Origin of the sequence: Micromonospora sp. NPDC000668, assembly GCF_042897975.1 — a bacterium.
Lineage (GTDB): Bacteria > Actinomycetota > Actinomycetes > Mycobacteriales > Micromonosporaceae > Micromonospora.
Window position 1 is genome coordinate 948206 of the sequence record NZ_JBIAYP010000002.1, and the last position, 455348, is coordinate 1403553.

Genomic DNA, 455348 nt, shown 5'->3' on the forward strand with positions numbered 1-455348 from the left:
CGCGCTGGTCGCCGGCGCGTTGGCCTTCCTGCTGACCGGGCTGCCGGTGGTGGGTCTGCTGGTGGCGGTGGCGGTGCCCGGCACCCCGTGGCTGTTCGGGGTGGGCAAGGCCGAGCAGCGCGCGATCGCCCGGGTCGAGGCGGTCGGCGAGTGGACCCGCCGACTCAAGGACGTCTCCGGCACCGGGCAGGGCCTCCAACAGTCGATCATCGGCACGCTCGGCAGCGTGCCGCCCGGGATCGAGGACGAGGTCCGGCTGCTCGCCGCCCGGTTGCAGGCCGGCTGGCTGGCCCGCTCCGCGCTGCTGGCGTTCGCCGACGAGATCGGTGACCCGGTCTGCGACCAGGTGGTGGCCGCGCTGATCCTGCACCTCACCGACCGGGGCGAGCGGCTGGGTGACGTACTCGGCTCGATCGCCGGCGCAGCCGCCGCGGAGGTGGCCACCCGACGGGAGATCGAGGCCAAACGCACGCAGCCGCGGTTCGCGGTCCGCTTCCTCACCGGGATGACCCTGGCGACCCTGGCGTACGGGCTGATCAACACCGAGTACATCGAGCCGTACGGCACGCCGGTGGGTCAGATCGTGATGGCCGCCCTCGGCGCCGCCTTCATCGGCCTGCTGGCCTGGGTGCGGTCGATGAGCCAGCCGCAGCGGCCGGCCCGGTTCCTGCCGGCGCCGGACCCGCAGGAGGTGATCGCGTGAGCGCGATCATGAACGTGCACCTGGCCATCGCAGTGTGTGGCGGGGCCGCGATCGGGCTGGGCCTCTTCCTGGTGGTCCGCGAGCTGGTGCCGGCGACTCCGGCGCTCGGGCCCGCACTGCGCCGGTTGCACCAGCCCGCGGGCACCGGCCGGGTCGCCGCTCCCACCTCCCGCCAGCTGGACTGGCTGGCCGGGCTTTCCCGCTGGCTGCGACCACCGCACCGGCAGCTCGCCCTGATCGGTCAGACCCCCGAGCAGTACGCGCTGTCGGTGCTGCTCTCCGCGCTGATCGGACTGGCCACGCCGACCCTGCTCGGGGTGGCGCTCTACGTGCTCGGCATCTCGCTGCCGCTGGTCGTACCGGTGCTGGGCAGCCTTGGTCTGGCGTTGATCGGCGGGTTGCTGGCGCACCGGGCGGTGCTGACCAAGGCCGACACCGCCCGGGACGAGTTCCGCCAGGCGGTCTGCACCTACCTGGACCTGGTGGCGTTGCAGCTCTCCGCCGCGCACGGGCCGGTGCAGTCGTTGGAGCGCGCGGCTGCGGTCTGCGACGGCTGGGTGTTCGACCGGATCCAGGAGTCGCTGCGGATCGCCCAGATGCAGATGCACTCGCCCTGGGACGAACTGCGCGACCTCGCCGACAAGATCGGCATCCCGGAGCTGGGCGACGTCGGCGCGATCATGCGCTCCTCCGGCAGCGAGGGAGCGCAGGTGCACGAGACCCTGCGCAGCCGGGCCGACTCGCTACGCGACCAGATCCGCACCGACAACCTCGCCCGCGCCGAGGGGGTGACCAGCCGACTCGACATCCCGGGCGCACTGCTCGTCTTCGTGCTGCTCGGCTTCGTCGTCTATCCGTTCATCTCCCGCATCTGACCCACCCCGAGAAGGAGTACGCCATGTCCATCCTCAGCTACCTGCACGTCGTGGTGACGACGCGGCTGGCCGAGCTGCGCCGTGACGGAGAGCGCGGTGACAGCCCGGTGCCGACCGCTGTGATCATCTTCGGTCTGGTCTTCGTGGCGACGATCGTCACCGGCCTGGCCCTGGGCAAGGCCAACGACTGGATGAAGGCCATCCCGGCCCACACCAACCCGAAGTAGCCGGCATGTGCCGAGCCGCGTTCCCGAGCTGGCGCCGGGCGGTCACCGCCGCCCGGCGCCGACTCGCGGCCGGCGACCGGGAGCGGGGAGCCAACCCGGTGGAGCTGGCCGTGGTGATGCCGCTGATCCTGGTGCTGCTCTTCGCGTCGCTCCAGGTCGCGGCCGTCTTCCTGGCCCGCTCCACAGCGTTGAACGCCGCCCAGAGCGGAGTCAACGCCGAACGGCTGTACGAGGCCAGGGACGGTGCCGGGTCGGCCAGCGCCACGAGGTTCCTGAACGCCACCGGCGGGTGGCTGAAGGGCTGGGACAAGACCGGCCCGAGCTGCGTGACCACCGATACCGAGGTGACATGCACAGTGCAGGGCCGGTCCCTGTCGGTCGTTCCCGGCGTGGACTTCCCCGTGCGGCAGACCGCCCACGGGACGGTGGAACGGGTGACCAACCCGTGAGCCGCCGCGCCGAGCGGGGCTCGGTCTCCATCGAGGTGGCGGTGCTCGCACCCGCGTTCATCGCGCTGATGGTGCTCGCCGGCGTGGCCGGGCGCAGCGCGGTGGCAGCGGAGGCGACCGACGCCGCCGCGCACGACGCGGCCCGCGCCGCCTCGATCTCCCGGAACTCCGGCACCGCCCGGGCCGAGGCTCGGGAGGCCGCCCGCAAGCAACTGGACTGGCACGGCCTGGCCTGCACCAATGCCCTGAACCCGACGTTCTCCGGCTCGGTGGCCGGCAAGCCCACCAGCTTCGACGCCGCCTTCCGTAGCGCGGTCGGTCAGGACGCCACGGTCACCGTGGAGATCGCCTGTGTGGTGTCCTTCCGGGACATCTCGCTCGACGCGGTCCCCGGGATGCCGATCGAGAACCGGATAACGGCGCGCTTCACCTCCCCGCTGGACCGCTACCGGAGCCGGCAATGACCGCCACCGCACCGGCACCCCGACGTGCGCCCACTGGCGAGCATGGCCGGGTCAGCATCTTCCTGGCCGTGGCGATGATCGGCGTGCTGGCCATCGTGGGCCTCTCCTTCGACGGCGCCGGGCAGTTGCGCACCCTGCAACGCGCCGACAATCTGGCCGCCGAGGCGGCCCGGGCCGGCGGTCAGGCCATCGACCGGGCCACCGCGATCGAGGGCGGACCGAAGCGGATCCACCAGCCGCAGGCCCGCATCGCGGTCCGCAACTACCTGGCCACCGCCGGCACCACGGGGCACGACGTGAGCTTCCCGCAGGTCGCCGGGCAAACCCTGATCCGGGTACGCGTCACGATCACCTACCGCCGCTCGATGCTCGGGCTGTTCGGCTTCACCGACCGGGTCACCGTCACCGGCGAGGCGACCGCCCGGGCCATCACGGCAGGACCGTAGGAAGGAAGGCAGCCATGCCCGTATCGGGTCGGTCCGTCGTACGGCGGACCGGACGCATCCTCACCGGCGTCGGCGCACTGGTCGTGCTCTGCGCGCTGCTGGCCGGCGCACCCGTCGCGCTCATCGCCTTCGCCGGCAACCCCCTGCCCGACCACCTGCCCACCATCACCGAGGTGGGCACCGCGCTGACCAGCCGGGACGATGGTCAACTCTTCCTGCGGGCGCTGGCTGTGGCGGGCTGGTTCGGGTGGGCCACGTTCGCCTTCTCCGTCCTGGTCGAGCTGGGAGCGCAGAGCCTGCGCCGGCCTGCGCCGAAGCTGCCCGGGATGGGCCGCCAGCAGAAGGCGGCCGCCGCGCTGGTCGGCTCGGTCGCGCTGATTCTCGCCGCCAGCCCGGCCGCCGCCAGCGCCGCGGCGGTCTACGCCGCTCCGACGTACGCGCCGGCCGTCACCACCCAGGCCGGTCCCGCGTCGACATCGACGATGGGTACGGCCCATGCGGTGGCCGCCCCGCGCGTCGCGGGGCCGCTCGGGCTGGTCGCGCCCGGCGGGCCCGCCGCCAGCGATGAGGCGGCGCCGGTGTACCGGGTGGCACGCGGCGACTACCTCGGCGAGGTGGCCGAGCGTTACCTGGACGAGTTCGCCGACTACCGACGACTTGCCGAGCTGAACCGGTTGGACGACCCGGACCGGATCCACCCCGGCCAACTCCTCCGACTGCCCGCCGAGGCCGCCGACCAGGGCGCCCGGCCGCACGCCACCGGCCGACTGGCCGGCAGGCCCGCCGCGCCCAAGCCGCCGCCCCGGTCGGCGCCCGAACGGACCGCACCGGAGCGGGTGGCCCCGGCACCCTCCAGCGGTACGGAGTCAGCCGGTCAACCGCCCGCCATGACCGTCGGCGCGGCCCGGGCAGGCACCAGTGACCGGGTGAACCGTCCGCTGGCGGTCTCCGCCGTGCTGGCCGTGGCGAGCATCGTCGGCGCCCAGATCGGCGCGGTGCTCGGGCTGCGTCGCCGGCCGGCCACCGCCGGTGCGGCTCCCCGGCTGGCCGCATCCACCCGCACGCCCCGCCGCGCTGCGGGCCGCAGCACCGACAGCACGAGCCGAACCACCGGCGACAGGATCCCGACCGGCGGCACCCCCACTCGGCAGCTCGGCGACGGCCCGGCCGGGAGCGGCGCCACCTGGCCCCCAGTCCGGACGGCACCGGCCATCGAAGCCACGGCACCGACCGCCGGTGGGACGGCACCTGCTGGCGCGCCGGCTTGGAGTGGCGACGAGGGTTGGGGTGGCGACGAGGGTTGGGGCACTGACGCAGGCGATGGCCTGCTGGCCGGCGGGCCTGGCCTGGATTCCGTGCCGGACGGACCTTCGGTCGGTCGGCACCGGCGCAGCTGACCCGGTTCCTGCCCGTCCCGACCCAGGTCGCACAACGGGCTGGCCGCGATGTGCGCGCCACCGCCGCTGCCGGGCCTTCCCCAGCCCGCACCGGAATCAGCGGCTCGATCGATCTCATCGTGTCGACGGCCGGCTCCCGACTCCCGGCTGCTGCTGTGGCAGTGACGTCGCATTCGCCGGGCCTGCCGGCGGCGTCACGCTAAAGAGCGCGATACCTCACAGGTATAAATATGCCTCTGAGGTATCAACGCCGGAAGCAACATGTCCTAGCGGCATAGAGCCTCAGCGACGCGGCGCGTCGGTGGTGGGGCGCGCTCCAGCCAGGGCGACCGGGCGGACAGCCGTTCAGGGCAGTCGGGTCTGCAACACGCCGTTCTGGATCCGGGTGGGCAGGATCTGCTGATCGCTGCCGGACGGCCCCTGCACGACCTCGCCGCCGTTGAGCCGGAACGCGCTGCCGTGCCACGGGCAGACCACGCAGGCGTGGCCGTCGATCTCCTGGACGTCGCCCTCGCCGAGTGGCCCGCTCTGGTGCGGGCAGCGCTCCAGCATCACGGTGACCTCCTCACCGTGCCGGTAGAGGATCACCGAGACGTCGTCCACCTCCCGGGTGACCAGCGTGCGTTGCGGCAGCGCCGCCATCTCGGTCAGCGAATGCCAGCCCTCACTCATCCGGTGCAGCTCGGAGATGCTCTGGTTGACCTGCGCCCCCTGCTTGTACGCCAGGTGACCGCCGACGTACGCGCCCAGGCTCACGGCGGAGAGCCCGAGATATCCGAGGGCACGGCCGACGCCGTGCCGGCCGGCGAGCCGCGCGGCCAGCGAGCCGGCGTAGAGCGTCACGCCGACGGTGTTCGCCGCGGCGTGCACCAGGCCGACCCGGCGCTGGTCCCGGGAGAGCGCCGCCCAGTCGTTCAGCCCGGCGACCGCCGCCGGCAACGCGCTGACGGTGCCCAGGCCGACGAGCATGGTGGCAGGCCGGCGCTGCCCGGGCATCAGGTCCAGCACCGCGGCGCTCGTCCAGGAACCCAGCGGCACCTGCACCATCGCCGGGTGCAGCGGGTGCCCCAGCGTCACCCCGTGCAGCAGGTCCCGCAGCCGCCGCGGACGCAGCGTGCCGAGGACCACCCGCTGCAGGCGGTCACCTGCCCGGTCCAGCCGGGATGCCTGCTCAACTTTCGTCAATAGCGCTCGCACCTGTACCGACTTCCCGGCGAACGCGGTCGCAAACCGGTCGACGGTGACTAAACCCGTAGCGAAACGTGCAAGATCGACGAGGATTGTCCCGGCGGAGCGCCGCGGGCATGCTGGGCCGATGGGTGTACGGGTGGAGCGCGCCGGACCGGTGACCACGGTGGTGCTGGATCGGCCGGCGGCCAGGAACGCGGTCGACGGGCCGACCGCTCGGGCGTTGGCCGACGCCTTTCGGGCCTTCGACGCCGACCCGGACGCGGCGGTGGCCGTGCTCTGGGGCGCCGGCGGCACGTTCTGCGCCGGTGCCGACCTCAAGGCGATCGGTACGCCGAGCGGCAACCGGGTCGAGCCGGAGGGGGACGGCCCGATGGGTCCGACCCGGATGACGTTGGGCAAGCCGGTGATCGCGGCGATCTCCGGGTATGCGGTGGCCGGCGGGCTGGAGTTGGCGCTCTGGTGCGACCTGCGGGTCGCCGAGTCCGACGCGACGCTCGGGGTGTTCTGCCGCCGCTGGGGGGTGCCGCTGATCGACGGTGGCACGGTCCGGCTGCCCCGACTGATCGGTGAGAGCCGCGCACTGGACCTGATCCTCACCGGCCGGCCGGTGCCGGCAGATGAGGCGTACGCGATGGGGTTGGTCAACCGGCTGGTGCCGCCCGGCCAGGCGCGGGCCGCGGCCGAGGAACTGGCCGCGGAGATCGCCCGGCATCCACAGACCTGCCTGCGCAACGACCGGGCGGCGCTGCTGGCCGGCGCGGGTCGGCCCGAGCCGGAGGCCCTGGCGATCGAGTTGGCGTACGGGATGGACTCGCTGGCCGCCGATGCGGCCGCCGGTGCGGCCCGGTTCGCCGGCGGCGAGGGCCGGCACGGCGCGATGCCGCCGGGAGGGGTGAGCCTCCCGGCGGCATCGGCTACCGGCGAGATCAGTTGCGGTTGATGGTGAAGGTCGACGTGGTGTTGCGGATGTCCTGGTAGTTGTTGGTCAGTCGCAGGTTGTTGAAGGTGACCGAGCCGACCGCCGGGCCCTGACCGGGTTCCGGCATCTCGTTGGCCCAGATCGCGTAGCCCGACTTCGCGTCGAACGCGTCACCGCTCTTGCGGACGCCGCTGATCGAGACATTGGTGAAGACCGTGTCCGTGATCGGGTTCTCCGGCTGCGACCCGTTGTACTTGGTCTGGAACATGATGCCGGTGTACGTCGGATCGACGATGTCCACGTCGGACACCCGGATACCGCGGAACTCCTTCGAGGCGGAGAAGACCCAGATCGCGGGGAACGTCTGCGATCCCCAGAAGTGCCCACCGGCCCGAATCAGCGAGATGTTCTGGAACTGGGTCGGCGGGCTGGCCCCGAACCCGATGAACGGGTAGCCGAAGTCCAGCGAGCTGATGGTGACCCCCGAGTACGTCAACATGTCCGCGATGTACAGGTTGCGGAAGATGTTGTTGTAGCCGCCGTAGACCGCCAGCCCGGCCGCGCGCCAGGTCAGCGTGGCCGAGAGATTCTCGAACACGTTGCCGTTGTTGGAGGTCGACGCACCCTGGTCGGTGGCCGAGAAGAGGGCGAAGGCGTCATCGCCGTTCGACCGCCCCTCGGTGTTGGTGATCAGGTTGTTGGTGCTGCCGTTGGTCAGGTTCACACCATCGGCGAAGGTGTTCCGGAAGCGGCTGTTGCGGATGGTCAGCCCGCTGACGCTCACCCCCCAGTACGCACAGACGGTGTGCTCGACCCAGACGCTGTCCAGGGTCATGTTGTCGACGTCCTTCAGCTCACCCCAGACCTTGCCCGGCCCGTCGATGCGGTTGGTGTAGTTGCCGAAGAAGGCCAGGTGCGAGAAGGACGACCCGCTGGCCGACAACTCCACCCGGAAGCCCGCGTCGGTGTTCTGCTGGCCGGTCGGCGTCTGGAAGCGGGTGTACCACATGCCCGCGCCGACCACCGTGATCGGCTTGCCGTACACCTGGAGCTTCTGCGCGGTCTCGTAGGTGCCGGCCGGCAGGTAGACGCCGATCAGGTTTCCGGTGGTGTCCATCCGGACCGCGTCCAGCGCGTTCTGGACGTCCTGGTGGCTGAAGCCGGTCGGCACCCGGTACCGGGCCGGGTCCGGGTTGGCCCGGGGTGCGACCAACTCCAGGTTGATGAAGTCGATCGCGTACGTGGTGGTGTTGGCCGGGTCCTTCTGCAACCGGATCCTGCTGCCGGCCGGGATGGTCGAGTTCAACATGACGTTCGCTTCGTCGTACAGGTGCCGGGGCGGGCCGGCGCTCGGCGAGTCACTCGGGCTGGCCTCGGCTCCGTAGAGCCAGATGTGCTTGGAGGTCAGGTTGATCGGCTTGTGCAGGGCGCCGTTGACGTAGATGTTCAGCGTCGAGTCGATGCCTCCGCCGCCGGCCGAGTCCGGGATCGAGAAGCGCGTGACCAGGGTGTTGGTCGCCGCCCGGGTGGTCCACTCGACGTACGAGCCGGTGCTGTTCAGGGTCACCGCCCGCCGTCCGGACGCCTCACCGCCGAGGTTGCCGATGTCCCGGTTCGGCCCGACCTGCCCGGCCCCGCCGCCGGTCGTGCCGTCCTCGGCCTCGTACATGTCGTAGCCGAGGTTGGCGCCGCGCCCCACGAAGAGCGGGCGGTCACTGGTGTTGTTGGTCTGCTTGACCGGCAGTTCGTTGCCGTCGACGGCGAGCACCACCCGGACGGTGTACTTCCCGTTCGCGGCGGTCCAGGTGCCCAGGTTGATCGGGCCGACCGTCGCGCCGGCGTTGATCACGCCGGAGTGGGAGCCGGTCAGGGTACGGACCACGGTGCCGGATTCGTTGAGCACGGTCAGGGTGATGCCGTGCGCACCGGACGCCGAGGCGACGTTGCCGGCGTTGCGGATCGATACGGAGAAGGTCACCGTGCTGCCGGGCGGCGGGTTGCCCGGCGACCAGTCGACCGCGGAGGCGACGAGGTCGGAGCTGGCGACCGCGCCGACCACCAGCGGGCTGGGGTTGGTGTAGCTGTTGTTGGTGTCGTCCTGCTCGACGACGGTGTTCGACTCGTCGACCTTCGCGCTGAGCGGGTAGCTGCCCGAGTCACGCGTGCCGATGTTGGCGTTGACGGTGGTCGAGGCGCCGGCCGCCAGGCCGCCGACCGACGCGGTGCCGACCCGGGTGGAGCCCAGGTAGAAGTTGACGTTGGTCGCACCGGAGGCCGCCGAGCCGGCGTTACGCACGGTCGCCGAGAGCGTGATGGTGCTCGTCTCGACCGGCGCGGACGGGCTGAACGACATGCCGGTGACGGTCAGGTCCGGGTTCGGCGCCGGGGTGCCGAAGACCTGGAACTCGGCCACCTGCCCGGCCGGGGCGCCGGTGTTCGAGGCGATCGAGAGCCGCACGTCGGCCGCCGCACCGGAGACCGGGATGGTCACCGTGTTGCCGCTGGCCGGGTTGAAGCTGTAGTTCGCGGCACCGACCAGCGTGGTGAAGGTCGAGGAGCCCTGGTCCCGGCCGAGCACGGTGATGTTCTGGGTACGCGCACCCCAGGCCGAGTCCGGGTTCAGCTTCAGCACGATCTGGCTGAGGCTGGCGTTCGCGCCGAGCTGCACGGTCAGCGTGCTCGGGTTGCCGTTGCCCTCCCAGTAGGTGGCCACGTTGTTGTCGTTGGCGTTGGTGGCCACGAACGTGTGCACGTACCCGGAGGCGGTGATCGGCTTGCCGATCGCCAGGTTGGTGCCGGTCGGCGGGTTGCCGGTGCCGGTCCGGGTCACGGTGTTGCTGTTCGCCGACTGGTTGCCGGCCGCGTCCTTGGCCCGGACGTAGTACGAGACGGTGGCGCTGTCCGGCTGGCTGTCGGTGTACGTCAGCGTCGAGCCGTTGACGCTGCCGCGCAGTCCGCCGTTGGCGTAGACGTCGTACCCGGTCACGCCGACGTTGTCGGTGGACGCGGACCAGGTGAGGCGGATCTGCCCGCTGGCGGGCTGGGTGTACGCCAGGTTGCCGGGGACGCTGGGGGCCTGGGTGTCGGGGCTGCCGACGGCGCCGTAGACCTCGACCTCGGAGAACTGGGCGGCCGGCCAGCCGGTGTTGCCGGTGACCTGCACCCGCACGTAGCGGGTGCTGGCCGCGGTGAAGCTGACGGTGGCGGTGTTGCCGGTGGCCGGGTTGAAGGTGTAGCCGGCGGACGCCTTCAGGGTGGTGAACGACGACCCGTTGGTGGAGCCGAGCACCGACAGCGTCTGGGTACGGGTCTGCCAGGCCGACGGCGGCGGCAGCTTGAGCACCACCCGGTCCACGCTGACCGTGGCGCCCAGGTCGGCCTGGATCCACTGCGGGAACGCGTTGTTGGCGCTCTCCCAGTAGGTGTCGGCGTTGCCGTCGTTGGCGTTGCTCGCCACGTAGTTCTGGTTGTAGCTGCTGGCGGTCATGGTGGCGGAGAGCCCGGCGAGCAGGGCGGCGCGGGCGGCGGCCGCGGAGGGGTCCGCCGCCGGTGCGGCGGTCGCGGGGGTCACGGCCGGCACGGCGGTCAGGAGCAGCCCGGCGAGTACGCCGGCGAGCAGCCGTCGGTGGCCGGTACGGGTGGTTCGGCGAGTGGGATCGGGCGCGCCGGTCGGCGGGGTGCCTCGTCTGGTACCGAATCTGGACATGGCGTCGCTACACCTCTTTCGGGGGTGGGGTGTGGGTGCGTTGCCCGGCGACGGGTGCAGGGGTACGCCCGTCGTACCGCGACAGGTGGGGGACGGTGCGGTGGACAAGACGGGGGATCAGACCGGCCCGGGGCTGCGCTGCGCCGGGCCGCCCGACCGGGTGGCCCCCGCCCCGGACGGGCGGGGGCTGCCCGGCCTAGCTGGAATAGACCTCGAACTCGCTGAGCTGACCGGCCGGCCAGCCGCTGTTGCCGGTGACGGTCAGCCGCAGGTACCGCTGGCTGGTCGCCGCGAACGTCACGGTGGCGGTGTTGCCGGTGGCCGGATTGAAGGTGTAGCCGGCGGACGCCTTCAGGGTGGTGAACGACGAGCCGTCGGTGGAGCCGAGCACCGACAGCGTCTGGGTGCGGGTCTGCCAGGCCGACGGCGGCGGCAGCTTCAGCACGACCCGGGAAACCGTCCGGTTGGCGCCCAGGTCCACGGTCAGCGACTGCGGGAACGCGTTGTTGGCGCTCTCCCAGTAGGTGCTGGGGTTGCCGTCGACCACGTTCGGCGCGACGTACACGTCGGAGTGGCTGGTCTCGGTGACCGGCCGCCCGGCCGCCAGGTTGCCGGTGGGCGGTGGTGTGGTCGGGGGCGGTGTGGTGGGCGGCGGGGTGGTGGGCGTGCCGCCGTACACCTCGACCTCGGAGAGCTGGGCGGCCGGCCAGCCGGTGTTGCCGGTGACGGTGACGCGGATGAAGCGGCGGTCACCGGCGGGCAGGCCGATCGAGACGGTGTTGCCCGCGCCGGGGTCGAAGACCCGACCGGCGGACGCCGCCAGGGTGGCGTACGACGACCCGTCGGTGGAGCCGAGCACCGACAGGGTCTCGGTACGCCGCTCCCAGCCGGCGGGCAGCTTGAGCACCACCCGGTCGACCGACCGGGCCGAGCCCAGGTCGACGGTCACGGTCTGCGGGAAGGCGTTGTTGGCGCTCTCCCAGTAGGTGGCCGCGTTGCCGTCCACCGCGTTGGCCGCGCTGTAGCTCTGGTTGGTGCTGGTGGCGGTCGCCGGCCGGTTCAGCGCCAGGTTCCCCCCGGTCGGGGGCGGGGTGGTGGGTGGCGGGGTGGTCGGCGGCGGAGTGGTTGGTGGCGGGGTGGTGGGTCCGCCGCCCCACTGGGGGTCCGGCCACGGGCCGCAGTACGGGGTCGGGGTGTACCAGCCGGAGTTGCCGGCGCCCTGGGTGACCTGGAAGCCGCCGCCCACGCAGTTGTGGATCGGGTTGCTCTGCGCGATGCCGGTGGCCCGCACGTTGGTGAACGACACCTGGCTGGGCGCCTGCACCTGGAGCGCGTACGTGCCGGCGCCGTCGATCCGCACGTTGTTCAGGTTGATCCCGCTGGTCTGGCCCTCGATCCAGTGCAGGGCGGCGTACGAGCTGTCCAGGATGTCGGTGTCGGTGATGTTGATGGTGGGCTGCTGGAACGCCTCGTTGAGCGCGGAGAACCAAATCGCCCCGACGCCGAAGTTCCAGTTGTAGTCCGAGTTGCCGTTGCGGATCAACGTGTTCCGGGCGATCGTCCAGGTGCCCTGGACGCCGGTGGCACCCTGCACGCCGGGGTAGCGATTGGCGACGTGGATGCCACCGCCGTTGGTCAGCGAGTCGGCCGTCACGTTGTCGGTGATCTTGATGTCCCGGCCGCCATAGCTGACCAGGTGGTTCGCCAGCAGGGTCACGCCGATGGTGTTGTGCGTGAAGGAGTTGTTGACGTTCGGCACGTTCTGCGCCCACATCGCCAGCGCGTCGTCGCCGGTGTTGCGGACGAAGGTGTTGGTCACCGTCGAGTTGGTCACGCCGGTGTGGAAGTTCACCCCGTCGGCGGTCTGGTCCAGAATCCGGCTGTTGCGGATGGTGAAGTTGTCCATCGGGCCGTCCATCCACGCCCCGACCTTGGTGTTCTCCAGCCAGAGGTTGTCCACCACCGAGTTGGTCATCGCCCCACCCAGGGCGTTGACCTGGTCGTCGTCCACCCGTTCCCGGATGTCGCCGATGATGGCGAAGTCCCGCAGCGTGACGTTCCGGCTCGGGCCACCGGCCTCGTGCGGGCGGACGCCGCCCGTGTAGCCACCACCGGGGACGTACTTGCCGTAGATGCCGGCGGCCCGCTTACGGTCGGTGGGGTGCCGGCCGCCGAGCACCGAATACCACGGGCCGGCGCCGCGCAGGGTCACCCCGTCGACCACCACGTGGTCCCAGAGGGTGAAGGTGCCGGTCGGGATCCAGACCACCCGGCCCTGGGCCTTACCGGCGTCGACCGCCGCCTGGAACTTCGCGGTCGAGTCGGTCGCACCGCTCGGGTCGGCGCCGAAGTCGGTGACCACGTCGAGCGCACCGGCGGGCTTGTCGATCGGCTCGCCGACCAGCTCGAAGTCGGCCAGGTCGATGGTGAAGGTGGGCGACTGGGCGGTCGAGGAGACCTGCAACCGGACCTTCGTACCGGCCGGGTAGGTGCTGCCGAACATCGCCCGGGTCTCGTCGTAGAAGTGGTGCGGGTTGGTGTCGCCCGGGTTGTTGTTGAACGGGTAGCCGCCGTAGTACCAGCCGTACCTCGAGGTCACCGGGACCGACTTCAGCAGCGTTCCGTTGGCCCGCAGGTCGATGGTGGCGTCCCGGCCCGTGCCGGCCGGGCTGTCGGGCAGGCTGTGCCGGAAGGTGACCGCATTGGCCGGGGCGGTGAGGGTGAACTCGACGTACTCGCCGACGGAGTCGAGGGTGACCGCCTCCCGGCCGGACGCCTCGGAGGGCAGCGTGCCGTAGCGCCGGTCCGGGCCGATCTTCGTGCCGTTGTGGGCGGCCTTCTCCGCCTCCTGCTCGACGAACGGGACGGTGGCGCCCCGGCCGGGAATGTCGAAGGGGGACAGCCCGGCCGCCGAGGCTGGGGTTGCGGTGCCGGTGACCGCGAGGGCGGTCACCGAGGTCGCGACGAGCAGGGTGGCGGCGATGGCGGCCAACCCTAACCGGGTCGGGTGTCGGAGGTGGTGCGCGGTGCCGGTGGTGTGGTTGGCCATGAGCTGCGCTCTCCCTTTCGTCAGGCAGGCCAGATCCCCCCGTATCCGTGCGGCGTGGCGTGTCCCCCCTCTTTCCTCCTTCCTCCGACGGCCCACGCTGGGCCGGGGCGGGTGCTCGGTGCCGGCGACCGGGACGGGCCGCCGGCACCACGGCGATCAGGTCAGGTCAGGCCGCCGGTTCTGGGGTACGCAGCCAGACGGCAGTGTCCGGTGGCAGCAGACCGTCATCGAGCGGCCCGCTGGCCAGCAGCAACTCCCCCTCGGCGGGCAGCGGGACCGACGAGTCGGCGAGGTTGACGAGGCAGCGGAACCCACCGCCGCGGCTGAAGGCGAGCACCCCGTCCGGGGCGGGCAGCCAGCTCAGGTTGCCGTCGCCCAGAGCCGGTTCGGCCCGCCGGATCGCGATCGCCGCCCGGTACAGCTCCAGCATCGAGGCCGCGTCGCCGGTCTGCGCCCGGGCCGTCCGGTCCTTCCAGTCGGCCGGCTGGGGCAGCCAGGGCGCCGCGGCGCCGGCGGGGCTGAACCCGAACGGCGGCTCGTCACCGGCCCAGGGCAGCGGCACCCGGCAGCCGTCGCGACCGGGGTCGACCCGGCCGGAGCGTTCCCACATCGGGTCCTGGCGCAGCGCGAACGGAATGTCCTCGACCTCGTAGAGGCCCAGCTCCTCGCCCTGGTAGACGTAGGCGGCGCCGGGCAATGACAGCGAGAGCAGCGCGGCGGCCCGGGCCCGGCGGGTGCCCAGCTCCAGGTCGGTGGGGGTCCCCTCGCGCTTGGCGGCGAAGCTGAACGTGGTGTCCGCGCGGCCGTAGCGGGTGACGTGCCGGGTGACGTCGTGGTTGGAGAGCACCCAGGTGGCCGGCGCGCCGACCGGCGCGTGCGCGCTCAGCGTCCCGTCGATGCTCTCCCGCAGGGCGGAGGCGTCCCAGGCACAGCCGAGGAAGTCGAAGTTGAACGCCGCGTGCAGTTCGTCCGGGCGCAGGTAGTTGGCGAACCGCTGCCGGTCCGGCATCCACACCTCGCCGATCAGTGCCCGGTCGCCGGGGTACTCGTCGGCGACCCGCCGCCACGCCCGGTAGATGTCGTGCACCCCGTCGAGGTCGCGGAACGGGTGCGGCCGGCCCGGCACGGTCTCGGGCAGCGTCCCGTCCTTGACCAGCAGCCCGGCCGAGTCGATCCGGATGCCGTCCACCCCCCGGTCGAACCAGAACCGCAGAATGTCCTCGAATTCGGCCCGCACCGTGGGGTGGTCCCAGTTGAAGTCCGGCTGCTCGGGGGCGAACAGGTGCAGGTACCAGTCGCCGGGCGTGCCGTCCGGGTTGGTGGTCCGGGTCCAGGTCTCGCCGCCGAACTCGCCGACCCAGTCGGTGGGCCGCTGGTCGCCGTTCGGGCCCCGGCCGGGCCGGAACCAGAACAGGTCCCGCTCGGGCGCGCCGGGCCCGCCGGCGAGTGCCGCCTGGAACCAGGGGTGCGCGTCGGAGCAGTGGTTCGGCACCACGTCGACGATGGTCCGGATGCCGAGCACGTGTGCCTCCGCGATCAACGCCTCCGCCTCGGCGAGGGTGCCGAAGACCGGGTCGATGTCGCGGTAGTCGGACACGTCGTAGCCAGCGTCGGCCATCGGCGAGGGGTACCAGGGGCTGAACCAGATCGCGTCGACGCCGAGCGCGGACAGGTGATTCAGCCGGGACCGGATGCCGGCGATGTCGCCGATGCCGTCGCCATTGCCGTCGGCGAAGCTACGTGGGTACACCTGGTAGATCACCGCTCCACGCCACCACGGACCGCTGTCTGCTGTGGACACGAGCACCTGCTTTCTGCATCAGTACGTCGGCGGGTTCGCCGGACCTAGATATGTGTCGGGCGAACAGTCGTTGTTCGCCGCGGGAGGTTACGCTGCCGGCTATCCCTTGAGGCTGCCCGAGGTCAGACCGGACATGATGTTCCGCTGGAAGATCAGGAAGATGATGACGGTCGGGATCGCGGCGATGACCGACGCGGCGATCACCACGTTCATGGGCGTACCACCCGAGAAGGCGTAGATGCCGACGCTGACCGTCCGGGTCTCGGGCGACGGCATGACCAGCTTCGGCCAGAGGAAGTCCTTCCAGACCGCCGTCACGGCGAAGATCGAGACGACGCCGAGGATGGGTCGCGACAGCGGCAGGATGATCGACCACAACGTGCGCAGTGACGTCGCCCCGTCCATCAGGGCTGCGGCCATCAACTCCTCGGGAATCGAGTCGAAGAACCGTTTCAACAGGAAGATGTTGAACGCGTTCGCGACCAGCGGCAGCCAGATCGCAAACGGTGAGTCGAGCAGGTTGATGTGCAGGATCGGCAGGTCGATCACGGTCACGTACTGCGGGACGATGAGGACCATCGCCGGAATCATCAGCGTGCCCAGCATCAGGGCGAGGATCACGTTGCCGAACATCGGTCGAAGCTTGGACAGCGAGTACGCGGCAGCGGTGTCGAAGACGAGTTGGAACAGCACCGCGCCCGTCGCGTAGTAGAACGTGTTGAACAGCAGTTTGGCGAGGTCCAGGTTGTTCCACGCATCGATGTAGTTCTGCGGCTCGGGATCCTGCGGGAACAGCGAGGGTGGGGTCTGCGCGATCTCCTGGCCGGACTTGAGCGCGCCGGTGACCATCCAGTAGAGCGGGCCGAGGAAGACGAGTGTGAAGCCCGCGATGACGACGGCGAGCAGCGTCCAGTAGATGACCTTGCCGCGCCCGCGGCTGAGCTGGGCGTGCGAGATAAGGGTCCGGGTCCCGGAGTCCTGTGCCATTCCTCGTCCCGTCCTAGTCCTGTTTCGCGCTCAGACGCAGGTAGGCGGCGGAGAAGCCGGCCAGCACCACGAGCATGATCACGCCGAGCGCCGCAGCGCCGTTGAGGTCGTTCTGGAAGAATCCGTGCTGGTAGATGAGGTACGCCACCGAGGTCGCGGAGTCCTCCGCGCCCGCACCGTTGGCGAGGATCAGCGGTTCGATGAAGAGCTGCATCGTGGCGACGATCTGCAGCATCGCCAGGAGCGCGAGGATCAGCCGGGTCTGCGGGATCGTCACGTTGACGATCCGCCGCCAGATGCCGGCACCGTCGAGCTCGGCCGCCTCGTAGAGCTCGCCGGGAATGTTCTGCAGCGCCGCCAGGTAGATGAGCACGGCACCGCCCATGTTCATCCAGGTCGACGCGATCACCATCGCCGGCATCGTCATCTCGGGGGACTGCATCCACTGCGAGGTGGGCAGGTGCAGTGCCTTGAGGATGGCGTTGAAGAGGCCCGCCTCGCTGGGGTCGTACGCGTAGAACTTGAAGAGGAAGAGCGCCGAGGCTGGTGGCAGCATCACCGGCAGGTAGACCAGGATTCGCAGGTACCCCTTGGCGTGCCGGAACTCGTTGAGCAGGATCGCCACGAAGAACGGCACCGCGTACCCGAGTACGAGTGCGAGCACCGTGAAGTAGAGCGTGTTCTGCCAGGCGGGCCAGAAGCTGGGGTCGGCGATGATGCGGGAGTAGTTGTCCCAGCCCACCCAGGTGGTCTCGCCCCGCCGGGTGCGCTGGAAGCTCATCACGATGCCGCGGATCATCGGATACCAGGAGAAGACAACGAAGCAGAGCACCGCCCCGATCAGGAACGCGTGACCGGTGAGGTTGTCCCGTACCTTGCGGCCGAGGCTCGTACGCTGCGGCCCCGGGTACGAGGACGTGAGGCGCCCCGGTTTTCTGGCGGCCGGGACGGTGGTGATCGCCAAGGCAACTCCTGGGTGATTCAGTGACCGGACGATGCGGCGCGAATGGTGTGGGGGCCGGCGCACCGGCCCCCACAGCATCGGATCAGCTCTCGGCAGCGAGGAGCTGGTTGACCTTCTCTTCGGCCGTCTTGAGCAGCGCGTCGATGTTCGCGTTCGGGTTCGTCAGCACACCGGACATCGCGGCGTCGAGCACCGCGTAGACCGCCTGCGCGTTGCGCGGCTCACCCTTGATCGTTACCGGGGTCGCCTCGAAGAGCGCGAAGTTCGCGGTGTCGACGTTCGCGTTCGCCTTACGCAGCTCGAGCTCCTGCTTCTGCGCCGCACTGCCGTTGGCGAAGAGCAGCGGCTGGGGCAGACCGACCGGGTAGTTCTGCGGCTTGGCCCGGACGTAGTCGAACTGACCCTTGCCAGGCGTCAGCTTCTGGTACGCGATCCACTTCAGACCGGCCTTGACCTGCTCGGGAGAGAGGTCCTTCTTGAAGAAGTAGCCCTCGCCACCACCGAGCGTGCCCTTCGCCGCGCCGTCCTGGCCGGGCAGCGGGCTCATCGCCCAGTCCTGGAACTTGCCCTGGAACTGGCTGACGATCGCCTGGGTGGAGTCGGGCGCGCCGATGAACATGCCGACCTTGCCCGCACCCGCGTTGGTCAGCAGGTCGCCCCACTGCAGCAGTTGCCGGGCACCCATGCTGTTGTCGCCGTACCGCATGTCCTTGAGGTTCTGCAGGACCTGCTTGCCCGCCGCGTTGTTGAAGTCGGCCTTCTTGCCGTCGGGGGTCAGCACCTGGCCGCCCTGCGAGTAGAGCAGGGAGGTGAAGTGCCAGCCGCCGGTGTTGCCGGCGCTGTACTCGGAGTAGCCGGCGATGCCGTTGCCGAGCGCGGAGATCTTCTTGGCGGCGGCCCGGACCTCGGCCCAGGTCTTGGGCGGGTTGTTCACGTCGAGCCCGGCCTGCTGGAACAGGACCTTGTTGTAGACCAGGCCCATCGAGTAGTTCTTCACCGGGACGGCGTAGAGCTTGCCGCCGTCGGTGAAGACCTCCTTGAGCGCCGGGTCGACGCTGTCCCAGGTGGGGATCGTGTCCTTGTTGACGAACGAGGAGATGTCCATCGCCTGACCGGAGTCGAGCACCTGCTGAAGATCGGTCATGTACCCGTAGAACACGTCGGTCACGGTGCCGCCGGCGAGGCGGGCGGTGAAGTCCGGCGGGTTGTTGCACTGCTCGCCGACGCTCACGCTCTTGACGACGATGTCGGGGTTCTGCCGCTGGAACTCGGCGACGTCGTCGTTCCAGTTCTTCAACAGCTCTTTCTGAGCGCCGACCGGCTGGCAGTCCACTGTGATGGTGACCTTGCCGCCTGCGTTGGTGTCCTTGTCGTCGCTCTTCGTGGAGCACGCCGTGAGGCTGAACCCCAGGCCGGCCACGAGCGCTAACGCCGCAGCCTTTCGGTATTGCGGTACGGACATCTGTCCATCCCTTCGGGAACGGGTGTCTCCATGACGTTCGTGATCTGCGGTGATACGACCTGACGCCCAGTAGCTGCGTCGGAGCCAGGTGTGAGTGGAGTCACTGTAACGAGGTCGTCTCATTTCGGCAAGGTATCGATGCTGTTGTGAAAGGACACGACTTCCTAACGGCAAATGACGACAAGACCGTGAAACAGGCCCGGGATGTTGGCTTTTCAGCCCTTATGGACCGACGGCGGATCAGGCCGGCGTTGCGCGGTTCCGGCAACGACGAAAAGGCCGCCGACCGCGCGAGGCGGTCGACGGCCGAAGCGTCGTTTCAGCGGAACCTACGGAGGCGATCCTCCGGGGCCGGGACGGTCAGTCGGTGTCCAGCTCGCTGGTCAGCGGCCGGGGGCGGGCGCGGTGGAACCACGCACCACCAGCTCGGGCTCGAACAGCAACTCGTCGTGCAGCACGCCGGCCCCCTCGATCTGAGTGACCAGCAGGTCCACCGCGGCCTGCCCCATCGTCTCGATCGGCTGCCGCACGGTGGTCAATGGCGGGTCGGTGCAGGTCATGAACGCGGAGTCGTCGAAGCCCACCACGGACACATCGGTCGGCACCGCACGACCCAGCCGCCGGGCGGCCCGGATGGTGCCCAGAGCCAGCACATCGCTGGCGCAGATGATGCCGGTGACGCCCCGCTCGACCAACTTGGTCGCGGCGACCCGCGCCCCTTCCATGGAGAAGCTGGAGCGCTCGACGTACTCCGTGTCGTCGCCCCAGCCCGCGGCCTGGACCATCGCGTCCAGCTTGCGCCGGGACGGCACGTGCCCCTCCGGGCCGAGCACCATCCCGATCCGGTCGTGCCCGAGCGAGCGCAGGTGCCCGTACGCCTGCTCCACCGCCACCGCGTCGTCGGTGGAGACCCGGGGGAAGCCCAACTCGTCCACACCCGCGTTGACCAGCACCACCGGCAGGCCCCGGTCGGTCAGCCGGCGGTAGTGGTCGTGCCGGGCGTCGGCCAGCGCGTACGAGCCACCGGCGAAGATGACCCCGGAGACCCGGTGGTCGAGGAGCATCTCCACGTAATCCATTTCGGAGACGCCACCGATGGTGCGGGCGCAGAGCGCCGGGGTGAACCCACGTTGGGCGAGGGAGCCGGTGACCACCTCGGCGAGCGCCGGGAAGATCGGGTTCTGCAACTCGGGCAGCACCAGCCCGACCAGCCGGGCACGCTCGCCGCGCAGCTTGGTCGGTCGCTCGTAGCCGAGCACGTCCAGCGCGGTCAGCACGGCCGTCCGGGTCGCCTCGGAGACTCCGTCCCGACCGTTGAGCACCCGGCTGACGGTGGCCTCGCTGACGCCCGCCTTCTTGGCAACTTCAGTCAACCGCTTGGTCACGGCCGCAATCGTACGTCATCAGAATGAAAGAAATGAACAGCCACCTGCCGACCGTTTGCTTCATCCTTGCCGTGCGCTGTCCGCCGCCGGCCGTCCCGACGACGGTGGACCGACACCGTCAGGACAGGTCGCGCAGCGCGTCCTCGATGGCCCGGTGAAAGGTCGGATAGGCGTAGATCATGTGCCGGAGCTGGCTCAGTGGCACGGCCGCGTGCACCGCCACCACCAGCGCGGAGAGCACCTCGCCGCCGGCCGGGCCGACCGACGTCGCGCCGATCAGCACACCCTGGTCGGCGTCCGCGATCAGCTTGATGAACCCCTCGTCGCCGACCCGGTGGATCCAGCCCCGGGTCGAGCTGCCGAGCTTGGTGAAACCGACCTGCACGTTGATGCCGCGCTCCCGGGCCTGCCCCTCGGTCAGCCCGACCGCGCCGACCTCCGGATCGGTGAAGGTCACCCGGGGCAGCGCGCGGTAGTCGGCGCGCGGGACGCTGCCGGCCGATCCGCTCGACCCGCTGGCCCCCAACGAGCTGGCCGCGCCCATCGCGCCGCCGACCACGCTCGCGGTCCCGCTGGCGTCCGGCCCCGCCTTCGCCTGCCGGGCGTTGGCGAGCACGTCGGCGATCACGATGCCCGCCTGGTACATGGCGATGTGGGTGAAGGCGCCTTCGCCGGTCACGTCACCGACCGCCCAGATGCCATCGGAGACATGCAACCGGTCGTCCACCGGCAGGTAGCGCTGGGCGGCGTCCAGGCCCACCGTGTCCAGCCCCAGCTCGTCGAGGTGGGCCCGCCGCCCGGTCACCACCAGCAGCCGGTCGGCGGTGAACTCCGCCCCACCGGCGCCGTGCAGGGTGAACCGACTGCCGTCGTGCTCGACCCGCTCGGCGCGTACCCCGGTGTGGATCTCCACGCCGTCGGCGCGCAGCGCCGCGGCGGCCACCTCGGACGCCTCCGGCTCTTCGAGGGCCAGCACCCGGTCCAGCGCCTCCACCACGGTGATCCGGACCCCGAACCGGGCGAAGACCTGGGCCAGCTCCAACCCGATCGCGCCGCCGCCGAGCACCAGCAGCGACTCCGGCAGCTGCTCGACCTCGATCGCCTGGTGGTTCGTCCAGTACGGAGTGTCCGCCAGCCCGGCGATCGGCGGCACCGAGGGCCGGGTGCCGGTGCCCAGGACGATCCCGTGTCGGGCCTGGAACACCTGGTCGCCGACCCGGACCCGACCCGACCCGTCGAGCCGGCCGCTGCCCCGGACGAACCGGCCGCCCCGATCGGTGAACCGGCGCACCGCGACCGTGTCGTCCCAGGTGTCGGTGGCCTCCTCGCGGATCCGCTTCGCGACCGGCGCCCAGTCCGGCTGGACCTGTGCCGTCCCGGCCAGCCCGTCGACCCGGCGCGCCTCGGCGAGCGCGTTGGCCGCCCTGATCATCATCTTGCTCGGGATGCAGCCCCAGTACGGGCACTCCCCGCCGACCAGGTCCCGCTCGATGCCGACGACACTCAGGCCGGCCTCGGCGAGCCGCCCGGCCACCTCCTCGCCGCCAACGCCGAGCCCGACCACGACCACATCCACCAGCTCCGGCTCCGCCACCTGGACAGCATCCCCCAGCGGCCCCGCACCGACCACCGGGGTCCGGCGAAAAGTCGACGCGCTCCCGGACCGTTCCACCTACGGTGACCGGATGCACGCACGCTTCGCCCCGGTCCGGGACTGCTTCCACGACCTGCTCGCAACCGGCCGGGAGACCGGTGCCAGCCTGACCATCTGGTACGACGGACACCCGGTGGTCGACCTGATCGGCGGCTCCCGCACCAACGCCGGATCCGGCGCACCGACCAGCGACGCGGGCGACGGCGCGTGGCGGCCGGACACGCTGGTCAACGTCTACTCGGTCAGCAAGCCGGTGGCGGCACTCTGCCTGCTCATGCTGGTGGACCGGGGTCGGGTCGACCTCGACGCGCCGGTCACCCGGTACTGGCCGGAGTTCCAGACCCCGGCCACCGTGCGGCAGGTGTTGTCGCACACCGCCGGGCTGCCGGCCTTCCCGGTGCCCCGGCCGGCCACCGCGATCGCCGACTGGGCGCTGCTCACCGGTGACCTGGCCGCCGCCGATCCCGAGTGGGTGCCGGGTTCGGTGGCCGGGGAGCACGCCTGGACGTACGGGCATCTGGTGGGCGAGCTGGTCCGCCGGGTGGACGGCCGGTCGGTGGGCCGGTTCCTGGCCGAGGAGATCGCCGGCCGGTGGCGGCTCGACCTCGGCTTCGGGCTGTCGGAGGCGGACCAACGGCGCTGCGCGGACCTGCGGTACGGCGACCCGCAGTGGCCCACCCGCGTACTCGGCGAGCCGGGCTCACTCCGGGCCCGGGCCATGGGCAACCCGGCCGGCGGGCAGGACCTGGCCGTACTGAACAGTCCGCTCTGGCGAGGCGCCGAAATGCCGGCGGTCAACCTGCACGCCACCGCGTCCGGCCTGGCCCGGCTCTACGCCGGCCTGCTGGCCGGTGGTGTCCTGGACGGCGTCCGGCTGTTCAGCCAGGAGTTGGTGGCGGAGGCGACCCGGGTCCAGTACGACGGGCCGGATCTGTTGCTGGACCGTCAGACCCGGTGGACGCTGGGCATGCAGTGGGAGCCGGACGGCAGCTGGGGCATGGGCGGCCTCGGCGGCAGCAGCGCGTGGGCCGACCCGGAGCGGGGCTACACCTTCGCGTACGCGACCGGCCGGCTGGCCGAGCACGACCGGGTGGACGAGCTGGTCGAGGCGCTGCACTCGGTGCTCTGATCCGCCGTGGTGCTCGCGGTCACCGGGCCGCGGCGTGGAGCCTCGGTCCGGGGATGGTGACCGGGGTACCGGTCGAGGTGAGCAGGGCGCGGGCGGCCACCTCCATCCGTCGCCGCTGCGGCACCAGGGCCCGCCGGGCGAAGACGTCGTAGTCCTGCGCCGCCACCTCGTCCAGGATGCCGCCGTAGAGCGCGTACGCCGTGCGCATGCAGGCCTGTGAGGCTGGCGCGAGCATGGTGATGCCCGGCGCGGCGGCGGCGTAGTGCGCCTGTGCCCGGGTCACCTCGTACTCGATCAGCTCGCGGGTCCCGGGCGTGCCACGCCCCCGGGCACGGGCCTTGGCCAGCTCGTCGCGGGTGACGCCGAACTTCGCCAGGTCCTCGTCCGGCAGGTAGGTGCGGCCCCGGTCGAGATCCTCGGCGACGTCCCGGATGAAGTTGGTGAGCTGGAAGGCGAAGCCGAGCTGCCGGGCGGGTTCCCGGGCCGCCGCCGGGTCGGAGCTGCCCAGGATCGGCAGCATCATGGTGCCGATGACCGCCGCCGAGCCCTCCATGTAGTCGAGCAGGTGGTCGTACGTCGGGTAGGCCGTGACGGTCAGGTCCATCGCCATGCTCTTCAGAAACGACGCAAAGTCGTCCCGGTCGAGATCGAAGATGGCAATCGTGTGCAGCACGGCCGGCAGCAGCGGGTCGTCGACCGGCGCGCCGTGCAGACCGGCCATGAACCGGCTGGCCCAGTCGTCGAGCCGGGCGGCCCGTTCGGCCGGCGGCAGGGCCTCGGTGCGATCGACGATCTCGTCGGCGTACCGGGTGAACCCGTAGAGGGCGTGTACGTGTCGCCGTTTCCACGCGGGGAGCAGCCTGGTGGCGAGATAGTAGGTGCGGCCGTGACGTCTGTGTACCTCACGGCACCGGTCATAGGCGGCTGTGAGATCAGTGTCCACCGGGCCTCCTCAGTTATCGACGCACCAATCGACGCAACTCGTAGCCTAGGGTACGCTCGGCCGCATGGCCAACGACGCAGTTGCGGGGAACGCGATCCGCCTGGCGCCGACCCGGCCGGGCGACAGGGACGATCCGGTCCGCGCCGTGCTGGCCGCGTACACCCAGGAACTGACCACTGCGGTGAACGACACCCTGACCACCTTCCTCGCCGCCGAGGTCGACTCGCTCGCCGAGATCGACGCAGCGATGGGCGGCTTCGCGGCCGCCGCGCGGGAGGCCGTCCTGGCCGGCGGCAAGCGGATCCGGCCCACCTTCGCCTACTGGGGCTGGCGCGGGGCGGTCGGCGGCACCGAACCGCTGCCACCGGTGCTGCCCGCGTTGGCCGCGCTGGAGTTGCTGCACACCTTCGCGCTCGTGCACGACGACGTGATGGACGCCTCCACCACCCGCCGCGGCCGGCCCACCGTGCACGTCGCGGTGGCCGCGCAGCACGTCGCCGCCGGCCACCGAGGTGACCCCGACCGGTTCGGTGAGGCCGTCGCCATCCTCATCGGCGACCTCTGCCTGGTCTGGGCCGACCGGCTGCTGGCACAGGCCACCGTGCCGCCGACCCGGCTGTTCGAGGTCCGCCGCTGCTACGACCAGATGCGGGTGGAGACGGTCGCCGGGCAGTACCTCGACGTGCTCGGCGAGAACGACGCCGCCAACTGGTCGGTCGACCGGGCGCTGCGGGTGGCTCGCTACAAGACGGCGAGCTACACCGTTCAACGACCGCTGCTCTTCGGCGCCTGTCTGGCCGGCGTTCCCGCCGACGCCCCGCTGATCGCCGCGTACACCCGCTACGGCCTGGCCGTCGGCGAGGCGTTCCAACTCCGCGACGACCTGCTCGGCGTCTACGGCGATCCGGCCGCCACCGGCAAGCCGGCCGGTGACGACCTGCGCGCCGGCAAGCCGACCACGCTGCTCATGCTGGCCCGGCAGTTGGCCACGCCGGCCCAGCTCAGCGCGTTGGAGCGGGCCGGTGCGGAGCCGGTCGACCGACTCGCCGAACTGGTCGCCGACACCGGCGCCGTGGCCCGGGTGGAGCGGATGATCGCCGAACGGGTGGGCGACGCGCTGGCCGCGCTCGACGCCGCACCCGTGGACCGGACGGCGCGGACGGCGCTGACCGGTCTGGCCGTCGCCGCCACCGACCGGCGGGCCTGATGAGCAACTTTTTCGAGGAGGTGGTCACGTGCGGACGGTGACGGGACGGACTGACCGGGTGGTGGTCGTCGGCGCCGGGCTGGGTGGGCTGGCCTGCGCGCTGCACCTGGCCGGCAGCGGTCGGCAGGTGACCGTGCTGGAACGCGAGCCGGTGCCCGGCGGGCGGGCCGGCCGGCTCGCCGTGGACGGCTACGAGTTCGACACCGGCCCGACCGTGCTCACTATGCCCGACCTGATCGCCGAGGCGCTCGGCGCGGTCGGCGAGGAGTTGCGCGACTGGCTCGACCTGACGCCACTCGACCCGGCGTACCGGGCGTACTACCCGGACGGCTCGACCCTCGACGTGCTCACCGACACCACCCGGATGGCGGCCGAGATCTCCCGCGTGTGCGGGCCGCGTGAGGCCGACGGCTACCTGCGCTTCGTCGACTACGCGCGGGAGCTGTGGCGGCTGGAGCGGACCGACTTCATCGAGCGCAACCTGGACGCGCCGACCGACCTCATCACTGGCAACCTGCTCAAGCTGCTCACCGGCGGAGCCTTCCGCCGCCTCCAGACGAAGATCAACCAGTTCTTCCGGGACCCGCGCACCCAGCGGATCTTCTCCTTCCAGGCGATGTACGCCGGGCTCGCCCCGCACGACGCGCTGGCGATCTACGCGGTCATCGCGTACCTGGACTCGGTGGCGGGGGTCTACTTCCCGCGCGGCGGCATCCACGCGGTCTCCCGGGCGATGGCCGGCGCCGCCGAGAAGCACGGCGTGCAGATCCGGTACGACACCATGGTGACCCGGGTGGAGACCGCGAACGGCCGGGCCACCGGCGTGCTGACCGCCGACGGCGAGCTGGTGCCGGCGGACGTGGTGGTGCTCAACCCCGACCTGCCGGTCGCCTACCGGGACCTGCTCCCGGCGGCTCCCAAACGCCGGCTCACCTACTCGCCGTCCTGCGTCGTCCTGCACGTCGGCTCCCGCCAGGGATATGCGAAGATCGCCCACCACAACATCCACTTCGGACGCGCGTGGAAGGGCACCTTCGATGAGGTCATCCGCCGGGGTGAGCTGATGACCGACCCGTCGCTGCTGGTGACCAACCCGAGCCGGACCGACCCGTCGGTCGCCCCACCGGGCCGGCACACCTACTACGTGCTCGCGCCGGTGCCCAACCTCGACCGGGCGCCGTTCGAGTGGCGCGGCGACCTGACCCGCCGCTACGGCGACCAGCTGATCGGCACCCTGGAGGAGCGCGGCTACGTCGGCTTCGGCGCCGGAGTGGAGGTGCTGCAGGCCATCACCCCCGCCGAGTGGGCGGAGCAGGGGATGGCCGCCGGCACCCCGTTCGCCGCCGCGCACACCCTCTTCCAGACCGGCCCGTTCCGCCCGTCGAACCTGCACCGCGACCTGTCGAACGTGGTCTTCGTCGGCTCCGGTACCCAGCCCGGGGTCGGTGTGCCGATGGTGCTGATATCCGGCAAGCTGGCCGCCGGCCGGATCACCGGGGAGGGTCGGTGAGCAGCCGCGAGGAGCACCTCGTCGAGCTGGTCGACGACGCCGGCCGAGCCCTCGGCCAGACCACCGTCGCGGCCGCCCACCAGCCGCCGGGGCGGCTGCACCGGGCCTTCTCGGTGCTGCTCGTGGACCCGGACGGCCAGGTGCTGCTCCAGCGGCGGGCCGCGGTCAAGACCCGGTTCCCGCTGCGCTGGGCCAACTCCTGCTGCGGCCACCCCCGGCCGGGCGAACCGCTCGCCGACGCGGCCAACCGGCGGCTACGCGAGGAGCTGGGCACCGGCCCGGTCGAGCTGACCGAGGTGGGCGTCTACGTCTACTACGCCGAGGACCCGGCCACCGGACGGGTCGAGTTCGAGTACGACCATGTGCTGAAGGGCGAGTTCCGCCCCGGCGCCCCGCTGCTGCCCGACCCGGACGAGGTGGCCGAGCTGCGCTGGGCCGAGCCCGCCGCACTGGAGGCCGACCTCGACCTGGACCCCCGGTCGTACGCACCCTGGCTGGTCGGGGTGGTGAACCGGCTGCTGCGCCCCTCGGGGCCGACGTCCGACGCACCCGGCCAGGCCGTGACCCCGTCCGGATCGTCGGCGGATGATGCGGCGGAGCGGTCAGGTGGCCGATGAGCCGCTGAGCGCGGGCGCCGTGGCGCGCAGGCTGGGGGTCGCGGTCACCACCCTGCGCACCTGGCACCAGCGCTACGGACTCGGGCCCAGCGAACACGTCCCAGGCCACCATCGCCGGTACACGCCGGCCGACCTGGCGCGCCTCGAGATCATGCGACGGCTCACCGCCGACGGCGTGAGCCCCGCCGACGCGGCCCGCTGGGCCCGCCAGGCACCGGATTCGACACCCGCCGATGTCGTCATCCGCAGTCGCATCGGCACGCCCGGCCGGGATGGCGGCGGCGGAACCATCCCGGTGGGCCGCGCCGGCCCCGCCGCCCGCGGGCTGGCCCGGGCCGCCATGCGGCTGGACGGTGCGGCGATCAGCGAGACGATCGCGCACGCTCTGGCCGCCAACGGGGTCGTCGCCACCTGGGACGGCCTGCTACGCCCGGTGCTCGTCGGCATCGGCGACCGGCACGCCGCCACCGGCGCCCTGATCGAGGTGGAACACCTGATCTCCCGCTGCGTGTCGGAGGCGTTCGCGGCGGCCAGCCGGGCCACCGTGCCCACCGGGCCGGCCCGGATCCTGCTCTCCTGCGCCGACGAGGAGCAGCACAGCCTGCCACTGGAGGCGATGGCCGCCGCGCTCGCCGAGACCGGGGTCAGCTACCGGATGCTCGGCGCCCGGGTGCCGGTGGCCGCCCTCGTCGAGGCGGTCAACCGAACCGGGCCGGCCGCCGTGGTGCTCTGGTCACATACCCCGGCCACCGCCGACCCCGCCCAGCTCAGCGCGCTGCTCGCCGCGCCACGCCGCCCGCTGCTGGTACTCGCTGCCGGCCCCGGCTGGCGGGCCGACACGCTGCCCGCCGGGGTGGTGCGGCCGGTCGGCCTGGCCGAGGCGGTCTCGCTCGCCGTCGCGGTCCGTGACTCACTGGACCAGTCGAAGGGGGGCCTCACCGGACTGTCGGCCCTCGGCGACGTCCGTTAGCGTCGGGGAGTCCGCCTACCCCGACCCCCCCCCCCGGGAGCGACAGATGCAAGCCCGCGCCGCCCTGGCGTCCGTCCTCGCCATGGTGCTGGCCCTGTCCGGCTGCGCCCAACCGGACGGCACCATCGCACCCGCCGGCGCGCCGCAGCCGGCGGAGTCGACCACGCCGCCGAAACCCACCACGTCGCCGCGCCCGACCCGCACGAAGCCTCCGTTGCGGCCGCTGCCGGCCAAGCTCCCGGACGGCCTGCGCCGCAACACCGGCGTCGGCCCGGTGGCGCTGACCTTCGACGACGGGCCCAGTCCGGCCTGGACGCCCAAGGTGCTCGACCAACTGCGGGCGGCCCGGGTGACCGCCACCTTCTGCCTGGTTGGCCATGAGGTGCAACGCCACCCGGAGCTGGTGCGGCGGATCGTCCGGGAGGGGCACCAGCTCTGCAACCACAGCTGGCGGCACGATCTCGACCTCGCCCGGCGGCCGATCGCCGAGATCCGGGCCGACCTGACCCGGACCAACAAGGCCATCCAGGCGGCGACCCCGGGCGCGCCGGTGCCCTTCTACCGGCAACCGGGCGGTCGCTGGACGAAGGAAGTACTCGCGGTGGCGAAGGAACTCGGCATGCGTCCGCTGCACTGGAACGTCGACCCGCAGGACTGGGGCAAGCCGACCGCCGCCACGATCGCTCACCGGATCCACTCCGCCGCCCGGCCCGGGGCCATCGTTCTGCTGCACGACGGCGGCGGCGACCGGGCCGCGACGCTCGCCGCCTGCCCGCGCCTGATCGCCGACCTGAAGCGCCGCTACGGCATCGCCCGACTCCGCTAGACCGGGCCTGACCTGCGGTTATGCGCTGATCCAAGGCTTCGGCCATACCGGTTTTGTCGACCGACCGAGCATCACGTATGCTTTCCAAGCCTCCGGCGGGGCCGGATGGGAGCAAGTCCGCTAGAAGTTGCGAATGTGCAATGATGGCGGGGCCGCCCTCATCGTCTAGCGGCCCAGGACGCCGCCCTTTCAAGGCGGTAGCACGGGTTCGAATCCCGTTGGGGGCACGACCGGCGCAAGCCGGAGCAACACAAGCTAGGTCCTGTGGAGCAGTTGGAGTGCTCGCCGCCCTGTCAAGGCGGAGGTCGCGGGTTCAAGTCCCGTCAGGACCGCAGCGCCGACGCCGCGCCCAGCGCGGCGTTCTGCGTATCGGAGCGTGTGACCCTGCCAGCGGTTCATCCGGTTGGCGGGTAGCATGAGCCGAGCGACACGGCCAGGTAGCTCAGTTGGTACGAGCGTCCGACTGAAAATCGGAAGGTCGGCGGTTCGACCCCGCCCCTGGCCACATAGCCTTTCGCCGGGCTACAGGAGCGCCGACCAGCGGAAACGCCGGTCGGCGTTCTGCTTTGCACCCCGCCGGCCCGTCTGTCCGGTCTGACCCTCGTTGACCCCGGAATCCCGCTGATGGCCGTACGGGGATGTCGCGCGACTGCCCCGGCACATCACCATGCGCAGCTAGCGACGGAGCAGCGAAAACGCTCCCGCCGCCGCCGCCGTCAGCAGCAACAGCAGTGACACCGCGAACAGGGTGCGTCCAAGCGGACGGGGCATGGAGATGAAGAACGGTGCCTGCTGGACCAGCAAGCTCGCACCGATCACGGCCTGGGCGATGCCCACCCGCACGGGCTGGGACCGATCTCCCGGCTTCAGGCGTGCAAGCCGAACCCAGGCTGCGGGAAACCGTCGTGACACGGCCACACGCACCCCGAGTACAACCGAGGCTAGGCCGAGGGCCACGACCACCAGGTCCACAACTCTGCCCCTCCCTCACCTCTTACCCACTCCGCCTCCCCCTTCCTTACTGACCCAGGGGTGACGTGCGGGGGCGGGGCGTGGGGTTCGGGCCGGCTGACTTTCTGCCCCGCCGCTGGTCGTGAGCCCATCGGGTGACTGCTCCCACAGTTGTGGACTGATCAGTTCCTTACCTCTATGGTTGTCGCATGGGTAGGCCAAGGACGTTCGACATCGACACGGCAGTGGACCGTGCGATGGAGTTGTTCTGGCGTCAGGGGTTCGAGGCGACCTCGACGGAGGATCTCGTGGACGGCCTCGGAATCGCCCGGGGCAGCCTGTACAAGGCGTTCGGATCCAAGGAGCAGCTGTATGCGCTGGCCCTTCGCCGTTACTGCAAGCGCCACGCGGTAGGGCTGATCGAGGTGTTGGACCGGGCGGAGCAGGTGCGTCCGGCGATCCGGGCGGTGCTCCTGGAGTTGGTGGAGGCCGACCTGGCCGATCCGGAGCTGGGCTGCCTGCTGGTCAACGCGGCCACGGAGCGCTCGGCGCACCCGGACACGGTGCAGCAGGTCTCGCGCACGATGGGTCAGGTCGAGTCGGCCCTGGCCGGGGCATTGGAGCGGGCGCGGGCCCGCGGGGAGATCGCGGCGGACAAGAAACCGCAGGAGCTGGCCCAGTTCTTGACCACGTTCCTGCAGGGTTTGCGGGTGATGGGCAAGGCCCGCGCGGATCGTGCGTTCCTCGACAACGCCGTGGAGGTCGCCATGGGCGCCCTCGACTGACTTTTTGCTGCCCGAATTAGGAACTGATCAGTCAACAACTGGGGAGTAGTAGTGGATCTCGAACTGCAGGGCAAGGTCGTCATCGTCACCGGCGCGAGCAAGGGCATCGGTCTGACCACCGTGGCGGCGTTGCTCGACGAGGGTGCGCACGTGGTGGCGAGCAGCCGTACGAGTACGCCAGAGCTCGACGCCCAGGCCGCGCGCGACGCCACCGTGGTGCTGGCCGACATCACCGATGCGGAAACCCCGCAGCGGCTCGTCGACGCCGCGCTGTCGACGTACGGGCGGCTGGATGTACTGGTCAACAACGTTGGCGCCGGCAGCGTCCGGTCAGGATTCCTCGACGTCGACGACGCCGAGTGGGCGCGCGTGTTCGACGTGACGTTCTTCAGCGCCGTACGCACGAGCAGGGCGGCCCTGCCCGCCCTGGTGGACAACGGCGGAACGATCGTCAACATCAGCAGCATCAATGCACGGCTGCCGTTCCCGATGGTGGTCGACTACTCCGCGGCCAAGGCGGCGATGTCCAACCTGACAAAGACCCTGTCGGAGGAGTTCGCGCCGCGCGGTGTGCGAGTCAACGCCGTCTCGCCCGGCCCGGTGCGGACCCCGTTCTGGACCGGGCCTGACGGTTTCGCGCACGCCGTTGCCGCCGGCGCGGGTGTCACCGCCCAGCAGGCGCTCGACGAGGTCGTGCCGCAGAGCATGGCGATCAGCACTGGCCGGATCACCGAGGCAAGCGAGGTCGCCCACCTGGTGCTGTTCCTTGCCTCCGCCCACTCTGCCAACACCACCGGCGCCGAGTTCGTCCTCGACGGCGGCCAGGTCAAGACGCTCTGAGCACACCTGTCCCTCGGGACGTGGACATCCCGGCCAGGCAGCGGACGACAGGAGCAGCCGCCCATCACAACATGATGGGCGGCTGCTCTCTTCAGCTCGCACTGTCACCTGTGGCTCGGCTCCGCCGCCGTCACTGGTCCCGACGCCCCTGCTGGCGGTGCTGCGCCACGCCTCCCTGGATCGCCTCCCACACGCTGCGCCCGGCCTGCCGGAGGGTCTCCCCCGCCTGCTCGGCGAGCTGAGCCGCGCTCTGGGCTGCGGCGTAGGCCCCACCTGACACGCCACCGCCGTCCTGACCGCCGTCAGGCTGACGCTGACTCTCGGGTCCCTGCGCCTCCGGCCGCCGACCTTCCGTAGCGGCGGGCTTCGGTCGTTCCTGCTCACCGGCCCCCGGGCCACCGGCCCCCGGGCCGGGACCACCGACACGCGGCCCACCAGCACCCGGGCCGGGACCACCGACACGCGGCCCAGGACCGCCAGCGACCGGCCCGGGACCACCCACACCCGGCCCGGGACCACCGACACGCGGCTCAGGACCACCAGCACCGGGCCCGGGGCCACCAGCACCCGGCCGGAGCCGATCGGCGACCGGGCTGGCCGTGCCCACCCGCCGGCCCAGTTCGCCGGGTACGTCGCCGGGGCGCTGCGCCGAGCCGGTGGCCTCCACGGCTCCCGCGGCCAACTGCTGGGCGCTGCGGTTGACGTCGTTGATCGCGATGCCGGCCGTCCGGCCAAGGGTCTCGATGATCTGCGGGTTGCTGTCGATCGTGTCCAGCGCCCGGCCCAGGATGGTCGCCAACTGCTCCAGCCGCACCCGCAGCTGCGCCTCGGCCTGCACGCCGTTGATGTCCAGCTCGACGCTGTGCAGATGCACCCGTACGCCGGCGTCGATCTCCAGCAGGTTGGCCAGTCGAGCCCGCAGCGAGAGGTCGGCGTCCAGCCCGTTCACCGCCAGCCTGATCGACTCGACGGTGACCCTCGGAATGTCGAGCAGGATGTCCGGATCCCCACCGTCGTCGACCCGGTCCGGCCGGTCGAGGTCCTGGTCCGGCTCCCGCTGCTGCGCGCTCTCGCTCATGCTCTCCCGCTCCGCCGTACACCCGCCTGGTCGTCCGGGTTGTCCGGCGCGGTTACCCGCTTTCCGGCGGGGCATCCCGTCCGTGACGGTCCGACAACCCACTGTCCGGAACCGGGCACCCATCGAAGCTGCGCACCCGGGCATCAGCCGGTATGGTCCGGGCCTATGGGACAGGGGATGACTGATCCGGCCGACATCCGGCAGGACCTGGAACGGTTCTCCTTACGGTGCAGCCTCCTCGTCCCGGGCGCCGCCGAGCACGCGTTCGCGGTTTTCACCGACGATCTGACTGACTGGTGGGTCACCGAGTACACCTGGTCCGGCCCCGAGGCCCTCGCCGAGCTGGGCATGGAGCCGCGGGCCGGCGGGATGCTCTACGAGATCGGCCCGTACGGCTTCCGCGCCGACTGGGGCCGGGTGCTCACCTGGGACCCGCCGCGGCGGCTGGTCTTCGCCTGGCAGCTCGGTCCCGACCGGGTGCCGGTGCCGGACCCGGCCCGGGCAAGCGAGGTCGAGGTGCTGTTCCTCCCCGACGGCCCCGAACGCACCCGCGTCGAGCTGGAGCACCGGCACTTCGACCGGCACGGTGAGGCGGCCGAGGGGTACCGCAAGGCGCTCACCGCCGGCTGGCACGACCTGCTCACCCGATACCTCGCCACGGTCTCGCGCCGCCGCCCCATCACGTGACCAACGCCGCCACCGGCGACCCGTGACCAACGCCGCCACCGGCGACCCCGCAGCCGTTGGCTCAGCGGTCGAGCTGTCGTTCCCTGGCTGCGCCGCCGCCGAGGTCTCGGCCGCCCAGGTCCGCGCGGCGGCCGGCCTCCGCCCCGGAGCCGAATCCGGTGCCGGCCAGCCGGCGCGGTGGTGCGGTGCGCAGCCGCGGGTACTGCTCGGCCAGCCGGCGCTGCACCCGGTCGGAGCGGTCGGCCAGCACCAGCGCCACCGACGGCGTACCCGGTTCGCTGGCCGCCGCGGTCTCGGCCGCCCAGAGCCGGCCCCCGATCACCTGCGCGAAGCCGGCGAGCCAGGACCGACGGAAGGCGGCCGGATGCTCGCCGGCCGGCACCGCCGTGCCGGCCAGGCCGTGCGCCGCCTGCACGAGCAGTGAGGTGAAGAGCAGATCGACCCGCTCCAGGTCGCTGGCGAAGCCGAACAGGTGCAGCGCGAACCCGCCGCCCTGTCGGCGCCGTACGCAGCGGCAGCGCAGTGGTTCGGCGACCGCGGCGAGCAGGCCGACCTTGTCGCGGGCGTACGGAGCGACGATGTCGACCACCCGATCGCCGACCGGGTCGGTGGCCGGGTCCCGGGCCGCGAGCAGCGCCCGATCCACGCCGTAACGGGCGATCAACTCGGTGGCCTTGGCGGTGAACGCGGCCGCCTCGGCGGGCGTGCAGGCCGGATCCTCGGCCTGGGCCAGCAGCTTGCGCACCTTGCTGAGCATGGCCTCGGACATGCCCCCAGAGCTATCACATCCACCGGCCGGCGCGGGGGCGAGCCTGCACTGATCAACCGGTGTCGTCGTCCTGACCGGTCTCACCGTCCTATGCGGACGGTCAGGTCGACAAGCTGCGTGACGAGCACGAGGGTCGCGGGTAACGCGTCCTGAGCAACCCACCCGGGCGCGGCGGCCGCCCCCGGCGGGCGCCCGGCATCATCAGCCCGACCGACTGCGCAGGGTGGCGATCGTCGAGCCGGCGAGGGTGAGCAGGCAGTCGGGGAGCAGCCCGTCGGCCACCGCCGCACCGAAGAGCGCCTCCCCGGTCGGTACGTCCCGGTTGGCGTACGCGCTGACGAACCGGGCCACCCAGCGGGTGTCGTAGTCAGCCTGGTCGATCCCCGGGAAGTCGAGGGCACATCCGCTGCCCGACGGTGCGTCACCGACCATCGTCGCGGCCAGGCACCAGGCGACCCCGTACGCGCCGTTCAGGCCGGCACGGTCGACGACCGCGTCGAACGTCCCCACCACCGCGTCTCCATCCCCGGCCAGCGCCGAGCGGAGCACGGAAGCCGCGTCGTCGATCGTTTGCTGTGGTAGGTCCGTCACCCAGCGCACAGTAGGACGGCCGGTCAAGGCCCACCCCGACCGTCACTATCCGTGTTCGAGGCGAGCGACCTGCGCATTAGGCCACCTCCACGGTCCCGCCGCTGGGCCCGGCACGCTAATGTGCGCAGCGGACCTTCGCCGGAGGAAGGACGACCATGTTCGTATCACGCCGCTCGCGGGCAGCCTCATTGGCCGCCTGCGCGACGATCCTGCTCGCCACAAGCGCTTGCGGGGATGACAAGGCCGAGGAGGGAAGCGCTCAACAAGTGCGCCTCTACGGCACGGACGGCAACATGCTCAACTCCTATCCTGCGGAGTTGAAGGAACGTGCCAACCTCGTGGACGGGATGAAGGGAACCACGCCGCTCACCCCGCTGCCGGATGACTTCAAGAGCCGGCTACGGTCCGTCGACCCGGCGCTGACGGACTACCTCTACGCCGCCGAGACGTACGACGCGGTGGTGATCGGAGTGCTCGCCGCCCAACTGGCCGGGAGCACGGACCCGGCGGCCATCGCCAAGCAGATCGTCGGCGTGACCAACGGCGGCCAGCGCTGCGAGGACCCGGCGACCTGCCTGACGCTGGCCCGCGCCGGGCAGGACATCGAGTACCGCAGCGTGTCGCTGACCCGGGCGGGCTTCACCGACAAGGGCGAGCCGGCCACCGCGAGCTACGCCACGCTGACGTTCGACGGCCAGCAGATCAACGACGGCAAGACCGAGTTCGTCGGGGCGGGCACCGAGTCGGCGGCGAGCACCAAGGCGCCGCCGAAGCCGAGGAAGCAGCCCGCCGGCGGAGACGCCGACCAGGAGCCGCTGATCCTGGGCGGCCTGCTGCCGAAGACCGGTGACCTGGCGATCGCCTACCCGCCGATGGCCGCTGGCGCGGCGCTGGCGATCCGGGAGATCAACGCCGGTGGCGGCGCGCTGGGCAAGCCGGTGACCTGGGTGGACGGCGACGACGGCACCAGCCCGGCGGTGGCCAAGGCGACCGTGGCCAAGCACGTGGCGGACGGCGTCAGCCTGATCATCGGCGCTGGCGGCTCGGGTATCTCCCGCGAGGTGCTGCCGGACGTGGTGGCGGCCGGGAAGATCCTCTTCTCGCCGTCCAACACCGACAGCGGCCTGACTGACGTGGAGGACAAGGGCCTCTACTTCCGCACCGCGCCGCCGGACAGCCTGCAGGGCCGGGCGCTGGCCGACGTGATCCTCCGCGACGGGTCGCAGAAGATCGTCATCGTCGCCCGCAAGGACTCCTACGGCGAGGGCCTTCAGGCCACCGTCCGTGACGAGCTGGAGAAGGCCGGGATCACCGGCGACCGGCTCAAGCTGCTCACCTACGAGCCGCCGGCCGACGCCAAGGCCCCGCCGGTGGACTTCACCGACGGCGCCAAGGAGATCAAGGACTTCGGCGCGGACGCCGTGCTGGTCATCGGCTTCGGCGAGTCCGCACAGGTGATCCGGGCGCTCGCCGACAGCGGGGTGCAGATCCGGCACTGAGCACCGACCACGGACCACGACGGCCGCACCGGCATTCCGCCGGTGCGGCCGTTTCCGTCCCCGCGTCAACGGGTCCGGCGGCGCTCCAGGAACTCGGTCATCCGCCGGTGCTTCTCCTCGTCCTCGAAGAGCACCGCCTGGCTGACCAGGTCGAGCTGCGGGTGCGCGGCGGCCGGTGCGTCCACCGCCAACTTGGTGAGCCGCAGCGCCAGCGGCGAGCCCTGGGCCATCTCGTCCAGCAGCCCGTGCGCCACCGTCAGCAGCTCACCGGGCTCGTCCACGACCCGGTTCACCAGGCCGATCCGCAGCGCCTCCGCGGCGTCCACCCGCCGGCCGGTGAAGAGCAGCTCCTTGGCCCGGGCCTCACCGATCAGTGCGGGCAGCCGGTGGGTCGCGCCTGCGCCGGCCAGGATGCCCAACCGCACCTCCGGCTGGCCGAAGAACGCCCGCGCCGTACACACCCGCAGATCGCAGGCGTACGCCAGCTCCGCGCCACCGCCCAACGCCGGGCCGTCGACGGCGGCCACACTCGGCATCGGCAGCGCCCGGATCCGGGCGAAGGCGGCCGAGTTGATCGCGGCCAGGGCGTCCGTGCGGCCCCGCTCGCGGAGCTGGCCGATGTCAGCGCCACCGGCGAAGATGCCCTCCGCGCCACCGGTGAGCAGCAGCAGCCGGGGGCGCGCCTCCAGCTCGGCGCAGACCTGGTGCAGCTCGGCGATCAGGTCGGCGTCGATGGCGTTGCGCTTCTCCGGCCGGTCCAGGGTGACCACCACCCGGTCCGGTCGTTCCTCGATCCGCAGCCCGCTCACCGCTTCACCCCGCCGTCCCACCGGTAGAAGCCGTGCCCGGACTTCTTGCCCAGCCGCCCGGCGGCCACCATCTCCACCAGCAACGGCGGCGGCGCGAAGCGATCCCCGTACGCGGCCTGGAGGGTACGGGCGATGTCCAGCCGCACGTCCAGGCCGACCAGATCGGTCAGCTCCAGCGGCCCGATCGGGTGCCGGTAGCCCAGCACCATCGCCTTGTCGATGTCGGCCGGGCTGGCCACCTCGTCGGCGACCATCCGGATCGCCTCCAGGCCGAGGGTGACCCCGAGCCGGGAGGTGGCGAAGCCGGGCAGGTCGCGTACCACGACGGGGTCCTTGCCCAGCCGGCCGGCGAGCGCGACGGCCGCGGCGGTGGTCTCCTCGGCGGTTGCCGGGCCGACCACGACCTCCAGCAGCGCCATCGCCCAGACCGGGTTGAAGAAGTGCAGGCCGAGGAAGCCCTCGGGCCGGTCCAGACCGGCGGCCAGCTCGCCGATGGCGATGCTGGAGGTGTTGCTGCCCAGCAGCGCCGGGTGCAGCGCGGCGGCGTCACGTAGCACCGCCCGCTTCAGGTCGAGCCGCTCCGGCACCGCCTCCACGATCACCTCCGGGGCGGGGGCGACCTCGGCGAGGGTCGGGCGCAGCGTCACCCGCAGCCGGTTGGTGGCGGCCTCGTCGGCGCTCAGCTTTCCGCGCTGCACCGCCCGCTCCCACAGGTCGGCGAGCCGGTTCAGTGCGGTCGCGCCCCGGCCGGAGTCCACCTCGACCAACTCGACGGCGTACCCGGCCCCGGCCGCCACGTACGCGATGCCGAGCCCCATCGTGCCGGCACCGACGACCACGAAACGATCGCTCATCACGCCTCCCTGTCCCGCCCGGCGGCGCGCGGGGTCCCCGCCACGCCAGCCTGGGTGTTCCGCCCACTCCGCTCGCTCATGGTGCGACCCTATGCAGCACGGCGACCCGGCCCATGCGTGGGGGAGCGCGGGATCGGGTACAGACGGCCCGTCAACCGAGGGAAGGACCAGTCGACATGAGCCAGGCACCGGAGAGCGTCACCGACCCGGGTAGCACCGACGGGGAGACCGTGGAGACCCGAGGGGACGAGCGGGTCGACCTGCTGCGCGCCGACACCAACAACGACGGCCGCACCGACGTGTGGGTGGTGGACACCGACGGCGACGGCAAGGCCGACCTGTTCCAGTTCGACACCAACGGTGACGGCAAGGTGGACATCACCATGGTCGACATCGACGAGGACGGCACCCCGGACGAGGTGGTCGACGGCGACGGCGGGCTTCCGCCCGAGCAACTCCCCCCGACCGTCCAGGTCTGAGAGGTAGGGAAGGGCCCCTCCCTGTCGCGGGGCCCTTCCTCACCTGGGTGCTCAGTCGGCGAGGCGCAGGGTAGCCAGGTAGTACGGGGCATCGCGGTCGTCCACATCGGTCAGCCGCCAGCCGCTGCCGTGCACCAGGCTGGCGAACTCGTCCGCCGAACAGACCAGGTAGTCGAACCACTCGGTGCCCAACTCCCGGTAGCGCAGCCGGAGCCGTAGCTGGCCGCCCAGCCGACCCCGGCTGCGGTTGCGCTCGTGGTAGCCGGTGTGCAGCGGGTCACGGGTGCCGTACGGGTCGGTGCCGTGCGCGATGATCTGCGCCCCCGGCCGGGCCAGCGCGGCGAGCGCGGCCAGGAACCCGGGTGCCCGCTCCCGCCCCTCGAACAGCCCCAGGTTGTTGCCGAGCAGCAGGAACGTGTCGTACCGCTGGCCGTCGGCGACGTGCGTGTCCACGGTGCCGTGGACCAGCCGCCGGACCCCGCGCCGCCGGCTCACCGCCAGCGCGCCCGCCGAGGTGTCCAGCCCGGTGACCGGTACGCCGCGCTCCTGGAGCAGCAGCGCGATGCGGCCGGCACCGGTGCCGATGTCCAGCGTCTCGCCCTCGGCCCGGTCCACGGCCCGGTGGTCGTACGGCTGCCAGTCCGCCGGCGCGTCCAGGTAGTGCGCGGCCGGCGCGCCGTTGATCAATCCGTCGTCCCGCTCGATGATCTCGATGACCGGCCGGGGCAGTCGCCCGCCGACCAGCGGTCGGGGACCCACCCCGGAGGCCACGGCGAGCGTGTCCCTGAGCAGTTCGCCGACAACGTCACCGATTAGAGGATCCCCCGTCACGACGTTCACGCTATCCGGCCACTCAGCGGCCCGCAGCGGCCGTATCCTGGCGGCGTGACCACGCTGGACAGACTGTCGGCCGAGAAGTACATCCTGCTCACGACCTTCCGCAAGGACGGTCGGGCGGTGCCGACGCCGGTCTGGGCGGTACGCGACGGCGAGGCGTTGGCGGTCTGGACCCGGGCCGACTCGGGCAAGGTGAAGCGGATCCGCCGCAACGGCGAGGTGACCGTGGCGCCGTGCGACGTGCGAGGCCGGCCGCACGGTGCGGAGGTGCCCGCCCACGCGACGATCTACGGTGGCGGCGACACGGGCCGGGTACGCGACCTGCTCAAGCACAAGTACCGGCTGCTCGGTCGACTGAGCCTGCTCGGCAGCCGGCTGCGCCGCGCCGAGGGCGGCACGGTCAGCATCCGGGTGACGCTGGCCGACGGGCGCGACTGAGGCCGGGCGCGCTGGCGGGCGGACATGGAAAGGGGCGGCGGATCGAGATCCACCGCCCCTGACCGGAAAAACTGGCGCTCAGTCACCCTGCCGCTGCTGCGGGATCTGGCCCTGCAACAGCGCCCTGACCTCCGACTCGCGGTAGCGACGGTGGCCACCCAGGGTGCGGATGGCGCTGAGCTTGCCCGCCTTGGCCCACCGGGTCACCGTCTTCGGGTCGACACGGAACATCGACGCCACCTCGGCCGGCGTGAGTAGCGGCTCTGGTTCATGCGTTCGCGATGCCATCGGTCACTCCTCCACATGTATAGACATCGGCCGGGGTCCCGCCGGCCGACGCGTCTCCCATGGTCCGGCTAGTCCCCGATGTCCGACATGGGCCGAACGGATGAAGGTCCCTAGACGGACGGATGAACCATGCCCGATTTTTACTACTTTTACATGTCAGAAAGTACCTTATTCGGACTCATGATCACGGTTCGTGATGCGTCAACTACGAGCACACCTCACCTTGAGAGCGCTCCTTGGGCGATTTGCCTTAGTTGCACCGCTCCAGCAGCTGCACGGCGCGCCACCGGGCCACCAGCTTGTCGTACGCGGCCGACGCCTCCTCGGCCTCACCGCGGGACAGCCCGGCGAGACCGCCGGCGACCAACTCGGGCGAGTCGTCCGCGGCCAGCGTCTCGTCGGAGAGCAGATCGACCAGGCCGCCGTAGTCCAGCTCCACCACCGAGCGAGGGTGGAACTCCTCCAGCCAGCGGGCCGCCTCCTCCACCGCGTCAGTGATCGGCGCCTCGCCCACCGACTTACGCAGCACCGACAGCGCCCGTGACGAGCGGCGGCGGGCCTTGGAGATCTCGGTCCGGTAGCGCAGCGCCCGTCGGCCCGGCTGGGCGACCAGGTCCCGCTCGGAGGGGTCGAAGAGCACGAACCACCGCAGCGGCACACCCCAGGTGGCGATCTGCTCGTGCACCCGGGGCACCCCGTGCTCCAGCACCCGGGCTCCACTGCGCCAGTCGTCCACCACCGCCCTGGCCTGCCCGGCGAGCACCGGCGGCACGAACGCGTCGGCGAGCACCGAGGGCACCCCGTCCCGGGCGCTGAGCGCCGCCTCAGCGACTCGGATCCGCAGGTTCCAGGGGCAGACCAGCAGGCTGTCGTCCGTCTCCAGGACGTACGCCTCCTCCGGCAGGTCCGGTAGCCGGGTCCAGCCCGCGCCCAGCGCCTCGATCACCGCCGTCCGCTGCCGGCCGGGCCCCTCCACCGGGGCCACGGCCCGCCCCTCCGACACGTAGCGGCGCCAGTAGCTCTGGCGGTCCCGGTCGAAGGCGGTCAGCGGTTCGTACACGCGCAGGTAAGAAGCGAAGAGCGACGGCACGGCGCGATCCTCCCACGAACCGCACCCGGACGCGGTCAGCGGCCGGACCACGCGCGCCGCAACGTGGGACGCCGGCAGCGCGTCGGGCACCCCCACGGCGGCCGATACTAGGCTCGACGGCACCGGCAGCATCCCCGCCGGGGTCCACCAGGTCCGCGTCCCACAAGGACGCCACCATTCCAGGAGCCAGTCATGGGCGTATTCGCGAGCACCGACGACCCGGTATCGACCGGACACGAACAGGTCGTGTTCTGCCAGGACAAGCAGAGCGGCCTGAAGGCGATCATCGGGATCTACTCCACCGCGCTGGGGCCCGCGCTGGGCGGCACCCGCTTCTACCCGTACGCCAGCGAGGATGACGCGCTCGCCGACGTGCTCGACCTGTCCCGCGGGATGGCGTACAAGAACGCGCTCGCCGGGCTGGACCTGGGCGGTGGCAAGGCGGTCATCTGGGGCGACCCGGAGCAGATCAAGAGCGAGGCGCTGCTGCGCGCGTACGGCCGCTTCGTGGAGTCGCTGGCCGGCCGCTACTACACCGCCTGCGACGTCGGCACCTACGTGGCGGACATGGACGTCATCGCCCGGGAGACCCGCTACGTGACCGGCCGCAGCGTCGAGCACGGCGGCGCCGGTGATTCCTCGATCCTGACCGCCTGGGGCGTCTTCCAGGGCATGCGGGCCTCCGCCGAGCATGTCTGGGGCACCCCGAGCCTGCGCGGCCGCCGGGTCGGCGTGGTCGGCCTCGGCAAGGTCGGCAAGTACCTGACCGGGCACCTGCTGGAGGACGGCGCCGAGGTGGTGGCCACCGACGTCAACCCGAAGGCGCTGACGTGGGTGCGCACCAACCACCCGGAGGTCACCCTGGTGGACGACCCCACCGCGCTGGTCGCCGCGGACATCGACGTGTACGCCCCGTGCGCGCTGGGCGGCGCGTTGAACGACGACACCGTGCCGGTGCTGCGGGCCAAGGTGGTGACCGGGGCGGCGAACAACCAGCTCGCCCACCCGGGCATCGAGAAGCTGCTGGCCGACCGGGGCATCCTGTACGCCCCGGACTACGTGGTCAACGCCGGCGGTGTGATCCAGGTGGCGGACGAGATCGAGGGCTTCAACTTCGATCGGGCGAAGCTGCGGGCCACCCGGATCTACGACACCACCCGGGAGATCCTGCACCTGGCGGACGCCGAGGGCGTTCCTCCGGCGGTGGCCGCGGACCGTCTGGCCGAACGGCGGATGGCCGACGTCGGCCGGCTGCGCACGATCCACCTGCGCTGAGCGACCCCGGAGGCGGATCGACCGGATCCGCCTCCGGGCCCCGCCGCCGGCCCGGCTCGGTAAGCTGAGGCCGAGTCAAGTTTGGTGCGTTTTGTCCGGTGTCACGGGTGCTCTCCGTTCCGCTCCTTACCGGGTACACTGGGTTACGGCCGGATCGACGCGACGCGCAGAGCCGGTTGACGGTAACCCGAGGTGCCGAACGATGGCATCCCCATGTACCGTAAGAGCCACGAGAGATGCCTGACGTCATCGGGGCCCGCCTTCGGGCTGCCCCGCATTCTGTGCGAGGGGGTCGAGCCATGGGGCGCGGCCGTGCTAAGGCCAAGCAGACAAAGGTGGCCCGGGAGTTGAAGTACCACTCCCCGAACACCGACCTCACCGCCTTGCAGCGCGAACTGGCGGGTGCTGGTAAGTCTGAGCACCACTTCGACGACGACTCAAAAGAGTTCGTCGACGACGATGATGAGGATCACGCGGACGACGACCCGGATCCCTGGGTTCGTCCGACCCACTGACCTCTCGACGTAGCTGAGCACGCGGTGACCCCCGCGTGCTCACGCATGTGCCCGTCGAGAGCGCTACCGGCACCGACGATCAGGGGCCTGGCCCGGCGGGAGACCTCTCCGGCCGTTCGACAGGCCCCTGACCGCGGTCCCCGTCAGCGTGGCCGGTTGTTCCAGTTGTAGAAGGTCGGGATGTTCTCGAAGTGGTTCCAGGCGCAGACCGCGCTGGCGCCGTCCCCGCCCGATACCTCCGCCCGCAGCCGCCGTGCGTCCTCGGCCTCCTGAAGCAGCTCGACGAGCCCCGGGGCCACCTCCCGCACCCGCTCGGTGACTCCGTCCGGGGCGTCATCCGCCTCGCGCTCAGGCAACCGGTGACTCGTGGTCTCGGGCATGCTCCAACACTCCCTCCAATAGGCGGATCTTGCTGTTGCGGCAGTGCTCGGTCTCCGTACCGTCGAAACGCCCCAGCTCGAAGTAGCGGTTGGCCGCATGGCCACCGCCACAGAAGCCGAAGTACGGGCAGGACGTCCGGCACGACTCCACCCCGGCCAGGAACTCGCCCACCCACGGCGTCGCGGCAGCGCCCGTGAGGATCTCGGCCAGCGGGGTGGTCAGCACGTTGCCGCTGCTGAAGTCGCCGTAGCGGGGGTCGGTGAAGCCAGCCAGCTCCGGGGAGAGCACGGTCACCGAGCCGTCGTGCCCGATCGTCGGGATCGGGTCCAGCCGGCGGGGCAGCACGCTGTCCGCCGAGTTGTCGAGCACCGCCGCGGCGTAGCGCAGCGACCACTCGATCTCGCGCAGGTGAATCCGGGGCTCCCGGCGCCAGGCCGCCACCAGCTCCGCCCAGAAGGCGGTCACCGCCGCCGCGTCGTGACGGTTGTCGCGGGTGTTGACCCCCTCGGTCTCCTCGATGTTGATGCCCAACACGTCGCAGCCCAGCCCGAGGAAGTAGTCGTACAGCTCGGCGGCGAGCCCCGACTCCGGCCTGGACACCACGGCGAGCGCGGAGAACGGCAGCCCGTGCCGACGCAGCGCGGCGACCCCGCGCAGGATCCGGTCGTACGCCGGCTGGCCGCCCCGGTTGACCCGGTCGCCGTTGCGCTCCCGGGGCCCGTCCACGCTCACGCTCACCCGCACCTCGTGCCGGGCGAAGAAGTCGCACCAGTCGTCGTCGATCAGCGTGGCGTTGGTCTGCACGTGGTGCTCGACCTGGGGCCCGAACGGCGCGATCAGGTCGGCCAGGTGCTCCCGGCCGGCCGCCAGCGGCTCACCGCCGTGCCACACCACCGAGAATCGGCCGGCCGCCGCCCACGGGTTGACCGCCGCCGCCACCGCCTCGGCCACCGACACCGGCATTCGCCTGTCGGCGGCCCGGAACGGCAGGTAGCAGTACGCGCAGTCGAGGTTGCAGAGGGTGGTGGGCTGCATGACGACGTACGACGGGACGGCGGCCAGACCGCGCATCCCGCTGAACGACTGTCCCCGAGCAGCCATCGCCCTCCTCCGCCTAGCCTGAGGGTGCCCTTCAGGCTAGGCGGCATTGGCCACTCGGGTGAAGCCCTGATCAGGTGCCCGTACGATCACCAGAACGTGATCATCCGCGGGTGTGCTGGCCAACCATCTGCACGTTGCCGGTGCCCTCGATGATCTCGCCGGCCTGCCACGCCTCGACCCCACGGCCGGTCAGCGTGGCCAGCGCGCGGTCGGCGTCCTCGGCCGAGACGATCGCGAACATGCCGACGCCCATGTTGAAGGTCGACTCCATGTCCTGGTCGTCGATCCGACCCTTCGACTGGATCAGGTCGAAGACCGGCTGCGGCTTCCAGGTGGACCGGTTGACCACCGCGTCGACGTGCTCGGGCAGCACCCGGACCAGGTTGCCGGGGATGCCGCCGCCGGTGACGTGGGCCAGCACCCGCACCTCAGCCTCGGCGATCAGCTTCAGGCAGTCCTTGGCGTAGATCTTGGTCGGGGTGAGCAGCTCCTCACCCAGGGTCCGCTGCCGGCCGAAGTCGTCGATCACGATGTCCAGCCGCATCCGGGCCGCGCCGAGCAACACGTGCCGGACCAGCGAGTAGCCGTTGGAGTGCAGGCCGGAGGAGCGCATGGCAATCACCACGTCGCCCACCTCGACCCGATCCGGGCTGAGGATGTCGCTCTCCTCAACCACGCCGACGCCGGTCGCGGAGATGTCGTACTCGTCCGGGCGGAGCACGCCGGGGTGCTCGGCGGTCTCCCCGCCCAGCAGCGCGCAGCCGGCGTAGCGGCAACCGTCGGCGATGCCCGCGCCAATCTCGGCGACCTTGTCCGGAACCACCTCGCCGGTGGCGATGTAGTCGAGCAGGAACAGCGGCTCGGCCCCACAGGCCACCAGGTCGTCGACGACCATCGCGACCAGGTCGATGCCGACCGTGTCGTGGATGTCCATCTGCTGGGCGATCACCAGCTTGGTGCCCACCCCGTCGGTGGAGGAAGCCAGGATCGGGTTCTTGTACTTGGTCGTGTCCAGCCGGAACAGGCCGGCGAAGCCGCCGAGGTCACCCAGCACCTCGGGGCGACGGGTCTGACGCACCTTCGACTTGAGCAGCTCCACCGCGCGGTCACCCGCGTCGATCGAGACGCCCGCGTCGGCGTACGAGACCGAGCGTTTGCGGGTCTGACGGCCGGCGCCGGCCGTCCAGAGCTGGCGGTCGCCGCCGGCGCCGGTCGGGCTGCTTCCTGCGCCGCTGCGCTCGGACACGTGCGTCACGGTTCTCCCCTTTGTGGTTCTCGGTGCCGCACCGGCGGTGGCCGGGCCGCGCCGGTTGGTGCTACGGGCGGTTTGCGGTCACGCCACCCGGAGTGGCGACGAGCGAGCCGTTGGTGTGTGGGGCTTCCGGTGCCGAGTTGGCGACCCGTCGGCCCACCCCTTCGAGCACGTGCTTGCCGATCAGGTTGCCGGCCGGCAGCTCGATCGGGTACTCCCCATCGAAACACGCCCGACACAGCCGGGTCTTCGGCTGCTCGGTCGCGGCGATCAGGCCAGGAAGCGAAACGTAACCCAGCGTGTCGGCTCCGATGGAACGCCGGATGCCGTCGTTGTCCAACCCGTTGGCCAGCAGCTCCGCCCGAGTGGCGAAGTCGATGCCGTAGAAGCACGGCCAGCTGACCGGCGGGGAGGAGATCCGGACGTGCACCTCCAGTGCCCCCGCCTCGCGCAGCATCCGCACGATGGCCCGCTGCGTGTTGCCGCGGACGATCGAGTCGTCCACCACCACCAGCCGCTTGCCCCGGACGTTCTCTCGCAGCGGGTTGAGCTTGAGCCGGATGCCGAGCTGGCGCAGGGTCTGCGACGGCTGGATGAAGGTGCGCCCCACGTACGGGTTCTTCATCAGACCGGCACCGTAGGTGATGCCGGACGCCTCCGCGTAGCCGATCGCGGCCGGGGTGCCGGACTCGGGCACGGGGATCACCAGGTCGGCCTCGACCGGGTGCTCCTTGGCCAACTGCCGGCCGATCTGCACCCGTGCCGCGTGCACGTTGCGCCCCGCGATGGTGGCGTCCGGGCGCGCGATGTAGACGTACTCGAAGAGACAGCCCTTGGGCTCCGGCGCGGCGAACCTGGTGGAGCGCAGCCCGTCCTCGTCGATCGCGATCAGCTCGCCGGGCTCGACCTCGCGCACCACGCTGGCGCCGACGATGTCCAGCGCGGCGGTCTCACTGGCGACCACCCAGCCGCGCTCCAACCGGCCGAGCACCAGCGGGCGTACGCCGTGCGCGTCGCGAGCCGCGTAGAGGGTCGACTCGTCCATGAAGACGAAGCTGAACGCGCCCCGCAGCTGCGGCAGCACCTCCATCGCGGCCGCCTCGACCGACAGGTCCGGTCGGCTGGCCAGCAGCATGGTCACCAGGGAGGTGTCGTTGGTCGAGCCGTCCGCGACGAGGCCGCGCTCGGCGACCTCCTTCTCCAACTCGGCGGTGTTGACCAGGTTGCCGTTGTGGGCCAACGCGATGGTCGTGCCGGAGCTGGTCGACCGGATGGTCGGCTGGGCATTTTCCCAGTTCGAGGCGCCGGTCGTGGAATAGCGGGCGTGCCCGATCGCCAGGTGGCCGCGCAGGCTGGCCAGGGTGGGCTCGTCGAAGACCTGGGCCACCAGGCCGAGATCCTTGTAGACCACCACGCCGGAGCCATCGCTCACCGCGATGCCCGCCGCCTCCTGGCCGCGATGCTGGAGGGCATAAAGGCCGAAATAGGTCAGATTGGCGACCTCTTCGCCCGGAGCCCAGACGCCGAAGACGCCGCAGGCATCCTGCGGGCCAGGTCGTTGGGGGTCAAGGTCGTGGCTCAGCCGGCCGTCGCCTCGGGGCACTACCGCTCCCTCATGCTGGTCTGGACCGGCCTGGCGGGGATCACGGGGCGGATCCACACTCCTCGGCCGGGACCACTGTCGTCGCCTGACAGTGTACGCGAATTGCCATGAATACAGATAGTCACGATTTCCCTGCTGAGCGTGACGACCACCTGGACATTGGGGCAACTAGAGGGGCAGATATGCAGAGAGGTCCGCGCGGACGCCGCTCACCTGGACTCGACCGTCGGTAACCGCCTCGGTCCAATCGATTCGCCCGGTGGCCAGCGCCAGCCAGGTGTCCGGGGCCATCTCGACCACGTTTGGCGGGTTTCCCCTGGTGTGTCGAGGACCCGGAACGCACTGGACAGCCCCGTATGGTGGGACGCGTACCTCCACCGATCGGCCGGGGGCGCGCTCCGCGAGGACGGCCAACAAGGACCGGACCGCCTCCCGGAGCACCGGCCGTTCGGGCGTACGCCCCTCGTCGAGCGCCGACAATGCCGCCGCAACGGCGGTGGACTTACTGTACGGAGAGGACACGACGGGACGATACGACCCGCGGGCAGAGCACCCGACGCTGGCCCTGGGTCGCGCCGATCCAGTAAGACAAGGCATAGTTGCCGACGGCGTATTCGTACCGTGATAATCCCCGGCCCGGCGCCCCGCCGGTTGAGGGAAGTCAGTCCGGAAGGCGGTGGACGTGTCAACACACCGACGTGCCTGGAAGCAGCGGGCCGGTGTGGTCGTAGCGCTGGTTGCTGGCGCTCTGCTCGCCGTCCCCACGACACCGGCCCTGGCCGCCAAGATCAGTACGGCGGACAACTCCGTCACGATCGACGCCGGCAAGAGCAGTTCGGTCAACGTCGTCGTTAGACCGGACGTCGGCGAGGAGTCCGCCGACATCGACGTGACCGGTCTGCCTGACGGAGTGACCTGCGGGGGATGCGGCCCGATTGACTTCGGTGGGTTGCTGACGCCAAAGCCGGTGACCTTGACCCTGTCGGCAGCAGGCAACGCACCCGCGGCCAACGGAACTCAGGCGAAGATCACCGTGACGGGAGACTCGAACTCCCGGACGCTCCGGGTCACCGTCAAGGCGGCGGCCGCGCCGCCGCCTCCGCAGACGCAGACCGTGCGGTCGGTCTCCGGCAAGGTGGTCGTGCAGGCCGACGGCAAGGCCGTGCCGAACGCGGTCGTCATGCTGCAGGACAGCACCGGCCGGCGCTACGACACCACCAGCGACGGCAGCGGCAACTTCCGCTTCACCGGCACCACCGAGAAGCCGATCGCGCCGGGCCGGATCGACCTGGGCGCGAGCTTCGACAACGTGTTGGCGACCAAGACGCTCAACGCGAGCGCCAATCAGTCGATCACCGGGCAGCGGATCAGCCTTGCGATCAAGGTGGAGGTGACGCCGAGCCCCACTCCGTCGGCCTCCGCCGAGGCGACCCCCACCGAGGAGGCGACCGAGGAGGGCGCCGAGGATCAGGCCTCCGAGGAGGCCAGCCCGGGCGCGGCGGCGAACGCCGCCAACGAGGACGACGGTGGCGGCTTCGGCTCGTACCTGATCATCCTGCTCGGCGGCCTGCTGGTGGCTGCGGGCGTCGGCACGATCGTGCTGCTCTGGATGAAGCGCAAGGAGAACGGCGACGACGAGGACGCCCCGGCGGGTGCCGGCGCGGTCCCGGCGGCGCGCGGCGGCTTCCGTGGCGCCGACGACCAGACCCGGGTGGTCGGCCGGCCCGGAGGCGGACCAGACCCGACGATGGTCGGTGGCGCGGCGCTGAGCGAGGCGCCGACGATGATGCACCGCCCCGTGGTCGACGACGTTCCGCCGGACCCGTACGGCGCGCCCGCGCAGCCCTACGGCGCGGCTGGCCAGCAGGGCTGGGGCGGCGCCGGCTACGGCGAGGAGCCAGCGCCCGCTGGGTACGGCGGCTACGGCAACGCTCCCGCCTCGGGCGGCGGCTACGGCACGGCGGCGACCCCCGAGGGTGGCTACGGTGCCGGCGCGGCCGGAGACGCCTACGGCGCCGCACCCGGTTCCGGCGCAGGCTACGGTGGCGCACCGGCCTCCGGTGGCGGCTATGGCGGTGCACCGGCCTCCGGTGGCGGCTACGGCGGCGCGCCCTCCTCCGGCGGCGGCTACGGCAGCCGCGACTACACGGCCCCCGCTGGCGCCGCTGGCGGCGCGGCCTATGGCGAGCGCTTCGACGAGCCCACCGGCCGGTACACCGGCGACAGCACCCAGTACCCGGCCCCGGCCGACCCGTACGCCACCGGCGTCTACCAGCCGGAGCAGGGCCAGGGCTACGGCCAGCCTGACCCGACGACCCCGTACAGCGGTCGGACGGCCGAACCGACCGGCGGATACGGCCAGCAGGCCGGCGGGTACGACCAGGGCGGCTACGGGCAGCAGGCCGGTGGCTACGACCAGGGCGGCGGCTACGGCCAGGAGCCCCCGCAGCAACGCGGTGGCTACGACAACCGGGGCGGCTACGACCAGAGCGGCGGATACGGCCAACAGGCCGGTGGCTACGACCAGGGCGGCGGCTACGGCCAGGAGCCCCCGCAGCAACGCGGTGGCTACGACGACCGGGGCGGCTACGACCAGGGCGGCGGATACGGCCAGCAGGCCGGCCGGACCCGGCCGGACACCCCGCCGCCGACCGAGCGGGGCGGCCGACGCCTCGACTGGCTGGACGACTGACCGACCACAGCGCAAGGAAACGGCTACCCGGATCTCCGGGTAGCCGTTTCGCTATTGCTGGATCCACTCGTGGTCAGTGAAATCGACGCGGGGTCAGGCGGCGGAGAACACGCCGTGGCGGAGCACCGGGACGACGTCCGACACGCCGACCCGGACGGCGATCTCCACGTCCTCGGCGAAACCACTCTCGGTCAGCTCGCGCCCGGAGACGCTGCCACGCACCGCGGCGGGCACGTCCGGGGTGCTGGCCAGCGCGGCGAGCGCCATGGCCGCCTCCACCGACAACCCGCCGGGGACGCCGGAGAGCGCATCGAGCACGGACGCCGCCCCGAGCTGATCCTCCACGCACGGGCGCATCGAGCCGTCCGGCCAGCGTTCCCCGGAGGCGATCACACCGATCGGGGCGTCCGCCGTGCCGTACCCCTGGTGGCGCAGCCAGCGCCCGACGGCACGGGCGTTGCGCAGGCACGCCGCGACCACCGGTAGCCCGGTGGCGCTGGCGGCGGCGCTGATCGCCGAGCCGTTCGGGGAGGGCAGCACCAGGTCCGCCACCACCGGCGCGGTGCTCAGCGCAGCGGGTGAGAGCGACCACGGATGGTCCGCTGTCGTCCGCCGACGGCCCACCGCGGCCACCGCGCCGACCCGCAGCGCGTAGTCGGCGGCCTGCTCACCCCAGGGGAACGGGTGCACCCGCATGCCGCGGCCGACCGCCACCTCCACCGAGGTGGTGAACGAGAGCACGTCCACCACCACCAACGCCGCGCAGACCCGACCGAGCTCGGCCGCCCCGGTCAGCCCCCAGTCGAACCGGGCACCGGAGCCGGGTTGGCCGTAGACGGCCGCGGCCAACGCCTCAGCGCTCGTCAGGCGACGGTTCGGCGACACCGGAGTCAGACTCGGACGACCCGTCGGGCCCGGCCGCCTCGGCGGTGGTCGGCTGCTCCGGCTCGGCGGACTCGACCTGCGCCTCGGCGATGGGCTCGGCGGCCCCGGTCTGCGGGGCCGGCCCGGCCGAAGCGATCGGCTCGCTGGCAACCGCCGCCGGGTCCACCGGTGCGACCTCCGCGTCCGATGCGACCGGCAGCGGCACGGCCTCGACCGCGCCCGCCACACCAGCCGCCGGAGCGGGCACCTCGACGGCCGCGCCGCCGAAGAGGCGGGGCAGCGTCTCGGTGTGCGCGGCCCGCAGCTCGTCCAGGCCGATCCGGAACTGGCCGTGCACCTCCAGCGCGCCGCCGGCCGGGTCGGTGACGCCGATCAGCTCGAACGGCACCCCCCGCTCGGCGCAGAGCGCCGCGAACGCCTTGTCGTGACCGCGCGGCACCGACACCAGCGCCCGCGCGGCGGATTCGCTGAACAGGTAGACGAACGGCATCGAGCCGCCGGCGAAGTGCTCCGGCACGGCGATCCGGGCGCCGACGCCGCGACGCAGGCAGGACTCGACCAGGCTCTGGGCGAGGCCACCGTCGGAGAGGTCGTGCGCGGAGGTCAGGTGACCGACCCGGGCCGCCTCGGCCAACAGGTCGGCGAGCGCCTTCTCCCGGGCAAGGTCGACCTGCGGCGGGATGCCGCCGAGGTGCTCGTGCGTCACCCAGGCCCACTCCGAGCCGGACAGCTCCACGTTCGTCTCGCCGAGCAGGTAGAGCTGGTCGTGGTCGCCACCGGCGCGCGGGACGAAGCCCATCGGCACCCGGTCGGCGACGTTGTCCAGCACACCCAGCACGCCGACCACCGGGGTCGGGTGGATGGCCGCCGCGCCGGTCTGGTTGTAGAAGCTGACGTTGCCGCCGGTGACCGGGATGCCCAGCTCCAGGCAGCCGTCCGCAAGGCCGCGCACGGCCTCGGCGAACTGCCACATCACGCCCGGGTCCTCCGGGGAGCCGAAGTTGAGGCAGTTGGTGACGGCGATCGGCTTCGCGCCGGTCACCGCCACGTTCCGGTACGCCTCAGCCAGCGCCAGCTTGGTGCCGTTGTACGGGTCGAGCCGGGTGTACCGGCCGTTGCCGTCCACGGACAGCGCCACGCCGAGCCCGGTCCGCTCGTCGATCCGGATCACGCCGCCGTCCTCCGGCTGAGCGAGCACGGTGTTGCCCAGCACGTAGCGGTCGTACTGCTCGGTGACCCAGGTCTTGTCGGCCAGGTTCGGCGACGCGATCATGCGCAGCACGGTCTCCCGCAGCGCCTCCGGGTCGGCCGGGCGGGGCAGCGTCTCGGCGCGGTCGGCCTGGAGCAGGATCAGGTCGGCCGGCTCGCGCATCGGCCGGGCGTAGACCGGGCCGTCGTCGACCAGCGAGCCCGGCGGTACGTCGACCACCAGGTGGTCCTGCCAGGTGATCAGCAGTCGGCCCGGACGGCCGTCCGGCTGCGGCGCGGTGACCTCGCCGATCGCGGTGGCCAGCACGCCCCACTTCTCGGCGGTCTTGAGCACCGCGTCGAGCTTGTCCGGCTCGACGACCAGCAGCATCCGCTCCTGGGACTCGCTGGCCAGGATCTCGTGCGGGTCCATCGACGGCTCGCGCAGCGGCACGCGCTCCAGCCAGACCCGCATGCCGGTGCCAGCCGCGGCGGCCGTCTCGGTGAGCGCACAGGTCAGACCGGCGCCGCCGAGGTCCTGGATGCCGACCACCAGTTGGCCGTCGTACAGCTCCAGGCACGCCTCGATGAGCAGCTTCTCGGTGAACGGGTCACCGACCTGCACGGCGGGGCGGCGCTGCTCGCTGCCCTCGTCGAAGGTGGCGCTGGCCAGCACCGAAACGCCGCCGATGCCGTCCCGGCCGGTCTTGGCGCCCATCAGGACGACCACGTTGCCAGGGCCGGCGGCGGCCTTGTTCTGCAGCCGGTTGACCGGCAGCACGCCCAGGCAGAGCGCGTTGAGCAGCGGGTTGCCCTGGTAGGAGGGGTCGAAGACCAGCTCACCACCGATGTTGGGCAGGCCGAGGCAGTTGCCGTAGCCGCCGACGCCGGCGACCACGCCGGTCAACACCCGGGCGGTGTCGGGGTGGTCCGCGGCACCGAAGCGCAGCGGGTCCATCACGGCGATCGGGCGGGCGCCCATAGCGAGGATGTCCCGGACGATGCCCCCGACGCCGGTCGCCGCGCCCTGGTACGGCTCGACGAAGCTCGGGTGGTTGTGCGACTCGACCTTGAAGGTCACGGCCAGCTCGTCGGAGACCTGCACCACGCCGGCGTTCTCGCCGATGCCGGCGAGCAGCCGGTCGCTGTGCGGGGCCTTCTCACCGAACTGACGCAGGTGCACCTTGCTCGACTTGTAGGAGCAGTGCTCGCTCCACATGATCGAGTACATCGCCAGCTCGGACTGGGTGGGCCGGCGGCCGAGGATCTGCCGGATCCGGTCGTACTCGTCGTCGCGAAGGCCCAGCTCGGTGTACGGCTGCAGCTCGCCCGGGGTGCCACCGGCGCGCGGCACGGTGTCCACGCCGTCGGTCCAGTCGGCGGTGACCGGCTGGACGGGGGCGGTCGCCGGGGCGGCGGGCTGCGCCGGGCGCGGCTCGGTCGGCTGCGCCGGGGCGGAGTACGCCTCCGGAGTGTCCCGTACCGGGTCCGGATGGGTGGTCATGACCTCTCCTCGCTGCGCTCGTGCCCGCCCGACCGGCGGTTGAGCTGACCGATGATCGTGTCGCCGGTCACGCCGGCGCCCCCACCAGGTGCTTGAGGACCGAGGTGAAGAAGCCGAGGCCGTCCAGCGAGGGGCCGGTGAGCGACTCCACCGCGTGCTCGGGGTGCGGCATGATGCCGACCACGTTGCCGGCAGGGTTGGTGATCGCTGCGATGTCGCGCTGCGACCCGTTCGGGTTGCCGCCGACGTAGCGGGCGACCACTCGGCCCTCGGCTTCGAGCTGGTCCAGCGTCGCCGTGTCGGCGACGTAGCAGCCCTCGCCGTTCTTGACCGGAATGAGCACCTCCTGGCCGGGCTGGAACGCGTTGGTCCACGCGGTGCCGGCCGACTCGACGCGCAGGATCTGGTCCCGGTTGCGGAAGTGCAGGTGCTGGTTGCGGGTGAGCGCGCCGGGCAGCAGGTGCGCCTCGCAGAGGATCTGGAAGCCGTTGCAGATGCCAAGCACCGGCAGGCCACCCTGGGCGGCGTCCACGATCGTCTCCATCACCGGAGCGAACCGGGCGATGGCGCCGCAGCGCAGGTAGTCACCGTAGGAGAAGCCGCCGGGCAGCACGACCGCGTCGACCCCGTACAGCCCCGCGTCACCGTGCCAGAGCCGGACCGGCTCGGCACCGGCGATCCGGACGGCACGGGCCGCGTCCCCGTCGTCGAGCGAGCCGGGGAAGGTGACCACACCGACCCGGGCGGTCACGAGCGGGCGTCCGCGGTCTCGTCGGTCTCGACCAGGCGGACGGTGAAGTCCTCGATGACCGGGTTGGCGAGCAGCTTGTCGGCGATCTCCCGGGCCCGGTCCAGGTCCGGTTCACCGGTGAACTCGATCTCGATCCGCCTGCCGATCCGAACCGAGGCGACGTCGCTGACGCCGAGCCGGGGCAGCGCGTTTGCGACGGCCTGGCCCTGCGGATCGAGGATCTCGGGCTTGAGCATGACGTCGACGACGACGCGAGGCACTGGGCACTCCTGACTGTGTACGCAGTTGGGTGCCGACCCACAACGGGCGAGCGCAGCCAGCCTACCTGGCAGATTCCGCCGCAGACGCACCGGCCGGCCGCAGTTCAGGCAGTGATCAACATAACCGGCGGCCGGAACGGGCCAGTACGCGTGACACGCGGCCTCACCAGGCGATATACGGCACCGCGGGTAGCCAAATCGTTACATTGATCAATCTCGATCAGATCCTTGAAAACGGCCACCGCGCGCCCTAATCTACATCGACATGCTTCGATGTCAGCGGCAGCGGGGATCCCCGCTGTCGTCCTCCCGCGCCCGGCGACCCCGGGCCCGCCCCGTCCAAGGAGTCCCCCGATGCGCATCCGCCCTCTGCTCGCCCTGCTCGGCACCGCGCTGATCGGCGTCCTCGGCGCCTCCTCCGGCGCCGTCGCCGCCCCCGCCGGCCCGCAACCCATCATCGGCGGCGGCACCGTCTCGTCCGCACCCTGGGCCGCCGCGGTGCTCAGCAACGGCTCGTTCACCTGCTCCGGCAGCGTGATCGCCTCCCAGTGGGTGCTCACCGCCCGACACTGCATCAGCGGCACCATGTCCGTCCGGATCGGCAGCGTGAACCGCACCTCCGGCGGGGTCACCCGCACGATCAGCGCCACCTACACCCGTAGCGACCTCGCCCTCATGCGGCTCTCCAGTGCCGTCAGCACCTCGACGGTGACGCTGGCCAACAGCAACCCGCCGATCAACTCGACGAACTCGATCTACGGCTGGGGCATGACCTGCTACAGCGGCTGCTCCGCGTCCACCCAACTGAAGACCGCCACCGTCCGGGTGACCAGCAACAGCGCCACCGACGCGTACGGCGGGCAGGCCATCCGCAGCACCAGGATCAACGGCAACGCCTGGCGCGGCGACTCCGGTGGCCCGCAGTTCTACAACGGCCAGCAGGTCGGCGTCGCGTCCACCGCCAACGGGACGACCATCCAGAACTACGGCAGCGTTGCGTACAACCGGGCCTGGATCACCTCGGTGGCTGGTGTCTGACGGTTAGCGCCCGGCGCGGTGCGGATGGTCGGCGGCGTTCCGGCCGTCCGCGCCGCGTCGTTTTGCAGCATCCGATCAGGTGAACAATGCACACGATCGGGTCGCGCTGCTCCTGACAGCATCGGAAACGTGCTGGTCGTCACGACGGAGCAACTGCCCGGCTACGAGATCCGCCAGATTCTCGGTGAGGTGGTGTCATCGATGGCCAGGACGCGCAACCCGTACCGCGAGGGGGTCAAGAACCTGCGCGGTGGCGCGTACGACCCGATGGCGCCGGACAACCTGACCCGGTGGCGCACCGACTCGGTGGCCCGGCTCGGCGAGGAGGCCCTGCGGCTGGGTGCGAACGCGGTGATCGGCATGCGGTTCGACAGCCGGGACTGCGGCGAGATGTGGATGGAGATCTGCGCCTACGGCACGGCGGTGATCGTCGTACCCGTCATGCCGGACATCATGCCCGCCGACCAGCCCGCGATCGCGGCGGAGACCGCGCAGCAGCCAACAGTCGTGGAGGCACCGGGCGGCATCGCCGAACCAGCCAGCGCCCCCAACCTCCGCAGCGCAGCCGAAACCCCCACCGGCGACTGACCACCCCAACCCACCCCACCCCGACCCGGTGATCATGAAGTTATTGCCCTCCGCCTCGGCGTGTCGGGGCAACAACTTCATGATCAACCAGTGGGGCGGTCGCGGGGTTAGAGGATGGGGGGTGGGGAGTAGGTGGCGGCTTCGGGGTGGGCTGTCACGACGTCGGTGATGCGGCGGGTGACCGCTGCGACCTGGGCTGAGGCGGCGCCGACGAAGGCGGTGCGGTCGGCGACCAGGGTGTCGATGTCGGCGCGGGACAGACCGAGCCGGCCGTCTGCGGCCAGCCGGTCGAAGAGATCGTTCTCCGGGGCGCCCTTCTCGCGCATGGCCAGCGCCACGGCGACCGCGTGCTCCTTGATCACCTCGTGCGCGACCTCCCGGCCGACGCCACGCCGAACCGCCGCCACCAGGATCTTCGTGGTGGCCAGGAAGGGCAGGAACCGCTCCAACTCCCGGTTGATCACCGCCGGGTACGCGCCGAACTCGTCGAGCACGGTGAGGAAGGTCTGGAACAGGCCGTCGGCGGCGAAGAACGCGTCCGGCAGGGCCACCCGGCGAACCACCGAGCAGGAGACGTCCCCCTCGTTCCACTGGTCACCGGCCAGCTCGCCGACCATCGACAGGTAACCCCGGATGATCACCGCGAAGCCGTTCACCCGCTCCGACGAGCGGGTGTTCATCTTGTGCGGCATGGCGCTGGAGCCGACCTGGCCCGGCTTGAAGCCCTCGGTGACCAACTCCTGGCCGACCATCAGCCGGATCGTGGTGGCCAGGCTGCTCGGTGCCGCCGCGACCTGGGAGAGCGCGGCGAGCACGGCCATGTCGATCGAGCGCGGGTAAACCTGCCCGACGCTGTCCAGCACCCGGGTGAAACCCAGGTGCTCGGCCACCCGGCGCTCCAGCTCGGCCACCTTGTCGGCGTCGCCGTCGAAGAGGTCGAGCTGGTCGGCGGCGGTGCCGACCGGCCCCTTGATCCCGCGCAGCGGGTACCAGTTGATCAGGTCTTCCAGCCGCTCGTACGCGATCAGCAGCTCCTCCGCCGCCGACGCGAAGCGCTTGCCGAGCGTGGTGGCCTGCGCGGCCACGTTGTGCGAACGGCCGGTCATCACCAGCTCGGAGTGCTCGTGGGCGAGCCAGGCCAGGCGGGCCAGGGTGGCCACCACCCGGTCCCGAATCAACTCCAGCGACGCGCGCACCTGGAGCTGCTCGACGTTCTCGGTGAGATCCCGGGAGGTCATCCCCTTGTGTACGTGCTCGTGCCCGGCGAGCGCGCTGAACTCCTCGATCCGGGCCTTCACGTCGTGCCGGGTGACCCGCTCCCGCTCCGCGATCGAGGCGAGGTCGACCTGGTCGAGCACCCGCTCGTACGCCTCGACCACGCCGTCTGGCACGGGCACGCCGAGGTCGCGCTGTGCGCGGAGCACGGCGAGCCAGAGCCGCCGCTCCATCCGGACCTTCTCCTCGGGTGACCAGAGGGCAACCAACTCGGGCGAGGCGTACCGGTTGGCGAGCACGTTCGGGATCGTCACGTACCTCAGTCTTTCATGCCCGCGGACGCGGTCCCGTTGTGGACGTCCGGCTGCTCACCAGCGGCGACAGCCCGGGGGGGGGGTCGCCGGCCGGCGGCGCGCACACCACCAGCCGGCGACCTCCCGCCGACGTCCTACCGCCCGGCCAGGGCGACCGCCTGATCGAACGCGACGGCCTGCTGCTGTGCGGCGGTCACGCGGTCAGTCGCTCCGCTCCTCCGTCGACCCCGCCCGGACGACGAGCCGGTCCAGGTAGCCCACCTGCAACGCCACGAACGCGACGAGGAACAGCGCCAGCATCGGCAGCGGCAGCACCTGGGCCACCATCCCCTGCGCCGCGTCCTCGGCGCCGAAGGACTGGGCGATCCGCATGACGAGCAGGTTGGTCGCCGGCGCATTTTCGGGGTCCTGGACCACCAGTTGCGGCCAGAGCCAGCTCTGCGCGCCGACCAGCCAGTCGAGCAGCCCGACGCCCGCCAGCAGGGGGAGGGCGGGCAGCAGCATGGTCGCGCCGAACCGGCCGCCGGCCGCCCAGCGTTCCCGCTGGCCCCGGAAGAAGAGGGTGAACGCCACCAGCGCGGGGATGCAGAGCCAGCCCGGCGGGATCGACCCGACGAAGGTGTTGAGCTGGTCGGCCTCACGGGCCCGCAGGAAGTTGGCGATGGCCAGCGGGCCGTCGCCGACGAAGAGCCACGGCGCGAACGGCAGCAGGAGCAGTTCGCTGGCGCGGCCAAGCGGGCGCAGGCCACCGATGGCGAAGCCGGCCAGGGCGGCGAGGCCCACCCCGACCACCGTGGAGATCAGTGGCGGAAGCCAGGTGTTGGCCTGAATTTCGCTGGCGGAGAGGCTGGCGGGCAACTCTCCGGCGTCCGAGGTGAGCGCCCGCAGCCATGGCGTCAGCACATAGCCGAGCACCCCGAGGAACGCGAGCAGTCCCACCGCCAGCAGCCCGAGCGCAACCGGACTGCGGGTGCCGACCGCGCGGACGGCCGGGTCGTCGGCCGGGCGGTCGCGCCACCCGGTGAAGGCGATCCTCGTCCGGGTGGCCAGGAGCAGGACGACGGCGAGGATGCCGAGCACCGCCAGCAGCGCCAGCAGCAGCACGCTGCCGGCGGCGCCGACGCCGAACTGGAAGTGGACCAGGCTCTCGCGGACGATCCGCACCACCGGGCCGATCTGGTCGCCCTGCCCCAAGAGAACGGGCGACTGGAGGGACCAGGACTGCACGGCCACCGCGACGACGGTCAGCCCGAGGACGCCGCCGACGGCCAGGGCAGCCGGGCCGGAACGGCCGCCGCCGGGGCTGCGGCGCAGCGCGGCGAGGAAGACGGTGGCACCGACCGCGACCACCAGCCCGGCCGTCAGCAGCGCCACGGTGCGTACGGCGGTCAGCGTGGGCGCCTGCGCCCAGGCGTCCCCCTCGGCCTCGAACCGGTCCATCGTCCACACCGCCCCCACAGCGAGCGGGGCGTAGGCGGCCAGCGGCAAGGTCAGCAGCGCCCGGGTCACCAGCCGGGGCACCCGGCCGGCCCGCGCCGCGGCGAGCGCGAGCAGCGGGGCGGCGAGTAGTGCGAGCAGCAGCGGCACGAGGGCGAGGAGCAGCGCGTAGCCCAGGTCGCCGAGGAACCCGCGCTCGAACACCTGCGCGTAGTTGTCGCCGCCGGCGGCCTCGGCCGGGCCGCCCAGCGCGTCGCCGCGGCTGAAGCTCTCCGACAGCGTGCGGACCGACGGCAGCACGTACGACCAGAGCAGAGCGGCAGCCGCCGGCACGATCAGCAGCAGGCCGGCGACGACCTGGGCGCTCCGGCCGATCCCGACGCCCCCGGACGACCCGGGACCGCGCGGGCTCGTCGGCGGCGGCGCGAGAGGAGCCTTGGGGTCGGACATGGGCATGGGGGTGGCAGACACCGGAGCCATCCTTCGGTCGACTGTAGACAGAGGAACGACTCAGGCTAGGACAACGGCCCTCGCCAGCATCCGGGGCACCGGAACGCGGTCACCGGAAATGGTCCCGCGTCCGCCCTGCGCAGTACGACAGCTGCGAACGCCCCGGCCGTCAGCGTTCCAGGATCGCCGTCACGCCCTGGCCACCGGCCGCGCAGATCGAGATCAGCCCTCGCCCGCTGCCCTTCTCGGCCAGCAGCTTCGCCAGGGTCGCCACGATCCGGCCGCCGGTGGCGGCGAACGGGTGACCGGCCGCCAACGACGAGCCGTTGACGTTCAGCTTCTCCCGGTCGATCGCACCGAGCGGCGCGTCCAGGCCCAACCGCTCCTTGCAGAACTCCGGCGACTCCCAGGCCGCCAGGGTGGCCAGCACCTGCGAGGCGAACGCCTCGTGGATCTCGTAGTAGTCGAAATCCTGCAACGTCAGCCCGGCCCGGGACAGCATCCTCGGCACCGCGTACGTGGGGGCCATCAACAGCCCCTCGTCGCCGTGCACGAAGTCCACCGCCGCCGTCTCCGACCAGCTGAACCAGGCCAGCACCGGCAGGCTGTGCGCACTCGCCCACTCCTCGCTGGCCAGCAGCACGGTCGACGCGCCGTCGGTCAGCGGCGAGGAGTTGCCGGCGGTCATGGTGGCCTGCTCGGCGTCCGGGCCCCGGGTGCCGAAGACCGGCTTGAGCGAGCCGAGCTTCTCCAGGCTGGTGTCGGGGCGCAGGTTCTGGTCGCGGGTCAGCCCCAGGTACGGCGTCATCAGGTCGTCGAAGAAGCCCCGGTCGTACGCGGCTGCCAGCCGCTGGTGCGAGCGCAGCGCCAGTTCGTCCTGGGACCGCCGGTCGATCTGCCAGTGCAGCGCGGTGCGGGCGGCGTGGTCCCCCATCGACAGGCCGGTACGCGGCTCGGCGTTGCGCGGGATCTCCGGCTTGAACGGCTGGAGCGGGCGCAGCTTCGCGGTGATCTTGAGCCGCTCGCCCAGCGTCCGGGCGGAGTTGAGCTTGAGCAGCGTGCGCCGCATCTCCTCGTTGACCGCGAGCGGCGCGTCGGAGGTGCTGTCGACGCCGCCGGCGATGCCCACGTCGAGTTGCCCGAGGGCGATCTTGTTGGCGACGAGGATCGCCGCCTCCAGGCCCGTGCCGCAGGCCTGCTGGATGTCGTACGCAGGGGTGGGCGGGTCGAGCCGGGAGCCGAGCACGACCTCGCGGGCGAGGTTGAAGTCACGGGAGTGCTTGAGGACCGCCCCGGCCACCACCTCGCCGACCCGCTGGCCGGCCAGCCCGTACCGGGCGATCAGACCGTCCAGCGCCGCGCCGAGCAGGTCCGAGTTGGACGCGTCCGCATAGCGGGAGTTGGAACGGGCGAAGGGGACGCGGTTGCCGCCGATGACCGCGACCCGTCGGATGCTCTGCACGATCCGCCTCCTTGAGATGTGTTGCTCGAACCCTACTCGCCAGTAGGCTACGCGCATGACCGACAGGTACGCGAGCTTCGTCCAATCGGCCGCCGGCCGCGCGCTGGTCAAGCGCCTCGGGCTGCCCGACCCGCCGCGACTGCGCCGACACCACCCCGGCGACCCACTGCTGCCCGGGCCGGCCCTGCTCGGCGCGGCCACCGGCGGCCGGCTCGCCGAGCCGATCACCAAGATCCTGACCGCCGCCGGGGTCGAGCTGGCCGACCCGGCCGCCGCCCCCGCCAGTGACTCCTCGCAGCGGTACGGCGCACTGCTCTTCGACGCCACCGGGATCACCGACTCGACCGGCCTGCGCCAGCTCTACGACTTCTTCCACCCGCAGGCGCGGGCCGTGCTGCCCAGCGGTCGGGTGATCGTGCTGGGGACCCCGCCGGAGGAGTGCCCGACGCCGCGCGAGGCGACCGCCCAGCGTGCCCTGGAGGGGCTGGTCCGCAGCATCGGCAAGGAGTTCGGTCGCGGCAGCACCGCACAACTCGTCTACGTGACCCGCACCGGCACCGCCTCGACGGCCCGCCCGGACCACTCAAGCCTTCCGGACGGCCCGGACCTCTCAGCCGGAACGCTCACGAGCCTCGAATCGACCCTCCGATTCCTTCTTTCCGGGCGTTCCGCGTACGTCTCGGGGCAGGTCATTCGGGTCGGTGCCGGCGACGCGAGCGCACCGGCCGACTGGGACCGCCCGCTGGACGGGCAGATCGTGCTGGTCACCGGCGCCGCCCGGGGCATCGGTGCCGCGCTGGCCCGGGTGCTGGCCCGCGACGGCGCCCAGGTGGTGGCGCTGGACATCCCGGCAGCCGGGGACGCGCTGGCAGCGGTGGCGAACGACATCGGCGGGACCGCCGTCCAGCTCGACCTGACCGCACCGGACGCGCCGACCCGGCTCGCCGACCACCTGGCCAGCCGGCACGGCCGGGTCGACGTGGTGGTGCACAACGCCGGTATCACCCGGGACAAGACGCTCGGCCGGATGGACGCCGACCGGTGGGACCAGGTCATCGACGTCAACCTCTCCAGTCAGGAGCGGATCAACGACGTGCTGCTGGAGCGGGAGCTGATTCCGGCCGGCGGGCGGATCGTCGCGGTCTCCTCGATCGCCGGGGTCGCCGGCAACCGGGGGCAGACCAACTACGCCACCAGCAAGGCCGGCGTGATCGGGCTGGTCGGCTCGCTCGCCCCGGCCCTGCGCGACCAGGGGATCAGCGTCAACGCGGTGGCCCCCGGCTTCATCGAGACCCGACTGACCGCACGTGTCCCGCTGGTGGTCCGCGAGGCGGGCCGGCGGATGAACAGCCTGGCCCAGGGCGGGCTGCCGGTGGACGTGGCCGAGACGATCGGCTGGCTGGCCTGGCCCGCCAGCGGCGCGGTCAGCGGCAACGTGGTCCGGGTCTGCGGCCAGAGCCTGCTGGGGGCGTGATGGGCGGCGCGCGGCGGGAGCCGGCGGACGGGCCGGACGACGTCTCCCTGCACGAGCTGATCGACGGCCCGACGGAGAGGCTGTCGGCGGAGACCCGGGCCGCGGCACGCTTGCCGGACGCGGGCGGCCGTACCCCGGTCGAGCTGCCCCGGATGCCGGCGGCCGGGGCGCTCTACCGGCGGGCGTTGCTCGGTGCGCTGCCGGGCCTCGGCGGAGGGCGGCGCGGGCCCGGCCTGCCGGCGGTCGAGTTGGCCGCGCGCGGGGTGACCGTCGACCGGGCGCACCTGGCCGACTACGACCGGGTCTGCGGGTTCCGGCTCACCGACCGGCTGCCCGCTACGTTTCCGCACGTCATGGGCTTCCCGCTGACCCTGCGACTGATGACCGCGCCGGAGTTCCCCATCCCGCTGACCGGCGTGGTGCACGTCGGTAACCGGATCACCGTGCGTCGCCCGATCACCGCCGACGAGACCCTCGACTTCACGACGTACGCGGAGAACCTGCGCCCGCACGACCGGGGGCGGCAGGTGGACGTGGTGCTGGTCGGCTCGGTCGACGGGGAGGAGGTCTGGCGCGGCGTCTCGACGTACCTCGGTCGGGAGCGCAAGCCCGGCGGCGGTGAGCGGCGCGACGGGAGCGGACGCCCCGAGGCGCCGGCCGCCACAGCCCGCTGGCGGGTGGAACCCCGCGTCGGCACGCAGTATGCGCGGGTGTCCGGGGACCACAATCCGATCCACACGTCCCGACTCGGGGCGCGGCTGTTCGGCTTCCGGCGGCCGATCGCGCACGGCATGTGGAGCAAGGCGCGCTGCCTGGCCGCGCTGGAGAGCCGGCTGCCGGACGCCTACACCGTCGAGGTCGCCTTCAAGCTGCCCGTACCGCTGCCGAGCACGGTGAGCTTCGCCCTCCTGCCGGACGGTGGGTTCGCCCTGCACGACTCGCGCGGCCGGCCGCACCTGGCGGGTCTCTTGCACTGAGGCACCCCTGCCGACCCGGATTCGGGATTGGCAGGGTTGCTCTCATGCGCTAAGTTCTTCTCAGATCGAGATGTTCTCAGATTGAGAGAGACATGGTTGACGAGCAGGACTTCCTGGCCGCGTACGACCCCGGGGCCTACCCGTCGGTCGCCGTGACCGTTGACGTGGTGGCGCTGACCATTCGCGACGACGCACTGCACCTGCTGCTGATCCGGCGCGGCCAGCCACCCTTCGAGGGGCACTGGGCGCTGCCCGGCGGCTTCGTCCGCCCCGACGAGGACCTGACCGCTGGCGCCCGACGGGAGCTGGCCGAGGAGACCGGGCTCGGCGGCGAGGGGTTGCGCCGCGTACACCTGGAGCAGTTGGGCAGCTACGGCGCCCCCGACCGCGATCCGCGGATGCGCGTCGTCTCGGTCGCCCACCTCGCGTTCGCCCCCGACCTGCCGGACCCGGCCGCCGGCACCGACGCCGACGAGGCGATCTGGCTGCCGGTGACCGCGCTGACCAGTCGGCAGCTCGCCTTCGACCACGGCCGGATCATCGACGACGCGCTGGAGCGAGCCCGGTCCAAGCTGGAATACACCCCGCTCGCCACCCGCTTCCTCGCCGCCGAGTTCACGATCAGCGAGCTGCGCGCCGTCTACGAGACGGTCTGGGGTCACCCGCTGCACGCCGGCAACTTCCACCGCAAGGTGCTCTCCGTGCCGGGCTTCGTGGAGAGCACAGGCGCCAGCACCGAGCGCGGCGGCGCCCGGGGCGGCCCCCGCGCCCGGCTCTACCGCGCTGGCGACGCCCGGCTGCTGCACCCGGCGCTGCTACGCCCCGCCCGCGAGGAGACGGTGCGATGAGGACCGCGGCGGCCATCCGCCTGGTCACGGCGGCCCGCACCGACGCCGACCTGTTCGGCGCGGACCAGCCGGCCCGGCGTTACCGGGAACTGGTCGCGGCTCTGCACCCCGACCGTCTGCCGACCGACCCGGCGGTACGCGCCGAGGCCACCGAGGCGTTCATCCACGTCACCACGCGGTGGCAGGCCCGGCAGGTCACCGTCCTCGGTGACTATCGCCTCGGCCCGCCGGCCCACTCGGGCGACCTGGCCGATCTCTACGACGTCGGCGACGACCGGCTGCTCAAGCTCCCCCGACGGCCCACCGACAACGACCTGGTGGCCCGCGAGGCGCACGCCCTGCGCACCATCGCGGAGCGCGGCGACCCGCGCTACCTGCCGTACGTGCCCCGGCTGGTCGACGACTTCCGGCACCGGGACGTGGCGACCGGCGCCGAACGGCGGATCAACGTGCTCGCCACCGCGCCCGGCCTGCACGACCTCGACGAGGTGCGGCGCGCGTACCCCGACGGGTTGGACGCCCGGGACGTGGCCTGGATGTGGCGGCGGCTGCTGGTGGTGCTCGGCCTGGCCCACCGGGCGGGCGTGGTGCACGGTGCGGTCCTGCCGCGACACGTGCTGATCGAGCCGGATGCCCACGGCGTGGTGCTGATCGACTGGTGCTTCTCCGCCCCCGTCGGGAGCACGATCCCGGCGCTGGTGCCCGGCCAGGAGGACTGGTACCCGCCCGAGGTCCTCAAGAAGCTGTCCAGCGGGCCGGGCACCGACATTGCGATGGCCAGCCGCTGCATGACCTCGCTGATGAACCGCCAGGCGCCGCGCGAGCTGCTCAACTTCGCCCATGGCTGCCGGCAACGGTCCCTGGACGCCCGGCCCGACGACGCGTGGCGCCTGCTGCGCGAACTCGACCAGGTGCTGGACCGGCTCTACGGGCCGCGCACCTTCCGACCCTTCACCCTCACCCCGTAAGGAGCTGTCATGGGCAGTGGAATCTGGTCCACCGACGTGTACGACGCCGCCGACCGCTACCGGCGCTCCACCGGCCGCAGCGCGTTCTCCTACAGCGACAGTGGGGCGCGCACCGTGCACCCCACGCTCGACCCCCGGGACGCGACGCGCGAGAGCCGCGACTCCGACGAGCACCCCCGGTCGACGCCCATCGCGGTGCTGTTCGACGTGACCGGCTCGATGCGCAAGGTGCCGCGCGTCCTGCAGACCAAGCTGCCGCAGCTGCTCGGGCTGCTGCAACGGCAGGGCTACGCCAGCGACCCGCAGATCATGTTCGGTGCGATCGGCGACGCCACCTGCGACCGGGTGCCGTTGCAGGTCGGCCAGTTCGAGTCGGACAACCGGATGGACGACGACCTCGGGCGGATCGTCCTGGAGGGCGGTGGCGGCGGGCAGATGAGCGAGTCGTACGAGCTGGCCATGTACTTCATGGCCCGGCACACCGTCACCGACAGCTGGGAGAAGCGCGGCCGGCGCGGCTACCTGTTCATCATCGGCGACGAGCTGGCGTACCCGCAGGCGAAGGCCCGGGAAGTGGCCGGCCTGATCGGCGACGACCTGACCGAGGACGTACCGCTGCGGCAGGTCGTCGACGAGGTGACCCGCCGCTGGGACACCTACTACCTGCTCCCCGCCGGCAGCCACTACGCCGGCAACGCCAAGGTGCTCGACTTCTGGCGGGACCTGCTCGGGCAGAACGCCGTCGTGCTCGACGACCTCGACGCGGTCTGCGAGACCATCGCGCTCACCATCGGCCTCGGTGAGCAGGCCATCGACCTGGACGAGGGCCTGCGCCACCTGGACCGCACCGGCTCTGGCACCACCGGCACCGTGTCGAAGGCGCTGGCCCGCCTCGGCCGGGGTCGGCGGGCCGAGGTGTCGACGCTGCCGGCCTTCCGCGACACCGGCGGTGAGGTGACCAGGCTGTGAGGCACGTGGCGGTGGTCGACCTCGGCTACGGCGACGCCGGCAAGGGCACAGTGGTGGACTGGCTCTGCGCCACCCGCCAAGTGCACACGGTGGTCCGCTTCAACGGGGGCGCGCAGGCGGCGCACAACGTCGTGCTGCGCGATGGGCGGCACCACACGTTCGCGCAGTTCGGCGCCGGCACGTTCCATCCCGGGGTCCGTACGCACCTGTCGCGGCACGTGGTGGTGGACCCGCTGGCGCTGGCCGCCGAGGCCGACCATCTCGCCACGGTCGGGGTGCCCGACGCGCTCGACCGGCTGACCGTCGACGGAGAGGCGCTGCTCGCCACCCCGTACCACCGGGCCGCCAACCGGGCCCGGGAGATCGCCCGGGGAGCCGACCGGCACGGCTCCTGCGGGCTGGGGGTGGGCGAGGCCGTCGCGTACGGTCTCGCCCACCCCGACGACGCACCCCGGGTCGTCGACTGCCACAGCCCGGCGCTGCTGCGCCGCAGGCTGACCGCCCTGCGGGACCGGCTGACCGCCGAACTCGGCCCGCTGGACGCGCCACCGGTCGAGGACTGCCTGCCCGCGTTCACCGGGTTCGCCGGGCGGGTCGCGATCGTCGAGCGGAGCTGGCTCGCCGGGGCGCTGCGCGCCGGGACCTGCGTCTTCGAGGGCGCGCAGGGCGTGCTGCTCGACGAGTGGCACGGCTTTCACCCGTACACCACCTGGAGCACCACCACGTTCGCGAACGCCGACAGACTGCTCGCCGAGGCGGGTCTGCCCGACGGCGTGACCCGGATCGGGGTGCTGCGGCTGGTCACCACCCGGCACGGGGCCGGTCCGCTGGTGACCGAGGACCCGGACCTGCCACTGGCCGACCCGCACAACCCGACGAACCCTTGGCAGGGCCGGTTCCGGTTCGGCCACTTCGACGCGGTCGCCCACCGGTACGCCCTCGCCGTGGCCGGCGGGGTCGACGGCCTGGCGCTGACCCACCTCGACCTCGCCGGCCCCGGGCTGCGGATCTGCCGCCGCTACGACACCACCGACCGGCTCACCCCGGGCCCGCCCGGCGACCTGGACCGGCAGGCCGCGCTCACCGCCCGCCTGCTGCGCTCCCGCCCGCTGTACGACGACCCGCCGCCCGACTGGGCGGAGGCGGTGTGCGCGGAGCTGAACACGCCGGTGGTGCTGACCTCGCACGGCCCCACCGCCAGCGACAAGACCCCGCACGGCCCGCTGCTCGCCCCGCCGGCCCTGGTCCGCTCGGCCTGACGCCCGCGGCCGTAGCGGGTGATCCAGCGACTCGGCCACCGGGCAGGTCGCGCCCCGCGAGCATGGGGGGCATGGAAGCCCTGCTCGACCTGCTCCGGGACACGGTCACCTCACCGTGGGTGTACCTGGTGATCTTCGGGCTCACGGCGGTCGACGCGTTCTTCCCCGCGGTACCGGGCGAGGCTGCGGTGATCACCGCAGCGGTGTTCGCCGCCGATGGAGCCCATCCCAACCTGGTCGCGGTGATCGCCACCGCCGCGCTCGGCGCGCTGATCGGCGACCACATCTCGTACGCCATCGGGCGCGGCGGCGGCGCGAACCGGCTCGCCCGATTTCCCGAGTACAGCCGCCGGCGGGCCAGCTCCGAGTGGGCCCGACGCGCGGTGGACCGGCGCGGCGGGCTGATCCTGACCACCTCCCGGTACCTGCCGGGCGGCCGGACGGCGGTCACCCTCACCATGGGCGCGGTGCGCTACCCACGCCGGTCCTTCCTGCTCTACGACGGCATCGCGACGACCACCTGGGCGCTCTACTGCGGGTTGCTCGGTTATTTCGGTGGGCTGGCCTTCGAGCGCCACCCCATCAAGGGCATCCTCGCTGGGATCGGCCTCTCGGTGATCGTCACCCTGGGCATCGAGGGCGTCCGTTGGCTGCGCCGCCGGGCGCACCGCCGCGCCGCCGCCCGCTACTGACTGGGCTGGGCTGCCACCCTCACAGCAGGTCAGCGTCGTGCACCAGGATCGCCAATTGCACCCGGTTGCCCGCCTGGAGCTTCGCCAGGGCCCGACTGACGTGCGCCTTCACGGTGGCCTCGCTCATCGTCAGCCGCCTGGCGATCTCCGCGTTGCCGTGCCCGCGCGCCACCTCCCGGACGATCTCCAGCTCGCGCGCGGTGAGCGGGGCGAGTCGCCGGCGCGCCACGTCCCGACGGGCCGGACCACGCTCGGCGAACGAGCTGATCAGGCGCCGGGTCACCGTCGGGGCGAGCATCGCGTTCCCGGCGGCCACCGTGCGGACGGCGGCGGCGAGCTCGCGGGGCGGGGTGTCCTTGAGCAGGAAACCCACCGCTCCGGCCCGCAGTGCGCGGTGCACGTACTCGTCGAGGTCGAAGGTGGTCAGCATGATCACCTTCGGTCCGGCGGCGACCACCTCGGGCGCGACGGTCAGCCCGTCGATGCCCGGCATCCGCACGTCGAGCAGCACGACGTCGGGGCGTAACCGGTGGGCCTGCTCCAGCGCGCCAGCGCCGTCCGCGGCCTCGCCCACCACCGTGATGTCCTCCGCCGCCTCCAGGATGAGTCGCAGCCCGGCGCGGACGAGTTGCTCGTCGTCGACCACCACCACCCGGATCACGCCGCATCCACCACCGGGATCAGGGCCCGGACCAGGAACCCGGCGTCCACGGGCGCCGCCTCCAGCCGACCGCCGAGCAGTTCCACCCGCTCGCGCAGCCCGAGCAACCCCTGCCCGGCACCGGGCAGGGGTTGCCCGCCCTCGGACGGGCCGTTGCGGACCACCACCTCCAGCCCGTCGGGCAGGTAGCGAAGGCAGACCGTCGTCTCGGCGTCGGCGGCGTGCTTGCGCACGTTGGTCAGCGCCTCCCGAACCACCCGGTACGCGGTGCGTCCCACGGTCGCCGGCAGCGCCGACGGCACGCCCTCGTCCCGTCGCCGCACCCGGAGCCCGGCGGAGCGGGACTCCCCGATCAGCTCATCGATGGCGTCTAGCCCACGCTCCGGCGCCGTGGCCGGACCGGCCTGCCGCAGCACGCCCAGCACCTCGCGCAGGTCGGTGAGCGCCTGCCGGCCGGTCTCGCGGATCAGCGCGGCGGCCTCGACGGTCGCCGGGTCGGCGGCGGTCACCTCCAGTGCGCCGGCATGTACCACCATCAGCGACACCTGGTGCGCCACCACGTCGTGCATCTCCCGGGCGATCCGGGTCCGTTCCTCGGCCCGAACCCGGTCGGCACGGGCCTCCTGCTCGCGTTCCAGGCGTTCGGCCCGGTCCCGTAGCGCGGCGAGCGTGTCCCGGCGCGCCCGCACCCAGAGGCCGACAACCAGGGGAAATCCGACCAGACAGGCGGCGAGCAGCAGCACGTTGCCGAAGGTGGCGGTGGTGAGCCGGCGCACGCCGCCCACTGCCAGCCCGACCAGCACCCCACCGGCCAGTACCAGGGCGGCCCCGACGAGGAACCCGGTGAGCCGCCGGCCGCGCAGCCGCAGGCCCGCCTGGTACGAGGCGACCACCCCGGGCGCCGCGGCAGCGAGCACCAACCAGCCGATCGCGGCGGCCAGGAACAGCGGCCAGCGGCGGGCCCGGACCAGGCCAGCGGCCCAACCGGAGGCCACGGCGACGAGCAGCACGACGACGGGCGGCAGCGGCGAGCGGACCCCGATCGCGCCGGTCGCACTGGCCCAGACAGCGGCGGCGACCACGACGGCAAGCAGCAGCGAGGCGTACCGGTCGACGACCCGCCGGAGCACGACGGCGCTGGAGGCCACGCAGCGAGCGTAGGGCTCCACCGGCGGGTCGGGCCGCCCGCGCCCGACAGACCCGGGTGCGGTGGGGGAAGACCCCTACCCGCCGTCCGGGCCGGACGCTACCTAAGTGATGCCGCCCGGCTGACCACTGGCCGATGGCGGGAGCCGTCGCCGGCACCAGCATCGGGAACATGGATCTGCTCGACCTGCTACATCAGACGATGTCCTCGCCGTGGGTGTACCTGGCGATCTTCACGATCGCGGTGCTCGACGGCTTCTTCCCGGTGGTGCCGAGCGAGACAGCGGTGATCACCGCAGGGGTGTTCGCGGCCTCCGGCGCGCCGTACCTGCCCGCGGTGATCCTGGTGGCCGCCGTCGGCGCGCTGGTCGGGGACCACATCTCGTACGCCATCGGCCGGGGTGGTGGCACCCGGCTGCTCGACCGGCTTCCGCCCGACGGCCGGCGCCGGGCCGCCGTCGAGCGTGCCCGCCGGGGAATCGCCGCCCGGGGCGGCCTGATCCTCACCGTTGCCCGCTACGTGCCGGGCGGCCGGACCGCGGTCACCCTCACCATGGGGGCGATCCACTATCCCCGTCGACGCTTCCTGGCCTTCGACGCGCTCGCCGCCGGCTCGTGGGGGCTCTACTCGGCGCTGGTCGGCTACCTCGGCGGGATGGCCTTCGAGCAGGATCCGCTGCGCGGCCTGCTGCTCGGTCTGGGTCTCGCGCTGACGGTGACCCTGGTCGTCGAGGTGGTCCGCTGGCTCGGCCGGCACCGCCGTTCCGCACCAGCGGTGCCGACAACCGCGCCGGTGAGCCGGACACCGGCGCGGTGACGGCAGGTCGGGTCGGTCATTCGGCCGGCGGGCGCCAGGTGACACCGTGCAGGAGTTGGCCGGCGCCGAGCCAGGCCACGTTCATCATCCGGGTGGCGGTCTTCTCCGGGTCGGCGTCCGGGTGGTCCGCGAGCCAGTCGGCCAGCGACTCGGTCGCGCCGACCAGCGCGTACGCGACGACCTCCAGGTCGACGGCGGCGATCTCACGGCCCTCGGCGCGCAGCGCGTGGTCGAGCATCCCGGCGACCACCTCGACCAGCCGGGCCCGCATGGTGGCCAGCTCGGTGGCGAACGGCTGCTCGCCCCGGGCCTGCCGGTAGAGCACGGCCCAACCGTCGCGGTGCGCGCCGACGAAGCCGAAGAACGCCCTCAGCCCTCGCCAGAGTCGTTCGTCGGCCGGCAGGTCGGGGGCGGCCGCACCGGCGATGGCCTGCATCATCCGAGTGCCCTCCCGGTGCAGGCAGGCGACGAAGAGCTCCTCCTTGGTGCCGAGGTACGCGTAGACCATGGGCTTGGAGATGCCGGCATCCTCCGCGATCTCGTCCATGCTGGCGGCGTGGAAGCCCCGGCGGGAGAAGACCTTGACGGCCGCGTCGAGCATCTGCTGCTCACGGACGGCCCGTGGCAGGCGCTTGAAGGCGGGAGGGGTGGACACCTTGCGAGCATACCTACTCGTGCGTAGGGTTACGCCAGAGTAACCAAGTCCGGACGGCCCGAGAGGTGTTTCCCCCATGACTGACTTCGACCCGGCTACCTTCGCCAACGTCGGCCCCAAGGAGTTCGCCCAGCTGGTCAAGTCCACCCCGGACGACAAGATCGCCCAGGTGATGTCCGGTGACCTGCGCGGCAAGATCCTGGGCGAGGTGTTCGGCCGGATGCCGTCGCTGTTCCGCGCGGACCGGGCCGGCTCCACCAACGCGGTCATCCACTGGGTCGTCACCGGTCGCCCGGACGGCGGCAGCGACACCTACGAGGTGGTCATCGCCGACGGCAAGTGCGACGTGAACGAGACCCCGCAGCACGACCCGAAGCTGAGCCTGACCATGGGCCCGGTGGAGTTCCTGAAGATCGTCTCCGGTGGCGCCAACCCCGTGATGATGTTCATGACCGGCAAGCTGAAGGCGAAGGGCGACCTCGGCCTCGCCGCCAACATCGCCAACCTGTTCGACATCCCCAAGGCCTGAGATGGCCGAGTTCTCGCTCGACCTGACCGAGGAACAGCGGGATCTGCGCGACTGGGTGCACGGCTTCGCCGCCGAGGTCGTGCGCCCGGCCGCCGCCGAGTGGGACGAGCGCGAGGACACCCCGTGGCCGGTGATCCAGGAGGCCGCCAAGGTCGGCCTCTACGGCTTCGAGTTCCTCGCCACCTGCTGGGCAGACCCGACCGGGCTCTCCCTTCCCATCGCCAGCGAGGAACTCTTCTGGGGTGACGCCGGCATCGGGCTGAGCATCTTCGGCACCTCCCTCGCCGTCGCCGCCATCTACGGCGCGGGCACTCCGGACCAGATGGTCGAGTGGGTGCCGCAGTGCTTCGGCGACATCGACTCGCCGGCCGTCGCCGCGTTCTGCACCAGCGAGCCGGAGGCCGGCTCCGACGTCGGTGCGATGCGCACCCGGGCGGTCTACGACGAGGCCACCGACGAGTGGGTGCTGACCGGGCAGAAGGCGTACGCCACCAACGGCGGCATCGCCGGGGTGCACGTGGTCACCGCCTCGGTCGACCCCACGCTCGGTTCCCGGGGCCAGGCGGCGTTCGTCGTACCGCCGGGCACCCCCGGCCTGGCCGCCACCCGCAAGCTGCGCAAGCTGGGCCTGCGGGCGTCGCACACCGCCGACGTCTTCCTCGACGGGGTACGCGTGCCAGGCCGCTGCCTGCTCGGCGGCCGGGACGCCCTGCTGGAACGCCTGGACCGGGCCCGCTCCGGGCAGCGCGCCAGCGGGCAGGCCGCGATGCGCACCTTCGAGCTGTCCCGACCCACGGTGGGCGCGCAGGCGCTCGGCGTGGCCCGGGCCGCCTACGAGTACGCGCTGGAGTACGCCAAGGACCGGGTCCAGTTCGGACGGCCGATCATCGAGAACCAGGCGGTCGCGTTCGCGCTGGCCGACATGCGGATGGAGATCGACGCGGCGCGGCTGCTGGTCTGGCGGGCCTCCTGGATGGGCCGCAACAACCGCCCGTTCACCGCTGGCGAGGGTTCGATGTCCAAGCTCAAGGCCGGTGAGGTGGCGGTGTCGGTCACCGAGAAGGCGGTGCAGCTGCTCGGCGGCGCCGGCTTCCTCCGCGACCACCCGGTGGAGCGCTGGTACCGGGACGCGAAGATCTACACCATCTTCGAGGGCACCTCCGAGATCCAGCGGCTGGTGATCTCCCGGGCGATCTCCGGAATGCAGATCCGCTGACCAGCCCTGGCCGGTCCCGTCTCGCCGGGGCCGGCCAGGGGCTTGCCGGCGTACTCCCTGCCCGCCGTCCCTGATCCCACGATCCGTGCCGTCTTCGTCACCCCGCGCCGTCGCCGGCTGGGCAGGGTGCCGAGCCCAGTGCATGATCAAGGAAGACGCCCTGACGGACGGGGGGTCCCTTGCCCCGTCCGCGCACCCCCAAGGAGGTCTGCGGCATGGACCTGCCGTTCGTCATTGCCACGCTGACCCGTCGAGGGCTGCTCACCCCCGGCCGGCCGATCCGGGTCGCCTCGCAGCTCAACGCATTGCGCACGTGGGGATGGAGCCTGGCCGGCGAGCTACGCCAGGCAGCCGCCCGCGACCCCGGCCGACCGGCGATCATCGACGAGGACGGCGTCGAGCTGACCTATCAGGACCTGCTCGACCGGGCCGAACGGATGGCCCGGTCGATGCGGGCGGGCCTCGGCGTACAGGCCGGCGACCGGATCGGCGTGCTCTGCCGCAACCACCACGGGCTGATCGAGACGATCGTCGCGGCCACCCTGCTCGGCGTCGACTCGGTCCTGGTCAACACCGGGCTCTCCGCGGCCCAACTGGCCACCGTCGCCGAAGAGCAGCAGCTCCGGCTGCTGGTGCACGACGACGAGTTCGCCGAGCGGGTCATCGGCCTCCCCACCGAGCTGTCCCGCCTCGACGAACGCGCCCGCGAGGAGATGGTGGCCGGGGCACTGCCGGGCGAGCTGCGCCCGCCGGAGCGGGACGGCCGCATCATCGTGCTCACCTCGGGCACCACCGGTGCGCCGAAGGGCGCCCGCCGCCCCACGCCGAGCGGCTTCGGCCCGCTGGTGTCCATCATCGACCGGATCCCGCTGCACACCCGCGACCGGGTGATGATCGCGGCACCGATCTTCCACACCTGGGGGTTCGCCGCCCTCCAGGTCTGCTTCGCCCTGCGGGCCACCATCGTGCTGCACCGCCGCTTCGACCCGGCCGCCACGCTCGCCGCCCTGGTGGCACACCAGTGCGACGCACTGTTCGCCGTACCAGTGATGGTGCAGCGGCTGCTGGAAGTGCCCCCACCGGACCCGCCCCCCCCACTCAAGGTCGTCGCGATCAGCGGATCGGCCCTGCCCGGCGGGCTGGCACCGAAGTTCATGGACGTCTACGGGGACGTCCTGTACAACCTCTACGGCTCCACCGAGGTCTCCTGGGCCTCCATCGCCGGTCCGGAGGACCTGCGCCAGGCGCCCACCACGGCCGGCCGGCCGCCGCACGGCACCCGGCTGCAGATGCTCGACGACGCTGGCAAGCCGGTTCCCGACGGCCGGGTCGGGCGGATCTTCGTCGGCAACGAGATGCTCTTCGAGGGCTACACCTCCGGTAGCAGCCGGGAGAGCCGCGACGGCCTGCTCGACACCGGCGACCTCGGGCGGCTCAACGCCGACGGGCTGCTCTTCGTCGACGGCCGGGCCGACGACATGATCGTCTCCGGCGGCGAGAACGTCTTCCCGTCCGAAGTGGAGGACCTGCTCGCCCGACTGCCGCAGGTACGCGAGGCGGCCGTGATCGGCGTACCCGACCCCGAGTACGGCCAGCGGCTGGCCGCGTTCCTCGCCCTGCACCCCGGCGAGACGCTCGATCCCGAGGCGGTCCGCGAGTACGTCCGGCACTACCTTGCCCGCTTCTCCGTCCCGCGGGACGTGGTCTTCGTGAAGTTCCTGCCCCGCAACGCCACCGGCAAGGTGCTCAGCCGCGAACTACGCCGCTACTACAGCTGACCGACCAATCAGGGGTAGAGGGTCAGGCCCGGTGCCCGCGCCAGCTCGACCAACTCCTGCAGGATGTCACCGAGGCGTGCACGGCGAAGTAGACCTCGGCGAGGGTGTAATTCCAGTCCGCCCTGCCTGCCGAGTTCGGGCTGGCGGTCGCAGCGGCTGCGCCCGCCCAGCGGGGCGGGCGCAGGTCAAGCGGCGTGTGGTGGGGCGGCGGGCTGGTGGTGCAAGCGCAGGAGTCGTGCGAGCTTGGCGGCTTGGTCGATGTCGGGTAGGCCGGCTTCGGCGGCGAGGGCTTGGATTTCGTCTTCGGTCTCGGGGTCGGTCAGGTAGTGGCCATCGACAGCGTCCCTGACTGGGGTGAGGGCTCGGTGTCGGGGTGCGAGGCCCGGGCTCGTCGGCGGATGTCCTCGTGACGCTGGCCGCCGGCGACGGGTGTGTTGTGTTCGCGCGTGATCGCTGGTCACGGCGTGTGGCCATGTCCCTCCCAGGACGGCTCATGGCGTGAGGTCGAGGTATCGGGTCATCGGCAACTCCTTCTCGTGGGAACTGGCATCAGGGTTGATCGCCAGGTCGTGCCGCTCGCTCAGACAGCGATGGACCGACGACAGGGGCGAGGGCCGCGGAGGGTACCTCCGGTGGCTGCGGAAGCGAACGGGGTCGCCACTCACGCGATCTGTCACGTCGCGGTGGCTGGTGTGAGTGCGCGGTTGGATCGCTGGCCTGTCACCGGAGCGCCGTGCTGACAGATGGGTGAGTACCGGCGTGGTCGCCGATATTTGGCGCTGGCTGCGTGCCGCCCGCGCCCTTGTCTCGCCCGGTAGGGCCGTACGGCGGTCGACGGCCGCGCCTAGGGGGCGGTGTGGGGGCGGGCGTGTCACGCGGGCGTGTCGGCCTCGCAGGCCGCGTAACGCCCCCCTGGCCTGGGTCATCAGGCTGCCCGCACGCTCGTGCGGGGCGCGGTGCGGGTCGGGAACTCGTCGTCGTGGTGGGTGTCGCTGTAGGGCAGGTCGATGAGGCGGTGGCGGCCGGTGCTGCCGCCGGTCAGTTGCCAAACCTGCTCGGCGGGGCTGGCGCCGGGTGCGAGGCGCAGCTCGGTGGTAGTGGTGGCGATGACCGCGTCCAGGCCGGTGCCGGCGAGGCGGTGGTGCAGGTTCGCCTCACGGCGGGCGGAGGTAGGTGGAACAGCACTGGCCACGTCCAGGTGCTCAAGGCGAAGAGCCGTTCGTACTTGGCAATTTTCTCGGTGAGGATGTCGAGGCGTTCGCGGCCTGTGTCGTACTCGAGGAAGAACGGCACGGACCGTCCGTGCTCGGTCCACACCCCGGCGCGTCCGGGCGAGGCAGCCCGCTCGGTCCGTGGACCATCATTCCCGGGTTGCTGCCTCTGCGGTAGAACACCTCGGGCTCGTGGAAGGCCGAGGCCGGCTGCCACCGGTCCAGGGCCGTGTCGGGGTGGGTGCGGGCGTGGGCGGCGAGGTCAATGAAGACCTGGTTGCCGCCGAGCAGGTGCGGTAGGTCCGGCCGGCCGGTGAGGGATTGCTTGCGGCGGCGGGCCTGGTCCCGGCGGGGTGGACCAAGGCCACTTGGGCGCGGACGTGTCCGTAGCCGAGTTGGTCCAGGACTAGTGGTACGGGTAGGAGCCGCCGTAGGCCCGGTTGGGTCGAAACCGGTCTGTCGCACGCAGGACGGTGAGGCGGCGTAGTCGGCGTTGGGCGAAGTCCAGGGACGGGAACAGGGCGGTGGCGATCTGGTCGGTGGTGAGGACGCCGTGGTCGTAGAGCCAGCCGAGGAGCTGGTCGTCGCGGGCGGTGAGGCTGGCCTGTAGACGCAGCAGCGGGTCCGGAGCCGGTAGCGGTTTTCATGGGCGGCCCCTGGGGGGACACCCCACACATGAGGGTGTGTCTGGAGCCGATCAGGAGCGATGAGAGCGGGTTTGACCTGGGCTGTGAGCGAGTGCCGGGGGTTAGTTCGGGGGTCAGTATCAAGACGGACGGTGCAACGGGCATCGACACCGACGTCGACACGGCCGGCGACACCGGGTCCACTGAAACGATGGCGTGGAAGGTTGTGCGCCTCGGGTTGGCGACGGCCCTGGTGGCGCGGGTGGGGGGCCGCTGAGCTGGGTCAGCATGCTTGTTGCTCCTTCGAGGATCGGAATGCGGGATGGATGGCGAGGCGTGCGCTGGTCGCCCTGCCGCGGGCGGGCGGGCTGGTGGTCGCTGTGCCAGGTCGAGTCAGGTTCTGTCAGGAGGCGGGTTTCCTGACAGACGCGTGTGTTGGTCTCACGGGAACGGCTCGGTCTGACAGAAGTGACGGGTTGTGGTTCTGTCACGCCGCTTCCCGATGTGACAGGTCCGGCGCGGTGGGGTGGGCTCGGCGCGCAGGACGCGCAGGACGCGTGGAGGCGGTGGCGTTGGACAGTTGGCGTCCGTCCGCGCGCAACTGTTGGGCGAGGGCCTTGCGGGACAGCGGTGTCCCCTCGGCGGTCAGGGTGCGGGCGGCGGTCCGGGCGGCCGGGACCAGCGCGGCGATCTCCGGGCCTCGGGCCCGGGCCGGTGTGTTGTCGGTCCGTCGGTCCGCGACCGCCGGGTCCTGGTCCGCCGGGGCGGGGACTGCGGTGGTGGAGTCCCGGACCGGGGCGGTGTTCGCGGGGACCGGAAGTGGCGGTGCGGGGACCGCCTCGCGGGTGTCCGGGACCCCGGCCTCGACGATCAGCGGAGGTCCTGATGCGGCCCGCGCGGGTCGGGCGGTGCGGTCGGGTGGGGCGAGGTCGGCGCGGCCGAGGGCGATCTTCACCATCGTCAGGAAGCCCAGCGCCGGCAGCGCTGCGGTGATCGAGCCGATCGCCGACGCTTCCGCCTCCACCACCTAGGCGGCGAGGGACAGGACCACCGCCACCGTCAGGACGGTCGCCGGGAAGGCGACACCCTCGCCGAGGCGGCGGTTGGGCGCAGCGACATAGTCGCGGTAGCCCTCGACGTCGGCCGGCAACCCACCACCCCCTCACCTCACCGGTCAAACGGCGGTTAGGCGGCCGGGGGTTGCCCGGGTTCAGCCAGGAATCGTGATCCGGCCGTCGACCGCGGCGGCGGCGATGTCGCTGCGGTGCTGCGAGCCGGCCAGCTCCACCCCGTCCACCAGCGCGTACGCGGCGGTCCGGGCGGCTGCCAGGTCGGCGCCGGTGGCCGTACCGCAGAGCACCCGGCCACCGGCGGAGAGCAACGCGCCGTCGCTGGCCCGGCGGGCGGTGCCGGCGTGGATGATGCCCGGCCGGTCCGCGCCGGTGATCACATCGCCGGTGCGCGGTGCGGTCGGATAGTCCTGCGCGGCGAGCACCACGGTGACCGCGGCGCCGGGCTGCCAGCGCAGCGGCGGATGCTCCGCCAGCGTGCCGGTGGCCGCCGCGTGCAGCAGCCCGCCCAGCGGGGTTTCCAGCAGTGCGAGCACCACCTGGGTCTCCGGATCACCGAAGCGGGCGTTGAACTCGATCACGCGGGGGCCGGCGGCGGTCATCGCGAGCCCGACGTAGAGCAGGCCGGCGAACGGCGTGCCCCGGCGGCGCATCTCGGCCAGGGTGGGGTGGACCACGTCGCGCATGACCTCGTCGACCAGGCCGGGCGGCGCCCAGGGCAGCGGTGCGTACGCGCCCATCCCGCCGGTGTTCGGGCCGGTGTCGCCATCGCCGATCCGCTTGAAGTCCTGTGCGGGCAGCAGTGGCAGCGCCGCGTCGCCGTCGGTGACCACGAACAGGCTGACCTCCGGGCCGTCGAGGAACTCCTCGACCACGACCCGGCCACACTCCCGCGCGTGCGCCAACGCGGCGGACCGGTCGTCGGTGACCACCACGCCCTTACCGGCGGCGAGACCGTCGTCCTTCACCACGTACGGCGCGCCGAACTCATCCAGCGCCCGCGCGGTGCTCTCCTCGTCCATGCAGGCGTACGCCCGGGCGGTCGGCACGTTGGCGGCGGTCATCACGTCCTTGGCGAACGCCTTGGACCCTTCCAGCCGGGCGGCCTCGGCCGAGGGGCCGAACACGGCGATGCCCTTGGCGCGTACGGCGTCGGCGACGCCGGCGACCAGCGGCGCCTCCGGCCCGATCACCACCAGGTCGGCCGCGGTCTCCACGGCCAGCGCGGCCACGGCGGCCGGGTCGGTCGGAGTGACCGCCCGCACCTCGGCCACGCTGGCGATCCCCGGATTACCAGGCGCCGCGATCAGCGCCGTGACAGCCGGATCCGCCGCCAACCCGAGCGCGAGCGCATGCTCCCGCCCCCCACCACCCACCACAAGAACCCGCACGACCCGAAATCCTACTGCCCCCACCCCCGCCCGCCGGCGACAGCCGGTGATCATGAAGTTGTTGCCCGCCGCCTCGGCGTGTCGTGGCGATAACTTCATGGTCAACGGCGCCGGGCGGCGGCGATCGCCTGGCGGACGGTCCACGGGATGTAGTCCGGGCGGAGAGTGTCCGACCAGGTGAAGCGGAGGACGGTCCAACCGGCGTTGACCAGACGGTTCTGCCGGCGTCGGTCGGCAAAGGCCGCCTCCGGGCTGCCGTGCACGTCCCGGCCGTCGGCCTCGGCGATGATCCGGGGCCCGCGCCAGCCGAGGTCACCGATGCCAAGCAGATATCCGTCGTCGTCGCGAACCTCGAGCTGCAATGCGTCGGGCGGCACCCTGCCGTCGACGCAGCGGAGCCGGGCGCGCGTCTCGAGCGGCGACTGCGCTCGCCCGTCCACCTCTCCGCCTCTGCCAGACAGGCCCGCGCCGCGACCGCGCCCCGCCTGCCGCGGATCAGGCTCGGGATCAGCGCCAGTTGCGCTGAGGTGATCCGGCCCTGGTTCAGCGCCGAGTCGAGGACCGAGACCGCGGGGTAACGATCAACTTGGAGAATGACGTCCGAGACGGTGCGGAGCGGAGCGGTCGCGCGGACACCCGCGACCTCACCGATGTCTCCGGGGCCGAGGGTCAACTGGTGCACGATCAGCCATGGCGCCAGAGGGCGTTGGGGCCGTGGCCGATCAACCGGGACCGAAACGTGGACCAGCGGAGCCCGGCGGAGACCTGCGATGCCGTACAGCTCCAGTGCGGTGCCGAAGACAGCGAAGGCACCTGGGCCAAGGCTCGCGACTGCTGCCCGAACCCGCGCTCGCTGCAGTGTTGACTAGCTCAACTTCGCATTCGGTACGAAGCAGCTACGGAGGAGCCGTTGCCACCTGCCGGATCGGCACAGGTGTCGGACCTGGTCCCTGGTCAGGCCGGCGCGAAGCGCCTGCGCCAGGGTGACCATCCCGTCCTGCCCGGCCGCTATGTCGCAAAGTAGCTGGTGTGGTCCCACCACCCCAGCCTGCCCACCGGCCCCACCCACCCAAAGCCCCTGTGGATAACCCCCACCACCCTGTGGACAACCGTGCCACGACAAAGTTGATCAAGAGGTTTGCGTCAATTTCGAGCGGGATCCTGACGCAAACCTCTTGATCACCGGGGCGACGGCGGTGAGGCCAACCCCTGGGTTAGGGGAGGAGGGGGTGGAGGAGGACGTTTTCGTCGCGGCCGGGGCCTACGCCTACGACGCTCACCTTGGTGTTGCAGAGTTCCTCTACGCGGGCGATGTAGCGGCGGGCGTTCTCCGGCAGCTCGTCAGCGGTGCGGGCCTTGGTGATGTCCTCCCACCAGCCGTCGAGCTCCTCGTAGACAGGCTTGGCGTGGTGGAAGTCGGTCTGGCTCATCGGCATGTCGTCGACCCGCTCGCCGTTGATCTCGTAGCCGACACAGATCGGCACCTTGGGCAGCCCGGTGAGCACGTCCAGCTTGGTGATGACCAGGTCAGTGACGCCGTTGAGGCGGCAGGCGTACCGGGCGACGACCGCGTCGAACCACCCGCACCGGCGCTCCCGCCCGGTCGTGGTGCCGTACTCCGCGCCGATCTTGCGCAGGTGATCGCCGTTGGCGTCGAACAGCTCGGTCGGGAACGGGCCCGCGCCGACCCGCGTGGTGTACGCCTTGCTCACCGCGATCACCTTGCTGATCGCGGTCGGCGGGATGCCGGCGCCCACGCAGGCGCCGCCGGCCGTCGGGTTGGACGAGGTCACGAAGGGGTACGTGCCGTGGTCCATGTCCAGCATGGTGGCCTGGGCACCCTCCAGCAGCACCGTCTCGTCCCGGTCCAGGGCGTCCCACAGCATCGCCCGGGTCTCCGCGATGTACGGCTTGAGCCGCTCCGCGTACTCCAGGTACTCCTCGACGGTCGCCTCAAGGTCGATCGCCTTGCGGTTGTAGACCTTGAACAGGATCTGGTTCTTCTCGCGCAGTGCGAGTTCCAGCTTCTTGCGCAGGATGCCCGGGTCGAGCAGGTCCTGGAGCCGGATGCCGATCCGGGCGACCTTGTCGCCGTACGCCGGGCCGATGCCCCGGCCGGTGGTGCCGATCCGGGACGAGCCGAGGTAGCGCTCGATCACCCGGTCCAGGGCCCGGTGGTGCGGCATGATCAGGTGCGCGTCACCGGAGATCCGCAGCCGGGACACGTCGACACCACGCTCGGCCAGGCCGTCGATCTCGGCGAGCAGCACCTTCGGATCGACCACCACACCGTTGCCGATGACGATCATCGCGTTGGGCGAGAGCGCGCCGGATGGCATCAGGTGGAGCGCGTACTTCTGGCCGTCCGGGGTGATCACCGTGTGGCCCGCGTTGTTGCCACCGGAGTAGCGCACGACGTAGTCGACCCGCTCACCCAGCAGGTCGGTAACCTTGCCCTTGCCCTCGTCGCCCCACTGAGCGCCGATGAGCACGATCGCTGGCATCTTTTCCGCCTCCAGAAGGCTCGGGTGCCAGGTGGCGACCGGTTGGCGAGCCCGGGGTGTCAGGTTAACAAGTAGTGACGGCGTGGCCGGCAGCGGTCGCGGCGAGAGGCAGGAGGCTCCTTCCGTGTACGACGTGGTGCTGCTCACCCTCGGTTCGGAGCGGGACGCTCCCGGGGGCTGCGGCAGCGGCGGGGCCTGCTGCGGCGGCGCGACCGAAGCTGACCCGGCGACAGGGGCCGACACCGGCACGACCGGGGGCACCGGTCCCGGCGAAAGCACACAGGGCGACGCCGACCGGTGCGTCACCGAGCGACCCCGCGTACCGGTGCTGGCCTGCGCCGACGCGCTGAACGCCCGAGGCGCGCGGGTGCAGACGGTCACCGCCCGCTCGGACGCGGAGATCGACGAGGTGTTGGCGGGGCTCGACGGCCCGCCCCGCCCGGACGGCCTCACCTGGCCGGACCCGGACGGCAAGACCCGACTGGTCGTCGCCACGGCGAGCGACGCGCAGTTGCGCGCCGTGCTGCGCCGGCTGGTCCGGCGGTACGCACCAGCGCCGAGCCGCCGACCGGCGGACCTGCCCGGTGACCGGACCCTGCCCGACCTGCCGCCGGTGGCCGTACTCCCGCTCGACCCGGCGCGTGGTGGCACCCACCGGGACCTGGCCGCGCAGCTCGGGCTGCCCCGCGACCCGGCGGCGGTGGCCGCCGCGGTGCTGGACGGCACGCCACGCCGGCTGGACCTGCTGCGTAACGACGGCGGCTCGGTGACCCTGGACGGGGCCCTGCTCGGTGCCGCCGACGACGCCGGTCGGCCGCTGCACTGGCGGGCCCGCGTGGAGGTGGACGACGCGATTCTCACCAACGGCGACGAACCGCTGCTGGCCTGCGCGATCGGCAACGCCGGCGGGTACGCGACGCTCGACGACGTGACGCTCCTGGCCGCGCCGGATCCGGCCGACGGCCAGGTCGAGGTCGCGGTGGCCGTGCCGGTGGTCGTCCGCTCGGCGTTGGGCAGGAAACGGGTACGCCTGGAGGTGCGGCGGGCTCGCGGGCGGGCCGTGTCGGTGCTGCCCAGGGAGGGAAAGGTGCCCTACCTCGACGACGGCGTCGAGGGCGAGCTGACCCGGAAGCGGTCCTGGTGGGTCGAGCCGGGCGCCTGGGCGGTCTGGTCGATCTGACCCCGGCTGCGCCGGCCGGCCCTCCTCGGCCGGTGGGCCTATCCTCGCAGGAGGACTGGGGAGGCCGTAATGGACGAGAAAGCCGACCGGGCGCAGGTGCCCGGCCAGCAGCCGGTGCCGGAGCGGGACATCGAACCACTCTGGCCACCTGATCCAGCCGACTCCGGCGCGGGCAACGTGGCACCGCCATGGGCCTCGGTCGCCAACCAGCGGGGTACCCCGTCGTCGGCCGCGGAATCGTCGACCGTGCTGCCGCCGGTGGCCGCACCGTCGACGGGTGGTCCGCCGGTCCCCTGGCAATCCCCGGCCCCGGCCGCGACCCCGCCGTCGCCGTCCGACTACCCGTCGCTCACCGGCGCCGTGCCGCCGCCCGGCGGCTGGGGAGTCACCGGCCCGTCCGGCACCGCGCCGGGCTGGGCCCCGCCGCAGCCAAGTTGGACGCCGCCGGCCGACCCGCCGACACCCGACGCTCCCGGCCCGACGGCCGGCGACACCTCGCCCTCGCCGTCGACCACCGATGCCCTGCCCGGCCCGCCGGCTACCAGCCCCGCCTCGAACGGCGCAGTGGTCGGCACCGCCGGCCCGGCGGCCGGTTCAGCGTCCGAGCCCGCGAGCAGCACCACCGAGACCCCGGGCGGCACCGCAACGCCGGGCAGCACCGCAACGCCGGGCAGCACCGCAACGCCGGGCAGCACCGCAACGCCGGGCAGCCCGGCGGGCACCGCCTCCGCGCCGATGAACAGCGCGCCCGAGGCGGCGAGTACCGCGTCCGGGGCGGCCGGCGCCGCGCCGTGGGCAGCCGCACCGGCGGCTGGGGTGGCAGCGACGCAGGCCGGTGATCCTCCAGCCGTCCCGGCCCCGCCGATCGTGCCGGGCGGCGTCGACCTGGACCAGCCGTTCTCCCTGGACCGCCCGGCGGCAACCGCCGTGCCCGTCGAGAGCAGGACGCCTGCCGACCCCGCGACCGCCGACCCCGCGACCGCCGACCCCGCGGCGGCCGGTCCGGCGGCGACCTCGGATGGCGGCACCGGCACCGGGGAGGATGGACCCTCCGTGGCTCCGGCGCGGCCGACCACCGAATCGCCCTGGGCGCTTCCGCCGCAGCGGCCGGCCGGCGCGTCCGGACCGGCCCACGACGAGGCCGCCAACGCGTTGCCGCCGATCCCCGCTCCGCCCGGTCCGCAGCAATCGAATCCCGGCGGACCTGCCGCCCCGCAGGCCGGCCCCGGAAAGACGTACCCCGGGCAGACCTACTCCGGGCAGACGTACTCGGGGCAGACGTACGCCGCTGGGGTTCCCGGCCAGGCCGGACCGGCGCCGATCCCGCCACCACCGGACGTGACCCAGTTCGGCGGTCCGCCGCAGAGCAACCCGGCGCCGCAGCAGGGTGCGCCGGTGGCCCCGCCGCCGGGGCCGTTCCCGCCGTCACCGGGCTGGTACCCGCCGCCCTGGCAGCAGGGCACGCCCGGGGCCACGCCGGGGCCGCCGCAGCAGTACCAGGAGGCCGAGGGGGTGACCCGGGTGCCGTCCACCGGCTATCCGGACGCCACCTGGACGCCGGAGACCACCGCGGCACCGACCGCCGAGGATTTCGCCCGGCGTCGGCAGGTACGGCCCGCCGACCCGGTGGCCACCATGGGTGTGCGCGCGGTGGTCAACAAGATGGGGCTGCTTCGACTCGCTCCCGGGCGGCAGGAGCAGGAGCTCAAGCGGGACATCGAGATGGTGCGCCGCAACTTCGGCGGGCTGCGGCAGGTGACCGTGGTCAACCCGAAGGGCGGTGCCGGCAAGACGGTGGCCATCCTGCTGCTCGCGATGACGTTCGGCCAGAAGCGCGGTGGCTACGTGCTGGCCTGGGACAACAACGAGACCCAGGGCACCCTCGGGATGCGTGCCCAGCAGGACTTCCACTCGCGCACGGTGCGGGACATGCTGCGTGACCTCGGTCAGTTCCAGGGCGCGCACGGTCGGGTCGGTGACCTGTCGCAGTACGTCCGCTCGCAGGGCGAGGGGATGTTCGACGTGCTCGCCTCGGACGAGTCGGCCACCGGCGGCGAGATGCTCACGGCGGCAGCGTTCGCCGAGATCCGTGAGGTGGTCAGCCGGTTCTATAAGTTGATCTTCGTGGACACCGGCAACAACGTCCGCGCGCAGAACTGGCAGGCCTCGATGGATGCCACCGACCAACTGGTCGTCACCATGTCGGCCCGGAACGACTCGGCGGAGACCGCCGCGCGGATGCTCGACCATCTGGAGCAGAGCGGCCGGCAACGGCTGGTCCGGCAGGCGGTGACGGTGGTGTCGATGCCGCCGTCGCGCAAGGAGATCGACCTGCCGGCCATCCAGGAGCACTTCGCCGCCCGGACCCGGGCGGTGCTGCTGGCCCCGTACGAGCGGCTCATCGACAGCGGCGAGCCGATCCGGTACGGCGGGCTCTCCTCGGCCACCCGCGACGCCTGGCTGAAGATCGCCGCTGCGGTCGCCGAGGGGTTGTAACCCCCCGACGGCCGGCCCGGGCGTGACCCGGACCGGCCGTCGGGACGAGTGTCAGTTGCTGGCCAGCGCGTCCGCCGCCGCCGGGTCGCAGTCGCGAAGGAACTGGGCGCAGCGAGCCGCCTCGTCGGCCTCGCCGATCTCGTCCGCGGCCCGGGAGAGCACGTACAGGCAGCGGAGGAAGCCCCGGTTCGGCTCGTGCGACCACGGCACGGGGCCGTGGCCCTTCCAGCCGCTGCGGCGCAACTGGTCCAGGCCACGGTGGTAGCCGGTGCGCGCGTAGGCGTACGCCGTCACCACCTGGCCCTGCGCGAACGCCCGCGCCGCGAGCTCCGCCCAGGCCGCACTGTAGGTCGGGAAGCGGGCCGCCACCTCGGCGTACGCCTCATCGGTGCCGACCGCCTCGGCGCCGGCCAGGGCGGCGTCAGCCTCGTCGTTCACGGGGAGGAGCGTGGCCGGTGGCTCTGGCAAAAGGTTCTGCATCGCCCCATTCAACCCGCTGGGTGGGGTGGCACGCGAGCGGGTCGGCCAACGCGTTCGGCTGAACGGCTGAGGAGTTGGTCACGCCTGCGGCCTATGCCGCCGCCAGGTGTTTTCCACTACAACTAATGGTCCGGAGCCTCCCCAGGACCCGGTTAAGCAGGAGCCCGGTGGCCACGACCACCGGGCTCCTGTCGTTTCCGCCTCCGGCCCGGGGTTTGGCCGCCCCCGCCGGAGGGGCAGGATGGCCCGGTGCCGACCCCACCTCCCGCGGACGTCATCGAGCCGCACCTGCACGCCAACGAGATCCAGACCCGCGACGAGCTCGACCAGCGCCTGGCCACCGGCCGCCTGACCGGGCTGACCGTGCAGGGGCTCCGCCTCGACCTCGCCCCGGCCCCCGACCTGACCGGCGTCGAGGTCACCGGCACCCTCTTCGTCGGCTGCCGGTTCGCCTCCCGGGAGGTCGGCGCCGACCTGGTCCGGCGCGGCGCGAACGTGGTGCCCCCGTTCTCCGGGCTGCCCTACCCGACCCAGCCGACGCACCTCTACACCCCGGAGGAGCTGGCCGCTGGGTTCGCCGAGGGCGGGTTCACCGGGATGTACGACACCCGGGTGTACGAGCACTACCGGGCGCACGGCGGCGCGCTACCGGACGTCAAGGAGGCGCTCGGTCAGCGACTGCACGACCACGGCGTGGACAACGCGCTGGCCGACGCCACCCGTGCCTGGCTGGCCGGGCACGGGCCGCAGTCGGTGGTGGGAATCATGGGCGGGCACGCGGTGCGGCGCGGCAGCCCGGCGTACCGGATGGCGGCCGTGCTGGGTTGGGAGCTGGCGCGGGCCGACCGGCTGGTGGTGACCGGCGGCGGCCCCGGGGTGATGGAGGCGGCGAACCTCGGCGCCTACCTGGCGGACCAGCCGGCGGCGGAGTTGACCGCGGCGATCGATCTGCTGGCCACCGCGCCCGATTTCACCGACCACCACCGGTACACCGCCACGGCGCTGGAGATCCGGCAGCGGTACGCGGGCGTGCCCCGGCAGCGCGGCGCCGACGCGGGTTGGGCGCGGGCCGGCGGGCTGGCCATCCCGACCTGGCTGTACGGGCACGAGCCGGCGAACCTGTTCGCGGGGCGGATCGCCAAGTACTTCTCGAACGCGATCCGGGAGGACACCATCCTGCGGCTCGCCCGGGGTGGCATCGTGTTCGCTCCGGGACGGGCGGGCACGGTGCAGGAGGTGTTCCAGGCCGCCACCAAGACCTACTACGGCACCGACGGGGCGAGCGGGGCGTACATCTTCCTGGACCGCGCGTACTGGACCCAGGAGCTGCCGGTGGAGGCATTGTTGCGTCCGCTGTTGGCCGCCTCCCCGTTCGGCGACCTGTCGTCGACGATCCACCTGACCGACGACGTGCGTGAGGCCGTCCGCCTGCTCACCGCGCCGGCCTGACGAAACGACGACGGCCGGCCCCCGAGGGGAGCCGGCCGTCGGTGGGAACGTCGTTACTTGGACATCTTGGTGCCGGTGGAGCGCAGGTGCTCGCACGCCTCGACGACCCGGGTGGCCAGGCCGGCCTCGGCGGCCTTGCCCCAGGTACGCGGGTCATACTGCTTCTTGTTGCCGACCTCGCCGTCGATCTTCAGCACGCCGTCGTAGTTGCGCAGCATGTGGTCGGCGACGGGCCGGGTGAAGGCGTACTGGGTGTCGGTGTCGATGTTCATCTTCACCACGCCGTAGTCCAGCGCCTCGCGGATCTCGCTCAGCAGGGAGCCCGAGCCGCCGTGGAAGACCAGGCTGAGCGGCTTGTCCTTGCCGTACTTCGCGCCGACCGCGTCCTGGATCTGCTTGAGGATCTCCGGGCGGAGCTTGACGTTGCCCGGCTTGTAGACGCCGTGCACGTTGCCGAAGGTCAGCGCCGCCATGTAGCGGCCCTTCTCGCCGAGGCCGAGCGCCTCAACCATGGCCAGGCCGTCCTCGACGGTGGTGTAGAGCTTGTCGTTGATGGCGTTCTCGACGCCGTCCTCCTCGCCACCGACGACGCCGACCTCGATCTCAAGGACGATCTTGCCCTTGGCGGCCTCGTCGAGGAGCTGGGAGGCGATCCGCAGGTTCTCCGCCACCGGCACGGCCGAGCCGTCCCACATGTGCGACTGGAACAGCGGCTGCTCGCCGCGCTTCACCCGCTCCTGCGAGATGCCCATCAGCGGCCGGACGAAGCCGTCCAGCTTGTCCTTCGGGCAGTGGTCGGTGTGCAGCGCGATGTTGACCGGGTACTTCTTGGCCACCTCGTGCGCGTACGCGGCGAACGCCACCGCGCCGGTGACCATGTCCTTGATCGAGGGGCCGGACAGGTACTCGGCGCCACCGGTGGAGACCTGGATGATGCCGTCGCTCTCCGCGTCGGCGAAGCCCTTGAGCGCCGCGTTCAGCGTCTGGGAGGAGGTCACGTTGATCGCGGGGTACGCGTACCGGCCAGCCTTGGCGCGGTCCAGCATCTCCGCGTAAGCCTCGGGGGAAGCGATGGGCATGTCGAACGCTCCTTACTTACCACTCTCGGCCGTGCTGGCCGCTGTTGTTCATTTGTGCGCCGGACCGCGCTGTCCTCCGCCCGGAAGTATCCCGTAGGTGAGGTGCGCCGGAACAACCGACCCGGGTTCCGGCCGGGATCCGCTCACCGGTTGTCCAGGTTGTCGGGCACGATGACGCTGATCAGCCAGGTGACCACAGTCATCACGATCGCTCCCCAGAACGCCGCCCAGAAACCGTCCACCTGGAACGGCAGGTCCAGCCCGCGGGCGATCCGGTCGGTGAGCAGGAAGAGCAGCGCGTTGACCACCAGCGCGAACAGGCCCAGGGTCAGCAGATAGAAGACGCAGCCGACCACCTTGATGATCGGCTTGAGCACCGCGTTGATCACGCCGAAGATCAGCGCCACCACGATCAGCGTGAGCACGGTGGTGCCACCCGAGCGGCCGTGCACGTCGACCCCGGGCACGATCAGCGTGGTGATCCACAACGCGACCGCCGTGATCGCCAGCCGGATGAGGAAGCCCACCGCCCCATCCTGGCACCGGGTCGTGTCGCCCAGGGGAGATTCCGCCGACTCGGCTTCCAGGCGCGGCACCGGCACACCCCGTACGGTGGGTGGGAACCGTGCACCGAGCCCCCCGGGAGGGACGATGGGTCAGCCCGATGAGGACTTCACCCCCGGCGATCACCTCGACGCGGACGAACGCGACCCCGAGGCGGAGCCGGCCGACGCGGTCGAGCAGGCCGCAGTGGTCGGCCCGGACGACACCGACGCCGAGCCGCACCGCGGCCTGGAGGTCGGCGACTGGGACGCCATGGAGCAGGCCCGGGTGGTCAGCGGAGACGAGGACGACTACCGCTGACGCCACACCGGCGAGCTTCAGCGGTCGACCCGCTCCGGGTGGCGGGCCGCCCAGTCGCCGAGCCGATCCTCACGGAGCGCGGTCAGGAACTCCGGGGCGAGCTTCGGATCGGCGATCAGGTGATAAGGCGGCCCGGCGGGCTCCGTGACCGGCAGGCTGAGCCCGATCGGTTCGACCGATCGCAGCGTGGGCACGAGCCGCATCAAGTCCAGCACCGCGGCTCGGTCGGGTAACACCAGGAGCTCCGGGCCGACGGTTCCCAACAGCGTGGAGAGTCGTACGGGGTTGGTGAGCACGCCCTGGTCGGTGGCCTGTCGGACCAGCCCGGCGGCGAAGAGCCGGGCGTTACGGTCCCGGTCCAGGCTGCCCTCGGGTAGCCCACGCCGCTGGCGAAGCAGGTCGACCGACGCGGCACCGTCGAGACGCTGACAGCCGGCCGGAAAGATCCGCCGGGTGTGGACGGAGCGCACCTGCTGGGGCAGACAGACCGGCACGCCCTCTACCGCTTCGGTGAGCTTGCGCAGCCCGGGGTAGGTCAGCACCACGCCGGCATCCACGTGGACCCCGGTCAGCTCGGCGACCGTACGTCGAGTCAGCTCGTAGCCCTTGGACATGTCCGGCTGGGTGAACCCGGCACCGAACGCGAACGCGGCGTTCAGCTTGTCGGTCCCGTGGCCGGGGATCGGCACCCCCAGGTCACGCGGCAACGAGACCAGGTACGGGCGGCTCTGGTCGGACGGAATGTGCACCAACAGCACCGAATCTGCTCGCGATACCTCCCGCCCGTCGCCGTCGATGCCGAGCAGCAGGATGTTCAGCGCACCCGTCACCACCGGCCGGCTCGATTCGCCGAGCAGGTCGGCGGTTGGCGGCGGCCCGGAGCGCTCCGGGGTGAACAGGGGCACCCCGATCCCCAGTACGCCGAGCAGGGCCAGCGCTGTACCACCGGTCTGCCACCGTCGACGGCGCCGCCGCCGGCCGTTCGCCAGCCGGTCGATCGTGGCCCGCAGCGGGCCGGTCGGCGGGGTCAGCGGCTCGTGCCGGGCGAAGGCGGCACGCAGGTCGTCCTCGATCATGAACAGGCCTCCACGTACTCGGCCCGAAGCGTGGCCAGGGCCCGGGAGATGGACGAACGTACGGTCCCGACGGCGCAGCCGAGGATGTCGGCGATCTCGGCGTCGGGCAGGTCCTCGTAGTAGCGCAGCACCAGGGTGGCCCGCTGCCGGCGCGGCAACCGGGACAGCCAGGACCAGATCTGGTCCCGGTCCACGGCGGACTGGGCATGGTCGGCGGGCTCCGGCACCGCCTCGTCGGGTTCCCCGCGCAGCAGCACCCGGCGCATCCACGAGCCACGCCGCCAGTCGACGTACTGGTTGGTGAGCATCCGGCGCACGTAGCGCTCGGGTGAGTTCGCCCGGGCGACCCGTCGCCAGTTGAGCTGGACCCGGACCATCGTCTCCTGCACCAGATCCTGCGCCTGATGCGGATCGCCGGTGAGCATCACCGCGTACCGCAACAGCGGGGCAAGTCGCGTGTCCGCGAACTCCTCGTACGTCACTGCACCTCCCGGGCTCCTGCTCAGATGACGGGAGCGGACGGCCCGAACATTGCGGTGATGCTGTTCAGCCTTTCGGCTGGTCCTCCCGGATGAGCGGCGATCGGGGCGGCGGCCAACCTGTGGGTTTCCTTAAGATCCGCAGGCTGCACCTGAATCCCCCTCTGGAGGAACCCCTTCATGCTCACCCACTCCACCCGGCGCTGGCTCGCCGGACTGGGCGTAGCAGGCGCGTTCGTCGCCGCCTCCGCCAGCCCGGCCGTCGCCGCTGAGGCCCCTTTCGAGATCTCAACGCACGACCTGCTCGTCGCACCCGGCCACCTGGACTACGGCTGGTTCTACGCTACGCACACCGACAGCGAGGCGGAGCCGAAGTTCGGTCGCACCTCCGTGGACATCGACCTCTCCGCGGTCGCGGACTTCGCCACTCTGGAGCCGGCGTGGGGCTGGACGTGCGACGTATCGCCGACCAAGCTGCACTGCGAAACCGACATCGAAGATGGCAACTCGCCCTATTTCGACTACATGGTCACGGGTAAGGACGACGCGAAGCCAGGGCAGAAGGGTCCCCTGGCGATCAGCATCACCTCCGGCGGCAAGACGGCCAAGGCGACGGCCGACATCACCATCGCCGAAGGCGTTGACCTGGTGAGCGACCCGACCGTCGAGACCAGCGGCGCTCCGGGTGGCAGCGCGGGCCTGCCGGGCGTGGTACGCAACGCTGGTGAGACCACCGTCGATGGCACCGTCCTGGTCGTGCAGGCCGAATACCTCGCCGCCTACGGCGGGGACTTCTCAAACTGCAAGTCGGACGAGTGGGGCATGACCGCCTTCTGCGCGTTCGACACGAAGATCGAGCCGGGCAAGTCGTACAAGCTCTCCGGGGACCTGCCCATCAAGGTGGCCCCGGAGGCACGTACGGGCGCCAAGTTCCCGGTCTATCTGGACTGGTGGACCACGGACGACTGGAACCTGGCGTTCAAGGACTGGTTCCTGGACGACGTCAAGCCCGGCAAGGGCAAGGAGCTTCGTCTCGTCGCGCAGTCGATGCAGGCGGCGCGGGTGCCGCAGACCGACCTGGACAAGCAGAACAGCACCACCGTCGGGACCCTCCGGGTGACCGGCGACAACCCGGCGGACCTGGCCACCAAGGGTGCCACCGCGAGCGGCAAGAAGGGCGACGTGGTCACCGTCGCGCCGAGCTTCACCAACCTGGGCCCGGCTGTACTCGAATACCAGGGCCAGGGCACGCCGGGCATCCGGCTCCAGGACCTGCCGGTCCGGGTGTCTGTCCCGGTTGACACGACGGTGATCGAGGCCCCTGGGGACTGCGTGCCGTTCGAGCCGGGCAAGGAGTGGGACCCGTGGAACGCAGGTTGGGGTGAGCCGGGTGCCAAGGAGTACGCCTGCCAGGTCACCGAAAGCCCGAAGGGCATGAACAACCCGTACGAGTTCCAGCTCCGCATCGACAAGGTGACACAGGATGCGAGCGGCAGCATCGTCACCAAGCTGGTCGGCGACCCGAACAGCAAGAACGACACTGCGAAGATCGTCATCAACCCGACCTCCGCGGGCGGCGGTAACGGCGGTGGCGGTAACGGCGGTGGCGACAACGGTGACGGCGGCGGCCTTCCGGTCACCGGTGAGTCCACCGGCCTGATCGCCGGTATCGGCGCGCTGCTGCTCGCCGCCGGCGTCGGCGGCTACCTGGTGGCCAAGCGCCGCCGGACCCGCTTCGTCGCCTGATCCACCCCGCACCACCGGTGCCCCGCCGACCATCCGGTCGGCGGGGCACCGTCGTTGTGGCACGCAGGATTCGCCGTCGGGTGGTGGGGGCGGTCCGGCGCATTACGAGGCCCAGCCTTCGGTACCCTTTGTGGCCGTGGACACAGCTGAGAAGACCCGCGCGCTCGTGGAGAGCGTCGCCCTGAACCCGCTCGATCCCAAGGAGCTGTTGCAGACCTTCGGGCTGATCGGCGTATGGGTGATTCTCTTCGCCGAGACCGGCCTGCTGGTGGGCTTCTTCTTCCCCGGCGACTCGCTGCTGTTCCTGGCCGGGGTGGCCTCGTCGCCGGTCGCGGATGCCATCTTCGGCGACGGCACCCGACTCTCCCTGGCCGGGCTGCTGATCGGTGGGCCGATCTGCGCGATCGTCGGCGCCCAGCTGGGGCACTGGCTCGGCGCGCGGTACGGCCGGCGGATGTTCGAGCGGCCGAACTCCCGGCTCTTCAAGAAGGAGTACGTGGAGAAGGCGGAGTACTACTTCCAGAAGTTCGGCCCGGCGAAGGCCGTGGTGCTGGCGCGCTTCATCCCGATCGTCCGGACCTTCCTCAACCCGGTCGCCGGCGCTCTGGGCATGCCGGCGCGGAAGTTCCTGCTCTGGAACATCGTCGGCGCGGTGCTCTGGGTGGACGGCATCCTGCTGATCGGCTACCTGCTGGCCGAGCAGATCTACCAGGCCATCGGCGACAAGATCGACCACTACATCCTGCCGGTGGTGGCCCTGATCATCGTGATCTCGGTGCTGCCGATCTTCTTCGAGTTCCTCCGCGACCGTCGGGCCCGCAAGCGCGGCGAGGCGGTCGCTGTGGTCGCGACGGCCAGCGCCGTTGGCGCGGTGGAAGCGGTCCGCGAGACGTTCGACCACGACGAGCACCCGCACGACCGTCGGCGTCCGGAGCACGGCCAGGAGCGCTGACCCGAGGTACGACGACGGCCGGCCCCCTGGTGAGGGGGTCGGCCGTCGGCATGTCGGTCCCGGCCTCCGGCGGTGCGGCCGAGGACGAGCAGGTGTCACTCACCGATGGCGCCACCCCTGGCTCGCCACCGGACACCATCCCGGCGCGGGACGGTGTGCAGTGCCTACTTCAGCGGGCCTTCTTGGTGGCCCGCTTACGCGGCGGGGTCAGCAGGTCGGCGATCGTCGCGATCGCACTCGGGACCAGCCGGTAGTACGCCCAGACACCGCGCTTCTCCCGCTCCAGCAAGCCGGCCTCGGTGAGGATACGCAGGTGGTGACTGACCGTCGGCTGAGAGAGGCCGAGCGGCGCCGTCAGGTCACAGACGCACGCCTCGCCCTCTGGGGCCGACTGGATCAGGCTGAGCAGCCGCAACCGGGCGGGATCGGCAAGGGCCTTGAGGACCCCCGCGAGACGCTCGGCATCGGCACGTTCGATCGGCTCGCCGGCAAGCGGCGAGATCTGAGGCATAGTCATTTCGGCCAACGCAGTTCCCACGTATTCCATCCTTCCACCAGCAGCATCGATCCGCCTGCATATCAGCAGATCCGAATCGGCAAACTTTTACGCCACAAGGCCGAGGTCAGCCAACGTATAGGCCGCCCGGTACGGCAATCCGGCGGCTCGCACCGCGTCGCCGGCGCCTCGATCAACAATAACCGCCACACCCACGACTTCGGCTCCGGCCTCACGAAGCGCCTCGACCGCCGTCAACACACTTCCACCCGTCGTGGACGTATCCTCCACCGCCAACACGCGACGGCCGGCCACTTCCGGTCCCTCGATCCGCCGCTGTAGACCGTGGGCCTTGCCCGCCTTGCGCACCACAAAGGCGTCCAGTGCCCGACCGGTTGGAGCGGCGGCGTGCATCATCGAGAGCGCGACGGGGTCCGCGCCCAGGGTGAGCCCGCCGACGGCGTCGAACTCCCAATCGGCGGTGAGGTCAAGCAACACCCGACCGACCAACGGGGCGGCCTGGTGATGGAGCGTTACACGCCGCAGATCGACGTACCAGTCTGCCTCGCGCCCCGAGGAGAGCACGACCCGTCCGTGGACCACAGCCAGGTCGGTAATGAATTTACGCAGGTCGTCGTGGTCCCCCATGGCGATAGAGATTACTGCGCAAGTCTGAACGCCGTATGTGGGGTCCACCCTGATCAGCCCGCCGGGGGACCGACGGTTGGCGATGTTCGACTACGCTCAGCGACCGTGCCAGTTGCGGCGCGCCAACCTCCCGGCGACAGCGCCCGCGGACCGGCCGGCCCGTGGAGGCTCAGCTCTCGTCGCGACCAATCCGGCCACGGGTGTCCCGGGCGACCGCCTGGAGCAGCCGGCGCGGCGCGAGGCGCAGACCGGCGACGGCCACTTTGTACTTCCACGCTGGGATGCTGACCAACTTGCCTTTGCCCAGGTCACGCAAGGCTTCGTCGACCACATCCTCGGCCCGCAGCCACATCCACTCCGGCGTCTTCGACATGTTGATGCCGGCACGCTCGTGGAACTCGGTGCGGGTGTAGCCAGGGCAGAGGGCCATCACCCGGACGCCGAACGGGCGCGTCGACTGGCCGACGGACTCGCTGAAATTGGTGACCCACGCCTTGCTGGCCGAGTAGGTCGACCCGGGCATCACCGTGCCGAATCCGGCAACCGAAGAGACATTTATCACTGCCCCATCCCGCCGCTCGGTCATCGGGCGAAGCGCCGCCAGGGTCAGCCGCATGACCGCGTGGACGTTGAGCCGCAGCAGGCGTGCCTCGTCCTCGGCGGAGGAGCGCAGGAACGGCTTGTTCAGGCTGATCCCGGCGTTGTTGACGAGCAGGTGCACCGGACTTCCGTCGGTGAGGCGCCGTTCCACGGTCGCGCAGCCGTCGTCCGTGGACAGGTCCGCCGAAATCGTCTCCACCTCACGGCCATACCGCGAGCCCAACTCGGCAGCCAACTCGGTCAGCCGGCCCGCGTCCCGGGCGACCAGCACCAGGTGCCAACCGTCGGCGGCCAATCGGCGGGTGAACGCCGCGCCGATGCCGGCGGTGGCGCCGGTGATCAGGGCCCGTCGCTCAGCGGTCGTCGGGTCGAGCGTCACGGGCGGGTCCTCACCTGGGCGGGTACGGGGGCGTGGGCGGCACCGGCAGCGGCTGGTGCGGGGCGGGTGGGAACCGGGGTGGAACGGTCGGCGCGGTCGGCGTCGTCGGGCGGTGCCGACGGAACCAGGCGTTCGCCGCTGGCAGGGTCAGCAGCGTAGCTACCACAAGGTAACCGAGGCACTGTCCGACCGAAAGCCCCGCGTTCAACGGGATCCACCACGACGGGTACGCGTCACCGATCAGGCCCAGTAGCTCGGCGGTCGCCCGCTCGCCGTCGCCCAACCGCAGTGGTGCGGCCCGTTCACCGATGACCACCGCCACGCTGCAACAGCCGGCGAGCAGACCGAGCCCGCAGACCACCCAGGTGGCCACCCGGACGCCGGAGCGACCGGCCAGCAGCCCGAGGGCCAGGCCGGCGAGCACCGGCGCGGAGAGCGCGGCCACCACCGCCGACAGTGCCGCGGAGGCCCGCAGCAGGGTCACCACGTCGTCGATCTGCTGCGCGCTCGCCGAGGTGTCCCGGGCGGCGGAGCGGAAGGCGTCGACCGTCCGGCCCAGCACCGCCAGGTCGACGACGGTGTACGCGAGTGCGGCGACCGCCATCACCAGCAGCACAGCCGTTGCCAGCAGGACCACGGCGGGCCGGCGGACCGGTGCCGATTCCGGGTACGACACGACGAATCCCTCCGGTAGGCGTCGGGTTGCAACCTATCGGAGGGATCGTCGGTGTCGTGGCTATCGAGCGGTCAACTCGTCGACGGCGGGTTCTGTCCGGGGCGGTCGGTCGGCGGCGTGTCGTCCGGCCGGTCCGTGCCGGCCGTGCCCGTCGAGGGCGGCGGCGGGTAGCCCGGCTGATCCGACCCGGGCGCCTGACCCGGCGTCGACGGGTAACCCGGCGTCGACGGATAGCCCGGCTCGGCGGGGGCCTGCGGGTAGCCGGGCTGACCCGGCGCCTGCGGGTAGCCCGGGTAGCTGGCGCCCGGAGTCGGCGGCTCCCAGCCCACGGCGGGCTTGCGGAAGAACTCGTTGGCCTTCGGCAGCGCCAGCAGGATCAGCGCCGCGAGCAGTGCGAGCAGGCTGATCACGCCGAGCAGGATGCTGACCGGGGTGAGCCAGGAGGGCAGGGCCTCGTCCAGCCGACGCTGGATCTCCTCGGCGCTCGGCATGTCACCGCTGGTGTCCCCACCGGTGGTGAGGCTGCCGGCCGCGCCGCTGAGCAGGCTGCCACCCACGCAGCAGACCATGATGCCGCCGACGATCCAGGTGGTGATCCGGGCGCCGTTGCGACCCTGGTTGTTGAACAGGGCCAGCACGCCTAGCACGACCGCGAGCAGGAGCAGCAGGATGCTGCTGCCGAGACCGATGGCGTAGAAGACATCCGCCACCTGGTCGGCGCCCTCGGCGGTACTGCCCTCGTACGCCTCACGGAGCGCGTCACGGGTCTTGCCGGCGGTGGCGAGGGTGAGGACAAGACTGATCACCTGGCACGCCAGGAACAGAAAAAGCAGGTAGCTGGAAATCGTCACGATGGATGGCCGCTGGCGGGCCGGCGTGCTCTGGGAATCGACCACGATTCTCCTTCCCTAGATCGCGCCCACACCGTATCGACAACCGGCCACTCTGGCATGCCGTGACGACCCCGGCGCGCCCGTCGGGGTCGCGCTCAGCGGTCGTCGGTAGCGGGCTGGATCGTCAGGTCGGCGGGGTCGAGCAGGTCGCCGCGGGCCACCCGCCAGCCCTCTTCGCCGTACGCCTCGAAGGAGAGCCGCGCGTCGCCGCCGGACTGGTAGTCGTGGTAGCGCATGGTCCCGGCCGGCAGCAGCCCGGTCTCTCCGATGGCGGTGTAGCGCGCCTGCCCGGTCTCGGCCCACGTGTAGCGCCGGCCGCCGAGGTCGATGGTCGGGGCGCCCGGGGTGACGGTCGCGCCAGGCTCGGCGGTCCAGAGCACCAACTCCAGGTCGGGGCCGTCCTCCACGGAGAGACGGTGCCGGGTGCCGGAGGCGTCGTCGAGCAGGTGCTGCACCCAACTCCAGTCCCCCTCGACCAGGCGGATCGTGCCGCTCACGGCGTACTCCTGGTCGTGGATCCGCACGCGGTCGCCCGGGGCCAGGCGGTGCGGGCCGCCGCGCGGCGACTCCGCCACCCGGCCGCGCTCGGGCCGTCTGCGGGGTGGCACACCGCCGGGCCGGGCCGTCGCCCGCCGACGGGCCCGCACGACGATCACGATCACGCCCACCGCGAGTACGACCACCGCCGCCACCAGGTACATCACCGGTGCGTCCACCCGACCACCTCCCCAGGTACGTCGGCGCAGACGGTAACAACCCTCGGCACCCGGGAGGCTCGTGCTGTGGCCGATAGCTCAACGCGCGGTGGGCCGTCGGCGGTCGGCAGGGCCGATCGGGTAGCTCCGATCGGCGAACGGATCATGCTGCGGCGAGTCGTTGGGTGGCGTAGTCGCCGAGGGTGGTGCGACCCATCACGCAGCCGACGAAGGTGGTGAACTCGGTCGGGTCGTCCCGCAGCGACGTCCAGGTTGCCCGGGCCGTCGACGAGTCGATCCGCTCCAGCAGCGTGGCCGCGTACGCCCTACCGGCGGGTGAGCCCTCGGCCAGCAGCCGGTCGAGCTGCCGTCGTACCTCCTCGGGGTGGTCGTCGAGAGCGGCCCCGACCCGCTGGTAAGCCTCGGTCACGGGCAGCAATGTGCCCGCGATGCCAACCCCGCCAAAGGCGAGCGTGTCGGCCCCCACCAACTCGTCAACGGCGGCGTCCAGTTCCCGTTCCCATTTCTTCCCGATCCCGAACATGACCCCATCCTTTCCCCGCCCGCACCCACCTCACCCTGTTGATCAAGAGGTTTGCGTCATGAGAAGACATCTCGATGACGCAAACCTCTTGATCACCGCGCTGGTCAGGCGGGGGTTACCGTGAGGGTGTTCGTGGGGGTGGTCAGGTCGACCTTTACCGTGTCGCCGTCGCGGATGGTGCCCGACAGGAGGGCCTTGGCCAGTTGGTCGCCGATCGCCGTCTGGACCAGGCGGCGTAGCGGGCGGGCGCCGTAGATCGGGTCGTAGCCGTGCTCGGCGAGCCACTGACGCGCGGACTCGGTGATGTCCAGGGCCAGTCGGCGGTCGGCCAGGCGCCGCCGCATCCGGTCCAACTGGATGTCCACGATGGAGCGCAGATCGTCCCCGCGCAGCGCGGCGAACACCACGATGTCGTCCAACCGGTTGAGGAACTCCGGCTTGAAGTGCGAGCGGACGACCGCGAGGACCCCCTCCCGACGCTGCTCCTCGCCCAGCGTCAGATCGCCGATCACCGACGACCCGAGGTTGGAGGTGAGGATCAGGATCGCGTTGCGGAAGTCCACCGTGCGGCCCTGACCGTCGGTGAGCCGACCGTCGTCGAGCACCTGGAGCAGCACGTCGAAGACGTCCGGGTGGGCCTTCTCCACCTCGTCCAGCAGCACCACCGAGTACGGCCGGCGGCGCACCGCCTCGGTGAGCTGGCCACCCTCCTCGTAGCCGATGTAGCCGGGCGGGGCACCGACGAGGCGGGCCACGGAGTGCTTCTCGCCGTACTCGCTCATGTCGATGCGGACCATCGCCCGCTCGTCGTCGAAGAGGAACTCGGCGAGCGCCTTGGCCAGCTCCGTCTTGCCGACCCCGGTCGGGCCGAGGAAGAGGAAGCTGCCGGTCGGACGGTCCGGGTCGGCGACACCGGCCCGGGCCCGGCGCACCGCGTCGGAGACCGCACCCACCGCCTCGACCTGGCCGACCACCCGGCCGCCCAACGACTCCTCCATCCGGAGCAGCTTCGCCGTCTCGCCCTCCAGCAGCCGGCCGGCCGGGATGCCGGTCCAGGAGGCGACCACCGCGGCGATGTCGTCCGCGCCGACCTCCTCCTTGAGCATCGCGCCGTCGGCCTGGAGCTGGGCCAGCTCCTCCTCGGCCTGCTTCAGCTCGACCTTGAGCGCGGGGATCCGGCCGTAGCGCAGCTCGGCGGCACGCTCCAACTCCCCGTCGCGCTCGGCCCGCTCGGCCTCGCCACCCAGGCGCTCCAGCTCCTCCTTGGCGGTGGAGAGCTTGGTGATGTGGCTCTTCTCCGTCTGCCAGCGCTCGGAGAGCACGGTGAGCTGCTCGCGCTTGTCGGCCAACTCCTGGCGCAGCCGCACCAACCGCTCGGCGGAGGCGGCGTCCGGCTCCTTGGCCAGCGCCATCTCCTCGATCTCCAGCCGGCGGACCGCCCGCTCGATCTCGTCCACCTCGACCGGCCGGGAGTCGATCTCCATCCGGAGCCGGGACGCGGACTCGTCGACCAGGTCGATCGCCTTGTCCGGCAGGAACCGGTCGGTGATGTAGCGGTTCGACAGCGACGCGGCGGCGACCAGTGCGGCGTCGGTGATCCGGACGCCGTGGTGCACCTCGTAGCGCTCCTTGAGCCCGCGCAGGATGCCGATGGTGTCCTCGATGGTCGGCTCGCCGACCAGCACCGGCTGGAAGCGGCGCTCCAGGGCCGGGTCCTTCTCGATGTGCTCGCGGTACTCGTCCAGCGTGGTGGCACCAACCATGCGCAGCTCACCGCGGGCGAGCATCGGCTTGAGCATGTTGCCGGCGTCCATCGAGCCCTCGCCCTTGCCGGCACCGACCACGGTGTGCAGCTCGTCGAGGAACGTGATGACCTGCCCGTTGGAGTTCTTGATCTCCTCCAGCACGGACTTCAGCCGCTCCTCGAACTGACCGCGGTACTGCGCGCCGGCGACCATCGCGCCGAGGTCCAACGAGATCAGCTTCTTGTCACGCAGCGACTCGGGCACGTCACCGGCCACGATCCGCTGGGCCAGGCCCTCGACGATCGCGGTCTTGCCGACGCCGGGCTCGCCGATCAGCACCGGGTTGTTCTTGGTACGCCGGGAGAGCACCTGGATGACGCGGCGGATCTCCGAGTCCCGGCCGATCACCGGGTCGATCTTGCCGTCCCGGGCGCTGGCGGTGAGGTCGACGCCGTACTTGGTCAATGCCTGGTAGGTCTGCTCCGGGTCGGCGGTGGTGACCCGCCGGTCCCCACCCCGGACGGTCGGGAACGCGGCGACCAGGGCCTCCTCGGTGGCGCCGGCTGACTTCAGCGCGCCGGACACCGCACCGCCCACCCGGGCCAGGCCGGCCAGCAGGTGCTCGGTGGAGGTGTACTCGTCGCCCAGCGGCCGGGCGATCTGCTCGGCGGCCCCGATGGCGTTGACGAACTCCCGGGCCAGGGTGGGCTCGGCGATGCTGGAACCCCGCGCGGCGGGCAGGCCGTCGACCGCACGCTGGGCCGCCCGGCGCAGCTCGGCGGGGTCGGCCCCGACGGCGCGCAGCAGGCCGGCGGCGGTCGAGCCGTCGGTGTCCAGCAGGGACAGCAGTAGGTGCCACGGCTCCACGGTGGCGTGGCCGCGCTGGTTGGCCAGTGCGACGGCACCCGTGATGGTCTCGCGGCTCTTGGTGGTGAGGCGTTCGGTGTTCATGGGCTCCCCCGGATCGGCGTTGTCCAATGGTTTGGACACAACCAGAGTTGAGCGTATTCCACTCAACCTTAGCGCTGTGACGCCCATCACTCCTGGCGGCGCCACCGCCAGGCGAACTCCCCGGCTGCCGGGGGCGGGCCGGGCAGCGGATCCGTGTCCGGCATCGTCGACAAGCCGGCAAGCAGCACCGCCAGCTGGCGTTGGCGCAACTGCCCGGTCCGCTCCGGATCGGGTACGCGCACCGCGGCGCACGCCTCCAGCACCAGCCCCAGGTCCTGCACGACCACGTCCGGGCGCAGCCGCCCGCTGGCTTGAGCCCGCTCGAACAACGCCGTGGCCAGCTCGTTGGCGCGCATCGCGGCCCGACCCATCTCCTCGGTCGGAGTGAAGGTGCCGGCGAGGTGGACGGTGAGCGAGTGCACGTCGGCGTCGACCACCCGGGCCATGAAGCCGGCGAACGCGGCCCAGTCGTCCGGCTCGGCGAGGGCCGCCTCGGCCACCGCGATGTACCGGCGAAGCCCGTCGTGGCAGAGCTGGCGCAGCAGGTCCTCCTTGCCCGCGTACCGCCGGTAGAGGGCGCTGATGCCGACGCCGGCGCGTTCGGCGACGGCGGCGATCGGGGCCTTGGGGTCCTCGAGGAAGACCGCGCGGGCGGCTTCGAGGATCACCTCGTCGTTGCGCGCGGCCTGGGCACGGCGACCGGCCAGCGGCACGTCGGTCTTTCCGGGGGGAGTCGGCATGACTCCAGACTAACAGTGGAACGGATCATTCCGGTCTGCTACTCTGATTGCAGAACGAAACATTCCGTTCCGAAGGAGTTCCGAGATGACCGGCACCGCGATCCGCCCGTTCCGCGTCGAGATCCCGCAGACCGCCGTCGACGACCTGGCTGACCGACTGGGCCGCACGATCTGGCCCGCCGACCTCCCCGGCGCAGGCGACGCGTACGGGATGAGCAACGACCGGGTCCGCGCCCTCGCCGACCGGTGGCGCGACGGGTTCGACTGGCGGGCCGTCGAGGCCCAACTGAACGCCCACCCGCAGTTCGTCACCGAGATCGACGGCGAGCAGATCCACTTCCTGCACGTCCGGTCGTCCCGCCCGGACGCCACCCCGCTGGTGCTCACCCACGGCTGGCCCGGCTCGGTGCTGGAGTACCTGGACGTGATCGCCCCGCTCACCGAGCCGACCACACCGGACGCGCCGGCCTTCCACCTGGTCATCCCGTCGCTGCCCGGCTTCGGATTCTCCGGCCCGACCCGCAGCGCCGGCTGGAACCGGTACCGCACCGCCCGCGCCTGGGCCGAGCTGATGAACCGACTGGGGTACGACCGCTACGGCGCCATCGGCAACGACGCCGGCTCGATGATCGCGCCCGAGTTGGGCCGAACCGATTCGGAGCACGTGCTCGGCGTGCACGTCACCCAGCTCTTCTCGTTCCCCTCGGGCGACCCGGCCGAGTTCGCCGGGCTCTCCGAGGCCGACCAGGCGGCGCTTGAGCACCTCCAGTGGTTCTACGAGAACAAGTTCTCCTTCAACCAGGTGCACAGCCAGCAGCCGCAGACCCTGGCGTTCGGGTTGGCCGACTCGCCGGTCGGGCTGCTGGCCTGGAACGCCCAACTCTTCGACGAGAGCCTGGAGGCCGACTTCATCCTGGCCAACGTGGCGGTCTACTGGTTCACCGGCACGGCCGCCTCGGCGGTCCGGTTCTACTGGGAGGACGCGCACGCCGGCCAGCCGCCGACCGACCCGACCACCGTGCCGACCGCGCTGGCCATGTTCCCCGGCGACTTCCAGTCCATCCGCCGCTTCGCCGACCGGGACCACGCGAACATCGTCCGGTGGACGGCGTACGAGACGGACGTCGACGGCCGCGGGGACGTCGGCGGCCACTACGCCGCCCACCAGGCCACCGATGTGCTGGTCGCTGATATCCGCGAGTTCTTCGCCAGCCTTCGCTGACCAGTCGCGCCCGGTGCCCGCTCCGCTCCGCCGGGGCGGGCACCGGCGCCTGTCGAGCTGGATCGGTTACGACATCACCGGCCGGTTCGACGTGGCAGGCGGGCGGTGCAGGGAGTCTCGTGGTCGGCGCGCAGCACGCAGCGGCGACCACCGTCCAGCCGCCGATCGCAGAAGACCCAGTGTCGTACCCCCTGGTCGTCCTCGGTCGAGACGGTGATCCCACCGAGGTCGATCCGGGCCAGGAAGGCCAGCGACCGGCCGGCGGTCCGACCCAGCATCTTGGCGCGAGCCAGGTCGGGCGCGGCCACCGGCAAGTGAATGACAAAGCGCCCGCTCATTGGAGTCGCACGGCCGTCGGTTCACACGTCATGGCATCACCCTCTCTGGTGGATGGCTGCTGGCACGGCCGAGCGGGCGACCGTGCCAGCCAATGCGGACGACCAGGCCGAGGGCCGGTTGCCTACCAGGCTTTCCACTCCCAAGCGCCCGCACGGCCAACATACAATGCAAAGCATTGCAAGACAACCAGTGACCATGCTTAGCACGCGAAGTGTTGGCCGACCGGCCACACGCATGGGAGGATCTTGGGGCCTACCAGGAGTTGCCCCATGCCCCGAGTCTCGGACCGCCAACGCATCGCACAGGACATTCGCGACAAGATCAGTTCGGGCGAATACGCGCCCGGCGACAAGCTGCCCTCGCTGCGCGAGATGATCGCGCACTACGGCGTGTCCGCCGAGCCGGTCCGTTCCGCTCTGCTGATCCTGCAAGCCGAGGGCCTGATCGAGGGCCACCAGGGCAAGGGCACGTACGTCAGCGACAAGCCCTAGATCCTGGAACGAAACGGCCCCTGGACGGGCGAGTTCGACCAAGATCTAAGCCCGGTTCACGAAGCGGTAGCCTTGGCGGGTGCGAGTACGTGTCGAGCAGACCGCCTTACCAGGCATCGGGGTACGCCACGATCTGGTGACGGAGTCCGGACGCCGTTTGGGCGTCGTCTCCCACCGCAATGGCCGCCGTGATCTTGTCCTCTATGACCCCGACGATCCCGACTCCTGTCAGGCGGACATCCCGCTGACCGACGACGAGGCGGAGGCGCTGGCCGACATCCTCGGCGCGTCGCTGATGCTCGGCCAGCTCTCCGGGCTGCGCGAACAGGCCGCCGGTCTGCTCACCGAGCAGTTCGCCATCCCGGCCGGGTCGCGGTACGTCAACCGGCAGCTCGGTGACACCAAGGCGCGTACCCGCACCAGCGCCTCCATCGTGGCGGTGCTGCGCGACGGCGAGGTTATCGTCTCGCCGCTTCCCACCTTCCGCTTCGCAGCCGGCGACGTGGTGGTCGTTGTCGGGACCCGCAAGGGTCTCGACGGCGTGTCCGCCATCCTCGCCGACAGTGACCCGGACGGCTGAGGCGGATGCACGAATCCACAACTCTGCTCGTCGAAGTCGGCGCGCTGCTGCTGCTGCTTGGGGTCCTCGGCCGGCTCAGCCGCCGGGTTGGCCTCTCACCCATTCCCCTCTACCTGCTCGCCGGGCTGGCGTTCGGGCACGGCGGGCTGCTCCCGCTCAACGCCAGCGAGGAGTTCTTCGCGGTCGGCGCCGAGATCGGCGTGATCCTGCTGCTGGTGATGCTCGGCCTGGAGTACTCGGCCAACGAACTGGTCGGCAACCTCCGTTCGGCAGCCCCGGCCGGGTTGATCGACGGCGTGTTCAACGCGCTGCCCGGCGCGGCGTTCGCCCTGCTGCTCGGCTGGGACTGGGTGGCCGCCCTGGTGCTCGGCGGCATCACCTGGGTCTCCTCCTCCGGGGTGATCGCCAAGGTCCTCGCCGACCTGGGCCGGCTCGGTAACCGGGAGACGCCGGTGATCCTCTCGGTCCTGGTGATCGAGGACCTGGCGATGGCCCTCTACCTGCCGCTGGTGACCGCCGTGCTGGCCGGCACCGGCCTGCTCGGCGGCGGCATCGCGCTCGCCGTCGCGGTGGGCACGGTGCTGCTCGTGCTGGTGGTCGCCATTCGGTACGGCCATCTGATCTCGTCCGCCCTGTCGGCGAAGGACCCGGAGGCGCTGCTGCTCGGCGTACTCGGTCTGACCCTGCTGATCGCCGGCCTCGCGGCGAAGCTCCAGGTCTCGGCGGCGGTCGGCGCGTTCCTGGTCGGCATCGCGCTCTCCGGCCCGGTGGCGCACCACGCGACCCAATTGCTCTCCCCGCTGCGGGACCTGTTCGCCGCGGTGTTCTTCGTCTTCTTCGGGCTGGTCACCGATCCACGGGACATCCCGCCGGTGCTCCTGCCGGCACTCGCGCTGGCCGTGGTCACCATGGCGACGAAGACGCTCACCGGCTACCTCGCGGCCCGTCGCGTCGGCATCGCCGAACCCGGTCGTTGGCGTGCCGGCCTGGCACTCGTACCCCGCGGTGAGTTCTCCATCGTCATCGCCGGGCTCGCGGTGGCCTCCGGCAGCGTCGAGCCGCGGTTGGCCGCGCTGGCGACGGCGTACGTCCTGATCACCGTCGTGACCGGGCCGATGCTGGCCCGGCTGCCCGACTTCCCGTGGTTCAAGCGGTGGCTGCGCACCCGCGCGGCGGCCCAGCGGCGGGAGCCGGTTCCGATTCACGACTGACGCGTCGCCGCCGCCGTTTCCCGCATTCTGAACGGCGGCGTCGGTGCTCGTGTCCGCTCGACCATCCAGTTCGCCCGGCCAGGCCAACGGTTGCTGAATTGCTCCCAACGAGGACTACCGCAGCACCCGACGGCGGGTTACCGTTTCGCCCCAGCAGCCAGGGTTCGCGGACGGCCAGTGCCGACGCGGGCGAGAGCGGAAGGTTGGCCGGTGAGCGTGCAGGAGTCGACGTTCCACGGCTTCGCTAACCCCGTCGATCCGACTCCGGCGGAGTTACGAGCTTGGGCGTACCAGCCCGATTCGGTGCCGTTGGCTTCCATGCCACCCGACTGGGACCTCCTGGTCTCCGGTGACCGGCTGGTGTTGACGCTCTTCGAGCTTGCGATGGACTCGACCTGTCCGGCCCGCCGCTTCGCGCTGCACTGCCTCTACATCTACGCGGCCGACGGCATCCGGACGAACTTCCGCGCGCACCCGAAGCGCCGCTTCCGCAAGCTGGTCGAGCAGGCGGAGCGCGACGGCGACGAGCTGATGAAGATCTGGGCGCACAACGGCCGGGTGTTGCTGGCCCGACCGGACCTCTTCGCCTACCGGGACTGGTGCGAGGGCGGCCTGGTCCGCGAAAACCGCCGCCTCGGCTGACGGCGTCCCGGCCCGCGTTTCAAGACGGCGAACGGGCCGGGACCCCCCGTGGGTCCCGGCCCGCACGTCGGTTACCGGTCAGTCCTGCTTCCGCTGGGTCTCGGCCCGGCCCTGGTCGACGCCGTGGTCGACCTGGTCGGCGAACCGCCCTTCGGTGATCTGGTCCCGGAAGCTTCCCTCGGTCACCTTGTCGAACTTCTCGCGGATGGTGTCGGCCAGGTCTTCGAGCCGGTCCTCCGTCTGCTGGGCCATCTCCTTCGCCGGCTCCGCCATCGCTCCCCCTGCTATGCCGGTAGGTCCGAATTAAGCCGATAGAACCCGTGTCGACAGGCTAACCGGAACGGCCCGGACCGCGCCGGAAAACCGGAGCGGGCCGGGCCGAGGAGAAGGGACCGGAAGAGCGGGTCAGCGATCGGGCAGGCGGCGGGGACGCCAGACCACCAGCGCGGTGGAGGTGCGGTTGGTCGGCACCAGATCCCGGCCCGGGAAGCGGGCGAGCGACTCCAGCTCGGCCACCCGGCGGTACGCGGCGTCCAACTCCGCCTCCAGCCGGGCCACCCGCTGCTGCGCCTGCTCCAGCAAATGCTCCAGCCCGATGATCCGCTTGACGCCGGCCAGGTTGATCCCGTCGTCCTGGCTGAGCCGCTGCACCTCGCGCAGCAGCACCACATCGCGCACGCTGTACCGACGCCCGCCGCCGGCCGCCCGGCCGGGCTGCACGAGCCCCAGCCGGTCGTACTGGCGAAGGGTCTGTGGGTGCATCCCCGCCATCCGTGCCGCGACCGAGATCATCAGCACCTTGGCCTCGTAGGCAGGGTCACCCGAACCGAGGAACTCGCCCGACATCCCGCTCACCTCCGCGTCCATCCCACCGGACTAACTGATCCGACGCACCCGTGCGTCGAGATGTTCCCGTGCCGCTGGCGGGCTCTGCTCGGCGAACGCCTCCAGCGCCGTGCGCGCCTCGTCCGACAACCGGGCCGGCACCACCACGTCCAGCGTGACCAGCAGGTCGCCGGCCTGCCCGTCGCGGCGGACCACGCCCTTGCCCCGAGCCCGCAGCACCCGACCGCTCGGCGTACCCGGCGGGACCCGCAGGGTCACCGCGCCGTCGAGCGTGGGCACCCGGAGGTCCGTGCCGAGCACGGCCTCCGCGAAGGTGACCGGCACGGTCAGCGTCAGGTCGTCGCCGGTACGCCCGAACAGCTCGTCCGGCCGGACTTTGACGTGCACGAACAGGTCACCGGCCGGGCCGCCGCGCTCACCCGGCTCGCCCCGCCCGGCCAGCCGGATCCGTTGGCCGTCGGCCACCCCGGCGGGGAAGCGCACGTTCAGCGTGCGGGTCTTGGTGACCCCGCCGCTGCCGTGGCACTCGGGGCACTTCTCCTCGACCACCGTGCCGACGCCCTGGCAGGTGCGGCACGGCTCGGAGAAGCTGAACGACCCCTGGTTGCGGGTGGTCACCCCGGCGCCGTGGCAGGACGGGCAGGTGCGCGGCTGGGTGCCGGGCTTGGCCCCGTTGCCGTGGCAGGTGTCGCAGACGCCCGGGGCGCGGAGCGTCAGCGGCAGAGTCACCCCGCGCACCGCGTCGCCGAAGTCCAGCGCCACCTCGGTCTCCACGTCCCGACCGCGGGCCGGACCGCGCGGCGCGGCCTGCCCACCGCCCTGGCCGCCGGAGAAGATCGAGCTGAACAGGTCCTGGAAGCCGGCCCCGCCGAAGCGACGGTCACCGCCCTCGGCCCCGCCGCCGAACAGGTCGGAGACGTCGAAGGGCACGCCGCCCGGCCCCGCACCCCGCGCATTGCGCCGGAACGCGCCCGAGCCGAACAGCGAACGCATCTCGTCGTACTCCCGGCGACGGCCGGTGTCCGACAGCACGTTGTACGCCTCGGACGCGGCCTTGAACCGCTCCTCGGCCTTCGGGTCGCCCGGGTTGTGGTCCGGGTGCGACTCCCGCGCCAACTTGCGGTACGCCTTCTTGATGTCATCCGCGGAGGCGGCCTTGTCCACGCCGAGCACGGCGTAGAAGTCCTTCTCGAGCCAGTCCTTCGAACTCACCGGTCCACCCCCTTCCTACCGTCGTGGTCGGGCCGTCCCGTCCGCCGCATCGCGGCGGACGGGACGGCCCGGTCACTGTCTCGCACTATTCCGGATCCGCTACCGCGACCAGCGCGGGGCGCAGCAGCCGCTCACCGAGCTGGTAGCCGCGCCGCATGACCTGCACGCAGGTCGGCTCGCTGACCTCGGCCGAGGTCTGGTGCGCGACCGCCTCGTGCCGGGTCGGGTCGAACGGGTCGCCCTGCTCACCGAAGGCGGTCAGGCCGAACTTGCCCAGCGCGGTGGTGAGTTGCTCCGCCACCGTGCCGAACGGCCCGACCAGGTCGCCGTGTTCCCGGGCCCGGTCCAGGTCGTCCAGGATCGGCAGCAGCGCGGCCAGCACCGAGCCGGTCGCCTGCTCCTGCACCAGGCTGCGGTCCCGGTCCACCCGCTTGCGGTAGTTGGCGTACTCCGCCGACACCCGCTGCAGGTCCCGGGTCCGCTCGTCCAGCTCGGCCCGGAGCGCCTCCAGCTCGGCGCCCAGCGCCGTGCCGGTGCCGCCGCCGCCCACCGGCTGCGCCGGGGCGTCCACCACCGGCGGACCAGCCGGCGTGGGGCCGTCGGCCGAGGTCGCCTCGATCTCGATCTCGTCGACCACGATCTCGGCGTCCTCGACCAGGCCGTCGGCGGGGACGTCGCTCCCCGCGTCGGCGGCGGTGCCCTCCGGCTCCGTCGTGTCGCTGAGCTTGCGGTTGTTGCGGATGACGTCCCGCTCCCCGTCGCCGGTGGCCGGCTCGGTGGGCGCGGAGCCACCCGGCGTCGACCCGGTCTCGCCCGGGTCGGCGGCTCGTGGCTTCTGCGTCATGCGGCTACCTCATCCCCTTCGGCGTGGATACGTGTCGGAGGCCGACGGTCACTTCTTGCCGTCCTCGTCCACGATCTCCGCGTCGACCACGTCGTCGGCGCCGCTCGCAGCGCCACCAGCGGCGCCGGCCTGCGAGCCAGTCGCACCGGTCGCACCCGGGCCGGCCTCGCCGCCGGGCTGCTGGCCCTCCTCGGCCTGCTGCGAGTAGAGCAGCGAACCGGCCTGCTGGGAGACCTGCGCGAGCCGCTCGTGCGCCGACTTGATCTTTTCGATGTCCTGACCGCCGAGGGCGCCACGCAGCTCACCGAGCGCCTCGTTGATCTGCTCCCGGTTCTCGCTGGGCAGCTTGTCGCCGCTCTCGGCGAGGAACTTCTCGGTCTGCCACTGGAGTGCCTCGGCCACGTTGCGGGTCTCGGCGTCGTCGCGGCGGCGCTTGTCCTCCTCCGCGTGCTCCTCGGCGTCCCGGCGCATCCGCTCGATGTCGTCCTTCGGCAGCGAGGAGCCGCCGGTGATCGTCATCTTCTGTTCCTTGCCGGTGCCGAGGTCCTTGGCGTGGACGTTGACGATGCCGTTGGCGTCGATGTCGAAGGCGACCTCGATCTGCGGCACGCCACGCGGCGCCGGCGGGAGGCCGGTCAGCTCGAAGGTGCCGAGCTTCTTGTTGTAGGCCGCGATCTCCCGCTCACCCTGGAAGACCTGGATCAGCACCGACGGCTGGTTGTCGTCCGCCGTGGTGAAGACCTCGGAGCGCTTGGTCGGGATCGTGGTGTTGCGCTCGATCAGCTTGGTGAAGATGCCGCCCTTGGTCTCGATGCCCAGGCTCAGCGGGGTCACATCGAGCAGCAGGACGTCCTTGACCTCACCCTTGAGCACGCCGGCCTGCAGGGCGGCACCGACGGCGACGACCTCGTCCGGGTTGACGCCCTTGTTCGGGTCGCGGCCGGTGAGCTGCTTCACCAGGTCGGTCACGGCGGGCATCCGGGTCGAACCGCCGACCAGGATCACGTGCTCGACGTCGGAGATCTTGATCCCGGCGTCCTTCACGGCCTGCTCGAACGGGCCCTTGCAGCGGTCCAGCAGATCCTGCGTCATCCGCTGGAACTCGGCGCGGCTGAGCGTCACGTCCAGGTGCAGCGGGCCGGCCGCGCCGGCGGTGATGTACGGCAGGTTGATGTTGGTGGTGGTGGCGGCGGACAGCTCGATCTTGGCCTTCTCGGCGGCCTCACGGAGCCGCTGCAGGGCCATCTTGTCCTGGCCCAGGTCGATGCCGTGCTCGCCACGGAAGGTCTTCACCAGGTGGTCGATGATCCGCTGGTCCCAGTCGTCGCCGCCGAGGTGGTTGTCACCGCTGGTCGACTTGACCTCGATGACGCCCTCAGCCAGCTCCAGCAGCGACACGTCGAAGGTGCCGCCGCCGAGGTCGAAGACCAGGACGGTCTGCTCCTTGGAGCCCTTGTCCAGCCCGTACGCCAGGGCGGCCGCGGTCGGCTCGTTGACGATCCGCAGCACGTTGAAGCCGGCGATCTCACCGGCCTCCTTGGTGGCCTGGCGCTGGCTGTCGTTGAAGTAGGCCGGGACGGTGATCACCGCGTCGGTGATCTGCTCACCCAGGTACGCCTCAGCGTCCCGCTTGAGCTTCATCAGGGTCCGGGCCGAGATCTCCTGCGGGGTGTACTTCTTGCCGTCGATGTCGACGGACCAGTTCGTGCCGACCTCGCGCTTGACCGACCGGATCGTCCGGTCCGGGTTGGTCACCGCCTGGCGCTTGGCGACCTCACCGACGAGCACCTCGCCGTTGCGGGCGAACGCGACGATCGACGGGGTCGTCCGCGAGCCTTCAGCGTTGGCGATGACGGTGGGCTCACCGCCCTCGAGAACGCTGACGCAGGAGTTCGTCGTGCCGAGGTCGATACCGACCGCACGTGCCATCTTCGCTTCCTCGCTTCGTAAGGTTGTGCAGGTGACGGGCATCGCCCGTGGGCTGCTGGCGGGCACCGCCCGCAGCGGACCACACCACAAGTTGAGTGAACTTGACTCAATAGTGCCACGCCCCGGCGAATCGTCAAGTTGGGTTGAGCCGACCCGACGCAACCCAGCCGTTATTACCGTCCGGTTGTCTTCCCTTGCATCGGTCGGGCACGCTTTAGCGGTGACGACGCCCGGCGATTCCGCCACCCGTTCCGGAGCGCCCGCCGTCGCAGCCCGCACCGGCCCGCCGGACGCCGCGGAGGAGCCGCCCGCCACCACCGGGGACGACAGCCTCCCCGCTGCGCTGACGGGTCTCCGGGCCGCGATCGGCGCCACCCGGTACCCCCTCGCGCTGCCCTCCGCCGCCTCGGCCCGGCAGACTGCCACCACCCTCACCGACCAGCTCGACGACTATCTGCTGCCCCGGCTCGCCCGGCTCGACGCGCCACTGCTCGTGGTCGTCGGCGGCTCCACCGGCGCGGGCAAGTCGACCCTGGTCAACAGCCTGGTCAAGGCCCGGGTCAGCGCCGCCGGCGTGCTCCGGCCGACCACCCGCTCGCCGGTGCTGGTCTGCAACCCGGCAGACGCGGCCTGGTTCCGGCAGGGTGAGCTGCTGCCCGGGCTGACCCGCACCACCGAGCCGAGCGAAGATCCCCGCGCCCTGCACCTGGTCACCGCCCCGGCCCTGCCCGCCGGGCTGGCCTTCCTCGACGCGCCGGACATCGACTCGGTGGTCGACGCCAACCGGGCACTCGCCGGCCAGTTGCTGGCCGCCGCCGACCTCTGGCTCTTCGTCACCACCGCCGCCCGGTACGCCGACGCGGTGCCCTGGGGGCTGCTGCGCAGCGCCCGGGCCCGGGGCGCGGTGATCGCCATGGTGCTGGACCGGGTGCCGGCAGAGGCCAGCGACGAGATCGCCGCGCATCTGGCCGAGATGCTCGCCGCGCAGGACCTCGGCCGGGCGCCGCTGTTCGTGCTGCCGGAGACCTGGGTCGACGGCCAGGGGCTGCTGCCCGAGGGGGTCACCGCACCGCTGGCCGACTGGTTCGCCCGGCTGGCCGCCGACGCCGACGCCCGGGCGGCGGTCGTCCGGCAGACCCTGGACGGGGCGCTGGCCGCGCTGCACCCGGCCGTCGAGGAGTTGGCCGACGCCGCCGACGAACAGGTCGCCGCCGCCGACGGGCTGGACGAACGGGTCCGGGCCGCCTACCGGGGCGCCGAGCGGACCGTCGAGCAGGGCCTGCAGGACGGTCGGCTGCTCCGCGGTGAGGTGCTCGCCAGGTGGCAGGAGTTCGTCGGCACCGGAGAGTTCTTCCGCACCCTGGAGGCGCGGATCGGGCGGCTGCGGGACCGCGTGGTGGCCGCCGTCACCGGCCGACCGGCGCCCGCCACCGAACTGCGCAACGCCATCGAGTCGCAGCTGGTCACATTGCTGCGCGGGGTGGCCTCCGAGGCGGCCGAAGCCGCGTACACCGGGTGGAAGGCGCATCCGGCCGGGGCCGGGCTGCTCGATCCGTCGCTCGCCCACCCGAGCGACGACCTACCCGAACGCGCCGAGCGAATGGTCCGGGACTGGCAACGCGGCGTGCTGGAGCTGGTCCGGGTCGAGGGCGGCGACAAGCGGTTCGTGGCCCGCACCGCCGCGTACGCGGTGAACGCCACGGGGCTGGCCGTGATGATCGCCGTGTTCGCCTCCACCGCGTTCATCCCGACCGGGTTGGAGGTGGCCACCGGGGCCGGCACCACGGTCGCCGCGCAGGCCGTACTCCAGGCGATCTTCGGCGACCAGGCGGTGCGTACCCTCGCCGCCAAGGCCCGCGCCGACCTGCTGGACCGGGTGCGGACGCTGCTCGACACGGAGGCCGACCGCTTCCTGACCCGCACCGCCGACGCCCGCCCCGCCGCGGAGGCCGGCGACGGGTTGCGCCGGGCCGCCGGCCGGGTCGAGCTGGCCCGGCACCGCAGCGGCCTGGCCGCCGGCGGCGACTCACTGCCTGCCGCGAATGAGGAGGGCTCCCGGTGAGCAACATCGCCGGTCGGGTACGCGAGGCGTTCCGCGGCGACCGGCGGGTCGACCCCGACGCGCTGATCGCCCGCCTGGAGGGGGTACGCCGGTTCCTCACCGCGGCGGACGGCCTGCTGCCCGACGCCGAGCTGGTGCCCGCGCACACACTGATCGAGCGGGCCGGCACCCGGCTCGCCCTGTCCCGGGACCACACCGTGGTCGCCCTGGCCGGTGCCACCGGCAGCGGCAAGTCCAGCCTCTTCAACGCGTTGGCCCAACTGGAGCTCTCGCCGGTCGGGGTCCGCCGGCCGACCACCGGTGTCGCGCACGCCTGCGTGTGGGGGCCGCTGGAGGGCGCCAACCGGCTCCTCGACTGGATCGGCGTACTGCCCCGGCACCGCTTCGTCCGCGAGAGCGCGCTGGACGCGGACGACGAGACCGCGCTGCATGGGCTGATCCTGCTCGATCTGCCCGACTTCGACTCGGTGCAGCGGTCCCACCGACTGGAGGTGGACCGGCTGCTCGGCCTGGTCGACCAGGTGGTCTGGGTGGTCGACCCACAGAAGTACGCCGACCGGGTGATCCACGACAGCTACCTGCGCGAGTTCCACCGACACCGCGACGTCACCCTGGTCGTGCTCAACCAGGCCGACCGGCTGCCCACGGCCCAACTGCCCCGAGTCCTGGACGACCTGCGCCGCCTGCTCGACGCCGACGGGCTGACCGGCGTGCCACTGCTGGCCACCACCGCCATCGACCCGGCCGGGATGGCCGGGCTGCGCACCGCGCTGGAGCAGACGGTCGCCGGGCGGCAGGCGGCGCTGCGCCGGCTCGCCGGTGACGTCGACACGGTGGTCGCCACGCTGGACGAGCTGGTCGGCTCGGACCGGCCGGCGGGCGGACCGGACGATGCGGCCGTCAGCGGCCTGAACCGGGCACTGGCCGGCGCGGCCGGCGTGCCGGCGGTCACCGAGGCGGTGGAGCAGGCGTACCGGCACCGGGCCGGCTCCGCCACCGGCTGGCCGGTGGTCCGGGGCTGGCGGCGGCTGCGGCCCGACCCGCTGCGCCGGCTGCACCTGCCCGGCCCGGCCGGCGACCGGGCCGACCCGGCGGAGAGCCTGGTCGCGGCGACCTCGGTGCCGGACCCGACGGCCGCCCAACGCTCGGCGCTCGGCCTGGCCATCCGCGCGGTGGCCGACCGGGCCGCCGCCGACCTGCCCGCCGCCTGGCCGACCGCGGTCACCGCCGCCGCCCGGTCCCGCCTCGGCGACCTGCCGGACGCGCTGGACCGCAAGATCGCCAGCACCGACCTCGGCCTGGACCGTCGACCGCTCTGGTGGCGGCTGGTCGGCGGCGTGCAGTGGTTGGTCACGCTGGCTGCCGTGGTCGGGCTGGGCTGGCTGGTGCTCGGTTACGCGCTGCGGGTGCTCGGCCTGCCCGCGCTGGACAACCCGATGGTCGGGCAGGTGCCACTGCCCACCCTGCTGCTGCTCGGCGGGCTGCTGGCCGGGCTGCTGGTGGCAGCGCTGACCCGGCCTGTGGTGCGCTGGGCCGGCCGCCGGGCCCGAGCCCGCGCTGAGCAGCGACTGACGGCCGAGGTCGCCCAGGTGGGCGAGGAGTACGTGCTCGCCCCGGTGCGGATCGTGCTCGCCTCGTACGCGCAAGCGCGCGACGCGCTGCGGGACGCCGCCCGCCGCTGACGCTCCGCACGGCTCGCTAGCGCTCTGCGTACCCCTCGGGCGGCGTAGGGTCGGAGCATGGCCACGCCTCAGACCCCCTACGACGCGGTGCTGCACGCCGCACGCGACGTGACCAAGCTGGAGTCCGCGCTGGACGCCGAGATGCTGGGCAGCGCACTGCTGGGCAGCGTCTACGCGATCGCGGAGACCGACCGCGACATCGCCGTACGGGAGTTCGTCACCGGGTTCCTCGCCGCCACCGCCCGCCGCCGGATCGCTGCGGCAACCACCATCCGGCAGGTCTTCGCCGCGCTCGTCCCGGACGCCGAGGGCACCGAGCGGGTGCGCCCGGGCAGCCAGACACCGGCCTGGGCCGAGCAGCTCGGCCGGGTGCACCTGACCGGCAGTTGGGCGTACGGCGATGTGTACGGCGACCAGACCTCCTACCTCGCCACCTTCGCCTACGACGACGAGGCCGGCGGCCCCGAACACGCGCTGGTGGCCCTGGTGGACCACAACATCGGGATCACCAAGGACATCTTCGTCGGCGGGCCGGCGGAACGGATCCTGGACCAGGTCCGGCAGATGTGCGCGGACGACGAGCTGACCTGGTTCCGCACCGAGGACCCGGCCCGGCTGCGCGGCGAGGTGGCCCGGCATCTCGCGGTCACCGACGACCTGGGCGAGCTACCCGGCGAGGGCTCGCTCTCCACCGACCGCGCGCTGGTCGGCCTCCGGCTGGCGGTGCTGCCCACCGCCGCCGACCCGACCGGCCCGGCGGAGGTCGAGCCGCTCTCCGCCGCCGAGCGCACCGACCTGGTCCGGCGGTTCCTGGCCGCGCCGGAGGCCGCCCGGTTCGGGCTGGACACCGTCGACGGCCCGGAGCTGGCCTCGCTGCACTTCTGCCTGAGTCTGCTGCTGGACCACTCGGCGACCTTCCCGGACGCTGACCCGATGCGGTGGAGCCCCGCGGTGTCCGGGCTGTTCCTGCTCGACTGGGTGCACCGCCGCGCGGTGCTGGACATGGACGACGCGGCGATGCTGCCCCGGGTCCTGCGCGCCTGGGCCCGGTACGCGTCGCGCCAGCGCGGGTTGCCCGAGTCGGCCGCCGCGCGCACCGACGAGGCGATCGAGGAGATGGTGCCGGAGTTCGCCCGCCTCTACTCCACCGGTGAGCGGCGCAGCCCGGCCACCGCAGCCGTCGCCCAGCTGATGGCCGACGGGGTGGACCCGGACGACCCGGCCGCCCTCGACGCCTGGATCGAGGCGAACCGGCACCGCCTCGCCGACGACGGCGCCTGACGGCATCCCGGCCGGGCGGCATTCTCGCCGCCCGGCCGGGTGCCAGGCCCGGTCTCCGCGCAGCAGGCCCGGTCTCCGCGCAGCAGGCCCGATCAGCGCAGCAGGCCGAAGACCAGCCCGGCGATGAGTGCGCCGAGCACACCGCCAGCCAGCACCTGTGGCACGGTGTGGTCGCGCAGCCGCACCCGGGACCAGCCGACGACGGCCAGCAGCGGCGCGGCGAAGAGCAGCCGGGCACCGAAGGTCAGCGCAAGGATGACCAGCGTGCCGGCGGCCACCGCCGAGTGGATCGACATCTTCCACCAGTGGCTCACCGACACGGCGACCACCAGACCGACCAGCCCGGCCACCGCCAGCGCCAGCAGCGGGCGGGGCGCGCCGAGCACGGCGAGCAGGGCCAGCCCGGCGGCGACCGAGCCGAGGCCGACCAGTAGCGGCACCCGACGCTGCTCCCGACGGCCGATGTGGTGGTCGGTGAGCCGGCCGCGGCGTACCCCGCCGACGATGTAGGCGAACGGAATGCCGGTGACGAAGAGCGTGGCGAGCAGGCCCCACGCCAGGCCGTGACTCGCGCGCCGGGCGCTGTGCCAGCTCACGGCGACCATCAGCAGCGACACCAGCACGGCCGGGGCGGTCAGCTCGGTGACGAGCCGGGCGACCCGCATTCCGGGGCCGGGCCGGGTGGTGACCGGGCGGAGTTCCGCACCGCCGCCCACGCCACCCCCTCCGGTACGCGCCTACCGCCGACCACCGCCGGCACCGGCTCGGTCGCGCCTGATCGTCACCGTACCGCCGGGGACACCGTGGGGTGCGTCGGTCCGGCCAGCGGCGACCGGCTCACCGTGGGCGTGGACGGGGCGGTCGGGCTGGGCCGGCTGCCCGATGCACCGGGGGTGGCGGTCGGCGTGGGCGTGCTGGCCGGTACGGACGGTGTGCTGGTCGGCGATGCGGTCGGGGTCGAGGAATCGGTCTCGGTCGGCGTCGCCGGCACGGTTGGCGTCGGACTGGGGGTCGGGTCCGGCGGGTCGGTCGGCGAACCGGTCGGCGACGGCACCGGCGACGGGCTGGGCGGGGACGGGGACGGCGGTCTGCTCCGGGTGGGCCTCGGTGCTGGCGGCGGTACCGCATGACGTGCGGGCTCCGCGTTGGCGGCAGCCGGCGCGGGCCCCGGCCGGTCCGGGACACGTCGGGGAGCGGCGGGCAGCCAGCCATCGGTGGCGGTCGGGCCGACGTTGGGCGTGGCGGGTGGCGGAAGCGCCGGCTGGCTGGTCATCGGCAGCGGGATCACCACCGGCCCGACCGACGGAGTGGGTATGAAGGGGGTGCTGCTGTCCGGTAGCGCGGTGCTGCCCGACGTTGCCGAGCCCGCGCTGATCGCGGCGAGGATGGGCATCGAGGCGGTGCCGGCCAGCAGCGCGACGGTGAGCAGGTAACCGCGGGAGGGGCTGCCGGCGCCGGGGGCGCGGTGCGCGCCGACCACCGGGCGGTAGCCGCCGGGCGACCGGTGCTTGCCGAGCGCCGGTGTGCCGGGACCGTCACCTGGCTCGTGCACCGCACACCCCTTGTCGTCGGCTTCGGAAGGACGCGGACGGACACCGTCGGCTGAAAAACACCGGCAAATCACCCGATCAGCACGATCCTGCGGTAATCAGCCTCGCCTAGTTACCCTGCGTTAGCCAACCTCCACCGCGTGTCGACACGCGGATATGACCGAACGATGACGAACCGTCGACGGACCGCCTAGCGCCCGCGTCGCGGCATCATGGCGACAAAGGACGTCAAACGGTGGGCGGTCGGAATGCGGGGCGGGCGTACTGTGGGCGCGCTCACCTGCTCTGCGAATATGGAGCACGACGGCAACGCAGCCGTGACCTCCGCGCACCCTCGCGGCAGGCGCGGTTGAGCGCCGGCGCTCCCGAACCGGGTTCGGCCAGAATCCGGCTCACGCCGCGCGGCAACCCCCACCGGGGCTAGGCGCGGCCGCCAGGAACCGGTCCGGCAGCAGCCGGACAGGCGCACGAGTTGCGCGGCCGGGTGACCCCCCGGTGCCGACGCAGACATGACAGGGAGAGACGGATGGCAAAGGGCGACCCCGGGGGCACCACCCGCAGCAGGCGGGCGGCACCCCGCTCCAGGAAGAGCGCGGCTGGCAATCCCGAGCTGGTGCAGCTGCTCACCCCCGAAGGCGAGCGGATCGAGAGCGTCACCGGGCCGGACGGCATCGAGTACCGCGTCGACTTCACCGACGAGGAGTACCGCGGGCTCTACCGCGACCTGGTGCTGGTCCGCAAGCTCGACGCCGAGGCGACCGCGCTCCAGCGGCAGGGCGAGCTGGGCATCTGGGCCAGCCTGCTCGGCCAGGAGGCGGCCCAGGTCGGCTCCGGGCGCGCGCTGCGCACCCAGGACATGGCCTTCCCGACCTACCGGGAGCACGGCGTCCTCTACTGCCGGGGCATCGACCCGATCATGCCGCTCGGCCTGTTCCGCGGCGTCGACCAGGGCGGCTGGGACCCGAACGAGTTCAAGTTCAACATGTACACGATCGTGATCGGGGCGCAGACCCTGCACGCGACCGGCTACGCCATGGGCATCACCATGGACGGCAAGACCGGCACCGACGACGGCGAAGCGGTGATCGCCTACTTCGGCGACGGGGCCACCAGCCAGGGTGACGTCAACGAGGCATTTGTCTGGGCCGGCGTGTTCAACGCGCCAATGGTCTTCTTCTGCCAGAACAACCAGTACGCGATCTCCGAGCCTCTGGAGCGGCAGACCCGCATCCCCCTGTACCAGCGGGCCGCCGGCTTCGGCTTCCCCGGCATCCGGGTGGACGGCAACGACGTGCTGGCCACCTACGCGGTCACCCGTACCGCGCTGGACAACGCCCGGCACGGGCAGGGCCCGAGCCTGATCGAGGCGTACACCTACCGGATGGGCGCGCACACCACCTCCGACGACCCGACCCGTTACCGGATCGCCAGCGAGGTCGAGGCATGGCAGGCCAAGGACCCGATCGCCCGGGTCAAGGCCTTCCTGGAGAAGCAGCAGATCGCCGACGCCGACTTCTTCGCCGAGGTCGACGAGCAGGCCCGCCGCGAGTCGGTGCACCTGCGCGAGCGGGTGCTCGCCATGCCCAACCCGGAGCCGGTGACGATGTTCGACCACGTCTACCCCAACGGGTCTCCGCTGCTCGACGAGCAGCGCACGCAGTTCAGCCGCTACATGGAGTCGTTCGAGGGGAGCGCCCACTGATGGCCACGGAGACGCTCACCCTCGGCAAGGCCCTCAACACCGGTCTGCGCCGCGCCCTTGAGAACGACCCCAAGGTCATCATCATGGGCGAGGACGTCGGCAAGCTCGGCGGCGTCTTCCGGATCACCGACGGGCTCCAGAAGGACTTCGGCGACGACCGGGTTATCGACACCCCGTTGGCCGAGTCCGGCATCATCGGCACCGCGGTCGGCCTGGCCATCCGCGGCTACCGCCCGGTCTGCGAGATCCAGTTCGACGGCTTCGTCTACCCCGCGTACGACCAGATCGTGTCGCAGGTGGCGAAGATGCACTACCGCTCGCGCGGCAAGCTCAACATCCCGATGGTGATCCGGATCCCGTTCGGCGGCGGCATCGGCGCGGTCGAGCACCACTCCGAGTCGCCGGAGGCGTACTTCGCGCACACCGCCGGCCTGAAGGTGGTGTCCTGCTCCAACCCGCAGGACGCGTACGTGATGATCCAGCAGGCCATCGCCTCGGACGACCCGATCGTCTTCCTGGAGCCCAAGCGCCGCTACTGGGAGAAGGGTCCGGTCGACCTGGACGCGCCGCTGGCCGACGCGTACCCGCTGCACTCGGCCCGGGTGGTGCGGCCCGGCACCGACGTCACCGTGCTGGCCTACGGGCCGATGGTGCGGACCTGCCTGGAGGCGGCGACCGCCGCCGCCGAGGACGGCCGGGAGTTGGAGGTCATCGACCTGCGCTCGCTCTCCCCGCTGGACCTGACCGCGGCATACGAGTCGGTGAAGCGCACCGGCCGCGCCGTGGTGGTGCACGAGGCGCCGTCGAACATCGGCCTCGGCGCCGAGTTGGCCGCGCGGATCACCGAGGAGTGCTTCTACTCCCTGGAGTCACCGGTGCTGCGGGTGACCGGCTTCGACATCCCCTACCCGGCCGCCCGGGTGGAGGAGGAGTACCTGCCCGACCTGGACCGGGTGCTCGACGCCGTCGACCGCTCCTTCGGCTGGTGAGCGGCATGTCCCGGATCAAGGAATTCAACCTGCCCGACCTGGGTGAGGGGTTGACCGAGGGCGAGATCCTGTCCTGGCTGGTCAAGGTCGGCGACACCATCGAGCTGAACCAGCCGATCGTCGAGGTGGAGACGGCCAAGGCGGCCGTGGAGATCCCGGCGAAGTGGGCCGGGCAGGTGCACGCGATCTTCCACCCGGAGGGCACCACGGTCGAGGTCGGCACGCCGATCATCGCGATCGACACCGACCCGGGCGCCGGCCCGCTGGCCGAGCCGTCGGCCACGGCCACGCCCGGCGGTTCCCTGCCTACCCCGTCGGCGGCCTCGCTGGCCGCGGTCGAGGTGGCACCGGCCGAGGGCATGGTGGAGCCCGGCCTGATCGGCGGCCCGGCCCCGGGTGGCCGGACCGCGGTGCTGGTCGGCTACGGCCCGCGCACCACCTCCGCGAAGCGCCGCCCGCGCAAGGGTGGCGTCCCCGCGCAGGCCGAGGCGACGCCAGCGCCGGCGCCGGTCGCGCCGGCTCCACAGCCGGCGGCCGTGCCGGCGCCTGGGCAGAACGGCCAGGGCGCTCCGCTGGCCGGCGGGCTGGTGCTGGCCAAGCCGCCGGTGCGCAAGCTCGCCAAGGACCTCGGCGTCGACCTGCGCACGCTGACCGGTTCGGGTCCGCTGGGCTCGATCACCCGGGAGGACGTGCAGCAGGCGGCGAGCGGGGCCGTGGCGGCGGCCGAGCCGATCGCGGTGACGTCGGCGGCCACGAGCGCCGCGAGCTTCGGCGCCGACCGCGAGCAGCGCATCCCGGTCAAGGGGGTACGCAAGCTCACCGCCGAGAACATGTCCCGCTCGGCGTTCACCGCCCCGCACGTGACGGAGTTCCTGACCGTCGACGTGACCCGGGCGATGAAGGCGCTCGACCGGCTGCGCGACCGGCGGGAGTGGCGCGACGTCCGGGTCTCGCCGCTGCTGCTGGTGGCGAAGGCCGTGCTGCTGGCGGTCAAGCGTCATCCGATGGTCAACTCGACCTGGGCCGGCGACGAGATCGTGGTCAAGGAGTACGTCAACCTCGGTATCGCGGCGGCCACCGAGCGCGGCCTGATCGTGCCGAACGTGAAGGACGCCGGCCGGCTCTCGCTGCGCGAGCTGGCGGACGCGCTGACCGATCTGGTGCAGACGGCGAAGTCCGGGCGCACCTCGCCGGCGGACATGTCCGGCGGCACCCTGACCATCACCAACGTCGGGGTGTTCGGGGTGGACACCGGCACGCCGATCCTGCCGCCGGGTGAGTCGGCGATCCTGGCCTTCGGCGCGGTGCGGGAGATGCCCTGGGTGCACAAGGGCAAGGTCAAGGTGCGTCAGGTCACCACGCTGGGGCTGAGCTTCGACCACCGGATCATCGATGGTGAACTGGGCTCGAAGTTCCTGCGCGACATCGGCGACTTCCTCGCTGACCCGGAGGCGGCGCTGCTCGCCTGGACCTGACCGTCCGAACACCAGGCCACGGCCGGTGTGCCACGGGTTAATCCCCGGCACACCGGCCGTGTCCGTTCAGCAAACGAAACAGTCGCCCACCAGGCCCTCTGGCCTTTGATTGTTAGGCAGGTGTCCCAGCTCACCTAATAATCGATGGAAGTTGACCCGGTTCTGAGGTTAAATAGAGCCATCAAGGGCTGACAACCGAATAGCCAGGGGGACCCACCAATGAGCATGATCGAGCGCATCCGCAACCACCGCGACGCCACCCGCCGCGCCCGTGCCATCGAGCACGCGCTGCGGTCCGCGAGCTCGCCGGCGGTCCGCGACGAACTCCTCGTCATCGCCCAGCGTCACATGAGCTGACGCTCCACCACTTTCCTCACCTCCTCCAGATCGATGGCCCACCCGGCGAACCGGGTGGGCCATCGGCGTTTCACCGCGCCTCGGCACCGGGATTCCGCCCTGCCGCAGCGCCCGGTACGGTGGGCTTCGGTCACCGCCCGCTGGCCCGGCACATGCCGATCCGATAGAAGCTGCTCGACACCGACCGGCAACGCGGAGTGACGACCGGTGCTCCTTGGACGCGCTGTGCGGCTACCGGATACCGTGCGGGGAGCCGGCACGGCGGTACGCCGGTGAAGCCGGCAGCCATGCCGAGGAGACCGATCGGCACCGGCGGCCGACATGTGATGGAGGAGGCGCACCCATGACGTCCGAGGGCCCGCACCGCCCCGGCCAGGAGCCGGACGAGGTGTCACCGGGCGCCGGCGGACCGGCGCCGTACGGCGACCGCCCGGCGCAGCCGGACAACGGTTACAACGCCGCCGGCCCCGACCTTGGCTGGGCGCCCCCACCGCCGACCGGGCAGAACCCATCGGCACCGGCCTGGGCGGCCCAGTCGGAGCAGCCGCCGAACCCCGCCTGGGGTTCCGGCGCCGCGCCGCAGCCCTCCGACCCGCCCCAGCCCGCCTGGGCCACCGGCGGTGGTGCGAACGAGGCGCCGCAGCAGCCCGGCGCCTGGCCCGCCAGCGAACCGGACCACGCGCAGCCCGCCCCGTGGGCTGGGCAGCAGCAGGGCTGGACGCCAGCCGAGCAGAGTGCCCCCACCTGGGCCGCGGCTGCCCCCGAGCAGCCCGACTGGGCGCAGGCCCAGCCGGCTGCCGCGCGGGGTGCCGCGCAGGTGCCGCCGGCCACCGCCGCCTGGCCGGCTCAGGAAGACCCGGCCCGCTCCGGTGGCTGGAGCACCGACTCCCAGCAGGACGACCCGGCCCGCTCCGGCGGCTGGGGCGGGGCGGCGCAGGCCAACCCACCCGCCGCTGACTGGCGCGGCGCCGAGTCACAGCAGCCCGAGTCCGCGCAGGCCGGCGGCTGGTCCGGCGGCAGCGGTCAGCAGGACGACCCGGCCGCCTCCGGCGGCTGGGCCACCGGCGCTGCCGCGCGCGACGACCAGCCGGTGTGGACGCCGGCCGAGCAGTCCCCCCAGACCTGGGGCCAGGCCGCCGAGCAGACCGAGCAGCCGACCCCCGGCTGGGGGCAGGCCGAGCCGGCCGCGGCACGTGGCGCGGCCCAGGTGCCGGCACCGGCGGCAAACTGGCCCAGCCAGGACGACCCGGCCCGTTCCGGCGGCTGGGCCGCACAGCAGCAGCAGGCGCAGCCCGGTGGGTGGGGCGACGGCGCTGACGTGAAGCAGGACGAGGCCGCGCAGCCGGCCGCCTGGGGTGGCGCCGAGAGCCGCCCGCAGCAGCCGGACTGGGTGCTCTCGGCCCAGGACCAGCCGGCCGAACGGCCGGAGCAGGCGGGATGGACCCCGGAGCAGGCCGGCACCCCGGCGCGGGCCAGCGCCAGCGTGCCGGGCAACGACGGGACGCCCGCGTGGGCCGCCGCCCCGGACAATGCCGCCCAGGGCAGCGCCGCTGTGCCGGCCACCCAGCCGTGGGCACCCGGCGAGGTGTGGGGTCGCGCCGAGGCGGAGGCCTCCGCCCAGTCCCGCGGTGGCTGGGAGGCCGACCGGGGCGACGAGCCACCGGCCTACCAGCCCGGGCCCGCGCCAGGCATCTCGCCGGCCAACGCGGTGCCGCTGCCGCCACAGGAGCAGCGCGTACCGGGCGCCAGCCTGGCCGCCGCCCCGCCAGTCGACTACGCGCCACCCGCCCAGTTCGCCGCGATCCCCGAGCAGCCGGCGTACGCCGAGCAGCCGGCGTACGCCGAGCGGGAGCAGTCGGACGCCCCCGCGCAGTACGAGGCCGAGCCGGCCGGTTGGGGTCGGGCCGAGGAGGCTTCGGCAGGCGCTGCGGTGGTGCCCGCCCCGCGTACCTCTCCGGAATCCGGAGCGGGCCGTGCGGTCGTACCGGTGCCGGAGGCCGAGTCGGCGGCCGGCGCGGTGGGCCGGGCCTCGGCGAGCGCCTCCGTGCCACTGGCCAGCCGGGTGATGCCCCCGACCGACCAGGCCATCCGGCCGGCCGGCGCGCCCGCGCCACAGCCCCGGGTGTACGGCCGTCCGGCGCAATCCGAGCCGGAGCAGGCAGCGCCGGAGGCGTTCCAGGCCGACCCGGGCATTGAGCGCCAGAGCGCACCGGACTGGCAGAACGGCCCGGCACGCCAGGAGGCACCCGACTGGCAGAACGGCTCCGACCGCCAGGCAGCACCCGACTGGCAGAACGGCCCTGACCGCCAGGCCGCACCTGACTGGCAGAACGGCCCTGACCGCCAGGCCGCACCTGACTGGCAGAACGGCCCTGACCGGCAGGCCAGCCCCGGTTGGGGCGGCGACTCCCCGGCCGAACCGCACTTCGACGACCGGCCGGCGACTCCGAACGGGTTCGGTGAGGCGGCGTCCGCGCCGCCGGCGTTCCCGCCCGGTGTGCCGTCCTTCGTCGACGCGCCCGGGAACAACCGGCCGGTGAACGGGGTCCGGCCGCAGTCCGGTGCCGAGCGTCCGGCCGACCGGTTCGGCCCCGCTTCTTCGGCCGCCGGCACCGCCGCGGTGAACGGCACGCCCGGCTTCGGCGGACCCGGCTTCGGCGGACCGGGCTTCGGCAGCGGGCCGGCCACCGAGCCGGCACCGGGCGCCAACTTCGCGGCGGCCTTCCCGTCGGCACAGCAGGCCGCGCCGGCCTGGGGTCAGCAGGCCAGCGAGTCCGACCAGGGCCGGTTCGACTCGTTCAAGCCGGACGCTGAGGAGCCGAAGGCAGAGCCACCGGTGCCGAAGGTGCGCAACGGTCGGGTGCTGGCCGCGGTGCTGATCGCGGCGGTGCTCATCCTGGCGGTGCCGCTCGGCCTGCTGATGCTGCTCGGCAAGTTCGGCGGCGGGAACGAGGCACCCAGCTTCGACCCGGCGGTCGGCACGTGCGTGAAGCAGTCCGGTCAGGGCGCCTCGGCGGCGGACTGCGGCGAGGCCGGTGCGTTCACGATCGTTTCCAAGGTGGACGCGAAGGACAAGTGCACCGACACGACGCAGCCGCACGTGGTGCTGCCCGGCGAGGGCACCAACCGGGTGCTCTGCCTCAAGCCGGCCACCAAGTAGATCGACCGACGGCAGGGCCACGGGAATCCGTGGCCCTGCCGTCGTCGTTCGCGGGGTGGCCTGGATCTCGGCGGCTCGCCCCCTCTGGCCGACCGTGAGCCGATGGTCAGGCACGATGGGGTCATGAGCGCACGAGTACGGGCCCCCGAGCTGCGCGGTCGGGGCTGGCTGAACACCGGTGGACGCGATCTCAAGCTCGCCGACCTGCGCGGCAAGATCGTCCTGGCGGATTTTTGGACCTTCTGCTGCATCAACTGCCTGCACGTGCTCGACGAGTTGCGCCCGCTGGAGGAGAAGTACGGCGACGTGCTCGTCGTGATCGGCGTGCACTCGCCGAAGTTCGAGCACGAGAAGGACGCCGACGCGTTGGCCGCCGCCGTGGAGCGGTACGGGGTGCACCACCCCGTGCTCGACGATCCCGAGCTGGACATGTGGCAGCAGTACGCGGCCCGGGCCTGGCCGACCCTGTCGGTGATCGACCCCGAGGGGTACGTGGTGGCCACCATGGCCGGAGAGGGGCACGCCGAAGGGCTGGCCCGGCTGATCGACGAGCTGATCGCCACCCACGAGGCCAAGGGCACCCTGCATCGGGGCGACGGCCCGTACGTCCCGCCACCCGCGCCGGAGACCACGCTGCGCTTCCCGGGCAAGGCGGTGCTGCTGCCGGACGGCAACCTGCTGGTCTCCGACTCGGCCCGGCACTCCCTGGTCGAGGTGGCCCCCGACGGTGAGACGCCGGTGCGCCGGATCGGCTCGGGCGAGCGGGGCCGGGCCGATGGGCCGGCCGGCGCGGCGACCTTCTCCGAGCCGCAGGGGCTCTGCCTGCTGCCCACGCAGGTCGCCGAGGTGGCCGGCTACGACCTGGTGGTCGCCGACACGGTCAACCACCTGCTGCGCGGCGTACGCCTGGCGTCCGGCGAGGTGGTCACCGTCGCCGGTAGCGGCCGGCAGTGGCGGGCCACGGTCGACGACCACCCGCACGACGCGCTCGCCGTGGACCTCTCGTCCCCGTGGGACCTGGCCTGGTACGACGACAAGCTGATCATCGCGATGGCCGGCATCCACCAGCTCTGGTGGTTCGATCCGATCAAGCGGACCGCTGGCATGTACGCCGGCACCACGGTCGAGGCGCTGCGCGACGGCCCGCTGGCCGAGGCGTGGATGGCGCAGCCGTCGGGGCTCTCCGTCTCCGCCGACGGCGCCCGGCTCTGGATCGCCGACAGCGAGACCAGCGCCGTCCGGTACGTCGAGAACGGGGAGCTCGGCACCGCCGTCGGGCAGGGCCTGTTCGACTTCGGGCACGTGGACGGGCCGGCGGAGTCGGCGCTGCTCCAGCACCCGCTGGGCGTGTGTGCGCTGCCGGACGGCTCGGTGCTGATCGCGGACACCTACAACGGTGCGGTCCGCCGCTTCGATCCGGCCACCGGCCAGGTGTCCACCGTCGCCGACGGGCTGGCCGAGCCGAGCGATCTCGTGCTCACCCCCGCCGGCGAGGTGCTGGTGGTGGAGTCCGCCGCGCACCGGCTGACCCGGCTCGCCCCGGGTGCGCTGTCGGCGGCGGGCGCCAGCACGGTGGACGGCCCCCGGCACCGCACCGAGCGGAAGCCGACCGACATCGCGGCGGGCGAGGTCATCCTGGACATCGTCTTCACCCCCGCGCCCGGGCAGAAGCTGGACGAGACGTACGGGCCGTCGACCCGGCTGGTGGTCTCCGCGTCCCCGCCGGAGCTGCTGGTGGAGGGCGCCGGCACGGGCACCGAGCTGTCCCGCCGGCTGGTGCTCAACGGCGAGGTCACCGGCGGGGTGCTCCAGGTGACCGCCCAGGCGGCGACCTGTGACGCGGACGTCGAGCACGCCGCCTGCCATCTGACCCGGCAGGACTGGGGCGTCCCGGTCCGAGTGGTCGACGGCGGGGCGGCCCGGCTCCCGCTCGTGTTGCGCGGCCTGGACGCCTAGCTGTTGGGCAGGGCCCCTTGGACGACGGAATCCGTCGTCCAAGGGGCCCTTCGTTTCACGCGAACGGGGCGAGTGGGATGCCGGCGTCGATCAGCGTGGCGCGGACGAGTTCGGTGGCGGAGACCGCGCCGGGGGTGTCCCCGTGCACGCAGATCGAGTCCACCGGGCAGGGGATGACGGTGCCGTCCACCGCCACCACGGTCCGTTCGGTGACCATCCGTTCCGCCCGGTTGGCCACCTGTTCCGCGTCGGTGATCAGCGCGCCGGGTGTGCCGCGCGGCACCAGTGCCCCGTTGGGCAGGTAGCCGCGGTCGGCGAAGCCCTCGGCGACGACCGGCAGGCCCGCACCGACGGCGAGCTGGGCGAGCACCGAGCCGGGCAGGCAGAGCACGGGCATCTCGGGGTCGTGGCCGGTGACCGCGGCGACCACCGCCGCCGCCTGCGCCTCGTCAGTGCTGGCCACGTTGTAGAGCGCCCCGTGCGGCTTGAGGTAGCGGACCCGGGTGCCGAACAGCTGGCAGAACGCGTCGAGCGCGCCCAGTTGGTAGGTAATCTCGTCGCGCAGCTCGGCGAAGTCGTACGCGATGCGCCGCCGGCCGAAGCCGGCCAGGTCCCGGTAGCCGACCTGCGCGCCCACCGCGACCCCGCGCCGCGCCGCGCCCTCGCAGACCCGGCGCATGGTGGACGGGTCGCCGGCGTGGAAGCCGCAGGCGACGTTGGCGGAGGTGACCAGGTCCAGCAGCGCCTCGTCGTCACCGAGCCGCCAGATGCCGAATCCCTCGCCCAGGTCAGCGTTGAGGTCCATGGAATCTGACGGTAGTACCTGGCCGGGCCTGCGCGAGCGGGGTCACGTCGGCGACCACCCCGATAACCGGGTATCCACCGGTGGTCGGGTGGTCGGCGAGGAAGATCAGGGGTTGTCCGTCCGCCGGCACCTGCACCGCGCCGAGCACGATGCCCTCGCTGGGCAACTCGCCGGCCACCGCGCGGGGCAGCGGCGCGCCGGCGAGCCGCGCGCCGACCCGGTTGCTCACGGGGCTGACGGTGTACGCGGTGCCGAGCAGCCGGTCGAGCGCGGTCGGAGTGAACCAGTCGTCGCGGGGGCCGGGGCGCAGCGTCAGGTGCAGCTCCGGCGGGGGTGCGGTGCTGACGGTCAGGTCCACCGGCGCGGGGTCGCCGAGCGGTTCGCCGAGCGGCAGCCGGCCGCCGTCACGCAGCGGGGGCGGGCCGAGCCCGGAGAGGGTGTCGGTGGCCCGGCTGCCGAGCACCGGCGGCACGTCGATCCCGCCCGCCACGGCCAGCCAACTCCGTACGCCCCGGCGGGCCGGGCCGATCCGCAGCACCGTGCCCGCCGGCACGGTGAGCGGGCGTCCAGCGTCGCCGGGTCGGTCGCCGGCCCGGACCGGCACCTCGGCGCCGGTGACCGCCACCGTGGTGGCCCGGGTGAGCCGCAGCACGCAGCCGGTCAGGGTGATCTCCAGGCCGGCGGCACGCTCCGGGTTGCCGACCAGCCGGTTGGCCAGCCGCAGGGCGGCCGGGTCGAGGGCGCCGGACCGGGGTACGCCCAGGTGCGCCCAGCCGGGCCGGCCCAGGTCCTGCACGGTGGTGAGCGGGCCGGCGCGGAGCACCTCGATCTCGGCGGGCCGGGTCATGCCGCCGCCAACCGGACCGGGGTCCCCGGGCCGAGCAGGGCCGGCGGGTCGGCGTGCACGTCGAAAAGAACCAGGTCGGTCCGGCCGACCAGCAGCCAGCCGCCCGGGGACGCGCCCGGATAGATGCCGGCGTACGGGCCGGCCAGGGCGACCGAGCCGGCCGGCACCTGGGCGCGGGGGGTGGCCAGTCGGGGCAGCGCCAGTTCGGCGGGCAGCCCGGTCAGGTACGGGAAGCCGGGGGCGAAGCCGCAGAAGGCGACCAGAAACGGGGTGCCGGTCAGCCGCCGCAGCACGGCCGGCACGTCGACCCCCCAGTGCTCGGCGACCGCCGGCAGGTCCGGCCCGTCGAAGTCGACCGGGACGACCACATCTCCACCGTCGCCCGCCCGGCCCACGTCGCCGCAGCCGTCGCGAGCGCCACTGCCGGCACAGGCGCGGTCGCTGGCGGCGGCCGTCGACACCGTCGGCGCCCAGTGGGAGAGCAACTCGGCCGTTGCGGCCGGGTCGGGTACGCCGTCGAGCAGGACGGTGCTGGCCGCCGGCACGATCTCGATGGCGATCAGTTCGCCCTGCTCGCGACGCCGCCACAGCTCGGCTCGCCACGCCTCGACCAGGGCAGCCTCGTGCACGCCGGTGGGGGTGGTGCAGTCGAGCAGCAGGGCGTGCGCCCCGACGGGTCGGATCCGCATCCGGTCATCCTCGCCGATGTCGTGCCGGCGAGGTGTTCACGGCGACGGTGCCTGGCGTCACCAGGCCGACTACTTGAAAGTAACCTACGGTGCCGTAACCTGGAGACGTGACCACCTCCGCTCCGCTCCGACTGAAGCCGGTCGACATCGGTAAGCCCAGGATGCGCGGCTGGCTACACACGTACGCCTTCTTCGTCGCCCTGGCCAGCGGCATCGTGCTCTGCTCGATCGCCGCCACCCGCCCGGGGTGGGCACCCCTGGTGAGCTGCGTCATCTACAGCCTGACCGTCTGCGGGCTCTTCGGCACCAGCGCGTTGTACCACCGTCGGGTGTGGTCGGAGCGCGGCTACCAGGTGATGCGCCGGATGGACCACTCGATGATCTTCGTGTTCATCGCCGGCACGTACACGCCGTTGTGCGTACAGCTGCTCGCGCCGGGACAGGCCACCCTGATGCTGGCCCTGGTCTGGGGTGGCGCACTGGCCGGCGTGGCGCTCAAGTTGGTGTGGCCGCACGCGCCGCGCTGGGTCTCCGCACCGCTCTACCTGGCGCTCGGCTGGGTGGCGGTGGCCATGCTGCCGGAGATCCTGCACAGTGGCGGCGTCGCGGCCCTGGTGCTGCTGATCGTCGGTGGCGCGATCTACAGCGTGGGCGCGGTCTTCTACGCGCTCCGCCGGCCCAACCCGTGGCCGACCGTCTTCGGTCACCACGAGTTCTTCCACGCCTGCACCCTGCTGGCCGCGCTCTGCCACCACATCGCGATCTACTTCGCACTGTTCGCCTGACCGCACGGCGACCCGGCGCGAGCCGGACCACGGCGCGAGCCGGACCACGGCGCGAGCCGGGACCTGGCACATGCGAGCCGGGGCCCCGCGACGTTGCGGGACCCCGGAGTGTGCGTGCGGGACTCAGATCGGGCGGCCCGGCCGGCGCACCTCGCGGTACTCCCGCATGACCTGGTCATCCTGGATCGGCGCCACCCGGTCGGCCACGACGCGGTCCCCACGGACCGGTGCGGCGACCACCGTGCGGCGGCGGCTGTTCCAGAAGTAGACGGTGGCGAGCAGGCCGGCGACACCGGCCAGCATCAGCACCCAGCCGACCACGGCCAGGTTCAGCCAGCCCAGGTCTGCCTCCACTGCGAATGCGAAGATCGCGCCCAGCGCGATCAGAAAGATGCTGCCACCAATGCCCATGTCTCGCTCCTCGGCTCTAACCTGGCGTACGGCCCGCCGCGGCCGTCGGTAGGGGTGCGGCACCCATCGACTTACCCCGGCACGGAGATCGCCAATCGGGCAAGCTGAGGGCATGACGGACACCCCAGCCGAGACACGGACACTGGTGCTGCTCCGGCACGCGAAAGCCGAGCAGGGCAGCGACAGTACGGACGACGCCGTGCGGCCGCTCACCGCACGGGGGAGCGCGGACGCGGCGGCCGCCGGCGCCTGGCTGGCTCACCACGGGTTACTGCCCGACGTGGTGATCTGCTCGACGGTCCGACGCACGCGGCAGACCTGGCACGGGGTGGCGATGGGGATGACCGGTTCACCGCCGGAGGGCGGGCCGGCCGGTCCCCGCCCGACCGTCCACTACGAGCCGGGCGCGTACGACGCCCACCCCGAGGAGTTGTTGGCGCTGGTCCGCACCGTCGACCCGGCGGCCCGGACGGTGCTGCTGATCGCCCACAATCCGGGCATCTCGCTGCTCTCCGCGCTCCTCGATCCGGAGGGGACGGACGGGGAGGGGTTGCGTACCGCCGAGCTGGCGGTGCACCGCAGCACGCTCGGCTGGGCGGAGCTGGACCGGGCAGGGGCACCGATCACCGCTCGGCACACCGCACGCGACTGAGCCACCCGTCGATGGTCGGCGGGTGGCTCAGGCGTACGTGGCTCAGGAGGGTGGCGCGGTCGGCGGCGGCGGGTCGGGCGGCGGCGGCATCATCGCCGTCGGATGCGAGAGCCGGTTCTCCTCCACGATGAGGGTCCGGGCCCGCTTGCGCCGGTCCTGCCAGAACCAGAGCGTGGTCAGCAGCACGGCCAGCCCGGCCAGGATGAACACCCAGCCGACCGCCCGCAGGTCTATCCACCAGACGTTGGCTCTTATCGCGAACGTCAGGATGGCGCCGATCGCGATGAGAAAGATGCCGCTTCCTACACCCATGTGCGCTGCACTCCCCCGTGCGGTGGCTCTGGGCGTTCTCTGTCGTGGACACGCGACGATTACCCGCCACGCCGGCCACCTACCCGACCAGCGCTCGCCGAATACGGGACGGACGGCCCTCCGGCGACCCCGGCATTCGCCGCTCCCGCCCGGCCCGGGACGGGACCACGGCATGGAAGCGCAGACGGCTCCGGAGTGGTTCCCGCCGACGGGCCCGACCCGGACATGCCGACGGCCGGCGGGACAATTGCCCCGCCGGCCGTTGGTGTCGATGCCGGGTGGTGCGACCCGGAACCTTCAGTCGTGCCGTGGCACGGTCAGAAGGCCTCCTCCGGGAGGTCCATGATGTCGAGGTCGGCGCCCTCGATGATCCGCCGGTCCGCGCCGATGCGCGGCAGCACCTCACGGGCGAAGAACCGGGCGGCAGCCACCTTGCCGGTGTAGAACGCCTTGTCGGTGGCGGAGACCTCGCCGGCCAGCGCCTTCAGCGCCACGTCGGCCTGCTTCTGCAGCAGCCACCCGACCACCAGGTCGCCGATGGCCAGCAGGAAGCGCCGGCTGCTCAGCCCGACCTTGTAGAGCGCGCGGGTGTCGCCAGCCTGCGCCTCGCCGAGCCAGCCGGTCATGACGCCGAGGATGTTCTGGACCTCGACGAGCGCCTTGCCGAGCGCCTGCCGCTCCTCCTTGAGCTGGCCGTTGCCCGCCTCGGAGGAGATGAACTCCTGGATCTCGCTGGCGACCGCCATGAGCGCCTTGCCGTTGTCCCGAACGATCTTGCGGAAGATCAGGTCGAGGCTCTGGATGGCGGTGGTGCCCTCGTACAGGGTGTCGATCTTGGCGTCGCGGACGTACTGCTCCAGCGGGTAGTCCTGGAGGAAGCCGGATCCGCCGAAGGTCTGCAGGGCCTCGTGCCCGAGCATCTCGTACGCGCGCTCCGAGCCGACGCCCTTGACCAGCGGCAGCAGCAGGTCGTTGACCCGCTTGGCCAGCTTGGTGGCCTTCTCGTCGCCGGCCGCCTCGGCGATGGCGACCTTGTCCTGCCAGGTGGCGGTGTAGAGGACCAGGGCACGCAGACCCTCGGCGTACGACTTCTGCAGCAGCAGCGAGCGGCGCACGTCCGGGTGGTGGGTGATGGTGACCCGCGGCGCGGTCTTGTCCGTCTGCTGGACCAGGTCGGCGCCCTGCACCCGGTTCTTCGCGTACTCCAGGGCGTTGAGGTAGCCGGTGGAGAGGGTGGCGATCGCCTTGGTGCCGACCAACATCCGGGCGTACTCGATGATCATGAACATCTGCCGGATGCCGTCGTGCTTGTCGCCGAGCAGCCAGCCCTTGGCCGGCACGCCGTGCTCGCCGAAGGTCAACTCGCAGGTGTTGGAGACCTTCAGGCCCATCTTGTGCTCGACGTTGGTGGTGTAGACGCCGTTGCGCTCACCCAGCTCGCCGGTGTTCTCGTCGAAGTGGTACTTCGGCACCACGAAGAGCGACAGGCCCTTGGTGCCAGGGCCACCGACGCCCTCCACGCCCACCGGGCGGGCCAGCACGTAGTGCACGATGTTGTCGCTCAGGTCGTGCTCGCCCGAGGTGATGAAGCGCTTCACGCCCTCGATGTGCCACGTGCCGTCCGGCTGCTGGATGGCACGGGTGCGGCCGGCACCCACGTCCGAGCCGGCGTCCGGCTCGGTGAGCACCATGGTGGAGCCCCACTGCTTGTCGATGAAGAGCTTGGCCCACCGCTTCTGCTGCTCGGTGCCCTCGACCTCCAGCACGTGCGCGAAGGACGGACCGGAGGCGTACATCCAGATGGGGGCGTTCGAGCCGAGCACCAGCTCGGCGAGGGCCCACCAGAGGGCGCGCGGCGCGTTGGTGCCACCCAGGTGCGGCGGCAGGTCCAGGCGCCAGAACTCGGAGTCCATGAATGCCTGGTAGGACTTCTTGAACGACGCCGGCAGCGGCGCGGTGTGCGTGACCGGGTCGAAGACCGGCGGGTTGCGGTCGCTGTCCGTGTAGCTGGCGGCCAGGTCCTCCCGGGCGAGGCGGTCAAGCTCGGAGAGGAAACTGCGGGCGGTGTCGGCGTCGAGTTCCGAGTACGGCTCCTGGCCGAACGCCTGGTCCGCCCCGAAGACCTCGAACAGGTTGAACTCAAGGTCCCGCAGGTTGCTCTTGTAGTGGGTCATGCTCGCTGGCCCCGCTTCCGGACAGGTGTTACCGATCAGTAACCCCGACTGTATTACTCGCGGGTAGGCAGCGACAAGCGGATCACGTAAGTGACGGCCATTACACACTCGCCCCGACCCGGGGGCGGACGCGTCGGCGGTCAGCTCTCGGTGGCGCCGACCTCCCAGCTCGGCACAGCCGCCGCCACACCGGTCCGCGCGCCTACGTACTCCATCAGGACCAGCGCGATGTCATCGTCGAGCCGGCCGTGCACCCACTCGACCAGGGCAGCCTCCAGCGAGGCCAGGCCATCGGCGACCGTGCCGTGGCCGAGCAGCCGCCAGGCCCGGTCGGCGGTGGGGAAGAACTCGCCATCCCGTCGAGCCTCGCCGAGACCGTCGGTGAACAGCAGCAGCCGGTCACCGGGCTCCAGGCGTTCCACCCGGGGGCGGACCACCGGCATGAACCCGAGCGGGGGCGCTGGCGCCGGCGGCTCCAGCGGGATCACCGCGCCCCGACGCAGCAGCAGCGGCGGCGGATGCCCACAGTTGACGATGGTGAGCGTGCCACCGCGCTCTTCCACCAGCGCCGCGGTCACGAAGTCCTCGTCGCCGACGTTGCGGGCCACCGCGCGGTCCAGATCGGCGACGACGGCGCGCAGGTCGGCCCGCTCGTAGGCCACGTGCCGGTAGGAACCGAGGACGATACTGGCCAGCCGGACGGCGTCCAGGCCCTTGCCGCGCACGTCGCCGATGATCATGCGTACCCCGTACGGCGTGTCGATCGCCTCGTACAGGTCGCCGCCGATCTGAGCGGTCGCGGTGGAGGAGATGTAGCGGCCGGCCACCGAGAGCGTGCCGACCTGCGGGCCGAGCGGACGAAGCACCGCCTGCTGGGCCACCGAGGCGAGCTTGGACAGCTCACCGATCTGCTCCGCCTGCCGCTGCCGCACCGACGCCACCGCCACGGCCAGCCCGGTGGCGAGCGCGACCGCGAGCACGTTGACCGAGGTGACCAGGAACATCTTCGGCTCGACCACGGCGAAGCCGGCCCCGATCAGGGTCGCTGCGGTGCCGACTCCCAGCACCACCGGCCAGGATGCCAGGGCGGCGGCGAGGAACGGGGCGCCCACCAGCAACGCGATGTAGTGCGCCGGGCGACCGTCCGCCAACTCCACGGCCGAGACGATCGCGAGCAGAACGAGGGCCGCGCCGAGGCCGGCGCGGGATCCGGGGCTCAGCGGGCGACGGCCCGACTGGAGGAGTCGCGTGGGTACGAGGGACAGCATGCCTGATTCGCGTGAACGGTTGAATGAACCTGGCCCCTCGTCCGAGGAGGTTCTGTCCGCCCGGCTCGGCTGTTCGGCCAGATCGGCGTCAGCCACGCCGGTCAGCCGAGTACCTCGTACCTGACGGTGAGCGCGCCCACGTCGACCGAGGCGATGGTGGCGAACGCGGCCCGGGAGAGGTCCAGGCAGCGGCCGTCGATGAACGGGCCGCGGTCGTTGATCCGCACCACGACCGACTTGCCGCTGTTCGGGTTGGTCACCCGGACCTTGGTGTTGAACGGCAGGGTCTTGTGCGCCGCGGTCAGCTCGTTCGGGTTGAACGACTCGCCGTTGGCGGTGAGCTGCCCCTCGGAGTAGAAGGAGGCACCGCACGAGCCGCTGTCCAGCACCTTCGGCGCCGCCGTGGTCTTCTTCGCGGTCGGGCTCGGCTTCGGCGCGGCGGTGCGGGCCTTGTTCCGGGAGGCGGCCTGCGGCGACCGGCTGGCCGACGGGCTGGCCGTCACGCTCGGCGAGGCGCTGGCGCTCGGGGAGGCCGCTGGCGAGCTGGGGGCGAGACTGCTGGCGGCGACGGTCGGGGCGAACTCGATGGCGGCCGGCCCCGGCTGCGCGGAGCCCGAGGTCAGCTGCACGGCACCGACGGTGCCCCCGACGGCGAGGGCGACGCCGACCGCCGCGGTGGCCGCGATGCCCGCCGGAGAGGAGAAGATGCGGGTACGGGAGTGCCTACCAGCCACCGGCCCGGTCCTTTCGTCGACTGAACAAACCGGGTCGGACCGTAACGAGAGCAGCACTTCCGAAGTCAACGTGATCATTGGGGTATGCCCGCATTTGCACTGGTACGTGTAGCCGATCATCCGAGTCGGGATGGGCCGGCCGGCCCGGGTGCCGACCCGCCGGGCACGCGTACCGCAGGATGGACGAATGCCCGCTGACCTGACCGAACGCCTCACCACCCTGTTCCGGTGGATCGACCCCGGGCCGGGCACCAGCCACCTGGTCAGCGACATCTCCGGTTGGTGGCGGGACCCGGGGGTGCTGGCCGAGTTGGGACCGGCCCTCGTGGCGCCGTACCGGACCGCCCGGCCGACCGTGGTGCTCGCCCCGGCGGTCACCGGGCTGCTGCTCGGGCCACTGGCCGCCACCGCCCTCGGTGTCGGCTTCGTGGCCGCGCACAAGCCCGGCGACGGGCGGCTCCCAGCCGGGCCACTGACCTGGGCGCAGAGCCCGCCGGACTACCGGGGCCGGCAGGTCGACCTGGCCGTGCGGGACCGACACCTCGGCCCCGGCGACCGGATCCTGGTGGTGGACGACTGGGTGCGCACCGGGGCGCAGATCCACGCCCTCTACGACATCTGCGCGGCGCGCGGCGCGGAGGTGCTGGGCGCCTCCGTGGTGGCCGTCGACTGCCCGCCCGAGGTCGCCACCGAACTGCGGATCACCGGCCTGATCGCCGGTGCGGATCTGCCGGCTTGACCTGAACCTCGGTTCAGGTCAGACGATCGACGCATGAGTAATGGGATTCTCGACGAGGCGTACGAACGGCTGCACCGCACCGGCCCCGAATACGAGGGCTGGCTGTCCAACCACGGGCCGATGGCGGTCGAGGCACTGGCCCGACACGGGCACGAGCAGCGGGTGCACCGCTGGCTCGACGACTACCTCGGTCGCCTCGACGAACTGCCTCGGGGACTGCGCCCCCTCGACGACTGGCGGGCGGCGCTGGGAGACCCGAAGCGGGCTGGCGACTGGCTGGCCTATTTCGACCGGGAACTGCGCGAGCACCCGTGGCGGGAGGTGCTCGGCACCTGGTGGCCCCGGCTGCTGCCGGGAATCGCCGCCGGCGCCACCCACGGCGTGATCCGGGTCGGGCACGCCGTACGCGCGCTCGACTCGGCCGAGGAGAACCCGCAGCGGCTCACCGAGCTGGGCCAGGCCCTCGGCTACTGGGCGGCCCGCTGGCAGTCGGTCCCCGGCACCGACCGGCTCCTCGACCCGGCGCGTGTCCCCACCGGGCCGGACGTTGAGGGCCTGGACGTGGCCACCGCGCTGGCCGCGCTGCCCCGGATCGAAGACCGCTCCGGGGGCATCCGGGACCGGCTGGGCCAACTGTCGGGCGTACCCCGATGGGAGCCGGCGCTGGCGGCGCTGCGCCCCGCGCGGACCCCGGCCGAGGCGGAACGGGAGCTGGCCACGCTGGTGCACCGGGCCGGCCTGGACTACCTGCGCTTCGGGCACGCCGCGCCGGTCATGCTGGTGCACGCGGTCACCGCGCCGACGGCGGTGCTGCGTACCCTGCCGGCACTGGATCGGGCGCTGTGGGCGCCGAGCCTCGCCGCGGCCTGGGCCGCGACGGCGGCCGTGATCTCGGTGTACGCCCCACCGGACGGGATCACGGCGCCGACCGTGCCGGCCGCGACCCCGGCGGAGGTCTTCGACCGCGCGGCCCGGCACGGTGACGCGCACGTGGTCAAGCTGGCCGATGCGGTGCTCGACGCGCACGCCGCCACCGGAGACGACCGGCTGCTCGCCGCCGCCGGCTACGCCGGGCAGCTGATCTGACAGGGCGGGCGTAATGCGGCGGCGGCGCGGGCCGCGCTGGCCTAGCCTCGGCAGGATGTGGCCTCGGATCGGTGAACTGCGCGCGCTCGCCCTCGGCACCCCCGGCGAGCTGCGGGCGACCCTGAACACCCTGGTGCTGGCCGGCGTGAAGACCGCCACGGCCGGTCGGCTCGCCGAGTACGCCGAAGAGGGCGAGGAACTGGAGCAGGTCGGCGAACGGCTGGCCCTGGTCGACGACGACGACGCACTGTCCGGCGTCGTGGAGATCACCGGCGTCGACGTGGTCCGCTTCGCCGACGTGCCGTGGGACTTCGCCCGCTCCGAGGGCGAGGGTGACCGCTCGATCGAGGAGTGGCGGGCCGGCCACTCGGCCTACTGGGCGCGGCTCGGCACCCCGGTCGACGACGACACCCCGATCGTCTGTCTCCGGCTGCGGCTGGTCTCCGGCGGCGAGGGCGGCGTGGCCAGCGGCGACCTCGGCACCTGATCGCTGCGCCTCTGACGGTCCGGCAGGGCCGCTGGCGCTACCGGCTCAGCCGCTGGCTGCTACCGGCTCAGCGGCGCAGCTCCGGGAGCAGCCGGGTCGCCACGTCCGCCAGGACGGCCTCGTCGCCGGCGTACCAACTGCTGGCCCGCGGCCAGTGCGTCACGACGTCGGTGAAGCCAAGGTCGGCGGCCCGGCCGACCTGGTCGGCGAAGAACTGCGCGCTGCTGAGCGAGAAGACCGGCGCCGCGTCCAGCGACAGGTAGCGGTCCAGTGTGGCCGGGTCGCGGCCGGCCTCATCCAGCGTCCGGTCCATCCGCGCGGACAGCACCGACACGGTGTCCCACCAGCCGTCCACGTCGTCGGCCTCGGTGCCGGTGGTCACCCAACCCTGGCCGAACCGGGCCACCAGCCGCATCGACCGCGGCCCGTTGGCTGCCACCACGAACGGCACCCGAGGCTGCTGCACACTGCCGGGGTTGTTGCGCGCGTCCACCGCGGCGAACCAGTCGCCACGCCAGGTGGTGCCGTCCTCTCGCAGGATCAGGTCCAGCAGCTCGGTGAACTCGGCGAACCGGTCGACCCGCTGGCGCGGCGGCAACGTCTCGCCGCCCAGCACGGCCGAGTCGAACCCGATGCCGCCCGCGCCCAGGCCCAGCAGCAGCCGACCGTCGGACACGTCGTCCACCGTGGTGATCTGCCGGACGAACGCGGCCGGGTGCCGGAAGTTCGGCGACGCCACCAGGGTGCCCAGCCGGATCCGGGAGGTGACGGTCGCAGCGGCCGTCAGCGTGGTCATCGAGTCGAACCACGGCCCGTCCACCAGGTCCCGCCAGCCCAGATGGTCGTACGTCCAGGCGTGGTCGAAGCCCCACTCGTCGGCCTGCCGCCAGCGACGCTGCGACTCCGCCCAGCGCTGGTCCGGAAGGATCACGATGCCAATCCGCATGATCGCCAGCCTAGCCGCGCCAGCCTGCGGCCGCGCACGTCACACCAGGGCAGGCCCAGGTGGATCACGAGTGGCCGCCCGGCCCCGGCGGGGCGCCAGCGGCGCCGGTTCTTCGCTACCGTTCCGCTGTGGATCTACGGTCGCAACGGGTCGACACGGTACGAGCGTTCGGCACCGTGTCGCTGGTGGCCGGCTTCATGACGTCGCTGCTCACCATGTCGTCCGGCTACGACGGGCTCAAGCCCCACATCCTTGCTGCCTTCCTCATCCTGACCGGCATCGCTCTGCGGATAGAGGCGGCGATCACGGACCGGAAGTCGTAGTTCCACCGTTCCGGCTGGACCGTAACCTCCCAACCATGTCCGTCGATCCTGCTGCTGCCCGTGCGCCCCTGGGCCGACGGCCGCGTGCCGTCTGCGCGGCAGCGATCGTGCTCGCAGTGATCGTGCCGTCCCTGGTCATTCGCGACCTGGCCGAGGCCCGATTCGGCGACGGGCCGATGGCCGACTTCAGCATGATCGCGCTGCCGGTTGCGGTGACCGCCTGGCTCGCGCCACGCGCCTCCTACCGGCGACGCGATGCCCTGCTGTGGCTGGTCGGCCCGGGTATCTACATCTTCGCGGTGATCGCCTGGCGGCTGGCCTTCGCGCCCTACCGGGACTGGACGCCCAGCCCGGATGAGGTGTCCCGTGTGCGCTGGCGGCGCGGCCCCGATCACGCCGGGCTGTGGTATCTGCCGAGGGATGGCCGCCAACCTGGCGGGCCATCCGAAGGTGGTGCCGCGCACTAGCCTGGCCCAGTGGCGACCCTGGAGCAGCTTGAGCGGGACGTGTGGCCGACTCCCGGCCCCGACGCCAGCCTTCTCGCCAGTTGATCAACTCGCATCGGTTGAAGCAGTTACCCCGCTCCACATGATGTGACCGCCGTCACGTTGGCGCCCTGTAGGCATTCTTCGGTTGGTACCGACCCATCGGTGAGCAGGCACCCGGGCCGGGTGTCGCCCAACGGGAGAGGAACCAGACGAGATGACGAAGGTGACCGCTCAACTGTCGGTGTCGGTGGACGGGTTCTACGCCGGCCCCCGCTTCAGCGGCGACGGCAACTGGATGGACTCGGCCGAGAGCGCCGGATTCTTCCGGGTCACCCGCTGGGCGACCAACGCGATGGCATGGCGCGAACGGCAAGGTTTTGCCGGCGGAGAACAGGACACCAACTCCGACGTGGTCGCCGAGTCCTTCGGGGCGGCCGGCGCGTACGTCATGGGGCGGCGGATGGCCGACGGCGGTGAGATCCCCTGGGGCGAGGTGCCGCCGTTCCGCGCACCGGTCTTCGTCGTCACGCACCGCCCACGCCAGCCCCTGCTGCGCGGAGGCGGCACCAGCTTCACCTACGTCACCGACGGTGTGGCCAGCGCCGTCGAACAGGCGCGCGCCGTGGCCGGCGGCAAGGACGTCGCCGTGGCCGGAGGCGGCAGCATGGTGCGGCAGGTACTCAAGGCCGGCCTGCTCGACGAGTTGGAGCTGCACGTCGTACCGGTCGTGCTCGGCACCGGTCTACGGCTCTTTGACGCGGACCTCGACCTCGACGAGAAGGAGGCGATCGAGCTGATGCCGACCCGCGTCCTCCACACGCCGCAGGTCACCCACATCCGGTACACGGTGGGCGGTCGCGCTCCGCTCGTGCTCGACGATCGGGGCAGCGGCGGCGGCCCGACGGTGACGGAGTGACCCTCAGCGACCGGTATGAGACGGCGATCCTGGCACGCGGGTGGCAGCCCGGCGCAGGGACGGCGCAGCGGGCGTGGTGAGCTGATCGACATGGTGGACCGTGGAGCGGCTCGTGCCGGGCGCTGACAAAGAAGCTGGCAGACAAGGCGTAGTCAGAAGCATCCTGGCGATCAGCAGCCTCAGCGGAATCGCCATCGTCGCCATCGTGGCTCTCATCGTCCTCTGCTGCTGCGCCCCCTCGCTGTGGTACCGGTCCCTCTCGCCGGACCTGCCCTTCAACTGATCCCGGCACACGATCCCGTGCAATGGAGTGTCAACACGAGGGCACCTACAGGCGTGACAGCACCAGCAACCTGTTGCCATCGGGGTCCGTAACCCGGGCGGACCGCTCACCCCACGGCTGGTCGACCGGCTCCTCGGTAACTGTTGCGCCGCCCGCACGCAGCACGGCCACGGCTGCGTCGCAGTCGTCGGCGTAAACACACAGTTCCCAGCGGTGCGCGAGGGGAGGGCCGCCGGCCTTCGGGTCGGCGGCCAGGCCCAGCTCGCTGTTGCCCAGTCGCAGGGCGACGAACTCAGGAGCGCCGTCCTCCGGGAAGCGGTAGGTCAGCTCGAAGCCGACGACATCGCGATAGAACGCGATCAGCCTTGGCAGGTCGGTCGTAGTCACGATCGGAAAAGCCTCGGTGAACACGGAACCACCTCCAAGCCGGACATTAGCCGGTGTCGGTGCCCAGCGGGAACAACCACGATCGCTCTCAGCAGTGTCATCGCCTGGTCAGAGCAGACTCAACCGGTCGAGTGCTCATCTCGCCCCTCCACCAGGCCGCCCACGTGTTGTCCGACGCCCCGGTAACGGGCCACCGCCCGCGGCAGACCGTCGTCGTGGACCGCTTGACCAACCTCATGGTCGACGGCCTGCATCCCGGTTTCGACGAAGACGATGCGGGCGAGCGCGTACGCCCTACCCATGGCGGCACGAGCGCTGGCCGCGGTCGCCGTGTACCGGTAGGGGACTTCGATAGAAGCGGAATTACCGGCGTACCACAGTTGCAGGGCGGGGTCTTCGAGCCACAACTCAAGGTGCGTCGGGTACCGATCTTCCTCAGCTGGGCCGATCTCCTGCCGTGCCCGCGTGACGATCCGTCGCCAGGCAGCTTCCTGCTCGTCCGTGAGGTGAAGTGGTCGCAGTTCGTCGCCCTGGCCGTCATCGTCTTGACCTGACGGGAGGAAGCCGATGTCGTATCCCATGCAGGGACAGTAGGGCGGAAGCCCTAACCTGCGGACCTACCTCTTCAGCACATGCCAAGATCCCCCCGTGCTCCGATCCATTGAAGTCAAGACCGTCGTGGCCCTCCCGGCCTCGCCCTTCCACAACCTCCACTGGCGCGGCAGGCTTGCGCTGAGCCTGGACTGTTTCGTCTGCCAGCGCGTCGACCGCACCACGATCTTCGAGCTGGGAGCGGAGCGGGCCGTCTGCTCGGGCGACAAGGAGACCGCTCAGCACTACACCGCCGGACGCATCGCCGCCTTCGACCACACGATCGAAGGTGAGCAAACCCGCCTGCGAGCGGTGGTGGACTACTGGTGGGCCCCCTTCCACGACGCGAAGAGAGATCAACCCGCCGCCGCCATCACCCGAACCCCCTGGGTCCGGCACTACCTCGGCTACTACTGCCCAGAGCAGCAGGAGTCAGGGGAACTCTCCACCCAGACGAACCTCGTCCGACCAGCCGCCGGATCCTGCGAACACTGTTCCGCGCCCATCATCGAGAGCCACGAGGCACCGCATATCCGGCTCCTGACCTAGCGTCTTTCTTAAAGAATCGAGCAGGTAGCGGGCACGACAGCTGCACGACCGGCATTGGTGAGTAGCGGTCATGAGTGCGAGCTACAGCAGCCGCGACCCTCAGCGCGTGTTCGTTTCCAGGCGGGACGTGTGGTCGGTCCACCTCTCGCGCTCCAAACCGCATTCCCTGGTAACAGCCGCACGTATCGCACGCGGCCGGTCCCTTGGTCAGCCTGGACCTGCAGTCGAGACAGACCAAGCGATCAAGTGCGGCGTCCACGGTCCGCCACTCTTGATCCGCCGGGTTGTTCGCCACGAGCCAAGCCAGCTCGGCTTCGTCCGGGGAGGCGGGGTCGATGTCGAGATCGTGCAGCAAGCTTTCCCATGCTCGGTCCAGCTCGGCTTCGATCTTCGTAATGACCTCGGCCAGGAGAACACTCCGCCATCTCGGGACAGGATCAGCCACAGCAGCAATCGTGGCAGCGCGGTGTTCACGGTGCGAGTGCATGGGTTGGGAGGAGCGCAAGAAGTCCACGAAGCCGGCGGCGGCTTCCTCGGACACGGCAGCAAGGGCAAGAAGCGTGGCTAGTGGCCCATGGATGGCCCGCCCGGCGCTGCTGGCCGCAGGAACGTCGAAGGCCCTGGCTGGGACTCACGTCCTGACCAGGGCCTATAGCTTGGAGCGGGTGACGGGAATCGAACCCGCACTGTCAGCTTGGGAATTGTCGATCTCCAGCAGGCCACCGGCTTGGTGGCCTGGTTTCGGCAGTCTCTCGTGGCCTCGGCTGGCCCCTGCTGTCCTCGCCCAATGGCACGCTAATGGCACGTCGGGTGCTCGCAGCGACCGCCGGTCGGAAGCGATCGCCGCGCTTTGGCTAGCTGTCGGCCCTCAGGCCCGCCTGCTTGTTCGCCTCGGCTTGTGGCAGTCCGGACGCTTGGAGCAGTTCACAGGCGACAACGCGTACTCGCGTGGCGACGACTTGTCCGGAGAACTCGACGCCTTCGGCGCACGCCTCGTCGACGTCTTTGATCGCCTGCTGTGTCCGTGTGCGCATAGGATCCGGGTCCCGGCCAGCGAGGACCTCGCGGTACAGGAGCCTCAGCGCCTGGCCGACGTGCTCGATCGACGCGGGAAGGCCGGCCGGCACTGGCTCACCGGCGCGTATGGTCGCCGTCGCCCATTGCACCATCTCGCGTGCGCTGGTGTAGGTGTTGTCGAGGTGTTCGGCGGCGTGCTGGTAGCGGCGCATCGTGCCGAGCCTTCGTCTCCGCCACGGTGAGAGGACCACGACCTGCTGCGCTGCGTCGACCAGCTCGGTCGTCGTCTTCTTTCGTTGCTCCTGTGCCGCGGAGAAGCACTGCAGGGCGTCCTCGGCCTGGTGAAGGTCACGGTGGGCTAGTGCCGTGGCGGTCTTGGTCAGTTCGCGGGCGAAGGCGTCCACCGTCGGACCGGTAGCGCGATGTACGACCCGCAGCGGGTTGAGTGGCAGGATCAGGTACGCGACGGCGATGGCGACCACTCCACCGACCAGCGCGCTCTCCGTGCGCGGCACAGCCAGATCCGCTCCATCCGCCACCGATCCCAGCAGCAAGGCTGTGCCTCCTGCCTGGGCCATGACGGCGCCGGTGCCCCGAAGCGCGACGGCCGCCGTGATGGCCAGTGCCACGACCACGCCGGTTTGTACCGGCCCCACCCCGAAGACCCGTGTGATCACATGCGCGACGACCGCCCCGACGGTCACTCCCGCAATGAACTCCATAGCTCGCCTGATCCGATTGCCGATGGCTCCCGCGATCGCGCCGACCGCGACGGCGGGCGCGAACAACGGCTGCGTATTGTCCAGCACGTCGCGGGTGAGGAACCAGGAGAGCTCGGCCGCCACACCCGCCTGCGCCGCGACGATCGCGTACGTGCGAAGGCGCTCGTACACATCCCGGCCCGTCCGCCGTCCAGTCTCCCGCGACGTACTCCGAAGCCGGCTGAACACCTCTCACCTCCGCGAGTCCATCGGCTGCCAAACGACATCGTCATATGCAACGTCGGCAAGCGCCGGAGGGGTGCGGCGTGACGGTCGGGTCCGGAAGCCAAGCGAGCGTTCGAACCTCGGCCACACTGCTCCCATCGCCCAGGCGCTGCACCAGGCGCTGCGGGTCGACCGGAGGAGGGCCGGTAAGTCGGAAGGCAGCGCGAGCAAGACCAGAGGCAAGCTGGGCAAGAAGTCCGGCAGCAAGAAGGGTAAGAAGCGGTCGGCGGACCGGGGCGGGGCCGGGGATGACCGGGGCTAATGGCACGCCAATGGCACGCGACATGATCGTTGACCTTGGAACGTCGAAGGCCCTGGTGGGGACTCACGTCCTGACCAGGGCCTATCGCTTGGAGCGGGTGACGGGAATCGAACCCGCACTGTCAGCTTGGGAAGCTGATGTTCTGCCATTGAACTACACCCGCAAGCGGCACCACTGTACCCGAGTCACCGAACCCGTGCACCCAGGTACCCCCGCGTGCCGGTCCACCGCACCGGCCTCGCCGCACGGGTCACGGACGATCACCCCTTGGCCGTGTACCGCGCGGCGTAGCTCTCCCGCGTACCACCGGTGCCGGCTCCGTCACGACGGAGCCGGCACCGGTGTCTTTCCCCAGGACCGGGTCGGTGGGCCGCGGTCAGGCAGCCGAACGCTGGACGTCACGGCTGCGACGGGCCGGGCGGGTCTGCGGTAAGGCGGTCTGCTCGGACGCCGCGGGCGGGGCGTGCGGGTCGAGCCAGACCTGAACGGCCGGCCCACCCGGAGCGCCACCCGGGACACCGGCGCTGTGCTGCTCGCGGCGGGCCAGCATCGCCACGTCGACGGTGAACTCGAACAGCCGCCAGTCGACCTGCGGGGCCGCCCGGGCACTGCGCGCCAACTGGGCCACCCGGGCCGGGTCGGTCACCGGCCAGGCGCGCCCCGCCACGTACGCCTCGTCGTCGCTCTCCTCCGGGGGGAACGAGTGCAGCGCGTAGCGGCCGTCCCGTTCGAGGTCGCGACGCTTGGGCGAGTCGACGATGAAGCAGAACAGCCCTTCGTCGGTGATGACCGGGGAGACCGGATGGACCCGGGGCCCGCCGTCGGCGCGGACCGTGGCCAGGTAGCCGAAGCCCGGCCCGTACTGCTGGAGGAGAACGCGGATCCCGTCGGCGAGTCGGGGCTCGTCGGCGGCGAAATCGGACCAGGAAGCCATGCACGCATTCTATCGAACAAATGTACGAGTAGCGACCTCGACGCGCTGGTCACCGGCACCGGATCTGGCCGTTGCCGCCAACGCCGCTATGGTGGTCCGATGCTGCTCTCCGACCGCGACCTGGTCTCCGAGATCAAGGCCGGCACGCTGGGCCTGGAGCCGTTCGAGCCCACCCTGGTCCAACCGTCCAGCATCGACGTACGACTCGACCGGCTGTTCCGGGTCTTCAACAACCATCTCTACACGCACATCGACCCCGCCATGCAGCAGGACGACCTGACCTCGGCGGTGGAGGTGCCGGACGGCGAGCCGTTCGTGCTGCACCCGGGGGAGTTCGTGCTCGCCTCGACGCTGGAGGTCATCTCGCTCGGCGACCAGCTCGCCGGCCGGCTGGAGGGCAAGTCGAGCCTGGGCCGGCTCGGCCTGCTCACGCACTCCACCGCTGGGTTCATCGACCCGGGCTTCTCCGGTCACGTGACGTTGGAGCTGTCGAACGTGGCGAACCTGCCGATCACCCTCTGGCCGGGCATGAAGATCGGGCAGCTCTGCATCTTCCGGCTCTCCTCGCCGGCCGAGCACCCGTACGGCTCGGTGGTCTACGGCTCGCGCTACCAGGGTCAGCGCGGGCCGACGCCGAGCCGCGCCTGGCAGAACTGGCGCGCCTGGCCCACCCGCTGACTCGGTAGGGCACGACGGACAGACGACGAGGGCCCGCCGCGACGGATCGCGACGGGCCCCCGATCATCCGGGATCAGCCCGGGCGGCCGTAGCTGTGGATCGGGCCGTCGTCGACCTTCTTCATCTTGACCGGTTGGCCGGCCTGCGAGGCGTGCACGACCCAGCCATTGCCCACGTACATCCCGACGTGGTGGATGTCGCTGTAGTAGAAGACCAGGTCACCGGCGCGCAGGTCGGCCCTGCTGACGTCCTTGGTCACCCGGCTCTGCTGGGCGGCGTTGTGCGGCAGCGACACCCCGGCCTTGGCCCACGCGGCCAGCATCAGCCCGGAGCAGTCGTACGAGTTCGGGCCCTCGGCACCCCAGACGTAGGGCTTGCCGATCTGGGCGCAGGCGAACTTGACGGCCACGCCGGCACCGCCGCCGGGGTAGCTGGCCGGGCAGGGCGCCGGACGCAGCGGACCGCCACCGCCGTTGCCGTACACCTTGAGGCGCAGCTTCTGCAGCCGGTCGATCTCCTCGTTGATCTGCTTCTTCTTCGCGGCCAGTTGGGCCTCGGTCCGGGTCAGCTGGGTCACCATCTCGTCCAGCGGCGCCTTCTGCCGGGCCAACTCGTCGCGCAGGTCGGCGACCTGCCGGACGTCCTGCTGCTGGTTGTGCGCGAACCGGTCGAGCATCTCAAGCTGACCGACGACCTCGCTGGGCGATCGGCTGCCCAGCACCGCGTTGACGGTGGAGACGTTCTCGCCCTTGTACGCGCGGACGGCGAGGGCGCTGACCTTGTCCATGGCAGCGTCGACCTGGCGCTCCAGTGGGGCGATCCGGGCGGCCAGCGCGTCGGCCTGCTTGCGCTTGACGGCCAGGTCGGCCCGGGTGGCGTTGTGTCGTTCGATGATCGGTTCGAGCTTGTTCCAGTCGGCGTCGATCTGGCGCTCGATCTCGGCGACAGACGGGTCCGCGTGGGCCGCCGTGGCGCTGCCGGTCAGGACGACGGCGACGCCGACCAGTGCGGCGAGAGCGGTGGTGAAGCGGGACCAGCGTGAGCGCGGCACGATCGACGTCGGGCCGGCTGACGCCGACCGCTCGGACGACGGCCGCGGGGCATGGAGTGCCACCGGGTTCCGTACTCCTTCTTCCTGACCGCCTACCGGGTTAGCTGACGGGTTCGGGCGGGAAGTTGGCGCCCTACCGCGATGGCCGCGGATTCACCCCGGGAAAACCTGGGTCCCCGGTTCGCTCGGAAGCGACTCGGCGGTGTCGGTCCGTCACCACCCGGGCTGGGCGGAACTGCTATCGGGCCGACGAATGACCAGAGTAGAGACGGCTGTTACCGATCCGCAACCCGTGCGGCCGTGACACTCCGTACCGGTTGGAAGGGGTCACGGACCGTACGCGAAAATTTCTTTCCGACCGCTTCGATAGATGGAAAGGTATTGACGCGAGCTCCCGGGCGGCGCGAAGGTGACCTCACCTGCACCCGCGATATCTAGGGGGTTCGATGCACCATTCAGCCCTGTCGACCGGCCGGCGCGCACTGCTCGCCGTCGCCGTGGTCGCCGCCGCGACCGCGGTGCCGCTACCGTCCGGCCCGGCCGTCGCCGCGCCCGTCGCCGACCGCCAGCAGCAGTACGCCGCAGCGGCGGCCGAGTACGGCGTGCCGGAGAGCATCCTGCTCGGCGTGTCGTATCTGGAGTCCCGCTGGGACACCCATCTCGGCACCCCGAGCACCAGTGGCGGCTACGGCCCACTGCACCTGACCGACGCCGCTCACGTCACCACGCTGCCCGCCGGTGGCCACGTCGACGAGGGCGAGGACCCGCGCGGCGACGAGTCCCGGCCGCTGACGGTCACCGCGCCCACGGTGACGGGATCACGGCAGGCCCCGCCCGCGGCGGCGGCGCTGCAGACCCTCCAGGCCGCGGCAAGCCTCGTCGGAGTCGGCGCGCAGACGCTCCGCTCCGATCCGGCCGCCAACATCCGGGGTGGGGCCGCGCTGCTCTCCTCGTACCAGAGGGATCTCGGCGGCCCGGTCGGTGCGGTGAGTGACCCCGGTGCCTGGTACGGCGCGGTAGCCCGGTACTCCGGCGCCGACACCGAGGCCGCCGCGGCGGCCTTCGCCGACGAGGTGTACGACCAGATCCGCGTCGGCGCGAGCCGGCGGACCGACGACGGCCACCAGGTCACCCTGACCGCCCGGGCGGTCAGCCCGGACGCCGGTGTGCTGCACCGGCTCGGGCTGCGGCGTGCGGAGCGGCCGGACGGGCTGGAGTGCCCGGTCCGCCTCGCCTGCGAGTGGATTCCCGCGCCCTACGAGAAGTACGGGCCGGGTGCCAGCGACTACGGCAACCACGACCTGGGCAACCGGCCGGCACAGCAGAAGATCGAGTACATCGTCATCCACGACACCGAGGGCTACTTCGCGCCCAGCGTCGACCTGGTCAAGCAGGCGGACTATCTGGGCTGGCACTACACGCTGCGCTCGGTGGACGGCTACGTGGCCCAGCACATCAAGGCCAAGGACATCGGCTGGCAGGCCGGCAACTGGTACGTCAACGCCAAGTCGATCGGTATCGAGCACGAGGGCTTCGCCGGGCAGGGCACCTGGTACACCGAGGCGATGTACCGCACGTCGGCCAAGCTTGTGCGGCACCTGGCGTTACGGTTCAACATCCCGCTCGACCGCCAGCACATCATCGGCCACGACAACGTGCCCGGCACCATCGCGGCGAACGTCGGCGGCATGCACTGGGACCCAGGGCCCTACTGGGACTGGTCGCACTACTTCGACCTGCTCAAGGCCTCGTTCCGGACCACCGGCACGGCCCGAACCGGCCTGGTCACCATTGACCCGGACTTCGCCACCAACCGGCCGGCCTTCTACGGCTGCAACCAGCAGCCCCCGGGTGTACCGACCCCGGTGCCGCCAGCCGCGCCGTGCCCGCTCCGCGGCTCGTCCGCGGTGCTCCTGCGCAGCGCGCCCAACCACGACGCACCGCTGGTCAACGACCTCGGTGAGCGCCCGGACGGCTCACCGGACACGATGTACATCTCCGACCACGGTGCCCGCGCCTCGGCTGGCCAGACGTACGCGGTGGCGGAGGTCCGCGGCGACTGGACGGCGATCTGGTACCTCGGCCAGAAGGCCTGGTTCCACAACCCCGCCTCGGCGCCGACCGCGAAGTGGGCCACGGGCTTCGTGGTGGCGCCGAAACGCGGGAAGGCCACCATCCCGGTCTACGGGCGGGCCTACCCGGAGCAGGACGCCTACCCGGCCGGGGTGCCCTACCAGGCCATCTCGCCATTGCAGTACACGTTCGCCGCCGGGCAGCGGTACGCGGTAGGCGGGATCCTGCCGAGCGAGTACTACCGCGCGACCACCTTCGACGGGTCCTCGCCTGGGGACTGGACGGTCGTCCGCGGTGACCTGCGCTACGTGCAGGTCCAGTTCGGGCACCGGATCATGTACGTCGATCTGGCCGACGTGCAGCTACTGCCGTCCCCACTGGGCGCGCCCCGCTGAGAACCACGACGGCCCCCGGTCGCTGACCGGGGGCCGTCGTCGTGCGCGATCTGGATCAGGGTCTGCGGAACCCGGCGACCGGCATGTTGTTGATGCTGGCCACCTGCACCGGTTTACCGGCGCGTGGCGCGTGCACCATCTGGTCGTTGCCCAAATAAAGGCCGACATGGTGCAGGTCGCTGAAGAAGAAGACCAGGTCACCCGGACGGGCGTCGGCCCGTGAGATGGCCTTGCCCTCGTGCCACTGGTCACCGGTGTGGTGGGTGAGGCTGATCCCGGCCGCCTTGTAGGCGTACTGGGTCAGACCCGAGCAGTCGAACGAGTTCGGGCCGGTGGCGCCCCAGACGTACGGCTTGCCGATCTTGCCGCAGGCGGTCCTGATCGCGGTGCGGGCCTTGTCGCTGACCACGCCGTTGATCGTCGGGCAGCCCGCGGTCTTGACCGTGGTCTTCGGCAGGGACGCCTCAAGCCGCTTGATCTCGACGTCGATCTGCTTCTTCTTGGCCGCCAGGTCGTTCTGCTGCTTGGTCTGGGTGACGATCAGCGCGTCGAGCTTCTGCTTCTCGCCGTCGTACTTGGCCCGCACGGCCAGCACGCCCTCGACCTCCTTGCGCTCCTGCGAGGCCAGCCGGTCGAGGACGGTGAGCTGCTCGGTGAGCGTGTCCGGCTTGGCGCTGACCAACAGGGCGCCGATGTCGTGCGACGGGCCTGAAATGTAGTACCGGGAAGCGAGGTCACCGACCCGGTTCAGCGCCAACTCACTCTGCAGCGCCAACGGCTCGATCTTCTTCTGCAGGTCCCCCGACTTCTTCCGGTTGACCTTCAGCTGCGCTCGCACCTTGTTGTACTGCTCGATGGTGGGCTCCAACTGCTCCCACTGCTTGTCGATCTGCGCCTCGATCTCGTCGACCGAGGGTGCGGCCTGCACCGGCGCGGTGAGGAGACCGGCACCGACGGCTGCGGCGGCGACCAGGACGAGTAGACGGTGGGCGACCCGGCGCAGACCGCCCGGCCGAGCGGACAGTCCAGGGGCCTGACGATGAGGGGGCATGATTGCCACCGGCACCGACTCCTTTGCAACCGACCGCCGGGCGCCTCGCGTGAGGGAAGGGCCGAGGCAGACGACCCACAGCGGTCGGTGCCCCACATTAGGGGAACTGTCGGGCCGCAATCAAGGCGAACGGTGTCACCGTCACTGTCGCGCAACCGCTTGCACACAAAGGGTATTGGCCGATTAGCCAACGATTGCGGTCAATACGTCGTCGAGCGTGACCACGCCAAGCGGGCGCCGGCCGTCGCTGACGAGCACCATGTGCCGCCGCTCGCGGCGCATGGCCAGCAGCAGGTCGGCCAGCGTACGCTCCGGCGGCACCACCGCCAGCGGCCGGTACACCTGCGCCGGAACCGGCGCCCGGCGACCCTGCCCGGCGTACCCGAGCACGTCCTTGACGTGGACGAAACCGAGCACCCGGCGGGTGGACCGCTGCACCACCGGGAACCGCGACCGGCCGGTCCGGGTCGCCAGCACCTCCAGCGACGCCGGTGAGACGTCCTCGGCCACCGTCACGACCGTCGACCACGGCTGCAACGCATCCGCCGCGGTCCGGCTGTGCAGGGCCAGCGCACCGGTGATCCGGGCGTGCTGCTCGGCGTCGAGCAAACCCTCGGTACGCGCCTGGGCGACCAGCCCGGCCAACTCCTCGGCGGTGAACACCGTCTTCACCGCCTCGGACGCCTCGATCCGCCATAGGGCGAGGACCCGGCGGGCCGCCCATTTCATCGCCAGCAGCAGCGGCTTGGTGGCCACGCAGAACGCCAGCATGGCCGGGCCGAGCCAGAGCGCGGAGAGCTCCGGACCGGCCAGCGTGATGTTCTTCGGCACCATCTCGCCGACCACCGTGTGCAGGAAGACCACCACGCCCAGCGCCAGCACGAACGCCACCGGGTGCACCGCCCGCTCGGGCAGACCGGCCGCGTGGAACGGCGTCTCCAGCAGGTGGGCCAACGCCGGCTCGGCGATCGCGCCGAGGCCCAGTGAGCAGACCGTGATGCCGAGCTGCGCGCCTGCGATCATCAGCGGAATCTGGTTCATCGCCGACAGCGCCCAGCGGGCCCGCTTCGAGTCGGCGGCCAACGGCTCGATCACCGTCCGCCGGGACGCGATGAGCGCGAACTCGCTGCCCACGAAGAACCCGTTGCCGAGCAACAGCACCACGGTCACCAGCAGCTCAGTCATCGCTGTCCGGCTCCGCCGGGCGCAGCACCCGTACCTGCTCGATCCGGTGCCGCTCCACCTCCACCACCGTGAACTCCCAGCCATCCGCCTCGACCGTCTCACCGGCCAGCGGGATGTGCCCGAGGCGGGCCATCAGGAACCCGGCCAGCGTCTCGTACGGCCCCTCGGGCAGCCGGAAACCGGTCTGCTCGGCCAGCTCGTCGGAGCGCAGCACCCCGTCGACCAGCACGGTGCGCTCCCCGCCCGGCACGGTCAGCTCGGCCGGACCGGTGTCGTCCACGCTGGCTGGGTCGAACTCGTCGGCGATCTCGCCGACCAACTCCTCGACCAGGTCCTCCACGGTCACCACGCCGTCCGTGCCGCCGTACTCGTCGACCACGATGGCCAGGTCCGCACCGGCCGCCTTCAACGCGGCCAGCACACCGTCCAGGTCGAGGCTCTCCGGCACGTACACCGGCTCGCGGGCCACCGAGCCGACCATGGTCGACGCCCGCTTGCCCAGCGGCACACCCAGCGCGTCCGGCACCCCCGCCACGCCGGTGACCAGGTCCAGGGTCTCCTCGTACACCGGGAACCGGGTCCGTCCGGTCTGCCGGGACAGGTCAAGCAGCTCGGCCACGGTGGCCGTGGCGCGCAGCGCCACCACGTCCACCCGGGGGGTCATCGCCTCGGCCGCCCGCTTGTCACCGAAGCGGATGGTGCGGCGCAGCAGCATCGCGGTGTCCGTCGGCAACGCGCCGGCCCGGGCCGAAATGGCTGCCAGCAGGCCCAACTCCTCCGGCGAGCGGGCGCTGGCCAGTTCCTCCTGCGGTTCCACGCCGAGCGCCCGAACCAGCCGGTTCGCGGAGCCGTTCAACCCCCGGATCACCCAGCCGAACGTCCGGGAGAAGGTGTGCATCGGGCCGGCGGTGGCCAGGGCGGCCGGCATCGGCCGGGCCAGCGCCGCGTTCTTGGGCACCAGCTCGCCGAAGAGCATGGAGATCAGAGTGGCCAGGGCCAACGCCAGGAACGGGGTGTAACGCTCGCTGTCGTCGCCGGCCACCGGGCGCAGCAGCGGGGTGAAGATGCGGGCGAGGGCCGGCTCGGCCAGGTAGCCGGTGAGCAGTGCGGTGATGGTGATGCCGAGCTGCGCCCCGGAGAGCTGGAAGGACAGCCCGCGCAGCGCGGTGCGTACTCTCCGGGCGGCCTCGTCGCCGGCTGCGGCCCGCCGGTCGATCTCCGAGCGATCGACCGTCACCAGGGCGAACTCGGCCGCGACGAAGAACGCGTTGCCGGCGGTCAGCGCAACGAAACCGACCAGGGGCAGCAGCGTGGTCAAGAGTAGGCCGTCGATGTTCGCCTCACCTCGGCGAGATTCTTACACGACGGCGGCGGCACCCGTGGGTGCCGCCGCCGTCGACCATCTCGACACAGGGGGTACGGGCCTCAGCCGGCGACCGGCGTGGCCTCCTTCTCGCCCTGCGGCTGCTCCGGCTTGACCGAGCGGAGCAGCACGGTGGCCACGTCGATGACCTCGACCTGTTCCCCGGCGCCCTTGCCGTTCACCCCGTCGCTGAGCATCGTCGAGCAGAACGGGCAACCGACGGCGACCGTCTTCGCCCCGGTGGCCATGGCCTCCTCGACCCGGTCCACGTTGATCCGCTTGCCGATCTTCTCCTCCATCCACATCCGGGCACCGCCGGCGCCGCAGCAGAAGGAGCGCTCGCTGTTACGCGGCATCTCGGTGAGCTCGCCCTCGATGGCGTCCCCCAGCACCTCTCGGGGAGCCGCGAAGACCCGGTTGTGCCGACCCAGGTAGCAGGGGTCGTGGTACGTGACCCCGCCGTCGACCGGCTGCACCGGGGTGAGCTTGCCGGTGGACACCAGGTGGGCCAGGAGCTGGGTGTGGTGGACCACCTCGAACTCGCCGCCGAGCTGGCCGTACTCGTTGCCCAGGGTGTTGAAGCAGTGCGGGCAGGTGGCCACGATCTTGCGCTTGGCCTTCTCCCGGCCCTCGAACGCCTCGTTCAGCGTCTCCACGTTCTGCTGGGCGAGCATCTGGAAGACGAACTCGTTGCCGATCCGGCGCGCCGGATCGCCGGAGCAGGTCTCGCCCTCGCCCAGGATCGCGAACTTCACGCCCGCCTCGTTGAGCAGGGTGGCCACGGCGCGGGTGGTCTTCTTGGCCCGGTCCTCGAACGCACCGGCGCAGCCGACCCAGAACAGGTACTCGAAGTCGTCCACCTCGCCGACCCGGGGCACCTCGAAGTCGAGCCCCTTGGTCCAGTCCTCGCGGGTGTTCTGCGGGGCGCCCCACGGGTTGCCCTTGTTCTCCAGGTTGCGCAGCATGACGCCGGCCTCGGAGGGGAAGCTCGACTCGATCAGCACCTGGTAGCGACGCATGTCGACGATGTGGTCCACGTGCTCGATGTCCACCGGGCACTGCTCGACGCAGGCGCCACAGGTGGTGCAGGACCAGAGCACGTCCGGGTCGATGACGCCGCCCTCCTCGGCGGTGCCGATCAGCGGGCGGTCGGCCTCGGCCAGCGCCAGCACGTCGACGTGCGCGAGCTGCGCCGCGGTGGCCTTCTCCTCGCCGGTCAGGTCTTTGCCGCCGCCGGCCAGCAGGTAGGGCGCCTTGGCGTACGCGTGGTCCCGCAGGCTCAGCACGAGCAGCTTGGGTGACAGCGGCTTGCCGGTGTTCCAGGCCGGGCACTGCGACTGGCAGCGACCGCACTCGGTGCAGGTGCTGAAGTCCAGCAGACCCTTCCAGCTGAACTGCTCGACCTGGGCGACGCCGAACTGGTCCTTCTCCGGGTCGGCCTCCTCGAAGTCGAGCGGCTTACCCTGGCTCGTCATCGGGCGCAGCGCGCCGAGGCCGGAGCCGGCCGGCCGGGCCGGCTCCCGCTTGAAGAAGATGTTGGGGAACGCCAGGAAGCGGTGCCAGGCGACACCCATGGTGACGTTCAGCGAGATGACGATGAGCCAGGTCATCGAAATGATGATCTTGATGGCAGCCGCGACGCTGACCCCGTCCGCCCAGTCGGGCAGCACCGCGCCGACCGCGTGGCTGAACGGGGTGGCCCAGAACGGGAACTCGAAGTGGTCGGTGGCGACCTTGAAGCCCCGGATCACGAACCCGAAGATCAGGACCAGCAGCACGATCCACTCGACGAAGTAGCCCTGCCACATCGTCGATCCGGTGAACCGGGACCGTCCGCCCGGCCGGTTCGGCCGGTTGCGCAGCCGAATCGCCATCAGCACCAGGATCCCGACCAGGCCCAGCACGCCGATGATCTCGGTGACCAGACCGAAGATGGTCCAGTGCCCGATGATCGGCAACCCGCCATCCGTGGTGGCCACCTCGAAGTACGCCTCGAGCACCAGCAGCGACAGCACGATGAAGCCGACCATCACGAACCAGTGCGCCGCACCCACCACGCCCCACTTGAGCATTCGGGTGTGGCCGGCAGTCTCCACCAGCATGGTCTTCGCACGGGCGGCCTTGTCGGCGAACCGCTCCGGCGCGGGCTGCCCGAGCCGGATGACTGCCACCATCTTCATGACCGCACGTACCGCAAGCCACACCGCCACGGCGGTGATGGCGGCCGCGAGGATCGTGGTGACGATCTGGACGCTGCCCATCGAGTTGGCCTCCCGGTCTGCTGCCTGTCCAGCGGTTCAGCGACCGGGGCCGGGTCAGGACGGGGTCGGCGTCGCGCCGCTGCCGCACCTGCGACCGGACCGGTCGATGACCTCGCTCCGCTCGGTCATGCAGTGCAGCCTACGCGCAAGGTTACCCATCGGTAACGTGAGTCATCTCGCAGTAGGCCACGCCGCCCTGCGGACACCATAGGGTGCCCCGCCCGGTCTTGCCGGGCAGGGGTTCGACGGGGTGACGTGGATCCGCCGATGCGGCGGCGCCGAGCCGGCTCAGCGCCAGCGGGAGAGCAGCGCCAGCGAGGCGACCATCGCGCCGAAGCCCACCGCGAGGTTCCAGTAATTCCAGGACGCGACCGGGTACTGCTGCTCGGAGAGGTAGTAGACCACCAGCCAACCGATGCCGATGACGATCAAGGCGACCGCCGTGACCGGCAGCCACACCGGGCTAGGCTTGCGCGTCGACGCCGCCGTCGTCGGACGAACGTCCGTCGGCGGGGTGTACACCTTCTTCTTGCGGACCTGAGACTTGGGCACGACGCTCTCCAGAGGGGGTGACGACCTCGTCCGGCCTGACAACCGGGCGCAGGGGCGACGGTCCATGGCCAATAATGTTCGAAAGCTAGCGTAGTCCCGAACGCCCGCCTCGACCACGAATGGGGTCAGGCCGGTGCACGGAGTGACCGAAAAAGGCGGGACTGTTCGGATCACCGGCCCCTGCCGGGGCGGACGATCCCCGACACGCGGAAGGAACGCTCGGTGGAGTACACATCCGGCGCAGCCTCCTGGCAGAAGGTCCTCCGACGGGCTGGCGCCGGGCTGCTGCCCCGGCGGCCGCGTCAACGCCGACCGGGCTGGTCGATCGGGGTGCCCCTGATCGCCGCCGCAGCGGGACTGCTCTTCACCACCACCGCGACCACCGCCGGCGGCACCGCGCTGCGTGAGGACCGGCGGCCCCAGCTCAACCAACTCATCGAGGACCGCCGCGAGCAGGTGGCGGCGAGCGAGCGACGGGCCGCCACCCTGCGCGGCGAGGTCGAGCAACGGACCGACGCGCTGGCCGACTCGGACGGCCCGATCAAGGCCCAGCAGGAGCGCGGCGTGGGCAGTCTCCAGGCCGCCGGGTTCACCGCGCTGACCGGCACCGGGGTGACGGTGGAGCTGGACGACGCTCCGCGCCGCAGCGACAAGACGCCCTCGGACGCCAGCAACGACGACCTCGTGGTGCACCAGGGTGACGTACAGGCCGTGGTCAACGCGCTCTGGGCAGGCGGAGCGGAGGCCATGTCAATCATGAACGTCCGCGTGCTCGCCACCAGCGCGGTACGCTGCGTCGGTAACACCCTGCTGCTACATGGTCGGGTGTACTCCCCCCCGTTCAAGATCGTAGCAATCGGCGATCCCGCTGCCCTCCAGCAGGCCCTCGCCAGCTCTGAGGGAGTCCGGTTGTTCAAGGACGCAGTCGACGACTACCAGCTCGGCTACAAGGAGTTCGCCTCCACGGTGACAGTCCCGGCGTTCGAGGACTCGACCGCCCTGCGCTCGGCGACGGTGCCCGAATGAGCGGCCCGGACGAGCGGCGCGACGGGCGACACCGGGACCAGGCCGACGAGCCGACGGCGTTCCTGCCCAAGGTCGACCGGCCCGAGCCGACACCGGGCCGGCCTGAGCCGACGCCCGACCAGCCTGAGCCGACACCGGGCCGGCCTGGCGCCACCGGCAACTGGCCCGATCCCGTGCTGCCCACCCGATCCCGCGCGACCCGCCCGCCGGCCGCCCCCGAGCCGCCGGCTGCCGCCGGTCCTTCCTCCCGGGACGACCGGTCGGCCCCGCCGCCGGCCAGCCGCACCGAGCGCCCTCCGCGCAGCGAGCGCCCGGCCCAGCCGAGCGCGACCCGACCCGACCCGCAGCGCGCCCCGGGCCACCCGGGCGCCGAAGCCCCGCCGCCCTGGCCCGGTGCCGCAGCCGCTGGGCTCGGCTCGCCCGTCGGCGGGTCCAGCCATCCTCCCGCCGTCCCCGGTCGACCGACCACACCCAGCCAGGGACCGGTCCGGCCGGCTGCCCCCGGCAACGCCCCGACCCGGCCGCCGACCCCCGCTACCCCCACCCCGCCGGTGGCTCCCCGCAGCCCGGCCCCGTCGGGTGGCGACGCGCCGACCGCGTTCATTCCCAAGATCGGCCCCGGTCCCGCGCGGGCGACCGGCTCCCCGGCAGCCCCGGTCTCTCCGGCCGCACCGGATCGCGCCGCTGACCCGGCCGCCACCCAGCTGATCCCGGCGGTGCCCGCCAGGCCCTCGACCCGCCCGCCGGCCATGGACTCCACCGCGCTGATGGGTGCCGTCCCCCGCACGGCGACCCCCGACGAGCCGGCCGGTGCCGAGGACAGCGCCGCCGAGCCGCCCCGGCCTCGACGTGGCGAGCGGGTGGTCCAACTCCGGCCGCACCAGACCGGCGAGGGCTACAAGAGCGTCTACTCGGAGCTCACCCGCCCGTCGCTCGGCTCCCGACTGCGCTCCGGCATCCGGGTCACCGGCGAGGTCCTGATCACCTTCGGCCTGGTGGTGCTGCTCTTCGCCGGCTACGAGGTCTGGGGCAAGTCGGCCATCGTCGACGCCCACCAGAACGACCTCAGCCAGGAGCTCGCCCAGGCGTGGGGCCCCACCGACGACCCGACGGTCGTCCCGTCAGCCGCCGCCCCCAGCGTCAAACCGTCACCACCGGTGCGCGGCAAACCGATCGCGGGGCTCTACATCCCCAAGCTCGACAAGAACTGGGTGGTCGTCGAGGGCGTCACCCAGGCCGACATCCGGTACGCCCCGGGTCACTACCCGACCAGCGCGCTGCCCGGACAGGTCGGAAACTTCTCCGTCGCCGGACACCGCAACCGGGCGACCTTCTGGCGGCTGGACGAGTTGAACGACGGCGACGCCATCGTGGTCGAGGGCAAGACCGACTGGTACGTCTACCGGGTGTCGCAGTCCCGGATCGTCAAGCCGACCCAGGTCGAGGTGGTGGCCCCGGTACCCGGCGAACCGGACAAGAAGCCGACCAAGCGGATGCTCACCCTGACCACCTGCAACCCGAAGTTCGACAACTACCAGCGCCTGATCATCCACGCTGAGCTGGACCGGACCCAACCAAAGTCGGCGGGCCGCCCGGCGGAGCTGGGGGGCTGACCGATGTACGCGTTCATCTGGCGCAAACTGCCGTTCGGCCTGGCCGGCAAGCTGACCGGCTCGGTGCTGCTCGCCGCCGCCGCGGTGGCCCTGCTCTGGTATGTGGCCTTCCCGTGGGCCGAGCCGCTGCTGCCCTTCGACGATGTGCAGGTCACCCAGGACTCCGGCGTCCCGGGAGACCCGGGCGGCGGTGACGCGGTGACCGGGGAGACCGGGGAGACACCGGCTGGCGACGAGCACGATCTGCCCTACGACACCGACCAGAACAACCCCGCGCCATCCTCCCCGAACAGGTGACCATGCGCGTCCTGGTGATCGACAACTACGACTCGTTCGTCTTCAACCTGGTGCAGTACCTGGGCCAGCTCGGGGTGGACTGCGAGGTCCGCCGCAACGACGAGATCGACGTCGCCGAGGTGGGCAGAATGGGCGCGGCCGGCATCCTGCTCTCACCCGGGCCGGGCAGCCCCGACCGGGCCGGCATCTGCCTGGACGTCATCCGGGAGTACGCGGGCGAGCTGCCGATCTTCGGCGTCTGCCTCGGCCACCAGGCGATCGGCGAGGCGTTCGGGGCGACCGTGACCCGCGCCCCCGAGCTGCTGCACGGCAAGACCTCCGAGGTACGGCACCACTCCGTCGGCGTACTCGCCGGGCTGCCCGACCCGTTCACCGCCACCCGCTACCACTCGCTGGCCGTGCTGCCCGAGACGCTCCCCGACGAGCTGGAGGTCACCGGCTGGACCGGCTCCGGCGTGGTGATGGCGATGCGGCACCGGACGCTGCCGATCGAGGGCGTGCAGTTCCACCCGGAGTCGGTGCTCACCGAGGGCGGTCACCTGATGCTGGCCAACTGGCTCGCCGCCTGCGGCTACCGGGAGGCGCTGGAACGCGCCCCGGAACTCGCCGCCGAGGTCGACGCCCGCCGCCGCGCGGCCTTCGCCACCACCTGAGGCCTCCCCGGGCCGTATGTGCGGTCTCTCAGCGCACGTTCAGCCCTTCAGCGCGTCCTGCACGGCCGGATTGACGGGTGAATGGACCGCGGGCGGCCTGCGCCGGACAGCGTCCCACGCCGCCTTGCCACTGGCGAAGTAGTCCCGGACCGACTTCTCGACGAGCAGGGCCGGCCCGCAGCCGGTGCAGCGAGCGGTCACTCCGTCGGCATCGAGGCCGAGATGTCGGCACAGCGTCACGGCCCGGGACAGGTGGTAGGACTGGGTCACGATCAGTGCCCGCTCGACCCCGTACACCTCGCGCGCCCGGGCACAGCTGTCGTAGGTGTCCAGGCCGAACGGGTCGGCCACCACGCGACGCGGATCGACACCGAGCTCCGTCAGGTACGACGTCATCACGGCCGGCTCGTCACCTGACGTACCGCCCCCGTCGCCCGACACGAGGACCACCCGGGCCCGTCCGCTGGTCACCAACTCGGCGGCGGTCTCCAGGCGGCCGGCCAGCCGGTCCCCCGGTCGACGTCGATCAGGCGCCACGGCGGTGCCGAGGACGATCACGACGTCGACGGCCGGCGCGTCGGCCTCGTCGTACACATGGCCGCGTGCGGCAATCGTCGTCCACAGCCACGGAAGACTGGCGAGCAGCAGCGCGGCCGATCCCAGGACGGCCGCGCGCCTGAGGCGTCGAGGCCACCGGCTGGCCCGGGCGGCACCGGGAGAGCCGGCGACACTCATACCGATGGACCCGGGAACACCCGGCCTATTCCTCGGGAAGCCGGCTCGGCGGGATGAACGGCAGACCGGAGCCGCCCCCGTTGCCGGTCGGCGTGCCGGTCGGCGTCGGCGTCGGCGTCACCGACCCGGTGGGCGTCGGGTCGACCGGCTCCGGCTGAGAGACCACGATCGTGACGGTCTTCCCCTGGGCCAACTGCTTGCCCGGCTCGGGGCTCTGGTCGGTCACCTTGCCCGCCTCCGCCGCCGGTACAAGTTCGCCCAGGTCGACCTCGACCTTGTAGCCCGCGCGCTTCAACTCCTCCTCGGCCGCCTTCTGCGTCGATCCACGAACGTCCGGGACCCCGCGGACGTTGCCCTTCGAGTAGGTGACGGTCACCTCCGCGCCTTCGGGAACCCGGGTCCCCGAGGTGGGCGACACGTCCAGGACGATGCCCTCGCTCTCGTCACTGTCGACCGGCTTGGGCTTGACCTTGAAGCCCTCCTTCTTCAGCCGGCTCTCCACCGATTCGAACTTCGAGCCAACAAGGTCGTTGGGGATCGCCTTATCGGGCTTGCCGCCGCAGACCTCGATGGTCACCGTGCTGGCCTCCTTCAGCCGGGTGGCCGGCTGCGGGCTCTGGTTGACCACAAGGCCTTCCGTGCAGGTGCTGTTCAGGACCGACTCGCCCACCTGCGGCTGGAGGCCGGCGTTGCGGATCTCGGTGATCGCGGCGTCCTGGGTCTTGCCGGTGAGGGTGGGCACCGACTTCAGGTCCTTGCCCTGCTGCTGGCTCCAGAGCAGGGCCGCGACCAGGGCGATCACCGCGAGCACGCCGACCGCGCTGAACATGGCGATCAGCCAGGAGGACGCCTTGCGCTGGCGCGGGTCGCCTACCCGGGCCGGGATCTGCCGGGTCTGCTGCGCACCGCCACCCGGCGGATAGCCGCCCCCGCCGCCGGCGGGTGCCATGGCCACGGTCTCCGCCTCGCGCAGCACGGGGGTGGCCAGCACGGGCCGGCCAGCGGCGGCGCGGAGCAGGTCGGCGCGCATCTCGCCGGCGCTCTGGTACCGGTTGAGCGGGTTCTTCGACAGCGCCTTGAGCACGATGGCGTCGACCGCCGGGGTGACGTCCGGGTTGATGTCGCTCGGCGTCGGCGGCGTCTCCCGCACATGCTGGTACGCGACGCTTACCGGGCTGTCCCCGACGAAGGGCGGGTGCCCGCAGACCAGTTCGAAGAGCACGCAGCCGGCCGCGTACACGTCGGAACGCGCGTCCACGGCCTCGCCGCGTGCCTGCTCCGGGGAGAGGTACTGCGCCGTGCCGATCACCGCGCTGGTCTGCGTCATGGTGGTCGCGCCGCTGGCCAGCGCCCGGGCGATGCCGAAGTCCATCACCTTGACCTGGCCGGTCTGGGTGAGCATGACGTTGCCCGGCTTGATGTCCCGGTGGATGATGCCGTGCCGGTGGCTGAACTCCAGCGCCGCGCACATGTCGGCGCAGATCTCCAGCGCCCGGCGGGGCTGCAACCGGCCCTCGGCGCCGAGCACCTCCTTCAGGGTCCGTCCGTTGACGAACTCCATAACGATGAACGGCAGCGTCTCACCGGTGGGCGCGGTCTCCTCGCCGGTGTCGTAGACCGCCACGATCGCCGGGTGGTTGAGCGAGGCGGCGTTCTGCGCCTCCCGACGGAACCGCATCTGGAACGTTGCGTCCCGGGCGAGGTCGGTGCGGAGCATCTTGATCGCGACGTCCCGACCGAGCCGGAGGTCGCGACCGCGGTGCACCTCGGCCATGCCGCCGTAGCCGAGCAGCTCGCCGACCTGGTACCTGCCACCGAGCAGGCGGGCCTGCGCTGTCATCGCGTCTGTCGTCCTTCGCTCGTCGTCGTCCCGCCGTCGCCCGGCTGGAGCCGTACCTCAAGACGGTACGACGTCCGGGTCGCATCGTCGCGTCCGTGCCGCAGTGCGCCGGACGTCGCGGTGTGCGGAGCCAGCGCACCGGCTTCGCCGGCTTGCGTCTGCTTCCGTAGGTTGTAGGAAATCACGCCGGAGCAGACCAGGACCAGTACGGCCAGCAGGATGGCGAGAAGCACCATCCCGGGCCGGGACCGGCGGGAATCGGGTGACAGCGCCGGGCCGGCCTGCCGGGCGTACGCCGGCGGGTGCTCCTGCCGGGTCTGCGCCGGCGGCACCGCCGCGGCGCCGCGCGGGTAACCGGTCGGTGCGACCGGCGGCCGGGCGTGCGGGACGGCCGGCGCGACGGCGGTGGGGCGGAGCTGCTGGGCCGGCGCGATCGCGGTCGGTCGCTGACCGGCCGGCGGACGGTGCGGAGCGCCCGGCGGGCGAAGGTGCTGCGACTGCGGCACCTGGGCCCGGCCTGGCGCGGCGGGCGAGGACGGCGCCCCGGAGACCGGCCCGGGGTGGCCGCCGGCCCTGGCCTGCTGGGAGAGCGAGGCCTTGAGCTGACGGGCGACCCCGGCGAGGGCGGCGGCGCTGGGCCAGCGGGCGGCCGGATCCTTGGCGAGCGCCCGTTCCACCACCGACCGGACCTGCGGCGGGATGTCGGCGGGCAGCGGCCGGGGCGTCTCCCGGACGTGCCGCATGGCGATGTCGAGCGCGTTGTCGCCCTCGAACGGTCGCCGCCCGGCGAGGCACTGGTAGGCGACCACGCCGAGCGCGTACACGTCGGACGCCGGGGTGGCCACCCCACCGGTGGCCTGCTCCGGTGAGATGTAGGAGGCGGTGCCGAGCACCGAACCCGCAGCGGTGAGCTGGCCGACCAGGTCGGAGCGGGCGATGCCGAAGTCGGTGAGCACGAGCGTGCCGTTCGGCCGGACCAGCAGGTTGCCCGGCTTCACGTCGCGGTGCACGATGCCCTTCTCGTGCGCGGCGTGCAAGGCGTCCGCAGCCTGCGCGACGAGTGCCATCGTCCGGGCCGGCGTGAGCCGGCCGACCCGGCTCAGCGTGGATGACAGGGCGTCACCCTCGACGTACTCCATGACCAGGAAGGCGATCTGCTGGTCGTTGCCGAAGTCGTAGACGTCCACGACGCCGGGATGGTTGATGGTGGCCATGGTCCGGGCCTCGCCGCGGAACCGCTCGGCGAAGTCCGGGTCGTCGAGCAGCGCGGGGAGCAGGCTCTTCACCGCGACCGTGCGGCCGAGCACCTGGTCCGTGCCGCGCCAGACGTCGCCCATGCCGCCGCTGGCGATCCGCTCGTCGAGACGGTAGCGGTTGCCGAGCTGGACGCCGGGGCTGAGCATCAGCGACCCCCGGGGTCGGCGATGGCGGCCCGCATGATCTGGCCGCCGATCCGGGCCGCCTCGGCGCTGCCGCCGCTGCCGGCCTGCTCCAGAACCACGCACACCGCGGAGACCGGGGTGCCGTTCTTGTCCAACGCGAAGCCGATGAACCAGCCGTGGTCGGGCCGGTCCGGGGCGGACTGCGCGGTGCCGGTCTTGCCGCCGACCGTGTAGCCGCTGATCGCCGCCTTCTGGCCGGTGCCCTTCTGGACCACGCTGACCATCATCTCGCGCAGATCGCCGGCGACCTGCGGGCTGACCGGTTGGCGCAGCTCCCGCGACTTGGCCGTGTAGTAGCTGGTGGTGCGGTCCGGAGCGAGCAGCTGCCGCACCAGGTACGGCCGCATCTGCTTGCCTTCGTAAGCGACCGCGCCGGCGATCATGGCGCCTTCGAGGGGGGTCATCCGGACGTCCCGCTGGCCGATCGAGGACTGGGCGAGCGCCGCCGGGTCATCCCCGCCGTCGGCGTTCTGGATGCTGCCGGTCCGGCTGGCCGCCGTCGGCAGACCGCCCTCGCCGAGCTGGCCGACGGTGAGGTCGTCCTGCTCGAAGCCGAACTGCCGGGCCTTCTCCTTGATGGTGTTGGCGCCGAGCCGTACACCGAGCTGGGCGAAGCCGGTGTTGCACGATTCGGTGACCGCTTCCAGCAGGGTGACCTGCGGTTCCGGGCAGATCGACGGGGCGGCGTTGCGGATCGGTTCGCCGGAGGTGGGCGGGGTGTAGCTGGAGCCGGCCGCGATCGGCGTGCTCTTGCTGATCCCGTTCTCCAGCGCGGCCGCGGCCACCACGATCTTGAAGGTGGAGCCCGGCGGCAGCGTCTCGCCGAGCGCGCGGTTCTTCAGCGGGCCGTCCGGGTCCTGCTCCAGCTTGTTGTACGCCGCGGCCGCCTCGTTGGTGTTGTGGCTGGCCAGCGGGTTCGGGTCGAAGCTGGGCATGGAGACCAGCGCCTGCACCGCCCCGGTGCGCGGGTCGATGGCGATCGCCGCGCCCCTCTTCACCCCCTGCTGGTTGTTGCGCATCTGGTCGTACGCCACGTCCTGGGCCCGCTTGGAGAGGGTCAGCAGCACGTTGCCGCCAGCGGTCTGGTCGCCGGTGAACATGTCCTTGAACCGGTCGCCGAACAACTGGTCGCTGGTGCCGGCCAGGAAGTCGTTCTCCACCCGCTCGATGCCGGTGTCGGCCAGGTTGACCGGCTTGTAGCCGAGCACCTGCGCGTACTTGGCACCGCCCGGGTAGGTGCGCAGGAACTTCAGCTTGCCGGTGGTCTCCTTGCTGGTGGCCAGCGCCGTGCCGCCGGCCTCGATGTTGCCGCGCTTACGGTCATACTCGGCGACCTGGACCCGGCCGTTGTAGTCGCTGGTGCGGTACTCGTCGGCCTTGTAGGCCTGAACCCAGTTGAGGTTCGCGAAGAGCAGGCCGAACAGGACCATGACGACGACGCCGACGCGGCGCAGGGGTGCGTTCACGGTTTGATCACCTCCGTGGGGGCACCGTGCAGTTGCTCGGGCGGGCCGCCGGCGGGCCGGGCGGCTTTGCCGCCAGCCCCGGTGACCGGCCGACGGGCTCCGTCGGAGACCCGCAGCAGAACCGCGATGAGCAGCCAGTTCGCCATGAGTGACGAACCACCGGCGGACAGGAACGGGGTGGTCTGACCGGTGAGCGGGATGAGCCCGCTGATCCCGCCGACGATCACGAAGACCTGCAGGCCGAGGGTGAACGCGAGACCGCCGGCGAGGAGCTTGCCGAACGAGTCCCGCACCGCGAGCGCGGCACGCAGCCCCCGCTCCACGATCAGCAGGTAGACGACCAGCAGCGCGGAGAGCCCGAAGAGGCCGACCTCCTCACCGATGCCGGCGAAGATGAAGTCGTTCTGCACCTCGGGCAGGATCTCCGGCTGACCGCCGCCCGGCCCGGCGCCGAAGAGCCCGCCGGTGCCCAGGGCGAGCAGGCCCTGGACGAGCTGGTAGCCCTTGTCGGTGGGGTCGGCGAACGGATCCAGCCAGATCTCCGCGCGGACGTAGAAGTTGGCGAAGGGTCCGCCGACCATCTCGCCGAGGACGTAGGCGAGGTAGGCGCCGCCGAAGAAGAGGACCAGGCCGATCAGCAGCCAGCTGACCCGTTCGGTGGCGATGTACAGCGTCACCACGAACATGCCGAAGTAGAGCAGCGAGGTGCCCAGGTCCTTTTCGAAGATGAGCACCAGGAGGCTGATCAGCCAGACCACGACCACCGGGCCGAGGTCGCGCCCGCGCGGGAAGTCGATGCCGAGGAAACGCCGGCTGGCCAGCGACAGCACCTCGCGCTTGCGCACCAGGTAGTAGGCGAAGAAGACCAGCAGCGCCAGCTTGGCGAACTCACCCGGCTGGATGGAGAAGCCACCGATCCGGATCCACAGCTTGGCGCCGTTGATCTCGGAGATGCTGCTGGGCAGCACCGCCGGGAGCATCACCAGCACGATGCCGGCCAAACCCAGGGTGTACGCGTACCGGGAGACCGAACGGTGGTCACGCATGATGGCGAGCAGGCCGGCGGCGAGGATCACCGAGGCGAGCGTCCAGGCCAGCTGCCGCCCGCCGATGCCGGCGAAGATCGCCAGAGTCTCCCGGTCGACCGGGGCGGCCTCGCCCAGGTCGATCCGGCGCAGGAAGCCCACCCCGAGGCCGTTGAGCAGGGCCACCGCCGGCAGCAGCGCCGGGTCGGCGAACGGGGCGAGGAACCGGATGACCAGATGCAGGCCGAGGAAGACCGCGCCGAGCGCGGCGGCGGGCATCCAGAAGTCCGGGGTGACCGTGTCCAGCAGGTTCGCCTCGACGGTCGCCCCGTAAGCGGCCACCAGCACCATGGCTAGCAGCAGCAGGGACAGCTCAGCGTTGCGTCGGGACCGGGCCAGGCGTACGCCGGACTGCCCGCCCGTGGTGGCGGGCGAGGGTGCCGGTGTGGCCGCTACGGTCACGGGTGGGATTCCTCGGGATCTCAGCCGACGCTCACTCGGGAGACCGGCAACCGGCCGGGTCGAGCGCCGGCGGGGCCGAGTCGGAGGGCGTGGCGTCGGGTGTGGTGGTCGGACCGGTCACACCGACAGCAGCGGTGGCACCGGTTGTCGGGCTCGCGCTGACGACCCCGCTGGGGGTCGCCGACGCGCCGGCGCTGGGGCTGCCGTTCGGCGCCGGGGTCGCCCCGACCGGGCTCGGGGTCGGCGTCGGCGTGCCGCCCACCGCGGTCGGGTCGGCCGGGCAGAGCGGCTTGAGGTTGGGGTTGCTCGGCGTGTCGCTGGTCAGCTCGGCGAGCTGGCGCTCGGCGTCCGGCTCACTCTTGGCCCGGATGCCCACCTTGACGGTGTCCTGCGCCGCCACGGTGAGGTCGTCCAGCCGCGTGCCGCTGGTGCGGTGCACGCTGGAGAGGTCCATCCCGGCGATCTGACCCTGGATGCCCCGGAAGACGGCGACCTGGCCCTCCTCGGTGGCACCCACGTAGTACTGCCGCTGGGTGTACGTCCAGCCCGCGAAGACCCCGCCACCGATGATCACCAGCAGGGCCAGCGCCATGGCGGTGGTCCGCACCGGTCGGCGCTTCGGCCGCTCCGGCTCGTCGTCCGTGGCCGCCGGCTCCTCGGGCACGGACGGGCGCGGCGCGGAGAGCGCCGAGGCCCGGGCGGCCGGGGTCGAGTCGTCGGCGGAGGTGGCCATGCCCCGGTCGCGGGCGGCGGCGCCGCCAACGATCGGGGTCGCCTCGACGATGTCGTGATCGGTGGCGTCGGCGATGATCACCGTGATGTTGTCCGGACCGCCGCCGCGCAGCGCGAGCTGCACCAGCCGCTCGACGCACTGCTGCGGGTCGGTGTACTCGCGCATGGTCTCGCCGATGGTGTCGGCACTGACCACGCCCGAGAGGCCGTCGCTGCAGATCAGGTACCGGTCGCCGGGCAGCACCTGGCGCACCGAGTACTCAGGGTCGATGTCCCGGCCGTCCAGTGCCCGGGTCAGCAGCGACCGCTGCGGGTGGCTGCTCGCCTCCTCGGCGCTGATCCGGCCTTCGTCGACGAGCATCTGGACGTACGTGTCGTCCTTGGTGACCTGCGCGAACTCGCCGTTACGCAGCAGATAGGCCCGCGAGTCGCCGATGTGGACCATCCCCAGCTTGCTGCCGGAGAAGAGGGTCGCCGTCAGCGTGGTGCCCATCCCCTCCAACTGCGGGTTGGCCTCCACCGTGTCGCGGAGTTGTTGGTTGGCGGTGCCCACGGCCGAACGCAACGCGTCGACGAGAGCGTCCCCTGGGACGTCCTCGTCGAGCGGCGCCATGGCACCGATGACGATGTTGCTGGCGACGTCACCGGCGGCCATGCCGCCCATGCCGTCGGCAACGGCGAGTAGCCGCGGCCCGGCGTAGACGGAGTCTTGATTGCCGTCTCGGATCAGACCGCGGTCGCTGTGGGCCGCATAGCGCAGGGTCAGAGTCATGGCCGTAATTCGAGGGAAGTGCGGCCGATCCGGATCGGCACGCCGAGGGGGACGGGGGTTGGTCCGGTGACCTTAGCGCGATCGAGGTACGTGCCGTTAGTCGAGCCGAGGTCCTCGACGAACCACTGCCCGTCGCGCGGCACGAGCCGGGCGTGCCGCGCGGAGGCGTAGTCGTCGGTGATGACCAGGGTGGAATCCTCGGCACGACCGATGGTGATCTGCGCTTCACCGAGAGTGATCCGAGTGCCGGCCAGCTGACCGGCGGTCACGACCAGCTGGTGAGCCGCCCGGCCCCGCTTCACCTTCGCCGGCTTGGCCGCCTGCCCCGTCGAGGCGCCCACCGCGCGCGGCGCGGCCACCAGACGACCGGACCGGGCACCCGCGAAGAGGTCCCGGCGGATCACCCCGACCACCGTGAACACGAAGATCCACAGCAGGATCAGGAACCCGAACCGGGCAACGGTGATGACCAGTTCCGGCAAGGCGGGTCAGCCGTCCACGCGGAAGGTCAGCGTCGTGGTGCCGAGCTGGACCATGTCGCCGGGGTTGAGGGCGACGGCGGAGACCCGCTGGCCGTTGACCATGGTGCCGTTGGTCGACCCCAGATCGGTCAGCACGACCTGTCCGCCATCGAAATCCAGCCGGGCGTGTCGCCGGGAGATGCCGACGTCGGGCAGGCGCAGGTTGGCCTGGTCGCCGCGACCGATCACCGTCGACCCCATCTGGAGGGGATAGGTGCGCCCGTCGCCCGAGACCAGCCGGACGTTGCGGGTGCCACCGTGCCCGGGCGGCGGGCCGTAGCCACCACCCTGGTCGTACGCGGGGTAGGCGGGCGGGCCGGCGTCGTAGCCGGGCGCCGACACCGGGGCGACTTCGCCGCCGGTGTAGACCTCGGCGGTGACGCGGAACATGCCCGTGTCCAGGCCCTCGCCCCGCTCGATCTCGACGATCACGTCGCCGTAGACCGTCCAGGCCTGCTCGCCGATGAACTCCGCCTGCGACTGGGCCAACTCCTGGGCCAGCGCGGCGGCGTACGGCGCCAGCCGACTGTGGTCGAACGGCGAGAGATCGATCACGTAGCGGTTGGGCACCAACGTGCGCCCACCGGCCAGGATCGCCTTGTGCGCCTCGGCCTCCCGCTGCATGGCGTTGAGGATCTCCACGGGGTGGACCACCCCTTTGAAGACCTTGGCGAAAGCCCCTTCGACCAGGCCTTCCAGACGCTTCTCGAAGCGTTGCAGCACGCTCACCGGCTCCTCCTCGGGTCCCGAGGACATGATGGTATCCGGCCGGCGCGCGCGCAGCTCACACGCCGCTCGGCCGCCTGCTACCGGCCCGTTCGGATGGGCCGGAACTACCGTGCTACTCTTTCGTCCGCCACGAACGGTAACCGCTCGTGGCGAACACCTGGAACAGCGTAGTATCTCCGGGGCCTGCTGGAGACAGCGGGTCCGGGGCAGCTAGTGTGTTCCGGGTCGTGCCACGGGGATGTGGCGGAATGGCAGACGCGCACGGTTCAGGTCCGTGTGCCCGAAAGGGCGTGGGGGTTCAACTCCCCCCATCCCCACCACCGACGAGGGCTCCGCAGAATGCGGGGCCCTTCCGTCATATCGGGGCGTGCCGGGCGTCAAGCTATGCTCCGAAGGATTCTGCCTCCGATGGACCAGGAGTGGCGTGTGAGTGTCGCGTTGGTGACCGGGTCGGGTGGTCTGATCGGCTCCGAGGCGGTCCGGCACTTCGCCGGCCTCGGTCTGGACGTCGTCGGCATCGACAACGACATGCGCCGGTACTTCTTCGGCGAGGACGGCTCCACCTCCTGGAGTCTGGAGCGACTGAGCCGGGATCTGGGCAGCGCGTACACCCACTTCGCGGTGGACATCCGGGACCGGGACGGCCTGGAGCAGGTGTTCAAGAAGTACGGCTCGGACATCGCCGTGGTGATCCACAGCGCCGCGCAGCCGAGCCACGACTGGGCGGCCAAGGAGCCGTACACGGACTTCGACGTGAACGCCGGCGGCACGCTCAACATCCTGGAGAACACCCGGCGGCACGCGATCGACGCGCCGTTCATCCACTGCTCGACCAACAAGGTCTACGGCGACCGGCCCAACAGCCTGCCGCTGATCGAGCTGGAGACCCGGTACGAGCTGCCCGAGGATCACCGCTGGTACCAGGGCATCACCGAGGACATGTCGATCGACAACTCGCTGCACTCGGTCTTCGGCGCCTCCAAGGTCGCGGCGGACGTGATGGTCCAGGAGTACGGGCGCTACTTCGACATGAAGACCGCCTGCTTCCGGGGCGGCACGCTGACCGGCCCGGCGCACTCGGCGGCCGAGCTGCACGGGTTCCTGGCGTACCTGATGCGCTGCGTCATGGAGGGCCGGACATACAACCTGTACGGCTACAAGGGCAAGATGGTCCGCGACGCGATCCACTCGCGTGACGTGCTGACCGCGTTCGAGGCGTTCTTCCGGGCGCCACGCTCGGCGGAGGTCTACAACCTCGGCGGGGGTCGGCACTCCAACACCTCGCACATCGAGGCGTTCCGGATCGCCGAGGAGATCGCCGGCCGCGAGGCGCAGATCAACTACGTCGAACAGGCCCGCACCGGCGACCACCAGTGGTACGTCAGCAGCATGGCCCGGTTCGAGGAGCAGTACCCGGACTGGAAGATCACCTACGACGTACCGATGATCCTGCGGGAGATCTACGAGGCCAACGTGGACAAGTGGGTGCCCCAGGCATGACGACTCAGACGAAGCGCAACGTGCTCGGCGTCCTGGTCGACGCCACCGACTACGCCACGGCGACCGAGGCGGTGGTCAGCGCGGCGCAGGAGCGGCGTCCATTCGCGCTGACCGCACTGGCCGTGCACGGCGTGATGACCGGTGTGCTGGACCGGGCGCACAACGCACGGCTCAACTCCTTCGACGTCGTGACCCCGGACGGGCAGCCGGTGCGCTGGGCGCTCAACCTGCTGCACCACGCCGGGCTCACCGACCGGGTCTACGGGCCGACGCTGACCCTGCACGTGCTCTCCCGCTTCGCCGACGAAGGCCTGCCGGTCTACCTGTACGGCTCGACCGAGGAGACGCTGGCCAGGCTGATCCCCGCGTTGGAGCGGATGTTCCCGGCGCTGAAGATCGCCGGGGTGGAGCCGTCCAAGTTCCGCCCGGTCCAGCCCGGTGAGGACGCCGAGATCGCCGATCGGATCCGGTCCAGCGGCGCCCGGCTGGTCCTGGTCGGGCTCGGCTGCCCGCGCCAGGAGGTCTTCGCGTACGCCATGCGGCCGTTGCTCGACATGCCGCTGATGGCGGTCGGCGCGGCCTTCGACTACCACGCCGGTCTGCTGCGCCAGCCGCCGCCGTGGATGCAGCGCGCCGGCCTGGAGTGGTTCTGGCGGCTCGGTCTGGAGCCGAAGCGGCTCTGGCGCCGCTACGTGATCCTCAACCCGGCCTACCTGGCCCGGCTCGCCGCGCAGAAGACCGGCCTGTGGAAGGCCCGTCCGCCGGCCCCGGCCACCGAGCGGCCGGCCACCTTCGCGGTCTGAGCCCGATCCATACGGCACGAGGCCCCACCCGGTGTTCCGGGTGGGGCCTCGGCCGTGGGAACAAGGTCAGAGGGTCAGGGTCCAGGTGTTGATGTAGCCGGTGTCGATCCTGTACACGTCGCGCACCTGAAGCCGCCAGGTGCCGTTGGCGGCCTCACTGGACAGGTTGGTCGTGTACGTGGCGATCACGTTGTCTGCGCTGTCCGAACCGCTGTTCTTGAGCCGGTACGCGCTGCCGTCCGGAGCGAGCAGGTCGATGACCAGATCACCGCGGTAGGTGTGCACGATGTTCACCGCCACCGTGGAGGCCGACGAGGCGTTCCGGCCGCAGCCGGCGATGGTGATCGAGCTGGTCACCGCCGCACCAGCATCCGGGATCGCCACGTCGGTGCCGTTGGTGCCGGAGCAGCCGCCGCCACCGGAACCGGTCACGGTCAACGTGTAGGTGGCCGTGCGGGTGCCCGCCGCGCCGCTGCCGGTGATCGTGACCGGGTAGCTGCCGGCGGGGGTGCTCGCCGAGGTGGCGATGGTGAGGGTGGACGAGCCGCCCGAGGTCACCGTCGACGGGCTGAACGACGCGGTCGCGCCGGCCGGCAGGCCGCTGGCGGAGAGGCTGACCGACTGGGCGGAGCCGGCGGTGGTGGCCGTGCCGACGGTGGCGGTCACCGAGCCGCCCTGCGCGGTGGAGCCGGAGGTCGGCGACACCGATACCGAGAAGTCGTTGGCCGGCGGGGTGCCGTTGACCACGTAGAGCAGCTGGTTCGGCGTGCCGGTGCCGACGTTGGTCACCACGTTCGGCGTGGAGTTGTTGACCAGGTTGTCCCGGACCTGCTGCGGGCTCCACGACGGGTTCGCCGAGAGCACGAGCGCCGCGGCCCCGGCGACGTGCGGCGATGCCATTGAGGTGCCGCTGATGGTGTTCGTGGCGCTGCTGCTGGTGTACCAGGCCGAGGTGATGTTGACACCCGGCGCCAGGATGTCGACGCAGGTGCCGAAGTTGGAGAAGCTCGCTGCGGCGTCGTTGTTCTGCGTCGCACCCACGGTGATCGCGGAGGCGACCCGCGCCGGGGAGTAGTTGCAGGCGTTCTGCCGGACGCCGAGGGCGTTGCCGTTGCCGGCGGCGACCGCGTACGTGACACCGGAGTTGACCGAGTTGGTGACGGCCGTGTCGATCGAACTGTTCGCGCCACCACCGAGGCTCATGTTCGCCACCGCCGGCTTGACCGCGTTCGCGGTCACCCAGTCGATACCGGCCACCACCTGGGCGTTGGTGCCGCTGCCCTGGCAGTTGAGCACTCGGACGCCGACGATCTGGACGCCCTTGGCCACCCCGTACGCCGAGCCACCGACCGTGCCCGCCACGTGCGTGCCGTGGCCGTTGCAGTCGTCGGCGGAGCCGCCGTCCACCGCGTCGAAGCCGGAGACGGCCCGCCCGCCGAAGTCGTTGTGCCCGTACAGCACGCCCGTGTCGATGACGTAGGCGCGGACGTTCGACGCCGTGTTCGGGTAGGTGTACGAGCTGTTCAGGGGCAGGTTCCGCTGGTCGATCCGGTCCAGGCCCCAGGATGGCGGGTTGGTCTGGGTGCCGGCGATCGAGACGGTGTGGTTCTGCTCGACGTACGCCACCGCCGGGTCGGCGGCGATCCGTGCGGCGGCCTTCGCGCCGACCCGGATCTCGAAGCCGCGCAGCGCCGCGCCGTAGGTGCGGGCCACCGTGCCGCCGTGCCGGCCGACCAGCCGTTCCGCGTTGTCGCCGACCGTGCCCCGGCTGACGGCGGTGTCCTTGAAGACGACGATGTAGCTGTCCGCGACGGCCGTGTCCCCACCCGCCGCCCGGATGGCTCCGGTCGGTTCGGCGGCTAGGGCGGGTGTGGCAGCGGCCAACACGGTCAGCGTGGCCACCCCAACGAGTACGGACCTGTGGGCAAGACGCATCTCTTACCTCCCTCCGACCGGCAGCCGCCCGACGCGGGTTCCGCTCAGATCCATGACGGCCGATCTTTCCGAGAGTAGGCCAACGCAGTGATGAAGATAAACATGTCGCATCGTTCATAACGCGGAGAGGATGCCCCCTACGGGGACGGCATCCGGGACGAACGCGGGCTGCGCCCGGATTCGCGGACGGCCGCGATCGGAAAGGCTGACCAGCATGGAGAGCCCCCTCGTCGCCCTGCTGCCGATCGCGATCCTGTGGCTGGCCGCTGGCGTGGTCGCGGACGGCCTGCCCCGGCTGGACCGCGCCCGCTCGCTGCGCCGACGCGCTGGACACCTGCTCATCCTGACCCTCGTGGGCCTGACGCTCACGGTGACCGTGCTTGCGGCCGGGTTGTTCAGTGCCGGAAACACTTCGGCCGACCAGGCCGCCGCCGCCCTCGATATCGCCGGGGTTCCCGCGCTCGTGGTGGCGGTCTGCACCGTACGTCGGGTGCGCCGGCTCTGGGCCGGCGCGGGAGCGTTCGCCACCGCGCCGGAGACGCCCGCGCCGTACGGCCTTCGGGCCGCCGCTGCGCACCCGCTGATCGGGTTACCGTTGCAGGTCACCGGTGTGTTGACGGTGCCCGCATTGGTCGCGGCGAGCGGCACCGGCCTCTTTGCCACACCGGGCGTCACCGGGCCGGCGATCACCGTGGGCGCGCTCGTGGTGATCGCCATTGGCGTCCGGCACGCGCTACGGCACAGCCGGCTCGCCGAACGCGCCCGGCCGGACGCAGAACGGTCAGCGCGAGCGGCCGGGCCCCTGCACGTATAGCAACTCCAGGATTGCCCGGGTCGCCTCGAACCAGCGGTCCAGCCAGCCCGGGGGCGGCACGCTGCCCTTCGGCGGCAACTCCATCAGCAGGCCACGCAGCAACGGGTGGTCAGCCAACGATCCGGTGGGCTCCATCGGCCAGCCGGTCGGCGGGAAGGACGGCTCGACCAGCGGGTTCGGGTCCAGCGACGGCAGGGAGAGCGGCGGGTCTGCCGCCTCGGTCGCCGACGCCTCCCGCCCGCTCATCTCCTGGTCGGTCGAGACCACCTCGGTCAGCACGGTGTCCCGACGCGCCCCGCGGTACTTGCCACCGAACCGCTCCGGCTTGCCCGGACCGTTGGTGAGGTTGTCAGACCCGATCGTCGTCATCCGTCTCGCCTACCTCGCTCGGTTGCGGAGCGGTGCGGCGGGTCGTCGACCAGCGCCGTACCGACCGGTTCAACGAGACGGACCCGCTGTGGCGACGGGAATCCCGACGGAACCTCGCCGACCCTGCCGGCAGCGCGGCCACCCGAGCCCGGCGCGCGGACACGGGAAGGTCCCCGTCCGGTCTCGACCGGACAGGGACCCCGTTGACCGCGCGGTCAGGCCGAGCCGAACGCACCACCCCTGGTGCCGGCGACGAAGGCGTGCCAGTCACCCGGGGCGAAGATCAGGGCCGGGCCGGCCTTGTCCTTCGAGTCCCGTACTCCGACCGCCCCGGTCACGTACGCCACCTCCACGCAGTTGTCACAGTTCGGCCCGCTCTTCGAGCTCTTGAACCACGTTGCCTGCGTCAGGTCCACGGGGAACCCCTTGGTCGCCATTTCCACAACGGCTCCTCTGCCAGTTTTGCGATGTGTGCGACGGACTCCTCCGGACGAATGGCCGCAGCTCGGATGTGATCGAAGATGAAGCTGTACTTCTGTAGTTCGTCGCTCTTCTCCAGGAAGAGCCCACCCGTGGCGTTCTCCGCGTACACGACATCCGGATCACCGGGCTCGGGGAAGCTGAGGATCGTGAAGGTCCCGTCCATGCCGGCGTGCGCTCCCACCTCGAAGGGCAGGATCTGCAACGTCACGTTCGGCAGTTCGGCAACCTCGACCAGCCGTTTGAGCTGGCCGCGCATCACCTCGTCCCCGCCCACCGGCCTGCTTACCACCGCCTCATCGAGCACCACCCACAGATCGACCGGATCGTCCTGCGTCAACAACGACTGACGGCCCAGACGGACACGCACCCGTTGATGTACCTGATCGGCCGTGAAGTCCGGCCGGGCGGCGCGGATCATCGCCCCGGCGTACTCCTCGGTCTCCAAAAGGCCGGGCACCACCTGCTGTTCGTATGCCCGGATCGAACTCGCCGCGGCCTCCAGCCCGACGTACGCCCCGACCAGCACCGTGCTGTACGGGTGCCACCAGCCCTTCTGCCGGGCCTCCCGGGCGATCTGCACGAGCTCGTCGCTCTCGGCACCCACCACGCCGTAGATCCGCAGCATGTCGCGCACATCGCGCGGGGTGGCCGTGGTGTGCCCGGTCTCGATCCGCGAGACCTTCGACGCCGAACACTCCAACTGCTCGGCGACCACCTCGATGGTGATCCCGGCAGATTCCCGCTGACGGCGCAGCTCGGCACCGAGCCGCCGCCGCCGGATGGTCGGACTGCGCCGCTCACTCATGGCGCAACCACTGCGTCACTGATCCTCGCCGCTGGCTGCTCGACCCCACTCGGGCTACCTCCGGTCGACGCGCCACTGGCTGCCACCCGCCGGGGGCGCGACCGTCGACCGGCGAGCGTTCGCGGCAAGGGGGTGGTGCCGGTCATCGGCCGGCCGCGACGGGCGAAACCGGCCCTCAGTGTGCCGTCCAGACGCGGATGGCTTCAAGCGCCGCTTTACATGAGCAACTCACGTATCGGCAAAAGTCGACGTGCAACTTGCATGTAGCACGTCCCTGATGCACTCTGTCCGTATGGCACGGATCACTCAGCGTCTCCGTCCGGTCCCCCGGTGTGGTGATCCCACCGATCCGGGGAGAGCCGACGCGACGTGGGCCCGGCCAGCGACACCGAGACCTGCTCCGGGTGATGACCCCGCCGCTGCACGCCGGCAAGCTGCGGCGGCGGGCGCGGTTCCCGGAAGCAGCCGGGTGATGGTCGGGTGGCGGCACGCCACCAGCGGAGTACGGCCCGACCACCACCATAAGCAACACCGGTCCACGAGGCGAGACCCCGTCACCGGGCCGTGACGTTCCCCCGATCAGTCACCGCCGGCACACCGCCGGCCGACCTCCCCAGGAGCCCATGTGCTTCCCCGCTCCGGTGACGTACTGCACGTGACTCGCGCGGCGAGTGTCCAGTTCCTCAGGCCCATCAAGTACCGGGTGATCCGGGTGCTCGACTGGCCGACGTACGACGGTTGGCTCTGGCTCGACGGCTACGAATTGAACAGCGCGGGCGACGCGGTCACCCGACGGTCGATCTTCGTCCAGCGGGAAGGGCTGCAACAGGTGCAGTCCGCACCGGAGCCCCGTCCGCACACCGTACGGACCCGGCGACCCGTCGTCCGTACTCCGGTCCGGGTGGGCTGACCACCGCGATCCGCCGCCGGTGGGCGTGCCGTCGCCATAGAATTGGTACGCCCACCCCGGCACCGTTTTACCCGCGCGTCCAGGGCCCTGAGCCTGGGATGGTCATGGTCAATCAGCCCGCCCTGCGGCGGCATCACCGCTCCCGTATCGCCTACGCCGTTGGACTGCTCGCCCTGCTCGGGGCGGTGACCGCACTCGTGGTCCTGGTCCGCGACCCAGCGTTGTCGTCGACCCGGCTGACCACTCCGGTGCCGGCACCGGAGATCACCGTGGTCGACGCCGATCCGCCCGTGGACGAACCCGGTTGGATCGGTGCCGACGCCCTCGAAGACGGCCCCGAGCCGACCGGCCTTGCGGCTGGCGCCGGTGCCGGCGATCAGTCCGACGGCCGGCAGGCGATCACCGAGGCGGCTCCCGCCCAGGACACCGCCGCGGACGTCCGCCGCTCACTGTTCTGGTCCGGGATCTTCGGCCTCACGATCTCCCTGGCCGGCCTCGGCATGGTCGGCACGCGCCGCCGAATGTGGTGAGCACCCGTCACGGCGTGTTCGTCACCGTCGGGCTCGGCGCGGTCGGGCTGGCCCCGGTCGAGGGCCGGGCCTGGGAGACGACCAGCAGCACCTCCTCGTCGGTCGGCACCGTCGTGCCGGCCTCCGGCTCGGTGCCCACCACCGTCCCCGGCGGCAACTCGGACGCGCGGTACACCACCCGGTAGGTCAGACCGAGCCGGTCCAGCAGTCGTTCGGCGGTTGCCTGCGGCAGCCCGGTGAGCGGGGGCATCGGTACCTCGGCCGGCGCGGTGGTCGCCGGGCTGCTCGGCGACTCGCTGGTCGGCGCCGCAGAGGTGGGGGCCGCGCTGGTCGGGGCGGCAGTGGTGGCACTGGCCGGCGGAAGTGACGGCGTGGTCCGCGGGTCGTCCGGGTCGTCGTCCTGCGCGGCGAGCACCACCCAGAGGGCGGCTCCGAGCAGGCCCGCCAACAACAGCGCGAGCACGCCCCAGAGGATCGGCAGCCACCAGCGGCGGCCACCCTGCTCCTCGGCGTACCACTCGCCGGCGGGCTCGGCCGGTCGCGGCGCCCGCACCTCCGCCCGCCCGGACCACGGTGGCGGGGTCGACCGCTCCGGGGGCATCCGTGTGGTGCGGTCGGCCGGCGTGCCCGGCTGCGGCAGCGCGGAGCGGTCGATCGGCATGGTCTGGTCGGCGGCGGGGCCGGCCGGCGCGGTGCGGTCGATCGGCGCGGTCTCGTCCGGCTGCGCGGTGCGGTCGATCGGCGCGGTCTCGTCCGGCGCCGCGGCGCGGGGTGGGGTGGCGGGCTCGGCTGGTTGTGGCGGCTCCGGCCGGTCGGCGGCGGGCGGCAGGGGTCGGGTCCGGTCGTCGTCGTGTTCCCCGGTGGGCGGCCCCTGGCGGTCGTCGCTCATCGCACCGTCCTTTCCCGAACCGGGCCGGCGCCATGGCCCTCGACCGTCAACCTAACCGCCCGCACCGTCATCGGCGGGTATCAGCGGCCCGAACCGCCCGGCCCGAACCGGTGTCGGCGGTCGGACGCCCCGATCTCTGGCACCCACGAGGCGGTCGGTGGTGATGGTCGATCGCTGGGCCAGGGATCAGGGGGTGGGTTCCGGGCTCGCCTGGGTGGGTGGCGCTGCTGCCCCGCACCAGATGCTGACCTCGTCGTTCCAGCGGGCCGGGCCGTCCTCGGCCGGTTCCTGCCGGCTGACCTTTCCGCTGCGTCCGCTGCGGTAGCTCGGGTAGAGCCCCTCGTCGACCAGGTCGTCGGCGGCATCGGAGCAGTTGTCGCCGACCACATCGGGCACCTCGGCGGCCGGCGCGGGACCGGCCACGCGGAGTTGCACCGTGGCGCCCCGGGCAACCTCGGTACCCACGGCGGGCGAGCTGCTCTCGACCGTACGACCGGTGCCCGTGCCGAAGACCAACCGCCAGCCCAGCCGCTGCTTGCGCAACATGTCCCGGGCCTGCACGAAGTCGGTGCCCACGACCGGTGGCACGGTCAGCCCGGTCCCCTTCGTCGCAGTGCCGGAGGTCCGGGGGGTGGAGGGCGTGGTCCGGCCGGTGCTGGGCCGGGGTGCGGTGGCCTGGTCGGTCGGCGCACCGGTCGCGGTCGCCACCGCCAGCGGATCCGAAGGAGATCCGTCGTCCCCGCCGGCCAGCAGCCAGCCGCCGGTCGCACCGACGGCGGCGAGGAGCACGGCGACCAGCCCGCCACCCAGCAGCACGCTGGTCCGTCCAGGACCGCCGTCGTCCCGGTCGCCAGCGGAATCCTGCCGACCCGTGTTCGCGTCCGTCATACCGCCCACCGCCTCATCACCGGCGACCGTACCCGTCGCCGCCCAACACGCTGCGCCGCCGGCCAACCCCGGCGGGTCGTCGCGACTCGCCGCGCCGACGACGGGACGCTACGCTGCCCGGCATGGCCAGACGGGGCTGGGGAGTATCGATCGCGACGGCGATCGGGGTCGCTGCCGGCGCTGGCGCCGCGCAACTGGGCTTCGGCTACGGGCTCGGCGTCATCACCTGGACGCCAACCGATGCCGGAGCCACAGAGACGGCATGGCCGGACGGCCTCGCCTGGGCCACCTGGCTCGCCGCCAGCTCGACCGTGCTGGGTGCGGTCTGTGCGCAGCGGCTGCACCAGCGGGCCGTGCCGCCGGTGGCCGATCCGAGGGTGACCGACACGGAGCCGACGCCTCCCGCCGTGCCCGAGCCGGGACCGGCGGACGGGTCGGACCAGGCGGCCCGGCCGGACCGGGCGACGCTCGCGACCGGACTTCCGGCTGTGGTCGACGACAGCGGCCCCACGACGACGGACCGAGCGGCCGAGACGGGCGACCGGTCGGCGCGGGCGTCCGAGGCCCTGCCCAACGAGGACGGGGGCCTGCTGCGACGGATCGCCCTGGCGCTCGGTGCCGGGATCGGCGGGCTGGTCACCGTGCTGCTGGTCTCCGTACCCGCGCGGGTCGCGATGGGCGCCGACACCGGGGCCCCGCAACGGGTGGCCGCCGTACACGCGGGACTGGGCATCCTGATCGGCGTGCTCGTCGCGGTCTGGGCGCTGCGCTCCCGTACCGCCGCGCTGAACGTGACCGCGACGGCCGCCTGGCTCTGGCTGCTCGCGGTGGTCTCGGTGATCGACGGGGTACGCGTCGGACGCGGGCTGACCGGCGCCCAGCTCGGCACCTGGCAGCTCGACCCGGATCACCCTCGATACTGGATCGGGGACCAGCTCTACTGGCCGGGTGCGCTGCTGGCGCTCGTTCCCGCACTGGTGATCGGCGCGCTGGCCGCCCGACGGGCCGCGAGGTCGCCCGGGCACCGGGTCGGCGCGGCGGCCTCCGGCGCGGCCGGTCCACTGCTCGTCGCGCTCGCCTACCTGACCACCGTGCCGCGCTGGTCGGCACTGGGTCCGGCACAGCTGTCCACCCAACTGATCGCCCCGTACGCGGTGATCGCCGGCATCGGCGGCTCGGTGCTGATCGCCGTCTTCGCCGAGCGGGCCGACCGGAACCGGAACGCGGCCGGCGCAGCCGGCCCGCACACCGTCGTCGAGCCCGGCTCGCCCCGGGCCGCCGAGTCCGAGCCGGCGGCGGTCAGCCCTTCGGCAGAGGTCACCACCGGGCGCGGAAAGGTCCCTGCCGGCGCCGTACCCCCGGTGACCGAGGCCACTCCGCGGAAGCGGGGCACCGCCGGCGTACCCCGGGTGCCGGCACCGCGCACGGACCCGGACCTCGCCGAACCGACCGATTCCGCGGACGGTGACTCGGCGGAGGGTGCGGCGACGGGCGGCCGACGGAGCAGGTCGCCGCGACGGGCCGGGCGACCCGCCACCGACTGAGTCCCGGCGACGGCGGCGAGCCGCCAACGCGGTGGGCGAGCTGGGCGCGTGGAGTCAGTCGACCGGCCAGGTGTGCACCGGCTCGTTGCCGCGCTGGAGGTCCGCGTAGCGCTGGACCATGTGATGCAGCGCGGCGGGCCGGTCCATGCCCCGGTGCCGCTCCGCCGCCCAGACCGCCTCGGTCTGCCAGACGGCACCGTTGCGGCCGGTCCGGCAGCGCTGCTCGATGATGCCGAGCAGCCGGTCCCGCTGCGCCGGGGCGACACCGAACCCGTCCAGGCCGGCTGCGGCGGTGGGCAGCAACTGCTCCAGCACCAGCTTGGTGACCGGCACATCGCCGACCCGGGGCCAGTGCAGCACGGCGTCCAGGCCGCGGCGGGCGGCGGCGTGGAAGTTCTCCTCGGCGGAGCTGAAGGTGAGCTGGCTCCAGATCGGCCGTTCCGCCTCGGCCAGGCCGCGGGCGAGCCCGAAGTAGAAGGCCGCGTTGGCCAGCATGTCCACCACCGTGGGGCCGGCCGGCAGCACCCGGTTCTCCACGCGCAGGTGCGGGCGGCCGTTCATGATGTCGTAGACCGGGCGGTTCCAGCGGTAGACCGTGCCGTTGTGCAGCCGCAGCTCGCCGAGCTGGGGCACACCGCCGGCGTGCAGCACCTCCACCGGGTCCTCGTCCTCGCAGATCGGCAGCAGCGGCGGGAAGTACCGGACGTTCTCCTCGAACAGGTCGAAGATCGAGGTGATCCACCGCTCTCCGAACCACACCCGGGGGCGTACGCCCTGTGCCTTGAGCTCGTCCGGACGGGTGTCGGTGGCCTGCTCGAAGAGGGCGATCCGGGTCTCGGCCCAGAGCTGCCGGCCGTACAGGAAGGGAGAGTTCGCCCCGATCGCCACCTGCACCCCGGCGATGGCCTGCGACGCGTTCCAGTAGTCGGCGAAGCTGTCCGGCGCCACCTGGAGGTGGAACTGGAGACTGGTACAGGCGGCCTCGGGTGCGATGGAGTCGGTGTGCGTCCGCAACTGCTCGACGCCGCGGATGTCGAGCTCGATGTCCTCGCCCCGGGCACCGACGATCTGGTCGTTGAGCACCCGGTAGCGCTCATTGGTGGAGAGGTTGTCCTCGACCAGGTGCCCCTCGGTGAGGGTGGGCAGGATGCCGACCAGGACGATCTTCGCGTCGGACTTGGCCGCCCGCTCGTCGGCCCGGGAGAGGCTGCCGCGCAGGTCGTGTTCGTAGTCGGCGAAGCCGGTGCCCTCGATCAGCCGGGGCTCGGCGTTGAGTTCCAGGTTGAACTGCCCCAGCTCGGTCTGGAAGAGCGGGTCGGCGATGTCGGCGAGGATCTCCTCGTTGCGCATCGCCGGTTCGGCCGCCGAGTCGACCAGGTTGAGTTCGATCTCCAGCCCGGTCATCGGCCGGTCGGCGTCGAAGCCGAAGTCGTCCAGCATCAGCGCGAAGACGTCCAGGCAGCGCCGGACCTTCTGCCGGTAGCGGACGCGGTCCTCCCGGGAGAAGGCGCCCTGCGAGACGTCCCTGCCCATGTGTCCTCCCGACGCCGGCGCGGTCGGGATCCTGCCGTCCCGGAAAGCGCAGTGTGAACCATCCACGTTAAGAGCGCTTGCCTGGCCGGGGCCAGAGGCCGGCACCGGGTGATCCGTCACCAACCGGAGCCAGACGCGCTCGTGGCGCCATCTGTACCCCGTCGGCGCCTGGCCGGACCCGGTAGCCGTGCGAACAACTCGTGACAATTCCCACGAGGTCGGCGGAGACGACGCCGGGCCCGCGCCGACGTACGGCGCGGGCCCGGCGTACCGGCGATCCGAAGGATCAGGCCTGGCGGATGGCCTCGCCCTCAATCTCGATCTTGATCTTCTTGCTGACCAGTACGCCGCCGGTCTCCAGCGCGACGTTCCAGGTCAGGCCGAACTCCTCGCGGTCGATCTCGGTGCTCGCGGAGAAGCCGAAGATGTCCTGGCCGAACGGGCTGCGGCCGACGCCCTCGAACTCGACCTCAAGCTCGACCGGGCGGGTGACGCCCTTGATGGTCAGCTCACCGGAGAGCACGAACTCGTTGCCACGACGGGACTTGACCCCGGTGCTGCGGTACTCCAGGGTCGGGAAGTTCTCGACATCCAGGAACTCGGGGCTGCGCAGGTGCGCGTCCCGGTCGGCCTGGGTGGTGTCGATGCTGGCACCCTGAATGGTGGCAGCGACCGAGGACTGCAGCGGGTCCTCGGCGACGGTGATGGTGGCGGTCGCCTCGTTGAACTCGCCACGGACCTTGCTGACCATCATGTGCCGAGCGACGAAGCCCACCCGCTTGTGCGCGACGTCCAGCGCGTAGGTGCCGGGGGTCGGGATGGTGAGGCCGTCCCAGTCGCGGGTAACCGCATCGATGCTGCTGGTCATGCTGATGTCCTCCAGAGAATGTTTAGTAGCCCAACGACTGCTTGAGCAAATATAACCGCAACAACATTCCCCCTGTCAAGTACTGGTACGATGAACGAGTGACCAACGTCTTCGACGACCCCCGGATCACCGCCGTCGGCCTGCTCTACGAGGTGCATGCCGGTCTGTCGGCCCGGTTCGCTGCCCAACTCGACGAGCAGGGCCTCTCCGTGGTCGAGTTCGAGGTGCTCACCCGACTGGCCCGCTCGCCGGGCAACCAACTGCGGATGTCGGACCTCGCCGCGCAGACCTCCCTGTCCACCAGCGGGGTGACCCGCGTGGTGGACCGGATGGAACGCGATGGACTGCTCACTCGCCGGGCCTGCCCGTCCGACCGCCGCAGCTCGTTCGCCGTGGTTACCGCCGCTGGCATGCGGCGGCTGGATGAGACGCTGCCCGGGCACCTACGGATCATCGAGCAGTGGTTCACCGGGCAACTCGACCCCGAGGCTCTGGCGGCCCTGCTCGACGGCCTGCGCCGGGTCCGTGACGCCGTGCATCCGGGAGCCACCGCTGGCAGCACCGAGCAGGAGATCGCCGCCGTCGACGGCGCTGCCCACTGACCGTCGCCGGCCGCCCGTTTGGCGGTCGGCGACCGACCGGGAGCGGTGTCGGCGCTACCGGCAGAAAGACCGGCAGAACTGACCTTGCCACCCCGACATGCCGCCCGAAACAGGCTTTCCGCCTCGATCGCGGTGGCAGGCTTTCGTCCACCGGGGATTCACCGGGGGGTGACGGCGCGGGCGAACAGCGAGGGGTAGCAACAAAGGGGGCTTTTCGCCCGCGCCACTCTCCACCCGGCAACAGGCCGCGACTACCGCTCGGCGGGCCCGCCCCGGGTGGCGGTCAGCGCGTAGAGCAGTTCCGACTCCTGCGGCAGCAGGCGGATGCCACTTTCCTGGCAGACACGGTCGAGCTGGTCGAGGATCGCCGCGTCGGCAGTGCTCGCGGCCAGCCCGACCAGCGCCTCCACCCCGTCCCGCCGGTCCTGACCAACCTCGGCGGCGGCGGCGAACCACTCGGCCGCCAGCTCCCGGTCACCCCGGTGCAGCGCCAGGTTTCCCTCGATCAACGCACAGATCGCCGCCTTCGGGCCCCCAGCCGGCACCCCACCGTGCAGACGCGGTCGCGGCGGTCCGGCCCGCTCCGCTGGCGGCCGCGACCGTACGCCTACTCCCAGCTCGGCGGCGTCGGCGCGCAACTCGGTGAGCACCTCGGCCGCCTCGTCGCCGCGACCGTCCTGGGCGAGCGCCAACCCGATCGTGCCGAGCACCCGTCGGCGGTGCCGCGGATCACCCAGCTCGGACAACGCCGCCACCGCCCGTCGGCCCTGGTCCACCGCGTCGGCGTACCGACCCTCGAGGCGGACGACCTCGGCACGGTTGGCCCAGGAGAGCGCCCGCAGCCGCTGTTCCCCGCACTCGGCGGCGAGCCGGTCCACCGCGGCCAGCCGGCGGTGCGCCGCGGCCAGGTCGGCGACCCGGATCTCGTGCCAGGCGAGGCTGTTCTGGGCCACCGCCATGTCCCGGATCCGGCCGTTGCGGCCGGCCAGCCGGAGCACCGTCTCGGCCTGCTCGCGGGCCTCGTCGCGCCGGCCAACGCCGATCAGCAGCGCGCCCAGCACGATCCGCGACTCCAACTCCCCGCTGACGTCGCCTGCCTGCCGGAACGCGTCCAACGCGGCCCGCGCCGTCGGCAGCTCGTCGGCGCCCGCGCCGTGCTCGGCGGCGAGCCGGGCCACCCCGAGGGCGGCCCAGCCCCGCAGAACGGGATCGGCGTCGACGGTCCGTGGATCGGCCAACAACCGGCGCAGCCACTGCCGGCCGGCGACATCCCGGCCACGGAACCGCCACCAGCGGGTCAGGGAGGCCGCCAGACGGAGCGCGGTCACCGGATCGTCGGTTGCGGCGTGGGCCAGCGCCGAACTGATGTCGCTGGTCACCTCGTCCAGCCGGTGCAACGCCTCGGGCAGCCGCGGACCGACCAGATCGGTGGCGGTCCGCGCCACCAGTCGGGCGACCACCACCGCGTGCCGACGCCGGATGGAGGGCAGCTCGCCGCCGCCGGCCGCCTGCTCGGCGGCGAAGTCGCGTACCGCGTCAAGCAGCCGAAACCGGTACGGCCCGGTGCCGCGCACGCTCAGCAGGCCGAGTTCGACGAGCCGGTCCAACAGCGAAACGGGATCGATCGCCGCCGCGCCGTCCCGGGCGGCCTCGTCGACGAGCATCTCCTCGGCCAACTCCACCGACCAGCGGTTACCGAACACGGCGAGCCTGCGCAGCGCGGCCCGCTCGTCCGACGCGAGCAGCCGGTAGCTGGTCTCCACCGCGTCCCGCAGGGTCACCGCCACGACTGCCCCGGTGTCGTCCGCGCCGACCGAGCGGCGGACGGTCGCGTCGGGCCCGTCCCAGCCGGGGTGGACCGCCGGGTCGGCGGGGGTCGCCAGGTCGAGCACCCGGTCGCCGTACCGGTCGAGCAGCTCGGTGAGGTCGAGGATCCTGCCCCGGGCGGCCATCAGCTCGATGGCCAGCGGCAGCCCGCCCAGCCGGCGGACCAGTGCGGCCAGAGCAGGCAGTTCGTCCGCGGTGGGAGGCTCCCGACGGACCTGGGCCAGACGGGCGGTGAACAGCGCGACCGCCGGCCACGACCCGAGCGTGGCCGGCCCACGCCGCTCGGCGCCCGCCGGCGGCACGTCGAGTGGCGCGACCGGCCAGACCCGCTCGCCGGGCAGCCCGACCGGATGCCGCCCGGCGACCAGCACCCGCAGCGAGGGCAGCACGCCGGTCAGCCGGTGCAGCGTCTCGGCCACCGGGCCCGGTGCGCGCTCCACCGCGTCCATCACCAACAGCGCCGGCCGGCCGGCGAGCCGGGCGACGAGTTCCGGCAGCCGGGCCGCGCCGAGCACGGCCATCGAGGCGGCGAGCACATCCGGTCCGTCCGAGCCCTCGCCGACCAGCACCCCGGCCACGCCGCCTGAGTGGGCACCGGCTGCCGCATGCGCCACGGATAGCGCGAGCGCGGTCTTGCCGACCCCGGCCAGCCCGACCAGGCTCACCAGCCGGGGACCACGCTCCGCGGTCAGCATCCCGGCCAACTCCGTGACATCGCGGTCGCGGCCGATCAGCGCGACCGGCGGTGGAAGGGCGACCTGCGGGCCGGATCCGGCGGGCTCGGCTGTCGACGCGGTGCTGCCGGTGATCGCGAGCGCCGCCGGGGTGACATCCGGCTGAGGTGGCTCACCGCTGGCGGTGCTGCGGGCGGCAGTCAGGAACGTCGCCCGGGTGGCGCCGGTCAGGTCCAACGCTGCGGCGAGCAGCTCAACCGTGGTGCGCTGCGGCCGGACCGACCGACCACGCTCCAGGTCACGCACCGTCCGCACGCCCACGCCGGCCCGGGACGCCAGCTCGGCCTGGGTCAGGCCGGCGGTACGCCGGTGCCCACGGAGCAGGTCCGGCAGCCCGGTACGGCCCGCCGGGCTCCGCGACCGATCATGATCGGGAGTCATGGGCACGAAGAGTACGGATCGACTCCCACCATCGGCAGTCGAACGTCGGGCTGCCGACGCCCACTCGCCGATATCCGACAGCCGACCGGGCACCCCTACCCGAAGCGACCGGCCGATCGGGCGCCGGCCGGCTCGGGGGACCGGTCAGAGACCCAGATCGCGCGCGATGATCATGCGCTGCACCTCGCTGGTGCCCTCGCCGATCTCCAGGATCTTGGAGTCCCGCCAGAACCGGGCCACCGGGTACTCGTTCATGAAGCCGTAGCCGCCGTGAATCTGGGTCGCCTCCCGGGCGTTGTCCACCGCGATCGTGCTGGCGTGCAGCTTGGCGATGGCGGCCTGCCGCTTGAACGGCTCGCCGGCCAGCATCCGGGCGGCGGCGTCGTAGTAGGCCAGCCGGGCGGTGTGCGCCTTCAGCTCCATGTCGGCGATCTTGAACTGAATCGCCTGGTTGGCACCGATCGGCCGGCCGAAGGCGTGCCGCTCCTTGGCGTACTTGATCGACTCGTCGACGCAGCCCTGGGCGAGGCCGACGGCCAGCGCGGCGATGGCGATCCGGCCCTCGTCGAGAATCTGCAGGAACTGGGCGAAGCCCCGGCCCCGCTCGCCGAGCAGGTTGGCGGCCGGCACCCGGCAGTCGTCGAAGGTCAGCTCGTGGGTGTCCGAGGCGGTCCAGCCCACCTTGGAGTAACCCGGTGCCACGATGAACCCCGGCGTACCGGTCGGCACGATGATGGTCGACAGCTCCTTCGAGCCGTCCGGGTTCGTACCGGTCACCGCCGTGACGGTGACCAGGGCCGTGATGTCGGTGCCCGAGTTGGTGATGAACGCCTTAGAGCCGTTGATCACCCAGTGGTCACCGTCCAGCACCGCCCGCGTCTGGGTGCCGGCGGCGTCCGACCCGGTGCCCGGCTCGGTGAGCCCGAAACCGGCCAGCGCCTCGCCGCTGAGCAGCTTCGGCAGCCAGGTCGCGCGCTGCTCGTCGGTGCCGAACCGGTAGATCGGCATCACGCCGAGCGAGACCGCCGCCTCCAGCGTGATCGCCACGCTGGAGTCGACCCGGGCCAACTCCTCCAGGGCGAGGCAGAGCGCGAAGTAGTCGCCGCCCATGCCGCCGTGCTCCTCGCCGAAGGGCAGGCCGAACAGGCCCATCTTGCCCATCTGCCGGATCACCTCGTACGGGAAGGTGTGCTGCTCGTAGTGCTCGGCGATGACCGGTGCGACCACCTCGCGGGCGAAGTACCGCACGCTTTCCCGCAGCGCCGTTTGTTCGTCGGTGAGCCGGAAGTCCATCTCATCCTCCTGTGTGGACGGGGCCGCCGGGCGCTCGTGACGCCGGGACGGTTCGCTGTGGCCGTTCGGTCGGTCGTCGGGTCAGACCGGGGTGACGCCGTGCCGGCGCCGGGAGAACTGCCGATCCTTGGTACGCGCCGCGGTGAACCGGCGGACCAGCTCGGTACGCAGGTCGTGCGGCTCGACGATGGCGTCCACCACCAGCTCGCTGGCGAGCCGGACGACGTCGATGTCCTGCTCGTACTCAGCGCGCTTCGCGGCCACGAAGGCGGCCCGCTCGTCCGCGTCCGGGATGGCGGCGATCTTGTTGGCGTAGACCGCGTTCACCGCGGCCTCGGCCCCCATCACCGCGATCTTCGCGCTGGGCAGCGCGATGGTGGCGTCCGGCTCGAACCCAGGGCCGGCCATCGCGTAGAGGCCGGCGCCGTACGCCTTACGGACCACCACGCAGATCTTCGGCACGGTCGCCTCGGAGATCGCGGTGATCATCTTCGCGCCGTGCCGGATGATGCCCTGCTTCTCCACGGCGCTGCCCACCATGAAGCCGGGCACGTCGCTGAGGAAGAGCAGCGGCACGTTGAACGCGTCGCAGAGCTGCACGAACCGGGTCGCCTTGTCGGCCGAGTCGACGAAGAGCACGCCGCCCTTGAACATCGAGTTGTTGCCGACCACGCCGACGACCTCGCCGTTCAGTCGGCCGAAGCCGATGGTCAGCTCCTTGGCCCAGAGCGCCTGGATCTCGAAGAAGGAACCCTCGTCGAGCAGGCCCTTGACGTACCGCCGCATGTCGAACGCCTGCCGCTCGCTGGCCGGCACCAGCGCGGCCAGGTCGGCCTTCGCGGGCGCGGCCACCGCCTCGGCGGCCGGCGGCGCCTGGGTCCAGTTGGCTGGCAGGTACGACAGGTAGCGGCGCACCACGTCGAGCGCGTCGGCCTCGGTCTGGCAGAGGAAGTGCCCCACGCCGGACTCGGCGGTGTGCACCTTGGCCCCGCCCATCGCCTCCAGGGTGGTCTTCTCGCCGGTGACCATCTCGACCATCCGGTCGGAGCCGAGGTACATGCTGGCGTTGCCCTCGACCATGGCCACCACGTCGCAGAACGCCGGGATGTACGCCCCGCCGGCGGCGCTCGGGCCGAACAACGCGCACACCTGCGGGATCGAGCCCGAAGCGCGAACCTGGTTCCAGAAGATCTTGCCGGCGCCGCGCCGACCGGGGAAGAGGTCGACCTGGTCGGTGATCCGGGCGCCGGCCGAGTCGACCAGGTAGACCATCGGCACGCTGGCGCCGTACGCCCGCTCGATGATCCGGATGATCTTCTCGACCGTGCGGGCGCCCCAACTGCCGGCCTTGACGGTGGAGTCGTTGGCCATCAGGCAGACCTGCCGGCCGTCGATGGTGGCGGTGCCGGTGACCACGCCGTCGGCGGGCAGCCCGTCGGCAAGCGCGTTGGCGTAGAGGCCGTCCTCGACGAAGGAGCCCTCGTCGACCAGGAGCGCGACCCGCTCCCGGGCGAAGAGCTTGCCCTTGGCGGCGTTCGCCGCGTGGTACTTCTCCGCGCCGCCGGCCCGCACGCGCTTGCGGAGCTGCTCCAGCGCCTCACCGTCGAGCGTCACGCTGACTCCCTCGCCGCATTGAACTGAACGATCGTTAGGCTATCGCATCCGTGCGGCGCTCGGCGACCCGCTGGGCGGATCGGACGGCGGAAGAGGCCACCTCCCGGCCGCGCCTTCAAAAAGAAGCATTGAAGTACATGGATGTATGTCGCTAGGCTCCTGACACCCCCTCCTCCCGGATTGGAGTCAGCGATGACCTCACGACTCAATCGGCTCGCGGTCGCGTTGCTCGCGACGGCACTCACCACCCTCGGCGTCACGGTCGCCAACCCGTCGCCCGCGTCCGCCGCCATGACCATCTGCTACAACACCAGCCAGGCGGGAAGCTACGCCAGCACCGCCAACCAGGCCGCCTCGATCTGGAACAACGCCACGTCGAACCTGACGCTCTCGGCGAACTGCGGCTCCAACCTCCGGATCTACCGGATCACCGGCGGCGGCTCGTACGCCGTCCGGACCAGCCTCGGCAACGGCCGGGTCTACATCGACACCCAGCAGGCCGCGCAGTACAGCGTGCTGCGAATCATGACCCACGAGATCGGGCACATCCTCGGCCTGCCGGACAACTACAACGGGAACTGCTCGCTCCTGATGTCCGGCGGCAGCGCCGGCACCAGCTGCACCAACCCGTACCCGAGCACCGCCGAGGCGAACCGGGTGACCAACCTCTTCGCCGGCACCTTCGCCACCGAGCGCAGCACAGACCGCGCCGGAGCGGACATCTTCCGCGACAGCTGGCCGAGCGTGCTCACCCCGGTGGGCTGATCGACCGGACACGACGGAGGGGCCGGCACGATGCCGGCCCCTCCCCGCGTTCCTGAACGGTCAGCTCGGCATCGGCGTCAACCGGGTACGGGGGCCGGCGCGCAGCACCCCGGACGGGAGCTTCTTGCCCAGCAGGTGCTCGGCCAACTCGGCCGCCTCGATCAGGGCGGCCAGGTCGATGCCGGTGTCGATGCCCATGTCGTGCAGCATGTGCACGGCCTCCTCGGTGGCCAGGTTGCCGCTGGCCCCCGGGGCGTACGGACAGCCGCCCAGGCCGCCCACGCTGGCGTCGAACTCGGTCACCCCCAACTCCAGCGCGGTCAGCAGGTTGGCCAACGCGGTACCCCTGGTGTTGTGGAAGTGCAGCAGCACCGGCACGTGCGCGTTGCGGTCGCGTACCGCGGTCAGCAGCTCGCGGACCCGGCGCGGAGTGCCCATGCCGGTGGTGTCACCGAACGCCACCCGGTCCGCGCCGTCGCGGACCACCCGGTCCACGATGCCGGCCACCCGCTCCGGGTCGATGTCTCCCTCGTACGGGCAGCCGAAGCTGGTCGCCACGATCACCTCGACCCGCGCGGAGGCTCCGTGCAGCAGGTCGATCAACTCGGCGATGTCGTCCAGGGACTCGTCCGTGGTCCGGTTGACGTTGCGCCGGTTGTGCGTGTCGCTGGCCGAGACCACCACCTCGATCTCGGTGAACCCGGCGGCGAGTGCCCGCTGGGCGCCCCGGGTGTTCGGCACCAGAGCCGAGTAGCGCACCCCGTCGGCCCGCACCGCCCGCTGCCACACCTCGTCGGCGTCGGCCATCTGCGGGATCGCCTTCGGGTGCACGAACGACACCGCCTCGATCCGGCGTACGCCGGTGCCGGAGAGCGCGTCGAGCAGGCGCACCTTGGCGTCGGTCGGGATCGGGTCCTCGTTCTGCAGCCCGTCCCGTGGCCCAACCTCGCGAATGGAGACGAAATCCGGCAGGTCCGCCATAAGGGGTCACCTCACTGTGACGTCGTGCTGTGCTGAAGTTCCCCCAGCATGCCACTCCCGCCACCACCGGCGTTGATCAAGAGGTTTGCGTCATCCGTGGCCGGGATCCTGACGCAAACCTCTTGATCAACAGGGTCGGGGGTCAGCGCATGCGGGAGACGATGCCGGTGTCGTAGGCGCCGGAGAGGAACTCCTCGTTCTCCAGGAGCTCTTTGAAGAATGGAAGGTTGTTCTTCGGGCCCTCGATCTGGAAGCCGGCCACGGCCGTGCGGGCGCGGGCGATCGCCTGCTCGCGGGTGTCGCCGCTGACGATCAACTTGGCCATCAGGCTGTCGTAGAACGGGGTGACGGTGTTGCCTTCGGTGTAGCCGGAGTCCACTCGGACCCCTTCACCGGTGGGTTCCACCCAGGTCCGGACCACGCCCGGCCCGGGCAGGAAGCGCTTCGGGTCCTCGGCGTTGATCCGCATCTCGATGGCGTGCCCGCGCGGGGTCAGCGCGTCTGGGTCGAACGTCGGCGCCAGCCCCGACGCCACCCGCAACTGCTCCTCGACCAGGTCGACGCCGTAGACGTACTCGGTCACCGGGTGCTCCACCTGCAGCCGCGTGTTCATCTCCAGGAAGAAAAATTCATCGGAATCGGGCACAGCGCCAGCAGCGTCCCGCTGGCGCGGGACCAACAGGCATTCCACCGTGCCGGCGTTGCGGTAGCCGACCGCCTCACCCGCGCGCACCGCGGCCGCCAGGAAACGCTCACGCAGCTCCGGCGAGACCGCCGGGGACGGAGACTCCTCGACCAGCTTCTGGTTGCGCCGCTGCACCGAGCACTCCCGCTCGCCGAGCGCCACCACCCGGCCGTCGGCCAGGCCGAGGATCTGCACCTCGACGTGGCGCACCCGGGGGAAGTACCGCTCGATCAGCACCGAACCATCGCCGAACATCCGCTCGGCGAACGCGCGCACCTTGTCGTACTCGGTGCGCAGCGCGGCCTCGTCGACGGCCACACCCATGCCCATGCCGCCGCCACCGGCTGCGGCCTTGACCATCACCGGGTAACCGATCTCGCTGGCGGCGGCCACCGCCGTGTCCAGGTCGGCGGCCGGGTCGGTGGTGCCAGGCGCGACCGGAATGCCGGCCGCCGCCATCAGGTTCCGAGCGTTGATCTTGTCGCCCATCGCGGTGATCGCGTCCGCGCCGGGACCGACCCAGATCAGACCGCTCGACTCGACGGTACGGGCGAACTCGGCGTTCTCCGACAGGAAGCCGTAGCCGGGGTGGATGGCCTGCGCACCGGTCGCCTTCGCGGCGGCGAGGATCGCCTCGGTGTTGCGGTAGCTCTGCGCCGGGTTCGGCGGACCGATGAGGACCGCCTCGTCCGCCTCGGCGACGAACGGCAGGTGGGCATCGGCCTCCGAGTACACCGCGATCGCGCGAATACCGAGCCGCTTGGCGGTCCGGATGATCCGGCGGGCGATCTCGCCCCGATTGGCGACCAGCAGTGACTCGATCATGTTTCCTCCCAGCGTCCAGGGGTTGGGACGGTAGTCAGGGAACCACGACCGGTGCCTTACTGACGAGTCGGCTCAGGCGAGCAGCGCGGCCAGGGTGGCGTCGCGCAGCAGCTCGGCACGGCGTCGGCGGTCCACCTCGCCACCGAGGAACGGCGTCGAGTTCATCAGGCCGAACGCGGCGTGCGCCAGCACCCGCGCCTCCCCGTCGGGCATGCCGGGGTGCAGCGCGGTGAGCACCGTCACCCACTCCTCGACGTAGAGCCGTTGCAGCCGGCGGATCCGTCGCCGCGGCTCGTCGGGCAGGCGGTCCAGCTCGTGCAGATGCAACGCGATCACCGCCGGGTTGGCCAGCGCGAACTCGACGTGAAAGTCGATCAGCGACTCCAGCGCAGCGCGCGGGTCATCCGGGTGCCCGGCGGCGCGCTCCCGCCCACCGGCCAGCAGCCCGTCGCTGACCGGGATCAACGCGGCGGCCAGCATCGCCTCCTTGCCGGCGAAGTGGTGGTAGAGCGCCGGACCGGTGACCCCCGCCGCCGCGCCGATGTCGTCCATCGACACACCGTGATAGCCGCGGGCGGCGAACAGACCGACCGCGATCTCCAGGATCTCGTCCTTGCGGGACCGACGCCGGCCCGCACCCGCCGCACCCCGTGCCTGCTGCTCCACCGTCACCGGGCAAGCCTAGACCGCGATCTGCCTCCGGTGGAGCGGTGGTTACCGCTCGGTTACTCACACCTCCGGTGCGGTTGCCCCCTCCCCGACCTGCTCGCAAGGGATCGGCCCGCTGGCGGGTTCAGTCGTCCGGGTCGACGTTGTGCTCCGTCCGCAGCGCCGTGGCCTCCTCAGGCCGACCGAGCAGGTCCAGCGCACGGGCCAGCAGCCAGGCCGTCTGGCGGACCGGCCGGGAGTCGGCCGGGAGCCCGCCGAGCACCCGGCGCAGCAGCGGCTCCGCCTCGGCCGGACGGTCCAGACGCAGCAACAGCTCACCGACGAGGATCTCCACCTGCGTGGCCTCCCCGAACGCCTCGATCGACCGCAACCGGTCGGGCACCCCGGTGAGCCGGTCCAGCGCGTCGTCCAGTCGATCATCCTCGGTCAGCACCCGCGCCCCGGCCTCGGCCGCCATCGCCAGCTCGTACGTCACCGGTGGCGACTGTTCCGGCTGCCCGGCCAACGTCGCCGCCAACCCGTCCACCACCTCGATGGCGCGTACCGCCTCCGGAATGTCATAGGACCAGAACCAGGCGTACGCCTCCCGCCGGCGCGCCCGCAGCTCGTCAAGCGGCAGGTCGGCCAGTCCGTACGCCGTCGCGGCGGTGGCGAACCGCTCGGCGGCCACCGCGTCCTGGTTGGCGTCGTAGAGGATCCCGCCCGCCTCCTCCAGCACCTGCGCGCGGAGCGGGAGGTTGTCCGGGCCGTCCAGGTTGCCGGCCAACTGCTCCAGCAGGGCCAGCGCTGGATCGATCTCGCCGAGCCCGGCGTAGACACCGGCCAGCATGTGCCGGCAGCGGTCCGCCTGCGCCTGGGCGCCGAGCCGGTCCAGACCGAGAACAGCCTCCTCGGCGACCTCGGCCGCCTCGCCGAGCCGGCCCACCATCCGGTACGCGTTCGCCAACTCCCAGCGCAGGAAGGCGTCCCCCTCCGCACCCCGCTCCACGCAGAGCGTCACCGCCTCGACGAAGTCGTCCACCGCATCGGCGGCCCGGCCGGTGGCGAGCAGCGCGCGCGCCCGGGCGACCCGGACCGGCAGCTCTGCGTCCGCCGGCGCCACCCGCAGCGCCTCGTCGCAGGCGGTCACCGCGTCGGCCGGGTCGTCCACCGTCCTGGCGTACGTCAGGCAGCCTGCCGTGACCAGCTCGCCGACGCCCAGCTCACGGCCGATCCGGCGGGCCTCGTCGGCGGCCGCGCCTGCCTCCGTCAAGCGATCGAGCTGCTCCAACAGGTGTGCCCGGTGCAACGCGATCCGGGCCGCCAGGTGCCGGTCGCCACCCGCATCGGCTGGCGCCCGGTCGAGCGCGGCGAGCGCGTCCGCCCACCGTTCCCGATGCAGCAGCGCCAGCGCCACCCGGTCGTGCCCAGCGGCCCGCTGCCGGGCGTCGCCGAGCTGGTCCAACGCCTCGGCGGCCGCAAGGACCAGCGTCAGCCCTTCCTCGGCGCCCTCGTCGGCCCGGGTCAACAGCACGCCGAGCCGCCCGGCAACCACCTGGGCGGGCAACTCCTCGGCCGCCTCCCGGTACAGGTCCAGTGCCGCCCGGTTCATCTCGATCGCACCGTCGATGTCGTCCTGGTCGCCACGCTCGGCCGCCCGCAACGCCATCCGGTGGGCGACCGTGCGCGGTGCCAGGTCGGCGGCGTTGAACCCGTCGTCGTAGGCCACCAGCGCCGCCCGGAACGTGGCCCGATCGTGCCGGCCCCAGCTCTCCTCGGCGAGGTCCAGCAGCTCGTCCGCTCCGGCACCGGCGGGCAGGGTCACCGTCGGCTCGCTGGCACCGGCCCGTGGCCGGCCGCCAGGGTCGGCCACGGTCGGTGCGGCACCCTGGTCGAGCGGGACCGCCGGCTCGGCCCCGGCCGGGCGGGTCGGGCGGTCGGGGCGACGACGGACGCTCGCGGAGAGCGGCAGGTGCTCGCCCTCCGGCCGCACGGCGATCCGCCGGGCGATCCACTCCGACTGGTGGCTGGTGCCGTTGCGGGCGTCGAAGCGGGCGGCCAGCCCGGTCGCGGTCTCCGCCAACTCGTCGGCGAGCGCCGACACCGGCACCTCCCCGGCCGGCTGGCCCTCGGCGGCCCGTCGGTACACGGTCGACGCGCCGACCCGACCGGCCTGGCGCAACGCGGCGGCAGAAGTCGCCGCGAAGTGCATCGCGGCGGCCGGCGACGGCGGCCGGTCCAACCAGTCCAGGTGCCGCTCGACCAGCTCCACCGCCCGCGCCTCGTTGCCGGTCAGCGTGCAGAACTCGATGTGGTCGCCGATGTCCCACAGGTCGGCGAGGTTGCTGCGCAGCCGTCGGTACGCCTCCCGGTGCGCGTCCCGCGCCGACTCACCCCGCCCGATACGCACGTACGGCAGGAGCAGCGCGGTGAGGATCGCCTGCGGCTGCTCGCTGCAGGTGAGCCGACCGGCGAGCACCGGCTCGGCCAGCGCCACCGCCTCGGCGTCCCGCCCGGCGTCGGCGAGGTAGGCCACCTGGCTCGTCGGGTCACAGCCGGCACAGTCGGAGAGCTCGTCGCGTGGGGTGGTCTGCCAGAGCCGGTACCAGTGCGCGGCGGCCTCGGCGTCGCCCACGTGGGAGGCGACCCGGAACCGGTGCTTGTGGACGGCCTGCAGGCTGTGCCCACCAGCCCGATAGCGCCGTTCCATGTCGTCCAGCACCGCGTACGTGCGGTCCAGCGGCACCTCCGGAAACTTCAGCAGACCGGACACCATTGACTTGAAGTGCCAGAGCAGCTGGTGCATGTGGCGCTGGTGATAGGGCTGCGGGTCCCTGTCGAACTCGGCTAGACACCAGGAGAAGGTCACGAAGGACTTCGCCGATTCGCCGCCGTAGATGTACCCGGTGGTGGCCTCCATTCGGGTGGCGAAGGCGAGGTGCCGGTCGTCGGAGGCGTCCGCCCGACGCAGCAGCTGCTCCAGCGCGGCGATCTGCCCCGCCCCGTGCGGCATGTCGCCGATGCCGCGCAGCACCCGCCACAGATCCTCGTCGCCCATGCTCACTCCTGTCCCGGCACGGCCCGGCCGAGCAGGCCGAGGAAGGAATCGTTCAGCAGCGCGGCGTCGGCCGCACGGATCGGATGGTGGCCGAGCAGCAACGCCTGCCCGTACAGCGCCTCGACGGCGAGCCCGACCAGCTCCGGGTCGGTCAGCGTGGTGACCCGGCGGACCAGCGGGTTGCGGTGGTTGAGCACCAACTGCGGGCGGTCCGGCGGGGCGGTGGCGGCGAGCGCGTCGAGCACCCCGCCCCACAGCTCGTCGGCCCGGTCCCGGCTGGCCGCGAGCTGGTCGTTGAACGCCGCGGACCGGCTGACCAGGTAGAGCGCCGGCAGCGAGACCGGGTCGTACGCCCGGATGACCACCTCGCAGCCGGAACGCTCGACGGCCCGCTGCGCGGCGGTGAGGAACGGCCGTAGCGCCAACTCCACCTGCGGGTCGAGGCCTTCGAAGCGGGTGGTGAGGTCGCTCGGCTCCAGCCGCTCGATCAGCACCGAGCGGTCCACCACCGGCAGCCGCTCGATCAGCTCGGTGTCGTACGTGTAGCCGGCGTTGACCACCGCCAGGTCCTGCGCGGCGGCAACGGCGGCGAGCTGGCGGAACTCGTCGAGGCTCGCCGCGTAGCGGAGCACCCCGTAGCGCTCCCGGAACTCGGCGAGGGTGAGCGTGCCGACGTTGCTGTCCATCGGCCACCACCGGTCGACCAGCCGGAGCATCTCGTCGTCGTGCAACGCCAGCGCCTTCACGCCGAGGTGGTGCACCTGGAGGAACTCGGCCAACCGGTGCGGGTCGTGCCGCGCCAGCCGGACCAGCCAGCCGCGTACCTGGTCGCCGAGCGCCTCCCGGGTCTCGGTCAGCAGGGTGTCCTCGTAGAGGGCCTCCCGGCTGGCGGTGGGGCGCAGCTCGCTGGCGTCCACCACGCAGTGCGCGAAGAACGCCCAGTCCGGCAGCAGCCCGTCGGCGTTCTCGGTGAGCAGCATCCGCTTGAGGTACACCCGGTGCCCGGCTCGGGCCGCCGGGTTCACCGGGGTGGGCAGGATGACAGCGACACCGGTCAGCCCGGCCTCCGGTACGGCCAGCGGCAGCACGTCGAACGGGTCGACGCCGAGCGTCTCCCGGGCGTACCTGATCAGCGCCGCGCGGTCGACCGGTGCTCCCGGCGTGGTCGGCCACGGCGGTTCGCCGGTGGTGGTGACCACGTCGCCGACCCGGACGGTGACCGGCAGCAGCGACCCGAAGAGCCGCGCCAGGTCGGTGACGGTCGGCGTGGTGAGCCACTGGTCGGCGTCGCGGCGGGGCACCAGCGTGACGGTGGTGCCCGGCTCGGCGCGGGCGGCCTCCGGCGGCGCCACCGTCACCGCGTAGCGGCCGTCGGCGTACCCGGTCCAGCGGACCGTGGGGTGCTCGCCGTGCCGGGTGAGCACCTGGATCTCGTCGGCCACCAGGAAGCAGGAGAGCAGGCCGATGCCGAACTGCCCGAGGAACTCGTGCCGGGAGAAGCCCAGCTCGTCCCGCTTGGAGCTGCGGCCGATGGTGGCCAGCAGCTCGTGCACCTGCGCCTCGGTCAGGCCGATGCCGGTGTCGTGCACCCGCAGCGTGCCGTCGCCGGTGATGTCCGGCGGCTCGATGCGGACCAGCGCGGGCGCGTCCGGCTCGGCGGCATGCCGGGCGGTGATCGCGTCCACCGCGTTCTGCAGCAGCTCGCGGACGTAGACCCGCGGGCTGCCGTAGAGGTGATGACTGAGCAGATCGACCACGCCACGGAGGTCGACCTGGAAGGTGTGGTCCACGCCTGAGTTCTCCCCGGTCCGGATGCCGGCGCCCACCGTACCGATGATCACCGCCGGGCGCGTCCCCCTTTCGCCCGGCGGCTTGACTCTCGACCCGGTCGAACCCGCACGGTCACCGGCATGACCTCCTCCGCTCTCGGTCGGGACTTCCGGCTGCTCTGGTCCGCCGCCGTCTCCTCCCGGCTCGGCGACGCGCTACGGACGCCGGCGCTGGCGCTGCTGGCTGCGACGCTCACCCGCGACCCCCGGATCATCGCGGCGGTCACCGTGGTCGGGCAGCTACCGCCGCTGCTCTTCGGCCTGCTCGGCGGCGTGTACGCGGACCGCTGGGACCGGCGGCGGACGATGGCCCTGGTGGACGGGGTACGCGCGGCCGTGGTGGGGGTGCTGGCCGTGGCGGTCGCCCTCGACCGGGCCGGCATCCTGGTGCTGCTGGTGGCCGCGTTCCTCCTCGCCGCGCTGGGCACCCTCTTCGACTCCGCCTCGTTCGCGCTGCTCCCCGCACTGGTGCCTCCGGCGGCGCTACCCCGGGCGAACGGCCGGCTCCAGGCGGGCACCGCGGTGGCCGGCGGTTTCCTCGGCGCGCCCGCCGCTGGCGTGCTCTTCGCCGTCGCCCCCGCCCTCCCGTTCACCATCGACGCCGTCACCTTCGCCGTGGCCGCCCTGCTCGTGCTGGCCCTCACCCCAACATCCGCTCCCCGCTTGGCGACGGGAGCGCGTCGCGGGTCGGTGTGGGGCGAGATCGTCGAGGGGCTGCGGTGGCTTCGCGCGCACCGGACACTGTGGCGGGTCACCCTGTTGGCGGCGGCGTGCAACCTGGCGATCAGCGGCGTGCTGGCGGTGCTGGTGCTCTACGCGCTGGACGTGTTGCGGGTGCCGCCGTCCGGGTACGGGCTGTTCGCCGCCAGTGCGATTCTCGGCGGCGTGGCAGGGGCGCTCGGGGCGGGTCGGCTCGCCGCCCGGTTCGGCACGGTGCCCGCGCTGTGCGCGGTGCTCGCCGCGCAGACCGTCGCGTTGACCGGGTTCGCGCTGGCTCGGCATCCGGTGCCGGGCGCGTTCGCGTTGGCCGTCTTCGCCGCCGGCACCGTGGTGTGGAACAGCCTGTGCGCGTCGTACGGGCAGCGGCACGTGCCGGCCGGGCTGCTCGGTCGAGTGGGTGCCGCCCAGCGGATGGTCGGGCTGCTCACCGCACCGGTCGGCGCGGCGCTCGCCGGGCTGGTCGCCGCGGCGTACGGAACGGTGCCGGTGGCGGGTGCGGCGGCCGGTACGTTCGCGCTGGTCACCCTCGCGGCGTGGTGGACACTGCGGCCGGTGCCGCCGGCTGACGCGCCCACCAGCGGCGGGACAGCAGCCCGCCCAGAGCCGCACCCGTCGCGTTGAGCAGCACGTCGTCCACCGAGGAGACGCGGCCGAGGTCCAGCGCGTACTGGAGGGACTCGACCAGCAGCGAACCGGCAGCGCCGAGCAGAAAGAGCCGACCGACGCTGGTCAGCGCGGCGAGGCGTACCGGGGCGAAGAAGCCCAGGGCGGCGAAGACCAGCAGGTTGCCGACCACCTGCACCACCGCGGTCGTCGGCGGTCCGGTGAGCAGGTCGGCCAGGTCGCGCAGCGGCACCGGGTTGACCTGCCGTGGCGCGTCGCGCGGGGTGAGGATCATCCACACCCAGGGCAGGGTGCCGGCGATCGCGCCCACCTCGACGATGCTGCGTCGCCACGCCTGACCGGCCGGCGCGTCCCGGCGCAGCCGGGCGAGGGCGGCGGTGACCAGGACCAACAGCGGCAGCCCGGCCAGCACGGCGCGCAGGACATCGCCCCAGTCCCGCCAGACCTGACCCACGGGCGCAGCCTAGCCCGGCGTCCGTTCCCGGTGGGACAGCCCGGACAGGCGCAGCGCGATCCGCCGACGGGCCGGCGGCACGACACCGAGCAGCCGGAGCAGAACGTCGCGGACCGGCCGGCGGGCCGGGGAGAGGGTGGCCAGCCGGGTCAGCCCGGCGGCGAAGCTCAGCACGTCCTCCGCCATCGGGCGCTGCCGGGCGGTGTAGTCGTCGAGCAGCGTCTCCGGGCCGCCGTCCAGCACGTCGGCCAGCGCGGTGCCGAGGGCCACCGCGTCGCAGATGCCGAGGTTCATGCCCTGCCCGCCGGCAGGGCTGTGCACGTGTCCGGCGTCGCCGGCCAGCAGCACCGGCCCGGACCGGAAGGTGTCGGCGATCCGGTGGTGCACCCGGAACCGGGAACCCCAGAGCACCTCGGTGACCCGGTCGGGTCGCCGCGCCGGGCCGCGCTCGTCGAGCAGTGCCTGGAGGTAGGCCGGATCCGGCTCGGCCGGAGCTGTCGGCACGGCGGCGACCAGCCGGACCACCCCGTCCGGGAGCGGCGCCCAGATCAGCGGCCCGGAGCGGGCGAGGAAGAGCGCCGCCTCGTCGCGGGGCAGGCTGCTGTGCACCCGGATGTCGGCGAGCACAAAGGACTCCTCGTCGCTCGGGCCGGTGAAGCCAATACCGGCCAACCGCCGGACCGTGCTGTGCAGGCCGTCCGCGCCGACCACGAACCGGGCGCGCAGCGCCTCCCCGTTGATCTGCGCGAGCACCCCGTGGCCGTTCCGGCTCAGGCCGGTCAGCCGGCACGGCCGTCGCACCCGGACGCCGAGGTCGGCCAACTGCTCGGTGAGCACCGCCTCGGTGACCGCCTGGGAGACCATCAGCGCGTAGGGAAAACGGGACGGCAATTGGTGGAACGGCACCGACAGCAGCACCCGGTCCCGGTCCCGGACGGTGAAGCGCGGCGCTCGCACCCCCTGGGCCACCAACGGCGCCGCGGCGCCGATCCGGTCCAGCACCTCCAGGGTGTACGCGTGCACGACGGCCGCGCGGGAGGTCGGCGGCGGGTCGGCCAGCTGGTCCAGCACGGTCACCTCGACCCCGCGTCGGGCCAGCGTCAGCGCGGTGGCGAGACCGGTGGGGCCGGCGCCCACCACCAGAACGTCCGTACTCGTGGGCAGCATGGCCACCTCCGGAACGATCGTTGCCAACACTTGTTGGCAAACACTTGTTGGCAACGTTAGGTCGCCGCTCATTGTGAGTCAACAGTCGTTGGCATACGGTCGTTGACATGACAGTGCCCGCCCGCCCGACCCCTCCCCGCCGCTCGGACGCCACCCGGGCGGCGATCCTGCGGGCCGCTCGCGAACGGTTCGCCGCCGACGGGTACGAACGCGCCACGATCCGGGCCATCGCCGCCGACGCCCGGATCGACCCGTCGATGGTGATGCGCTACTACGGCAACAAGGAGGGGCTGTTCGCGGCGGCGGCGGAGTTCGACCTACGCCTGCCCGACCTGACCGCCGTGCCGCTCGGGCAACTGGGCGAGATGTTGATCCGGCATTTCCTGACCCGGTGGGAGGGCGACGAGACGCTGACGGCACTACTCCGTACCGCCAGCACCAATCCGGGCGCGGCCGAGCGCATGCGCGACATCTTCGCCGGCCAACTCATCGCGACCGTGGCCACCTTCGGCACCGACCCGGCAACCACCGCGCGCCGGGCCGGCCTGGTGGCCAGCCAGGTCCTCGGCCTCGCCTTCACCCGTTACATCGTCCGCCTGCCGCCCATGGTGGACATGGATCCGGATGAGCTGGTTTCCTGGATCGCACCGACCCTCCAGCGCTACCTGACCGGGCTGCCGGAGAACTGACCCAACCTTTTCCCCCTCCCCGTGCGTCTGGCAGGTGACGCGGGAACGCGACGGCCGGGAGGTGGGCGGATGGGACCGGCGGCGGACGACGGACGCGAGGGTTACCTCGCCTTCGTGGAGAGCCACCAGCACCGGCTGCTGCGTGCGGCCTACCTGATCTGCGGCAACCAGCACCAGGCCGAGGACCTCCTCCAGGACGCGCTGCTGAAGCTGGCACTGCGCTGGACCTCGGTACGCGACGGCGACCCCGCCGCGTACGTGCGAACCATCCTGTACCGGGACGCGGTGTCGTGGTGGCGTCGCAGGCGTCGGGAATGGCTCAGCGCCGCACCGCCGGAGCAGGTGGCGCCCGACCGCGACGGCACGCTGCGGCTGACGATGCACCACGCGCTGGGCCAGTTGCCACCCCGGCAGCGGGCCGTGCTGGTACTGCGTTACTACGAGGACCTGACCGAGGTCGCCACCGCCGAAGCGCTCGGGGTGACCGTCGGCACCGTGAAGAGCCAGTGCCACGCGGCGCTGCGCCGGCTCCGCGAGGTGGCCCCGGACCTGGCTCGGGACGCCCGGTCGGGCGAGGTCCCGGCTGCTCCCGGAGACCTGGCCACCGGTCTGGAGGTGAACCCGTGAACGAGCAGGACCTACGTCAACTGCTGACCGTCAGCGTCGAGGACGTCCGGCCCAGCCACCCCGCGGTGGCCGGCTGGGAGCGGGCCCGGCGTACCCGGCGTACCCGACGGTCCGTCGGCGCGGCGGCCCTGGCCGTGGCGCTGATCGGTGGCGGCACGGTGGCCGCGATGCGACCGCCCGCCGATTCGCCGCCGGACCACTCGGTGGCGCCGACGGTCGTGCCCAGCCACGCCGGGCCGGTGGTGCGCGCCCCCGCCGAGCTGACCTTTCCGCGTGATCCGCTGTCCCGGCTCGGTGACCCGGCGACCGTGCCGCTCTCCGCCCGGCCGGTCCAACGGGCACTGGCGCTGTTCCAGCCGATCGACTTCGAGGAGTACCGCGCGGACGGCCCCGTCCGGGTGCTCGGGGACGACGGCGTGGTGCGCAGTCTCGACGTGGTGACTCCGGCGCCCACCCGGGACGAGGGCGGCAACCAGGCGCCCGCCCTGAAGTCGGGAGTGCTGTCGCCGGACGGCCGGTCGGCCGCATTCGCGCAGACCAACGAGCTGATCATGGTCGACCTCACCACGGCGACCGTGCGCCGCATCCCGCTTCAGGGCTACCTGGAATTGGTGGTCTGGGCGAACGACCGGGTGTTGGTCGGCGGCGACGACCGGACGTACGCGGTGGACCGGGTCTCCGGCGCGGCCAGCGAGCTCGACGTCTCACTCTGGGACCTGGTCGCGCCCGACCCGGCGGCCGGCCGCGAGGCGGCGCTGGTCGAGGTGAGCGGCATGCGGGACAACCTGATCCTGCGCAGCCGGACCGCCCGCGAGGGCACGATCCGCTCCGAACAGAAGGTAACCGGTGCCGTGCTGCCGGTGCCGTACCAGGTCAACGAGTTCTACGGCCGGGGTTGGCTGCACGGCGAACGCCTGGCCCGCTCGGCGTGGATCACCAGCAGCGAGATCGACGGTGCCGAGGGGGTGGCCGTACTGGACGCCCGGACCGGTGCGGTGGCCCACGTGCTCGACCTGGGCCGGGACCGGTGGAAGGGCTGCTGCGAGGTGCTGGGCTGGGACAACCGCGGTGCCGTCCTGCTCCGCCTGCAACCGGGCGGCCTGGTGCGCTGGCACCCGGAGACCGGCGAGGTCACCGGTGTGGTCCGCGACCTGACCGGCATGGTGGCACTGGCCGGCTGAGCCCGTCCCCGCGCAACCGGATGGTCGCGCGGGGACAGGTGCTCAGGGGGTCAGGCGGCAGTGCCGGTCAGGCAGCGAGGCCGCCGGGCTGGTCGCCCTTTGCGACGGGAGCCCGGACCAGGTTGCCCCACTCGGTCCACGAGCCGTCGTAGTTGCGCACCTGCGGGTAGCCCAGCAGGTGCCGCAGTACGAACCAGGTGTGGCTGGACCGCTCGCCGATCCGGCAGTACGCGATCACGTCGTCGTCCGGGCTGAGCCCGAGTTGGTCGGCGTAGATCGCGCGCAGCTCGTCGGAGGACTTGAACGTGCCGTCCTCGTTGGCGGCGGACTTCCACGGCTTGTTGACCGCACCCGGGATGTGCCCGCCGCGCAGCGCGCCCTCCTGCGGGTAGTCCGGCATGTGCAGCATCTCGCCGGTGTACTCGCCCGGGGACCGGACGTCGACCAGCGGCCGACCCACGGCGATGTGCGCCATCACCTGCTCGCGGAACGCCCGCAGCGGCGTGTCGTCGCGCAGCGGCACCGGGTAGTCGGCGCGGGGGCGGGCCGGCTTGTCACGGGTCACCTCGCGCCCCTCGGCGATCCACTTCTGCCGGCCGCCGTCGAGCAGCCGCACGTCGGCGTGGCCGAAGAGGGAGAACACCCAGAGGGCGTACGCGGCCCACCAGTTGAAGTTGTCGCCGTAGAAGACCACCGTGTCGCCCCGGCCGATGCCCTTGGCGGCGCACATCTCAGCGAAGCTCGTGGCTTCCAGGTAGTCCCGGGTCACCTGGTCGTTCAGGTCCAGGTGCCAGTCGACCTTGACGGCACCGGGGATGTGACCCGATTCGTAGAGCAGTACGTCCTCGTCGGACTCGACCACCACGAGGCCCTCGTCGCCCAGGTGCTCGGCCAGCCACTCGGTGGTGACCAGCCGCTGCGGGTCCGCGTACGACTGGAGGCGGGGATCAGGATCGCTCGGCACAGACATGATCCCCAAGTTACGCCGCGATTCGACCTGGCGGCCGGCCATCGGGGATCGGGAGCCGCGGATGTGGCGGGCGGCACGTCGCGGTGGTCAGGCGCGACGGTGGGCGATCCGACCGGCGACCACAGTGACCAGGCAGGCACCGTCGGCGTCATGGACCGCCAGGTCGGCACGCCCGCCCGGGTTCAGCGCCGACGGGACGGCAGCGGACAGCACCACCAGGTCGCTCCGGTCGACGGCCGCCCGTAGCGCCGGGTCGGCGAGATGCTCTGCCAGCACCGCCGTCACCCCTCGCCGCAGCAACGCGTACACCCGCTCGCGCGGGGTGGGCGCCGCCGGCAGCGGGCCGTCGTGCAGCAGCCCCGGGCCCAGCGTGCCGGGCCAGCGGCGGACCCGCGCCCCGGCGTACGCCCCGCTCAACTCGGAGAGCGGACCGACGGCCTCGACGCGGTCGCCGCTGACCACCACGGCGTGGTCCGGCACCGGCTCGCCGTCGGGGGTGAGCCGCAGCAGGGGCGCGGTGTGCAGGGTGAGCACGCTCAGTCGACGATCGGCCCGAGCAGCGGGCGCTTGGCGGTGACGGTGTCGCCGGAGGAGCGACCGGTCAGCCGCCGCTTGATCCACGGGGCCAGGTGCTGACCGGCCCAGCGCAGGTCGGCCGCACGGGCGGCCAGCCACGGCGACGGCGCCGGGTGCGGCGGGACCAGGAGCCACTCCTCGTCGCAGCCCACCCCGAGTGCGTTCAGCACCTGCCCGGCGACCCGCCGGTGCCCGGCAGCGGAGAGGTGCAGCCGGTCGGTGCTCCAGAGCATCGGGTTGAGGAAGGTGTCGTCGGCGTACAGGTCGACCAGGATGGCGCCGTGCCGCTCGGCGGTCTCACCGACTGCCTGGTTGAGCAGGTCCACCCGGGGGGCCACGAGGCGTTGCCCGGGCAGCCGGGCCATCACGTCGGCGAACCGGAAGAGCAGCACGTCCGCGCCGCCCGAGCGCAGCTGCCGGACCACGTCGTCGAAGCGGGCGACCAGTGCGTCCGGGTCGAAGGTGCGGCGCAGCACGTCGTTGCCACCGGCCGCGAAGCTGATCAGGTCGGGTTTCATCGCCACGGCGGCGGGCACCTGCTCGGCGACCACACCGGGGAAGAGCCGACCCCGGATGGCCAGGTTGGCGTAGCGGAAGTCGGGACCCGCCTCGGCGGCGAGCCGGGTCGCCACCAGATCCGCCCAACCCCGGTAGGTGCCGTCCGGGTAGGCGTCGTCCATACCCTCGGTGAAGCTGTCCCCGACCGCGACATAACTGCGCCAGCGCACCCGCGCCTCCCTCACGCCACCCGTTGCCTGCGGCGACCAGTCTGTCACCGGGGGCGCGGCGGGCGGTGCCCCGATTTGGACGACGTGGCGGAGGTCATTGGTCACACACGGGGTGGCCCGTCCCCGTGGTACGGGCCACCCCGCGCAACCCGGCGGTCAGTCGAGCGCGTTGATGATCTGCATGTCCCGGAGGCTCGCCGGCTCCGGCCGCTCGCCGACCCGACAGTCGTGCCGCACACGGGACCGAATTGGATCGCCGACCCGGCGCGACGGCTCTAGGCTGCGCGAATGCTGCTACGCATGTCGACCCTGCTGCTGCGAACCCTGCGCGAGGACCCGGCCGACGCGGAGGTGCCGAGCCACCGGTTGCTGCTGCGCGCCGGCTACATCCGTCGCGCCGCACCGGGCGGGTACACGTGGCTGCCGCTGGGCAAGCTGGTGCTGGACCGGATCACCGAGGTGGTACGCGGCGAGCTGATCGCGATCGGCGACCAGGAGGTGCACTTCCCGGCGCTGCTGCCGGCGGAGCCGTACCGGACCAGTGGCCGGTGGGCGGAGTACGGCGACGACATCTTCACCCTCGCCGACCGGCGCGGCGCCGAGCACCTGTTGGCGCCCACCCACGAGGAGATGGCGGCGCTGCTGGTCAAGGACCTGTTCACCTCGTACCGGGATTTCCCGGTGACGCTGTTCCAGGTGCAGACGAAGTTCCGGGACGAGGCGCGGCCGCGGGCCGGTCTGCTGCGCGGCCGGGAGTTCCTGATGAAGGACGCGTACTCCTTCGACCTGGACGAGGACGGGCTGCGGGACGCGTACGGACGGCACCGGGCGGCGTACCGGCGGATCTTCGACCGGCTGGGGCTGGACTACACGGTGGTGCACGCGATGTCCGGGGCGATGGGCGGCTCGGCGTCGGAGGAGTTCCTGGCCGCGACGCCGGTCGGCGAGGACACCTTCGTCGGCTGCACCGCCTGCGACTACGCGGCGAACACCGAGGCGGTCATCACCCGGGCGCCGGCCGCCGGCGATCCGGCCGCGCAGCCGGCCGTCGAGGTGCACGACACCCCCGAGACCCCGACGATCGCCAGCCTGGTGGAGCTGGCCAACGCCCGCCGACTGGGCGGCCGGGACGGCTGGACCGCCGCCGACACCCTGAAGAACGTCGTGCTGAGCGTGCGCCAGCCGGGCGCGGAGCGGGCCGAGCCGCTGGTGGTGGGGCTGCCGGGTGACCGGGAGGTCGACCTGAAGCGGGTCGGTGCCGCGCTGCACCCGGCCCAGGTGGCCGTCTTCGAGGAGTGGGCCGAGCATCCGGAGCTGGTTCGCGGGTACATCGGGCCGCAGTTGCTCGACAAGCTGGGCATCCGCTACCTGGTCGATCCGCGGGTGGTGCCCGGCTCTGCCTGGTTGACCGGGGCGAACGAGCCCGGCCGGCACGCGACGGACGTGGTCTGCGGACGGGACTTCACGCCCGACGGCACGATCGAGGCGGCCGACGTACGGGCCGGCGACCCCTGCCCCGACTGCGACCGCGGCGAGCTGACCGTCCGGCGGGGCATCGAGATCGGGCACATCTTCCAGCTCGGCCGCCGGTTCACCGACGCGTTCGCGGTCGACGTGCTCGGCCCGGCGGGCAAGCCGGTCCGGCCGACCATGGGCTGCTACGGCATCGGGGTTTCCCGGGCGGTCGCGGCGATCGCCGAGCAGCACCACGACGACCGGGGGCTGGTCTGGCCGGCGGCGGTCGCGCCGTGCGACGTACACCTGATCGTGGCGGGCAAGGGACCGCAACTCGACGCGGCGCTGGAGCTCGGCGGGCGGCTCGACGCCGCCGGCCTGCGGGTGCTGGTCGACGACCGGACGCACGTCTCGGCCGGGGTCAAGTTCACCGACGCCGAGCTGATCGGCATCCCGCGCGCCGTCGTGGTCGGCCGCCGACTGGCCGACGGGTACGTCGAGTTGCGCGAGCGGTCCGGCGACGGGCGCACCGAGATGCACGTGGACGGTCTGGTGGAACGACTGGTCCACGAGGTACGCCGCGAACGTGGGAACCTGGTGTAGCGACCGCGTCACGGGGTACCGCAGTTCGATCGGTGAAAACGTCTTCGGAGGCTCTCATGACCAGTTACCGGGTCAGCGACGTGATGACCAAGCAGGTCGTGTACCTGTCGGCGGAGACCACCCTGGACGAGGCGGCCAGGGTGATGAAGGAGGCGGACATCGGCGACGTGGTGGTCACCGACGGCGCCAGCCTCGCCGGCATGCTCACCGACCGGGACATCGTGGTCCGGGCGGTGGCCGAGAACCGCTCGCCGACTGCCACCACCATCGGCTCGATCGTCACCCGCGAGGTGGTCATGATCGAGCAGCACTGCACGGCCGGCGAGGCGGCGACGCTGATGCGCGATCGGGGCATCCGGCGAGTGCTGGTCTGCGACACCGACCGCAAGCTGGTCGGGATCGTCTCGCTCGGCGACCTGGCCATGCAGCTCGACCCCACCAGCGCCCTCAGCGAGATCAGCGAGCAGTCTCCCACCGTCTGAACCGCAAACAAGGGTCCCTTCTGATCGCCTCGGGTAGCGGGAAGGGGCCCTTACCAACGGCGGTAGCCTCGACACATGGCTGACATGCCGGCCCGACTGGCCGAGATCGTCGACGAATTCGCCGCCGCGCCGCGCGACCTGGTGCTGGAGATGCTGCTCGAGTACGCCGACGTCATCCCGCCGCTCCCGGTCGACGCCGTCGAGCGCGAGGGCATGGAGCAGGTGCCGGAGTGCCAGACGGCGTTCTTCCTGCGTGCCCGGGTGACGCCGGAAAAGACCGTCGAGACGCTGTTCGACTGCCCGCCGGAGGCGCCGACCACCCGGGCGTTCGCCGGGATCCTGGCCGAAGGGCTGGCCGGCGCGAGCGCCGAGGAGGTGCTGGCCGTGCCGGACGACCTCTACCAGCGGATGGGGCTGGCACAGGCGATCAGCCCGCTGCGGATACGCGGTGGCACCGCGATCCTGGGCCGGCTCAAGCGGCAGGTCCGGGAACAACTCGGCTGAGCTGGGAGTTGGCACCGATCATGGAGATCGAGATCTACGCGGACGTCGTCTGCCCGTGGTGCTACATCGGCAAGCGCCGGCTGGAGGAGGCCCTCGCCAGCTACGACGGCGAGGTGACCGTCCGCTACCGGCCGTTCCAGCTCGACCCGTCGGCGGTGTCCGAGCCCCGTCCGCTGCTGGAGGCCATGGCCGCCAGGTTCGGCGGTGCGGAGCGGGCGCGGCAGATGTTCGCCCACGTGACCGAGGTCGCGGCGGGTGACGGGCTGCGGCTGGACTTCGACCGTGCGGTGACCGCGAACACCTTCGAGGCGCACCGGCTGGTCTCCTACGCCACCGACCACGGCCTGGCGGCCGAGATGGTCGAGGCGCTCTACCAGGCGTACTTCACCCAGGGCGTCGACGTCGGCTCCCGGGACGCGCTGGCCACGGTGGCCGGCGGAATCGGCCTGGACGTCGCCGACGTGCGCCGGTTCCTCGACTCCGACCAGCGGACCGCAGACGTCACCGCCGCGTTGGCCGCCGCCCGGGACCTGGGCATCACCAGCGTGCCGACCTTCGTGCTGGCCGGAAAGTACGCGGTCAGCGGTGCCCAGGAGACGCAGACGCTGCTCGCTGCGCTCGCCGAGGTCGAGCAGCGCGAATCGGCGGCGCACTCGCACTGATCAGGCCGTCACCAACGACGGCCCCTCGGTATCGACCGACGTGATGTTTCACGTGTAACAGCATCGATGCCGATGCCTGGTCAGGCCGGCCTGGCCAGGCCCTCCACCACCTGCGCTCCGGGCAGCGCACCCAGCGCCGGCCCGGGCAGCGCGATCTTGCTGTGCCGTACGCCGGAACCGATGATCACGTGTGGTGTGGCGATCACCCGCGCGTCAACGAGGATCGGCCACTGCGCCGGCAGCCCGATCGGGGTTATCCCGCCGTACTCCATGCCGGTCAACTCGACCGCGTCGTCCATCGGGGCGAAGCTCGCCTTGCGAACATCCAGTGCCCGGCGGGCCACCCCGTTCACGTCGGCCCGGGTGGTGGCCAGGACGATGCAGGCCGCGTAGCGGACAACACCCTCGCGCTTGCCGGCCACCACGACGCAGTTTGCCGACACGTCCAGCCCCACCTCGTACGCGGCGCAGAAGGCGGCGGTGTCGGCGAGGTCGGCGTCGATCGGCGCGACCAGCACGTCGTCGACGTCCACCGGCGCGTCGGCCGGCCACTCGGAGATGGCCGTCGCCACCGGCGGGGCGAGCAGGTCGAGGCGGGCACGGGCCGGTTCGGTCTTCAGCGTTCCCATCACGGGTGCGATCCTCGCACCCGCCACGCCCGAACCGCTTGGCGACTCCCGAGCCGGCACGCGGACCACCCGTCCGTGCCGAACCGACCGGCGGCTCAGCTACCGGCGAGGAACGCGTTCTCGCGCAGGAAGGTGCGGTCACGGGAAGCGGCCAGTTCCTCGGCCCGCAGGGCCTTGGCCCGCTGCAACTCCAGGTCCTCGAGCGCGTGCCGGACGCCCAGCCGGATCACGCCGTAGAGGAAGACGAAACCGGCGACGTAGAGAATGACGGTGATAACGACAGCGAACATGGCGTCACCGTAAGGCGAATGTGAACCCGGTTTCGTCTCATCTCTGCCGGGGTCCCCCGTACGTGTCAGCGAGGTGGTCGGCCCAGGTGCGAACGCCCCGGGGCAACGCCTCGGTGACCAGGCCACCCGCGCGCAGCTCGCGGCCGAGGCGGCCGGGGATTCGCACCGGCAGCAACGGTCGGCGTGCACCCCGGGCCTGCCGCCAGGCGTGGACCGCCTCGTCGAAGCGGAGCACCTGCGGCCCGCCGTACTCCTCGATCGAGCCCAGCGGGCCGGCGACCAGCCGGGCCGCCAGCCGGGCCGCCACCTCGGCCGGGTCGACCGGCTGGGCGAGCACCCCCCGGTCCCCGATCACCGGCCCCAGCCGCGCGCTGGCGGTCAGCATGTCGTCCAGGAACTGCGGGAACTGGGTGGCCCGCAGCACCGACCAGGGCACCTGGCCGGCCGCGATCACCTGCTCGGCGGCGAGTTTGTGCCGGTAGTACGGGATCGGCACCCGGTCCACTCCGACGATCGAGGTGTAGACCAGGTGCTGGACGCCCGCCGCGCCGGCCGCGACGACCAGCCGGCGGGTGCCGAGCACGTCCACCTGGTAGGTCTGCCGGCCCCGGGGAGAGGAGGCCAGGTGCAGCACTGCATCCATCCCGGTGACCGCCTCGGTCAGCCCGTCCCCGGTGGCCAGGTCGGTCACCACCCATTCCACCCCGGAGCCGGTACGCGGCCGCCTGCTGGTGGCCCGGACGTTGACCCCGTCGTCGCGCAGCCGGGCCAGCACCGCGTGGCCCAGGTGGCCGCCCGCCCCGGTGACCAGAACCCTCATCCCGTCCTCCCGTCCCGCCGCGAACCACGGCATACGCCGGCCCACCGATCCGTCCGACGCCCGGTCCGCGCCGCCCGTGGGCCCACCCGGTGATGACGGCACCCCGGGCAGACCCGTGACCGGTTGTGCGGCGGCTCACCCCGAGCGAGCCAGGTCCAGCACGGTCAGCAGCGCGAAGAACCCGATCAGCGCCTCGTTGACCACCCAGGCGTGCCCCTCGGCCCACTCACGCGTCCGGGCCAGCACCCGCGCGGCGCGATGCCCGAGCACCAGCAACGCCAGTAGCGGCAGCGCCAGCAAGGTCACCGTGAGCAGTACGAACGGCAGTAGATGCCACCACGGCAGGTTGTGCCGGGCCACGCTCGCCCCGACGGCGGCCATGGTCAGGTCGTCGGTGGGCGTCACCACGAAGAGCAGCGCGCCCAGCCGCAGCGCCTGGCCCGGGTTGGCGTGCCCGATCCTCCCCAGCCACCGCGGCGGCCCGGACCGGTGCCGACGCAGCCAGACCACCATGGCCAGGATGAGCAGCAGGGCGAGCACCACCAGGTCGATGGCCGGGCCGTGTTCGACCCGGCCGGCGACGGCGCTGGCGTCGGTGGCCACGCCGCCCACCAACCGGGTGAGCAACCAGCTCACGGTCACCCCGACGGCGACCACCAGCCCGGCACCGGCGAGGAAGCCCAGCGACGCCGCGCGGGGCCGGTCGGACGAGGCGAGAAAGACCGCTACGACCAACTGGGTCCCGGCGACCATCACCACGGCCAGTGGCAGGACGGCAAGGAAACTCATCGCCCGCCATCCTCCCGGCCGACCGGGGCCAGGCGCCGCCGAACCTGCGGATCACCCGCCCAGCCGCGTGCTCCCGCCCACCACCACCCGGCCGGCCAGCAGCGCACCGAGCAGCGCCAGGCCGGCGGCGACCACCAGCGTCGCCGCATAGCTGGCCGGGCCCGGCGCGCTACCGGCCGCCAGCACCGCCCCGGTGAGCGCCAGTACGGTCGCCGCGAAGAGTGAGTCGCCCAGTTGCAGCGAGGAGCTGTTGCGGCCCTGCTCGCCGGGGGCGGACAGCTCCAGGGTGAGCACCGACAACGACGGGTAGAGCAGCCCCATGCCGAGGCCGGCGACCGCCCAGCCCAGCACGGCGACGGCCACCGGCAGTTCGGGCCAGACGGCCAGCGCCACCGTGGCGGTACCGACCGTGATGCAGCTCAACCCGGCTCGGGGCAGGCTGGCGCGGGAGGCCGGCAACGGGATCCGGCCCTGTACCCAGGAGCCCACCGACCAGGCCAGTGCGCCGACGGTGAGGACCAGCCCGGCTGCGGTCGGCGACAGACCTCGCTCCCGGGAGAGCATCAACGGGATGACGACCTCGGCGCCGACGAACGCCGCCGAGGCCAGACCCCGCAGCCCGATCACGGTGGGCAGCCCTCGGGCCGCCCGGAGGAACCCGGCCGGCAGCAGGCGCGGGGCGCAGACCAGCAGGCCGGTCACGGCGAGTGCGATCAGTGCCAGGGCGGCCGCGCCGCGCTGCTGTCCCCCGATGTGCAGCAGTGCGGCGCTCGCCCCCGCCCCGCACGCCCAGCCGATCCGGGCCACGGCACCGGCCGGCGGCCGGGTTGGCGCACTCCGTTCGAGTGAGCGCAGGCCGGGGTGGACCAGCAGCACCGCCGGCACCGCCACCGCCGGCACCGCCAGGAAGACCCACCGCCAGCCCAGGTGCTCCACGATCAGGCCGGCCAGCGCCGGCCCGACCAACGACGGGACGACCCACGCCGCCGCGAACGCGGCGAAGATCCGCCGGTGCAGTTCCTCCGGGTACGCGTGCCCGACGATCACGTAGAGCGCCACCGAGAGCAGCCCGGAGCCGAACCCCTGCACCACGCGGCCGACGACCAGCGCCTCCATCACCGGGGCGGTCCCGGCGATCAGCAGCCCGACCACGAACCAGGCGACGCCGTGCCACATCGCCGCCCGGGGTCCTCGCGCGTCGCACCAGATTCCAGAGATCACCATGGCCAGCACGCCCGCGGCGAACGAGCCGCCGAACGCGATCCCGTACAGCGCCAGCCCGTCCAGGCTGCGAGCGACGGTCGGCATCGCCGTGCCGACCGCCAGCGCCTCGAACGCGAGCAGCGAGATCAGCGCGACGCTGCCCACCGTCATCGCCCGCAGTCGGGGTGCGAGCAACCCCGGAGGGGCCGATACGACGGTGGCGGATGGGCTCAGCATGGACCGAGCCTGCGACCTCAACCCGGATTCATGTCAATCAGGGGTGACGCGGCTCTCGTCGGGGATCCCACCGCCCACCCCCGTCCATCCGACGGCGACGACGGAAAGTTCCCCTGCTCCGAGGGCATAACGGATGCCAGGTCGGGAAGCCAGGCCGCCGGACGCGAGGCGGTGGGAGGACGAGATGGCCAAGGGCAGGACCTGTATCAGCGGGGAGTCGGGCCGGCGTCCGTCCAGCCGTACGCCTCGATGACGGCGGCGGGTCGCGCGGTCGGCCGCCTCCTGCCGTCCATCGGCGTGCCGCACCTGGTCAGCGAGGCGTCCCGGACCGTGGGCTCGGCTGCGACCCGGCTGGCCCGGACGGCCGGGCTGACTCGGCGTCGGATCTGGTCCCGACCTGGTCGCCACCACATCGAGGTGCACGGCGTCTGCCAGGACGGCGGCGACCAGCTGGCCCGGCAGGTGGAGGGCGCGCTGGAGCAGGTGCCCGGGGTGGCCTGGGCCCGGGTGAACGCCCCGTCCGGCCGGGTGGTGGTCGCTGTGCAGGATCCCGAGCCGAAGCTGCGCGACCTGATCGCCACTATCGCCCGGGTCGAGCAGACCTGCGACCACGAGCCTGACCCGGAGATCCCGCCGCCACACCCACCGGAGGACGGGCCCCGGACGCCACGCACCCTCGGAGGGCTCGCCTCGGACGCGCTGGGCCTGACCATCTCGGCGGCCACCCGGATCCTGCCGTTCGCGCCGGTGCCCGGAGAGGTTGTCGGGCTGCTCGGCGCGGTGGACCTGCAACCGAAGCTGCACGCGTTCGCCAGCCGAGGGCTGCGCGCCGACCCTCGCGCCGACATTCTCTTTCCGCTCGCCGAAGCGGTGGTGCAGGGTCTGGCGGGCGGCTGGGCGGGGATAGTCGTGGACGGCGCCCAACGGATCGTGCAGTGGGGCGAGGCGCGGGCCCAGCTCTCCGCGTGGGAGCGGGCCGAGCCACAGCTGACCGGTGAGCCGGAGCGCGCCACCGCGCGCTGGCTGGGGAACGACCGCCCCCGGCCGAAGCCGGACGGCCCGGTCGAGCGGTACATCAACCGGTCGCTGGCCGCCGGCGCGGCAGCCGCTGCGGCGGCGGTGCCGTTCGCCGGGCACAAGCGGGCCGCCGCGCTGGGCCTGTCCGCGTTGCCCAAGGCCCCAGGCAGCGGGCGCGAGGGGTACGCCGCCCAACTCGGCCAGATCCTGGCCAGACGCGGGGTTATCGCCATGGACCGCAGCGTGCTGCGGGAACTGGACCGGATCGACACGCTGGTGCTGGACGCCGCGGTGCTCGGCTCGGACCGGGGCGTGCTGGCCGACCTCGCCCCGGTGCCCGGAGCGGATGTCGACCAGGTGGCGGAGCGGGCGTTCGCGCTGTTCGACCCGGCTGATCCGGCCGGCTCGCGGGCGGTGGACGGCTGGCGGCTCGGACCGCTGGACCAGTTGCCCGCCGGCGACCCGGGTGGCATCCCGGACCGGGAACGGTTGCGAGCCGCAGGTGGCCGACTACTCGGTCTGGTCCACGACGACCGGCTCGTCGCGTTGTTGCGCGTCGAGCCGGAGCCCGCGCCGGGCGTCAACGGCCTGCCGGCCGCCGCCCGCCACGCCGGCCTGCGGCTGGTCGTGGCCGGCGGTGACGAGCAGCGGTACGGCTTCGCCGACGCGATGCTGCCCGGCGGGGACCAGCTGACTGAGTCGGTACGCGCGTTGCAGCGCGACGGTGCCGTGGTGATGCTGGTGTCCTCAGACCGACCGGCGCTCGGTGCGTCCGACTGCGGCCTCGGGATGTTCAGACCGGAGGAGCTGCCTCCATGGGGAGCGCACCTGCTGGTCGGCGCGGATTTGCGGGTGGCTGCTCTGATGGTCGAGGCGACCGGAGTGGCCCGGCGAATGACCGGGCAGAACATCCGGCTGGGCCTGGCCGGCACCGGTCTCGGTGCGCTGGGCGCGTTCACCGCCGCACCAACCCAGTTGCCCGTCCGAACGCTGGTCGCGGTGAACGGCGCGGCCGGGCTGGCCTTCGCACACGGCGTGTGGCGGGCCCGGCGGCTGCCCGACCAGTCGGACACTCCGGCACCGGTGGCGACCGCCTGGCACCTGATGCCGGTCGGCGCCGTGTTCGACCGGCTCAGCACCGGGCCGGACGGCCTGGACAACGCGGAGGCGCAGCGTCGCCGCGACGGGCACGGCGCGAGCGGCGGCGAGGCACCCGGAAAAGGTGGCCTGCTGCGCGCCTTCGTCGACGAGCTGGCCAACCCACTCACCCCGGTGCTGGCCGCCGGGGCGGTGCTCTCCGCGTCGTTCGGCTCGCTGGTCGACGCCGCGCTGGTGGGCGGCGTGGTCGGCGGGTCCGCCATGATCGGGGCGGTGCACGAGCGCAACACCGAACGGTCGCTGGCGGAGCTGCTGTCCCGTTCGGCGGTGACCGCCCGGGTCCGCCGGGACGGCGCTGAGCGGGTGGTCGCCGCCGAGGACCTGGTCCTCGGGGACGTCATCGCCGTCGAGCCGGGTGACTCGGTGCCCGCCGACTGTCGGGTGCTGGAATCGGTGGGGCTGGAGGCGGACGAGTCATCGCTGACCGGCGAGTCGCTGCCGGTCGCCAAGACCGACCGACCGGTGGTCGCCGCCGCCGTCGCCGACCGGCGCTCGATGTTGTACGAGGGCACCACCGTCGCCGCCGGGCACGGCACGGCCGTGGTGGTGGCCACCGGCTCTGACACCGAGGCCGGGCGCAGCCTGGCGCTGGTCCGGCAGGCGCCTCCGAGCAGTGGGGTGGAGGCCCGACTTGGTTCGTTGACCAGCCTTGCCATCCCGTTGGCCGCCGGTTCGGCGGTGGCGGTGGCCGGCGCGGGTCTGCTCCGGGGCGTACCCCTGGTCGAGACGGCGGCGACCGCCGCGAACCTCGCCGTTGCGTCGGTGCCGGAGGGGTTGCCGTTCCTGGTCAGCGCGGCACAGCTGGCCGCCGCCCGGCGGCTGGCCGAGCACGGCGCGTTGGTCCGCAACCCGCGCACCATCGAGGCGCTCGGTCGGGTGGATGTGCTCTGCTTCGACAAGACCGGCACCCTCACCGAGGGCCAGTTGCTGCTCGCCGGGGTCGGCGACGGCGTGGCCGACCGGTACGCCCCGGTGGACCGGCTCGACGATCGGCTCCGGATGACGCTGGCCGCGGCGTTGCGGGCCACCCCTGCCGCAGCCAACCCGGAGGAGCTGGCGCTGCATACCGACCGCGCGGTCCGGAAGGGTGCCGCGGCGGCGGGGGTGGTGGAGCAGACCGGTGCCCATGGCTGGCAGGCTGCCGGCGGGCTGCCGTTCGAGCCGTCCCGCGGGTACCACGCGAGCGTCGGGGAGACCGACGGTCACCTGCTGTTGAGCGTGAAGGGCGCCCCGGAGTCGGTGCTGCCGCGCTGTTCGGCCCGGCGCACCGACGGCCGCCAGGAGCCGCTGGACGACGCCGGCCGCGCGGAGCTGCACCGGGTGCTCGCCGACCGGGCCGGGGCGGGGCACCGGATCCTGGCCGTCGCCGAGTGCCAGGTGGACGACCCGAAGGTGACCGACGGGGACGTCCGAGGGCTGACCTTCGTGGGTTTCCTGGCCCTCGCGGACGGGGTCCGGGAGAGCGCCGCCCCGGCGGTACGCCGGATCCGGCAGGCCGGCGTGCACACCATCATGATCACCGGGGATCACCCGGCGACCGCCGAGGCGATCGCCGCCACCATCAGCGAGCACGACGAGCAGCGGGTGGTCACGGCCGGTGAGCTCGACCAGTTGGACGACGAGGCACTCGCCGAGCGGTTGGTCCGCACGGACGTGGTGGCCCGTTGCACCCCGACGCACAAGGTTCGGATCATCCAGGCGTTGCAGAAGTGCGGGCGGACCGTGGCAATGACCGGCGACGGCGCCAACGACGCCCCGGCGATCCGGCTGGCCGACGTGGGCATCGCCCTCGGTCAACGAGGCACCCCGGCCGCGCGGGCCGCCGCCGACCTGGTGGTCACCGACGACCGGCTGGAGACCATCATCGCCACCCTGGTCGAGGGTCGGGCGATGTGGTCGTCGGTGCGGCACGCGCTCAGCATCCTGGTTGGCGGCAACCTCGGCGAGATCGCATTCAGCGTGCTCACCGCCGCGGCGACCGGCCGCTCCGCGCTCACCGGACGGCAGCTACTCCTGGTCAATCTGCTCACCGACCTGGCTCCGGCGCTGGCCATCGCGATCCGCCCGCCCGCCTCGGACCGCACCGAAAGCCTGCTCCGGGAAGGCCCGGACGCGTCGCTCGGCGAGACCCTCACCAAGGAGATCGGGCTGCGCGCGGCTGCCACCACGCTGGGCGCCACCGCCGGCTGGACGCTGGCCCGGTACACCGGCCGCCGTCGGCGGGCGGGCACGGTCGCGCTGGTCTCCCTGGTCGGCACCCAGCTCGGCCAGACGGTCCTGGCTGGCGGCACCAGCCCGGCGGTGCTGGCGTCCACGGCGGCGTCGCTGGGGGCGCTGGTCGTGGTAGTGCAGACACCGGGGTTGAGCCAGTTCTTCGGTTGCACGCCGATCGGGCCGGTCGGTTGGACCATCGGGGCCGGATCAGCGCTCGGCGCCACCTTCGCCAACGGCGCACTCACCAAGCTGGTGGAGCACCTGCCGCAGGCCCGGCCCGACACCGCGGCGCGGCCGGCGGCGGACGACGGCGGGGAGGGCAGGTCCACGGGCGCCCCGCCCGCCTGACCGTCGCACCGCCCTCCTGGCCGCCGGCGGACGGTCCAGGCTACGGCGACACATCCACACTCGGAAGCGCGAAACCCCAGAGTCATATTGACACCTCAGAGTCATCACGCTTGACGGGAGACATCACCCCCATCCCCACGCTCGTGGAAAGCGTCGCGGGGCGGGCCGTGCTCCGCCCAGCAGAGGCCGCCCCGGAACTCCACGCCGGGGACGCCGTCGCCGAGCCGACCGATGTCCACCACGCTCGCCAGAGAGCCGGCGAGGTCGGTCTGCAACTCGCCGACCGCGGTGTCGAGGTCATCCTCCTCGGTGGACCAGTCGATGTCGGCCGCGCGCAGCTCGGCGACCGCGTGACCGATCACGGCTGCGGGGTCGGTGACGATCACATCGACCCGGCAGTACAGGTGCAGGGTGACGGGGGCTGGCTGTTCATCCATTCAAGGATGATGACCAGCGCGTTACGCGTCACGGCTACCGGCCCGTGGATCGCCCGTCTGGTCCCTGATCTAGCGTCGCCGTCATGAACGATGACGGCTGGTTAGCAGACACTCGCATCTCCTACGACACAGTCGCTGCCAGTTATGCAGACCTGCTGCGCAACCTCCTGGCTGAAACGCCCTACGAACGAGCGACTCTGGCTTTGTTCGCCGACCTCGTTCACGCCGCCGGTGGCGGGCCCGTCGCGGACGTGGGCTGTGGACCAGGGCGCATCACCGCCCACCTGCATGAGCTCGGCGTTGAGGCGTTCGGCATTGACCTATCGCCAGGAATGATCGATGTGGCTCGGCGTGATCATCCAGGTCTACGGTTCGAGGTGGGCTCCATGACCGACCTCGATCTGGATGACGGTTCGGTCGCCGGCTTGATCGCCTGGTACTCGCTGATCCACATCCCCGACAGCCAGGTCGGCTCGGTCTTCGCGCACTTCCGGCGAGTGTTGCGTCCCGGTAGCCCGCTGCTGCTCAGCTTCCACGTCGGCGACGAATCACGGCTCAAGACGCAGGGCTACGGCGGGCACCCGATGAAGGTTCACGTCCACCGTCGCCAGCCCGACCAAGTGGCGGCATGGCTGCGCGAAGGCGGATTCACGGTCGAGGCACAGATGACTCTCACCTCGGTAGAAAGCTCGCTCGGCGGGATCATCTTTGGGCGCCGTCAGTCCTAATCGGATCTCCTCGTCGGGAGCCGCGGGGCCGGAGACGTGCGGACGGGAGAGGTGAGCTTCAGGTGAGCAGCGTTTCTGTGAGGTCCATCAACCGCTCGGCGTTCCCGGCGTCGAGGGTGGGGAAACTGAGCGGGAGTCGCTTGTCCCGGTCAACGGCGGTCAGCGGCGCGGCTGGTGGCGTGTCCAGGAACCGATGGATCGGCGCTATGGCGTCCGCGATGGGTTGGGCCGCCACCGACGCCGCCGCCAGCAGCCCACGGAGTACGAGCGGAAGCGGGCTACGGTCGCCGCTTTTGGTGAAACCGGGATGGTAGAGCACGTATCGGGCACGGCTGCCGGACCGCTGGGCGAAGCCCACGCCGAGCAGGTCGTTGGCTCGACCGGCCTGCAACTGTGCGGTGATCATGGAGTAGCCCGAGGCCAGTTGCGGATCGGTCCAACGCACGCCGCCCTTGGTGACCCCGACGCCAGCGACGTTCACGATCACCGGTGCGGCAGCTCGGTCCAGGGCCGGACGTAGGCCGAAGCTGAGCAGATAGCGACTGAGGTAGTAGAGCGCGAACGTGCGCTCCAGGCCTTCGCCGGTCACGATGCGACGCGGCGCTTGAGCATTGGCGAACAGCGCCAGCGCGTCCACGACCTGGTACTCGGTGAGGATGTGCTCGATGACCTGCCGAGTCTCGGCCATGCTGGAGAGGTCGACGGGAAGGAAGTCGATAGCGCTGCCGGCGAGCGCCTCGCCGCGTTCGCGGTTGCGCCCGAGCACCAGGACGCGGTCGCCGCGTTCGGCCCGCCCGCGGGCCAACGCACGTCCCATTCCGTTCGTGCCCCCACTGACCACCACAACGCCCATGTCGCCCCCCCGTTACCGTTCTTCACTGACGTGCTCATCCTGGGCAGACGGCCAGTGGAGCGAAAGAAGGCACTTTCATGACCACAAGGGACACCGGTGTGCGTGCCTCGCTGGACAACCACCGGTTGCCGAATCCCGTTCCGATCGGCGAGTACGAGCGCTGTCCGGTCACCGACGTGCTGCGGCGGGTGAGCGACAAGTGGACGCTGCTGCTGATCACCCTGCTCGGCCGGCGTCCGTACAGGTTCAACGAGTTGCATCGGGCGGTGGAGGGCATCAGCCCGCGCATGCTCACCCGGACGCTGCGCACGTTGGAGAGTGACGGCCTGGTCGAACGTGAAGTGTTTCCGACGGTGCCGCCGAGCGTCGAATACCGGCTGACGCCGCTCGGCGTCAGCCTTCTGGAGCCGCTCTCCGCGCTGGCCGACTGGGCGGTCGACCACCACGCCGAGATCGCTACGACACGTCGGCGGCCCACCTGAAAACACCATGGGCGGACTCCGTCCTACGGTTCGCACACCGCCACGGACGGGAGACGAGTTCCTTCCACCCACCCGATAGCCGCAAAAGCTCAGGTTGACCGCAAGATCAGGTTTTCGGCAGACCCTCCCGTGCGGGAGCAGGGTCGCGGTCAGCCGCCCCTCCTCTCGAAGGCCGCCTCACTGACGCCCCATAGGAACAGGCCGCCGAGGGGGCACTCGGGAAAGTCAGCCCGCAGCACCCGGACGAGAAACTCCACCATGCCGCAGTCGTAGCGGCTCCACAGCGAGCCGTTCCGCTTGTAGACCACGACCGGCCACTTGGCTGGATCGCCGTCCGAGGCATCCCAGCACAACATGTCGGCGGTGGCGTCGACACCCCAGTTGATCAACACCGGAGAGGTGCCTTCCAGTTCGGGCGCCTTGTCCTCGGTCTCCCAGTCAGCCTCGGCGTTCGCCGTCTCGATCACCATCCCGTCCCGCTGCGCCTCGGACAGCGGGACCTTGGCTTCCGGTTTGTTGATCGACAGGTAGTTCTGCACCGCACCAGCGCCGTAGACCTCCATGAAGCGCTGGTAGTCAGGCGGGAACGGCCTGCCCCAGGACGCGGCGAGAGCGTCCCAGTCGACCCTCGTACCACCGTCCGCCGGCGGCGACATTAGCCGTCGCAGGGCGTCCAGATCGGCCGGCTCACTCATCGGCACCTCGCTTTCTGGTCCGTGTCAGGTCGATGGGCATGAACGCCTGGAACTCGCTCGAGAACGTCCTGACCTGGCGGCCACCCTGGCCGACCGCGTCCTGGCCGCTGTGGTCTGCGACGTCGTCCGCCAACTGGTCAGCGACGTCCGCGCGGATCGCGGCAGATGAGTGCGCAGGGCGTCGGGCGTGAATCAGGGTCGGGCTGTGCCCTCGATGGTGGTGCTTTCTTGAGGACGGAGTGCGGTCAAAAGGCTGTCGAGTTGACCCCAAGCCCGTGCGCTGGCGACGTGGTCAATGTAGTCTCGGGACTCAATGATGAGCCCATTGCGGATACGCATCACGAAGACGCATGGCACCGTGAATGCCTCACCTGTCTCGGCGACCCGCCCCTGATAGGCAAACTCGGCGACAATCACCTCTGGGTCCGCGGTTTCATGAATCGTCACGTCGACCGGCTTACGGTTCAGCGTCCGGGCGACCGGAGGCGGCGCGGTGAAGTGCTCGTGCAGTTCGCTGCGGCTACGCAGCGGCGGCGGGTTGAGCGGGTGGAACGGATGCGTGACATGGGTTTGTTCGGCGTATAGGTCGGCCAAGTCTTCGTACGGACCGTCGCAGACACCGTTCACCAGTCGGAGGAAAGTTTCGCGTGGGCTGCTCATGCCGGGCTTCCTTCGAATCGGTAGATGTCACTTGGGTCACGCCGAGGACTACATCCGGGGATGGCCGGTACACCATCGACGGCACCCTACCGACCTCAGCCCCGATTTGACTGCCCCGAAGCGCTTTCGTCGGCCGTCTCGAGTGCATTGTCATCGGCACGTCCGGACGGCAACCGGGCACCTCGGCGTGACGCTGCATAGCGCGCGGATCGCGGCATGAGCGTGCACGGTGTGCTGAGCGCGAACGGCCGCTGAGCGAAGCGGCACCTACGACGAAGCAGCGTCACGCATGATTGAGCGTGGCGAGCCACTTTTTCGGGTATGGCTTTTGAGTCGACAGGTTCCGGATCAACGTCGCCAGGGTTTCGGGGCGTCGGCCGTGGGCCACCAAGGCGACGGCCTCCGCCAAGGCATATCGAACGCGGCTGTCGCGTCGGATTCCGACCTCCTCGCGAAGGCTCGGACCGAAGCTCGCTGTCAGCTTCTCCTGCCGCTCCGCCAGATAGGAATATACCGACGGATCCATCGATACGTTGCTGACCGCGCCGGACGGCAAGTCCGCGGTCCAGCCTGCGTGCTGCTGCCAACGTCGCGTCTTCGGACTCGTCTTACCACGGGCGACGACCCCGATGAAACGAATCTTTCGGCGCACGACGTCCCACGGCTCCCGCTGCTCCTCGACCCAGTCGCGGAGCAGCGAATACAGGCTCTCGAACGTCCTGCCGGTGGACACAATGTCGACGAACGAGACAGGATCGCCGGTGCGGGCCAGGCGGAACGGCGTCACGCCACATCGAGTCAGGATGACGCGAGCCTCGTCGCGCCACTCATCACACGGCACCCAACCCTCTGAAGACCTGCTGAATGGCAACCGTATCAACCTCGGGTCCTCGGCCAGCACTCCAGTAAGCAGGTCGTACATCGAATCCATCGAGCGTCCGACGAAGTGCAACGCGCCGCCACCGGAACGGGCTAACACCCTGGCCGAGCAATCCGCCAACTCTGCCGCAAACCACAAATCGGGGCGGCAATCCCCGTCCAAGAGCGAACCCAGTCGATCCGGTGTCACCAAGTTCCAGCGGAACGGCAAGGTCATCCTCGGGTCGTCGGCCCACATGGCGAACGATAATGCCATGGCCTTTCCCCTGCTGCAGGGAATTGCGGGCCACGGCCCGGGGGAGCCCCGACGGCCATGGATGGACGGCGCGCTGTCATCGGCAGATCCGTGCGCTCACGCTCCGCCGACCTGCCGCTGGGCCCCTTGCGGTGGGCGCGGAGAGCTTCATGACGGCCGACACCTACGGCCATGTTCTGCCGGCGAGGGCTCGTCAGGCTGCCTCGGCCATAGATCGGGTCCTCGGCCAGGAGCGGACGGCGTGACCGCTTGGCTGTACTCGGGAACGAGATCAACCAAGGAAAGTGCTGGTGGAGCCCAGGGGACTCGAACCCCTAACCCCTGCCTTGCAAAGGCGGCTCGGTGCCGTGGACGCTTGCCGATCAATGTCGGCGACTGGCGCTGGAGTCTAGGACGTTGCTGTCCTGTACCAGCCGTTGTCGACTGTTGTCGCGCGTCTCGCTGACTTATTGCTGACGGACGGCATCGGCTACCGGTCCGCGACCCACACACGGCATGGTTCGAACGCGCTGCTCGACGGGCGCAGAGGCATGCCGATTCCTAGATCAGTGGGCCATCCAGGTGACCAGCGGGCTCGCTGTGCGCGGCTATGAGCACGCCATGCGATGCGGTGGGAGACACTCGGACGATGACAGCCAATCGTGCGGGGTTGTGGCATCCGGTTCAGCTCACCGGTTCGGCGACGGCACGGACCGCCGCAAGGCCGCCACGACCGAGGATCCGGCCGTCGGCAGCGCCACGCTCGGCTACGTACCGGACTGGGCCGTCGCCATCGTCGTGCCAGCCCGCAGGGTTGCCAACGCACCGCTCCAGGCCGCCAACTGGTCGAGCATCGTGTTCACCGCATCCACCTGATGAGGGCCGGGCTTGAAGACGCTGAAGTTCTCGAAGTCGGTGAAGAGCGAGAGTGCCACCTGTGCCCGTACGTCCGCCATCTGCAACTCGGCCACCACCAGGCGCAGGTGCTCCACTGCACGGGTGCCGCCGACGCTGCCGTAGCTGACGAACCCGGCGGCCTTGTTGTTCCACTCGGCGTAGATGAAGTCGATCGCGTTCTTCAGCGCCCCGGATGTGGAGTGGTTGTACTCCGGTGTCACGAAGACGTACCCGTCGAAGGAGGCGATCTTTTCGGCCCATCGCAGGGTGTGTGGCTGGGTGTACTGGCCCATCGACGGGGGTGTCATCTCGTCGAGGTGTGGCAGGTTGAAGTCCTTGAGGTCGACGAGTTCGTACTCGGCGTCGCCACGCTTAGTGGCGATGTCGTGCACCCAGCGGGCCACCGCCTCCCCGTTACGACCGGGACGGGTGCTGCCGATGATGATGCCGATTCTGGTCATTGTCGCCCTTTCCTTCTATCCCGACACGCTCGGGAGCCGGTGGCGGTTACCCCATCTGCATGGCTTCTAACGGACACAAGGCGATCCGATCGCCGCCGGCAGCAGCAGCAGCAGCAGCCCGGAGGGAACCTGCCGTCCCGTCTGCCCTCGACCCGCCCTCCTGGGGAGCCGGCCGCCGCCCGGCCCGCCACGTCAAGCGGACCTTGACGCCCGTACGGACGCTGGCGGGTCGGGCGGTGGTCTGCTCGGCTTGCCCGGGTCGATGGCAAGCGGGATGGCCTACCGCAACCACCCACGGACCGCGACCCGCCGGCGGAGCCCCGGCCATCCTGGAGCCGGAGCGCCCCCGCCGGAGGCGCACTAGCCGCAACCCTGCGGCCGCCGCCAGCTCGCCGACGCGGCCGGCGTGCGCTCGCTTACGCCGCGCGGGCACGTGGCCGCGCGGCCCGGCCGGCTGCCGGCCCACCCCTCACTCGTCAACGATCTGTCGTTCTGCGGCGGCCCACCGGGCTTCCCGCTTTCCGGGCCAGCCGCCGGGCGTCAGGCGTGACGGCCGCAGAGCGACAGCGGCGCGGCCGGCGCGCGCCCAGGCGACGGCGCGTGCGGCCCGTCAAGGGCCGCCTTGATGTTGCGTAGTAACTTCCGGCGTCAGGTCTGGCGTCCGTCTCTTGTCCGAGCTGGACTCCTGGGCCAGCTCGCCGAATCCGGGCCGTTCAAGTTCCGCGCAACCTGGCCCGACCGCGACGGCGTGGAATGGTCAGCGGAGTTCACGACCGAACGGGAAGCGGTCGACTGCTTGGCGACCAAGGCGGCTGGTGGACTGCGCTTCCATGATCTGCGGCATTGCTACGCGACGTGGTTGGTGTCCGCCGGAGTCCCTGTCAACGTGGTCCAGGCGGTGATGGGCCACGAGCAGGCGTCAACGACGCTCAACCGCTACACGCATACTCCGGCGGATTTCCACGAGTCGGTGCGCAGGGTCTTCGGCGGGTCTGCTGACGATCCGCTGACTACCGTAGAAGATCCTCAATTTGGCGGGAAGCCGATCGAGGGAGAAAACAGCCCGTGACCAGGCCAAATTGTGTGGTGGAGCCCAGGGGACTCGAACCCCTAACCCCTGCCTTGCAAAGGCAGTGCTCTGCCAGTTGAGCTAGGGCCCCGTGAGCGGGCGGCGTCGCCGATCGCTCGGCGCCGGGCCTGACCTCAGCGCAGGTCGGGCGCGGTGGTCGCCTCGTGCCACAGGGCACGCTCGTCGTTGGACGCCTTGACCTTGTTGAACACGACGGCGGCCACGCCGACGACGCCAGCCAGAATCAGCAGCTTCTTGAACATGGGGCAACCCCTCAAGCTCGACTACCGTCGGACGACATGCGGTGGGGCTAGATGGAATCGAACCATCGACCTCAGAGTTATCAGCTCTGCGCTCTAACCGACTGAGCTATAGCCCCGCGTTGCGACGAGCAAGATTAACCCATCCGCTCGGCCGGCCCCAAATCGGGGTCCGGCCTGCGAGCCGGGTCGTCGACGCCTCCAGAACCTACCCGAGTGCGGAGCGCCGGAGCGACCGCTATTCGCGGCGCCCCGGCGCTCCGATCGCTCAGTCCCGCTCGGCGAGGGTCAACTCGATCCCGCCGACCAGGTCGGCGCAGACGTTGTAGACGAACGCTCCCAGCGTGGCCAGCGCGGTGAACAGCACCACGTTGACCAGGCCGATCAGCGCCGAGCTGAGGATCACGCCCTTGGCGGTGATCTGGAAACCGTCGGTGCTCTGTCCACCGCCGGCGTTGACCAGGTCACTCAGGCTGTCGTTGACGCTCTGGAACACGCCCATCGCGTCCAGCGCCAGGTAGAGCACCGACGTGGCGACCACCACGACGATGAAGAGCACCACCGAGACGGCGAACGCGAACTTCATCACGGACCACGGGTCGATCCGCTTCAGGTTCAGCCGGGCCCGGCGCGGTCCGCGGGACGCGGCCGAGCTGACCGAGGTACGCGCGGCGCGTACCGCGTCACCGACCCGGGCCGCCCCGACGGCGGACGCGTTGCCGATGCCCGGTGGCAGGCCACCGCCGCTGGCCGGGCGGCCGGCAGTGGCGGTACGCCCCGGGTCCGGCTGCGGCTGGGTCATGCCGGGGGTGATCCGGGGCTGGGTGCCCGTGCTCCCGGTCGACGCCGCCTGACCGGCCCGGACGTTGATCGGCTGGGTGGTCGTCGGACGGGCCGGGGCCGGGGCCGCCACCGGGGGTGTGCCGGCGGACGCCGGCGCCTCGGGAGCGGAGGCCTCGGACTTGTCGGCCGACCCGCCGTCCTCGCCGGGCTGGTCCGGCGGTGGTGTCATGCCGGGAGCCCGGGTGAATTTCGGGGCAGGCGCGTCGGCGGGGACCGTCGCCCGGCCCACGGCAGCGCGGCCGGTCGCTGGTGTGCCGCCCTTGGCGGCCTCCTCGTCGACCGGGTTGGCCGAGGTCCCCGTGTTCCCCGACTTCGCCTGTGTCTCCGTCATTCAACTAGTCCTGTTCGTCAGGCTCGTCGGCATTGCGAGCAATCGCCACGATAGTCACGCCGTCCGGGAGGTCCATCAGCTTGACCCCCATTGTGTTCCGGTCACGCGTACGGCGTACAGGCTTCACCGGAGTCCGGATGACACCACCGTTGCTTGTGATCGCGAACAGTTCGTCGTCCGGGTCGATCACGACCGCGCCGACGAGACCACCGCGCCGCTCGGTGATCTTCGCAGTCAGCACGCCTTTACCTCCCCGGCCCTGCACCGGGTATTCCTCGATCGGGGTACGTTTCGCGTATCCCCCGTTGGTGGCCACCAGAACGTCCAGGCCCTCCCGAACGACCTCCATGGCCAGCAGGACGTCATCGTCCGTGAAACGCATGCCGATCACGCCCGAGGTGGCCCGACCCATCGGCCGCAGCGCCTCGTCCGAGGCGCTGAACCGGATCGCCTGCGCCTTCTTGGAGACCAGCAGCAGGTCGTCGTCCGGCGCAGCCAACGCAGCACCGACCAGCTCGTCCTCATCGCGCAGGTTGATCGCGATGATGCCGCCGGAACGGTTGGAGTCGAACTCCTCGAGCCGCGTCTTCTTCACCAGGCCGTTCTTCGTGGCCAGTACCAGGTAGGGGGCCACCTGGTAGTTCGGGATTTCGATGATCTGCGCGATCTGCTCGTCGGGCAGGAACGCGAGCAGGTTGGCCACGTGCTGGCCCTTGGCTACCCTACTGGCCTCCGGCAGCTCGTACGCCTTGGCCCGGTATACGCGGCCCTTGTTCGTGAAGAACAGAATCCAATCGTGGGTTGAGCATACGAAGAAGTGGCTGACGATGTCGTCCTGTCGCAGTGTGGCGCCACTGACGCCCTTGCCGCCGCGCCGCTGTGAGCGGTAGAGATCGACCTTGGTGCGCTTGGCGTACCCGGTCCGGGTGATCGTGACGACCACGTCCTCCCGGGCGATGAGGTCCTCCATCGAGACCTCGCCGTCGAACGGGACGATCTTCGTGCGCCGCTCGTCGCCCCACTTCGCGATGATCTCGCCCAGCTCCTCCGAGACGATCCGCCGCTGCCGCTCCGGCTTGGCGAGGATGTCCTTGAGGTCGGCGATCTCGATCTCCAGCTTGGCCAGGTCGTCCACGATCCGCTGCCGCTCCAGGGCGGCCAGCCGGCGCAGCTGCATGTCCAGGATCGCGGTCGCCTGGATCTCGTCGATCTCCAGCAGCCGGATCAGGCCCTGCCGGGCGTCGTCCACGGTCGGCGACCGACGGATCAGGGCGATCACCTCGTCCAGCGCATCGAGTGCCTTGCCCAGACCACGCAGGATGTGCGCCCGCTCCTCGGCCTTGCGCAGCCGGAACGCGGTCCGCCGACGGATCACGTCGATCTGGTGCTCGACGTAGTAGCGGATGAACTGCGCCAGGTTGAGCGTGCGCGGCACCCCGTCGACCAGCGCCAGCATGTTGGCGCCGAAGGTCTCCTGGAGCTGGGTGTGCTTGTAGAGGTTGTTCAGCACCACCTTGGCGACCGCGTCGCGCTTGAGCACCAGCACGATCCGCATGCCGGTACGCCCGGAGGACTCGTCGCGGATGTCGGCGATCCCGGCGAGCTTGCCTTCCTTGATCAGCTCGGCGATCCGCTCGGCCAGGTTGTCCGGGTTGACCTGGTAGGGCAGCTCGCTGACCACCAGGCAGGGCCGGCCGCGCTTGTCCTCTTCGACCTCCACGACAGCGCGCATCCGGATCGAACCGCGACCGGTGCGGTAGGCGTCCTGGATGGCGGTGGTGCCGACGATCAGGCCGTGGGTCGGGAAGTCCGGACCCTTGACGATGCCGAGCAGGGCTTCGAGGGTGGTCTCCTCGTCCTCCTCCGGGTTCTCCAGGCACCACTGCACCGCCGCGCCGATCTCGCGCAGGTTGTGCGGCGGGATCTTGGTGGCCATGCCGACCGCGATGCCCTCGGAGCCGTTCACCAGCAGGTTCGGGATCCGCGACGGCAGGATGGTGGGCTCCTTGGCCCGGCCGTCGTAGTTGTCCTGCAGGTCGACGGTGTCCTCGTCGATGTCCCGCAGCATCTCCATGGCCAGCGGGTCGAGCTTGCACTCGGTGTACCGCATGGCGGCGGCCGGGTCGTTACCCGGCGAGCCGAAGTTGCCGTTGCCGTCCACCAGCGGGTACCGCAGCGACCAGGGCTGCGCCATCCGGACCAGAGCGTCGTAGATCGCCGAGTCGCCGTGCGGGTGGAACTGACCCATCACGTCGCCGACCACCCGGGAGCACTTCACGTAGCCCCGGTCCGGCCGGTAGCCGGAGTCGAACATCGCGTAGAGGATCTTGCGGTGGACCGGCTTGAGGCCGTCCCGGACGTCCGGCAGCGCTCGACCGACGATGACGCTCATCGCGTAGTCGAGGTAGGAGCGCTGCATCTCCACCTCGAGCCCGACCGGCTCGATCCGGTCGTGCGCGACCACGGCGGCGAGGACCTCGGGGACCTCGGGCTCGTTCGGTGTGGACTCGGGTGAATCGGTCACTGTATACCCTTATCAGACTCAGAGTCGTTTTCGTGCTGTGGATAACGGCTGTGGATACCGGCCAAGCTGTGGATAACTCTGTGGATCGGTGGGTCGGTCGGGTGTGGCCCGACCGACCCACCGTGCTCCGTCAGATGTCCAGGAACCGGACGTCCTTGGCGTTGCGCTGGATGAACGACCGGCGCGCCTCGACGTCCTCACCCATCAGCACGCTGAACAACTCGTCGGCGGTTGCCGCGTCGTCGAGCGTGACCTGACGCAGGGTACGCGTTGCCGGGTTCATCGTGGTCTCCCACAGTTCGGGGTAGTTCATCTCGCCGAGGCCCTTGAAGCGCTGGATGTCATCCGGCTTGGCGTTGGGCTTCTTCTGCTGGCGCAGCGCGATCAGCCCGTCCCGCTCGCGGTCCGAGTACGCGTACTGGGCGTCGTCGCCCTTCTTGTTCCACTTGATCTTGTAGAGCGGCGGGGCGGCCAGGTAGACGTGCCCCAGCTCGACCAGCGGGCGCATGAAACGGAAGAGCAGCGTGAGCAGCAGCGTCTGGATGTGCTGGCCGTCGACGTCGGCATCGGCCATCAGCACGGTCTTGTGGTACCGCAGCTTCTCGATGTCGAAGTCGTCGTGGATGCCGGTGCCCAGCGCGGTGATCAGCGCCTGGACCTCGTTGTTCTTCAGCACCCGGTCGATCCGGGCCTTCTCCACGTTGAGGATCTTGCCGCGGATCGGCAGGATCGCCTGGGTCCGCGGGTCCCGGCCCTGCTTGGCCGAGCCACCCGCCGAGTCGCCCTCGACGATGAACACCTCAGACTCGCGCGGGTCGGTGGACTGGCAGTCGGCCAGCTTGCCCGGCATCGAGCCGGACTCCAGCAGCGACTTGCGCCGGGCGAGCTTGCGGGCCTGCTGCGCGGCGATCCGGGCGCGGGCCGCCTGGGAGGCCTTCGTGATGATCATCTTGGCCTCGGCCGGGTTGCGGTCGAACCAGTCGACCAGCCGGTCGTTGCAGACCCGCTGCACGAAGCTCTTCACCGGGGTGTTGCCGAGCTTCGTCTTGGTCTGCCCCTCGAACTGCGGGTTGGCCAGCTTGACCGAGATGATCGCCGCGAGCCCTTCCCGGATGTCCTCGCCGGAGAGCTTCTCGTCGCCCTTGAGCAGTTTCTTGTCGGCGCCGTACCGGTTGACCACGCTGGTCAGCGCGGACCGGAAGCCCTCCTCGTGGGTGCCGCCCTCGTGCGTGTTGATCGTGTTGGCGAAGGTGTAGACCGACTCGCCGTACGACTCGTTCCACTGCATGGCGATCTCGAGCGACATGCCCTCCTCTTCGGCACCGAACTCGACCACGGTCTTGTGGATCGGGCTCTTCGAGGCGTTGAGGTGCCGTACGAAGTCGGCGATGCCGCCCTCGTAGAAGAAGGTCACCTCACGCTGCCGGCCGTCCTCCTCCTCAGCCACTCGCTCGTCGAGCAGGTGGATGCGGAGGGCACGGTTGAGGAAGGCCATCTCCTGGAGGCGCCGGTAGATGGTCTGGAAGTCGAAGTCGACCGTCTCGAAGACGTCGGCGTCGGGCCAGAAGGTGACCGTCGAGCCGGTGCGGTCGGTGGGCTCGCCCTTGTCCAGTGGGCCGGGCTTGGAGTTGTTGTACTGCTGCCGCCACACGAAGCCGGACTTGTGGATCTCGACGGCCATCCGGGTGGAGAGGGCGTTCACCACCGACACGCCGACGCCGTGCAGACCACCGGAGACCGCGTACGCCTTGCCGTCGAACTTGCCGCCGGCGTGCAGCACGGTCAGCGCGACCTCGACACCCGGCTTCTTGAGCTTCGGGTGCAGGTCGACCGGGAAGCCACGGCCGTTGTCGGTGACCTGGACCCCGCCGTCGGCGAGCAGCACCACGTCGATGGTGTCGCAGTATCCGGCCAGCGCCTCGTCGACCGCGTTGTCCACGACCTCCCAGACGAGGTGGTGCAGACCGCGCTCGCCGGTGGACCCGATATACATACCGGGCCGCTTGCGGACGGCCTCCAGCCCCTCGAGAACGGTGATCGACTCCGCGCCGTACTCCTGCTTGTCCTGCGCTGCCACCCTCGGCCACTTTCTCGCGTCGTCTGCGCCGGCAAGGCGCTTCGGGCGCGGGTTCGGCGGACAGGACGCGACGTCGGCGCGCGGACCGGTGCCGGAGACCTCCGGACAGCGGGTCGAACGCGCCGGTCGCCGCGGTTGCCCGCGGATCGCGATCGGCTCGACCCGACGTGGAGAATGTTTCTGGGGCCACCGGCCCCGTCCCTCGCTCCGCACCGGGTCTTCGTCTCACCGTCAATCCTACTGTGCCCGGAGGACAGAACCACCACTCGGCACCCTCAACGAGGCGGCTGAGAAAGCCGTAGCCGGCAGAACCCCATTGCCCACGACTCCCCCCACACGCCAGGCTCCGATCGGACGCGCCGCCCCCGAACGGGTTGACCCGCGGCCGGGCGGGTCGGGGGTCGCGGCCGGACCGCCGGTGCCGTACGTTTGCGGCGCCCCGGGAGCGGCCTTGATCTTTACGGGCTGGAACCGGGACGATCGACCCAATCGACCCGACACGTGCTCTTTAAGAGGTGACAGATGGGGCTGGACAACGTCGCGGTGCACTGGCCGCGTACCGGCCGCTTCTACGATCCGGTCGCGCCGGCCGAGTTCGTCGACTTCGGCGAGATCGTCGACCTGCCGCGAATCTCCGCGCCGACAGCGGCTCTGGCCGAGTTGATCGCGAAGACCGGCACCGTCCGGGCGACCGCGTACACCGAGCTGGTGGATCTGCTGCTCGGCCTGGAAGGTGTGTTGTACGCCACAGACGCCGCGGCCGAGGACGAGGACCCGGTGATCGACCCGGACGGCTGCGCCTGGATCGCTGGCGGCATCGAACGCTTCGTGGCCGGCCACCGCCCGCACGGCGAGGCGGTCACCTTCGAGTCGGTGAGCACGGTGCTGCGCTCGCTGCTCGGCGACGGACGGCTGGCCGAGCAGCAGCTGCGCTGGCTGGAGAGCCGACTCGACGCGCTCCGCGACGAGAGCGGCGACCCGCCGCAGTGGAACTTCACCTGCGCCGAGTTGGGCGTGCTCGCCGCGTTCTACCGGCGCTGCGCCGAGCGCGGCTTCGCGGTCTACGCCGACGCCTGACCGCTCACCCCGGGATCCGGGGTGGGCGGGTCACCACCGCCGGGCCGGTTGGCCGCGGCGATCACCTGGGTGAGCACGGCGTGCAGGTGTTGCAGGTCCTCCACGGGCAGCCCGAGCCGCTGCACGATCGCGGCCGGGATCAGCTCCGCCCGGCTGCGCAGCGCCGTGCCGCTGTCGGTGAGGGTGACGGCGAGACTGCGCTCGTCGGCGGCGTCGCGCTCACGGCGCAGGTAGCCGGCTGCTTCGAGCCGCTTGAGCAGGGGTGACAGCGTGCCCGGGTCGAGCTGCAACAGGCGACTGAGGTCGCGGCCGGACAGCGGCGCGTGCTGCCAGAGCGCCAGCATGACCAGGTACTGCGGATGGGTCAGCCCCATCGGCTCCAGCAGCGGCCGGTAGACGGCCACGACGCTGCGCGCCGCCACCGAGAGGGCGAAGCAGACCTGCTGTTCCAGCGCCAGCGGGTCTACGCCGTCCGGTCGTTCGCTCATCGGTTGCCCTCCCCATGCATGATCGCTATCGTACAGATAGTTGGTACACCAACCATTGGTGTCCCAATCGTCCGTCCGCGGTGACGGGTGAATGAAGGCGCAGGAGAGGGCGGCAGATGAGCGAGGACGGCGCGGCCACCAGGTCCCCCGGCGAGGGCGGCCGCTTCATGCGCTGGGCGTTTCGGCACCTGGCCGGCCCGCCCGAGGTCGAGGGCGCGGTGCAGGGCGGCTCGGCCGAGGCCCGCGAGCTGTGGAAACGCGACCTGGAAGAGCGCAAGCGCTACACCCGGGAACAGCGCGAGCGGAAGCGCGCCGCCCGGGAGGCCGGCCGGCGGAGCTGAGACGCCCGCTCAGCCGTAGGTGTCCCGCGGCCCTCGGCCACGCACCCGGCGCGGCCCCTTCTGCCAGGATGGCGCGGCCGGGCCGTGAATGTGCAGCTTGCGCACCACGTTGTGGCCGACCTCGCGAGCGATCTGCTTGAGCAGCGAGCCGGCCAGCAGCCGCAGCTGGGTCGCCCAGGCGGTCGAGCGGGCCTCCACGGTCAGCTCGCCGTTCTCCAGCTTGACCGGCCGGCTGTGCTGGGCGACCTCCGCGCCGACCACCCGCTCCCAGGCGCCGAACACCGTGGCCTCGGCCGCCGGCTGCTGCCAGCCACGCGCCTTCACGAGCCGGTTCAACACCGCGCTGAGAGGCTGCGGGTCGCGCGGGTCGGGGCCCGGGCCGGAGTAGCCGCGCAGCCGCCGCCCCGAGTCGCCGTCGCCGCTCCCGCCACCGCCAGGGGTACGCCGCGCGCGGGCCGCCGCCTGCCGCCGGGACAGCGCCGCGTCGAGCACCGCCCGGGCCAGCTCCGGCCCGCTGGCGGCATCCGCCTGCCCGCCGTCCGTACCGCCCCCGGCCGCCTTCGATCCAGGGGTACGCGCGGCAGCCGCGTCGCCCGGGCTGGCCCGCCGGTCACCCCGGCCAGCGTCACCTCGATTGGTGCCCGGCTCATCCGACACGGCGTACCGTCCCATCGCTGACCTGGTAGCGGGTGCCGCGCAGGGCGGCCGGCACATCATCGTCCACCGCGCAGGTGACCAGCAGCTGGCTCGCCCCGCCGACCAGCTCCGCCAGCCGCTCCCGGCGGCCGGTGTCCAGCTCGGCGAAGACGTCGTCGAGCACCAGCACCGGCTCGATACCGTCGGCGCGCAGCAGGTCGTACCCGGCCAGTCGCAGCGCGAGCGCGAACGACCAGGACTCGCCGTGGCTGGCGTACCCCTTGGCGGGCAGCGGGCCGAGGGTCAGCGCCAACTCGTCACGGTGCGGGCCGACCAGGGTGGTGCCTCGTTCGATCTCGGCCGAGCGGGACGCGGCGAGGGCCGCGGTCAACGCCTCGGCCAGCGCGGCCCGATCGGTGGTCGGCTCGGCCAGCTCGATCGAGGGCCGGTAGGCGATGGCGGCCGCGCCCCGACCGGCGGCCACCGCGTCGTACGCCTTGGCAACGTGCGGGGTCAGCGCGGCGACCAGTTCCAGCCGACCGGCCAACAGCTCCGCGCCGTGCTGGGCCAGGTGGGTGTCCCAGACCGCGAGGGTGCCGAGGTCACCACCCCGGGACCCGCCGGTCTTACGAGCCAGGTACGCGGTACGCAGCAGGGCGTTGCGCTGCTTGACCACCCGCTCGTAGTCGGCCCGCACGCCGGCGTACCGGGGCTGCCGGTTGACCAGCAGGTCGTCCAGGTAGCGGCGACGCTCGGCCGGGTCGCCCCGGACCAGCTCCAGGTCCTCCGGAGCGAAGAGCACCAGTCGCAGAGCGCCGAGCACGTCGCGGGCCCGCCGAGCCGGCGAGCGGCCCAGCCGGGCCCGGTTGGCCTTGCCGGGCACGATCTCCAGCTCGACCAGGAGCTCCCGGCCGTCGTGCACCACCGCGCAGCGGATCACCGCCGAGCTGGCACCCATCCGGACCAGTGGCGCGTCCGTGGCGACCCGGTGCGAGTCCAGGGTCGCCACGTATCCCAGCGCCTCGACGAGGTTGGTCTTGCCGACGCCGTTGGCGCCGATCAGGACGTTCGCCCCCGGCTGGAGGTCGACGGCGACCCGCTCGTACGAGCGGAAGTCGACCAGTTCCAGCCGGTGAACGTACACAGGGTGTGGATACCGCTCAGCGCTTGTGGACGGCGTGGCCGCCGAACTGCTGGCGCAGCGCGGCGACGGCCTTCATGGCGGGCGAGTCGTCCTGCCGGGAGGCGAAGCGGGCGAACAGCGAGGCGGTGATGACGTTCAGCGGCACAGCGAGCCGGACCGCCTCGTCGACCGTCCACCGGCCCTCGCCGGTGTCCTCGGTGTAGCCGCTCAGCTCGGCCAGCTCCGGGTCCTCGTCGAGCGCCAGGTCCAGCAGGTCGAGCAGCCAGGAGCGCACCACGGTGCCCTCCCGCCAGGACTTGAACACGCCCGGCACGTTGGTCACCAGCTCGGAGGCGGCCATCAGCTCGTAGCCCTCGGCGTAGGCGTGCATCAGGCCGTACTCGATGCCGTTGTGCACCATCTTGGAGTAGTGCCCGGCACCGACCGGCCCGGCGTGCACGAAGCCGAACTCGCCCTCCGGCTTGAGGGAGTTGAAGATCGGCATCAGCCGCTCGACGTGCTCCTCGGCCCCGCCGACCATCAGCGCGTAGCCGTTCTGCCGGCCCCAGACGCCGCCGGAGACGCCCACATCCAGGTAGCCGATGCCGCGCTCGGCGAGCCGCTCGGCCCGCGGGGCGTCGTCGCTGAACCGCGAGTTGCCGCCGTCGATGATGATGTCGCCCTCGCCGAGCACCCCGGCGAGCTCATCGATGGTGGCGTCGGTGACGCCGGCGGGAACCATGACCCACACCGCACGCGGCGACTCGAGCTTCTCCGCCAGGTCCGCGAGGGTCGGCGCGTCGCTCAGCTGCGCGTTGTGGTCGAAGCCGACCACCTCGTGGCCGGCCGCCCGCAACCGCTCGCGCATGTTGCCGCCCATCCGGCCGAGTCCTACCAGGCCGAGCTGCATGTGTTCCTACCTCCGTGGATCTGGGTATCGCTGGGCGCGATCAGCGGGACACGCGGATCGGCATGATGAGGTACCGGTACCCGGGGATGACCTCGCCATCCTCACCGGCGGGTGAAATCACCGCGGGCTTGAAGGCGTCGACGAACGACAGCACGGCCGTCTGCGAGCCCAGGTTCGCCAGGCCGTCGATGAGGTACTGCGGGTTGAACCCGATGGTCAGCGCGTCACCGGTGAAGGTGGCCTCCATCGCCTCGCTGGCCCGCGCCTCCTCGGAACCGCCGGCCTCCACCACCAGGCCGTCGGCGCTGAAGCTGAGCAGCACCGGGGTGGTCCGCTCGGCGACCAGCGCGACCCGCTTGACCACCTCGATGAGGGTGCTGACCGACACCCGGGCGTCGGCGTTGTGGGTGGCCGGGAAGAGCGAGCGCACCGGCGGGTAGTTGGCACCGTCGAGCAGCCGGCTGGTGGTGCGCCGGGTGCCGCCAGCGAGGCCGACCATGCCCTCGCCCGCGGCGCCCTGGGCGAGGGCGAGGGTGACCTCGCCGCCCAGCGGGCCGAGCGCCTTGGCGGTGTCGTTCAAGGTGCGGGCCGGCACCAGGGCGTTAATGCTCACCTCGGGGTCGTCCGGCCGCCACTGGATCTCACGCAGTGCCAGTCGATAGCGGTCGGTGGCGAGCATCGACAGGGTGCTGCCGGCGAGCTCGACGCGGACGCCGGTCATCATCGGCAGCGTCTCGTCGCGGCCGGCGGCGATGGCCACCTGGGCGACCGCGGTGGCGAACGCCGCGGCGTCGACCGTGCCGGCGCTCTGCGGCATCTCGGGCAGCGCGGGATAGTCCTCCACCGGCATGGTGGGCAGGGTGAACCGGGCGCTGCCGCAGACCAACTCGAGGTGGGCGCCGACCGCGGCGATGTCCACCGGCTTGGCCGGCAGCGCCTTGGTGATCTCGGCGAGCAGGCGGCCGGAGACGAGCGCGGCGCCGTCGGCGTCACCCTGCACCTCGACGGTGACCTGGCTGGAGACCTCGTAGTCGAACCCGGAGACCCGCAGGTTGCCGTCGGTGACGCGGAGCATCACCCCTGCGAGCACCGGTACGGATGGCCGGTTGGGCAGGCTCTTCGCGGTCCAGGCCACGGCCTCAGCGAGCGCGTCGCGCTCTACTCGGAACTTCATCAATGCCTCCGCGTCGACGTCAGCGACAACTCTCTCATGCCGACCGCTGCTTACCGTCCCGCCCAACCGTGCGGGTACCCATCGCACCTTAGGGCGCGGGGGCATCGGCTGTGCGCCCGACCCCGTGGTTCGTGTCGGTGCTGACCGGCTGATCCGGCAGCGCTCGGCCCGATCCACAGAAAGCCCAACGGTGATGATTGGTTTTTGTTCTCTTAGAAGAGATAACTCATCGTCTTCATCGCACCTGTGCAAACTGTGGAGAACTCGGGTCTGCGCAGCTCAGACAGGTTATCCACCGGTGATTTAGCTGTGGAGAACCGGGGGTACAACCGCCCTCTGCGTCCACAGGCCGGCCGCGGCGCCTGGTTGTCCACCGTTGTCCACCGGTTGTCCACCGGTAATCCACCGACTTTCTCCCCATGCCTGTGGACCACCAAGAAGATCACCATTGCCGTCATCCCCAGAACCTTCAACAGGTCGTGCACAGGGCGACGGTTGCCGGTGGATAACGTCGGCGTTGTCCCCAGCCATCCACAACGTCGTACACAGGGTTTCTCCACAGCCTGTGGGTAACCGGTGGAGGACGGACCGTAGTTATCCACCGACGGTGGACAACGAGCTGTGGACAACGAGTGAGTATCAAGGAGGACACGGCGTCGATCCTGTGGTCTAGACCATGTCGAGGGTCAAGCCAGAGCACCGCCGGAGACAAAAAAGAACGCCCGGCCGGAGATCCGGCCGGGCGTGTCCCGGGGCGCGCGCCGTCGTGTCGGCTGGCGTACCCCTCAGGTGTTCTGTTTGATCCGGTTGGTCAGCTCGGCGATCTGGTTGTAGAGCGAGCGCCGTTCGGCCATCTGCTGGCGGATCTTCCGGTCGGCGTGCATCACCGTGGTGTGGTCCCGGCCCCCGAACGCCTGCCCGATCCGGGGCAGCGACAGCTCGGTCAGCTCGCGACACAGGTACATGGCCACCTGGCGGGCGTTGACCAGTACCCGGGAGCGGGACTGACCGCGCAGGTCCTCCAGGCTCACCCCGAAGTAGTCGGCCGTGGAGACCATGATCTGGTCCGCTGTGATCTCCGGGCCGGCGCCGTCCGGGATGAAGTCCCGCAGCACCTCCTCGGCCAGCGACAGCTCGACGGTCGACCGGGTCAGGCTGGCGAACGCGGTCACCCGGATCAGCGCGCCCTCCAGTTCCCGGATCGAGTTCGACACCCGGGAGGCGATGAACTCCAGCACGTCCGGTGGGGCGTAGAGCCGCTCCTGCGCCGCCTTTTTCTGCAGGATCGCGATCCGGGTCTCCAGATCCGGAGGCTGGATGTCGGCGAGCAGACCCCACTCGAACCTCGTCCGCAGCCGGTCCTCCAGCGTCGCCAACTGCTTGGGCGACCGGTCCGAGGTGATCACGATCTGCTTGTTGGCGTTGTGCAGGGTGTTGAAGGTGTGGAAGAACTCCTCCTGCGTGCGCTCGCGGTTCTCCAGGAACTGGATGTCGTCGATCAGCAGGATGTCGACGTCGCGGTAGCGCCGCTGGAACGCGCTGGTCTTGTCGTCCCGGAGCGAGTTGATGAAGTCGTTGGTGAACTCCTCGGTCGAGACGTACCGCACCGACCGCGCGTTGCCGAGCGTCGTGGCGTAGTGCCCGATGGCGTGCAGCAGGTGCGTCTTACCCAGCCCGGAGCTGCCGTAGATGAACAGCGGGTTGTACGCCTTCGCCGGCGACTCGGCCACCGCCACGCTCGCCGCGTGGGCGAACCGGTTGGACGAACCGATGACGAACGTCTCGAACATGTACTTCGGATTGAGCCGGTTGCCGCCGGTGTCGGTGCCGGGCAGCCGGCGATCGTCGCGGCCACCCGCTCGGTGATCCACCCCACTGCGGCCCGGGCCACTGTCCGTTCCGCTGTCCCGGGGCAGCGAACGGATCACGTGCTGGTCCCGCGGCGACGCCGCGTCTTCCCGGTAGCGGGGCTCGTAGGGCCGCGTGTCCGGGCCGGGCGAGTCCAGGCGGGCGGCCTGCTCGTCGTAGCCGCGCCGGTCCGGGCCCGACCTGGGCGACCGCTGCGGCTCCACGAACGCGGCGCTGAACAGCGCCTCCTGCCCGTCCCGGCTGGCCGGGATCAGCCCCGACCGGTGCCCGTCGAGGCTCGACGCGGGGGGCGGACCGGCCGGCGCCTGTGGCGGACCCGGCTCGGACGTACGCGCCGGGTGCTGCTGCTCGGGGATGAGCCCTTCGGGATGCGGCCGTCCGGCAGGGTCGTCGAACGGCCCGGCAGGCGAACCCTCGACGTCGACCGGCCCCGGCTCAGGGGCGCTGCGATAGACGGTCCCGGCCGGGCGGCCCGCGGCGTCCTCGGGCACCCGCACGGTGACCGCCACCTGGATCGGCCGGCCGAGCCGGCGGGTGAGCGCCTCGGTGATCGCCGGGCGCAGCCGTGACTCGATCACGTCCCGGGTGAACGCGTCCGGGACGGAGAGCAACGCGGTGTCCTCGACGATCGCCCGCAGCCGGGTCAGTCGGAGGTAGGCACGCTGCTGCGCGGAGATGATCTCGTCGGCGAGCTCGTCGGTCGCCGCTAACCACACCGCGGCAAGGTCGGTCGTACCGGCCACCGTCGTGCCACCCCCTCGCCTCTGCTCCCGGCCGCCGCTGTCTGCCAGCCGGCCGTCCCGGGCCCGCCGCGTGCGCGGGTGGAACATCACCCACCCGGACGGTTGACCAGTGGTCGTCCACAGGTTATCCACAACCTGTGTACCGACCGATAGTGGCCGCCCGCCGGACGCGGGTGGGACCTGCCCCTGCCTGAATGGGCGCTGAAGCGGGTTCACCGTGCCGAACGATTCACTAGCTTGTCCGGTCTTGCCTGCGCGCGACGACCGGAGCATCCGACGCTCACCGCAATCGGGCACGGTAACAGCGTTGTCCCTGCGCCATCAACCGGCGACGCGGCCGGGTCCTTCTCGGCATCAGCGAAAACCGCCCCTTCGGTCCCGGGCGCGTCCCAATGACCACCGGTGCGGGGTGTTTGACGGTCATTGCACCCCTGCGTAGGCTGGAGCGGCCGCAATTTCGCCCTCTGCTAGGGTGATGAGTGCTTGCTGTCCGCGGTCGCATTCCCGCATCGCCGAGGTCCCGCTCCGCCGGGCAGCACCGATCGGGGGCCACCGTCGAGGTGGCCTGGACCACCCCACGACCCCGGCGATTCCGTCGCGCGGGGCGCGTACGAAAACGGAGAGCCTGACGTGAGCAAGCGCACCTACCAGCCGAACAACCGCCGGCGCGCGAAGACCCACGGCTTCCGGCTGCGCATGCGCACCCGTGCCGGCCGTGCCATCCTTTCGAGCCGCCGCGCCAAGGGTCGCACCACCCTGTCGGCCTGAGCCGATCGGGCCGGTCCAGGGGACGTGGGCAGTCGTGCTGGCCGCCGCACAGCGACTGCGGCGCAGTACTGACTTCGCCGCAGCGGTCCGTGGTGGCCGACGCGCCGGACGAGGCGCCGTCGTGGTCCACCTGACCGTGCCGTCGCCCGCTGACCTGACCACACCGACCTCGCCGGAGCCGGCGCGGCATATCGGCACGGAGCAGCCCTCCGTGCCGGCCCGCGCCGGCTTCGTCGTGTCCAAGGCCGTTGGCAACGCGGTGGTCCGCAACCGGGTCCGGCGCCGACTGCGAGCGCTGGTGCGGGAGCGGCTGGCCGCCCTGCCCGCCGGCAGCACCCTGGTCGTCCGAGCGCTACCCGCCGCGGCCGAGGCGTCGTACCCCCGACTCACCGCCGACCTGGACGCCGCCATCGCGGTTGCCCGGTCGCCCCGAGAGCGGCGGTCCCGATGAGCGCCGACCCGACCGCCCCGCGCCCGACGTCAACCGGTGCCAGGGTGCTGATTGCGCCCATCATCGCGTACCGTCGGTGGATAAGTCCGGCACTGCCGGCCCGCTGTCGGTTCTACCCGTCGTGCAGTGCGTACGCCCAGGAGGCGGTAGCCCGGCACGGCGCGCTCCGGGGAGCCATGCTGGCGGTGCGGCGTTTGCTGCGCTGCCACCCCTTTCACCCTGGTGGACATGACCCGGTACCGGAGCCGGGCGGCCGCCGCCGTGCTGATGTGACTGGAGCCCCGAATTGAGTCTCGACTGGATCTACTACGCGATTTCGTGGATCCTGCTGACCTGGCACTCTGCCTGGGACGCCATTGGGGTACCGGTCGGCGCAGTGATCGGCACCAACTTCGCCTGGATCCTGTCCATCGTCTTCCTGGTGGTCACCGTCCGGGTGATCCTGTTCCCCGTCTTCGTGAAGCAGATCAAGTCGCAGCGGGCGATGCAGGCGTTGCAGCCCAAGGTCAAGGAGCTGCAGGAGAAGCACAAGGGTGACCGGGAGACGCTCCAGAAAGAAATGATGGAGCTCTACAAGAAGGAGAAGGCCAACCCGTTGATGGGCTGCCTTCCGATGTTCCTTCAGATCCCGGTCTTCCTCGGCCTCTTCCACGTGCTGCGTCGGCTCGACCCGGCCAAGCAGAGCAAGGACCTCTACGGCTGGACCGTCAACCAGTTCGAGAGCGCCTCGCAGGCGAAGCTCTTCACCGCCCCGATCGCCGGCAAGTTCGGCTCCACCGCCGACGAGCTGGCCCGCCTCGGCGCCAACGGCACCACCGTCAAGGTCATTGCCGGCATCCTGGTTCTGATCATGATCGGCACCACCTACCTCACCAGCCGTCAGATGATCCTCAAGACCGGCTGGGCCGAAGACCCGCAGCAGCGGATGATCCAGCGGCTGATGCTCTACGGCATCCCCCTGTCGCTGCTGATCTCCGGCGCGATCTTCCCCATCGGCGTGATCATCTACTGGGTCACCAACAACCTCTTCACTCTTGGTCAGCAGCAGTGGGTACTGCGCAAGTTCCCGCCGCCGGTGACCGCCAAGAAGACCACCAGCCCCGCTGGCGTCCGCAACCCCGTGCAGCCCGCCAAGTCCGGTGGCCTGTTCGGGCGCGGCAAGTCGGCCCCGCAGGCGCCGGTCAAGGCGACCGCGCCCAAGGTGGCCGCGCCGAAGCCGGGCGCCAAGCCGGTGAACCCGAAGAAGAGCCGCCCCGCCAAGCGGCAGGGCTGACTCGTCCGGGCCGTCGTCGGGCAACCGGCGGCGGCCCGTTCCGCACCGCGCAGCCGCCGTATGGCCGGCGCCGGACGGAACCGACCGCGCGTGACGCGGACACGGGCGACACTGCCCGTACAGACGTGCCCGTGGGCACCGGCGACCTCCCGCCGGCCCCGGGAAACCAGCGGACCCGACGGTCCGGCCGAGCGAGTACGGAGATGAGACCGTGACCGAGACCAGCATCCCCCACGCCGAGCAGTCCCTGGACGAGGAGGAGACCGCGCCGCTCGCGGTGGACGACGACGCCGAGGCCGACGAGCCGGAGGCCGACGACGACACCGAGGCCCCCGCCGGCGGCGGTACGAAGAAGGCGGCAGGAGAGGGCGACCTGTTCCGGCAGAGCGAGATCGCGGCCGACTACGTGGAGGGGCTGCTCGACATCCTCGACTACGACGGCGACATCGACGAGCTGGTCGCCGGCGGCCGCCCCGTGGTCGAGGTGGTCGGCTCCGGGCTGCAGAACCTGGTTGGTCAGCGCGGGGCCACCCTGGAGGCGCTCCAGGAGCTGACCCGGCTCGCCGTCTTCCGGCAGACCGGGACGCCGAGCCGCCTGTTGCTCGACGTCGGCGGCTACCGGGCGAGCCGCCGCAAGGAGCTCGCCGCGGTCGCCAAGAACGCTGTCGAGAAGGTCAAGGAGTACGGCGAGCCGGTCCGGCTGGAGCCGATGTCCGCTTTCGAGCGCAAGTGCGTGCACGACGTGGTCAACGCCATGTCCGGCGTGGAGAGCGAGTCCGAGGGCGTCGAGCCGAGCCGGCGCATCGTCGTACGGCCGGCGGACTGACCGGGTGACCCACGACGACAACACGGCTGACGCCGTGACCGGCCCGGGCGGCACGCCGCCCGGGCCGTCCGCTGTCCGGCCCGAAACCCCGGACACCGACACCGACCCGGCGCGGGACGGCTCGGGCGGCGGCACCCCGTCGCCGGCCGACGCGGCGCTGCCGCCCGACCTGGCTTCGGCCGCCGTGACCCTCTTCGGCGATCGACTCGACGTGGCCGCCGCGTACGCCGAGCTGCTGGCCACCGACGGGGTGCTCCGAGGGCTGATCGGCCCCCGGGAGGCGCCCCGGATCTGGGACCGGCATCTGCTCAACTGCGCCGCGGTCGCCGAGCGGATCCCGACCGACGCGACCGTGCTCGACGTCGGCTCCGGTGCCGGTCTACCCGGTCTGGTCCTGGCCATCGCGCGCCCCGACCTGACGGTCACCCTGATTGAGCCGCTCGCCCGGCGGACGTCGTTCCTGATCGAGGTTGTCGAGCGACTCGGCCTGACCCGGACGGTGCGGGTGTTCCGGGGTCGGGCCGACGAGGCGGCCACCGGATCGAGCGGCCGGGAGCCGATCAGCGGGGACGTGGTGACCTCCCGCGCCGTCGCGCCACTGGACCGGCTGGCGGCGTGGAGCCTGCCACTGGCGGTGCGCGGCGGGCGGCTGCTGGCGCTCAAGGGGTCGTCCGCCGCAACGGAGATCGAGGAGCACGCCGACGTCGTGGCACGGCTCGGCGGTGGGGAACCGGCCGTGCACCTCTGCGGCGTCGGGGTGATCGACCCACCCACCACCGTGGTGGAGATCGTCCGTGAACGGATGATCGGTCCCCGTCCGGCCACCAACAAGCGATCCCGGGCCGGACGCCCCCGCCGCCGCTGACGCTTCGCGCCATCGGGCGTCCGGCCGGTGGGTTTCCTCGTTGTACCGGTACGGATGGACGAGGGGATGAGAACCCGACGTGGACCGGCCGCGCCCGTCCGCCGTAGGCTGACCGCGCGTCGATAGTGTGGAGCGGGCGGCGGCGTCGAAGGTCTCCGACCGCTCCCGAGGGGCCGTACGCTCCGGAGTGCGAGCGCGGGTGCGGCCAAGTTGACCGGGGCGCGGACCGACCATCCGAAGCGGGCAGGGATGACAGGTGCATGACGACGGCAGGTACGACGATCCACGCGTGACCGGGTCAACCAGCGACCCTGTTTCACGTGAAACCGACTACCCGAGCTGGTCGCCCGGCGCGCCCGGGTCGTCGCCTCGGCCGGCGGACAGCGATCCGCTGGTGTTGCGCGACGACCCCGCTGGGCAGGCGGCCGGACCGGAAACCCCGGATCCGACCGCTGTTCGTCGGGCACCGGACGGGTCGGCCCGTCCGGCCAACGCCGCAGAGGTGCGGTCGACCTCGGGTCGGCGGAACACGGCCGCGGCGGTCCGCTTCGAACCGGCCGTTCCGCAACAACCCACTGCGGCGGGAGCCCGGGACGCCACGCCAGTGGTCGACGACGTGCCGATCGCGTCGGCCGACTCGCTGGCCGCAGTGGCGGCCGACCCCACGTACGTTTCACGTGAAACCCCGACGCGCGAAGAGGATGACCCACCGTTGGCTATGGAGGCGATGCGCGCCGTGCAGATCCTGAATCCCAGTGGCGAGGTGACCATGCCTCGACCGGACCGGACCCGGGTCATGTGCGTCGCTAACCAGAAGGGCGGCGTGGGCAAGACCACGACCACCGTCAACCTTGCGGTGGCGCTCGCCCTGCACGGCAACCGGGTGCTCGTGGTGGACCTCGACCCACAGGGGAACGCGTCGACTGGGCTCAACGTCCCGCACCACACCGGCATCCCGGACGTCTACGACTGCCTGATCAACAGCATGCCGCTGTCCGAGGTGGCGCAGGCGGTCGAGGGCATCCCCAACCTCTGGTGCGTACCCGCGACGATCGACCTGGCCGGCGCGGAGATCGAACTGGTGTCGGTGGTGGCGCGGGAGTCGCGCCTCGACCGGGCCATCGCCGCCTACCCGGGGCAGTTCGACTACGTCTTCATCGACTGCCCGCCCTCACTCGGCCTGCTCACGGTCAACGCCCTGGTCGCCGCGCAGGAGGTGCTGATCCCGATCCAGTGCGAGTACTACGCGCTGGAGGGGCTCAACCAGCTGATCAACAACATCAACCTGGTGCGGCAACACCTCAACCCCAAGCTCGATGTCTCCACCATCCTGCTGACCATGTACGACCGCCGTACCCGCCTCGCGGACGCGGTCGAGCAGGACGTCCGGAACCACTTCGGCGACAAGGTTCTCCAGGCGGTCATCCCCCGTAACGTCCGGGTGTCCGAGGCACCCAGCTACGGCCAGTCGGTGATGACCTACGATCCCGGTTCGCGGGGCGCCACGAGTTACTTCGAGGCCGCCCAGGAGATCGCCGAGCGGGGCGTCAAGGAGCCGGTGGGCCGGAATGCGTAGTGCGGACGAATCGCTGGGAGGCGTGGCATGAAGAACCGTCCTCGGGGCGGTCTGGGTCGAGGCCTTGGGGCGCTCATCCCGACCGGGCCGCCGCCGGGTGCTGCCGGCACCGTGACGGCCGATCCGGAGAACGGGCATGTGGACGATGTAACGGTCGCTGACGTACCGGTGGCGACGCCCACCGGCACCGTGGCGCAGCCGGAGTCGACGCTCAGCCCGGTGCCGGGAGCCCGGTTCGCCGAGATCCCGGTCGACGCGATCGTGCCGAACCCGAAGCAGCCCCGCCAGGTCTTCGACGAGGACGCGCTGGAGGAGCTGAAGACCTCGATCCAGGAGGTCGGCTTCCTCCAGCCCATCGTCGTCCGGCAGCTCGACGACGAGAAGTACGAGCTGGTGATGGGCGAGCGGCGGTGGCGAGCCGCTCAGGCCGTGGGGCGGGAGAACATCCCGGCGATCGTCCGGGACACCCGGGATGACGCCATGCTCCGCGACGCCCTGCTGGAGAACATCCACCGGGCCAACCTGAACCCGTTGGAAGAGGCCGCCGCGTACCAGCAGCTGCTGGAGGAGTTCGGCGCCACCCACGAGGAGTTGGCCCGCCGGATCGGTCGGAGCCGACCGCAGATCTCCAACACCATTCGGCTGCTGAACCTGCCGGCGCAGGTGCAGCGCCGGGTGGCCGCCGGGATCCTGTCCGCGGGCCACGCCCGCGCCCTGCTGAGCCTCGACGAGGCGGAGGCACAGGAGCAGTTGGCGCTGCGGATCGTGGCCGAGGGCCTCTCGGTCCGGGCGACCGAGGAAATCGTGGCCCTGGCGCTGAACGACGGACCGGCGAAGGGCCAGGCCGCGAAGCGGCGCCAGAAGCCGCACGCGCCCGCCCTGACCGACCTCGCCGATCGACTGTCGGACCGGTTCGACACCCGGGTGAAGGTGGACATCGGCCGGAGCAAGGGCAAGATCACGATCGAGTTCGCGACGGTGGACGACCTGGAGCGGATCGTCGGGATCATCGGAGTGGAACAGGAAGAGGCCGGGGACTGATCGCCCCTCCTTCTGCGGCCGCGCTTTCCCTCGGGATGCGCGGCCGTTCTGCATCCGGGCCCGTTGGTTTCACGTGAAACGGGTGTGGTCCCGTCGGGCGACTTCGGCGGGCTGCCGACCTCCGCCACCACGCATCGCGGCCGCCGGACGGCCCGCCATCTCCGTTGGCCGCCCGTGGGGTGTTCCGAGCCTCCGTTTCACGTGAAACCGTCGACTGCGTCCGGGCCGTCGTGGAAGGCGGCGGAGGGTGCCTTGCGCGCCGCTCAGCGGGCCGCTGCCGCCTTGGACGCCGAGTCTGGTGGTCTTGGTGGGCCGAACCGCCCAGCGAGCCTGATCGTCGCTGTGGCTGTCGACCTGTCCTCTGCTGTAGCCGCCGTGGTGCTGTCACCTCCTCGCGGTCGGCCCCGACGTGCCCAGCGCCGCGCCAGCTTGCCGCGCCCGCTTGCCTCACCCGCGTGCTTCGTGCGCCGCCCTTCGTGCGCCGCCCTTCGTGCATCGTGCCCACGTGCGTTCATTCAGCGGGCCGCGCTGACGGGCCGGCCGTGCTGACGGGGCGGGCCGTGATGACGGGGCGGGCCGTCCTGGAGGCGGCGGACCGCGGTGGAAGCGGCGGGCCCGCCGGTCGCCTTGCCGCCCAGGCGTCGCTTGTCGCCGTGACTCGCCCATGCGTCGCTCAGTCTCTACGGCTCCATCTCTGCGACCGGCTCCGTGCCTCTGGCTCGGCGCGTCGGTACCTCGCCGGCTGAGCTCCGCTGGGCCGGAGGGTCACACCGACACGTCCCGCCAGCGCGCGTCGATACGGAACCTCGCACCAGGCTGCTGCCCCGATCTCCACGCGTCACGCCGAGCGCTCAGCGCCCGCCGGTTCTCCGCCGGCTCGCGCCGCCCGCCAGCTCGCGCCTCTTGGAACCTTCCGCCCCGCCCGGCACCTACGCCTCTTCCGCAAGGCGCCGCCTGAGCCCAAGCCCGCGAGTCCGTCCGAGGTCGTAGCGTTCGGGAAAGGCAGCGCGCATCGATCGGGCAAGTCGGGGTGTGAGAGGGCCCGAGGCCCGTGACCGCCCGAGGCGCGTGACGGCGCGAGGCCCGTGACCGCCCGAGGCGCTACTCCCGTGACAGGTCCGGCGCCCGCGCCTGCGGACCGCGACCGTTTGAGGTCGCAAGACTCGCCCGGCAACGGCACCCCCGTTGTCCTTTCGCGCCCGCTCGTTCGCCCCACGTCCGCCGCGCCAGGCCAAGATCCGCGCAACTTCAGGGATGTTGGGGCCTCCACCTCTCGCGATGCCACAACATCCCTGAAGTTGCGGCCAGTGCCGACCGGCGAGCGGGAGCAGGGCGGGGCAGACCCGAACAGGCGCGAGCGTCACCGGCGAACCCGTTCCCTGTTGGCGAGCGGACACCGGAGCAAGCTCATCACGACCTGGGCCAGAGCCGCCTCGGCGCCGAGCGCGTCCCCACGGCCGGGCGCCAGCGGCTCCGCCTCATCCCAGGTCGCCGTAGACCAAGCCTTCTCCGGCACCCCGCCAACGTCGCCGGCCCGGGTCGGTTGCCGTGCGGTTCCAACTCGCCATCGACTCTCGCGCATCCGACCCGACGCCGACGTCGGCGAAGTCACTCGCCAGCACCTCCGAGCGGTTTTCGAGCAACGACTGACGGGCCGAAAAGTTATCCACACCGGTTGTCCACAGGCACACCCCGTTTCACGTGAAACACCGCGTGAAAGCGGGTGCCAGCCTGTGGATGACGGCCTGTGTTGAGGATCTCGGCAGCCTGTGGATATCGCCGGATCGTGGCGGCCGTGCCCCGTACGTCGATCGACGATGAACACTGATCCGGGTGGCCCAGACCGATCAAACAGGTGGGGACAGCGGTGCCAGACTCGGTTAGGGTCAGCGTCGTGCACGACACCCCTCCCTCAGTCCCGGACTTCACCCAGTGGCCCTCGTTCCCCTTCGAGGGTGACCTCCGCGTGAAGCAGCTCGACGATCCGGTCCCGGTCGAACCGCCACGCAAGGGCGAGGGCCTCCGGGAATGCACCGCCTGCAACGCGCCCGACGACGCCTACATCTGGGTGGGAGAGCGGTGGCGCGTACGTGCCATGGACCGTCCCACCGGCCTGCCCATGGTGCTCATCCTGGAATCCCGGACCCACCTCGATCTGGGTGACCTGCCGAACCTGCTCGCCGCCGAGCTGGGCGTGATGACCGTACGTCTGGAGCGGGCCATCCGTTCCCTGGACGGCGTGGCGCGGGTGCATGTCAACCGGTGGGGCGATGGCTCAGCCCATCTGCACATGTGGTTCCTCGCCCGGCCGTACGGCCGACTTCAGCTGCGGGGCACGTTCCTGTCTCTGTGGGACTCGATCCTGCCGCCGATCTCCGAGGCGCAGTGGCGGGAAAATCTGGCGCTCGTCGCCGCCTGGCTCGCTGAGTTCGGTGGGCGGCCGCTCGCTGAGCCGCCCCGCATCCAGTGGCAGGCACCGTCAAGCCTGCTGGCCCAGTCGGCCGCTGCGGACGCCGCCGCGGCCGAGGCGGAGGCCGTTTCGGTCATCGAGGCGGCAGAGGAGATCCCCGAGCCGGCACCCGAATCCACCCCGCACACCGATCCCGCAGACGGCGGCACGGACGCCGATACCGGTCCCGCAGCCGCGCCCACGGCCGGCATCGTCCCGACACCCGCGGCCGCAGCCCCGGCTGCCATGCCGGCCGCGGATTCAGTGCTCGACTCCGGGGACGACGCCGCCAAACCGGCCTCGACTGACTCCGGCCCGTCGGACGACACCGCAAACCCGACCGCCCCCGACAGCGGCACCGTTACGGCAGCGGCAGCGGCAGTCGACACCCCGCCCGCCACTCCGGCGGCCAATATCGGTTCCACTGACGGCCGTAGCGCACCGAAGGACGTGCGCACCACCCGCTGATCGTCGGCCTGGCCAGGAGGTTGGCGGCGGTCGCCGGGGGTGTGCTGCCCGCCAACCTCATGACCAGGTCAGTCGGTCTCGCAGCGGGGCAGTTGAGTGCGGCGTCGCCGAGATCAGGTGGCGGTGCGGCGAGTGGCTGCCCGGGTCACGAGGGAGCCGAGGAGTCGACCGAAGTCCAGGCCGGCTGCCTGTACGGCGAGCGGGAGCAGCGACGTCTCCGTCATGCCGGGCGAGACGTTGACCTCCAGCACGTGTGGCTGACCGGAGGCGTCCACGATCACGTCGACCCGGGAGAGGTCCCGCAGGCCGAGCGCGGTGTGCGCGGCGAGGGCCACGTCGGCCACTGTGGCGGCCACCTCCGGGTCCAGCCGGGCCGGGGCGTGCCACGTGGTCCGCCCAGCGGTGTAACGGGCGGCGTAGTCGTACACCCCGTTACGGGGCACGATCTCCACCGGCGGCAGCGCCTGGGGCCCGTCACCGAGGTCGACCACGGAGACCGCCACGTCCATGCCGGGCACGTAGCGCTCCACCAGGGCCGTGGAGTCGTACGCGAAGCACCCGACCATCGCGGCCGGCAGCGACGCGGCGTCCCGGACGACTCCGGCGCCCAACCCTGAGCCGCCCTGTGCCGGCTTGACCATCAGGGGCAGGCCCAGCCGGTCGGCGATCCGGTCCAGTACGGCCACCGCACCCAGCTCGGAGAAGCGGTCGTGCGGCAGGGCCACCCAGTCCGGAGTGGGGATGCCGGCCTCGCGGAGCACCGCCTTGGCCGAGGGCTTGTCCCAGGCGAGCCGGGAGGCCCGGGCGTCGCAGCCGACGTACGGGATGCCGCACAGGTCCAGCACGCCGCGCAGCGAGCCGTCCTCGCCGGTGGCGCCGTGCAGTGCGATCACCACCGCGTCCGGCGGGTCGGCGGCCAGCGCCGGCAGCAGCGCCACGTCGGCGTCCCGCAGCTCGGCCTCCACCCCGACGGCGCGCAGCGCGTCGAGCACCCGCCGACCGGACCGCAGCGACACGTCCCGCTCGTAGGAGAGCCCGCCGGCGAGTACCAGCACGTGCAGGTCGGACGCGACGGGGGAATCGGTCACGAGGAAGCGCTCGGCAGCGGTCGTACCCATGCCGGCATCATGCCAAGTCGGGTCCTGGCACGTCGGAACCGGCCCTGCCGCGTCGCCCGGCGGCGCCGCCGGGCGACCCGAAGACCCGGCGCATCGCGATCTCCTGCTCCATCACGCCGGCGAGCCGGCGGACGCCCTCACGGATCCGCTCGGGCGGCGGGAAGCTGAAGTTCAGCCGCATGGTGCCGGTGCCGGTGCCATCGGCGTAGAAGCCGGTGCCGGGCACGTAGGCGACCCGGGCGGCGACGGCGCGCGGCATCATGGCCTTCGAGTCGAGACCGTCGGGCAGGGTCGCCCAGACGAAGAGGCCGCCGGCTGGCGTGGTCCAGCTGGTGCCCTCCGGCATCAGGTCGGCCAGCGCGTCGAGCATGGCGTCCCGGCGTTCGCGGTACACCTCGCGGTAGACCTTGAGCTGCTGCCGCCACGGCATGGTGCTCAGGTACGTGGCAACCGCGGCCTGGGCGTAGCCGCTGGGGCAGAGGATCTGCGCCTCGCTGGCGATGACCAGCTTGTCGCGGACCGCGTGCGGCGCCAGGATCCAGCCGACCCGCAGCCCGGGAGCGAAGGTCTTGGAGAAGGTGCTGAGGTAGAAGACCCCGTCCCGGCGGCGGGCGCGCAACGGCGCCGGCGCCTCGCCCTCGAACCCCAGTTGGCCGTACGGGTCGTCCTCGACCACCAGCAGGCCGGCGCGCTCGCAGATGTCGAGGACGCGTTCCCGGCGCTCCTCGCTGAGCGTCACGCCGGTCGGGTTCTGGTAGGTGGGGATCGTGTAGAGGAACTTCACCCGCCGGCCCGCCCGGGCCAGGTCGGCGATGGCCGTCTCCAGCGCCTCCGGGATCAGCCCGTCGGCGTCCATCGGGACGTGTACCACCTGCGCCTGCGCGGCCTGGAAAACCCCGAGCGCGCCGACGTACGTCGGCCCTTCGGCGAGCACCACGTCACCCGGGTCGAGGAAGAGCCGGGCCACCAGGTCCAGCGCCTGCTGGCCGCCCACGGTGACCACCACGTCCTCGGGTGAGGCGCCGCATCCGGCGTCGATCCCGGAGAGCGCCATCACCTCGCAGATCCGCTCGCGCAGCTCGAGGGTGCCCTGACCGATGCCGTACTGGAGGGTGGTCACGCCGTGCTCGGAGCCGAGCCGGCCGAGCATCTCGCCGACCGCGTCGAGGGGCAGGGCGGCGATGTACGGCGCCCCACCGGCGAGCGAGACGACCTCCGGCCGGCTGGCCACCGCGAAGAGTGCTCGGATCTCGGAGGCGGTCATCCCGCGTACCCGCCGGGCGTACCGGTCGGTGTAGTCGTCGAGTGTCGTGCCGGTCATGACCTCACCTCGATCGCTGCTCGGGTGGCTCCCGCCCCGGGTACCCCGGACGCTGGCGACCATGGCGGCGGGGACACCGATTGTCGATCCTAGCCCGCCGGAGCCAGGCTGCCGGCCTGCGGAGACGGACCGCCCACATCCCGGACCATCCCCGCTGTCCCCCGGTGCGGTGGGCATCTGCGCGTCCCCTCCCGTACCGTCGATCGGCGGCGTACGATCGCTCGTCGGGGGCAGGAAGGCGGCGCTGTCGTTCCATGCCGGTCTACCACCGAGCCTATTGTGGGGATGCGCCATATGTCGCGACGTCTGGTCAGCCTGACCCTCGACACGTTGGAAGACCTTCCTCGCCCGTGCCGGCAGTGCGTCTACTGGGAGCTGGATCCGGTCTCCGCCGACCGGGCCTGCGCTGCCGGAGATCCGGGCCTGGAGAAGGAGGCGTGGGTCTCCCAGACGCTGCTGGAGTGGGGCTCCTGCGGCAAGCTCGCGTACGTCGACGGGATGCCGGCGGGCTTCGTGATGTACGCCCCGCCCGCCTACGTGCCCCGCTCGATGGCCTTCCCCACCTCCCCGGTCTCCGCTGACGCGGCGCTGTTGATGACCGCCAACGTGGTTGCCGCGTTCGCTGGCGGCGGGTTGGGCCGGATGCTGGTGCAGGGCGTCGCCCGGGACCTGACCAAGCGGGGGATCAAGGCGATCGAGGCGTTCGGCGACGCCAAGTTCGGCGACGCGGACGACCCTGCCGGCGGCTGCGTGGCGCCGGCTGATTTCTTCCTTTCCGTCGGCTTCAAAACCGTACGTCCGCATCCGCGGTTTCCCCGGCTGCGGCTCGAGCTGCGCACCGCGCTGAGCTGGAAGTCCGACGTCGAGTACGCGCTGGAGAAGCTGCTCGGCTCGATGAGCCCGGACACCCTGCTCCGTCCGGTCCGCCCCGCCCCGGCAACCCGCTCCACGGGCGGCTGACCGAGCCCGCCGGCAGCGCCGTGTCGACCGGTCTCAGTCGACCACCGTGCCGGCGGTCACCACCGCCCGCAGCTCGCTCACGTCGATCGAGCCGGTCGGCACGTCTAGCTCGATTGGGAAGTACATCCGTTGCACCGCAGCCACGATCGCCTCCACCACCCGGTCCCGGAATCGGGGATCGATCAGGCGGGCGCGGTCCGCCGGCGAGGTGAGGTAGCCGACCTCGACCCGTACCGCCGGCATCCGGGTCAGCCGCAGCAGGTCCCACGTCTTGGCGTGGGTACGGCAGTCCCGTAGCCCGGTCCGCGCGACGATCTCCCGCTGCACCAGACCGGCCAGCCGCTCACCGGTCGCTGAGGTCACACCGTTGTTGGTGCCGTAGTGGTAGGTCGCCACGCCCTCGGCGTCCGGGTTGGCGTGCCCGTCCAGATGCAGTGAGATGAACACGTCGGCGCCGAGCGAGTTGGCCAGCAGCGCGCGGTCGGTGTCCGGCAGGCAACTGTCGGGCGCCGGACCCCGGGTGAGCTGCACCCGCACCCCGGACGCGGCGAGCCGCCCCTCCAGCCGGCTGGCCAGGTCGTGCACCAGGTCGGCCTCCGTCCAGCGCAGCGGCCCGTCCGGTACGACCATGCCCGGGTCGGTGCCGCCGTGGCCGGGGTCGATGACGACCGTCTTGCCGACCAGCGCCGGCCCGGACTGCCGGATCGCGTCGGACTCGCGCAGCCACTGCGGGCGGCCACCGACGACTTTGCGGCCGATCCGGCGCAGGGCGTTCATGGTGTGCGGCCCGCACGAGCCGTCCGGGGTGAGACCGACCTCGCGCTGGAACTGGGCGACCGCCCGAGAGGTCCGGATGCCGTAGATGGCGTCCGCCCGGCCCACGTCGTACCCCATCTCCAGCAGTCGCTCCTGGAGCGACCGGACGTCCTCGCCGGTGAGCGGCTCGGGGACCGCGTGGTAGAGGGTGCGGGCGCCGAGCCTCCAGCGGGCGGCGTCCAGGGCGCACCAGGTCTCCGACCCGACCCGGCCGTCCACGCTGAGCCCGCGGGACTGCTGGAACGCGCGGACCGCACGTTCGGTGTCGAGATCGAACTCGTCGACGGCTGGGCTGGCGGTGGAGGTGAGCAGGTCGAGGCCGGTGAGGATGGTACGGATCTCCGTGACCGCGGGTCCCCGGTCACCGGATCGGATCGGACGCACGCACGACCCCCTCTGCACGATGCTGGCTGGCCGGGCGGCCCAGGCTTGAGGCTATGCGTTCCGGGGCGGCGAGGTGGCTCGGCCTGGAAAAACTCCCGACGGCGTGGCCCGGAAGACAGCGAACCCCGCACCCGGCGACCGGGTACGGGGTTCGGTGACGTTTCTGCTGGTCAGAGGGCCGATTCGATGAGCCGGACCAGCTCGCCCTTCGGCTTGGCACCAGCGATCGACTGCACCGGCTGGCCGTTCTTGAACACGGTGAGCGTCGGCACCGACATCACCCGGTAGGCCCGGGCGGTCTCCGGGTTCTCGTCGATGTTGAGCTTGACGATGGTGACCTGGTCACCCATCTCGCCCGCGATCTCCTCGAGCAGCGGCGACACCTTGCGGCACGGCCCACACCACTCGGCCCAGAAGTCCACCAGAACCGGCTTGTCGGCCTGCAGCACGTCAGCGACGAAACTCGCGTCCGTGACCGCCTTGGTATTTCCCACTATGCCCCTCCTCCGGGATGTGTTCGTTGTTTCAGCTGAGCGTCGCGATGAACCGCTCGGCGTCGAGCGCGGCGGCACAACCGGTGCCGGCCGCGGTGATCGCCTGACGGTAGGTGTGGTCGACCACGTCGCCGGCGGCGAAGACACCGGGCACGCTCGTCCGGGTGCTGGGGGCCTGGACCTTGACGTACCCCTCGTCGTCCATCTCGACCTGGTCGCGGAAGAGCTCACTGCGGGGGTCGTGGCCGATGGCCACGAAGACGCCGGTCACGTCCAACACCTTGGTCTCGCCGGAGTGCACGTTGCGGACCCGTACGCCGCTGACCTTGCCGTCGGCGCCCAGGATCTCTTCGACGGTGCTGTTCCACTCAACCTTGATCTTCTCGTTGTTCAGCGCCCGGTCAGCCATGATCTTGCTGGCCCGGAACGAGTCGCGCCGGTGGATGATGGTGACCGACTCGGCGAAGCGGGTGAGGAAGCTGGCCTCCTCCATCGCCGAGTCGCCGCCGCCGACGACCACGATGTGCTGGTTGCGGAAGAAGAACCCGTCACAGGTGGCGCACGAGGAGACGCCGTGGCCGAGGTACTCCTGTTCGCCCGGGACGCCCAGCGGGCGCCAGGCCGAACCGGTCGAGAGGATGACGGCGCGGGCACGGTAGGCGGTCTCGCCGACCCAGACGGTGCTCACCGCGTCGGCGCCGGCGTCGCCGGTGTCCACCAGCTCGACCCGGGTCACATCGTCGGTGAGGAACTCGGCGCCGAACCGCTCGGCCTGCTTGCGCATGTTGTCCATCAGCTCGGGGCCGAGGATGCCGTCGGCAAAGCCGGGGAAGTTTTCCACCTCGGTCGTGGTCATCAGCGCGCCGCCCGACTGCGCGCCCTCGATGATCAGCGGCTTCAGGTTGGCGCGGGCGGCGTAGACGGCCGCCGTGTAACCGGCCGGCCCGGAGCCGATGATGATCAGGTTGCGGACCTCGTCCACTGCCGTCTCCCGAGTTGTGTGTGTTCGGCTTCGGCGCGCACCGATGCCGATCCAAGTCCGACGCCTAGGGTCGCCGGAACTGACTTCCAGAACGTCATCGTACGAACCGGGGATTCCCGAGACGGGCATCCGGTGGGTCAGGTCACGTGGACGGTCATCCCGCCAGTGACCGCGGATTCACCCTACCCGCGCCGAATACCGCTTGTCCGAGCCGGACCCGGGGACCCCGCACTCCGGGCCGCTCACCCAGGCCCAACGGCCCCCGGCCGCGTCGGTGAACCGGATCACCAGGGCTGACTCGCCCTGGAACTCCGCGTAGTCGATCACCTCGACCACCAGCGGGGCGGTACCGTGCTCGGCGGCCACGTCGGCCAGGCAGGTGGTCAACGCGGCTTCGTCGGTCAACCGGGCCAGTTGGTCCAGGCCGCTCGGCGTGGGTCGACGGCCACCTTCGGCCGCCACCCCGGGCTGCCCGTCCGGAGCACTGCTGGTCCGTTGACCGTCGGACGGCTCGGCATCGGCATCGGCATCGGCGAGCGTCTGCGGCGTGTAGTCCGTACCGCTGCGCAGTGCCGGCCCGGTGGTGCGTACCGCACCGGCCGCCGCCGCGCCCTCGGGCGCGCTGGCCGGCTGGTTCAGGACGCTGGTGCCGGCAGTGTCCGAGGCGTTCATCGACAGCTGATTGAGCCCCAGTCCCACCGCGATGACGGCGACGGCCGCGACCGCCACCGCAGGCGCGCCGCGCCGGGCCCAGCGTCGCCGCCGGCGACCGGGACCGGTGGGTGTGCCGCCCCCCGACTGGGTCGGGGAGGGGCCGTTGGGTCGGCGGCCGGGACCGCTGCCGCCCTGTGCCGGAACGACCACCCGAGTGGCGGTGTCCGGATCCGGCTCGACCGTGGGCGTACCGCCGGTGGGGTCCTCGTCGGCCGCTGCGCCGTCGAGCACCGGGTCCGCCGCGGCCAGCGCGGCGGCGAGCCGTTCGGCGAGCGCCGCCGGCAGCTCCGGGGACGGCTCGGCCCACCGGGCGAGGTCGGCGCGAACCTCCGTCACCGCAGAAGCCAGCAGGGCGTACGCCTGGGCCCACGCCGGGTCCGCGTCCACCAGCCGAGCGACCTCCGCCTGCTGCGACGTGCCGTCCAACGCCCCGCCGAGGTAGTCAGCGAGCAGGTCGTCGTCGACCTCCCTGAACCCCTCGGTCGTCACGTGTCCTCCTGATTGGCGTCCCGCCTGAACCGGCCCGACCCCGATCCGACGCCCTCCGCAGGGCGGGGGTTCCCCTTGGTGACGCCGGGCACGTCTGCGACCGTGCCGGTCGGGCCCGGGTGGGCCGATGGCGTCCCCCCGCCGGCGGCCGGGCGGAGATGTCCGAGCAGCACCGCCAGCCGGGCCCGGCCTCGGGCACAGCGGCTCTTCACCGTCCCCTCGGCGACACCGAGGATGCGGGCCACCTCGGCGACGGGGTAGCCCTGCACGTCCACCAGCACCAGGGCGGCGCGCTGCTCGAAGGGCAATGCGGCAAGCGCCTCGCGGACGACCAACGCGGTGTCGTGGTCCTGTGCCGGTGCGGCCGGCTCCACGCCCCCGGTGCGCGACCCGCTCTCGGTCCGGGTGCCGTCGGGCAGCGGCACGGTGGGGTGCGCCTGCCGGCGTCGGATCCGGTCCAGGCAGGCGTTCACCACGATCCGGTGCAGCCAGGTGGTGACGGCCGAGTCACCCCGGAAGCGGCCGGCGGCCCGATGCGCGGACAGCAGGGCGTCCTGGAGTGCGTCGGCGGCCTCCTCGCGGTCGCCGAGCGTCCGCAGGGCAACCGCCCAGAGCCGGTCACGGTGCCGGTGGAACAGCACCGCGAAGGCGTCCCGGTCCCCGTCGACGTGGGCGCGCAGCAACTCCAGGTCCGTTGCGGCGTCGCGCCCGTTCATCACCGCGTCCAGCGGATGCGGTGCCCGGATCGTGCTGCCCGGCTCACGAACCCTGGACCGTAATCTCCTGCACCCCGAGCTTGAAGCCACCCTCGGACGGGGGTAGCTCGGTGATCCAGAACAGCAGGTACTGGTACTTCTGGTCGGCGTCGAAGCCGTTGAACGTCATGGTGGTGCCGTCGTGCTCCTCGAACGGCTGCCCGATCGGCGTCTTGTAGCCCGCGACGAGCTGCTTGTCGCCACTGGACGTCGACGGCGGGTTGGCAGTGCCGGAGAGCAGTTGGGCCGATGCACCGGTCCCGGAGAGCACCGCCTGCACCGACTTGACGCTGTGCTGCTCGCCGAGATCGAGCCAGACCCCCATGCCCTTCTTGATATTGCCGAAGTTGGGGCGGTTGTACGTCTCCGTCTCCCAGCCCTTGTCCTCGTCACCGTCGATGACTTTGTTGGCGCCGTCGACCTCGCTGCGGTTCTTGCTGTCCGGGTCGATGATCCGGACGCCCTTCACGGTCAACTTGCGCACCGTGGCGGCGGCCGGGGTCGTCTCACCGGCCGGGGCCGTGGAGGTGGGCGTGGCCGCCGCGTTGTTCTGCGGCTCCTTGTCGTCGCCCAGCGCGCTGATCCCGATCAGCAGACCGACCAGGGCGACCGCCAGCAGGCCGGCGATGCCCACGGCGACCTTGCGACCGCCCGCCGCGGCCAGCGGAGACGGCTCTTCCTCGGTGTCGGCGGCGAACCGCAGCGGCCCGCTGTTGTCGAGGTAGTGCTCCTCCTCGGCCGGCACGTCCAGCCGCGCCAGCTCGGCGGCGAGCACGTCCGACGACGGCGGCGCGATCTCGGCGTCGAGCAGGTCCATGGTCAGGTCGTCCAGGTACGCGGGCACGCCGGCCCGGACCTGGCGGGGTGCCGCGATGCCGCCACTGGCGTCCCGGACCGCGTCCGGGATGGCGGCCCGGCCGTGGCCGGCGGTGGCGCCGCGCAGCGGTGCCTCGGCGTGCGGCCAGTGCCCGGTCAGGGCAAAGTAGAGGATGCCGCCGACCGCCCGGATGTCGTTCTCCTGGCTGTCGGCGCCGTCGGTGCGCGCGTCGGCCAGCACTACCCGGCCCTCGGCGCTGATCATGACCGTGCCGGGGTGGACGTTGCCGTGCACCATTCCGGTGGCGTGCACCGCGGCGAGGGCGCTCGCGACGGCGTTGCCGATCGCGGTGGCCCGGGCCGGGTCCAGCGGACCTTCGGTCGCCAGGTCGCGCAGGGACTGACCGTCCACCCACTCGCGCACCACGTACGCCCGCTCGGCCTCGTCGATCGCGTCGTAGACGCCGACCAGGTTGGGGTGGATGACCCGGCTGGCCGCGACGGCGGCCTGGAGCATTTCGGTGGCGGAGTCGCCACCCGGGTAGCGCAGCACCACCGCGACGGGGCGGCGCAGGATAACGTCGACTCCGCGCCAGACCAGCCGACCCGCGCTGTCGTTGTTGATGTGCTCAACCAACTCGTACCGCTCGGCGAGGATTTCACCGGCCGTGGGAGCACCGAAGGTCATGACCGGCGGAGCGCTCTCGTCCGCCTCCTGACCCTCGCCGACCTGGGTCACCCGTCCTCCCTCGGTGATCGTGCCGATCGATGGACCCGAACTGCTGGGCATGTGGCTTCCCGCTCTGCCGTCGAAGGAACCGGCCGACCGGTGTCGACGCGCAGCGTCGGCGCCTGCCGTACCCGTCGAGAGCGACCTTACCCGGGTTGCCCGTCTCTCCGACATGTCATCTTCCCGCCGTGCCCGGCGGGGTGCCGGGAGTCGGGAGAGTCGTCCGGTTACGACCGTTGTCAGCCACGTTGCTGGCACATGTACTAGCCAATCTACGGCTTCACCGCAAGTGACCGACGCCGGGGCCGAACCTCGGGGTGGCGCTCCCGCCAACCGCCATGTTCCCACCGAACGGGCCGGCACGCTCAGCCGTACGGTTGGTTATCCACAGGCCGATCCGCTTGCTGACCGGCGAATCGCGGAGTTATCCACAAGCGCGTCCCCAGCCCTGATGATCCGCGGTTACGGTCCGTACAACGCCAACTCTTCGTGTGTGGACTGTTGCGCTCAGCGACCGAATCGGCGGCGGACCATGCCGACCACCTCGGTGATCTCCCCGATCCGCAGCAGCGTGGCCAGCCCCAGGTAGGTCCCGCCGATCACCGCGCCGCCGATCACGAGCTGCACCACGGCCTGCATCCAGCTCGGCGTGTCGCCACCGGGCAGCAGGCTCACCACCAACAACCCGACCAGCGCGGAACCCAACGCGGCGACCGCCACCCGGCCGAGGGTGCGCAGGATTGCGCCCAATCCGATCCGCCCGATCCGGGGCCGCAGCAGCCACGCGGAGGCGAATGCCGCAGCCAGATAGGAGACGGCGTTGCCGATCATCATGCCTGCTGCGGCGAAGTGGGCGGCGAAGGCGACGTAGAGCACAACCTGCACGCCGATCCGCAACGCCACCACCGGAATGTTGATCAGCGCTGGCGTGCGGGTGTCCGGCAGGGCGTAGAAGGCGAAGGTGAAGAGTTGGCTGATCGCGAACGGGACCAGCGCCAGCGCCGCGAGCAGCAGCACCAGCGAGGTGTCCGCCGCGTTCTCGTCGCTGAACGCGCCGTAGCGGAACAGCGCCACGGCCAGTGGAGTGGCCAGTACCGCGTAGCAGACCGCGATCGGTGCGAGCACGGCCGAGACGGTGCGGGTGCCCCGGGACAGGTCGGCGGCGACGTCGGAGTACCGGCCGTCGGCGGCGGCCGCGCTCATCCGGGGCATCAGCGCCGTGATGATCGAGACGGCGATGATGCCGTGCGCCATCATCAGCAGCAGGAACACGTTGTTGTAGATGAGTGGGCCGGCGGCGTTCTCCTTGCCCGCTCGGTTGAGCAGGTTGAACAGGACGATCAGGCCGACCTGGCTCACCGCGACGTAACAGAACATCCAGCCGCCGAGACGCCCCAGCTCGCGCAGCCCGAGGGCGCGGAAGTCGAACCGGAACCGCCAGCGGAAGCCGACCTTGCGCAGCGAGGGCAGCAGCCCGGCGGCCTGGATCGCGACCCCGAGCAGCGTGCCGCCGCCGATCAGCAGGATCCGGCCGGTGGTCATCTGCTCGGGGCGGATGATCTCCGCACCGAAGATCGCGATGTACAACCCTGCGGTGGCGATCACCACGATGTTGTTCAGGATCGGTGCCCACATCGGTGCGGCGAAATGCCCCCGGGTGTTGAGCACCGCGCTGATCAGCGCGCTGAGGCCGGTGAAGAAGATCATCGGCAACATCAGGTACGACAGCGCCGTGACCAGGCTCTGGTACTCGTCCCCGGTGTTGTCGCTGGCGTAGAGCTTGGTCAGCAGCGACGCGGACGCCGCCGCCACCACCGCCGCCGCGGCGAGGGTCAGCACCGCGAGGGTCAGCAACCGCTGGGCGTACGCCTGGCCGCCGTCGGCGTCGGCCCGGCGCCGGCGGACCAGCACCGGGATCAGCACGCTGGTGAGGATGCCGCCGAGCAGGAACTCGTAGACCATGCCGGGCAGGATCTGCGCGGTGGTGTACGCGTCACCGACCAGCGCGCCGCCGAGCGCTGCTGTCAGCGCCAACGTGCGCAGGAAGCCGGTGCCCCGGCTGACCAGGCTGCCGATCGCCATCACCGCGCTGTTGGTCGCCGCACTCGCCTCGGCCACCTGCTCCTGCGGCGGCGCGGTCGACTCCATGGCCGGCTGGTTCAACGGCTCGGCGGAGATGAACGTGGCGCCGTCCCCCGGGCGCCCGCCGGCCCCGGGCCCGCCGTCGTGCGCGGCGTTCGCGCTGCGGTAGAGCCCGCCGCTCATCTCCAGCCTCCAAGGGGTACGTCGAGCCGGGCACCGACCCGCACGTCACAGACCATAGTCAACCGGTACCCGTTACCCGCGCCCGGCGGACGGGATGCGGGCCCTGCCCGATAGGCTGGCGATCCCATGTCCGACGCCTCCGCTTCCCACGCCGCCGACCGCCGCGAACTCACCGCTGCGCAGCGCAACGCCGTCGCCGAACTGCTCCGGGTCTCCCCGGTCGCCGACGAGTTGGGCCGCCGGTTCGTCCGCGCCGGTCACGAGTTGCACCTGGTGGGCGGTTCGGTACGGGACGCCCTGCTCGGCCGACTCGGGGACGACCTCGATTTCTGCACCGACGCGCACCCGGACGAGACGCTGCGGATCATCAAGGGCTGGGCCGAGTCGATCTGGGAGACCGGCCGGGAGTTCGGCACCATCGGGGCTCAGCGCGACGGCCTCCGGCTGGAGATCACCACCTTCCGCGCCGAGTCGTACGACCAGGTCAGCCGCAACCCGGTGGTGGTGTACGGCACCAACCTCACCGAGGACCTGAAGCGCCGCGACTTCACCATCAACGCGATGGCGGTCAGCGTGCCGGAGCACCGGTTCACCGACCCGCACGGCGGGCTGGATGATCTCTCCGCCAAGGTGATCCGTACCCCCAGCACCCCCGGTGAGTCGTTCGGGGACGACCCGCTGCGGATGCTGCGGGCCGCCCGGTTCGCCGCGCAGTTGGGCTTCGCCGTGCACCCGGACGTGCACTCGGCGATGAGCCGGATGTCCGTCGACCTGGACCGGATCACCGTCGAGCGGATCCGCGACGAGTTCACCAAGCTGCTCTGCGGCGCCGACCCGATCACCGGGCTGCGGCTGCTGGTCGACACCGGGCTGGCCGAGCGGTTCCTGCCGGAGCTGACCGGGCTGAAGCTGGAGATCGACGAGCACGCCCAGCACAAGGACGTCTACGAGCACACGCTGACGGTCGTCGAGAACGCGGTCTCCTTCGAGGAGGACGGCTGCGACTTCATCCTGCGGATGGCCGCCCTCATGCACGACGTGGGTAAGCCGGCGACCAAGGCGGTCGGTTCCGACAGCCGGGTCAGCTTCCACCACCACGAGGTGGTCGGCGCCCGGCTCACCAAGGCCCGGATGAAGGCGCTGCGGTACCCCAAGGAGGTCACCGCGAAGGTGACCGCGCTGGTCGCGTTGCACCTGCGCTTCTACGGGTACGGGCGGGGCGAGTGGACCGACTCGGCGGTGCGTCGCTACGTCGCCGACGCCGGTGACCTGCTGCCCCGGCTGCACAAGCTGACCCGCTCGGACTGCACCACCCGCAACCGGCGCAAGGCAGCCCAGCTCGCCGCCGACTACGACGCGCTGGAGGAGCGGATCGCCCGGATCGAGGCCGAGGAGGACCTGGCCAGGGTCCGCCCCGACCTCGACGGCAACGCGATCATGGAGCTGCTCGGCGTACCGCCGGGACCGGTGGTGGGGCGGGCGTGGAAGCACCTCAAGGAGCAGCGCCTGGAGCACGGCCCGCTGGACCGCGACGCCGCTGAGGCGGAGCTGCTGCGGTGGGCTCGCGCCGAGGGCCTGATCGACTGACCGGAGCCGACCCGTACGACGGGCGCCGCCCCCGATCGCGGGAGCGGCGCCCGTCGGCGTAACGGCGTCAGCGCGTCTCGACGGCCGTCCCGTCCACCGAGGCGGTGCCCTTGCCGGCCGAGGTGCTGTTGCCGACCGGGGTGGACGCCGAGCTGAGCCGGGCCAGCAGGCCCGCCAGGTCGACCCCGGTCAGGTCGCTGCCGAGCTGGAGCCCTTGGGCCACGTTGCCGGCCACCGACCTGGTCAGCGACGACGCACCGTCGGTGGAGATGACGGTCATCTTGTCGATCGCCCCGATCGGAGCGCTGGCGGCCTCCACCACCTGCGGCAGCACCTTGACCAGCAGGTCCAGCACCGCCGCCTCCCCGTACGTGGCGAACGCCTCGGCCTTGCGCGCCATCGCGTCCGCCTCGGCCTGGCCCTTCGCCAGGATGGCAGCCGCCTCGGCCTGTCCCTCCCGCTCGACCGCCTCGGCGATCGCGGAGCGCCGGCGCTGCTCGGCCTCACCCTCCTTGGCACCCTCGATCGCGTTCGCCTCGGCGAGCGCGGCGCGCCGGGCCCGCTCGCCCTCACCGGTGAGCCGGGCCTGCTCGGCGGAGGCCTGCGCGGCGGCGATGACCGACTGCCGCTGTGCGTCCGCGTGCAGCACCGCCGCGTTGCGGGCCGCCTCGGCCTCCTGCTCCACCTTGTACCGGGCGGCGTCGGCCGGCTTGCGCACCTCGGTGTCCAGTTGGCGCTGCTTGAGTTCGGCGTTGCGCTCGGCCACCTTCTGCTGCTCGGAGAGGATCGCCTGGTCCCGCTCCGCCTGGGCGAGCGGCCCGGCCGCCGCCGACTTCGCCTTGGCGGCGTCGATCTCCGCCTGGATGCCGGCCTGCTTGAGGGAGAGGTTCCGGTTCGCCTCGGCGATGGCTTCCTCGGCGAGCAGCCGCTCCTGCTCGGCCTGCTGCCGGGCCCGCGCCTCGGCGATCGCCGCGTCCTTGAGCACCCGGGCGGCCTCGGGCCGGCCCAGGTCCTGCAGGTAGGAGCCTTCGGCGAGGATGTCCTGGAGCTGGAAGGTGTCCAGCACCAGGCCCTGGTTGGTCATCGAGTGCTCGGCTTCCTCGGCCACCGCGCTGGCGAACGCCGCCCGGTCCCGGATCACCTCCTCGACGGTGAGCCGGCCGACGATCGAGCGCAGTGCGCCGGCCAGCACCTCCCGGGTGAAGTTGTCGATCTCGTCCTGTTGGTGCAGGAACCGCTGGGCGGCGGCCCGGATCGCGTCCTCGGTCCCGCCGACCTTGACGATCGCCACGCCGTGCAGGTCGGTGCGGATGCCCTGCTTGCTCACCGCGCCCCGGATGCCGACGTCGATCCGCCGGCTGGACAGGTCGAGCGACTGGAGTTTCTGCACCACGGGCAGCACGAACACCGAGGCGCCCAGCACGACCTTCTGACCGGACATGTCGGTCGACCGGCCACCGTCGGCGGTCTGCGTGGTGCGGCCCTTGCGGCCGGTGACGATGAACGCCTCGTTCGGCCCGGCCACCTTGATCCGGGAGAGCACGAAGAACACCAGGATGAGGATGAGGAGGACCGCACCACCGATGGCGATTAACAGGGGCATATAAGGAGTCCTGTCTGCGAAGAGGAGTCAGTAGGTCTCGACGTGCACGCTGGTCTCGCTGAGCGCCTGCACGACGAAGACCTGGGCGCCGACCGGGATCGGCTGGTCGGCGCGGGCGTTGAGCTTGACCGGCTGGCCGGCGACGCGTACCCGGACCTCGCCGTAGCCGTCGACCGGCACCGGCGTGACGACGAGGCCGAGCGCGCCGACCAGGTCGTCCCGGGTGGGGGTGGGGTCGGTGCGCATGTTCCGGGCCGCCCGGCTCAGCCGGGACGCCAGCCAGCCGATGGGCACTGCGGCGAGCAGGCCACCGGCCGCCGCGCCCGCGATCATGCCCGGCGTACGCGCACCGACCAGTTCGTTGACGATGGCCCCGCCGAACCCGAACGCCCCGGCGAAGCCGGCGACCGTCTCGGCCGAGATCGGCCCGTCGACGTTGGCGTGCCCGAAGTGGAACAGTTCGGTGCCGAGCAGGGCGAGCGCCAGCACCCCGACGCCCGCACCGCCGATGATCAGAAAGATGAGCGTCCCCGTGGCCACGACCAGCACGGTATCGACGTCGCGCAACGTCCAACGGCTCGGCCGGACGCGAAGATGATCTACCGCTCGGCCGGTTCTGCGGCGGCCCGCAGCGACACCGGGCCGGCGTGGACTGGCGTGCGGCGAGACGGTGGTGGTCGGGGTTGGCCATCCACGGCCGGGGTCGGGGACAATGGGTCGATGCGCTGGACCGTGCTCGACTCACCGATCGGCGAGTTCTCCGTGGCCATCGACGGGGCGAGCGTCTGCGGCGCGCACTTCGGCCGGGTCGACGCGGCGGCCGACGAGCCCGACCACGAATTGTCCCGGCAGGCCATCGCCGAGCTGCGGGCGTACTTCGCCGGTGAGCTGACCGGTTTCACCGTCCCGGTGTCGATCCCCCGCGGGTCGGATTTCGAGCGGGCGGTGTGGCGGGAGATGACCTTGATCCCCTACGGCGAGACGCTGACCTACGGCGAGGTGGCGCGCCGGATCGGCGACCCCGGGGCGGCCCGCGCGGTGGGCGTGGCCTGCAACCGGAACCCGATCCCGGTCATCGTCCCGTGTCACCGCATCGTCGGCGCCGGTGGGCGGCTGGTCGGCTTCGGGGGTGGCCTGCCGCGCAAGGTGCACCTGCTGGAGTTGGAGGCCCGGGTGGCCCTGCAACAGGCATGGTCCTGACCGACCCGTCCGCCGAATCGAACCGAGTCATGCTTATCGGCCGATCGGTCGATGTGGACACGCCACCGTAACAGTCATGATCGGGCGTCATTTCACCGACTTTGCGGGGGACCGATGACCGAAAAGCAGGACAAGACCGTCGACCGCCGCCGGCTGCTGCGCCGCGCTGGCACCGTCGCCGCGGGCGTCGCCGGCACCACCGTGGTGGGCGCCGCCGTCGCCGCGCCGGCTCAGGCTGCACCCGGTGACCCGGTGGTCCAGGGCGCGAACAACGCCGCCGGTGCCACCACCACCACGCTGACCAGCACTGCGGCTGGCCCCACCCTGCAGTTGGGGAACACGAGCACCACCACCGCCGGGGATGGCACGGTGCTGGCCCGGCCGGCGCTGCGGCTGACGCCGAGCGGCGAGGTCCTCAACCCGGACTCGCTGGGCGGCTCGATCGGCATGGACACCTACGGCAACCTCCAGGTGGTCGCCGAGTTCGGCGGCGGCAAGTACCTCGAGTACGTGCACACCACCGGCAACTCGAACCAGATCGTTCCGATCACGCCGCAGCGGGTCATCGACACCCGCTCGGCGTCGTCGCGTACGCGGATCAGGAACGCCTCGTCGACCACGCTGGACAGCTCGGGTCGCCTGCGTGACGGCCAGACCATCCACGTCGACCTGAGCGACTTCGTCTTCCTCGGGGACGCCCTCTTCGGCAACCTCACCGTGACGACCGCGGTCGCCTCGGGCTTCGTGCAGATCTTCCCGTACGGCGGCCCGCGCCCGACGAGCTTCTCGTCGATCAACTACCTGACCAACCAGGTGGTCGCGAACTCGTTCATGTCGGGCATCGGCTACGAGCAGGACTGGATCTCCGTCTACGCGGCCCGGACCACCCACATCATCATCGACGTGGTGGCGTTCGTGGTCGGCGTCGGCTCGGTCAACCCGGCCATCCTGCCGATGTCCGCCAGCGCGACGGCGCGCAGCGCCGAGACGCTCGAGCAGCGTAAGGCGAAGCGGGCTGCCAAGGCCATGACCACGGCGCCGAGCTGGAAGTGAGCCGGTCGCCGTACGCGGCGACGAGGCAGTGAACGCGGCGAGGGCCGGGTCCGTACGGACCCGGCCCTCGGCCGTGCTTGGTGCTCAGCGGGTCAGCGCTCGACCTCACCGGCGATGAACTCCTCGACGGCCTGGTGGGCGTCGTGGTCGGCGTACTGCACCGGCGGGGACTTCATGAAGTAGGACGAGGCCGACAGGATCGGGCCGGCGATCTTCCGGTCCAGCGCAATCTTCGCGGCCCGGACCGCGTCGATGATGACGCCGGCCGAGTTCGGAGAGTCCCACACCTCGAGCTTGAGCTCGGCGTTGAGCGGGGTGTCACCGAACGAGCGGCCCTCCAGGCGGATGTACGCCCACTTGCGGTCGTCCAGCCACGGCACGTGGTCCGACGGGCCGATGTGCACGTCGCTCTTGCTCATCTCGTGCGGGATCTGCGAGGTGACCGACTGGGTCTTCGAGATCTTCTTCGAGACCAGCCGCTTGCGCTCCAGCATGTTCATGAAGTCCATGTTGCCGCCGAAGTTGAGCTGGTACGTGCGCAGCAGCTCGACGCCGCGGTCCTCGAAGAGCTTCGCCAGGGCGCGGTGCACGATGGTGGCACCGACCTGGCTCTTGATGTCGTCACCGACGATCGGCAGGCCAGCGTCCTCGAACTTCTTCGCCCACTCCGGGTCGGAGGCGATGAAGACCGGCAGGGCGTTGACGAACGCGCAGCCGGCGTCGATCGCTGCCTGGGCGTAGAACTTGGCGGCCTGCTCGGAGCCGACCGGCAGGTAGCAGACGACGACGTCGACCTGCGCGTCGCGCAGTGCCTGCGTCACGTCGACGGGAGTGGCGTCGGACTCCTCGACGATCTCGCGGTAGTACTGGCCCAGACCGTCGAAGGTCGGACCGCGCTGCACGCTGATGCCGGTCGGCGGCACGTCGCAGAGCTTGATGGTGTTGTTCTCGCTGGCGACGATCGCCTCCGCGAGGTCCATGCCCACCTTCTTGGCGTCCACGTCGAACGCCGCGACAAACTCGACGGCGGAGACGTGGTAGTCGCCGAAGGCGACATGCATGAGACCCGGGACGCGGTCGTTCGGGTCGGCATTCCGGTAGTACTCGACGCCCTGAACCAGGGACGAGGCGCAGTTACCCACACCGACGATGGCGACGCGGACGGAGCCCATAGCGTCTGCCTCCTTCTTTTCTGTCACGGCCGCTCATTCCTGGTCTCTCCAGGCGGAGGCGGGCTGTTGTCTTCTCGTCGGCCGCCGGCCGTCCCGATGTTCGGGACCGTCGGGGCTCGGCCGGAGCGCTCGTTGGCGATGAGCTCCTCCAGCCAGCGGACCTCGCGCTCACAGGCGTCAAGGCCGTGGCGCTGTAGTTCCAGGGTGTACGCATCGAGGCGCTCGGCCGCCCGGCCCAGCACGTCACGAAGCCCTTCGCGACGCTCCTCGATCTTGCGGCGGCGACCCTCCAGAATGCGCAGGCGGGTCGCCTGGTCGGTCCGGGCGAAGAACGCGAAATGCACCCCGAAGCCCGTGTCGTCGTACGTCTCGGGCCCGGCCTGTGCGATCAGCTGGGCGAAGCGTTCCTTGCCTTCCGCGGTGATTTTGTAGACCACCCGACCTCGTCGGCTGGTCAGCGCGGGAACCTCCTCGGCGGTGGCGGGTGTCTCGGCGGCTTCGGTGATCCATCCGGCCGCCTGCAACCTGCGCAGGGTCGGATAGAGCGAGCCGTAGCTGATCGCCGCCCGGATCGCGCCGAGTTTGGCGGTCAGCTCCTTGCGCAGCTCATAGCCGTGCATAGGAGACTCCTGCAGGAGGCCGAGGATGGCGAACTCGAGCACTACGCCATCCTCTCTTTACCCCCGGCGCGGAGTGGTAACCGCCGCGATGTATCGGACCGATACATCGCACGTTAGCGGGTCGCGGGGGTCAGGGCAAACCCTCGTTTCGAGATGCTGCTGTCACGGATCGTGACCGTGGTCGCCTGGTCGAGCCGGACCGCGTACCCTTCTCCGCATGCGTACGCAGCGCCAGGTCGTCGACTACTCGCTTCAGAAGCGAGCGGTGCTGCGTGAGCTCCTGGCCGGCCGGGTCGGCACGTACGACGTCTGCGACGCATCCCCGTACCTGAAGAACGCTGCCCGGTTCCACGGCGAGCCGACCGACCGACGCTGCCCCATCTGTCGCAGCGAGAACCTGACCAACGTCCACTACATTTACGGTGACGAACTCAAGCAGTCCGCCGGCCAAGCTCGGACACTGACCGAGTTGCCCGTGCTGGCGATGACGCTGCGTGAGTTCCAGGTCTTCGTGGTGGAGGTGTGCCTCGGCTGTGACTGGAACCATCTCGTCGAGCAGTACCTGCTCGGTCGGGACGGTCTCAGCAGCGACGGCGACGGCGAGCAGGACACGGCAGGTGCCGGAGGCACCGGTCGGCGGAGGCGAGAGGCGCAACGGTGATCTCAGCTGGTTGGACCGGCCCCGGGGCCGTAGACATGACCCGGGACGGCCGACCGCTCGTTGGTCTGATTGGCCCGATTGATACTGCAATGACCCCGGTGAACCGGCACCCCCGTGCCGGCGTCCCGGGTGAAGCAACTCACGGCAACCCGGTGGCGGCGCAGTCGCGCCCCACCGCGACCGGCAGGGTGTGAGGAATGAACTCGTACGGCGATCCCAGTTCTGCGCGCGGGCGGGCCCAGTACCCGGGCCCGGACGGCGACCCCGGACGGGGCGTGGACGACGCGTACCGCCGACCGGGCGGTGACTCTCGCGGGAGTGGCTGGTCGGCCTCGGAGGCCCCGGCATCCCCCGGTCGTGCCTCGGTGACACCGCGGGCAGCCGGTGGGCGGGCCTCGGTTGGTGGTTCGGCCTCGGTCCCGCCGCGCGGCACCACCGCCGGGTCCGCCTCAGTCGGTTCGGCCACGCCAGGCCGGGCCGGGCGGGCCTCAGTGCCGGTGTCCCCGGCACCGGGTGTGGGTCGCGCCGGCGCAGGCCGGGCCTCGGTGCCCGTGTCCCCGGCGCCGGGTGCACCGGCGGGTCGGGCCACGGTCGGCGCGGCGTCCGTCGGGGCCGCCTCGGCGGGCCGGGCCAGCGTCGGCTCCGCCTCGGTGGGCGGCCGGGCCGCGGTCGCGCGGGCGAGCGTCTCACCGGTCTCCGGCGGCCCGGGTGGCCCCGGCGGGCCTGGTGGGCCGAACGGTCCGGGTCGTGGTGGTCGGGGCGGTCGCGGTGCGGGTGACCCGGCTGGGGCGGCCCGAGCGAAGAAGCGCAAGCGGATGAACCTGCTGATCGCCGGTTTCGCGGTCTTCATCATGCTCGCCGGTGTCGGTGTGGTCGGGTTCACCTACTACTCGACCAACGTGGTGCTGCCCGATGAGATCACCCCGCCGCAGGCGACCACCCTGTACGCGTTCGACAACAAGACTCCGATTGCCAAGGTGGGCGATCAGAACCGCACCCTGGTCACCATCGAGCAGATCCCGCAGTGGGTGCAGGACGCGGTGGCTGCCGCCGAGGACCGGAACTTCTACCGGCACTCGGGTGTGGACTACAAGGGCATCGCCCGAGCCGGCTGGAACAACCTCTCCGGCGGCGACAAGCAGGGTGCCTCCACCATCACCCAGCAGTACGCGCGCAACGCCTACGACAACCTGAAGGACGACACCTACGCCCGGAAGGTGAAGGAGGCGATCCTCGCCTCCAAGCTGAACGACGAGTACACCAAGCCGCAGATCATGCAGCACTACCTCAACGTGATCTACTTCGGCCGGGGCGCCTACGGCATCGAGGCGGCGGCGCAGACCTACTTCGGCAAGTCGGTGAGCGCGCTCAAGCCCGACGAGGGCGCGGTGCTCGCCGCCCTGATCAAGCAGCCGGAGCCGAGCTCCACCCACCAGGGGTACGACCCGGCGATCAACCCGACCGCCGCCCAGGATCGCTGGAACTACGTGATCGATGGCATGGTCAAGGAGGGCTGGCTGGGCGTGGCCGGCAAGCCGGAGCGGCCCACCGCCTATCCGAAGAACATCAAGGCCCCGAAGAAGGGCGGCATCGGCGTCGACTTCGGCGTGGACACGCCGTACGGCAACGTCATCAACTACGTCCGGGAGGAGATGCGCGACAGGGGCATCTGCGTCGACAAGGAGACGCAGGTGACCGACACCAAGCCGCTCTGCTCCCAGGCGCTGATGGCCGGCGGCTACCGGATCCGCACCACCATCGACACCAAGATGCAGAAGGCGGCGGTCGAGACTGCCCAGCGGAAGACCAAGGGCTCCGAGTTGGCCGGCCAGCCGAGCAACCTCATGGCCGCGGTGGTCGCGATCGAACCGGATACCGGTCGGGTGCTCGCCTACTACGGCGGTGACAACGGCACGGGCACCGACTACGCCGGCAAGAACACCGACTCCACCGGGGCGATCAGCGGCGGTCACTCGCCCGGCTCGAGCTTCAAGATCTACACCCTGGCGGCCGCGCTCAAGGCCGACAAGGCGCTCGAGTCCCGGTGGAAGGGCAAGGCATTCACCCCGGAGGGCACCAAGTTCAAGGTCAGCAACGCCGGCGTCGACAACCCCTCCTGCGGCAACTCCTGCACGCTCAAGGTGTCCACGCTCAAGTCCCTGAACGTGCCGTTCTACCACGTCACTGAGGAGATTGGCGCGGACAAGGTGGTGGACATGGCCAAGCAGGCCGGCGTCACCACCATGTGGCGCACCGACACCAACCCGGCGAAGGCGTACGACCTGACCAAGGCCGACCCGAAGGCCATCACGCCGGAGCCGTTCTTCAACGTGGTCGGCTACGGCCAGTACCCGATCACGGTGCTGGACCATGCCAACGGTGTGGCCACCTTCGCCAACGGGGGTGTCTACAACAAGGCGCACTTCCTCTACTCGGTGGAGAAGCAGAACCCGAACACCGGCAAGTGGGAGAAGGTGGCTAAGGGCAGCGAGAAGCTCGACTCCCAGCCACGCATCGACAAGGACGTGGTGGCCGACGTGACGTCGGTGCTGAAGGACTATCCGGCCGCGGTCAACCACCGCCTCGATGACGGCCGCAAGGCCGCCTCCAAGACCGGCACCTGGGAACTCAAGGGCGACAGCTCCGACAACGGCGACGCCTGGATGATCGGCTACACGCCGCAGTTGGCCACGGCGGTCTGGGTGGGCAACGTGAAGGACCGGAAGCCACTCATCCTCAAGGACAAGCGCAAGGTCAGCGGTTCCAACCTCCCGGGTGACATCTGGGAGCGGTTCATGGACGACGCGCTGAAGGGCAAGGAGAAGCTCGACTTCCCGCCTGCGGCGAATATCGGCGACGCGAACTCCGGCAACGGCGAGGCGGCACCGCCGCCCCCGACCCCGCCGGGAGGTCTGCCGGGTCTGCCCGGCCTGCCGGCCTGTGACCCGCTGACCAACCCGTTCTGCCCGCGCACCGACGGCAACAACGGTGGCAACAACGGTGGCGGCAACGGTGGCAACAACGGCGGTGGCGGCGGTGGTGGGCTACTGCCCAGCCTGCCACCGACCAATCGGGACTGACCCGCCCCGCTCCACGACGCCGCCGCCGGCCGGACGACCTGTCCGGCCGGCGGCGGCGTTTCCGTACCCGGATCTGGCGCGCCGGGACGGGACGAGCACCCCGGTCGTACGGCAGGATGCCTCTTCATGAGCACCCAGTCGACGCCCGGCATCGACGACGCCGGAACCACCGACCACCCGTCCCGCTCCGACGGGTTCGTCCGCGGCATCTCCGGCGTGATCGGCGGGCCGCTGGGCGACCATGCGACGGCGCTGGACCGGCCGGCCGGCGGGGAGCGGCGGTTCTGGACCGCCGTCCGGATCGTGCTGGCGCTGGCCTGCCTCACCCTCGCCCTGCACTGGGTGCAGAAGTCGCCGTGCCAGGACGGCGCCTGGCAGAACAACGAGCAGTACACCCGGTTCTGCTACACCGACGTGCTCGCCCTGTACTACGCCGAAGGGCTCAACGAGGGCAAGGTGCCCTACCGTGACCACCCGGTCGAGTATCCCGTGCTGACCGGGTACTTCATGGGGGCGCTGGGCCTGCCGGTGCACGCCCTCGGCGACGGCGACCCGAGCATCAACCAGGGTCAGTGGTTCTACAACCTCAACGCACTGGTGCTGGGTGCGCTCGCGGTCGCCACCGTGGCGGTGATCCTTGCGCTGCGCCGCCGACGACCCTGGGACGCCGCGCTGTTCGCGCTCGCCCCGGCGCTGCTGCTCACCGCCACCGTCAACTGGGACCTGCTCGCCATCGGGCTGGCCGCGTTCGGCCTGCTGGCCTGGGCTCGGAAACGGCCAGCGTTGGCTGGCGTGCTGCTCGGTCTCGCCGGTGCGGCGAAGCTCTGGCCGTTGTTCATCCTCGGCCCGATCCTGGTGCTGGCATTGCGGGCCGGCCGGCTACGGGCCGCGCTCATCGCGGTCGGCAGCGCCATTGCCGCCCTGGTGCTGGTGAACCTGCCGGCCGCGCTGGCGTACCCGGAGAACTGGGACCGGTTCTTCGAGCTGAACAGCACCCGGCCCATTGACTGGGGAACGCTCTGGTACATCGGGCGCTACCTGGATGGCAAGGTTGGCGGCGACCCCACCCGGCTCGGCCCGTTCGAGTGGCTGAACGTCAACATCCCCACCCTCAACACCATCTCGTACGCCCTCTTCGGGCTGGCCTGCCTCGGCGTGGCTGTCCTGGCGCTGCGCGCGCCACGCCGACCGCGGCTGGCCCAGCTCGCCTTCCTGGTCGTCGCCGCGTTCCTCATCTTCAGCAAGGTCTGGTCCCAGCAGTTCGTGCTGTGGCTGCTGCCGCTGGTGGTGCTGGCCCGGCCGAAGTGGGGCGCCATCCTGGCCTGGCAGTTCGCCGAGATCTGCTACTTCGTCGCCTTCTACGGTGAGCTGCTCGGCGCGGCGACCAGCCGACCAGTGTTCCCGGAGGGTGTGTTCGTGCTGGCATCGACGTTGCGGTTGGCCACCGTGGTGGTGCTCTGCGTGCTGGTCGTCCAGGAGATCCTGCACCCCGAGCGGGACGCGGTACGGGCCACCTATGCCGACGATCCGGACGGCGGCGTGCTCGACGGCGCGCCCGACGAGCCCTGGCTGGATCGATGGCGCCGCCCCGCGAACAAGCCCGCACCCGAGCCGGCCACCACCACCTGATCCGCGCCGGCTCCCCCGCAAACCCGCCCCGTACGCAGCCGCGTCAGAGCCGGTAGACCACCGCGTCGTCGATTTCCTGCCGGGTGATGCCCAGCGACTCGACCGGCGTGTCGATGGTGATCTCCCACGGCGTGCCCGGCACCTGCCCGCGCAGTAGCACCACCGTGCGGACGCCGAGCGTGCGCAGGTAGTCGACGCTGGTCTGGTCGGGGAACGACTGGCTCACCCGGCGAACGTCGTCGAGCTGGCGCGGGGTGAAGCCGCTGCCGCCGTTCACCACGTCCGGGAAGCCGCTGGTCGACCAGAGCATCACATGCTGGTCCAGGCTCTGGTTGCTGGGCAGCACCAGCAGCGGCCCCTCCGCCGTGCGGAGCGCGGCCGGCTGGGTCGGCACCACCGGATGCGGGGTGGTGTTCAAACCCTCGATGGTGACCAGCAGCAGTGGCAACAGGGTGGCCAGCCGCAGCCACGGGCCCGGCCAGGACGGGATCCGCTGCGCGGCCAGCTCGCGGACCCGGTCGGTGAGGGCGGTGACCGCACCCGCCGCGAGCAGGGCGAGCAGCAGCGTGGTCCAGAGCATCAACCGCCCGGGGGTACGCAGCGCGCTCCAGCCCGGCGCGTGCTCGAAGAGCGGGATGTAGGTGAAAGTGCCGTCGAAGAAGCGGGTGCCCATCGCGAAGGCCATGGTCACCAGCACCCCGGCGAGCAGGAGCAGCCGGTGCCGTAGTCGCCAGACCGAGAAGAACAGCCCGCCCGCGGCCAACGCGTAGAGCACGAAGCCGGGCAGCAGGGTCATCTCGGGGTGCCACGGCAGCGCCGCCCGGGCGCCCTCGTGCAGCCCGCCCCAGATCCGCGACTCGGCGGGCGCGGTGACGAAGCCGGACGCCGGCGGAGAGAAGATGCTGATGTCGGCGACCGTGCGCTCGGCGTTCGGGTGCAGCTCGGTCACCTTGAAGAACGGGATCGCCATCAGCAGACCCACCCCGGCGAAGAGCACCCCGCCGACCAGGTCGGCGACGAACAGCCGGCGGCCGAACGGCAGGGCCTGGCCGGTCCGAAGCCGCCGCGCGTAGAAGAGGACGGCGGCGACCACCACCGCGCTGGCCAGGAAGTATGCGAACGGCAGGCCGATGCCGAAGCCGAGGGTGAGCTGCCAGGCCGCCACCAGCCAGCCGGCGTAGACCCAGCCGTCGTGCCGACGCTCGGGTCGGTAGCCGTGCCGCAGCGACCAGCCGTGCCCGCGCGCCAGCATGGCCAACGCCAGAGGAATGCCGCCGTTGGAGAGCACGTGCAGGTGCCCGGCCTGGGCCAGCAACCACGGCGCGTAGGTGTAGGCGACCCCGGCGACCGCGGCGCCGATCCGGCCCGAACCGACCTGCCGGGCGAGCGCGTACGCCCCGAGCGTGGCGAGCGCGTGCGCCAGCACGAACATGATGTTGTAGCGCAGCACCGCGTCCTCGGGACCGCTGCCGAGCATCCCGGCGGGGGCGTAGCCGAGGAGCGTGTCGGAGAACGCGAAGCTCCACAGCTCGGGGAAGAACGTGTTGGACTGCCACAGGTGCGCCGGGTCGGTCAGCAGGATGTGCCCGGACCAGGCCATCTGCCAGGCCTGCAGGCTCGGGTCCCAGTAGTCCTGCGGGAGGGTGTAGCGCGGGTAGCGCAGCGTCGGCCAGGTCATCAGCACGGCCAGCGCCAGCGCGCCCAGGGTGGCCAGGGTCCACTCGTGGATCAGGAACCGGCCGACTGCCCGGGCCGCCCGGCTACGGCGGGTGGCCACCGGCTCCGGCGCGGACGCGAACGCATCCCAACGCTCAGGTCCTACCGGCTTCCCCTCGCCGTCGCCATCTCCCGCCGCCTCGCTCTTCCCGGAGTCGTCCATTTCGGAGGGATCCTTGGCGGCATCCTCCGTGGCGGTCTCGCCCTTGGTGGTCTTGCCCTTAGCGGTCTCGCCCTTGGCGGGATCGGGCTTGGATGCGCCGTCCGTCGCGGTGGCGGCCTTGGCACTGGTGTCGGGAGCGGCGTCCGCCCGCACGTCGTCGTCCTTGGCCGTGTTGTTCTCGGCCACGGCGTCCGAAGGCGCGCTGGCCATGCTGGCCCCGGCGTCCGTGCTGCCGCCCTTGGCCCCGGCGTCCGTGCCGCTGCCCTTGGCCCCGGCGTCCGTGCTGCCGCCCTTGGCCCCGGCGTTGCCGACGGCGGCCGAGGTGGCTGTGTTGGACGCCGTGCCGGCGGTGCGGACGACCGGGGTGGGGGTGCCGGTGGCGGGCGGGGTGGCCGGTCGGATGTGGGTGTCCCCGGTGGGGGTGGGCCGGGCGCTCCCGGTCCCGGGCTGTCCGGTCGTCATGCTGGCGAGCCCAACTGCTGGCGGAGGAAGTCGATGTCGGCGGCCTGACCGGTCACGCCGCCCGGAGTCTCGACGACCACCGGCGCTCCGGCCGCGCGGATCACCGCCACCACCAACTCCGGGTCGATCGTCCCGCCACCCAGGTTGTCGTGCCGGTCCTGGCCGGAGTTGAACGCGCCCTTGGAGTTGTTCGCGTGCACCAGGTCGATCCGCCCGGTGATCGCCTTGATCCGGTCGACCAGGCCGAGCAACTCCTCACCGCCGGCGTACGCGTGGCACGTGTCGAGGCAGAAGCCGACCTCGTGGTCACCGATGGCGTCCCACAGTCGGGCCAGCGCGTCCAACCGGCGGGCGCAGGCGTTGTCGCCGCCGGCGGTGTTCTCGATCAGAACCGGGACGCCGAAGCCGCCGGAGTCGGCCGCGTACGCGAATGTCTTGCGCCAGTTGTCGAAGCCGACGGCCAGGTCGTCCCCGGCGTTGACGTGCCCACCGTGGACGATCACGCCCTTGGCGCCGATCGCGGCGGCGGCGTTCGCGTGCCCGAGCAGCAGCTTGCGGCTGGGGATCCGGATGCGGTTGTTGAGGGTGGCCACGTTGATGACGTACGGCGCGTGTACGTAGAGATCGATCTCGGCCGCGCGTAGCTGCTCTGCGTCCTCCCGCGGCTTGGGCGCCTTCCACCCCTGTGGGTCGGAGAGGAAGAACTGCACGGTGTCGGCGGACCGGGCGGCCGCCTCCGCCAGCGGGTCGGTCGAATCGACGTGGGCTCCGATACGCATGCGAGCGAGCCTACGTCGCGACCCCGACGGGTGGGGCGATGGCCGGTGCGGTGTTGGACGCTGGCCGCGTCACCGGACGGACCGACGATCGTTGATGGGATGGAACCGGCAGTCAGCGCCCGGTACCGCCGTCGGCGCGAGCGCCGCGAACGGCAGCCGGGGCCGACGGACCGACGGCGAGGTCACCCCCGCCGCGCGGCCCGGCGCGGCGGGGGGAGATCCCTCGACACAACAGATTCCGACCGATGAAGAATCTCGGGAATTTGTGCTTTTTCCCCCGACAAGGTACGAGAGCTGTTGTATCGTCAGATAACAACACGATAAAGCTCCGCGGGGCGTCTTCGGTCCAACCTCATCGGTGTGGTCGTTCCTCCCCAGGTCCCACCCAAGGAATGCGGACGGGACGCCCCGCGGCCTCGTTGACGGGGGTCCACCACTGACCGGTGACGGTCGGAACGGTGGGCCCCCGTCGACACGTCCGGGCGCTGGCCCGACCACCCCGGGCATGATCGTCCGGACCGGGTATCCTGGTCAGGTTGTCCGCGTCCGGCCGGGTTCCCCCGGCGCGTGCGGGCAGCGACGCACGACCTCCTGCCACGGAAGGACCGTGGCCGCTTAGCCCACAGGAGGTGAGCACGTCTTGCGTCATTACGAGATCATGGTGATCCTCGACCCCAGCCTCGAGGAACGCACCGTCGCCCCGTCGCTCGACACGTACCTGAACGTGATTCGGACCGCGGGTGGCTCGGTTGAGAAGACCGACGTGTGGGGCCGCCGGCGCCTCGCGTACGAGATCAACAAAAAGGCCGAGGGCATCTACGCCGTCGTCGACCTGCAGGCCACGCCTGCTGCCGTGGCCGAGCTGGACCGTCAGCTCCGGCTCAACGAGTCCGTGCTGCGCACCAAGGTCATCCGGCCGGAGATGCGCTAAGCATTCAACCCGGTTCGCCCGGATCAGCCTCCGCGGCTCTGTCGTACGGCTCTGGGAGCCTGTACGACGAGACGCTGAGTGCGCGAGGAGATGGTCATGGCAGGAGACACCACCATCACGGTCATCGGCAATCTGACCGATGACCCCGAGTTGCGGTTCACCCCGTCCGGTGCGGCGGTCGCCAAGTTCCGGGTCGCTTCGACGCCCCGTTTCATGGACAAGACCACCAACGAGTGGAAGGACGGCGAGCCGCTCTTCCTGGCTTGCACCGTGTGGCGTCAGGCGGCGGAGCACGTCGCCGAGTCGCTGCAGCGGGGCGCCCGCGTGATCGTCTCGGGTCGGCTGCGTCAGCGGTCGTACGAGACCCGCGAGGGTGAGAAGCGCACGGTCATCGAGCTTGAGGTCGACGAGATCGGCCCGTCGCTGCGCTACGCCACGGCGAAGGTGCAGAAAATGTCCCGCTCCGGCGGCGGTGGCGGCGGCTTCGGTGGCGGTGGCGGTGGTGGCAGCCAGGGTGGCGGCGGAGGCAACTTCGACGACCCCTGGGCTTCGGCCGCACCCTCTCCCGCGCGTGCCGGTTCGGGCGGCAACTTCGACGAGGAGCCTCCGTTCTAATGGCGCCGAGCGCCCGCGATCGCAAACCAGGAGCACGTGCAATGGCCAAGGCTGCGGCACTTCGCAAGCCGAAGAAGAAGGTGAACCCGCTCGACAAGGACGGGATCACCTATATCGATTACAAGGACACCGCGCTGCTGCGCAAGTTCATCTCCGATCGCGGCAAGATCCGCGCTCGGCGGGTGACCGGCGTGACCTCGCAGCAGCAGCGGCAGATCGCCCGTGCGGTCAAGAACGCCCGTGAGATGGCGCTCCTGCCGTACACGGCTACCACCCGCTGAGAGGAGGCACCGATATGAAGATCATCCTGACTCAGGAAGTGTCCGGCCTCGGTGCCCCGGGCGACATCGTCGAGGTCAAGGACGGCTACGGCCGTAACTACCTGCTGCCGCAGGGCTTCGCGATCGCCTGGACCAAGGGCGCGGAAAAGCAGGTCACGGTCATCAAGCGAGCCCGCGGGGCCCGCGAGATCCGCGACCTCGACCACGCCAACGAGGTCAAGGGTCAGCTCGAGGGTCTCAAGGTCAGCCTGAAGGCCCGCGCCGGCGACGGCGGGCGGCTCTTCGGCTCGGTCACTCCGGCCGAGATCGTCGACGCCGTCAAGGCTTCCGGCGGCCCGGTCCTCGATCGGCGCCGGCTGGAGGTGCCCGGTCACATCAAGTCGACCGGCAGCTACCCGGTGAAGATCAAGCTGCACCCCGAGGTGACCGCGTCGTTCAACCTGAACGTCGTTCAGGGCTGACGCCAGCGACACCACCACGAAGGCCCGTACCGAGCGATCGGTACGGGCCTTCGTGCGTACGCGTCGTGGCACCCGCGCCTGGTCAGCCGATCGGCTGACCGGTCACCGCGCTGATCAGTACCGTGGAGAGACCGCCGCCCACCACCGCGGCGGCGACCGCGATGGTCGCCGAGCGCCACGTGGTGCCGACCCGACGCAGCAGCGCCGCCACCACCAGGCTGCTCACCAGCGCCAACCCGAAGCGCGGCGAGCCGGCGAGCAGTGACTCCAACGCGCGCGACCGGGGCGAGTCGCACCCACCCCCACTGATGTCGGTGACACAGCCGGCCGGCGCCTGGCCGTCCAGAGTCAACAGCCAGACGAAGATCAGCATCGCCGGCACGAGGTAACAGGCCGCGGTGTACAGCATCGGCCGGAAGGGCCCACCCGGATCCGGGTCGAGCAGGTCGTCCTCCAGGCGCCGAGCCCACGCGCCCGAGGCCGCCGACTCGACCCGCCGACGTACCGATGCCGTGCCGACCGGTGGCTGGTCCGCCCGACGCCGTGGACCACCACCACGCGGTACGGGCGCGCTGCGCGGGCGCGGAGCGGTGTACCCGACCACCGGAGACCGGGGTGCCGACGTCGCCGGATCCATCCACCGGGGGTCATCACCAGCCAGTCGGGTGCCGGACCAGAACCCTTCGGCCCGGCTCGGCCAACCCTCCGCCGCCACCGACCGGTCGGAGCGTGGCGGCAGCGTCCGATCCCACTGGTCGTCCTCGATTGCGGACCGCTCCCATTGACCGGTGCGGTCGGACCGCTCCCAACCACCGATGCTCTCCGCCTGCGACCACTGCCCGCTCAGGTCCGTGTCGTCCGCACCGGCAGCCGGCGGCCACGCGTGCACGCCCGAGGCGTCCCACGGGTCCACCGCTGGCGCGTACGACGGCTCGGGCTCGACCGCCCGCTCGGGCCCCCGCTCCCACGGGTCGACCGCCGGCCGGGACCAGGACTCCTCCGCGGCCCGGCGGCTGCGCCGGGTGGGCCGGTCCGCATCCCATCGGGGCGCTGGCTCGGCCGGAGCGGCCTCCAGATCACCGCCGGACCAGATCACCTGGGGACGGCCGGCGGGCGCACGGCGGGGACGGCGGTCCGGGACCGCGCCGGAGACCGGCTCCTCCTCCGCCGCCGAATTGGCGCGCCGACGGCCGGCGTACCCCTGCTCCTGCGGACGGTCGAGCGTCCACTCCTGGGTGTGATCCGAATCGGTTGCCGCACCGATCGCCGGCCGCTCCCGCCAACTCGTCTCGCTGACCCGTCGCCGGCTGCTCGTCGTCTCGGTGGCTCGCCAACCGGCCCCGGAACCCGGTCGCTCGGGCTCGACCTCGTCGTCCGGCGCGGCGTGCCGGCCAGCGCCGTCCGCGTGCCGGACCCCCGACTCCAGCGCCCACCGGGGCAGGTAGGCGTCCACCGGCTCATCCTGCCCACGGTCCAACGCGCGCCGCCGACTGGAGGTGCGATAGCGCCCGTCCTCGTCGTACGGGTCGACCGGAAGTGGCGGCGCGGGCTCACCCCACGAGGTGGTCGGCTGGCGCTCGCGCGGGCTGCCCTCCCCGCGCTCCCAGTCCCGGTAACTCACGGCCGGAGTGTGACCCTTCTGAACCGAAAGCGGAATCCGCTGTCCAGGTGAAGCCGTTCGCTGGAGATAGTACGGGACGATCGTGTCACAGGCCCGACCGAAATATTCTCCTCCACAGGCTGGGGATCATGTAACCCCAGGTCAGTGAGGTGTGGCCGAGAATTCCCCAACAGTTGTCCACAGCCTGTGCACACGCTGCGCACATGCTTGCCCACCAGCATCCACAGGTTGTCCCGAGGCTCGTCCACCGGCGTTGTTGAGTCTCTGACCTCGGGGTCCGTATGGTTGGCCCTCGACCGCCGGCGTGATGCCCCCCCGATCGACCGGCCTGGTCGGACGGAAATGTCGTACCCCGGCGATAGAGCTGGGATCGGATCCGGCGCAGTGGAGGGGGGACCCGTGTCGGTCACCGACGACATGCGGGCGGAGCCACGCTCCGGCGGCCAGCCGCCTGCGCAGCGAGACGGCCAGTTCGACAAGACCCCGCCGCAGGATGTCGCGGCCGAGCAGTGCGTCCTCGGCGGCATGCTGCTCTCCAAGGACGCCATCGCCGACGTCGTCGAGATCCTCAAGACCAACGACTTCTACCGGCCCGTGCACGCCACCATCTTCGACATCATCCTGGACATCTACGGGCGGGGTGAGCCGGCTGACCCGATCACGGTGGCGGCCGCACTGACCGACTCGGGCGACCTGGCCCGCATCGGCGGCGCGCCCTACCTGCACACCCTCATCGCCAGCGTGCCCACCGCCGCGAACGCCGCGTACTACGCGCGGATCGTCAGCGAGCGGGCGGTGCTGCGCCGGCTGGTCGAGGCCGGCACCAAGATCGTGCAGCTCGGCTACGGGACGGCCAACGGCGGCAGTCGCGACGTCGACGACGTCGTGGACCTCGCCCAGCAGGCCGTCTACGACGTCACCGAACGTCGGGTCAGCGAGGACTTCGCGGTACTGGCCGACATGTTGCAGCCCACGCTCGACGAGATCGAGGCCGTGGGGGCGCAGGGCGGGATGATGACCGGCGTTCCGACCGGCTTCACCGACCTGGACCGGCTGCTCAACGGCTTGCACGCCGGTCAGTTGATCATCGTGGCGGGTAGGCCCGGTTTGGGTAAGAGCACGGCAAGTATGGACTTTGCCCGACACGCTGCTATCCGCGCCAACCAGGCGGCCGCCATCTTCTCGCTGGAAATGAGCAAGGTCGAGATCGTCATGCGACTGCTCTCCGCCGAGGCACGGGTTCCGCTGCACGTGCTGCGCAGCGGGCAGCTCTCCGACGACGACTGGACCAAGCTGGCCCGGTGCATGGGCGAGATCAGCGAGGCACCGCTCTTCGTCGACGACACGCCGAGCATGAACCTGATGGAGATCCGGGCCAAGGCCCGCCGGCTCAAGCAGCGACACGACCTCAAGATGATCGTGGTCGACTATCTCCAGCTGATGACGTCGCCGAAGCGCACCGAGAGCCGGCAGCAGGAGGTCGCGGACCTCTCCCGTGGCCTGAAGCTGCTGGCCAAGGAGGTCGAGTGCCCGGTCATCGCGGTCAGTCAGCTGAACCGTGGCCCCGAGCAGCGCACCGACAAGCGGCCTCAGTTGTCCGATCTGCGTGAATCGGGATCAATTGAGCAGGATGCGGACGTTGTGATCCTGCTGCACCGCGACGACTACTACGACAAGGAGTCGCCGCGTGCGGGCGAGGCGGATTTCATCATCGCCAAGCACCGGAACGGCCCCACCGACACGGTGACTGTCGCAGCCCAGCTGCACCTGTCCCGCTTCGTCGACATGGCCATCGTCTGAGTCGGCATGGTCATCGTCTGATCAGCGCGGCACATCCCCGCGGCGATCAGCCGAGCAGCGGAAACCAGCCGGCCGACTCGCCCAGCTCCAACCGGTCCCGATCGGTGAGCGGGAGCCGGCCGGTGGCCTTCAGCAGGAACTCGTGGTCGTCCCAGCCGGTGGGGCGCACTGTGTCGTCGCTCAGCAGGCCGTCCACGGCGGTCACCGCGACCCGTACCGCCAGTGGGCCGGGCGGCGCGCCGGGCAGTTCCGGCGTCAGGTCCAGGTGGTGCACGACGGCCTCGGTGGTCAGGGTGGCGAGGAAATCCGGTACGCGCAGCACGTGGCCCTGTGTGGCCACGTACCCCGTCGGGTCGGCCGCCCTGGCGGCCCGGACCGCCGCCGGGGCGGTCTCCGCCCAGAGTTGGACGATCCCGGTCGGCCGGTCGAAGGCGGCGGCCGATCGGCGGACCCACCAGGCGTGCCGGCCGTCGTCACCGCCGCCAGCGGGCAAGCCGCGCCAGTAGCTCACGTCGTCCACGTCGGCGGGGCCGGCGGCGGGACTGGCCAGTGCGACCAGGGCTCGCTGCGCGTCGCCGAGCAGATGGAAGAGCAGGTCCGCGACGAGCCAGCCCCGACAGCGGGTGGGTCGTTGCAGGTCCGCGTCGTCCCGGCCGTCGACCACGGCGGTGATCCCGTCGTACGCCTGAGCCAGCGCCTCGTCCGGCTGGATCGCGGTCATGCGATGCAGCCTCGCACGGACCCTCCCGCCCGCCAACCGTTGGCGACGGTGGCGGTGGGCGATGCGCCCGGGCCGACCCGTGGATCGGCCCGGGCGGATTGACGGTCTCGGCTCAGCCGAACATCTCGTCGAGGAAGCCCTTGCGCTTCTTCTGCCGGTAGTGACCGTGGTAGCCCTGGTGCTGCGGACCGTGACCGCCGTACGCCGGGGCCGGCGGGTAGCCGTGAGCGGGCGGGGGCGGCGGCGGGGGAACGGCACCATAGCCGGGCTGGTGCTGCGCCGGGGCGTGCGGCGGCGGGTAGCCGCCCGGCTGCTGAGCGGGCTGCGGCGGGGCGCCGCCGGCCTGCTGGCGGCTCCAGTTGGCCTCCGCCTCGAACAGCTTCTCCAACTCGCCGCGGTCGAGGAAGATGCCTCGGCACTCCCCGCACTGGTCGATGACGACGCCGCTGCGCTCGTACTGACGCATTTCTCCATGACACTTGGGACAGGTGAGACTCATCATCCGAAGGTACCCGGTCGAGTCACGCGGTCGCGGTAAGCGACTCGATCACCTCGTCGTCGGACACCTCGTGGAAGTCCTCGAAGTAGACGCTCACCGCGCCGAAATCAGGCGGGCGCTGGGCGCAGACGACCTGGTCGGCCTCGGCGGCCAGCAGTTCGTACGCCTCCTGCGCGCCGACCGGAACCGCGACCACCACCCGGCGGGCCCCGAGGTGGCGCGCGACCTCCACGGCGGCTCGCGCGGTCGCGCCGGTGGCCAGCCCGTCGTCGACGATCACCGCGATCCGTCCGGTGAGGTCCAGCGGTGGGCGACCGCCCCGATAGAGCCGCTCCCGGCGCTCCAACTCGGCCTGTTCCCGCTGACTGACCTCGGCGATGTCCTCGCTGCTGAGCCGGCCGGCCACCGCGTCGTTGAGCACCTGCACGCCGCCCGGGCCGAGCGCACCGAACGCGACCTCCCGGGCCCACGGCATGCCGAGTTTGCGGACCACCAGCACGTCCAGGGGCGCGCCGAGCCGTTCGGCGACGACCCGGGCCACCGGTACGCCGCCGCGGACCAGACCGAGGACGACGACGTCCGGTTCGCCGATCAGTGCGGTGAGCCGCTCGGCGAGCACCCGGCCCGCCTCGGCCCGGTCGCGGTAGGTGGTCATGCCTTCAGGTCTACGCCCTGCCGCGTCGTTCTGCCCGGCAGTTACGCCGAAGTGGTCCGACCGGACAGTTCACCGGGCAGCGGGACGGTGGCCGCGTCGGGCTCGCGGTGCAGGGCGGGCGCCCAGGTGAGCAGGGCCAGCGGGTACAGCAGGTAGCCGAACCGGGTCGTGGGCATCAGGGCGATCGCGACGAGCAGTCCGTACCCGCAGATCAGCGCTGTGGCGACGGCGGTGCGGGGCGGACGGCGGGCGAGCCGGACGGCGATGGCCAGGCCGGCCGCGACCAGCAGCGCGGCGGCGATCAGCCGGCCGGCGGGCAGCCCGGTGGCGATCAGGTAACCGGGGAACGGGGACTGCGCGGGGCTGGTGACCAGGCCGTGGCCGAGCGGGAAGCGCAGCACGTTCTCGGTCAGCGCGTCGTGGTCGACCAGGAGGGCGGGGATCAGCGCCGCGACGGGCAGCCCGATCGCGCCGGCGGCGACCCGGGTGCCGGCCCGCCGGGTCAGCCCCCAGACGATCAGGACCAGGGCGACCGGCCAGGCGAACAGCTTCAGCGCGCCGGCCAGGCCGACCGCGAGGCCGGCCCGGCCGGGGCGGTCAGCGGCGGCGAGCGCGAGGGCCAGCAGGCAGAGCGCGAGTACGGGCAGGTCGTCGCCGCCGGTGGCGAGGGTGAGTGCGCAGATCGGCAGGACGGTGGCGGCCTGCACACCTCGCAGCAGCGCGGCATCCCGCCGGTGAGCCGTGTCGGCGGAGGTGGCCGGTTGTGCCCGGCGGGCGGTGGTTGGCGCGGCGCGCAGTGCGGCAACCGCCAGGGCGAGCGCCAGCGCGGTGCCCACCGCGAACCAGACCCGGGCGTCGGTCCACCAGGTGTCGACCAGGGCCCTGGGCAGGCCGAACATCGCCATGCCCGGCTGGTACGGGGTGTAGCCGAGCAGTTGCTCGCCGGGCGGTAGGGCGGCTATCGAGTCGGGTCCGAGGTAGGGGGTGCCGTGCTCCAGCAGGCGGTTGCCAGCCTGCTCCACGACCAGCACCTCCTCCTGCGCCCGGTCAGTGCGTCCGGTGGCCCGCTCGATGCTCTGCCACAGCAGAGGCAGCAGCGCAGCGCTCACCCAGGCGAACCCGGTGACCGCCCAGCGGGCCGGCAGACCTACCAGCCGGGAGGCAGGGGTGCGCCGGCGCAGCAGGAGTTGAACGCCCACCGCCACCGCCGCGACCAGGTAACCCACAGCGGCGACCCCGCCCCAGGCGCGGTGCGGCAGCAGCGTCGAGGTGGCCGCGGTGATCGCGGCGAAGCCGGCCGAGACGGCGTAAAGGCCAAGGTCGAGAGCGAGACCGTCGGCGGCGGAGTCGACCCTGCGCCAGTGACGACGGAGGGCGGTCGGGGCGTCGGCGATCACGCGCGCCAGTCTGGCAGACCACCCTGGCCGGCCGTCGGGTCAGGCGGGGAGGTGCGGAACGCGGTCGGGTCGGCCGCGGCCGTTCTGGCGGCGGGTCTGGCTCAGTCGGATCACCGCGCCGGCGTCGTGCAGGGGCGGTGCGAGGGTGCCCGGGCGTCCACCCGAGCCGCGCTGCAATGCGGCGAGCAGGGTGCCGGCCGGCATCGGCCGGGCGAACAGGTGCCCCTGGCCAGCGGCACAGCCCAGCTCCCAGAGGGCCCGCCGCTGCGGCTCGCTCTCCACCCCCTCGGCCACCACGTCGAGGTCGAGGCTGCGGCCCAGGTCGAGGGTGGAGCGGATGACGGCGGCGGCCTCCGCCGAGCTCTCCATCGTCGTCACGAAGCTTCGATCGATCTTCAGCTCATGCACGGGGATCCGGGAGAGCAGGGAGAGTGAGGAGTAGCCGGTGCCGAAGTCGTCCAGCGCCAGCCGGACGCCCTCTTCGCGCAGCCGGCTCAGCACCCGGTCGACCACGTCGAGCTGGCTGAGCGTCAACGTCTCGGTCAACTCCAGCACCAGCCGGTCCGGCGGCAGGTCGTGGGCGCGCAGGCGGGCCAGCACCGAGCCGGGGAACCGCGCGTCGAGGAGGCTGCGCGGGGACACGTTGACCGCGACCGGCACATCGAAGCCAGCGTCGCGCCAGCTGGCCGCCGCGATCAGTGCCTGGTCGAGGATCGCCTCGGCGAAGGCCGGTAGCAGACCCGAGCGCTCCACCGCCTCCAGGAAACGCAGCGGATCGATCATGCCGTGGGTGGGGTGGTGCCAGCGGGCCAGCGCCTCAACGCTGGTCACCTCGCCGGTGCCCAGGTCGACGATCGGTTGGAAGTTGACGACGAACTCGTGGTCGGCGACCGCCCGCGGCAGGTCACCGCCGAGGGTGAGGCGGCCCAGGTCGGCCGTGTCCCGGGTGGGGGCGTACGTGGAGATCCGTTGCCCGGCCCGCTTCGCCTGGTACATCGCCACGTCGGCGCGGCGCAGTAGCTCGGCCATGCCGCCGCTGGCCGGGGCGGCGGAGATCCCGCCGCTGGCCTCGACGCTGATCCGCATGCCGTCCAGCTCGAACGGCTCGTGCAACGTGGCGAGCAGCGCCTCGGCCCGGTGCGCGGCCACCGCCGGGGCCGGCAGCCCGCGCAGGAGGACGGCGAACTCGTCGCCGCCGAGGCGGGCCACCAGGTCGCCACCCTGGGCGGCGCCCCGCAGCCGTTCGGCGACCTGCACCAGCACCTGGTCGCCGGCGGCGTGCCCGAGCGTGTCGTTGACCTCCTTGAAGTGGTTGAGGTCGATCAGCACGAGCGCGGTCACACCGTCGGCGTGCCGGGCGCTCAAATGCTCGGTGCCCTGGTCGAGCAGATGCCGCCGGTTGGCCAGGCCGGTCAGCGCGTCGTGCGCGGCCGCGTACGCGTGTTCGTCGGCAACCCGGGCCAGCTCGGCGTACGCCTGGGCGTTGCGAACCGCCGTACAGAGCGCGGAGGCGAAGGTCCGCAGGGTGTACTGCTCCCGCTCGGAGAGCTGCACCGGGCCACGGAAGCGCAGCCGCAGCACGCCGACGTCGGCTGAGCGGTCGTGCCCCTCCAGCGGCGTGGGGACGATGGTGCCGTCCACGTCGGTGGGGGTGCCGCTCGGGCCGTCGAAGGTGATGCCGCCGGTGCCGCCGCGTACGGTGCGGCCGCCGTCGCGCAGCTCGATCTCGACCTCGTCGGCGGAGAACAGCTCGGCGGCCTGGGTGACGGCGGTGGTGAGAACGTTGTCGAGGTCGACCACGTTGAGCGCGTCGGTGGTGCGGGCGAGGCGCTGCCACGCCTGCTGCTCGGTCCTGGAACGGATTCTCGTGGAGTAGGCCAGGTGCAGGCTGAGCACGAGCGGCGGAACGGCCACCAGGAGTCGTGGGTCCGCCCGAAGGAGGAGCAGGGTGCAGACGGCGACGAGGAACCGCAGCGCCGAACCGACGCCCCGCAGGTCCCAGTTGGCCCGGAACTGCTGACGAACGCTGCTACCGGACGCTATCGCGATGACCGGGATCGCGATGATCTCGTCGAGCAGTGTGGCGGTCAGGTATGCGAGGGCTACCGGGCCGACAAGGTCGATGAGTCTCGAGGGGGGCCATGCCCAGTCCAGCGCCACGAGGGTCAGCCCGGCACCGGCGGCGACGAGGGCGTTCTTCCCGATGCTGAACGCCATTTTGATCGTCGGTAGACGCAGGACCGCGAAAGCCACTGCCACCCCAGCTGCCGTGCACAGCACGACCCAGGACGCCGGAGCGACTGCCACCCCGACGACGATCGCCGCCTCATTCCAGGTGATCGAGTGTGTGGTCGATCGGATTCTCACCCTTGCCTTGACCATGGTGGCAACGGCGATCATGGAGATGAGTGCTACGACGGTGGCGACTTCGTTAACGGTTGCCGGTGGATCGGAGAAAGCTCCCACCAGGGACAGCGCACAGACCGCCGCAGCCGTAACGACGATGACGCCAATGATCAGAGTCAGTCGTCGATGATCTTCTTGGTCGTGTTGCGCTTGGGAAGGCATGCCGCTCCCGAGGGTGCCCGGTTCGCTCCTGGCACCGTAGCGCACGACGAAGGGCCAGCGGCAGGCCCGCTCGTTGTCACATCCACTCGTTGCCGCGCATGACTACCTCCCGAGCATTCAGGCATTAGTAGCGACTCAGGGATTCGCCATTAATGCACCGACTTGCTGACGGGGATAGCCTAGTGGAGATATAACCCGGTACAGGCTGTCATATGTCTCTATGCGCAACATTAGCCAACTGGGAGACGGTTTGTAACGTTCTGTCCGCACTCCTGAGCGCACCGTTGAGGTTCACACTTCCATCAGGAGCCGTTGCTCACCGCCGTAGGTTGGAATCCGATGGGTTGTGTCTGCGTATTCTCCCCAGTCTGACGGCTTCCCCCTGTTGCAGCATCTGGTGTTCGGCCAGAGGTAACAACCTGTTGGGCGTGGTGCTCGTCTGGAATGCCGGGGCAGGCGCAATCAATGGCCCGGCCGGAACTAGGCGTACCCCTGCAGCCTGCGCTGGGGTACGAAAGCCGCAACCTGCAGTAGGCATCCTGCGGCGCGCTGGCCAGGCTGGGTCGTTTGCCATCGATGAACGTTCCCGTCAGGTTGGCATCGGCCCGTTACGTTCGGTGCCCGTAAGCTTCGTCGCGTGAGCGACTGAATACTCCGCTGGAGCAGGGGGGCGAGTGGAGATTCAACTTCTGGGCGGCCTCTCGGTGCAAGTGCCCGCGCGCAAGGTGCACCTTGGTACACCCAAACAGCAGGCCGTTTTTGCGATGCTCGCAGTCCAGCCTGGTCAACTGGTGCTGAACGACCTGGTCGACGAGTTGTGGCCCGCCGGCCCGCCGCCTTCTGCTGTTGCGAATGTCCGTACCTACGCCGCCAATCTGCGCCGGACGTTCGAGAGTTTCGAGTCCGGCCGGGGAGTCATCGTCCGGCAGCAAACGGGTTACCGACTCGTCCTGAGGCCGGATCTGATCGACGTATTCCGTTTCGAGATGGAACGCCGCGCAGGTCGGGAAGCCCTGACGGTCGGCCGTCCGGACCGCGCCCTGGAACTGCTGGGGCGTGCCGTGGCGCGGTGGCAGGGGCCGATGCTCGCCGGCATCCCGCTCGGGCCCGTGCTCACCGCGCGCACCGTGGCCGCCGAAGAGGAGCGGTTGTTGGCCGTGGAACTCCTCGCCGACGTACAGCTGAGGTCGGGACGGGACGACCTGGCGATCCCGATGCTGCGAGAGGTCGTCGTGCGTCACCCTCTGCGGGAGCCGGCGTACGTCCTCCTTATGCGGGCGCTCTACGAGCGGGCGATCATGCAGGAGCGCTCATCGTCTACGACGAGATCCGGACGAGGCTGGCGGCGGAACTCGGAGTCGACCCGGGGACCGACATGCAAAGTCTCTACCGCACGATCGTCACGGCCGCTCTGCCTCGGCACCCGGCGAACAGCTCCGTATCCCAGCCGGCTGCCCGGGGTGAGCTCTCCGCCCCGAGCGCACCCGCTCCGGCGGGTGTCCCGATGCCCCACGGATCACGGCGACCCGACCCGGTGGATCATCTCCCCCGAGCGGTGACCGACTTCGTCGGTCGGGAGGACGTGTTGTCGAGCTTGCTGGCGGAGACGCGGCGGGTGGAGGATCGCGTCCCGGCCGTGCACATCATAGGCTCACGACCGTGACCGAACCCGCGCAGCTCAGCCACATCGACCGCGCTGGCGCGGCCCGCATGGTCGACGTCTCCGCCAAGGCGGTGACCGGCCGGCTGGCCGTCGCGGCGGGCCGACTGCGGACCACGCCCGAGGTCGTCGACCTGCTGCACCGCGACGGGTTGCCCAAGGGCGACGCGCTGGCGGTCGGCCGGCTGGCCGGGATCATGGGCGCCAAGCGCACGCCGGAGCTGATCCCGCTCTGCCACCCGATCGCCCTGCACGGCGTCACCGTCGACCTGCAGTTGACCGCCGACACCGTGGAGATCACCGCCACCGCCCGCACGGCGGACCGGACGGGAGTGGAGATGGAGGCGCTCACCGCGGTCGCGGTCGCCGGTCTCGCCCTGGTCGACATGGTCAAGGCGGTCGACCCGGCGGCCTCGGTGGAGGCGGTCCGGGTGCTGCGCAAGGAGGGCGGCAAGACCGGCGAGTGGGTCCGACCGGAGGACCGGCCGTGATCCGGGCGCGGGTGATCGTCGCGTCCAACCGGGCCGCGGCCGGCGTCTACGCCGACACGAGCGGCCCGCTGCTCGTCGCCGGTCTCCTCGAGCTGGGCTGCCAGGTCGACGAGCCGGTGGTGGTGCCTGACGGTGAGCCGGTCCGCACGGCCCTGGAGGACGCCCTCGCCGATGGCGTCGATGTGGTGCTGACCAGCGGTGGCACCGGGGTCACCCCGTCGGACCGGACACCGGACGTGACCCGGGCACTGCTGGATTACGAGATTCCCGGCATCGCCGAGGCGATCCGTGCGTACAGCCGCGACCGGGTGCCCACCTCGGTGCTTTCCCGCGGTCTGGCCGGGGTGGCCGGCCGGATGTTGGTGGTCAACCTGCCCGGCTCGACCGGTGGCGCCCGGGACGGGCTGGCCGTGCTCGGGCCGATCCTCGGGCACACCGTCGACCAACTTCGCGGCGGAGACCACTGACCGGTCCGCGGCCAGGCCCGGCGGGTGTCGGTCCATCCCGATAGGCTCGGCCGGTGAGCACGGAAACCGCACCAACAGCGGACCGGGTCGCCGCGCCCCTGCCGGCCGGGTGGGAGGAGGCGCGGTCCCGGGTGTACGCGGTCGGCCTGGCCGCCGCGCTTCCCGCCGTCGCCCGGCCACTGGTCGACGCCGACGGGCTGACCCTGGCCGAGCCGCTGACCACCCGCACCGACCTGCCGGCCTTCCCCACTTCCAGCGTGGACGGCTGGGCGGTGCGCGGCGCCGGCCCGTGGCGCGTCGTCGGCCGGGTGCTGGCCGGCAACACCCCCGCGCCGCTCACCGAGGACGGCACGACAGTCGAGATCGCCACCGGTGCGATGGTGCCCGACGGCGCCACCGCCGTGCTGCGCGTCGAGGAGTCCACCACCACCGACGGCCTGGTCAGCGGCACCCTCCGGGAAATGCCGGAGTGGCGGCAGCCGGGCGAGGAGGCGTACGCCGGCGAGGATCTCTTGCCGGCCGGCACGCCGGTCGACCCGGCGGTGATCGGTCTGGCTGCTTCCTGCGGGCACGACACGCTGCTGGTCCGGCGGGCGCCGCGCGCCGCGCTGCTGGTGTTCGGCGACGAGCTGCTCACCGCGGGGCCGCCGGCAGCCGGCCGAGTCCGGGACGCGCTGGGTCCGGCGGTGCCCGCGTGGCTGCGCCGGTACGGCTGCCAGGTTCGTGGGTCCGACGTGGTCGGCCCGGTGGCCGACACGCTGCCCGCGCACGTGGCGGCCCTGCGCGCGGCGCTGGCCAACGCCGACCTGGTCTGCACCACCGGTGGCACGATGAACGGTCCCGTCGACCACCTGCACCCGACCCTGGAGGCGCTCGGCGCCGACTACGTCGTCAACACAGTGGCGGTGCGGCCCGGTTTCCCGATGTTGCTGGCCCGGCTTGCCGGCCACGACGGGCGGGTCCGGTTCGTCGCCGGGCTGCCGGGCAACCCACAGTCCGCCATCGTCGCGCTGGTGTCGCTGGTCGCCCCGCTGCTCGCCGGACTCCAGGGTCGCCCGATGCCGGTGCTGCCACAGGTCACGCTGGCCGAGGCGGTGCCCGGTCGTGGCGACCACACCCACCTGGCCCTGGTCCGGCTGGACCGGGCCGCCGGCACCGCGTACCCCGTGCGGCACGTCGGTTCGGCGATGCTGCGCGGGCTGGCCGGCGCCGACGGGTTCGCCGTCATCCGGCCGGGCACCAGCGGCGAGCCGGGCGACCGGGTGCCGATCGTGCCACTGCCGTTGCTGCCCGGGGAGCGTGCGTCGTGACCGCGCCGGCCATCACCTTCGGCGAGGTCACCGACCAGCCGCTCGACCTGGCCACGCACGAGGCGGCGGTTGCCGACCGGCGGGCCGGCGCGGTGGTCTCCTTCCAGGGCGTGGTCCGCGACCACGACCACGGCCGTCCGGTGGTGAGCCTGGAGTACGAAGGGCACCCGAGCGCCGCACAGGTGCTGCGCGAGGTAGCGGCCGAGATCGCGGCCGAGCCCGACGTCTACGCCGTGGCGGTCTCGCACCGGGTCGGTCCACTGGTGATCGGTGACGTGGCGCTGGTCGCCGCCGTGAGCACCGCGCACCGCGCAGCGGCCTTCGCGGCCTGCGCCCGGCTCGTGGACGAGGTCAAGGCGCGGCTGCCGATCTGGAAGCGGCAGGTCTTCGCCGACGGCACCGAGGAATGGGTCAACTGCCCCTGACCGCTCAGCGGCGGCCGTTGACCGCCATGGGCCGGGCGAGCCGATCGCCGTAGAACGCCGGCTCGGCACCAGGGCGCCAGGGCAGCGCGGCGACCAGCACGATCAGCGCGAGCGCGAGCGAGTTCTCCATCAGCGCGCCGAACAGACCGTCCTGGTAGTGCGACATCTCCGGCAGTTGGTGCTCGTACGGCCAGATCGGGGAGATCAGGAAGAGCAGGTAGAGCCCGATCGCGGCGACGCCGTGCCGGAGCCCGGTCAGCGTGGGGTACCAGATCGGCGGCCGGAGCCCGTTGAGCCCCGGCAGCCCGCCGAACGTCAGGCCCTGGCCGGTGCGCTGCGCCAACCCCCGGCTCGCCTCTCGGCGGCGCACCGCGGCGTCGCCCAGCACGATGATCGCTGGGATCACCCAGACCAGGTGGTGCGTCCAGGAGATCGGGCTGATCACGTTGGCGGTCAGACCAACCAGCGTGAACGCGGTCAACTCGTCGCCGTCGGCGCGTGAGCTGGCCGCCCGGGACAGGCCCAGCGCCAGGATCAGCACCGAGAAGGAGAGCCAGAGCAGCCCGGGGGTCTCGATCGAGTCGTACAGCCGGGCAAGCAGTCCGGCGAGCGACTGATTCGGCGTCATGTCCGCCGCGCCGACCCGCTCGGTCTGCCAGAGCACGCTGCCGAAGTACGCCCGCGACTCGTCGCCGACGATCGCGAAGGTCCCCACCGTCACGCCGATCGTGGTGCCGATCGCGGTGGCCGCCACCCGCCACTGGCGGGTGATCAACAGGTAGCCGATGAACAGCGCCGGGGTGAGCTTGACTGCGGTGGCCAGGCCGATGCCGGCACCGGCCCAGGCGCCGCCATAGATGAAGCGCAGCAGGGGGCCGTCGGTCGCGGCGTAGTGGGTGCCCCTGCGGGAGCGCCAACGCAGCCCGATCAGGTCGGCCATGATCAGCGCGAACAGCAGGATGTTGACCTGGCCGTAGCCGAGGGTTTCCCGGCCCGGCTCGATGGCTATCGCCAGCGGCACCGCCAAGGCCACGCTGAACCACAGTGGCCAGGCCAGCCGGTCCACGATGGGGCGGAGCAGCCCGGCCAGCACCAGCGCCAACGCGGCGATGCTGGCGAGGGCGTTGACCATCCCGGCCGCGCCGATCGGCAACTGTGCCATCGGCAGCATGACCAGGCCGCCGAACGGCGGGTAGGTGAAGCCGAGGGTGGTGCCGGGCGCGATGAACTCGTAGAGCTCGTGACCGCTCGCCCACCACACGACGGCACCGTGGTAGATCTTCATGTCGAAGAAGCTGTACGGCCGCCCGAACGCACCGATGGCGAGCCATGCGGCGTAGGCGACGGCGGCCACGATGGCACCCCGTACGACATTCCTGCGATCGATCCCACGCGTCACGCGTCGGACTGGGGCGAGGCGGTCCGCCCGACTACCGACGGTCGTCGGCATGGCGCGGCCACCTCCATACCAAGGTCGTCCTACCCGTCCAGGTCCTGCACGGAGCCTAGAACGGCGCCTCACGTCAGTGCCTCCCGCGTTATGCGACCGTGTCCGATCCCACACATGTTTTTGACATTTCCACCGCGTTAACGCCTACCGGGCGGTTCAGGTAATTCGCGGCCTTAGCGGGGGGTGGGGATGGCGCGAGAGGGTATCGACGCAGGTCAGCCGGGGAGTCGACGAGCGGTGGAGGCGGATCGGACGGCGATCCGAGCGTCCCGCCGGGCGGTGCGGACGGCGCGTTGCACAGAACGTCGAGAGTGGCCGATGCGATGACCGGTCCGCCAACGCAGACCCGGCTTGCCGCCGGTGTCCGCCGCAGCGAGCAGCAGGCCGCCGAAGATGCCGAGGTTTTTCAGGACGTGGACCTGGTTGTTGTTCCGGGCGACCGGGTCGTCGTTGTTCCAGAAGGGATGCCCGGCGATGGTCACCGGCACCAGCGTGCCGGCGAGGACCAGCGCGGCGGGTCGGCTGAATCGCCCGGTGGCCAGCATCAGGCCGGCGCTGACCTGCACCAAGGCGTTGAGCCGGATCAGCGTCTCGGTCTCGGTGGGGATGCTCGGGTGTGCCTTCTGCAGGAGCGGCGTGACCTTGTCGGTGACCGGCTTGGCTGCCGCCGCCAGCCGTTCCGGGTTGCGGAAGTTGCGGTACCCGCTGACCACGAAGATGCCGCTCAGCATGGCGCGGGCTAGAGAGCGTACGGGCGTCATGGATCAGTCATACCCCGTCGCGGCCTTTGCTACCCCGGCAACCGCCGGATCCGGATCGGTGGTCATGCACATGCGCCACGCCGATTCGAGCGACCATCGCTGATGGACCGGCCGTGACGGGTAACGTCGCGCGGGTGACCACGCTGCGGCTACGACCCGAGGATCCGGCCGACGCCGGCCCGGTGCGTCGGGCGCTGGCTGCCGCGTTCGCCCGGCCGGACGTGGCGACCCCGCCGGAGGTGGGCCTGGTCGACGAGCTGCGGGGCACCGCGGCCTGGCTGCCGGAGCTGGCCATGGTCGCCGAGTACGGCGGCGAGGTGGTCGGGTACGCCCTGCTCAGCCGGGTGCGGGTCCGACCGGATCGGGGCGCCGACGCCCCAGCCCTGGCGCTCGGCCCGGTGGCCGTCGCGCCGCACCGACAGCGGGTCGGGCACGGCACGGCGGTGGTGCAGGCCGCTCTCGACGCTGCCACCGAGCTGGGCGAGCGCCTGGTCGTGGTCCTCGGTGACCCGGCCTTCTACCGCCGGTTCGGCTTCGTCGCGGCCAGCGAGCTGGGGCTGACTAGCCCGTGGGCCGGTCTCGGTGAGCCCTGGCAGGCGCTCGTGTTGCCGCCGTCCACCAGCGAGGAGGGGCCACCACCGCGCGGCGAGGTGATCTTTCCGGCGCCCTGGTCGCAGGTCTGACGGCGCCGGCCTCGCGATTCCCGGGGGGCCGGGTCAGACCGGCTGGGTGCGCAGGTACCGGCCGAAGTGCGGGACGGTGAAGGCCACCGTGCCCCGCTCACCGGAGTAGATCAGCCCCTTCTTGATCAGCGCGTCCCGAGCCGGGGAGAGGCTGGCCGGCTTGCGGCCGAGTGCCCGGGCGATCTCGGCGGTGGGTACCGCGGCGTCCATGTCGTCGCGGACCACGCCCCCGGACTCGCCCTCCACCAGAGACAGCGTGGCCATCGCCCGCATGTACTCACGCTCGGCGGGGGTGGCCCGCTCGAACCGGGAGCCGAAGAAGCCGACCGCCAGCTCGGCTTCCGCTTCCGGTGCGGCGACCCGGACGTCGGCCGCCGTGATCGGCGAGCGCGGAGCATGGTCCCAGGTCGCCTTCCCGTACGCCTGGACGAAGTAGGGGTAGCCACCGGACTTCTCGTAGAGCAGGTCGAGCGCCTTCTGCTCGTACTCCACCTCCTCGCGCTCGGCCGGCGCGCAGAGCGCCTGGTCGGCGGCGATCCGGTCGAGCCGGTCGATGCGCTGGTAGCGGAACAGCCGCTCGGAGTACGACTTCGCGGCACTGAGCACGGCTGGCAGGTGCGGCAGGCCGGCGCCGACGACGATCAGTGGCGCGCCGAGCTGGGACAGCTCGTGGCAGGCGGCGCAGAGCGCCGACACGTCCTCCGGGCCGAGGTCCTGCATCTCGTCGATGAAGACGGCGATGCCGGTGCCCACGTCGCTGGCCACGGCGGCGGCGTCAGTGAGCAGCTCGACCAGGTCGATCTCGATGTCGCCGGAGTCGGCTCGACCGCTGGCCGCTGGCACGTCGATCCCGGGCTGCCACCGGTCGCGCAGCTTCGGGGCGGCACCGGCACGGCCGGTCGGGGCGGACCGCTGGGCGAACGCCTTGAGGACCCCGAGGAAGGCGTCGATCCGGTCGGGCGCGCGGTGTCGGGGGGCGAGCTCCCGGACCGCCATGTGCAGCGCGGCGGCAACCGGGCGACGCAGCGACTGGTCCGGCCGTGCCTCGATCTTGCCGCTGCCCCACAGTCGGTTGATCGCCTGCGACCGGAGGGTGTTGAGCAGGACGGTCTTGCCGACGCCGCGCAGCCCGGTGAGCATGAGGCTGCGTTCGGGGCGGCCCCGGGCGATGCGCTCCAGCACGATGTCGAAGACGTCCAGCTCCCGCCCCCGCCCGGCGAGTTCGGGCGGGCGCTGGCCGGCGCCCGGTGCGTACGGGTTGCGGACCGGATCCACGCATCGCACAGTATCGGGCCATCTAGCGGCGAGGCTAGACATGGATAGATGGGGCTACCGGCGTGTCGGGGCCGTCGACAAGAAACTAGGGCTGTCTAGCGTCCACGCTAGACTGCCCTAGTTTTGGCTACCGGCTACCGCTTCTTCAGACAGAGCACGTAGTCGAACAGGTCGACCGAGTTGTCGTGCACGTAGTTCGCGGTGGCCTGCGGCGCGAGCGTCTCGCACCGGTCGCCGTCGCTCGTCGCCGGAATCCGCAGCAGCACCTGGTAGGTGTTCGGGCCGCACGGCACCTTGCGCAGCTCCGCGTCGTCCTCGGTGCCTTCGTTGACCACGCAGTCGCCCTTGGCGAACTCAACCTCGCTCGGGCTCGGCGCTGCCGGCGTCGGCGCGTCGCTGGGCAGGGCCGGCGGTACGGCCCGCGCGCTCGCCGACGGTGCGGGCGCGCCGTTGCTGTCGGCGTCGGCGGCCTTCCAGACCGCCCAACCGGCCAGGCCGAGGCACGGGCAGAGCAGGAGCAGCACCACCAGCGCGATGATCAGGGCGACCTTCCCGCCGGTCTTCTTCGCTGGCGCGGCGGGCGGCATCCCGTACCCACCGGGTGCGGGCTGGCCCCACGGCGCCGCCGGCTGGCCCGGTGTCGGCCCGGCCGGCGGGAACGGCCCGGGTGGCGGTGGGTATCCGGCGCCGGAGCTGGGCGGCGGGTAGCCCGCACCGGAGCTGGGCGGTGGCGCCCAGCCCGGACCGGCGGGCGGCGGGTAACCCGGGCCCGAGGCCGGCGGCTGACCCCACATGGGCTCGGTTGGCGGCTCCGCGCCGGCCGGTGGCGGGCCCCACTGCGGCCGGGTCGGGTCAATCGGTGGCGAGCCGTCGGGGCCGGTCGCCGGGCGTTGGTACGGGTCGTCCGGCTGCTCGGAACCCGATGGTCCGTAGGTCGTCATGTCATCCCCAGGGGTGGGTGGTCTCAGCGCTGCTTCAGGCAGAGGACGAAGTCGAGGGTGTCCAGCTCGCTGTCGAAGAAGTACCAGTTGGTGTAGCCCTCGACCTTGGCGCACTTGGCCTCGGCGTCCGGCTCACCATTGGTCGCGCCGTCGATCCGGTGCAGCACCTCGTACGACTTCGGGGCGCAGCCGCTGATCAGCAGCTTGGGCTTGCCGCCGGCCGCACCATCGTTACGGACGCACTGGCCGACCTTGACGAACCGCGGGTCGGCCGACGACTCCGGCGCTGCGGCGCTCGGTGCCGGCTCGGCCGGTGCGGTGGCGTCCGCGCTGGGCTCGGCGGCGACGGCCGAGCCGGTCGGTGCGGTCGACGGGGCCGGATCGTCCGGTCCGCTGAGGAACCAGAACGCACCGCCGCCGGCCACCACCAGCAGCAGCACGATGGCCAGCACCGCGATCAGCGGACCTCGACCGCGCCTGCCCGGGGTCGGCGACGGATCTCCGCCGTACGGACCGTTGGGCCGGTACGGCTCCCCGCCGTACGCCGGGGCCGCCTGCGTCGGCCGGTAGGACCCACCACCGTAGGAGCTGCCAGGACCACCGCCGTACGGCCCCACCGGTGCACCGCCGTAGGACCCGTCGCCATATGACCCGGGCCGTCCCTGGACTCCCGGAGGGTAGGCCTGAACCGACGGCGGGTAGGTCTCGGGCACCGGCGGGTACGGCTGCTGTGCAGGCGGGTAGGGCTGCTGAACGGGCCGCCCCGATGTCTCGTCGGGTCGTTGCCCACGCCACGGTCCCGGGACGCCGCCACCCGGTGGTCCGTAGTTCGTCATGCCGCCCTCCTGCACGAGTGGTGAGGCCGGCCACCAAAGCAAGACGCCGACTCCGAGGTCACCGTAGCGTGGTCCACCGATGACCTCATCTCCACCGAGTGCCGCCGGCCTGGCCGGCCGTCGCACCGACGCCGCACCGACCCTGATCTGGACCGCGTTGATCGTGGTCTACCTACTCTGGGGCTCCACCTATCTCGGCATCCGGATCGCCGTGGAGTCGCTGCCCCCGCTGACGTCGGCCGCGCTGCGGTTCGCCGCCGCCGGCCTGGTGCTGGCGGCGGTGCTGCGACTGCGCCGAGGACCGAGCGCGCTGCGGGTAGACCGCCGGCAACTAGGCTCCGCCGCGCTGGTCGGAGTGCTCCTGCTCGCCGGTGGCAACGGCCTGGTGGTGCTCGCCGAGTCCGGGCCGCCGGGAGTGGCGGTACCGTCCGGGATCGCCGCACTGCTGGTGGCTACCGTGCCGCTGCTGGTGGTGCTGCTGCGCTCCGCCACCGGGGACCGCCCCCCGATCTGGACGTTCGCCGGGGTCACCCTGGGCTTCGTCGGTCTGGTCCTGCTGGTGCTGCCCGCCGGAAGCGCGGACGCGGTGCCGCTGGTCGGGGCGTTGACCGTGGTCGCGGCGGCCACCTCCTGGTCGGTTGGGTCGTTCCTGTCCGGACGGATCCGGATGCCCGCCGACCCGTTCGTCGCCACGGTGTACGAGATGATCGCTGGCGCGCTGGTGCTGGCCGTGGTCGCCGCCGGCCGGGGCGAGCTGCGCGACTTCCACCCGGCAGAGGTCAGCACCCGGTCCTGGCTCGCGCTGGCCTACCTCATGGTGGCCGGCTCGCTGGTGGCCTTCACCGCGTACGTCTGGCTGCTGCACAACGCGCCCCTCTCGCTGGTCTCGACGTACGCCTACGTCAACCCGGCCGTCGCGGTGGCGCTCGGCGCGCTACTGGTGGCCGAGCCGATCACTCCGCAGGTGCTGCTCGGCGGTGCGGTCATCGTCGCCGGGGTGGCCCTGGTGGTGACCACCGAACGTCCCCGCCGGTCGGGCGCAGCACCGCGATCGGGGGCGGTACGGGTGGGCGACCGCCGGTAACGTCCGGCCCATGTCGGCCGCAGCGCTGGTGCCGGTCGCGCTGGTCGGCGCGCTGGTTGGCCTCGTCGTACCCTCGCTGGCCCGGCGCTTCACCACCCCGCCGGAGCTGACGAGGGCCGGTCTTGAGCCGCGGCCCGGCGGGTGGGCGTGGCTCAGCCCGGTGGTGGCGGCCGTGGTGTTCGCAGGGCTCGCCGTGGCACGGGGTGACGACCCGGCGCTACCGGTCTTCCTCGCGGTGGCGGCCGTGGGACTGGTGCTGGCCGGGATCGACCTGGCCTGCCTGCGGCTGCCCGATCCGCTGGTCCTCGCCGCCGGATTGCTGGCCCTCGGCGGTCTGACCGGTACGGCGCTGCTCGCCGGCACCCCCGGCCGGCTGCTCGGCGCGCTGGCTGGTGCGGCGGTCGCCGGCGCGGCGCACCTGCTGCTCGCCCTGCTGCCCGGCTCACGGTTGGGCTTCGGAGACGTGAAGCTCGCCGCCGTCCTCGGCCTGCCGCTCGGCTGGCTCGGCCGAGACGCACTGCTGGCCGGCCTGCTCCTGCCACACCTGCTGCACGGCGGCGTGGTGCTCGGCCTGCTCGCCGCCCGGCGGGTGCGCCGGGACACCCTGCTGCCACTCGGGCCAGCCCTGCTCGCGGGCGCCTGGCTCGCAGTCCTCCTCGGCTGACCCGCCGACCGACCGCTGACGGTCCCGCCAGCCTGCGCCGGCCCGCGCGCAGCCCGGCCCGGCGATCTCACTGTGGGTGCGCCGTTGCCGGCGCTCGCATGAAGAAGCGCGATACCTCAGAGGTATAAATATGACTCTGAGGTATCACGCTCATCGCTCCGTTCCTACCCGGCCGGTTGTCGCTGGCAGTCGGGAAAGGGGAGCGGGGATTGTCAGATGAGGCGGAGCTGACGGTCTTTGGGACGTCGGGGCTCGGTCTCGCCGAACCGCTCGAACAAGCCGGGGTCGATGACGCCGAGGAACGGTGACGGTGCGCAGTCGCGTTCCGCGCCGTGCCGGGTGCGGCGGGCGGCGTGGCTGACGTACAGGCGGTCCTGGGCCCGGGTCAGGCCGACGAAGAAGAGCCGCCGCTCCTCGGCCACCGCGTCCTCGTCGGGCGTCGAGCCCGGCCAGCGCAGCGGCAGCAGCCCGTCCTCAGCGCCGACCAGGAAGACCACCGGGAACTCCAGGCCCTTCGCGGCATGCAGGGTGAGCAGCGTGACCGCCTCCGCGCGCGGGTCGAGCGCGTCGACCTCCGCGCCGGTTGCCAGCTGCGACAGGAACGTCTCCAGGTCGTCGCCGCAGCGTCGGGCCAGCGGGGTCAGCAGGTCCACCGCGGAGCGGACGTCCTCGGGACGGCCCGCGACGGCGCCGTCCAGGGTGGGCACGGCGAACCGCTCGGCCACGACCTGGCCGGCCAGCCGGACCCGGGCGGCCAACGAGCCCGCCAATCCGTCGGCGTGCCGCAGTTCGCGGGCGATGGCCGCCACCCCGGGCCGGTCCCGCAGCCGGTCGTGTGAGCGCTTCTGTACCGGAATGTTGGCCCGGGTCAGCGCGTCCACGATCGGCGCGGCCTGCGCGTCGGTGCGGTACAGCACAGCGATGTCGGAGAACGACAGGGAGGTGGACCGACCGTCGATCCGACCCGAGTCCAGCGACCGGTGGGACAGTCCGCCGACCAGATCGTCGACGGTACGGACCACGAAGTCGGCCTCCTCGGCGACGGACGCCGCAGGGTAGCGGCCGACCAGTGGCGCCTCCGGGTCGAGCCGGGCCGGGTCCAGCCGTCGGCCACGGACCAGCGAGGACGGCGCGATGGCCTGCACCGCAGCGGCCAGGATCGGTGCCGAGGAGCGGTAGTTGCGGTTGAGCCGGACCAACCGGGCGTCGGTGAAGTCCTGGGAGAAGCGCAGGAAGTAGCCGACGTCGGCGCCCCGGAACGAGTAGATCGCCTGGTCCGGGTCGCCGATCGCGCAGAGGTTGCCGTCGGCGGGGCTGAGCAGCCGCAGCAGCTCGTACTGCACGGCGTCAACGTCCTGGTACTCGTCGACGAAGATCCACCGCCAGCGGTCCCGGTACCGCCCGACCAGCTCCCGGTCGGCCCGTAGCAGCTCCACCGGCAGGCTCACCAGCTCGTCCAGGTCGACCAGGTCCTGTTTGCGCAGCAGTGCGACGTAGCTCGCGGGGTCGTCGCCGGCCTCCGACCGGGCCGCCGCCCGCTCGGCGTCGTCGGCGATCCGGAAGGCCGCCGGCAGGCCCGCCGCGTCGGCGTTCTCGCGCAGGATGGTCAGCCCCAGCGCGTGGAAGGTGCCCACGGTGACGTCCTCGGCGACCGGGCCGAGCAGACCGTCGAGGCGGTGCCGCAGCTCCTCGGCGGCCCGGCGGGTGAAGGTGATGGCCAGGCAGTGCTCGGGAAAGACGTTCAGCTCCGCGCAGAGGTACGCGATCCGGTGGGTCAGCGTCCGGGTCTTGCCGGTGCCCGGGCCGGCCACGATGAGCAGCGGGCCGCCGGGCGCGGAGGCGGCCACCCGCTGCATCGCGTCCAGCCGGTCCAGCAGGCCGGTGCCGACCTCCTCCATGCCCGCGAGCATCGGCTCGAACGGCTCGTGCGGTGACGGCGGTGACGCGATCGGCGGGGCGGGTGCTGGGGCGGTCTTGCGCTTCGGCTCCGCCTTCGTCGCCGCAGGGCGCTTCACCTTCGCCGCCGGCTCCGCGGGTCGCCGCTGCGCCGGCACCGGTACGTCGAACAGCGTCTCCTGGGCTGTGTCGGCACGGACACTCAGCTCCGCCGGGTCGAAGAGGGTGATCACTCCGTACTCGCCGTCGTAGCCCGGCACCCGGCGCACGTCGCCGCGCCGCAGCCGCCCGATGCCCTCCGCGAGCAGCTCACCGCCGGCCTGCGCGATGTCGGTCAACGGTGTCGTGGTCAGGATCTCCAGCTCGGGGCCGAGCGCGGCGAGCAACTCGTTGAGCCGTCCCTCGACCTTCTTCGACCGGGCGCCCACCTTGTTGATCTCGCCGAGGATCTCGGCCAACTGCACCAGGTGGGTGACCTCCCGAGCGTGCGCCGGCCGGTGCCCCTCCGCGCGGTCGGCCAACTCCTCGACCCGGCTGAGGACGCCCACGGTGAGCGGCTTGCCACACTCGGGGCAGCGTCCGCCGGCGGCCCTGGTCCGCTCCGGGGACCAGGTGACCCCGCACAGCCGGTGCCCGTCCGCGTGGTACTTGCCTTCCTCCGGGAAGAACTCGATGGTGCCGGCCAGACCGTCGCCGGTCCGCAGCGCCTCCCGGACGGCGAAGTAGTCCCGCTCGGCGGTCAGCACGGTCGCCTCGCGGCCCAGGGCCGGCGGGGAGTGCGCGTCCGAGTTGGAGACCAACTGGTACCGGTCGAGGCTGCCGACCCGCCAGTTCATCGCCGGGTCGGAGGAGAGACCGGTCTCCACGGCGAAGATGTGCTCGGCCAGGTCGGCGTAGCAGTCGGCGATCGCGTCGAAGCCGGACTTCGAGCCCAGCGCGGAGAACCACGGCGTCCAGATGTGCGCCGGGACCAGGTAGCCGTCCGGGCTCGCCTCGAGGGTGATCTCCAGCAGGTCCCGGGAGTCCAGGCCGAGGATCGGCCGACCGTCGGAGCCGAGGTTGCCGATCCGGCCGAGCGCGGCGTTGAACCGGGCCACCGCATCCAGGTCGGGCAGGTAGATCAGATGATGCACCTTGCGGGTCCGGTCGTCCCGCTTGTAGATGGTGGAGATCTCCACGCTCAGCATGAACCGGACCGGGTTCGCCTCCGCCGTGCTGGCGAGTCGAGGCGGCAGTCGGCGGGCGATGTCCCGCTCCGCCTCCGGGTCGAGCCGGTAGAGCCCCGGTTCGGCCGGGCGCAGTGTCTCCCGCAGGTGGTCGTACCAGGCGGGGTGGGTGAAGTCTCCGGTGCCGAGCAGGGCGATGCCCTTACGCCGGGCCCACCAGGCGAGGTTCGGCAGGGTGAGGTCGCGGCTGCACGCGCGCGAGTACTTCGAGTGGATGTGCAGGTCCGCGACGAATGGCGGTAGGCCACCGGGGGGTACGGCGCTGAACGGGGGCACGCCGCATCCTGTCACGCCCGCTGCGCCGGCCGCCTGCCGCCACGCGCGGACGTGACGTCCGCTATGCCGAGCGCAGCTCGACGAGGGTGATCTGCGGTTCGGCCCCGACCCGGACCGGCGGACCCCAGAAACCGGCGCCGTTGGTCACGTAGACCTTGGTGCCGTCGACCTCGCCCAGCCCGCTGACCACCGGCTGTTCGAGTCGGACGGCCAGGTTGAACGGCACCATCTGCCCGCCGTGGGTGTGCCCGGACAGTTGCAGGTCGACGCCGTACGTGGCCGCCTCCACCGCCGCCAACGGCTGGTGCGCGAGCAGGATCACCGGCCGGCTCGTGTCACGGTCGGCGAGCGCGGCGGCGAAGTCCGGCCCGGCTGCGAGGCCGGTGCCCGTGCCGGACAGGTCGTTCACGCCGGCCAGATCGAGCACGCCGCCCCGGGCCTGGATCTCCTGCCGCTTGTTCTGCAGCACCCGCAGGCCGAGCCGGTCCACCTCCTGGACCCACTCCTCCACCCCCGAGTAGTACTCGTGGTTGCCGGTGACGAAGAAGCTGCCGTAGCGGGAGCGCAGGTCGCGAAGCGGCGCGGCGGCCGAGCCCAACTCGGCGACCGAGCCGTCGACCAGGTCACCGACGACCGCCACCAGGTCGGCGTCGAGCCGGTTGATCGCGGCGACGATCCGCTCGGTGTGCGCACGGCCGCGCAGCGGGCCGAGGTGGATGTCGGAGACGGTCGCGATGCGCAGGCCGTCCATGCTGCGCGGGAGCTTTGCGAGCGGAATCCGCACCCGGTCCAGCTGGGGCGGGCCGAGCGCGGTGCGTACTCCGTACCCCGTGAGGCCGGTGGCGGTGAGGCCGGCGAAGATGGCGGCCCCGCGGGCCAGCAGCAGCCGGCGGGCCGGGTCGTGGTCCGGTGCCGCGACGGCGCCGACGGCCGGCGGCTCGGTCGGCCCGGCGGCCCCGACCAGGACCGGCTCGGGCGCGGCGGTGGTCGGCTCGGCGGCGATCACCCGGCGGCGCAGCACCAGCCGGGTGACCAGCATCGGCACTTCCAGCACGACGAGCAGGACCAGCAGGTAGAACATCAGCGCGAGCCACAGGTAGCCCGGCCAGGCCAGCCAGTAGAGCCCGGCCTGGGTCCCGGCGAGGGTGATCGGCACGAGCAGCGCCAGCACCAGGGCGGCTATCCCGCCGATCCGCCGCCAGCGGCCCGGCGTGGTGGTGTCCCGAACCAGCCGCTGCCACAGGTAGAGATGGATGAGACCGGTGATCAGCGCCAGGACGGCTACGAAACCCACAACCGCCATTATCTGTGCGCCTCCATCAGCCGCCCGCGAACGGGGGCAGGACATCGATCGTGGCCCCGCCCGGCAGGGGTGCCTGACGATCATGACAGGTCACACCGTCCACGAGGAAACTCGCCACTCGCAGTACGGCGGCGAGTTGGTCGCCGTGCCGCTGGGCCAGCTCGACGGTGAGGTCGTCGAGTGACCGGCCGGCGGGGGTGACCTCCTCGGCGCGGCCGGCGGCGGCGCGCGCGCCCGCGAAATAGCGGATGGTCAGCGGCGTCGGGTCCACGACTCAGCCGCCGATCGCCGACATCGGGCGGGTCGGCTGGAGGAAGGTGGGGTCGTCGATGCCGTGTCCGGCGCGCTTGCCCCACATGGCGGTGCGCCAGCGTCGCGCCAGCTCGTCGTCGTCCGCCCCGCCGCGCAGCGCGGCACGCAGGTCGGACTCCTCGGTGGCGAAGAGGCAGGCGCGGACCTGGCCGTCGGCGGTCAGCCGGGTGCGGTCGCAGTCGCCGCAGAAGGGTCGGGTGACGCTGGCGATCACCCCGACCCGGGCCGGGCCACCGTTGACCAGCCAGGTCTCCGCCGGTGCCGCGCCGCGTTCGGTCGGGTCAGGGCTGAGGTCGAAGTGGGTACGCAGGGACGTCAGGATCTCCTCGGCGGTGACCATCGAGTTGCGGTCCCAACCGTGCTGGGCGTCCAGTGGCATCTGCTCGATGATCCGCAGTTGGTAGCCGTGGTCCACGGCGAAGCGGAGCAGAGCCGGTGCGTCGCCGTCGTTGACGCCGCGCATCAGCACAGAATTGATCTTCACGGGGGCGAGCCCGGCGGCTGCGGCCCCGGCCAGCCCGGCGAGCACCGCGTCCAACCGGGGACGGCGGGTGAGCTGGGTGAACCGGGCCGGGTCCAGAGTGTCCAGCGAGACGTTGACCCGATCGAGGCCGGCAGTGCGCAGCGCCGGGGCGAGCCGATCCAGGCCGATGCCGTTGGTGGTGAGCGAGATCCGCGGGCGCGGCTCCAGCGCGGCGACCGCGGCCACGATGTCGAGCAGCCCGGGCCGGATCAGCGGCTCGCCGCCGGTGAACCGCACCTCGGTCACGTCGAGCCGCTCGACCGCCACCCGGACCAGACGGACGATCTCCTCGTCGGTGAGCAGCTCAGGGCCCGCCAGCCAGGGCAGACCCTCGGCCGGCATGCAGTAGGTGCAGCGCAGATTGCACTTGTCGGTGAGGGACACGCGCAGGTCCCGGGCGACGCGGCCGTACCGGTCGACGAGGACGCCGTCGGTCCGCGGGGCGACGCTCACCTGTCGACCGTAGCGCGCTCGGGCCGGCCGAGGGCGGCACGGGCGTTCTGGATGACCGCGTCCCGGTAACCGCCGCCGAAGAGCGCGGTGTGCACGAGCAGCAGGTGCAGCTGATGCAGCGGCATTCGTGCCCGCCAGCCCTCGGTCAACGGCCAGCTCTCCCGATAGGCGGCCAGCACCCGGTCCAGGTGCGGGAGGCCGCCGAAGAGCGCCAGCTGGGCGAGGTCGGTCTCCCGGTGGCCGCCGTGCGCCGCCGGGTCGACCAACCAGGCCCGGTCGTGGCCCCACAGCACGTTGCCCGGCCACAGGTCGCCGTGGATGCGGGCCGGTGGCTCGTCCCCGCCAAACTCGCCGACCCGACCGATCACCTGCTCGACCAGCTCGGCGTCAGCGCTGCTCAGTGCGCCTTCGTCGACCGATTGCCGCAGGTAGGGGACGAGTCGTCGTTCGGCGAACCACGTCGACCAGGGGCCGTCGTCGGGGGTGTTGTCCTGCGGGAGAGCCCCGATGAAACCGGGCCAGGTCGCACCGAAGGTTGGTGCGCCGGCCCGGTGCAGGCCGGCCAGCTCCCGGCCGAAGCGCTCGGCCGCCTCCGGCGTCGGCTCGCCGGGCTCCACCCAGTCGAGCGCCAGCAGGTCGGGCAACGCCACGATCACCTCGGGTACGGCGACCGTGCCGGTCTCCCGCAGCCAGCGCAACCCGGCCGCCTCGGCGTCGAAGAAGCCCTCCGGTGCCGGCCGGCCGGCCCGCTCCGGCCAGGACTTGGCGAAGACCGAGTGACCGTCGTCCAGGGTGAGCCGGGCGGCGGCGCAGATGTCCCCACCGGCGACCGGCGTCTCCCGGATCCGCTGGTGGGTCAGGAACGTCGGCAGGTGTGCTGGGTGCGCGCGCAGGTACGCCAGGTCCATCAGCGCACGGTAACCGCTCCCCACGACACAACGGTGCCGCCCGAACACATCGGCTCGGTTCCCGGCGCCACAGGTCGCTTCCGAGTACGTCTTGGTACGCGGTGAGCAGGGACAACACGGTGAGTGACTGTGGATAACTCGCGTGTCGTCCACAGGGGCGGCGAAGCCGTACCACCGCGTCGCAGGCTCCCGGCATGACCTCGACCGAACGCCCCCGGCTCGCCGTCCGCTCACCCGCCGACCTGCTCGCCGCCGTGCCGTACCTGCTCGGCTTCCACCCCGCCGACAGCGTGGTCGCGGTGGCGCTGCGTGGACGGCAGATCATCTTCGCCGCCCGCGCCGACCTGCCCGATCCGTCGGCCGACCCGGTCGAGCGAGCCCAGCACCTGGCCGGGGTGATCCACCGGCAGGGCGCGGAGGCGGCGACCGTGGTCGGCTACGGGCCGCCCGACCGGGTGACGCCGAGCGTGGACGCGGTGCGCGCCGCCCTGACCGGCGCCGGGTTGGACGTGCTCGACGCGCTGCGGGTGACCGATGGTCGCTGGTGGTCCTACCTCTGCGCCGAGGCCGACTGCTGCCCGCCCGAGGGCCGGCGCTACGACCCGGCGGCCAACCCGGTGACCGCCTCGGCGGTCTTCGCCGGCCAGGTCGCGCTCCCCGACCGGGCCGCCCTTGCGGCACAGGTGTCGCCGGTGGACGGCCCGGCCCGGGACGCGCTGCGCGCGGCCACCGTCCGGGCTGAGCGGCGACTGACCGAGCTGGTCGAGCAGGCGCCTGCGAGCGACCTGCTCGGCGGCCGGGCGCTGCGCTCCGCCGGGGTGGCGGCGGTCCGCGAGGCGCAGCGCCGGCAGCGGCGCGGCGAGCGGCTCGACGACGACGAGGTGGCCTGGCTGAGCCTGCTGCTGACCCACCTGCCGATCCGCGACCACGCCTGGGAACGCACCGACGGTCGGGACCGGGACATCGCCCTCTGGACCGACGTGCTCCGCCGGGCGGAGCCGGGGTTGACCGCCGCGCCTGGCGCGCTGCTGGCGTTCGCCGCCTGGCGGGCGGGGCAGGGGGCACTGGCCGCGGTCGCGCTGGAGCGTGCGTTGAGCCTGCACCCCGACTACTCGCTGGCCCTGCTCCTGGACGACCTGCTCCGACGCGGCGTGCCCCCATCGGAGCTGGACGGCTGGCCGTCCGTCGGCCTGCCCGGCGTGGTCCGTCCCCACAAGCGGGGCCGACGTGGCCGCCGCTGACCGGCAACGCCCAGCGCCCACCCCGGCCGGTAGCACCGCCGGTGCTACCGGTTTCGCTAGGCTTGTTGACATGACCGCGAAACGTTCCGTCAGTCTCCCCGACGATGTCGCCGACTGGCTCGACCGGCAGCCCAACGTCTCGGCCGCGATCACCGCGGCGGTCCGGGCCCAGATGGCCGGCGCGCACCTCGACGAGGTGCTGCGGCGAGCCGGCATCGAGGTCACCGAGGCGGGCAAGGCGCGATGGCGGGGGCGGCTGGCGACGCCCATCCCGGCGGACGCCCTGGCTGAGGGGCGGCGGATGCTGGGTGACGCCGGATGAGTGATCGGATCGCGGCTGTGTTGGACGCGTCCGCGTTGACCGCCTACGCCGAGGGCAACGTTTCGGTGGGTGAGTTGATGGCGGAGGTCGCCGACGAGGGACGGCAGGTGGCCGTCCCCGCCGCCTGCCTGGCGGCCGCGTACGCGGGCACTGCCGACGAGGTCGGCGCCGCGCTGCTGGCCCTGCTGATGACCGCCCCGGTGGTCCGCCTGCTGCCACTCGACGCCGACGACGTCCGAGCCACGGGCATGCTGGCCCGCGCCGTCGACGGCGACATCTCGCTCGGCCACGCCGCCCGTGCGGCGCTCACCTACCGGGCGCACTACGCGACCGCGCAGCCCAAGGAGGCGGCGAAGGTACTGCCGGCCACGTGGAGCATTCTTGAACTTGACTGACGCGTCCGTCGAACGATGTACGCGTCTCTCCTGTCCACGGCCGACTCGGCGGAGCAGCCACCACCGGACAATGATCTCGTGTCCGAACTCCGTACCGGTACGACATGACCGTCGCGTTGCTGCTGTCGCTGGCCGGGCTGGCGTTGGTGGACAGCACCAGCATCGGCACCCTCTTCATCCCGGTCTGGTTGCTGCTCGCGCCCGGGCCGGTCAGCGTCCGGCGGATCCTGACCTATCTCGGGACGATCGCCGCCTTCTACCTCGCGGTCGGGCTGCTGCTCGTGTGGGGTGGCAGCAGGTTGGCGGACGTGCTGGGCGGGGCCACGGACAACCGCGGTGTGCTCTGGGCGCAACTCGTCCTGGGCGTGGCGCTTCTCGCGCTCAGCTTCCGCTACGACGGCAAACGGCGCCCGCGTACCGGCGGCGTGCTGCGCTGGCGGGACCGGGCCACCGCGGGGGACTCCTCCGCTCGCTGGTTGGCCGGGCTCGCGCTGCTCGCCGCCCTGGCCGAGGTGGCGACCATGCTCCCGTACCTCGGCGCGGTGGGCCTGTTGGCCACCTCGGGGGTCGGCACGGCGACCGTGGTGGCCCTGCTCGCCGGATACTGCCTGGTCATGGTGTTGCCGGCGGTGCTGTTGCTGCTTGCCAGGGTGGCCCGCCCGGCGTTGGTCGAGCCGGTGCTGGCCCGGCTGAACGCCTGGATCATCACGAAGGCGGGCAGCGCGCTGGGCTGGCTCCTCGGCATCGTCGGGTTCCTGATCGCCCGCGACGCCGCAGCCCGGCTGGAGCTGTTCGACCTGCTCAGCCGCTGACGATCCGCCCGCGTCAGGCCGGCTGCTCCACCGTGATCCGGTGCGCGCCGGCGTAGACGTTCATGGTCCGGCCGCGCAGGAACCCGACCAGTGTCATCCCGGCCTCGTCGGCCAGTTCCGCGGCGAGGGTGCTCGGGGCGGAGACCGCAGCCAGCAGCGGCAGCCCCGCCATCCACGCCTTCTGCGTCAGCTCGAAGCTGGCCCGGCCGGAGACCAGCAGCAGGTGCCCGGCCAGCGGCAGCCGGCGTTCCCGCACCGCCCAGCCGATCACCTTGTCCACGGCGTTGTGCCGGCCCACGTCCTCTCGAAGCACCACCAGCTCTCCGGCGGCGGTGAACAGCCCCGCCGCGTGCAGCCCGCCGGTCCGGTCGAAGCCGCGCTGGGCAGCGCGCAACTGGTCGGGCAGTTCGGCGAGGAGGGCGGCCGGCACGGTGAGCGGATCGGCCGCGACCGGGAACAGCGAGCGGGTGCGGACGGCGTCGATGCTGGCCTTACCGCAGACCCCGCAGGAACTGGTCGTGTAGAAGTTGCGAGACGGGTCGGTGGTCGGTTCCGGCACGCCGGGGGCGAGCACCACGTCCATCACGTTGTACGTGTTCGGTGTCTCCGCTCCGGCGCAGAGCTGGGCGGTGAGCACGTCGTCGGTCGACCGGATCAGCCCCTCGGTCAGCAGGAACCCGATGGCCAGGTCCAGGTCGTCCCCGGGCGTGCGCATGGTGACCGCGAGCGGCCGTCGCCGGCCGGGACCGGCCGCGCCGACCCGGATCTCCAGCGGCTCCTCCACGGCCAGGCTGTCCGGCCGGCGGACGGACCCGCGCCCGTCGGCCATCGCGTCCAGGTCGATCCGGAGTACGCCCCGTCGGTCAGTCGCCCGTCCCATCCCGCCATCCTGCACCCCGCGCCGGTACGCCCGCACGGCCACCGGCCACCACCGGGCATTCGGCATCGGGCGTCGGAGGCGCTGCTGCACGGCGTCCTGCGCCTGCAGGAGAAGATCGCCGCCACCGGCCACGGGGCACCGGTCAGCGGCACCGGCCACCGGGCTCGGGCAGCCGGCACCGGCCACCGGACCGGCGTCGGCACGGCTACCGTGGCCGGGTGGGGACATACGCCGCCGTGGTGCTCGCGGGTGGGGCCGCCCGGCGGATGGGCGGGGTGGACAAGCCCGCGCTCCCGGTCGGCGGCCGGCCGATGCGCGACCGGGTGCTGGCCGCCGTTGCCGATGCCGCGCCGCGGGTACTGGTCGGCCCGGCCGACGCCGTCCCGGACGGGGTGCGGGTCACCCGGGAGGATCCGCCCGGCGGGGGACCGGTCGCCGCGACGGCGGCCGGGCTGGCGCTGCTCGACCCCGGTACGACACTGGTCGCGCTGCTCGCCGCCGACCTGCCGCTACTCACCCGCGCCGCGATAGGCGAGCTGCTGACCCACCTCGCCCCGGCAGGTGGCACGGCCCACCTCGCACCGGCCGGGGGCACGGCCCACCTCGCACCAGCCGGCGGCACGGCCCACCTCGCCCCGGCAGGCGGCACCAGCCCTCCCGCCCAGGAACCCGACGCCAGCCTGCCTGATGGGGCGTGCTTCGTCGACGCGGACGGGCGGCGGCAGTCGCTCTGCGGGGTGTGGCGGGTCGCCGCGCTGCGGGCCGGGCTGGACCGGCTGGCGGCCGAGCGGGGCGGCACTCTGGCCGGGGCTCCCGTCCGGGCGCTGCTGGCCGACCTCGTCATCCGGGAGGTGCCCTGGTCCGGCGACGGCCCGCCGCCCTGGTTCGACTGCGACACTGACGAGGACGTACGCCGGGCGGAGGAGTGGGCGCGATGACGGTGATGGACGACTGGGTCACGGCGGCCTGCGCCGAGTTGGACCTGGACCCGACCCAGGTGCCCGTGCCGGCGGTGCTGGATCTGGCTCGCGACGTCGCCCACCAGGTGCTGCGGCCGGGGGCGCCGGTTTCCGCGTACCTGCTCGGGCTGGCGGTGGGCCGGGGAGCCGACCCGGCGGACGCTGCGGCCCGGCTCAGCGCACTGGCGGGCAGTTGGCCGGTCGAGTTGGGCGCCGACCCTGCCGATCCGACGGCGTCCTGACCTTCGGGCGGCAGCCGGAGCAGGTGCTTCTCCGCACCCCGGCCGGGCAGCCGTTCGGGGGCGAAAGCACTGCCGCGCGATGCCGTTGTCCGATCCCGGTCCGGGCTGATCGGGCCGTCAGGCGACGTGGGTAGGGTGATCGTGACGGACGGAGGCGATCATGACGGCTGACCACCCCTCGGCGCCGGACGGTGAGCTGCCCGGCGGTACAGCCGAGCCGGCGGAGTCGATCCTGCTCGACGAGCCCAGCACCACAGACCTGCGGGCCAAGGTGACCGAGGCGTGGCGGGAGTTCGCCCGCGCGCTCGCCGTACGACTGCGGGAGTTGCCCGCCGACGCGCACCTTGAGCTGACCCTGGACCCCACCGCCTCCGGGACCGGGGACGCCGTCTACTCGATCAGTGTCGACGTGGACGGCGACGGCTCGTTCTCCGCCCGGGCGGTCGGCAACGCCACCCTGCCGCCGGGCTACCGGCTGGACCGCGCCGCGGTGGCGGACATGATCGCGCTCGGCTGGTCCCCGCCCGGGGTGGTGGCCGGCTCCGGCGGTTCCTTCGGGCTGGACGGTACGACGGCGGAGGCGGCCCGGATCGCCGCGCTGCTCGCCCGGACGCTGCGCGACGTCTACGGTGCCCCGCACCCGGCGTTCCTCGTCTACATCGTGCATGACGCCGAGGGCGAGCCACTGGCCGTGGAGCCGCTGGGCACCGCGCGCAGCGAGTTCGGCCCGGACGCCGACGTCGAGGGGGACCTGGAGGAGGCGCTGGCCGAGGCGGCTGCCTCGCAGGTCGAGCGGGACGACGTGCTCGACCTGGCCGATCGGGTCCGCACCGTGGTCTCCACCATGTTGAAGTCCGACAGCGACCGGTTGCAGGTCGACTCGGACGGGGACATCAACATCCGCGCCGGTTCGGCGATGGTCTTCGTCCGGGTGCGGGACAACCCGCCCCTGGTGGACGTCCTCTCCCCGGTGCTCACCGAGGTCGAGCCGACCGAGCGGCTCTACGTGAGGCTCTCCGAGCTGACCAACCGGATGCCGATCGGCCGCCTCTACTGCGCCGACGACACGGTCTGGGCGTCCATCCCGGTCTTCGGCCGCAACTTCCAGGCGACCCACCTCATGCTGGCGGTGCAGGTGATGACCGGGCTCGCCGACGAGTTGGACGACCGGCTGCACGGCGAGTTCGGCGGCAAGCGGTTCTTCAGCGAGGGCGACAAGCCGGTCCGCCGCGACGAGTCCGAGCACCGTACCGGCATGTACCTCTGAGCGCGGTTCAGGAGACGTCCAGCAGGGTCTTGCCGACTGTCGCGCGGGACTCGATGGCGGCGTGCGCGTCGGCGGCACGCTCCAGCGGGAAGCGCTGGCCGATCAGCGGTCGGAGCCGGCCGGCCGCCGCGTCCGCCAGCGCCTGATCGGTGTACGCCCGCATCCGCGCGGGCGGCACGTCCGGCCGGACCAGCGTGATCTGCCGGGCCGTGGCGTCCTCCGCCGACACCGGGGACCACTCGCCGCTGGCCAACCCGAAGCTGACCATGCGGCCACCCGGGGTCAGCAGCTCGAACGCCGTCCGGGCGACCGCCCCGCCGACCCCGTCGAGCACCACGTCGACCCCGCCCACCGCGTCCGGGATCCGGTCGGCCCAGCCCGGCACGCGGTAGTCGACCGCCAGTTCGGCACCCAGCCCGGGCAGCAGGTCCACCTTGCCCGGCCCACCGGCCACACCGATCACCCGCGCGCCGGCCCGGGCTGCGAGCTGCACCAGGAGGCTGCCCACGCCGCCCGCTGCCGCCTCCACCAGCACCCGGTCGCCGGGGCGGACGCCGACCGCGTCGACCAGCATGGTGGCGGTACGTCCGTCGGCCAGCAGCGCCACCGCGGCGTCCAGCGCCAGTCCGGCCGGCACCTCGAAGAGGGCGGACGCGTCCACCGCCGCGCGTTCGGCGTATCCGCCGGAGCCGCCGGTGGCGCTGACCACCCGCCGCCCGGTCAGTGCCGGGTCGACGTCCGGCCCGACGGCGGCGATCACCCCGCCGACACCGTTGCCGGGGATCAGCGGTGGGGTGACCCGGAACGGCCCGGGGCGGCCGGAGCGCAGCTGGGTCTCGACGAAGGTGATGTTCGCGTGCGCGACGTCGATCAGCACCTGGCCGGGGCCGGGTGTCGGGTCGGGTGCCGTGCCGGGTACCAGCGCTTCGGGCCCGCCGAACTCACGTAACCAGACTGCCCGCATGACATCCTCCTCGGCCGTGGTGGGTGGGCGTGGTGCCCACACGCCACGACCATCTCAACTCCTCAACCGGGCTTGAGGTCAAGGTCAACGGCTGGAGGGACCAACGCCGGGGGATTCGACCAGGCGGGAGAGCACGATGGTGCTCCGGGTGGAGGTCACGAACGACTCGGCGCGCAGCCGCTCCAGCGCGGCCTCCAGGTGGGCGATGTCGGCGGCGCGCAGATGCACGAGCGCGTCCGCCTCGCCGGAGACGGTGTACGCGCCGACCACCTCCGGGTGTCGGCGGGCGGCCACGCCGATCTGCGCCGGGGTGGTCCGGCCGGCGCAGAACAGCTCGACGAACGCCTCGGTGGTCCACCCGACGGCGGCCGGATCAACCACGGCCGTGAATCCCCTGATCACGCCGGTCGCGCGTAGCCGGTCGACGCGGCGCTTGACCGCCGGGGCAGAGAGTGACACCCGGGTGCCGATGTCGGCGTACGACGCACGGGCGTCGGCGACGAGCAACGCAATGATCCGCTGGTCTACCGCGTCTATCTGCAACGTTCCGCCTCTGGGAAGCAATGGTTGTGGCTGTTACCAAAGTTCAACGGTACCTACTCTTGGTGACCGTGAACCAGCAGCGAGTCCCGCGAAAGCGGACATATCTCCTGTGCTCGCCCGAGCACTTCGCGGTCGAGTACGCCATCAATCCGTGGATGGACGTGACCACCCCGGTCGACCGGGAGTTGGCCGTCAAGCAGTGGGACCGGCTGCGCGAGACGCTGGTCGCCCTCGGCCACGAGGTGCACCTGCTCACCCCTGAGCGGGGCCTGCCCGACATGGTCTACGCCGCCAACGGTGCCTTCATGGTGGACGGCAGCGTGTACGGCGCGCGGTTCAAGCACGAGCAGCGGGCCGCCGAGGCCGCCGCGCACCGTGCCTTCCACGAGTCACAGGGCTGGCGCTTCATCGCCCCGAGTGAGACCAACGAGGGCGAGGGTGACTTCGCGTACGTGCCGGAGGCGCACGGGGGGCTCATCCTGGCCGGGCACGGCTTCCGCACCGAGTTGCCGGCGCATGCCGAGGCGCAGGAGGCGCTGGGCCGGCCGGTGGTGTCGCTGCGCCTGGTCGATCCCCGCTTCTACCACCTGGACGTGGCACTCGCCGCCATCGACGACTCGAACGTCGTCTACTTCCCCGGCGCGTTCTCCGCGGCCAGCCAGCGGGTGCTCACCCAGCTCTTCCCGGACGCGGTGATCGCCGACGACGAAGACGCTATGACGTTCGGGCTCAACCTGGTCAGCGACGGCGCGAACGTGGTGCTCAACAGCGAGGCCACCCGGCTGGCCGGCAAGCTCAAGGCCGCTGGCTACAACCCGGTCCCGGTCGAGTTGGCCGAGCTGAAGAAGGGCGGCGGCAGCGTGAAGTGCTGCATCGCCGAACTGCGGCACTGATCCGAACACCGCCGCGTACGTCAGGGGCCGACCTCCCGCCCGGGAAGTCGGCCCCTGATCGCGCTCGGTGGGCGGTCAGCCCAGCGTGGCCAGCTCGTTGATCAGCACGTTCGACATGACCTGACCGTCCCGCTGCACCTCGCGCAGGTACCACTTCTGCTGCGGGGTGCGCGGCTGGTTGAACTGCCAGATGCCGCGTGGGCTGTCGATCTGGCCGATCTTGCCCAGCGCCAGGTTGACCTGCTGCGAGTTGGGTTTCCCGCCGGTCAGCCGGATCGCCTGGTCGAGCACCTGCGCCGCGTCGTACGACGCCATGGCGTAGGTGGTCGGCGTGACCTGGTACTTCTTGCGGTAGGACGAGGCGAAGACCCGGTTGGACGTGTTGTTAAGGTCGGCCGAGTAGTTCAGGGCGGTCTGGATGCCCAGCCCGTCGTTCTTCAGGCTCTCCAGCACGGTGCCCTCGGTGAGGAAGCCGGGTGCGTAGACCGGTCCGGAGTACTCCTCGCGCAACTGCTTGATGAACTCCACGGCGGCCGCACCGGCGAAGAAGCAGAAGACCGCGGTCGGCCTCTTGGCAAGCGCCTTGTTGATGTCCGCGACGTAGGTGGACTTCCTCGGGTCGGGCGTGCCGTTGGTGTAGGTCACCGGGTCGGCGATCCGCGGGTCGGTGGCGCCGAACTCCTGCCGGAAGCCCCGCACCACGTCCGAGCTGCCGACGTTCTCCGGCATGATGATCGCGACGCGGCCGTTCGCCGGCAGCTTGTCACGAAGGTAGCGGCCCAGCGCCCGGCCGGCCTCGTCCAGCACGTAGGACGTCCGCCAGATGTAGAAGACGCTCTGCAGGCTGCTCGGTGAGGCGTTGGAGCCGATCAGCGGGACCCGGGCCTGCTCCACGGTGTCCCGGATGGCGACCATCACGGACGAGTTGACCACCCCGGTGAGCGCCAGCACGCCCTGCTTGAGCAGGTCGTCGACGGCGGCCTTGCCGCTCTTCGCGTCATCGCCCTCGTCGGCGGTCAGCAGGCTCACGGGGTGCCCGCCGAGCCGCTGGTCGTGCAGGTCGAGGAAGAGTTGGAAGCCGTTGGTGATGTCGTCGCCGATGCTTTTGAACCCGCCGGACTGCGGCGTGACCAGACCGATCTTGACCGGGCTCAGGTTGGCGGTCGGGTCGGCCTCGCTGTCGGAGCCGCACCCGGCGGCGAATCCGGTCGTACCGAGCGCGGCCAACAGTTGGAGCGCCCGCCTGCGATTCATCTGCGACACCGAGTTCCTTCCAGGAGCGTTGCAGGGCAGAACACGGCCCCTCCGGCGTTCTACCTGCTCCGCGACGCTGCGTCAATGGCTATTGATCATCGTGTAGGGACCGCAACACATCCAAAACCCGGGGCCAGGCCGGGGACTCTGGGTCTATCAGCCCGAAATGCTCGCATTCCGGCAGCTCAACAAGGGAGATATCGGATCCCGCCGCACGGGCTGCTGTGACAAAGTCCCGGCTCATCACCACCGGCACCTGTTGATCCGCCGAACCATGTAGAACTACTGTCCGTGTTCGGGTCGGCACCAACATCCGTGGATCGGCCGCCGCGTACCGATCCGGGACCTGTGCCGGGCCGCCGCCCAGCAGCGCGGCCACCGCGCCCGAGTCCAGATCCCGCCGGTACGCCTCGGCCAGGTCGGCCACCGGGGCCAGGGCGAGCACCCCGCCCACCGTCCCCGGCGCGGTGGCCGCAACGTACAGCGCCAGCTGGCCGCCGGCGGAGTGACCGATGAGGATCGGCGCGGCCCGGGTCACTCGGTCGGGCAGCGCCTCGGCCGCCAACCCGGGCAGCGCGGCCACCCCGGTCAGCACATCGGTCAACGTCCCCGGCCAACCCCCGCCCGGCTGCCCGGTGCGCCGGTACTCAAGCTGCGCCACCGGGTACCCGCACGCGGCAAGCGCGGCGGCCAGCGGCCCGGTGTGCCGCCGGTCGTACTCGGCCCGCCAGAAGCCACCGTGCACCACGACGACCAGCGGTCGCGCCGGCCCGGCATTGGCCGGAAGCCGGAGGTCGGCCACCTGGTCCGGGTGGTCGCCGTACGCCACGGTCCGGTGCGGCTCCGGTGCGGGCCGGGTCAGCACGGCGCGCGGGTCGGCAGGCATGGCGCGAACCGTAGCGCGCCCCGCCCGGGTGGTTCGGTCCCGGGAGTCGGTCCCGACCGGCATGGGTCGCGCTCGCTGGGTAAAGATGGACCCCATGACCGAAGCGCGCTCCGCTGGACAGAACGACGAGCCCGGCCCCGACGACTCCGGCCACTCCGGCACCGTGGTGGTGGTCGGCCCGGACGGACGGCCGATCGGCACGATGCAGACCGAGGAGGGGCAGGGCGAGGATCCGACCCGCCTGGTCGAACAGCCGGCCAAGGTGATGCGGATCGGCAGCATGATCAAGCAGTTGCTGGAGGAGGTCAAGGCCGCCCCGCTGGATGACGCCAGCCGCAACCGGATGCGTGAGATCCACCAGCGGTCCATCGTCGAGCTCAAGGACGGCCTGGCCCCCGAGCTGCGCGACGAGCTGGAGCGGCTCTCGCTGCCCTTCACCGAGGACAAGGCCCCGAGCGAGAGTGAGCTGCGGATCGCGCATGCCCAGCTCGTCGGCTGGCTGGAGGGCCTGTTCCACGGCATCCAGGCGGCCCTGGTCGCCCAGCAGATGGCCGCCCGGGTCCAACTGGAGCAGATGCGCTCCGGCCGGCAGGCGCTGCCCAGCGGCCCCGGCGGGATCGTGCCTGGGATGCCGGGCATCGGCCAGCCGGCCGGTGGCGAGGGGCACAGCACCGGTCAGTACCTCTGACCTGCCGGGCCCCGGCCCGGTCAGTCCACCCCGAAGATCTTTTCCAGGTACGCCGCCACGCCGTCCTCGGAGTTCGCCGCGGTCACCTCGTCGGCGATCGCCAGGACGGCGCGGTGCGCGTTGGCCACCGCCACACCCCGCCCGGCCCAGGTCAGCATCGGCACGTCGTTGGGCATGTCGCCGAAGGCCAGCACGTCCGCCGCGGCCACGCCGAGCCGGTCGCAGTACCAGTCGAGCCCGGCCGCCTTGGTCACCCCGGCCGCGGAGATCTCCACCAACCCGGAGTTCGACGAGTGCGTCGCCTCGGCCAGCCCCGCCACCGCCACGGCGACCAGTTCGGCGAAGGCGTCCGGGTCCTGTTCGCCGGCCCGCACGAGCAGCTTCACCGCCGGGACGGACAGCAGTTCCTCCGGCGTTCGTACCGGCCGGATCGCCTCGTGGTCGGCGTCCCAGCGCAGCGGGTACCGCTCCTCGTGGCGCATCTCCCGGCTGTCCAGGATCTCCACCGCGAAGGCGATCCCGGGTACCTCGGCCCGCAACCGCTCGGCCACCTCCGCGAGGTGCTGCGGGGCGAGCGGGTCGGCGCGCAGCACCTCGTCGCGTACCGGGTCGTAGACCACGGCGCCGTTGGCGCATACCGCCGGCAGCGGCTCGGCCAGTTGCTCGTACACCAGCTTGAGCCAGCGGACCGGGCGGCCGGTGACCAGCACGACCGGCGTGCCCTGCGCGACGATCCGGGCCAGCACGTCGGCGGTGCGCGCGCTGACCGTGTGGTCGTCGCGGATCAACGTGCCGTCGATGTCGGTGGCGATCAGTCGCGGCGTCTCTTCCATCACCGGGACAGTAGTCGGTCCAGGTACACCGCCACCCCGTCGTCGTCGTTGCGGAGGGTCACCTCGTCGGCGGCGAGGCGGACGGTGGGGTGCGCGTTGGCCACCGCCACCCGGGACCAGCCGGCCCACCCGAACATCGGCAGGTCGTTGGGCATGTCACCGAAGACGAGCACGTCGGCCGGGTCGACCCCGAGGGTCTGCGCCACCACGGTCAGCCCGGTCGCCTTGTCGACGCCGGGCGGGCAGATCTCGATGAAGCCGAGCCCGGCCTGGGTGAGCGTGGCGACCTGCGGCGGGACGATCCGACGGGCCACCGCCAGCAGCTCGTCCACGTGGTGGTCGGCCGTCCGGGCGAACGCCTTGATCACGTCGCAGGAGAGGCACTCCGCGCGGCTGCGCGCCTCGAACCGGTCCTGGTACGGCCAGCTCGCGTGGTAGTCACCCCAGAGCGGGGCGTCGTGCTCGTCGGACGCCTCGACCATGACGGTCAGCGGGCCGACCTCGGCCTCCAGGTCGGCGAGCAGCCGGGCCAGCACCTCACCGGCCAGCCGCTCATCACGGAGCACCACCGGGCCGGTCGGGTCGCTCTGGTCAACCACCCGCCCGCCGCCGGCCATCACCAGGAAGTCGGCGGCCCGGATGTCGTTGCGGGTCAGCTCGGTCAGCCGAGGGCCGCGTCCGGTCGCGCCAACCACCGGAATTCCGGCGGCCCGCACCCGGTCGAGCACCCCGTGGGTGTACGCGGAGACGGTCTCGTCGCTGCGGACCAGCGTCCCGTCGAGGTCGGTCGCGATCAGCTTGGGCAGTCCCGGGCGGGTCATCGTTCCTCCTTCGCCCGCCGCCGTCGCAGCCTGCCGTGCGGTACTGGTGCCGAGACCCGGCGTGACGGCGGGCAGCAACCGTATCTCGCGGAACGGGTCGCAACCATGGCTTCCAGGCGAATCGGGCGCCAACGGCCGGGGCACCGTCGGTGCCCCGGATCGCAGAAACACGCAGTGCGGGCGAGACCGCCCAACGGGGCCTCGGGGGCCCGGACCCGTGCTGCTCAGCTCGGGGGTTCGGGGTGGGCGAACGGGACCGCCGAGGTGACCGTCAGGTCGGCCGGCGCGGGGCGGCCGTCCTCGTCGATCGGGTCGGGGTCCCGGCGGCGGCGCCAGCTTCGTCCCGTCCCGTCGTCCCCAGCCCGGTCGCCCTCCGCCGGCCCGGCGTCTGGAGCGTCTGGAGCGGCCGGGGCGGCCGGTGCCAGCCGCAGCGCGACACCGAGCAGCACGCAGGCGACGAACGCCATCACCAGGCCGCGACCGTATTCGGCGCGGAATCCGTCCTGGGACGAGTAGAGGAGGCTCCGCTGAGCCGGGTCGTCGAGCGTCGCCACGGCGGCCACCAGCAGCGCCAGCAGGGCTCCGGCCAGGGTGAGCCCGGCCAACCGGGCGTTCGGCCGTACGGCCGCCGTGCCCCGCAGCGCCAGTGCCACGATGCAGACCAGACCGAGCAACCCCACCAGATAGCCGACCCCGAAACCGCCGACCTCGGACAACCCGGCGGGCACCTCGATCGCGGTGTTCCCGTCGGGCCCGCCATCCGGCACGGTCATCACGAGCCACTCGCCGACCAGCGAGGCGACCCCGGCCACCGCGCCGAGCCCAGCCAGCAGCAGGGGTACCCGCGGGTCACGGGTCAGGCCGGCCAGGGATCGGCCGAACCGACGCCGCGGGGCCGGCTCGACAGCACCCCACTCGATCACGGCAGGGCCGTCGGACCGGTCACCTTGCCGGGGGATCGGCAGCTCCTCGGACATCGGCCATCCTTCCGCCGGTCGCGGGCCTGGGCCGAATCATTTCACAGCCGGCCGATCGTGACGGGAATCGCAGGGCGGGCGTCGGTGCCGGTCGGTCGCCCGGAGGTCGCCTTTCCGCTAGCGTTCGGGTCATGCCAATCCGTACCGCATCCGCACAATGGCAGGGCAACCTCACCGAGGGCTCCGGCACCGTCCGCACCGGCAAGGGCGGCCTGTCGGGCAACTACTCCTTCAAGTCGCGCTTCGAGGAGGGCGAGGGCACCAACCCCGAGGAGCTGATCGCCGCCGCGCACTCCGGCTGCTTCTCGATGGCGTTCTCGAAGGCTCTCGCCGACGCCGGCTCGACGCCCACCTCGGTCGAGACCACGGCCAAGGTCCACCTGGACAAGACCGACGCCGGGATGACCGTGACCCGGATCGACCTGGAGACCGTCGGCCAGGTGCCGGGCATCGACGACGCGGAGTTCCAGAAGCTCGCCGAGGCCGCCAAGGCCAACTGCCCGATCTCCCGCCTGCTCTCGCCGGGCGCCGAGATCACCCTCACCGCCCGCCTGGCCTCCTGAACCGCCCGACCCGTACGCCGTCCGTTCACGGAAGGAGTCGCCGCCCGATCCTCGGGCGGCCGCTCTCTCCGTGAACGCGCGGATCTCGATCGGGGTCGCGGATCGTGACCCGGATCGGCCGGTTCCCTCGGGCACAATGGGTGAGGTGCCAGTTGAGATGAACCGCGAGCGCTTCGAGGAACTGGTCGCCGACGCCCTCGACGAGGTGCCCGGGGAACTGCTCAACCTGATGAACAACGTGGTGATCCTGGTCGAGGACGACCCGCCGCGGGGCGAGCCCGACCTGCTCGGCCTGTACGAGGGGCACGCGCTCACCGACCGGGGCTGGGACTACGCGGGCGTGCTGCCGGACCGGATCTTCATCTACCGTCGCCCGATCCTGCGGATCTGCGACAACGACGAGGACGTCGTCGATGAGGTGGCGGTGACTGTCGTGCACGAGATCGCCCACCACTTCGGCATCGACGACGCGCGGCTGCACGCGCTGGGCTGGGGCTGAGCCCGGCCCGTCCCGGCCGACCCGCCGCTCAGCCGATGCGCCATCTTGCCCGGGTCGCCTACCGTCGGTGCAGCGACCGCGACCCTTTCAGGAGGCACGTTTCATGCGCAGCGAGCTGTTCTCCTCGGAGAATCTCGAGAAGGAGTCCGCACAGGCCGGCATGCGGCTGCAGAACTCCAAGATGTTGAAGATCGAGCTCAACGGCGAGGCGATGGCCCGGGTCGGGTCGATGGTCGCCTACCAGGGGCAGGTGCAGTTCCAGGCGCTGGGCTCCGGCGGGCTCGGCAAGTTCCTCAAGCAGAAGCTCACCGGCGAGGGCGTCCCGCTGATGAAGGTCTCCGGCCAGGGTGACGTCTTCCTCGCCGAGCTGGCCAAGGACGTGCACATCATCGACCTGGAGCCGGGCGACGCCCTCTCCATCAACGGCTCCAGCGTGCTCGCCTTCGACTCGACCCTCCAGTACGACATCAGGATGGTCGGCGGCGCCGGGATGAGCTCCTCGTCCGGCCTGTTCAACTGCGTCTTCAGCGGGTACGGCCGGATCGCCATCACCACCAAGGGCACTCCGGTGGTGCTCAACGTGGACGCTCCGACCTACGTCGACCCGCAGGCCGCGGTCTGCTGGTCGGCCAACCTCCAGACCGGCTACCACCGGGCCGAGCAGCTCGGCCTCGGCACGCTGCTCGGCCGGCGCACCGGTGAGTCGTTCACGATGAGCTTCGCCGGTCAGGGCTTCGTGGTGGTGCAGCCGTCCGAGGAGCCACCGATCATGGGCAGCGGCGCGCAGCAGCAGGAGGGCGGGCTGCTCGGCGGTCTGCTGAGCTGACCACGTCGGCACAGACCCGGCGCAGCCCCTGCAACGCCTCGCCCAGCCGTACGTCGGCCACGTGCCCGGTGCAGTCCAGGAAGAAGACGTACCGGCCCAGCGCCTCGCCGGTCGGGCGGGACTCGATCCGGGTGAGGTTGACCCCGCGGACGGCCAGCTCCATCAGCACCGAGAGCAGCGCGCCGACCCGGTCGTGCGCGATGTAGATCGCCAGCGAGGTGAGGTCGTCGCCGGTCGGCGGCGGAGGTGGCCCGGGACGGGAGACCAGCGCGAACCGGGTCACCGCGTCGGGGTGGTCGGCAATCTTGTCGGCGAGCACCGCGAGGCGGTGCCGGGTCGCCCCGATCGGCGCGCAGATCGCGCCGTCGTACTCGCCGGACCCGGCGCCGGCGGCGGCCGCGCCGTTGGAGAGCACGTCGACCACGACCGCGTCGGGCAGATGGTCGCGCAGCCAGCCCCGGCACTGGGTGGACGCCTGCGGATGGGCCGCCACGGTGCGGATCGAGCTCAGCGAGGTGCCCGGCCGGGCACCGAGCACGAACTCCACCGGCAGGATCACCTCCCGGGTGATCACCAGAGGCTCGCCCTCGGCCATCTCGTCCAGGGTGACGCCGACCGCGCCGCCGATCGAGTTTTCCAGTGGCACCAGCGCGGCGTCGGCGTCGCCGGCCCGGACGCAGTCCAGAGCCTCCCCGACACTGCGGGCAGGCGTGCGGCTGCCGCGCTCGGCAGCGGGGACGGTGCGCAGGGCCTGTTCGGCGAAGGTGCCCTCGGGACCGAGGTAGACGAAGCGCGTCGGCGGTGTTCCCGGCATGCCGACCAGCCTACGCACCCGGCCCGACGGCCGGACCGGCGTCGCAGGCGAGCGTCCGGATCCCGGCCGGACCGGCGGCCCGTACCTCGATGGTGCACACGTCGGTGCCGGCGGTGACCAGTTCCGGCGCGTCGGGCCGGCCGCGGGTGACCACCTGAAGCTCCTCGTGACCGGTCACCTCCAACACCGTGTACTGCCAGTCGGCGGCGCAGAGCGGCCCTGTGCGGACCTTGACCCGGACGTTGTCCGGGAGCACGGCGGCCCGGCCGCGCAGCAGTTGCACCACCCGCTGCCCGGTCGGCCCGTTCCGGCAGGCCGTCGCCACCAGCCCGGCGTCCGGCGTGGCCGTGACCCCGCCGATCGGCGGTCCGGTCGGCACGGTGGTGGGCACGGTGCTCGGGGTGCCGGTCGGGCCGGGTGCCGTCGAGGCTCCGTTGCCGGTCGGCAGGGCGGCCGGACCGCGCAGCTCGGGCGGGGCGCCGCAGCCGGCCAGCGCCCCGATCGCGAGCAGCGCGAGCGCCACCGGCAGGACGCGGGTCGCGGGTAGCGCACGGGTCACCGCCCGGTGGCGGACGGCCGTCTGCTTACGGGTGGCCGGTGGGACGCGGGTCGTCGCCCACGGTGGGGCGGACGCGTGGCGGGGCGGGGCGAACGGCACGGGCCGATCCTCGGGACATCGGAAACGTCGTCGTGGCCGGGGTGGCCGAGCCCATCGTAGGGGGAGCGGCCGGCCGGGTGAAGCTCAGCCGAGGACGCGATGCCCGGCGCGCTCCAGCGCGGCGGTGCCCTCGGTCAGGCGGACGGCCGGCACCAGCAGGTAGTCGGTGTCGAAGGTGGAGAACGTGACCACGCTGACCCGGGCCTCGGCGAGCGGGTCGACCAGCGCGGCCAGGGTGCCGGTGCCGGCGAGGTACGCCGGGCCGGCGACCCGCAGACACCGCCAGGCGGTCTCCACCACGGCCTGCGCCGGGGCCCGGTCAGCCGGGCAGATCACCGAGATCCCGTCGGCGGTCCAGCTCACGGTGACCACGTCGGCGCTGCCCAGCCCGCTCGACAGCGCGTACGGCAGGGCGGAGCCGGCGGCCAACCGGCACACGGCGTACTCCCCCGGCAGCAGAGCGATATCGAGCATGAGGGCACCTTACGGCCTCACCGCGGACCCACCCCACTATCGCCGCGTGCGGCGAACGACACACTCCGTCGCAGGTCAGACCTCGGAGAAGAAGGTGAGCGAGCCGGCCACGTCTCCGTCGGAGAGCACCGGGGTGGAGATCGCGTCGACGGTCGCGTCGGAGCTGTCGGGCGAGGCCGCCTGCACCCGGAGCAGCCCGCGGGCGAGCCGGCCGGAGGAGAGCGCCAGCAGGGGCGGGATCTTGTCGATCTCGGCCTCGGTCAGCACACCCCGGTTGGCGGTGAAGTCGAGCAGGCGCAGCCCACCGTCGAGCAGCGGTCGCCCGATCAGGCCGTCCGGCTCACCCAGGCAGAGCAGCTCGCAGCCGGCGGTGGAGATCGCCACCACCCGGGTGTCGGCATCGATCAGCAGGCAGGGCTCATCGGCCCGGCAGACTGTCGAGGACCAGTGGCCGAAGTTGTCGGACTCCGCCTCTGTCGAGGCCCGCGCCGCCGGCACGAACACTTCCGACAGCGAAAGTTCGACGTGGGCCACCGCGCCTCCTATGTACACCGACGGACTGTCCACGCTAGCGGGTCGCCGACGGAACCACCGAGCGCACCGGGCCACCACCGGACCGCGCTGCCGTGAGCCGGGGCGGCCGGTGACGGCGCGGAACCGGGTGGGGTAGACGGGGGGACCGGAAGCCGCGTGGCGTCGCCGGTGACGTTACCGGCGGTGGGCCGGCTTGTCAGCGGCCGTTCGGCCCTCGTCATACCACCGGTAGTCGGCCGTTGGACGGTACGTGCCGTTCAGCCAGGTGCCGGGGTGTTGCGCGACCCGGGACAGCTTCTCGGCGGTGGCCGGGCTGATCCGGCTGCCGCCAGCCACGAGGAGCCGGTCCAACTCCCGGTGGGTGGCCATCAGACAGTCCTTCGGCAGGCCGTAGACGCTGATCACGCCGGAGCCGACGAAGGTCAGCACCGGCGTCACCGGAACGGGCAGCCCCACCGCGTCGGAGAGGGCCTTGCTGGCCCGCTTCGCGTCCCGGCGGGCCTCGGCCACGTACGACGGCCGCTTGCCGTTGATCTGCACGACGTCCCCGGCGACGAGCACCCGGGCCCGGCCGTGGTCGGCGACGGTCACCGCGAACAGGCCGCTCGGCCCGATGGCGAGGAACCCGGCACGCTCGTCCTGGCCGCGATCGAGCAGGACGTCCGCCACGTCGGTGCGGGGCCACTCGATGACGTGCCAGGCCGGCCCGAGGTGGTCGAGTTGGCCGAGCGCCCGCGCTCCGGCCGCCTCCAGTCGACGGGCACCCCGCTCGGCCCGACGACGGCGGGCCCATTCGAGCGGGGTCGGACGGACCGGTTCGAGAGCGCCCGGCGACTCGGCGCGGGGGTGGGGCACCGCGACGGGCGGCAGTGCCCGGGCGGTCGGTACGGCTCGTCGTGCGGGAAAGACAGTCATCGCGACCTCCGGCAAAAGGTCCCTCGAAAGTTATGTCCTCACTACCCTACGTCGTCACTCCCGGTGTTCGGCAAGCCGGAACGCCGGAGTGACTGTGGATGAATGCCATATTCATCCACAGTTCTTTTCTCGGATGCCGCCAAACCCTGCCCTACGCTGCGGGAGTGACCCACTACGTCGACAGCGAAGTCGGCCGGCTCGGCACCGTACTGCTGCACCGGCCCGGCCCGGAACTGGCCCGGCTCACCCCCCGCAACAACGACTCCCTCCTGTTCGACGCGATCCCCTGGGTCGGCCGCGCCCAGGAGGAGCACGACGCGTTCGCCGCCGCACTGCGCGAGCGCGGGGTCGAGGTGCTCTACCTGGCCACCCTGTTGGCCGAGACACTGGCCGTCGCGGACGCCCGAGCCGAACTGACCGAGCAGGTGCTGCGCTCCCGCCGGCTCGGCGACACCCTCCGCGCCCGGGTCGCCGACCATCTCTCCTACCTGGACCCGGCCGCGCTGGCCGACGTGCTCACCGCCGGGCTGGCCCACGAGGAGCTGCGGATCAGCTCGGAGCGGCCGGGTGGGCTGGTCTACACCCTGATGGACCGGCACGACTTCGTCATCGACCCGCTGCCCAACCTGCTGTTCACCCGGGACTCGTCGCTGTGGATCGGTGATCGGGTCGGTGTCACCAGCCTGGCCATGCCGGCGCGCCGTCGGGAGACCACGCTGACCGACGCCATCTACCGCCACCACCCGCGCTTCGCCGGCACCGAGTTCGTCTACCGCCCGCACCTGGAGCACCTGGAGGGCGGGGACGTGCTGCTGCTCGCCCCCGGAGTGCTGGCGGTCGGGGTGGGCGAGCGGACCACACCGGCCGGTGCGGAACGCCTCGGCCGGCAGGTCTTCGCCGCCGGGCTCGCCCACACCATCCTGGTGGTGCCGATCGCACAGAAGCGCGCCACGATGCACCTGGACACCGTCTGCACGATGGTCGACGTGGACGCCGTGCTGATGTATCCGAACATCGCCAGCGCGCTCTCCGCGTACACCGTCATCGCCGGCGCGGACGGCGAGGACCCGCGGGTGGACGGCCCCGCGCCGTTCCTACGGGCCGCCGCCGACGCGATGGACCTCGACCAGCTCCGGGTCATCGACACCGGGCTGGACCCGGTGACCGCGGAACGCGAGCAGTGGGACGACGGCAACAACACCCTCGCCCTGGCACCCCGGCTCTGCGTCGGGTACGAACGCAACACCGAGACCAACGCCCAGTTGGAGCGGGCCGGCATCGAGTTGATCCCGATCGCAGGCTCGGAGCTGGGCTCCGGCCGGGGTGGCCCGCGCTGCATGTCCTGCCCGATCGTCCGCGACCCGCTGCCCGTCGCCGGGTGAGCGGCCGGGCCGCCCGGGCCGGGTTCCAGCCGGACGGCCGGGCCCTCCCGGGCTCAGCGCAGGGTGAGTTGGCGGCCGAGCAGTCCCTGGCGGGCACGGCGGCCGGCGGCGTCCAGCGGGGCGGTGACGGCGAGCGCCTCCGCGTACCGCTTGGCGAACTGAGCGACCGGGTCCTCCCAGTCGGTCGCCGGAGTCTCCTCCGGCAGGTCCCAGACCGGTACCAGCCGGCCGTGCGCCCGGAACATGCCGGCGAACTTGGTCTGCTCGCCGAGCGTCAGCGTGCCAGCCGCGCCGAGCCGGGCCAGCGCGTCCAGGGCGGCGTCCTCGTCGTCCGGCAGCACCCAGCGCACGTGCGCCTTCTCCGGGACCTGACACCAGTACGCGGCCTTCGCAGCGGTCAGCCGCACCGTCGGGTAGATCGCCGCGTTCGCCCGCTCCAGCGACGCCTGCACGTTCGGGTCGTCCGTGGCGCCGGGGTCGAGCCAGAACTCGAACCCGTCGTGCATGGTGATCTCCAGCGGGCCGTCCACGAGGATGTCCTGCAGCCGGGGGCCGGGGCCGGGTAGCGGCGGCACGGCCACCTGGTCGCCCGGCTCGGTCCGCAGCGCGCACAGTAGCGCCTCGGCCAGATCCCGGGAGACGTCGCCGGACTGCTGGTGGCGTTGCAGGCCGATGAACACCCGGCCGTCCGGCTTGGTCATCGCCGGGGCGGCCATCGGCAGCACCGTGGCCAGCGTGGCCGGCCGGTCCCCGAACTCCTCGACCAGGGCGGGTGCCAGCCGCAGCGGCGCGGAGGCGGCGGGGACCAGCTCGCGCAGCGCGATCCACTCGGGCTCGTCGACCAGCCCCTCGAACGGTCGCGGCACGAAGATGTCCCGCACCTTGTCCCTGCGGGGGGCGGTGTCGGCGGCGGTGCGCTGGCTCTTTCGACGCTTGCTCACGGCGTCACAGCCTAGAGGCCCGACGGGCTCGTCGTGGGCGGGACCCGCCCCGAGTCGTCGCTCAGCCCGCCCTCACCAGGTCGGGCCGGGTCGTCGGGATCGGGTCGAACTCGGCCCAGACGCGTTGGCCCAGACCGTCCCGCTCGACGCCCCACCGGGTCGCCAGGCCGGCAACGATGTGCAGCCCCCGCCCGTCCGCCGCGTCGGGGTCGGCCGTCCGGATCCGAGGCCCGGTGCCCGCACCGCCGTCGGTCACCCGCAGCTGGATCCGCGGGCCGTCGGCCGAGGGCCGCAACCGCCAGGCCACCCGGACCACGCCGCCGGGCAGCGGTCGGGCGTGTCGCACCGCGTTGCCCACCAGCTCGGCGAGCACCGCGATCAGGTCCGCGAGGAGCGTCGGGGGTACGACGTCCGCCAGGTCGCCGGCGAGCCGTTGCCGAGCCAGCCGTGCCCCGGCGGGGTGGTGCGGGACCACCACGCACCATGCCCGATCCCTCGCTGCCCCTGCCACCGTCGCCTCCACGTCGCGCCACCGCTGGTCAACCGCGCGGTAGCCGCACCTCTGCGACCGTACCGCCGCCGGTCCTCGGACGTAGGGATACCCATCCATTCTGTTGTTCAACGATCCGTCGGACGAGATAGAGGCCGAGCCCCGCGCCCGGGTAGCCGCGCCGGTCGCCCGACTCGCCCTGCCAGAACCGGTCGAACGCCCGCTCCACGTGCTCCGGTCGGATGCCGATGCCCCGGTCGCTGACCCGGAACGCCACCAGCTGACCGTCGACCGCCGCGGTGATCTCGATCGGTGAGTCCGGTGCCGAGTACTTGCCGGCGTTGGTCGCCAGCTCGGTGAGAACGGTGGCCAGGCTGGGCCGGTGGCCGAGCGCCTTGGGCAGGTCGGCCGGGAGGCGGAGCACCAATCGGCGGCGCAGCTCCGCCGGCAGGTCGACGACTGCGGAACGCAGCGCCTCGCCGAGGTCGAACGGGGTGGGCGGGTCGTCCCCCGGCCCCACCTCGGCGGCCGAGGAGAGCAGCCGGTCGACCAGCCGGGCCAGCTCGTTGGCGCGCTGCCCGATCACCCGTGCGGCCTGCCGCCGGTCGGTCTCGGTCAACGACTCCCAGTGGTCGGTGAGGGTGTCCGCGTACCCCTTGATGACGGTGACCGGGGTGCGCAGCTCGTGGCTGGTCACCGCGACGAACAGCTCCCGGTCGTGATCCCGGCGCTGCTGGTCGGTGATGTCGCGGAAGGTGACCACGCGCAGTGTGCCCGGACCGGGCAGCTCGCCGGAGGTGATCCGTAGCCAGCGCCCGTCCGGCAGCCGGTGGTCGCGGACCTGGCCTGAGGGCGGCAGCGGGAACGGTAGCGGGCGGCTCAGCGCCTGCTCGGCCTCCCGGCCGGTGACCTGGGCGGCGGCCGGGTTCCAGAGCCGGACGTGCCCGTCGCGGTCGACCACGGCCAGCCCGTCGGCGAGCGCCGCCACCACCGGCCCGTCGCCGTGCACCGGCAGCCCGGTCTGGTCGCCGTACATGTGCCCGACGCAGGAGGCCAGGTAGGCGATCACCCCCTGCTGCTCGGCGCTCGGCTCGTCGTCGCCCGGGTAGAGCGCGTGCAGGCTGCCGACGGTGTGGCCGCCGATCTCCGCCCGGGACACCACCATCTGCCGCAGCCCGCTGCCGGCCAACTCGCCGGCGAGCTTGCCGCTGAGGTGGTCGACCCGGGCATGGCGGACCCGGGGCCCGGAGAGCAGGCCGATGGTGTCCGGATCGTCGGCCGGCAGCGGCCGGCCGAGGGTCCACTCCACCGCACCGGTCGCGGCGATCACCCGGCCACCGGTCGGGCCGAACTCGGCGAACGCCATGCCGGCCGCGCCGAGCGCCGGCTGGGCCACCCGGAGCAGTTGGGTGAGGACCGGCAGGCCGGCGTCCCCAGAGTTGATCATCTCGATCACGATGGTGTGGCCGGCGATGAGAGCGGGGAAATCGATACGCTCCGGCATGTGCCGAGTGTGCCCCGCCGACCCGGGTTTCGGCACCCCCGCCCGGCGGGTGCTGGTCAGCGGTCCAGCCGGGCCAGGGCCTGCGCCGGTCGATCGGTGATGATTCCGTCCACCCCGGCGGCCAGCACCAGCTCCAGGTCGGCCGGTTCGTTGACCGTCCAGACGTACACCTCGTTGCCGGCCGCGCGCAGCGCGGGCAGCAGTTGCGGCCGGGCCCGGACCAGGCCGATGCCCGGCCCGGCGACGCGGGCACCGAACGGCAGCCGGCCCAGCCGCAGCCAGCGCGGCAGCACCTCCAGCAACAGGACCGTCGGCAGCGTCGGAGCCAGCTCGCGGACCCGCCGCAGCGCCAGCGGGGAGAACGACATGACGGTGACCTGGACCGGGTCGTCCGGCGCCGGATCGGCCAGCCCGTACCGGCGCAGCAGGGCGACCAGCCGCCGCTCCACGTTCGAGCCGTAGCGGGACGGGTGCTTCGTCTCCACCAGCAGCCGGACCGGCCGGCCGGCGGCCAGCACCGCGTCCAGCAGCCGGGCCAGGGTCAGCAGCCGGGTGTGTGACTCGTCCGGCGGAAGGTCACCGCTCGGCGCGCTGCCCGGATGCCACGAGCCGAAGTCCAGCGCCTCCAGCTCGGCGAGGGTACGCGCGCTGACCAGGCCACGGCCGTTGCTGGTGCGGTCCAACCGCCGGTCGTGCACGCAGACCAGATGCCCGTCCCGGGTCAGCCGGACGTCGCACTCCAGGCCGTCCGCGCCCTCGTCGAGGGCGCGGAGGTAGGCGGCGAGAGTGTGCTCCGGAAGGTCGTACGAGGCGCCGCGGTGCGCGAAGACCAGAGGCCCGCCCATCCCCGCGGCCTCAGATGACCTGACCGGGCTGCCCGTTCGCGTCCACCACAGGGCGGCCGACGGCGGCCCACTGGCGCATACCGCCGTCGGCGTTACGCACCTGCTCCCAGCCGTTGTTGACCAGGTAGGCGACGACCTGGGCGGAGCGCCCGCCGGAGCGGCAGATGATCGCCACGTCCCGGTCGGTGGGCACCTCGGCCAGCCGCGCCGGCAGCTCCATCATCGGCAGGTGGTGAGCGGCGGGGGCGTGGCCGGCCGCCCACTCGTCGCCTTCCCGCACGTCGAGCAGGTAGGTGTCGTCGGCGATCTCGGTCACGGGCACGGTGGGAACCTGGGGTCCGAACACAGGAAGCAACACTAGATCCTCATCGGCCGGATCGGCACCGACCGGGCCGTCTGACCTATCACAACCGGGTCACCCACCGCGGGTTGGCCTGGGCCCAGGTCGGCACCTGAGTGCCGCGTACGGCCTCGAAGAGCCCGTTGCCGTTGTTGTCCAGCACCACGTACGAGACCTCGTCGATGGTCTGCGGCGACGAGGGCACCTGGACGCCGCGCATCCCGTCGGGCGGCAGCGCGCGCAGCGCGAGGAGCAGGTCCTCCAGGGGTACGCCGTTGGTGTCGACGGTCAACGAGCCGCCGACCGCCCGGAGCACCCGGTCCAGCTTGACCGGGTCGCTGCGCAGGTCCGCCTGGCCGGCGCTGTCCAGCATCGCCCGGAGCAGTTGTTGCTGGTGGTGCTGCCGGTCGTAGTCGCCGCCGGGCAGGTCGTAGCGCTGCCGTACGTAGTCCAGCGCCTGCGCTCCGTCCATCTGCTGGCAGCCGGTGGGGAAGACCCGTTTGGTGTGGATCGAGCGGACCTCGGTGTCCACGCACATCTGCACCCCGCCGAGCAGGTCGATCACCTTCCGGAAACCGGAGAAGTCGATCAGCGCGGCGCCGTCGAACCGGATACCGGTGAGCCGGTTCAGGGTGGCGGAGAGCAGTTGGACGCCGGCCTGCCCGCCGCCGCCGTGCTCGTACGCCGCATTGATCTTGTCCTGCCCGCCGCCGAAGCCGTTCGCGGGCGGGATGGCGACCAGCAGGTCACGCGGGATGGATACCAGGTACGCCTCCCGCCGCCCGGCCGGCACATGCACGATGAGGATGGTGTCCGAGCGTTGGTCCGGCCCGCTGTCGCCGGGCCGCCGGTCGGAGCCGACCAGCAGGTAGTTGAGTGCCTGGTCCAGGTCGGTCCGCTCGGTGCGGGCGTCGGGGTCGAGCAACTGCTCCTTGGTCACCGTGCGGTCGTACCGGTGGCTGAGCGTCTTGAGCCCGACCACGGCGAGGCCGGCCAGCAGGACGAGGGCCAGGCCGACGCCGAGCAGGATCCGCGACCCGCGGGCGCGACGCGACCGGGCGGGTCGAGCCTCGCCGTCCCGCCCCGCTGCGTTCCGTCCCCACCTGGACGTGACCGCCTCCCCGCAGCCGATACGTGAAACCTGCTCACGTCAGGCTACGGGCGGTGACTGAGTGGTCGCCGGAGTTTCGCGACTTCCGGCCGGCTGAGGGCCGTCACTTTCGGGTGGACATCACCTGGGGGTGGTTGAAGACGAATTCCGCGAGCTTGTCCTTCTTGAGAGCCTGGAACATCTCCAACGTCTCGGCGTTCAAGCCCTCACTGCCGTTGCCGTTGCCGTGGAAGGTGCCGCTGTTGGTCTTGAGCATGGTCAGCTCGTTCGCGGTGACGCCGCGCATCGTGAAGATGAGATCCTCGATGTCGGCGCCGCCGGTGTCCAGCACGAATGCCTTGCCGGCCGCCTTGATCAGCTGCTGGAGCTTCGCGGGGTTGGTCAACATGCCGCCGTCGGTGGCCTTCTTGGCCATCGCCTTGATCAGCTGCTGCTGGTTCTGCTGCCGGTCGTAGTCGCCGTTGCGGAGGGTCTTGCGCTGCCGTGCGTAGTCGAGCGCCGCCCAGCCCTCCATCTCCTGGCAGCCCTTCTTGTGCACGACGGGCTTCATCGTCTTGCCGGTCTTCTTGGCGTCGGCGTTCCACATGGGCTTACCGTCGACATACTTCATGTGGATCGACGTGACCTCCTCGCCCACGCAGATCCGCACCGTGCCGAGGGCGTCGATGACGCCCTTGAACCCACCGAAGTTGATGATCGCGGCACCGTCGAAGGTGACCCCGGTGAGTCGCTTGATCGTCTGCGCCATCAGTTGGGCTCCACCCTCCCAGCCGCCGCCGTTGCGGGCGCCGATCTGGAATGCGGCGTTGATCTTGTCGGTGCCACCGTTGAAGCCGCTCTTCGGGAACGCCGGGATCTGCGCCTCGGTGTCCCGGGGGATCGAGATCAGGTACGCCTGGTCGTGCGAGGCCGGAATGTGCAGGATGATGATGCTGTCCGAGCGGACATCGTCGGCGGCCCAGCGCTCACGCGCGTCCACGCCGAGCAGCAGCATGTCGATCGGGCCGTCCAGGCTCGCCCCGCCCTCGGCGTCTGACTTGCCGGCCCCGCCCAGCAGGTCGCGCTGCGCGATGTCGCCGGTCGCCTGGCCGATCAGCACCTTGCTGCCGACGATGGCCACACCGCTGCTGAGCATCAGCACGGCACCGAAGATGACGGTCAACCGGGCCCAGAGCGGATCCTTGCGCCGGGGCCGCTTCTTCGCTGCACCGCCGCCGCCGCCCGACCGGCCTCCGCCGCCGGGCGGGCGACCGCCCGGTCCGCCGCCCCCGGGACCCGGCTGCACGGGTATGGACGAGGAGATCCGGCCGCTGGGCGCGGCGGACGAAGGGCGACGGCTGGCCTGAACCGGCATGCGTGCTCCAGCTCGTGATCAGGAGGGGGGCGGCACCACTGTACGTACATCATTTCGACTTGGCGAGTTCATCCCAGGGCAATCCGGACGCCGATTTCCCGGGGTCGGTCGATCGTCGCCATTCGATGACCCGATCGGCCGGCCGTCGGTCGGGCGGCCAGCCCGGTCGCCGCGGGTCGTACCGCCGAGGTCGGCGGCCGGGCCGGTCAGCCGCCGTTGGCGCCCTTCGGCGGGTTCGCCTTGACCCAGTCCGCCATGGTGTCCGACGACATGGCCCGGTACATCGCCAGCGCCTTCTCCCGGTCGGAGACCACCACCGACTCGCCGTTGATCGTCTCGCTACCCGAGTTCGGGCTGGTCACGAAGGTGAGGTTCTGGCCGCGCAGGCTGCGGAACTGCAGCGCCATGTCCGTCACCGAGAACCCCTCGTCGACCGTGGCGGCCGCGGTCACCGACTGGAGGAAGTCGTTGAGCTTCTTCGGGTTGGCCAACGTGCCAGTGCTCGCCGCCTTGTCCAGCAACGCCCGGAGGAACTCCTGCTGGTGCCTCATCCGGGCGAAGTCGCCGTCCGGGAACTGCTTGCGCTGCCGGATCCAGTCGAGCGCTTCCGCGCCGTTCATGTGGTTGGTGCCCTTGGTGAACGTCCGGTACGGCTTGTGGATCGAGGTGATGGTCCGCTCCACCTTCAGGTCGACCCCGCCGAGGGCGTCGGTGACCTGCTTGAAGCCGGCGAAGTCGATGGCCATCACGTGGTCGATGCGGACGTCGCTGAAGCACTCCACGGTGCGGACCGCCAGCGGCAGCCCGCCGAACGCGAACGCCGCGTTGATCTTCGCGCGCTGGCCCGAGTCGCAGTCCGCGCCGGCGCTCTCCGGGATCGGCACGTAGAGGTCACGAGGGATGGAGACCAGGTACGCCTTCTGGTGGTCGGCCGGGATGTGCATCACGATGATCGTGTCGGCCCGCCACTGGCTCTTCGCGTCGACCGGCGCGTCCGGGTCCCGGGAGTCGCTGCCGACCAGCAGGATGTTGAGCGCGCCGTCGACGGTCTTGGCCGGCCGACCACCGGTGATCTGCGCGAACGGATCGGTCCGGGCCAGGTCGTTGTTGAGGTTGCGGGCGTACAACCAGGCGCCGATGCCGCCGAGCAGGGCCAGCACCAGCACCGCGATGCCGGCTACCAGGCCGATCCGGCCCCAGCGTGGCCGTGGGCCGCGCCGGCCCGGCCTGCCGGCGCCGCCCGGTCCGCCCGGGCCGCCAGGCCCTCTCGGTCCGTCCGGGCCACCCGGCCGGGGCGGCTCCTCGTCGTACGACGGGTACCAGCGCGCCTCGCTCGGGCGGGCGCGCCCGGAGGCGCCCCGGTCGGGGCCGGGCACCGACGCGCGCCCGGCGCTGCGGTGCAGATACGGGTACGGGGCGCCGGCAGACGAGGTCGCTGACATGTAACTCAGGGTACGTAGCGCGAGCCACTGCCGCCTTCAGGCGGCGTTCAGCGACCGGCAGCGAGTCGCCGGCTGGTTACCCTAGCCGCGCGCGGAAGTACTCGATCGTGCGTCGCAGGCCGTCTTCGGGCGCCACGGTCGGCTCGTATCCGAGCAGTTCGCGGGCGAGGGTCAGGTCGGGGCGGCGCATCTCCGGGTCGTCGGCGCTTCGAGTGATGTAGGTCACCTCTGAGCTGCTGTCGGAGAGCGACACGATCAACTCAGCCAGTTGCCGCATGGTGAGCTCGTGCTCGGTGCCGCAGTTGATCGGCCCGGTCTCGGTCGAGTCGAGCAGCAGCAGGATGCCCCGAACCAGATCCTCGACGAAGCAGATGGACCGGGTCTGGTTGCCGGTGCCGTGCACGGTGATCGGCTCGCCGCGCAGCGCCTGGGAGATGAAGGTGGGGATGGCCCGACCGTCGTCCGGGCGCATCCGCGGGCCGTACGTGTTGAAGATCCGGACGATCGCCCCGTCGAGCCCGCGGTAGCGGTGGTACGCCATGGTGGCCGCCTCGGAGAAGCGCTTCGCCTCGTCGTAGACGCTGCGTACCCCGATCGGGTTGACATTGCCCCAGTAGGTCTCGCGCTGCGGGTGCTCCTTCGGGTCTCCGTACGCCTCGGAGGTGGAGGCCATCAGGAACCGGGCACCGTCGGCGACCGCGCGCTCCAGCAGGTGCAGGGTGCCCACCGAGCCGACCCGGAGGATCTCCACCGGCAGTTGGGCGAAATCGGTGGGGCTGGCCGGCGAGGCCATGTGCAGGATCGCGTCGAAGCGCTCGGCCAGCGCCGGGTGGTGGGTCGGCAGGCCGTCGGAGATGTCCGCCTCGACCAGGGTGAAGGTTGACCGGTCCAGCAGGTGGGCGACGTTCTCCTTGGAGCCGGTGACGAAGTTGTCCAGCGCCACCACCGTGCAGCCTCGGGCGATCAGGGCGTCCACCAGGTGCGACGGGACGAATCCGGCGCCGCCGGTGACGAGGACGCGATGACCGGAACCGAAGCGCTCAGCAACCTTCATGCCGGTCAGCCTACCGATCCCCGGAATTGCGGAAGGGCCCCCTGTTGACGCCTGGCCTCGTACAGGGGGCCCTTCTTCACAGGTGCCGCGGTCAGTGGGCGCCGGCGCCGGTGAGGGCGCGTACCTCCAGCTCCGCGTACTTCTCCTCGTCGTGCTCCTTGGAGATGAGCGTGCCGATCCACCCGCAGAGGAAGCCGAACGGGATGGAGATGATGCCCGGGTTGGACAGCGGGAACCACTGCCAGTCGTGATCCGGGAACATCGAGGTGGCCGCGCCGGAGACCACCGGCGAGAAGAACACCAGCAGTACGGCCGAGAGCAGACCGCCGTAGATCGCCCAGACCGCGCCGGAGGTGTTGAACCGCCGCCAGAACAGGCTGTAGAGGATCGCCGGCAGGTTGCCCGAGGCGGCGACCGCGAAGGCCAGCGCCACCAGGAACGCCACGTTCAGGTTCTGCGCGTAGATCGACAAGGCGATCGAGACCGCGCCGATCACCAGGGCGGAGATCCGGGCAACCCGTACCTCCTGTCGCTCCGACGCCTCGCCCCTCTTCATGACATTCGCGTAGAAGTCATGCGCCAGGCTGGACGACGATGCCAGGGTCAACCCGGCGACCACCGCCAGGATGGTGGCGAAGGCGACCGCCGCGATGATCGCCAGCAGGGCCGCCCCACCGAGATCGCCGCCGAGGAAGTCGATGCCGAGCGCCTCGGCCAACTGTGGCGCGGCGGTGTTGCCGGCCTTGTCCTGCGCGGTGATCGCCTCGCTCCCGACCAGCGCTGCGGCGCCGAAGCCGAGGGCCAGGGTGAGCAGGTAGAAGGTGCCGATGATGCCGATCGCCCAGAGCACGCTCTTCCGCGCCGCCTTCGCGGTCGGCACGGTGTAGAAGCGGATCAGGATGTGCGGCAGGCCGGCGGTGCCGAGCACCAGGGCGATGCCGAGGGAGAGCAGGTCGACCTTGTTGTAGAAGGTCTGTGTGGCGTTGCCGGCCACCTCGACGCCGTAGCGCAACCCTGGTTCGAGGAACGCGCTGCCCTTGCCGGAGGAGGCTGCGGCGTCACCGAGCAGCGAGGACAGGTTGAACTTGTACTTCGCCAGCACCAGCAGGGTCATCACCAGCGCGCCGCCCATCAGCAGGAACGCCTTGACGATCTGCACGTAGGTGGTGCCCTTCATGCCGCCCACGGTGACGTAGATGATCATCAGGGCGCCGACCATGATGATGGTGGCCACCTTGGCGGTGGCCGCGTCCATGCCGAGGAAGGTCGTCCCCGGCCGGATGCCGAGCAGCAGCGCGACCAGCGCGCCGGCACCCACCATCTGAGCCAGCAGGTAGAAGATCGACACCGTGATGGTGGAGACCGCCGCCGCCGTACGCACCGGACGCTGACGCATCCGGAAGGCCAGCACGTCCGCCATCGTGTAGCGGCCCGAGTTACGCAGCAGCTCCGCGACCAGCAGCAGGGCTACCAGCCAGGCGACCAGGAAGCCGATCGAGTAGAGGAAGCCGTCGTAGCCGTAGAGCGCGATGATGCCGGCGATGCCGAGGAACGAGGCGGCCGACATGTAGTCGCCACCGATCGCCATGCCGTTCTGGAAACCGGAGAAGGACCGGCCACCCGCGTAGAAGTCGGTCGCCGTCTTGGTCTGCCGGCTGGCCCAGATGGTGATGGCCAGGGTGACCGCCACGAAGACCAGGAAGAGCGTGATGGTCAGGTTGCGGGCGGTGTGGTTGCCCGCCTCAGCCGCGAGGACCATGCTCATGGGTCACCTCCCCGATCTCGGCGCGGATCCGGTCGGCGACCGGGTCGATCTTCCGGTCGGCGTACCGGGAGTAGAGCCAGGCGATCACGAACGTGGAGACGAACTGGAGCAGGCCGAAGATCAGCGCGACGTTGATGTTGCTGCCGAACAGCTTCGTGCCCATGAAGTCCCGGGCGTACGCGGAGAGAATGACGTAGAGCGCGTACCACAGGAAGAACGCGACGGTCATCGGGAAGACGAAGCCGCGCAGCGCGCGCCGCAGCCCGGCGAACTCGTCCGACCGTTGTACGGCCAGATACTTGTCCGGTTGGGAAGCGGTCGGCGCGGGTGTGTCCGTGGACATCTGTGGATCACCACCTTCACAGGCGTCGGGGGAGTTTCGCGCACCGTAGAGAGCGCGCTCCCTGCCGGGGAAGGGCGAGATCGATGCCGGTCGGCGAGTGCGCCGAGCGGTTGGCTGGCTGCGCCGAGTGACCCAGGTCACTCCGGTGACCGGTGGGTCGACGCGGTCAGCCGCCGGGCCGGCTGGTCAGCCCGGCAGCTCGTGGTAGCGACCGCGGTAGTGCAGCAGCGGGGAGCCATCCTCGGCCAGGTCGACCGCCTCGATCGTGGCCTCCACCAGCAGTGCCCACCCGCATTCCCGGGCGGTGTCCAGCCGGCACCCGGCCCACCCGCCAGCGTCGGAGGGGACCGGCCCGTACGGCGTGTCGAGCCAGGAACCGGTGGCGAAGAGCCCACCCGGAGCGGGGAAGAGGCCGGCGAACCGGTCGGCGAGCTGCCGGTGCGGCGGGCCGAGCGGCGCCACCGCGAACCGGCCGGCCTCCTCCACAGCGGCCCACAGGTCGGACTCGGGGTCGATCAGCCCGAGCAGCCGGTCCGGCTCACCCTCGGCGACGAGAGTGGACGAGACGGTCAGCCCGGCTGGGCCGGGCGCCGTCCAGAGGGTCACCGGCGCGGCGAGCCGACCGCGCAGCCGGCGTACCGGCGATCGCTGCCCGGCCGGCACCGCGAACGGGTCGGTGTGGTGGATCTCGGCACCCGGATCATGATTCACGTGAAACATTGTGACCCCGCCACCCCACGTCGAGCGGGAGAGCCGGCCGTTCCGCCCGGCCTCGTGCTCAGCGGCGCGGGGTGACGGTGGCCAGCAGCTCCGGCTGCCGGCGGTCCAGCACGTCGCCGGCCAGATACGCGCCCAACAACGCCGCGCCCAACCCGTACGCCGCACCGACCGGCAGGGCCAACCAGAGCCACACGTCGCCGAGCAGCGCCGCGGCCACCACCATCGGCACCGCGACGACTGCCGAGATGACCATGGCCAGCAGGGTGAGCAGGCCCTTCGCGATACCCGCACCGCTGTTCATCGCGAACGGGTTGCTCGTCTCCGGCAGCGAGTACGCCCCGAGCACCGAGACGAAGCTGTTCACTGCCAGCCCGGCACCGTAGGTGGCGGCCAGGCTGCCGGCCGTCAGGCCGATCCAGCCCGGGCGGCCGAGCACCACCGACAGGACCACCGCGACGACCGCCAGCATCGGCAGCACGTACAGCGAGAAGGCCGTCATCCGGGCGCGCAGCTCCACCCGGCCGGGCACCCCGGCCACCACGTTCACGGCGTACGCGCTGCCGTCGAAGCCGAACTGGTTGGCCAGGGTGACCGAGGCGAGCACGCCGACGAAGAGCATGGAGAGGGTGACCAGGACCGGTGAGCTGTCGGCGGCACTCGTCGTCAGACCCTGCTCGTCCTCGACCGCGAACCCCGCGCCACCAAGGTTGATCATCACCGGCACGAAGATGCCGACCACCGCGATCGTGATCAGGTTGGCCCGGCGTCGGGCGTCCCGCCACCAGTAGCGGGCCTCCCGGGCGACCAGTGCCCCGAACCGGTCCCGACGGGCCCAGCCGGCGACCCGGGGAAACAGTTGGGCGACCGCGCCAGCGGTGATGTCGCGCTGGGCGGGGGCCTTACCGGCGCTCACTGCCCCCACCATCGCCGACTCCAGCGACCGCGACCACCAGGCCAGCAGGGCACCGAGCGCCACCACCGTGATCAGCAGCTTGAGCGGAGCGGCCCAGACCCGGCCCTGGGCCACGTCGATGCCGGCGGTCCACGGCGCGCCGAACGGGGTCCAGCCGATCACGGTCGCCACCCCGGTCAGCCGTGTCCAGTCCGTCTCCCGCAGCGCGGCGAGGCCGAAGACCTGCAACGGGCCGAGCAGCGCGGCGACCACCGCCAGCAGCACGGCCGCCAGGTCACGCACGCGGCGGGACCGCAGCATGGTGGCGAAGGCGCTGGTCACCGCCCGGCTGGCGGCCACGCAGAGCAGCAGTCCACCGATCACGCCGAGCACGGCCACCAGACCGGCGGACCAACCACCCAGCGCCCAGGCGGTGAGCACCAGCCCGAACGACGCGATCAGCACCGCCAGCACCGGCACGCTGATCAGAGCCGCGGCGAAGAGGCCGGTGACCAGCGTGCGTCGGGACAGCGGCAGCAGCGCGAACCGGGCCGGGTCCAGCGTCTCGTCCACCCCGAAGAAGACCAGCGGCATGAGCAGCCAGCCGAGCACCAGCAGACCGCCACCGGCCGCCGCGATCAGCACCGCGTACCGGCCGTTGTCCGTCAAGCCGGGCACCGCGAAGAGGAAGAAGCCAGCGGCGGCGAACCAGAGCCCGACCAGTGCACCGCCGATGAACAGCGCGACCCGCCAGCCCTGCCCCCGGAAGTTGTTGCCCATCACCCGCAGCTTGAGCCGCATGAAGTGCCGGGCGGAGACGGTCCGGACCGGCCCGGCGGGTACGGCGGCGGCGCTCACTGGGAGAGCCACGACAGCTCCTCACCGGTCGCGGTGCGCCCGCCGACCACCTCGACGAAGACCTGTTCCAGCGATCGGTCACCGCGTACCTCGGCGATCGTGCCGACCCGCTTGATGGTGCCTGCGGCGAGGATCGCCACGTGCGAGCAGAGTCGCTCGACGACCTCCATCACGTGACTGGAGAAGACCACCGTGCCGCCGCCGGCCGCGTACCGGGTGAGGATGTCCCGGATCAGAGCGGCGGAGACCGGGTCGACCGCCTCGAACGGCTCGTCCAGCACCAGCACCCGGGGGCCGTGCAGCAACGCACACGCCAGGCCGATCTTCTTCTTCATGCCCGCCGAGTAGTCCACCACAAGCGTCCGCCCGGCGTCGCCGAGCGCCAGCACGTCCAGCAGCTCCGCGGCCCGCTGGTCGACGACCGTCGGGTCCATTCCGCGCAACAGCCCGTTGTACGCCAGCAGCTCCGCCCCGGTCAGCCGGTCGAACAGCCGCACCCCGTCGGGCATCACGCCGAGCAGCCGCTTGGCGGCGATCGGGTCCCGCCACACGTCGTGGCCGAGCACCCAGGCCAAGCCGGCGTCCGGCCGCAGCAGCCCGACCGCCATCGACAGGGTGGTGGTCTTGCCGGCGCCGTTCGGGCCGAGTAGGCCGTAGAAGGAACCGGCGGGAACGTCGAGGTCGACGCCGGCCACCGCGATCGTGCCGTCGAACCGCTTGGCCAGGCCACGCAGTGCGAGCGCGGGTTGCTCACCAGTCATGAGCCGACGCTATCGGTCGATCGCCAATTCTGGGCTCCGGCGGTGGGTGGACCCGTCGTCATCCCCGAGGCGGACGGCCGTCCTCACAAGCGGAGGGCTTCGGGGGTGTGCAGGCGGAGCATGGTGGCAGCGACGTCGGCGGGGGCCCGTCGACGTGTCGCCATCGACACCGCGACCATCACCGTGAAGGCCAGTGGCACCGTCCAGGCGGCCGGCTGCGCGATGAGCGTGGCCGGCCAGCCGGACAACGGCGGGCCGAGCACGGTGACCAGCACCGCGCCGATCGCCGCGCCACCGCCGACCAGCACCCCGGCGGCGGCGCCCAGGTCGGTCAGCCCGCGCCACCAGATGCCGAGCACCAGCAGCGGGCAGAAGCTCGACGCGGCGACCGCGAAGGCCAGCCCGACCACCTGCGACACGTCCAACCCGGAGACGTTGAGCGCCAGCACCGCTGGCACGCCACCGGCGATCACCGTGGCCAGCCGGAAGCCGCGCACCGAGCCCCGGCCCAGCACGTCCGTCGAGATCACTCCGGCGACGCTGGTCAGCAACCCGGACGAGGTGGACAGGAAGGCCGCGAACGCGCCCGCCGCGACCAGCGCGGCGAGCAACCGCCCGGTCAGCCCGTCGCCGAGGGCCGCGCCGGGCAGCAGCACCACCACGGCGTCGGTCTGCCCACTGACCAGCAACTGCGGGGTGTAGATGCGACCGAGCACCCCGTACAGGGTGGGCAGCAGATAGAAAGCGCCGACCAGGGCCAGCACCACCAGGGTGGTCCGGCGTGCCGCCGCGCCGTCGGGGTTGGTGTAGAAGCGGACCAGCACGTGCGGCAGGCCCATGGTGCCCAGGAAGGTGGCCAGGATCAGCGAGTACGTGGCGAACAGGCCCCGGTCGTCGTCGCCGGCGGTGCTCGGCAGCAACCAGTCATTGGCGTCGGTAGCCACCCCGGACACCTCCGGCACCGGGTCACCGGCAGCGAAGGTCAACTCATCGCCGGGGCGTACCTCCCGGATCTCGCCGTCGGGCAGCGTGAGGGTCGCGCGGTGCTCGACCACGACGGTGGTCGCGGCCCGGAACGTCGGCCCGTCGGGCGGGGTCACCGCGGGCCGGCCGTCGGCCTGCCACTGCAACGCCAAGAAGATCACCGGTACGGCGAGCGCGGTCAGCTTGAGCCAGTACTGGAACGCCTGGACGAAGGTGATCGCCCGCATCCCACCGAGCGCCACGTTCGCGGTGACCACGCCGGCCACCAGCAGGGCACCGAGTGGGTACGGGGAGCCGGCCACCGTGGCCAGGGTGAGCCCGGCGCCCTGCAACTGCGGCACCAGGTAGAGCCAGCCGATGAAGATCACGAAGGCCGTGGCCAGGATGCGCAGCCGGCGGGAGCCCAGCCGCAGCTCGCAGAAGTCGGGCAGGGTGAACGCGCCGGAACGGCGCAACGGCGCGGCCACGAAGAGCAGCAGGGCCAGGTAGCCGGCGGCGAACCCGACCGGATACCAGAGCACGTCCACGCCGTACTTGAGGACCAGGCCGGCGATGCCGAGGAAGCTCGCCGCCGACAGGTACTCCCCGCCGATGGCGGCGGCGTTCCAGGTCGGGCTGATCGCCCGGGAAGCGACCAGGAAATCGGAGGTCGTCCGGGCCAGCCGTAGCCCGTAGAAGCCGATCCCGACGGTGACCAGGGTGACCGCGACGATTGCCGGGACCACGTAGTCGTTGGCCACCTCAGCGCTCCGGCCGCTGCACCAGGTCGGTGAAGTCCTGTTCGTTGCGTTCGGCCAGCCGCACGTACGCCCAGCCCACGCCGATCAGGAACGGGAAGGAGGCCACACCGAGCAGCAGCCAGGGCAGGTTGACGCCGGCGACGGTGGTCCGGCCGAGCGACGGTGCGATGGCGAACAGCCAGGGCAGCCCGCCGAGCCCGATCGCCACCACCAGCGAGAGCCGCAGCGCCAGCGCGAGCTGGGCCCGGACCAGGCCGCGGACCAACGCCTCGCCGACCTGGGTCTGCTGAGCCAGCTCGGCGCGGGTCCGCTCGGCACGAGTGTCCTGCCGGGTGATGTCGGCCAGCACGATCCGGGTCCGCCGGGGCGGCGGTACCGCACCGCCCGACCTGACGTCAGGAAGTTGCTTGGCCACCCCGGCAGTCTCGCCCGCCCTGCGCGATTGTCAAGCGGTCGCGGTCACCAGCGCCGTAGATCGGGACAGTCGGTCACGCTGGCGGTCGCCGGGGTCGGGCCGAGCTCCCGCCGGGCCCGTTCCCGGCCGAGGTTCGCGGCCCAGAGGCCGTCCCGGGGCAACTCGGCGGCGATCTCCCGCAACGCGCACGACCGCATCGGTTCGGGCAGCCGGTCCAGTGCCGGTACGGCGTCGGCCGAGAGCCGGGAGAGGTAACCGACGTCCAACCGGCCGGTCTCCAGGTACCGGTCGACGTTCCGGTCGGCGATCAGCCGGTCCGGGTTGACCACCGCCAGCCCGAGCAGAGCCAGCACCGCCGTGCCGATCACCAGCCGGGGCAGCCAGTCGGCTCGCATCCGTACCACGGCCACCCCGACCAGGACGAAGAGCAGCCCGAGCCAGAGTTCGACGGTCGCCACGACGAGCCGCAGCCGGGTGGCACCGTACGCGTCGGCGTAGACCTGCATCCGGTAGAGCGCGGAGGCGACGACGACCAGACTGAGCGCGGCAAGCGTGCCGAGCAGCACGCGGACCAACAGCCGGTCGGCCCTCGTGGACCGTGGTGCCCGCCGGGCGGCGATCGCGATCACCAGCAGGGTGAGCGCGGTGACGGCGAGCAGTTGCCAGAACCCACCGCGGGCGTACTGGGCGTAGGTGAGCCCGGCCGTACGCAGCACGTGCCCCGCGCCGCCGAAGAACACCGTCAGCTGGACCGACACGAAGGCGGCGAAGAGGGCGTCGAGCAGCACCAGTGGCAGGGTCCACTCCAGCCGGTGCGCCGGTCGGGTCGGTGCCGCCCGCAGCCCTTCCAGGTTGGGTGGGCGGCTGACCAGGTACGCGCCGCCGAGCAGGCCCAGGCCGATCAGCAGCAGACGGGCCAGCCAGCCGACGCCACCGCCCAGTGCGATGTCCGGCAGCAGACCCGCGACCAGGTCGGCGAAGACCGCGTCGGCGGAGGAAAAGAGCAGACCGAACAGTGTCAGGAGCCCGGCCGAGACCGCGAGGCTGGTCAGGAGGCGTCCGACCCCGGGGCCGGCCGGGCGGGTGCGGCGCAGCCCGCGTGCCGCCCAGGGGAGCGCCCGTACCGTGGCGGCGGGCGGCAGCGTCGCGGCCACCAGCATCCCGAACGGGCTTCGCCCGCCGGTCACCGCGAGCGTCGCGGTGACCGCGGCGGCGATCAGGCAGAGCGCGAAGAGCCAGCCGGCGGCCCGGACCGAGCCGACCGCGACCAGTGCGACGGTCGCGGCGGCCCAGACGGCCCCCGCCACCCGCCCCGGTGCCCCCGTGGCACCGGGACGGGCGACCGCCGCCGCAGCTGTCGTGACCGATCCGGAGGTGGTGGGCGGCGCTGTGGTGGGCGGTGGTGCGGCTGTCGTGGTCGGCCCGGAGGTGGTGGGCGGCGCTGTGGTCACGGTGGCGGGTGCCGTCGGCGACTCGGCGGTGGTGGGCGGCGCTGCGGTGGTCGATGGTGCGGATGTCGTGGCCGGACCGGGAGTGTTGGGCGGCACTGCGGTCACGGTGGCGGATGCGGTCGGCGACTCGGCGGTGGTGGGCGGCGCTGCGGGTGTCGGGGCAGGCGTGAGGGTCGCGGTCGGGCCGGGGGGTGTGGGCGGAGCGGTCGTGGGTGCTGGTGGCGTGGTGGCGGTGACCGGGGTGGTCGTGGCCGCGTCGGGTGGGGCGGTCGTGGCCCGCGCCGCCGAACCGCCGGAGCTGGTCTGTCGCGGTATTTCCGCCCGCAGCGACGTCCTGGGTCGGATGACGCTGGCGGTGACGAGGGCGACGGTGGCGGCCAGCGCGGCCACCAGCCAGCCGACGCCGGGGCGAACCACCGACAGCGTCGAGGCACCGATCGCCGCGGCCGCCGTCAGCGCGGCCAGGACCACCGGGCGGGCGGCGCCGGACGGCCCCGGCCAACGACGTTCGAGCAGCGAGGGTGGCCGGGGCGTGACCGGCGGTGCGGGCCAGGGTTGGGGCCGGCCGGCCGTTGGCGGGGGGAGCGCCGGGCCGGGGCCGAACCAGGGCTGGCCGGGCCTGCCCGGAACGGGAGGTCGCGGGTCGCCGGCCGGGACGTGGGTGCTGCCAGGGCTGGTCATGCGGCCTCTTCTCGGTATGGCCCGTCGCTGGGGATGGTGACCTGGATGCGACAGCCGGGCTGGGTGCCTCCGGTCTGTTCGGCGGGATCGAGGACCCGGATCCGGCCGCCGTGCAGTTCGACGACCCACCGGGCGATCGCCAGGCCGAGGCCGGTCCCGCCGCCGGCCGCCCGATCGCCACGGGTGAACCGTTCGAACACCCGGGAGCGCTCCGCCGGTGGGATCCCCTGGCCCTCGTCGCTCACCTCGAAGCGAAGCTGGCCGGCGTGTTCCTCTGCGCTCACCCGCACTGTGCCGCCGGGCGGGCTGTGCCGCGCCGCGTTGTCGAGCAGGTTCGCGAACACCTGGTGCAGCCGCCACGGGTCGGCGTGCACGGTCAGCGGCACCGCCAGCTCGCGGAGCCGGAAGCGCACGTCCAGCCCCGCGCCGCAAGCGCTCGCGGTGGCGTGCTCCACCGCCTCGTCGAGGAAGTCCCCCACGTCGATGCGGACCCGCCGCAGTGGGACCACCCCGGCATCGAGGCGGGACAGGTCGAGCAGGTCGGCGACGAGGTGTCCGAGTCGCTCGGTCTGGGACAGCGCCGAGCGCAGCGCCGCGGGTTCGGGTGCGGCCACCCCGTCCACCATGTTCTCCAGCACGCCCTGCAACGCGGTGATCGGCGTACGCAACTCGTGCGAGACGTTCGCGATCAGCTCTCGTCGGCGCTGGTCCGAGGCGTGCAGGTCCTCGGCCATCTTGTTGAACGCCTGAGCCAGCTCGCCGACCTCGTCGCGGGAGGTGGCGCGTACGCGGCGGGTGTAGTCACCGCGGGCCATCGCGCCGGCCGCCGCCGTCATCTCCCGCAGCGGCGAGGTCATCCCGTGGGCGAGCACCTGCGAGGTGAGCAGGGCGACGGCTATGGCGGTCGCCGAGGTCACCGGCGGCGGCCAACCGATGCCGTACGAGAAGTACGCCAGCCCGGCCGCGCCGGAGGCGACCAGCAGTACGCCCAGTTTCAGCTTGATCGAGCGCACCGGATCCAGCGGGCGGGGCAGCAGTTCCAACACCCGGTCCAGGCGAGCGAGCAGGACGGCGCTCAGGACGACACCTCCAGTGCGTAGCCGACTCCGTGCACGGTGCGGATGAGGTCGGCGCCCAGCTTCCGGCGTAGCGCCTTGACGTGGCTGTCCACCGTGCGGGTGCCGCTCCCCTCGGCCCACCCCCAGACGTCGGCGAGCAGCCGCTCCCGGGGGAGGACGGTGCGGGGCCGCCCGGCGAGGTGGACCAGCAGGTCGAACTCGGTCGGCGTGAGGTGTACGTCCGCGCCGGCCCGACGGACCCGCCGCTCGGCCTCGTTGATCTCAATGTCGCCGAGGTGGATGGCGGGTGGTGCGGGCGCGGCGGCCCGTTCCACCCGGCGCAGCAGGACGTGCACCCGGGCGGCCAGCTCCCGCATCGAGAACGGCTTGGTGAGGTAGTCGTCCGCACCGACCGCGAGCCCCACCAGCAGATCGGTCTCGTCGTCCCGCGCGGTGAGCATCAGCACCGGCACCGGCCGGACGGCCTGGATCCGCCGGCACACCTCCAGGCCGTCGAAGCCGGGCAGCATCACGTCGAGGACGACGAGATCCGGCTGTCCGGTGCGGAACTGCTCGACCGCGCTGGGGCCGTCCGCCGCGATCTCCACCGCGAAGCCCTCGGCGCGGAGTCGGGCGGCGACCGACTCGGCGATGGTTCGTTCGTCCTCGACCACCAGTACCCGGCGTTGCCTCATAGGCCCTGACTGTAGGGAGCCGGCGTGGAGATCGGTGGGTGGCGTTGTGAACAACCTGTGGAGAACGGGTCACGCCTGTGGATAACTCGGTGGACATGCCGGCCGGCCTCCGCGAACACCCGAGGTTCGTTGTGGACGACCGACCGAGCTGTCAGGGTGGGCCGGTAGAGAGGAGGTGTGACGGTGACGAACCCTGCGCGGCCGGCATTCCCCTCTACTGGCTGGTGGAACCCCGCAAGCAGACCTTGACCGTGCTGGTCAACGGCTCGGGCGGTTACCGCGAGCAGGCGGTTCTCCTCGGCGAGGTCTACCGCACCGAGCAGCCGTTTCCCCTCGCCCTTCCGCTGGCCGACATCTTCTGACCGGGTAACTCGGCTTCATGCCTGGTCGCCAGCAATGGCTACGGACCGGACGGCCATCCTCCATGGACTCGGCGCACCCTGGCGGTCACTCCAGGCCGATGCGCTCCGGCCGGGCCGAGGCGGAGCCGAGCCAGGTGTGCGGGTTGCCGTACCAGCACCAGCCGAGCTTCGGCGCGCCCTGGCTGATCCAGAGCGCCGGCACCCGCTTGTCGCCGCACCGGGAGCCGACCAGCGAGAAGCACCTGTTGCTGGCCAGCGAGGCCGGGTGCAGCGTGATGAAGGCGAGCCCTTCGTCGATGGTGAGCGGCAGCCGACCCTGGGCGGTCATTCCCTCCATGGCAGTGGCGGGCGGCAGGTTACGGAACTCCTCGCCCCGGTCGACGTCGAAGAGCAGGTACGCCGGCCCGGCCGGCACCTCCAACTCCTTGATCGGGTCGAAGCGCGGCAGGTCGTCCTCGGCGTAGTGCCGGTCGAGAATGCCGGGCTTGCGCTTTCCGGCCAGGGTGGTGAGCTCCAGCCGGGCCTCCACCCCGACCAGGTCCCGCGTGGTGACCAGCAGGAACGGCACCCGGGCGTCGGTGGGCGCGGGCAGGCCGGTGGCGCCCTCGACCGCCTTGGCTCGCAGCGGTGCGACCAGGTCGCGGAAGGCGGCCTCGGGCAGTTCGGCGAGGGCGGGGTAGACCAGCTCAACCAGTCGGTCGAGTTGGCGGTCGAACTCGGTCTCGGCGTCGAACGGAGTCTCGGTCACGGCGGCCTCCCGGAAGTCGTACGGACTAGCGTACAACGTACGAGAGAGGCCGTCCCATTCCCGAATCAGCGACTCCAGTCCTGCTTCGCGGCCCTGACCAGCTTGTCCTTCAACTCCCGGGTGTGCCGGCGACTCACCGGCAGCTCGGTCGAGTCGATCACCACCACATAGCCGGAGTTGACCAGCCGCAGCTCCGCGATCAACTTCAACTGCACCAGATACGACCGGTGCACCCGGACGAAACCGGCGTCAGCCCAGCGCTCCGCCAACGTGGCCAGCGAGACCCGCACCAGGTGCGACCCCTCCGCAGTGTGCAACCGGGCGTAGTCCCCCTGCGCCTCCACCCACCGCACCGCCGAGCGGGGAAGCATCCGGGTGGTGCCGGCCAACTCGATCGGGATGGTCGGGTCCTCCTCCGCCCGGGCCAGCGCCGCCGGATGCGACGGCACCACCCGCGAGCCGATCACCCGGCGCAGTGACTCGGCCAGCCGCTCGGCACGGACCGGTTTGCGTACATAGTCGGTGGCCCCCAGGTCGAAGGCATCCACCGCGCCGTCGTCGTACGCGGTGACGAACACGATCGCCGGTGGCCGGGCGAACCGGCGCAGCACCCGGGCCAGCTCCATGCCGTCCAGCCCGGGCATCCGGATGTCCAGGAAGACCACGTCGACGTCACCGTCGCGGAGCAGCCGCAGCGCCTCGGTGGCGTCCCCGGCGGTGTGCAGGCGGGCCACCCGGGGGTCAGCCCGCAGGTGGTACGCCAGCTCGTCGAGCGCCGGCGGCTCGTCGTCCACCGCCAGTACGCGGAGAAATCCGGACGCGTTCACCACAGCCGACCCGGGTCGCTCGCTCACGATCCGGCCCGTACGCCCGGGTGGAACTTCGGCACCCGCATGCTCACCTTGGTGCCCGAGCCCAACCCGGTCTCCACGACCAGGCCGAACCGGTCCCCGAAGACCGACCGCATTCGCTCGTCGACGTTGGAGAGGCCGACGTGCTGGCCCGGGTCGTCGCCCGGGTCGCCGGTACTGCGGGCCAGCTCGGCGATGCCGGCGGTCAGCGTGGTCGGATCCATTCCCACCCCGTCGTCCTCCACGGTGATGTGGCATTCGGCGCCCGCGTCCCGGGCCTCGATGCTCACCATGCCCGTGCCCGGCTTGCGGGACAACCCGTGCCGGACCGCGTTCTCCACCAGTGGTTGCAGGCAGAGGAACGGCAGCGTCACCGGCAGCACCTCCGGGGCGATCTGCAGCCGCACCTGCAACCGGTCGCCGAACCGGGCCCGCTCGATGGTCAGGTAGCGGTCGATCGACCGCAGCTCCTCGGCCAGCGTGGTGAACTCCCCGTGCGCCCGGAACGAGTACCGGGTGAACTCCGCGAACTCCAGGATCAGCTCCCGGGCCCGCTCCGGGTCGGTGCGGACGAACGAGCCGATCGCGGTCAGCGCGTTGTAGATGAAGTGCGGGCTGATCTGCGCCCGCAGCGCCCGGATCTCGGCCCGCGCCAGCCGCTCCCGCGACGAGTCCAGCTCGGCCAGGGCGAGCTGGTTGCCGGCCCAGTGCGCGGTCTCCAGGGTGGCCTGCACCAGCCCGGGCGCCGGCGGACTGTCGGCGATGGCCACCAGCGCGCCCACCACCCGGCCGTCCGCGCCGTGCAGCGGCGCGACGACCGCCCCCCGGACCGGGCAGTCGACCCGGTCGCAGCTCAGCTCGTGCTCACCGAGCACCGTCGAGCGCCCGGTGTCCATCACCCGCCGGGCCGCCGTGAGCAGTTGCTCGCCGTGGTGCGCGCCGCGCCCGTCGAGGGCGAGCACCTCGTCGGCGTCGGTGAGCGCCAGCCCGGCCGCGCCCACCAGAGCGCGCAGATGGCGTACGGCCTTCGCCGCGCCCGCCGCGCTCAGCCCTGCCCGCAGTGGCTCGGCCGCCAGCCCGGCGGTGTGCAGCACCTCATAGGTGGCGCGCTGGGTGGCGGTGGCGATGCCCCGGCGAGCGCGCAGCCGCAGTACGGCCAACAGCGCCGCGGTCAGCGCGGTGACCAGCGAGACGACGCCGACGACGGCGGAAAGGTTGCCACCCACGCAGCGATCCTGGCCCCTCCGGCCCGGCGCGCCAACCCCTAGTACGCGCCCTTGCGGGCGAGCACCACTCCGACGGTGCGCCACAGGATGCTCAGGTCGTACGCCAGCGACCAGTTGTCGACGTAGTAGAGGTCCAGGCGGACGGCCTCGTCCCAGGACAGGTCGGAGCGGCCGGAGACCTGCCACAGGCCGGTCATGCCGGGGCGGACCAGCAGTCGGCGGCGTACGTCGCCCAGGAAGTCGCCGTCGTCGGCCGGCAACGGGCGGGGCCCGACCAGCGACATCTCACCCCAGAGCACGTTGATCAGCTGCGGCAGCTCGTCCAGCGACGAGGCCCGCAGGAAGCGGCCCACCGGGAAGACCCGCGGGTCCTGCTTCATCTTGAACATCATGCCGTCGGTCTCGTTCCGGTCGACCAGGCTGGCCAGCCGATCCTCGGCGTCGACGTACATGGTCCGGAACTTCCACACCCGGAACGTGCGTCCCTCGTGGCCCACCCGGGGTTGGCGGAAGAAGACCGGCCCGGGGTCGGAGATCCGGATCGCCAGGGCGACGGCCAGGAAGAGCGGGACCAGCAGTAGCAGGCCGAGGCCGGCGGCGACCCGGTCCATCAGGTTCTTGGCCAGCAGCGCCGGCCCGGAGAGGGTCGGTTCCTCGACGTACAGCAGGGGCAGGCCCTCGATCGGCCGGATGTGCACCCGGGGGCCGGCGATGTCGGTCAGCTGTGGGGCGACCACCAGGTCGACCCCGGAGCCCTCCAGCTGCCAGGCCAGTCGACGCAGCTCGCCCGGCTCGGCGCTGGCCGACCCGCAGACCGCGATGGTGTCCCCGCCGACCTCCCGGACGAGGGCCAGGACGTCCCGGCCGGCGTGCACCGGCACCGGGGTCGGCATCCCCCGGGCCGCCGCATAGCCGTCGGTGATGTGGATGGCGACCGGCACCAGCCCGGCGGCCGGGCTGCGGGTGACCGCCGCGTAGACCTCCAGGCACTCCGGCAGGGTGCCGACCAGGACCATCCGGTGTGCGGCCTGCCCGGCCCGTCGGCGGATGTAATGCAGCGCCCAGCGGGCCACGAACCGGCCCCACAGGATGAGCAGCAGCGCCCCGAGCAGGGCCGTGCCGACCGTCCACCGGGACAGCGAGGTCTTGGTGGCGAAGGCGAGGAAGGAGACGCTGGCCGCGACGGTGACCCCGGCCCGGATCACCCGCTTGAACTCGTCGGGCCCGAGCCCCAGATAGCGCCGGTCGTACGCCCGGTTGCTCCAGAGGGTGACCACCCAGCCGAGCGGCAGCAGCAGGTAGGAGACGGTGTGGAACCAGGTCGGGTCCTGCTGGGTGCCGCTGAAACCGGAGGCGGCCTGGTCGAAGAGCTGGATCGCGATCCAGCTGGCGAACGCCGCTGAGGCGAAGTCGAGCAGCAGGAGGATCGCCGTGTAGGGGCGGTGCCAGCGGGAGACACGGCGTCGCGCCCTGGCCCATGCCGACCGCGGGACACCGTTGTGCGACGGCGGTGTCGGCGGCTGGATCTCGAAGCTGTCGACGTGCCGCACGAGTCTGCTCCGGCCTTCGTTGGTTACCGGGCGCTGGAGGCTTGCCGTCACCTCACCCATGTCCTCCCGCATGACACGTGCCGCTCACTCGCAGTGAGGGCCCGGGTCGCCCACCGTCCCAGTCTCCCACGCGGGCTCCGACCGGTCGCTGCCCCGTAGGAGATTGGCGACCGATGGTGCCGGCGGGATCTGGCCGGCTCCGCACCATTTCAGAAGCCGGGGACCGGGCCACTATACCGATGGATGCGCGTGTGGCGAGAACGGTGGACCGGAGCTTCGGCTCAGTCGGGCTGATTCCGCTCCGTAGTCGGCGAGTGGAATTACTCACCGTACGAGTCGAGACAACCGTCGGTCAGCGAGCGGCTTGCCGCCGGTCTGGCAGGTCGGGCAGTACTGGAGGCTGGAGTCGGCGAACGACACCTCCCGCACGGTGTCCCCGCACACCGGGCACGGCAGCCCGGTGCGGGCGTGCACCTTCAGCCCGGAGCGCTTCTCGCCCTTCAGCTCCGCGGCCCGCTGGCCGAGGGAGCGCTCGACCGCGTCACCGAGCACCTGCCGGGTGGCCGCGTGCAGGGTGGCGAGCTGGTCGTCGGTGAGCCGGTCGGTGATCGCGAACGGGGACAGCTTCGCCGCGTGCAGGATCTCGTCGGAGTACGCGTTGCCGACCCCGGACAGCACCGACTGGTCGGTCAGCACCCCCTTGACCTGCCCACGCCGGCTGCGCAGCCGCTCGGCGAAGGTGGGCAGGTCCGCGGCGAGCGCGTCCGGGCCCAGCTTGGCCACCCCGGGCACCGCCGCCGGGTCGGTGACCAGGTACGCGGCGAGCTTCTTCTGCGTGCCGGCCTCGGTGAGGTCGAACCCGGAGCCGTCGTCGAGGCGGACCCGCACCGCGATCGGCCCCTTGCCTGGGCGCAGCGGGGTGGTGGCCGGGAACGCCTCCCGGTAGTGCAGCCAGCCTGCCCTGGCCAGGTGGACCAACAGGTGCAGGTCGCCCTCGAACAGCACGTCGAGGAACTTGCCGTGCCGGCGGGCGTCGACCACCGCCCGACCGGCGACCGCGGCCGGTGCCGGGTCGTACGTCTTCAGGGCGCTGATCGCGGCGATCTCCAGCCGGTCGACACGCCGCCCCACCGCGCGCTGCCGCAGGTAACCCGCGAGCGCCTCAACCTCCGGTAGTTCGGGCACGACACAACGGTAGCCTTCTTTCCGGTGAGCGCGAGGAATGAGCTTGCGAGTCCCTGCCACGAGCGCGAGGAGTGAGCTTGCGAGCCCCGCAGTCGCGAGCAGGAGCCGGCATGACTGCGAACGAAAGGCGAGCTCTGTGAGAATCGTGGTGGCGCACAACCGGTACCGGGAAGCCCAGCCCTCCGGCGAGAACACGATCGTCGACTCGGAGATCGCTCAGCTCACCGCTGCCGGCGTCGAGGTGCTGCCGTTCATCCGCAGCTCGGACGAGATCCCGTCGATGTCGAAGGCGGCCAAGGCGCTGCTGCCGATCTCGCCGATCTGGGCTCCGCGAGCCCAGCACGACCTGAGTCGGCTGCTCACCGAGCACCGGCCGGACGCGCTGCACCTGCACAACCCGTACCCCCTGCTCTCGCCCTGGGTGGTGCGGACCGCGCACCGGCACGGCGTGCCGGTGGTACAGACGGTGCACAACTACCGGCAGGTCTGCTCCTCGGGGATCTATTTCCGGGATGGCGTGATCTGCCAGGACTGCAAGGGTCGGGCGTTGGGCGTACCGGCGATCAAGCACCGCTGCTACCGCGACTCGGCGGCGCAGAGCGCGCTGATGGCGACCACCCTGGCCGTGCACCGGGGCACCTGGCGGTCGGTGGACCGGTACATCGCGCTCACCACGGCGATCGCCGACCACCTGCGCGAATACGGCATTCCGGACGAGCGGATCGTGGTGAAGCCGAACGCCGTGCCGGACCCGGGTCGGCCGGCGCCACTCGGCGACGGCTTCCTCTACATGGCTCGGCTGAGCCCCGAGAAGGGCGTCGACCTGCTGTTGGATGCCTGGCGTCGGCACCCGGTGGGCGCACTGGGCACCCTGCGGGTGGCCGGGGACGGCGAGCTGCGCCCGCTGGTGGAGGCAGCCGCCGCCGAGCGACCCGACGTGGTCTACCTGGGTCAGCTCGACCGGGCCGGGGTACGGGCGGCGGTCGAGGCGAGCGCGGTGGTGATCGCCGCCTCGATGTGGCACGACGTGCTGCCGACCGTGATCATCGAGGCGTTCGCCAGCGGGCGGCCGGTGCTCGGCACCGCGTTGGGCGGCATTCCGTACCTGGTCGGGGCGGATGCCCCGCACGAGCCCTCCGGCACCGGGCCGGCCGAGATCGCCTCCGCCGTCGCCGGGGGTGGCGGGTCGCCGATGCCGGCCGGAATCGGCCTGGGCGAGGCCGGCTGGGTGGTGGCCCCGGAGGCGGCCGCGCTGGCCGCCGCTCTCCCGGTGGCCAGGGCAGGTGCCGCCGGGCTAGCCCCGGCCGCCCGCGCCCGCTACGAGCGGACCTTCCACCCCGACGTGGTCACCAAGCAGCTCATCGACATCTACGCGGGCATGGCCCGCACCGCGCACCGCCCCTGACCCCGACCCGCCGCCCGCCGCCGGGCCCGGCAAGATCGCGCTCAATCATGGGAAGAGTGGCCTCGGAGCGGCCGGAGGCCCCTATTTCCTGGATCGAGCATGATCTTGCCGAGGCGCTCGCGCCATGGCGGCGTGCGGGGCGGGGGGTGGGTGGGGGTGGGGGTCAGCGCAGGGAGGCGCGGGCGGAGAAGGCGATGCTGGCGAGCAGGAAGCCGCCGTTCACGATGGTGAACGCGATGATCACCCAGAGGACCAGCGCGGGGGCCACGGCCAGCACCAGGGCGGCCACGAAGATCACCGCACCGTAGTCGCGGACCAGCTTCACCAGGCGGACCGGCAGCGAGGTCGAGGTGACCATGCTGGCCGCGTTCGGGCCGGACTGCATCACCGAGGTGACCAGGTTGACCATCCAGGTCCCGGCGAAGGTCGCCACCAGCCAGGTGGGGGTCGACGGCTCCTGCGCCACCGCGGTGGCGGCGAGCGCGGCCACCAGGGCGATCTGCGCGGCCACGTCGCAGAGCACGTCGATCCTGGCGCCGGCTGCGCTGCCCTGGCCGGTCACCCGGGCCAGTTGCCCGTCCGCGCAGTCCAGCGCGTACGCCACCTGCCAGCCGACCAGGGCGAGCAGGCCGACCACCCAGGCCGGTACGTCGCCGTCGGCGACCGGACCGGCGAGCGCCACCACGGTGACCGAGGTGGCCAGCCCGAGCACCAGGTTGGTGAGGGTCAGCGCGGTCGGGCGCAGGCCGAGTCGCTGGGCGACCAGCGCGAAGACGGCCCCCAACCACTGGCTGATCGACTCACTGAACAGGCCGCCTCCCCGGTTCACCCGGTGGAAGTCGGCGACGGTGGGACGGGGGTCAGCCAAGCTGGTCGCGGATTGCACCGGCGTAGTCTGCCAGCCGCTCCCGCGTCTCGGTAGGCGACAGCGCCAGGTGTTCGAGGATGGTGTACCGATCCGGTCGGGTGCGCGGGGCGAACTGCACCGCCTCGATGAACTGGTCGTCGGTGAGCCCCAGATCGCCGGGAACGGTGGCCAGGCCGTGCCGGTGCAGGCAACGGGCTAGTTGACCGAACCGCTCCGGGTCCCCGCGGAGGAAGGTGCAGAAGAGCGCGCCGAGCCCGACCTGCTCGCCGTGCGAGCCGGTGCCGGGATAGAGCCGGTCGATGGCGTGGGAGATCTCGTGGTCGCCGCCGCTGGCCGGGCGGGTCGACCCGCACACCGAACTGGCGATCCCGCCGAGGATCAACGCCTCCGCCAGCGTGGTGAGGAACGCGTCGTCCGTGATCTTGCCGGGGTGGTTGATCAACGCCTCGGCGCCGGTCCGCGCCAGCGTAATGGCGAGGCCGTCGATCGGCTCGCCGCGGACCTCGTGCGCCAACTCCCAGTCCGCGCAGGCGCTCACGTTGCTGACCGCGTCGCCGATCCCCGCCTGGGTCTGACTGTCCGGGCCGTTCTCCACGAAGTCCAGGTCGACGATCACCGCGATCGGGATGTGCACCCCGTAGGAACCCTTGCCGCCCTCATGATCGAGTGAGGCGGTGGGCGAGGCGATGCCGTCGTTGGCCAGGCTGGTCGCCACGGTCACCATCGGCATGCCGTACCGGGTGGCGGCGTACTTGGCGGTGTCGATGGTCTTCCCGCCGCCGATGCCGATCACCGCGTCGTACGAGCGGGCCCGGAGCCGGTCACCGAGCTCGTTCGCGGCGTCGATGGTGCCGCCGACGACGGTGAAGACGTCGGCCGACCCGAGGCTGGGCCGGCACAGCTCGACGATCTTCTCGCCCTGACCGGGACCGACCACCACCGCCACGTCGCCGCCAGCGGAGATCCTCCGGTCGGCCAACAGCGGCCCCAGGTCAGCCACCGCACCCCGCCGGACCTCGATCAGCAGCGGAGTGTTGACCGTGCGGGCTAGTAGCGGCACGCGATCTCCCGCGCGCGGGCCAGGTCGGCGTGGTTGTCGACCTCCACCCAGGGGACGTCGCCGATCGGCGCCGCCCGCACCTCCCCGCCCCGGTCGGCGAACTCCTGGTAGCCGTCCTCGTAGTAGAGGTTCGGGTCGCGCCGCCAGGTGGTCTCCAGCGCGTCGGCGAGCGCGTCGGCGACCTGCGGCTCGATCAGCGTGGCACCGATGTACTCCCCGTACGCCTCGCCCGGGTCCATGATCTTGGTGATCCGGGTGAGCTGGCCGGCGGCGTCGAAGATGGTCTTCATCTCCTCCTCGGCCAGCGGCTTGAGGGTGTCCACCGCGAGCAGGATGCCGGGCCCGCGCTCGGCGAGCAGGGTCTTCTCCACGCTCACCGGGTGCACGGTGTCCCCGTTGACCAGCAGCACCCCGCGAGCGAAGTACTCCCGGGCCAGCCAGAGCGAGTAGGCGTTGTTCCACTCCTCGGCCTTGTCGTTGTGGACCAGGGTGAGCGTGACCCCGTACCGCTTCTCCAGGTCGGCCTGCCGCTCGCGGACCGCGTCCGCCGCGTAGCCGACCACGATCACGATGTCGGTGAGCCCGACCTCGGCCAGGTTGCCCAGCGCGATGTCCAGGATCGTCGTCTCGCCGTCCACCGGCACCAACGCCTTGGGCAGCGTGTCGGTGTACGGGCGCAGCCGGCGCCCGGCCCCGGCTGCGAGCACCATCCCGATCATCCCGACATCCTCCCTCGTCCTGCTCCCCGTCACCGGTGGAGGATAGCCCCGGGTGGTCGCGCCGCTCCGGCCAACCGGGTCAGCCGGGGAACGCCGCCAGGTCGGCGAGCATGGTCAGCCGCTCCTCCGCACCGAGCGCGGCGTACGGGCCGGCCGCCCGTCGGTCGGTCTCCAGCTCGATGGCGAGCCGCTCGGGGCCGGTCGGCAGGGCGGCGATGCTCGACGCGGTGTGCCCGGCGGCAGCCCAGGCGGCGGCGTGCGCGTCGGCCCGGTGGTATCGCAGCGTGCCGAGCCGGTTGAGCAGCAGCACGCCCGACGGAGTGCCGTCCGGCTCGTACGGGGGCGCCATCGCGGCGAAGGCCGACCCGCCCCGGTTCCCCTCCTCGTCGGCCAGCACCAGGGCGTACGACAGCAGCCGGCCGAGCGCCGCCACCAGCCGTGGCACCCGCTCGTCGTGCCCAGCCCACAGCTCCTCGGTGACCTCGGCGTGCACCTGGTACAGCTCGGTGAGGAAGGCCGTACCCCGCTCGGTGGCGGAGAGCGCGCCGTCCGGGCCGCGGTGGAGCATCCCGTGCGCCACCTGTTTGTCCACGGTCCGCTGGCAGGTGACCGGGTCGTGGTACCGGGTGATCGCCGCGAACCCCGGCCCGTCGACCGTGCCACCGGGTGCGGCCAGCCGGGTGCGCAGGTCGACCAGGAAGCCGGTCGCCGCCACTCCGCCGTACCGCTGGCTCAGCTCGGCGCCGCCACCGTCGCGGCCGGCCAGCATTCCGGCGCGGAAGACCCGGTCCACAGCCGGGGCGAGCAGCCCGGCGAACCGGTGCGGCGCCAGGTCGACGGTGTTCACAGACCGATCGACCGCAGGACGGCGAAGCCCTCCTCCGCGATCCGCCGGATCAGCCCGTCGTTGACGTCGCGGTTCTCGTCCAGCACGGTCACCTCGCGCTCGGCCAGCCAGCGGTACTCGGTGTGCTTGCCAGCCTCCAGCGTCGGGTGGTCGAGGTCGCCGTCCACCCGGACCAGGAAGTCGTATTCGATCCGGGCCAGGCCGTCGTCGCCGACGTAGTGGTACTCACCCACCTGACCGAGAACGTGCGACAGGATCCAGCCGGTCTCCTCGGTGATCTCCCGGCGGAGCGCCTCGTCGATCTCCTCACCCGGTTCGAGATGGCCACCGACGATGTCCCAACAGTTGGGAAAGAGGCGTCGGTGCGGCGATCGGCGCTGAAAGAAGATGCGGCCGTCATGGTCGACGATCAGCGCGCCGGCGCAGCGCAGGGGGTCGGTGGACACCGTTCGACAGTAGCGAGCGTTCCGGCGTCGCGACGATGCCCGGTCTTGTCCAGGAAACATCCACGGACCACCATGTCGGTACCGGATGCCACCGTCCCAAAGGGGTGATGCGTGATGCAGGTACGGGAAGCGATGTCCAGCCAGGTCCTCGTCGTCGGTCCGGAGCACACGCTCCGCCAGGCGGCGCGGATGATGTCGGCCCGCGGTATCGGGTCGGCGGTCGTGATCGATCCGGACTCCGAGGGGATCGGGATCATGACCGAACGCGACGTGTTGAAGGCCATCGGCGCCGGCCTGGACTGCGACGTGGAACGCACCGGCGCCCATCTGACCTGGGACGTCGTCTACGCCGGGCCGGAGTGGACGGTAGCCGAGGCGGCCGCCGCGATGGCCCGGGGCGGGTTCCGGCACCTGGTGGTGCTGGACGGCCGCGAGGTGGCCGGCGTGATCTCCGTCCGGGACATCATGCGGGTCTGGGCGGAAAGCACGGTGGTCGCCACGACCTGACTGGGCATGCCGGAATCCGGCGCGCAGGTGTGCCCGGTCCGATCGACGGGTAGGGATCCCTTGCGGGCGCGGAGACGCCGTGGCCCGTGGGGGAGGGCCTGATGCGCGACGCGGAGTTCCTGGTCGAGCAGCAGTACGCCATGCTCCTGCGGCGGGACGTTGCCCGGCTGCCGGATCTCTATGCCCCGGAGGCGTTCTACGCCATGCCGGGTGTAACGGTCCGCCCGATCGAGCTGCCCGCGCTGCTGCGGACCTGGACCGGCGCCTTCCCGGACCTGCGGGTCGACCCGCTGGGCGCGGTGCGCACCGGCGGGGGCGCGGCCATTGAGCTGCGCCTGACCGGCACCCAGACCGGCACGCTGCACACGCCGTTCGGCACCGTCGCACCCACCGGGCGCATGGTGAGCTGGGAGGTGGCCGACGTGGTTCGGGCCCGCCGGGGGCGGATCGTCGCCTGGCGGTCCTACTTCGACTGGAGTCAGCTCCTCGACGCGCTCGGCGTGCAGCTGGAGGGACTTTCCCGGGCGGCGCAGCACGACTCGCTCGCCCTTCCGGTCTGATCTGTCGCCGTCCGGTGGAGTCGGGTCACCCGACCCGGTGGCTCAGGATGCGGACATCGCCGTGCCGTCCGCGCGCCCCCCGTCGCCGCCCGTACGCTCAACATCCATGACCGCCGAGCAGCTGATCTCCTTCGCCCGTGGGGCTCCCTCGCTGGACATCGTCGATGTCGAGGGGCTCAAGGCCGCCGCCGTCCGCGCCTTCGACGCCGACCCAGCCGGGATTACGGCCTACGGCACCTCCGTCGGCTATGTACCACTGCGGAAGTGGATCGCCGAGAAGCACGGGGTCGCGGCCGACCAGGTGCTGGTCACCAACGGGTCGCTCCAGGCCGACGCGTTCCTCTTCGACCACCTGGTCCGCCCCGGCGACGCGGTCGTGGTGGAGCGCCCGACGTACGACCGGACGCTGCTCAACCTCCAGCGGATGGGCAGTGAGCTGCACGCCGTCCCGGTCCAGCCGGACGGCCTGGACACCGCTGAGCTGCGCAAGCTGCTGGAGTCCGGGGTTCGGCCCCGGCTCGCGCACATCATCCCGAACTACCAGAACCCGGCCGGCGTGACGCTCTCCCTGGAGAAGCGTCGGGAGTTGCTCGACCTGGCCGCCGAGTACGGGTTCATCATCTTCGAGGACGACCCGTACGCGGACATCCGGTTCCGTGGCGAGGCGCTGCCGTCGATGCTCTCGCTGGACACCCGCAACGTGGTGGTGCACGCGTCGAGTTTCACCAAGACGGTCTGCCCGGGCGTGCGGGTCGGGTACCTGGTCGGCTCGTCGGACCTGATCGCGGACATCGCCAGGAACGCGACCAGCCTCTACATCTCGCCCGGCATGGTGTCCCAGGCGATCGTGCACCAATTCTGTGTCTCCGGTGAGATCGACCGCTCGATCGAGACCGTCCGGGCGGCGCTGGGTGAGAGAGCCCAGGTGCTCGCCGAGTCGCTGCGCCGGCACCTGCCGCAGGCTCGGTTCGTGGAGCCCGACGGCGGCTACTTCCTCTGGGTGGAGTTCCCGGAGGACGTGCTGGTCGACCGGCTCGCCCCAGCGGCGGCCGAGCGCGGGGTCGCCGTGGTCAAGGGCAGCGACTTCGTGTTGGACGGTGGGCAGCACGCCCTGCGGCTGGCCTTCTCGGCGGTGACCGCCGATCGGATCGACGAGGGTGTCCGCCGGCTGGCGGCGGCCGTAGAGGCCGTCCGCAGCTGATTTCTGTCGGATCCCCGACAAAACGACGATGCCGGCCGTTCCGGGACTCCCGTCCGGGCGGCCGGCGGCTCACAATGCTGCGAGCGTCACTCAGGTGCAGCGGAGATCACCGCCCGTTGCTGGCCACCCCCGCTGACCCGGATGACGCGTGCAGCACAACCCCCGCCCCCACCGGCGCCGGGTGGGCCGTGTCGTCCCCGCACCCCCCGATGCGGCCCGGCCCGCCCGGCGCCACCCCCCATGCGACCGCCGTCACCCGTGCTCTCCGCGGCAACCGGCGTAGCCTGCAAGCCGCAGCTGAGCGCGGGGAGGTGACGCGATGACGGATCGGGAAGAGCGGGGCCGAGCGCCGTTGAACACCGGCCGGGTGCTACGACCCCGGGCGTGGCCGTCTCCGGTCCGGGCGATGACCCGGATCCTCAACGCCGACGGCTCGCCGCCCGTGCCCAGCCCCACCGGCAGCGGTCGTAGCGGCGTGGTCGACTGCGCGCTCTACATCGACGGCAAGCGGCAACCCGGCGACTGGACGTACGCGGATGCCCTGGCCGCGGCGCGCCGCGAGGAGCACGGCTTCGTCTGGATCGGGCTGCACCAGCCCGAGCTGTCCGAGATGACCGCCATCGCGGAGACCTACGGTCTGCACGAGCTTGCCGTCGAGGACGCGGTGAAGGCCGAGCAGCGCCCCAAGCTGGAGCGGTTCGGCGACGTCAGCTTCCTGGTGCTGCGCACCGCCCGGTACTGCGAGCACGCTGAGCTGACCGAGAACTCCGAGGTCGTGGAGACCGGCCAGGTGATGCTCTTCATCGGCCCGCACTTCCTGATCAGCGTCCGGCACGGGGACGCCTGCCGGCTCTCCCCGGTCCGTGCCGACCTGGAGACCAAGCAGGAGTTGCTGCTCCACGGCCCGTGGGCGGTGGCGTACGGGGTGACCGACCGGGTGGTCGACCTCTACCTGGAGGTCGCCGACCAGCTCGAGGACGACCTGGACGTGCTGGAGGCCGAGGTCTTCGACCGCAACGGCAGGGGCCGGATCCAGCGGATCTACCAGATGAAGCGCGAACTGGTGGAGTTCAAGCGGGCGGTGGGCCCGCTGCAGCGACCGCTGATGACCCTGACTTCCCAGGTCAACCGGGACGTGCCCAAGGAGATCCGGCGCTACTTCCGGGACGTGCAGGATCACCTGAGCCGCACGGTCGAGCAGGTCAACTCGTATGACGACCTGCTGAACTCGATCCTGCAGGCGCGACTGGCGCAGGTCACCGTCGACCAGAACAACGACATGCGCAAGATCGCCGCCTGGGCCGGCATCGCCGCGGTGTGGACCGCCATCGCCGGGATATACGGGATGAACTTCGACAACATGCCCGAGCTGAAGATGACGTACGGCTATCCCGTCGTACTCGCCCTCATGCTCGGCGTCTCCCTGGCCCTCTACCGCTGGTTCCGCCGCAACGGCTGGCTCTGACCGGCCGGCCCGGCGGCGCCGGACCACCCCCGGACGCGGAAGCGCCGGCGGTGCGGGGTGCTCCCCGCCTCGCCGGCGCTTTTCCCTGACCGTTGCGGTCAGCGGCGCCCGTTGGTGCGGGCGGTGTCCTTGCCCAGCGCCTTGGTGAGGTCGTCGGCCGGGCGCCCGGAGACGTCCTTGGCACCCTCGGCGACGGCGGGGACCTTGTCGGTCGGCCGGACGCTGCCCGGCTTGGCCGCCCCGGTGGTGCTGGCGCTGCCGCTGCCGGCCACGGCCGAACTGCTGGCGCCGGTCATCCCGGCCATGGTGGAACCGTCGGTCCCCTTGGTGCCGGCCGACGGGGTCTGCACCTCGATCGAGCCCACCTCGTCGCGCATCGGCTCCAGGGTGCGCGCCGGGTCGTACTCGGCCCACTCCTGCTGCTCCCGACGGCGGCGCAGGGCGACCGCGCCGGCCAGGCCGGCGATGGCACCTGCTGCCAGCAGGCCGGTCATCATGGAGCCGCGACGGCGCGGCTGCTTCTTCTTGCCGGTAATCCGCATGTTCTTCGACCTGGCCTTCCTGGTCATCGGCCCTGCCTGCGCGGCGCCGTCACGGGCCGCCGCGGCCAGCGGTGCCAGCGTGGTGAGTGTGGTCCCCCAGCCGGTCGACGCGCGGTCGCGCACCTTCGCCGCGGCCGGCCCGACGTAGCCCCGGGCCACCTGGACGCGCGGTCCGACCGTCGCGCCAGCGCCCCTCGCGGCGTGGTTGGCTGCCTGCACCAGGTGGCCGATGCTCTGGTTCAGCTCGGCCTTGGCCAGCTGCCCCTGGGACTTACGCCGCCCGATTCCAAACACGGTCCTACCTCCTGGGAGTTGTTCCTTCGTCATCCTCCACCTTCGGATGCCTCCGCGATGCCAGATCGGGCACATGGGAGGATCCGCATGGAACTGACCAACGAGTGAGGAGTACCCGTGGCCGAGGCTGTCTACGCCACCTTGCACACCAACGCTGGCCCGATCCGGCTGGAGCTCTTCCCGAACCACGCTCCGAAGACGGTCCGCAACTTCATCGACCTGGCCGAGGGCAACCGGGAGTACACCGACCCGCGCACCGGTCAGCCGGGCAGCGGTCCGTACTACGACGGGACCATCTCGCACCGGGTGATCAGCGGTTTCATGGTCCAGATGGGCGACCCGACCGGCACCGGCCGGGGTGGACCGGGCTACAAGTTTGCCGACGAGTTCCACCCGGAGCTGCGCTTCGACCGGCCGTACCTGCTGGCGATGGCGAACGCCGGACCGGGCACCAACGGTTCGCAGTTCTTCATCACCGTGTCCCCGACGCCGCACCTCAACAACCGGCACACCATCTTCGGCCAGGTCGCCGACGAGGAGTCGGTGAAGGTCGTCGACTCGATCGCGAGCACCCCGACCGGCCCGAGCGACCGTCCGCTTCAGGACGTCGTCATCGAGCGGGTCGAGATCGAGCGGTCTGCTGCCTGATCGGCCGGCGAGGTACCTTTGCTCGCATGATTGAGCGCTCCGGAGCACCCCACCGGCTGGCGCCGGTGGACCGCGCGGTGGCAGACGGAGGGTTGGCCCGGTGAGCGAGTCGCCGCCGACCGCCCCGGTCTGCTACCGGCACCCCGGCCGGGAGACCTACATCCGGTGCACCCGCTGCGACCGGCCGATCTGCCCGGACTGCATGCGGGAGGCGTCCGTCGGGCACCAGTGCCCGGAGTGCGTCAACGAGGGACGTCGCAGCGTCCGGCCGGCGCGTACCGCCTTCGGTGGCGGTGCCGCCGGCCGGCACGGCTACGTCACCAAGGCGCTGATCGCGCTGAACGTGCTGCTCATGCTGCTCTCCATCGCCTCCGACCGGGGTGGGGACGCGGCGGTGGGCGGCTCCGGCTTCGGCGGCCTGATGGGCGGCAGCACGCCGCTGACCAACTGGGGTTCGGTGCTCGGGCTGGCGGTCTTCCCCGACGGCACGCTCGGTGGGGTCGCCGATGGCCAGTGGTACCGCCTGGTCACCGCGATGTTCCTGCACTACGGCGTGATCCACCTGCTACTCAACATGTGGGCTCTGTGGGTGCTCGGCCGGTCGCTGGAGGCCAATCTCGGGCCGCTGCGCTTCGGCGCGCTCTACCTGATCGCGGGCCTCGGCGGTAACGTCGCCGCCTACCTGTTCAGCGCCCAGAACTCGGCCACCGCCGGCGCGTCCACCGCCGTCTTCGGCCTCTTCGCCGCGCTGATCATCATCGAGCGCAAGATGGGCCGGGACATCTCCCAGGTGATCCCGATCCTGGTGATCAACCTGGTGTTCACGTTGACCGTGCCGGGCATCTCGATCCCCGGGCACCTGGGTGGCCTGGTGGTCGGTGGGGCGATGGCCCTGGTGCTCGCGTACGCACCGCGTGGCCGACGCACCTTGGTGCAGGCCGGCGGCGGCGCGGTCATCCTGCTGATCCTGCTCGGTCTGGTCCTGTTCCGGACCGCGCAACTGCTCGCCGGCTGACCGCTCGGGTCAGCCGCCGCGCCGGGCGGTCACGTCGGCCGGGCGGCCTGGAGCGCCTCGGCCACGTCGTCCGGGGCGGCCCCCAGGTCGTACCGGCTGAACAGGTGCAGCGACTCCCCGGCGTCGATCTCCAGATGTTCGGTGGTCAGCCCGAGCCGGGGTCGGCGGTCCACGGTGATCCGCTCGACCGTGGCCCAGGGCAGCAGGCGACGGCCGGCGAAGCCCTGGGTGACGACCACGCCGGCCGGGTCGACCGCGAGTCGGACCGGCGCCAGCAGGTCGCGCAGTGCCCAGCCGGCCAGCCCGGCGGCGACCAGCCCGATCACCGTCAGCTGCACCGGGTCGCCCTCGGCGAAGAGCAGGCCGAGCGCCACGAGCACGACCGCGCCGGCCAGTTTCGCCAGCGGCACGTTCGTCGGCACCCGCCACTGCCGGATCAGGGGAGCTTCGGCATCCATCCGATCAGCATGCCAGCGTCGACCGCTGGGACCGCGTCGGCCCGGGCCGCCGAGTCGGCACGGACGGGGCGGACGGGACCGGGGAGGGACGGCCGGTCCACGGACGACGTAGGATCGGGGCAGCCCAGGTTACCGGGGAGTAAACATGAGTGACGCGGTCATCGTCGGCGCGGTACGCACCCCGGTCGGTCGGCGCAAGGGCAGCCTCGCCGGTGTCCACCCGGTCGACCTCTCGGCGCACGTGCTGCGCGCCCTCGCCGAGCGCACCGGCCTCGACCCGACGCAGGTCGACGACGTCTTCTGGGGCTGTGTCTCCCAGGTCGGCGAGCAGTCGTGGAACATCGCCCGCAACGGCGTGCTCGCCGCCGGCTGGCCCGAGACGGTCCCCGGCACCACGCTGGACCGGCAGTGCGGCTCCAGCCAGCAGGCGCTGCACTTCGCCGCCGCGACGGTCCTCTCCGGCCAGGCCGATCTGGTGGTCGCTGGCGGGGTGGAGTCGATGACCCGGGTGCCGATGGGCTCCAGCGTGGCGGGCGGCATGCCGTTCAGCGACCAGCTCCGGGACCGCTACCGAGGCGTGGAGGGCTTCGCCGACGACGCGCCGCTGCCGTTCAACCAGGGGGTCGGGGCCGAGCTGATCGCCCGCCGGTGGCGCTTCTCGCGTACCCAGCTGGACGAGTTCGCGCTGGCCAGCCACGAGAAGGCAGCCGCCGCGCAGGACGCTGGCGCCTTCGACCCGGAGCTGGCGCCGGTGCCGCTCGGTGACGGCGGCAAGTTCGCCGCCGACGAGGGCATCCGCCGGGACACCTCCCTGGAAAAGCTCGGCGAGCTGGCCACCCCGTTCCGTGCCGACGGGGTGGTGACCGCCGGGTCCGCGTCCCAGATCTCCGACGGCGCCGCGGCGCTCGCGGTCACCACCGGCGAGTGGGCCAGCCGGCACGGCCTGCGCCCGCTGGCCCGGATCCACACCGCCGTGGTCGCCGCCGACGACCCGGTCACCATGCTCACCGCGCCGATCCCAGCGACCGCGAAGGCGCTGCGCCGCGCGGGGCTGGGCATTGAGGAGATCGGGGTGTACGAGGTGAACGAGGCGTTCGCCCCGGTGCCGCTGGCCTGGCTGGCGGAGACCGAGGCGGACCCGGAGCGGCTCAACCCGCGCGGCGGGGCTATCGCCCTCGGTCATCCGCTCGGTGGCTCCGGCGCCCGGATCATGACCACGATGCTCCAGCACATGCGGGACAACGGGATCCGCTACGGCCTGCAGACCATGTGCGAGGGCGGCGGCATGGCCAACGCCACCATCGTCGAGCTGCTCTGACACCCGCTCCCGGGAAGGCTTCCGGGAAAACGTCTCGCCGCGGTCCGGCTGGGCCGCCTAGGGTGCGCACCGTGACGACGACAGCCGACAAGCACGCGCCCGACTGGTCCGGCGAGCAGTGGCAGGTGCGGGCGCGGTCCTGGGTCGACGGGCAGCTGAGCCGGGCCGACCGGCGGGTGACCGGTCCGGTGGAGCCTCGGCTGCGGCCGTGGTCGCTGGTCTGGCGGGTGCCCACCGACGGCGGGCCGGTCTGGTTCAAGGCCAACAACCCGGGTACGGCGCACGAGGCGGTCCTGATCGCGGAGCTGGCCCGGCTGGCGCCCGAGCGGGTGCTGGCGCCGATCGCGGTGGACCCCGACCAGGGCTGGTCGCTGCTGCCGGACGGCGGAGAGTCGCTGCGCGACGTGCTGGGCCGGGACCGGGACCTGGCGCACTGGGAGCGGGCGCTGCCCGGGTATGCGGCGCTTCAACTGGCCACCGTGCCCCGGGCCGACGAGCTGATCGCGCTCGGCGTTCCGGATCACCGCCCCGAGGTCCTGCCGGGGCTGCTCGCCGAGCTGCTCGACGATCGCGAGTCGCTGCGGATCGGCGGCGAGGGCGGGCTCAGCCGGGAGACGTACGAGCGACTGCGGGCGGAGTTGCCGGCGTACGCGGAGCGGTGTCGCCGGCTCGCCGACTTCGGCATCCCGGCCACCGTGCAGCACGACGACCTGCACGACGGCAACGTCTTCGCCGGCCCGGCCGGGTACCGCTACTTCGACTGGGGCGACGCCTCGGTGGCGCACCCGTTCGGCACGCTGCTGGTGACCCTGCGCTCCGTCCGGTACGCCACCGAACTGTCGGCCGACGACGCCCGGCTGGCCCGGCTGCGCGACGCCTATCTGGAGGCGTGGACCGACCGGTACGACCGCCGGACCCTGGTCGAGGCCGCCGGCCTCGCGGTCAGCGTGGGCGCGGTGAGCCGGTCGCTCTCCTGGCGGCGCGCCCTGGACACCCCCGACCCGGCCCGCGCCGAGTACGCCGACGCGGTCCCTGGCTGGTTGGAGGAGCTGCTGGAATCCGATCCGGTCTGAGGCTGTGCCGGCCGTCCTGGCGTCCGTTCATCCGGGTACCGCTCTGGACAGGCGGTCGGCCGAGCGGGCAGGATTTGGCGCCGGCCCGCAGACCGTCCACATCAGATCGGGAGACACGTGACCATCAGCCTTCCTCGGTTCGGCCCGCCTCGTGGCACCCACCGTGTTCTCGCCGTGCTGGCGGTCGTGGTGCTCGCCGTGGGTGCCGCGCTGACCGGCACCGCTCGACCGGCGCGGGCCGCTGCCGCCTACGACGGGCCACAGCCGGGGACCTTCACCGGGCTGGGCTTCGACACCTGCGCCGCCCCGTCGAACGCGGCCATGAAGGCGTGGCTGCAGTCGCCGTACCGAGCGGTCGGCATCTACATCGGCGGCGTCAACCGGGGCTGTGCCCAGCCCAACCTGACCCCGGGTTGGGTGGCGACCCAGCAGGCGGCGGGCTGGCGGATCTTCCCGCTCTACGTCGGCCTGCAGGCACCCTGCTCGACGTACCAGCGGAAGATCGATCCGGCCCGGGCTGCTGTTCAGGGCCGTGAGGCGGCTGACGACGCCGTCCGCAACGCCCGCAGCCTCGGTCTGTCCCTTGGCAGCACGATCACGCTCGACATGGAGCGCTACCCGGCCGGGAACGCCGCCTGCACCGAGGCGGTCAACTCCTTCGTGAGCGCGTGGACCACCCGGCTGCACGAGCAGAAGTTCTACTCCGGCTTCTACACGAATGTCGCCTCGGCGGGGTTGCCGGATCAGGTTGCGGCTTACCAGCGGCCGGGGCACGCCCGCCCTGACATGATCGACTTTGCCCGCTGGGACGGCGTCCAGACGGTGTCGGACAGCGCCCTGCCGGCGTCGTACTGGATGCCCGGCCAGCGGATGAAGCAGTACCAGGGCGACCACCACGAGACCTGGGGCGGGGTGCGGATCAACATCGACAGCAACTACCTCGATCTCCGGCAGCCGCCCCGGCTCCAGCCGAGCTGGTCGCGGTCGAGGCTCTTCCGAGAGCTGCCCAGGATTCTCCAACGGCTCAGCACGCGGCCGCCGACCCGCTGACGGAGGCCGGCAGTCCCACCTTCGGGGCGGTCGCCGTACCCGGGCCGGCCCGATGTCGGACAGCCAGTGCGACCCGGAACGTGGAAGTTCCAAAAATCAGCCGTGACCCACGTCACTCTCACCGGGGAGGTCGTTGGGCAGGTCATGGACGTCTTCTCCCGAACGTTCCTCCCGGCCGCCGCTGAGGCTGGCCTGGCCGTGCAGACCCTGAGCCGGCACATGCCGGTCTTCCGGCGCTGCGTCGGCTCCGGTGACGCCACCATCCTGGTCACCCGTTGCAGCCGCCCCGACCGCCCGGTCACCGGCGACTATCTTCTGCTGCTCACCCACCGCCGGCTGGTGGTGACCCAGCAGACCCGGCTGCTGCACCGGCTGCGTCTGCACCTCAACACCGAGCTACGCGAGCTGAGCAACGTCACCTGGAGCCCGGACCCGCGGCTGCACTCGGTCGAGTTGGCCGCCACCGCGATCGACGGGATCCGGGAGCGATTCCTGATCCATACCACCCACCCGAAGCGGGTGTGGCAGCTCGACGCACTGCTCAACCACGCCTTCCGCACCCGCCTGCGGACTCCCCGCGAGCGGATCGTCGCCACCATCGGCGACGCGGCGGCCACCGCGCGGCCCAGTGTCTTCCGCCCCGTCGTGGCGCGCTGACGCCCCGCCGGTCCCCAGGCCCGCGACGGGCCTTGCGTCGCCTTTACCGAACTCGAACACGCACCGATCGCGCTGAGCCCATCGGGTCGGCAATCATGGGCCGGTGACCGTCGAACCGCCGCACCGCGGGCTCGTCCTCGTGGTGGAGGACGAGCCGGCCATCGCTGACCTGGTCCGGCTCTACCTGACCCGCGACGGGTTCGGCGTCCACCTGGAGCGGGACGGCGAGGGCGGCTTGAGCGCCGCCCGCCGGCTGCGCCCGGTGGCCTGCGTCCTGGACATCGCCCTGCCCGGCCTGCCGGGCACCGAGGTCTGCCGCCGGTTGCGCGAGGCCGGCGACTGGACTCCGGTCATCTTCCTCACCGCACGCGACGACGAGGTGGACCGGATCGTCGGCCTGGAGTTGGGCGCCGACGACTACGTCACCAAGCCGTTCAGCCCTCGGGAGTTGGTCGCCCGGGTGCGCGCGGTGCTGCGCCGCTCGGCCGGCGGCCCGGAGGGAGCGGACCGGCCACGCGTCGTCGGCCCGGTGACCCTCGACCCGGCCCGCCGGACGGTCACCGCCGCCGGTGCCCCGGTGCAGCTCACCTCCACCGAGTTCGACCTGCTGGCTCACCTGATGGCCCGGCCCGGCCGGGTCTTCACCCGGGAGGAGCTGCTGGCCGGGGTCTGGGGGTACGCCGCACACGCCGGCACCCGCACCGTCGACGTGCACGTCGCGCAGGTACGGGCGAAGCTCGGCCCGGCCAGCGTGATCCGGACCCACCGGGGAGTGGGGTACGCGGTCGATGCCTGACCATCCCGGCCGGCAGCAGCCCGCAGCGCACCCGGAATCGCCGACAGTGGCGCTGCCGGTGGTCGACGTTCGCCCGCCGGCCGCACCTCGGCGCAGCCGGCTCGGCCGGACGCTGACCGCCCGGGCGGTCCTGGTCACCTGTGCGGTGGCACTGGTGTCCGTGCTGGTCACCGCCATCGTCGCGGTGCCGCTGGCGATCCGGGGCGCGGAGCGACGCGATCAGGAGGCGCTCGCTGCGCAGGCCCGGCTCGCCGCCGAGGTGCTGCGGACACGGCTGGACCGGGGCCGCAGCGCCGACGAGGAGCGCCTCATCCAGCAACTGCGTAACCAGGGCATCGACGCGTACCTGATCCGGCGGGGGACGGTCGACCGACCGGGCCTGCCGCCCCGGGTGGTGCAGCGGATCGAGCAGGGCCGCAACGTGTCGGTTCGCCGCCCGGTGAACGGCCGACGCGCGCTGGTCGAGGGCCGCGCGCTGCCCGGCGGCAACGGGGTGGTGCTCTCCCGCGCCTCGACGACCGGGCTGTGGCGGCAGGTGCTGCTCAGCCTCTGGTTGCCGTTGCTGGCCGGGCTCGCCGCTGGCGTGGTGGCCGGGCTGCTGCTGGCCCGACGGTTGGCCCGGCCGATCCGCGTCGCGGCCACCGCCGCCGCTCGGCTGCGCGCCGGGGACCGCGCCGTCCGGGTACCGGTCGAGTCGCCGGACGAGGTCGCCGATCTGGCCGAGGCGTTGAACGGGTTGGCCGCCGCGCTGGCCACCAGCGAGGGACGGCAGCGGGAGTTCCTGCTCTCCGTCTCGCACGAGCTGCGCACCCCGTTGACCGCGATCCGGGGGTACGCCGAGGCGCTGGCCGACGGGGTGATCGGCGCGGAGGGCACGGCCGACACCGGCCGGACGGTGCTGGCTGAGGCCCAGCACCTGGACCGGTTGATCGGCGATCTGCTGGCGCTGGCCCGGCTGGAGGCCGCCGATTTCCCGCTGGAACCGGTGCCGGTGGACCTTGCCCGGCTGGCCGTCGACGCCGAGCCGACCTGGTCGGGCCGGTGCGCGGCGGTGGGGGTGCCGTTCCGGGTGGAGACGCCGGGCGGGCCGGTGCCCGCGTACACCGATCCGGGGCGGATCCGGCAGGTGGTGGACGGGCTGCTGGAGAACGCGCTGCGGGTCGTACCCCCGGGAGCGCCGGTGGTGCTCGCGGTCCGGCCGGCCGGCGCGGACCCGGCCGCCGGCGGCGTGCTGGAGGTCCGCGACGGCGGACCCGGCTTCACCGACGACGACCTGGCGGTGGCGTTCGAGCGGGGTGCGCTGCACCAGCGGTACCGAGGGGTGCGCAAGGTGGGCAGCGGTCTGGGGCTGGCGCTGGCCGCCGGGCTGGTCCGCCGGCTCGGCGGGGAGATCGTCGCGGGGCACGCGCCGGAGGGTGGCGCGGCCTTCACGGTCCGACTGCCCGGAGATCCTTACCGGACCCGAACATCGGCCTGACGCTCCGCTCGTGGTCGCGGGGCAGGCTGAGGTCTCCACGGACGAGAGGGAGAGTCATGCCACGTTGGGGATTCGTCGCCACCACGTCGTTGCTCGCGGCGGTCGCGCTCGGTGTCAGCGGCTGCGGCGCGGCGGAGGTGGCCAGCCAACCCGCCCGGGAGGCGGCCGTCGAGGTGGCCGCGGCCATGGGTGTGGAGGGTCAGGCACTGGCCGCGATGGGCTTCGACGCCAACGACCTGGACGTGCAGACCGTCGCCGCACCGGCCACCCCGACGCCCGGCGCCTCCCCCAGTACTGCTGAGAAGGCGCGGCAGAAGCGCGGCGAGGAGTGGCGCAAGCGCCGGCAGGCCCGGGTGCTGCTGCGGAAGAACACCCTGCACGGCGAGGCGGTGGTGCAGACCAAGGAAGGCGGTACGCGCACCGTGGCCGTGCAGCGCGGCGAGGTGACCGCGATCGACGGCGACTCGATGACCGTGAAGTCCACCGACGGCTTCACCATGACCTGGACTTTCGGTGACGACCTGCGGGTCGTCGAGCGGCGCACCACGGTGCAGCCGAGCGAGGTCAAGGTCGGCACGACGCTCGGCGTTGCCGGCGCGAAGGACGGCGACAAGGGCGTGGCCCGGCTGATCCTCATCCCCCGCGCCAAGTGATGGAAGGGCCCCTTGTCAGCGCCGGGCGTTGACAAGGGGCCCTTCCTTTCAGCGGCTGGTCAGTAGACGCGGGAGCCGATGAAGTCGTCGTGACCGTAGCCGACCGGGTTGGCGGCGGTCCGGGCCTCGAACGACCACTGCTGTCGGGTGCTGGTGGAGCAGGTGGCCAACCGCAGCCGGGGGGTGCCCGACGACGGGCTGTCGAACGCCACGCAGAGGTTGCTGGCGCTGGCCGGCTTGAGCTGGTTGCCGGCGAAGGCGAACTGCTGGGCGGCGCTGCCGTTGCAGTTGTAGATGTTGACCGCAGTACCGGCGGTCATCGATCCGCTGGCGACGTCGAGGCACCGGTCGTGGGAGAGCTCCGAGTGCAGTGACCGCTTGGTCGAGTCGTACCAGAAGCCCTGGTTGCGCCCGCCGTGGCAGCCGTACGACTGCTGGGCGGTGCCGTTGCGGGAGTCGTAGCCCTTGCCATCGATGCAGGTGTTGGTGGCCAGGTTGCGCAACTGCTTGAACTGCAGCAGGCCGGAGTAGAGCACGCCGCTGCCGGTGCTGGCCGGGTCGACGCAGGTCGCCTGTTGCTGCCCGGAGTTCCAGAACTGGGTGATGCACTGGGCGAACATGCCGTGCCCGCGCGCGTTGGGGTGGAACGACTGCCGGGCGGCGTTCTCGTTCCACACCCCGATCTCGATGTGGAGGCCGCGGACCGAGGTGTTGTCGGTGCACACCTCGTGGCCGTGGAAGAGCCGGCTGGCGTCCAGGTAGCGGGTGCCGGTCTGGGCGGCCGCCGCTCGCAGCGCCGACTCGAACAACGGCACCGCCTTGTTCCGGGCGAACGCGGCGTCGGCCAGGTAGAGCAGGCAGCCGCCGGCGTACCAGCCGGGGAAGTTCGGGTTGTCCTCCACGTCCGGGCTGGCCGGGCTGGGGTATGACATGAGCACCAGCTCGTAGTCCGAGCGCAGGTAGCCGGCCTTGGTCATGGTCTGCCGGATGTCGGTGAGGGCGTCGGCCACCGCTCGGCGGCTGCCGTCGGTGCGGATCGTCCACTGGTCGGTGTAGGTGGCGTAGCAGGAGCCCTGGAGGAAGACCCTGCTGACCGCGCAGTCGGTGGCGACCGGGCCGAACTGGATTGTCCCGTCGCCGTTCGCGCCGACCACCACCCAGATCAGCTTCACGTGCGTGTTGCGCGCCTTGATCCCCAGGTAGTCGCCCTGGTTCAGCTCGTTGTGCTGGGTGGGGCCGCCGGCGATCAGGTTCCACGGAGTGGCACCGGAGCAGGCAATGTTGTACCTCGCGTCCGACTGGATGCCGGTGCGGAACACCGCCTGGTCGTACGAGCGGTCGCACCAGTTGCCGTCCTGGTGGGTGCCGGGTATGTAGTTGCCGACCCCCTCACCGGAGATCTGGCTGTCACCCATGGTGATCTGCGCGGTGCGGCGTTGTTCGATCGGGCGGATCGCCGGGCTGCCGTAGAGGGCGGTCGCCTCGGCGGCTCGGATGGACTCGAGGTTGGCGGGGAGAGGCTGGACGGTCGGCCGGTCGGCGGCGGCCGCGGGGGCGGCCGGGCCGGCGAGCATCGGCAGGACGAGAGCGGCGACGGCGACGGCGACGGTGAGGGCCCGTCGTCGGGCCGCGCGTTCGGGCCTGGCGGGGGTTGCAGGCATCGACGCACTCCTTTCGGCTCAATCGCGGGACGTCGATTGAGTTACCAGAAGGTAACGTGCCGATCAACGGATGTGAATACCCTTCGGATCCTTACGCGACGGATGCAGAACCGCCCGGATCGGACGATCCGGGCGGTTCTGCGAGCGGTCGGAGGGCTGCCAACCCGGTCTGGTGCTGTCCTCGACGGGCGGTCGATGTCGGTCCGTCTGGTCAGCGACCGGGCGGCAGCGCGTAGCCGACGTAACCGCGGAACTCCAGCCGCCAGCCGGCCGGCACCAGCTTGGCGCACGCAGGCTGGCTGCCGGTGCAGACGATCGCCTCCACCGAGGTGGGGTCGGCCGGCGGTCGTTCCGGCAGCACGGACTGCAACGCCACCAACTCCGGTGAGCGTCCATCCGGCTGCCGCAGCAGCAGCCACCACGGGTACTCCCAGTTGTCGTTCTGCTGCACCAGCCCGATCCGGTGCGCACCGCTGTCGCGGACCGATGCCGCGGCCCAGCGGAACTCGTCGGCCCACTGGGGGCGACGCAGGAACCGGGTGTCCCAGTCCGAGGTGGTGAAGACCGAGCCCGCACCGACCAGCCGGCGCGGGAAGCCGTACGACAGCGCCAGCACCCCGGCCAGCGCCGAGGTGGCCAGCACGGTGACCGCCGCCAACGTGGCCACCGACCGACGCCCGCCGCCAGTCATCCCGGCCCGGGCCGCGCCAGCCGTACCGGCTGCGGTGCCCGGCGTACCGACCGCAGTGCCCGGCGTGCCGGCTGCCGCGACGGAGTGGCGGCGGAAGAGCGCGTCCAGCCAGAGCCCGGCCAGCGGTACGGCGAGGACCAGGGCGTAGAGGAGCAGCCGGTTGCCCCACGGCTGCCACTTGATCATCGAGGTGTGCAGCAGCACGGTGGCCAGCACCACCACCGCGTACCCGCGCAGCGGCCCGGCCTGCGCGGGGTCGATCCGGCGCGGCCGGGCGAGCGCGACCGCCGCGCCGGTCAGCGCCAGCGCCCCGGCGATCGGGAACGCCACCCGGTCCTCGTCCGGGTACCAGGCGGGCTCGGGAAAAACCTCCCGGCCGAAGGTGATGGCCCGGTCCTGCGGGTCGACCCCGATCGCCTCCGCGCCGCCGATGATCGCCTCGGCGCCAGCGTGGCGTAGCGGTGCCAGCGGCGTGTCGAACGCCGTGTGCCCGATCCGCAGCGCGTTGACCAGGATCGACGGCGGATCGTGCCGTTCCATCGGAATCGACTCACGCAGTCGGGGCGGCCCCAGCGGGTGCCCGAACTCGGCCGTCACCCGGGCCAGGAACGGGCCGACCACCACGGCCGCGACCAGCAGGATCAGCACCGAAGCGCCGACCGTGCGGGCCACCCCGCCAGCCGGCCGGGCCCGCCGCACCCCACCGGGTGCCGCGTCGGCCGCTGTCGTATCGGTCGGTGTGGCGGTGTCGGTCAGGGCCAGTCGCAGCTGGGCCAACCCCCAGAGCACCAGCAGCGGGCCGACCGCGACCAGGCCGCTGGTCTTGGTCACCGCGGTCAGCCCGGTGGCCGCGCCCAGCCCCAGCAGGGTGCCCCAGCCGGTGCGCCGGCGCAGCCCGTCCAGCACCAGGGTCGCGGCGCAGGCCACCCACGCCGCGCAGACCAGGTCGGTCTGCGTGCTCGTCGCCTGTAGCACCACCATGGGCGTGCTGGCCAGCACGAACGCGGTGATCAACTGGGCTCGTCGGCCGCCGCCGAGCTGCGCGGTGATCCGGGCGGCCACCAGCAGGCAGACCACCCCGGCCGCCCACTGCACCAGGTTGTACAGCTGGTCCCCACCGGTGAGTAGGCGCAGGTGCAGCAGCAGATACTCGGCCCCGGGCGGGATGGTCACCTGCCGGTGGATGGCGGTGGGCCAGAAGTCCAGGTCGCCCTGGGCCACCCAGTGCTCCACCTTGGGCAGGTGGTACGTCTGCGAGTCGAAGTTGTTCGGCTCGGCCAGCAGTGCGACCAGCAGCTCCACCAGCACCAGCCCGCCGATCGCGCCGGCGAGCAGCCGCTCGCCGCGACCCGCCGTACGCCAGGCGTCGATCGCCGTGGCGAGCAGGCCGGCGGGCCGATCGACCCGGACCGGCGCGGGGCCGCGCCCGGCCTCACCGCCCTCCGTGACCGGGGCGGGTGCCTCCAGACCGCCGGCGGGTACCCCGGCGCTGACCGGCACCTGACGGGGTGCCGCAGCCGGCGGCTGCGCGAGCTGGGTCATCCGGCGTCGCCGCAGTCCGGCTGCCGTCGCCGCGGCGGCCAGGAAGAGCAGCCAGGCGGCGACGAACGCTGGCCGGGTCAGCGCGTGCAGCGCGCCGAGCAACTCGACGACGAGCACCGCGTACGCGCCTGTGAGCAGGGCGGCGCGCAGCACGGCGAGCCGTAGCGGTGCCACCGCGCCGACCCCGCCCGGCCTCGTCGCGACGGTGAGCAGGAGCACCGCGGCGGCTGGCACCACCGCGAGCAGAGAGCCGGCAGCCGACATGGCGGGAAGTAAACACCATGCCGCTGGACCCGCCACGCCGGCCGTCCGACGGTGGCGGCACGCGTCAGGCTGACCAGCCAGGCTAGGCTATGCCCGACGTGTTGTCGCCACCGTGGAGATTCCCGTGAAGCTCTCGATCCTCATGCCGGTCTACAACGAGGAAGAACGCATCGCGGATGCCCTCAAGCAGGCATTGGCGGTGGACTATCCGTGCGAGATCGAGCTGGTCGTGGTCGACGACGGCAGTCGGGACGGCACCGGCGAGATCCTCGGTCGCGCCGACGACGCACGCCTGCGGGTCATCACCCACCAGCGCAACGCCGGTAAGGGTGCGGCCATCAAGACGGCGGTCGACAGCGCCGAGGGCGACTACATGGTCATCCTCGACGCCGATCTGGAGTACGACCCGCAGGACATCCCCAAGCTGCTCGACCCGGTGCTCGACGGGCGGGCCACGGTGGTCTACGGCAATCGCACCTTCGGCAGCCACAGCGCCTACAGCTTCTGGTACGTGATGGGCAACAAGGGCGTCACGATGGCAGCGAACGTGCTGTTCAACTCGTACATCGGCGACCTGGAGACCTGCTTCAAGCTGATGCCGGTGGCGCTGTACCGGTCGCTTGAGGTGCGCTCGCGCGGCTTCGGCATGGAGGCCGAGGTGACCGGCAAGCTGCTGCGCCGCCGGATCCGGCCGTACGAGGTGCCGATCAGCTACCGGGCACGTGGCCGGGAAGAGGGCAAGAAGATCACCTGGAAGGACGGCGTCGAGGCGATCTGGATCCTCGGCCGGGAACGCGCCCGCCGTCGTCCCGTCGCGTCCACCCGCTGACGGCGGTCCTCGGGCGAGCCGGATAGCCTCTTAGTTGAAGTGCACTTCAACTAAGGACCCGGTGATGCAGGACTCCCTGACGATCGGCGAGCTGTCGGTTCGCTCCGGCGTGGCGCCGTCGGCGCTGCGCTACTACGAACGGCTCGGTCTGATCCGCGCCGACCGTACCGGTGGCAACCAACGCCGGTACGCGCGCGCCGAGCTGCGGCGGGTCGCCTTCATCCGGATCTCCCAGCAGGTCGGCGTCTCGCTGGACGAGATCCGCGCAGCGCTGGACTCGCTGCCCAACGCGCGCACTCCCAGCCCTCAGGACTGGGCGCGGCTCTCCGCCAGCTGGCGGGGTCGGCTGGACGAGAAGATCCGGCTGCTCAGCAAGCTCCGCGACGACCTGGACGGTTGTATCGGCTGCGGCTGCCTGTCGCTGCAGCGCTGCGCGCTCTACAACCCGGGTGACGCCCTGGCCGGCGAGGGCCCCGGCGCCCGTCTGATGCTGCCCGGGGCAGCGGCCGACACATCCGCCTGACGCCGTCCCCGGGGCCGGCGTACCAGCCGCCTGACGCTGTCCGCGCCCGGGACGCCCCCTCCGGAGGACCGGCGTCACCCGATGGTGAGCAGCACCTTGCCGAAGTGGTCGCTCGACTCGACCAGCCGGTGTGCGTCCGCCGCGTCGGTCATCGGCAGGCGCCGGTCCACCACCGGCCGGATCTTGCCAGCCTCGATCAACGGCCACACCTCGTCCCGTACGCCCCGGACGATCTCCGCCTTCTCGGCCAGTGGCCGGGTGCGCAGCGAGGTCGCCGCGACGCTGGCCCGCTTGGTCAGCAGCGCGCCGAGGTCCAGTTCCGCCTTGCGGCCACCCTGTAGCCCGATCACCACCAGCCGGCCACCGGTGGCCAACGCCGCGACGTTGCGGCCCAGGTAGGAGGCGCCCATGATGTCCAGGATGACGTCGGCGCCGTGGCCGTCGGTGAGTTGCCGGACCTCCTCGACGAAGTCCTGGTCGCGGTAGTCGATCGTGTGCGCCGCGCCCAGTTCAACTAGCTGCGGGTGCTTGGCCCCCCGAGCCGTGGCCACGACCGTGGCACCGAGGGCGGCCCCGAGCTGGATGGCGAAGGTGCCGATCCCGCTGCCACCGCCCTGCACCAGCAGCGTGTCACCCGAGCCGAGCCGGCCCAGCCGGACCACGTTCGACCAGACCGTGCAGGCCACCTCGGGCAGCGCGGCGGCGTCGACCAGGTCGACGCCGGCGGGCACCGGCAGCAGCTGCCCGGCGGGTACCGCGACCTTCTCGGCGTACCCGCCGCCGGCCAGCAGCGCGCAGACCTGCTGACCGACGGCCCACTCGATCACCTCCGCGCCGGTCGCGGTGATCACCCCGGAGCACTCCAGCCCGAGGTATTCGGGCGCGCCCGGCGGCGGCGGGTAGTGCCCCTGCCGCTGTAGCAGGTCCGCGCGGTTGACCCCGCTGGCCCGTACGTCCACGATCACCTCGTCCGGGCCGGGCTCGGGATCGGGGACCTCGGCCCAGACGAGTGCGTCGGGTCCACCGGGCTGCGGAACGGTGATGGCTCGCATGGGCTCAGTCTTACCCGATGCCGCAGTGGGCCGCAGGCGCACCCCGCTCGTGGTGGAGGCCACTGTGGACGCGGCGGGCGCTTTCCGGACCGCCCGGATCCGCCCGACCGGGGAGGGACGCCGGGCCGCCGGTCGGGTGCCATGGCAGACTAGGCATGGCCGCGCACCTGCGGGTAGCGGCCTGGGAGGGTTCGCCTAGTGGCCGATGGCGCTGGTCTTGAAAACCGGTAAGGGGGCAACCTCTTCGTGGGTTCGAATCCCACACCCTCCGCTCCCGTAACCAGCAAGCACGCCCGACTCGACGGGCGGCCTGCAGCCGGTCAGCCGCCACTGCTGGCGGTCGGGCTGGTTTCCGGCGCGGCGGCGCTCGCATCGACGGCGGGGGCGGTCGGGTTCCGTCGCCTCGCGTAGACGACCAATACCACCAGCAGGAGCACGAGCCACAGCGGCACCAGCAGGGGAGCGAAGGCCCGCCAGACGGGCCACACCGGCTCGGCGAGACCGTCCGTGAACAGGTCCGGCCAGGTGAGGGCGACGCCCGGGAGCAGGGAGACCGTCATCAGGGTGCCGACCAGCCGGGGTACGGGCGGACGTAGCCGCGCCACCAGCCAGAACAGCGCCGCACCGGCGGCGGCGCCGAGGAGGGTGCCGGTGAGCGTGGCGGCGAGGAACCCGTCCGGTGCGGCCGGCGCGATCCTCAGCATCGGACCGGTCGCCCGGTGGGTGAGCGTGATCGCCACCCCGTCCCGCTCGGCCCGCAAGCCGTCGCACGGGGTGCCCGGCACGCGACGCAGGCCCTGCCACCCCAGCGATGCCGCGTTGCGCCGCAGCTGGTCGGAGAGCGCACAGTCGGCGCTGGAGTCGTAGTGGAACTCCGCGTGAGCCGAACCGAAATCGTCCTTAGCCAGGACGATGCCGGCCCGGTAGCCGATGCCGAACGACGAGCTGGCCGGCTCGGTTCCGGGGAGCAGCTCTGCCACCATGGTCTGAGCCTGCTCGATGCTGAGCGGTGCGGTGCCGCGGCCGCCGTACCAGGAGCCGACGCTCAGGCCGACCGTGCCCAGCAGCACGGCGCCGAGCAGCACCATCGCGACGTGCCGCAGCCGAGGTATCACCGATCCACCCCCTGTCGTGGTGCGGCACAGCGTAGCGGCCGTGATCCACTCCTGGTGCCCAGCGAGCCGCTCGCCGCCGGCCCTCAGGCGCTCTCGTTCGGGTCATCGGAGCCTCGCCTGCGCCTGGACACCGCCTCGTAGCTGACAAGGACGACGAGGAACGCGGTGAGCAGGCCGAGAGCGGCCAGGCCGGGCAGGAACCGGCCGGCGGGATCTTCATCGTCCGCCGCGCGGCGCTCGCGGCGTTTGGGGTTCGCTGCTGGCCGGTGGGCGTCGAGGATGGATCTCGGGCCGGCCGCCCGCACCCTCTGCTGCCGTCACTCCGGCGGGTCGGTGGCCCGCCGGTTCTCCCGGATCGTCTCGTCGGCCAGCCGCTCGATCGCGCGCCGGCGCTCCTCGGCGACCGCCTGCTCGTCCCGCTTCCGCGGTGCGCTGAAGACGGCGACCAGGAAATCGCGCCAGATGCTTGCCAAGAATTCCCCCCGTGGAACGTTGCAGGGTGACAACGTTAGTGCGAACGGTGGGATCTCGGACACCCGGTACTTCCGGTCGTCGGGCGGCCCGAGACGGGGTATGAAGGGGCAGGAATCTCCGTACACCGGAAGGACGCGCTCACAATGACCCTGGAACGACCGATCGCCCCGGACCCGTACGAGCTGCTGCCGACGGTGCCCTCGTTCACCCTGACCAGCGACGACGTGCAGAACGGCGAGCCGATGGATGCTCGGCACGCACACGGCAGCACCGGCGGTGACAACGTCTCCCCGCAGCTGACGTGGTCGGACTTCCCTGCCGAGACGAAGAGCTTCACCGTGACCTGCTACGACCCCGACGCGCCGACCGGCAGCGGCTTCTGGCACTGGGTGCTGGTAAACGTGCCGGTCGACGTCACGCAGCTGCCCCGCGGCGCGGGTGGCGCGGCGGGCACCGACCTGGGTGGGGCGTTCTCGGTCCGCAACGACTACGGCGCGCAGGGCTACGGCGGGGCGGCCCCGCCGGCCGGTGACCGCCCGCACCGGTACGTCTTCGCGGTGCACGCCCTGGACGTCGACCACCTGGACCTGACCCCCGACGCCACTCCCGCCTACGTCGGCTTCAACCTCACGTTCCACACCCTCGCCCGAGCGGTGATCCGCCCCACCTACCAGATCAAGGACTGACCCTCTCCCCCGCGATCTTGCACTTGCTGCCCCTGCATGCCCGACAAAGAGGGCGTACGTGCGGCAGGAAGTGCAAGGTCACGGGGGGGCGGAGGAGCGGGGATCAGGCGGGGACGCGGGCCACGGCGAAGACGGACTGGCCGAATGGAGGGCGGATGCGCTGCTCGGCGGCCTTGGTGGCGGGGAGTACGACGGTGTCGTACACCTTCACCATCGGGCCTTCCTTCGGCATCAGCCGGAAGACCTTGGTGGCCATGAAGTAGCCGAGCAGGCCCAGCGCGTTGGCGTAGTGGATCTTCTCGATGGTCAGGCCGGCCTCGGTCATCGCCGCCCCGAGCGTCTTCTTCGTGTAGCGGCGTACGTGGCCGGTGGCGATGTCGGCCGGGCTCATCGCGAACTGGAACGCCGGCACGATGATGATCACTGCGCCGCCGGGCCGGACCAGGTCGCGCATGCTGCGTAGCGCGCCCACGTGGTCCTCGATGTGCTCAAGCACGTTGTACGAGACCGCCGCGCTGTAGTCGCCCCGGTCGTCGTGCGGCAGCAGCATCTGCCGGACATCGATGCCAGGCCGGTCGGCGAGGCGCTCCTTGAGCTGCACCAGTCGGTCCGGATCGGCCTCCGTGGCGGTGAACCGGGGCAGCCGCTCTGACCATTCCAGCGCGTAGTCACCGAGACCGCTACCGATCTCGATCGGGTCGTCACCGAGGTACGGCACCGCCAGTTCGACGAACCAGCGGCGGTGGTTGACAGCGGTTGCCAGGCCCTCCAGAACCTCGGACTGGACGCGCTGATCCCCAGTGATTTCTGCCATGCGTCGATTCCTCACGATATGAACTCGACCCGTGCCTGGACCGACAGAGTGAATCATCCGCTGGGACGGGCGAAGAATCGGGGCAGCGGGGTGGCCGAATTGCGGTCGGGGGTGGGCACGTGATCGGCGGTCGGCGAACCCGGCACATAGTACGGCAGTACCCCGAAACATGTCACGGCGGCGGGTTACGCTGACTACCCTCTGAATTGTCATGACTACTCCCGAATCGGACGCGCCCGGAGACGGCCCGGCCACCGCGTCGCCGGTGGAGAGGGCTGGCGGTCGTGGACGCTTGACCCGCAACGGGAAGTGGGTGGATCTGGCCGCCGTGCTGAGCTTCGTGGTGCTCGGCTTCTGGGTCACCGGGCGGCTCTGGCTGGAGCCGGGCAGCGCGGTGCGCGACAACCGCACTGATCAGTCGCAGTTCGAATGGATGATGGCGCACGGTGCGCGGGTGGTCACGCATTTCGCATACCCGTTCCATTCGGACCGAATGAACGTTCCAGACGGCGTTAATCTGATGGCTAATACGTCCGTATTATCCATTTCGCTGCCAATGACACCGATCACCCTGCTCCTCGGGCCGCGCGCGGCATTCCTGCTTTTTCTGACCGCCGGAATGATTGCCACCGCCACTGCCTGGTACCTCCTGCTCTCCCGGGTCCTGATCGGCGCTCGCGGGCCGGCGTGGCTGGGTGCGGGCTTCTGCGCGTTCGCGCCGGCGATGGTGTCGCACGCCAATGCCCACCCGAACATCGTGTCGCAGTTCGTCGTCCCGCTGATCATCTGGCGCACGCTGCGGCTCGGTGAGCCGGGCCGCTGGCTGCGCAACGGCGTGCTCCTCGCACTGGTGATCGTCTGGCAGGCATTCCTCAACCTGGAGATCCTGCTGATGACCGCGATCGGGCTGGGCGTGATCGTCGGCGCGCTCGCCCTCGGCCGCCCGGATCTTCGATCACGGGCCAGGCCCTTCCTCGCCGGCCTGGCCGTAGCCGCCGGGGTCGCCGGGCTGCTGCTGGCGTACCCGCTGTACGTGCAGTTCTTCGGACCCGGGGCCTACGCCGGGCTGTCCCGCCTGATCCGCGGCTACTCCAGCGATCTCGCCTCGTTCGCGGCGTACTCCCGGGAATCGCTCGCCGGCAACTCGCGCACCGCGGCGAACCTGGCCAAGAACCCCACCGAGGAGAACAGCTTCTTCGGCTGGCCGTTGCTGGTGCTGGTGGTCGCCCTGGTCTGGTGGTTGCGCCGCTCGGTCGTGGTGCTGGCGCTGGCCGCCCTCGGGCTGCTCTTCGCGGTGCTCTCGCTGGGCCGGGAGATCCGCTTCGACGGCCGGGGTACCGGTGTGCCGGGACCCTGGGCGGTGCTGGAGAACCTGCCGATCCTGCACTCGGTGGTGCCGACCCGGTGGGCGCTGGCGATCACCCCGATCATCGGGCTGCTGCTCGCCTACGGTGTCGAGCACGCCCGCGAGCTGGCCCGCTCGACACCGACCGCCCGACGGCAGATCCGCTTCGCCACCGCCACCGTGCTCACGATGGCCCTGCTGCCGATCCTGCCCACCCCGCTACCCGTGGTCCGCCTCGACCCGGTTCCCACTTTCGTGACCAGTGGGGCCTGGCGGCCCTACGTGGCTGGCGGGCACAGCGTGGTGACCCTGCCGCTGCCGGACACGAACTATGCCGAGCCACTGCGATGGTCCGCGGCGACCCGACTGGACATGCCGTTGGCGCGCGGCTACTTTCTCGGCCCGGACACCCGGCCGAGCGCGGAGGCGCCGCGGATCGCGCTGTTCGGCGCACCACCCCGCCCGACCAGCAGCTTCTTCGCCACCATCCAACGCACCGGTGCGGTGCCCCCGATCACCCCACAGAGCCGCGTGGAGGCGGTCGACGACCTGCGCTACTGGCGGGCCGGCGTGGCCATTCTCGGTCCGCACGAGCATGCGGCGGCACTGCGGCGGGGGATGACCGAGCTGACCGGGATACAGCCGATCTTCACCGGCGGGGTGTGGGTGTGGGACGTCCGGCCGTTGACCGACTGAGCGAGGCTCAGCCCTGGCGTACGCAGCAGCCCTGGCAGACCTTCGGGCTGGGCAGGGTGAAGGCGAGGCAGCAGGTGCGCCGCTGCACGCTCGGCTCGCCGGTCGGCCCCGGCACCAGCTCGACCAGGTCGGCCAGGTCGAGTGCGCCGAGCAGGGTGTCGATGGTCTGCACCGTCGAGCCGGGCAGCCCGTCCGCGGCCCGCAGGATGCCGTGCGCGATGCCGGAGGCGACCGAGCCGAGCAGCGTCCGGGTGCCCACGCGGACCTCCGCCTGGATCGCCGTGATGAGCGGGGCCAGGTGGGCGTCGAGCAGCGAGGCGCGCAGCGCGGTCAGCAGCTCCGCCTCGCCGGCGACGACCCGCACCTCAGGGCGCCCGGCGAGCGCCAGCGGGTCGCTCGGCAGCACCGCCACGGTGGTGCTGCGGCGCAGGCCCAGGGTGAGCAGCGGCCGGTGGTCCTCGAAGTGGATCAGCACGTCAGACGGGTCGAGCAGGGGCACCCGCCGGGCCGAGGCCCAGCCGAGCACGACCGGCAGCGCCATCCAGTAGCTGTACGACTTCCAGGCCAGCGCGGCGCAGGCGTGCGGGGTGCCGCCCCAGCGCAGGGTGGCCGCACGCAGGAGTTCGGGAAGCCGGCTGCCGTCGATCAGGGTGGTCGCGGGCGCCCAGCCGAACTCGTCGTCGACCAGCAGGCCCCGTGCGAGCCCGGGCAGGTCGTCGGTGCCGAACATGGCGCGCATCGCCGCGGTGACGGGGGCGAGCGGCGGGACGGACACGTCCTGCCTCGGCATCACCGCTGTCACCGTGTCATCCCCCGTCTGCGTGACCGAGGAGCTGACCCCGGAGGACGAACCTGCCGTCCTGAGCTAAGGCTAGCCTAACCACGGCCGCAGGTCTAAGGGAAGCCTCACCTCGGTCGGATCGGAAGCCGCAGGTCACTGCCACTTCCGGCGGGAGCGGACCCCACGCTCCGGCGTACTACCCGGCTTCTGCCCTGGAAAACGCTGGCGCAGGATTGATGGCCGTCGGTGGATTGTCAAGGAGTGTGTCGGCAAGGTGCCAGATGCGTGTGCGTTTCGGCACGGAACGTGAAACTGATACTCCCGGCCACGAGGAAGCCGATGACGACCTCACCCCTCGAACGGGCTGCCGATTCCTTCGCGGCCGAGCTAGCCCGCCAGCGGACAGGGCGGGGGCTGTCAAAGAAGCAGTTGGCCGTCCTGATGGGGTTCGACCCGTCCTATGTCAGCCACGTCGAGGGGCGCCGGCACCGCCCAACCGAGGACTTCGCCCGCCGCGCCGAGGCCGTCCTGGAGGCCAGCGGCGCGATCTGGCAGCGCTTCCGGGAGTACGACGAGCTACGGCACGCACGCCCCGGTCAACCGCACCGCGAGCCGCACCTGCCCGGCCAGTGGCTGCCACCCGGCACCGGCCTCGTGGTGGAACGGGAGCTGGCCACCCTCGCCTACACCGACGACGGCTACCGGTGCGTCATCCACCGTGAGCTGTACAACGCCGGCACCGAGCCGGTCACCCGCTACCTGGTCCGGGTCGCCGTCGACCGCTACCCGAACGACCCCGGCCGCTCCAACCGGCACCACCGGGAGCACCCCCTCACCTTCGCCGAGCTGCAACTACAGGCCCGCCGGGATGACGGCGGCGGCGACCCGGAGCCGATGCACTGGCGGGCCAAGCACGACCGGGACGCGTTCAAGGAGATCTGGCTGCTCTTCGAGAACGGTGAGCGGCGGTTCCCGCTCTACCCCGGCGACCGGGCCACCATCGAGTACGCGTACAGCGTCGGGCAGGAGAAGTGGGGCCCCTGGTTCCAGCGGGCCGTCCGGCTGCCCACCCGCCAGCTCGCCGTACGCCTGGACCTGCCGGCGGCGCTCGACCCGCAGGTCTGGGGCGTGGAGACCTCGCTCTCGGCGGAGGAGGGCCCGCTGCGAACGGCGCCGCAGCGACACGACGAGGGCGACCGGGCGATCTTCGACTGGCACACCGACGACCCGCCGCTGAACGCCCGCTACCGGATGCAGTGGCGTTTCCGCGCCCGACCGGATACCGACCCGGACGTCGGCCCCGGCGGGGCCCGGGTCCGGCCCAGCGACCGGATGCGTGGGATCGGCATCGTGCAGCGCGGCGCCGACCTGCTCCGCCAGCGCGGCCGCCCGTTCGACCTGCCCGGCGAGGAACAGGCGGCGCGGGACGTGGTCGACCGGCTCAACACGGCCCTGGCCCGCCTCGACGAGCTGCACCCGTTCAGCAAGGGGGTGGGCATCGCCGCCCCGCAGCTCGGCATCGGCCGGGCGGCGGCCGTGGTCCGGCCACCCGACCGGTTGGCGGAGCCGGTCGTGCTGATCAACCCCCGGGTGGTCGACGCCTCCCCGGACACCGACGAGCAGTACGAGGGATGCCTCTCCTACTTCGACCACCGCGGTCTGGTGCCCCGGCCGCTGCGACTGGACGTCGAGCACGCCCAGTGGGACGGCAGCCGGATCATCACCTCGTTCGAGTTCGGCATGGCCCGGCTGGTCGCGCACGAGATCGACCACCTGGAGGGCCGGCTCTACGTCGATCGGATGGCGCCCGGGGTGCCACTGGTGCCGGTGGAGGAGTACCGCGAGACCGGGCACCCCTGGCGTTACTAGGGCGGGGACCGGGGCGCGTGCCCCAGGGGGCAGGGGCACGCGCCCCGGTGTGGGGGGAGGAACGTCTAGAGGTCACCGAAGGTGTCGTACCGGATGTGCGGCGGCGGCACCTCGTCCGCGGCCAGCACCCGCAGGGTGGACCGGACCATCCGGGCCGAGCCGGAGACGTAGCAGTCGTGCGTGGTCCACGGGCCGTACCGGGCCACCACGTCCGCGACATCGCCCAGCTCGCCGTCGAAGTCCGGGTCCTCGCTGCACGCCGGAGTGACCGACAACCACGGGTGTACGGCGACCAGCTCCTGCAACCCGGCCAGGCCGTACAGGTCCGCCGCCTGCCGGGCACCGTAGAAGACGTGCACCCATCGGGTCCGGTTGTAGGTGGCCAACTCCTCCACCAGCGCCTTGATCGGCGCCAGGCCGACCCCACCCGCCACGCAGAGGATGTCCCGTTCCGAGGCGCGGTCCAGGGTCATCGACCCCATCGGCGCGGCCAGCCGGAGCAGGTCACCCGGCCGCACCCGGCGGACCAGCACGCCGGACACCCAGCCGGCCCCGGGCGCCCGCACGTGGAACTCCAGCACGTTGTCGTCGTTCGGGGCGTTCGCCACCGAGTACGTCCGCCACACCCGCGGGTGGTGGCGCGGCACCTCCAGGCTGACGTACTGGCCGGCCCGCCAGACCAGCGGATGCTGCAACGCCCGGCAGGTCAGCACGGCGATGTCCGGGCCGTACCGCTCGTGGGTCAGCACCTCGGCGTGCCAGAACGGCGGGTTGTCATCGTCCGCCGCCCCGGCCACCATCTTCGCGCCGATCGCCGCGTACGCGTCCCGCCACGCCTGGTCGTACTCGAGGTTCCAGCCGCCACCGGCCGTGCTGCTCAGCGCGTCCAGCAGAGCAAGGCCCATCGTCGCGTAGTGCCGCTCGTCGACGTGGTACTTGCGGTGATCGCGGCCCAGCGCCCGGAGGAACTCGTCGAAGCTCTCCGGGTCGTCGACGGTGTGGATCGCCGTGATGATCGCTTCCAACAGGCGGTCGCCCTGACCGGTCATCTGCACCGGGAAGAGCTGCCGCAGAGCGGGGTCGAGCAGGAAGAGCCGGGCGTAGAAGTGGCCACTCAGCCGGTCCCGGTGCTCCTCGACCAGGGTCCAGCTCTCCTTCAGCAACCGCGCGACGTTGTCCACCGGGGCGCTCCTTCTCCAGACGGCAGCGGATCGGGCACCCATAGAATCTCCACGGAGAGTGCACGCCGGTCGCACAGAATGTGCGATCGGTTCACGCCGGCCGATCGGCCGTGCCGCCGGTGCCACCCGTCGGGCAGAGTGGTGCGGTGACCGTTGAGCTGACCCGCCCGGTGTCCCGCCGGATTCTGGGGACCGAGACGCTGCTGGTCCTCGGCCTGTCCCTCGGCCAGTCAGCGGTCTACGCGGTGGTCTCGATCATCGCGAAGCTGACCGCCGAGGGGCCGCTCTCCAAGCAGACCGCCTCGCTGAACACCTCGGCGTCGGCCCGACCCTGGCTGGACCTGACGTACCAGCTGCTCGGCATCGTCTTCGCGCTGCTGCCGGTGCTGCTCGCCGTACACCTGCTCACCCGCGACCCCGGCGACCCGGTGCGGACCCTCGGCCTGGACGCCCGGCGGCCCGGCCAGGACCTGGCCCGCGGCGCCGGCCTGGCCGCGCTGATCGGCCTGCCCGGGCTGGCTCTGTTCTGGGTGGCAGCCCAGCTCGGCATCAACGCCACGCTGGTGCCGGCGTCGCTGCCCGACGTCTGGTGGGCGGTCCCGGTGCTGATCCTCGCCGCCGTGCAGAACGCCGTGCTGGAGGAGGTGATCGTGGTCGGCTACCTGGTCACCCGGCTGCGCCAGCTCCAGTGGCGGCTCGCCGCGATCATCGCGGCCAGCGCGCTGCTGCGCGGCTCGTACCACCTCTACCAGGGCTTTGGCGCGTTCGTCGGCAACGCGGTGATGGGCGTCGTGTTCAGCCTCTTCTACCTGCGCACCCGGCGGGTGATGCCGCTGATCATCGCGCACACCCTGCTCGACGTGGTGGCCTTCGTCGGGTACGCGTCGCTGCCGAAGGAGTGGTTCGACTGGCTGTGACCGGTCAGCCCGTCACCGGGGCGGCCGGGGCCCGCCGGTAGACGGCTACCGCCCGGGCCGCGAGCCGGTCGGCCGCCGCCGCGTCACCCAGCGCCGTGGCGAGCACCGCCGCGCCCGGCAGCAGCCGGGACGCCAGTCGCAACGCCAGCCACCCGCCGGCCTGCGCCGTGAGTGGTGCGGCCAGCCGCCATGCGGCCTCCGCCGCCCGAGCCCACGTCCCGTCCGCCGGGTCGCCCGCCGCCCGCGCGGCGGCCAACGCGGCACGCGCGCTCGCCGTGTCCGGGTGCACCTGCGTGAGCACCAGCAACTCGGCGGCCCGGTCCGGATGCGCCGGGTCCTGGCCGTACGCCGCCGCAAGGTGCAGCACCAGGTTCGAATGGGTCCAGAGCACCGAGGTCAGCTCGGCCAGCGGCGCGAAGAGCCCAGCCAGCGCGGCGACCGCCCCGCCCGCGCCTGCCGAGCGCACGAACCGCCTGGTGGCCAGCCGGGCCAGGCCGTCCGCCGGGGCATCCGGGTACCTGGTTCGGAGCCGCTCAGCCCAGTCGGCGGCGGCGGGGCCGAGTGACCGCACCGCGGCGAGGGCCAGCAGCTCCGGGGCGAAGCCGGGGTGGTCCAGCAGGCGGGCGGTCACCGCCCGCAGCTCCGATTCGGGGGTACGCGACGACGCCGGCATGACGTGGGCGCTGTCCCTCTCGTCCCCAGCGGTCTGCTGTTCGGCGGGTTGAGCCGGGGCTGTCGGGGCGGGGTTGTCGGGCACGGCTGTGGCCGAAGCCTGCTCGGCCGGTGGCTGCTCGGCCGGTGGCTGCTCGGCCGGTGGCTGCTCGGCCGGTGGCTGCTCGGCCGGTGGATGCGGTGTGGGTGCGGGGACGGCCTTCTTCGGGGTAACGCTCTTCCGGGTGGACGTCGCTCGCTTGGTCGGGCTCGCGGCGCGCTTGGTGGGGGTCGCCGCCGGAGTGATCGGCTTCACGATCGGCTCGTTGGGGGTCGCCCTCGGGGCGGTCGGGGTTGCAGTCCGCTTGGTGGGGATCGCCGCCTCGGGAGCGGTCGGGGGCGCGTCGGGCGACGGCGGTGTCGTGCTGGATGCCTCGACCGACGCCCTGGCTGCCTTCGTGGTGGCGGCCTTGCGGACGGGGGTGGCGCGGCTGGTCCGGGATTTCGGAGTCCGGGTCGGCGGGTCCGCCGGCTGCTCCGGGCTGGCCTCGGGCGCTCGCTCGTCCGCCGGAGCCACCGAGCTGCCCGGGCCGGTCGGCTCGGTGGTGTTGAGCCGCTCGCCGCTCCCCGTCTCGGGGTCCGTCGGCCCCGGCTCCGCGCCGCTCGCCGCCTCTCGCTCCCGTGGGCCCCGCTGTTCGACGGTCCGAGCGTCCGACGAGCTCGGCTGGTCGGCGGGCTTTGTGCCGCTCCCGGCGGCGGGCGTCGGAACCGGCTGTCGGGGCAGTTGAAGGTCCGGATCCGGAGGTTGGAAGAGCACCGCCGGGGCGGCCTTGGCCCGGCGAGGGCGCTGGCCGCCCGGAGTGGCCGAGGCCACTGTCGGCCCGGATGTCGGTGCCGCCGCGTCCACCGACTGCTCGTCGGTCGGTGGCGTGAAGGTCGCACGCGGGGGGCGCCGACGCGCCCGGTCAGCAGGCTCTCGGCGGGTCGGCTCGCTGGGCGGCTGCTCTTGCATATCGATGGAGCGTAGTCCCGATCACGCCGGCGCACAGCGTCGAATCACGGGGGCCGGCGGCCCCGGTGGGCGTACCGAGGAAGTCGCTTTGCTCCCTGTGGGTGGCGACCTGTATTCTCGGGCGCGGTGGTCTGCGGGCCACCAGGGAGACTTCGCCTAGTCTGGTCTATGGCGCCGCACTGCTAATGCGGTTGGGGTCTTAAAGCCCCTCCCGGGTTCGAATCCCGGAGTCTCCGCGCGAAAGCCGGGTGTGTACACTGGCTGAGCACCTGCGCCCGTAGCTCAATGGATAGAGCATCTGACTACGGATCAGAAGGTTAGGGGTTCGAGTCCCTTCGGGCGCACAAGATCAAAAGGCGTCTGACTTGCCAAAAGGCGGTCAGGCGCCTCTTGTCATTCCGTGCCGATGGACGCATTGGTGCTCGAATGGTGCTCGTACGACGAGCTGTCCTACGTCCCGGCCTGTCCGTCTCCGTCGATGTAGCCACGGCCGTGTTCGATGAAGGACGCGATCGTGCGATGTGGGCAGGCGAGGGGGAGCCGGCCGCTCGCAGCGGAACGGCATCCCGATGGGCGCCCTGAGCGTCGCCGTCCTGGTCGCCTACGGGCTCGCGCTGGGTTTACCGCTTCGCGGCTTCAATGCGTCTCGGTGTTGCCGGCCGCCTTGGGCGCCTTCGCAGCAGCATCGCCGGCCGCAGCCTCCGGCGTGGGCGTACCGGACTTTGTGCGCCCGGGTCAGCTCGATGAGCTTCGGCTTGGGCATCTGAGCTTTGCGCAGGGTGGCCCGCAGTCGCTGCATGTTGGCCGGTTCCACCCAATGGGGCAGACCGAGCCGCCAACACAGGCGACGGCGGTGTTCCCGCCGACGCGGGTGCCAACCGGCGACTTGACCACCGGCACTCCGCCCGGCTCGTACGACCGGGTCGTGGTCACCTACCTGGACGCCAACGCCCGCGCGGTGAATACCGCCGAACCCGATGGGCAGATCAGCACGGCCCGGTTCGACGGGTACGGCAACCAGGTGCGGGAGTTGACCGCGGCCAACCGCCAGCGGGCGCTGGATGCCTCGATTAGCGACACCCTGCAGGCCGACCCGCCGACGCGATTGAGAGCGCCGGCGGGTGCAGAGACGTTCAGGCAGCCGGATCGATTACCGTCGGGTCGATCAGAGCCGAGGCGATCTTGGCGGCGATCTCGGCGACGCTGTCCTCCGCGGTGTCGAAACCCATCATGTCGCCGAGGAACGAGCTGTACTCCTTCACGTCGGCGAACGTGACGTTGTGCAGCACCGGAATCACGGCAGAAAGCAGGCCCGGGCGGAAAGCCCGGGCCTGCTCTGCGGGACCAGCACGTCTAGCCGACGAAGACCACCGCGCTCACCGCGCTCTGGAAGGAGGTCGCGCTGCCCGCGTACGTCGCGCGCCAGTAGCCGGGGCCCGGCTCGTCGAGGAACGCCTCGAACGAATACCCGTCCGGGTTCGTCGGGTTGTACGAGATGTCGAACGAGCTGACCGTGTGCCAGCCGGCGGTGCCGTCCTTGGAGAACTGGATGTCGACCGGCATTTGTCCGGGCGTGGAGTTGTTCAGGAACTGCAGGTGCCCGTGCAGCCACACCTGGCCGTCCGCGCTCCGCTCGCCGAAGAAGTCGGTGAACTGGGTGCGGTCCAGCACGACCACCTGCTTGTCAACGTGGGTGACCGTGGTGACGAACGGGTCCGGGTAATAGGTGGAGACCCGCAGCGTCCCACCCCAGAACGGGCTGACCGTGACCTGGTACCGCCCCTGCCCGTCCGTGCTGGTGGCGCCCAGCAGCGTGCAGTAGTCGCGGGTGTCGCAGTACGAGACGTAGACCGGCGCATCGGGCATCGGCCGCCACTCCTGCGGCGTCTTCCAGCTCAACTCGCCGGTGAGAGTGACCTGCTCACCGTTGATTACGGTGTCGCGGTCGAGGTCCGCGGTGATTCGGGTGTCTGCCAGCCGGACCTCCGGGGCCTGGGTGTCGGCGTACGCCTGGAGGTGGAAGCGCCGCGAGTCGTCCCAGAGCGTGGTGAGGTAGCCGGCCTCGTCGGCGTACTGGACCTCCGTGGTCAGCTCGAAGTGGCCGACCTTTCCGGAGACCCCGTCGGCCGGGTTGCCGTACCAGGTGACGAACTCGATCGGGAAGTTCTCGACCGGCTTGACGTCGCCGGTGCCGGGCCACCGGCCCATCAGCCGACCGGAGGCGGTGACCTTTCGCTTGTCGTACGAGACGGTCCGGGTGACCTTGAGGTCCTTGAAGAACATCTTCACCATGTACGCCAGGAAGCCGACCGACCGCTGCTCGACGTGCACGCCGTCGGCGTCGGTGATCTCCGAGTCCAGCCGGTAGGCGCCGAGCTCGGGAAGGATCACCGCGTCGTCCGCCTGCCACCAGCCGTTCTGCTCGGTGCCGTTGACCAGGTGGAACGAGTCGACGACGGCGATCTCCTGCTCGGTCGCCGGCGAGATGACGTGGATCTTGATGCTGGCGACCCCGGCGTCGGCGCTCACGCCGACCTGGATTTGGCCCAGCTCCTCCTCGACGCTGCTCGCCCAGAGCACCGCCGGCGCGGCGGACGCCGCCTGGGCCGCCGTCGGCGCGAGACCGCCGGCGGCGACGCCCACCGCGATCGCCACCGCGGACACGAATTTCCGCACTAATTTCCTCCCCGTGGAATGGATGGGCCCCGCCGGGCGAGTGGTCACCGGTGACGACCGCCGATCGCCCGGCCCGTCGGTGACGGGCCGGGCGTCGGGTGTCACGGCAGGGTACGGATCCGCAAGGTCACCATCTCCGGCTCGGCCGACTGGTCAGTGACCGCGTAGATCTTGTTGCCGGACACGGCCAGCCCCCCCTTGACCAGGTTGTGCGCCCACGTCTCCTGGTTCGGCAGGTGCCCGAATTCGTACGTGCTGATCGGCGTGGTGCCGCCCGGCTCGAAGACCCAGACGTCCTTGTCGTACGACGAGTTGGTGCCGGCGACGACGAGGCCGTCGGGCCGGATCGCCACGGCGTTCGGGTACGTCACGGTCGGGTACCGGTGCACCTCGACGAGGTCGGACGTGCGCAGGACCGGGTGGTAGTACGGCGCGCCCGAGGGGACGATCACCTCGGTGCCGTCGGGAGTGACCGCCAACTGCGCGACCGAGCCACCGTCGGTGCGGCTGATCGCCCGCTGGACCAGCCCCGTCGCGGTGGCCTCGAAGCGGACCAGCAGGGCGGGGCTGGTGCCCGTCGCGCCGGCGATCAGCATGTCGGGCTGAGCGGGCGAGGTGGCCAGCAGCATCGCCGAGCTGATCCGCTCGTCGATGGCGTCCACGGCGTTCACGGAGAACTTGCCGGTCGCGAGGTCGACCCGGCCGATGCCCGCCGTGGGCTCGTTCTCGCATCCCCAGGAGACCCAGAGCTGGCCGGCCGCGAAGGCCATGTCCTTCGGGCACGTCATGGTCCCGTCGGTCTTCCCGGCGAACTGCCCGTCCAGTTCCCACGTGTCCAGGTCCACGATCCTGAGCCAGTCCTGGTCGCCGGCGGCGATGTAGAGCTTGCTGCCGTCCGGGCTCAGCGTCATCCCGGCGGCCCCCGGCGCGATGCCCTGAAGGGTGCGAAGGACGTTGCCGTCCAGGTCGGTGACGATCAGACCGTCGGTGCCCTTGCCCCCGGTTATGTAGACCCGGCCGCGTGCCTCGTCTACCAGGATGTCGCCGAACCGGAAGCCGGTGACGTACCCCGGGATCGGGATCTGGGCGTTCACGTCGGTGCTCGGAGGCGAGGTGGTGGTGGTCGGGGTCGGCGTCGGGCTGGCGGTCGGGCTGGACGTCGGCGACGCGGTGGGACGTGGCTTCCGTCCCGGCCGCGGAGACTGGGGCGCCTTGTCGGCCTTCGACTTGGTGCTGTCAGCGACCAGGTGCGCTTCCGCCGCGCTGTCGTCGGCGGACCGGTCGCTGCCCGCCACGGCGGTGCCCGCACCGGCGGCCAGGAGGGCGAGCACGCCCACCCCCACCATCCAGACCCGGGCGCGCCGGCCCCTGTTTGCTGTTCGGCTCATCGTTCCCCGTTCTGATCCGATATGCGACGCGGGCCGGGATCGGATCCTGGCCCGCCGACCAGAAGGCGCTCCGAAGTGCGAAGACGTTACGCGAAACACCATCGGCATCGAGGAGGCCAGATGACTGGAGGTAGTGGATCTATCTCTGCCCCGGCCCCGTCGCGGGCAGGCCCGAAGCCGCGACGTGAGGAAGCCCTGCGGCCGGTAGGAATGGACAGGTGAACGCCGGGCGGGCGGGCCCTGAACCTCCTGAACAGGCCATCCGACCTCGCCGAGGAGGGGTGATCCGGGCCGCGAAGAAGGCGGCGGCGACACGTACGTCTCCGAGCCCAGAAGCGCGAGTGCCGCTGGCCCCGGCCCCGCCTCCGGGTCCACTCGTTGTGCCGGCCGTCCGCTGGGCTCTCTCGGTCAGGTCGACGTGCAACCGTTTCTTGCGGATCACTCCGTCCAAGGCTGCGGTCGTCCGCCGGCCGGACCCGGAGGTGGTCATCGCCGTGCAGGACCAGCTGCAACGCTAGACCACCCCGGGGTCAAGCCCGGGGGCGCCGACAACGACAGATCGTTGACCGATTGCATGGTTGGCCGGCAACCGGCCGGGCTGCGTGGCCAGGACCCGCGGCGGCGTGTCGCACCTGCCGTGAGGTTGCCCTTGTCCTCGCCGTCGACAACGGAGTCCCACAACCGCGGCTAACAAGGTTCACCAAATGATCAACTGACCGCAAGGTTGCTCGGGGAAACGCCCGAATCAGCCTGCACCGGACCTGTTTCGAGCGGCATTCCGGCCACTGGCGCTCCGAGCGGTCATCCGGCGGGTCTGTCGCTAATGGCCATTCGGCCGATGCGATCGCCACAATCGGTCGGCGGCCTCGATCAGTTCTGTTCATCTAGCCGTGATCAATCCGCTCCATACACCGGGCGGCTCTTGGGCGGACAGGAAAAGGCCTCTAATCTCCACCTGGCCAACCCCGCCATCGGAGGCGAACTTAATGGACTGGAACCGGCGCAAACGAACACGCAACGTGTTCAGCGTCCTCCTCGCAAGCGGCGCGCTGCTTCTGACCAGCGGGGCACCCGCGCTGGCGGAGCCAGCGGCATCGGACCCCTTTATCAGTGAGATCCACTATGACAACGCTGGTACCGACACCGGCGAGGCCATCGAGATCGAGGCGCCCGCCGGCTTCGATCTGACCGGCTGGCAGATCGTTCTGTACAACGGCGCGAACGGTGCGGCCTACAACACCCGCACGCTGAGCGGCCCGATGCCGGCGGCCGGTGTGGTCGTCGCGACGTACCCGACGGACGGCATCCAGAACGGGTCGCCCGACGGCGTAGCGCTCGTCGCCCCGGGCGGTGCCGTGGCGGAGTTCCTCACCTACGAGGGGACGATGACCGCCGTCGGCGGGCCGGCCAATGGGCTGACCGGCGTCGACATCGGCGTCGCGGAGACCGCGACCACGCCGGCCGGCGAATCGCTGCAGAAGATCGACGGTACGTGGCGGGCCCCCGCGCCGAGCAGCTTCGGCGCCGTGAACACCGTCCCGGGCGGCGGTGATCCCGACCCGGATCCGGCTCCGGGCTGCACCGTCACCGTTGACCACACCATTGGCGAGGTCCAGGGCGGCGGAGACGCCACGCCGCTCGCGGGCGCCCGGGTCACCGTCGAAGGCGTGGTGACCGCCGACCATCGCAGCGGTGGCTACAACGGCGTCTACGTGCAGACCGCGGGCAGCGGCGGGGACCGTCCCGTTGCCGCGGGCACCGCCTCGGACGGCATCTTCGTCTACCTAACAACCAGCACGGCCAACCACCCGTCGGTCGCGATCGGCGACCGGGTCCGGGTCAGCGGCACCCCGAGCGAGTTCAACGGGCTCACCCAGCTCACCATCGGCGCGAAGGCCGACGTGCAGGTCTGCGAGCACAGCCAGACGCTGCCCGCGCCCGTCCCGGTCGGCCTGCCGCTCGCCGACGGTGCCCGCGAGTCGGTCGAGTCGATGCTGGTGTCGCCGGTCGGCCAGTACACCGTCTCCGAGGTGTACAACACCAACCGCTACGGCGAGGTCGTGCTCACCGCCGGTGATCGTCCGGCCGCCAACCCCACGGACGTCGCCCGTCCGGGCTCGGACGAGGCGAAGCAGGTGGCCGCCGCGAACAAGCTCGCGCGGATCCTGCTCGACGACGGTCGGACCACCAACCTGTCCACCGCCAGCCTGCTGCCGCCGTACCTGTCGAAGGCCAGCCCGCTGCGGGTCGGCGACTCGGTAGAGGCATTCGGGTCGTCGGTGCTCTCGTACGGCTTCAACGAGTGGCGCCTGCAGCCCACCACCCCGGTCGACGCGGACACCGCGCCGCCCGCCCGGACCAGCTTCAAGACCACCAACCCGCGTACCCCGCAGCCGGTGGACGTCGGCGGCGACGTGCGGGTGGGCAGCTTCAATGTGCTGAACTACTTCGTGCACTTCGGCGGGGACGCCCGCGGCGCCGCTGACGAGGCCGGTCTGGCCAAGCAGGAGGCGAAGATCGTCTCGGCGATCAGCGCGCTGGGTGCCGACGTGGTAGCGCTCGAGGAGATCGAGAACTCGGTCCGGTTCGACGCAGGCGACCCGCAGCAGGCGCTCAAGCGCCTGGTCGCCGCCCTGAACACCAAGGACGGCAACGGCACCTGGGACTACGTCCGCAGCCCGGCCAACCTGCCCGGCCCAACCCAGCAGGACTTCATCACCACGGCGATCATCTTCAAGCCGGCGAAGGTACAGCCCAAGGGCCCGTCGCGGTCGGTGAACGACGAGACCGTCTGGTCCAACGCCCGCGAGCCCATCGCACAGACCTTCACCGCGGGGAAGATCGCCTTCACCGTGATCGCCAACCACCTCAAGTCCAAGAGCGGCACCGGGACCGGCGACAACGCCGACACCGGCGACGGCCAGGGCTCGTGGAACGGCGACCGGGTCCGTCAGGCGCGGGCGCTGGCCGCCTTCGTCGACCAGGTCAAGGCGGACAGCGGCACCGACGACGTGCTGCTGCTCGGCGACTTCAACGCCTACACCCACGAGGACCCGATGCAGGTCCTCTACGACAAGCAGTACCGGGACCTGAACAACACCGGCAAGGCCACCTACGTCTTCAGCGGCGAGTCCGGCTCCCTCGACCACGCCCTCGCCTCCCCGTCGCTCGCGGCCCGGGTCACCGGCGTCGACGTGTGGCAGATCAACGCGGTCGAGTCGTACGCGTTCCAATACGACGGGCTGTCCGCCTTCTACGAGGCGAACCCGTACCGGGCCAGCGACCACAACCCGCTCGTGGTGGGCATCAACACCCGCGCGAACCCGGTCAACCTGCAGCTGCTCAGCATCAACGACTTCCACGGCCGGCTGGAATCCCCAGCCACCGTCGGCGGCCAGCCGGTCGGCGGCGCCGCCCAGCTCGCCGGCCTGGTCGGGCAGCTGCGCGCGCAGAACCCGAACACCGCGTTCGTGTCCGCTGGCGACAACATCGGCGCATCCACGTTCATCTCGGCGATCGACGGGGACAACCCGACGATCGACGCGCTGAACCAGGCCGGCCTCGCCGCCTCGGCGGTGGGCAACCACGAGTTCGACAAGGGCATCGCCGACCTCACCGGCCGGGTGTCCGACCGCGCCGACTTCCCGTACCTGGGCGCCAACGTGTACCGGGGCGACGCCAGGGCGCTGCCGGCGTACTCCGTCAGCACGGTGGGCGGGGTGCGGGTGGGCTTCGTCGGCGTGGTGACCGAGCAGACCAAGTCGCTGGTCAGCCCCGACGGCATCGCCGGGCTGGCTTTCCGCGACCCGGTCGCCGAGGCCAACCTGGTCGCCGGCCAGCTCAAGGACGGCAACCCGGACAACGGGGAGGCCGACGTGGTGGTGCTGCTCGCGCACGAGGGCGCCGCGACGGAGAACATCACCTCCGCCGAGGCGCTGGCCAACGACGCGGTCTTCGGCAAGTTCACCCGGGTCGACGCCACCATCGACGCGATCTTCAGCGGCCACACCCACCAGCCGTACGCGTTCGAGCTCCCGGTCCCCGGATCGGACCGGCTGCGTCCGGTGGTACAGGCCGAGGACTACGGCAAGCGGCTGGGCAAGGTCGCGCTGACCTACGACCCGAACACGGGCCAGGTCACGACGGCCGACGCGCAGCTGGTCGACGTGGTCGGCGCGCCGCAGGACCAGGCGGTGGCCGACATCGTGGCCGCCGCCAAGACCAAGGCAGGCGAGCTCGGCAAGCAGCAGCTGGGCTCGATCACCGCGGACATCAAGCGGGCCTACACCAACGGAAACGAGGACCGGGGCAAGGAGTCGGCGCTCGGCAACTTCATTGCCGACGTGCAACTCGCCGGCACGAAGGACTCGGGCCGGGGCGGGGCGCAGATCGCATTCATGAACCCCGGTGGCCTACGCGCCGACCTGCTCTACCGCACCGACGGCATGGTGACCTACGCGGACGCATTCGCCGTCCAGCCGTTCGCCAACGACGTGGTGACAAAGAGCTACACCGGCGCCCAGATCAAGCAGGTGCTGGAGGAGCAGTGGCAGCCAGACGGGGCGTCCCGTCCGGTGCTGTGGCTGGGTGTCTCGAAGGGGTTCAGCTACACCTACAACCCCGACGCGCCGAAGGGCTCGCGGATCACCTCGATCAAGCTCAATGGCACCGCGCTCGACCCGGCGGGCACGTACCGGGTCACGGTGAACTCGTTCCTCGCCGCGGGCGGTGACAACTTCGCCACCCTCGGCGACGGCGCCGACCCGGCGACCACCGGCGACAACGACCTCACCATGCTGGTGAGCTACTTCGCCGCGAGCTCGCCAGTCACCGCGGACCCCCAGCCGCGGTCGGCCGTCGGGCAGGCGGGTCCGCAGTGCACCACGACCATCACCGGCGCGTACCGCAAGCCGCTGGTGGTCACCGCGGGCCTGACCTGCCTGGAGAACGCCACGATCGGCGGCCCCGTCACGGTCAACCCAGGCGCCTCGCTGGTGGTCACCGGCGGCACCATCAGCGGCCCGGTGTACGCCACCCGCCCGGTCCTGTTCGATCTCGCCAGCGCCACCGTGTCCGGCCCGGTCACCGTCACCGGCGCGACCGGCCAGCTGAACATCACCAAGGGCAAGGTGACCGGCCCAGTGTCGGTCACCGCCAACACCGGTGGAGTCCGGATCGACACCGTTACCGTCAGCGGTCCGATCACCGTCAACAGCAACACCGGCAGCCAACCGGTAGTCATCTCCGCCAACACCATCAGCGGACCCCTCGCCTGCTCGGGCAACACCCCGGCCCCGGCAAACGAGAGCCGACCCAACAGCGTTAAGGGCCCCGCATCAGGCCAGTGCGCGCGACTGTAATCCATATGTGAGTCGCGGTCAGCGGCCGGAGCCTGACAGGCTCCGGCCGCTGACTCTGTTCCAGTCGCAGTCGTCAAGACGTTCGTCGGAGACAACCGTGCCTTCCGCGGCGACAACCGCTTTCTTGTTGGCTGTTCTAGCGATCGCAGGGTCCGCTCCGGGCAGAAGGTGCGGGGTTGGGCAACAGTCAAGACGTTCGAGGTCTGTCACTGGATGAGCGAGACCGATCTTCCGCGCCCAGCAACGCCTGTCGTCCGGGCTAGCGGGCGTCAAGCCGCCGGTCATCGAACGGCGGAGGACGACAATGTGACCGTCGATGAGGAAGGTGCCGGGGCTGTGTCAATCGTGACCGTGGGGGCAGTGTTCGGGCTGGCCCTGCTCGACATGCTCAGCCCCGCCCTCATCGGAGTGACCGTCTACCTGCTCCTGGCACGCCCCCGACGCCTCGGGCTCCTACTGGGCCTGTACCTGGGAACGATCGCCGTCGCATACCTCGCTCTTGGCGTCCTACTGATGTTGGGGCTGGGAGCGATACTGCCTGCGATCGACCCGTCAGTATGGGCGTGGATCCAGGGCGGGATCGGTATCGCACTCTTCGCTGGTAGCTGGTTCATCCCCGCGAAGAAACGACCCGACGTAGAGCCGGCTCCGGTCAAGACCCCCACCCCGCGCTCGATGGTCCTCGTGGGGCTGGGGACCTGGCTCTTCGAGTTCTACACCGCGGTCCCGTACTTCGGCGCGATCGGAATCATGACCTCCGCCAGACTGGAACCAGCACAGTGGCTCCTGCTGCTGGGGGTCTACGTGATCATCATGATCCTGCCCGGCATCGCTTTGTACTTGGCATGGTTGCTACTGCGCGAGCGAATGCAGGAACGCCTCGAACGCTGGCAACGAAAGATCGCGGGCGGCTCGCGCACCGCAATGAGCTGGATCGTCGGCATCGCCGGTGTACTGATCTTCCTCGACGCGCTCCCCAACGAAATCGCCATCACAATCCCTTAACCAACAGGAACACGGCTCCCGCTCGCAGCAGCGGTGACTGCGTGGCACGCCAGCTACGCCAGCGGCGTGCTGCCCGAGTCGGAACTACCCGCACCAGGCCCTCGGCTGGGACCACGACTGCGTCGGCTTCGACTACGTCCACTGCGCCGTGGACGACCACAGCCGCCTCGCCTACGCCGAGATCCACCCCGCTCTGGAACGCCAAGCCCTCACGGCCCTCGCTAGCGCCTCGCTTTGGAACCGGGACCGGTGAGGTGGTGGGCCGGCAGCCGGCCGCGCCCGCGCGGGCCATGACCCGCTCGGCGTAGGCAGGTCCGTTCGATGCCCGACGGCGACCCGGCCACCTGGATGGTGACCGGGCCGCCGTCGTACAGGACGCGCGCTACGGGACGCGCGCTACGGCGCGCCCCGTGTACGCGCTACCGGAGCGGGTCGAGCGAGAAGTCCGCCGTGACCGTCTTGCCCGCCTTGAGCGTGACCTTCGCCGTTTCAGGCACGTAGCCCTGGACCGCAACGACCAGCGTGAGCGGGTTCACCGTCGCGTTGATCCAGTACGCGTACGTACCGTCGTCCTCGGTGACCAGCGTCTGGCGGTATCCCTTGCTGCCGGTCACCTGGACGATGGCGCCACCCAACGGCCCACCGGTGGCCGAGGAGGTGACGGTGCCGGCGACCTTGCCCCACGACTTCGGGGCGGTGACGTTCATCGACACCGGCACCTCAGCCACGCGGTACGGCGTGTTGGTGCTGGCACCGATCGCGGCGGCGTACGCGCCCGGCTGGTCGACGTCGGCCGACATGGTCGCCTTTACCGTGACCGACTCGCCCGGCTCGAGCGAGAAGGACGGGTTGTCGAAGGACACCCAGTCCGCCGGAGCGCCCGAGCTACCCGTCACGTTCATCACGATGTGCATGCCCGGGAAGCCGATCGACGAGGTGTCGGCCGGTTCGGAGATGCCGCAGTCCACCGAGGCGATGTACGACGGCGCCGTCTGGCCGGCGTCGTTCGAGCCGATGAAGAAGTAGCCATCCGCAGGGACGCTCACCTCGACCACCAGGGTGCCACCGGACGGAACCGCGCCCTCGACCGGGACCGTCACCAGAGTGCCGTTACCGGCCGGAACCGTGGCGTCGGCCGAGCCGATGAGCGTCATGTTGGCGTACCGCAGGTCGCCCTCGAGCGTGTAGAGGTTGACCGTGAGCGGCTGGCTCCCCTGGTTCACCTCCACCCCGAACGACACGCTCGACACGTCCAGGCCGTTGAGCCCGAAGTCGTCCAACGTGAACGTCCGCAGGTAGGAGTTGTTCCGGGTGGTGGCGCCGTTGTTGCACGACGCCGAGTTGCCGGTCATGATCGCCTGCGACGCGGAGTGCGTGATGCTGATCTCGTCGGCCGGGATCGGCGCCGCCAGCGGCGTCATCGTCCCGCCCTTGACGCTCGACGGCGACATCGACGGGCCGCCCGCCGACAGCTTCCCCTTCGGGGCCACCGACGCCGGGACGGTCGCTTCACCCTTCACCGCCGTGAGAGCACCCGTGGCGACCGGCTCGAACTCGCCGCCGCCGGCTTCCAGCTCGACCGACGCCGGGGCGGTGCCCTCGTTGGTGATCGTGAGCTCCTCGGTGTGCGAACCGCCCATCGGCAGCTCGGCATGGGTGTCGCCGTCCGAAGCGATGGTCACCTTGCCCGCCGCCAGCGCGGCATCGAACCTCACGGTGCCGTCCTCGGTGACCGTGACCGAGCCGGTGGCACCCTGGTAGTTCGGCGCCGTGACCTCGACCGAGTAGTCACCGGTGAGGACCGACGTCGAGTACGTGCCGTCCGCTCCAGTGGTCGCGGTCTTGCTCTGGGCCTCGGAGGAGACCGCCACGGTCGCGCCAGAGATCGGCGCACTCGTGTTCCGGTCGGTCACCGTGCCGGTCACCGTGCCCCGCGGCGCGGAGTCGTAGTGGATCGACATTCCGGCGTTGATCGCCTGGGTGTTGTAGGAGAACTGATGGGCGATGGTGCCGTTCTCGTTCTCGATTCCCACCGTGGCCGAGCTGCCTGCTGAGAGCGCTCCGCCCGAGTTCGCCCCGTAGCCGAGCTCGATCTCACCGTTCGCCAAGAGTGTCACGGAGAAGTTCGTCCGCTCGGCGCGGTTGGAGAAGAACGCGACGTTCCGGTACTCGAGGACGAACGCGTCGACCCCATCGACCTGGGTGGCCGCGGAGTACAGACCCGACGAGGCGTCGAAGAACAGGTCGTCCCACAGCCCGTAGATCGCCGCGTTGGGTACGGAACTGTTCGGGATCTGGACGTTGCCGAGTGAGGTCGAGAGCCCGGCGAAGTTCACGTGGCCGTTGGTGGTCACGTACGCCGTCGTGTAGTCGCCCTCGTAGTACGGGAACGAGAACGGCAGCGGGACCGTGGTCGCCGCGTCGTCACCGGTCAGGTTCACCCGGGTGTCACCCGTGGCGGCCCCGTCGCTGCCGACCGTGCAGAAGTACCCGAAGTCGTCGTACCGACGGGCGATCTCGGCGGTGACCGTCTCGTCACCGTCGACGACGACCTCCTCCGAGAACGCGCTCGTGCAGGTGCCGCCCTCGATCGAGATGGTGTAGGTGCCCTCGGGCACGTCGGCGAACGCGAACGCGCCGTTGGCGTCGGTGGTGACCGGGTCGATCGGTGCGGAGATGCTCACCGTGGTGCCGACGAACGGGTTGCCCGTGGCGACGTCCGTGACGGTGCCGGACACGGTGTGGCGTGGCGCGGCCTCGAGGTCGATGTCCACCGTGGTGGTCGCGTCGACGGTGACCGTGGCGCCGGTCGGGGCAGACGGCAGGTAGCCGAACGCCGAGGCCGAGACCTGGTAGTCGCCCACGGCGACGCGGGCGGAGTACGTGCCGTCCGTGCCGGTGGTGACGGTACGGTCGTGCTCGCCGTCGACCGTCACGCGCGCCCCGCTGATCGGGTCGCCGTCGGTCTCGGTGACGGTGCCGGCAACGGTGCCCATGTCACCGATCGGCGCAGCGTCGATCAGCGCGGCCAGGTCGAGCGTGCCCTCGCCGTAGACGTTGTTGTTCTCGGCGGTGCCGCCGCACGAGGTGTCGTCGACGTTGTGGGCGGCTTGGTTCAGCAGTTCCCAGGTGCCCGGAATGTCGCCGATCAGCGCCGGTGCGGCGCTCCACAGTACGGCGACGGCGCCCGCGAGGTGCGGGGCGGCCATCGAGGTGCCGTTGAAGAGCGCGTACCCATCACCCGGGACCGAGGAGCGAACGGCCACGCCCGGGGCCGAGATGTTCGGCTTGATCCCGCCGCCCTCACCGGGACCGCGCGAGGAGAAGGACGCGATGCGGCCCGAGGAGTCGACCGCGCCCGCCGAGTAGTTCGTAGTGTTCGCGCCCGGCGAGGAGGTCGTCTGGCAACCGGGACCGCTGTTGCCCGCCGACCAGGCGCCGAAGATGCCGGCGGCAGCCCACGCGTCGGTGATGTCCTGGTACCAGTCGTCGATGGCCCCGGCGGCGACCGCGCCCCACGAGTTGTTGACGACCTGCGGCCGCTTCGCCGGGTCGGGGTCGGTGCCGTCCGTGCGGGTCGGCGCGGTGATCCACTCACCGGACTCGAGCAGGTCGGCGTCCGAGCAGGTGTCGCAGCCGTTGGCCTCGATCCACTGCGCGTCGGGCGCGACACCGATCTGGTTGCCCGCGCCGTCGTCGCCCATCATGGTGCCCATGGTGTGGGTGCCGTGCCCGTTCACGTCGCACGGATTGCCGGCGCCGCACCGCCCGGAGGAGTCGAACGCGTTGTAGTCGTTGACGATCGTCCCGTCAGGCTGCCGACCGCGGTAACCGTCGGCGAGCGCCGGGTGGTCGAACTGGACGCCGGTGTCGACGCTCGACACGACGATGCCCTCGCCCGTGAAGCCCTGGGCCCAGACCTCAGGGGCGTTGATGAAGTCGAGGCCCCACTCGACCGTGGCCGGGGCGTTCGCCGGCGCCTTCTCGCGCTTGACCGGTTCGACGAGGTCGAACTTCGTGGTCTCGGTGATCTGGCTGACCTCGGACTGCGCGGCGAGCTCCTTGGCGAGCTCCAGCGTGCCGTCCTCGACGAGGATGCGGTTGCTGATCCAGAAGCTCTCGTGGTCGACGCCGTTCGCCTCGAGCTGCTGGATCACGTCCGCCTGGGACGTCTTGGCCGTGCTGGTGAGCGCGTCGTAGACGTGCTGGCCGCGCTTGCCCCAGTCGGCGATGTTCGGCGCCGCGTCCAGGTTGGCCTTCGCCGACAGCTTCACCCAGAAGTCCGCCGAGTCGTGCGTGGTGAGCGTCTTCTCGACGGCCGAGGTGAGCTTGTCGGCCGGGTTGGCTGACGGTGCTGTGGTCGACGGCGCGGCGAACGCGGGTACTGCGCTCGCCATCGCTGTCGCGAGAACCGCGAAAGCCGTGGTCACGACTGACGCGCGTCTCGCATGTCTGGTTCGTGTGTGCACGGAACCTCCATGTACTAGCGCGCCGCAGAGACAGGACGCGCACGACACCCCACGGTCGTGGGCTATAGACCAACATGGATGATGCGGCGCAGGTGGGTCTACCCGGCGGCATGGGCAACTCGGGAGCACTCCGGTCAACTCGTGGCTGACTGATGGTCAGCGCGTCATAACCGTGCGGCGTTTCCGGGTCCTCGTCCCAAACCCATGAGATGGACAACCGCGCCGGTTGCGCTGGGCGTAGCGCCCATGGGACTCACCATCGTGCCGGGGACCAGCACCGCGAGTGCCAGCCCACAGCCGACCGAGACCTACGTGGTGCAGATGGCACTCGACCCGGTCGTGGCCTACGAGGGCGGAGTTGCCGGCCTTGCCGCGCCCAAGCCCGCCCACCCCCGGGCGCAAGGTCGACCCGCGGTCGGCCGGGTCGTGTCGTACGTCGACCACCAGGAGGCCCGGCACGCCGCCGCCCTCAGCCGAGTCGGCGGCGGCAGGAAGCTCTACGACTTCAGTTACTCCTTCGACGGTTCGCCGCTCGGCTGACCGTCGATCAAGGAGAGTGTTCTCGACCCCAGCGACCGGGCGGTGCTGTGGACGGCAGACGACCACCTCGTGGCTCTCACGTCGCTGCTCCCGACCGACTCAGGATCGATCCTGTCACGCCATGGGCATCACCGACTCCGGCTGGGTCACGGGCCTCGGCCTCGAAGACCCCGACGGTGTAGCGCCAGGAGGGGTTCCTCGTCGGCGAGTCGCCTGATCAGATCGGCGAGGTCACTGTTCCGACGGCCTGCCGTGTCGCTGCTGGTCAACGCCACACCAGCGTAATGAGCCCCTACACCCCATCCGGAACCGATGGGCAATTTCTGCCGAACTTCGTCATGGCTCTGACGATAACCGTCAATCTCGTCGACTGCTAGTGACAAGCTGCTCACGTGCCGTGCTTGACCATCCATTCACATAGTTCATAGTGTTCTTTCGGGTAGCCGGCGTGACCCACACGGCGCCCAGAGGGCTTTGGGGGGTCGTTCCGGTCCTACCAGCGTCTGCTCCTGTTCCATATCGGGCCGGCGACGCAGGCGGAACGCAGTAGGCCACAGGTAAGGAGAAAGATGACTCTCGCTCGGGGAGAGAAGTCCATTGAGGACGTCCGGATGGAACGTCCACCGGGAGCCGACGGCGCGGCCGTGATCATCGCGATCGCCTCCTCGATGGCGGAGAGAGCGCGCCTGGCGTCGCTGATGACCGGGCATGCTCCGGTGCTGCTGGTCTCGTCGCCGGAGGAGCTCCTGTCGCTACTTGTCGACAGCGCCCCGCCCGCCGAAGCCCCGTCAGTCCATCCACGCGTCGTCGAGCCGCTCCTGCGAGCCCTCATAGGAACGGCTGATGTCGTCCCGGAGGTCGACTCGGACAGGCGGGTGGCAACCTGGTCCGGGCGCACCGTACCCCTGTCGCCCCTCGAGCACGACCTGCTTCGGTACCTTCTGCTGGCACAACTCGGCCGCACCTGCACCTTCGAGTCGCTGCACCGCGCGGTCTGGGGCAACGACCACCTCGGCGGCCGGGGCGACGTGTGGTCGGTGGTGAAGCGACTCCGCCGCAAGCTCGACGAATTGGACTGCCCGCTGCGGATCCAGGCGGTGCGCGGCGTCGGCCTGCGTCTTGTCGACCCCGGCGCGGTGCTGTCAACGAACGCCGAAGAAGCGCGAGAGAGCCGAAACCAGATCTGGGAGTGATGCGCCTTCCGGGTCCATGGCGGTCCGCGCGGGTCCGGGCGCTGGTTTCCGTCAAGGGCGGGCAGCCAGTCGCTTCGAGGGACGAAGCGTCCTCTTCCGGCGCGCCGCGCCAGTCCGGATATTCGCTATCGCGGCATAGCCACTCGGTGATGGCAATGACACGGCCGGCGTGGTCGGGGCCAGCGCGGAGGTGACGGTGACGGACGGCGCACCGCTCGCCCGCTGCCTGGCCAGAAGTTCGCCGGATGGGACGCCTGCCGACTTCACGGTCTGCCCGTCGGGGAGGGTGAGGTTCTACGGCCCACCAGCGGCCCACCGGTACTGCACCGTTCAGTACTGACCGAGATCCGGGTGTAGTTCTGGGGCTGACGTGACCGCGCGCAGCTCGGCGGCCACCTCGGCGATCAGGTCGGTGAGGGAGGCGTCGCTGCCGGGCGCGACCCAGCGGGCGAACGCCACCCGGCAAACCATGACGCCCGACTCGGTGGCCAGGGTGGCCGTGGTCTCGCCGACGCCCTTGGTACGCAGGGCGGCGGCGACCGCCGCCGCCAGCGAGCCCGTCTTGCGCAGCTCGCGCTCCTGCAGTTCTGAGCTGCCCTCGATGATGGACTGACGCAGGCGAACCAGGTCGAGGCGGTCGGCGAAGATCTCGTCCGTGACCCGGTGAAAGGCGGCGATAACCGCCTCGAAGGGGGCGGCGTCCGTCTCGGCGACCGCGAAGGGTTCGATCGTGGACGCGTCGAGCGCCGATCCTGGGCTAATGGCCGCTGGGGGCGTCGTCCTGGCGGCCCGCCCGTCCGCCAGGCAGCGGCCGGAGAGGGGCTTTCAGTGCGCGGGTGAGGAACGTGCCACGATGACGCCGGGCTTAGCGGCGTCTTAAGCACCCGGACAAGCCGGGTGCCGGTTCGTGCAAATGGCGCAACATGAAGACGATTCGCATAATCCCCCTACCTGCACGACTCCATGGACGAACGCTGGTACTACCGGACTTGGTGCGCTCCCACGAGCGTCCAACGGGTTCAGCTCCACGCAGTCGGCGTAACGTCCACGTCTCCTGTTTCGCCCTACTTCACGAGTCGTCATGCTCCTTGACGTAGACGCCCCGACCAGGCTCTCCATATACGACGCCTTTGGCGTGCAGCACCAGAAGTGCACGCTGCACGGTTGCAATGGAAACGCTGTAGAGCTGTGACAGCTGGCTATAGGAAGGAATCTTGGACTCGGGTGGGTATTCGCCGGTGGCGATGCGGGCGGCGATGTCGTCCGCGATTTGGCGGTAGGTCATTCGTCGGGGCATGTCACTCCTGAGTTGGCGCCCCGATGAGATCACGGGCACTAGCTCCACTCAACCTCGGGCTGACCCAGTGAACTAGGTGCACGTTCGGGTAGGCGGCGAGCGGTGGTCTTGTGAACCTGGGTTGGCACCAAGGGGCACGGACCCTCGGCCGGGGTGCGGGCCAGGTCCGGCTCCCGGCCCCCGGTTCGGCAGCCGGAGAGCCCGCTCGCCGCGACGCGATGCGCGTGTGCCCGAGGACTTCCGACACCACATGCAGCGGGGTGCCCTGGGCGAGCATGAGCGACGCCCCAGAATGGCGAAGGTCGTGCGGGTGCCAGTGTCCGAGTCCGGCCCGCTTGCACAGCGCCGAGAACCGGTAGGAGAAGTTGGCCGGATCAAGGCAGTCTCTTGGCATGGCCGCCGAACACCACGCCGTAGACCTTGCTCGCCGTCTTTCGCATGTCCGATGGATCGCGGGGGGCACCGGGTCAGGCAAGAGCACCCTCGCCCAGGCCCTGGCCGAGCGTTACGACGTGCTGATCTACGACGGGGACCGCGCGGAGCGTGACTACGTCCGCCGCTGCACTGCCGAGAAGCAGCCGCACCTGTGGGCGTTGCTGAAAGCTCCGCTGGCACAGAAGTGGAACGGCCGGAGTGCGCAGGAGGTATTTGAGTTGATGCCGAGCCTGCACGGGGAGACGTTCGGGTTCGTTGTCGACGACCTGCTGGCGATGCCTACCGAGCGTCCAGTCCTGGTCGACGACTTCCGAACTCTGCCCCGTGAGGTTGCTCCGCTGCTGGCATGGCCAGAGCAGGCAGCGTTCCTCCTGCCAACCCCGCAGTTTCGGGATGGGGCGTTGCGGACTCGATTCGCCGACGCCGCGAGAGCCCGAGCGAACTGGGGAGACAGTGACCACAACGAAGCCCTCGCTCTGCGACTGGCTCGCGACGAACTGTGGGACGCTGAAGTCCGCCGCCAAGGCGCTGAGCTCCACCTGCCGGTCGTGACCATCGATGGCTCGCGGGACGTTCTTGACCTTGCCGACGACCTTGCAGCCCGCTTTCGTCTGGGTCGTCCACCGTTGAGTAGCCGTCGCACGCAGCGGTCATGATCGGACGCGAGACGTTTGAAGGTCTGCCGGTGGTGGCCGATGCGTGAAGTGCAAATCCCTGGCGGCGAACTGCGGCCCGCATCCAGTCCGCGAGAGGTCGATGGACGGCGACCTGGTCTTTTGTGGTGGGGTCACCGCTGCTGGCGGGCGGTGCGCTTGAGGTCGGCGCCGCCCTCGACGCCGAGCGCTACCTCGCCGCCCTGCCGACCACCACATCACACGATCCGGGCACCCCCGGCACCTCTCTCGCTCCGCAGATCATCATGCCGACACGAGCCGAACGGGTGCGGGACAGTCCCACCCGAGAAGCTCAGCGTGATCAAGGCCTCGTTACACCGGTCTAGCGGGGGTGTTGCTGCAACGATGCATGACGTGGGAACTGCGGAAACGACGATGCCTGCCATCTCGCCTCTTGCTGGCGAACCGATCAAGCGTGCCGACGCCGAGCGGCTCGCGGGAGTGCTGAAGGCATTCGCCGACCCGGCCCGGCTACGACTGCTCAGCCTGATCCAGTCGTCTCCCGAGGGCGAGGCGTCCGTGAGTGACCTCACCGCGCCGCTCGGGCTCTCCCAGCCGACCGTGAGTCATCACCTTCGGATCCTCACCGAGGCCGGCCTGCTCGAGCGCGACAAGCGCGGCGTCTGGGCGTATTACCGGCTGGTGCCGTCCGCGATCGCCGCAATCGCTGAGCTGTTGACGCCGCCCCGCAAACGGGCGACGAAGAAGACCCGCTGAACGTCACCGTCGAAAGGCGGTTGCCACTCCGGCTGGCCGGCGCCTACCCGACGCACGGTGATCGACCCGCGTCAGGGATCGCGGCACGTGCACATCTTGGGTCACCCTGGACAGAAGCCCGTTCATCAGCGTGAAGCTCAAGGCACTCGTGAACAGTCCGTTGCTGAGACGAACAGGCCGCGACGTCGAAGAAGAATTTGGGTCGAGCTGACCTCTACGTGCCAGCTGCGACGTCAACAGCTAGGCCGACGAGGGCCGTGATCCCGACGCGGGCGGGTCGACTGTCTCCAGGGACAGTCGCCCCCCACTACCTCGGTTATTGACTGGTTACTGCAAGACGCGGTGCACGTCGCGCCATCGACGAGGCGTTCGGGCGCTCGGATACGCCGCGAACTACTGACGTCACCTCTGCACTGCAGGACGTCACGATTGCTCGACGCCCATGGTCCGCACCATGGCGTGGGTGTCCGGGATGGTCTCGAAGCGCACCGGCTGCCCGTCGCGGAGCCGCCAGACATGAGCGAATCGCGCCGTCATCGGACGGCCGGTTGCCTTGTTGGCAGCCCGATAGTGGCCCAGGGCGATCACCACGTCGCCGGCCTCGAAGACCTCGTCGGGTTCGATGGTGAAACCGTCCCACTCGCTGTTGAAGCGGGCGGTACCACCGAAGTGCAGCCCGTCCGGCACGACCCACTCGATGTCGCGATCGAGGGACTCCAGCAGACCCATCACGTCACCATCGGCCAGCTTGCCGTACAACGCGACAATCCGGGCCGACAGGCCGAGAGAGTCATGCTTGGCATCGATACTCATGGCAGTTCCTTCCATGTGGATGTGTCCGGAACATCGTCTAGCCGTCGAACGGCACCCACATCGGTTGAACTTCCTATACGGGACGTGACCAAGAACGCGCCACCGCTCGGAGCACGGACGGGTGCTCGCACGCCTGGACGCCGCTTCGCACACGAATAGGGCGGCCGACGACGGCCTGCATGGGCGACCTGAAGCGCGCGGCCGAGCCGTCGCGGTGGCGCGATCGACGTGTCCGGCGCGACCCGGCCGCGACCGATGAGCGATGGCGCAGCCCGCGCCAGGGATCCACAAAGGCAGACGGCTACGGTCTCGCCGCCCATGGACGATCACTGTTGACCATCGAATGAGCGGTGATCGGTCTGGTGCCCGAGTGGGCGCCTCGGGCACCGTGTGCGCTGCTGTCGACGCCCGTGCCGGCCTCCGGCCCGCGGTCGGGTGAATACGACGGCTCCGGTGACGACGATCGGCATTCGCGGGGTGGGGCACTCCCGTGTCTCCAGAAAGGCAGCGTGATCACCATTACTGCATCCGATTCCGGACCGGCCCCGGCAAGCGACGTTGAGTCGGTACCCGCGAACCTTGATCGAGGCGACGCCCCGCGGCCCACGCTCACTCGTAGAGACGTCGCCCCCTTGTCAGCTGCGGTGCAAGGGCCAGTGCTGTTGCCCGCAGATCCTGGGTTCGCCGCCGAGTGTGCGACGTACAACCTGCTCAACCCGTTGCGCCCGGCACTGGTGGTTGGTGCGTCCTGCGTCGCCGACGTGCAGGCCGCAGTGCGCTTCGCCGGTAGCCGGGGAATGCCGGTGGCTGTTTCGGCGACAGGTCATCAGGTCCGGCAACCAGCCAACGGCAGCGTTCTCATCACCCTGCGGCGGATGGTCGGCACCACGGTGGACGTGGCCCGGCGGTGTGTGCGGATTGCCGGCGGGACAAATTGGCAGGAGGTCGTGGATGCGGCCGCGGCGCATGGTCTCGCCCCGGTGAACGGCTCGTCCATGTCCGTCGCGGCGGTCGGCTACCTACTGGGGGGTGGCCTGAGCCCCACGCTGGGACGCACCAGAGGGTACGGGGCCGACACCGTGCGTGCCGTCGAAATCGTCACCGCAGACGGACAGCTTCGTCATGCCACCGCTTCTAGCGAGCCGGATCTGTTTTTCGCCGTACGTGGCGGCAAGGGCAACTTCGGTGTCGTGACGGCGATCGAGACCGACCTGTTCGAGGTGCGGAGGCTCTACGGCGGTGCGATCTACTTCGCGGGCGAACATGCACCGGAGGTTCTGCACGCCTGGCGGGAATGGGTAGTCGGCCTTCCCGCGCAGATGACGACATCAGTCGCTATCCAACGCCTCCCGTCCGCGCCGGAGCTGCCCGAGCCGATTCGCGGGGCCTTCGTCGTGGCGTTGCGGGTGGCCTACCTCGGTTCGACCGAGGAGGGGAAGTGCTTGGTGGCGGCGATGCGTGCTGCGGCCCCGGTGCTGCTCGACGGTGTGGTCGACATGCCGTACGGGGAGGTTGGCAAGATTCACGCGGATCCGGCGGATCCGCTGCCGTACGTTGACCGCACGACCGGGCTGCGCGCGTTGCCGCCGGAGGCGGTCGACGCTCTCCTCGACGTCGTCGGTCCGGACTCGGACTGCCCACTGGCGAGCGTGGAGATCCGCGCTCTGGGTGGTGCCCTCGACCGCCAGGCCGCAGTGCCGAACGCGGTGTCGCCCCGAGGGCTTCCGTTCGTGCTGTTCGGGTTCGGCGTGGGGGCGGCGGAGCAGGCCGCCTGGCTCAGCGGCTGCCTGACAAAGGTCATCCAGGCGGTGCGGCCGTGGGCCGACGAGCGGTCCCTACCCAATTTCCTGTCTGCCGACGAGGCCACCACCCCGGCTGCGGTTCGCGCCGTTTATGGAGCCGAACTGTACGACCGGCTGGCGCGGATCAAGGCTCGTTGGGATCCCGACAACATGTTCCGGATGAACCACAACATCCCGCCTGCTTCGGATGGTTCCTGACCGCGTTTCGGCCGGCCATGACCCGACGGCTCGGAACTCGTCCAGGAGACCCGACCAGGGATGGGTGCCGTCACCAGGTCCGCCGCCAAGCCGTCGTGACCACCACCACCACCAACAACGAAAGGATTTGACACAGCTGTGAAAGGCACCGGCCGATCTCGCCACTTTGTGCCGGTAAGTGATGACGGCCCTCAATCGAGAGAAAGCGTCTGTATGAATCATCTCCGAAAGCCGGGTGCCGCGCCCCGGCACCGTCTTCTGCCGGTGGCTAGCGCACTGCTGGTGCTTCCGCTGTTGGCCCTGACCGCTGTGGCGGTCGCGCCGCTCTTCCATGACTCTGACACCTCTGCGGCGATGCTGGTCGACGGCACACCCGCCGGCCAGGCACCCGCCGGCCAGGCACCCACAGGCCAGGCACCCACAGGCCAGGCAGCCACCCGGCAGGCTGCTGCCGCCCCGGCAAGCACCGTGGCCGCTCCGGCCGCTGCCACGCCCGCGGCCGTGAAGGGCGCCGTCCCGCCAGCCGGTACGGCGATTGCCGGCAGCTATATCGTCACCGTCAAGGCGGACGAAGCCGTCCGGATCCGCTCGGACGCGCGCGACCTGGCCGCCGACTACTCGGGCAAGCTCGGTGATGTCTGGACTGCGGCGCTGCACGGCTTCTCGGTACGTATGTCCGCGGCCGATGCCGAGCGGCTCGCGCACGACGCACGCGTTGCGTCCGTGCGGCCGGACCTGGTGGTCACCGCCGCCGGCACGCAGAGCGGCCCCTCCTGGAGCTTGGACCGGGTCGACCAGCCTGGCCGTACCCCCAGTGGCACCTACGACTTCGACAACGACGGCTCCGGCGCGCACGTCTACGTGTTCGACTCCGGTGTGCGCCTCACGCACTCCGAGTTCGCCGGCCGGATCGGCGGCAGCACCCCCGGCACCGACCACAACGACTGCGGCGGGCACGGCACCGCGGTGGCCAGCGCGGCCGCCGGCACGGTCTACGGCGTGGCGAAGAAGGCGACCGTGCATCCGGTACGCGTGCTCGGCTGCGACGGCGCCGGTGCGGCCGCCGACGCGCTGACCGCGATCGACTGGGTCACCAGCAGCGCGCCCCGCCCGGCCGTGGTGAACATGAGCTGGTCCACCGGCCCGCAGGAGGCGCTGGACAACGCGATCCGCGCGTCGACCGCGTCCGGCGTCACGTATGTCATCGCGGCTGGCAACCAGGAGAACGGTGCCTGCGCGACCTCGCCGCAGCGCGTCTCCGAGGCGATTGTGGTCGGCGCCACCGACGACCGGGACCGTCGCGCGAGCTTCTCGAACTACGGCTCGTGCGTCGACATCTTCGCGCCCGGCACCAGCATCAAAACCGGTGCCTGGACCGCGGACGACGCGACCGTGGCGTCGAGCGGCACGTCGCTGTCCGCACCGATCGTGGCCGGTGCCGCCGCCGTCTACCTGACCGCACACCCGTCGGCCACGCCCGCGCAGGTGCGGAACGCGCTGGTCGGCTGCGCCACCACCGGCCTGATCTCCGACCCGGGCGCCGGATCGCCGGACCGGCTGCTGAACACGCGGTGCGGCGGCCCCGCCATCACGAACCCGGGCGCGCAGTACACGACGGTCGGGAAGGCCATGACGCTGAGGAAGATCAGCGCGCCGACCGCGGTCCGCTTCGCCGCCACCGGTCTGCCTGCGGGTTTGTCGATCAACGCCACGACCGGCGTGATCAGCGGCACCGCCACCACGGGAGGCACCAGCACCGCGCAGGTCACCGCGACCGACGCGGCCGGCGCCAGCACCACCACGTCGTTCCGCTGGACTGTGATCGTGGGCCGTGGAGTGTTCACCGGGCCGGGCTCACTGTGCGTGGACAACACGAACGGCGACACCACGGACGGCAACCCGCTCCACCTCTTCCCGTGCATCATCAACAACAACAACCAGCTGTTCACCGTGCACGGCGACGGCCGGTTCGAGGTGCTGGGCAAGTGCATGACCGCGGGGTCTGCGGTGGTGCTGCGTACCTGTGACGGCTCTACCGCACAGGTCTGGACCGCGCGGAGCAGCGGCGAGGTGGTCAACCCGGCCACCGGCCGGTGCCTGACCGCCACGTCCGCGACCCGGAGTGCCCCGCTGTCGCTTGCGACCTGCACGGCCGGGACGCTTCAAATGTTCAAGGCGCCGTCCGGCCTGGGCGTTGACGTGGTCTCGGTGGAGAACCCCGGCTTCCAGGGCACGCTCAAGGGCACCGCAGTCCGCAAGGCCGTGTTCGCCTCGAACAAGGACACCACGCAGCGGCTCACCTGGTCCGCGACCGGGCTGCCGGCCGGGCTGTCGATCAACGCCTCGACCGGGATGATCAGCGGTACGGCCACCACGAGCACGATGTCTGCGGTCACCCTCACCGTGGCGAACGAGACCGGCCAGACCGGTGCCGCGTCCTTCAACTGGCAGGTCGGCGACGGCCGGATCCTCGGCGTCAACGGCTACTGCGCCGACTCGGCCTACGCCCGGGACCAGAACGGCAACCCGATCCAGCTGCACACCTGCAACGGCAACAACGCGCAGCTGTGGACAGTCCGGTCCGACGGGCGCCTCGCGGTGCTCGGCAAGTGCGTCACCGTGGCCGACGACGGCGTCTCCGTCGTGCTGAGCGACTGCGGCACCGCGGCAGCGCAGGTCTGGGCGGTTTCCGGCAGCACGCTGCGGCACACCGCGACCGGGAAGTGCCTCACGGCCCCGGCGGCGGACATCAACACCAAGCTCACGATCGCCACCTGCGCCACCCGCGCCGACCAGGTCTGGAACCTGCCGACGGCCCCGGTCAAGCTCGATGGTGTCACGCTGCAGCGTTGGGCGACCACCACCGCCCCGGCGCTGACCATCGCCGCGCGTTCGGCCGGAACCATCAGCCGGTACGCGGCCACCAGCCTGCCGTCCGGCGTGACCCTGAACGCGTCGACCGGCGTACTGTCCGGCACGCCCACGGCCATCGGATTCGGAGGCGCGATCGTCACGGTCACCGACTCGGCCGGCGGCATCGGGGCCACGTCGTTCCAGTGGACCGTCTTCCACGGTCAGATCCGCAACGCGAGCGGCTCGTGCCTGGACAACTCGGGCAGCGGGACCGCAGACGGCAACCCGATCCTGGTCTGGAGCTGCAGCGACGGCGACAACCAGAGGTGGCTCGTCCGCACGGACGGCGCGCTGCAGGTGCAGGGCGGCTGCATGGTCGCGTCCGCGCTCATCACGCGGGGCGGCTGCGACGGCACCGCAGACAAGGTATGGCAGGCGACCGAGAACGGTGAACTGCGCAACCCGGCCTCCGGCAAATGCCTGACCGCGCCGTCGCTGAACCGCGGCGTGCAGTTCACGCTCGCGGACTGTGCGGCGACGGCCCTGCAGATCTGGACGCTGCCGACCGCACCGCGAATCACCACGCCGGTCCCGCAGCAGTCCGTCACCGGCACGGCCGTGTCGCTGGCGCTCGGCGTCACGTACAACGGCGGCCCGACGCCCACCGTCACCGCGATCGGCCTGCCGGCCGGCCTGACCATCTCCGGCACCACGATCTCCGGCACGCCGACCACCACGGGCAGTTACACGGTATCGGTGCGCGCGCAGTCAACGGCCGGCGTGGCCACCGCGTCGTTCGTCTGGCTGATCATCGCACCGGGCACGTCTGGCTGATCATCCACCCAGACGGCAACACGCGCCCCGGCTCGATCACGAGCCGGGGCGCGTGTACCGTGCCAAAGCTTGCTTAGCGGCTCTGACCTGGTGTTTTGAAGATGCGTCAGACTGCCCGGTGGTACTTGTTGGAGGGCGAGGGCGGACAGGGTCGCCCGGTCCGGCCAGGACAGCCGCAGCCGGCCCGGACCTGCCGGCGCAGTATCGCTATCTCGTGCCGTAGCGCGAGGACCTCGATCAGCAACGCCCTGGCGCCCCGGATCAACAACCCCAGTCCGTTGGCTGCTGGTGAGCCCGGTGACCGCGCCCCAGCTCGTGGTCTTCGCCTGTCAGTCCGGTCCGGTCGACTGACCGTCCGGCGGCACCCGGATCGTGCCGGACGCGATCGCCCGCACTCCGCCGCCGAGCCGTACCCGCTGCACCGCCCCGCCCCGCGCGGTGACCGTGCCATCCAGCCGCGACGGCCGACACAGCTCGGCGCCCTGCCGCACGTGGTACGCCGACTCGCCATCCCCGGGCAGCAGCCCGGCCCCGACCAGCCACACTCCGAGGCCGAGGACCGCCGACCCGGACGCCGCGTCCTCGGCGACCCCGAACCCGGGCAGAAACGCCCGCAGGTGCGCGGTGCGGGTGTCCCCGTCCCACACGAACACCGCGAGGTGCGACACCCCGGGCTGCGGCCGATTCGTCGCGCGACTCACCGCGTCCGGGCGTACCGGCAGAAACGGAAACGTCATCCCGCAGCCGGCTTCCCGCGGCGGCGGGCCGGCCAGGTCGGCCGCGGTCAGCCCGGCCGCCGCCAGCAGCGGTGCGGGGTCCAGCTCGCGACCGAGGTCGGCGCCGGTCACCTCGAGCGAGGCGCCGTCGGCGGACACGTCCACCGGCACCGGGCCGCGGCCGCACTCTTGCACCACCCGGCCGGCCGGCACGCGGCCCAGCCGGACCAGCGTGGCCGCGGCGCCGATCGTCGGATGCCCAGCGAACGGGATCTCCGTCGTCGGCGTGAAGATCCGCACCGCGTACCCGGCGTCGCTGCGGGTGGGGCGGCACACGAACACCGTCTCGGACAGGTTGAACTCGCGGGCCACCGACTGCATGGCGGCCGGGGTCAGCCCGTCCGCGTCCAGCACGACGGCCAGCGGGTTCCCGCCGTACGGCCGGTCCGTGAAGACGTCCACCACCTCGTACTGCAAGCGATCCGGCACGCTCGCACCGTAACGGTCACGGTCAACGGCGTCAGCAGCGCGTGCAGCGCCTTGACGACCTCTCATTTCGCGGTCGGGATCGGGGCCACGGCATGCGACTGGAAGGTCGCGGCCAGCGCCCGGTGCTCGTCGGCCGGGTCGGGCGCGGGCAGGAGGGGCCCGGCGGCGCGGATGGCCGCCAGCAGGTCCGGTTCTGGCGCCAGGCCGTACTCGTGTAGGTCCACCATGTACTCCGGGAGGTTTAGGCCGTAGTTGTCGCTGCGGGAGGTCAGGCGTTGCCCGGCCGCCCACCGCCCACGGGTGGGCTCGAGCATCTGTCGCAGCTCGGAGACGCAGGTGTAGACATTGCCCCTTGCGCTGTGAGGCGGCTTTTCGCCCCAGACGGCGGCGATGAGTCGTTCCCGGGAGACGGCATGGTTCGCTTGCAGGGCGAGGACGCTGACGGGGCCGAGGAAACGGATGTCCAGGTCGTCGGGTTCTGCCACCGGGGCGTCCTCCACCTCGTACTCCAGCGCCTCCACTCGGGCGGTGATCACGCCAGCCGCACGCAAGCGGCGCGGTGCACGTTCCCGTGCAGCCGGCCGAACGGCGAGGCCGGCACCCACCTCAGCCAGGTTGTCGTCGGTCGACGGCTCGCCCTGTATCGCGAGGCCGGTGTCAAGCGGCGCCTCGCCGACGTCGCCTACCGCGTCGTGCTGAACCGCCTTGGCGTCCCTATGCCGGTCAGGACAGTTGAGCGTCGACAAGGATGGGCACCGCGAGAGCCTTGGAGATCGGGCAGCCCAGTTTCGTGGTTTCGACGTGCTCGGTGAACTTGCTCGCTTCAAGGCCGGGCGCATCCACGGTCACGGTCAGCGTGATGCCGGTGACTGCAGGTCCGTCGCCGAGCGTCACGGCAGCCGAGGTGAGCACGGACAGCACCGGCGTCCCGGCCTCGGAGATCACATTGGCCAGGAACATCGCGAAACAGGATGCGTGGGCGGCACCCAGGAGTTCCTCGGGGTGACAACCTTTGCTGTCCTGGAAGCGGGATGCGAATGTGTACGGAGCGTGTAGGAAGCCTGAGCCCACCTCCACCTCTCCAATGCCATCGGAAAGGCTGTCGCACCAAACGGCGTTCGCTACGCAAGTTGTCATACGCGGATCTTGTCGCAAACGGATGCTCACCCAGCACTCCAGTCTTTACCATGTCCTATCCACATCTAGTCAGTTGTCGTTGACGTTGTGAATGAATGTGGTTACTGTTCGCTGATTTGAAGCCGGCGATGCACGGGCTTGGCGTGTGACTTTCTCGCCGCAGGGGAAGCATCAATAGCAAGAATTGTTGTCAATGCCAAATGCCCACGACCGGCCTCTGTTTGGTGCCGTCCGGGAGGTCCGTCCGGGGATGACCTTTCCTCACCCGGCACTGTCGTAACCGTTCGGCCGCACGCCGTGGCGTACGCGCTCCGCTCTGGAATGATCTGAGGAAGTGTCTGGATGCTGTCCTATCGGTGGCGGCCTGACCATGTCGCGCCGTGCCTGGGTGTCGCACTCCTCGGCTGGATTCTCCCAGGGGAAGGCCGACCTGGTTACCGATCGATCGTCTCGGCAGGCTGAACTCATGCCGAATTGCTCGGCGTGAGTCACCTTCCGTCATATCGGACGATCATCGGAAAGCGAAGGAACACCATGTCCAAGGAAAACCCGCGAAGCCCCGAACTCCTCGAGTCCGTGTTGAAGGCGACCGGTTCCGCTCCTCAGCCGTTGCTGCTCTCCGGCGGGACGGTCTTTACCCGGAACCCTCTTATGGGTGACTGGGAGACGGCAGACGTCCTGCTCGGCGGTTCGGTCATCGTCGGCGTCGGCCCCGGCCTGCTCACCGCCGCCGCCGATGACGACATGCTCGTCATCGACTGCACGGGGTGTGTGGTCATGCCCGCACGACCGGATTTCGCCGCACCCGCGAGTACCGGTAACGGCACCCTCACCTGCGGGAACGTCGCCGACATCGTAGTGATGCGGATGGCTGACGGGCAGGACACGTCCAACGGGCCGGTCATCAACCGCCCTAACCACCTGGACATCCTCCTCTCCGAGGGCCAGGTGCAGGTGTGGGACGGGCGCCCGGTCGACGCCGAGTCAGTCGAGCGGACCGAGGCGACGGTCGAGTCCGACAGTGCACACCCGTACGCCGGCATGTGGATCGACGACACCGGCTTCCTGCACCAGGAGTTGCTGCCGGAAGGCCGCTACGACGAGACCCGGGATGGGCGTCCACACGCCTTCGAGGGCCGCTACTGGATCAACGGCGACCGCATCGAGTACCTCGACGACCTGGGCTTCTGGGCGTTCGGGGAGTTCCGGAACGGCATCCTCTACCACGCCCAATACCGGCTGACTCGAGGCTGACCCTTGTCCGCCGCCCGGTGGCTCACGACGCCACCGGGCGGCGCTGCCACGCGAGCACGAGGGCGGGCGGCGGCCGATGAGGCCGGTGCGCGCCAGCACAGGCGGCATGTCCCGGCCGTGTCCGCGACCAGCAGCGCGCCGTCGGATGGCGGCGAAAGGTCGTCCGCAGCGGCGTTCTTCGTCACATCCCCTATAGGGAACTCAACCGATGCGGGTGCCGACCGGGACGCCCGAAGATCTTTCCGACGTATCCATACGGAAGGAATCCCTATGAACATCAACGGCCAGCGTGACCCCCTCGGCCCGTCAGCTCTGGTTGTGGCGCTGTACGGCAGATTGACCGACGGTGACGTGGCGGGTCTGCTGGAGGGCCTCGACCGCGACATCGAGTGGGTCGTGCCGGACGGGCTGCACTACGGGGGCGTCTATCGCGGCCGGGAGTCGGTGCTGGCGAATGTGTTCGCCCGCTTCGAAACCGAGTGGGTCGGCTTCGCGGTGCAGCCCGACGAGATCTTCGAGGCCGGCGACGTCGTGATCGCCCTGGGGCACTACCGGGCCTCCAACCGGGCCACCGGCCGGCCGATGACGTCGCGGTTCGCCCACGTCTGGCGGTTGCGCGACGGGGTGCCGGTGCGCTTCGAGACCATCCTGGACACCCACGCCATGGTACGGACCATGGCCGCCGAACATTCATGAGGCATCTTCGCGTCATGTCGGGCGTTCCTTCCTCGCTGCAGGCTCGGTTGGCGGATCGCCTCCGCGCGTCCCGTGCTCGAGGTTTTGTCGGTCGCGAAACGTACCGTGCCGAATTCCAGGCCGCCCTGGCTGGCGAGCCCGGCGCATACGCGGTGTGTTTCCTGTACGGGCCCGGTGGCATCGGCAAGTCGTCGCTGCTACAGCGGTTCAAGGACACAGCCGAGGAAGCCACTCGCACTGTTATCGACATCGACGGCCGGGCAGTGGAGCCGTCGCCTACTCAATCGTTCGCGGTGGCGGAGGCGGCGTACGTCGATGACCGGGCAGTGGTGTTGATTGACGCGTTCGACGAGTGCAAGGGTCTGGAAGAGTGGTTGCGGGACCGCTTCCTTCCACAGGTCAGGACCGGCGTCGTGGTGGTCGCTGTCGGCCGGAAGCCTCCGGCGGCGAGCTGGACCTCCGATATGGCGTGGACGGGCACACTGCGAGTGGTGCGGCTCGATGGTCTCAGCCTCGAGGAGTCTGCCGCGTTACTCGATACCCGCGGGGTGAAGCCGGAAGTTCGGCACAGTGCCGCCGCCTTCGCCAGCGGGAACCCGTTGGCACTGAGCCTCGTGGCGGACGCCGCCGCCCGTACCGGCGCCTCCGGCGCGGACTGGAGACCCCCGCCGGACGTCATCGCGCCGTTGGTCAGTCAGCTGGTGGGAGATGTGCCGACCGAAAGCCATCGGGTTGCCTTGACCGTGCTGGCCCAGTCGCGGGTGACTACCGAAGGGCTGCTGCAGACGGTGCTGGGCACGCCGGACGCGGCCGAGATGTTCGACTGGCTGACAAGGCAGCCGTATGTCGAACTGAGTCGGCGCGGGATATTTCCGCACGACACCGTCCGCAGAGTGTTGGAAGCCGACCTGCAATGGCGAAATCGTCAGCGCTACGCCGAAATCTACGATCGGATCTGGCCGTACCTGCTCGAAGCAGGCCGGGTCGCCGACGATCCTGACGTGCTGCCCGCGATGCAGGATCTCGCCCATCTCTTGTTGAGCGAGATGGAGGACCGCTACTTCCGCGAGGCCCGCCATGAGATGCGGGTGTACGAGGCGCCCATGGACCCGGCGGACCGCGACGAGATTCTCGCCATGGCCGCTCGGACCGAGGGGGCGGAGTCCGCCGCCATTCTCGAATTCTGGCTGCGGCGACAGCCCGGATGCGTCCGCCTCTATCGTTCCGCGGAATGCGGTGATCTTGTCGGGTTCATGGCGTGGGTCCAGCTTCGCGCCGGTGACCGGGAGGCGCTCGAACTTGACCCGGTCGCAGCTGCTGCCTGGGCCCATGCTGCCGATGCCGGCGGGCTGCGTGCCGACGAACACATCGGCATCCAGCGGCATCTCGTTCATCCCGCTGCGTACCACCTCGTATCGACGCCGATGCACCTCATGCAACTACGTACCATGGCGCACTGGGTACGAGCGGAGGGCATGGCGTGGTCGTACATCGTGGTGTCCAACCCCGATTACTGGCGTCCACTCATGGACCACCTACAACACCGGCCGGTCCCACAGCGGCCTCGGCTCGGCGGCGTGGAGTATGCGTTGTTCGGCCGCAACTGGGAGCATGTCCCCCTGGAATGCTGGTTCGCAGGTCGCCACAGCACGTCACCCACCCCCTCGCCTGTCGATGCGGCAATCAAACTGTCGCGGGCCGAATTCGACACCGCTGTGCGGCAGGCGCTCGGCAGCTGGCGAAGTGCCTCGGAACTGGCTGCCAACCCGCTCGTCCGGACCAGACTGATCCGACACGTACTCGGTCACCTGGGCGGCGAGGCGGAAGTCGCCGTGGCATTGCGCGGTGTGCTCGATGAGGCCGTCAAGGCACTGCGCCAAGACCCGCGCACGGTCAAGATGTATCGGGCCGTTGCCGCCACCTACCTCGATGGGTTGCCGACCCAGCAAGCTGCCGCCCGCCGGTTGAACCTGCCGTTCTCGACCTACCGCCGGCACCTGACCCGCGGTCTCGCCCTTACCTGCGAGATCCTGTGGCAGCAGGAGTTGAAGCCACGCCGACTGTCGGGGCCGGAAGGGCGGGCCGCCCCGGCTTTTCCGGACAGGTGAACCGGGGATGGCGGTGACGGACCGTGGCGCGACGGCAACCGGTGCGCGCACCGGCACCGGCACCGACGGCGACCCGATGGAGTGAGAACCGCATCGGATACCGCAGAGCATCAAGTGGCATGGCAGATGAGCAGGTGCCGGTCTGAGTATTGACTGTCCGACCGTTCATCACGAATTTGGAGCTACTGCCCATGCCTGTTCGCAATTCATCGGCCCAGTGGAAGGGCGACCTGGCCCACGGAACTGGCACCATGACGTTGGCGTCGAAGGCCTACTCCGGCCCGTACTCGTTCACCTCCCGCTTCGAGGAGGGCACCGGAACGAACCCCGAGGAACTCATCGCCGCCGCGCACGCGGGATGCTTCTCCATGGCGTTCTCGCACATGCTGGCCGAAGCCGGCTACACGCCGACGTCAGTGGAAACCACGGCGTCGGTGCACATCGACCCGGCCGACGGGGGTTTTGCGATCAGCCGGATCACGCTGTCGGCCAAGGCCACCGTCCCGGGCATCGACAACGCGCAGTTCGAGAAGATCGCGGAGACGGCGAAGGTCAACTGCCCGGTGTCGCAGGCGCTCGCCGCCGTCGACATCACTCTCTCCGCGAAGCTGGTCTAGGCGGATGGCCGGGGACCGCGGCGGTCGTCCCGCCGTGGTCTCCCGGCCTGGCGGCCTTGCCGGGTGGCGCCGGGGTGCGGTGCACCCAGGTTCGGCCTGGCCTTGTTGCGGCCGGTTCAAGCGCTGAGGCTGGCTGGCCTCTGACAACCCGCATCTCGGAGGTACCGTTGCCGCCCATGCAAACAATCCGGGTCGCGGAGGTGCTGGCGACAGTTTCGCTCACCACGGACGTCGCGGCCGGCATGTCGTTCGAGAAAGGGCTGCAAACCTGTACCGTCGCGACCCGCCTCGCCCGGTTGGCGGGCGGCAACGACCGGCACGTCCGGGTGGTGTTCGAGACCGCGTTACTGCGGTCGATCGGGTGCACGTCGTACGCGCCCGAGTTGGCCGCCCTCTTCGGTGACGATGTCGCCTTGCAAGCCGTGCTCAAACGCGTCGACGTCGCCGATGAAGCCGTGCTGGACGGGCTGACCAGAGATTTCGGGAACTGGGCCGGGCGTGACGCGGCGCGGCTGGCCCGCACCTTCCTCGAGGTGTTTCCCAATGTGGGTGTGCAGGCGATGCGGCACGGTTGTGAGACCAGCCGGGACCTTGGACCACGGCTCGGTGTGCTGCCCGAATCGGTCGCGGCGTTGGACGACGTGTACGAACGCTGGGACGGCCGGGGAATCCCTGAGGGCCGGAGCGGTGCGGACCTGTCGCCGGCTGCCCGTACCGTGCATGTGGCCGAGCAAGCGGTCCTCGCCTATGCCGTCGGAGGAGTCGGCGGCGCGGTCGCCGAGGTGCGCCGTCGCTCCGGCGGCCACCTGGATCCTGCATTGGCCGATGTCTTCCTGGCCGAGCCGGAGGCGGCGCTTGCGCCATCGGACGCGACGGACGCTGTCGTCGCGGTGTTGGAAGCCGAACCGCTGCCGCACGCCACCGTGCCGTTCGGGTCGGTGCCACAGCTGTCGGCGGTGCTGGCCCGCATCGTCGACATGAAGAGCCCGTGGCTGCTGGGACACAGCGAACATGTCGCCGACCTGGCAGAGGGCGCCGGGCGGGTCGCCGGGCTCGACGAGGAGGCCCTGACAGAGTTGCGCAGCGCGGCGCTGCTGCATGACCTCGGCCGCGTAGTCGTTCCGGCCGGCATCTGGGACCAGCCGAAGAGCCTCACCGCTGCCGAGACCGAACGCGTGCGCATGCACACGTACTGGACCCATCGGATCCTGCAGCGGGTGCCGGCGCTGGCCACGCTCGCACCGATCGCCTCCGCTCACCATGAACGTGCTGACGGCGGCGGCTACCATCGCGGTGACCCGGTCCGCGAACTGCCCCTGACCGCCCGCATCGTGGCGGCTGCCGACATGCTCGCCGCGCTCACCGAGCCGCGTGCGCACCGGCCCGCGTACTCGCTTCCGGAAGCCGCGAAGATGCTTGTCCGCGACGCCGATGAAGGCGGCACCGACAAGGACGCGTGTGCTCTGGTCCTCGCCGCGGCGGGCGTACCCGCGCCGCGACGGCCGCTGCCGGACGGACTGACGGACCGGGAAGTGCAGGTGCTTCGGCTCGCGGCGCGCGGACTGACGAGCCGGCAGGCCGGCGCGGAACTATCGATCTCCCCGCGCACCGTGGACCACCATCTGACGCACATCTACGACAAGACGGGGCGGCGGACCCGCGCGGGCATCGCGCTGTACGCGATGGAACACTCGCTACTACCCTGAACGGACTCCGGTAACGGCTGGCGGGTTCGCGCTGCCGTTGGATGCCTTGTACCCGGTGCTATAGAACCCAATGCTCGCCGAACTTCCCAGCCCTTGGTGGACTCCACGCCGCGACAACAAGTTGCATGTGGAAAGCCTAGTAGTGGCTCTGTTCACCCGTAAGGCCAACCGCTATCTGCACATACCCATCGATGCTAGGTCTCAGCTATCCCCGCTTCGATAAAGCGGTGATTGCCCGCCTCCGGTCGGGGCAGGGGCGACGATATCTGACTAGGGTTGGGCACGGTGGAAGACGTAGCCGCCGTGGTACAGGATGTCTTCGTCGAACCTCCCGTCCGCAGTGAACCCAGTGTCGTCGACGTACTCGATCCGGGCGTCGAATACCTGGTAGGAGCCTGTATAGGCGCTCTGCCGCTCGCCGCGTGCCTCGTCGTAGCGGCCGTTAGCGAGCAGTTCCTGACGGATGTAGCCGTCAGCCGTCACCCACATCCCGACGTACGGGTGCGGCGACTCAATCCTCGCCTCGGCCGGCGGCGTCGCCAGCACTGCTGGGGGCGTTGACGCCAGGGGTGACCTCACCTCCTGATCGGCGTCGACTGGAGCAGCAGGTCTGTCACTGTCCGGCTGCACGGAGCACGCTGCGAGAAGCACGGCAACGTACGCGCCGCTGAGCACAGCCGAAAGGGGGAATTTCACAGGGTCTCCAGTGGTGTTCACGGACGATCAGCCAGCCAGCCGATGTACGGCCGGTAGATCACGCTGCACCCCCTTCAGACAGATTGGGGTGTGCTGGCGGCCAGCGAGCCCAGGAGCGCCAGGGCGTGGGCACTGGTCGAGCCCGGCGCTGCGTGATAGACGACGAGCTCTTGCCCGGGACTCGACCGGACGTCGAAGGTCTGCATCGTCAACGTCATCGGTCCAACATCACGGTGGTGGAAGCCCTTGCTTTGCAGAGCCTTGCCGTGTGCGTCGTGGCGGGTCCACAGCTCGGCGAATTCAGGGCTGCTGCTGAGCAGTTCGGTGAGAACCTGTTGTATCCGCGGATCGTCGGGCGCCTTGCCGTAGCCGAGTCGGAGGCCGGCCGCGGAGTTGCGCGCGACGTCACGCCAGTCCTGATAGAAGGTGCGCGCGCCCGGGTCGGTGAACACGATGTGCATCAAGTTGCGCGAATGCGTCCAACTGTGGAACAGCGCGTCAGCGATCGGGTTGGACGCCAGGACGTCGAAGGCCCGGTTGTAGACGATGGTCGGATTGTTGGGCCAGGCGGTCATCAGCTCGAGCAAGCTCAGATCGACGCGGTCGCTGACCGCCGCCGCCCGGGCCCGTGGGCTGAGCCCGGCCAGCCGGAACAGATGTTGACGGTCGTCCTCGCCCAGCCGGAGGGCGACCGCCAATGCACCGACCACCTGCGGAGAGGGGGTACGTTCCCGCCCCTGTTCGAGGCGGACGTAGTAGTCGACGCTCACCCCGGCCAGCATGGCCACTTCCTCGCGCCGCAGGCCTGGCACCCGGCGGCGCCCGACGCTGGGCAGGTTTGCGTCGCCCGGACTGACCAGCGCGCGACGGGTACTGAGATATGCCCCTAGTTCGGATTGAGCCATACCCGCATCGTAGGTTCGAATTCCGGGCTCTAGCTGGGTGCAGTGCTCCCAGGTAAACGCCACCCTCGCGGATCGTTTCCACCGTCAACTGGACCGCGCCCCGCGTCCAGCGTCGACGCGAGTGCTCTCGTCACCAAGACAGCCCCTGGTATTGATCCTCTTCCCTCGACAAGAAGATGATCGACCAGGGGCTGTCGGTATGGATCAGCCGGGGTACCCATGAACCCGACACAGGTTAAAGATCAAGTCAGAGAACCGCGACGGTCCTCCAGGGGGCGATGAACCGCAGGGTCAGTTGGCCTGGGCGGCGGCTTCGGCCTCGGAGTCGGCGATGCCGAGGTTGGCGTAGGCGACCGGGTTGGCGTACTCCCAGACCTTGACGATGCGCTCGTCGGCGACGTCGATGCGGAAGATGTAGACGTTGTTGTAGACGAGCTTCTCCGCGCTGGACACGATGTCACCGTTGGCCTGGAGAAACACCGAGTGGGCGTCCTCGCTGACGGTCCAGACCTTGTCCAGGAAGGCGACGTGGTCGAACTTCGCGGCGACCGACTCGACGTAGGCGAGGACGGCGGCCGGGCTGTCGAAGACGTACCAGGGCTCCGGAGTGCCCGCGATCGACAGCGGGATGACGAAGGTCGCGTCGTCCGCGAGCAGCGACGCGACGGTGCTGGGGTCGCGGTTCTCGAACGCGGTGATGAACGCCTGAGCGGTCTGCAGGGACTTCTGGTGCACGCTGTTCATGATCACTCTTTCGTGGTGGTGCGGAACGGCCGCAGTTCGCGGCCGCCGGGGAGAGGAAGTCGGAGGGGTTACCAGGGCACGGGGCCGGTGGCGCCGACGAAGGCCGGGCTCGGCGCGCCGGGGCCGGCATTGGCGGCAGCGACGATCGCCGCGGCGCCTTCCTCGACGCTCTGCGTGCCCTGGTAGCCGTTGAGGTCGGTCGCGGTGAACCCAGGGTCGACCGAAACCACGCTGATCTGCGGGAACGACTGCGCGTAGACGGCCGTCAGCATGTTCAGCGCGGCCTTGGATGAGTTGTAGGCCAGCAGCGGCGCCCACGCGGGGAGCAGTTCGGCGTGGGCGGCCGGGTCGGCGTTGATCGTCAGCGAGCCCAGCGCGCTGGAGACGTTCACGATCGTCGGCCGGTTGGCGCTCTGGAGCAGGGGTAGGAACGCGCGGATGCTCCGTACGGCGCCGAAGACGTTGGTGTCGAAGACCTGTTGCAGGTCAGCGGCGGTCAGCTCGCCAGCCGGGAGAGCCGGGCCGGCGACGCCTGCGTTGTTGACCAGGACGTCGACCCGGCCCGCCTCGGCGCGCACCTGGTCGGCGGCCCTGGCGACGGACGCGTCGTCGGTGATGTCGATCAGCAGCGACCGGGCACCGAGGGCCTTGGTGGCCTGCGCGCCGCGGACGGCGTCGCGGGCTCCGGCGTAGACGGTGTGGCCCCCCTCGATGAGGCGACGGGCCGTTTCGAATCCGAGGCCCTTGTTGGCCCCGGTGATCACGGTGACTGTTGTCATGTCACTCAACGTATGCACCGCCGTACGAGACAGGGAGAGCCCTCCTCAGCGGGGGGTCGGCCAGTACCAGGCTGTTCATGCAGGTCCGGCGGACAATGGAAGGGTGAACGACGATCCCGCAGCCCTCGGCCAAGCCCTGCGCCACTGGCGCGACCGCACCAGCCCCACGAACCTCGGCCTCCCCCATGGCGGCGTCCGACGGGCACCAGGGCTGCGCCGCGAAGAGCTCGCCCAGCTCGCCGGACTGTCCGTGGACTATGTCGTCCGTCTGGAACGGGGCCGGGCCACCTCGCCCTCCCCGCAGGTCCTCGCTTCCCTCGCCCGCGCCCTGCGCCTGACCGAGACCGAACGCGACCACCTCTACCTCCTGGCCGGTCAGGCGCCGCCCACCACCGGCCAGGTTTCCCCGCACATACCGCCCAGCGTCCAGCGCTTCCTCGACCAGCTCAACAGCAGCCCGCTCAGCGTCCACGACGCCGCCTGGAACCTCATCTCATGGAACCTCCTGTGGGCCGCCCTCATGGGCGACCCCTCACCCTGGCGTGGCAAGGACCGCAACATCGCCTGGCGGCACTTCACCCACCAGCCCACCCGCGTCACCCACACCCCCGACCAGCAGGACCGCTTCGAGACCGCCCTCGTCTCCGACCTGCGCTCCTCCGCTGCCCGCTACCCCAAGGACACCCAGCTCACGGCACTGATCAGCAGTTTGCGCGGCGCCAGCGACCGCTTCGACGACCTCTGGGGCTCCCACACGGTCGGCTTCCACACCACCGACAGCAAAACCATTCACCACCCCGACATCGGCCCCGTCACCGTCGACTGCGACACCCTCACCATCCCCGGCAACGACCTGCGCATCGCCATCTGCTCTCCACCAGCAGGGACCGCCACAGCCGACCAGTTCGCTTTGCTGAACACCATCGGGACTCAGGTTCTTAGCTGACACACTCTGCGTTGAGAAGTGGGCTGGCCGTCGGCGTCAACCGCCGAAGGGCCGCAGCGGCAGCATCGACAACTGACCAGCACAGGGCAGGTGAAACTCCATGCCGCCCAAGTTGATCATCCCACCGGTCACTCCGACCCAGTTGGCTCGGCCGTAGACGGCTCCGGCGACCGCCGTGCCCAGGAGCGCACCGATCAGGCTGGCCGACTCGTAGATGCCCATGCCGCGGCCGCTGTTGGCGCCGGAGGATTCGGCGATGGCGGCCTGCTGGATTGGCATGACGGCCGCCCACGCCAGACCGGTCAGTATCCACAGAGCGGCGATGGCGTGGGCGTTCGGCGCCCAGGCAAGTCCGACCGCGAAGGCGGTGCTGGAGAGCGAGGCGAAGGCGAGGACGCGGGTGCAGCCGTACCGTACGAGCCGCGTGAGTCGCCGCCGACAAGACCTGAACCAGGCTTATCGCCCGGAAACGTGAAACAGTTACGTATAGCAGCCGGAGGCATGTTTGCCTCAGAAACCTGGAAAGCGCTCCGACCGGACATGAATCCTTCTTATGTTCGTCATGGCTCGTCCGCCTGGGACGACCAGAAGGAGTGAGGGACATGTCGAAGAAGTTTCTGATCAAGCTCGCCGGCGGGGTGGCGCTGGGCAGTGCGGCCCTGCTGCTCGGTACGCCTGTCGCCGCGCTCGCCGCGCCCTACGAACAGGCCTACGGACAGGCCTCGGACCGCAACGAGGTTGTCTGCGCGACCAACGAGCAGACCAACAAGGTGGACATCACCCAGGTCATCAGCGACAACACCATCGAGGACAGCGACGTCACCTTCGAGCAGTCCGCAGCGGTCGAGACGACGAACGACAACCAAACTCAGCCCAACACCACCGTCGTCTGCATCGGGGACATCGACGTGGACGTGGACGTGGAGGACTAGGAGCTGCCCCGAGTCGCTCCAGCGTGCCGGTATCGGCTCGCCGGTGGGCCAGCATTCCGGCAACATCCCCGCGATTGGCGACGCGTACGCGGGTCCGGACGGAGCCTGGGTTCCCGAGGACGGGCGGCGTCGCGGTGGGTGACGGTGGCGCGCTCTCCGACACCAACACCGGTGCTCTGACGGCGACCGGTGCCGGCATGATGGGCGTGGGCGTGCCCGGTGGCATCGCACCGCTGCGTCGTCGGCGGTCCGCCAACGGCACCGTCGCCTGAGGCGGCCAGGAGCGCCAGCGGCCGGCACGGTTTCCCGTGGCGTGCCGCTGGCCTCGTGCTGGTCGTACTTCTCATGCTCACCGTGCAGGATTGATCCGGCTAGCGATGAACGACGCAGTCGTTGTTACCCGATTGCGGCAACGGCGTCCCTGCCCGCGGACGGCAGCCTGCAGTGGAAGTACGTCGAACTGTTGTCCCTGCCTGCAGCGCTCGACGCGACGCACGGTCGGTCGCTCCCGGTCACCGGTCTGCCCCGGGCCAACGAGTCCGGCCGCGTCGGGGCGCGTCGCTTCGACGAGGCGCCGCTGCGACATCCCGTCCTGAGCCCGCGCGCGCCGGCTGAGAAGGTCAGCAGGGACGCCCGCCTAGCGAACAGCCGTCGGCCACTCCGCTGACCCACGATGACCAGGTCTGAGCAGCTCCGCCTCGCCCTCGTCCGCGATGACGCAGCACGGGTGGCCTCGTCGGTAAATGCCGGGGGCAGTGGCGCGGGCGACCGATCGGGCTCGGCTGACCCAGGCGCGTCATCTTGCAGGCAAGACAAGAAGGAGGTCGCGGAGGCCGTCGGTGTCACGCCGGCCGCTGTCGGGCAGTACGAGGCCGGCTCCCGGCCTCGGCCCGAGCTGGCTCCGCTCGTCGCCGAGCTCCTCGGCGGGCGACCCCGGCGCGGCAGCCCGCGCTCTGCGATCCCATTGGGGCTTGGAACCGGCCCCATCCGCACCTGGTGCGCACCATGGAGGCACACGGCATCGTCGTGGCGCACGCCCCACCAGCCGACGGCGAGGTTGCCAACGTCGACGCCTGCCCGGTGACTGGGCACAAGAACGCGAACCGGAAAGGTTCGCCGCTGAGCTCCTGACCCCCCGCGCTGCCGCACCTGCCGCACCGGCTCAACTTCAAAATCCTGACGGGCTTGCAGGACGCCTGGGGGATATCGGCCGACAGCCTGCTCTACCGTTGCCGCGAGGTTGGCCTCTTCTCCGAACAGCCGATCCTGCTACAGCAGGCATTCGACCTTGCCAGCCGCCACGGCTTGACCCTTCCAGCACGCGCCGAGCAACTCGCCTGGCCGCTGCCACGCGTGCGCGAGCTGCTGGGCTTCCACGACCACCGCCCCTCGGTACGACTGCTGTACCCATCAAGTGATGCCGACCCGGGCAGAGCCCAGGGCGCGGAAGCGTTCCTCGGCCGCCGTGATCAGCAGGCCGGCGGCTCCCCCGCCGGCGGTGCACAGGTGCCACCGCGAGCCGGTACAGGTGGCAGCGCCACCCGGCAGCACCTGGCCGCTACCAAAGCTCGGCGGACAGAACGGTCCTTACGCCCCAGCGAACATGAATTAACTACTTATGGCGTCTCACGTACTACATGTTACGAAACCCGGAAACTCCTCTCGTTTCACGTTTATCGGCCTAACGTTCGTCATGGCTCGTCGTCCTGAGCCAACCAGAAGGGATTGAGGAGTATGTCGATGAAATTTTTGACCAAGCTCGCCGGCGGGGTGGTGCTGGGCAGCGCCGCGCTGCTGCTCGCGGCACCCGCCACCGCGCTCGCCGCGACCGACGGAGAACCCAAGGAGCCCGCGGCCTCGAAGCAGGGGGAGGAGTCGAAGAAGAAGTCAGACGACAAGCCCAAGACGTTCAACCTGCGCGACAAGAACGGTAACGGGGTTACCTGCGCGACCAACAAGCAGATCAACGAGCAGAACATCTCCCAGATCATCAAGGACAACACCATCACGGACAGCATCGTCACCTTCCACCTGGAGGCAGCGCAGGCGGCGTCGAACGACAACAGAACCCAGCCCAACACCCTCGTCGTCTGCATCCGCGACATCGACGTGGAGGTGGACGTGGAGAGCGATCTGCTCGGCGACCTCCTCAGGATGGTCGAGGCCGGTCTTGGCGAGCCTGGTTCGCCGGTGGGCCAGCCTGCCGCCCCGGCTGGCGGCGCGTACGCGGGTCCGGACGGAGCCTGGGTGTTGCCGAGGACGGCCGCCGTCGCGGCCGGTGACGGCGGCGCGCTTTCCGACACCAACACCGGTGTTCTGACGGCGACCGGTGCCGGCATGATGGGCGTGGGCGTGCTCGGTGGCATCGCGCTGCTGCGTCGACGGTCCACCAATGGCACTGTCGCCTAATGCGGCCAGGAGCGCCAGCGGCCGCCACGGTCTCCCGTGGCGCGCCGCTGGCCTCGTCCTGGTCACCCTTGTCACGCTTAGCGGAGCAGGAGTGATCGCGTTCGCGGCCACGGCTCCTGATCCGGTCGGACCGCCGCAGCCCGACCCCGCTGCCGCACCGCAGTCTCTGCCGTCACCGTTGACGGACGAACCCACCACACCACGGCCGACGCCGAGCGGAGCCAACGCGTCGCCGGCGGCCGGGGCGACCCACGGCGAGGCGCGCAGTGCTCCGGCCCGCATCGAAGGCGCTCTCGGGTCGACCGCGACCCGACCGTCTCCCTCACCGACGTTGGCCGGGATGCCGCGATCGCAGCCGACCCGTATCAAGATCCCGCGGATCGGCGTTGACGCGCCGACGATTCCGCTCGGGCTGGACCGGAACCAGCAGATCGCGGTCCCACCGCTGAATCAGCCCAATGCGGCCGGGTGGTACCAGCTGGGACCAAGTCCCGGCGAGGTGGGGACCGCGGTGGTGGTGGGCCACGTCGACTCACGCGCCACGGGTCGGGCTGTCTTCTTCCGCCTGGGCGCGCTGAAACCGGGGGACACCATCGAGGTGCTCCGCAAAGACGGCAAGAAGGCCCGCTTTACCGTCGACGGGGTGGCCCGCTATCCGAAGAAAAAGCTCCCGCTGAACCAGGTCTACGGTCACACCGGCAAGGCGCAGCTCCGCGTGATTACCTGTGGCGGCGACTACGACAAAGCAGCGAAATCGTACAAGGACAACATCGTGGTGTTCGCGACGCATCGTGGATCATGAAAGAAGAGCCAGCGGGACCAGCTCACCCAGGGGCACGGTAGGTCGCGACCAGCACGTCAATGACCTGCCCGTACTGGTCGACCGTCCGGTACACGTACCGCCACACCCGGTTGACCTTGACGTACGTCTCCCCGACGAACCACCTGGCACCCGCGGATACCAGCGCACCGCCACCACGATCACCTCTGGCGGGAACAGTGGACCGGAAGAAGGCCCGCCGAGGCGGGCCTTCTTCGGCGGTCGTCCCGATCGGCTGGATCGCCGCCGGAGACCCGGCCCGGCTGTTCTCGCCGGACCAGCACGACGAGTTGTGGCAGGTGCAGCGCGAGCTCGACTTCCCCGGCACGGTGTACGGAGTGCCCCGGGGCACCGACATGCGCGCCATCATGACCCGCCAATCCGAGTTCTACGCGGCCCACTCCAGTGACCAAGGGTGCCTGGGGTGGTCGGTTCGTGAAGGGAGGAAACCCTCCCCCTTTCGTCACCTGCCGATCTGCGCCGCAGGCTGGTGTGATTCGGGGGGACGCCGGCCGATCGGTGGATCACGCGGCCGGCCGGCTGTGGCGTTCGTCGGCGCCCACCCGAACCCGTTTCGGGCGGGCGCCACGCGCGTGGCACAAGGGGGGTGTGCCCTCCGGGCCGCACGGGACGCGGCCCGGAGGGCACACGTGCATCAGCCGCTGGTCATGCCGCGGCGGACCGCCTCGCCGGCCAGCCGGGACCGCCGGCGGTCGTCGTTGGTCACCAACGCGAACTTGTCGTACAGGTTGGCCAGGTGTTTCTTGACCGCGCTCTCGCTGACGCCCAGCGCGACGGCGAGGGCCCGTACTGTCGGCGGCTCCGGGAAGGCGCTGCCACCCTCGACGTACGGGCGGCAGAGCACCTCGATCAACTCCCGCTCTCGCCGGGTCAGCGTCGGGGGTGCCGGCGCTGGCTCGACCCCCACCGTCCGGGTGCCGGAGAGCTGCGCTGGCGCGTGGAACACCAGGCGGGCCGGCCCGATCTCGACCCGGTCGCCGTCGCGCAGCAGCCGCGCCGCCCGGACCGGGCCGCCGTTGACCGTGGTGCCGTTGGTGCTGCCCAGGTCGCGGATCGTCCAGCCCGACGGGAAGCGCTCCACCAGGGCGTGCAGGCGGGAGACCAGTTTGCTGTCGATGGGCAGCTCGTTGCCGGGGGATCGGCCGATGGTCAGCGCGTCGGCGCTGAGCGGTACCAGCCGGACGTTCCCCGCCGCGTGGACCTCGAAGTAGCCGTCCATCCCGTCACCGGTCGCAGAACGTCGCGGTGGTCGCGGTGGTCGCGGCGCCGGAGCGGTCGGCGATGACGGTCGCCGTCGCGGCGGTGCACCGGCCCGCCGAGCGGTGCGGGTCGGTCCACAGCTCCGGCGGCTGCCCGCCGGCCCGCTGCGGGGCCACGGGGCCGCCGTCCCGCACCGACAGGTCCACCGTCCAGGTGCCGCCGGTGGCCGCGTTGTCCCGGTACTGCTTCCACACCCAGACGTACGCCATGGTTGCCCGGCAGCTCGGCGACCAGTACTGCCTGACGGAGATGGCCCGCAGGCCGCCCGCGTGCCCGTAGGCGGTCGAACCGACCTGGTAGGCGTCGGCGTAGCAGGGGCCCGGTGGCGCGTCGTCCCGGCTGGCCCGCCGCGACTGGGCGGTGCCGGTGATCGCGGTCCGTATCGGATCGCGCCGGCCGTCCACCGCCACCTCCAGCGCCGCCCGGAACGACCCGGCGGTCAGCGGTACCACGACGAGGCGCACCTCGCACCGACCGTCCACAGCGAGCGGTCGCGTGGTGCAGTCCTCCCCGAGGATCCGCAGGTCCGCACGGGCCGGGCCGCTCAGCGCCAGCCCGGTCAGCCGGACCGGCCGGTCGTCGCGGTTGCGGACGGTCACCACCTGTTCGGTCGACTCCGCGTTGAGTTCCTGCTCGCCAAAGGCCAACTCGGCCGGCATCGCCACGGGGGCGGGTGTCGGCAGCGCCTCCGAACGGGTGGTGGCGAGCACCGACACCAGCGCGATGAGCAGCCCGACCGTGCGGACCAGCGGGTGTCCGCGTACCCATGACGGCTGGTGCGCGACGGTGGCCGACAGCGCCAGGGCGGCGCGGCGGCGGTCGACCAGCGACCGGCCGGGTGCGGACCTTCCGGCCGGTCGGCCCTCGACCCACGGACCGGGGGCATCGTCCGTGCCGAGGACGAACGGGGTGACCGGTAGCCCGGCAGCCGCCTGTTCCCGCCGCAGCTCCTCGGCGAACGCGGCGGCCGTCGCCGGCCGCTGCGTCGGATCCTTCGCCAGCGCGCGTTCCAACACCGCGCACACCCCGTCCGGTACGCCGCTCGGGCGCAGGTCCGGCACCGGGTCGACGGCGATCCGCCGGAGCAGCGAATCCAGCGACCCACCATCGGTGGGGGAGAAGGGCGGTGCGCCCCGGATCCAGTGCAGCACGGTCGAGGCCAGCGCGTAGACGTCGGCGGCCACCGAGGCCGGCTCGCCGCGCAGCACCTCCGGCGCGGTGTGCAGGACGCTCGCGGTCACCGTCCCACGTGCGCCGTTCGAGGTCGCGGAGCGGGGTCGGGCCTGGCCGAAGTCGGCCAGCTTCGGCTCGCCGTACCCGGAGATCAGGATGTTCTCGGGCTTCACGTCGCGGTGCAGCACGCCGGCCCGGTGCGCGGTCTCCAGGGCGCCGGCTACCGCGATCCCACCGGCCACCGCCGCCCGCCAGTCGTCCGCCGTGTCCCCGGCGAGCCGGTCGGCCAACGAGCCGCCCTCCTCGTACGCCATCAACAGGTACGGGTTGCCGGCGGCGGTACGGCCTGCCTGGTGCAGGGTGACGATGTGCGGGTGGTCGGAGAGCCGGCCGAGAACACGCAGTTCCCGTTCGAAGCGGGCGCGGGACGGGCCATGCCAGTCGGCGGCGAGCACCTTGACCGCGACCCAGCGCGAGAAGGCCGGCTGCCAGGCCCGGTAGACGAGGCCGAAACCTCCCCGACCGACCTCGACGGCGTCGGTGCAACCGTCGACCCCGAGTGCCGACTCCGGGTACGTCACCGGCTGCTTACTGTGGACCATCGTCGTTGAATGGTACCGAGGCCGGCAACGCGGTCGTCGGGCCGTCGGACTCCCGAGACCGTGCGGTCTCCGCCGCCGGCGGCCCATGCCCTGATCTGGGCATGGACCGCACGGCGATGGTCGGGCGAGGCCCAGCCGGGGCTGCCCCTCATTCTTCTGCGGGCGTCAGCTCCGTGAACGGCGCGCTCGCCGCCTGCCGGAGCTGGCGGGTTGGGACGTCAGCAGACAGTGCTGGTCGAGCCGCCCGTGGAGTTGAGGTAGCCGGTGACGTGCGTGCAGTGCGCGGCCGTGTTGGCCGGCGCGCCCCACAACTCCGCGCGGGTGGTGTTGTTGAGCTGGCCCACCCCGTAGTCCGAGCCGCTGTTCGAGTGGTCGATCACGTGGACGTAGAGGTCCCAGTTGGTGTGGGTGTTGCGGTACTGCTCCCACACGTAGATGTAGGCGTAGTTGTAGCCGCAGCCGTAGTACTGCTTGACCGAAGCCGCCTCCATGCCGCCGACCGTCAGCACCCGCGTCGTACCGATCTGGCGGACGCTGGAGCAGCTGGCCGGGGTGCTGGCCAGGGCGGGCGAGGCGTTGACCAGCGAGACGGTGGCAGCGGCGACGGCCGCGGCGGCGATGGCTGTGGTTCGGCGGAGGATCGACATGGGGACTCGCATTCTCTCGCGGACGTGACTAGCTGTCCGCCAGAGAACCAGGCTCCCGATTCGGCCGACAGGTGACGAAGAGGTCACCTTTCCCTCCCCGAGCCCGCTCGTCTCTACCTGGATTCGAGACGACCCAGGGTGCTCTCGACCGGTGCCGGCCAGGTGGAGTCCTTGAGGCCGAGGGCGTCCCGAAGGTAGGCCCACGTGAGCCGTTGGATCAGAGCAACCCTTTCGGGGCTCTCGTCCGTCGTCTCCTTGGCTTCGTAGTCGGAGACGCCGCCGAGCGAGTGCTCCGCTCCGAACAGGGTGAGCAGGCTCTTGCTGCCCGGGCTCAGGTGATACGCGTCGGTGAACCAGTCCGGCCCGCGGACCGACAACGGGGAGTCGTCCCGGTCGCCCGCGACGACGAGGGCCGGGCTGGTCATGTCGACGAAGCTCGGGCTCATGAAGGGAAAGTGCTCGGCAGCGAACGGGGCGAGATCGGCTCCACCTTGGCCGGTCACGGCCAGCAGGACGCCTGCCTTGATCCGTGGGTCGGACATGTCCTCTCCGGGGTTGCCGTCGGCGTCGAGGACTCGCGCCCCCAGCAGGGTGCTCGCCGTCTGGGCGCCCCAGGAGTGGCCGGCCACGGCGATGCGGGCGCGGTCGAGGCGTCCGACAAGGCCGGGGACGGACGACTCCAGCAGGTCGAGTTGGTCGAGGGTGCGCTTCAGGTCGTCCACCCGGAGTCGCCAGATCAGCGGCGTGCGGGGGTCGTCGGGAGGAAGGTTCAGTCTCCGTGAGTCGAGGTGGGTGGACTGGATGACGACGAAGCCGTGGGAGGCCCAGAAGTCGACCAGCGGACCGTAGTTGGCGGCCGAACCGCCGAAGCCGTGCGAGAAGACGATGACGGGTAGTTCGTGGCCGGTCGTGGGTGCGGAGACCCGTACGTGCTGATCGTCGCCGCGATCCGGGGCCGGCAGCGTGATGGGGTGGACCGAGACGACCGGCGTGGGCTCTGGCATTGCGGGCATGGGCGTTCCTTCTGACTTGGCATTGGGCCTGCCGTTCTGGCATGCTGCCAATGCGGAACCATGTTCCGCTAAAACATACGGAACATGGTTCCGCTTAACAAGGGATGTGACGGGGGTAACGGTGGCCGGTACGGGCAGCGGATCGGGTGGCGCGCGGAAGCAGCGGGCTGATTCGCGGCGCAACGAGGCGGCGCTACTGGAGGCGGCCGCCGCGGCGTTCGTCAGCTCCGGAGTCGACGCGCCCGTGCGCGACATCGCCGCCCGGGCCGGCGTCGGGGTTGGCACGATCTACCGTCACTTCCCGACGCGGGCCGATCTCATCGTCGCGGTGTACCGGCACCAGGTCGAGGCGTGCGCCGAGGCCGGCCCGGTGCTGCTGGCGGAGAGCGCCACCCCGCACGCCGCTCTGGCGAGCTGGATCCACCTCTTCGTCGACTTCCTGGTCACCAAGCACGGCCTGGCTGAGGCGATGCGGTCCGACGATGCCGCCTTCCAGACGCTGCACGCCTACTTCCTCGACCGTCTCGTCCCCGTCTGCGCCGAGCTGCTCGACGCCGCCGCCACGGCGGGCGAGATCATCCCCGACCTGGACGCCCTCGTCCTGATGCACGGCATCGGCAATCTCTGCATCGGCGCCGACAGCCCCGACTACGACGCGCGCCTCATGGTCGGACTCGTCATCGCGGGCTTGCGGCTGCGCTAGGCGCTCGAAGTACGGCCCGGTTGCGGCAGTGACGCGGCACCGCTGGTGATGGTCAACTCCAGATCACCGACATCGGGGCATCCCCGCGCTGGGACACCGCGACATCGCCGACATCGGGACGACACCCGTGCGAACGTCAACCGGTGATGATCATGGCGTCGGTCGGCGCGTGTCTGGCCACTGCGTGTCCGGGGGCACTATCGGCCGGCGAGGGGGTCGCTGGCCCCTGGCGACCGCCGCCGTGGAGGCCGAGGTGGCCGTGGCGGGGGCGTATCCGTCTCGGCTGGCGGTCACCGTGACGGTGAGCCGCTTTCCGTACAGCGCCACGGGGATCTTGATCGTTGCGCCGGTCGCGCCGGTGATCGCGATGCCGTTCGCCGACCACTGGTACACGTAGGCGGTCGCCGTGGGAGTCCATTGGCCCGGGTTCGCGGTGACGGTGCCCCCGACCTCCAGGGTTCCGGTGATCGTCGGAGGGTTGACCGCGCGCATCGCCAGGGGCGGGTTGATCGTGAAGGCGTTGGCCAGGACCACCGGCTGGCCCGCTCCATACGGGCGCAGGATCAGGCTGGCATTGCCGGCCGGCGCGGAGGCGAGGTTCACCTCGGCGGTCATCGTCGTGCCGTCCGCCGAGACCGTCTTGACCGTCGCGGTCAGCGGTTGTCCCGTGGCGGGGGTCACCTGGACCTCGTCACGCGGATGCAGCCCGGTGCCGTGGAGGGTGATCGTCCGGAGGCCGCCCGGGGGCACGGTGGTTGGAGCCACCGAGCTGACCGTGGCCACGCCGGGCTCGACGGTGAAGCTGTACTGCGTGTTCATGGAGCGGGTGCCGCCGGCCGTGAGGCTGCGAACGGTCAGGTAGTACGTGCCGGCCTCCGGTGGCGTCCAGGTCAGCGTCGCGGTGCCGTCGGGCTTGGCGGCCACGGTGACGTACTGCCCGAAATTGATCGAGTACTCGTACGTGGTCGTGCCGGGAAGGCGCGGCGTGAAGGTGAAGGTGCCCGCCGCGAGCCGGCCGCTGCCGGTTGCCGGAAAGTCGGTCGAGGTGACCCGCGGCGCGTCCGACACCGTCCAGTACGTGCCGCCCTCCTCGGTCTGCACGCCAGCGGCGTTGCGAGCGACGACGACAACGTAGTTGTAGCCGCTCTTCGTCGGCGTGTACCCGAAGGTGACGCTGCCGTCGGCGGCCGGCCTGACGACCTGCTTCGTGGCGTCGTCGCGGTTCAGCGTCGCCACGTACTCGACGACGTTCTCCATACGGGTGCGGGCCGTGAAGGTGGCCGGCGTCCCCAGGTCGGTGCCGCCGGTGCGCGTCACCGTCGGCGACGCGCCGTCGACCGAGACATAGTTCCAGCGCGGCTCGGACAGGGTGCCGTCCGCACTTCGGCTCTGGATGTGCAGGCCGGTGACGCTGGTCTCGGTGGCCGTCCAGGTGAGGTCGGCGGTGCCGTCGGCGCGAGCCGGCACGGTGATCTTCTCGATCGGCCGCTCCTCCAGGCCGGAGTACTCCGGCCAGTAGAGGTACGCCTCGACCTGCGGTACCCGGGGCGCGAGATGGAACGTGAGCGAGGAACCGATCGTCACACCCCGGTTCGTGTCGCCGGTGACCCTCGGGCCGTTGTCGACGAGGAATTCGTAGGCGCGGGGGGCGTGCGCGGTGCCATCGCCGGTGAGACTGTGCACGTAGAGGGTCTGCCGGCCGGCGCGTGTCGGGGCGATCATCGCCGTCGCTCTCCCGGCGGCATCCGCCGGAACCGTACCCGAGGGCCCGTTCTCGTCGATCCGCCAGACGAACGTCGCCGCGTCCGGGACCGTCGCGCTCAGCTCGAACGCGCCGGACACGCCGACGTTGTAGTCCAGGTTGGTGCCCCAGTCCGGGTACGCGGCCGAGAAGATCGACGGGCGCGTCTCCTTGACATGGAACTCCTGGTAGAGGGCCTCGGAACTGTTTCCGGCCCGGTCGACGGCGTAGGCGGTGACCGAGTGGTGGCCGGCTGCCCGGGGCGTCCACCGGATGGTCGCCGGACCGCCGAGCCCTTCGGCGTCGACCGTGGACTCGGGGGAATCGTCGCTCAACTCGGCGGAGTAGAACCGGTAGCGGTAGCTGACGGTGTCGTCGCTGGCCGAGGTCAGCGTGAAGTCACCTGGGACCCCGATCGCGCCGTGGGCGTCGTCCCAACTGCCGGGGGGATATTCGGTGGAGGTGACGGTCGGTGCCGGGCCGCCGCGGCGGTCGACGGTGAAGTGGCAGGTGCTGCTCCACGGTGAGGGGTCCGCACCGTCGAGCACGCGCACCCGCCAGGCGTACGTCACGCCGTCGAGCTGCTTCGACTCGTCTTCGAGCTGGACGTAGACCTCGTCGCTCTGCTCGGCGATGCCACTGAGCCACTGCTGCGGGTGCTCCGGGTCGGCGACGTCCCATACCTGGAAGTCGGCCTGCAACCCGGTGCTGTCGCCCGTCCGGCTGAAGGTGCCCTTCAGCACCACGGCATTGGCGTCGTTGAGCCTGATCGGGCTCAGATATGGCCCCGGCACGGCAGTGGCACAGGGCTGGTTGGCAGTCTTGAGATCAGTCGGCGCGGTCACCGCTGCGGCGGCCGGAGCGGCCGGCAGCCCCACCGTCAATCCGCAGCCGAGCGCCGTTGCCACGACCATCGCCGCGACCCGGCGATAAGCCCGCGAAGGTGTACGCATGTGGTCCCCCCACTGTGGAACAGGCGCCGTGATTACCCGCGAGAAAGAGTTTCCCACGTCGATGCGGCAGAGGAGGCCCGCCTTTCTGCCGGATCCAGCCGGCGGTCGGGGGAGGGCTCAGGCGAAGCCGAACAGGGGTGGGAAGGCGAGGACGACTGCCCAGGCCCACGCTGCGTACACGATCACGTAACGGGTCTGCCAGCGTTCCAGGTGGGCGAAGGGCATCCGGCCGCGCAAGAAGCCGAGGTACAGCCATGCCGACCAGGCCAGGTTGGTGAGCAGGATGAGGTTTTCGCCCAGCGCGGCGGTCTTGTTCGGGCTGAAGCCCCATTCGCTGATCCGGCCCGTGATCGCCACGAGCACCAGGAAGTCAATGACCAGCGCGCTGACGATGAGCGCGAGCTGCAGGCGGTCGAAGATGCCGGGTCGGGCCGTGAGGTCACGGGCGGAGATGGCGTACAACAGCATGCCCAGCACGATGACCAGCAGCAGGTCGAAGAGGATGAGCGCGTCGCGCTCGACGTCGATGCCGTTGTTGGTCCAGATGATGGCGACCAGGAAGGCCAGCAGGATGGCCGCGAAGAGCGGCGTGAAGACCCGGGTCAGCACCGGCGCCATGTTCTCGATGACGCTCTGCTTGGCCTCCACCAGCCACGCCGACACGATCACGGCGGCCATGGCGCCGCACGGCAGCAGCCACGACTGGATGAATCCCTCGGCGTCCAGGCCGATGGCATGGAAGGTGCCCACCGTGAAGGCGGTGAGCACGCCGCCCCCCAGTCCAATGAGGACGAAGTAGATCAGCCACTCCCCGGTGAACCGGATGAAGTCCATCCGCCGCCGGTCGGAGCGCCAGTCGCCGCCCACGTAGGCGACGCCGACCACCAGCCACAGGGCTATCGGCAGGTGGATCGCCGTGAGCACCATGGTCTGCGAGTCATCGGCCAGCGGATACGCGTTCGCGGCGACCGCGCCGAGAATGAACAGCAACGCCAGCGCCCCGATGACGCGAAGACCGACCCGGCGTTGCCAGGCGAAGTACGCCGCGAGCGCCGGCAGCGCGAAGAGGCTGATGTTTCGCGCGTAGAAGCTGCCATCGTCACCGGACAGGTCAAGCCCGAACAGCGATGGCACCTTGATCGCGAGCGCCGCGACGGCCGCACAGAGCACCATGACGGGCAGCTCGCGACGGGTACGGGCGGCGGTGGGCGTATCCGGCTCCCCGGGCAGTACGAGCTGTTTCCATAGCCGCTCGGAGTGCTCGCGAGCGAACTCCCGCGACAGTTCATCGAGGCTGCCCATGCGTTTGACAGCGATGAGGAACGACTCGTCGGGTCGCAGGCCCGCCTCGGTCAGCTCGGTGATCCGGCTGCGGAGGTGGTCCTCCAGCTCCTCGGCGTCGGTGTGGTGCAGCTCCCGGCGGCGGTCGATGTAGGCCCGCCACTCGGCGATCTGGCCCTCCAGATCGTTGTCGATGGTCATAGTCCCGACCCCCATGCCGGCGCCGTGATCGGCTTGATGGACTGTGTCGTGCTCCAGACGCCCCGCAGGGCGTCGACGACCGCGGCCCACTGGCGGTGCTGCTCGGCCAGCTCGGCCCGGCCCTGGTCGGTGATGCGGTAGTACTTGCGGCGTCGTCCCCCCGGCGGGGACTCCCAGGCCGACTCGACGTGGCCGAGCCGCTCCAGGCGGTGCAGCAGCGGGTAGAGCAGGCCGTCGGTCCACTCCAGTTGCCCGCCCGACAGGTCGTTGACCTGCTTGAGGATCGCGTAGCCGTAGCTCTCGCCCTCGGCGAGAATCCCCAGCACGAGCGGCGTAGCCGACGCCGCGACGAGGTCTTTGGTGATACGCATATGGACCGCCTATACCTAGATCTGCAATGCATAGTAGTTCTAGGCATGGTGCTCCCGCAATCGGAACCGCCGGCAGTGCCCGTGCCGCACCTGCCGACCGAACTCGTCACCCGCGCTTCGCCAGTGCGCCATGCGGCCGATCTTGACTGATTCCAGAAAAGACGCCAGACTGCCGAGCGTGGCCACGGCCTTGGACTTCAAACAGATGCTGCGCGAGGCAGCGCTGCGCGTGACCCGCCCTCGGGTGGCGGTGCTGAACGCGGTGTACGCCCATTCACACGCCGACACCGACTCGATCATCGGTGTCGTGCGCCGCGATCTCCCTGAGGTGTCCCACCAGGCCGTGTACGACGTACTGCGTGTGCTGACGGCTTCGGGGCTGGTGCGACGCATCCAGCCGGCCGGTTTCGTGGCGCGATACGAGTCGCGGGTCGGGGACAACCACCACCACGTGGTGTGCCGATCGTGCGGCGTCATCGCCGACGTCGACTGCGCCGTCGGTCAGGCGCCGTGCCTGACCGCGTCCGACGACCAGGGCTTCTTGATCGACGAGGCCGAGGTCGTCTACCGGGGCCTGTGCCCCGGCTGTTCCACCGCACACAGTTCCTGAACCCCTGAACCCCAATCCCGGAAGGAATCACGTGGCTGAGCACCACCATGATGCAGTCGTAGGAGACATGAACTCGGAGGAGAGCGAGGGTGGCTGTCCAGTCTCGGCGGCCGCACGTGCCCCGCATCCGACCCAGGGCGGGGGAAACCGGGAGTGGTGGCCGAACCGGCTGAACCTGCGGATCCTCGCCAAGAACCCGGCCGTGGCGAACCCTCTCGGTGAGCAGTTCAACTACGCCGCGGCGTTCAAGACCCTCGACCTGGCCGCCGTGAAGCAGGACATCGCGGAGGTCCTGACGACCTCGCAGGGCTGGTGGCCGGCCGACTACGGCCACTACGGCCCGTTCATCATCCGGATGTCGTGGCACAGCGCGGGCACGTACCGGATCAGCGACGGCCGCGGCGGCGCCGGCGCCGGCATGCAGCGCTTCGCGCCGCTCAACAGCTGGCCGGACAACGCGAACCTGGACAAGGCCCGCCGCCTGCTGTGGCCGGTCAAGAAGAAGTACGGCCAGAACCTCTCGTGGGCCGACCTCATGGTCCTCGCCGGAAACGTCGCCCTGGAGACGATGGGCTTCCAGACCTTCGGCTACGCCGGCGGTCGGGAGGACGTCTGGGAGCCGGACGAGGACGTCTACTGGGGTCCCGAGTCCACCTGGCTCGGGGACGAGCGCCACACCGGTGAGCGGGACCTTGAGAACCCGCTGGCCGCGGTCCAGATGGGCCTCATCTACGTGAACCCGGAAGGCCCGCACGGCAGCGGAGACCCGCTCGCCTCCGCGAGGGACATCCGCGAGACGTTCCACCGCATGGCGATGAACGACGAGGAGACCGTCGCGCTGATCGCCGGCGGGCACACGTTCGGCAAGACCCACGGCGCGGCCGACCCGAACAAGTACGTCGGTGCCGAGCCCGAGGGTGCCTCGCTGGAGGAGCAGGGGCTGGGCTGGAAGAACACCTTCGGCACCGGCCGGGGCGGCGACACGATCACCAGCGGTCTCGAGGGTGCGTGGACGAACACCCCCGTGACGTGGGACAACAGCTTCTTCGAGATCCTGTTCGGCTACGAGTGGGAGCAGACGACGAGCCCCGCCGGAGCGATCCAGTGGAAGCCGAAGGGTGGTGCCGGCGCGGGTACCGTCCCCGACGCCCACGACCCGTCGCGCAGCCACGCCCCGACGATGCTGACGACGGACCTCGCGCTCCGGGTGGACCCGATCTACGAGCCGATCTCGCGGCGCTTCCTGGAGCACCCGGAGGAGTTCGCGGACGCCTTCGCGCGGGCGTGGTTCAAGCTGACGCACCGCGACATGGGGCCGATCGAGCGCTACCTCGGCCCGGAGGTCCCGACCGAGACGCTGCTGTGGCAGGACCCGATCCCCGCCGTGACGCACGAGCTCGTCGACGCCGAGGATGTCGCCACCCTCAAGGCTCAGATCCTCGCCTCGGGGCTGTCGGTGCCCCAGCTGGTCTCCGCCGCATGGGCATCGGCGTCCACGTTCCGTGGCGGCGACAAGCGTGGCGGCGCGAACGGGGCCCGTATCCGGCTCGAGCCGCAGAACGGCTGGGAGGTCAACAACCCCGAGGAACTGGCGACGGTGCTGCGCACCCTGGAGGGAATCCAGGAGGCGTTCAACGCCGCTCAGACCGGAGGGAAGCTGGTCTCGCTCGCCGATCTGATCGTGCTCGGCGGGTCCGCAGCCGTCGAACTGGCCGCCAGCAACGCCAGCCACACCGTCGAGGTCCCCTTCACGCCGGGACGTACGGACGCGTCGCAGGAGCAGACCGACGTCGAGTCCTTCGCCGCGCTCGAGCCGACCGCGGACGGGTTCCGCAACTACCTGGGCAAGGGCAACCGGCTGCCGGCCGAGTTCCTCCTGATCGACCGGGCGAACCTGCTGACCCTGAGCGCGCCCGAGATGACGGTCCTCGTCGGCGGTCTCCGCGTCCTGGGCGCCACCGTCAAGCAGTCACCGCTCGGCGTCCTGACGGAGAACACCGGGTCGCTGACCAACGACTTCTTCGTCAACCTGCTCGACCTGGGCACGACGTGGAAGGCGACGTCCGAGGACGCGAACCTCTTCGAGGGCCGTGACCTTGGCACGGGCGAGGTCAAGTGGACCGGCACTCGCGCCGACCTCGTCTTCGGCTCGAACTCCGAGCTGCGCGCGCTCGCCGAGGTCTACGCGAGCGACGACGCGCGGGAGAAGTTCGTTCGCGACTTCGCCGCGGCGTGGGTGAAGGTGATGAACCTCGACCGGTACGACCTCGTCTGATCCTGACGTCCAGGTCGGCCCTGTGGGGGGCCGACCTGGACGTCCTCGTTCGGGTGCTCGACCTCGGCCGTGACCAGCTAAAGAGCTGGTCACGGCCGGTCTTCATCTCGCGGGGCCCGTCGGTGGGGTAGGAGGCGGCCGCGCCCCGAAGTGGGACGCGGCCGCCGTGCACCTGAGCGACCGTCAGGGGGCCGCGATGAAATATCCCGACTGGTCGACGATGACATGGGTGGAGCCGCTGCTGTTGTTGTACGCGGCCATCCGCCCCTCGGCACCGAGTTTGACCACGGCCAGGTTGGACGCCGTCTCCCTCGCCAGGAAGTTGACGCTGGACGTCGTGGGTGTGCCTCCCGGCGGGTAGACGGCCAGAACACCGGCGGTGGTCGGATCGGTGACGGTCACGTTCACCACCGCTGCCGTCGGTGTCGGGCACTCGTCCTCGCAGTACGCCCCGTAACGCCGGACGCTGACCGTCGCCTTCTCCCCTGCGTGGAAGGGTTCGTTGTAGAAGGAACGGTCCCAGCCGCTGAGGCCGCGGCTGTCCGCGATCCGGTCTGGCCCGTACGGGACGTACGTCTGGTCAGCGACGCCGTACGACGGCGCGGCAAAGTAGCCGGCGAGGTCAGCCACCACGTGGGCGGTGCCGGAGCTGGCATTGCGCATCATCGCCTTGCCGGCCACCAGCGGCACGATGACCAGGTTCGGGATGGTCTGCCCGGCCACGAAGTTCAGGTTGGATGCCATGGGTGTCGGCCAGGTATCCGGGTAGAGCGTCAGCACGCCGCTGGCCGTCGGCGCGGTCACCGTCACATTGACGATCGCCGCCTTTGCCTCCGCAGGCACCTTGCCGGTGAGGTCCAGGCGCAGGTATCCGTTGGCTGCCATCGGCGTACCGGCCCCGGCGCGGGTGTCCAGGGCCCGGGTCGGTGTGAGCGGCTGCATGGCGGCGCCATAGGAGCCGTAGAAGCCTTGGAGGTCGGCGATCACGTGAACCGTGCCGCCGCTGCTGTTGCGAAACCGGAGCTTTCCGTTGGTCATCGGCACGGTGGCCAGGTTCGGGACCGTCTCGTTCGGCACGAAGTTGAGGTTCGACGAGGTGGGCAGCGGGGCACCGTCCGGGTAGACCGTGAGGAAGCCGGCGGTGCGGGGTTGGGTGACTGTCACGTTGAGCACCACCGCACTGATGTCCGCTGCCGCCACCCCGTTGATGCTGGGAACGTCGAGCACCACCTCGGACTTGGCCGGGACCGGGGTGGTGGTGGGCGTACCCACCGCCTCGCGGGTGTCGAGTAGCCGGGTCGGGTGCACCGTCTCGTAGAGCGCACCGACCTGAGTGCAGCGGTAGGAAGAGAACTCGGCTGGGAGTCGAAAGCCGGTGAAGCTGATCCGGATGTGGACGCAGGCCTGACCCGCCCGGCGCAAGGTGTGGTCGAACGTACGAGCGGAGGTCACCCGCCAGAGCTGCTCACCCTCGAACTGGTACGCGATCGAACCGCCCTCGCCGCCGACGGGCCACGCGTACTGCGGAGTCGCGGAAGCCGTGACCGCGAAGGGATTTCCGCCCGGCTTGCGCCGGATCGTGGACCGGCCCTCCGAACCGCCCTGCGCCTCGACCGCGCCCCGGTCGTGGTAGCCGCCCCCGGTGCCGGTGTTGGCGATCGCCGGGTTGTCGGTGCGCGGGTTGCCCAACATGTCGGTGCCGGTGACGCCACGAGCGGAGGCGTCCCCGGAGTCCACCGCAGGCGAGGACGGGTCGATTGTGTGCCAGGGCCGGAGTGACCCTTTGTAGGAACCGATCATCGGGTCCACCGCGAGATCGTGTCCGCCCTGCCCAGTGGCCTGGCGGAACGCCGGCAGGTCCTGATATCTGCCGTCACCCCAGGCGTACAGAGCGCCGCCGGTGATCGGGTCGATCAGGTTGTAATCCGCGAACGTCCCCGGCACCGACCCAGCCGAGACGGAGATCGCCGTCGCATTCGCCGGGGTGGCGCAGGCCTGCCGGAACGGGTTGGTGCGGACGATGTTGTTCCGGACCGACACACCCGTCGAGGCCGCAGTCACCTCGATCCCCACGGCGCAGTTCGTGAGCAGGGTGTTGTTGGTGACGACGGTGCCGGGCGCGTCGGTGACTCGCAGGCCCGAGAGGGAGAACTCATTGCCGGTCACCACCGCGCCGACGACTCCGGCGTCGATCGCCAGACCCGGATAGCCCGCAGGTGCGCTCGACAGGTAGCTCCGGCTGACGGTGACACCGCCCGACTGGCCCGTCACCCGGACCGCGCCGAAGGTGGCGCGGACGCCCTGGACGACGACGCCGTCGAGAGTTACTCGCTGCGACCCGTTCACCACGAGGGCCGACTGGTCGGCTGTGCTCAGCAGACGGAATCCCTCGACCCCGACGTCGTGCACGTTGTCGAGGGTGAAGACCACGCCGGTGACCGCACCCACGGTGGTGTTTCCCACCGCGACAGTCCCGCCGGGCCCGTTGACGGCCCGAAAGGTGATCGGCGCGCCGACCTCGCTCGACCGGGTGATGGTCACGGCCTCCGGGTAGTCGCCGGGCTGCACCAACACCGTTTGCCCGGGCTCTGCCAGCGCTGCCGCATCGGAGATGGTGCAGAACGGTGCGTCGACGGTGCCGTACCCGCCTGGCGTGCAGTTCTTGCTGTTGACGTACAGGTCGCGGATCCCCGCGGGCGCGGGCGCGGGCGCGGCGACGGCCGCGGTCGTCGCCGGGGCCACCAGGCCCATGGCACCGATCAACGGTACGACCCCGAGACGTGCCCATGCGCGAATGTCCATGCGTCCCCCGTGGAAGTCGATCATTTGGCGCGGGGAGCGTAGCGCGACGTTGACGGAGATGAGCAGCGCCGATCGGACAAGGCGCGCCCAGCCGGTCAGCCCGACTCATCTGTCGTGCCCACGGTGGAGGGATGACCCCCACCTGCTCGGCGGCCTAGCTGTCTCGACGAGATCACGCCCGATCACACGGGCTAGTCGACCCAGATCACGATCCCGGTCAGGTCGTTGAGCACGGCCGCCACCCCCGCCCGGATGGCGGCCGCGCAGCGCTCGGTCGTGAACGAGTCGGGGTCGTACGTCGAAGACATGCCGAGCCCCTCACCACGGAACGACGCGCCGGACCAGTCGACCGCCGTGACGTTGTGGGTGGGCTCGGCCAGCTCCGCGCCCACCACGAGGAACCGCTGGTCCAGGTGGTTGGGGGTGACCAGCGCCAGGGGGTCGATGAGGTCGTTCCCCGCACTGACGATGAGATCCGGGCCCATCTCCATGGCCTTGGCGATGCTGGAAACGGAGTCGTGGCCGTCGCCGACGACGATCTTTCTGAGGTCGACGTGTTCGTCGTCGGCCCAGTCCTCAATTGCCGTCACGAGGGCCTTGGTCGGGCGGTCGTCACCGGCGGTGAGCAACACGACCCGGTAGTCCTTCGACGGGTGGACGCCGGCCCATGAGCCGGGCTGCGGCCGGACGGTCCCCTCCGGAGCGGGCTTGGTGGAGGGGTCGATGAATCCCGGACCGAGCGAGCCGATGGCGGCGGGCCTGGGGTGCGGCTGTGACCAGTCGTCACCGGAGCTGCATCCGGTGATCAGCGCGGCGGTCGCGGCCAGCATGGCAACGGCCCGAAGCGGGGGGCGCAAAGTGATCGTCCTCCGAGTGGTGGCGGAAAGTGTTGCTTCGTATTCCTATCCCAGTTCCGGTCGCCAAGAATCCGCAGGCGGTCGTTCCGGGGCTTTGTTCTCCAGCGGTTCTTCGGCGGGCGGGCTCGTGTTCACCCGTGCCATGCAACGTGCACTGGCCAACCGAGGGAGCCGCATGTCAGGGCACGTCCGCCGTACCGTTATCGTCGCTGTTGTCGGGATCGTCGCGGCGGTCCTCTCTTTTCTGAGCGCCGGGCCGGCGTCAGCGCACGGGTTTTCGTCGACTGTGTACGCCAAAATTGCAGCGGGAGACGAGGGTCACATACGCACGACATTGGAGCTCGAATACGACCTCCTCGTCGTGTCCGCCGCTGATTCCGGCGACGACGATCCGCTCTTTCAGGCGGGAACCGCCGCGTTCGAGGCGGAGGACACCGCAGGGCAGGCCGCCGCGCTCAAGACCCATGCCGACTCGACCATCAGGTACGTCACCGACCGCTTCTCGGTGACCTCGAAGGGTGCGGCCTGTCGGCCGACGCAGGTGGGCGACGCGACGATCGGCGAGCGCGAAGGCGTGCCGTACGCCGATCTGCTGCTCGACTGGACCTGCCCCGAGCAGGCCGACGAGCACGAGGTGCGCAGCGGGCTCTTCGCCGACGGCGAGGGCTACGTCAAGGGCACCAAGACGATCGTCACGTACGAGATCGACGGCCGTTCGGGCAGCGCGGCCCTCGACGCGGCCAACCCCTCCTTCTCCACCGGTCAGGCCGCCTACGAGCGGTTCCGGGAGTTCTTCCTGCTGGGCGCCGAGCATCTGCTGTCGGGCATCGACCACATCCTGTTCCTGCTGGCGCTCATCGCCGGGTCGCGGCGGCTGCGGGAGATCGTGCTCGCGGCCACGAGTTTCACCCTGGCGCACTCGGTGACGTTCATGCTCGCCGCCCTCGGCCTGGTCGACGTGCCGGCGAGGGTCGTGGAGCCGGTCATCGCGCTGTCGATCGCCGTGGTCGCCGGCTGGCACCTGTGGGGGATCTGGCGGCGCGGCGATCACGCCACCGACCTCGATCCGGCGGGCCGTGGCCACTTCAGTCTGGACCGCTCCGGCTGGATCCGTCTGGGTGTGGTGTTCTGCTTCGGCCTCGTGCACGGCCTGGGTTTCGCGGGCGCGCTCGGGATCGACGAGGCGTGGTCGTGGACCCTGCTGTGGTCCCTGCTGGTGTTCAACGTCGGCATCGAGGTCGTCCAGTTGGCGATTATCGCCGTTGTCTTCCCGCTGCTGATCGTGTTGCGGCGCCGTACGCCGAAAATCGGCCTCTGGGCGACCGGCGCTGTTTCTGGAGCCGTGTCCATTATGGGGCTGGTCTGGTTCGTGCAGCGCGTATCTGGATCATGAGTAAGGCTAAGTAGTTCGGGAAGTGCAGCCATCCGCAAGATCACGTTCATGGTTGGTTCATCACGTGGCGAAAGCTTTGGTTTGCTTCCCCACCGTCGGGCGAAGATCATCCATTTCTCTATTTGAAAAGGGAACAATGTCGATGACATTGAGCACCTCGACAGGGGCCCCCGGGCTCGTGCGGCGGCGCGTCGTCGCCGGGGTCGCCGCGGGCGTCCTCGGAATGGCCGCAGCCCTCGGTAGCGGCCTGACGGCCACCGCCAGCGCGGCCGAGTCCACCACGATCACCGGCGTCATCCTCGGCGTCGGCGCCAACGAGACGCAGCGCGTCGTGACCTGGTACTCCTCCGCCGACACCGCGCAGAAGATCCAGCTCGCCCCCACCGCCGAGATCGTGAACGGCGAGTTCCCGGCCAGTGCCGTCAGCTTCGACGCCGTCGGTGCCGCGAACACGTCCACCACCGGCTTCAACCGGCACGCCACGATCAGCAACCTGCGCGAGAACACGGCGTACTCGTACCGCGTCGGCGCCGAGGGCAGCTGGTCCGCGGCGTACGCCTTCAAGACGCAGGACTTCGAGGGCGACTACGACTTCCTGTTCTTCGGCGACCCCCAGATCGGTTCCTCCGGTGACCGGCTGAAGGACCAGGCCGGCTGGGAGGAGACCCTGAAGGTCGCCACCGCGGCGAACCCGAACGCCGAGCTGCTGGTGTCGGGCGGCGACCACGTCGAGAGCGCCAACGACGAGGGTCAGTGGACCTCGTTCCTGGCGCCCGACCAGCTGCGTCAGTACCCGCTCGTCGCCACCATCGGTAACCACGACGTCGGCGGCAAGTCCTACGAGCAGCACCACTTCACCCCGAACACCGACCGCACGGCCCCGTACTACGACAACGGGAACCCGGCGGGCACCAAGTCCGGTGGTGACTACTGGTTCGTCTACAAGGACGTGCTGTTCATCGACATCAACAGCAACAGCTACAAGGTGCCCGCCGAGGGCGGCAACGTCGGCGACGCGGCGCACGTCTCGTACATCACCGACGTGATCAACAAGCACGGCTCCGAGGCCAAGTGGAAGGTGCTGGTCTACCACCACTCGATCTACTCGCCGGCCAGCCACGCCACCGACACGGACAACAAGGACCGTCGTGAGCACTTCACGACCGCCTTCTCGAACCTCGGCATCGACATGGTGCTGCAGGGTCACGACCACAGCTACTCCCGCAGCTACTCGATCAAGAACGGCCAGAAGGAGAACCCGGCCGAGCAGCCCGGCGCTGCCGACGTGTTCCCCGGCCCGGGCGGCGTCATCTACGTGACGGCGAACTCGGCCTCCGGCTCGAAGTACTACGACATCAAGAAGCCGG

At 71.3% G+C, this 455348-nt stretch carries 419 protein-coding genes, 10 tRNA genes, 8 pseudogenes and 1 riboswitch (2 of these 438 running past the window's edge); of the genes and pseudogenes, 193 read left to right on the top strand and 244 right to left on the bottom strand.

Annotated elements, in window-relative coordinates; all coding sequences use genetic code 11:
* The 7 genes and pseudogenes from ACFY29_RS13920 to ACFY29_RS13950 form a co-directional block, all read left to right on the top strand.
* Positions 1-703: the 3' portion of a type II secretion system F family protein gene (locus ACFY29_RS13920; RefSeq protein ID WP_386985875.1), read on the top strand. 200 nt of this gene lie to the left of the window's left edge; only the last 703 of its 903 coding nucleotides appear in the window; its start codon lies off the left edge, out of view; the stop codon is at positions 701-703.
* Positions 704-711: 8 nt separating this feature from the next.
* A complete protein-coding gene (locus ACFY29_RS13925; RefSeq protein WP_386986752.1) occupies positions 712-1578 on the top strand; it encodes a type II secretion system F family protein in 867 nt (288 codons plus the stop codon).
* Between the two features lie 23 nt (positions 1579-1601).
* Positions 1602-1805, top strand: coding sequence for a hypothetical protein (locus ACFY29_RS13930; protein WP_386985877.1), 204 nt, complete (start codon positions 1602-1604; stop codon positions 1803-1805).
* A 5-nt stretch (positions 1806-1810) separates the two neighbouring features.
* Positions 1811-2254 (top strand): TadE/TadG family type IV pilus assembly protein, encoded by a 444-nt coding sequence (locus ACFY29_RS13935; RefSeq protein ID WP_386985879.1) that lies wholly within the window; start codon positions 1811-1813, stop codon positions 2252-2254.
* Positions 2155-2718, top strand: coding sequence for a TadE/TadG family type IV pilus assembly protein (locus ACFY29_RS13940; protein ID WP_386985881.1), 564 nt, complete (start codon positions 2155-2157; stop codon positions 2716-2718). The genes ACFY29_RS13935 and ACFY29_RS13940 overlap by 100 nt, the downstream gene beginning before the upstream one ends.
* Positions 2715-3164 carry a pilus assembly protein TadG-related protein gene (locus ACFY29_RS13945; RefSeq protein WP_386985883.1) on the top strand — a complete coding sequence of 150 codons (450 nt, stop codon included), beginning with the start codon at positions 2715-2717 and terminating at the stop codon, positions 3162-3164. Before ACFY29_RS13940 ends, ACFY29_RS13945 begins: the two co-directional genes overlap by 4 nt.
* A 14-nt stretch (positions 3165-3178) precedes the next feature.
* A pseudogene (locus tag ACFY29_RS13950) lies at positions 3179-4198 on the top strand (LysM peptidoglycan-binding domain-containing protein); the annotation flags it as partial.
* A gap of 708 nt (positions 4199-4906) precedes the next feature.
* On the opposite strand, the gene ACFY29_RS13955 reads toward ACFY29_RS13950, so the two are convergent.
* On the bottom strand, positions 4907-5758 hold the full coding sequence (locus ACFY29_RS13955) for a Rieske 2Fe-2S domain-containing protein (protein WP_386985885.1): 852 nt from the start codon (positions 5756-5758) through the stop codon (positions 4907-4909).
* 118 nt (positions 5759-5876) lie between these two features.
* On the opposite strand from ACFY29_RS13955, the gene ACFY29_RS13960 reads away from it, so the two are divergent.
* Entirely contained in the window at positions 5877-6692 is an 816-nt protein-coding gene (locus ACFY29_RS13960) for a crotonase/enoyl-CoA hydratase family protein (protein ID WP_386985887.1), read from the top strand.
* Here ACFY29_RS13960 and ACFY29_RS13965 read toward each other — a convergent pair.
* The 8 genes from ACFY29_RS13965 to ACFY29_RS14000 all read right to left on the bottom strand — a co-directional run bounded on the left by ACFY29_RS13965 (position 6679) and on the right by ACFY29_RS14000 (position 21619).
* Complete coding sequence (locus ACFY29_RS13965; RefSeq protein ID WP_386985889.1) at positions 6679-10377, bottom strand: discoidin domain-containing protein; 3699 nt, start codon at positions 10375-10377, stop codon at positions 6679-6681. The genes ACFY29_RS13960 and ACFY29_RS13965 overlap by 14 nt on opposite strands.
* 196 nt (positions 10378-10573) lie before the next feature.
* A complete protein-coding gene (locus ACFY29_RS13970; protein ID WP_386985891.1) occupies positions 10574-13426 on the bottom strand; it encodes a discoidin domain-containing protein in 2853 nt (950 codons plus the stop codon).
* Positions 13427-13592: 166 nt separating this feature from the next.
* Complete coding sequence (locus ACFY29_RS13975; protein WP_386985893.1) at positions 13593-15227, bottom strand: glycoside hydrolase family 13 protein; 1635 nt, start codon at positions 15225-15227, stop codon at positions 13593-13595.
* A 99-nt stretch (positions 15228-15326) separates the two neighbouring features.
* Entirely contained in the window at positions 15327-16214 is an 888-nt protein-coding gene (locus tag ACFY29_RS13980) for a carbohydrate ABC transporter permease (protein WP_386985895.1), read from the bottom strand.
* Positions 16215-16227: 13 nt separating this feature from the next.
* Positions 16228-17178, bottom strand: a complete 951-nt coding sequence (locus ACFY29_RS13985; RefSeq protein ID WP_386985897.1) for a carbohydrate ABC transporter permease — start codon at positions 17176-17178, stop codon at positions 16228-16230.
* 82 nt (positions 17179-17260) lie between these two features.
* Positions 17261-18640 (bottom strand): ABC transporter substrate-binding protein, encoded by a 1380-nt coding sequence (locus ACFY29_RS13990; protein ID WP_386985899.1) that lies wholly within the window; start codon positions 18638-18640, stop codon positions 17261-17263.
* 383 nt (positions 18641-19023) lie between these two features.
* Positions 19024-20025 (bottom strand): LacI family DNA-binding transcriptional regulator, encoded by a 1002-nt coding sequence (locus tag ACFY29_RS13995; protein ID WP_355600834.1) that lies wholly within the window; start codon positions 20023-20025, stop codon positions 19024-19026.
* Between the two features lie 118 nt (positions 20026-20143).
* The gene (locus ACFY29_RS14000) at positions 20144-21619 is read right to left on the bottom strand and encodes a dihydrolipoyl dehydrogenase family protein (protein WP_386985901.1); all 1476 of its coding nucleotides are present in this window, start codon (positions 21617-21619) and stop codon (positions 20144-20146) included.
* A gap of 91 nt (positions 21620-21710) precedes the next feature.
* Here ACFY29_RS14000 and ACFY29_RS14005 point away from each other — a divergent pair, with 91 nt between their 5' ends.
* Positions 21711-22808, top strand: a complete 1098-nt coding sequence (locus ACFY29_RS14005) for a serine hydrolase domain-containing protein (RefSeq protein ID WP_386985903.1) — start codon at positions 21711-21713, stop codon at positions 22806-22808.
* Between the two features lie 19 nt (positions 22809-22827).
* On the opposite strand, the gene ACFY29_RS14010 is transcribed toward ACFY29_RS14005, so the two are convergent.
* Positions 22828-23751, bottom strand: coding sequence for a phytoene/squalene synthase family protein (locus ACFY29_RS14010; RefSeq protein WP_386985905.1), 924 nt, complete (start codon positions 23749-23751; stop codon positions 22828-22830).
* A gap of 64 nt (positions 23752-23815) precedes the next feature.
* On the opposite strand from ACFY29_RS14010, the gene ACFY29_RS14015 reads away from it, so the two are divergent.
* The 8 genes from ACFY29_RS14015 (at position 23816) to ACFY29_RS14050 (ending at position 29386) form a co-directional block, all read left to right on the top strand.
* Entirely contained in the window at positions 23816-24958 is a 1143-nt protein-coding gene (locus tag ACFY29_RS14015; RefSeq protein WP_386985907.1) for a polyprenyl synthetase family protein, read from the top strand.
* Between the two features lie 28 nt (positions 24959-24986).
* Positions 24987-26468: a phytoene desaturase family protein gene (crtI, locus tag ACFY29_RS14020; protein ID WP_386985909.1), complete on the top strand. Its 1482-nt coding sequence runs from the start codon at positions 24987-24989 to the stop codon at positions 26466-26468.
* Positions 26465-27085 carry an isopentenyl-diphosphate Delta-isomerase gene (gene idi / locus ACFY29_RS14025; protein WP_386985910.1) on the top strand — a complete coding sequence of 207 codons (621 nt, stop codon included), beginning with the start codon at positions 26465-26467 and terminating at the stop codon, positions 27083-27085. Before crtI ends, idi begins: the two co-directional genes overlap by 4 nt.
* Positions 27075-28055 (top strand): MerR family transcriptional regulator, encoded by a 981-nt coding sequence (locus ACFY29_RS14030; RefSeq protein ID WP_386985912.1) that lies wholly within the window; start codon positions 27075-27077, stop codon positions 28053-28055. The genes idi and ACFY29_RS14030 overlap by 11 nt, the downstream gene beginning before the upstream one ends.
* 46 nt (positions 28056-28101) lie before the next feature.
* Positions 28102-28881, top strand: coding sequence for a polysaccharide deacetylase family protein (locus ACFY29_RS14035; RefSeq protein WP_386985914.1), 780 nt, complete (start codon positions 28102-28104; stop codon positions 28879-28881).
* Between the two features lie 154 nt (positions 28882-29035).
* Positions 29036-29108, top strand: a tRNA-Glu gene (locus ACFY29_RS14040).
* 31 nt (positions 29109-29139) lie between these two features.
* Positions 29140-29213, top strand: a tRNA-Asp gene (locus tag ACFY29_RS14045).
* 99 nt (positions 29214-29312) lie between these two features.
* Positions 29313-29386: transfer RNA gene (locus tag ACFY29_RS14050), tRNA-Phe, on the top strand.
* 170 nt (positions 29387-29556) lie between these two features.
* Here ACFY29_RS14050 and ACFY29_RS14055 read toward each other — a convergent pair.
* On the bottom strand, positions 29557-29718 hold the full coding sequence (locus ACFY29_RS14055; RefSeq protein ID WP_386985916.1) for a hypothetical protein: 162 nt from the start codon (positions 29716-29718) through the stop codon (positions 29557-29559).
* Positions 29719-30041: 323 nt separating this feature from the next.
* Here ACFY29_RS14055 and ACFY29_RS14060 point away from each other — a divergent pair, with 323 nt between their 5' ends.
* Both ACFY29_RS14060 and ACFY29_RS14065 read left to right on the top strand, forming a co-directional pair.
* Positions 30042-30617, top strand: coding sequence for a TetR/AcrR family transcriptional regulator (locus ACFY29_RS14060; protein WP_386985918.1), 576 nt, complete (start codon positions 30042-30044; stop codon positions 30615-30617).
* Positions 30618-30668: 51 nt separating this feature from the next.
* Positions 30669-31457, top strand: a complete 789-nt coding sequence (locus ACFY29_RS14065) for an SDR family NAD(P)-dependent oxidoreductase (protein ID WP_386985920.1) — start codon at positions 30669-30671, stop codon at positions 31455-31457.
* Positions 31458-31587: 130 nt separating this feature from the next.
* Here the strand turns inward: ACFY29_RS14065 and ACFY29_RS14070 are convergent, their stop codons facing one another.
* On the bottom strand, positions 31588-32535 hold the full coding sequence (locus ACFY29_RS14070) for a hypothetical protein (RefSeq protein WP_386985922.1): 948 nt from the start codon (positions 32533-32535) through the stop codon (positions 31588-31590).
* A 165-nt stretch (positions 32536-32700) separates the two neighbouring features.
* Here ACFY29_RS14070 and ACFY29_RS14075 point away from each other — a divergent pair, with 165 nt between their 5' ends.
* Complete coding sequence (locus tag ACFY29_RS14075) at positions 32701-33222, top strand: SRPBCC family protein (protein WP_355600859.1); 522 nt, start codon at positions 32701-32703, stop codon at positions 33220-33222.
* Positions 33223-33283: 61 nt separating this feature from the next.
* Here ACFY29_RS14075 and ACFY29_RS14080 read toward each other — a convergent pair whose 3' ends face one another.
* On the bottom strand, positions 33284-33991 hold the full coding sequence (locus ACFY29_RS14080; RefSeq protein ID WP_386985924.1) for a DUF2786 domain-containing protein: 708 nt from the start codon (positions 33989-33991) through the stop codon (positions 33284-33286).
* A 201-nt stretch (positions 33992-34192) separates the two neighbouring features.
* On the bottom strand, positions 34193-34582 hold the full coding sequence (locus tag ACFY29_RS14085; RefSeq protein WP_328422382.1) for a hypothetical protein: 390 nt from the start codon (positions 34580-34582) through the stop codon (positions 34193-34195).
* Between the two features lie 155 nt (positions 34583-34737).
* Here ACFY29_RS14085 and ACFY29_RS14090 point away from each other — a divergent pair, with 155 nt between their 5' ends.
* Positions 34738-36081: an ABC transporter substrate-binding protein gene (locus tag ACFY29_RS14090; RefSeq protein ID WP_386985926.1), complete on the top strand. Its 1344-nt coding sequence runs from the start codon at positions 34738-34740 to the stop codon at positions 36079-36081.
* A 65-nt stretch (positions 36082-36146) separates the two neighbouring features.
* On the opposite strand, the gene ACFY29_RS14095 is transcribed toward ACFY29_RS14090, so the two are convergent.
* Entirely contained in the window at positions 36147-36890 is a 744-nt protein-coding gene (locus ACFY29_RS14095) for an enoyl-CoA hydratase/isomerase family protein (RefSeq protein WP_355600865.1), read from the bottom strand.
* Positions 36887-37744, bottom strand: coding sequence for a 3-hydroxyacyl-CoA dehydrogenase family protein (locus ACFY29_RS14100; protein WP_386985929.1), 858 nt, complete (start codon positions 37742-37744; stop codon positions 36887-36889). The genes ACFY29_RS14095 and ACFY29_RS14100 overlap by 4 nt, the downstream gene beginning before the upstream one ends.
* A gap of 176 nt (positions 37745-37920) precedes the next feature.
* Here ACFY29_RS14100 and ACFY29_RS14105 point away from each other — a divergent pair, with 176 nt between their 5' ends.
* Positions 37921-38223, top strand: a complete 303-nt coding sequence (locus ACFY29_RS14105; protein ID WP_074315850.1) for a hypothetical protein — start codon at positions 37921-37923, stop codon at positions 38221-38223.
* A gap of 51 nt (positions 38224-38274) precedes the next feature.
* Here the strand turns inward: ACFY29_RS14105 and ACFY29_RS14110 are convergent, their stop codons facing one another.
* Positions 38275-39054, bottom strand: coding sequence for a class I SAM-dependent methyltransferase (locus ACFY29_RS14110; RefSeq protein WP_328422373.1), 780 nt, complete (start codon positions 39052-39054; stop codon positions 38275-38277).
* 54 nt (positions 39055-39108) lie between these two features.
* On the opposite strand from ACFY29_RS14110, the gene ACFY29_RS14115 reads away from it, so the two are divergent.
* Entirely contained in the window at positions 39109-39498 is a 390-nt protein-coding gene (locus tag ACFY29_RS14115) for a PPOX class F420-dependent oxidoreductase (protein WP_386985931.1), read from the top strand.
* Between the two features lie 78 nt (positions 39499-39576).
* On the opposite strand, the gene ACFY29_RS14120 is transcribed toward ACFY29_RS14115, so the two are convergent.
* Both ACFY29_RS14120 and ACFY29_RS14125 read right to left on the bottom strand, forming a co-directional pair.
* On the bottom strand, positions 39577-39786 hold the full coding sequence (locus ACFY29_RS14120; protein ID WP_007073996.1) for a BldC family transcriptional regulator: 210 nt from the start codon (positions 39784-39786) through the stop codon (positions 39577-39579).
* Between the two features lie 250 nt (positions 39787-40036).
* Positions 40037-40876, bottom strand: a complete 840-nt coding sequence (locus tag ACFY29_RS14125) for a hypothetical protein (RefSeq protein ID WP_355600871.1) — start codon at positions 40874-40876, stop codon at positions 40037-40039.
* A 192-nt stretch (positions 40877-41068) separates the two neighbouring features.
* Between ACFY29_RS14125 and ACFY29_RS14130 the strand changes: the two genes are divergently transcribed.
* Both ACFY29_RS14130 and ACFY29_RS14135 read left to right on the top strand, forming a co-directional pair.
* Positions 41069-42151 carry a Glu/Leu/Phe/Val dehydrogenase dimerization domain-containing protein gene (locus ACFY29_RS14130; protein ID WP_328422367.1) on the top strand — a complete coding sequence of 361 codons (1083 nt, stop codon included), beginning with the start codon at positions 41069-41071 and terminating at the stop codon, positions 42149-42151.
* Positions 42152-42450: 299 nt separating this feature from the next.
* Positions 42451-42666, top strand: coding sequence for a DUF3073 domain-containing protein (locus tag ACFY29_RS14135; RefSeq protein WP_328422365.1), 216 nt, complete (start codon positions 42451-42453; stop codon positions 42664-42666).
* 143 nt (positions 42667-42809) lie between these two features.
* Here ACFY29_RS14135 and amcA read toward each other — a convergent pair whose 3' ends face one another.
* From amcA to ACFY29_RS14160, 5 genes are all read right to left on the bottom strand, one after another.
* Positions 42810-43046: a multiple cyclophane-containing RiPP AmcA gene (gene amcA / locus ACFY29_RS14140; protein ID WP_355600875.1), complete on the bottom strand. Its 237-nt coding sequence runs from the start codon at positions 43044-43046 to the stop codon at positions 42810-42812.
* Complete coding sequence (gene amcB / locus ACFY29_RS14145; protein ID WP_386986755.1) at positions 43015-44118, bottom strand: cyclophane-forming radical SAM peptide maturase AmcB; 1104 nt, start codon at positions 44116-44118, stop codon at positions 43015-43017. The genes amcA and amcB overlap by 32 nt, the downstream gene beginning before the upstream one ends.
* A gap of 130 nt (positions 44119-44248) precedes the next feature.
* Positions 44249-45403, bottom strand: coding sequence for a phosphoribosylformylglycinamidine cyclo-ligase (purM, locus tag ACFY29_RS14150; protein ID WP_328422361.1), 1155 nt, complete (start codon positions 45401-45403; stop codon positions 44249-44251).
* 61 nt (positions 45404-45464) lie between these two features.
* Complete coding sequence (purF, locus tag ACFY29_RS14155; RefSeq protein WP_328422359.1) at positions 45465-47003, bottom strand: amidophosphoribosyltransferase; 1539 nt, start codon at positions 47001-47003, stop codon at positions 45465-45467.
* A 168-nt stretch (positions 47004-47171) separates the two neighbouring features.
* On the bottom strand, positions 47172-47525 hold the full coding sequence (locus tag ACFY29_RS14160; RefSeq protein WP_386985935.1) for a sterol carrier family protein: 354 nt from the start codon (positions 47523-47525) through the stop codon (positions 47172-47174).
* 160 nt (positions 47526-47685) lie between these two features.
* Between ACFY29_RS14160 and ACFY29_RS14165 the strand changes: the two genes are divergently transcribed.
* A complete protein-coding gene (locus ACFY29_RS14165; protein WP_386985937.1) occupies positions 47686-49695 on the top strand; it encodes a carboxypeptidase regulatory-like domain-containing protein in 2010 nt (669 codons plus the stop codon).
* A gap of 93 nt (positions 49696-49788) precedes the next feature.
* Here ACFY29_RS14165 and ACFY29_RS14170 read toward each other — a convergent pair whose 3' ends face one another.
* From ACFY29_RS14170 to purS, 4 genes are all read right to left on the bottom strand, one after another.
* Entirely contained in the window at positions 49789-50544 is a 756-nt protein-coding gene (locus tag ACFY29_RS14170; protein ID WP_386986758.1) for a 2-phosphosulfolactate phosphatase, read from the bottom strand.
* Positions 50545-50548: 4 nt separating this feature from the next.
* Positions 50549-53272: a phosphoribosylformylglycinamidine synthase subunit PurL gene (gene purL, locus ACFY29_RS14175; protein ID WP_386985938.1), complete on the bottom strand. Its 2724-nt coding sequence runs from the start codon at positions 53270-53272 to the stop codon at positions 50549-50551.
* Between the two features lie 67 nt (positions 53273-53339).
* Positions 53340-54023, bottom strand: coding sequence for a phosphoribosylformylglycinamidine synthase subunit PurQ (purQ, locus tag ACFY29_RS14180; RefSeq protein ID WP_386985940.1), 684 nt, complete (start codon positions 54021-54023; stop codon positions 53340-53342).
* Positions 54020-54283 carry a phosphoribosylformylglycinamidine synthase subunit PurS gene (purS, locus tag ACFY29_RS14185; protein ID WP_328422351.1) on the bottom strand — a complete coding sequence of 88 codons (264 nt, stop codon included), beginning with the start codon at positions 54281-54283 and terminating at the stop codon, positions 54020-54022. The genes purQ and purS overlap by 4 nt, the downstream gene beginning before the upstream one ends.
* A gap of 354 nt (positions 54284-54637) precedes the next feature.
* On the opposite strand from purS, the gene ACFY29_RS14190 reads away from it, so the two are divergent.
* Positions 54638-55321: a trypsin-like serine protease gene (locus ACFY29_RS14190; RefSeq protein ID WP_328422349.1), complete on the top strand. Its 684-nt coding sequence runs from the start codon at positions 54638-54640 to the stop codon at positions 55319-55321.
* A 24-nt stretch (positions 55322-55345) separates the two neighbouring features.
* Positions 55346-55909, top strand: coding sequence for a YbjQ family protein (locus tag ACFY29_RS14195; protein WP_386986762.1), 564 nt, complete (start codon positions 55346-55348; stop codon positions 55907-55909).
* A gap of 107 nt (positions 55910-56016) precedes the next feature.
* On the opposite strand, the gene purB is transcribed toward ACFY29_RS14195, so the two are convergent.
* The 3 genes from purB to ACFY29_RS14210 form a co-directional block, all read right to left on the bottom strand.
* Entirely contained in the window at positions 56017-57438 is a 1422-nt protein-coding gene (gene purB / locus ACFY29_RS14200) for an adenylosuccinate lyase (RefSeq protein WP_355600887.1), read from the bottom strand.
* A gap of 201 nt (positions 57439-57639) precedes the next feature.
* Positions 57640-59346 (bottom strand): sugar ABC transporter permease, encoded by a 1707-nt coding sequence (locus ACFY29_RS14205; protein WP_386985943.1) that lies wholly within the window; start codon positions 59344-59346, stop codon positions 57640-57642.
* A 148-nt stretch (positions 59347-59494) separates the two neighbouring features.
* The gene (locus tag ACFY29_RS14210; RefSeq protein WP_386985945.1) at positions 59495-60787 is read right to left on the bottom strand and encodes an acetyl-CoA C-acetyltransferase; all 1293 of its coding nucleotides are present in this window, start codon (positions 60785-60787) and stop codon (positions 59495-59497) included.
* Positions 60788-60842: 55 nt separating this feature from the next.
* On the opposite strand from ACFY29_RS14210, the gene ACFY29_RS14215 reads away from it, so the two are divergent.
* The 7 genes from ACFY29_RS14215 to ACFY29_RS14245 all read left to right on the top strand — a co-directional run bounded on the left by ACFY29_RS14215 (position 60843) and on the right by ACFY29_RS14245 (position 67974).
* Positions 60843-62261, top strand: a complete 1419-nt coding sequence (locus ACFY29_RS14215; protein ID WP_386985947.1) for a 3-oxoacyl-ACP reductase — start codon at positions 60843-60845, stop codon at positions 62259-62261.
* A 152-nt stretch (positions 62262-62413) separates the two neighbouring features.
* Complete coding sequence (locus tag ACFY29_RS14220; RefSeq protein WP_386986765.1) at positions 62414-63238, top strand: MaoC/PaaZ C-terminal domain-containing protein; 825 nt, start codon at positions 62414-62416, stop codon at positions 63236-63238.
* A 92-nt stretch (positions 63239-63330) separates the two neighbouring features.
* On the top strand, positions 63331-64086 hold the full coding sequence (locus tag ACFY29_RS14225; protein ID WP_386985949.1) for an NUDIX domain-containing protein: 756 nt from the start codon (positions 63331-63333) through the stop codon (positions 64084-64086).
* Positions 64083-65054, top strand: coding sequence for a serine/threonine protein kinase (locus ACFY29_RS14230; protein WP_386985951.1), 972 nt, complete (start codon positions 64083-64085; stop codon positions 65052-65054). The genes ACFY29_RS14225 and ACFY29_RS14230 overlap by 4 nt, the downstream gene beginning before the upstream one ends.
* A gap of 9 nt (positions 65055-65063) precedes the next feature.
* Positions 65064-66023: a hypothetical protein gene (locus tag ACFY29_RS14235; RefSeq protein WP_328422335.1), complete on the top strand. Its 960-nt coding sequence runs from the start codon at positions 65064-65066 to the stop codon at positions 66021-66023.
* On the top strand, positions 66020-67282 hold the full coding sequence (locus tag ACFY29_RS14240; protein ID WP_386985953.1) for an adenylosuccinate synthetase: 1263 nt from the start codon (positions 66020-66022) through the stop codon (positions 67280-67282). The genes ACFY29_RS14235 and ACFY29_RS14240 overlap by 4 nt, the downstream gene beginning before the upstream one ends.
* 71 nt (positions 67283-67353) lie before the next feature.
* Positions 67354-67974, top strand: coding sequence for a DedA family protein (locus tag ACFY29_RS14245; RefSeq protein WP_386985955.1), 621 nt, complete (start codon positions 67354-67356; stop codon positions 67972-67974).
* A 19-nt stretch (positions 67975-67993) separates the two neighbouring features.
* Here the strand turns inward: ACFY29_RS14245 and ACFY29_RS14250 are convergent, their stop codons facing one another.
* Both ACFY29_RS14250 and ACFY29_RS14255 read right to left on the bottom strand, forming a co-directional pair.
* On the bottom strand, positions 67994-68635 hold the full coding sequence (locus tag ACFY29_RS14250) for a response regulator (protein WP_386985957.1): 642 nt from the start codon (positions 68633-68635) through the stop codon (positions 67994-67996).
* A complete protein-coding gene (locus tag ACFY29_RS14255; RefSeq protein WP_386985959.1) occupies positions 68632-69783 on the bottom strand; it encodes a sensor histidine kinase in 1152 nt (383 codons plus the stop codon). Before ACFY29_RS14255 ends, ACFY29_RS14250 begins: the two co-directional genes overlap by 4 nt.
* Before the next feature lie 170 nt (positions 69784-69953).
* On the opposite strand from ACFY29_RS14255, the gene ACFY29_RS14260 reads away from it, so the two are divergent.
* The gene (locus ACFY29_RS14260; RefSeq protein ID WP_386985961.1) at positions 69954-70598 is read left to right on the top strand and encodes a DedA family protein; all 645 of its coding nucleotides are present in this window, start codon (positions 69954-69956) and stop codon (positions 70596-70598) included.
* Positions 70599-70614: 16 nt separating this feature from the next.
* On the opposite strand, the gene ACFY29_RS14265 is transcribed toward ACFY29_RS14260, so the two are convergent.
* Positions 70615-71253: a TetR/AcrR family transcriptional regulator gene (locus ACFY29_RS14265; RefSeq protein WP_328422326.1), complete on the bottom strand. Its 639-nt coding sequence runs from the start codon at positions 71251-71253 to the stop codon at positions 70615-70617.
* 76 nt (positions 71254-71329) lie between these two features.
* Here ACFY29_RS14265 and ACFY29_RS14270 point away from each other — a divergent pair, with 76 nt between their 5' ends.
* From ACFY29_RS14270 to ACFY29_RS14280, 3 genes are all read left to right on the top strand, one after another.
* A complete protein-coding gene (locus ACFY29_RS14270) occupies positions 71330-71782 on the top strand; it encodes an SCP2 sterol-binding domain-containing protein (RefSeq protein ID WP_328422324.1) in 453 nt (150 codons plus the stop codon).
* Position 71783: 1 nt separating this feature from the next.
* A complete protein-coding gene (locus tag ACFY29_RS14275) occupies positions 71784-72998 on the top strand; it encodes an acyl-CoA dehydrogenase family protein (protein WP_328422322.1) in 1215 nt (404 codons plus the stop codon).
* A gap of 215 nt (positions 72999-73213) precedes the next feature.
* Entirely contained in the window at positions 73214-74776 is a 1563-nt protein-coding gene (locus ACFY29_RS14280; RefSeq protein WP_386985963.1) for an AMP-binding protein, read from the top strand.
* A gap of 925 nt (positions 74777-75701) precedes the next feature.
* On the opposite strand, the pseudogene ACFY29_RS14285 reads toward ACFY29_RS14280, so the two are convergent.
* From ACFY29_RS14285 to ACFY29_RS14315, 7 genes and pseudogenes are all read right to left on the bottom strand, one after another.
* Positions 75702-76606, bottom strand: a pseudogene (locus tag ACFY29_RS14285) (replication-relaxation family protein).
* A 494-nt stretch (positions 76607-77100) separates the two neighbouring features.
* Entirely contained in the window at positions 77101-77637 is a 537-nt protein-coding gene (locus ACFY29_RS14290; protein WP_386985965.1) for a hypothetical protein, read from the bottom strand.
* Positions 77638-77640: 3 nt separating this feature from the next.
* On the bottom strand, positions 77641-77763 hold the full coding sequence (locus ACFY29_RS14295) for a hypothetical protein (RefSeq protein ID WP_386985966.1): 123 nt from the start codon (positions 77761-77763) through the stop codon (positions 77641-77643).
* 60 nt (positions 77764-77823) lie between these two features.
* The gene (purD, locus tag ACFY29_RS14300; RefSeq protein ID WP_386985967.1) at positions 77824-79074 is read right to left on the bottom strand and encodes a phosphoribosylamine--glycine ligase; all 1251 of its coding nucleotides are present in this window, start codon (positions 79072-79074) and stop codon (positions 77824-77826) included.
* A gap of 101 nt (positions 79075-79175) precedes the next feature.
* Positions 79176-79514, bottom strand: coding sequence for a DUF559 domain-containing protein (locus ACFY29_RS14305; protein ID WP_386985969.1), 339 nt, complete (start codon positions 79512-79514; stop codon positions 79176-79178).
* Between the two features lie 425 nt (positions 79515-79939).
* Positions 79940-80065, bottom strand: a complete 126-nt coding sequence (locus ACFY29_RS14310; protein ID WP_386986768.1) for a type IV toxin-antitoxin system AbiEi family antitoxin domain-containing protein — start codon at positions 80063-80065, stop codon at positions 79940-79942.
* A gap of 223 nt (positions 80066-80288) precedes the next feature.
* Positions 80289-81578: an adenylosuccinate synthase gene (locus ACFY29_RS14315; RefSeq protein WP_355600920.1), complete on the bottom strand. Its 1290-nt coding sequence runs from the start codon at positions 81576-81578 to the stop codon at positions 80289-80291.
* Between the two features lie 124 nt (positions 81579-81702).
* On the opposite strand from ACFY29_RS14315, the gene ACFY29_RS14320 reads away from it, so the two are divergent.
* Positions 81703-82758, top strand: a complete 1056-nt coding sequence (locus ACFY29_RS14320; RefSeq protein WP_386985970.1) for a hypothetical protein — start codon at positions 81703-81705, stop codon at positions 82756-82758.
* 564 nt (positions 82759-83322) lie between these two features.
* Positions 83323-85254, top strand: a complete 1932-nt coding sequence (locus ACFY29_RS14325; protein WP_386986771.1) for a chromosome partitioning protein — start codon at positions 83323-83325, stop codon at positions 85252-85254.
* Positions 85255-85305: 51 nt separating this feature from the next.
* On the opposite strand, the gene ACFY29_RS14330 is transcribed toward ACFY29_RS14325, so the two are convergent.
* Positions 85306-85734: a DUF3151 domain-containing protein gene (locus ACFY29_RS14330; protein WP_328422307.1), complete on the bottom strand. Its 429-nt coding sequence runs from the start codon at positions 85732-85734 to the stop codon at positions 85306-85308.
* A gap of 249 nt (positions 85735-85983) precedes the next feature.
* Between ACFY29_RS14330 and ACFY29_RS14335 the strand changes: the two genes are divergently transcribed.
* Positions 85984-87183, top strand: coding sequence for an LOG family protein (locus ACFY29_RS14335; protein ID WP_386985972.1), 1200 nt, complete (start codon positions 85984-85986; stop codon positions 87181-87183).
* Between the two features lie 53 nt (positions 87184-87236).
* Here ACFY29_RS14335 and fbaA read toward each other — a convergent pair whose 3' ends face one another.
* Positions 87237-88262 carry a class II fructose-bisphosphate aldolase gene (gene fbaA / locus ACFY29_RS14340; RefSeq protein WP_386985974.1) on the bottom strand — a complete coding sequence of 342 codons (1026 nt, stop codon included), beginning with the start codon at positions 88260-88262 and terminating at the stop codon, positions 87237-87239.
* A gap of 143 nt (positions 88263-88405) precedes the next feature.
* The gene (locus ACFY29_RS14345) at positions 88406-88789 is read right to left on the bottom strand and encodes a phage holin family protein (RefSeq protein ID WP_386986774.1); all 384 of its coding nucleotides are present in this window, start codon (positions 88787-88789) and stop codon (positions 88406-88408) included.
* Between the two features lie 124 nt (positions 88790-88913).
* Here ACFY29_RS14345 and ACFY29_RS14350 point away from each other — a divergent pair, with 124 nt between their 5' ends.
* Positions 88914-89126: a hypothetical protein gene (locus tag ACFY29_RS14350; protein WP_328422301.1), complete on the top strand. Its 213-nt coding sequence runs from the start codon at positions 88914-88916 to the stop codon at positions 89124-89126.
* A gap of 17 nt (positions 89127-89143) precedes the next feature.
* Here ACFY29_RS14350 and ACFY29_RS14355 read toward each other — a convergent pair whose 3' ends face one another.
* Positions 89144-90202, bottom strand: a complete 1059-nt coding sequence (locus tag ACFY29_RS14355) for an LCP family protein (protein ID WP_386985977.1) — start codon at positions 90200-90202, stop codon at positions 89144-89146.
* Positions 90199-90684: a SigE family RNA polymerase sigma factor gene (locus tag ACFY29_RS14360; protein ID WP_386985979.1), complete on the bottom strand. Its 486-nt coding sequence runs from the start codon at positions 90682-90684 to the stop codon at positions 90199-90201. Before ACFY29_RS14360 ends, ACFY29_RS14355 begins: the two co-directional genes overlap by 4 nt.
* A gap of 177 nt (positions 90685-90861) precedes the next feature.
* Between ACFY29_RS14360 and ACFY29_RS14365 the strand changes: the two genes are divergently transcribed.
* Together ACFY29_RS14365 and ACFY29_RS14370 are read left to right on the top strand one after the other, a co-directional pair.
* A complete protein-coding gene (locus tag ACFY29_RS14365; RefSeq protein ID WP_386985981.1) occupies positions 90862-92427 on the top strand; it encodes an LPXTG cell wall anchor domain-containing protein in 1566 nt (521 codons plus the stop codon).
* 130 nt (positions 92428-92557) lie between these two features.
* Complete coding sequence (locus tag ACFY29_RS14370; RefSeq protein WP_386985983.1) at positions 92558-93379, top strand: DedA family protein; 822 nt, start codon at positions 92558-92560, stop codon at positions 93377-93379.
* Positions 93380-93548: 169 nt separating this feature from the next.
* Here the strand turns inward: ACFY29_RS14370 and ACFY29_RS14375 are convergent, their stop codons facing one another.
* The 9 genes from ACFY29_RS14375 to ACFY29_RS14415 all read right to left on the bottom strand — a co-directional run bounded on the left by ACFY29_RS14375 (position 93549) and on the right by ACFY29_RS14415 (position 101746).
* Entirely contained in the window at positions 93549-93926 is a 378-nt protein-coding gene (locus ACFY29_RS14375) for a helix-turn-helix transcriptional regulator (protein ID WP_007454255.1), read from the bottom strand.
* 57 nt (positions 93927-93983) lie between these two features.
* The gene (pyrE, locus tag ACFY29_RS14380) at positions 93984-94523 is read right to left on the bottom strand and encodes an orotate phosphoribosyltransferase (RefSeq protein WP_328422292.1); all 540 of its coding nucleotides are present in this window, start codon (positions 94521-94523) and stop codon (positions 93984-93986) included.
* Between the two features lie 169 nt (positions 94524-94692).
* Complete coding sequence (locus tag ACFY29_RS14385) at positions 94693-95502, bottom strand: SDR family NAD(P)-dependent oxidoreductase (protein ID WP_386985986.1); 810 nt, start codon at positions 95500-95502, stop codon at positions 94693-94695.
* Positions 95503-95512: 10 nt separating this feature from the next.
* Positions 95513-96178 (bottom strand): hypothetical protein, encoded by a 666-nt coding sequence (locus tag ACFY29_RS14390; RefSeq protein ID WP_386985988.1) that lies wholly within the window; start codon positions 96176-96178, stop codon positions 95513-95515.
* A gap of 71 nt (positions 96179-96249) precedes the next feature.
* Positions 96250-97074: a hypothetical protein gene (locus tag ACFY29_RS14395; RefSeq protein WP_386985990.1), complete on the bottom strand. Its 825-nt coding sequence runs from the start codon at positions 97072-97074 to the stop codon at positions 96250-96252.
* Between the two features lie 92 nt (positions 97075-97166).
* Positions 97167-97787 (bottom strand): DUF4178 domain-containing protein, encoded by a 621-nt coding sequence (locus ACFY29_RS14400; protein WP_386985992.1) that lies wholly within the window; start codon positions 97785-97787, stop codon positions 97167-97169.
* A 142-nt stretch (positions 97788-97929) separates the two neighbouring features.
* The gene (locus ACFY29_RS14405) at positions 97930-98310 is read right to left on the bottom strand and encodes a hypothetical protein (RefSeq protein WP_386985994.1); all 381 of its coding nucleotides are present in this window, start codon (positions 98308-98310) and stop codon (positions 97930-97932) included.
* Positions 98311-98414: 104 nt separating this feature from the next.
* A complete protein-coding gene (gene clpB / locus ACFY29_RS14410) occupies positions 98415-101006 on the bottom strand; it encodes an ATP-dependent chaperone ClpB (RefSeq protein ID WP_328422281.1) in 2592 nt (863 codons plus the stop codon).
* A gap of 86 nt (positions 101007-101092) precedes the next feature.
* The gene (locus ACFY29_RS14415; RefSeq protein ID WP_386985996.1) at positions 101093-101746 is read right to left on the bottom strand and encodes a TetR/AcrR family transcriptional regulator; all 654 of its coding nucleotides are present in this window, start codon (positions 101744-101746) and stop codon (positions 101093-101095) included.
* An 85-nt stretch (positions 101747-101831) separates the two neighbouring features.
* Between ACFY29_RS14415 and ACFY29_RS14420 the strand changes: the two genes are divergently transcribed.
* Complete coding sequence (locus ACFY29_RS14420; RefSeq protein ID WP_386985998.1) at positions 101832-102968, top strand: epoxide hydrolase family protein; 1137 nt, start codon at positions 101832-101834, stop codon at positions 102966-102968.
* A gap of 74 nt (positions 102969-103042) precedes the next feature.
* Here ACFY29_RS14420 and ACFY29_RS14425 read toward each other — a convergent pair whose 3' ends face one another.
* Entirely contained in the window at positions 103043-103306 is a 264-nt protein-coding gene (locus ACFY29_RS14425) for a hypothetical protein (RefSeq protein WP_328422275.1), read from the bottom strand.
* A 270-nt stretch (positions 103307-103576) separates the two neighbouring features.
* Between ACFY29_RS14425 and ACFY29_RS14430 the strand changes: the two genes are divergently transcribed.
* The 4 genes from ACFY29_RS14430 to ACFY29_RS14445 all read left to right on the top strand — a co-directional run bounded on the left by ACFY29_RS14430 (position 103577) and on the right by ACFY29_RS14445 (position 106231).
* Positions 103577-103798 (top strand): winged helix-turn-helix domain-containing protein, encoded by a 222-nt coding sequence (locus ACFY29_RS14430; RefSeq protein ID WP_328422273.1) that lies wholly within the window; start codon positions 103577-103579, stop codon positions 103796-103798.
* 79 nt (positions 103799-103877) lie between these two features.
* A complete protein-coding gene (locus ACFY29_RS14435; protein WP_328422271.1) occupies positions 103878-104378 on the top strand; it encodes a cation:proton antiporter regulatory subunit in 501 nt (166 codons plus the stop codon).
* Positions 104379-104383: 5 nt separating this feature from the next.
* Positions 104384-105589, top strand: a complete 1206-nt coding sequence (locus ACFY29_RS14440) for a cation:proton antiporter (protein WP_355600950.1) — start codon at positions 104384-104386, stop codon at positions 105587-105589.
* Positions 105590-105799: 210 nt separating this feature from the next.
* Positions 105800-106231: a hypothetical protein gene (locus tag ACFY29_RS14445; RefSeq protein WP_328422267.1), complete on the top strand. Its 432-nt coding sequence runs from the start codon at positions 105800-105802 to the stop codon at positions 106229-106231.
* Between the two features lie 78 nt (positions 106232-106309).
* On the opposite strand, the gene ACFY29_RS14450 is transcribed toward ACFY29_RS14445, so the two are convergent.
* The 5 genes from ACFY29_RS14450 to dnaK form a co-directional block, all read right to left on the bottom strand.
* Entirely contained in the window at positions 106310-106504 is a 195-nt protein-coding gene (locus ACFY29_RS14450) for a hypothetical protein (RefSeq protein ID WP_328422265.1), read from the bottom strand.
* 132 nt (positions 106505-106636) lie between these two features.
* Positions 106637-107077 (bottom strand): heat shock protein transcriptional repressor HspR, encoded by a 441-nt coding sequence (locus tag ACFY29_RS14455; protein WP_386986777.1) that lies wholly within the window; start codon positions 107075-107077, stop codon positions 106637-106639.
* A gap of 30 nt (positions 107078-107107) precedes the next feature.
* Positions 107108-108289 carry a molecular chaperone DnaJ gene (dnaJ, locus tag ACFY29_RS14460; protein ID WP_328422263.1) on the bottom strand — a complete coding sequence of 394 codons (1182 nt, stop codon included), beginning with the start codon at positions 108287-108289 and terminating at the stop codon, positions 107108-107110.
* An 85-nt stretch (positions 108290-108374) separates the two neighbouring features.
* Positions 108375-109133, bottom strand: a complete 759-nt coding sequence (locus tag ACFY29_RS14465; RefSeq protein WP_386986003.1) for a nucleotide exchange factor GrpE — start codon at positions 109131-109133, stop codon at positions 108375-108377.
* 48 nt (positions 109134-109181) lie between these two features.
* Complete coding sequence (gene dnaK, locus ACFY29_RS14470) at positions 109182-111062, bottom strand: molecular chaperone DnaK (protein ID WP_386986005.1); 1881 nt, start codon at positions 111060-111062, stop codon at positions 109182-109184.
* A gap of 220 nt (positions 111063-111282) precedes the next feature.
* On the opposite strand from dnaK, the gene ACFY29_RS14475 reads away from it, so the two are divergent.
* The 3 genes from ACFY29_RS14475 to ACFY29_RS14485 are packed head-to-tail and all read left to right on the top strand — an operon-like array spanning position 111283 to position 116087.
* Positions 111283-113124 (top strand): ABC transporter, encoded by a 1842-nt coding sequence (locus tag ACFY29_RS14475; RefSeq protein ID WP_386986007.1) that lies wholly within the window; start codon positions 111283-111285, stop codon positions 113122-113124.
* Positions 113121-114806, top strand: a complete 1686-nt coding sequence (locus ACFY29_RS14480) for a GTPase (RefSeq protein ID WP_386986009.1) — start codon at positions 113121-113123, stop codon at positions 114804-114806. Before ACFY29_RS14475 ends, ACFY29_RS14480 begins: the two co-directional genes overlap by 4 nt.
* 57 nt (positions 114807-114863) lie before the next feature.
* Positions 114864-116087: a hypothetical protein gene (locus ACFY29_RS14485; protein ID WP_386986011.1), complete on the top strand. Its 1224-nt coding sequence runs from the start codon at positions 114864-114866 to the stop codon at positions 116085-116087.
* A gap of 92 nt (positions 116088-116179) precedes the next feature.
* Here ACFY29_RS14485 and ACFY29_RS14490 read toward each other — a convergent pair whose 3' ends face one another.
* Positions 116180-116803 carry a phosphatase PAP2 family protein gene (locus tag ACFY29_RS14490; RefSeq protein WP_386986013.1) on the bottom strand — a complete coding sequence of 208 codons (624 nt, stop codon included), beginning with the start codon at positions 116801-116803 and terminating at the stop codon, positions 116180-116182.
* An 87-nt stretch (positions 116804-116890) separates the two neighbouring features.
* Here ACFY29_RS14490 and ACFY29_RS14495 point away from each other — a divergent pair, with 87 nt between their 5' ends.
* The 8 genes from ACFY29_RS14495 (at position 116891) to ACFY29_RS14530 (ending at position 127276) form a co-directional block, all read left to right on the top strand.
* Positions 116891-117217, top strand: a complete 327-nt coding sequence (locus ACFY29_RS14495; RefSeq protein WP_386986015.1) for a hypothetical protein — start codon at positions 116891-116893, stop codon at positions 117215-117217.
* Between the two features lie 84 nt (positions 117218-117301).
* The gene (locus tag ACFY29_RS14500) at positions 117302-117520 is read left to right on the top strand and encodes a hypothetical protein (RefSeq protein WP_328422247.1); all 219 of its coding nucleotides are present in this window, start codon (positions 117302-117304) and stop codon (positions 117518-117520) included.
* 643 nt (positions 117521-118163) lie between these two features.
* The gene (gene pdhA / locus ACFY29_RS14505) at positions 118164-119339 is read left to right on the top strand and encodes a pyruvate dehydrogenase (acetyl-transferring) E1 component subunit alpha (RefSeq protein ID WP_355600969.1); all 1176 of its coding nucleotides are present in this window, start codon (positions 118164-118166) and stop codon (positions 119337-119339) included.
* The gene (locus ACFY29_RS14510; RefSeq protein WP_355600971.1) at positions 119339-120328 is read left to right on the top strand and encodes an alpha-ketoacid dehydrogenase subunit beta; all 990 of its coding nucleotides are present in this window, start codon (positions 119339-119341) and stop codon (positions 120326-120328) included. The genes pdhA and ACFY29_RS14510 overlap by 1 nt, the downstream gene beginning before the upstream one ends.
* Before the next feature lie 5 nt (positions 120329-120333).
* Complete coding sequence (locus ACFY29_RS14515; protein WP_386986780.1) at positions 120334-121803, top strand: dihydrolipoamide acetyltransferase family protein; 1470 nt, start codon at positions 120334-120336, stop codon at positions 121801-121803.
* 219 nt (positions 121804-122022) lie between these two features.
* Complete coding sequence (locus ACFY29_RS14520; RefSeq protein ID WP_328422241.1) at positions 122023-122160, top strand: hypothetical protein; 138 nt, start codon at positions 122023-122025, stop codon at positions 122158-122160.
* 343 nt (positions 122161-122503) lie between these two features.
* Positions 122504-125320: a hypothetical protein gene (locus tag ACFY29_RS14525; RefSeq protein WP_386986018.1), complete on the top strand. Its 2817-nt coding sequence runs from the start codon at positions 122504-122506 to the stop codon at positions 125318-125320.
* 123 nt (positions 125321-125443) lie between these two features.
* Entirely contained in the window at positions 125444-127276 is a 1833-nt protein-coding gene (locus tag ACFY29_RS14530; protein WP_386986020.1) for an NHL domain-containing thioredoxin family protein, read from the top strand.
* Between the two features lie 55 nt (positions 127277-127331).
* On the opposite strand, the gene ACFY29_RS14535 is transcribed toward ACFY29_RS14530, so the two are convergent.
* Genes ACFY29_RS14535 through ACFY29_RS14545 form a run of 3 tightly spaced genes read right to left on the bottom strand, consistent with a single transcriptional unit; the run spans position 127332 to position 129617 of the window.
* A complete protein-coding gene (locus ACFY29_RS14535; RefSeq protein WP_386986022.1) occupies positions 127332-128081 on the bottom strand; it encodes a LamB/YcsF family protein in 750 nt (249 codons plus the stop codon).
* Positions 128065-128928 carry a biotin-dependent carboxyltransferase family protein gene (locus ACFY29_RS14540; RefSeq protein WP_386986024.1) on the bottom strand — a complete coding sequence of 288 codons (864 nt, stop codon included), beginning with the start codon at positions 128926-128928 and terminating at the stop codon, positions 128065-128067. Before ACFY29_RS14540 ends, ACFY29_RS14535 begins: the two co-directional genes overlap by 17 nt.
* Positions 128925-129617 (bottom strand): allophanate hydrolase subunit 1, encoded by a 693-nt coding sequence (locus tag ACFY29_RS14545; protein ID WP_386986026.1) that lies wholly within the window; start codon positions 129615-129617, stop codon positions 128925-128927. The genes ACFY29_RS14540 and ACFY29_RS14545 overlap by 4 nt, the downstream gene beginning before the upstream one ends.
* A 107-nt stretch (positions 129618-129724) precedes the next feature.
* Here ACFY29_RS14545 and ACFY29_RS14550 point away from each other — a divergent pair, with 107 nt between their 5' ends.
* The gene (locus tag ACFY29_RS14550) at positions 129725-130402 is read left to right on the top strand and encodes a hemolysin III family protein (protein ID WP_328422229.1); all 678 of its coding nucleotides are present in this window, start codon (positions 129725-129727) and stop codon (positions 130400-130402) included.
* A gap of 123 nt (positions 130403-130525) precedes the next feature.
* Here the strand turns inward: ACFY29_RS14550 and ACFY29_RS14555 are convergent, their stop codons facing one another.
* Positions 130526-130813: a DUF6458 family protein gene (locus tag ACFY29_RS14555; protein WP_355600985.1), complete on the bottom strand. Its 288-nt coding sequence runs from the start codon at positions 130811-130813 to the stop codon at positions 130526-130528.
* A gap of 112 nt (positions 130814-130925) precedes the next feature.
* Between ACFY29_RS14555 and ACFY29_RS14560 the strand changes: the two genes are divergently transcribed.
* Entirely contained in the window at positions 130926-131465 is a 540-nt protein-coding gene (locus ACFY29_RS14560; RefSeq protein ID WP_386986028.1) for a SixA phosphatase family protein, read from the top strand.
* A 42-nt stretch (positions 131466-131507) separates the two neighbouring features.
* Here the strand turns inward: ACFY29_RS14560 and ACFY29_RS14565 are convergent, their stop codons facing one another.
* The 4 genes from ACFY29_RS14565 to ACFY29_RS14580 form a co-directional block, all read right to left on the bottom strand.
* On the bottom strand, positions 131508-131777 hold the full coding sequence (locus ACFY29_RS14565) for a DUF6458 family protein (protein WP_074315731.1): 270 nt from the start codon (positions 131775-131777) through the stop codon (positions 131508-131510).
* A 317-nt stretch (positions 131778-132094) separates the two neighbouring features.
* Positions 132095-133951, bottom strand: a complete 1857-nt coding sequence (locus ACFY29_RS14570) for an acyl-CoA dehydrogenase (protein ID WP_386986030.1) — start codon at positions 133949-133951, stop codon at positions 132095-132097.
* A gap of 140 nt (positions 133952-134091) precedes the next feature.
* A complete protein-coding gene (locus tag ACFY29_RS14575) occupies positions 134092-135219 on the bottom strand; it encodes a PP2C family protein-serine/threonine phosphatase (RefSeq protein WP_386986032.1) in 1128 nt (375 codons plus the stop codon).
* A 101-nt stretch (positions 135220-135320) separates the two neighbouring features.
* Positions 135321-135953 (bottom strand): septal ring lytic transglycosylase RlpA family protein, encoded by a 633-nt coding sequence (locus tag ACFY29_RS14580; protein ID WP_328422220.1) that lies wholly within the window; start codon positions 135951-135953, stop codon positions 135321-135323.
* A gap of 187 nt (positions 135954-136140) precedes the next feature.
* Here ACFY29_RS14580 and ACFY29_RS14585 point away from each other — a divergent pair, with 187 nt between their 5' ends.
* Genes ACFY29_RS14585 through ACFY29_RS14595 form a run of 3 tightly spaced genes read left to right on the top strand, consistent with a single transcriptional unit; the run spans position 136141 to position 138265 of the window.
* Positions 136141-136692 carry a phosphoribosyltransferase gene (locus tag ACFY29_RS14585; protein WP_386986034.1) on the top strand — a complete coding sequence of 184 codons (552 nt, stop codon included), beginning with the start codon at positions 136141-136143 and terminating at the stop codon, positions 136690-136692.
* Between the two features lie 33 nt (positions 136693-136725).
* Complete coding sequence (locus ACFY29_RS14590; RefSeq protein WP_386986036.1) at positions 136726-137778, top strand: questin oxidase family protein; 1053 nt, start codon at positions 136726-136728, stop codon at positions 137776-137778.
* A 55-nt stretch (positions 137779-137833) separates the two neighbouring features.
* The gene (locus ACFY29_RS14595) at positions 137834-138265 is read left to right on the top strand and encodes an ASCH domain-containing protein (RefSeq protein ID WP_386986038.1); all 432 of its coding nucleotides are present in this window, start codon (positions 137834-137836) and stop codon (positions 138263-138265) included.
* Positions 138266-138332: 67 nt separating this feature from the next.
* Here ACFY29_RS14595 and ACFY29_RS14600 read toward each other — a convergent pair whose 3' ends face one another.
* Complete coding sequence (locus tag ACFY29_RS14600) at positions 138333-139211, bottom strand: LLM class flavin-dependent oxidoreductase (protein ID WP_386986040.1); 879 nt, start codon at positions 139209-139211, stop codon at positions 138333-138335.
* A gap of 128 nt (positions 139212-139339) precedes the next feature.
* Here ACFY29_RS14600 and ACFY29_RS14605 point away from each other — a divergent pair, with 128 nt between their 5' ends.
* From ACFY29_RS14605 to ACFY29_RS14620, 4 genes are all read left to right on the top strand, one after another.
* On the top strand, positions 139340-139534 hold the full coding sequence (locus ACFY29_RS14605) for a hypothetical protein (protein ID WP_386986041.1): 195 nt from the start codon (positions 139340-139342) through the stop codon (positions 139532-139534).
* A 35-nt stretch (positions 139535-139569) separates the two neighbouring features.
* Positions 139570-140001 (top strand): hypothetical protein, encoded by a 432-nt coding sequence (locus ACFY29_RS14610; protein WP_386986043.1) that lies wholly within the window; start codon positions 139570-139572, stop codon positions 139999-140001.
* 235 nt (positions 140002-140236) lie between these two features.
* Complete coding sequence (locus ACFY29_RS14615; RefSeq protein ID WP_386986044.1) at positions 140237-140938, top strand: dihydrofolate reductase family protein; 702 nt, start codon at positions 140237-140239, stop codon at positions 140936-140938.
* A gap of 100 nt (positions 140939-141038) precedes the next feature.
* Positions 141039-141221: a hypothetical protein gene (locus ACFY29_RS14620; protein WP_386986046.1), complete on the top strand. Its 183-nt coding sequence runs from the start codon at positions 141039-141041 to the stop codon at positions 141219-141221.
* Between the two features lie 45 nt (positions 141222-141266).
* Here ACFY29_RS14620 and ACFY29_RS14625 read toward each other — a convergent pair whose 3' ends face one another.
* Complete coding sequence (locus tag ACFY29_RS14625) at positions 141267-141632, bottom strand: VOC family protein (RefSeq protein WP_328422203.1); 366 nt, start codon at positions 141630-141632, stop codon at positions 141267-141269.
* Positions 141633-141823: 191 nt separating this feature from the next.
* Between ACFY29_RS14625 and ACFY29_RS14630 the strand changes: the two genes are divergently transcribed.
* The 3 genes from ACFY29_RS14630 to ACFY29_RS14640 all read left to right on the top strand — a co-directional run bounded on the left by ACFY29_RS14630 (position 141824) and on the right by ACFY29_RS14640 (position 143316).
* A complete protein-coding gene (locus ACFY29_RS14630; protein WP_386986048.1) occupies positions 141824-142162 on the top strand; it encodes a hypothetical protein in 339 nt (112 codons plus the stop codon).
* Positions 142163-142256: 94 nt separating this feature from the next.
* Positions 142257-142748 carry a hypothetical protein gene (locus ACFY29_RS14635; protein WP_386986050.1) on the top strand — a complete coding sequence of 164 codons (492 nt, stop codon included), beginning with the start codon at positions 142257-142259 and terminating at the stop codon, positions 142746-142748.
* Positions 142749-143019: 271 nt separating this feature from the next.
* Positions 143020-143316 carry a hypothetical protein gene (locus ACFY29_RS14640; RefSeq protein WP_386986051.1) on the top strand — a complete coding sequence of 99 codons (297 nt, stop codon included), beginning with the start codon at positions 143020-143022 and terminating at the stop codon, positions 143314-143316.
* A gap of 286 nt (positions 143317-143602) precedes the next feature.
* On the opposite strand, the gene ACFY29_RS14645 is transcribed toward ACFY29_RS14640, so the two are convergent.
* From ACFY29_RS14645 to ACFY29_RS14655, 3 genes are all read right to left on the bottom strand, one after another.
* Positions 143603-144658: an aromatic acid exporter family protein gene (locus tag ACFY29_RS14645; RefSeq protein WP_386986053.1), complete on the bottom strand. Its 1056-nt coding sequence runs from the start codon at positions 144656-144658 to the stop codon at positions 143603-143605.
* Positions 144659-145102: 444 nt separating this feature from the next.
* A tRNA-Gly gene (locus tag ACFY29_RS14650) sits at positions 145103-145176 on the bottom strand.
* 213 nt (positions 145177-145389) lie between these two features.
* Positions 145390-145947: a pyridoxamine 5'-phosphate oxidase family protein gene (locus tag ACFY29_RS14655; protein WP_386986055.1), complete on the bottom strand. Its 558-nt coding sequence runs from the start codon at positions 145945-145947 to the stop codon at positions 145390-145392.
* A 99-nt stretch (positions 145948-146046) separates the two neighbouring features.
* Between ACFY29_RS14655 and dcd the strand changes: the two genes are divergently transcribed.
* Entirely contained in the window at positions 146047-146625 is a 579-nt protein-coding gene (dcd, locus tag ACFY29_RS14660) for a dCTP deaminase (RefSeq protein WP_328422181.1), read from the top strand.
* Between the two features lie 73 nt (positions 146626-146698).
* Here the strand turns inward: dcd and ACFY29_RS14665 are convergent, their stop codons facing one another.
* Positions 146699-147739, bottom strand: coding sequence for an NlpC/P60 family protein (locus ACFY29_RS14665; RefSeq protein ID WP_355601018.1), 1041 nt, complete (start codon positions 147737-147739; stop codon positions 146699-146701).
* A gap of 12 nt (positions 147740-147751) precedes the next feature.
* Positions 147752-147888: riboswitch (cyclic di-AMP (ydaO/yuaA leader) on the bottom strand.
* Between the two features lie 234 nt (positions 147889-148122).
* Between ACFY29_RS14665 and ACFY29_RS14670 the strand changes: the two genes are divergently transcribed.
* Positions 148123-150144, top strand: coding sequence for an N-acetylmuramoyl-L-alanine amidase (locus tag ACFY29_RS14670; protein WP_386986057.1), 2022 nt, complete (start codon positions 148123-148125; stop codon positions 150142-150144).
* A gap of 55 nt (positions 150145-150199) precedes the next feature.
* Here the strand turns inward: ACFY29_RS14670 and ACFY29_RS14675 are convergent, their stop codons facing one another.
* The 5 genes from ACFY29_RS14675 to ACFY29_RS14695 form a co-directional block, all read right to left on the bottom strand.
* The gene (locus ACFY29_RS14675; protein ID WP_386986060.1) at positions 150200-151210 is read right to left on the bottom strand and encodes an NlpC/P60 family protein; all 1011 of its coding nucleotides are present in this window, start codon (positions 151208-151210) and stop codon (positions 150200-150202) included.
* Between the two features lie 168 nt (positions 151211-151378).
* Positions 151379-152380, bottom strand: coding sequence for a hemolysin family protein (locus ACFY29_RS14680; protein ID WP_386986063.1), 1002 nt, complete (start codon positions 152378-152380; stop codon positions 151379-151381).
* Positions 152373-153698 carry a hemolysin family protein gene (locus ACFY29_RS14685; RefSeq protein ID WP_355601026.1) on the bottom strand — a complete coding sequence of 442 codons (1326 nt, stop codon included), beginning with the start codon at positions 153696-153698 and terminating at the stop codon, positions 152373-152375. The genes ACFY29_RS14680 and ACFY29_RS14685 overlap by 8 nt, the downstream gene beginning before the upstream one ends.
* A 107-nt stretch (positions 153699-153805) precedes the next feature.
* Complete coding sequence (locus tag ACFY29_RS14690; RefSeq protein ID WP_328422167.1) at positions 153806-156004, bottom strand: (Fe-S)-binding protein; 2199 nt, start codon at positions 156002-156004, stop codon at positions 153806-153808.
* A 288-nt stretch (positions 156005-156292) separates the two neighbouring features.
* Positions 156293-156556, bottom strand: a complete 264-nt coding sequence (locus ACFY29_RS14695; RefSeq protein ID WP_386986067.1) for a cell division protein CrgA — start codon at positions 156554-156556, stop codon at positions 156293-156295.
* 222 nt (positions 156557-156778) lie between these two features.
* Between ACFY29_RS14695 and ACFY29_RS14700 the strand changes: the two genes are divergently transcribed.
* From ACFY29_RS14700 to ACFY29_RS14715, 4 genes are read left to right on the top strand one after another with little or no spacing between them, the layout of a single operon-like run.
* Complete coding sequence (locus tag ACFY29_RS14700) at positions 156779-157582, top strand: DUF881 domain-containing protein (RefSeq protein ID WP_355601031.1); 804 nt, start codon at positions 156779-156781, stop codon at positions 157580-157582.
* Positions 157579-159195, top strand: coding sequence for a class E sortase (locus ACFY29_RS14705; protein ID WP_386986071.1), 1617 nt, complete (start codon positions 157579-157581; stop codon positions 159193-159195). Before ACFY29_RS14700 ends, ACFY29_RS14705 begins: the two co-directional genes overlap by 4 nt.
* Positions 159196-159198: 3 nt before the next feature.
* Positions 159199-159492, top strand: coding sequence for a hypothetical protein (locus ACFY29_RS14710; RefSeq protein WP_386986074.1), 294 nt, complete (start codon positions 159199-159201; stop codon positions 159490-159492).
* A 2-nt stretch (positions 159493-159494) separates the two neighbouring features.
* Positions 159495-160145 (top strand): aminodeoxychorismate/anthranilate synthase component II, encoded by a 651-nt coding sequence (locus ACFY29_RS14715; protein ID WP_386986782.1) that lies wholly within the window; start codon positions 159495-159497, stop codon positions 160143-160145.
* Positions 160146-160184: 39 nt separating this feature from the next.
* Here ACFY29_RS14715 and ACFY29_RS14720 read toward each other — a convergent pair whose 3' ends face one another.
* From ACFY29_RS14720 to ACFY29_RS14755, 8 genes are read right to left on the bottom strand one after another with little or no spacing between them, the layout of a single operon-like run.
* Positions 160185-160880, bottom strand: coding sequence for a vancomycin high temperature exclusion protein (locus tag ACFY29_RS14720; protein ID WP_386986077.1), 696 nt, complete (start codon positions 160878-160880; stop codon positions 160185-160187).
* 25 nt (positions 160881-160905) lie between these two features.
* Entirely contained in the window at positions 160906-162720 is a 1815-nt protein-coding gene (pknB, locus tag ACFY29_RS14725; protein ID WP_386986079.1) for a Stk1 family PASTA domain-containing Ser/Thr kinase, read from the bottom strand.
* Positions 162717-164123, bottom strand: coding sequence for a protein kinase (locus ACFY29_RS14730; protein WP_386986082.1), 1407 nt, complete (start codon positions 164121-164123; stop codon positions 162717-162719). Before ACFY29_RS14730 ends, pknB begins: the two co-directional genes overlap by 4 nt.
* Positions 164123-165628: a peptidoglycan D,D-transpeptidase FtsI family protein gene (locus tag ACFY29_RS14735; RefSeq protein WP_386986084.1), complete on the bottom strand. Its 1506-nt coding sequence runs from the start codon at positions 165626-165628 to the stop codon at positions 164123-164125. Before ACFY29_RS14735 ends, ACFY29_RS14730 begins: the two co-directional genes overlap by 1 nt.
* Complete coding sequence (locus ACFY29_RS14740; RefSeq protein ID WP_355601045.1) at positions 165625-167115, bottom strand: FtsW/RodA/SpoVE family cell cycle protein; 1491 nt, start codon at positions 167113-167115, stop codon at positions 165625-165627. Before ACFY29_RS14740 ends, ACFY29_RS14735 begins: the two co-directional genes overlap by 4 nt.
* A gap of 31 nt (positions 167116-167146) precedes the next feature.
* Complete coding sequence (locus ACFY29_RS14745; RefSeq protein WP_386986087.1) at positions 167147-168619, bottom strand: protein phosphatase 2C domain-containing protein; 1473 nt, start codon at positions 168617-168619, stop codon at positions 167147-167149.
* A complete protein-coding gene (locus ACFY29_RS14750) occupies positions 168616-169101 on the bottom strand; it encodes an FHA domain-containing protein (protein WP_074315675.1) in 486 nt (161 codons plus the stop codon). Before ACFY29_RS14750 ends, ACFY29_RS14745 begins: the two co-directional genes overlap by 4 nt.
* A 6-nt stretch (positions 169102-169107) precedes the next feature.
* A complete protein-coding gene (locus tag ACFY29_RS14755) occupies positions 169108-169896 on the bottom strand; it encodes a DUF3662 and FHA domain-containing protein (protein WP_328422143.1) in 789 nt (262 codons plus the stop codon).
* 207 nt (positions 169897-170103) lie between these two features.
* Between ACFY29_RS14755 and ACFY29_RS14760 the strand changes: the two genes are divergently transcribed.
* From ACFY29_RS14760 to ACFY29_RS14770, 3 genes are all read left to right on the top strand, one after another.
* Positions 170104-170189 (top strand) — tRNA-Leu (locus ACFY29_RS14760).
* Positions 170190-170253: 64 nt separating this feature from the next.
* Positions 170254-171369 (top strand): NAD-dependent epimerase/dehydratase family protein, encoded by a 1116-nt coding sequence (locus ACFY29_RS14765; protein ID WP_355601049.1) that lies wholly within the window; start codon positions 170254-170256, stop codon positions 171367-171369.
* Complete coding sequence (locus ACFY29_RS14770; RefSeq protein WP_355601051.1) at positions 171366-172172, top strand: WecB/TagA/CpsF family glycosyltransferase; 807 nt, start codon at positions 171366-171368, stop codon at positions 172170-172172. Before ACFY29_RS14765 ends, ACFY29_RS14770 begins: the two co-directional genes overlap by 4 nt.
* Positions 172173-172238: 66 nt before the next feature.
* Here ACFY29_RS14770 and ACFY29_RS14775 read toward each other — a convergent pair whose 3' ends face one another.
* Positions 172239-174107 (bottom strand): S8 family serine peptidase, encoded by a 1869-nt coding sequence (locus ACFY29_RS14775; RefSeq protein WP_386986093.1) that lies wholly within the window; start codon positions 174105-174107, stop codon positions 172239-172241.
* A gap of 214 nt (positions 174108-174321) precedes the next feature.
* On the opposite strand from ACFY29_RS14775, the gene ACFY29_RS14780 reads away from it, so the two are divergent.
* Positions 174322-174921, top strand: a complete 600-nt coding sequence (locus tag ACFY29_RS14780; RefSeq protein ID WP_386986095.1) for a hypothetical protein — start codon at positions 174322-174324, stop codon at positions 174919-174921.
* Here ACFY29_RS14780 and ACFY29_RS14785 read toward each other — a convergent pair.
* The 3 genes from ACFY29_RS14785 to ACFY29_RS14795 all read right to left on the bottom strand — a co-directional run bounded on the left by ACFY29_RS14785 (position 174889) and on the right by ACFY29_RS14795 (position 176578).
* The gene (locus tag ACFY29_RS14785; protein ID WP_328422133.1) at positions 174889-175290 is read right to left on the bottom strand and encodes a hypothetical protein; all 402 of its coding nucleotides are present in this window, start codon (positions 175288-175290) and stop codon (positions 174889-174891) included. The two genes, ACFY29_RS14780 and ACFY29_RS14785, sit on opposite strands and share 33 nt — an antisense overlap.
* A 215-nt stretch (positions 175291-175505) precedes the next feature.
* Positions 175506-175727: a DUF397 domain-containing protein gene (locus ACFY29_RS14790; protein ID WP_355601059.1), complete on the bottom strand. Its 222-nt coding sequence runs from the start codon at positions 175725-175727 to the stop codon at positions 175506-175508.
* Positions 175697-176578 carry a helix-turn-helix transcriptional regulator gene (locus tag ACFY29_RS14795; protein WP_030487606.1) on the bottom strand — a complete coding sequence of 294 codons (882 nt, stop codon included), beginning with the start codon at positions 176576-176578 and terminating at the stop codon, positions 175697-175699. Before ACFY29_RS14795 ends, ACFY29_RS14790 begins: the two co-directional genes overlap by 31 nt.
* Positions 176579-177203: 625 nt before the next feature.
* Here ACFY29_RS14795 and ACFY29_RS14800 point away from each other — a divergent pair.
* Both ACFY29_RS14800 and ACFY29_RS14805 read left to right on the top strand, forming a co-directional pair.
* Positions 177204-177488 carry a hypothetical protein gene (locus ACFY29_RS14800; protein WP_355601061.1) on the top strand — a complete coding sequence of 95 codons (285 nt, stop codon included), beginning with the start codon at positions 177204-177206 and terminating at the stop codon, positions 177486-177488.
* A gap of 98 nt (positions 177489-177586) precedes the next feature.
* Entirely contained in the window at positions 177587-178018 is a 432-nt protein-coding gene (locus ACFY29_RS14805) for a hypothetical protein (protein ID WP_386986100.1), read from the top strand.
* A gap of 7 nt (positions 178019-178025) precedes the next feature.
* Here the strand turns inward: ACFY29_RS14805 and ACFY29_RS14810 are convergent, their stop codons facing one another.
* Both ACFY29_RS14810 and ACFY29_RS14815 read right to left on the bottom strand, forming a co-directional pair.
* The gene (locus ACFY29_RS14810) at positions 178026-178907 is read right to left on the bottom strand and encodes a PASTA domain-containing protein (protein ID WP_386986103.1); all 882 of its coding nucleotides are present in this window, start codon (positions 178905-178907) and stop codon (positions 178026-178028) included.
* 186 nt (positions 178908-179093) lie between these two features.
* Positions 179094-179795, bottom strand: coding sequence for a PASTA domain-containing protein (locus tag ACFY29_RS14815; protein WP_386986105.1), 702 nt, complete (start codon positions 179793-179795; stop codon positions 179094-179096).
* 122 nt (positions 179796-179917) lie between these two features.
* Here ACFY29_RS14815 and ACFY29_RS14820 point away from each other — a divergent pair, with 122 nt between their 5' ends.
* Positions 179918-181339, top strand: a complete 1422-nt coding sequence (locus ACFY29_RS14820) for a hypothetical protein (RefSeq protein ID WP_386986108.1) — start codon at positions 179918-179920, stop codon at positions 181337-181339.
* Positions 181340-181393: 54 nt separating this feature from the next.
* Here ACFY29_RS14820 and ACFY29_RS14825 read toward each other — a convergent pair whose 3' ends face one another.
* Together ACFY29_RS14825 and ACFY29_RS14830 are read right to left on the bottom strand one after the other, a co-directional pair.
* Entirely contained in the window at positions 181394-182872 is a 1479-nt protein-coding gene (locus ACFY29_RS14825; RefSeq protein WP_386986110.1) for a glutamate--cysteine ligase, read from the bottom strand.
* A gap of 286 nt (positions 182873-183158) precedes the next feature.
* Positions 183159-183740 (bottom strand): YceI family protein, encoded by a 582-nt coding sequence (locus ACFY29_RS14830; RefSeq protein WP_328422113.1) that lies wholly within the window; start codon positions 183738-183740, stop codon positions 183159-183161.
* A gap of 98 nt (positions 183741-183838) precedes the next feature.
* Here ACFY29_RS14830 and ACFY29_RS14835 point away from each other — a divergent pair, with 98 nt between their 5' ends.
* Complete coding sequence (locus ACFY29_RS14835) at positions 183839-184342, top strand: MarR family transcriptional regulator (RefSeq protein WP_328422112.1); 504 nt, start codon at positions 183839-183841, stop codon at positions 184340-184342.
* A gap of 251 nt (positions 184343-184593) precedes the next feature.
* Here the strand turns inward: ACFY29_RS14835 and ACFY29_RS14840 are convergent, their stop codons facing one another.
* From ACFY29_RS14840 to ACFY29_RS14850, 3 genes are all read right to left on the bottom strand, one after another.
* Positions 184594-187284, bottom strand: a complete 2691-nt coding sequence (locus ACFY29_RS14840; protein WP_386986114.1) for an ATP-binding protein — start codon at positions 187282-187284, stop codon at positions 184594-184596.
* A gap of 144 nt (positions 187285-187428) precedes the next feature.
* Positions 187429-188577 (bottom strand): acyl-CoA dehydrogenase family protein, encoded by a 1149-nt coding sequence (locus ACFY29_RS14845; RefSeq protein ID WP_386986117.1) that lies wholly within the window; start codon positions 188575-188577, stop codon positions 187429-187431.
* An 81-nt stretch (positions 188578-188658) separates the two neighbouring features.
* Positions 188659-190191, bottom strand: a complete 1533-nt coding sequence (locus tag ACFY29_RS14850) for an acyl-CoA carboxylase subunit beta (protein ID WP_386986119.1) — start codon at positions 190189-190191, stop codon at positions 188659-188661.
* A gap of 192 nt (positions 190192-190383) precedes the next feature.
* On the opposite strand from ACFY29_RS14850, the gene ACFY29_RS14855 reads away from it, so the two are divergent.
* The gene (locus ACFY29_RS14855; RefSeq protein WP_386986122.1) at positions 190384-190956 is read left to right on the top strand and encodes a snapalysin family zinc-dependent metalloprotease; all 573 of its coding nucleotides are present in this window, start codon (positions 190384-190386) and stop codon (positions 190954-190956) included.
* 60 nt (positions 190957-191016) lie between these two features.
* Here ACFY29_RS14855 and ACFY29_RS14860 read toward each other — a convergent pair whose 3' ends face one another.
* The 5 genes from ACFY29_RS14860 to ACFY29_RS14880 all read right to left on the bottom strand — a co-directional run bounded on the left by ACFY29_RS14860 (position 191017) and on the right by ACFY29_RS14880 (position 198943).
* Positions 191017-191937, bottom strand: a complete 921-nt coding sequence (locus ACFY29_RS14860) for a hydroxymethylglutaryl-CoA lyase (protein ID WP_386986125.1) — start codon at positions 191935-191937, stop codon at positions 191017-191019.
* A 142-nt stretch (positions 191938-192079) separates the two neighbouring features.
* Positions 192080-193447: an acetyl/propionyl/methylcrotonyl-CoA carboxylase subunit alpha gene (locus ACFY29_RS14865; RefSeq protein ID WP_386986128.1), complete on the bottom strand. Its 1368-nt coding sequence runs from the start codon at positions 193445-193447 to the stop codon at positions 192080-192082.
* Positions 193448-193519: 72 nt separating this feature from the next.
* The gene (locus tag ACFY29_RS14870) at positions 193520-194119 is read right to left on the bottom strand and encodes a TetR/AcrR family transcriptional regulator (protein WP_328422099.1); all 600 of its coding nucleotides are present in this window, start codon (positions 194117-194119) and stop codon (positions 193520-193522) included.
* Positions 194120-194240: 121 nt separating this feature from the next.
* Positions 194241-197153, bottom strand: a complete 2913-nt coding sequence (locus ACFY29_RS14875; protein ID WP_386986132.1) for a hypothetical protein — start codon at positions 197151-197153, stop codon at positions 194241-194243.
* A gap of 2 nt (positions 197154-197155) precedes the next feature.
* On the bottom strand, positions 197156-198943 hold the full coding sequence (locus ACFY29_RS14880) for an HSP90 family protein (protein WP_386986785.1): 1788 nt from the start codon (positions 198941-198943) through the stop codon (positions 197156-197158).
* 120 nt (positions 198944-199063) lie between these two features.
* On the opposite strand from ACFY29_RS14880, the gene ACFY29_RS14885 reads away from it, so the two are divergent.
* The gene (locus tag ACFY29_RS14885) at positions 199064-200323 is read left to right on the top strand and encodes an MFS transporter (protein WP_386986135.1); all 1260 of its coding nucleotides are present in this window, start codon (positions 199064-199066) and stop codon (positions 200321-200323) included.
* Here the strand turns inward: ACFY29_RS14885 and ACFY29_RS14890 are convergent.
* Entirely contained in the window at positions 200223-200780 is a 558-nt protein-coding gene (locus tag ACFY29_RS14890) for a VanZ family protein (protein WP_386986138.1), read from the bottom strand. The genes ACFY29_RS14885 and ACFY29_RS14890 overlap by 101 nt on opposite strands.
* A gap of 9 nt (positions 200781-200789) precedes the next feature.
* Positions 200790-201974 carry an FAD-dependent oxidoreductase gene (locus ACFY29_RS14895; RefSeq protein WP_386986141.1) on the bottom strand — a complete coding sequence of 395 codons (1185 nt, stop codon included), beginning with the start codon at positions 201972-201974 and terminating at the stop codon, positions 200790-200792.
* An 80-nt stretch (positions 201975-202054) separates the two neighbouring features.
* Between ACFY29_RS14895 and ACFY29_RS14900 the strand changes: the two genes are divergently transcribed.
* The 3 genes from ACFY29_RS14900 to ACFY29_RS14910 all read left to right on the top strand — a co-directional run bounded on the left by ACFY29_RS14900 (position 202055) and on the right by ACFY29_RS14910 (position 204444).
* Positions 202055-202636 (top strand): TetR family transcriptional regulator, encoded by a 582-nt coding sequence (locus ACFY29_RS14900; RefSeq protein WP_386986144.1) that lies wholly within the window; start codon positions 202055-202057, stop codon positions 202634-202636.
* A gap of 69 nt (positions 202637-202705) precedes the next feature.
* Positions 202706-203263, top strand: coding sequence for a SigE family RNA polymerase sigma factor (locus ACFY29_RS14905; protein ID WP_328422086.1), 558 nt, complete (start codon positions 202706-202708; stop codon positions 203261-203263).
* Positions 203260-204444, top strand: a complete 1185-nt coding sequence (locus ACFY29_RS14910; protein ID WP_386986146.1) for a hypothetical protein — start codon at positions 203260-203262, stop codon at positions 204442-204444. Before ACFY29_RS14905 ends, ACFY29_RS14910 begins: the two co-directional genes overlap by 4 nt.
* A 67-nt stretch (positions 204445-204511) precedes the next feature.
* On the opposite strand, the gene ACFY29_RS14915 is transcribed toward ACFY29_RS14910, so the two are convergent.
* The 3 genes from ACFY29_RS14915 to ACFY29_RS14925 all read right to left on the bottom strand — a co-directional run bounded on the left by ACFY29_RS14915 (position 204512) and on the right by ACFY29_RS14925 (position 206718).
* Positions 204512-205414 (bottom strand): sulfurtransferase, encoded by a 903-nt coding sequence (locus tag ACFY29_RS14915; RefSeq protein ID WP_328422082.1) that lies wholly within the window; start codon positions 205412-205414, stop codon positions 204512-204514.
* Positions 205415-205501: 87 nt separating this feature from the next.
* Entirely contained in the window at positions 205502-205948 is a 447-nt protein-coding gene (locus tag ACFY29_RS14920) for a hypothetical protein (RefSeq protein ID WP_386986149.1), read from the bottom strand.
* 2 nt (positions 205949-205950) lie between these two features.
* On the bottom strand, positions 205951-206718 hold the full coding sequence (locus ACFY29_RS14925) for an SGNH/GDSL hydrolase family protein (protein WP_386986152.1): 768 nt from the start codon (positions 206716-206718) through the stop codon (positions 205951-205953).
* Between the two features lie 288 nt (positions 206719-207006).
* On the opposite strand from ACFY29_RS14925, the gene ACFY29_RS14930 reads away from it, so the two are divergent.
* The 4 genes from ACFY29_RS14930 to ACFY29_RS14945 all read left to right on the top strand — a co-directional run bounded on the left by ACFY29_RS14930 (position 207007) and on the right by ACFY29_RS14945 (position 210424).
* A complete protein-coding gene (locus ACFY29_RS14930; protein WP_386986155.1) occupies positions 207007-208776 on the top strand; it encodes a proline--tRNA ligase in 1770 nt (589 codons plus the stop codon).
* Between the two features lie 56 nt (positions 208777-208832).
* Positions 208833-209258 carry a CBS domain-containing protein gene (locus ACFY29_RS14935; protein ID WP_328422074.1) on the top strand — a complete coding sequence of 142 codons (426 nt, stop codon included), beginning with the start codon at positions 208833-208835 and terminating at the stop codon, positions 209256-209258.
* 75 nt (positions 209259-209333) lie between these two features.
* Complete coding sequence (locus ACFY29_RS14940) at positions 209334-209762, top strand: SufE family protein (RefSeq protein WP_355601099.1); 429 nt, start codon at positions 209334-209336, stop codon at positions 209760-209762.
* A 20-nt stretch (positions 209763-209782) separates the two neighbouring features.
* Positions 209783-210424 (top strand): DsbA family oxidoreductase, encoded by a 642-nt coding sequence (locus tag ACFY29_RS14945; RefSeq protein WP_328422070.1) that lies wholly within the window; start codon positions 209783-209785, stop codon positions 210422-210424.
* Between the two features lie 80 nt (positions 210425-210504).
* Here the strand turns inward: ACFY29_RS14945 and ACFY29_RS14950 are convergent, their stop codons facing one another.
* The 5 genes from ACFY29_RS14950 to ACFY29_RS14970 all read right to left on the bottom strand — a co-directional run bounded on the left by ACFY29_RS14950 (position 210505) and on the right by ACFY29_RS14970 (position 214392).
* A complete protein-coding gene (locus tag ACFY29_RS14950; protein ID WP_328426197.1) occupies positions 210505-211053 on the bottom strand; it encodes a YbaK/EbsC family protein in 549 nt (182 codons plus the stop codon).
* Positions 211054-211148: 95 nt separating this feature from the next.
* Positions 211149-211343: a hypothetical protein gene (locus ACFY29_RS14955; protein ID WP_328422068.1), complete on the bottom strand. Its 195-nt coding sequence runs from the start codon at positions 211341-211343 to the stop codon at positions 211149-211151.
* A 37-nt stretch (positions 211344-211380) separates the two neighbouring features.
* Positions 211381-212163, bottom strand: a complete 783-nt coding sequence (locus ACFY29_RS14960) for an SDR family oxidoreductase (RefSeq protein WP_386986161.1) — start codon at positions 212161-212163, stop codon at positions 211381-211383.
* Positions 212164-212298: 135 nt separating this feature from the next.
* Positions 212299-212952, bottom strand: a complete 654-nt coding sequence (locus tag ACFY29_RS14965; protein ID WP_386986164.1) for a GAP family protein — start codon at positions 212950-212952, stop codon at positions 212299-212301.
* Between the two features lie 51 nt (positions 212953-213003).
* On the bottom strand, positions 213004-214392 hold the full coding sequence (locus ACFY29_RS14970) for an MFS transporter (RefSeq protein WP_386986167.1): 1389 nt from the start codon (positions 214390-214392) through the stop codon (positions 213004-213006).
* A gap of 249 nt (positions 214393-214641) precedes the next feature.
* On the opposite strand from ACFY29_RS14970, the gene ACFY29_RS14975 reads away from it, so the two are divergent.
* The gene (locus ACFY29_RS14975) at positions 214642-219129 is read left to right on the top strand and encodes an HAD-IC family P-type ATPase (protein WP_386986170.1); all 4488 of its coding nucleotides are present in this window, start codon (positions 214642-214644) and stop codon (positions 219127-219129) included.
* A 104-nt stretch (positions 219130-219233) separates the two neighbouring features.
* Here ACFY29_RS14975 and ACFY29_RS14980 read toward each other — a convergent pair whose 3' ends face one another.
* Positions 219234-219566 carry a hypothetical protein gene (locus ACFY29_RS14980; RefSeq protein ID WP_386986173.1) on the bottom strand — a complete coding sequence of 111 codons (333 nt, stop codon included), beginning with the start codon at positions 219564-219566 and terminating at the stop codon, positions 219234-219236.
* Between the two features lie 83 nt (positions 219567-219649).
* Here ACFY29_RS14980 and ACFY29_RS14985 point away from each other — a divergent pair, with 83 nt between their 5' ends.
* Positions 219650-220294: a class I SAM-dependent DNA methyltransferase gene (locus ACFY29_RS14985; protein ID WP_386986176.1), complete on the top strand. Its 645-nt coding sequence runs from the start codon at positions 219650-219652 to the stop codon at positions 220292-220294.
* A gap of 58 nt (positions 220295-220352) precedes the next feature.
* Here the strand turns inward: ACFY29_RS14985 and ACFY29_RS14990 are convergent, their stop codons facing one another.
* On the bottom strand, positions 220353-221147 hold the full coding sequence (locus ACFY29_RS14990; protein ID WP_386986178.1) for an SDR family NAD(P)-dependent oxidoreductase: 795 nt from the start codon (positions 221145-221147) through the stop codon (positions 220353-220355).
* Positions 221148-221224: 77 nt separating this feature from the next.
* Between ACFY29_RS14990 and ACFY29_RS14995 the strand changes: the two genes are divergently transcribed.
* Entirely contained in the window at positions 221225-221629 is a 405-nt protein-coding gene (locus ACFY29_RS14995; RefSeq protein WP_386986180.1) for a winged helix-turn-helix transcriptional regulator, read from the top strand.
* 149 nt (positions 221630-221778) lie between these two features.
* Here ACFY29_RS14995 and ACFY29_RS15000 read toward each other — a convergent pair whose 3' ends face one another.
* The 4 genes from ACFY29_RS15000 to ACFY29_RS15015 form a co-directional block, all read right to left on the bottom strand.
* Entirely contained in the window at positions 221779-222324 is a 546-nt protein-coding gene (locus tag ACFY29_RS15000) for a hypothetical protein (RefSeq protein WP_386986182.1), read from the bottom strand.
* A 192-nt stretch (positions 222325-222516) separates the two neighbouring features.
* Positions 222517-222984 carry a nuclear transport factor 2 family protein gene (locus ACFY29_RS15005; RefSeq protein WP_386986185.1) on the bottom strand — a complete coding sequence of 156 codons (468 nt, stop codon included), beginning with the start codon at positions 222982-222984 and terminating at the stop codon, positions 222517-222519.
* A gap of 283 nt (positions 222985-223267) precedes the next feature.
* Entirely contained in the window at positions 223268-224119 is an 852-nt protein-coding gene (locus ACFY29_RS15010; protein ID WP_386986188.1) for a hypothetical protein, read from the bottom strand.
* Between the two features lie 746 nt (positions 224120-224865).
* On the bottom strand, positions 224866-225456 hold the full coding sequence (locus ACFY29_RS15015) for an NAD(P)H-dependent oxidoreductase (RefSeq protein ID WP_355615231.1): 591 nt from the start codon (positions 225454-225456) through the stop codon (positions 224866-224868).
* A 625-nt stretch (positions 225457-226081) separates the two neighbouring features.
* On the opposite strand from ACFY29_RS15015, the gene ACFY29_RS15020 reads away from it, so the two are divergent.
* Positions 226082-226525 carry a tyrosine-type recombinase/integrase gene (locus ACFY29_RS15020; protein ID WP_386986192.1) on the top strand — a complete coding sequence of 148 codons (444 nt, stop codon included), beginning with the start codon at positions 226082-226084 and terminating at the stop codon, positions 226523-226525.
* Positions 226526-226540: 15 nt separating this feature from the next.
* Here the strand turns inward: ACFY29_RS15020 and ACFY29_RS15025 are convergent.
* The 6 genes from ACFY29_RS15025 to gyrB form a co-directional block, all read right to left on the bottom strand.
* Positions 226541-226616: transfer RNA gene (locus ACFY29_RS15025), tRNA-Ala, on the bottom strand.
* A 43-nt stretch (positions 226617-226659) separates the two neighbouring features.
* Positions 226660-226788: a DLW-39 family protein gene (locus ACFY29_RS15030; RefSeq protein WP_208869723.1), complete on the bottom strand. Its 129-nt coding sequence runs from the start codon at positions 226786-226788 to the stop codon at positions 226660-226662.
* Positions 226789-226830: 42 nt separating this feature from the next.
* Positions 226831-226904 (bottom strand) — tRNA-Ile (locus tag ACFY29_RS15035).
* A gap of 149 nt (positions 226905-227053) precedes the next feature.
* Complete coding sequence (locus ACFY29_RS15040; protein ID WP_328422037.1) at positions 227054-227959, bottom strand: DUF3566 domain-containing protein; 906 nt, start codon at positions 227957-227959, stop codon at positions 227054-227056.
* 4 nt (positions 227960-227963) lie between these two features.
* A complete protein-coding gene (gene gyrA / locus ACFY29_RS15045) occupies positions 227964-230483 on the bottom strand; it encodes a DNA gyrase subunit A (RefSeq protein ID WP_386986196.1) in 2520 nt (839 codons plus the stop codon).
* 130 nt (positions 230484-230613) lie between these two features.
* Entirely contained in the window at positions 230614-232560 is a 1947-nt protein-coding gene (gene gyrB, locus ACFY29_RS15050; RefSeq protein ID WP_328422033.1) for a DNA topoisomerase (ATP-hydrolyzing) subunit B, read from the bottom strand.
* Positions 232561-233082: 522 nt separating this feature from the next.
* Here gyrB and ACFY29_RS15055 point away from each other — a divergent pair.
* The gene (locus ACFY29_RS15055; protein WP_328422031.1) at positions 233083-233637 is read left to right on the top strand and encodes a hypothetical protein; all 555 of its coding nucleotides are present in this window, start codon (positions 233083-233085) and stop codon (positions 233635-233637) included.
* Here ACFY29_RS15055 and ACFY29_RS15060 read toward each other — a convergent pair.
* Positions 233622-234125: a MarR family transcriptional regulator gene (locus tag ACFY29_RS15060; protein ID WP_328422029.1), complete on the bottom strand. Its 504-nt coding sequence runs from the start codon at positions 234123-234125 to the stop codon at positions 233622-233624. The two genes, ACFY29_RS15055 and ACFY29_RS15060, sit on opposite strands and share 16 nt — an antisense overlap.
* A gap of 116 nt (positions 234126-234241) precedes the next feature.
* Between ACFY29_RS15060 and ACFY29_RS15065 the strand changes: the two genes are divergently transcribed.
* Positions 234242-234466 carry a hypothetical protein gene (locus ACFY29_RS15065; protein ID WP_328422027.1) on the top strand — a complete coding sequence of 75 codons (225 nt, stop codon included), beginning with the start codon at positions 234242-234244 and terminating at the stop codon, positions 234464-234466.
* 9 nt (positions 234467-234475) lie between these two features.
* On the opposite strand, the gene ACFY29_RS15070 is transcribed toward ACFY29_RS15065, so the two are convergent.
* The 5 genes from ACFY29_RS15070 to dnaA all read right to left on the bottom strand — a co-directional run bounded on the left by ACFY29_RS15070 (position 234476) and on the right by dnaA (position 240921).
* On the bottom strand, positions 234476-235138 hold the full coding sequence (locus ACFY29_RS15070; RefSeq protein ID WP_386986201.1) for a DUF721 domain-containing protein: 663 nt from the start codon (positions 235136-235138) through the stop codon (positions 234476-234478).
* Positions 235113-236246: a DNA replication/repair protein RecF gene (gene recF / locus ACFY29_RS15075; RefSeq protein WP_386986204.1), complete on the bottom strand. Its 1134-nt coding sequence runs from the start codon at positions 236244-236246 to the stop codon at positions 235113-235115. The genes ACFY29_RS15070 and recF overlap by 26 nt, the downstream gene beginning before the upstream one ends.
* Before the next feature lie 16 nt (positions 236247-236262).
* Positions 236263-237135: a phosphogluconate dehydrogenase (NAD(+)-dependent, decarboxylating) gene (gene gnd / locus ACFY29_RS15080; protein WP_328422021.1), complete on the bottom strand. Its 873-nt coding sequence runs from the start codon at positions 237133-237135 to the stop codon at positions 236263-236265.
* Positions 237136-237175: 40 nt separating this feature from the next.
* On the bottom strand, positions 237176-238309 hold the full coding sequence (gene dnaN / locus ACFY29_RS15085; RefSeq protein WP_328422019.1) for a DNA polymerase III subunit beta: 1134 nt from the start codon (positions 238307-238309) through the stop codon (positions 237176-237178).
* Positions 238310-239094: 785 nt separating this feature from the next.
* Complete coding sequence (dnaA, locus tag ACFY29_RS15090) at positions 239095-240921, bottom strand: chromosomal replication initiator protein DnaA (RefSeq protein WP_386986209.1); 1827 nt, start codon at positions 240919-240921, stop codon at positions 239095-239097.
* Between the two features lie 630 nt (positions 240922-241551).
* On the opposite strand from dnaA, the gene rpmH reads away from it, so the two are divergent.
* From rpmH to ACFY29_RS15135, 9 genes are all read left to right on the top strand, one after another.
* The gene (gene rpmH / locus ACFY29_RS15095) at positions 241552-241689 is read left to right on the top strand and encodes a 50S ribosomal protein L34 (RefSeq protein ID WP_007453904.1); all 138 of its coding nucleotides are present in this window, start codon (positions 241552-241554) and stop codon (positions 241687-241689) included.
* 34 nt (positions 241690-241723) lie between these two features.
* On the top strand, positions 241724-242140 hold the full coding sequence (gene rnpA, locus ACFY29_RS15100; protein ID WP_328422015.1) for a ribonuclease P protein component: 417 nt from the start codon (positions 241724-241726) through the stop codon (positions 242138-242140).
* The gene (yidD, locus tag ACFY29_RS15105; protein WP_328422013.1) at positions 242137-242430 is read left to right on the top strand and encodes a membrane protein insertion efficiency factor YidD; all 294 of its coding nucleotides are present in this window, start codon (positions 242137-242139) and stop codon (positions 242428-242430) included. The genes rnpA and yidD overlap by 4 nt, the downstream gene beginning before the upstream one ends.
* A complete protein-coding gene (gene yidC / locus ACFY29_RS15110; RefSeq protein WP_328422011.1) occupies positions 242427-243413 on the top strand; it encodes a membrane protein insertase YidC in 987 nt (328 codons plus the stop codon). Before yidD ends, yidC begins: the two co-directional genes overlap by 4 nt.
* Positions 243414-243624: 211 nt before the next feature.
* A complete protein-coding gene (locus ACFY29_RS15115; protein ID WP_386986215.1) occupies positions 243625-244239 on the top strand; it encodes a protein jag in 615 nt (204 codons plus the stop codon).
* A gap of 157 nt (positions 244240-244396) precedes the next feature.
* The gene (gene rsmG / locus ACFY29_RS15120) at positions 244397-245104 is read left to right on the top strand and encodes a 16S rRNA (guanine(527)-N(7))-methyltransferase RsmG (protein ID WP_386986788.1); all 708 of its coding nucleotides are present in this window, start codon (positions 244397-244399) and stop codon (positions 245102-245104) included.
* Between the two features lie 256 nt (positions 245105-245360).
* Positions 245361-246680, top strand: a complete 1320-nt coding sequence (locus ACFY29_RS15125; RefSeq protein WP_386986218.1) for an AAA family ATPase — start codon at positions 245361-245363, stop codon at positions 246678-246680.
* Positions 246681-246707: 27 nt separating this feature from the next.
* Entirely contained in the window at positions 246708-247721 is a 1014-nt protein-coding gene (locus ACFY29_RS15130) for a ParB/RepB/Spo0J family partition protein (RefSeq protein WP_386986220.1), read from the top strand.
* A 1894-nt stretch (positions 247722-249615) separates the two neighbouring features.
* Entirely contained in the window at positions 249616-250638 is a 1023-nt protein-coding gene (locus ACFY29_RS15135) for a hypothetical protein (protein ID WP_386986223.1), read from the top strand.
* 113 nt (positions 250639-250751) lie between these two features.
* Here ACFY29_RS15135 and ACFY29_RS15140 read toward each other — a convergent pair whose 3' ends face one another.
* The gene (locus ACFY29_RS15140; RefSeq protein ID WP_386986226.1) at positions 250752-251756 is read right to left on the bottom strand and encodes a D-alanine--D-alanine ligase; all 1005 of its coding nucleotides are present in this window, start codon (positions 251754-251756) and stop codon (positions 250752-250754) included.
* A gap of 7 nt (positions 251757-251763) precedes the next feature.
* A complete protein-coding gene (locus tag ACFY29_RS15145; RefSeq protein ID WP_386986229.1) occupies positions 251764-253077 on the bottom strand; it encodes a PLP-dependent aminotransferase family protein in 1314 nt (437 codons plus the stop codon).
* 294 nt (positions 253078-253371) lie between these two features.
* On the opposite strand from ACFY29_RS15145, the gene ACFY29_RS15150 reads away from it, so the two are divergent.
* The gene (locus tag ACFY29_RS15150; RefSeq protein ID WP_328421998.1) at positions 253372-254037 is read left to right on the top strand and encodes a GNAT family N-acetyltransferase; all 666 of its coding nucleotides are present in this window, start codon (positions 253372-253374) and stop codon (positions 254035-254037) included.
* A gap of 33 nt (positions 254038-254070) precedes the next feature.
* Here the strand turns inward: ACFY29_RS15150 and ACFY29_RS15155 are convergent, their stop codons facing one another.
* The 7 genes from ACFY29_RS15155 to murJ all read right to left on the bottom strand — a co-directional run bounded on the left by ACFY29_RS15155 (position 254071) and on the right by murJ (position 262482).
* Complete coding sequence (locus ACFY29_RS15155; protein WP_386986232.1) at positions 254071-255237, bottom strand: N-acetylmuramoyl-L-alanine amidase; 1167 nt, start codon at positions 255235-255237, stop codon at positions 254071-254073.
* A 170-nt stretch (positions 255238-255407) separates the two neighbouring features.
* The gene (gene trxA / locus ACFY29_RS15160; protein ID WP_007453873.1) at positions 255408-255731 is read right to left on the bottom strand and encodes a thioredoxin; all 324 of its coding nucleotides are present in this window, start codon (positions 255729-255731) and stop codon (positions 255408-255410) included.
* A gap of 31 nt (positions 255732-255762) precedes the next feature.
* Positions 255763-256713, bottom strand: coding sequence for a thioredoxin-disulfide reductase (gene trxB, locus ACFY29_RS15165; RefSeq protein WP_328421993.1), 951 nt, complete (start codon positions 256711-256713; stop codon positions 255763-255765).
* 177 nt (positions 256714-256890) lie between these two features.
* Positions 256891-257916 carry a hypothetical protein gene (locus ACFY29_RS15170; RefSeq protein ID WP_386986237.1) on the bottom strand — a complete coding sequence of 342 codons (1026 nt, stop codon included), beginning with the start codon at positions 257914-257916 and terminating at the stop codon, positions 256891-256893.
* A complete protein-coding gene (gene sigM / locus ACFY29_RS15175) occupies positions 257913-258632 on the bottom strand; it encodes an RNA polymerase sigma factor SigM (RefSeq protein WP_386986240.1) in 720 nt (239 codons plus the stop codon). The genes ACFY29_RS15170 and sigM overlap by 4 nt, the downstream gene beginning before the upstream one ends.
* A gap of 43 nt (positions 258633-258675) precedes the next feature.
* Positions 258676-260277, bottom strand: a complete 1602-nt coding sequence (locus ACFY29_RS15180; RefSeq protein WP_386986243.1) for a protein kinase family protein — start codon at positions 260275-260277, stop codon at positions 258676-258678.
* 447 nt (positions 260278-260724) lie between these two features.
* Positions 260725-262482 carry a murein biosynthesis integral membrane protein MurJ gene (gene murJ, locus ACFY29_RS15185; RefSeq protein ID WP_386986246.1) on the bottom strand — a complete coding sequence of 586 codons (1758 nt, stop codon included), beginning with the start codon at positions 262480-262482 and terminating at the stop codon, positions 260725-260727.
* Between the two features lie 126 nt (positions 262483-262608).
* On the opposite strand from murJ, the gene ACFY29_RS15190 reads away from it, so the two are divergent.
* Complete coding sequence (locus ACFY29_RS15190) at positions 262609-264069, top strand: CCA tRNA nucleotidyltransferase (RefSeq protein WP_386986249.1); 1461 nt, start codon at positions 262609-262611, stop codon at positions 264067-264069.
* Between the two features lie 67 nt (positions 264070-264136).
* Here the strand turns inward: ACFY29_RS15190 and ACFY29_RS15195 are convergent, their stop codons facing one another.
* Together ACFY29_RS15195 and ACFY29_RS15200 are read right to left on the bottom strand one after the other, a co-directional pair.
* Entirely contained in the window at positions 264137-265672 is a 1536-nt protein-coding gene (locus ACFY29_RS15195; RefSeq protein WP_328421981.1) for an SPFH domain-containing protein, read from the bottom strand.
* 27 nt (positions 265673-265699) lie between these two features.
* Positions 265700-266221, bottom strand: coding sequence for a hypothetical protein (locus ACFY29_RS15200; RefSeq protein ID WP_386986791.1), 522 nt, complete (start codon positions 266219-266221; stop codon positions 265700-265702).
* Positions 266222-266392: 171 nt separating this feature from the next.
* Between ACFY29_RS15200 and ACFY29_RS15205 the strand changes: the two genes are divergently transcribed.
* Both ACFY29_RS15205 and ACFY29_RS15210 read left to right on the top strand, forming a co-directional pair.
* Positions 266393-266872, top strand: coding sequence for a methylated-DNA--[protein]-cysteine S-methyltransferase (locus ACFY29_RS15205; protein ID WP_386986252.1), 480 nt, complete (start codon positions 266393-266395; stop codon positions 266870-266872).
* Between the two features lie 114 nt (positions 266873-266986).
* A complete protein-coding gene (locus tag ACFY29_RS15210) occupies positions 266987-267925 on the top strand; it encodes a hypothetical protein (RefSeq protein WP_386986255.1) in 939 nt (312 codons plus the stop codon).
* Between the two features lie 92 nt (positions 267926-268017).
* On the opposite strand, the gene ACFY29_RS15215 is transcribed toward ACFY29_RS15210, so the two are convergent.
* Together ACFY29_RS15215 and ACFY29_RS15220 are read right to left on the bottom strand one after the other, a co-directional pair.
* The gene (locus ACFY29_RS15215) at positions 268018-269097 is read right to left on the bottom strand and encodes an inositol-3-phosphate synthase (protein WP_328421975.1); all 1080 of its coding nucleotides are present in this window, start codon (positions 269095-269097) and stop codon (positions 268018-268020) included.
* Positions 269098-269120: 23 nt separating this feature from the next.
* On the bottom strand, positions 269121-269759 hold the full coding sequence (locus tag ACFY29_RS15220; protein ID WP_030331823.1) for a PadR family transcriptional regulator: 639 nt from the start codon (positions 269757-269759) through the stop codon (positions 269121-269123).
* A 175-nt stretch (positions 269760-269934) separates the two neighbouring features.
* Between ACFY29_RS15220 and ACFY29_RS15225 the strand changes: the two genes are divergently transcribed.
* The 3 genes from ACFY29_RS15225 (at position 269935) to ACFY29_RS15235 (ending at position 275087) form a co-directional block, all read left to right on the top strand.
* Positions 269935-270378 (top strand): DUF5318 domain-containing protein, encoded by a 444-nt coding sequence (locus ACFY29_RS15225; RefSeq protein WP_386986259.1) that lies wholly within the window; start codon positions 269935-269937, stop codon positions 270376-270378.
* A 197-nt stretch (positions 270379-270575) separates the two neighbouring features.
* The gene (locus tag ACFY29_RS15230) at positions 270576-273458 is read left to right on the top strand and encodes a transglycosylase domain-containing protein (protein ID WP_386986262.1); all 2883 of its coding nucleotides are present in this window, start codon (positions 270576-270578) and stop codon (positions 273456-273458) included.
* A 126-nt stretch (positions 273459-273584) separates the two neighbouring features.
* The gene (locus tag ACFY29_RS15235; protein ID WP_386986265.1) at positions 273585-275087 is read left to right on the top strand and encodes a glycosyltransferase family 87 protein; all 1503 of its coding nucleotides are present in this window, start codon (positions 273585-273587) and stop codon (positions 275085-275087) included.
* A gap of 43 nt (positions 275088-275130) precedes the next feature.
* Here the strand turns inward: ACFY29_RS15235 and ACFY29_RS15240 are convergent, their stop codons facing one another.
* Together ACFY29_RS15240 and ACFY29_RS15245 are read right to left on the bottom strand one after the other, a co-directional pair.
* Positions 275131-277428 (bottom strand): hypothetical protein, encoded by a 2298-nt coding sequence (locus ACFY29_RS15240; protein WP_386986268.1) that lies wholly within the window; start codon positions 277426-277428, stop codon positions 275131-275133.
* The gene (locus ACFY29_RS15245; protein WP_386986271.1) at positions 277425-278207 is read right to left on the bottom strand and encodes a deoxyribonuclease IV; all 783 of its coding nucleotides are present in this window, start codon (positions 278205-278207) and stop codon (positions 277425-277427) included. Before ACFY29_RS15245 ends, ACFY29_RS15240 begins: the two co-directional genes overlap by 4 nt.
* 640 nt (positions 278208-278847) lie before the next feature.
* Here ACFY29_RS15245 and rpsF point away from each other — a divergent pair.
* From rpsF to rplI, 4 genes are all read left to right on the top strand, one after another.
* On the top strand, positions 278848-279138 hold the full coding sequence (gene rpsF / locus ACFY29_RS15250; protein ID WP_007073791.1) for a 30S ribosomal protein S6: 291 nt from the start codon (positions 278848-278850) through the stop codon (positions 279136-279138).
* Between the two features lie 78 nt (positions 279139-279216).
* Positions 279217-279753 (top strand): single-stranded DNA-binding protein, encoded by a 537-nt coding sequence (locus ACFY29_RS15255; RefSeq protein WP_201749186.1) that lies wholly within the window; start codon positions 279217-279219, stop codon positions 279751-279753.
* Between the two features lie 41 nt (positions 279754-279794).
* Positions 279795-280034: a 30S ribosomal protein S18 gene (gene rpsR, locus ACFY29_RS15260; RefSeq protein ID WP_013289355.1), complete on the top strand. Its 240-nt coding sequence runs from the start codon at positions 279795-279797 to the stop codon at positions 280032-280034.
* Between the two features lie 14 nt (positions 280035-280048).
* Positions 280049-280495: a 50S ribosomal protein L9 gene (gene rplI / locus ACFY29_RS15265; protein ID WP_328421961.1), complete on the top strand. Its 447-nt coding sequence runs from the start codon at positions 280049-280051 to the stop codon at positions 280493-280495.
* Between the two features lie 82 nt (positions 280496-280577).
* On the opposite strand, the gene ACFY29_RS15270 is transcribed toward rplI, so the two are convergent.
* Positions 280578-282116 carry a hypothetical protein gene (locus tag ACFY29_RS15270; RefSeq protein WP_386986277.1) on the bottom strand — a complete coding sequence of 513 codons (1539 nt, stop codon included), beginning with the start codon at positions 282114-282116 and terminating at the stop codon, positions 280578-280580.
* 399 nt (positions 282117-282515) lie between these two features.
* Between ACFY29_RS15270 and dnaB the strand changes: the two genes are divergently transcribed.
* Positions 282516-283916, top strand: a complete 1401-nt coding sequence (gene dnaB / locus ACFY29_RS15275; protein WP_386986280.1) for a replicative DNA helicase — start codon at positions 282516-282518, stop codon at positions 283914-283916.
* 46 nt (positions 283917-283962) lie between these two features.
* Here dnaB and ACFY29_RS15280 read toward each other — a convergent pair whose 3' ends face one another.
* The 5 genes from ACFY29_RS15280 to ACFY29_RS15300 form a co-directional block, all read right to left on the bottom strand.
* A complete protein-coding gene (locus ACFY29_RS15280) occupies positions 283963-284637 on the bottom strand; it encodes a maleylpyruvate isomerase N-terminal domain-containing protein (RefSeq protein WP_386986282.1) in 675 nt (224 codons plus the stop codon).
* A gap of 112 nt (positions 284638-284749) precedes the next feature.
* Entirely contained in the window at positions 284750-285139 is a 390-nt protein-coding gene (locus ACFY29_RS15285; RefSeq protein ID WP_386986285.1) for a zf-TFIIB domain-containing protein, read from the bottom strand.
* A gap of 19 nt (positions 285140-285158) precedes the next feature.
* On the bottom strand, positions 285159-285791 hold the full coding sequence (locus ACFY29_RS15290; protein WP_386986288.1) for a phosphoribosyltransferase: 633 nt from the start codon (positions 285789-285791) through the stop codon (positions 285159-285161).
* Between the two features lie 41 nt (positions 285792-285832).
* Positions 285833-287185, bottom strand: coding sequence for a glycosyltransferase 87 family protein (locus ACFY29_RS15295; protein WP_386986793.1), 1353 nt, complete (start codon positions 287183-287185; stop codon positions 285833-285835).
* 42 nt (positions 287186-287227) lie between these two features.
* The gene (locus ACFY29_RS15300) at positions 287228-289756 is read right to left on the bottom strand and encodes a putative bifunctional diguanylate cyclase/phosphodiesterase (RefSeq protein WP_386986290.1); all 2529 of its coding nucleotides are present in this window, start codon (positions 289754-289756) and stop codon (positions 287228-287230) included.
* Positions 289757-290742: 986 nt separating this feature from the next.
* Here ACFY29_RS15300 and ACFY29_RS15305 point away from each other — a divergent pair.
* The 5 genes and pseudogenes from ACFY29_RS15305 to ACFY29_RS15325 all read left to right on the top strand — a co-directional run bounded on the left by ACFY29_RS15305 (position 290743) and on the right by ACFY29_RS15325 (position 294109).
* Positions 290743-291419: pseudogene (locus ACFY29_RS15305) on the top strand (AfsR/SARP family transcriptional regulator).
* On the top strand, positions 291416-291907 hold the full coding sequence (moaC, locus tag ACFY29_RS15310) for a cyclic pyranopterin monophosphate synthase MoaC (RefSeq protein WP_386986293.1): 492 nt from the start codon (positions 291416-291418) through the stop codon (positions 291905-291907). The pseudogene ACFY29_RS15305 and the gene moaC overlap by 4 nt, the downstream one beginning before the upstream one ends.
* Positions 291904-292374, top strand: a complete 471-nt coding sequence (locus ACFY29_RS15315; protein WP_386986296.1) for a molybdenum cofactor biosynthesis protein B — start codon at positions 291904-291906, stop codon at positions 292372-292374. Before moaC ends, ACFY29_RS15315 begins: the two co-directional genes overlap by 4 nt.
* A 53-nt stretch (positions 292375-292427) precedes the next feature.
* Complete coding sequence (locus tag ACFY29_RS15320; RefSeq protein WP_386986298.1) at positions 292428-293684, top strand: molybdopterin molybdotransferase MoeA; 1257 nt, start codon at positions 292428-292430, stop codon at positions 293682-293684.
* Positions 293681-294109, top strand: coding sequence for a molybdenum cofactor biosynthesis protein MoaE (locus tag ACFY29_RS15325; RefSeq protein WP_328421939.1), 429 nt, complete (start codon positions 293681-293683; stop codon positions 294107-294109). The genes ACFY29_RS15320 and ACFY29_RS15325 overlap by 4 nt, the downstream gene beginning before the upstream one ends.
* A 4-nt stretch (positions 294110-294113) precedes the next feature.
* Here the strand turns inward: ACFY29_RS15325 and ACFY29_RS15330 are convergent, their stop codons facing one another.
* Both ACFY29_RS15330 and ACFY29_RS15335 read right to left on the bottom strand, forming a co-directional pair.
* Positions 294114-295559 carry a glycosyltransferase 87 family protein gene (locus ACFY29_RS15330; protein ID WP_328421937.1) on the bottom strand — a complete coding sequence of 482 codons (1446 nt, stop codon included), beginning with the start codon at positions 295557-295559 and terminating at the stop codon, positions 294114-294116.
* 215 nt (positions 295560-295774) lie between these two features.
* Entirely contained in the window at positions 295775-296320 is a 546-nt protein-coding gene (locus tag ACFY29_RS15335; RefSeq protein WP_328421935.1) for a DoxX family protein, read from the bottom strand.
* A 134-nt stretch (positions 296321-296454) separates the two neighbouring features.
* On the opposite strand from ACFY29_RS15335, the gene ACFY29_RS15340 reads away from it, so the two are divergent.
* On the top strand, positions 296455-297003 hold the full coding sequence (locus tag ACFY29_RS15340; protein ID WP_355601202.1) for an N-acetyltransferase: 549 nt from the start codon (positions 296455-296457) through the stop codon (positions 297001-297003).
* A gap of 33 nt (positions 297004-297036) precedes the next feature.
* On the opposite strand, the gene ACFY29_RS15345 is transcribed toward ACFY29_RS15340, so the two are convergent.
* The 3 genes from ACFY29_RS15345 to ACFY29_RS15355 form a co-directional block, all read right to left on the bottom strand.
* Positions 297037-298278, bottom strand: a complete 1242-nt coding sequence (locus ACFY29_RS15345) for an ATP-binding protein (RefSeq protein WP_328421931.1) — start codon at positions 298276-298278, stop codon at positions 297037-297039.
* A gap of 134 nt (positions 298279-298412) precedes the next feature.
* A complete protein-coding gene (locus tag ACFY29_RS15350; protein ID WP_386986797.1) occupies positions 298413-298820 on the bottom strand; it encodes a hypothetical protein in 408 nt (135 codons plus the stop codon).
* 422 nt (positions 298821-299242) lie between these two features.
* Entirely contained in the window at positions 299243-299836 is a 594-nt protein-coding gene (locus ACFY29_RS15355) for a hypothetical protein (RefSeq protein ID WP_386986303.1), read from the bottom strand.
* Positions 299837-300134: 298 nt separating this feature from the next.
* Between ACFY29_RS15355 and ACFY29_RS15360 the strand changes: the two genes are divergently transcribed.
* Both ACFY29_RS15360 and ACFY29_RS15365 read left to right on the top strand, forming a co-directional pair.
* Positions 300135-301139: an EamA family transporter gene (locus ACFY29_RS15360; RefSeq protein WP_386986306.1), complete on the top strand. Its 1005-nt coding sequence runs from the start codon at positions 300135-300137 to the stop codon at positions 301137-301139.
* 10 nt (positions 301140-301149) lie between these two features.
* Positions 301150-301803, top strand: a complete 654-nt coding sequence (locus tag ACFY29_RS15365; protein WP_386986309.1) for a prepilin peptidase — start codon at positions 301150-301152, stop codon at positions 301801-301803.
* A 212-nt stretch (positions 301804-302015) separates the two neighbouring features.
* On the opposite strand, the gene ACFY29_RS15370 is transcribed toward ACFY29_RS15365, so the two are convergent.
* The 5 genes from ACFY29_RS15370 to ACFY29_RS15390 form a co-directional block, all read right to left on the bottom strand.
* Entirely contained in the window at positions 302016-305201 is a 3186-nt protein-coding gene (locus tag ACFY29_RS15370) for a UvrD-helicase domain-containing protein (RefSeq protein WP_386986312.1), read from the bottom strand.
* Positions 305202-305262: 61 nt separating this feature from the next.
* Positions 305263-306507: a metallophosphoesterase gene (locus ACFY29_RS15375; RefSeq protein ID WP_386986799.1), complete on the bottom strand. Its 1245-nt coding sequence runs from the start codon at positions 306505-306507 to the stop codon at positions 305263-305265.
* A gap of 13 nt (positions 306508-306520) precedes the next feature.
* Positions 306521-306775 (bottom strand): MoaD/ThiS family protein, encoded by a 255-nt coding sequence (locus ACFY29_RS15380; protein WP_355601214.1) that lies wholly within the window; start codon positions 306773-306775, stop codon positions 306521-306523.
* Positions 306776-306778: 3 nt separating this feature from the next.
* Positions 306779-307792: a GTP 3',8-cyclase MoaA gene (gene moaA / locus ACFY29_RS15385; protein ID WP_386986315.1), complete on the bottom strand. Its 1014-nt coding sequence runs from the start codon at positions 307790-307792 to the stop codon at positions 306779-306781.
* On the bottom strand, positions 307789-308700 hold the full coding sequence (locus tag ACFY29_RS15390; RefSeq protein WP_386986318.1) for a fructosamine kinase family protein: 912 nt from the start codon (positions 308698-308700) through the stop codon (positions 307789-307791). Before ACFY29_RS15390 ends, moaA begins: the two co-directional genes overlap by 4 nt.
* 194 nt (positions 308701-308894) lie before the next feature.
* Between ACFY29_RS15390 and ACFY29_RS15395 the strand changes: the two genes are divergently transcribed.
* The 4 genes from ACFY29_RS15395 to ACFY29_RS15410 all read left to right on the top strand — a co-directional run bounded on the left by ACFY29_RS15395 (position 308895) and on the right by ACFY29_RS15410 (position 311470).
* Complete coding sequence (locus ACFY29_RS15395) at positions 308895-309941, top strand: DUF4192 domain-containing protein (protein WP_386986321.1); 1047 nt, start codon at positions 308895-308897, stop codon at positions 309939-309941.
* A 70-nt stretch (positions 309942-310011) separates the two neighbouring features.
* Positions 310012-310263: a hypothetical protein gene (locus ACFY29_RS15400; protein ID WP_328421915.1), complete on the top strand. Its 252-nt coding sequence runs from the start codon at positions 310012-310014 to the stop codon at positions 310261-310263.
* Entirely contained in the window at positions 310260-310658 is a 399-nt protein-coding gene (locus ACFY29_RS15405; RefSeq protein ID WP_328421913.1) for a hypothetical protein, read from the top strand. The genes ACFY29_RS15400 and ACFY29_RS15405 overlap by 4 nt, the downstream gene beginning before the upstream one ends.
* 104 nt (positions 310659-310762) lie before the next feature.
* Positions 310763-311470: a GAP family protein gene (locus tag ACFY29_RS15410; protein ID WP_386986325.1), complete on the top strand. Its 708-nt coding sequence runs from the start codon at positions 310763-310765 to the stop codon at positions 311468-311470.
* 13 nt (positions 311471-311483) lie between these two features.
* On the opposite strand, the gene fdhD is transcribed toward ACFY29_RS15410, so the two are convergent.
* On the bottom strand, positions 311484-312350 hold the full coding sequence (fdhD, locus tag ACFY29_RS15415; RefSeq protein ID WP_386986328.1) for a formate dehydrogenase accessory sulfurtransferase FdhD: 867 nt from the start codon (positions 312348-312350) through the stop codon (positions 311484-311486).
* A gap of 218 nt (positions 312351-312568) precedes the next feature.
* On the opposite strand from fdhD, the gene ACFY29_RS15420 reads away from it, so the two are divergent.
* The 3 genes from ACFY29_RS15420 (at position 312569) to ACFY29_RS15430 (ending at position 314818) form a co-directional block, all read left to right on the top strand.
* Complete coding sequence (locus tag ACFY29_RS15420) at positions 312569-313288, top strand: molybdenum cofactor guanylyltransferase (RefSeq protein ID WP_386986331.1); 720 nt, start codon at positions 312569-312571, stop codon at positions 313286-313288.
* Complete coding sequence (locus tag ACFY29_RS15425) at positions 313285-313551, top strand: DUF6457 domain-containing protein (RefSeq protein WP_328421905.1); 267 nt, start codon at positions 313285-313287, stop codon at positions 313549-313551. Before ACFY29_RS15420 ends, ACFY29_RS15425 begins: the two co-directional genes overlap by 4 nt.
* A gap of 160 nt (positions 313552-313711) precedes the next feature.
* A complete protein-coding gene (locus tag ACFY29_RS15430) occupies positions 313712-314818 on the top strand; it encodes a hypothetical protein (RefSeq protein ID WP_386986334.1) in 1107 nt (368 codons plus the stop codon).
* A 7-nt stretch (positions 314819-314825) separates the two neighbouring features.
* Here ACFY29_RS15430 and ACFY29_RS15435 read toward each other — a convergent pair whose 3' ends face one another.
* Together ACFY29_RS15435 and ACFY29_RS15440 are read right to left on the bottom strand one after the other, a co-directional pair.
* A complete protein-coding gene (locus tag ACFY29_RS15435; RefSeq protein ID WP_386986336.1) occupies positions 314826-315782 on the bottom strand; it encodes a zinc-binding dehydrogenase in 957 nt (318 codons plus the stop codon).
* An 84-nt stretch (positions 315783-315866) separates the two neighbouring features.
* On the bottom strand, positions 315867-316325 hold the full coding sequence (locus ACFY29_RS15440) for an Lrp/AsnC family transcriptional regulator (protein ID WP_328421899.1): 459 nt from the start codon (positions 316323-316325) through the stop codon (positions 315867-315869).
* Positions 316326-316384: 59 nt separating this feature from the next.
* Between ACFY29_RS15440 and ddaH the strand changes: the two genes are divergently transcribed.
* Positions 316385-317218: a dimethylargininase gene (gene ddaH / locus ACFY29_RS15445; RefSeq protein ID WP_328421897.1), complete on the top strand. Its 834-nt coding sequence runs from the start codon at positions 316385-316387 to the stop codon at positions 317216-317218.
* Between the two features lie 75 nt (positions 317219-317293).
* Here the strand turns inward: ddaH and ACFY29_RS15450 are convergent, their stop codons facing one another.
* The gene (locus ACFY29_RS15450; RefSeq protein WP_386986340.1) at positions 317294-318481 is read right to left on the bottom strand and encodes an ABC transporter substrate-binding protein; all 1188 of its coding nucleotides are present in this window, start codon (positions 318479-318481) and stop codon (positions 317294-317296) included.
* A gap of 79 nt (positions 318482-318560) precedes the next feature.
* The gene (locus ACFY29_RS15455; RefSeq protein WP_386986343.1) at positions 318561-319358 is read right to left on the bottom strand and encodes an alpha/beta hydrolase family protein; all 798 of its coding nucleotides are present in this window, start codon (positions 319356-319358) and stop codon (positions 318561-318563) included.
* A gap of 85 nt (positions 319359-319443) precedes the next feature.
* Here ACFY29_RS15455 and ACFY29_RS15460 point away from each other — a divergent pair, with 85 nt between their 5' ends.
* Positions 319444-320046 (top strand): bacterial proteasome activator family protein, encoded by a 603-nt coding sequence (locus tag ACFY29_RS15460; protein ID WP_328421891.1) that lies wholly within the window; start codon positions 319444-319446, stop codon positions 320044-320046.
* Positions 320047-320066: 20 nt separating this feature from the next.
* Here ACFY29_RS15460 and ACFY29_RS15465 read toward each other — a convergent pair whose 3' ends face one another.
* From ACFY29_RS15465 to ACFY29_RS15475, 3 genes are all read right to left on the bottom strand, one after another.
* Positions 320067-320879, bottom strand: a complete 813-nt coding sequence (locus tag ACFY29_RS15465; protein WP_328421889.1) for an HAD family hydrolase — start codon at positions 320877-320879, stop codon at positions 320067-320069.
* The gene (locus ACFY29_RS15470; RefSeq protein ID WP_328421887.1) at positions 320879-321700 is read right to left on the bottom strand and encodes an HAD family hydrolase; all 822 of its coding nucleotides are present in this window, start codon (positions 321698-321700) and stop codon (positions 320879-320881) included. The genes ACFY29_RS15465 and ACFY29_RS15470 overlap by 1 nt, the downstream gene beginning before the upstream one ends.
* Before the next feature lie 224 nt (positions 321701-321924).
* Complete coding sequence (locus ACFY29_RS15475) at positions 321925-322677, bottom strand: hypothetical protein (RefSeq protein ID WP_386986348.1); 753 nt, start codon at positions 322675-322677, stop codon at positions 321925-321927.
* 131 nt (positions 322678-322808) lie between these two features.
* Here ACFY29_RS15475 and ACFY29_RS15480 point away from each other — a divergent pair, with 131 nt between their 5' ends.
* From ACFY29_RS15480 to ACFY29_RS15490, 3 genes are all read left to right on the top strand, one after another.
* Positions 322809-323240, top strand: coding sequence for an OsmC family protein (locus ACFY29_RS15480; RefSeq protein WP_328421883.1), 432 nt, complete (start codon positions 322809-322811; stop codon positions 323238-323240).
* Between the two features lie 136 nt (positions 323241-323376).
* Positions 323377-323739 (top strand): metallopeptidase family protein, encoded by a 363-nt coding sequence (locus ACFY29_RS15485; RefSeq protein ID WP_355601243.1) that lies wholly within the window; start codon positions 323377-323379, stop codon positions 323737-323739.
* A 103-nt stretch (positions 323740-323842) separates the two neighbouring features.
* Entirely contained in the window at positions 323843-324565 is a 723-nt protein-coding gene (locus ACFY29_RS15490) for an AIM24 family protein (protein WP_328421879.1), read from the top strand.
* Here ACFY29_RS15490 and pheA read toward each other — a convergent pair.
* The 5 genes from pheA to ACFY29_RS15515 form a co-directional block, all read right to left on the bottom strand.
* Positions 324507-325379 (bottom strand): prephenate dehydratase, encoded by an 873-nt coding sequence (gene pheA / locus ACFY29_RS15495; protein ID WP_386986353.1) that lies wholly within the window; start codon positions 325377-325379, stop codon positions 324507-324509. The two genes, ACFY29_RS15490 and pheA, sit on opposite strands and share 59 nt — an antisense overlap.
* A 10-nt stretch (positions 325380-325389) precedes the next feature.
* A complete protein-coding gene (locus ACFY29_RS15500) occupies positions 325390-325908 on the bottom strand; it encodes a hypothetical protein (RefSeq protein ID WP_386986802.1) in 519 nt (172 codons plus the stop codon).
* Positions 325909-326121: 213 nt separating this feature from the next.
* Positions 326122-326511, bottom strand: a complete 390-nt coding sequence (locus tag ACFY29_RS15505; protein WP_386986356.1) for an ACT domain-containing protein — start codon at positions 326509-326511, stop codon at positions 326122-326124.
* Positions 326512-326586: 75 nt separating this feature from the next.
* Positions 326587-327045 carry a hypothetical protein gene (locus ACFY29_RS15510; protein WP_386986358.1) on the bottom strand — a complete coding sequence of 153 codons (459 nt, stop codon included), beginning with the start codon at positions 327043-327045 and terminating at the stop codon, positions 326587-326589.
* A 174-nt stretch (positions 327046-327219) separates the two neighbouring features.
* On the bottom strand, positions 327220-327960 hold the full coding sequence (locus tag ACFY29_RS15515) for a hypothetical protein (RefSeq protein WP_328421871.1): 741 nt from the start codon (positions 327958-327960) through the stop codon (positions 327220-327222).
* 164 nt (positions 327961-328124) lie between these two features.
* On the opposite strand from ACFY29_RS15515, the gene ACFY29_RS15520 reads away from it, so the two are divergent.
* Complete coding sequence (locus ACFY29_RS15520) at positions 328125-329342, top strand: arginine deiminase (protein WP_355601252.1); 1218 nt, start codon at positions 328125-328127, stop codon at positions 329340-329342.
* A gap of 53 nt (positions 329343-329395) precedes the next feature.
* Here the strand turns inward: ACFY29_RS15520 and ACFY29_RS15525 are convergent, their stop codons facing one another.
* The 19 genes and pseudogenes from ACFY29_RS15525 to ACFY29_RS15615 all read right to left on the bottom strand — a co-directional run bounded on the left by ACFY29_RS15525 (position 329396) and on the right by ACFY29_RS15615 (position 349786).
* Positions 329396-330283: a DUF5926 family protein gene (locus tag ACFY29_RS15525; RefSeq protein ID WP_386986363.1), complete on the bottom strand. Its 888-nt coding sequence runs from the start codon at positions 330281-330283 to the stop codon at positions 329396-329398.
* A gap of 61 nt (positions 330284-330344) precedes the next feature.
* A complete protein-coding gene (locus ACFY29_RS15530; protein WP_386986805.1) occupies positions 330345-330761 on the bottom strand; it encodes an ATP-binding protein in 417 nt (138 codons plus the stop codon).
* Positions 330762-330822: 61 nt separating this feature from the next.
* The gene (locus ACFY29_RS15535; protein WP_386986366.1) at positions 330823-332277 is read right to left on the bottom strand and encodes an ATP-binding protein; all 1455 of its coding nucleotides are present in this window, start codon (positions 332275-332277) and stop codon (positions 330823-330825) included.
* Positions 332278-332333: 56 nt separating this feature from the next.
* Positions 332334-333122: a glycerophosphodiester phosphodiesterase family protein gene (locus tag ACFY29_RS15540; RefSeq protein WP_328421863.1), complete on the bottom strand. Its 789-nt coding sequence runs from the start codon at positions 333120-333122 to the stop codon at positions 332334-332336.
* A 10-nt stretch (positions 333123-333132) separates the two neighbouring features.
* Positions 333133-333468: a rhodanese-like domain-containing protein gene (locus tag ACFY29_RS15545; RefSeq protein WP_386986369.1), complete on the bottom strand. Its 336-nt coding sequence runs from the start codon at positions 333466-333468 to the stop codon at positions 333133-333135.
* A 58-nt stretch (positions 333469-333526) separates the two neighbouring features.
* Positions 333527-334489, bottom strand: coding sequence for an LCP family protein (locus ACFY29_RS15550; protein WP_386986808.1), 963 nt, complete (start codon positions 334487-334489; stop codon positions 333527-333529).
* Between the two features lie 187 nt (positions 334490-334676).
* Positions 334677-335927, bottom strand: a complete 1251-nt coding sequence (locus ACFY29_RS15555) for an LCP family protein (RefSeq protein WP_386986371.1) — start codon at positions 335925-335927, stop codon at positions 334677-334679.
* A 206-nt stretch (positions 335928-336133) separates the two neighbouring features.
* Complete coding sequence (locus ACFY29_RS15560) at positions 336134-337369, bottom strand: LCP family protein (RefSeq protein ID WP_386986374.1); 1236 nt, start codon at positions 337367-337369, stop codon at positions 336134-336136.
* Positions 337370-337445: 76 nt separating this feature from the next.
* Positions 337446-338423: an NAD-dependent epimerase/dehydratase family protein gene (locus tag ACFY29_RS15565; RefSeq protein WP_386986376.1), complete on the bottom strand. Its 978-nt coding sequence runs from the start codon at positions 338421-338423 to the stop codon at positions 337446-337448.
* A 91-nt stretch (positions 338424-338514) separates the two neighbouring features.
* Entirely contained in the window at positions 338515-340188 is a 1674-nt protein-coding gene (locus tag ACFY29_RS15570) for a cation acetate symporter (protein ID WP_328421847.1), read from the bottom strand.
* The gene (locus ACFY29_RS15575; RefSeq protein WP_386986379.1) at positions 340166-340531 is read right to left on the bottom strand and encodes a DUF485 domain-containing protein; all 366 of its coding nucleotides are present in this window, start codon (positions 340529-340531) and stop codon (positions 340166-340168) included. The genes ACFY29_RS15570 and ACFY29_RS15575 overlap by 23 nt, the downstream gene beginning before the upstream one ends.
* 186 nt (positions 340532-340717) lie before the next feature.
* A pseudogene (locus ACFY29_RS15580) lies at positions 340718-341257 on the bottom strand (flavin reductase family protein); the annotation flags it as partial.
* Positions 341258-341309: 52 nt separating this feature from the next.
* Positions 341310-342944: an ABC transporter permease gene (locus tag ACFY29_RS15585; RefSeq protein WP_386986811.1), complete on the bottom strand. Its 1635-nt coding sequence runs from the start codon at positions 342942-342944 to the stop codon at positions 341310-341312.
* A 53-nt stretch (positions 342945-342997) separates the two neighbouring features.
* Positions 342998-343762 carry an ABC transporter ATP-binding protein gene (locus tag ACFY29_RS15590; RefSeq protein ID WP_328421843.1) on the bottom strand — a complete coding sequence of 255 codons (765 nt, stop codon included), beginning with the start codon at positions 343760-343762 and terminating at the stop codon, positions 342998-343000.
* 83 nt (positions 343763-343845) lie between these two features.
* Positions 343846-345486 (bottom strand): cation acetate symporter, encoded by a 1641-nt coding sequence (locus tag ACFY29_RS15595; protein ID WP_355601271.1) that lies wholly within the window; start codon positions 345484-345486, stop codon positions 343846-343848.
* A gap of 1 nt (position 345487) precedes the next feature.
* Positions 345488-345901 (bottom strand): hypothetical protein, encoded by a 414-nt coding sequence (locus tag ACFY29_RS15600; RefSeq protein WP_328421838.1) that lies wholly within the window; start codon positions 345899-345901, stop codon positions 345488-345490.
* Between the two features lie 44 nt (positions 345902-345945).
* Positions 345946-348033 (bottom strand): DUF4153 domain-containing protein, encoded by a 2088-nt coding sequence (locus ACFY29_RS15605; RefSeq protein WP_386986385.1) that lies wholly within the window; start codon positions 348031-348033, stop codon positions 345946-345948.
* Positions 348030-349088 carry an ATP-binding protein gene (locus ACFY29_RS15610; protein ID WP_386986813.1) on the bottom strand — a complete coding sequence of 353 codons (1059 nt, stop codon included), beginning with the start codon at positions 349086-349088 and terminating at the stop codon, positions 348030-348032. The genes ACFY29_RS15605 and ACFY29_RS15610 overlap by 4 nt, the downstream gene beginning before the upstream one ends.
* A 20-nt stretch (positions 349089-349108) precedes the next feature.
* Entirely contained in the window at positions 349109-349786 is a 678-nt protein-coding gene (locus tag ACFY29_RS15615) for a response regulator transcription factor (RefSeq protein ID WP_355601277.1), read from the bottom strand.
* A gap of 131 nt (positions 349787-349917) precedes the next feature.
* Between ACFY29_RS15615 and ACFY29_RS15620 the strand changes: the two genes are divergently transcribed.
* A complete protein-coding gene (locus tag ACFY29_RS15620; RefSeq protein WP_386986389.1) occupies positions 349918-350148 on the top strand; it encodes a Uma2 family endonuclease in 231 nt (76 codons plus the stop codon).
* An 85-nt stretch (positions 350149-350233) separates the two neighbouring features.
* Here ACFY29_RS15620 and ACFY29_RS15625 read toward each other — a convergent pair whose 3' ends face one another.
* The 5 genes from ACFY29_RS15625 to ACFY29_RS15645 all read right to left on the bottom strand — a co-directional run bounded on the left by ACFY29_RS15625 (position 350234) and on the right by ACFY29_RS15645 (position 355708).
* Entirely contained in the window at positions 350234-350896 is a 663-nt protein-coding gene (locus tag ACFY29_RS15625; protein ID WP_386986392.1) for a DUF5701 family protein, read from the bottom strand.
* Positions 350897-350961: 65 nt separating this feature from the next.
* Positions 350962-351723 carry a LytTR family DNA-binding domain-containing protein gene (locus ACFY29_RS15630; protein WP_203148278.1) on the bottom strand — a complete coding sequence of 254 codons (762 nt, stop codon included), beginning with the start codon at positions 351721-351723 and terminating at the stop codon, positions 350962-350964.
* A 23-nt stretch (positions 351724-351746) separates the two neighbouring features.
* Positions 351747-352973: a histidine kinase gene (locus ACFY29_RS15635; RefSeq protein WP_328421826.1), complete on the bottom strand. Its 1227-nt coding sequence runs from the start codon at positions 352971-352973 to the stop codon at positions 351747-351749.
* A gap of 38 nt (positions 352974-353011) precedes the next feature.
* On the bottom strand, positions 353012-354583 hold the full coding sequence (locus ACFY29_RS15640) for a sugar transferase (RefSeq protein ID WP_386986817.1): 1572 nt from the start codon (positions 354581-354583) through the stop codon (positions 353012-353014).
* Positions 354584-354847: 264 nt separating this feature from the next.
* A complete protein-coding gene (locus ACFY29_RS15645; RefSeq protein ID WP_328421824.1) occupies positions 354848-355708 on the bottom strand; it encodes a DNA-formamidopyrimidine glycosylase family protein in 861 nt (286 codons plus the stop codon).
* Between the two features lie 136 nt (positions 355709-355844).
* Here ACFY29_RS15645 and ACFY29_RS15650 point away from each other — a divergent pair, with 136 nt between their 5' ends.
* Positions 355845-357113, top strand: a complete 1269-nt coding sequence (locus tag ACFY29_RS15650) for a glycosyltransferase (RefSeq protein ID WP_386986397.1) — start codon at positions 355845-355847, stop codon at positions 357111-357113.
* Positions 357114-357276: 163 nt separating this feature from the next.
* Here ACFY29_RS15650 and ACFY29_RS15655 read toward each other — a convergent pair whose 3' ends face one another.
* The 5 genes from ACFY29_RS15655 to ACFY29_RS15675 all read right to left on the bottom strand — a co-directional run bounded on the left by ACFY29_RS15655 (position 357277) and on the right by ACFY29_RS15675 (position 361053).
* Positions 357277-357999: a CDP-alcohol phosphatidyltransferase family protein gene (locus tag ACFY29_RS15655; protein ID WP_386986400.1), complete on the bottom strand. Its 723-nt coding sequence runs from the start codon at positions 357997-357999 to the stop codon at positions 357277-357279.
* Entirely contained in the window at positions 357974-359041 is a 1068-nt protein-coding gene (locus ACFY29_RS15660; protein ID WP_355613803.1) for an iron-containing alcohol dehydrogenase family protein, read from the bottom strand. The genes ACFY29_RS15655 and ACFY29_RS15660 overlap by 26 nt, the downstream gene beginning before the upstream one ends.
* Positions 359029-359760, bottom strand: a complete 732-nt coding sequence (locus ACFY29_RS15665; RefSeq protein WP_355613801.1) for a phosphocholine cytidylyltransferase family protein — start codon at positions 359758-359760, stop codon at positions 359029-359031. The genes ACFY29_RS15660 and ACFY29_RS15665 overlap by 13 nt, the downstream gene beginning before the upstream one ends.
* Positions 359761-359839: 79 nt before the next feature.
* A complete protein-coding gene (locus ACFY29_RS15670) occupies positions 359840-360607 on the bottom strand; it encodes a hypothetical protein (protein WP_386986405.1) in 768 nt (255 codons plus the stop codon).
* Complete coding sequence (locus ACFY29_RS15675) at positions 360604-361053, bottom strand: NUDIX hydrolase (protein WP_386986408.1); 450 nt, start codon at positions 361051-361053, stop codon at positions 360604-360606. Before ACFY29_RS15675 ends, ACFY29_RS15670 begins: the two co-directional genes overlap by 4 nt.
* A 114-nt stretch (positions 361054-361167) precedes the next feature.
* Here ACFY29_RS15675 and ACFY29_RS15680 point away from each other — a divergent pair, with 114 nt between their 5' ends.
* From ACFY29_RS15680 to corA, 4 genes are all read left to right on the top strand, one after another.
* A complete protein-coding gene (locus tag ACFY29_RS15680) occupies positions 361168-361560 on the top strand; it encodes a CBS domain-containing protein (RefSeq protein ID WP_355613796.1) in 393 nt (130 codons plus the stop codon).
* Positions 361561-361661: 101 nt separating this feature from the next.
* Entirely contained in the window at positions 361662-362120 is a 459-nt protein-coding gene (locus ACFY29_RS15685; RefSeq protein WP_328421807.1) for an ester cyclase, read from the top strand.
* Between the two features lie 106 nt (positions 362121-362226).
* Complete coding sequence (locus tag ACFY29_RS15690) at positions 362227-363321, top strand: PLP-dependent aminotransferase family protein (RefSeq protein WP_328421805.1); 1095 nt, start codon at positions 362227-362229, stop codon at positions 363319-363321.
* Positions 363322-363640: 319 nt separating this feature from the next.
* The gene (gene corA, locus ACFY29_RS15695) at positions 363641-364786 is read left to right on the top strand and encodes a magnesium/cobalt transporter CorA (RefSeq protein ID WP_355613792.1); all 1146 of its coding nucleotides are present in this window, start codon (positions 363641-363643) and stop codon (positions 364784-364786) included.
* Between the two features lie 98 nt (positions 364787-364884).
* Here the strand turns inward: corA and ACFY29_RS15700 are convergent, their stop codons facing one another.
* The gene (locus ACFY29_RS15700) at positions 364885-365655 is read right to left on the bottom strand and encodes a hypothetical protein (RefSeq protein WP_386986413.1); all 771 of its coding nucleotides are present in this window, start codon (positions 365653-365655) and stop codon (positions 364885-364887) included.
* Positions 365656-365739: 84 nt separating this feature from the next.
* Here ACFY29_RS15700 and ACFY29_RS15705 point away from each other — a divergent pair, with 84 nt between their 5' ends.
* Both ACFY29_RS15705 and ACFY29_RS15710 read left to right on the top strand, forming a co-directional pair.
* Positions 365740-366270 (top strand): peptidylprolyl isomerase, encoded by a 531-nt coding sequence (locus tag ACFY29_RS15705; protein ID WP_386986416.1) that lies wholly within the window; start codon positions 365740-365742, stop codon positions 366268-366270.
* Positions 366271-366370: 100 nt separating this feature from the next.
* Entirely contained in the window at positions 366371-367285 is a 915-nt protein-coding gene (locus ACFY29_RS15710; RefSeq protein ID WP_355613788.1) for a rhomboid family intramembrane serine protease, read from the top strand.
* Between the two features lie 29 nt (positions 367286-367314).
* On the opposite strand, the gene ACFY29_RS15715 is transcribed toward ACFY29_RS15710, so the two are convergent.
* Positions 367315-367743, bottom strand: a complete 429-nt coding sequence (locus ACFY29_RS15715) for a PH domain-containing protein (RefSeq protein ID WP_386986420.1) — start codon at positions 367741-367743, stop codon at positions 367315-367317.
* A gap of 145 nt (positions 367744-367888) precedes the next feature.
* On the opposite strand from ACFY29_RS15715, the gene ACFY29_RS15720 reads away from it, so the two are divergent.
* From ACFY29_RS15720 to ACFY29_RS15750, 7 genes are all read left to right on the top strand, one after another.
* Positions 367889-369061, top strand: coding sequence for an acetyl-CoA C-acyltransferase (locus ACFY29_RS15720; RefSeq protein WP_328421793.1), 1173 nt, complete (start codon positions 367889-367891; stop codon positions 369059-369061).
* A 71-nt stretch (positions 369062-369132) separates the two neighbouring features.
* Positions 369133-370134 (top strand): aminoglycoside phosphotransferase family protein, encoded by a 1002-nt coding sequence (locus ACFY29_RS15725; RefSeq protein ID WP_386986424.1) that lies wholly within the window; start codon positions 369133-369135, stop codon positions 370132-370134.
* Between the two features lie 117 nt (positions 370135-370251).
* A complete protein-coding gene (locus ACFY29_RS15730; protein ID WP_386986427.1) occupies positions 370252-371184 on the top strand; it encodes a DUF1906 domain-containing protein in 933 nt (310 codons plus the stop codon).
* 144 nt (positions 371185-371328) lie between these two features.
* Positions 371329-371841 carry a hypothetical protein gene (locus ACFY29_RS15735; protein WP_355613809.1) on the top strand — a complete coding sequence of 171 codons (513 nt, stop codon included), beginning with the start codon at positions 371329-371331 and terminating at the stop codon, positions 371839-371841.
* Positions 371842-371944: 103 nt separating this feature from the next.
* Positions 371945-372637, top strand: coding sequence for a response regulator transcription factor (locus tag ACFY29_RS15740; protein ID WP_328421787.1), 693 nt, complete (start codon positions 371945-371947; stop codon positions 372635-372637).
* The gene (locus ACFY29_RS15745) at positions 372630-374114 is read left to right on the top strand and encodes a sensor histidine kinase (RefSeq protein WP_386986430.1); all 1485 of its coding nucleotides are present in this window, start codon (positions 372630-372632) and stop codon (positions 374112-374114) included. Before ACFY29_RS15740 ends, ACFY29_RS15745 begins: the two co-directional genes overlap by 8 nt.
* Before the next feature lie 56 nt (positions 374115-374170).
* A complete protein-coding gene (locus ACFY29_RS15750) occupies positions 374171-374767 on the top strand; it encodes a hypothetical protein (protein WP_386986432.1) in 597 nt (198 codons plus the stop codon).
* Positions 374768-374826: 59 nt separating this feature from the next.
* On the opposite strand, the gene ACFY29_RS15755 is transcribed toward ACFY29_RS15750, so the two are convergent.
* Together ACFY29_RS15755 and ACFY29_RS15760 are read right to left on the bottom strand one after the other, a co-directional pair.
* The gene (locus tag ACFY29_RS15755) at positions 374827-376428 is read right to left on the bottom strand and encodes a ricin-type beta-trefoil lectin domain protein (RefSeq protein WP_386986435.1); all 1602 of its coding nucleotides are present in this window, start codon (positions 376426-376428) and stop codon (positions 374827-374829) included.
* A 211-nt stretch (positions 376429-376639) separates the two neighbouring features.
* On the bottom strand, positions 376640-378925 hold the full coding sequence (locus tag ACFY29_RS15760) for a glycosyltransferase family 39 protein (protein WP_386986438.1): 2286 nt from the start codon (positions 378923-378925) through the stop codon (positions 376640-376642).
* Positions 378926-379049: 124 nt separating this feature from the next.
* Here ACFY29_RS15760 and ACFY29_RS15765 point away from each other — a divergent pair, with 124 nt between their 5' ends.
* Both ACFY29_RS15765 and soxR read left to right on the top strand, forming a co-directional pair.
* Positions 379050-379754, top strand: a complete 705-nt coding sequence (locus ACFY29_RS15765; RefSeq protein WP_355613772.1) for a glycosyltransferase family 2 protein — start codon at positions 379050-379052, stop codon at positions 379752-379754.
* A 64-nt stretch (positions 379755-379818) separates the two neighbouring features.
* The gene (soxR, locus tag ACFY29_RS15770; protein ID WP_328421775.1) at positions 379819-380277 is read left to right on the top strand and encodes a redox-sensitive transcriptional activator SoxR; all 459 of its coding nucleotides are present in this window, start codon (positions 379819-379821) and stop codon (positions 380275-380277) included.
* A gap of 74 nt (positions 380278-380351) precedes the next feature.
* Here the strand turns inward: soxR and ACFY29_RS15775 are convergent, their stop codons facing one another.
* Positions 380352-381329: an NAD(P)H-quinone oxidoreductase gene (locus ACFY29_RS15775; protein ID WP_386986442.1), complete on the bottom strand. Its 978-nt coding sequence runs from the start codon at positions 381327-381329 to the stop codon at positions 380352-380354.
* A gap of 184 nt (positions 381330-381513) precedes the next feature.
* Between ACFY29_RS15775 and ACFY29_RS15780 the strand changes: the two genes are divergently transcribed.
* A tRNA-Ser gene (locus ACFY29_RS15780) sits at positions 381514-381600 on the top strand.
* 49 nt (positions 381601-381649) lie between these two features.
* Here the strand turns inward: ACFY29_RS15780 and ACFY29_RS15785 are convergent.
* The 3 genes from ACFY29_RS15785 to ACFY29_RS15795 all read right to left on the bottom strand — a co-directional run bounded on the left by ACFY29_RS15785 (position 381650) and on the right by ACFY29_RS15795 (position 382917).
* On the bottom strand, positions 381650-382444 hold the full coding sequence (locus tag ACFY29_RS15785) for a hypothetical protein (protein WP_386986446.1): 795 nt from the start codon (positions 382442-382444) through the stop codon (positions 381650-381652).
* 83 nt (positions 382445-382527) lie between these two features.
* Positions 382528-382749 carry a hypothetical protein gene (locus ACFY29_RS15790; protein ID WP_386986449.1) on the bottom strand — a complete coding sequence of 74 codons (222 nt, stop codon included), beginning with the start codon at positions 382747-382749 and terminating at the stop codon, positions 382528-382530.
* A gap of 12 nt (positions 382750-382761) precedes the next feature.
* Positions 382762-382917 (bottom strand): hypothetical protein, encoded by a 156-nt coding sequence (locus ACFY29_RS15795; RefSeq protein WP_328421767.1) that lies wholly within the window; start codon positions 382915-382917, stop codon positions 382762-382764.
* Positions 382918-383061: 144 nt separating this feature from the next.
* Here ACFY29_RS15795 and ACFY29_RS15800 point away from each other — a divergent pair, with 144 nt between their 5' ends.
* Positions 383062-383604 carry a YbhB/YbcL family Raf kinase inhibitor-like protein gene (locus tag ACFY29_RS15800; RefSeq protein WP_386986452.1) on the top strand — a complete coding sequence of 181 codons (543 nt, stop codon included), beginning with the start codon at positions 383062-383064 and terminating at the stop codon, positions 383602-383604.
* Between the two features lie 103 nt (positions 383605-383707).
* On the opposite strand, the gene ACFY29_RS15805 is transcribed toward ACFY29_RS15800, so the two are convergent.
* Positions 383708-384418: a class I SAM-dependent methyltransferase gene (locus tag ACFY29_RS15805; RefSeq protein WP_386986454.1), complete on the bottom strand. Its 711-nt coding sequence runs from the start codon at positions 384416-384418 to the stop codon at positions 383708-383710.
* A 211-nt stretch (positions 384419-384629) separates the two neighbouring features.
* Here ACFY29_RS15805 and ACFY29_RS15810 point away from each other — a divergent pair, with 211 nt between their 5' ends.
* On the top strand, positions 384630-386459 hold the full coding sequence (locus ACFY29_RS15810) for a hypothetical protein (protein ID WP_386986457.1): 1830 nt from the start codon (positions 384630-384632) through the stop codon (positions 386457-386459).
* A gap of 7 nt (positions 386460-386466) precedes the next feature.
* Here ACFY29_RS15810 and ACFY29_RS15815 read toward each other — a convergent pair whose 3' ends face one another.
* Complete coding sequence (locus ACFY29_RS15815; RefSeq protein WP_386986820.1) at positions 386467-387249, bottom strand: hypothetical protein; 783 nt, start codon at positions 387247-387249, stop codon at positions 386467-386469.
* A gap of 330 nt (positions 387250-387579) precedes the next feature.
* Between ACFY29_RS15815 and ACFY29_RS15820 the strand changes: the two genes are divergently transcribed.
* Positions 387580-389109 carry a peptide deformylase gene (locus tag ACFY29_RS15820; protein WP_386986459.1) on the top strand — a complete coding sequence of 510 codons (1530 nt, stop codon included), beginning with the start codon at positions 387580-387582 and terminating at the stop codon, positions 389107-389109.
* A gap of 65 nt (positions 389110-389174) precedes the next feature.
* Here ACFY29_RS15820 and ACFY29_RS15825 read toward each other — a convergent pair whose 3' ends face one another.
* Positions 389175-390290 (bottom strand): globin domain-containing protein, encoded by a 1116-nt coding sequence (locus tag ACFY29_RS15825; RefSeq protein WP_386986462.1) that lies wholly within the window; start codon positions 390288-390290, stop codon positions 389175-389177.
* Between the two features lie 146 nt (positions 390291-390436).
* Between ACFY29_RS15825 and ACFY29_RS15830 the strand changes: the two genes are divergently transcribed.
* A complete protein-coding gene (locus ACFY29_RS15830) occupies positions 390437-391207 on the top strand; it encodes a CPBP family intramembrane glutamic endopeptidase (RefSeq protein WP_386986465.1) in 771 nt (256 codons plus the stop codon).
* 4 nt (positions 391208-391211) lie between these two features.
* Here ACFY29_RS15830 and ACFY29_RS15835 read toward each other — a convergent pair whose 3' ends face one another.
* Positions 391212-392870, bottom strand: a complete 1659-nt coding sequence (locus tag ACFY29_RS15835; RefSeq protein ID WP_386986468.1) for a hypothetical protein — start codon at positions 392868-392870, stop codon at positions 391212-391214.
* 145 nt (positions 392871-393015) lie between these two features.
* Here ACFY29_RS15835 and ACFY29_RS15840 point away from each other — a divergent pair.
* Together ACFY29_RS15840 and ACFY29_RS15845 are read left to right on the top strand one after the other, a co-directional pair.
* Positions 393016-393106, top strand: a tRNA-Ser gene (locus ACFY29_RS15840).
* Positions 393107-393141: 35 nt separating this feature from the next.
* A tRNA-Arg gene (locus ACFY29_RS15845) sits at positions 393142-393214 on the top strand.
* Positions 393215-394003: 789 nt separating this feature from the next.
* Here the strand turns inward: ACFY29_RS15845 and ACFY29_RS15850 are convergent.
* The 3 genes from ACFY29_RS15850 to ACFY29_RS15860 all read right to left on the bottom strand — a co-directional run bounded on the left by ACFY29_RS15850 (position 394004) and on the right by ACFY29_RS15860 (position 396934).
* Positions 394004-394159 (bottom strand): hypothetical protein, encoded by a 156-nt coding sequence (locus ACFY29_RS15850; RefSeq protein WP_386986471.1) that lies wholly within the window; start codon positions 394157-394159, stop codon positions 394004-394006.
* A gap of 64 nt (positions 394160-394223) precedes the next feature.
* Complete coding sequence (locus ACFY29_RS15855) at positions 394224-395546, bottom strand: hypothetical protein (protein WP_386986474.1); 1323 nt, start codon at positions 395544-395546, stop codon at positions 394224-394226.
* A 101-nt stretch (positions 395547-395647) separates the two neighbouring features.
* Positions 395648-396934 carry a hypothetical protein gene (locus ACFY29_RS15860; protein ID WP_386986477.1) on the bottom strand — a complete coding sequence of 429 codons (1287 nt, stop codon included), beginning with the start codon at positions 396932-396934 and terminating at the stop codon, positions 395648-395650.
* Positions 396935-397920: 986 nt separating this feature from the next.
* Between ACFY29_RS15860 and ACFY29_RS15865 the strand changes: the two genes are divergently transcribed.
* Both ACFY29_RS15865 and ACFY29_RS15870 read left to right on the top strand, forming a co-directional pair.
* Positions 397921-402294, top strand: a complete 4374-nt coding sequence (locus ACFY29_RS15865; RefSeq protein WP_386986480.1) for an ExeM/NucH family extracellular endonuclease — start codon at positions 397921-397923, stop codon at positions 402292-402294.
* Between the two features lie 306 nt (positions 402295-402600).
* Positions 402601-403299, top strand: a complete 699-nt coding sequence (locus tag ACFY29_RS15870; RefSeq protein ID WP_386986484.1) for a GAP family protein — start codon at positions 402601-402603, stop codon at positions 403297-403299.
* Between the two features lie 419 nt (positions 403300-403718).
* Here ACFY29_RS15870 and ACFY29_RS15875 read toward each other — a convergent pair whose 3' ends face one another.
* Positions 403719-407816, bottom strand: a complete 4098-nt coding sequence (locus ACFY29_RS15875; protein WP_386986487.1) for a carboxypeptidase regulatory-like domain-containing protein — start codon at positions 407814-407816, stop codon at positions 403719-403721.
* 198 nt (positions 407817-408014) lie between these two features.
* On the opposite strand from ACFY29_RS15875, the gene ACFY29_RS15880 reads away from it, so the two are divergent.
* Entirely contained in the window at positions 408015-408308 is a 294-nt protein-coding gene (locus ACFY29_RS15880) for a hypothetical protein (protein WP_386986490.1), read from the top strand.
* Positions 408309-408952: 644 nt separating this feature from the next.
* Positions 408953-409501 carry a winged helix-turn-helix domain-containing protein gene (locus ACFY29_RS15885; protein ID WP_386986493.1) on the top strand — a complete coding sequence of 183 codons (549 nt, stop codon included), beginning with the start codon at positions 408953-408955 and terminating at the stop codon, positions 409499-409501.
* A 330-nt stretch (positions 409502-409831) separates the two neighbouring features.
* On the opposite strand, the gene ACFY29_RS15890 is transcribed toward ACFY29_RS15885, so the two are convergent.
* The 3 genes from ACFY29_RS15890 to ACFY29_RS15900 form a co-directional block, all read right to left on the bottom strand.
* Entirely contained in the window at positions 409832-409960 is a 129-nt protein-coding gene (locus ACFY29_RS15890) for a hypothetical protein (protein ID WP_386986495.1), read from the bottom strand.
* Between the two features lie 610 nt (positions 409961-410570).
* Complete coding sequence (locus ACFY29_RS15895; RefSeq protein WP_386986498.1) at positions 410571-410786, bottom strand: winged helix-turn-helix domain-containing protein; 216 nt, start codon at positions 410784-410786, stop codon at positions 410571-410573.
* 13 nt (positions 410787-410799) lie between these two features.
* A complete protein-coding gene (locus tag ACFY29_RS15900) occupies positions 410800-411279 on the bottom strand; it encodes a tyrosine-type recombinase/integrase (protein ID WP_386986499.1) in 480 nt (159 codons plus the stop codon).
* Here ACFY29_RS15900 and ACFY29_RS15905 point away from each other — a divergent pair.
* On the top strand, positions 411191-411889 hold the full coding sequence (locus ACFY29_RS15905; protein WP_386986832.1) for a hypothetical protein: 699 nt from the start codon (positions 411191-411193) through the stop codon (positions 411887-411889). The two genes, ACFY29_RS15900 and ACFY29_RS15905, sit on opposite strands and share 89 nt — an antisense overlap.
* A 363-nt stretch (positions 411890-412252) precedes the next feature.
* Positions 412253-412624 carry a metalloregulator ArsR/SmtB family transcription factor gene (locus tag ACFY29_RS15910; RefSeq protein ID WP_355612905.1) on the top strand — a complete coding sequence of 124 codons (372 nt, stop codon included), beginning with the start codon at positions 412253-412255 and terminating at the stop codon, positions 412622-412624.
* Between the two features lie 423 nt (positions 412625-413047).
* On the opposite strand, the gene ACFY29_RS15915 is transcribed toward ACFY29_RS15910, so the two are convergent.
* Positions 413048-413452, bottom strand: a complete 405-nt coding sequence (locus ACFY29_RS15915; RefSeq protein ID WP_386986502.1) for a nuclear transport factor 2 family protein — start codon at positions 413450-413452, stop codon at positions 413048-413050.
* Positions 413453-413946: 494 nt separating this feature from the next.
* Here ACFY29_RS15915 and ACFY29_RS15920 point away from each other — a divergent pair, with 494 nt between their 5' ends.
* Positions 413947-415437: an FAD-binding oxidoreductase gene (locus ACFY29_RS15920; protein WP_386986505.1), complete on the top strand. Its 1491-nt coding sequence runs from the start codon at positions 413947-413949 to the stop codon at positions 415435-415437.
* A gap of 138 nt (positions 415438-415575) precedes the next feature.
* Positions 415576-419124 (top strand): ricin-type beta-trefoil lectin domain protein, encoded by a 3549-nt coding sequence (locus ACFY29_RS15925; protein WP_386986507.1) that lies wholly within the window; start codon positions 415576-415578, stop codon positions 419122-419124.
* A gap of 329 nt (positions 419125-419453) precedes the next feature.
* Here ACFY29_RS15925 and ACFY29_RS15930 read toward each other — a convergent pair whose 3' ends face one another.
* The 3 genes and pseudogenes from ACFY29_RS15930 to ACFY29_RS15940 form a co-directional block, all read right to left on the bottom strand.
* A complete protein-coding gene (locus ACFY29_RS15930; protein WP_386986509.1) occupies positions 419454-420329 on the bottom strand; it encodes a PhzF family phenazine biosynthesis protein in 876 nt (291 codons plus the stop codon).
* Between the two features lie 311 nt (positions 420330-420640).
* Positions 420641-421168: pseudogene (locus ACFY29_RS15935) on the bottom strand (hypothetical protein); the annotation flags it as partial.
* Positions 421053-421466: an OsmC family peroxiredoxin gene (locus ACFY29_RS15940; RefSeq protein WP_386986823.1), complete on the bottom strand. Its 414-nt coding sequence runs from the start codon at positions 421464-421466 to the stop codon at positions 421053-421055. The pseudogene ACFY29_RS15935 and the gene ACFY29_RS15940, both read right to left, overlap by 116 nt.
* Before the next feature lie 534 nt (positions 421467-422000).
* Here ACFY29_RS15940 and ACFY29_RS15945 point away from each other — a divergent pair.
* From ACFY29_RS15945 to ACFY29_RS15965, 5 genes are all read left to right on the top strand, one after another.
* A complete protein-coding gene (locus ACFY29_RS15945; RefSeq protein WP_386986512.1) occupies positions 422001-422720 on the top strand; it encodes an Atu4866 domain-containing protein in 720 nt (239 codons plus the stop codon).
* Between the two features lie 270 nt (positions 422721-422990).
* A complete protein-coding gene (locus ACFY29_RS15950) occupies positions 422991-423416 on the top strand; it encodes a nuclear transport factor 2 family protein (RefSeq protein WP_386986514.1) in 426 nt (141 codons plus the stop codon).
* Between the two features lie 14 nt (positions 423417-423430).
* Positions 423431-425524 carry a hypothetical protein gene (locus tag ACFY29_RS15955; RefSeq protein ID WP_386986517.1) on the top strand — a complete coding sequence of 698 codons (2094 nt, stop codon included), beginning with the start codon at positions 423431-423433 and terminating at the stop codon, positions 425522-425524.
* 191 nt (positions 425525-425715) lie between these two features.
* Entirely contained in the window at positions 425716-426141 is a 426-nt protein-coding gene (locus tag ACFY29_RS15960; RefSeq protein ID WP_386986520.1) for an OsmC family protein, read from the top strand.
* Between the two features lie 176 nt (positions 426142-426317).
* Positions 426318-427847 (top strand): HD domain-containing phosphohydrolase, encoded by a 1530-nt coding sequence (locus ACFY29_RS15965; RefSeq protein ID WP_386986523.1) that lies wholly within the window; start codon positions 426318-426320, stop codon positions 427845-427847.
* A 270-nt stretch (positions 427848-428117) separates the two neighbouring features.
* Here ACFY29_RS15965 and ACFY29_RS15970 read toward each other — a convergent pair whose 3' ends face one another.
* The 4 genes from ACFY29_RS15970 to ACFY29_RS15985 all read right to left on the bottom strand — a co-directional run bounded on the left by ACFY29_RS15970 (position 428118) and on the right by ACFY29_RS15985 (position 430971).
* Entirely contained in the window at positions 428118-428564 is a 447-nt protein-coding gene (locus ACFY29_RS15970) for an Atu4866 domain-containing protein (RefSeq protein WP_386986526.1), read from the bottom strand.
* A 53-nt stretch (positions 428565-428617) separates the two neighbouring features.
* Positions 428618-429448, bottom strand: a complete 831-nt coding sequence (locus tag ACFY29_RS15975; RefSeq protein WP_386986529.1) for a helix-turn-helix transcriptional regulator — start codon at positions 429446-429448, stop codon at positions 428618-428620.
* A gap of 291 nt (positions 429449-429739) precedes the next feature.
* Positions 429740-430192 carry a nuclear transport factor 2 family protein gene (locus ACFY29_RS15980; RefSeq protein ID WP_386986532.1) on the bottom strand — a complete coding sequence of 151 codons (453 nt, stop codon included), beginning with the start codon at positions 430190-430192 and terminating at the stop codon, positions 429740-429742.
* Between the two features lie 68 nt (positions 430193-430260).
* Positions 430261-430971 carry an SDR family NAD(P)-dependent oxidoreductase gene (locus ACFY29_RS15985; RefSeq protein WP_386986535.1) on the bottom strand — a complete coding sequence of 237 codons (711 nt, stop codon included), beginning with the start codon at positions 430969-430971 and terminating at the stop codon, positions 430261-430263.
* A gap of 103 nt (positions 430972-431074) precedes the next feature.
* Between ACFY29_RS15985 and ACFY29_RS15990 the strand changes: the two genes are divergently transcribed.
* Positions 431075-431917, top strand: a complete 843-nt coding sequence (locus ACFY29_RS15990; RefSeq protein ID WP_386986538.1) for a helix-turn-helix transcriptional regulator — start codon at positions 431075-431077, stop codon at positions 431915-431917.
* Positions 431918-431953: 36 nt separating this feature from the next.
* Here the strand turns inward: ACFY29_RS15990 and ACFY29_RS15995 are convergent.
* Positions 431954-432319: pseudogene (locus ACFY29_RS15995) on the bottom strand (MFS transporter); the annotation flags it as partial.
* Positions 432320-432519: 200 nt separating this feature from the next.
* Between ACFY29_RS15995 and ACFY29_RS16000 the strand changes: the two are divergent.
* From ACFY29_RS16000 to ACFY29_RS16025, 6 genes and pseudogenes are all read left to right on the top strand, one after another.
* Positions 432520-432849: a hypothetical protein gene (locus ACFY29_RS16000; RefSeq protein WP_386986541.1), complete on the top strand. Its 330-nt coding sequence runs from the start codon at positions 432520-432522 to the stop codon at positions 432847-432849.
* A gap of 134 nt (positions 432850-432983) precedes the next feature.
* Positions 432984-433121, top strand: coding sequence for a hypothetical protein (locus ACFY29_RS16005; RefSeq protein WP_386986544.1), 138 nt, complete (start codon positions 432984-432986; stop codon positions 433119-433121).
* A gap of 401 nt (positions 433122-433522) precedes the next feature.
* Positions 433523-433723, top strand: a pseudogene (locus ACFY29_RS16010) (hypothetical protein); the annotation flags it as partial.
* Between the two features lie 122 nt (positions 433724-433845).
* On the top strand, positions 433846-433980 hold the full coding sequence (locus ACFY29_RS16015) for a hypothetical protein (RefSeq protein ID WP_386986835.1): 135 nt from the start codon (positions 433846-433848) through the stop codon (positions 433978-433980).
* A 609-nt stretch (positions 433981-434589) separates the two neighbouring features.
* On the top strand, positions 434590-435258 hold the full coding sequence (locus ACFY29_RS16020; RefSeq protein ID WP_386986547.1) for a hypothetical protein: 669 nt from the start codon (positions 434590-434592) through the stop codon (positions 435256-435258).
* Positions 435242-436060 (top strand): class F sortase, encoded by an 819-nt coding sequence (locus tag ACFY29_RS16025; RefSeq protein WP_386986550.1) that lies wholly within the window; start codon positions 435242-435244, stop codon positions 436058-436060. Before ACFY29_RS16020 ends, ACFY29_RS16025 begins: the two co-directional genes overlap by 17 nt.
* Before the next feature lie 34 nt (positions 436061-436094).
* Here ACFY29_RS16025 and ACFY29_RS16030 read toward each other — a convergent pair.
* From ACFY29_RS16030 to ACFY29_RS16050, 5 genes and pseudogenes are all read right to left on the bottom strand, one after another.
* Positions 436095-436205: pseudogene (locus ACFY29_RS16030) on the bottom strand (DDE-type integrase/transposase/recombinase); the annotation flags it as partial.
* A 528-nt stretch (positions 436206-436733) separates the two neighbouring features.
* Positions 436734-437318 carry an FHA domain-containing protein gene (locus tag ACFY29_RS16035; RefSeq protein ID WP_386986553.1) on the bottom strand — a complete coding sequence of 195 codons (585 nt, stop codon included), beginning with the start codon at positions 437316-437318 and terminating at the stop codon, positions 436734-436736.
* Positions 437319-437322: 4 nt separating this feature from the next.
* Complete coding sequence (locus tag ACFY29_RS16040; protein ID WP_386986556.1) at positions 437323-439134, bottom strand: protein kinase; 1812 nt, start codon at positions 439132-439134, stop codon at positions 437323-437325.
* 218 nt (positions 439135-439352) lie between these two features.
* Positions 439353-439781, bottom strand: coding sequence for a hypothetical protein (locus ACFY29_RS16045; RefSeq protein WP_386986559.1), 429 nt, complete (start codon positions 439779-439781; stop codon positions 439353-439355).
* Between the two features lie 113 nt (positions 439782-439894).
* A complete protein-coding gene (locus ACFY29_RS16050) occupies positions 439895-440794 on the bottom strand; it encodes an alpha/beta hydrolase family protein (RefSeq protein ID WP_386986561.1) in 900 nt (299 codons plus the stop codon).
* Between the two features lie 121 nt (positions 440795-440915).
* Here ACFY29_RS16050 and ACFY29_RS16055 point away from each other — a divergent pair, with 121 nt between their 5' ends.
* Positions 440916-441497, top strand: a complete 582-nt coding sequence (locus ACFY29_RS16055) for a TetR/AcrR family transcriptional regulator (protein WP_386986826.1) — start codon at positions 440916-440918, stop codon at positions 441495-441497.
* Between the two features lie 150 nt (positions 441498-441647).
* Here the strand turns inward: ACFY29_RS16055 and ACFY29_RS16060 are convergent, their stop codons facing one another.
* The 3 genes from ACFY29_RS16060 to ACFY29_RS16070 all read right to left on the bottom strand — a co-directional run bounded on the left by ACFY29_RS16060 (position 441648) and on the right by ACFY29_RS16070 (position 446044).
* Positions 441648-444191, bottom strand: coding sequence for a hypothetical protein (locus ACFY29_RS16060; protein ID WP_386986564.1), 2544 nt, complete (start codon positions 444189-444191; stop codon positions 441648-441650).
* Between the two features lie 117 nt (positions 444192-444308).
* Positions 444309-445673: a permease prefix domain 1-containing protein gene (locus ACFY29_RS16065; protein ID WP_386986567.1), complete on the bottom strand. Its 1365-nt coding sequence runs from the start codon at positions 445671-445673 to the stop codon at positions 444309-444311.
* On the bottom strand, positions 445670-446044 hold the full coding sequence (locus ACFY29_RS16070) for a PadR family transcriptional regulator (protein WP_328421480.1): 375 nt from the start codon (positions 446042-446044) through the stop codon (positions 445670-445672). The genes ACFY29_RS16065 and ACFY29_RS16070 overlap by 4 nt, the downstream gene beginning before the upstream one ends.
* 205 nt (positions 446045-446249) lie before the next feature.
* Here ACFY29_RS16070 and ACFY29_RS16075 point away from each other — a divergent pair, with 205 nt between their 5' ends.
* Together ACFY29_RS16075 and katG are read left to right on the top strand one after the other, a co-directional pair.
* The gene (locus ACFY29_RS16075; RefSeq protein WP_328426152.1) at positions 446250-446654 is read left to right on the top strand and encodes a Fur family transcriptional regulator; all 405 of its coding nucleotides are present in this window, start codon (positions 446250-446252) and stop codon (positions 446652-446654) included.
* A 67-nt stretch (positions 446655-446721) separates the two neighbouring features.
* Positions 446722-448929 (top strand): catalase/peroxidase HPI, encoded by a 2208-nt coding sequence (gene katG / locus ACFY29_RS16080; RefSeq protein WP_386986571.1) that lies wholly within the window; start codon positions 446722-446724, stop codon positions 448927-448929.
* A gap of 183 nt (positions 448930-449112) precedes the next feature.
* On the opposite strand, the gene ACFY29_RS16085 is transcribed toward katG, so the two are convergent.
* Both ACFY29_RS16085 and ACFY29_RS16090 read right to left on the bottom strand, forming a co-directional pair.
* A complete protein-coding gene (locus tag ACFY29_RS16085) occupies positions 449113-451731 on the bottom strand; it encodes a right-handed parallel beta-helix repeat-containing protein (RefSeq protein WP_386986574.1) in 2619 nt (872 codons plus the stop codon).
* A 191-nt stretch (positions 451732-451922) separates the two neighbouring features.
* Positions 451923-452588 carry a hypothetical protein gene (locus ACFY29_RS16090; RefSeq protein ID WP_386986576.1) on the bottom strand — a complete coding sequence of 222 codons (666 nt, stop codon included), beginning with the start codon at positions 452586-452588 and terminating at the stop codon, positions 451923-451925.
* A 175-nt stretch (positions 452589-452763) separates the two neighbouring features.
* On the opposite strand from ACFY29_RS16090, the gene ACFY29_RS16095 reads away from it, so the two are divergent.
* Entirely contained in the window at positions 452764-453981 is a 1218-nt protein-coding gene (locus tag ACFY29_RS16095; protein ID WP_386986579.1) for a HupE/UreJ family protein, read from the top strand.
* Between the two features lie 142 nt (positions 453982-454123).
* Positions 454124-455348: the 5' portion of a fibronectin type III domain-containing protein gene (locus ACFY29_RS16100; protein WP_386986582.1), read on the top strand. 758 nt of this gene lie beyond the right edge of the window; only the first 1225 of its 1983 coding nucleotides appear in the window; the start codon lies at positions 454124-454126; the stop codon falls past the right edge of the window.

Coding starts and splice junctions, on each gene's coding strand:
- ACFY29_RS15735 (WP_355613809.1), top strand. CDS start 371,329: ATGGACGTCTTCTCCCGAACGTTCCTCCCGGCCGCCGCTGAGGCTGGC.
- ACFY29_RS15210 (WP_386986255.1), top strand. CDS start 266,987: ATGACCGAAAAGCAGGACAAGACCGTCGACCGCCGCCGGCTGCTGCGC.
- ACFY29_RS14860 (WP_386986125.1), bottom strand. CDS start 191,937: ATGGCGGACCTGCCGGATTTCGTCTCCATTCGCGAGGTTGGGCCACGG.
- ACFY29_RS15285 (WP_386986285.1), bottom strand. CDS start 285,139: ATGATGAGTCTCACCTGTCCCAAGTGTCATGGAGAAATGCGTCAGTAC.
- ACFY29_RS14315 (WP_355600920.1), bottom strand. CDS start 81,578: ATGCCAGCGATCGTGCTCATCGGCGCTCAGTGGGGCGACGAGGGCAAG.
- ACFY29_RS15205 (WP_386986252.1), top strand. CDS start 266,393: ATGCGCTGGACCGTGCTCGACTCACCGATCGGCGAGTTCTCCGTGGCC.
- ACFY29_RS15335 (WP_328421935.1), bottom strand. CDS start 296,320: ATGACGCCCGTACGCTCTCTAGCCCGCGCCATGCTGAGCGGCATCTTC.
- murJ (WP_386986246.1), bottom strand. CDS start 262,482: ATGAGCGGCGGGCTCTACCGCAGCGCGAACGCCGCGCACGACGGCGGG.
- ACFY29_RS15180 (WP_386986243.1), bottom strand. CDS start 260,277: ATGCCCAGCAGTTCGGGTCCATCGATCGGCACGATCACCGAGGGAGGA.
- ACFY29_RS14100 (WP_386985929.1), bottom strand. CDS start 37,744: ATGAGCGATCGTTTCGTGGTCGTCGGTGCCGGCACGATGGGGCTCGGC.
- ACFY29_RS14610 (WP_386986043.1), top strand. CDS start 139,570: ATGTCCGTCGATCCTGCTGCTGCCCGTGCGCCCCTGGGCCGACGGCCG.
- ACFY29_RS14820 (WP_386986108.1), top strand. CDS start 179,918: ATGGCCAGACGGGGCTGGGGAGTATCGATCGCGACGGCGATCGGGGTC.
- ACFY29_RS14060 (WP_386985918.1), top strand. CDS start 30,042: ATGGGTAGGCCAAGGACGTTCGACATCGACACGGCAGTGGACCGTGCG.
- ACFY29_RS14995 (WP_386986180.1), top strand. CDS start 221,225: ATGACCACAAGGGACACCGGTGTGCGTGCCTCGCTGGACAACCACCGG.
- dnaK (WP_386986005.1), bottom strand. CDS start 111,062: ATGGCACGTGCGGTCGGTATCGACCTCGGCACGACGAACTCCTGCGTC.
- ACFY29_RS15955 (WP_386986517.1), top strand. CDS start 423,431: ATGTCGGGCGTTCCTTCCTCGCTGCAGGCTCGGTTGGCGGATCGCCTC.
- ACFY29_RS14795 (WP_030487606.1), bottom strand. CDS start 176,578: ATGAGTGAGCGGCGCAGTCCGACCATCCGGCGGCGGCGGCTCGGTGCC.
- ACFY29_RS14670 (WP_386986057.1), top strand. CDS start 148,123: ATGCACCATTCAGCCCTGTCGACCGGCCGGCGCGCACTGCTCGCCGTC.
- ACFY29_RS15905 (WP_386986832.1), top strand. CDS start 411,191: ATGGCCGCCGAACACCACGCCGTAGACCTTGCTCGCCGTCTTTCGCAT.
- ACFY29_RS14535 (WP_386986022.1), bottom strand. CDS start 128,081: ATGGACCTCAACGCTGACCTGGGCGAGGGATTCGGCATCTGGCGGCTC.
- ACFY29_RS14965 (WP_386986164.1), bottom strand. CDS start 212,952: ATGAGTTTCCTTGCCGTCCTGCCACTGGCCGTGGTGATGGTCGCCGGG.
- ACFY29_RS15700 (WP_386986413.1), bottom strand. CDS start 365,655: ATGACGAAGGAACAACTCCCAGGAGGTAGGACCGTGTTTGGAATCGGG.
- ACFY29_RS15145 (WP_386986229.1), bottom strand. CDS start 253,077: ATGACCGGCACGACACTCGACGACTACACCGACCGGTACGCCCGGCGG.
- ACFY29_RS15400 (WP_328421915.1), top strand. CDS start 310,012: ATGACCGCGAAACGTTCCGTCAGTCTCCCCGACGATGTCGCCGACTGG.
- ACFY29_RS14575 (WP_386986032.1), bottom strand. CDS start 135,219: ATGCTGTCCCTCGTACCCACGCGACTCCTCCAGTCGGGCCGTCGCCCG.
- ACFY29_RS15030 (WP_208869723.1), bottom strand. CDS start 226,788: ATGTTCAAGAAGCTGCTGATTCTGGCTGGCGTCGTCGGCGTGGCCGCC.
- ACFY29_RS15555 (WP_386986371.1), bottom strand. CDS start 335,927: ATGCCGGTTCAGGCCAGCCGTCGCCCTTCGTCCGCCGCGCCCAGCGGC.
- ACFY29_RS15910 (WP_355612905.1), top strand. CDS start 412,253: ATGCATGACGTGGGAACTGCGGAAACGACGATGCCTGCCATCTCGCCT.
- ACFY29_RS14275 (WP_328422322.1), top strand. CDS start 71,784: ATGGCCGAGTTCTCGCTCGACCTGACCGAGGAACAGCGGGATCTGCGC.
- ACFY29_RS14425 (WP_328422275.1), bottom strand. CDS start 103,306: ATGAGCGGGCGCTTTGTCATTCACTTGCCGGTGGCCGCGCCCGACCTG.
- dnaN (WP_328422019.1), bottom strand. CDS start 238,309: ATGAAGTTCCGAGTAGAGCGCGACGCGCTCGCTGAGGCCGTGGCCTGG.
- dcd (WP_328422181.1), top strand. CDS start 146,047: ATGCTGCTCTCCGACCGCGACCTGGTCTCCGAGATCAAGGCCGGCACG.
- ACFY29_RS14980 (WP_386986173.1), bottom strand. CDS start 219,566: ATGGATGAACAGCCAGCCCCCGTCACCCTGCACCTGTACTGCCGGGTC.
- ACFY29_RS14135 (WP_328422365.1), top strand. CDS start 42,451: ATGGGGCGCGGCCGTGCTAAGGCCAAGCAGACAAAGGTGGCCCGGGAG.
- ACFY29_RS16035 (WP_386986553.1), bottom strand. CDS start 437,318: ATGGACGGCTACTTCGAGGTCCACGCGGCGGGGAACGTCCGGCTGGTA.
- ACFY29_RS14595 (WP_386986038.1), top strand. CDS start 137,834: ATGTGGCCTCGGATCGGTGAACTGCGCGCGCTCGCCCTCGGCACCCCC.
- ACFY29_RS14770 (WP_355601051.1), top strand. CDS start 171,366: ATGACGACTCAGACGAAGCGCAACGTGCTCGGCGTCCTGGTCGACGCC.
- ACFY29_RS14555 (WP_355600985.1), bottom strand. CDS start 130,813: ATGGGCATTGGTGGCAGCATCTTTCTGATCGCGCTGGGCGCGATCTTC.
- ACFY29_RS14405 (WP_386985994.1), bottom strand. CDS start 98,310: ATGTTCGGGATCGGGAAGAAATGGGAACGGGAACTGGACGCCGCCGTT.
- rpsR (WP_013289355.1), top strand. CDS start 279,795: ATGGCCAAGGCTGCGGCACTTCGCAAGCCGAAGAAGAAGGTGAACCCG.
- ACFY29_RS15685 (WP_328421807.1), top strand. CDS start 361,662: ATGCGCGACGCGGAGTTCCTGGTCGAGCAGCAGTACGCCATGCTCCTG.
- ACFY29_RS15835 (WP_386986468.1), bottom strand. CDS start 392,870: ATGCAAGAGCAGCCGCCCAGCGAGCCGACCCGCCGAGAGCCTGCTGAC.
- ACFY29_RS13945 (WP_386985883.1), top strand. CDS start 2,715: ATGACCGCCACCGCACCGGCACCCCGACGTGCGCCCACTGGCGAGCAT.
- ACFY29_RS14765 (WP_355601049.1), top strand. CDS start 170,254: ATGCTCCGAAGGATTCTGCCTCCGATGGACCAGGAGTGGCGTGTGAGT.
- ACFY29_RS14245 (WP_386985955.1), top strand. CDS start 67,354: ATGGAAGCCCTGCTCGACCTGCTCCGGGACACGGTCACCTCACCGTGG.
- ACFY29_RS14790 (WP_355601059.1), bottom strand. CDS start 175,727: ATGGCGACCAAGGGGTTCCCCGTGGACCTGACGCAGGCAACGTGGTTC.
- ACFY29_RS15330 (WP_328421937.1), bottom strand. CDS start 295,559: ATGCCGACGACCGTCGGTAGTCGGGCGGACCGCCTCGCCCCAGTCCGA.
- ACFY29_RS15895 (WP_386986498.1), bottom strand. CDS start 410,786: ATGACCTACCGCCAAATCGCGGACGACATCGCCGCCCGCATCGCCACC.
- ACFY29_RS14810 (WP_386986103.1), bottom strand. CDS start 178,907: ATGAGCGACGACCGCCAGGGGCCGCCCACCGGGGAACACGACGACGAC.
- ACFY29_RS14930 (WP_386986155.1), top strand. CDS start 207,007: ATGCTGCTACGCATGTCGACCCTGCTGCTGCGAACCCTGCGCGAGGAC.
- ACFY29_RS14590 (WP_386986036.1), top strand. CDS start 136,726: ATGAGTAATGGGATTCTCGACGAGGCGTACGAACGGCTGCACCGCACC.
- ACFY29_RS14080 (WP_386985924.1), bottom strand. CDS start 33,991: ATGTCCGAGGCCATGCTCAGCAAGGTGCGCAAGCTGCTGGCCCAGGCC.
- ACFY29_RS15215 (WP_328421975.1), bottom strand. CDS start 269,097: ATGGGCTCCGTCCGCGTCGCCATCGTCGGTGTGGGTAACTGCGCCTCG.
- ACFY29_RS14260 (WP_386985961.1), top strand. CDS start 69,954: ATGGATCTGCTCGACCTGCTACATCAGACGATGTCCTCGCCGTGGGTG.
- ACFY29_RS15225 (WP_386986259.1), top strand. CDS start 269,935: ATGCGTACGCAGCGCCAGGTCGTCGACTACTCGCTTCAGAAGCGAGCG.
- ACFY29_RS15605 (WP_386986385.1), bottom strand. CDS start 348,033: ATGACCAGCCCTGGCAGCACCCACGTCCCGGCCGGCGACCCGCGACCT.
- ACFY29_RS15975 (WP_386986529.1), bottom strand. CDS start 429,448: ATGGCTCAATCCGAACTAGGGGCATATCTCAGTACCCGTCGCGCGCTG.
- ACFY29_RS14755 (WP_328422143.1), bottom strand. CDS start 169,896: ATGTCCTCGGGACCCGAGGAGGAGCCGGTGAGCGTGCTGCAACGCTTC.
- ACFY29_RS16065 (WP_386986567.1), bottom strand. CDS start 445,673: ATGACCATCGACAACGATCTGGAGGGCCAGATCGCCGAGTGGCGGGCC.
- ACFY29_RS14430 (WP_328422273.1), top strand. CDS start 103,577: ATGCCCCGAGTCTCGGACCGCCAACGCATCGCACAGGACATTCGCGAC.
- ACFY29_RS15395 (WP_386986321.1), top strand. CDS start 308,895: ATGACCTCGACCGAACGCCCCCGGCTCGCCGTCCGCTCACCCGCCGAC.
- ACFY29_RS16020 (WP_386986547.1), top strand. CDS start 434,590: ATGAAATTTTTGACCAAGCTCGCCGGCGGGGTGGTGCTGGGCAGCGCC.
- clpB (WP_328422281.1), bottom strand. CDS start 101,006: ATGAACACCGAACGCCTCACCACCAAGAGCCGCGAGACCATCACGGGT.
- amcA (WP_355600875.1), bottom strand. CDS start 43,046: ATGCCCGAGACCACGAGTCACCGGTTGCCTGAGCGCGAGGCGGATGAC.
- ACFY29_RS14530 (WP_386986020.1), top strand. CDS start 125,444: ATGAGCGCACGAGTACGGGCCCCCGAGCTGCGCGGTCGGGGCTGGCTG.
- ACFY29_RS15040 (WP_328422037.1), bottom strand. CDS start 227,959: ATGACGGAGACACAGGCGAAGTCGGGGAACACGGGGACCTCGGCCAAC.
- ACFY29_RS14915 (WP_328422082.1), bottom strand. CDS start 205,414: ATGTCTGTGCCGAGCGATCCTGATCCCCGCCTCCAGTCGTACGCGGAC.
- soxR (WP_328421775.1), top strand. CDS start 379,819: ATGCAGGACTCCCTGACGATCGGCGAGCTGTCGGTTCGCTCCGGCGTG.
- ACFY29_RS14865 (WP_386986128.1), bottom strand. CDS start 193,447: ATGATCGAGTCACTGCTGGTCGCCAATCGGGGCGAGATCGCCCGCCGG.
- ACFY29_RS14455 (WP_386986777.1), bottom strand. CDS start 107,077: ATGTCGGGCGAGTTCCTCGGTTCGGGTGACCCTGCCTACGAGGCCAAG.
- ACFY29_RS14310 (WP_386986768.1), bottom strand. CDS start 80,065: ATGGTCACCCTGGCGCAGGCGCTTCGCGCCGGCCTGACCAGGGACCAG.
- ACFY29_RS15715 (WP_386986420.1), bottom strand. CDS start 367,743: ATGGATGCCGAAGCTCCCCTGATCCGGCAGTGGCGGGTGCCGACGAAC.
- ACFY29_RS13970 (WP_386985891.1), bottom strand. CDS start 13,426: ATGGCCAACCACACCACCGGCACCGCGCACCACCTCCGACACCCGACC.
- ACFY29_RS14745 (WP_386986087.1), bottom strand. CDS start 168,619: ATGACTCTGACCCTGCGCTATGCGGCCCACAGCGACCGCGGTCTGATC.
- ACFY29_RS14070 (WP_386985922.1), bottom strand. CDS start 32,535: ATGAGCGAGAGCGCGCAGCAGCGGGAGCCGGACCAGGACCTCGACCGG.
- ACFY29_RS15360 (WP_386986306.1), top strand. CDS start 300,135: ATGACCTCATCTCCACCGAGTGCCGCCGGCCTGGCCGGCCGTCGCACC.
- ACFY29_RS15965 (WP_386986523.1), top strand. CDS start 426,318: ATGCAAACAATCCGGGTCGCGGAGGTGCTGGCGACAGTTTCGCTCACC.
- ACFY29_RS14075 (WP_355600859.1), top strand. CDS start 32,701: ATGGGACAGGGGATGACTGATCCGGCCGACATCCGGCAGGACCTGGAA.
- ACFY29_RS13930 (WP_386985877.1), top strand. CDS start 1,602: ATGTCCATCCTCAGCTACCTGCACGTCGTGGTGACGACGCGGCTGGCC.
- ACFY29_RS14130 (WP_328422367.1), top strand. CDS start 41,069: ATGGGCGTATTCGCGAGCACCGACGACCCGGTATCGACCGGACACGAA.
- ACFY29_RS15430 (WP_386986334.1), top strand. CDS start 313,712: ATGACGGCTGACCACCCCTCGGCGCCGGACGGTGAGCTGCCCGGCGGT.
- ACFY29_RS15640 (WP_386986817.1), bottom strand. CDS start 354,583: ATGGGTGAGGTGACGGCAAGCCTCCAGCGCCCGGTAACCAACGAAGGC.
- ACFY29_RS15680 (WP_355613796.1), top strand. CDS start 361,168: ATGCAGGTACGGGAAGCGATGTCCAGCCAGGTCCTCGTCGTCGGTCCG.
- ACFY29_RS15490 (WP_328421879.1), top strand. CDS start 323,843: ATGCGCAGCGAGCTGTTCTCCTCGGAGAATCTCGAGAAGGAGTCCGCA.
- ACFY29_RS14195 (WP_386986762.1), top strand. CDS start 55,346: ATGGTCGGCGGCGTTCCGGCCGTCCGCGCCGCGTCGTTTTGCAGCATC.
- ACFY29_RS14510 (WP_355600971.1), top strand. CDS start 119,339: ATGGCCACGGAGACGCTCACCCTCGGCAAGGCCCTCAACACCGGTCTG.
- ACFY29_RS14415 (WP_386985996.1), bottom strand. CDS start 101,746: ATGCCGACTCCCCCCGGAAAGACCGACGTGCCGCTGGCCGGTCGCCGT.
- ACFY29_RS15000 (WP_386986182.1), bottom strand. CDS start 222,324: ATGAGTGAGCCGGCCGATCTGGACGCCCTGCGACGGCTAATGTCGCCG.
- ACFY29_RS14375 (WP_007454255.1), bottom strand. CDS start 93,926: ATGGAATACGTGGGAACTGCGTTGGCCGAAATGACTATGCCTCAGATC.
- ACFY29_RS14035 (WP_386985914.1), top strand. CDS start 28,102: ATGCAAGCCCGCGCCGCCCTGGCGTCCGTCCTCGCCATGGTGCTGGCC.
- pyrE (WP_328422292.1), bottom strand. CDS start 94,523: ATGGGGGACCACGACGACCTGCGTAAATTCATTACCGACCTGGCTGTG.
- ACFY29_RS15720 (WP_328421793.1), top strand. CDS start 367,889: ATGAGTGACGCGGTCATCGTCGGCGCGGTACGCACCCCGGTCGGTCGG.
- ACFY29_RS15300 (WP_386986290.1), bottom strand. CDS start 289,756: ATGCCTTCCCAAGCGCAACACGACCAAGAAGATCATCGACGACTGACT.
- ACFY29_RS15565 (WP_386986376.1), bottom strand. CDS start 338,423: ATGAAGGTTGCTGAGCGCTTCGGTTCCGGTCATCGCGTCCTCGTCACC.
- ACFY29_RS14485 (WP_386986011.1), top strand. CDS start 114,864: ATGGCCACGCCTCAGACCCCCTACGACGCGGTGCTGCACGCCGCACGC.
- ACFY29_RS14710 (WP_386986074.1), top strand. CDS start 159,199: ATGTACGCGTTCATCTGGCGCAAACTGCCGTTCGGCCTGGCCGGCAAG.
- ACFY29_RS14955 (WP_328422068.1), bottom strand. CDS start 211,343: ATGTTCGCTGTCGTTATCACCGTCATTCTCTACGTCGCCGGTTTCGTC.
- ACFY29_RS13990 (WP_386985899.1), bottom strand. CDS start 18,640: ATGTCCGTACCGCAATACCGAAAGGCTGCGGCGTTAGCGCTCGTGGCC.
- ACFY29_RS14540 (WP_386986024.1), bottom strand. CDS start 128,928: ATGACCCGGCCCGCCGAGATCGAGGTGCTCCGCGCCGGCCCGCTCACC.
- ACFY29_RS15480 (WP_328421883.1), top strand. CDS start 322,809: ATGCCAATCCGTACCGCATCCGCACAATGGCAGGGCAACCTCACCGAG.
- ACFY29_RS15800 (WP_386986452.1), top strand. CDS start 383,062: ATGACCCTGGAACGACCGATCGCCCCGGACCCGTACGAGCTGCTGCCG.
- ACFY29_RS14105 (WP_074315850.1), top strand. CDS start 37,921: ATGAGCCAGGCACCGGAGAGCGTCACCGACCCGGGTAGCACCGACGGG.
- ACFY29_RS14355 (WP_386985977.1), bottom strand. CDS start 90,202: ATGATCGAGGACGACCTGCGTGCCGCCTTCGCCCGGCACGAGCCGCTG.
- ACFY29_RS14235 (WP_328422335.1), top strand. CDS start 65,064: ATGGGCAGTGGAATCTGGTCCACCGACGTGTACGACGCCGCCGACCGC.
- ACFY29_RS14615 (WP_386986044.1), top strand. CDS start 140,237: ATGACGAAGGTGACCGCTCAACTGTCGGTGTCGGTGGACGGGTTCTAC.
- ACFY29_RS15475 (WP_386986348.1), bottom strand. CDS start 322,677: ATGTCCGAGGAGCTGCCGATCCCCCGGCAAGGTGACCGGTCCGACGGC.
- ACFY29_RS15515 (WP_328421871.1), bottom strand. CDS start 327,960: ATGACTGTCTTTCCCGCACGACGAGCCGTACCGACCGCCCGGGCACTG.
- ACFY29_RS15140 (WP_386986226.1), bottom strand. CDS start 251,756: ATGGGTACGACCGCTGCCGAGCGCTTCCTCGTGACCGATTCCCCCGTC.
- amcB (WP_386986755.1), bottom strand. CDS start 44,118: ATGCGCGGTCTGGCCGCCGTCCCGTCGTACGTCGTCATGCAGCCCACC.
- ACFY29_RS15560 (WP_386986374.1), bottom strand. CDS start 337,369: ATGTCAGCGACCTCGTCTGCCGGCGCCCCGTACCCGTATCTGCACCGC.
- ACFY29_RS13960 (WP_386985887.1), top strand. CDS start 5,877: ATGGGTGTACGGGTGGAGCGCGCCGGACCGGTGACCACGGTGGTGCTG.
- ACFY29_RS14970 (WP_386986167.1), bottom strand. CDS start 214,392: ATGCTGAGCCCATCCGCCACCGTCGTATCGGCCCCTCCGGGGTTGCTC.
- ACFY29_RS14900 (WP_386986144.1), top strand. CDS start 202,055: ATGACAGTGCCCGCCCGCCCGACCCCTCCCCGCCGCTCGGACGCCACC.
- ACFY29_RS16095 (WP_386986579.1), top strand. CDS start 452,764: ATGTCAGGGCACGTCCGCCGTACCGTTATCGTCGCTGTTGTCGGGATC.
- ACFY29_RS15575 (WP_386986379.1), bottom strand. CDS start 340,531: ATGTCCACGGACACACCCGCGCCGACCGCTTCCCAACCGGACAAGTAT.
- ACFY29_RS14225 (WP_386985949.1), top strand. CDS start 63,331: ATGGTTGACGAGCAGGACTTCCTGGCCGCGTACGACCCCGGGGCCTAC.
- ACFY29_RS15485 (WP_355601243.1), top strand. CDS start 323,377: ATGGGTGAGGTGCCAGTTGAGATGAACCGCGAGCGCTTCGAGGAACTG.
- ACFY29_RS16000 (WP_386986541.1), top strand. CDS start 432,520: ATGTCGAAGAAGTTTCTGATCAAGCTCGCCGGCGGGGTGGCGCTGGGC.
- ACFY29_RS15535 (WP_386986366.1), bottom strand. CDS start 332,277: ATGCCGGAGCGTATCGATTTCCCCGCTCTCATCGCCGGCCACACCATC.
- ACFY29_RS15390 (WP_386986318.1), bottom strand. CDS start 308,700: ATGGACCTGGCGTACCTGCGCGCGCACCCAGCACACCTGCCGACGTTC.
- ACFY29_RS15245 (WP_386986271.1), bottom strand. CDS start 278,207: ATGCGTATCGGAGCCCACGTCGATTCGACCGACCCGCTGGCGGAGGCG.
- ACFY29_RS14515 (WP_386986780.1), top strand. CDS start 120,334: ATGTCCCGGATCAAGGAATTCAACCTGCCCGACCTGGGTGAGGGGTTG.
- ACFY29_RS14950 (WP_328426197.1), bottom strand. CDS start 211,053: ATGGGAACGCTGAAGACCGAACCGGCCCGTGCCCGCCTCGACCTGCTC.
- ACFY29_RS15915 (WP_386986502.1), bottom strand. CDS start 413,452: ATGGAAGGAACTGCCATGAGTATCGATGCCAAGCATGACTCTCTCGGC.
- ACFY29_RS14720 (WP_386986077.1), bottom strand. CDS start 160,880: ATGAGTGTCGCCGGCTCTCCCGGTGCCGCCCGGGCCAGCCGGTGGCCT.
- ACFY29_RS15820 (WP_386986459.1), top strand. CDS start 387,580: ATGACGACCTCACCCCTCGAACGGGCTGCCGATTCCTTCGCGGCCGAG.
- ACFY29_RS14365 (WP_386985981.1), top strand. CDS start 90,862: ATGCTCACCCACTCCACCCGGCGCTGGCTCGCCGGACTGGGCGTAGCA.
- ACFY29_RS14525 (WP_386986018.1), top strand. CDS start 122,504: ATGACGTCCGAGGGCCCGCACCGCCCCGGCCAGGAGCCGGACGAGGTG.
- ACFY29_RS14600 (WP_386986040.1), bottom strand. CDS start 139,211: ATGCGGATTGGCATCGTGATCCTTCCGGACCAGCGCTGGGCGGAGTCG.
- ACFY29_RS13940 (WP_386985881.1), top strand. CDS start 2,155: ATGCACAGTGCAGGGCCGGTCCCTGTCGGTCGTTCCCGGCGTGGACTT.
- ACFY29_RS15880 (WP_386986490.1), top strand. CDS start 408,015: ATGGGACTCACCATCGTGCCGGGGACCAGCACCGCGAGTGCCAGCCCA.
- ACFY29_RS14350 (WP_328422301.1), top strand. CDS start 88,914: ATGGGTCAGCCCGATGAGGACTTCACCCCCGGCGATCACCTCGACGCG.
- ACFY29_RS14990 (WP_386986178.1), bottom strand. CDS start 221,147: ATGGGCGTTGTGGTGGTCAGTGGGGGCACGAACGGAATGGGACGTGCG.
- pdhA (WP_355600969.1), top strand. CDS start 118,164: ATGGCAAAGGGCGACCCCGGGGGCACCACCCGCAGCAGGCGGGCGGCA.
- ACFY29_RS14565 (WP_074315731.1), bottom strand. CDS start 131,777: ATGGGTGTAGGAAGCGGCATCTTTCTCATCGCGATCGGCGCCATCCTG.
- ACFY29_RS13925 (WP_386986752.1), top strand. CDS start 712: ATGAACGTGCACCTGGCCATCGCAGTGTGTGGCGGGGCCGCGATCGGG.
- ACFY29_RS14270 (WP_328422324.1), top strand. CDS start 71,330: ATGACTGACTTCGACCCGGCTACCTTCGCCAACGTCGGCCCCAAGGAG.
- ACFY29_RS14690 (WP_328422167.1), bottom strand. CDS start 156,004: ATGGGCAGCGTCCAGATCGTCACCACGATCCTCGCGGCCGCCATCACC.
- ACFY29_RS15860 (WP_386986477.1), bottom strand. CDS start 396,934: ATGAGCCGAACAGCAAACAGGGGCCGGCGCGCCCGGGTCTGGATGGTG.
- ACFY29_RS15815 (WP_386986820.1), bottom strand. CDS start 387,249: ATGCCGAGGCAGGACGTGTCCGTCCCGCCGCTCGCCCCCGTCACCGCG.
- ACFY29_RS15190 (WP_386986249.1), top strand. CDS start 262,609: ATGTCCGACGCCTCCGCTTCCCACGCCGCCGACCGCCGCGAACTCACC.
- ACFY29_RS16075 (WP_328426152.1), top strand. CDS start 446,250: ATGCTGCGCGAGGCAGCGCTGCGCGTGACCCGCCCTCGGGTGGCGGTG.
- ACFY29_RS15760 (WP_386986438.1), bottom strand. CDS start 378,925: ATGTCGGCTGCCGGCTCTCTGCTCGCGGTGGTGCCAGCCGCCGCGGTG.
- ACFY29_RS14015 (WP_386985907.1), top strand. CDS start 23,816: ATGGCCAACGACGCAGTTGCGGGGAACGCGATCCGCCTGGCGCCGACC.
- ACFY29_RS14465 (WP_386986003.1), bottom strand. CDS start 109,133: ATGACGCAGAAGCCACGAGCCGCCGACCCGGGCGAGACCGGGTCGACG.
- ACFY29_RS14005 (WP_386985903.1), top strand. CDS start 21,711: ATGCACGCACGCTTCGCCCCGGTCCGGGACTGCTTCCACGACCTGCTC.
- ACFY29_RS14730 (WP_386986082.1), bottom strand. CDS start 164,123: ATGCTCAGCCCCGGCGTCCAGCTCGGCAACCGCTACCGTCTCGACGAG.
- ACFY29_RS14775 (WP_386986093.1), bottom strand. CDS start 174,107: ATGCGTCTTGCCCACAGGTCCGTACTCGTTGGGGTGGCCACGCTGACC.
- ACFY29_RS14885 (WP_386986135.1), top strand. CDS start 199,064: ATGACCTCCTCCGCTCTCGGTCGGGACTTCCGGCTGCTCTGGTCCGCC.
- ACFY29_RS15230 (WP_386986262.1), top strand. CDS start 270,576: ATGAACTCGTACGGCGATCCCAGTTCTGCGCGCGGGCGGGCCCAGTAC.
- ACFY29_RS14715 (WP_386986782.1), top strand. CDS start 159,495: ATGCGCGTCCTGGTGATCGACAACTACGACTCGTTCGTCTTCAACCTG.
- ACFY29_RS15950 (WP_386986514.1), top strand. CDS start 422,991: ATGAACATCAACGGCCAGCGTGACCCCCTCGGCCCGTCAGCTCTGGTT.
- fbaA (WP_386985974.1), bottom strand. CDS start 88,262: ATGCCCATCGCTTCCCCCGAGGCTTACGCGGAGATGCTGGACCGCGCC.
- ACFY29_RS15690 (WP_328421805.1), top strand. CDS start 362,227: ATGACCGCCGAGCAGCTGATCTCCTTCGCCCGTGGGGCTCCCTCGCTG.
- ACFY29_RS14985 (WP_386986176.1), top strand. CDS start 219,650: ATGAACGATGACGGCTGGTTAGCAGACACTCGCATCTCCTACGACACA.
- ACFY29_RS15465 (WP_328421889.1), bottom strand. CDS start 320,879: ATGGAAGAGACGCCGCGACTGATCGCCACCGACATCGACGGCACGTTG.
- ACFY29_RS13965 (WP_386985889.1), bottom strand. CDS start 10,377: ATGTCCAGATTCGGTACCAGACGAGGCACCCCGCCGACCGGCGCGCCC.
- sigM (WP_386986240.1), bottom strand. CDS start 258,632: ATGAACGGGCGCGACGCCGCAACGGACCTGGAGTTGCTGCGCGCCCAC.
- ACFY29_RS15065 (WP_328422027.1), top strand. CDS start 234,242: ATGAGCGAGGACGGCGCGGCCACCAGGTCCCCCGGCGAGGGCGGCCGC.
- fdhD (WP_386986328.1), bottom strand. CDS start 312,350: ATGGGACGGGCGACTGACCGACGGGGCGTACTCCGGATCGACCTGGAC.
- gnd (WP_328422021.1), bottom strand. CDS start 237,135: ATGCAGCTCGGCCTGGTAGGACTCGGCCGGATGGGCGGCAACATGCGC.
- ACFY29_RS14780 (WP_386986095.1), top strand. CDS start 174,322: ATGGAGAGCCCCCTCGTCGCCCTGCTGCCGATCGCGATCCTGTGGCTG.
- ACFY29_RS14830 (WP_328422113.1), bottom strand. CDS start 183,740: ATGACCAGCAGCATCGATGCGGTTACCCGCGACTGGGACGGCCTCACC.
- pheA (WP_386986353.1), bottom strand. CDS start 325,379: ATGCCGGGAACACCGCCGACGCGCTTCGTCTACCTCGGTCCCGAGGGC.
- ACFY29_RS16045 (WP_386986559.1), bottom strand. CDS start 439,781: ATGTCGATCCTCCGCCGAACCACAGCCATCGCCGCCGCGGCCGTCGCC.
- ACFY29_RS14090 (WP_386985926.1), top strand. CDS start 34,738: ATGTTCGTATCACGCCGCTCGCGGGCAGCCTCATTGGCCGCCTGCGCG.
- ACFY29_RS14815 (WP_386986105.1), bottom strand. CDS start 179,795: ATGACGGACGCGAACACGGGTCGGCAGGATTCCGCTGGCGACCGGGAC.
- ACFY29_RS14520 (WP_328422241.1), top strand. CDS start 122,023: ATGAGCATGATCGAGCGCATCCGCAACCACCGCGACGCCACCCGCCGC.
- ACFY29_RS14805 (WP_386986100.1), top strand. CDS start 177,587: ATGGTCATGGTCAATCAGCCCGCCCTGCGGCGGCATCACCGCTCCCGT.
- ACFY29_RS16060 (WP_386986564.1), bottom strand. CDS start 444,191: ATGCGTACACCTTCGCGGGCTTATCGCCGGGTCGCGGCGATGGTCGTG.
- ACFY29_RS14585 (WP_386986034.1), top strand. CDS start 136,141: ATGCCCGCTGACCTGACCGAACGCCTCACCACCCTGTTCCGGTGGATC.
- ACFY29_RS14855 (WP_386986122.1), top strand. CDS start 190,384: ATGACCTCACGACTCAATCGGCTCGCGGTCGCGTTGCTCGCGACGGCA.
- ACFY29_RS16040 (WP_386986556.1), bottom strand. CDS start 439,134: ATGGTCCACAGTAAGCAGCCGGTGACGTACCCGGAGTCGGCACTCGGG.
- ACFY29_RS15750 (WP_386986432.1), top strand. CDS start 374,171: ATGCCACGTTGGGGATTCGTCGCCACCACGTCGTTGCTCGCGGCGGTC.
- ACFY29_RS14190 (WP_328422349.1), top strand. CDS start 54,638: ATGCGCATCCGCCCTCTGCTCGCCCTGCTCGGCACCGCGCTGATCGGC.
- ACFY29_RS15365 (WP_386986309.1), top strand. CDS start 301,150: ATGTCGGCCGCAGCGCTGGTGCCGGTCGCGCTGGTCGGCGCGCTGGTT.
- ACFY29_RS15960 (WP_386986520.1), top strand. CDS start 425,716: ATGCCTGTTCGCAATTCATCGGCCCAGTGGAAGGGCGACCTGGCCCAC.
- ACFY29_RS15585 (WP_386986811.1), bottom strand. CDS start 342,944: ATGCGGCTCAAGCTGCGGGTGATGGGCAACAACTTCCGGGGGCAGGGC.
- ACFY29_RS14960 (WP_386986161.1), bottom strand. CDS start 212,163: ATGAGGGTTCTGGTCACCGGGGCGGGCGGCCACCTGGGCCACGCGGTG.
- ACFY29_RS15460 (WP_328421891.1), top strand. CDS start 319,444: ATGGACCCCATGACCGAAGCGCGCTCCGCTGGACAGAACGACGAGCCC.
- ACFY29_RS14945 (WP_328422070.1), top strand. CDS start 209,783: ATGGAGATCGAGATCTACGCGGACGTCGTCTGCCCGTGGTGCTACATC.
- ACFY29_RS15280 (WP_386986282.1), bottom strand. CDS start 284,637: ATGACCGCGATCCAGCCGGACGAGGCGCTGGCTCAGGCGTACGACGGG.
- ACFY29_RS14440 (WP_355600950.1), top strand. CDS start 104,384: ATGCACGAATCCACAACTCTGCTCGTCGAAGTCGGCGCGCTGCTGCTG.
- ACFY29_RS15590 (WP_328421843.1), bottom strand. CDS start 343,762: ATGACTGGTGAGCAACCCGCGCTCGCACTGCGTGGCCTGGCCAAGCGG.
- ACFY29_RS14825 (WP_386986110.1), bottom strand. CDS start 182,872: ATGGGCAGGGACGTCTCGCAGGGCGCCTTCTCCCGGGAGGACCGCGTC.
- ACFY29_RS14905 (WP_328422086.1), top strand. CDS start 202,706: ATGGGACCGGCGGCGGACGACGGACGCGAGGGTTACCTCGCCTTCGTG.
- ACFY29_RS14215 (WP_386985947.1), top strand. CDS start 60,843: ATGACCGACAGGTACGCGAGCTTCGTCCAATCGGCCGCCGGCCGCGCG.
- ACFY29_RS14935 (WP_328422074.1), top strand. CDS start 208,833: ATGACCAGTTACCGGGTCAGCGACGTGATGACCAAGCAGGTCGTGTAC.
- ACFY29_RS13935 (WP_386985879.1), top strand. CDS start 1,811: ATGTGCCGAGCCGCGTTCCCGAGCTGGCGCCGGGCGGTCACCGCCGCC.
- ACFY29_RS16085 (WP_386986574.1), bottom strand. CDS start 451,731: ATGGACATTCGCGCATGGGCACGTCTCGGGGTCGTACCGTTGATCGGT.
- ACFY29_RS15865 (WP_386986480.1), top strand. CDS start 397,921: ATGGACTGGAACCGGCGCAAACGAACACGCAACGTGTTCAGCGTCCTC.
- ACFY29_RS15455 (WP_386986343.1), bottom strand. CDS start 319,358: ATGCCTGCCGACCCGCGCGCCGTGCTGACCCGGCCCGCACCGGAGCCG.
- ACFY29_RS14845 (WP_386986117.1), bottom strand. CDS start 188,577: ATGGACTTCCGGCTCACCGACGAACAAACGGCGCTGCGGGAAAGCGTG.
- ACFY29_RS15745 (WP_386986430.1), top strand. CDS start 372,630: ATGCCTGACCATCCCGGCCGGCAGCAGCCCGCAGCGCACCCGGAATCG.
- ACFY29_RS15505 (WP_386986356.1), bottom strand. CDS start 326,511: ATGCTCGATATCGCTCTGCTGCCGGGGGAGTACGCCGTGTGCCGGTTG.
- ACFY29_RS15055 (WP_328422031.1), top strand. CDS start 233,083: ATGGGGCTGGACAACGTCGCGGTGCACTGGCCGCGTACCGGCCGCTTC.
- ACFY29_RS15775 (WP_386986442.1), bottom strand. CDS start 381,329: ATGCGAGCCATCACCGTTCCGCAGCCCGGTGGACCCGACGCACTCGTC.
- purL (WP_386985938.1), bottom strand. CDS start 53,272: ATGACCACCCATCCGGACCCGGTACGGGACACTCCGGAGGCGTACTCC.
- ACFY29_RS16050 (WP_386986561.1), bottom strand. CDS start 440,794: ATGCCCGCAATGCCAGAGCCCACGCCGGTCGTCTCGGTCCACCCCATC.
- ACFY29_RS15805 (WP_386986454.1), bottom strand. CDS start 384,418: ATGGCAGAAATCACTGGGGATCAGCGCGTCCAGTCCGAGGTTCTGGAG.
- pknB (WP_386986079.1), bottom strand. CDS start 162,720: ATGACAGCGCAGGCCCGCCTGCTCGGTGGCAGGTACCAGGTCGGCGAG.
- ACFY29_RS15425 (WP_328421905.1), top strand. CDS start 313,285: ATGACGGTGATGGACGACTGGGTCACGGCGGCCTGCGCCGAGTTGGAC.
- ACFY29_RS15010 (WP_386986188.1), bottom strand. CDS start 224,119: ATGGCATTATCGTTCGCCATGTGGGCCGACGACCCGAGGATGACCTTG.
- ACFY29_RS15405 (WP_328421913.1), top strand. CDS start 310,260: ATGAGTGATCGGATCGCGGCTGTGTTGGACGCGTCCGCGTTGACCGCC.
- ACFY29_RS15540 (WP_328421863.1), bottom strand. CDS start 333,122: ATGGGCGGGCCTCTGGTCTTCGCGCACCGCGGCGCCTCGTACGACCTT.
- ACFY29_RS15980 (WP_386986532.1), bottom strand. CDS start 430,192: ATGAACAGCGTGCACCAGAAGTCCCTGCAGACCGCTCAGGCGTTCATC.
- ACFY29_RS14230 (WP_386985951.1), top strand. CDS start 64,083: ATGAGGACCGCGGCGGCCATCCGCCTGGTCACGGCGGCCCGCACCGAC.
- ACFY29_RS15435 (WP_386986336.1), bottom strand. CDS start 315,782: ATGCGGGCAGTCTGGTTACGTGAGTTCGGCGGGCCCGAAGCGCTGGTA.
- ACFY29_RS15755 (WP_386986435.1), bottom strand. CDS start 376,428: ATGCCTGCAACCCCCGCCAGGCCCGAACGCGCGGCCCGACGACGGGCC.
- ACFY29_RS14450 (WP_328422265.1), bottom strand. CDS start 106,504: ATGGCGGAGCCGGCGAAGGAGATGGCCCAGCAGACGGAGGACCGGCTC.
- ACFY29_RS15410 (WP_386986325.1), top strand. CDS start 310,763: ATGACCGTCGCGTTGCTGCTGTCGCTGGCCGGGCTGGCGTTGGTGGAC.
- corA (WP_355613792.1), top strand. CDS start 363,641: ATGACGGATCGGGAAGAGCGGGGCCGAGCGCCGTTGAACACCGGCCGG.
- ACFY29_RS13980 (WP_386985895.1), bottom strand. CDS start 16,214: ATGGCACAGGACTCCGGGACCCGGACCCTTATCTCGCACGCCCAGCTC.
- yidD (WP_328422013.1), top strand. CDS start 242,137: ATGAGCGCCGACCCGACCGCCCCGCGCCCGACGTCAACCGGTGCCAGG.
- ACFY29_RS14545 (WP_386986026.1), bottom strand. CDS start 129,617: ATGCGGATCCGACCCGTCGGGGCGCACGCCCTGCTGCTCGACTGCACC.
- ACFY29_RS14680 (WP_386986063.1), bottom strand. CDS start 152,380: ATGACTGAGCTGCTGGTGACCGTGGTGCTGTTGCTCGGCAACGGGTTC.
- ACFY29_RS14120 (WP_007073996.1), bottom strand. CDS start 39,786: ATGGCATCGCGAACGCATGAACCAGAGCCGCTACTCACGCCGGCCGAG.
- ACFY29_RS14840 (WP_386986114.1), bottom strand. CDS start 187,284: ATGACTCCCGATCATGATCGGTCGCGGAGCCCGGCGGGCCGTACCGGG.
- ACFY29_RS15235 (WP_386986265.1), top strand. CDS start 273,585: ATGAGCACCCAGTCGACGCCCGGCATCGACGACGCCGGAACCACCGAC.
- ACFY29_RS14420 (WP_386985998.1), top strand. CDS start 101,832: ATGACCGGCACCGCGATCCGCCCGTTCCGCGTCGAGATCCCGCAGACC.
- ACFY29_RS15665 (WP_355613801.1), bottom strand. CDS start 359,760: ATGATCGGGATGGTGCTCGCAGCCGGGGCCGGGCGCCGGCTGCGCCCG.
- ACFY29_RS14220 (WP_386986765.1), top strand. CDS start 62,414: ATGCCGGCGGCCGGGGCGCTCTACCGGCGGGCGTTGCTCGGTGCGCTG.
- ACFY29_RS14560 (WP_386986028.1), top strand. CDS start 130,926: ATGACGGACACCCCAGCCGAGACACGGACACTGGTGCTGCTCCGGCAC.
- ACFY29_RS14330 (WP_328422307.1), bottom strand. CDS start 85,734: ATGCAGAACCTTTTGCCAGAGCCACCGGCCACGCTCCTCCCCGTGAAC.
- ACFY29_RS15615 (WP_355601277.1), bottom strand. CDS start 349,786: ATGAGGCAACGCCGGGTACTGGTGGTCGAGGACGAACGAACCATCGCC.
- ACFY29_RS15985 (WP_386986535.1), bottom strand. CDS start 430,971: ATGACAACAGTCACCGTGATCACCGGGGCCAACAAGGGCCTCGGATTC.
- ACFY29_RS14875 (WP_386986132.1), bottom strand. CDS start 197,153: ATGGGCGACGAGGATCTGTGGCGGGTGCTGCGCGGCATCGGCGACATG.
- ACFY29_RS15060 (WP_328422029.1), bottom strand. CDS start 234,125: ATGAGCGAACGACCGGACGGCGTAGACCCGCTGGCGCTGGAACAGCAG.
- ACFY29_RS15130 (WP_386986220.1), top strand. CDS start 246,708: ATGAAGAACCGTCCTCGGGGCGGTCTGGGTCGAGGCCTTGGGGCGCTC.
- ACFY29_RS15005 (WP_386986185.1), bottom strand. CDS start 222,984: ATGAGCAGCCCACGCGAAACTTTCCTCCGACTGGTGAACGGTGTCTGC.
- ACFY29_RS14570 (WP_386986030.1), bottom strand. CDS start 133,951: ATGACCCACTACAAGAGCAACCTGCGGGACCTTGAGTTCAACCTGTTC.
- ACFY29_RS15810 (WP_386986457.1), top strand. CDS start 384,630: ATGACTACTCCCGAATCGGACGCGCCCGGAGACGGCCCGGCCACCGCG.
- ACFY29_RS14655 (WP_386986055.1), bottom strand. CDS start 145,947: ATGGCTTCCTGGTCCGATTTCGCCGCCGACGAGCCCCGACTCGCCGAC.
- rplI (WP_328421961.1), top strand. CDS start 280,049: ATGAAGATCATCCTGACTCAGGAAGTGTCCGGCCTCGGTGCCCCGGGC.
- ACFY29_RS15945 (WP_386986512.1), top strand. CDS start 422,001: ATGTCCAAGGAAAACCCGCGAAGCCCCGAACTCCTCGAGTCCGTGTTG.
- ACFY29_RS15070 (WP_386986201.1), bottom strand. CDS start 235,138: ATGGGACGGTACGCCGTGTCGGATGAGCCGGGCACCAATCGAGGTGAC.
- katG (WP_386986571.1), top strand. CDS start 446,722: ATGAACTCGGAGGAGAGCGAGGGTGGCTGTCCAGTCTCGGCGGCCGCA.
- ACFY29_RS15150 (WP_328421998.1), top strand. CDS start 253,372: ATGTCGCGACGTCTGGTCAGCCTGACCCTCGACACGTTGGAAGACCTT.
- ACFY29_RS16070 (WP_328421480.1), bottom strand. CDS start 446,044: ATGCGTATCACCAAAGACCTCGTCGCGGCGTCGGCTACGCCGCTCGTG.
- ACFY29_RS14940 (WP_355601099.1), top strand. CDS start 209,334: ATGGCTGACATGCCGGCCCGACTGGCCGAGATCGTCGACGAATTCGCC.
- ACFY29_RS15940 (WP_386986823.1), bottom strand. CDS start 421,466: ATGACAACTTGCGTAGCGAACGCCGTTTGGTGCGACAGCCTTTCCGAT.
- ACFY29_RS15570 (WP_328421847.1), bottom strand. CDS start 340,188: ATGAGCATGGTCCTCGCGGCTGAGGCGGGCAACCACACCGCCCGCAAC.
- ACFY29_RS14785 (WP_328422133.1), bottom strand. CDS start 175,290: ATGACGACGATCGGGTCTGACAACCTCACCAACGGTCCGGGCAAGCCG.
- ACFY29_RS15015 (WP_355615231.1), bottom strand. CDS start 225,456: ATGACCAGAATCGGCATCATCATCGGCAGCACCCGTCCCGGTCGTAAC.
- ACFY29_RS15290 (WP_386986288.1), bottom strand. CDS start 285,791: ATGACCACCTACCGCGACCGGGCCGAGGCGGGCCGGGTGCTCGCCGAG.
- ACFY29_RS15470 (WP_328421887.1), bottom strand. CDS start 321,700: ATGACCCGCCCGGGACTGCCCAAGCTGATCGCGACCGACCTCGACGGG.
- ACFY29_RS15020 (WP_386986192.1), top strand. CDS start 226,082: ATGTTGCGTAGTAACTTCCGGCGTCAGGTCTGGCGTCCGTCTCTTGTC.
- ACFY29_RS15240 (WP_386986268.1), bottom strand. CDS start 277,428: ATGACGACCGGACAGCCCGGGACCGGGAGCGCCCGGCCCACCCCCACC.
- ACFY29_RS14280 (WP_386985963.1), top strand. CDS start 73,214: ATGGACCTGCCGTTCGTCATTGCCACGCTGACCCGTCGAGGGCTGCTC.
- ACFY29_RS14975 (WP_386986170.1), top strand. CDS start 214,642: ATGACGGCGGCGGGTCGCGCGGTCGGCCGCCTCCTGCCGTCCATCGGC.
- ACFY29_RS15195 (WP_328421981.1), bottom strand. CDS start 265,672: ATGCCCCTGTTAATCGCCATCGGTGGTGCGGTCCTCCTCATCCTCATC.
- ACFY29_RS14705 (WP_386986071.1), top strand. CDS start 157,579: ATGAGCGGCCCGGACGAGCGGCGCGACGGGCGACACCGGGACCAGGCC.
- ACFY29_RS16025 (WP_386986550.1), top strand. CDS start 435,242: ATGGCACTGTCGCCTAATGCGGCCAGGAGCGCCAGCGGCCGCCACGGT.